Annotated in this window: 394 protein-coding genes, 3 tRNA genes and 1 other RNA gene (2 of these 398 running past the window's edge); 189 read left to right on the top strand and 209 right to left on the bottom strand. The window is 32.4% G+C overall.

Annotation, left to right across the window (positions count from 1 at the left end):
• On the bottom strand, positions 1 to 655 hold the 5' portion of the coding sequence (locus tag Q0822_RS10075) for a dipeptidase (RefSeq protein ID WP_299123104.1). The gene continues 644 nt to the left of window position 1, outside the view; only the first 655 of its 1,299 coding nucleotides appear in the window; it begins with the start codon at positions 653 to 655; the stop codon falls past the left edge of the window.
• A gap of 190 nt (positions 656 to 845) precedes the next feature.
• Here Q0822_RS10075 and Q0822_RS10070 point away from each other — a divergent pair, with 190 nt between their 5' ends.
• The gene (locus Q0822_RS10070; protein WP_299123102.1) at positions 846 to 3,158 is read left to right on the top strand and encodes a T9SS type A sorting domain-containing protein; all 2,313 of its coding nucleotides are present in this window, start codon (positions 846 to 848) and stop codon (positions 3,156 to 3,158) included.
• A gap of 537 nt (positions 3,159 to 3,695) precedes the next feature.
• Positions 3,696 to 4,109, top strand: a complete 414-nt coding sequence (locus Q0822_RS10065) for a hypothetical protein (RefSeq protein ID WP_299123101.1) — start codon at positions 3,696 to 3,698, stop codon at positions 4,107 to 4,109.
• On the opposite strand, the gene Q0822_RS10060 is transcribed toward Q0822_RS10065, so the two are convergent.
• The gene (locus Q0822_RS10060) at positions 4,102 to 4,668 is read right to left on the bottom strand and encodes a biopolymer transporter ExbD (RefSeq protein WP_299123099.1); all 567 of its coding nucleotides are present in this window, start codon (positions 4,666 to 4,668) and stop codon (positions 4,102 to 4,104) included. The genes Q0822_RS10065 and Q0822_RS10060 overlap by 8 nt on opposite strands.
• Before the next feature lie 137 nt (positions 4,669 to 4,805).
• Between Q0822_RS10060 and Q0822_RS10055 the strand changes: the two genes are divergently transcribed.
• Both Q0822_RS10055 and Q0822_RS10050 read left to right on the top strand, forming a co-directional pair.
• Entirely contained in the window at positions 4,806 to 6,320 is a 1,515-nt protein-coding gene (locus Q0822_RS10055) for a DEAD/DEAH box helicase (RefSeq protein WP_299123096.1), read from the top strand.
• A gap of 99 nt (positions 6,321 to 6,419) precedes the next feature.
• A complete protein-coding gene (locus Q0822_RS10050; RefSeq protein WP_299123095.1) occupies positions 6,420 to 7,175 on the top strand; it encodes a hypothetical protein in 756 nt (251 codons plus the stop codon).
• Here Q0822_RS10050 and Q0822_RS10045 read toward each other — a convergent pair.
• The gene (locus Q0822_RS10045; protein WP_299123094.1) at positions 7,165 to 7,725 is read right to left on the bottom strand and encodes a pseudouridine synthase; all 561 of its coding nucleotides are present in this window, start codon (positions 7,723 to 7,725) and stop codon (positions 7,165 to 7,167) included. The two genes, Q0822_RS10050 and Q0822_RS10045, sit on opposite strands and share 11 nt — an antisense overlap.
• On the bottom strand, positions 7,725 to 8,540 hold the full coding sequence (locus tag Q0822_RS10040) for a DUF1853 family protein (RefSeq protein ID WP_299123092.1): 816 nt from the start codon (positions 8,538 to 8,540) through the stop codon (positions 7,725 to 7,727). The genes Q0822_RS10045 and Q0822_RS10040 overlap by 1 nt, the downstream gene beginning before the upstream one ends.
• 137 nt (positions 8,541 to 8,677) lie before the next feature.
• Between Q0822_RS10040 and Q0822_RS10035 the strand changes: the two genes are divergently transcribed.
• Both Q0822_RS10035 and Q0822_RS10030 read left to right on the top strand, forming a co-directional pair.
• Positions 8,678 to 10,798: an elongation factor G gene (locus Q0822_RS10035; protein ID WP_299123090.1), complete on the top strand. Its 2,121-nt coding sequence runs from the start codon at positions 8,678 to 8,680 to the stop codon at positions 10,796 to 10,798.
• A 12-nt stretch (positions 10,799 to 10,810) separates the two neighbouring features.
• On the top strand, positions 10,811 to 11,191 hold the full coding sequence (locus Q0822_RS10030; protein WP_299123087.1) for a hypothetical protein: 381 nt from the start codon (positions 10,811 to 10,813) through the stop codon (positions 11,189 to 11,191).
• A 95-nt stretch (positions 11,192 to 11,286) separates the two neighbouring features.
• Here the strand turns inward: Q0822_RS10030 and Q0822_RS10025 are convergent, their stop codons facing one another.
• From Q0822_RS10025 to Q0822_RS10005, 5 genes are all read right to left on the bottom strand, one after another.
• On the bottom strand, positions 11,287 to 16,248 hold the full coding sequence (locus Q0822_RS10025; RefSeq protein ID WP_299123086.1) for a PQQ-dependent sugar dehydrogenase: 4,962 nt from the start codon (positions 16,246 to 16,248) through the stop codon (positions 11,287 to 11,289).
• Positions 16,249 to 16,727: 479 nt separating this feature from the next.
• A complete protein-coding gene (locus Q0822_RS10020) occupies positions 16,728 to 21,104 on the bottom strand; it encodes a fibronectin type III domain-containing protein (RefSeq protein ID WP_299123084.1) in 4,377 nt (1,458 codons plus the stop codon).
• Entirely contained in the window at positions 21,094 to 21,972 is an 879-nt protein-coding gene (locus Q0822_RS10015; protein ID WP_299123082.1) for a hypothetical protein, read from the bottom strand. The genes Q0822_RS10020 and Q0822_RS10015 overlap by 11 nt, the downstream gene beginning before the upstream one ends.
• 396 nt (positions 21,973 to 22,368) lie before the next feature.
• Positions 22,369 to 22,959, bottom strand: coding sequence for a hypothetical protein (locus Q0822_RS10010; protein ID WP_299123080.1), 591 nt, complete (start codon positions 22,957 to 22,959; stop codon positions 22,369 to 22,371).
• A 3-nt stretch (positions 22,960 to 22,962) separates the two neighbouring features.
• Positions 22,963 to 23,538, bottom strand: coding sequence for a YceI family protein (locus Q0822_RS10005; RefSeq protein ID WP_299123078.1), 576 nt, complete (start codon positions 23,536 to 23,538; stop codon positions 22,963 to 22,965).
• Positions 23,539 to 23,671: 133 nt separating this feature from the next.
• Between Q0822_RS10005 and Q0822_RS10000 the strand changes: the two genes are divergently transcribed.
• Entirely contained in the window at positions 23,672 to 24,538 is an 867-nt protein-coding gene (locus Q0822_RS10000; RefSeq protein ID WP_299123075.1) for a winged helix-turn-helix domain-containing protein, read from the top strand.
• Between the two features lie 24 nt (positions 24,539 to 24,562).
• Here the strand turns inward: Q0822_RS10000 and Q0822_RS09995 are convergent, their stop codons facing one another.
• The 6 genes from Q0822_RS09995 to Q0822_RS09970 form a co-directional block, all read right to left on the bottom strand.
• Positions 24,563 to 25,546, bottom strand: a complete 984-nt coding sequence (locus Q0822_RS09995; protein WP_299123073.1) for a type IX secretion system membrane protein PorP/SprF — start codon at positions 25,544 to 25,546, stop codon at positions 24,563 to 24,565.
• A 17-nt stretch (positions 25,547 to 25,563) separates the two neighbouring features.
• Positions 25,564 to 33,783, bottom strand: a complete 8,220-nt coding sequence (locus Q0822_RS09990) for a T9SS type B sorting domain-containing protein (protein WP_299123071.1) — start codon at positions 33,781 to 33,783, stop codon at positions 25,564 to 25,566.
• A 68-nt stretch (positions 33,784 to 33,851) separates the two neighbouring features.
• Entirely contained in the window at positions 33,852 to 36,425 is a 2,574-nt protein-coding gene (locus Q0822_RS09985) for a PorP/SprF family type IX secretion system membrane protein (RefSeq protein WP_299123067.1), read from the bottom strand.
• A 1-nt stretch (position 36,426) separates the two neighbouring features.
• Positions 36,427 to 37,890 (bottom strand): gliding motility-associated C-terminal domain-containing protein, encoded by a 1,464-nt coding sequence (locus tag Q0822_RS09980; RefSeq protein WP_299123064.1) that lies wholly within the window; start codon positions 37,888 to 37,890, stop codon positions 36,427 to 36,429.
• 134 nt (positions 37,891 to 38,024) lie between these two features.
• Positions 38,025 to 39,341, bottom strand: coding sequence for a hypothetical protein (locus tag Q0822_RS09975; protein ID WP_299123060.1), 1,317 nt, complete (start codon positions 39,339 to 39,341; stop codon positions 38,025 to 38,027).
• Between the two features lie 271 nt (positions 39,342 to 39,612).
• A complete protein-coding gene (locus Q0822_RS09970) occupies positions 39,613 to 40,065 on the bottom strand; it encodes a hypothetical protein (protein ID WP_299123057.1) in 453 nt (150 codons plus the stop codon).
• Positions 40,066 to 40,592: 527 nt separating this feature from the next.
• Here Q0822_RS09970 and Q0822_RS09965 point away from each other — a divergent pair.
• Complete coding sequence (locus Q0822_RS09965) at positions 40,593 to 41,201, top strand: hypothetical protein (protein ID WP_299123055.1); 609 nt, start codon at positions 40,593 to 40,595, stop codon at positions 41,199 to 41,201.
• A 34-nt stretch (positions 41,202 to 41,235) separates the two neighbouring features.
• Here Q0822_RS09965 and Q0822_RS09960 read toward each other — a convergent pair whose 3' ends face one another.
• Complete coding sequence (locus Q0822_RS09960) at positions 41,236 to 41,967, bottom strand: hypothetical protein (protein WP_299123052.1); 732 nt, start codon at positions 41,965 to 41,967, stop codon at positions 41,236 to 41,238.
• Between the two features lie 6 nt (positions 41,968 to 41,973).
• Complete coding sequence (locus tag Q0822_RS09955) at positions 41,974 to 42,396, bottom strand: MarR family winged helix-turn-helix transcriptional regulator (RefSeq protein WP_299123050.1); 423 nt, start codon at positions 42,394 to 42,396, stop codon at positions 41,974 to 41,976.
• A 225-nt stretch (positions 42,397 to 42,621) separates the two neighbouring features.
• Between Q0822_RS09955 and Q0822_RS09950 the strand changes: the two genes are divergently transcribed.
• Entirely contained in the window at positions 42,622 to 44,352 is a 1,731-nt protein-coding gene (locus Q0822_RS09950) for a patatin-like phospholipase family protein (RefSeq protein WP_299123048.1), read from the top strand.
• 38 nt (positions 44,353 to 44,390) lie between these two features.
• Here Q0822_RS09950 and Q0822_RS09945 read toward each other — a convergent pair whose 3' ends face one another.
• Together Q0822_RS09945 and Q0822_RS09940 are read right to left on the bottom strand one after the other, a co-directional pair.
• The gene (locus Q0822_RS09945) at positions 44,391 to 46,586 is read right to left on the bottom strand and encodes an amino acid permease (RefSeq protein ID WP_299123046.1); all 2,196 of its coding nucleotides are present in this window, start codon (positions 46,584 to 46,586) and stop codon (positions 44,391 to 44,393) included.
• A gap of 128 nt (positions 46,587 to 46,714) precedes the next feature.
• Positions 46,715 to 47,461: an arylesterase gene (locus Q0822_RS09940; protein ID WP_299123044.1), complete on the bottom strand. Its 747-nt coding sequence runs from the start codon at positions 47,459 to 47,461 to the stop codon at positions 46,715 to 46,717.
• 27 nt (positions 47,462 to 47,488) lie between these two features.
• Here Q0822_RS09940 and Q0822_RS09935 point away from each other — a divergent pair, with 27 nt between their 5' ends.
• Positions 47,489 to 48,178, top strand: coding sequence for an ABC transporter ATP-binding protein (locus tag Q0822_RS09935; RefSeq protein WP_299123042.1), 690 nt, complete (start codon positions 47,489 to 47,491; stop codon positions 48,176 to 48,178).
• Between the two features lie 48 nt (positions 48,179 to 48,226).
• On the top strand, positions 48,227 to 50,722 hold the full coding sequence (locus Q0822_RS09930; RefSeq protein WP_299123185.1) for an FtsX-like permease family protein: 2,496 nt from the start codon (positions 48,227 to 48,229) through the stop codon (positions 50,720 to 50,722).
• Positions 50,723 to 50,761: 39 nt separating this feature from the next.
• Here the strand turns inward: Q0822_RS09930 and Q0822_RS09925 are convergent, their stop codons facing one another.
• Entirely contained in the window at positions 50,762 to 52,099 is a 1,338-nt protein-coding gene (locus Q0822_RS09925; RefSeq protein WP_299123040.1) for an exonuclease domain-containing protein, read from the bottom strand.
• 172 nt (positions 52,100 to 52,271) lie between these two features.
• On the opposite strand from Q0822_RS09925, the gene Q0822_RS09920 reads away from it, so the two are divergent.
• The 3 genes from Q0822_RS09920 to Q0822_RS09910 all read left to right on the top strand — a co-directional run bounded on the left by Q0822_RS09920 (position 52,272) and on the right by Q0822_RS09910 (position 54,780).
• A complete protein-coding gene (locus tag Q0822_RS09920) occupies positions 52,272 to 52,889 on the top strand; it encodes a hypothetical protein (protein ID WP_299123039.1) in 618 nt (205 codons plus the stop codon).
• A 198-nt stretch (positions 52,890 to 53,087) separates the two neighbouring features.
• On the top strand, positions 53,088 to 53,750 hold the full coding sequence (locus Q0822_RS09915) for a hypothetical protein (protein ID WP_299123037.1): 663 nt from the start codon (positions 53,088 to 53,090) through the stop codon (positions 53,748 to 53,750).
• Positions 53,731 to 54,780 carry an alpha/beta hydrolase gene (locus Q0822_RS09910; RefSeq protein ID WP_299123035.1) on the top strand — a complete coding sequence of 350 codons (1,050 nt, stop codon included), beginning with the start codon at positions 53,731 to 53,733 and terminating at the stop codon, positions 54,778 to 54,780. The genes Q0822_RS09915 and Q0822_RS09910 overlap by 20 nt, the downstream gene beginning before the upstream one ends.
• A gap of 82 nt (positions 54,781 to 54,862) precedes the next feature.
• Here the strand turns inward: Q0822_RS09910 and Q0822_RS09905 are convergent, their stop codons facing one another.
• A complete protein-coding gene (locus Q0822_RS09905) occupies positions 54,863 to 55,318 on the bottom strand; it encodes a hypothetical protein (RefSeq protein WP_299123033.1) in 456 nt (151 codons plus the stop codon).
• A 2-nt stretch (positions 55,319 to 55,320) separates the two neighbouring features.
• The gene (locus Q0822_RS09900; RefSeq protein WP_299123032.1) at positions 55,321 to 55,635 is read right to left on the bottom strand and encodes an HPF/RaiA family ribosome-associated protein; all 315 of its coding nucleotides are present in this window, start codon (positions 55,633 to 55,635) and stop codon (positions 55,321 to 55,323) included.
• A 175-nt stretch (positions 55,636 to 55,810) separates the two neighbouring features.
• Here Q0822_RS09900 and Q0822_RS09895 point away from each other — a divergent pair, with 175 nt between their 5' ends.
• The 11 genes from Q0822_RS09895 to Q0822_RS09845 all read left to right on the top strand — a co-directional run bounded on the left by Q0822_RS09895 (position 55,811) and on the right by Q0822_RS09845 (position 67,395).
• Positions 55,811 to 56,386: a 2'-5' RNA ligase family protein gene (locus Q0822_RS09895; RefSeq protein ID WP_299123030.1), complete on the top strand. Its 576-nt coding sequence runs from the start codon at positions 55,811 to 55,813 to the stop codon at positions 56,384 to 56,386.
• Positions 56,387 to 56,798: 412 nt separating this feature from the next.
• Positions 56,799 to 58,202: a glycosyl hydrolase gene (locus tag Q0822_RS09890; protein ID WP_299123028.1), complete on the top strand. Its 1,404-nt coding sequence runs from the start codon at positions 56,799 to 56,801 to the stop codon at positions 58,200 to 58,202.
• A complete protein-coding gene (locus tag Q0822_RS09885) occupies positions 58,190 to 60,517 on the top strand; it encodes a glycosyl hydrolase (RefSeq protein ID WP_299123026.1) in 2,328 nt (775 codons plus the stop codon). The genes Q0822_RS09890 and Q0822_RS09885 overlap by 13 nt, the downstream gene beginning before the upstream one ends.
• Before the next feature lie 397 nt (positions 60,518 to 60,914).
• Positions 60,915 to 61,340 carry a hypothetical protein gene (locus Q0822_RS09880; RefSeq protein WP_299123024.1) on the top strand — a complete coding sequence of 142 codons (426 nt, stop codon included), beginning with the start codon at positions 60,915 to 60,917 and terminating at the stop codon, positions 61,338 to 61,340.
• A 798-nt stretch (positions 61,341 to 62,138) separates the two neighbouring features.
• Positions 62,139 to 63,605 (top strand): arginine decarboxylase, encoded by a 1,467-nt coding sequence (locus Q0822_RS09875; protein WP_299123022.1) that lies wholly within the window; start codon positions 62,139 to 62,141, stop codon positions 63,603 to 63,605.
• On the top strand, positions 63,595 to 64,533 hold the full coding sequence (gene speB, locus Q0822_RS09870) for an agmatinase (protein WP_299123020.1): 939 nt from the start codon (positions 63,595 to 63,597) through the stop codon (positions 64,531 to 64,533). Before Q0822_RS09875 ends, speB begins: the two co-directional genes overlap by 11 nt.
• A complete protein-coding gene (locus Q0822_RS09865; RefSeq protein ID WP_299123018.1) occupies positions 64,523 to 65,497 on the top strand; it encodes a deoxyhypusine synthase family protein in 975 nt (324 codons plus the stop codon). The genes speB and Q0822_RS09865 overlap by 11 nt, the downstream gene beginning before the upstream one ends.
• A gap of 11 nt (positions 65,498 to 65,508) precedes the next feature.
• Positions 65,509 to 65,808, top strand: coding sequence for a hypothetical protein (locus Q0822_RS09860; protein ID WP_299123016.1), 300 nt, complete (start codon positions 65,509 to 65,511; stop codon positions 65,806 to 65,808).
• A 47-nt stretch (positions 65,809 to 65,855) separates the two neighbouring features.
• Positions 65,856 to 66,116, top strand: coding sequence for a hypothetical protein (locus tag Q0822_RS09855; protein WP_299123014.1), 261 nt, complete (start codon positions 65,856 to 65,858; stop codon positions 66,114 to 66,116).
• A gap of 12 nt (positions 66,117 to 66,128) precedes the next feature.
• Positions 66,129 to 66,542, top strand: a complete 414-nt coding sequence (locus tag Q0822_RS09850) for a VOC family protein (RefSeq protein ID WP_299123012.1) — start codon at positions 66,129 to 66,131, stop codon at positions 66,540 to 66,542.
• Positions 66,543 to 67,098: 556 nt separating this feature from the next.
• Positions 67,099 to 67,395 (top strand): hypothetical protein, encoded by a 297-nt coding sequence (locus tag Q0822_RS09845; RefSeq protein ID WP_299123011.1) that lies wholly within the window; start codon positions 67,099 to 67,101, stop codon positions 67,393 to 67,395.
• A gap of 9 nt (positions 67,396 to 67,404) precedes the next feature.
• Here Q0822_RS09845 and Q0822_RS09840 read toward each other — a convergent pair whose 3' ends face one another.
• Complete coding sequence (locus tag Q0822_RS09840; protein ID WP_299123009.1) at positions 67,405 to 68,127, bottom strand: hypothetical protein; 723 nt, start codon at positions 68,125 to 68,127, stop codon at positions 67,405 to 67,407.
• 143 nt (positions 68,128 to 68,270) lie between these two features.
• Between Q0822_RS09840 and Q0822_RS09835 the strand changes: the two genes are divergently transcribed.
• The 10 genes from Q0822_RS09835 (at position 68,271) to Q0822_RS09790 (ending at position 85,002) form a co-directional block, all read left to right on the top strand.
• Positions 68,271 to 69,551 carry a site-specific DNA-methyltransferase gene (locus Q0822_RS09835; protein ID WP_299123007.1) on the top strand — a complete coding sequence of 427 codons (1,281 nt, stop codon included), beginning with the start codon at positions 68,271 to 68,273 and terminating at the stop codon, positions 69,549 to 69,551.
• A gap of 42 nt (positions 69,552 to 69,593) precedes the next feature.
• Positions 69,594 to 70,625 carry a DGQHR domain-containing protein gene (locus tag Q0822_RS09830; protein ID WP_299123005.1) on the top strand — a complete coding sequence of 344 codons (1,032 nt, stop codon included), beginning with the start codon at positions 69,594 to 69,596 and terminating at the stop codon, positions 70,623 to 70,625.
• Positions 70,626 to 70,638: 13 nt separating this feature from the next.
• Positions 70,639 to 71,931, top strand: coding sequence for a hypothetical protein (locus Q0822_RS09825; protein WP_299123003.1), 1,293 nt, complete (start codon positions 70,639 to 70,641; stop codon positions 71,929 to 71,931).
• Positions 71,932 to 72,069: 138 nt separating this feature from the next.
• Entirely contained in the window at positions 72,070 to 73,728 is a 1,659-nt protein-coding gene (locus Q0822_RS09820; RefSeq protein WP_299123001.1) for an ATP-binding protein, read from the top strand.
• Positions 73,721 to 74,593, top strand: a complete 873-nt coding sequence (locus Q0822_RS09815; protein WP_299122999.1) for a hypothetical protein — start codon at positions 73,721 to 73,723, stop codon at positions 74,591 to 74,593. The genes Q0822_RS09820 and Q0822_RS09815 overlap by 8 nt, the downstream gene beginning before the upstream one ends.
• A 1,327-nt stretch (positions 74,594 to 75,920) precedes the next feature.
• Positions 75,921 to 76,904 carry a hypothetical protein gene (locus tag Q0822_RS09810; protein WP_299122997.1) on the top strand — a complete coding sequence of 328 codons (984 nt, stop codon included), beginning with the start codon at positions 75,921 to 75,923 and terminating at the stop codon, positions 76,902 to 76,904.
• A gap of 95 nt (positions 76,905 to 76,999) precedes the next feature.
• A complete protein-coding gene (locus Q0822_RS09805) occupies positions 77,000 to 77,809 on the top strand; it encodes a hypothetical protein (RefSeq protein WP_299122995.1) in 810 nt (269 codons plus the stop codon).
• A gap of 292 nt (positions 77,810 to 78,101) precedes the next feature.
• Positions 78,102 to 81,812 carry a hypothetical protein gene (locus tag Q0822_RS09800; RefSeq protein WP_299122993.1) on the top strand — a complete coding sequence of 1,237 codons (3,711 nt, stop codon included), beginning with the start codon at positions 78,102 to 78,104 and terminating at the stop codon, positions 81,810 to 81,812.
• Positions 81,813 to 81,967: 155 nt separating this feature from the next.
• Positions 81,968 to 83,143 (top strand): hypothetical protein, encoded by a 1,176-nt coding sequence (locus tag Q0822_RS09795; protein WP_299122991.1) that lies wholly within the window; start codon positions 81,968 to 81,970, stop codon positions 83,141 to 83,143.
• The gene (locus Q0822_RS09790) at positions 83,143 to 85,002 is read left to right on the top strand and encodes a hypothetical protein (RefSeq protein WP_299122989.1); all 1,860 of its coding nucleotides are present in this window, start codon (positions 83,143 to 83,145) and stop codon (positions 85,000 to 85,002) included. Before Q0822_RS09795 ends, Q0822_RS09790 begins: the two co-directional genes overlap by 1 nt.
• Positions 85,003 to 85,797: 795 nt before the next feature.
• On the opposite strand, the gene Q0822_RS09785 is transcribed toward Q0822_RS09790, so the two are convergent.
• The 9 genes from Q0822_RS09785 to Q0822_RS09745 all read right to left on the bottom strand — a co-directional run bounded on the left by Q0822_RS09785 (position 85,798) and on the right by Q0822_RS09745 (position 93,789).
• Positions 85,798 to 86,523, bottom strand: a complete 726-nt coding sequence (locus Q0822_RS09785; RefSeq protein ID WP_299122988.1) for a DUF6090 family protein — start codon at positions 86,521 to 86,523, stop codon at positions 85,798 to 85,800.
• Positions 86,524 to 86,632: 109 nt separating this feature from the next.
• On the bottom strand, positions 86,633 to 88,276 hold the full coding sequence (locus Q0822_RS09780; protein WP_299122987.1) for a tetratricopeptide repeat protein: 1,644 nt from the start codon (positions 88,274 to 88,276) through the stop codon (positions 86,633 to 86,635).
• A 120-nt stretch (positions 88,277 to 88,396) separates the two neighbouring features.
• Positions 88,397 to 89,458: an NAD(P)-dependent alcohol dehydrogenase gene (locus Q0822_RS09775; RefSeq protein WP_299122986.1), complete on the bottom strand. Its 1,062-nt coding sequence runs from the start codon at positions 89,456 to 89,458 to the stop codon at positions 88,397 to 88,399.
• A 64-nt stretch (positions 89,459 to 89,522) separates the two neighbouring features.
• Positions 89,523 to 90,029, bottom strand: coding sequence for a Pycsar system effector family protein (locus tag Q0822_RS09770; RefSeq protein WP_299122985.1), 507 nt, complete (start codon positions 90,027 to 90,029; stop codon positions 89,523 to 89,525).
• A gap of 21 nt (positions 90,030 to 90,050) precedes the next feature.
• Entirely contained in the window at positions 90,051 to 91,811 is a 1,761-nt protein-coding gene (locus Q0822_RS09765) for an adenylate/guanylate cyclase domain-containing protein (protein WP_299122984.1), read from the bottom strand.
• A 47-nt stretch (positions 91,812 to 91,858) separates the two neighbouring features.
• Positions 91,859 to 92,299: a hypothetical protein gene (locus Q0822_RS09760; RefSeq protein ID WP_299122983.1), complete on the bottom strand. Its 441-nt coding sequence runs from the start codon at positions 92,297 to 92,299 to the stop codon at positions 91,859 to 91,861.
• A gap of 95 nt (positions 92,300 to 92,394) precedes the next feature.
• Positions 92,395 to 92,883 carry a hypothetical protein gene (locus Q0822_RS09755; protein ID WP_299122982.1) on the bottom strand — a complete coding sequence of 163 codons (489 nt, stop codon included), beginning with the start codon at positions 92,881 to 92,883 and terminating at the stop codon, positions 92,395 to 92,397.
• A 318-nt stretch (positions 92,884 to 93,201) separates the two neighbouring features.
• The gene (locus Q0822_RS09750; RefSeq protein ID WP_299122981.1) at positions 93,202 to 93,444 is read right to left on the bottom strand and encodes a cold shock domain-containing protein; all 243 of its coding nucleotides are present in this window, start codon (positions 93,442 to 93,444) and stop codon (positions 93,202 to 93,204) included.
• A gap of 153 nt (positions 93,445 to 93,597) precedes the next feature.
• Positions 93,598 to 93,789, bottom strand: coding sequence for a cold-shock protein (locus Q0822_RS09745; RefSeq protein WP_299122980.1), 192 nt, complete (start codon positions 93,787 to 93,789; stop codon positions 93,598 to 93,600).
• Positions 93,790 to 93,993: 204 nt separating this feature from the next.
• Here Q0822_RS09745 and Q0822_RS09740 point away from each other — a divergent pair, with 204 nt between their 5' ends.
• Positions 93,994 to 94,257 (top strand): hypothetical protein, encoded by a 264-nt coding sequence (locus Q0822_RS09740; RefSeq protein ID WP_299122979.1) that lies wholly within the window; start codon positions 93,994 to 93,996, stop codon positions 94,255 to 94,257.
• Here Q0822_RS09740 and lpxD (Q0822_RS09735) read toward each other — a convergent pair whose 3' ends face one another.
• From lpxD (Q0822_RS09735) to Q0822_RS09705, 7 genes are all read right to left on the bottom strand, one after another.
• Positions 94,258 to 95,247 (bottom strand): UDP-3-O-(3-hydroxymyristoyl)glucosamine N-acyltransferase, encoded by a 990-nt coding sequence (gene lpxD / locus Q0822_RS09735; RefSeq protein WP_299122978.1) that lies wholly within the window; start codon positions 95,245 to 95,247, stop codon positions 94,258 to 94,260.
• 131 nt (positions 95,248 to 95,378) lie between these two features.
• On the bottom strand, positions 95,379 to 96,497 hold the full coding sequence (locus tag Q0822_RS09730; protein WP_299122977.1) for a DEAD/DEAH box helicase: 1,119 nt from the start codon (positions 96,495 to 96,497) through the stop codon (positions 95,379 to 95,381).
• A gap of 185 nt (positions 96,498 to 96,682) precedes the next feature.
• On the bottom strand, positions 96,683 to 97,279 hold the full coding sequence (locus tag Q0822_RS09725) for a DUF4251 domain-containing protein (RefSeq protein WP_299122976.1): 597 nt from the start codon (positions 97,277 to 97,279) through the stop codon (positions 96,683 to 96,685).
• 78 nt (positions 97,280 to 97,357) lie between these two features.
• Positions 97,358 to 99,418 carry an amidohydrolase family protein gene (locus Q0822_RS09720; protein ID WP_299122975.1) on the bottom strand — a complete coding sequence of 687 codons (2,061 nt, stop codon included), beginning with the start codon at positions 99,416 to 99,418 and terminating at the stop codon, positions 97,358 to 97,360.
• A gap of 81 nt (positions 99,419 to 99,499) precedes the next feature.
• Positions 99,500 to 102,220, bottom strand: a complete 2,721-nt coding sequence (locus Q0822_RS09715; protein ID WP_299122974.1) for an ankyrin repeat domain-containing protein — start codon at positions 102,218 to 102,220, stop codon at positions 99,500 to 99,502.
• Complete coding sequence (locus tag Q0822_RS09710; protein WP_299122973.1) at positions 102,217 to 102,588, bottom strand: BlaI/MecI/CopY family transcriptional regulator; 372 nt, start codon at positions 102,586 to 102,588, stop codon at positions 102,217 to 102,219. Before Q0822_RS09710 ends, Q0822_RS09715 begins: the two co-directional genes overlap by 4 nt.
• Positions 102,589 to 102,744: 156 nt before the next feature.
• Entirely contained in the window at positions 102,745 to 104,298 is a 1,554-nt protein-coding gene (locus Q0822_RS09705; RefSeq protein WP_299122972.1) for a DEAD/DEAH box helicase family protein, read from the bottom strand.
• Between the two features lie 174 nt (positions 104,299 to 104,472).
• Between Q0822_RS09705 and Q0822_RS09700 the strand changes: the two genes are divergently transcribed.
• From Q0822_RS09700 to Q0822_RS09690, 3 genes are all read left to right on the top strand, one after another.
• A complete protein-coding gene (locus tag Q0822_RS09700; RefSeq protein ID WP_299122971.1) occupies positions 104,473 to 105,417 on the top strand; it encodes a M23 family metallopeptidase in 945 nt (314 codons plus the stop codon).
• Between the two features lie 60 nt (positions 105,418 to 105,477).
• A complete protein-coding gene (locus Q0822_RS09695; protein ID WP_299122970.1) occupies positions 105,478 to 107,706 on the top strand; it encodes a type IA DNA topoisomerase in 2,229 nt (742 codons plus the stop codon).
• An 85-nt stretch (positions 107,707 to 107,791) separates the two neighbouring features.
• A complete protein-coding gene (locus tag Q0822_RS09690; protein WP_299122969.1) occupies positions 107,792 to 109,093 on the top strand; it encodes a hypothetical protein in 1,302 nt (433 codons plus the stop codon).
• An 11-nt stretch (positions 109,094 to 109,104) separates the two neighbouring features.
• Here Q0822_RS09690 and Q0822_RS09685 read toward each other — a convergent pair whose 3' ends face one another.
• From Q0822_RS09685 to Q0822_RS09660, 6 genes are all read right to left on the bottom strand, one after another.
• Positions 109,105 to 109,569 (bottom strand): GyrI-like domain-containing protein, encoded by a 465-nt coding sequence (locus Q0822_RS09685; protein WP_299122968.1) that lies wholly within the window; start codon positions 109,567 to 109,569, stop codon positions 109,105 to 109,107.
• 64 nt (positions 109,570 to 109,633) lie between these two features.
• On the bottom strand, positions 109,634 to 110,089 hold the full coding sequence (locus Q0822_RS09680; protein ID WP_299122967.1) for a cold shock domain-containing protein: 456 nt from the start codon (positions 110,087 to 110,089) through the stop codon (positions 109,634 to 109,636).
• A gap of 183 nt (positions 110,090 to 110,272) precedes the next feature.
• Complete coding sequence (locus tag Q0822_RS09675) at positions 110,273 to 110,974, bottom strand: hypothetical protein (RefSeq protein WP_299122966.1); 702 nt, start codon at positions 110,972 to 110,974, stop codon at positions 110,273 to 110,275.
• Between the two features lie 93 nt (positions 110,975 to 111,067).
• Positions 111,068 to 112,348 carry an FAD-dependent oxidoreductase gene (locus tag Q0822_RS09670; RefSeq protein ID WP_299122965.1) on the bottom strand — a complete coding sequence of 427 codons (1,281 nt, stop codon included), beginning with the start codon at positions 112,346 to 112,348 and terminating at the stop codon, positions 111,068 to 111,070.
• An 11-nt stretch (positions 112,349 to 112,359) separates the two neighbouring features.
• Positions 112,360 to 112,836, bottom strand: coding sequence for a DUF4251 domain-containing protein (locus Q0822_RS09665; RefSeq protein WP_299122963.1), 477 nt, complete (start codon positions 112,834 to 112,836; stop codon positions 112,360 to 112,362).
• A 1-nt stretch (position 112,837) separates the two neighbouring features.
• A complete protein-coding gene (locus Q0822_RS09660; RefSeq protein ID WP_299122962.1) occupies positions 112,838 to 115,309 on the bottom strand; it encodes a zinc-dependent metalloprotease in 2,472 nt (823 codons plus the stop codon).
• Positions 115,310 to 115,441: 132 nt separating this feature from the next.
• Between Q0822_RS09660 and Q0822_RS09655 the strand changes: the two genes are divergently transcribed.
• A complete protein-coding gene (locus tag Q0822_RS09655; RefSeq protein ID WP_299122960.1) occupies positions 115,442 to 115,735 on the top strand; it encodes a DUF3817 domain-containing protein in 294 nt (97 codons plus the stop codon).
• Positions 115,728 to 116,966: a mechanosensitive ion channel domain-containing protein gene (locus tag Q0822_RS09650; RefSeq protein WP_299122959.1), complete on the top strand. Its 1,239-nt coding sequence runs from the start codon at positions 115,728 to 115,730 to the stop codon at positions 116,964 to 116,966. The genes Q0822_RS09655 and Q0822_RS09650 overlap by 8 nt, the downstream gene beginning before the upstream one ends.
• Before the next feature lie 37 nt (positions 116,967 to 117,003).
• On the opposite strand, the gene Q0822_RS09645 is transcribed toward Q0822_RS09650, so the two are convergent.
• Together Q0822_RS09645 and Q0822_RS09640 are read right to left on the bottom strand one after the other, a co-directional pair.
• Complete coding sequence (locus tag Q0822_RS09645; protein ID WP_299122958.1) at positions 117,004 to 117,414, bottom strand: hypothetical protein; 411 nt, start codon at positions 117,412 to 117,414, stop codon at positions 117,004 to 117,006.
• Positions 117,415 to 117,459: 45 nt separating this feature from the next.
• Complete coding sequence (locus tag Q0822_RS09640; RefSeq protein WP_299122956.1) at positions 117,460 to 118,347, bottom strand: DUF72 domain-containing protein; 888 nt, start codon at positions 118,345 to 118,347, stop codon at positions 117,460 to 117,462.
• 124 nt (positions 118,348 to 118,471) lie between these two features.
• Between Q0822_RS09640 and Q0822_RS09635 the strand changes: the two genes are divergently transcribed.
• The 6 genes from Q0822_RS09635 (at position 118,472) to Q0822_RS09610 (ending at position 125,165) form a co-directional block, all read left to right on the top strand.
• A complete protein-coding gene (locus Q0822_RS09635) occupies positions 118,472 to 119,221 on the top strand; it encodes an outer membrane lipoprotein-sorting protein (protein ID WP_299122955.1) in 750 nt (249 codons plus the stop codon).
• A gap of 41 nt (positions 119,222 to 119,262) precedes the next feature.
• Entirely contained in the window at positions 119,263 to 120,042 is a 780-nt protein-coding gene (locus tag Q0822_RS09630) for an outer membrane lipoprotein-sorting protein (RefSeq protein WP_299122953.1), read from the top strand.
• Between the two features lie 77 nt (positions 120,043 to 120,119).
• The gene (locus tag Q0822_RS09625) at positions 120,120 to 123,131 is read left to right on the top strand and encodes a hypothetical protein (protein ID WP_299122952.1); all 3,012 of its coding nucleotides are present in this window, start codon (positions 120,120 to 120,122) and stop codon (positions 123,129 to 123,131) included.
• A 149-nt stretch (positions 123,132 to 123,280) separates the two neighbouring features.
• Positions 123,281 to 123,697 (top strand): glyoxalase, encoded by a 417-nt coding sequence (locus Q0822_RS09620; RefSeq protein ID WP_299122950.1) that lies wholly within the window; start codon positions 123,281 to 123,283, stop codon positions 123,695 to 123,697.
• Positions 123,698 to 123,784: 87 nt separating this feature from the next.
• Positions 123,785 to 124,366 carry a TetR/AcrR family transcriptional regulator gene (locus Q0822_RS09615; protein ID WP_299122949.1) on the top strand — a complete coding sequence of 194 codons (582 nt, stop codon included), beginning with the start codon at positions 123,785 to 123,787 and terminating at the stop codon, positions 124,364 to 124,366.
• A 49-nt stretch (positions 124,367 to 124,415) separates the two neighbouring features.
• Positions 124,416 to 125,165 carry a glucose 1-dehydrogenase gene (locus tag Q0822_RS09610; protein WP_299122948.1) on the top strand — a complete coding sequence of 250 codons (750 nt, stop codon included), beginning with the start codon at positions 124,416 to 124,418 and terminating at the stop codon, positions 125,163 to 125,165.
• A gap of 48 nt (positions 125,166 to 125,213) precedes the next feature.
• On the opposite strand, the gene Q0822_RS09605 is transcribed toward Q0822_RS09610, so the two are convergent.
• Entirely contained in the window at positions 125,214 to 125,891 is a 678-nt protein-coding gene (locus tag Q0822_RS09605) for a DUF2461 domain-containing protein (protein WP_299122946.1), read from the bottom strand.
• 204 nt (positions 125,892 to 126,095) lie between these two features.
• Between Q0822_RS09605 and Q0822_RS09600 the strand changes: the two genes are divergently transcribed.
• The gene (locus Q0822_RS09600; protein ID WP_299122945.1) at positions 126,096 to 126,317 is read left to right on the top strand and encodes a hypothetical protein; all 222 of its coding nucleotides are present in this window, start codon (positions 126,096 to 126,098) and stop codon (positions 126,315 to 126,317) included.
• 127 nt (positions 126,318 to 126,444) lie between these two features.
• On the top strand, positions 126,445 to 126,870 hold the full coding sequence (locus Q0822_RS09595) for a hypothetical protein (RefSeq protein WP_299122944.1): 426 nt from the start codon (positions 126,445 to 126,447) through the stop codon (positions 126,868 to 126,870).
• A gap of 57 nt (positions 126,871 to 126,927) precedes the next feature.
• On the opposite strand, the gene Q0822_RS09590 is transcribed toward Q0822_RS09595, so the two are convergent.
• From Q0822_RS09590 to Q0822_RS09485, 22 genes are all read right to left on the bottom strand, one after another.
• Positions 126,928 to 127,713 (bottom strand): tRNA pseudouridine(38-40) synthase TruA, encoded by a 786-nt coding sequence (locus Q0822_RS09590; protein ID WP_299122942.1) that lies wholly within the window; start codon positions 127,711 to 127,713, stop codon positions 126,928 to 126,930.
• A 43-nt stretch (positions 127,714 to 127,756) separates the two neighbouring features.
• A complete protein-coding gene (locus tag Q0822_RS09585; RefSeq protein WP_299122941.1) occupies positions 127,757 to 132,112 on the bottom strand; it encodes a zinc-dependent metalloprotease in 4,356 nt (1,451 codons plus the stop codon).
• 93 nt (positions 132,113 to 132,205) lie between these two features.
• Entirely contained in the window at positions 132,206 to 132,808 is a 603-nt protein-coding gene (gene hisIE / locus Q0822_RS09580; protein WP_299122939.1) for a bifunctional phosphoribosyl-AMP cyclohydrolase/phosphoribosyl-ATP diphosphatase HisIE, read from the bottom strand.
• Positions 132,805 to 133,560: an imidazole glycerol phosphate synthase subunit HisF gene (gene hisF / locus Q0822_RS09575; RefSeq protein WP_299122938.1), complete on the bottom strand. Its 756-nt coding sequence runs from the start codon at positions 133,558 to 133,560 to the stop codon at positions 132,805 to 132,807. The genes hisIE and hisF overlap by 4 nt, the downstream gene beginning before the upstream one ends.
• Before the next feature lies 1 nt (position 133,561).
• On the bottom strand, positions 133,562 to 134,296 hold the full coding sequence (gene hisA, locus Q0822_RS09570; protein ID WP_299122935.1) for a 1-(5-phosphoribosyl)-5-[(5-phosphoribosylamino)methylideneamino]imidazole-4-carboxamide isomerase: 735 nt from the start codon (positions 134,294 to 134,296) through the stop codon (positions 133,562 to 133,564).
• Positions 134,297 to 134,361: 65 nt separating this feature from the next.
• Positions 134,362 to 134,943, bottom strand: a complete 582-nt coding sequence (gene hisH, locus Q0822_RS09565; RefSeq protein WP_299122934.1) for an imidazole glycerol phosphate synthase subunit HisH — start codon at positions 134,941 to 134,943, stop codon at positions 134,362 to 134,364.
• Positions 134,943 to 136,076 (bottom strand): bifunctional histidinol-phosphatase/imidazoleglycerol-phosphate dehydratase HisB, encoded by a 1,134-nt coding sequence (hisB, locus tag Q0822_RS09560; RefSeq protein WP_299122932.1) that lies wholly within the window; start codon positions 136,074 to 136,076, stop codon positions 134,943 to 134,945. The genes hisH and hisB overlap by 1 nt, the downstream gene beginning before the upstream one ends.
• Positions 136,076 to 137,119, bottom strand: a complete 1,044-nt coding sequence (hisC, locus tag Q0822_RS09555; protein ID WP_299122930.1) for a histidinol-phosphate transaminase — start codon at positions 137,117 to 137,119, stop codon at positions 136,076 to 136,078. The genes hisB and hisC overlap by 1 nt, the downstream gene beginning before the upstream one ends.
• A gap of 90 nt (positions 137,120 to 137,209) precedes the next feature.
• On the bottom strand, positions 137,210 to 138,499 hold the full coding sequence (gene hisD, locus Q0822_RS09550; protein ID WP_299122928.1) for a histidinol dehydrogenase: 1,290 nt from the start codon (positions 138,497 to 138,499) through the stop codon (positions 137,210 to 137,212).
• Between the two features lies 1 nt (position 138,500).
• The gene (gene hisG / locus Q0822_RS09545) at positions 138,501 to 139,358 is read right to left on the bottom strand and encodes an ATP phosphoribosyltransferase (RefSeq protein WP_299122926.1); all 858 of its coding nucleotides are present in this window, start codon (positions 139,356 to 139,358) and stop codon (positions 138,501 to 138,503) included.
• A gap of 268 nt (positions 139,359 to 139,626) precedes the next feature.
• The gene (locus tag Q0822_RS09540; protein ID WP_299122924.1) at positions 139,627 to 140,442 is read right to left on the bottom strand and encodes a prohibitin family protein; all 816 of its coding nucleotides are present in this window, start codon (positions 140,440 to 140,442) and stop codon (positions 139,627 to 139,629) included.
• Positions 140,443 to 140,454: 12 nt separating this feature from the next.
• Positions 140,455 to 142,488, bottom strand: coding sequence for a VWA domain-containing protein (locus Q0822_RS09535; protein ID WP_299122922.1), 2,034 nt, complete (start codon positions 142,486 to 142,488; stop codon positions 140,455 to 140,457).
• A 13-nt stretch (positions 142,489 to 142,501) separates the two neighbouring features.
• Positions 142,502 to 143,095, bottom strand: coding sequence for an HAD family hydrolase (locus Q0822_RS09530; RefSeq protein WP_299122920.1), 594 nt, complete (start codon positions 143,093 to 143,095; stop codon positions 142,502 to 142,504).
• 26 nt (positions 143,096 to 143,121) lie between these two features.
• Complete coding sequence (fabG, locus tag Q0822_RS09525) at positions 143,122 to 143,868, bottom strand: 3-oxoacyl-[acyl-carrier-protein] reductase (RefSeq protein WP_299122918.1); 747 nt, start codon at positions 143,866 to 143,868, stop codon at positions 143,122 to 143,124.
• 146 nt (positions 143,869 to 144,014) lie between these two features.
• On the bottom strand, positions 144,015 to 144,887 hold the full coding sequence (gene sucD / locus Q0822_RS09520; RefSeq protein ID WP_299122916.1) for a succinate--CoA ligase subunit alpha: 873 nt from the start codon (positions 144,885 to 144,887) through the stop codon (positions 144,015 to 144,017).
• A 75-nt stretch (positions 144,888 to 144,962) separates the two neighbouring features.
• Positions 144,963 to 145,373, bottom strand: a complete 411-nt coding sequence (locus Q0822_RS09515; protein ID WP_299122914.1) for a nuclear transport factor 2 family protein — start codon at positions 145,371 to 145,373, stop codon at positions 144,963 to 144,965.
• Entirely contained in the window at positions 145,373 to 146,308 is a 936-nt protein-coding gene (locus Q0822_RS09510) for a UDP-3-O-(3-hydroxymyristoyl)glucosamine N-acyltransferase (RefSeq protein WP_299122912.1), read from the bottom strand. Before Q0822_RS09510 ends, Q0822_RS09515 begins: the two co-directional genes overlap by 1 nt.
• Positions 146,309 to 146,875 (bottom strand): elongation factor P, encoded by a 567-nt coding sequence (efp, locus tag Q0822_RS09505; RefSeq protein ID WP_299122910.1) that lies wholly within the window; start codon positions 146,873 to 146,875, stop codon positions 146,309 to 146,311. It abuts the gene before it with no gap.
• Between the two features lie 16 nt (positions 146,876 to 146,891).
• The gene (gene lpxA / locus Q0822_RS09500; RefSeq protein WP_299122908.1) at positions 146,892 to 147,677 is read right to left on the bottom strand and encodes an acyl-ACP--UDP-N-acetylglucosamine O-acyltransferase; all 786 of its coding nucleotides are present in this window, start codon (positions 147,675 to 147,677) and stop codon (positions 146,892 to 146,894) included.
• A gap of 100 nt (positions 147,678 to 147,777) precedes the next feature.
• Positions 147,778 to 149,184 carry a bifunctional UDP-3-O-[3-hydroxymyristoyl] N-acetylglucosamine deacetylase/3-hydroxyacyl-ACP dehydratase gene (locus Q0822_RS09495; RefSeq protein ID WP_299122906.1) on the bottom strand — a complete coding sequence of 469 codons (1,407 nt, stop codon included), beginning with the start codon at positions 149,182 to 149,184 and terminating at the stop codon, positions 147,778 to 147,780.
• Positions 149,171 to 150,199, bottom strand: a complete 1,029-nt coding sequence (gene lpxD, locus Q0822_RS09490; protein ID WP_299122905.1) for a UDP-3-O-(3-hydroxymyristoyl)glucosamine N-acyltransferase — start codon at positions 150,197 to 150,199, stop codon at positions 149,171 to 149,173. The genes Q0822_RS09495 and lpxD (Q0822_RS09490) overlap by 14 nt, the downstream gene beginning before the upstream one ends.
• A 51-nt stretch (positions 150,200 to 150,250) precedes the next feature.
• Positions 150,251 to 151,495: an HD domain-containing protein gene (locus tag Q0822_RS09485; RefSeq protein ID WP_299122904.1), complete on the bottom strand. Its 1,245-nt coding sequence runs from the start codon at positions 151,493 to 151,495 to the stop codon at positions 150,251 to 150,253.
• 26 nt (positions 151,496 to 151,521) lie between these two features.
• On the opposite strand from Q0822_RS09485, the gene Q0822_RS09480 reads away from it, so the two are divergent.
• From Q0822_RS09480 to Q0822_RS09445, 8 genes are all read left to right on the top strand, one after another.
• Positions 151,522 to 153,069: a bifunctional response regulator/alkaline phosphatase family protein gene (locus Q0822_RS09480; protein WP_299122902.1), complete on the top strand. Its 1,548-nt coding sequence runs from the start codon at positions 151,522 to 151,524 to the stop codon at positions 153,067 to 153,069.
• A 122-nt stretch (positions 153,070 to 153,191) separates the two neighbouring features.
• On the top strand, positions 153,192 to 153,656 hold the full coding sequence (gene tsaE / locus Q0822_RS09475) for a tRNA (adenosine(37)-N6)-threonylcarbamoyltransferase complex ATPase subunit type 1 TsaE (protein ID WP_299122900.1): 465 nt from the start codon (positions 153,192 to 153,194) through the stop codon (positions 153,654 to 153,656).
• 156 nt (positions 153,657 to 153,812) lie between these two features.
• Positions 153,813 to 153,962: a hypothetical protein gene (locus tag Q0822_RS09470; RefSeq protein ID WP_299122898.1), complete on the top strand. Its 150-nt coding sequence runs from the start codon at positions 153,813 to 153,815 to the stop codon at positions 153,960 to 153,962.
• A gap of 37 nt (positions 153,963 to 153,999) precedes the next feature.
• On the top strand, positions 154,000 to 154,446 hold the full coding sequence (locus Q0822_RS09465; RefSeq protein ID WP_299122896.1) for a hypothetical protein: 447 nt from the start codon (positions 154,000 to 154,002) through the stop codon (positions 154,444 to 154,446).
• A 112-nt stretch (positions 154,447 to 154,558) separates the two neighbouring features.
• Positions 154,559 to 155,758 carry an alanine dehydrogenase gene (locus Q0822_RS09460; RefSeq protein WP_299122895.1) on the top strand — a complete coding sequence of 400 codons (1,200 nt, stop codon included), beginning with the start codon at positions 154,559 to 154,561 and terminating at the stop codon, positions 155,756 to 155,758.
• Between the two features lie 9 nt (positions 155,759 to 155,767).
• Positions 155,768 to 156,145, top strand: coding sequence for a hypothetical protein (locus Q0822_RS09455; protein WP_299122894.1), 378 nt, complete (start codon positions 155,768 to 155,770; stop codon positions 156,143 to 156,145).
• Between the two features lie 88 nt (positions 156,146 to 156,233).
• Positions 156,234 to 157,253 carry an NAD-dependent epimerase gene (locus Q0822_RS09450; protein WP_299122892.1) on the top strand — a complete coding sequence of 340 codons (1,020 nt, stop codon included), beginning with the start codon at positions 156,234 to 156,236 and terminating at the stop codon, positions 157,251 to 157,253.
• Between the two features lie 154 nt (positions 157,254 to 157,407).
• Positions 157,408 to 158,787 (top strand): nucleotide sugar dehydrogenase, encoded by a 1,380-nt coding sequence (locus Q0822_RS09445; RefSeq protein WP_299122890.1) that lies wholly within the window; start codon positions 157,408 to 157,410, stop codon positions 158,785 to 158,787.
• Positions 158,788 to 158,873: 86 nt separating this feature from the next.
• On the opposite strand, the gene Q0822_RS09440 is transcribed toward Q0822_RS09445, so the two are convergent.
• Entirely contained in the window at positions 158,874 to 164,564 is a 5,691-nt protein-coding gene (locus tag Q0822_RS09440; protein WP_299122888.1) for a T9SS type A sorting domain-containing protein, read from the bottom strand.
• 608 nt (positions 164,565 to 165,172) lie between these two features.
• Between Q0822_RS09440 and asnB (Q0822_RS09435) the strand changes: the two genes are divergently transcribed.
• From asnB (Q0822_RS09435) to Q0822_RS09385, 11 genes are all read left to right on the top strand, one after another.
• The gene (asnB, locus tag Q0822_RS09435; RefSeq protein WP_299122886.1) at positions 165,173 to 166,975 is read left to right on the top strand and encodes an asparagine synthase (glutamine-hydrolyzing); all 1,803 of its coding nucleotides are present in this window, start codon (positions 165,173 to 165,175) and stop codon (positions 166,973 to 166,975) included.
• Positions 166,976 to 167,420: 445 nt separating this feature from the next.
• On the top strand, positions 167,421 to 168,359 hold the full coding sequence (locus Q0822_RS09430) for a glycosyltransferase (protein ID WP_299122883.1): 939 nt from the start codon (positions 167,421 to 167,423) through the stop codon (positions 168,357 to 168,359).
• 6 nt (positions 168,360 to 168,365) lie between these two features.
• On the top strand, positions 168,366 to 169,904 hold the full coding sequence (locus Q0822_RS09425; protein WP_299122881.1) for a hypothetical protein: 1,539 nt from the start codon (positions 168,366 to 168,368) through the stop codon (positions 169,902 to 169,904).
• A gap of 6 nt (positions 169,905 to 169,910) precedes the next feature.
• Entirely contained in the window at positions 169,911 to 171,125 is a 1,215-nt protein-coding gene (locus Q0822_RS09420) for an O-antigen ligase family protein (RefSeq protein WP_299122879.1), read from the top strand.
• A 17-nt stretch (positions 171,126 to 171,142) separates the two neighbouring features.
• Positions 171,143 to 171,730, top strand: a complete 588-nt coding sequence (locus Q0822_RS09415) for a serine acetyltransferase (protein WP_299122877.1) — start codon at positions 171,143 to 171,145, stop codon at positions 171,728 to 171,730.
• Between the two features lie 24 nt (positions 171,731 to 171,754).
• The gene (locus Q0822_RS09410) at positions 171,755 to 172,684 is read left to right on the top strand and encodes an ATP-grasp fold amidoligase family protein (RefSeq protein ID WP_299122875.1); all 930 of its coding nucleotides are present in this window, start codon (positions 171,755 to 171,757) and stop codon (positions 172,682 to 172,684) included.
• Positions 172,636 to 173,760: a glycosyltransferase gene (locus tag Q0822_RS09405; protein ID WP_299122873.1), complete on the top strand. Its 1,125-nt coding sequence runs from the start codon at positions 172,636 to 172,638 to the stop codon at positions 173,758 to 173,760. Before Q0822_RS09410 ends, Q0822_RS09405 begins: the two co-directional genes overlap by 49 nt.
• A gap of 4 nt (positions 173,761 to 173,764) precedes the next feature.
• A complete protein-coding gene (locus Q0822_RS09400) occupies positions 173,765 to 174,913 on the top strand; it encodes a glycosyltransferase (RefSeq protein WP_299122871.1) in 1,149 nt (382 codons plus the stop codon).
• 13 nt (positions 174,914 to 174,926) lie between these two features.
• Complete coding sequence (gene asnB / locus Q0822_RS09395; RefSeq protein WP_299122869.1) at positions 174,927 to 176,834, top strand: asparagine synthase (glutamine-hydrolyzing); 1,908 nt, start codon at positions 174,927 to 174,929, stop codon at positions 176,832 to 176,834.
• Positions 176,834 to 177,982 carry a glycosyltransferase family 4 protein gene (locus Q0822_RS09390; RefSeq protein WP_299122867.1) on the top strand — a complete coding sequence of 383 codons (1,149 nt, stop codon included), beginning with the start codon at positions 176,834 to 176,836 and terminating at the stop codon, positions 177,980 to 177,982. Before asnB (Q0822_RS09395) ends, Q0822_RS09390 begins: the two co-directional genes overlap by 1 nt.
• Complete coding sequence (locus Q0822_RS09385) at positions 177,979 to 178,590, top strand: sugar transferase (RefSeq protein WP_299122865.1); 612 nt, start codon at positions 177,979 to 177,981, stop codon at positions 178,588 to 178,590. Before Q0822_RS09390 ends, Q0822_RS09385 begins: the two co-directional genes overlap by 4 nt.
• Before the next feature lie 20 nt (positions 178,591 to 178,610).
• Here Q0822_RS09385 and Q0822_RS09380 read toward each other — a convergent pair whose 3' ends face one another.
• Positions 178,611 to 179,267: an HAD-IA family hydrolase gene (locus tag Q0822_RS09380; protein ID WP_299122863.1), complete on the bottom strand. Its 657-nt coding sequence runs from the start codon at positions 179,265 to 179,267 to the stop codon at positions 178,611 to 178,613.
• Positions 179,251 to 180,222: an ATP-grasp domain-containing protein gene (locus Q0822_RS09375; RefSeq protein ID WP_299122861.1), complete on the bottom strand. Its 972-nt coding sequence runs from the start codon at positions 180,220 to 180,222 to the stop codon at positions 179,251 to 179,253. Before Q0822_RS09375 ends, Q0822_RS09380 begins: the two co-directional genes overlap by 17 nt.
• 380 nt (positions 180,223 to 180,602) lie before the next feature.
• Between Q0822_RS09375 and Q0822_RS09370 the strand changes: the two genes are divergently transcribed.
• Genes Q0822_RS09370 through Q0822_RS09350 form a run of 5 tightly spaced genes read left to right on the top strand, consistent with a single transcriptional unit; the run spans position 180,603 to position 187,993 of the window.
• Positions 180,603 to 181,730 (top strand): aminotransferase class I/II-fold pyridoxal phosphate-dependent enzyme, encoded by a 1,128-nt coding sequence (locus Q0822_RS09370; RefSeq protein WP_299122860.1) that lies wholly within the window; start codon positions 180,603 to 180,605, stop codon positions 181,728 to 181,730.
• The gene (locus tag Q0822_RS09365) at positions 181,724 to 183,619 is read left to right on the top strand and encodes a nucleoside-diphosphate sugar epimerase/dehydratase (protein ID WP_299122858.1); all 1,896 of its coding nucleotides are present in this window, start codon (positions 181,724 to 181,726) and stop codon (positions 183,617 to 183,619) included. The genes Q0822_RS09370 and Q0822_RS09365 overlap by 7 nt, the downstream gene beginning before the upstream one ends.
• Positions 183,620 to 183,647: 28 nt before the next feature.
• Positions 183,648 to 184,421 (top strand): polysaccharide biosynthesis/export family protein, encoded by a 774-nt coding sequence (locus tag Q0822_RS09360; RefSeq protein WP_299122856.1) that lies wholly within the window; start codon positions 183,648 to 183,650, stop codon positions 184,419 to 184,421.
• A 22-nt stretch (positions 184,422 to 184,443) separates the two neighbouring features.
• The gene (locus Q0822_RS09355; protein WP_299122855.1) at positions 184,444 to 186,813 is read left to right on the top strand and encodes a polysaccharide biosynthesis tyrosine autokinase; all 2,370 of its coding nucleotides are present in this window, start codon (positions 184,444 to 184,446) and stop codon (positions 186,811 to 186,813) included.
• 28 nt (positions 186,814 to 186,841) lie between these two features.
• Complete coding sequence (locus Q0822_RS09350) at positions 186,842 to 187,993, top strand: polysaccharide deacetylase family protein (RefSeq protein WP_299122853.1); 1,152 nt, start codon at positions 186,842 to 186,844, stop codon at positions 187,991 to 187,993.
• On the opposite strand, the gene Q0822_RS09345 is transcribed toward Q0822_RS09350, so the two are convergent.
• Complete coding sequence (locus Q0822_RS09345; protein ID WP_299122851.1) at positions 187,994 to 189,166, bottom strand: proline dehydrogenase family protein; 1,173 nt, start codon at positions 189,164 to 189,166, stop codon at positions 187,994 to 187,996.
• 97 nt (positions 189,167 to 189,263) lie between these two features.
• Between Q0822_RS09345 and aroB the strand changes: the two genes are divergently transcribed.
• Positions 189,264 to 190,340 (top strand): 3-dehydroquinate synthase, encoded by a 1,077-nt coding sequence (gene aroB / locus Q0822_RS09340; protein WP_299123183.1) that lies wholly within the window; start codon positions 189,264 to 189,266, stop codon positions 190,338 to 190,340.
• On the opposite strand, the gene Q0822_RS09335 is transcribed toward aroB, so the two are convergent.
• The 3 genes from Q0822_RS09335 to Q0822_RS09325 form a co-directional block, all read right to left on the bottom strand.
• Complete coding sequence (locus Q0822_RS09335; protein WP_299122849.1) at positions 190,322 to 190,846, bottom strand: DinB family protein; 525 nt, start codon at positions 190,844 to 190,846, stop codon at positions 190,322 to 190,324. The genes aroB and Q0822_RS09335 overlap by 19 nt on opposite strands.
• Positions 190,847 to 190,909: 63 nt before the next feature.
• Entirely contained in the window at positions 190,910 to 191,389 is a 480-nt protein-coding gene (locus Q0822_RS09330) for a winged helix-turn-helix transcriptional regulator (RefSeq protein WP_299122848.1), read from the bottom strand.
• A gap of 74 nt (positions 191,390 to 191,463) precedes the next feature.
• Positions 191,464 to 192,606, bottom strand: coding sequence for a M14 metallopeptidase family protein (locus Q0822_RS09325; RefSeq protein ID WP_299122846.1), 1,143 nt, complete (start codon positions 192,604 to 192,606; stop codon positions 191,464 to 191,466).
• 305 nt (positions 192,607 to 192,911) lie between these two features.
• On the opposite strand from Q0822_RS09325, the gene Q0822_RS09320 reads away from it, so the two are divergent.
• The 5 genes from Q0822_RS09320 to Q0822_RS09300 all read left to right on the top strand — a co-directional run bounded on the left by Q0822_RS09320 (position 192,912) and on the right by Q0822_RS09300 (position 197,023).
• On the top strand, positions 192,912 to 193,286 hold the full coding sequence (locus Q0822_RS09320; protein WP_299122844.1) for a helix-turn-helix transcriptional regulator: 375 nt from the start codon (positions 192,912 to 192,914) through the stop codon (positions 193,284 to 193,286).
• 41 nt (positions 193,287 to 193,327) lie between these two features.
• Positions 193,328 to 193,717, top strand: coding sequence for a hypothetical protein (locus tag Q0822_RS09315; protein WP_299122842.1), 390 nt, complete (start codon positions 193,328 to 193,330; stop codon positions 193,715 to 193,717).
• A 1-nt stretch (position 193,718) separates the two neighbouring features.
• Positions 193,719 to 194,504, top strand: coding sequence for a TerC family protein (locus Q0822_RS09310; RefSeq protein ID WP_299122841.1), 786 nt, complete (start codon positions 193,719 to 193,721; stop codon positions 194,502 to 194,504).
• Positions 194,505 to 194,665: 161 nt separating this feature from the next.
• Complete coding sequence (locus tag Q0822_RS09305; RefSeq protein WP_299122840.1) at positions 194,666 to 196,075, top strand: MBOAT family O-acyltransferase; 1,410 nt, start codon at positions 194,666 to 194,668, stop codon at positions 196,073 to 196,075.
• Positions 196,076 to 196,078: 3 nt separating this feature from the next.
• Positions 196,079 to 197,023, top strand: a complete 945-nt coding sequence (locus Q0822_RS09300; RefSeq protein WP_299122838.1) for a hypothetical protein — start codon at positions 196,079 to 196,081, stop codon at positions 197,021 to 197,023.
• Here Q0822_RS09300 and Q0822_RS09295 read toward each other — a convergent pair.
• The 11 genes from Q0822_RS09295 to Q0822_RS09245 all read right to left on the bottom strand — a co-directional run bounded on the left by Q0822_RS09295 (position 197,020) and on the right by Q0822_RS09245 (position 209,130).
• Positions 197,020 to 199,668 (bottom strand): DNA gyrase/topoisomerase IV subunit A, encoded by a 2,649-nt coding sequence (locus Q0822_RS09295; RefSeq protein ID WP_299122836.1) that lies wholly within the window; start codon positions 199,666 to 199,668, stop codon positions 197,020 to 197,022. The genes Q0822_RS09300 and Q0822_RS09295 overlap by 4 nt on opposite strands.
• Complete coding sequence (locus tag Q0822_RS09290; RefSeq protein ID WP_299122834.1) at positions 199,652 to 200,143, bottom strand: hypothetical protein; 492 nt, start codon at positions 200,141 to 200,143, stop codon at positions 199,652 to 199,654. The genes Q0822_RS09295 and Q0822_RS09290 overlap by 17 nt, the downstream gene beginning before the upstream one ends.
• Positions 200,140 to 201,999, bottom strand: a complete 1,860-nt coding sequence (locus tag Q0822_RS09285) for a DNA topoisomerase IV subunit B (RefSeq protein ID WP_299122833.1) — start codon at positions 201,997 to 201,999, stop codon at positions 200,140 to 200,142. Before Q0822_RS09285 ends, Q0822_RS09290 begins: the two co-directional genes overlap by 4 nt.
• Before the next feature lie 162 nt (positions 202,000 to 202,161).
• A complete protein-coding gene (locus tag Q0822_RS09280) occupies positions 202,162 to 203,058 on the bottom strand; it encodes a DMT family transporter (RefSeq protein WP_299122831.1) in 897 nt (298 codons plus the stop codon).
• 330 nt (positions 203,059 to 203,388) lie between these two features.
• The gene (locus tag Q0822_RS09275; protein WP_299122829.1) at positions 203,389 to 203,871 is read right to left on the bottom strand and encodes an SRPBCC family protein; all 483 of its coding nucleotides are present in this window, start codon (positions 203,869 to 203,871) and stop codon (positions 203,389 to 203,391) included.
• Positions 203,872 to 203,954: 83 nt separating this feature from the next.
• Positions 203,955 to 205,049, bottom strand: coding sequence for a redox-regulated ATPase YchF (gene ychF, locus Q0822_RS09270; protein ID WP_299122827.1), 1,095 nt, complete (start codon positions 205,047 to 205,049; stop codon positions 203,955 to 203,957).
• Positions 205,050 to 205,280: 231 nt separating this feature from the next.
• Positions 205,281 to 206,048 carry a hypothetical protein gene (locus Q0822_RS09265; protein WP_299122825.1) on the bottom strand — a complete coding sequence of 256 codons (768 nt, stop codon included), beginning with the start codon at positions 206,046 to 206,048 and terminating at the stop codon, positions 205,281 to 205,283.
• 141 nt (positions 206,049 to 206,189) lie between these two features.
• On the bottom strand, positions 206,190 to 206,921 hold the full coding sequence (locus Q0822_RS09260; RefSeq protein ID WP_299122823.1) for an NAD(P)-binding oxidoreductase: 732 nt from the start codon (positions 206,919 to 206,921) through the stop codon (positions 206,190 to 206,192).
• Between the two features lie 72 nt (positions 206,922 to 206,993).
• The gene (locus tag Q0822_RS09255) at positions 206,994 to 207,173 is read right to left on the bottom strand and encodes a hypothetical protein (RefSeq protein ID WP_299122821.1); all 180 of its coding nucleotides are present in this window, start codon (positions 207,171 to 207,173) and stop codon (positions 206,994 to 206,996) included.
• Positions 207,174 to 207,274: 101 nt separating this feature from the next.
• Positions 207,275 to 208,558: a DUF6090 family protein gene (locus Q0822_RS09250; protein WP_299122820.1), complete on the bottom strand. Its 1,284-nt coding sequence runs from the start codon at positions 208,556 to 208,558 to the stop codon at positions 207,275 to 207,277.
• Positions 208,559 to 208,755: 197 nt separating this feature from the next.
• Positions 208,756 to 209,130, bottom strand: a complete 375-nt coding sequence (locus Q0822_RS09245; protein ID WP_299122819.1) for a hypothetical protein — start codon at positions 209,128 to 209,130, stop codon at positions 208,756 to 208,758.
• A 393-nt stretch (positions 209,131 to 209,523) separates the two neighbouring features.
• Here Q0822_RS09245 and Q0822_RS09240 point away from each other — a divergent pair, with 393 nt between their 5' ends.
• The 3 genes from Q0822_RS09240 (at position 209,524) to Q0822_RS09230 (ending at position 213,196) form a co-directional block, all read left to right on the top strand.
• Entirely contained in the window at positions 209,524 to 210,705 is a 1,182-nt protein-coding gene (locus tag Q0822_RS09240; protein WP_299122817.1) for a hypothetical protein, read from the top strand.
• A gap of 114 nt (positions 210,706 to 210,819) precedes the next feature.
• Positions 210,820 to 211,869: a peptidoglycan bridge formation glycyltransferase FemA/FemB family protein gene (locus Q0822_RS09235; RefSeq protein ID WP_299122815.1), complete on the top strand. Its 1,050-nt coding sequence runs from the start codon at positions 210,820 to 210,822 to the stop codon at positions 211,867 to 211,869.
• A 196-nt stretch (positions 211,870 to 212,065) separates the two neighbouring features.
• Positions 212,066 to 213,196 carry a carboxypeptidase-like regulatory domain-containing protein gene (locus Q0822_RS09230; protein ID WP_299122813.1) on the top strand — a complete coding sequence of 377 codons (1,131 nt, stop codon included), beginning with the start codon at positions 212,066 to 212,068 and terminating at the stop codon, positions 213,194 to 213,196.
• 52 nt (positions 213,197 to 213,248) lie between these two features.
• On the opposite strand, the gene Q0822_RS09225 is transcribed toward Q0822_RS09230, so the two are convergent.
• Together Q0822_RS09225 and Q0822_RS09220 are read right to left on the bottom strand one after the other, a co-directional pair.
• Entirely contained in the window at positions 213,249 to 214,004 is a 756-nt protein-coding gene (locus Q0822_RS09225; RefSeq protein WP_299122811.1) for a hypothetical protein, read from the bottom strand.
• Between the two features lie 69 nt (positions 214,005 to 214,073).
• On the bottom strand, positions 214,074 to 214,427 hold the full coding sequence (locus tag Q0822_RS09220; RefSeq protein WP_299122810.1) for a 4Fe-4S dicluster domain-containing protein: 354 nt from the start codon (positions 214,425 to 214,427) through the stop codon (positions 214,074 to 214,076).
• A 77-nt stretch (positions 214,428 to 214,504) separates the two neighbouring features.
• Here Q0822_RS09220 and Q0822_RS09215 point away from each other — a divergent pair, with 77 nt between their 5' ends.
• The 11 genes from Q0822_RS09215 to Q0822_RS09165 all read left to right on the top strand — a co-directional run bounded on the left by Q0822_RS09215 (position 214,505) and on the right by Q0822_RS09165 (position 224,172).
• Positions 214,505 to 215,563, top strand: coding sequence for an acyl-CoA reductase (locus tag Q0822_RS09215; RefSeq protein WP_299122808.1), 1,059 nt, complete (start codon positions 214,505 to 214,507; stop codon positions 215,561 to 215,563).
• Between the two features lie 78 nt (positions 215,564 to 215,641).
• Entirely contained in the window at positions 215,642 to 216,703 is a 1,062-nt protein-coding gene (gene serC, locus Q0822_RS09210) for a 3-phosphoserine/phosphohydroxythreonine transaminase (RefSeq protein WP_299122806.1), read from the top strand.
• A gap of 90 nt (positions 216,704 to 216,793) precedes the next feature.
• Complete coding sequence (locus Q0822_RS09205; protein ID WP_299122804.1) at positions 216,794 to 217,744, top strand: D-2-hydroxyacid dehydrogenase; 951 nt, start codon at positions 216,794 to 216,796, stop codon at positions 217,742 to 217,744.
• Between the two features lie 108 nt (positions 217,745 to 217,852).
• On the top strand, positions 217,853 to 218,488 hold the full coding sequence (locus Q0822_RS09200; RefSeq protein WP_299122801.1) for a DUF937 domain-containing protein: 636 nt from the start codon (positions 217,853 to 217,855) through the stop codon (positions 218,486 to 218,488).
• Between the two features lie 212 nt (positions 218,489 to 218,700).
• On the top strand, positions 218,701 to 219,138 hold the full coding sequence (locus tag Q0822_RS09195) for a DUF6146 family protein (RefSeq protein ID WP_299122798.1): 438 nt from the start codon (positions 218,701 to 218,703) through the stop codon (positions 219,136 to 219,138).
• A gap of 51 nt (positions 219,139 to 219,189) precedes the next feature.
• Positions 219,190 to 219,684: a DUF6787 family protein gene (locus Q0822_RS09190; RefSeq protein ID WP_299122795.1), complete on the top strand. Its 495-nt coding sequence runs from the start codon at positions 219,190 to 219,192 to the stop codon at positions 219,682 to 219,684.
• A complete protein-coding gene (locus tag Q0822_RS09185; RefSeq protein ID WP_299122793.1) occupies positions 219,681 to 220,022 on the top strand; it encodes a hypothetical protein in 342 nt (113 codons plus the stop codon). The genes Q0822_RS09190 and Q0822_RS09185 overlap by 4 nt, the downstream gene beginning before the upstream one ends.
• Positions 220,023 to 220,059: 37 nt before the next feature.
• The gene (locus tag Q0822_RS09180; RefSeq protein ID WP_299122791.1) at positions 220,060 to 222,459 is read left to right on the top strand and encodes a TonB-dependent receptor; all 2,400 of its coding nucleotides are present in this window, start codon (positions 220,060 to 220,062) and stop codon (positions 222,457 to 222,459) included.
• Positions 222,460 to 222,487: 28 nt separating this feature from the next.
• Positions 222,488 to 223,057 carry a type 1 periplasmic binding fold superfamily protein gene (locus Q0822_RS09175; protein ID WP_299122789.1) on the top strand — a complete coding sequence of 190 codons (570 nt, stop codon included), beginning with the start codon at positions 222,488 to 222,490 and terminating at the stop codon, positions 223,055 to 223,057.
• 128 nt (positions 223,058 to 223,185) lie between these two features.
• Complete coding sequence (locus tag Q0822_RS09170) at positions 223,186 to 223,359, top strand: hypothetical protein (RefSeq protein ID WP_299122787.1); 174 nt, start codon at positions 223,186 to 223,188, stop codon at positions 223,357 to 223,359.
• A gap of 51 nt (positions 223,360 to 223,410) precedes the next feature.
• Entirely contained in the window at positions 223,411 to 224,172 is a 762-nt protein-coding gene (locus Q0822_RS09165; protein WP_299122785.1) for a CDP-alcohol phosphatidyltransferase family protein, read from the top strand.
• A 6-nt stretch (positions 224,173 to 224,178) separates the two neighbouring features.
• On the opposite strand, the gene Q0822_RS09160 is transcribed toward Q0822_RS09165, so the two are convergent.
• A complete protein-coding gene (locus Q0822_RS09160; protein ID WP_299122783.1) occupies positions 224,179 to 224,451 on the bottom strand; it encodes a hypothetical protein in 273 nt (90 codons plus the stop codon).
• A 209-nt stretch (positions 224,452 to 224,660) separates the two neighbouring features.
• Here Q0822_RS09160 and Q0822_RS09155 point away from each other — a divergent pair, with 209 nt between their 5' ends.
• Genes Q0822_RS09155 through Q0822_RS09145 form a run of 3 tightly spaced genes read left to right on the top strand, consistent with a single transcriptional unit; the run spans position 224,661 to position 228,905 of the window.
• Positions 224,661 to 227,105, top strand: coding sequence for a DUF5916 domain-containing protein (locus tag Q0822_RS09155; protein WP_299122782.1), 2,445 nt, complete (start codon positions 224,661 to 224,663; stop codon positions 227,103 to 227,105).
• 39 nt (positions 227,106 to 227,144) lie between these two features.
• Positions 227,145 to 227,816, top strand: coding sequence for an ABC transporter ATP-binding protein (locus Q0822_RS09150; RefSeq protein ID WP_299122780.1), 672 nt, complete (start codon positions 227,145 to 227,147; stop codon positions 227,814 to 227,816).
• Between the two features lie 51 nt (positions 227,817 to 227,867).
• Positions 227,868 to 228,905, top strand: coding sequence for a hypothetical protein (locus tag Q0822_RS09145; protein WP_299122778.1), 1,038 nt, complete (start codon positions 227,868 to 227,870; stop codon positions 228,903 to 228,905).
• Between the two features lie 112 nt (positions 228,906 to 229,017).
• Here the strand turns inward: Q0822_RS09145 and Q0822_RS09140 are convergent, their stop codons facing one another.
• The 4 genes from Q0822_RS09140 to Q0822_RS09125 are packed head-to-tail and all read right to left on the bottom strand — an operon-like array spanning position 229,018 to position 232,497.
• Positions 229,018 to 229,893 (bottom strand): sterol desaturase family protein, encoded by an 876-nt coding sequence (locus Q0822_RS09140; RefSeq protein WP_299122776.1) that lies wholly within the window; start codon positions 229,891 to 229,893, stop codon positions 229,018 to 229,020.
• 8 nt (positions 229,894 to 229,901) lie between these two features.
• Positions 229,902 to 230,819 (bottom strand): sulfurtransferase, encoded by a 918-nt coding sequence (locus Q0822_RS09135; protein ID WP_299122774.1) that lies wholly within the window; start codon positions 230,817 to 230,819, stop codon positions 229,902 to 229,904.
• Entirely contained in the window at positions 230,803 to 231,276 is a 474-nt protein-coding gene (locus tag Q0822_RS09130) for a monoheme cytochrome C (RefSeq protein ID WP_299122773.1), read from the bottom strand. Before Q0822_RS09130 ends, Q0822_RS09135 begins: the two co-directional genes overlap by 17 nt.
• Entirely contained in the window at positions 231,277 to 232,497 is a 1,221-nt protein-coding gene (locus Q0822_RS09125; RefSeq protein WP_299122772.1) for a sulfite oxidase, read from the bottom strand. It abuts the gene before it with no gap.
• Between the two features lie 121 nt (positions 232,498 to 232,618).
• Here Q0822_RS09125 and Q0822_RS09120 point away from each other — a divergent pair, with 121 nt between their 5' ends.
• A complete protein-coding gene (locus Q0822_RS09120; protein WP_299122769.1) occupies positions 232,619 to 233,311 on the top strand; it encodes a hypothetical protein in 693 nt (230 codons plus the stop codon).
• Between the two features lie 97 nt (positions 233,312 to 233,408).
• Here Q0822_RS09120 and Q0822_RS09115 read toward each other — a convergent pair whose 3' ends face one another.
• A complete protein-coding gene (locus Q0822_RS09115; RefSeq protein WP_299122767.1) occupies positions 233,409 to 234,452 on the bottom strand; it encodes a hypothetical protein in 1,044 nt (347 codons plus the stop codon).
• Positions 234,453 to 234,764: 312 nt separating this feature from the next.
• Between Q0822_RS09115 and fumC the strand changes: the two genes are divergently transcribed.
• The 4 genes from fumC (at position 234,765) to Q0822_RS09095 (ending at position 239,511) form a co-directional block, all read left to right on the top strand.
• Positions 234,765 to 236,162 carry a class II fumarate hydratase gene (gene fumC / locus Q0822_RS09110; RefSeq protein ID WP_299122765.1) on the top strand — a complete coding sequence of 466 codons (1,398 nt, stop codon included), beginning with the start codon at positions 234,765 to 234,767 and terminating at the stop codon, positions 236,160 to 236,162.
• 37 nt (positions 236,163 to 236,199) lie between these two features.
• A complete protein-coding gene (locus tag Q0822_RS09105) occupies positions 236,200 to 237,621 on the top strand; it encodes a T9SS type A sorting domain-containing protein (RefSeq protein ID WP_299122763.1) in 1,422 nt (473 codons plus the stop codon).
• A gap of 104 nt (positions 237,622 to 237,725) precedes the next feature.
• Complete coding sequence (gene hutI / locus Q0822_RS09100; protein ID WP_299122761.1) at positions 237,726 to 238,961, top strand: imidazolonepropionase; 1,236 nt, start codon at positions 237,726 to 237,728, stop codon at positions 238,959 to 238,961.
• On the top strand, positions 238,945 to 239,511 hold the full coding sequence (locus Q0822_RS09095) for a hypothetical protein (RefSeq protein WP_299122758.1): 567 nt from the start codon (positions 238,945 to 238,947) through the stop codon (positions 239,509 to 239,511). Before hutI ends, Q0822_RS09095 begins: the two co-directional genes overlap by 17 nt.
• A 59-nt stretch (positions 239,512 to 239,570) precedes the next feature.
• Here the strand turns inward: Q0822_RS09095 and Q0822_RS09090 are convergent, their stop codons facing one another.
• Positions 239,571 to 240,458, bottom strand: coding sequence for a chromosome partitioning protein ParA (locus Q0822_RS09090; RefSeq protein WP_299122755.1), 888 nt, complete (start codon positions 240,456 to 240,458; stop codon positions 239,571 to 239,573).
• Positions 240,459 to 240,561: 103 nt separating this feature from the next.
• Between Q0822_RS09090 and Q0822_RS09085 the strand changes: the two genes are divergently transcribed.
• A complete protein-coding gene (locus Q0822_RS09085; RefSeq protein WP_299122752.1) occupies positions 240,562 to 241,581 on the top strand; it encodes a formimidoylglutamase in 1,020 nt (339 codons plus the stop codon).
• Positions 241,571 to 242,035: a GNAT family N-acetyltransferase gene (locus Q0822_RS09080; protein WP_299122750.1), complete on the top strand. Its 465-nt coding sequence runs from the start codon at positions 241,571 to 241,573 to the stop codon at positions 242,033 to 242,035. Before Q0822_RS09085 ends, Q0822_RS09080 begins: the two co-directional genes overlap by 11 nt.
• 117 nt (positions 242,036 to 242,152) lie before the next feature.
• Here the strand turns inward: Q0822_RS09080 and Q0822_RS09075 are convergent, their stop codons facing one another.
• The 10 genes from Q0822_RS09075 to Q0822_RS09030 form a co-directional block, all read right to left on the bottom strand.
• Positions 242,153 to 243,274, bottom strand: a complete 1,122-nt coding sequence (locus Q0822_RS09075) for a serine hydrolase domain-containing protein (protein ID WP_299122747.1) — start codon at positions 243,272 to 243,274, stop codon at positions 242,153 to 242,155.
• Positions 243,275 to 243,294: 20 nt separating this feature from the next.
• Positions 243,295 to 244,989 carry a hypothetical protein gene (locus Q0822_RS09070; protein ID WP_299122745.1) on the bottom strand — a complete coding sequence of 565 codons (1,695 nt, stop codon included), beginning with the start codon at positions 244,987 to 244,989 and terminating at the stop codon, positions 243,295 to 243,297.
• Positions 244,990 to 245,079: 90 nt separating this feature from the next.
• The gene (locus Q0822_RS09065) at positions 245,080 to 245,616 is read right to left on the bottom strand and encodes a hypothetical protein (protein ID WP_299122743.1); all 537 of its coding nucleotides are present in this window, start codon (positions 245,614 to 245,616) and stop codon (positions 245,080 to 245,082) included.
• 42 nt (positions 245,617 to 245,658) lie between these two features.
• Positions 245,659 to 246,894, bottom strand: coding sequence for a DUF6638 family protein (locus Q0822_RS09060; RefSeq protein WP_299122740.1), 1,236 nt, complete (start codon positions 246,892 to 246,894; stop codon positions 245,659 to 245,661).
• On the bottom strand, positions 246,895 to 247,482 hold the full coding sequence (locus Q0822_RS09055) for an NUDIX domain-containing protein (protein WP_299122738.1): 588 nt from the start codon (positions 247,480 to 247,482) through the stop codon (positions 246,895 to 246,897).
• The gene (locus Q0822_RS09050) at positions 247,482 to 247,889 is read right to left on the bottom strand and encodes a hypothetical protein (protein ID WP_299122736.1); all 408 of its coding nucleotides are present in this window, start codon (positions 247,887 to 247,889) and stop codon (positions 247,482 to 247,484) included. Before Q0822_RS09050 ends, Q0822_RS09055 begins: the two co-directional genes overlap by 1 nt.
• 9 nt (positions 247,890 to 247,898) lie before the next feature.
• A complete protein-coding gene (locus tag Q0822_RS09045; RefSeq protein WP_299122734.1) occupies positions 247,899 to 249,854 on the bottom strand; it encodes an AAA family ATPase in 1,956 nt (651 codons plus the stop codon).
• An 88-nt stretch (positions 249,855 to 249,942) separates the two neighbouring features.
• The gene (locus tag Q0822_RS09040; protein WP_299122732.1) at positions 249,943 to 250,992 is read right to left on the bottom strand and encodes a hypothetical protein; all 1,050 of its coding nucleotides are present in this window, start codon (positions 250,990 to 250,992) and stop codon (positions 249,943 to 249,945) included.
• Positions 250,989 to 251,546 carry a hypothetical protein gene (locus Q0822_RS09035; RefSeq protein ID WP_299122730.1) on the bottom strand — a complete coding sequence of 186 codons (558 nt, stop codon included), beginning with the start codon at positions 251,544 to 251,546 and terminating at the stop codon, positions 250,989 to 250,991. The genes Q0822_RS09040 and Q0822_RS09035 overlap by 4 nt, the downstream gene beginning before the upstream one ends.
• Before the next feature lie 80 nt (positions 251,547 to 251,626).
• Positions 251,627 to 252,967, bottom strand: a complete 1,341-nt coding sequence (locus Q0822_RS09030) for a microtubule-binding protein (RefSeq protein ID WP_299122728.1) — start codon at positions 252,965 to 252,967, stop codon at positions 251,627 to 251,629.
• Positions 252,968 to 253,135: 168 nt separating this feature from the next.
• On the opposite strand from Q0822_RS09030, the gene Q0822_RS09025 reads away from it, so the two are divergent.
• Both Q0822_RS09025 and Q0822_RS09020 read left to right on the top strand, forming a co-directional pair.
• The gene (locus tag Q0822_RS09025) at positions 253,136 to 253,903 is read left to right on the top strand and encodes an MBL fold metallo-hydrolase (protein ID WP_299122726.1); all 768 of its coding nucleotides are present in this window, start codon (positions 253,136 to 253,138) and stop codon (positions 253,901 to 253,903) included.
• Between the two features lie 203 nt (positions 253,904 to 254,106).
• Positions 254,107 to 254,331 (top strand): hypothetical protein, encoded by a 225-nt coding sequence (locus tag Q0822_RS09020; RefSeq protein WP_299122724.1) that lies wholly within the window; start codon positions 254,107 to 254,109, stop codon positions 254,329 to 254,331.
• A 246-nt stretch (positions 254,332 to 254,577) separates the two neighbouring features.
• Here the strand turns inward: Q0822_RS09020 and ettA are convergent, their stop codons facing one another.
• From ettA to Q0822_RS08980, 8 genes are all read right to left on the bottom strand, one after another.
• The gene (ettA, locus tag Q0822_RS09015; RefSeq protein ID WP_299122722.1) at positions 254,578 to 256,269 is read right to left on the bottom strand and encodes an energy-dependent translational throttle protein EttA; all 1,692 of its coding nucleotides are present in this window, start codon (positions 256,267 to 256,269) and stop codon (positions 254,578 to 254,580) included.
• Positions 256,270 to 256,271: 2 nt separating this feature from the next.
• Entirely contained in the window at positions 256,272 to 256,454 is a 183-nt protein-coding gene (locus tag Q0822_RS09010) for a CAL67264 family membrane protein (RefSeq protein WP_299122720.1), read from the bottom strand.
• Positions 256,455 to 256,563: 109 nt separating this feature from the next.
• A complete protein-coding gene (locus Q0822_RS09005) occupies positions 256,564 to 257,280 on the bottom strand; it encodes a pirin-like bicupin family protein (RefSeq protein ID WP_299122717.1) in 717 nt (238 codons plus the stop codon).
• Positions 257,281 to 257,334: 54 nt separating this feature from the next.
• The gene (locus tag Q0822_RS09000; RefSeq protein WP_299122715.1) at positions 257,335 to 258,207 is read right to left on the bottom strand and encodes a pirin family protein; all 873 of its coding nucleotides are present in this window, start codon (positions 258,205 to 258,207) and stop codon (positions 257,335 to 257,337) included.
• 104 nt (positions 258,208 to 258,311) lie between these two features.
• Positions 258,312 to 258,749, bottom strand: a complete 438-nt coding sequence (locus tag Q0822_RS08995; protein ID WP_299122714.1) for a MarR family transcriptional regulator — start codon at positions 258,747 to 258,749, stop codon at positions 258,312 to 258,314.
• Position 258,750: 1 nt separating this feature from the next.
• The gene (locus Q0822_RS08990) at positions 258,751 to 259,032 is read right to left on the bottom strand and encodes a GNAT family N-acetyltransferase (RefSeq protein WP_299122712.1); all 282 of its coding nucleotides are present in this window, start codon (positions 259,030 to 259,032) and stop codon (positions 258,751 to 258,753) included.
• Between the two features lie 2 nt (positions 259,033 to 259,034).
• Positions 259,035 to 259,565, bottom strand: coding sequence for an NAD(P)H-dependent oxidoreductase (locus Q0822_RS08985; RefSeq protein ID WP_299122710.1), 531 nt, complete (start codon positions 259,563 to 259,565; stop codon positions 259,035 to 259,037).
• A 25-nt stretch (positions 259,566 to 259,590) separates the two neighbouring features.
• A complete protein-coding gene (locus tag Q0822_RS08980; RefSeq protein ID WP_299122698.1) occupies positions 259,591 to 259,947 on the bottom strand; it encodes a DoxX family protein in 357 nt (118 codons plus the stop codon).
• 167 nt (positions 259,948 to 260,114) lie between these two features.
• On the opposite strand from Q0822_RS08980, the gene Q0822_RS08975 reads away from it, so the two are divergent.
• Entirely contained in the window at positions 260,115 to 261,758 is a 1,644-nt protein-coding gene (locus Q0822_RS08975) for a carboxyl transferase domain-containing protein (RefSeq protein ID WP_299122695.1), read from the top strand.
• Position 261,759: 1 nt separating this feature from the next.
• Complete coding sequence (locus Q0822_RS08970) at positions 261,760 to 263,037, top strand: MFS transporter (protein WP_299122693.1); 1,278 nt, start codon at positions 261,760 to 261,762, stop codon at positions 263,035 to 263,037.
• On the opposite strand, the gene Q0822_RS08965 is transcribed toward Q0822_RS08970, so the two are convergent.
• From Q0822_RS08965 to Q0822_RS08940, 6 genes are all read right to left on the bottom strand, one after another.
• On the bottom strand, positions 263,034 to 264,371 hold the full coding sequence (locus Q0822_RS08965; protein WP_299122691.1) for a M24 family metallopeptidase: 1,338 nt from the start codon (positions 264,369 to 264,371) through the stop codon (positions 263,034 to 263,036). The two genes, Q0822_RS08970 and Q0822_RS08965, sit on opposite strands and share 4 nt — an antisense overlap.
• 93 nt (positions 264,372 to 264,464) lie before the next feature.
• On the bottom strand, positions 264,465 to 264,647 hold the full coding sequence (locus Q0822_RS08960; protein WP_299122690.1) for a hypothetical protein: 183 nt from the start codon (positions 264,645 to 264,647) through the stop codon (positions 264,465 to 264,467).
• Positions 264,648 to 264,759: 112 nt separating this feature from the next.
• The gene (locus tag Q0822_RS08955; protein WP_299122689.1) at positions 264,760 to 265,629 is read right to left on the bottom strand and encodes an N-acetylglucosamine kinase; all 870 of its coding nucleotides are present in this window, start codon (positions 265,627 to 265,629) and stop codon (positions 264,760 to 264,762) included.
• Positions 265,630 to 265,703: 74 nt separating this feature from the next.
• Positions 265,704 to 266,705, bottom strand: coding sequence for a type I glyceraldehyde-3-phosphate dehydrogenase (gene gap, locus Q0822_RS08950; protein ID WP_299122688.1), 1,002 nt, complete (start codon positions 266,703 to 266,705; stop codon positions 265,704 to 265,706).
• Between the two features lie 30 nt (positions 266,706 to 266,735).
• On the bottom strand, positions 266,736 to 267,722 hold the full coding sequence (gene pfkA, locus Q0822_RS08945) for a 6-phosphofructokinase (RefSeq protein ID WP_299122686.1): 987 nt from the start codon (positions 267,720 to 267,722) through the stop codon (positions 266,736 to 266,738).
• Positions 267,723 to 267,849: 127 nt separating this feature from the next.
• On the bottom strand, positions 267,850 to 272,259 hold the full coding sequence (locus tag Q0822_RS08940) for a translocation/assembly module TamB domain-containing protein (protein WP_299122684.1): 4,410 nt from the start codon (positions 272,257 to 272,259) through the stop codon (positions 267,850 to 267,852).
• A 269-nt stretch (positions 272,260 to 272,528) separates the two neighbouring features.
• Between Q0822_RS08940 and tsaD the strand changes: the two genes are divergently transcribed.
• The 7 genes from tsaD (at position 272,529) to Q0822_RS08905 (ending at position 278,645) form a co-directional block, all read left to right on the top strand.
• Positions 272,529 to 273,551 carry a tRNA (adenosine(37)-N6)-threonylcarbamoyltransferase complex transferase subunit TsaD gene (tsaD, locus tag Q0822_RS08935; RefSeq protein WP_299122682.1) on the top strand — a complete coding sequence of 341 codons (1,023 nt, stop codon included), beginning with the start codon at positions 272,529 to 272,531 and terminating at the stop codon, positions 273,549 to 273,551.
• A 167-nt stretch (positions 273,552 to 273,718) separates the two neighbouring features.
• The gene (locus Q0822_RS08930) at positions 273,719 to 274,348 is read left to right on the top strand and encodes a peptidylprolyl isomerase (protein ID WP_299122680.1); all 630 of its coding nucleotides are present in this window, start codon (positions 273,719 to 273,721) and stop codon (positions 274,346 to 274,348) included.
• 4 nt (positions 274,349 to 274,352) lie between these two features.
• Complete coding sequence (locus Q0822_RS08925; protein ID WP_299122679.1) at positions 274,353 to 275,057, top strand: 16S rRNA (uracil(1498)-N(3))-methyltransferase; 705 nt, start codon at positions 274,353 to 274,355, stop codon at positions 275,055 to 275,057.
• 46 nt (positions 275,058 to 275,103) lie between these two features.
• Entirely contained in the window at positions 275,104 to 275,745 is a 642-nt protein-coding gene (locus tag Q0822_RS08920) for a DUF4159 domain-containing protein (RefSeq protein WP_299122676.1), read from the top strand.
• Between the two features lie 55 nt (positions 275,746 to 275,800).
• Positions 275,801 to 276,304 carry a TrmH family RNA methyltransferase gene (locus Q0822_RS08915; protein ID WP_299122674.1) on the top strand — a complete coding sequence of 168 codons (504 nt, stop codon included), beginning with the start codon at positions 275,801 to 275,803 and terminating at the stop codon, positions 276,302 to 276,304.
• A 67-nt stretch (positions 276,305 to 276,371) separates the two neighbouring features.
• Positions 276,372 to 277,460 carry an AI-2E family transporter gene (locus Q0822_RS08910; protein ID WP_299122672.1) on the top strand — a complete coding sequence of 363 codons (1,089 nt, stop codon included), beginning with the start codon at positions 276,372 to 276,374 and terminating at the stop codon, positions 277,458 to 277,460.
• 6 nt (positions 277,461 to 277,466) lie between these two features.
• Positions 277,467 to 278,645 carry an RsmD family RNA methyltransferase gene (locus tag Q0822_RS08905; protein WP_299122670.1) on the top strand — a complete coding sequence of 393 codons (1,179 nt, stop codon included), beginning with the start codon at positions 277,467 to 277,469 and terminating at the stop codon, positions 278,643 to 278,645.
• Here the strand turns inward: Q0822_RS08905 and pdeM are convergent.
• The 5 genes from pdeM to Q0822_RS08880 form a co-directional block, all read right to left on the bottom strand.
• Positions 278,635 to 279,282 (bottom strand): ligase-associated DNA damage response endonuclease PdeM, encoded by a 648-nt coding sequence (pdeM, locus tag Q0822_RS08900; RefSeq protein ID WP_299122668.1) that lies wholly within the window; start codon positions 279,280 to 279,282, stop codon positions 278,635 to 278,637. The genes Q0822_RS08905 and pdeM overlap by 11 nt on opposite strands.
• Before the next feature lies 1 nt (position 279,283).
• Positions 279,284 to 281,737 (bottom strand): ligase-associated DNA damage response DEXH box helicase, encoded by a 2,454-nt coding sequence (locus tag Q0822_RS08895; RefSeq protein WP_299122666.1) that lies wholly within the window; start codon positions 281,735 to 281,737, stop codon positions 279,284 to 279,286.
• The gene (locus tag Q0822_RS08890; RefSeq protein ID WP_299122664.1) at positions 281,734 to 283,323 is read right to left on the bottom strand and encodes an ATP-dependent DNA ligase; all 1,590 of its coding nucleotides are present in this window, start codon (positions 283,321 to 283,323) and stop codon (positions 281,734 to 281,736) included. Before Q0822_RS08890 ends, Q0822_RS08895 begins: the two co-directional genes overlap by 4 nt.
• Entirely contained in the window at positions 283,320 to 284,357 is a 1,038-nt protein-coding gene (locus Q0822_RS08885; RefSeq protein WP_299122662.1) for a ligase-associated DNA damage response exonuclease, read from the bottom strand. The genes Q0822_RS08890 and Q0822_RS08885 overlap by 4 nt, the downstream gene beginning before the upstream one ends.
• A 63-nt stretch (positions 284,358 to 284,420) precedes the next feature.
• Positions 284,421 to 285,014, bottom strand: coding sequence for a hypothetical protein (locus Q0822_RS08880; RefSeq protein WP_299122661.1), 594 nt, complete (start codon positions 285,012 to 285,014; stop codon positions 284,421 to 284,423).
• Between the two features lie 194 nt (positions 285,015 to 285,208).
• Here Q0822_RS08880 and Q0822_RS08875 point away from each other — a divergent pair.
• From Q0822_RS08875 to Q0822_RS08865, 3 genes are all read left to right on the top strand, one after another.
• Positions 285,209 to 285,297, top strand: a tRNA-Ser gene (locus Q0822_RS08875).
• Positions 285,298 to 285,349: 52 nt separating this feature from the next.
• Positions 285,350 to 285,424: transfer RNA gene (locus Q0822_RS08870), tRNA-Pro, on the top strand.
• A gap of 36 nt (positions 285,425 to 285,460) precedes the next feature.
• Positions 285,461 to 285,534: transfer RNA gene (locus Q0822_RS08865), tRNA-Arg, on the top strand.
• Between the two features lie 37 nt (positions 285,535 to 285,571).
• Here the strand turns inward: Q0822_RS08865 and Q0822_RS08860 are convergent.
• Complete coding sequence (locus tag Q0822_RS08860; RefSeq protein ID WP_299122660.1) at positions 285,572 to 287,623, bottom strand: HDIG domain-containing metalloprotein; 2,052 nt, start codon at positions 287,621 to 287,623, stop codon at positions 285,572 to 285,574.
• Between the two features lie 203 nt (positions 287,624 to 287,826).
• Here Q0822_RS08860 and Q0822_RS08855 point away from each other — a divergent pair, with 203 nt between their 5' ends.
• Complete coding sequence (locus Q0822_RS08855; RefSeq protein ID WP_299122658.1) at positions 287,827 to 289,005, top strand: acetyl-CoA C-acyltransferase; 1,179 nt, start codon at positions 287,827 to 287,829, stop codon at positions 289,003 to 289,005.
• 9 nt (positions 289,006 to 289,014) lie between these two features.
• The gene (locus tag Q0822_RS08850; protein WP_299122656.1) at positions 289,015 to 289,764 is read left to right on the top strand and encodes a C40 family peptidase; all 750 of its coding nucleotides are present in this window, start codon (positions 289,015 to 289,017) and stop codon (positions 289,762 to 289,764) included.
• A gap of 51 nt (positions 289,765 to 289,815) precedes the next feature.
• Here Q0822_RS08850 and Q0822_RS08845 read toward each other — a convergent pair whose 3' ends face one another.
• Both Q0822_RS08845 and gyrA read right to left on the bottom strand, forming a co-directional pair.
• A complete protein-coding gene (locus tag Q0822_RS08845; protein ID WP_299122654.1) occupies positions 289,816 to 291,102 on the bottom strand; it encodes a tetratricopeptide repeat protein in 1,287 nt (428 codons plus the stop codon).
• Between the two features lie 28 nt (positions 291,103 to 291,130).
• Positions 291,131 to 293,668, bottom strand: coding sequence for a DNA gyrase subunit A (gene gyrA / locus Q0822_RS08840; RefSeq protein ID WP_299122652.1), 2,538 nt, complete (start codon positions 293,666 to 293,668; stop codon positions 291,131 to 291,133).
• 262 nt (positions 293,669 to 293,930) lie between these two features.
• On the opposite strand from gyrA, the gene Q0822_RS08835 reads away from it, so the two are divergent.
• Positions 293,931 to 296,480 (top strand): ATP-dependent Clp protease ATP-binding subunit, encoded by a 2,550-nt coding sequence (locus Q0822_RS08835; protein ID WP_299122650.1) that lies wholly within the window; start codon positions 293,931 to 293,933, stop codon positions 296,478 to 296,480.
• A gap of 117 nt (positions 296,481 to 296,597) precedes the next feature.
• On the top strand, positions 296,598 to 296,939 hold the full coding sequence (locus tag Q0822_RS08830; protein ID WP_299122649.1) for a hypothetical protein: 342 nt from the start codon (positions 296,598 to 296,600) through the stop codon (positions 296,937 to 296,939).
• A 14-nt stretch (positions 296,940 to 296,953) separates the two neighbouring features.
• Here the strand turns inward: Q0822_RS08830 and hutH are convergent, their stop codons facing one another.
• Positions 296,954 to 298,483 carry a histidine ammonia-lyase gene (gene hutH / locus Q0822_RS08825; protein ID WP_299122648.1) on the bottom strand — a complete coding sequence of 510 codons (1,530 nt, stop codon included), beginning with the start codon at positions 298,481 to 298,483 and terminating at the stop codon, positions 296,954 to 296,956.
• 125 nt (positions 298,484 to 298,608) lie between these two features.
• Between hutH and Q0822_RS08820 the strand changes: the two genes are divergently transcribed.
• Positions 298,609 to 299,652, top strand: coding sequence for a TlpA disulfide reductase family protein (locus Q0822_RS08820; protein WP_299122647.1), 1,044 nt, complete (start codon positions 298,609 to 298,611; stop codon positions 299,650 to 299,652).
• A gap of 57 nt (positions 299,653 to 299,709) precedes the next feature.
• Here the strand turns inward: Q0822_RS08820 and Q0822_RS08815 are convergent, their stop codons facing one another.
• Positions 299,710 to 301,266 carry an NAD(P)H-hydrate dehydratase gene (locus tag Q0822_RS08815; RefSeq protein ID WP_299122645.1) on the bottom strand — a complete coding sequence of 519 codons (1,557 nt, stop codon included), beginning with the start codon at positions 301,264 to 301,266 and terminating at the stop codon, positions 299,710 to 299,712.
• A 303-nt stretch (positions 301,267 to 301,569) separates the two neighbouring features.
• On the opposite strand from Q0822_RS08815, the gene thrA reads away from it, so the two are divergent.
• The 8 genes from thrA to Q0822_RS08775 all read left to right on the top strand — a co-directional run bounded on the left by thrA (position 301,570) and on the right by Q0822_RS08775 (position 311,099).
• Complete coding sequence (gene thrA / locus Q0822_RS08810) at positions 301,570 to 304,041, top strand: bifunctional aspartate kinase/homoserine dehydrogenase I (protein WP_299122643.1); 2,472 nt, start codon at positions 301,570 to 301,572, stop codon at positions 304,039 to 304,041.
• A gap of 2 nt (positions 304,042 to 304,043) precedes the next feature.
• Entirely contained in the window at positions 304,044 to 304,967 is a 924-nt protein-coding gene (locus Q0822_RS08805) for a homoserine kinase (protein WP_299122641.1), read from the top strand.
• Complete coding sequence (gene thrC / locus Q0822_RS08800) at positions 304,967 to 306,256, top strand: threonine synthase (protein ID WP_299122639.1); 1,290 nt, start codon at positions 304,967 to 304,969, stop codon at positions 306,254 to 306,256. The genes Q0822_RS08805 and thrC overlap by 1 nt, the downstream gene beginning before the upstream one ends.
• A gap of 99 nt (positions 306,257 to 306,355) precedes the next feature.
• Complete coding sequence (locus Q0822_RS08795; RefSeq protein WP_299122637.1) at positions 306,356 to 307,009, top strand: hypothetical protein; 654 nt, start codon at positions 306,356 to 306,358, stop codon at positions 307,007 to 307,009.
• A gap of 76 nt (positions 307,010 to 307,085) precedes the next feature.
• Entirely contained in the window at positions 307,086 to 307,970 is an 885-nt protein-coding gene (locus Q0822_RS08790) for a cupin domain-containing protein (protein ID WP_299122635.1), read from the top strand.
• Between the two features lie 320 nt (positions 307,971 to 308,290).
• Positions 308,291 to 308,749: a hypothetical protein gene (locus Q0822_RS08785; protein WP_299122633.1), complete on the top strand. Its 459-nt coding sequence runs from the start codon at positions 308,291 to 308,293 to the stop codon at positions 308,747 to 308,749.
• 72 nt (positions 308,750 to 308,821) lie between these two features.
• The gene (locus Q0822_RS08780; RefSeq protein WP_299122631.1) at positions 308,822 to 309,892 is read left to right on the top strand and encodes a GNAT family N-acetyltransferase; all 1,071 of its coding nucleotides are present in this window, start codon (positions 308,822 to 308,824) and stop codon (positions 309,890 to 309,892) included.
• A gap of 112 nt (positions 309,893 to 310,004) precedes the next feature.
• Positions 310,005 to 311,099, top strand: a complete 1,095-nt coding sequence (locus Q0822_RS08775) for a T9SS type A sorting domain-containing protein (RefSeq protein ID WP_299122629.1) — start codon at positions 310,005 to 310,007, stop codon at positions 311,097 to 311,099.
• A gap of 3 nt (positions 311,100 to 311,102) precedes the next feature.
• On the opposite strand, the gene holA is transcribed toward Q0822_RS08775, so the two are convergent.
• Entirely contained in the window at positions 311,103 to 312,110 is a 1,008-nt protein-coding gene (gene holA / locus Q0822_RS08770) for a DNA polymerase III subunit delta (protein ID WP_299122626.1), read from the bottom strand.
• A gap of 48 nt (positions 312,111 to 312,158) precedes the next feature.
• Here holA and Q0822_RS08765 point away from each other — a divergent pair, with 48 nt between their 5' ends.
• The 3 genes from Q0822_RS08765 to Q0822_RS08755 all read left to right on the top strand — a co-directional run bounded on the left by Q0822_RS08765 (position 312,159) and on the right by Q0822_RS08755 (position 314,562).
• Positions 312,159 to 312,608, top strand: coding sequence for a type I restriction enzyme HsdR N-terminal domain-containing protein (locus Q0822_RS08765; protein WP_299122624.1), 450 nt, complete (start codon positions 312,159 to 312,161; stop codon positions 312,606 to 312,608).
• Positions 312,609 to 313,601 carry a glycosyltransferase family 2 protein gene (locus tag Q0822_RS08760; protein ID WP_299122622.1) on the top strand — a complete coding sequence of 331 codons (993 nt, stop codon included), beginning with the start codon at positions 312,609 to 312,611 and terminating at the stop codon, positions 313,599 to 313,601.
• A gap of 106 nt (positions 313,602 to 313,707) precedes the next feature.
• Positions 313,708 to 314,562 carry an OmpA family protein gene (locus Q0822_RS08755; protein WP_299122621.1) on the top strand — a complete coding sequence of 285 codons (855 nt, stop codon included), beginning with the start codon at positions 313,708 to 313,710 and terminating at the stop codon, positions 314,560 to 314,562.
• A gap of 72 nt (positions 314,563 to 314,634) precedes the next feature.
• Here Q0822_RS08755 and Q0822_RS08750 read toward each other — a convergent pair whose 3' ends face one another.
• The 5 genes from Q0822_RS08750 to Q0822_RS08730 form a co-directional block, all read right to left on the bottom strand.
• Complete coding sequence (locus Q0822_RS08750) at positions 314,635 to 316,719, bottom strand: von Willebrand factor type A domain-containing protein (RefSeq protein ID WP_299122620.1); 2,085 nt, start codon at positions 316,717 to 316,719, stop codon at positions 314,635 to 314,637.
• 90 nt (positions 316,720 to 316,809) lie between these two features.
• Entirely contained in the window at positions 316,810 to 317,892 is a 1,083-nt protein-coding gene (locus Q0822_RS08745) for an AMP-binding protein (protein WP_299122618.1), read from the bottom strand.
• Positions 317,893 to 317,895: 3 nt separating this feature from the next.
• Positions 317,896 to 318,831, bottom strand: a complete 936-nt coding sequence (locus Q0822_RS08740) for a type II CAAX endopeptidase family protein (RefSeq protein WP_299122617.1) — start codon at positions 318,829 to 318,831, stop codon at positions 317,896 to 317,898.
• Between the two features lie 2 nt (positions 318,832 to 318,833).
• Positions 318,834 to 319,871 (bottom strand): o-succinylbenzoate synthase, encoded by a 1,038-nt coding sequence (locus Q0822_RS08735; protein WP_299122616.1) that lies wholly within the window; start codon positions 319,869 to 319,871, stop codon positions 318,834 to 318,836.
• Position 319,872: 1 nt separating this feature from the next.
• Entirely contained in the window at positions 319,873 to 320,562 is a 690-nt protein-coding gene (locus tag Q0822_RS08730; RefSeq protein ID WP_299122615.1) for a DUF2490 domain-containing protein, read from the bottom strand.
• Between the two features lie 95 nt (positions 320,563 to 320,657).
• Here Q0822_RS08730 and Q0822_RS08725 point away from each other — a divergent pair, with 95 nt between their 5' ends.
• From Q0822_RS08725 to Q0822_RS08715, 3 genes are all read left to right on the top strand, one after another.
• Positions 320,658 to 321,563: a sterol desaturase family protein gene (locus Q0822_RS08725; protein WP_299122614.1), complete on the top strand. Its 906-nt coding sequence runs from the start codon at positions 320,658 to 320,660 to the stop codon at positions 321,561 to 321,563.
• 43 nt (positions 321,564 to 321,606) lie between these two features.
• Positions 321,607 to 322,398: an SDR family oxidoreductase gene (locus Q0822_RS08720; protein ID WP_299122613.1), complete on the top strand. Its 792-nt coding sequence runs from the start codon at positions 321,607 to 321,609 to the stop codon at positions 322,396 to 322,398.
• Between the two features lie 346 nt (positions 322,399 to 322,744).
• Positions 322,745 to 327,298 (top strand): FG-GAP-like repeat-containing protein, encoded by a 4,554-nt coding sequence (locus Q0822_RS08715; protein WP_299122612.1) that lies wholly within the window; start codon positions 322,745 to 322,747, stop codon positions 327,296 to 327,298.
• 103 nt (positions 327,299 to 327,401) lie between these two features.
• On the opposite strand, the gene Q0822_RS08710 is transcribed toward Q0822_RS08715, so the two are convergent.
• The 3 genes from Q0822_RS08710 to Q0822_RS08700 are packed head-to-tail and all read right to left on the bottom strand — an operon-like array spanning position 327,402 to position 329,878.
• On the bottom strand, positions 327,402 to 328,079 hold the full coding sequence (locus tag Q0822_RS08710; protein WP_299122611.1) for a metal-dependent hydrolase: 678 nt from the start codon (positions 328,077 to 328,079) through the stop codon (positions 327,402 to 327,404).
• Positions 328,080 to 328,116: 37 nt separating this feature from the next.
• Positions 328,117 to 329,022 carry a 1,4-dihydroxy-2-naphthoate octaprenyltransferase gene (gene menA, locus Q0822_RS08705; RefSeq protein WP_299122610.1) on the bottom strand — a complete coding sequence of 302 codons (906 nt, stop codon included), beginning with the start codon at positions 329,020 to 329,022 and terminating at the stop codon, positions 328,117 to 328,119.
• A 16-nt stretch (positions 329,023 to 329,038) separates the two neighbouring features.
• Complete coding sequence (locus tag Q0822_RS08700) at positions 329,039 to 329,878, bottom strand: 1,4-dihydroxy-2-naphthoyl-CoA synthase (protein WP_299122609.1); 840 nt, start codon at positions 329,876 to 329,878, stop codon at positions 329,039 to 329,041.
• Positions 329,879 to 330,245: 367 nt separating this feature from the next.
• Between Q0822_RS08700 and Q0822_RS08695 the strand changes: the two genes are divergently transcribed.
• Both Q0822_RS08695 and Q0822_RS08690 read left to right on the top strand, forming a co-directional pair.
• Positions 330,246 to 330,674, top strand: a complete 429-nt coding sequence (locus Q0822_RS08695) for a hypothetical protein (protein ID WP_299122607.1) — start codon at positions 330,246 to 330,248, stop codon at positions 330,672 to 330,674.
• 197 nt (positions 330,675 to 330,871) lie between these two features.
• Complete coding sequence (locus tag Q0822_RS08690; protein ID WP_299122605.1) at positions 330,872 to 331,297, top strand: hypothetical protein; 426 nt, start codon at positions 330,872 to 330,874, stop codon at positions 331,295 to 331,297.
• On the opposite strand, the gene Q0822_RS08685 is transcribed toward Q0822_RS08690, so the two are convergent.
• The 5 genes from Q0822_RS08685 to Q0822_RS08665 form a co-directional block, all read right to left on the bottom strand.
• The gene (locus tag Q0822_RS08685; protein WP_299122603.1) at positions 331,289 to 332,119 is read right to left on the bottom strand and encodes a S1-like domain-containing RNA-binding protein; all 831 of its coding nucleotides are present in this window, start codon (positions 332,117 to 332,119) and stop codon (positions 331,289 to 331,291) included. The two genes, Q0822_RS08690 and Q0822_RS08685, sit on opposite strands and share 9 nt — an antisense overlap.
• A gap of 108 nt (positions 332,120 to 332,227) precedes the next feature.
• Positions 332,228 to 332,566, bottom strand: a complete 339-nt coding sequence (locus Q0822_RS08680; protein ID WP_299122601.1) for a DUF2853 family protein — start codon at positions 332,564 to 332,566, stop codon at positions 332,228 to 332,230.
• Positions 332,567 to 332,662: 96 nt separating this feature from the next.
• Positions 332,663 to 334,423: a 2-succinyl-5-enolpyruvyl-6-hydroxy-3-cyclohexene-1-carboxylic-acid synthase gene (menD, locus tag Q0822_RS08675; protein WP_299122598.1), complete on the bottom strand. Its 1,761-nt coding sequence runs from the start codon at positions 334,421 to 334,423 to the stop codon at positions 332,663 to 332,665.
• 31 nt (positions 334,424 to 334,454) lie between these two features.
• The gene (locus Q0822_RS08670) at positions 334,455 to 335,570 is read right to left on the bottom strand and encodes a chorismate-binding protein (protein ID WP_299122595.1); all 1,116 of its coding nucleotides are present in this window, start codon (positions 335,568 to 335,570) and stop codon (positions 334,455 to 334,457) included.
• Positions 335,571 to 335,573: 3 nt separating this feature from the next.
• Positions 335,574 to 335,999: a hotdog fold thioesterase gene (locus tag Q0822_RS08665; RefSeq protein WP_299122593.1), complete on the bottom strand. Its 426-nt coding sequence runs from the start codon at positions 335,997 to 335,999 to the stop codon at positions 335,574 to 335,576.
• Positions 336,000 to 336,053: 54 nt separating this feature from the next.
• On the opposite strand from Q0822_RS08665, the gene Q0822_RS08660 reads away from it, so the two are divergent.
• Complete coding sequence (locus tag Q0822_RS08660) at positions 336,054 to 336,695, top strand: esterase (RefSeq protein ID WP_299122591.1); 642 nt, start codon at positions 336,054 to 336,056, stop codon at positions 336,693 to 336,695.
• A gap of 40 nt (positions 336,696 to 336,735) precedes the next feature.
• Here Q0822_RS08660 and Q0822_RS08655 read toward each other — a convergent pair whose 3' ends face one another.
• A complete protein-coding gene (locus Q0822_RS08655) occupies positions 336,736 to 337,059 on the bottom strand; it encodes a YtxH domain-containing protein (RefSeq protein ID WP_299122589.1) in 324 nt (107 codons plus the stop codon).
• A 305-nt stretch (positions 337,060 to 337,364) separates the two neighbouring features.
• Here Q0822_RS08655 and Q0822_RS08650 point away from each other — a divergent pair, with 305 nt between their 5' ends.
• A complete protein-coding gene (locus Q0822_RS08650) occupies positions 337,365 to 338,225 on the top strand; it encodes an AraC family transcriptional regulator (RefSeq protein WP_299122587.1) in 861 nt (286 codons plus the stop codon).
• Positions 338,226 to 338,283: 58 nt separating this feature from the next.
• Here Q0822_RS08650 and Q0822_RS08645 read toward each other — a convergent pair whose 3' ends face one another.
• The 3 genes from Q0822_RS08645 to Q0822_RS08635 all read right to left on the bottom strand — a co-directional run bounded on the left by Q0822_RS08645 (position 338,284) and on the right by Q0822_RS08635 (position 341,734).
• Positions 338,284 to 340,041: a serine hydrolase gene (locus Q0822_RS08645; RefSeq protein ID WP_299122586.1), complete on the bottom strand. Its 1,758-nt coding sequence runs from the start codon at positions 340,039 to 340,041 to the stop codon at positions 338,284 to 338,286.
• A 101-nt stretch (positions 340,042 to 340,142) separates the two neighbouring features.
• A complete protein-coding gene (locus Q0822_RS08640) occupies positions 340,143 to 341,387 on the bottom strand; it encodes a sigma-70 family RNA polymerase sigma factor (protein WP_299122585.1) in 1,245 nt (414 codons plus the stop codon).
• Entirely contained in the window at positions 341,387 to 341,734 is a 348-nt protein-coding gene (locus Q0822_RS08635) for a YciI family protein (RefSeq protein WP_299122584.1), read from the bottom strand. Before Q0822_RS08635 ends, Q0822_RS08640 begins: the two co-directional genes overlap by 1 nt.
• A gap of 213 nt (positions 341,735 to 341,947) precedes the next feature.
• Here Q0822_RS08635 and Q0822_RS08630 point away from each other — a divergent pair, with 213 nt between their 5' ends.
• Positions 341,948 to 342,298, top strand: coding sequence for a hypothetical protein (locus tag Q0822_RS08630; RefSeq protein ID WP_299122583.1), 351 nt, complete (start codon positions 341,948 to 341,950; stop codon positions 342,296 to 342,298).
• Here Q0822_RS08630 and Q0822_RS08625 read toward each other — a convergent pair.
• Positions 342,291 to 343,238, bottom strand: a complete 948-nt coding sequence (locus Q0822_RS08625) for a nitronate monooxygenase (protein WP_299122582.1) — start codon at positions 343,236 to 343,238, stop codon at positions 342,291 to 342,293. The genes Q0822_RS08630 and Q0822_RS08625 overlap by 8 nt on opposite strands.
• A gap of 164 nt (positions 343,239 to 343,402) precedes the next feature.
• Here Q0822_RS08625 and Q0822_RS08620 point away from each other — a divergent pair, with 164 nt between their 5' ends.
• A complete protein-coding gene (locus tag Q0822_RS08620; protein WP_299122581.1) occupies positions 343,403 to 343,903 on the top strand; it encodes a nicotinate-nucleotide adenylyltransferase in 501 nt (166 codons plus the stop codon).
• 54 nt (positions 343,904 to 343,957) lie between these two features.
• On the opposite strand, the gene Q0822_RS08615 is transcribed toward Q0822_RS08620, so the two are convergent.
• Both Q0822_RS08615 and Q0822_RS08610 read right to left on the bottom strand, forming a co-directional pair.
• The gene (locus tag Q0822_RS08615) at positions 343,958 to 345,187 is read right to left on the bottom strand and encodes a class I SAM-dependent rRNA methyltransferase (protein ID WP_299122580.1); all 1,230 of its coding nucleotides are present in this window, start codon (positions 345,185 to 345,187) and stop codon (positions 343,958 to 343,960) included.
• 147 nt (positions 345,188 to 345,334) lie between these two features.
• Entirely contained in the window at positions 345,335 to 346,066 is a 732-nt protein-coding gene (locus tag Q0822_RS08610; protein ID WP_299122579.1) for a bacteriorhodopsin-like, read from the bottom strand.
• Between the two features lie 113 nt (positions 346,067 to 346,179).
• Between Q0822_RS08610 and Q0822_RS08605 the strand changes: the two genes are divergently transcribed.
• A complete protein-coding gene (locus Q0822_RS08605) occupies positions 346,180 to 347,079 on the top strand; it encodes a Brp/Blh family beta-carotene 15,15'-dioxygenase (RefSeq protein WP_299122577.1) in 900 nt (299 codons plus the stop codon).
• A 56-nt stretch (positions 347,080 to 347,135) separates the two neighbouring features.
• Here the strand turns inward: Q0822_RS08605 and dnaK are convergent, their stop codons facing one another.
• Positions 347,136 to 349,037 carry a molecular chaperone DnaK gene (dnaK, locus tag Q0822_RS08600; RefSeq protein ID WP_299122575.1) on the bottom strand — a complete coding sequence of 634 codons (1,902 nt, stop codon included), beginning with the start codon at positions 349,035 to 349,037 and terminating at the stop codon, positions 347,136 to 347,138.
• A gap of 197 nt (positions 349,038 to 349,234) precedes the next feature.
• Between dnaK and Q0822_RS08595 the strand changes: the two genes are divergently transcribed.
• Complete coding sequence (locus Q0822_RS08595; RefSeq protein ID WP_299122573.1) at positions 349,235 to 349,747, top strand: hypothetical protein; 513 nt, start codon at positions 349,235 to 349,237, stop codon at positions 349,745 to 349,747.
• Between the two features lie 116 nt (positions 349,748 to 349,863).
• Positions 349,864 to 351,288 (top strand): L-serine ammonia-lyase, encoded by a 1,425-nt coding sequence (locus tag Q0822_RS08590; protein ID WP_299122571.1) that lies wholly within the window; start codon positions 349,864 to 349,866, stop codon positions 351,286 to 351,288.
• Between the two features lie 92 nt (positions 351,289 to 351,380).
• Here Q0822_RS08590 and Q0822_RS08585 read toward each other — a convergent pair whose 3' ends face one another.
• Entirely contained in the window at positions 351,381 to 351,839 is a 459-nt protein-coding gene (locus tag Q0822_RS08585) for a nuclear transport factor 2 family protein (protein ID WP_299122569.1), read from the bottom strand.
• A gap of 106 nt (positions 351,840 to 351,945) precedes the next feature.
• Here Q0822_RS08585 and panB point away from each other — a divergent pair, with 106 nt between their 5' ends.
• From panB to Q0822_RS08570, 3 genes are all read left to right on the top strand, one after another.
• Entirely contained in the window at positions 351,946 to 352,764 is an 819-nt protein-coding gene (gene panB / locus Q0822_RS08580; RefSeq protein ID WP_299122567.1) for a 3-methyl-2-oxobutanoate hydroxymethyltransferase, read from the top strand.
• A gap of 76 nt (positions 352,765 to 352,840) precedes the next feature.
• Positions 352,841 to 353,194: a four helix bundle protein gene (locus Q0822_RS08575; RefSeq protein ID WP_299122565.1), complete on the top strand. Its 354-nt coding sequence runs from the start codon at positions 352,841 to 352,843 to the stop codon at positions 353,192 to 353,194.
• A 35-nt stretch (positions 353,195 to 353,229) separates the two neighbouring features.
• Positions 353,230 to 353,928, top strand: a complete 699-nt coding sequence (locus Q0822_RS08570) for an RluA family pseudouridine synthase (protein WP_299122563.1) — start codon at positions 353,230 to 353,232, stop codon at positions 353,926 to 353,928.
• Here the strand turns inward: Q0822_RS08570 and Q0822_RS08565 are convergent.
• The 8 genes from Q0822_RS08565 to Q0822_RS08530 form a co-directional block, all read right to left on the bottom strand.
• Entirely contained in the window at positions 353,925 to 354,725 is an 801-nt protein-coding gene (locus Q0822_RS08565) for a histidine kinase (RefSeq protein ID WP_299122561.1), read from the bottom strand. The two genes, Q0822_RS08570 and Q0822_RS08565, sit on opposite strands and share 4 nt — an antisense overlap.
• On the bottom strand, positions 354,707 to 355,381 hold the full coding sequence (locus Q0822_RS08560; protein ID WP_299122558.1) for a hypothetical protein: 675 nt from the start codon (positions 355,379 to 355,381) through the stop codon (positions 354,707 to 354,709). Before Q0822_RS08560 ends, Q0822_RS08565 begins: the two co-directional genes overlap by 19 nt.
• 14 nt (positions 355,382 to 355,395) lie before the next feature.
• Positions 355,396 to 355,914 (bottom strand): hypothetical protein, encoded by a 519-nt coding sequence (locus Q0822_RS08555; protein WP_299122556.1) that lies wholly within the window; start codon positions 355,912 to 355,914, stop codon positions 355,396 to 355,398.
• 89 nt (positions 355,915 to 356,003) lie between these two features.
• A complete protein-coding gene (locus tag Q0822_RS08550; protein WP_299122554.1) occupies positions 356,004 to 356,852 on the bottom strand; it encodes a biotin-dependent carboxyltransferase family protein in 849 nt (282 codons plus the stop codon).
• Positions 356,845 to 357,573 (bottom strand): 5-oxoprolinase subunit PxpB, encoded by a 729-nt coding sequence (pxpB, locus tag Q0822_RS08545; protein WP_299122552.1) that lies wholly within the window; start codon positions 357,571 to 357,573, stop codon positions 356,845 to 356,847. The genes Q0822_RS08550 and pxpB overlap by 8 nt, the downstream gene beginning before the upstream one ends.
• Before the next feature lie 5 nt (positions 357,574 to 357,578).
• Positions 357,579 to 358,322: a 5-oxoprolinase subunit PxpA gene (pxpA, locus tag Q0822_RS08540; protein ID WP_299122551.1), complete on the bottom strand. Its 744-nt coding sequence runs from the start codon at positions 358,320 to 358,322 to the stop codon at positions 357,579 to 357,581.
• Complete coding sequence (locus Q0822_RS08535; protein WP_299122549.1) at positions 358,323 to 359,549, bottom strand: Nramp family divalent metal transporter; 1,227 nt, start codon at positions 359,547 to 359,549, stop codon at positions 358,323 to 358,325.
• Positions 359,546 to 360,652 (bottom strand): DUF2891 domain-containing protein, encoded by a 1,107-nt coding sequence (locus tag Q0822_RS08530; protein ID WP_299122547.1) that lies wholly within the window; start codon positions 360,650 to 360,652, stop codon positions 359,546 to 359,548. The genes Q0822_RS08535 and Q0822_RS08530 overlap by 4 nt, the downstream gene beginning before the upstream one ends.
• 156 nt (positions 360,653 to 360,808) lie before the next feature.
• Between Q0822_RS08530 and Q0822_RS08525 the strand changes: the two genes are divergently transcribed.
• The gene (locus Q0822_RS08525) at positions 360,809 to 362,977 is read left to right on the top strand and encodes a hypothetical protein (RefSeq protein ID WP_299122546.1); all 2,169 of its coding nucleotides are present in this window, start codon (positions 360,809 to 360,811) and stop codon (positions 362,975 to 362,977) included.
• A 6-nt stretch (positions 362,978 to 362,983) separates the two neighbouring features.
• Here Q0822_RS08525 and Q0822_RS08520 read toward each other — a convergent pair whose 3' ends face one another.
• The 10 genes from Q0822_RS08520 to tilS form a co-directional block, all read right to left on the bottom strand.
• Positions 362,984 to 364,354, bottom strand: a complete 1,371-nt coding sequence (locus Q0822_RS08520) for an anti-sigma factor (protein ID WP_299122545.1) — start codon at positions 364,352 to 364,354, stop codon at positions 362,984 to 362,986.
• Complete coding sequence (locus Q0822_RS08515) at positions 364,351 to 364,905, bottom strand: RNA polymerase sigma factor (protein WP_299122544.1); 555 nt, start codon at positions 364,903 to 364,905, stop codon at positions 364,351 to 364,353. The genes Q0822_RS08520 and Q0822_RS08515 overlap by 4 nt, the downstream gene beginning before the upstream one ends.
• Before the next feature lie 137 nt (positions 364,906 to 365,042).
• Positions 365,043 to 366,302 (bottom strand): hypothetical protein, encoded by a 1,260-nt coding sequence (locus tag Q0822_RS08510; protein ID WP_299122543.1) that lies wholly within the window; start codon positions 366,300 to 366,302, stop codon positions 365,043 to 365,045.
• 61 nt (positions 366,303 to 366,363) lie between these two features.
• Positions 366,364 to 367,902, bottom strand: coding sequence for a YifB family Mg chelatase-like AAA ATPase (locus Q0822_RS08505; protein ID WP_299122524.1), 1,539 nt, complete (start codon positions 367,900 to 367,902; stop codon positions 366,364 to 366,366).
• A gap of 98 nt (positions 367,903 to 368,000) precedes the next feature.
• A complete protein-coding gene (locus Q0822_RS08500) occupies positions 368,001 to 370,457 on the bottom strand; it encodes a T9SS type A sorting domain-containing protein (protein WP_299122523.1) in 2,457 nt (818 codons plus the stop codon).
• A gap of 167 nt (positions 370,458 to 370,624) precedes the next feature.
• Entirely contained in the window at positions 370,625 to 374,170 is a 3,546-nt protein-coding gene (locus tag Q0822_RS08495) for a T9SS type A sorting domain-containing protein (protein WP_299122522.1), read from the bottom strand.
• 24 nt (positions 374,171 to 374,194) lie between these two features.
• On the bottom strand, positions 374,195 to 375,163 hold the full coding sequence (locus Q0822_RS08490) for an alpha/beta fold hydrolase (protein WP_299122521.1): 969 nt from the start codon (positions 375,161 to 375,163) through the stop codon (positions 374,195 to 374,197).
• Between the two features lie 51 nt (positions 375,164 to 375,214).
• Positions 375,215 to 377,665 (bottom strand): T9SS type A sorting domain-containing protein, encoded by a 2,451-nt coding sequence (locus tag Q0822_RS08485; RefSeq protein ID WP_299122520.1) that lies wholly within the window; start codon positions 377,663 to 377,665, stop codon positions 375,215 to 375,217.
• A 57-nt stretch (positions 377,666 to 377,722) separates the two neighbouring features.
• Positions 377,723 to 379,342: an adenine deaminase gene (gene ade, locus Q0822_RS08480; RefSeq protein ID WP_299122519.1), complete on the bottom strand. Its 1,620-nt coding sequence runs from the start codon at positions 379,340 to 379,342 to the stop codon at positions 377,723 to 377,725.
• Positions 379,343 to 379,388: 46 nt separating this feature from the next.
• Positions 379,389 to 380,705, bottom strand: a complete 1,317-nt coding sequence (gene tilS, locus Q0822_RS08475) for a tRNA lysidine(34) synthetase TilS (RefSeq protein WP_299122517.1) — start codon at positions 380,703 to 380,705, stop codon at positions 379,389 to 379,391.
• A 119-nt stretch (positions 380,706 to 380,824) separates the two neighbouring features.
• Here tilS and Q0822_RS08470 point away from each other — a divergent pair, with 119 nt between their 5' ends.
• Positions 380,825 to 381,514, top strand: coding sequence for a hypothetical protein (locus Q0822_RS08470; protein ID WP_299122516.1), 690 nt, complete (start codon positions 380,825 to 380,827; stop codon positions 381,512 to 381,514).
• Between the two features lie 8 nt (positions 381,515 to 381,522).
• Here the strand turns inward: Q0822_RS08470 and Q0822_RS08465 are convergent, their stop codons facing one another.
• The gene (locus Q0822_RS08465; protein ID WP_299122515.1) at positions 381,523 to 382,125 is read right to left on the bottom strand and encodes a hypothetical protein; all 603 of its coding nucleotides are present in this window, start codon (positions 382,123 to 382,125) and stop codon (positions 381,523 to 381,525) included.
• Positions 382,126 to 382,187: 62 nt separating this feature from the next.
• Complete coding sequence (locus Q0822_RS08460) at positions 382,188 to 383,480, bottom strand: anthranilate synthase component I family protein (protein WP_299122514.1); 1,293 nt, start codon at positions 383,478 to 383,480, stop codon at positions 382,188 to 382,190.
• A 149-nt stretch (positions 383,481 to 383,629) separates the two neighbouring features.
• Here Q0822_RS08460 and Q0822_RS08455 point away from each other — a divergent pair, with 149 nt between their 5' ends.
• The 3 genes from Q0822_RS08455 to Q0822_RS08445 all read left to right on the top strand — a co-directional run bounded on the left by Q0822_RS08455 (position 383,630) and on the right by Q0822_RS08445 (position 389,511).
• On the top strand, positions 383,630 to 387,163 hold the full coding sequence (locus tag Q0822_RS08455; RefSeq protein ID WP_299122513.1) for a TraB/GumN family protein: 3,534 nt from the start codon (positions 383,630 to 383,632) through the stop codon (positions 387,161 to 387,163).
• Positions 387,164 to 387,227: 64 nt separating this feature from the next.
• Complete coding sequence (locus tag Q0822_RS08450) at positions 387,228 to 388,118, top strand: aldose 1-epimerase family protein (RefSeq protein WP_299122512.1); 891 nt, start codon at positions 387,228 to 387,230, stop codon at positions 388,116 to 388,118.
• Positions 388,119 to 388,158: 40 nt separating this feature from the next.
• A complete protein-coding gene (locus tag Q0822_RS08445) occupies positions 388,159 to 389,511 on the top strand; it encodes a DEAD/DEAH box helicase (protein WP_299122511.1) in 1,353 nt (450 codons plus the stop codon).
• Between the two features lie 136 nt (positions 389,512 to 389,647).
• Here the strand turns inward: Q0822_RS08445 and Q0822_RS08440 are convergent, their stop codons facing one another.
• The 6 genes from Q0822_RS08440 to Q0822_RS08415 form a co-directional block, all read right to left on the bottom strand.
• Positions 389,648 to 390,481, bottom strand: coding sequence for a hypothetical protein (locus tag Q0822_RS08440; protein WP_299122510.1), 834 nt, complete (start codon positions 390,479 to 390,481; stop codon positions 389,648 to 389,650).
• Between the two features lie 35 nt (positions 390,482 to 390,516).
• The gene (locus Q0822_RS08435) at positions 390,517 to 390,690 is read right to left on the bottom strand and encodes a hypothetical protein (RefSeq protein WP_299122509.1); all 174 of its coding nucleotides are present in this window, start codon (positions 390,688 to 390,690) and stop codon (positions 390,517 to 390,519) included.
• Complete coding sequence (locus Q0822_RS08430; protein ID WP_299122508.1) at positions 390,674 to 391,267, bottom strand: RNA polymerase sigma factor; 594 nt, start codon at positions 391,265 to 391,267, stop codon at positions 390,674 to 390,676. The genes Q0822_RS08435 and Q0822_RS08430 overlap by 17 nt, the downstream gene beginning before the upstream one ends.
• An 81-nt stretch (positions 391,268 to 391,348) precedes the next feature.
• Positions 391,349 to 391,756: a DUF2721 domain-containing protein gene (locus tag Q0822_RS08425; protein ID WP_299122507.1), complete on the bottom strand. Its 408-nt coding sequence runs from the start codon at positions 391,754 to 391,756 to the stop codon at positions 391,349 to 391,351.
• A gap of 92 nt (positions 391,757 to 391,848) precedes the next feature.
• Positions 391,849 to 393,072, bottom strand: a complete 1,224-nt coding sequence (locus tag Q0822_RS08420; protein ID WP_299122506.1) for an alpha/beta hydrolase-fold protein — start codon at positions 393,070 to 393,072, stop codon at positions 391,849 to 391,851.
• A gap of 24 nt (positions 393,073 to 393,096) precedes the next feature.
• Positions 393,097 to 393,486 (bottom strand): MotA/TolQ/ExbB proton channel family protein, encoded by a 390-nt coding sequence (locus tag Q0822_RS08415; RefSeq protein ID WP_299122505.1) that lies wholly within the window; start codon positions 393,484 to 393,486, stop codon positions 393,097 to 393,099.
• Positions 393,487 to 393,987: 501 nt separating this feature from the next.
• Between Q0822_RS08415 and Q0822_RS08410 the strand changes: the two genes are divergently transcribed.
• From Q0822_RS08410 to Q0822_RS08400, 3 genes are all read left to right on the top strand, one after another.
• Entirely contained in the window at positions 393,988 to 394,719 is a 732-nt protein-coding gene (locus Q0822_RS08410) for a histidine kinase (protein WP_299122504.1), read from the top strand.
• Between the two features lies 1 nt (position 394,720).
• Entirely contained in the window at positions 394,721 to 395,431 is a 711-nt protein-coding gene (locus Q0822_RS08405; RefSeq protein WP_299122503.1) for a LytTR family DNA-binding domain-containing protein, read from the top strand.
• 63 nt (positions 395,432 to 395,494) lie between these two features.
• The gene (locus tag Q0822_RS08400; protein ID WP_299122492.1) at positions 395,495 to 396,085 is read left to right on the top strand and encodes a hypothetical protein; all 591 of its coding nucleotides are present in this window, start codon (positions 395,495 to 395,497) and stop codon (positions 396,083 to 396,085) included.
• Between the two features lie 101 nt (positions 396,086 to 396,186).
• On the opposite strand, the gene Q0822_RS08395 is transcribed toward Q0822_RS08400, so the two are convergent.
• The 6 genes from Q0822_RS08395 to Q0822_RS08370 all read right to left on the bottom strand — a co-directional run bounded on the left by Q0822_RS08395 (position 396,187) and on the right by Q0822_RS08370 (position 402,540).
• Positions 396,187 to 397,974, bottom strand: a complete 1,788-nt coding sequence (locus Q0822_RS08395; protein WP_299122490.1) for a serine hydrolase — start codon at positions 397,972 to 397,974, stop codon at positions 396,187 to 396,189.
• A gap of 221 nt (positions 397,975 to 398,195) precedes the next feature.
• The gene (gene fabV / locus Q0822_RS08390; RefSeq protein WP_299122488.1) at positions 398,196 to 399,392 is read right to left on the bottom strand and encodes an enoyl-ACP reductase FabV; all 1,197 of its coding nucleotides are present in this window, start codon (positions 399,390 to 399,392) and stop codon (positions 398,196 to 398,198) included.
• 11 nt (positions 399,393 to 399,403) lie between these two features.
• Positions 399,404 to 400,804, bottom strand: a complete 1,401-nt coding sequence (lpdA, locus tag Q0822_RS08385; protein ID WP_299122486.1) for a dihydrolipoyl dehydrogenase — start codon at positions 400,802 to 400,804, stop codon at positions 399,404 to 399,406.
• Positions 400,805 to 400,815: 11 nt separating this feature from the next.
• The gene (locus Q0822_RS08380; protein ID WP_299122484.1) at positions 400,816 to 401,370 is read right to left on the bottom strand and encodes a porin family protein; all 555 of its coding nucleotides are present in this window, start codon (positions 401,368 to 401,370) and stop codon (positions 400,816 to 400,818) included.
• A gap of 80 nt (positions 401,371 to 401,450) precedes the next feature.
• Positions 401,451 to 402,077 carry a CPBP family intramembrane glutamic endopeptidase gene (locus Q0822_RS08375; RefSeq protein WP_299122482.1) on the bottom strand — a complete coding sequence of 209 codons (627 nt, stop codon included), beginning with the start codon at positions 402,075 to 402,077 and terminating at the stop codon, positions 401,451 to 401,453.
• A gap of 4 nt (positions 402,078 to 402,081) precedes the next feature.
• Positions 402,082 to 402,540, bottom strand: coding sequence for an Lrp/AsnC family transcriptional regulator (locus Q0822_RS08370; protein ID WP_299122481.1), 459 nt, complete (start codon positions 402,538 to 402,540; stop codon positions 402,082 to 402,084).
• A 160-nt stretch (positions 402,541 to 402,700) separates the two neighbouring features.
• Here Q0822_RS08370 and Q0822_RS08365 point away from each other — a divergent pair, with 160 nt between their 5' ends.
• Positions 402,701 to 403,915, top strand: a complete 1,215-nt coding sequence (locus tag Q0822_RS08365; RefSeq protein ID WP_299122480.1) for an aminotransferase class I/II-fold pyridoxal phosphate-dependent enzyme — start codon at positions 402,701 to 402,703, stop codon at positions 403,913 to 403,915.
• Positions 403,916 to 403,957: 42 nt separating this feature from the next.
• Here the strand turns inward: Q0822_RS08365 and Q0822_RS08360 are convergent, their stop codons facing one another.
• Together Q0822_RS08360 and Q0822_RS08355 are read right to left on the bottom strand one after the other, a co-directional pair.
• On the bottom strand, positions 403,958 to 404,980 hold the full coding sequence (locus Q0822_RS08360) for a metal-dependent hydrolase (protein ID WP_299122479.1): 1,023 nt from the start codon (positions 404,978 to 404,980) through the stop codon (positions 403,958 to 403,960).
• A 60-nt stretch (positions 404,981 to 405,040) separates the two neighbouring features.
• Positions 405,041 to 405,259: a hypothetical protein gene (locus Q0822_RS08355; protein ID WP_299122477.1), complete on the bottom strand. Its 219-nt coding sequence runs from the start codon at positions 405,257 to 405,259 to the stop codon at positions 405,041 to 405,043.
• A gap of 184 nt (positions 405,260 to 405,443) precedes the next feature.
• On the opposite strand from Q0822_RS08355, the gene nhaC reads away from it, so the two are divergent.
• Positions 405,444 to 406,910 (top strand): Na+/H+ antiporter NhaC, encoded by a 1,467-nt coding sequence (gene nhaC, locus Q0822_RS08350; protein ID WP_299122475.1) that lies wholly within the window; start codon positions 405,444 to 405,446, stop codon positions 406,908 to 406,910.
• 66 nt (positions 406,911 to 406,976) lie between these two features.
• On the opposite strand, the gene katG is transcribed toward nhaC, so the two are convergent.
• Entirely contained in the window at positions 406,977 to 409,193 is a 2,217-nt protein-coding gene (katG, locus tag Q0822_RS08345) for a catalase/peroxidase HPI (RefSeq protein WP_299122474.1), read from the bottom strand.
• A 283-nt stretch (positions 409,194 to 409,476) separates the two neighbouring features.
• On the opposite strand from katG, the gene Q0822_RS08340 reads away from it, so the two are divergent.
• Complete coding sequence (locus tag Q0822_RS08340; RefSeq protein ID WP_366125103.1) at positions 409,477 to 410,193, top strand: hypothetical protein; 717 nt, start codon at positions 409,477 to 409,479, stop codon at positions 410,191 to 410,193.
• A gap of 65 nt (positions 410,194 to 410,258) precedes the next feature.
• Entirely contained in the window at positions 410,259 to 410,501 is a 243-nt protein-coding gene (locus Q0822_RS08335) for a DUF2007 domain-containing protein (protein ID WP_299122471.1), read from the top strand.
• 98 nt (positions 410,502 to 410,599) lie between these two features.
• Here the strand turns inward: Q0822_RS08335 and Q0822_RS08330 are convergent, their stop codons facing one another.
• A complete protein-coding gene (locus Q0822_RS08330; protein ID WP_299122469.1) occupies positions 410,600 to 412,225 on the bottom strand; it encodes an ABC-F family ATP-binding cassette domain-containing protein in 1,626 nt (541 codons plus the stop codon).
• Positions 412,226 to 412,414: 189 nt separating this feature from the next.
• On the opposite strand from Q0822_RS08330, the gene Q0822_RS08325 reads away from it, so the two are divergent.
• The gene (locus tag Q0822_RS08325; RefSeq protein WP_299122468.1) at positions 412,415 to 413,848 is read left to right on the top strand and encodes a hypothetical protein; all 1,434 of its coding nucleotides are present in this window, start codon (positions 412,415 to 412,417) and stop codon (positions 413,846 to 413,848) included.
• A 17-nt stretch (positions 413,849 to 413,865) separates the two neighbouring features.
• Here the strand turns inward: Q0822_RS08325 and fsa are convergent, their stop codons facing one another.
• The 4 genes from fsa to ffs all read right to left on the bottom strand — a co-directional run bounded on the left by fsa (position 413,866) and on the right by ffs (position 416,036).
• On the bottom strand, positions 413,866 to 414,519 hold the full coding sequence (fsa, locus tag Q0822_RS08320) for a fructose-6-phosphate aldolase (RefSeq protein ID WP_299122466.1): 654 nt from the start codon (positions 414,517 to 414,519) through the stop codon (positions 413,866 to 413,868).
• Between the two features lie 97 nt (positions 414,520 to 414,616).
• Positions 414,617 to 415,030 (bottom strand): hypothetical protein, encoded by a 414-nt coding sequence (locus Q0822_RS08315; protein ID WP_299122465.1) that lies wholly within the window; start codon positions 415,028 to 415,030, stop codon positions 414,617 to 414,619.
• A gap of 46 nt (positions 415,031 to 415,076) precedes the next feature.
• Positions 415,077 to 415,880, bottom strand: a complete 804-nt coding sequence (locus Q0822_RS08310; protein ID WP_299122463.1) for an SDR family oxidoreductase — start codon at positions 415,878 to 415,880, stop codon at positions 415,077 to 415,079.
• A gap of 57 nt (positions 415,881 to 415,937) precedes the next feature.
• An RNA gene (ffs, locus tag Q0822_RS08305) (signal recognition particle sRNA small type) lies at positions 415,938 to 416,036 on the bottom strand.
• Between the two features lie 102 nt (positions 416,037 to 416,138).
• Between ffs and Q0822_RS08300 the strand changes: the two genes are divergently transcribed.
• From Q0822_RS08300 to Q0822_RS08280, 5 genes are all read left to right on the top strand, one after another.
• Positions 416,139 to 417,167 carry a glutaminyl-peptide cyclotransferase gene (locus Q0822_RS08300; protein ID WP_299122462.1) on the top strand — a complete coding sequence of 343 codons (1,029 nt, stop codon included), beginning with the start codon at positions 416,139 to 416,141 and terminating at the stop codon, positions 417,165 to 417,167.
• A 12-nt stretch (positions 417,168 to 417,179) separates the two neighbouring features.
• Positions 417,180 to 417,569, top strand: coding sequence for a thioesterase family protein (locus Q0822_RS08295; protein WP_299122460.1), 390 nt, complete (start codon positions 417,180 to 417,182; stop codon positions 417,567 to 417,569).
• An 82-nt stretch (positions 417,570 to 417,651) separates the two neighbouring features.
• Positions 417,652 to 418,416 (top strand): hypothetical protein, encoded by a 765-nt coding sequence (locus Q0822_RS08290; RefSeq protein WP_299122459.1) that lies wholly within the window; start codon positions 417,652 to 417,654, stop codon positions 418,414 to 418,416.
• Positions 418,417 to 418,536: 120 nt separating this feature from the next.
• Positions 418,537 to 420,111 (top strand): hypothetical protein, encoded by a 1,575-nt coding sequence (locus Q0822_RS08285; protein ID WP_299122457.1) that lies wholly within the window; start codon positions 418,537 to 418,539, stop codon positions 420,109 to 420,111.
• Positions 420,112 to 420,451: 340 nt separating this feature from the next.
• The gene (locus Q0822_RS08280) at positions 420,452 to 421,312 is read left to right on the top strand and encodes an alpha/beta fold hydrolase (RefSeq protein WP_299122456.1); all 861 of its coding nucleotides are present in this window, start codon (positions 420,452 to 420,454) and stop codon (positions 421,310 to 421,312) included.
• Between the two features lie 79 nt (positions 421,313 to 421,391).
• Here the strand turns inward: Q0822_RS08280 and glyA are convergent, their stop codons facing one another.
• Positions 421,392 to 422,666 (bottom strand): serine hydroxymethyltransferase, encoded by a 1,275-nt coding sequence (glyA, locus tag Q0822_RS08275; RefSeq protein ID WP_299122454.1) that lies wholly within the window; start codon positions 422,664 to 422,666, stop codon positions 421,392 to 421,394.
• A gap of 113 nt (positions 422,667 to 422,779) precedes the next feature.
• Between glyA and fahA the strand changes: the two genes are divergently transcribed.
• Positions 422,780 to 424,072: a fumarylacetoacetase gene (gene fahA, locus Q0822_RS08270; RefSeq protein ID WP_299122453.1), complete on the top strand. Its 1,293-nt coding sequence runs from the start codon at positions 422,780 to 422,782 to the stop codon at positions 424,070 to 424,072.
• Between the two features lie 58 nt (positions 424,073 to 424,130).
• Here fahA and Q0822_RS08265 read toward each other — a convergent pair whose 3' ends face one another.
• Positions 424,131 to 425,816 carry an RluA family pseudouridine synthase gene (locus Q0822_RS08265; protein WP_299122451.1) on the bottom strand — a complete coding sequence of 562 codons (1,686 nt, stop codon included), beginning with the start codon at positions 425,814 to 425,816 and terminating at the stop codon, positions 424,131 to 424,133.
• Positions 425,817 to 425,904: 88 nt separating this feature from the next.
• Here Q0822_RS08265 and Q0822_RS08260 point away from each other — a divergent pair, with 88 nt between their 5' ends.
• Together Q0822_RS08260 and Q0822_RS08255 are read left to right on the top strand one after the other, a co-directional pair.
• Positions 425,905 to 427,086 (top strand): hypothetical protein, encoded by a 1,182-nt coding sequence (locus Q0822_RS08260; protein ID WP_299122450.1) that lies wholly within the window; start codon positions 425,905 to 425,907, stop codon positions 427,084 to 427,086.
• Positions 427,087 to 427,293: 207 nt separating this feature from the next.
• On the top strand, positions 427,294 to 428,478 hold the full coding sequence (locus tag Q0822_RS08255) for a hypothetical protein (protein ID WP_299122448.1): 1,185 nt from the start codon (positions 427,294 to 427,296) through the stop codon (positions 428,476 to 428,478).
• A gap of 85 nt (positions 428,479 to 428,563) precedes the next feature.
• Here Q0822_RS08255 and Q0822_RS08250 read toward each other — a convergent pair whose 3' ends face one another.
• The 11 genes from Q0822_RS08250 to Q0822_RS08200 all read right to left on the bottom strand — a co-directional run bounded on the left by Q0822_RS08250 (position 428,564) and on the right by Q0822_RS08200 (position 438,958).
• The gene (locus Q0822_RS08250) at positions 428,564 to 429,085 is read right to left on the bottom strand and encodes a hypothetical protein (protein ID WP_299122447.1); all 522 of its coding nucleotides are present in this window, start codon (positions 429,083 to 429,085) and stop codon (positions 428,564 to 428,566) included.
• Between the two features lie 41 nt (positions 429,086 to 429,126).
• The gene (locus Q0822_RS08245) at positions 429,127 to 429,558 is read right to left on the bottom strand and encodes a hypothetical protein (protein WP_299122444.1); all 432 of its coding nucleotides are present in this window, start codon (positions 429,556 to 429,558) and stop codon (positions 429,127 to 429,129) included.
• Positions 429,545 to 430,054 carry an RNA polymerase sigma factor gene (locus tag Q0822_RS08240; RefSeq protein ID WP_299122443.1) on the bottom strand — a complete coding sequence of 170 codons (510 nt, stop codon included), beginning with the start codon at positions 430,052 to 430,054 and terminating at the stop codon, positions 429,545 to 429,547. Before Q0822_RS08240 ends, Q0822_RS08245 begins: the two co-directional genes overlap by 14 nt.
• 283 nt (positions 430,055 to 430,337) lie before the next feature.
• Positions 430,338 to 433,424, bottom strand: coding sequence for a T9SS type A sorting domain-containing protein (locus Q0822_RS08235; RefSeq protein WP_299122442.1), 3,087 nt, complete (start codon positions 433,422 to 433,424; stop codon positions 430,338 to 430,340).
• Positions 433,425 to 433,829: 405 nt separating this feature from the next.
• The gene (locus Q0822_RS08230; RefSeq protein WP_299122440.1) at positions 433,830 to 434,747 is read right to left on the bottom strand and encodes a response regulator transcription factor; all 918 of its coding nucleotides are present in this window, start codon (positions 434,745 to 434,747) and stop codon (positions 433,830 to 433,832) included.
• Between the two features lie 44 nt (positions 434,748 to 434,791).
• Positions 434,792 to 435,547 (bottom strand): SDR family oxidoreductase, encoded by a 756-nt coding sequence (locus tag Q0822_RS08225; protein ID WP_299122439.1) that lies wholly within the window; start codon positions 435,545 to 435,547, stop codon positions 434,792 to 434,794.
• 142 nt (positions 435,548 to 435,689) lie between these two features.
• Positions 435,690 to 436,193: a hypothetical protein gene (locus Q0822_RS08220; protein WP_299122437.1), complete on the bottom strand. Its 504-nt coding sequence runs from the start codon at positions 436,191 to 436,193 to the stop codon at positions 435,690 to 435,692.
• A 76-nt stretch (positions 436,194 to 436,269) separates the two neighbouring features.
• The gene (locus Q0822_RS08215) at positions 436,270 to 436,944 is read right to left on the bottom strand and encodes an AbiV family abortive infection protein (RefSeq protein ID WP_299122435.1); all 675 of its coding nucleotides are present in this window, start codon (positions 436,942 to 436,944) and stop codon (positions 436,270 to 436,272) included.
• Positions 436,945 to 437,107: 163 nt separating this feature from the next.
• Positions 437,108 to 437,911, bottom strand: coding sequence for a cell division protein (locus Q0822_RS08210; RefSeq protein WP_299122433.1), 804 nt, complete (start codon positions 437,909 to 437,911; stop codon positions 437,108 to 437,110).
• 123 nt (positions 437,912 to 438,034) lie between these two features.
• On the bottom strand, positions 438,035 to 438,412 hold the full coding sequence (ytxJ, locus tag Q0822_RS08205) for a bacillithiol system redox-active protein YtxJ (RefSeq protein ID WP_299122431.1): 378 nt from the start codon (positions 438,410 to 438,412) through the stop codon (positions 438,035 to 438,037).
• A gap of 72 nt (positions 438,413 to 438,484) precedes the next feature.
• Positions 438,485 to 438,958: an isoprenylcysteine carboxylmethyltransferase family protein gene (locus tag Q0822_RS08200; protein WP_299122429.1), complete on the bottom strand. Its 474-nt coding sequence runs from the start codon at positions 438,956 to 438,958 to the stop codon at positions 438,485 to 438,487.
• 163 nt (positions 438,959 to 439,121) lie between these two features.
• Here Q0822_RS08200 and clpB point away from each other — a divergent pair, with 163 nt between their 5' ends.
• The 8 genes from clpB to Q0822_RS08160 all read left to right on the top strand — a co-directional run bounded on the left by clpB (position 439,122) and on the right by Q0822_RS08160 (position 447,062).
• The gene (clpB, locus tag Q0822_RS08195) at positions 439,122 to 441,728 is read left to right on the top strand and encodes an ATP-dependent chaperone ClpB (RefSeq protein ID WP_299122427.1); all 2,607 of its coding nucleotides are present in this window, start codon (positions 439,122 to 439,124) and stop codon (positions 441,726 to 441,728) included.
• Between the two features lie 164 nt (positions 441,729 to 441,892).
• A complete protein-coding gene (locus Q0822_RS08190) occupies positions 441,893 to 442,756 on the top strand; it encodes a TraB/GumN family protein (RefSeq protein WP_299122425.1) in 864 nt (287 codons plus the stop codon).
• 83 nt (positions 442,757 to 442,839) lie between these two features.
• Positions 442,840 to 443,436 carry a TetR/AcrR family transcriptional regulator gene (locus Q0822_RS08185; protein ID WP_299122423.1) on the top strand — a complete coding sequence of 199 codons (597 nt, stop codon included), beginning with the start codon at positions 442,840 to 442,842 and terminating at the stop codon, positions 443,434 to 443,436.
• 53 nt (positions 443,437 to 443,489) lie between these two features.
• Entirely contained in the window at positions 443,490 to 443,978 is a 489-nt protein-coding gene (locus Q0822_RS08180) for an acyl-CoA thioesterase (protein WP_299122420.1), read from the top strand.
• Between the two features lie 233 nt (positions 443,979 to 444,211).
• Positions 444,212 to 444,874, top strand: a complete 663-nt coding sequence (gene deoC, locus Q0822_RS08175; RefSeq protein ID WP_299122419.1) for a deoxyribose-phosphate aldolase — start codon at positions 444,212 to 444,214, stop codon at positions 444,872 to 444,874.
• 27 nt (positions 444,875 to 444,901) lie between these two features.
• Positions 444,902 to 445,600, top strand: coding sequence for a purine-nucleoside phosphorylase (gene deoD, locus Q0822_RS08170; protein WP_299122417.1), 699 nt, complete (start codon positions 444,902 to 444,904; stop codon positions 445,598 to 445,600).
• A gap of 66 nt (positions 445,601 to 445,666) precedes the next feature.
• Entirely contained in the window at positions 445,667 to 446,098 is a 432-nt protein-coding gene (locus Q0822_RS08165; protein WP_299122415.1) for a hypothetical protein, read from the top strand.
• 79 nt (positions 446,099 to 446,177) lie between these two features.
• Complete coding sequence (locus Q0822_RS08160; RefSeq protein WP_299122413.1) at positions 446,178 to 447,062, top strand: histidine phosphatase family protein; 885 nt, start codon at positions 446,178 to 446,180, stop codon at positions 447,060 to 447,062.
• On the opposite strand, the gene Q0822_RS08155 is transcribed toward Q0822_RS08160, so the two are convergent.
• Positions 447,048 to 447,809: a DUF6503 family protein gene (locus Q0822_RS08155; protein WP_299122411.1), complete on the bottom strand. Its 762-nt coding sequence runs from the start codon at positions 447,807 to 447,809 to the stop codon at positions 447,048 to 447,050. The genes Q0822_RS08160 and Q0822_RS08155 overlap by 15 nt on opposite strands.
• A gap of 111 nt (positions 447,810 to 447,920) precedes the next feature.
• Between Q0822_RS08155 and smpB the strand changes: the two genes are divergently transcribed.
• The 7 genes from smpB to Q0822_RS08120 all read left to right on the top strand — a co-directional run bounded on the left by smpB (position 447,921) and on the right by Q0822_RS08120 (position 456,162).
• Positions 447,921 to 448,379 carry an SsrA-binding protein SmpB gene (gene smpB / locus Q0822_RS08150; protein WP_299122408.1) on the top strand — a complete coding sequence of 153 codons (459 nt, stop codon included), beginning with the start codon at positions 447,921 to 447,923 and terminating at the stop codon, positions 448,377 to 448,379.
• 114 nt (positions 448,380 to 448,493) lie between these two features.
• Positions 448,494 to 450,959 (top strand): DUF5686 and carboxypeptidase regulatory-like domain-containing protein, encoded by a 2,466-nt coding sequence (locus Q0822_RS08145; RefSeq protein ID WP_299122407.1) that lies wholly within the window; start codon positions 448,494 to 448,496, stop codon positions 450,957 to 450,959.
• 21 nt (positions 450,960 to 450,980) lie between these two features.
• On the top strand, positions 450,981 to 451,526 hold the full coding sequence (locus Q0822_RS08140) for a DUF4348 domain-containing protein (protein WP_299122406.1): 546 nt from the start codon (positions 450,981 to 450,983) through the stop codon (positions 451,524 to 451,526).
• A gap of 23 nt (positions 451,527 to 451,549) precedes the next feature.
• Positions 451,550 to 452,071, top strand: a complete 522-nt coding sequence (locus Q0822_RS08135; protein WP_299122405.1) for a hypothetical protein — start codon at positions 451,550 to 451,552, stop codon at positions 452,069 to 452,071.
• A 355-nt stretch (positions 452,072 to 452,426) separates the two neighbouring features.
• Positions 452,427 to 454,256, top strand: coding sequence for a Xaa-Pro dipeptidyl-peptidase (locus Q0822_RS08130; RefSeq protein ID WP_299122404.1), 1,830 nt, complete (start codon positions 452,427 to 452,429; stop codon positions 454,254 to 454,256).
• A 20-nt stretch (positions 454,257 to 454,276) separates the two neighbouring features.
• Positions 454,277 to 455,113 carry a hypothetical protein gene (locus Q0822_RS08125; protein WP_299122403.1) on the top strand — a complete coding sequence of 279 codons (837 nt, stop codon included), beginning with the start codon at positions 454,277 to 454,279 and terminating at the stop codon, positions 455,111 to 455,113.
• A 53-nt stretch (positions 455,114 to 455,166) separates the two neighbouring features.
• Positions 455,167 to 456,162 (top strand): hypothetical protein, encoded by a 996-nt coding sequence (locus tag Q0822_RS08120; protein WP_299122400.1) that lies wholly within the window; start codon positions 455,167 to 455,169, stop codon positions 456,160 to 456,162.
• Between the two features lie 58 nt (positions 456,163 to 456,220).
• Here the strand turns inward: Q0822_RS08120 and Q0822_RS08115 are convergent, their stop codons facing one another.
• Positions 456,221 to 456,862, bottom strand: coding sequence for a protein-L-isoaspartate(D-aspartate) O-methyltransferase (locus tag Q0822_RS08115; protein ID WP_299122398.1), 642 nt, complete (start codon positions 456,860 to 456,862; stop codon positions 456,221 to 456,223).
• Between the two features lie 152 nt (positions 456,863 to 457,014).
• Between Q0822_RS08115 and Q0822_RS08110 the strand changes: the two genes are divergently transcribed.
• The 5 genes in view from Q0822_RS08110 to Q0822_RS08090 are tightly spaced (at most 56 nt apart) and all read left to right on the top strand, a layout consistent with a single transcriptional unit that may run on beyond the window.
• A complete protein-coding gene (locus Q0822_RS08110) occupies positions 457,015 to 457,974 on the top strand; it encodes a Gfo/Idh/MocA family oxidoreductase (protein WP_299123181.1) in 960 nt (319 codons plus the stop codon).
• A 17-nt stretch (positions 457,975 to 457,991) separates the two neighbouring features.
• On the top strand, positions 457,992 to 458,795 hold the full coding sequence (locus Q0822_RS08105) for a DUF4241 domain-containing protein (RefSeq protein ID WP_299122396.1): 804 nt from the start codon (positions 457,992 to 457,994) through the stop codon (positions 458,793 to 458,795).
• 56 nt (positions 458,796 to 458,851) lie between these two features.
• The gene (locus tag Q0822_RS08100; protein WP_299122394.1) at positions 458,852 to 459,742 is read left to right on the top strand and encodes a 3-hydroxybutyryl-CoA dehydrogenase; all 891 of its coding nucleotides are present in this window, start codon (positions 458,852 to 458,854) and stop codon (positions 459,740 to 459,742) included.
• Between the two features lie 3 nt (positions 459,743 to 459,745).
• Positions 459,746 to 460,984, top strand: a complete 1,239-nt coding sequence (locus Q0822_RS08095; RefSeq protein WP_299122392.1) for a DUF1015 domain-containing protein — start codon at positions 459,746 to 459,748, stop codon at positions 460,982 to 460,984.
• A protein-coding gene (locus tag Q0822_RS08090) for a YggS family pyridoxal phosphate-dependent enzyme (RefSeq protein WP_299122390.1) crosses the window boundary here: on the top strand, positions 460,974 to 461,373 show its 5' portion. It continues 260 nt past the right edge of the window; only the first 400 of its 660 coding nucleotides appear in the window; it begins with the start codon at positions 460,974 to 460,976; the stop codon falls past the right edge of the window. The genes Q0822_RS08095 and Q0822_RS08090 overlap by 11 nt, the downstream gene beginning before the upstream one ends.

Genomic DNA, 461,373 nt, shown 5'->3' with positions numbered 1-461,373 from the left:
ATACATCGATCATCATTCCAACACGATTCATTTCTTTAAGAACTATTTTTCCAAAATCACTTAAACCATTATGCAACCAAATACTATCACGTTCGCCAGTGTTACTATCGCAAAGTTGACTATGACCATTATGAGACAAGGACATATAGCGTGCGCCAAGCTTATAAAATTTTTCAACATTATTGATGTCTAACCCAATAGGATAACCGTTTTCAATACCTATCATGGCAACTTTTTTGCCTTTTGCATTAATGCGTATAACATCATCAGAGGTTACAGCTAATTCAATATCATCTGGTGCAATATCATTTACCAGCTTGTGGATGGCATTAAATTTAGACATGGCATTGTCATAAGCTTTTTCGTAGCCAGTCTTTGTTAATGAATCCTGACCAGTGTAAACAATGAGCCAAGCGACATCTAAACCACCAACTTTCATTTTTGGTAAAGTGATTTGAGTGTCTAAATCTTGAGTATAATTAAGTGAATCCGTAAAATTCTTTACGTTTATATCGCAATGTGTGTCTAAGGTAATGACACGTTCATGGATACCTTTAGCATTTTCTATTAGCTGATTTTCTTCAGAAATTTCAGATTTGCAATTCATTACTAACACTAAAGGGATTAAAAAGATTATAATGGTCTTGTGATACATAAAACGTAGTTTTTTTAAAAGTAAATAGATTTTTATCTTAAACAAAGTCTTAAAATCCTTTAATCACCTCAAAGCACTTAATCGGATTTATATGCATTTAATCTATTGTTAAAGGAATCTTAAAATATAGGCTATGGTAATCACATATAATGTGTTAATTTTAGTCATTCTAAATAAAAAAAAAGCTAATATGAAATTAAATTTACTTTATGTAATGGCATTGTTTGTTACATTGTCATTTGCCCAAGAGATACCAGATGAAGTTAAGCCACCTAGTTGGGCTTTAAATAATCTAACCGATGTAAAACCACACAAACTTGCTTCATTTGATTTAAAGAAATTACAAGATGAAGATAAGATCAATGATAAAAATAAATCTATTCCTTGGCGATTTGGCCATGATATATATGTGGATCACGATTTTAATGAAGTAGGTAAGTGGACGACTTTAGAAAATGGAGACCGAATTTGGAGAATGGCTTACACTTCAGAAGGAGCTTATTCAATAAATTTTTTGTTTGATGTTTTTAAAATTCCTGTTGGTGCTAAACTTTATGTATATAATAAAGAAAAGACAGATTTGTTGAGACCGTTTACACACCATAATAATAATCCTGAAGAAGTTTTAGGAACTTGGCTAGTTGAAGGTAACCATGCTTATATTGAATATTATCAGCCAGCAAATGTTGTAGGTGAAGCTAAAATCACTGTTGGTTCCGTTGTACATGGTTATCGTACTACAGCAACTTATGAGAAAGCTTTAGGTGATTCTGGTGATTGTAACCAAGATGTAGATTGTGATATCACACCAGCATCAGATCCTTTTCAGTTAGACACAAGAAAAGAGGAGGTGAAGGCAGCATCTGCTATGATTGTAGTTGGTGGTACAGGGAATTGTTCTGGTACGCTTGTTAACAATACTAATAATGATGGCAAAGCATATTTTATGACTGCGAATCACTGTCGTGGAGGTGAAGGTAGTTGGGCATTTCGTTTTAACTGGAGAAGTCCTAATCCATCATGTTCTACAACAGCGGCTAGTCCGAATGGTTCATTCAATCAAACTGTAAGTGGTTCTATTTTAAGGGCTAATAGTTCTGAGTCGGATATGGAACTAGTAGAAATTACTGATACTAGCTTTTTTACTGCCAATGAAGATAATTTAGTTTGGGCAGGTTGGAATAGATCTACAACTGATGTCCCTGCTGTAAATTTTGGAATTCATCATCCAAGTGGTGATATTCAAAAGGTGTGTAGAGAAGATGATGGTGCCTACAGAGCAAATGTTAATTTTGAAGTTCCAAATACAAAAATGTGGTATATAGATCAGTGGGAACTTGGTGTAACAGAACCTGGTTCTTCTGGTTCAGGATTATTTAATGAAACGGGGCACTTAATTGGTATGCTATCAGGTGGTCAAGCCGCTTGTAATGGAACATCTAACAATGGTCAACACGATTATTATGGTCGTTTTGGTGTAGCTTGGGATTTTGGAAGCACAACCGCAACAAGATTAAAAGAATGGTTAGACCCATCTAACTCTGGTGTAGAAGTTTTAGGTCAATTCCCTCCTTTAGAAACTTATGATATAGATGCAAGAGTTAGTATTGGTTCAGGAAATTCTACAGAACTATGTAATGATGATTTTGTACCGTCTGTAACCTTATTAAATCCTGGAAATTTGAATTTAACATCAGCAGATATCTCTTATTATATTGACTCTGAATCTAGCACGACAGTTAACTGGACAGGAAATCTAGCTAATAACGGTTCAGAAGTTATTGCTACGCCAAGCTATAGCAACTTAAGTCCTGGAAGCCATACGTTTACTGTTTCTGTAACTAATCCAAATAATAATACAGATGAGAACACCTCTAACGATGTTTTTGTCTTCAACTTTGATGTATCACCATCTTATGCAACTTCTCAAATTGTTTTTAATATCACAACAGATAATTATGGTTATGAGACAGGTTGGGAGCTTAGAAATAGTTTAGGTACAGTAGTTAGCAGTGGGCCTTCTTCAGCTTATGCTAATGCAACAGTATATCAAGAAATGATAACAATACCTGCTTTTGATGACTGCTATACATTTACTATTACAGATTCAGCAGATGATGGTATCTGTTGTGCTTATGGTATTGGATCTTATAATCTTGAAGATGAAAATGGTAATGTTATCATTGCAGGAGGTGATTTTGGTACTAGTGAAGCTGTAATATTCAATGCTCAAGATCCTTTAAGTATTGATGACGTTAGTTTAGAAAATTTAATTGGTTTTTATCCGAATCCGGTTAGAGATGATCTGAATATTTCACTTAGTAATATTAATGAAGATATTGATTATCAAATTTTTAACACTTTGGGTCAAAATGTTTCTAGTGGTAATTTAGCATCTAACAAAACGCATGTAATTGATATGTCCTCATTCCAAGGAGGTATATATTTTGTAAAGTTAAATAGTGCATCAAGTTCAATTACAAGGAAAATTATTAAAAAATAATTTCATCAAAATTATAATATTAAAAAAGTCAGTTTCTTTATTTATGAAACTGACTTTTTAGTTTAAATAATTGTTTGTTCTGATGTGCATATTAATCAGGTTTTAATAGTTTCTAAGTCATCATCTAAACTGTTAGATGTATTGACAATTTTTGATAAAGTTCTCATAATTGTTTGATTTTTTTGATTGATGAATTGTTACGTTTTATCTGTAACGTCTTTTACTGTTCCAAGCATAACTTTTTGTTTCTACTGTTGTACTTGTAATTTGGTTGTTGTTTAAAGTTCTCATAATTGTTTGTTTTTTTTGATTGATGAATTGTTACGTTTTATCTGTAACGTCTTTTGTTGTTCCAAGCATAACTTTTTGTTTCTACAGTTGTACTTGTAATTTGATTGTTGTTTAAAGTTCTCATGATTTTTGTTTTTTTAATTGATTTATACTTAATAGACGACAGAAAAATGAAAATGTTACAGTACTATGCAAAACAAGGTAATGATTTAACAATTTTTAACTATTATCAGTATATTTATAACTATGAAGTATTATATACTTAGTTTAGTTCTTATGGTTGTAGTTTTTTATTCTTGCAATAGTAGAGAAGAGGGCTGCGTTAAAAATTCATTTGAAGTAACTGCTACAGCTTATAATTCTTTGGCATACCAAACGAGTAAAAACCCACATATTACTGCATTTGGAGATAGTTTAAAGCCCGGTTTAAGATATATAGCTGTTTCAAGAGATTTATTAGACTCTGGGTTAGTTCATAATACCAAATTGAAAATTGAAGGCTTTGATAGTTTATTCACTGTTAAAGATAAAATGAACAAGCGTTGGAGAAAACGCATTGATATTTACATGGGAATCGATGTGAAAAAAGCAAAAAAATGGGGCAAAAAGAAAGTGAACATCGAGTTTTGCATACAACCCAAAGATTCAATATCTAATTAGATCGTTTTACTGCAACTTCAGAAACTTTGAAAGGATAGGCTTTTCTTATTGCCACCAACTCGTTTTCATCTAACTGACTTGGAACCTTATTAAAGACTTGTTTTGCATAGCGCTTTCTTAAGTTGTAGTAAGCTTCAGTAATTTCATCTTGTACTTTAATAAACAACTTGTACTTAGTTAATGCGTCGTGGCTTAATGATATAACAGCTTTTTTTGGGTGGTCTGAAGATTCTTCAGATTGTTCACCTTCGCAGTAATTGCAAGTATTGAGACCATTATTATCAATAAACGCACTAACAAGATTTTCGACCTCATCTATTTTTACTATGGTTTCGTCTATCATAATTTCTTGTTTCTCATTCATTGCGATTCTTAATAAGTTGTGTTCGGGAATGTCTGCAGTACACTCTCCAGATTCACAAATAGGAGGTAATTGTCTTAAAATACCCTTATCGGTAGAAATGGTAGTAGTTACTAGAAAGAAAATAAGTAACAAAAAGGCAATGTCTGCCATAGATCCTGCATTGACCGCTGCAGAATTTCTTCTAAATGATTTCATAATGTTTTTATTTAAATGTTAATTATTTATTAATCACAAGAACAATACCAATCTTGTTAAATGTTGTTAACATTCATTTTAAAAACTAATACAATGTGCTATTTTTGCAAAATTAACCTTTCAGGAAAGTAGACTAAATGAATACAGATATAAAATCACTTAACGTTAATGTAACTGAGAAAAGTCTTTATGATTATCAGGTCAAAGATCTCAATCGCATTTTTGATGTTATGAATGATGAGTCTGATGATTTTAATCTTCTTTATCAGTTACCAACTGGTGGAGGAAAAACTGTTATTTTTTCTGAAATCGTACGACGTTATATAGAAGAGCGTAACAAAAAAGTAGTTATCCTTACGCATAGAATTGAACTTTGCAAACAAACATCTAATGTACTTTCTGGGTTTAATGTAAAGAATAAAGTGATTAACAGTAAGGTGAAAACCTTACCAGACCAAGATGACTATCAATGCTTTGTTGCTATGGTAGAAACTTTAAATAATAGACTTTCTGACAAGGATTTTGAGTTAAAGAATGTTGGCTTAGTTATTATAGATGAGGCACATTATAATTCTTTTAGAAAATTATTTAAGTTTTTTGAGCATTGCTTTATTCTTGGTGTTACTGCAACACCTTTGAGTAGTAACATAAAACTACCCATGAAGGATAACTATAAAAAGCTCATTGTAGGTGATGATATTTCTACATTGATTAAAAACGGTTTCTTAGCCAATGCAGAATTTTTCCATTACGATGTTGGTTTAACTTCACTTAAAATTGGAATTAATGGTGATTACACCGTAAAATCTTCTGAGGCTTTATACACTAATAGTTTAATGCAAACCAAACTTTTAGTTGCTTATGAAGAATTAGCGAAGGGAAAAAAAACCTTGATTTTTAATAATGGTATTTATACGTCAAAGGAAGTTTATTATACATTCAAAAAAGCAGGTTACAACGTTCAGCATTTAGATAATACGGCAAGCAAGCAAGAACGGAAAGAAATTTTAAAGTGGTTCAAAAACACACCAGATGCTGTCTTATCTTCAGTAAGTATTCTGACCACTGGTTTTGACGAACCTTCAGTAGAGTCTATTATTCTCAATAGAGCTACACGTTCGTTGACGTTATACTTCCAAATGATTGGTCGTGGAAGTCGTATTTATAAAGATAGAAAGTCATTTCAGGTAATAGATTTGGGAAATAACGTAGCCCGTTTTGGACCTTGGAGTCAAGTTGTAGATTGGCAACATATCTTTAAATATCCTGATTTTTACTTAGAGAATATTGTTGATGATGAAGCCCTTGAACGTGACTTTGTATATACTATGCCAGATTCATTGAAAGCTAAGTTTAAAAAATCTAAATCTTTAGATTTTGATGTGAAATCTGAGTATAAAGATGTTATTAGTTTAGGAAAAAAGTCTTTTACAGTTATAGAACGGTCAATAGAACAACATTCTAAAATTTGCATTGAAAACAGTGAAGATGTCTACGATGCTAGAGAGTTAATTAAGGACCTACAAGATGAAATTGCTTATCGCATAAAGCAGTATAGCTATTGTATTATGAACAGTACCCAGAACTATAAAGATTGGCTTTTTGAAGAATACAACAGAAAATTAAGAATTAGCTTTAATGGTAAGTTTTAACGTTTTTTTGTAAGGATTTATGTTTTTATACGTTTATTTTGAAATAGGTACGATATTTGTACTATACTTTTTGTTGATTAAAACTTATTTTACTTAGACGTGAAAACATTGAAAACCATATCGTTAGTACTCTGCATTCTTTTTAGCAGCATGGTTTTTGCGCAAAAGGATAAGAAAAAGGAAATAAAAGACAAAGAGAATAGATCTGTTAGAATTCCCGCAGAAGTCTCAAAAAAGAAAAAGGATTCTTCACTTGTAAAAATAAAAGTAGCTCCTATACCTAAAAAAGCAGAAGATAAAACCAAGGCCGATTCTAAGGATGCTAAAAAGAAGTTTGTGATTAAAGAATCCGAAAAGCCATTTTCCATGATAGATGATGATGGTTTAAAAAGTCCAAGTGAAATTTATGAAAAGCGTTGGAAAAAGGAAGCTATGAAAGGTGGTATTGTAAAAACAATGTCTGATCAGTTTTTAGGAGAACACAATGTGGATACTAAGTTTGTAAATATTGTTTGTAGGGACCATGAATATGCAGATGGAGACCGTGTTCAGATACAACTAAATGGATTTATAGTTAAATCTAACTTACTATTAACCAATAGTTATAGACGTGTTGAAGTTGATTTAGCAGATGGTAAAAACACAGTAGAAATTATTGCTTTAAACCAAGGAGAATCCGGGCCAAATACTGCTGAGTTCGTGGTATATGATGATAAAGGAAAAGTAATTTCTTCCAAAGAATGGAACTTACTAACAGGTGTTAAAGCAACCATTATTTTTAATAACGAAAAAGTGGTCATAAAGGAAAAAGCCAAAGAGGCGGAATCAGAATCTGATACTGCTTCTAATAATTAATTGGTAATACGTCCATAGGTTTCATGTTTTCTAGTTTATAATCTCCAATTCTTACTCTTACTAATCTTAAAGTTGGTAAGCCTACTTTAGCCGTCATTTTACGGACTTGTCTAAATTTACCTTCTGTAATTGTTATAGATAGCCATGACGTTTGTCCATGACGTTCATCTCTAACAAAGCGTTCTTCTATATGAGAAGTGTCATTTAAGATTTTAGCGTTGCATTTTTTTGTCATGTAAGGTTGTCCATCAATAGAGATTTCAATACCATTTCTCAACTCTATAATAATTTCTGGAGTAATTATACCATCAACCATCACATGATATTCTTTTTCAATTTTAGAACTTGTGATGTAATTACTAAACTTTCCATCAGTAGTTATTAATAGTAAACCTTCTGATTTTTCGTCTAACCGACCAACGGCCATAACACTTTCAGGAAAGTCATAAAGTACTTTTAATAGTTTCTTATTTCGTCTTTTATTTTGATGGTTTACAAACTGACTTAAGTAACCATAAGGCTTGTATATTTTGAAATAACTATGCTCCATTACCACCAAGTTATAAAGCATTTTTGAAATTCATTATACTCGTTTTTTAGCCAACATAGCGGAGACTGTCCATTTGCAATATTGGTCCTAATTTCATTTTTAGCTTGAACAAAAGATAACCAATCAACATTTTCTTTTGGGATACAAAGCCACTCCAGTTTTTTGGGAATATAAAATTGAAAGTTTTCTAGTTCATTGATTTGCTTAATATTTAAATACCACCCTACAACACAGTCTTTATTTAGAGGAGATACATCAATATCTTTATTTTGGTATGGCAAATATAATTGTGCATTAAAACACACCTGCTGTTTAATGGTGTTTACATCAAATTTGTGTTTTTTTAAGACCTCTATGGTATTTGAATGGTAGAGTAGTGGAAACTGCTTCTCTTTTAGTTTATTCAGTTTATATACCAATGCATCGTTTCGATTTGGTCCAATCCAACAGGCCAGTGGATTGTCATAAAGATTACGCTTGTCGTATAAGTAGAATTTGTAAACAACTTCAATGTGAATTGGCTGATCTTTCCTTACAAGTAAAATGTCCAATTCACCAATCGTTCGTTTTTCTTTTTTTATGATAAGATTTTCTTCAATAATCGCAACATCATCTTGATTTTGAAGTTGAAAAGAGACAAAATTCTCGACCCATTTCCCTAATCTCAGTTTTTTGTATTCAGAATTCTGGTCAAATTGCTCTGAGGTATATTTAGGACAAAATTGCTCAAATCCATATATATCTGATCCGTTCCAAAGTAAGGGTGTATTTTGAAAACCTTCAAATAGTTCCTGAAAATTTATCGTGTCGTTCAAATGATTCTTATTCAATACTAATTACTTGCTAAAAATATTCAAAACCTAACTTATATCATATTTTTTCTATTAAAGTAAAAGTACCTTTAAAGGTATAATTTTTAAGAAGATATAAATAATCAATAACCACATAGTATATGAAAGTATTTGATAACAAACACATTAAAAATGTGGCTTTTGTTGGTACGCATCGTGCTGGCAAAACCACCTTATCTGAGACTATGCTCTTTGAGGCTGGTCTCATTAATAGACGAGGAACAGTAGAGCAACAAAATACAATATCCGATTACCATGAGTTTGAGCACCAACGCGGTGCTTCTGTTTTTGCTACACCTTTACATACAGAATGGCGTAACTTTAAAATCAACATTATAGATACACCAGGATTAGATGATTTTATTGGTGAAATAATGTCTTCTATCCGCGTAGCAGATACTATTGTAACTGTAATAAATGCCAAACATGGAGCAGATATTGGTACAGAAATTATCTGGAATTACGTAGATAAATATCATAAGCCAACCTTATTTGTTATTAATAAAATTGATAGTGAAAAGGCCAATTTTGAAATGAGTTTCAATAGTCTTAAGGAGTTGGTAGGTAATAATGCAGTTTTAGTTCAGTATCCTATTAAGATTGATGGTGCGCAGTGTATCATTGATATTCTTAAAATGAAATGTTACAAGTTTGGTCCTGAAGGTGGAAAACCAGAAAAATTAGAAATTCCAGATGAGCAGTTGGCACATGCTTCATTTCTTCATAATGAACTAGTGGAAAAAGCGGCGGAAAATGACGAGGAATTATTAGAACTATTTTTTGATCAAGGAACACTAAACGAAGACCAGTTGAGAAAAGGTATAAAATTGGGCATGTTAAATCATGATATGTTTCCAGTCTTTTGTGTTTCCGCCTTAAAAGATATGGGCACTGGTCGTTTGATGGGCTTTATTGATAATGTGGCACCAGCCGCAGCAGATTTAAAACCAGAACAAACAATAGAAGGTAATCTTATAAAACCAGAAATAGATAATGATACATCACTTTTTGTTTTTAAAAATATATATCAACCGAATTTAGGACAGATAACCTTCTTTAAAGTGATGTCTGGAGAAGTTAACGTTAATGACAAGCTGTTTAATACCAGAACAGGTGAATCTGAAACATTGAATCAGCTGTATATTATGGATGGGAAATTAAAGAATTCTGTTCAAAAGTTAACAGTTGGTGATATCGGTGCAACAACTAAATTGAAATTTACAGAAACGAATGACACTTTAGCTACTTCGGCCGAAGCGGGAACCATAAAACCTATTAAATTTCCACAACCAAGGTTGATAAAAGCCGTATTTGCTGTAGATAAAAATGAAGAAGAAAAGCTTAGTGATGCATTAAAACGTATTCATAGCCAAGATTTAACGTTAGATCTAAGTTATAACAGTGAAACACATCAAACATTGATTGGTACACAAGGAGAGTTGCATCTGTCAACTTTAAATTGGCTATTAGAAAATGTTTACGATGTTAAAGCTAGATCTGAGGCTCCAAAAATTTCTTATCGAGAGACAATTCAACGCAGTGCTACAGCAAACTATAGACACAAAAAGCAGAGCGGAGGCTCTGGTCAGTTTGGTCAGGTGCATTTAAAGATTGAGCCTTATTATGAAGGTATGCCAGAACCAGAAGGTTTTTCACTTAGAGGCAAAGAGATTGTTGATTTACCTTGGGATGGAAAATTAGTGTTCTATAACTGTATTGTTGGTGGCGTAATAGATCAACGTTATTTGCCATCTATAATGAAAGGTATATTAGAAGTTATGGAATCAGGGCCATTAACTGACTCATATATTAGAGACATTAGAGTTATGGTTTATGATGGTAAAATGCATGCCGTAGATTCTAATGATATATCATTCAAAATTGCAGGATCGCATGCCTTTAGAGAAGCCTTTTTAAATGCTAATCCTAAATTACTAGAACCTATTGAACAAATGCAATTAAGAGTTCCTGAACAGATGGTTGGTAGTGTAATGACCGAATTGCAGAGTAGACGTGCTATAATTCAAGGTATTGAAACAGAAGCACATTACCAAATACTCAAATGTACAATACCATCAGCAGAATTAACAGATTTTTCAAGTCAGTTAAGATCAATAACACAAGGAAGAGCTACTTATTCTTCAACTTTTGAAGGATATAGTGCTGTACCTAATCATGTCCAAAAACAGTTAATAAAGGAGAGAGAATTAATAACCATATAAAACACCACAGTCATGCAAAGTAAAATAATGTACTTAAGCGATTTAAAGTTTAATATCGAAACATGGAAACGCGAATTACGTTTTCATTTTAACGAAATGGATACCTTCCAAGAAAAATTAGAAGAAATTGTACCTCGTATAGAAGGTCCTATTTTTATGAAGAAGCTTGAAGTCTATCAAAACCGTATAATGATAGAAAAAGATGCTATTTCAAAATTAATGCATAGATGCAGAAATAAAATGGCAAATATTAATAATGCAGATTACAATGAAAATATAGATGGACGTCTTCAAAATGAACAACACACGCTTAAAGAAGATATGCGTACTTATATAAAATTACATTATGACCTAAAAGAAGAGCTAATGGATTTCTATTTAGAAGTACTATAGGTTTTGCCTTAATTAACTAAACTCAAAAACCACAAGATTCTCTTGTGGTTTTTGAGTTTTAGCAAAACAATAAACAGTTTTGTATTCGATTATGATTACTGACGAATCACTAATTTTTGAGTACGTTTTTCACCTGTATCACCTACTAGTTCAACAACATAAATTCCATCGCTAAGATGACTAACACTAGTAGCTTGTCTTGTACTATCTATATCTAAACGCTTTGTTAGGATAACACGTCCATGAATATCGTAAAGCTTAATACTTGTTTCACTCTGTAATTGTCCGACTATAATTATAGATTTTTCATTTTTATTAGCGAAGATGTTTAAATTCTCTAAAGTTGATTCATTTGTACTAAGCGTAGTATTTTGAAATCTTAGATAAAAACGACCAGTATCTGATAAGTTACTATTAGCTGTGAATGTATAATTACTTGTATTCAATAACGTAAATGTATTATTAGACGTATCTTCTAAATAAACATTAACATCTTCTGGAATATCACTTTCTGCAATACTAACTAAAACTTCTTGCCCTTGTAAGGCATGAATGCCTAATGGAATTGTAATGTCATTAATTGTATTTCTTCGCAAAACTTGAATCGCTAATATCTCATTATTACTATATTCTACTAAAGTTGAGTAAAGCGAAAAATCTGGAGCATTTCCTTGAAATAAGGCAGCATCATAACCCACATCTAAACCAGAAGTTGCTTCATCAGTGAAATAGAAATCTGTTGTAAAGTTTTGATTCTCATTGCTGATTTTTAATTTCAAATAATCTGGAGACGACGTACTATTTCTTCCTAATATAAAATCATCAGAAGCCCCTTTTACTCGCATAGCTGGTGTAAATGTAACAGTACCACCTCCTGGTTTAGCCTTAACAAAGAAACCTTGCCCAGGTGCAATTAGACTACCTGTGGTAACATTATTTAATATCTTCCATCCATTTGAAGCATCACCGTCGTAACCGTATATTGCCTGATATATATTTGTATCTAATTGAGAGCTATTTTGCGCAAAAAATGCGTCAAAATCTAGATATGAAGAGTAGGGATTACCAATTAAATTCCAGCCATTATAAGTGGTTCCTGAAGTAGTAAGATTAGTTGTCACTATATTAGTTTCAATTTCACCATAAAAGGTAAGTGTTGTTCCGTTTATGGCATCATCTGCACTGTCTCTAGCAGCTCTATATCCCGTTCCTTCTACCAAGGTAGTATTTGCATTAGTTACAGTAGAATATATAGTGTATGCACTATTAGCTTCATCAAAAGGACCAAATAGCTTCTGCGAAGTATTACTTGGATTTTCGAATATATTAGGATTTCTGGTTGCAAAATTTCCAAAAGTATCACCCGTTAAAGGAGAAGATATAAGGTCATTACCAGTAATGCCATTAAATGCGTTCACATGCCTTTTATAGCTAATATTTCCGATGCTAGTACCATTAACAATTAAACTAGAATATTTATCTGATATTGAATTTAATGTTACTTGGCCATTTACTGTTAAATTTCCATTTATTGTCAAACTACCTCCTTCATGTATTTCAATGCTACCATTAGGAGGAACAGTATAATCTGAATTGATAATTACGTCTTCATCTATACCGACAACTAAGTTTATGCATTCTGGTGGTGCAATAAAAACAGTTCCGTTACTATTATAGAGACTTTTATAACCATCAGTAAATTCAGCTTGTACTTCAACATCAAGACCATCTGATACTAATCCCGTCAAAGTAATTGTTTGTGGACTATTTGTAATTGGGAATGTTTGACCATTTACTAATAACTCACCAGTTTCTGGTGGATTGGTATATGATACAATTAAATCTTGAGTATAAGTATTATCATTTGGATTACAACTAGATTGAGATCCAGCAACTATAGAATCTATCGTTGTATAGTCATTAAAAGGAAGAAACTGCATTAAACTTGCTTTTGGCTCAGTGCCAATATCAGCACCGTTGCTAAATTGGGTATTTCCTCCTCTTCCTCTTAAATGAATACTTACTAAGTCATTGGTGCCATCGCTAAACAATTGTAATCTAATTGCTTCTGCCACCTTTGGTGCTTCGTTTGTTCCATCCCATTCATATATAGGTATATCACTCCAATTATTTCCAGTACTATTATTAATCCAACCACCTTGGCCTTCTTCTATAGTAATCCAAACTCCATCACGCAAATAACTTACACGCCACATAGTATTGGGTTGTGGCTGGTTAGGATAAGCACCTCCAAAAGTAATATAGTTTACAAATTTTGGATTTGGCCAATCAACTTGCCAAAAGAAACCATTTTCCGCGTCTACAGTGCCTAAATTATGATTGAACGACACACCGTATTCAGAGAATTGTGAGGTTACTTTGTAATCTTCTACAGATGGATCATAAAGAATATCTAGTGGAGTTCCTCTACCAGATCCTTGACCCACAGATCCATTCAATTGAGCAGAATGAAGTAGAGCTAAATTTATTATTGGATTTGGATCATTTGGTGTATTAACACTATTTGCATCCAATTGATTAATCCATGCTGCAATAAGATCAACTGCAGGTTGATCTATAATCGATTTTGCTAATGGTGGCATCATAACATTTGGATCAACACTGTTCATTCGATAATGTAATATTGATTTTGATGCATCACCTGCATATACAATTTTTTCATTAGGATCAATCCCCAAAGGACTTAGTATACCTGCGGTTAAAAGTTCTGTAGCCTCGAGACTATTAAAATAACGTAAATCAAAATTCGCTCTATTATCATTATCATGTCTATGGCAATATGCACAATTTAAATCTAAATATGACCTTGCTTTATCGTCTAAAGTTGCATTGCTATCTTGTAAAGATTTATTAGATATTAAATTTGGTGTATCAGTATCAGTAATCGATTGATTAAGGATACCTAGATGACTTAAAGTTACTAATTGGTTTGCTATTTGACCATTTGGATCGTGAGTTGAATAATCATAGTCGGTATTTAAGTATCTTGATTTTAATCCAAGACCACCTTTATTTGCCTCATTGTGGCAATCTATACACTCCGAATTAGAAGGAAAATGCCATATCTGTGTTCTTGTTCCTCCAGTAGTTGTAGCAATATCTACAGGCTCATCTAAACTAGATGTTTGAAGAACTGCGTCAGTTTGTTGTTCATTCCAATTATAGGTTAAAAAATACATTTCACCATTTTCGTCCACAACAGAAAAGCGTGTTTCTATTTTCTTAGTTATTGATGGATTGTTATCATCTATTGGTAAATCAAAATGCTTAACAATTACAGTTCCAGGTGGGAACTCCCAATCGTCATATTCTGAGTAATTAATTTGCTCGTTCGGACCACTATGAATTCCATCCGTGTTAGGTACAGCGATCCATCTTTTCTTTAAAGCACCATCTGACCAAAAAGATTCGTATAACTCATAAGGCACAAAACCATCATTAACAACTAAATTTGTTAAATCTGAAAAAACACCTGTTTGAGAGAGCAATACAGGCGGCGCATCACCACCATTAACATCGTCATCAATTAGTTTGTAAATGTTTGTGGGATTGCCGAGCCTTAAAAGGTATAATTCACCATCCTCATCTTCACCAAATGATATGACATTTGATAATGTTGTGATTTGTGTGTACTCTCCTGTATCAAGATCAACTGAAAAAATTTCACCACCACTTCCATAATCTGCACAAATATATTTCCCAAATAGTTCAGGTATACCAGAACCTCTATAAACAAATCCACCAGTAATTGAGTTTGCATTTGTCCGATCAAAAGCTGTCATTGGTTCCGTGTGATTCATTTCATTAAATAGGTCTCCATTAGGATCACAACCAGGACCAGTAATTAGCCCTTCATATTCTGGCCAGCCAAAATTGGCACCATATTCCAAAACGTCAATCTCTTCTTGTGAATTTAAACCAACATCACCAATGTAAAAGATACCTGTCTGACTATCTTTAGTCATCCTAAAAGGGTTTCTAAGTCCAATACTATAATATTCTTCAAAGAAATCTCCAGTCTGATATACATCCGTAGGATTTGGAGTTGATAGATTCAATTGACCATATAAATTTGTAGTGGATCCTGGTGTACTGTCCGAAAAAGGATTAGTATTAGGTATCCAGTATTCAACACCTGTAATTTCATCAGCATAACCAGCATCATTAGGTTTTTTTCGAAGCGGAGCATGACTTTTCGTAGGGTCCTTATCAACATCTAATCGTAATACACCGCCTTCTAAGTTATCAGTAATGTCTTGTGATCTTCTCCATGATGCCATATCACCTGTAGTGAGATATAAGAAACCATCATTTCCAAATTCTAATCCACCACCAAAATGTGTAGTACCATACATTCTGTTTTTTAAGAGAATTGTTCTAGAGTTTGGTACAACAGTCATTGTAATAGGATCTATTTCAAATTTTTCTAAGATTAAAAAATTTCCTTGGTGCTCACCTTCTGGTCCATGTAAAACTGTATCTTCACTATAATCACAACCTTGGTTTGTATATTGTCCAAATCCTGGAAGATCCTGTCCACTCCCGTTTTTTGTTGCATAATATATGTAAGCATAGTTTTTTGGATTTATTGAAGCGTCAAACTCTGGGTGAATAGTTAAACCCATAAAACCGCCATCAGAAACTAAACCTACTTCACTAGAAAGATCGAGCAAAGTATTTTGAGTTGTGGTGGTCTCATCATTATCGAACCACTTAATAACACCGTTTAGCTGCGCCAATATGACCTTATTTTGATTCGGAATTATTCTAAAAGTAATAGGATAGAAAAACGTCAAATTTGGAAATGCGACTCTATAGGTCGCATCCAATTCAATATCTACTGAGGTCGGAAATACATTATTAGCATATGGTGAAATTGCCTTAGGCGCTGATAGACCTGACCCTGCAAAATATGGGAAGGCACCTAACAAGCATATAGAAGTTAAAACGACTAATGAAACTCTGAATTTTAACGATTTGGACTTGATGAAATGTAATAAACTTCCAATAGGTTTTTTGGAAAAAAAGGTTTTCATTGATTTTAAATAAAGTGATTAATAGCTGATATAAAAGTATTAATAAAAACGCAATCTGATTACATCATTTTGCAGTAAAATAGTTAAAAACGTTTAACGCTATATTAAACGTTCTAAGCGTTTAAATTTGTAAGAAAATAATTAAAAAACCAATTCTAAGTCCCTGATTTTAATTTTAATGCAAAAAACAGATATTTTTTGTGTTTGAATTAAAAGTAATAGGTTATGTGACAAGAATTTAGTTGATATTTGTGGCATAATTCATCTTATTGATGCTCTGCTTTTCCAGATTAAGACATCAAAATTTTATATTATCATATCATAGAGTAAGACAGCCAAATCAATTTATATAATACACGTTTCTTTAATCTCAACTGCCGTTGATATTGCTAAGGTTTGAAGATGATTTAAAACTATTTCATAAAAAACGCACTATTATTATGATAGTGCGTTTTATCTATTTTATAACCTTAGATTAGTTATCTAATAACTAATTTTTGTATCCGTTTTTCAAATATATCAGACACGAGTTCTACTATATAAATTCCAGCACTTAAATGTGCAACATCTACAGATTGAATATTGCTTGATAAATCTAAAGATCTGGATACCATAACTCTTCCGTTAATATCATATAATTTTAGATTCGTCTCACTTTCCAATTGTCCTGTAATAACAACAGTTTTATTAGTGTTATTGAATGTTATAAGAAGGTTTTCTTTCAGTGATTCAAGAGTACTTAGTGCAACACTTTGATACCAAATATAAAAGCGTCCTCCTCCAGATATATCACTGGCAGCTGTAAAAATATAGTCAGTGGTGTTTAATAAAGTAAACGTATTATTTAGTGTATCTTCTAGGTATACATTTATTGATTCAGGAATATCAGTTTCAAAAACACTTATAGTCACCTCTTGTCCTTGACTAGCATTAATTCCTAGCGGGATTATAACATTTTCCATATCTGCATCACTTAAGGCCTGAATTGCAAATGCAGTTCCATCACTGTCTTGTACGAGATATGAATAGATAGAAAAGTCAGGTAAATTATCGGCAAAAATAGCAGCATCATATCCTGGATCTAATCCAGCTGACGCATTACTATTAAAGTAAAAGTCAGTACTATACGCAGATTCACCAGCACTTATTTCTAGTTTTAGATAACCAAAGTGAGTGGTTTGAGTTCTCCCGAGAATAAAATCATCTGATGCACCATCGCTTCGCATCGCTGGAGTAAACGTTATTGTTCCACCACCAATTTTACTTTTTACGAAAAATCCTTGACCAGGAGCTATGAGTAGGTTAGTTGTTACATTATTAAGTATAGTCCAACCATTACTTGCGTCACCATCATATCCATAGATAGCCTGATATGCAGCAACGTCTAACTCTGTTTTATTAAGATTAAAGAACGTATCAAAATCAATATAAGAGGGGTAAGGATTTCCTATTAAGTTCCATCCACTATAAGAAGATGCTGATTCTGATATTGGTAAACTGAAAGCTCCCGTTTCTACATTACCTTTAAAAGTTAGTGTTGTTCCATAAGTCCCGTCTTCTGTAGCATCTCTAGCGGCTCTATACCCTAAACCTTTTTCTAATAATGTACTTGCATTTATTGAAGTATCATAAATCTGATAACTCCCAGAAGATTCATTAAAAGGCCCAAATAATTTTTGACTTGTGTTGGTTGGGTTCTCAAATATATTTGGATTAGCTGAAGAGAAGTTACCAAATGTTTCTCCGGTAAATGGTGATGAAACTAAATCATTACCAGTAGAACCATTAAAGGCATTTACATGGCGCTTATAAGATACATTTCCTGTGCTAGTACCCTCAACTATTAAACTTGAATATTTAGTAGAGATAGACTCCAGTATTAAGTCACCATTATTAATTAAATCTCCTTTTACAGTTACACTAGCACCTTCTTTTACAATAATAGTGGCACCATTGTAAATTTCTAAATCATTAATCTCAACTTTCTGGTCTGTATCTATGATATAAGTACCATTAGCAATTATTGTGTTTTTAGTACCAGAAGATTCATTTGGCCCATCACTATAAATCCATGAATTATCACAATACAATATTGTGTCAGAAGTTATTGTAGCTCCACAACTATTGCCTGGTGATAAATACTGTATTAAGGTTGCCTTTGGTGTTGTCGAGCTATCATTGACAGAGGTAGATATTCCACCTCTTCCTCTCAGATGAATGCTTATAATATCGTTTCCATCGCTATACAATTGTACTCTTAATGCATCTGCCTCGATTGGGTTTTGAGTTGATCCTCCCCATTCATATATTCCACTATCTATCCATCCACCTTGACCTTCGTCTAGTATGATCCAATTACCATCTAGCCTATAGCTGATTCTCCACAATACATTAGGTTGAGGTTGATTAGGGTAAGTACCACCAAAAGTGATATAGTTTATATATTTTACATTAGACCAATTCACTTGCCACTTAAAGCCATTATCTGCATCTGGTGTACCAATATTTTCGTTATAATTCACACCATATTCGTTGTATTGAGATACGAGATGATAATTACTAATTGATGGGTCGTACAATATATGTTCAGGCGTTCCTCTACCATTAGAAACACTACCACTTAGTGTAGCCTCTGTAAGCAATGCTAAGTTGGTATTATCATCTGGTAGATTGTCAGGAATATTTCCTAAGCTACATTTCGATGGAGCTTCAAAGAAATTATCATTACTATAAATGTTAGTTGCATCAGCAGTAAAAAAAGCATTTAAATCAACATCAAAACCATTAGAATCGAGCCCAGTCAGAGTTACAGTTTGAGGACTAGAACCTATGGCAAATAGTTGCTCATTTACATTTAAACTTCCCGTTGAAGGAGGATTATTATAAGTTAATGTTACATCTTGTGTGTAAGTATCTGTCAATGGATCACAATCACCTTGGGCACCAAGAGTGGCGTTTACGATAGGTCGATTATGATAATAAATTATTTTTAATTTAGGTGGTCCAGAACCATTATATGATTTTGCAACACGTTTTCCAGAACCAGAAAATATAAAAGTCATTGAATTGCCATAAACCCATCCAGATTGAGCTCTGATTTCATTTATTATATTGGCCAAATTAGGAGTTCTCTCAAAATAACCTTCAATACCATTGCTTCCCCATCTTTTTATATCAGACCATAAGACGGTGTTTGCACTTGAAGTCTTTGTTCTTGATGAGATATCATTAGTAGCTGTAGTAAAAGTTGAACTATTCGTGGATAATTCTCCATCAATAACTAAATTAGTTGGATCTATATAGCTATTATATTCGTCTGAAGTGAACTGAATATGTGCTCTAATAATAACTGCACTATCTGGTATTTCAACAGAGTTAAATCTAACACCAATAATCTGATCATTAGAGTCATAAACGAGCTCTAAATCTGTACTCGATATATTTACTGAGCCAGATGAAACTGCTTCTTCTGCATCGTCACTACCAGTATTAACCTGTGTAACATATTCATCAACTAAATCTTCATCGAAACCAATACAATTACAAGAGCCATCTTCAACACTAAAAACTGTTGTTGGATCACCATCATCACAAGGGGAATTTTCTTCTGGGCATATTGTATCATTCGTATTAGAAATAGTTACTACATCACCAGTAGGTGGATTAAAAACATTTAAGCCAGAAGGTAAAGTAAATGGATCTGTATTAGAGACTTCACCTACTGAAACCGCATTATTTACATCTATCGTTCTTAATTCAATTTTTGATGGCTCAACAAAAATGAGTTTAAACTGATTGAAAGAGCCAGAGTTTCTTGTCCAACTTTTATCATCATCATTTGGCCTTAAAGGTGCTCCCCAACATCCTTCTCCGGTATAAACTGTACCATTAGTTTGATCTATAACAAAGCCCTCGTCATTGTCAGAATCTGAAGACGGTTTTACTGGCCAAGTAGTTTTGGCCATATGCGAGTCACAATCTACAACTAATCTAACATCTTCATCATAAAATAGTTGTGCCCAAGCGTTATATTGACTATTATTTTCTGTTTTCCATGCAGTATGTGGACGCATTGGCTTATGGTATTGTGCCATTTTCCATGTAAGACTTGATGAAGATGCCAAGTCATTTTGAAGCCAAGTTAATTGAGAACCTAATACGGATATTTCAGAATTTAATGTGTAAGTTCTTATAAGATCGTTGCCAAATGTAATTGCATAGTATGAATTAGCATTTGGAGTGTCAAATAGCTCATATACTACTGAACTACCTTCATGGTTTCCTCTTGTTGGTACAATAGGAAACATTCTTCCATCGCTTGCTGTTGTTAACTGCCAATCATCAAACCAATCTTGCCATTCACTACTAGTATCTGAATCTGTCATGTCGCCACCGAATAAAATTGCATGCGGCTTAAGTTTACTCACTAATAAATTAGCATTTTGTCTTGGAGTTCTATTATTTCTGGAATCACCACCAGCAATGAATGATAATCGACTATTATCATCTGGAGCCGTTCTAAACCAAAATCTTTGGCTTGTCCCTTGGCTATCGCCAATAACAAAATAGTAGTTAGTATTTGGTGTGAGTCCTGTTAATCTAACAAAGCGATTATCCATTCCTCTATATGATGTAGCTCTATCTTCAGTTTTTGAAAACGAATAAAGACCAGTATTAGTGCCATGATCAACAGTGTCATAATACAAAGTAGGGTTTGTGCCAGATATCTGGTTCCATGCTACAGTGATAGTAGTAGATGGATTATCAACTAAAATTAACCGATATTTATCAGTGTTAGCATTAACATAAAAAACACTTAAGATAAACAGAAATACTATTAATAACTTAGTTTTCATTAGTAGGTATTTTAATAATTTTCATTTTAAATTTTTCCTCCATCACAAGGACTATGAATGGTAAAATTCCATGTGATAATCTATAAATAACTAAAAACACACTGTTATGCAATGACATGAAAATAAAGTTAGAACTAAAGCCCGCAACTAACCTTGCAAAAGCGGTAGTGAAACCCCAAAAAATCATATACATTAATGCATATTTAGATAATTTTGGTACAAACAATAAAACTGAAGTTATAATATCTAAAACACCAACAACATACAATAACGTAGTTGCCTGCGGTTCAGTGACACCAAGTATAATTATAGTCATATCTACAAAATGACCTGGCAAATATATCAGTCCCATAGCAAAAAGACCATGTGCAATAAATGTGCATGCAATAGCCAATTTTAAACCATTAACAATTTTTTTATCTTTAGTTATATCTAACTTGACATTAAATAATAACATAATTGGTGCGGCAAATTGTATGAATAATTCAAAAAACAATAAGTATTCATAATTTTTGTCTTTCACCATGCATATCCCAATAAATAGAAGCAATAGTAAAGCTAAACCCACAATAAATGATTTAACCTTTTTTAGCTTTATTCTATCCCAGAATAAGCATATAAATGCTGCTGCAAAAAATATAAGACTACAAGCTTTTGTAAATCCTTCAATCCATGCATTTACTTTTGGACTTGTGGCATATTCATACCAAGGATAGTTGAAAATTCCTTCTACTATTGGTGTCAATAGACTTTCGTCCCAAAGTATAGCTCTAAACGGTGCACCAAAAAAATATAACTGATAGGCTCTTCCCAGAAATACAGTGAAGGCGCATATTTTTATAAGCGATATTATTTTAAGTTTATTCATTTAGAGCACCTAAAATTAACCATTTCAGTATCAAATGAATCTAATTATCGACTAATTGAATATAAATCCTTTGAATTGATGTACTTAGCAATGTTTAAGTCTTTAAAACTCTATAAATCAATTGAATTATGACGCATTGAACCCTTAACTAAAAGATTATCAATGCACAACTGTTAGAGCCAGAAACTAGAACTTCGTCACATTCAAGGATAAGAAAAAGGGAGATATTTGTTGAAATGCATATTTCAGCGATTAACACAGTAATTGATAAAAATATTATTAAATATGGTCATATAAAGACTTAATATAATTAGTGCCATATTGCTAAAAACTATCTATGCAAGTTATAAATTTTATAAAAATGTAATATACTGATAAATATTGTGTTATATAATATTACTTATCGCAATGGTTTTGAATCAATCTTACTTCTTTTAGAATTTTCCAAATGCTATTTTCAAAACCTAATGAAGAGACCCTAAAGAGCATAACATATTTATTTTGTTCTTCACAATAGTTAGTTTCTATGTCAATATTTAGATTAATAACTTCTTTTGTAAAAAAGGAATCATAAACTTTCATGTTACCTCTATAGCTTAGTGATTTATCTTTAATTCCATTAATACTTATTATAGTTTTAGGAATAATGAAGTCTTTATCCTTATTTACTGCAGTCATTAAACCGTCGTAATATAGTTTTAGATTCGCTTCTAACATCTCAACGGTTGGTGGTGATTGTAAATTAATATTCCAAGCGATAACATATGTCCAAAACTCAGGACTTTCAGGTTTTCTCCAATTCTTAGCAAATCTTAGATCTTCATAGCCTTCATAGTTAATTTCTGGAGCGAAACTGAGAGGGAACTTTATAATTTCTTTTACCCATGTACTATCTGCTTCTAAAATTTCTAAATGATTTTCATCTTGTGGAAATGCTGCTATAGTATAGAATAGTAGTATTGTTAGCATTACTGTTTTCTTTATCATTATTTATAAACTTAGTGTAACTTCAAACCCAATTCCATCTGCAATGGCTCCGTCTCTTAATTTACTGTTGTAGTCAATTCCCCAACGTTGTCTGTCTATTTTAAATTTTGTAGTCATTTGTTGTTTTTCATAATCGACTTCTGCTTGAAAATTAATAGGTAAAGTTATATTTTTTATGGTAAGATTTGCGTAAACTTTTATACGAGTATTGTCATGATACTCAACACTAGTAATAACAAGTTTAGCCGTTTTAAACTTTTCTACATTAAAAAAATCCTCGTTCTTTAAATGATCTATAAGTCCTTCGTTCGCTTCTTCATCATCTATGTCATTACAAACTATAGAAGTCATATCAATGATAAATTCGCCTCCAGAAATGACATCGTCATTTTTTATAAAATAACCTTCTTCAAAACTGATAGTGCCATTATGTCCACCAAAATAAAACGCATATTCCCCAGACCATTTGAGTTCACTTTTCTTAGTATCAATTTCTAGAGTTTTACTAATTTCATTTTGAGCATAAGAATATACAATTGATAAGGTTGTGCATGCGATTAATACTATTCGTTTTTTCATTGTAATAATTTTTTATGATTAATATTTGTTTGGATAAAACTAGAGTGATCAAAATCAAAGAGTGTCAAAAAAATGTAAAAGAAGTGTCAACACTTGTAAAATGTCAAAGAATTGTATGTTATTTACATTAATTATGAATCGAATTACTTTTTATATACTTAACCAATTATTAATTATTGTTTTTATAGTCATGGCTTCATCATGTTCTAGTGAATATGATGATGACTTTTCTGAGCGTACTAAAATTGCTTTGAGAGCTGTTGGTAATAAACTTTTACTATCTAACCAAGATTCCACATCTTTAATATTGCCTGTTCTAGAATTAGAAGCTAATAAATATCAAATCACTTTTAATAATACATTGTCCTTTGAACCAAGTAATTTGGTTTCTATTATACAGGAAAGTATTAAAGCATCTCGGTTGTCAGAGTATTATAGGGTAGAAGTATTGCAATGTAGCGATAGGGAAGTGGCGTACAGTTATCAAATGAGTGCGGAAGAAGAAAGTACTATTGTACCCTGTGGTGGCAGATATTTACCTGAAGCTTGTTATATCATTGAATTAAAGTTTATAAATAAAGCTGAAACAACTTCAGTTAAGGATGCTATAATTAAAACAATCATACTTTTAATTCTTATCTCAATTGCATTTCTTTTGAAAAATAAGGTAACAAAATCCAAAAAAGTAAATTTAAAAAATGGAGCTAGTGAAAAACTAGGCAGTTTCTACTTTTATCCTGAGCAGAATAAGCTTGTTAAGGAGGCCCAAGAAATTGCATTATCTAAAAAAGAATGTGAACTCTTAGCTCTTTTTGTAGCTAATCCAAATCAAATTATAAAACGCGATGAACTGACTAAGCGTGTTTGGGAGGACAATGGTGTTTTTGTAGGTCGAAGCCTAGATACTTATATTTCTAAACTACGCAAGAAATTAAAGTCAGATACCTCTATAAAATTGACTAATGTCCATGGAGTCGGCTATAAATTGGAGGTTGATTAATTAGCCTAAACTAAATATTATTGCCTACCTATAATAACTCTGACTAGTTCCTTTAGTACAAGCACAATTACTTGCTCCTTGTAGAAAGTCCAACCCAATAGTAACCATATGTGTCCCTGAATTAAAGCCAGCTAAGTCATTTATAGTAAACTGATACGAATACGCAAAGAACAGCTTATCAAACGTAATACCTGCTATTGGTCCAACATTTAGAGGTTTAAAAAATTGATCATTAAGAAAACGGTATGATCCTCCTAAAAAATAATAATCTCCTTTTCTATTAAATTTCCGGTATTTAAAATTTACATCTGTACTAGAGCGATTGTCACTATCAAACATTTGGAAAAATATGGAAGGTTCAAACTCTACATCCTTGTTGCTATTACTCTTTAAAACAAGACCAGTATAGATTTGATAATTTAAAAGTTGGTTTGGTTCTGCACCTCTTTCAACATCAATATCCTTTTTCATTATGTTATTAGCATTCATACTCAGATAAAATGCCTTCCAACGGTATAAAAATCCAAAATCAAAATTATTATTAGAAATAGATCTATCATCAGTTATGCTCGGGTCAATGATGGGTGTTTCATAGGTAGTATTAAAATTTTCAATATCTATTCTAAAACTATTAATATTATAAGATAACCCAAAAGACAGGAACTGTTTCGATTTATAATCTAAGGTCAAATGATGTGCAAATGAAAATTTTACACCTTTTTGTCGTGTGTTACCATTCTTATCATTGTAAGCAGAGATACCAACACCAGAGCGATCGGCTATTCTAAAATCTGCATATAGGGATTGATTATCTGGCGCATTTTTTATTCCAACCCATTGTGTTAATCCATTGGCTCTAATTTTTAAGTTATCCCCAATACCTGCATAGGTTGGTGAAATGACAAAATCATTATCTGCTAAATATTGCGTGAATACTGGCAAGTTTAACTCTTGACTATAGCCATAAGACATAACCAAAAGTAGTATATATAGTGTTATTTTTTTCATCTTAGTATCTTTTAGTTTTATCTGTAAAGGGTAAAGTGTCCAACAAATTCTTTATCTACATTGACGTCATTAGTTTTAACGACATACCAATAATCACCAGTTGGTAATTCTGTTCCGTTATATCTTCCATCCCAAACCTGACCTACATTATACTCAGCGACCTTACGTCCATATCTATCAAAAATGTCGAAAGTAAGATTCGGATAGTTTTCTGAACAACCAGGTGCCCAAGTATCGTATTCGCCATCACCATTTGGCGTAAACCAATTAGGGATACAGAGATCAATAAACTCTAATTCAATTTGGGCAGTTGCAAAACAACCACTACTATCTGTAACGGTAACAGTATATAATCCTGACTCAGTTATGATGTAGTTATTAACACTACCGTAGTCCTCACCATTCATGGTAAACTGATAATCACCAGTTCCACCTGAAGCATTTGCAATAAATTCATTGAGTTGACCTTCTGTAAAGGTTAAGGCAACAGGTTCATAATCTTCAATTTCAAAGAATTCTGTAGTTTGAATACAGCCATTGGTATGTCTTACATCGATATAATGATTTGTTCCTACTGGGACATTCATAAACACATTACTTGCTTGATATGGACCACCATCTAACGAATAATCTAAATCTATTGGATCAGTAATAGAGTCATCAACAGTAACCTTTACAACATTACCCTGTGTATTATTTTCACAAATATTTTCAACCACTACTTGTGGATCTATGATTACTGATTCTGGAAAAGTGATATTCCATTCCGACTCACAACCTAGTGCATCTCTAACAAATACTATGTGGTCTCCGCCGGATAAGTTAGTAAAGTCGAATTCTGTTTGTGTTGCGCTACCTGTGGTATAAATACCTTCATAATCATCCAGACTTACACTATATGGTAAATTTCCACCAGAAATATCGATACTAAATTCGCCATTGGCATCATCTTGACACAACTCTGGGAAAATAGAATCAGCAACGATACTAAGAATAACAGGCGTTGGTTCAGAAATTGTGAAATTGAAGGTTAAGTAACAACCCAAAACATCTTGAACAATGATATCATAATCACCAGGTGCTAAGTTTTCAAATGTATTTGTATCAAAGAATTGATTTAATTGAGGTGAAATCGCATATTTAATAATTCCTGTTCCACCTGATGCTGTAATTTCAACTGATCCATTATTATTACCTGCACAAGTAACGTTGTTAACTGCTATGGTTGCTTCAATTGGTGCACTTGGTTCAGTAATACTAATTGGTGCGGAAGTTGTTATACAATCACCACTTTCTACAACGACAATGTAAGTTCCGGCAAATAGCTCTGTGAAATATCCAGAACTATTTTGGGTTGCTGTAATTGCGGTTCCTGAACCATCTTGTAAAGTGTACACATAATTACCTAGCCCTCCTTGTGCTGTTGCAGAAATTGATCCGTTATTATCACCATTACAATTAATAGTTAAATTAGAAGCCTCAAGCGTCAATGTAAGGTCAGGTAAAGGATCTACAGCAATTTCGTTAGATACATTTGCTACACAACCATTTACATCTCTAACATAATATGAGTAAGTCCCTGGTGGAACACTGAATGTAGTAGATGAGCTAAAAGAACCAAGTATAGTTGAAAAACTTGGATTATCACTGTAGGAATACGTTCCTGTTCCTCCTGTAGCGCTTAAAGTTAGAGTAGATTCAACTAAACAACTTTGTGTTGTTGCTCGTACTAAACTTGCTTCAATTGGAGTAGGCTCAGCAATAACAATATCAATAGATGTTAATTCACAATCAAAACCATCTGTAATTCTAACAGAATAAGTTCCTGGACCTAAGTTGTCAAATACATTTGAGGTTTGCGGACCAGAAGTACTTGGTGTTGGTAAAATAGTGTTAAGTGTATAGGTGTAGTTTGCACCTTGTCCACCAGTTACATTTGTAATTGTTATACTAGCATCTTGATCTCCAAAACACGCTAAAGCCGTTGTACTTGGTGTAAATGTTGCTGTAATTGGTGAAGGTTCGTCTAAAGTGATAATTTCAGACACTATACAACCTCCAGCATCTCTTACATTTACAGTATAAGTTCCAGCTGATAAATCTGTAAATATATTATTTGACGAATAGGCAACGGTTGCGTCACCAGTCAATTCATATTCAAAATCTCCCCAACCACCAGCTGCAATTGCAGTGATTGTTCCCTGATTGTTATTACAGGTAACATCAGAAGTTTCAGAAATCACAAGAGTTAAAGCTTCTGTAGGTGACTCTATAACCACATTAGATGTATTAGAACAGAATGGAAAAGCAGTTTCAGTAATCACTACTGAGAACAATCCAGCATCCATTCCTGATACAGTTTGTGGATTTGTAGACGTATTTGCACTTACAATACCAGTTACTGAAGTTCCTAAAGCATCAAATACTTCATAAGTATAAGTACCTGTGTAATTTGTAATGTCTATATCAAAAGATCCACTATTATCACTAAAACAAGTTATTGGAGTTGGTGTTAAAGTAAACATTGGAATTACTGCTTCAGACAAATTAACTGTAACTTCTTCAGTACAGAGTGTTACTGTATCGGTAATAGTTATAGTATATAAACCTGCCGGTAACCCAGAAATAACATCACCAGTTATACTAATCGATGCTGGATTTGGTAAAATACTGTACGTATAAGTACCGGAACCACCAGTCGTTGTCATTGTTATCTCACCATCATCGTTATTACAAGATGGTATTGCTGTAACTTCAGGTGATATTGTAATTGGAGCTTCAATATCTAAAGACACTAAATTTCCACAACCATTAGCGTCACGTATTTCTACAGTATGAGTTCCTGAATATAAATTAGAGAGCGTGAATGGTGCTGTTAATGCTTGAAAAGTACCACCGTCAATACTGTATCGATAAGGAGCTGTGCCGGCTGTATCTAGAGTTACATCTATGTCAAAACTACCTTCGGTAACTGTACATTGATTATTTACAACTGCTGAAATTACAGGCGAAGGATCTAATGGCACAACTATGATTGGACTCGAAATGATACAACCATATGCATCTAAAACATGAACATAATAATCACCAGTATCAACATTAAATACACTTGCTGAAGCCCAAGAAGTATCTGAAGCCAATGGTGCAGTTGGAGTAGTGGTAATCTGATATTGATAAGGTGCTGTTCCATTTTGAGCAATAGCACTTATTACTCCAGAGTTGGCATTACAATTTGCATTTTGATTTAATGAGGTAGAAAGTTCTAATAATATAGCAGATTCTGTAATATTGAAAGGTATTGTTACCACACCACAACCAGAATTTGGTCCAGAGGTCTCAACTATATTGACATAATAATTACCAAATGGTAAAGGTCCCAAGTCAGATATTGTTAATGATCCATTAGCTGGCACAGTACCAGAGTTACTAACACCTGTACTATTTAAAGATAAAGAATCAAATATTTCATAATCTATATTTACAGCTGAACCATAAATGCTATTTACAGTAAAAGAAACATTACCATCAGCACTTCCGGTACAAGTTATATTGTTCGCACTAACTGCTGTTGCAGTTAATGTTGATGAGGTTGGGATTGGTGCTGTTGCAGGTTCATAATAACTACAGAGTGTAGATTCATCATAAACTATAAAGGTATAAACCACACCAGGTGTTAAGTTGTTAAATGTAGCAGATTGACTACCAACAGCATCTTCTGGGATCCATGTACCCGCAGGAAGTGGATAAACTGAAGATGGTCCTTGGTATATACTGAACCAAAATGGACCAGCACTTGCTAATGTAGAACCTACGCTTACTTCAGCAGTTCCACCGGTAGAACAATCTACAGAAGTATTAATATTTATATCTAAGTCCGTTGGAGGAGAAGCGACAAGTACATCTTGTACTAATACAGAACAGCCGTTGGCATCGACTACATTAATTTGGTATAGACCAAAGTCAACTACATCAAAGTTTACAGAAGTTGATCCAGTCATATTCGATTCTGAATTTGAATATCCATTTGTACCAGTTACCATATAGTCATAAGGTGCTGTTCCACCTGTAACAGAATTTATAATTATTGATCCTTGCGATAATCCACTTGCATCACATGTAATGTCTATAGCATTATAATCTATTACAATTGGGTCTGGTTCATTAATAGTTACTGTTTCAGTAGCTGTACAAGATTTAGAATCTGTAAGTGTTACTGTATAAGTTCCTGCTGGCAATCCAGAGGTTTGTGTTCCGTAATCGGTACTCGTAGTATCATTGTTTACATTAATCGTAAAAGGAGGTGTACCAACTGTACTATCAATTGTTACATCTATGGCTCCATTGGAATCTCCATTACATAATATAGGCTGACTTTGTGCTACCAAAGTCAATGCTGGTAGAGATAGAGGTTCTACATTTATAATCGCTGATTCAGCAGTACAACCATTGGCATCAGTAATTTCAAACTGATAGTCTCCAGCATTAGGTGTAGAATATATAAATGGTGTTCCTGTTGCTCCTAAAGATGAATATGGGCTTCCATTTATTGATACAGCATAAGTATATGGTGCAGGTCCTGATATGGTTCCTGTGAGCACTGCATCTGGTGTAGCTGTACAATCTAAATCTTCAGTTAGTACCACATTTAATGTTGGTGTTGGAATAGGATCAATTGTATGAGATTCACTATAAGTACAATCATTTTCATCTCTAACTTGGAAAGTATAAGTTCCAGGTTCTAAACCAGAAAATGCTGCAGATGTTTGATAAACTGTCGCTGCTGAAGCAGGTGCAATAATTTGATATTCTAGTATTCCTGTTCCACCAGTTGTTCCAGTAATGGAAACAGTTGTGGCATTTGTTGGACATGTTATTGATGGGTTATCGAACTCTAAATCTGTTGGTGGGTTTAAAGCATCAATAGTAATATCATTTGTTACTGAAGTACAATCATTATCATCTTTAACGGTTATAGTATATGTGCCTTGAGTTAAACCTGTAAATACATTACTAGTTTGAAATGTAACTCCATCAATACTATATGTATATGGTGCATCACCACCTGTAACAGCTGTAACCGTAATTACGCCATCTCCAATACAACTTAATGGTGTCGTTAATTCTGCTGTGCCTGAAATAGCTATGTTCGAATTAATTGTCGCGGTTTGAGGATTTGTAATACATACTGATGTTCCTGAAGTATATTGAACTATGATATCGTAATTACCTACGCCAAGTCCTGTAAAAACATTTGAACTTACAAATGTTGTGCCTCCATCAATACTGTAAGCTAAACTATTACCATTAGCATTTGTAACATTTATGGTTAGAGCTCCACTATCACTAGAATCGCCACATAAAATATTAGTAGTAGAAACAGTAAAGTCTGGAGCAGGAATTGCATCTACAGTTATACTCGTATTAGCACTACAGTTATTAGAATCAACAACTGTTATATTATAAACACCAGCAGTTGTAACTGCAATTTCTGGTACAGATTGAAAAACTGTTGCACTATTTACAAAATAGAAGTACGGTGGTGTTCCTCCAACTGGGTAAACCGTAATCTCACCATCATTACAAGTTAATGGTGCAGTGATTGCAGCAGTAACTGTTAGTAACGGAGGTTCGATAATTGTAATATCCTCAGTGAATATACAGCCATTTTCAGTTTCTAAAGTTGCTGTGTATGTTCCTGGATTTAAATTATCGAATGTATAATTGTTCTCAATAATTGGCCCGACACTATTAACTAATGTTGCTCCATTATATAATGTAAAGGTATATTGCGGATCAGCATCATTTGCGGCTAAGTGAATACTTCCTTTATCTCCGTAACATAGAGGTTGAGTTACTGTATTTGCGCCTGTAAAATCTCTATCCGTAATTTGAACGTCTGGAACTGTGAATACACAAGGGTTAGTAGGCACACCTGTCTGTCTTATGTATACAGTGTATGTACCAGCGGTACTGACTGAAAACACATTGCTAGTTTGAAAATTTGTATTATCTATACTGTATTCATAACCACTAGGAACTCCATTTACGGTAATACTACCATCTGTTGTACAAATTATATCAGTAGATACTACTGTCGCGTCTAACAAATTCTCATAGACGTTGAAATAGAATTGAACAAAACAACCTCCTGGATAATTAATCGTTATTCGATATTGACCAGATGTATCAGCTAAAAAGTTAGGCCCATTACCAACTTCATTCCAAGTACAGGCCGCATCTTCATTTGCACAGTCTTCATCGGCAACTGCAGCACAACTCGATTCATCAAGCTTTTCCCATATAATAGAAGTAGAGCTTGATATATTGGTTTCAATGAGTCGTGAATCATTTGCACCACATAAAAATATGTTTGGCAATGGTTTTCCATCATTAGGACAAGTAACCACCTCATCCGCATAAGGAATTACAGGATTTGTAGTGTTACTACCAAAAAGCTCAACATTAAATTGCTGAACAATTGATTGACATGGTGCAATTGCCGTATTATATGAATAATAAGTGCCAGTTGCTGTAGCCGTTATGGTTTGTGTAGTTCCAATAACTGGTGTTCCTGTTGGACTAGTTGACCAGGCATAAGAATCATAACCATTTGCAGCAGTTAATTCTATACTATCACCACAAAGAATTTCATCCTGTTCAAAAGTACAATCAAGATCAGCTAAGAAATTAGTTGCCTGTGGCGAAATTAAACAGCCTGTATTACTGCTGTAACTAGGGTCGTCTGTAATAGTGAAATCAGGATTTATGGTACCTTGATAAGTAGCATAAGCTTGATTGTTAATAATATTAGAACATGCATCTGCTAACTGACCACAATCATCAACAACTTGAACTTCTATTCGAATTTCATAAACAGGATCATTTTCTTCAACAAGAGAATCATCAACACTTAAAACCAGCTCTCTTGTTGTAGGATTATAACTTACGACTGTAACACCAGTTGGTAAAACTAAGTCTGTCGGATGATTGTAAATAATGTTAATAGGAAGAATATCTCTAATTGTAAAGTTTGTTGCGTCGTCATTTCCAGTGTTCTGAAAACCAATAACATAGTTTAGAGAAGAACCCAAACCTACAAGTTGTCCACCAATATCATTTCCTAAATCGTCTTCAACAATTTTTGTTAACACAATATTTGGAGCAATAATCTCAATGGCAAAAGCACTAAAGTAATAGTAATAGATATCTAGATTACTTCCTAAGCTTATATCAGCCGAAGTTGCATTATTAGGTATAAGAGTATTTCCTGGATTTGGAATATTTATAATTCCTGAATCAAAACCTAATGTGTTAGAACTATTAGGATTTTTGTTGTTAAATAACTCAGATGTATTGGTTACAGGGTCTATATCAGAAACCGAACTATTAAAAAAGTTGTTTGTTGGACGAATAACAGTTCCTGCATTGTTAGTAGCACTAATTGCAGTACCATTAAGTTCTAGATAATCCCCAGTATAACCTCTATCACCTTCAATAGTATTGAAAGCGAATTTAGCACGTACAGGTCCAGTTGGTATAGTATTAAATCCTGAAACAGGAAATGTTTCGTTTATAGTACTTGTGATTTTTGTAAATCCATCAAATGAAGTGATGTATTTGCTTGGTAAAAGCGGATCTTCATAAACTACAAAAAGCGACCAACCAGCTGAAAGTCCTTCTGAATTTGGTTTTGGACCAACTAATGTTGAAATGTTTGCAACACCATATGTACCTTCTGGATTTGGTAATGCTGTTAGAATATCTGTTACATCGTGATAATAAGCATATGTATTTGACTGGCTATTGTTTGCTGCGTTTTGATAGTAAATTTCAGTACCAGTAATATCCATATATGGACTACCAGGAACTTTAAATTTCACCTCCGATATGGGTTCGTCACCATTAACAACAGCACTCCAATATAAGCCAGCATATACAATTTGATAACAACTTTGGTCACTTGGAACATCTAAATCTGCCGTACTTGAATTAAAAGTACTAGCATCACCATCAATATCTACATATACAGCTGCATCAACTTGGTCATTGGTATCGTTTCCATTATATGGATCAGAAACATGTAGCCCTACATTACTGTTTCCAATTAAAAGGATATCTCCCTTAATGGCCTGATCGTATCTTGGCGAAAAAGGGACAAGGTTTTGTGCAAACATTTGTTGTCCCAAAATAAGTAATATAACAACAATTGCAATTCTAGAAAAAGTAGGTTTTTTCATGGTATTAGTTTTTGGTTTTCGCATTTTTAATTGGGGCATATAAAGATGCGAAGGGGCTTAACTTCTATTTAATTTTCAATTTTCACTATTGACATTTTTTGATTATAAGGTCTATCACCTTTAGACTCTAAGGCTTTGTTTGCATTCTGAATGCTATCAAATTTATCATAGTATATATAATATTTACTTGTATTAACATCATAGAAGAAATCTACATTAGTTCTTCCTGATGCAACAACTTTAGTTACAAAATCATTGCGCTTTTCAACATTACTGTGTACAGCAATTACAACATAGTAACCACTTTCAACATTTTTAATGTTTTTAAGAATATTGATATTATTACCTTGCTCTTCTCCAAAATCGAAATCTTCAGTTTTTAGAGGTACTTTACTGATCGTAGTTGTATTCTTAATGTTTGTTAACGCTGTTCTATCTTGAGAGTATCTATCTTCTTCATTATCGAACGCTGCACGTTTGATACGTCGTCTTTTTTCAAACTCTGTAGCAACTCTAATAGTTTCTAATCTCGAATCTAATTGTGCTCTGGTTTGTACAGCTTTTGCCTGTTCCTCAGTTAAACGCTTTATCTTCTTTTTGTAATAAATATTAACCTCATCTAATTCAGTGTTCCTTATCCTTGTGCGTTGCTCATAAAGTGTTTGTAATTCTTCAATCTTATCTGAACGTGTTTTAATAACATCATCTAAATTAGATTTAATAGCTCTTAGGGCATTATTTTCAGCTGTTACACTTTTAAAGGGTTTTGGTTGCACTACGATACCCTGATCACTTAAATCATTTTCTTCTTTTAAATCTTTAAGATCTTGGTCTTTCGTAGCTACTATTTCATCAAACTGTTTTAATAATTTTACCTGAGTAGTCTTTGCATCATCAGTTTGATCCTCTAAGGTCTTCATGGATTTACCAAGCTCATCTTTAGGATTAGCAATTAAGTCTTCCGCTACTTTTTGCTCAGCCAATAATTTAGCTTGTGCTTCGGCTTCTTCCTTAGCTTTTTGATCTGCCAATAGTCTAGCTTGCTTTTCAGCTTCTAATTTTGCCTCTTGCTCTGCTTGCAGTTTGGCCTGTAATTCAGCCTCTTCCTTAGCTTTTTGTTCTGCTAATAATCTAGACTGCTTTTCAGCTTCTGCTTTCGCCTCTTGTTCAGCTTTTAGTTTGGCTTGGGCTTCAGCCTCTTCCTTAATTTTTTGTTCTGCTAATAATCGAACTTGCTTTTCAGCTTCTAATTTTGCCTCTTGCTCTGCCAATAGTTTAGCTTGTGCATCAGCTGCTGCTTTCTGCTCTACGGCAAGTTTAGCTTCTTGCTCAGCTTTTAATTTTGCCTCGGCTTCTCGCTTTGCTTTTTGATTCGCTGCTATTTTTGCTCTTAGCACCTCTCTTTGTCTAGCCTTTTCCTCTTCATCTAATTTTGCTTTTGCTTCTGCTTCTTCTTTCTCTCTTTGTTCTTTTAATAATTTGGCTTGCACTTTAGAATCTTCCTTAGCTTTTGCTTCAGCTTCTTTTTTGGCCTTTGCTTCTGCAACTAATTTTGCCTTAGCTTCTGCTTCCGTTATCTTTTTGGCTTCTAAATCTAATTTTTCTTGTGCTTTTCTTTCTGCAGCTCTAGACCTTATGCCTGCAAGCTCAGATTCTGATGCTTTAACTATTACCTTTTGTTTTTTGGAGAAAAGGCCACTCACTTCATCATCTCCACTATATTTATACTTCTTCTCAGATTTAAATCTGTAAGCTAAAGTAAAATCGTGTGAAGGTCCAAAATCTACCATATCTCCTATGGCTCTTTCAACATTATATTCTAAAGCAATTTGAGATGTAATATTAAGACCTATACCTCCCGAAACACCATATACATTATTATAGCCAATTTGAAACCATAATCCTTTAGGTACATTTATCATTGCTAATCCAGAAATAATAGTTTCATCTTTTCTGAATTCTGATTTTAATAAGGCAGAGACTTTTGTATCGGTAAAGAATCCTCGACCATTAAAATAACCTGTGTGCATCACATGAGCTTGTATGCCTTGTTTTGGATCATCTTCTATAAGTGTTGAGGATTCAAAATTGTATAAAACCACATTGTTTACAGAAATACCAAAATCTAAAAACTCTGTACCAAAGTTAATTCCAGGATTTACAGTCAGTAAGAAGTTTGATGGTACATTTTGCAATGATGGGTCATCAAAATTAGTAACAACATTAGCGGTATTAACACCACTTTTGTATGCTCCAATATTAAGTCCAAAGGTTAGGTTGTTATCTGTGCTTAGTTGAGCATTATAGGCAAAGTTTAGTAATCCGCCAAAAGTGGTTAACACACCATAATTCTGTTGAAATAGAGCCAAACCAGCTCCAATATTTTCTGAAAAACGCCCAGAATAACTTGCTAAATAAGTTTCTGGTGCATTATCAAATTGAACCCATTCACGTTTATTACTTATACTAGCGTATTTATGTTGTTCTCTAACGAAACTAAATGTTGGGTTAATAGCATAGCGATTAAAAACCAAAGAATTTCTTATAGGTAAATCTAAAGAAACCACACCGTCATCTTCTTGCGAAAAGCTCATCTGTAAAAAACAGAGTACTACTAATATGACTAAAAGATGTGCTTTCATTTTACTTTACTATGGTTATTGAACCTTTTTTAGTTTTTGAATCCGCTGTAATAATTATATAATAGTATATCACATTGATGTTAGTTAATCCTAATTGATTTTCTGGCCAATTATTTTCATAAGCAATAGTTTGGAATACTAGCTTTCCGCGCTCATCTAGGATCCTTACCTCTGTATTTGTGCCAGTTGTATATTCTAAAGGAATTACCCAAGTATCATTAATTCCATCCCCATTAGGACTAATAACATTAGGAATATTTTCTACATCAGGAAAAGGATCTTGAGCTTCTTCTATAATAAAATTGTATTCCATTGAAGCTTGACATCCGACAGTTTCATTTATTATTACCTTATAGTTTCCGAACTCTGTAGCTTCAAAAAAGCCATCAGTTGCAGTGTCAATTAATACATTGTCTATATACCAAATAAATTCTGGACTATTGGCTGTGGTAGTCACAGATATCATTAATGATTCATCTGGGAATATCTGGTTAACTTCAGATACATTTATTGAACTATCAAATATTTCACTTTCTAAATCTATTGAACCAGAAGCAGAGCAATCTCCTAAATCTACTTGTACTGAATAGGTTCCTGATTCGATTGCTTGATACATTTGGTCTGTAGCGTCTGGAATAATGACTCCATCTTTATACCATTGATAAGAGTTTCCACCAATGGTATTTAAAGTCGTTGCACCTTGTTCTGGACAAAATGGATTCCCCAAGCTAGATGCTATGGTTGCATTGGCTTCACCAGCAACCGCCTCACTAATAGTTACACGATTAGAAAACGAATCTGATGTACAACTACCATAATTTGTTTCTACAAAATAAGTCCCTTCACTACTAACAGCTAATGATGGGCCATCTGCAACAAAAACTGATGTTGTCGGGCTTGTTTCTTTATACCATTTAAAGGTAAGGTTTGGGTAGAGTAGAGGTGAGTCGTTAGATCCTGACCCTGGATTATCTATTGTTAACAAATAACTTCCACCAGTACAATATGCACCAGTAGATACTAAACGGTTTATTGTAAACGGCGAATCCTGACTTTTAAAATAAGCAGCAAATGGTACTGAATTAGAACTTGTGGCAACAGGTGCACTACTTTTGATCCTTATACGATAATTTTCTCCGGCTGTATCCTCTGGTATAGAGAAATCTAGTGTCGCTGGTGAAGTTGTTACAGAACCAGCAGAAGTTGTATAGATCACCGTTGGATTAGAAAAATCACCATCAGCATCAGATAGCTCTATACTAAATTGGTTTGAAGCGTTTACACTAGACTCTGGCGAAAATATAAACGTTGTACTATACGTATTAAAAGAGTCATTAGCGCAAGCTTGGCTAAAACCAAGATTAGGTGTGCCAATAACTATTTGCGCATTTGCTTTATATAGTATAGCAAAAGTTAACAAATAAATTCCAAAAAACAATTTATTTACGATAGTAGGTTTAAGCATTTAGTAGGGTTTGTATTATTTATTCTATAAGCTTTTGGGGTTTAATAAGATTCACAGCTTGCAAGTTAAATTCTTGATTTAGCTATGAATTTTGTTTGTGTTTTGTGTTTTTATAAAAGATTTGGGATTTAATCTTAGTTGTCGTCATCATCAAAATTGTCATTAGAAGCAATGATTCTATTGATACGTAATCTAAAATCTGGTTGTCTACTATTTTCAGATTCAATAAAAGTTTCGGAATCTGGTCCTTTAGAATATACATTGTCAAAAGCTCTACTACCATACCAACTTTCTAAATCGTCGTTATTAGTATAACCTTTTCTAAAAATATTCCCTTCACAATTGTTAAAGTACGAACGCGTAAATTTTATCTTTTCTAAATTTTCATTGTTTATAGGAATTCTGCTATCGAAAATTACAGCAGGCTTAAAACCAGAGATAACACTTTTGTGAATTGTAACAGACACATCTGGACCAACATAAATAGCTTCTTGTACCAAGCCAACGCTAATGTCTCCTTTTAGATCATTACTGACATTAATAAGTGTTAGGTTTTCTGCATTAACAAATGTTTCTTTTTTTGAAGTATCTGCGTCTTCTTTTAGGTCATAAGAGCTAATGAACATACATCTAGATCCTTCCGCACTAGAAATATATGGTGATCTTACCGCCAAAGAATTTACTATATTACATTGTGCACCATAATTAAACTTATAATCGTTCTCTTGAGATCTGTATGAAACAGCTTTTTCAATAACAACTTCTCCTCCAAGAATATTAAAGGAATTTCCTTCACTATAACTTACCATTACATTTAATATAGTAGTTTTAAGACCGACACCAGCTAAAGTAATTCCACTAAAATTTCCGAATTCTTTTGTTTTCTTACCAGCAAACTCTACTCTAACATACTTTAAGATACCAGAGTTACTATATACATCGTCACCACCATAACTTATAGTTTCAGTAGATGAAGGGTTTAACCCATAGTTTAATGATGAAACCTTTCCGAATGAATTGATTGGAGCACTACCAAGTATGAAAATTCCTCCCCAATCACCCTGTTTTTTGTCGGGTCTACTAGATGTAAAAATGATTGGATCAGTTTCTGTTCCTTCTGCTATTATCTTAGAACCTCTGCTGATAGTTAAAGAACCTTTGGTTTTATAATCACCAATGATAACAGTTCCTGGTTCAATAGTTAGTGTTGTACTGTCCGTTACAAAGACATCACCCAATAAAAGATAGGTGTTTCTTTTGGACAATGTTGTATTAGATGAAATATTTCCACTTAGTATTTGAGTGGGTTCGCTGTAATCAGCTTTATTGGGTTTAAAATCTGTCCAAGAATCTAGCCAATTATTGTAGCCAGTAATTCCTTTTTCTTGTTGTGCAATCAGGTTACCAAATACTAAAAAAAGTAAAAGTGTAGTTAAAGTAATTTTTTTCATAGTAGCTTATTTTCGTTCGTTTAGATAATGGGCTCTTAATCTATAAGACCAAACATATGAACAATACCTATTAAATACAAAAAATATCGATGAAATGCATGATTAAATATTGTTTATTTAATTTTTCTTACACAGAAATACCGTTTGTCGGATAAATTATATTTTTAAAAATCTTTACTATTAACATAAGTATGCAAAATAACAATTCAAAAAAAAACCTTGATGCACAATACATCAAGGTTTTTTAACAATACATAAGCAACAAGATTCACTAATCCTTTTTAAAATCGTCATAGGTATGCAATGCTTTAAGAGTGGACTCATAAAATAGAATAGCCGCTATTAAATCTGTAGTATCAGAATAAGGTAATATCTTTTTTTGAAACTCAATAGTACTCTCAAAATAAGTGTCTGAAGCTTCAATATTTTCTTCTAATGCTTTCTTATTATCTTTTGTTTCAGGAATTCCTAAAGATTCCATAGTGATTCCAGGTTTGGTAGCGAAAGCAATATTTGGTAGTATATTTACAATAACTTCGATGCGTTCAATGTATAATGTGAGTAAGTCACCTTTAGGCATCTTTTCTAATTCTTCTCGACTATGGTATTTAGATATGTTTACTTTACCACTAATGATACTTTGAGACGCCTCTTTTTTTTGAGCATAACTCATACTTATCATTAGGAAAAAAATGGCACTAAATACGGTAAATTTGGTTTTCATTTTTAGGATTTTTAATTAATCATAATGGAGCAAATCTATACAATTATTTAAAAAAAGCAACTTTATTTGGGCATTTTTTGTAAAACTATTTTTAGTATAAAATGCAAATATAACGGATAAACTGCGTATTTACTGGATAAAATACATTTTTAATCGATGAAATACTTTTGTGTAAATTCCAATAGTTTTGTCAACTTTGAGAATAAAATTTCATGAAATTTGGTCTAAAACAGTACTAAGAAAAACCACATGTAATTCTTTTTTTGAAACTTTTAGAATCGATTATAATAAAAATATAATGAGTTCTGACGCTGTTAAATTCTCTTCGATTTCAAGTAAAAGCAAATATTCTAAATATATAGTCTAATTACAGTCCTTATGCTTATAATATGATTATTACATTTATGTATTTCATCGTTATTATTTGAGTCAATTTTCATTTTATCGTAAATATTAAGCATTGGCATGATTTTTAAGAGATTACAATATAAATGGTTGAAATTTGTAACCATCAAACGCTTAACCTCATGAAAAATCTTATTACTTTATTTTGCATTATATGTTTCTACAGCGCAATTAATACTGTTGTAGCACAAGAGTTACCTTCAAATTCAGATTTTGATAGTCCGATTTACGATCGTTCAGAAGAACTTTTAACTAACACAGATACCATTCCTGATTTTAGATCTAAAACAAATAAGTTAAAATTAACTGGTACTATTTATCAAGCCGATGGTACAACACCAGCGAGTAATGTTATCTTATTTATAGAGCAACCAAATGAAAATGGTGATTTTGAGTTAAGAAATACAGGTGATGAGCGTTACGTTTTACACAGAAGTTGGGTAAAGACTGATGCAGACGGAAAATATACGATTTACACTTTTGTTCCAGGAAATGACAGAAGGTATAATCAACTTCAACAAATATTTCCGTTAGTGAAAGAACCATCTCAACCAGTATATCAATTAGAAACATTTCTTTTTGATGAAGATCCATTATTAACAAAGCGTTGTCGTAAAAGAATTGCTAAGAAAAGTGATACTTCTAGAATTTTGACTCCAAAAGAAGAAGATGGAATATTGGTGGCGCAACACGATATAGTTTTGAATGCTAATACTGTAGCTTCTAAATAATATTTTTAATAAAAAATTATATTAAAGTCTTGAATTAAAATTCAGGACTTTTGTTTTTTGTGTTATTCGTTCTTGATAGTTGAATAATTGAAAACACATGTACAAATACTGCTAAAGGCATTAAGAATCCTGCAACTAACAAGTAGGGAAATTTAACTATCGCTATGGGCGCTAAAGACGTTTGACTTCCCCAAAGAGAAGGGATGAATATTGTAGTGACAAATAAAGCAATTATTGATGCCAGAACTGCTAAGCCTATATAGTTCCATAATAAGGCGACCTTTCTATTTAATTTCTTTGAATTAAAAACTAAATAACCAATTATTGGTGCGGTAAAAGCAAAAACCATATCATAATTATAACCTTCAATAGTAACTTCGGGATGTAAGAATCCTATACCGACTGTCGCTACAAAAAGCAGTTCTACAAAAATTCTAAAAGTTTGAAGATATATAGCCCATGATTCAGGAATAACAGTGAAAATCATACTATTTCTATTCTTATATAACACAATACCAGTAAAGATAAAGAGCGGGAAAATCACAAAAATTGGAAATCTTGGAGGAAGGCTAAAGTTTTCAAGCAGTCCAGACATAGATATCAAGTATACATATACTAGCCAAATTATAAGACCTAATGCCAAATAGGTAACATTTTTACTTGTTGTTTTAGAATCCTTACCAATTTTCTTTAAGGCATATTTGAAAATATACAAAACTATAATTGACATGAATAATGTTAACAAAATGTATCCTGCTTCTATCATAATATACTATTTAGTGAACTTGTTGTATATAAAATCGAATGCTTTCTGGCCTTCGGGTTCTATAATTGAATTGATCTTTTCCATGGCCTTGTTCCATTCTGGTATAACTTCTTCTAGCAGTCTTTTACCCTTAAGTGTAATTTCTATCTGCCTTTTGTTTTTCTTTTGAAGTAATTGAGTATCTAATAGACGTTTCATATTTCGGCTAACAGAAGACTTTTCTAAAAACAACATCTCAGATAATAAGTTTTGAGTTACAATGCCTTTCTTAGATGTAAAAAATAAAATACTTAATTGACTATTTGTTAAACCAAAAGGAGATATATGATTTCTAAAAATATTTGAGATAATTCTTTCAACATGCATAATTCTCCCTGAATAACATATTAAAGGATTGCAACTTTCTAATAAGGGAAAATCAGTATTCATTCTATAAAGGTAATAAATAAAGTTGTATATACAACTAATAAAATTACTATTTCTCAAACTTATACTAATAAAAGGTGAGGGCATTAACCTTATTTAAAACAATAGTATTCATCAAAAAGTCATACCTTTAGGTATTCCCTTACTAATTTCTTGTTATTGGCTTACTAAAATTATCTTGTTAAATTATGAGGTTATCAGAAATGCTAGCTTTAAACGATAAGTATTATGAGTAAACAAACATTTCATCTTGGGTTATCTATGGCAGGAGCAGTTTCTGCAGGTGCATATACTGCTGGTTTTATGGATTATATATTAGAAGCACTTTCAGAATGGGAAAATGCTAAAAAAGAGCAAGCTAATAATCCGGAAAGTAATATACCAAAACACGACCTTATTATTGATGCCATTGGTGGAGCTTCAGCTGGAGGTATGGTAGGTATGATTGCAACTTTAGCAATGTATTCAGGAAATTGGAAACCTGTAAAAAAAGTATCTAATGTAAAAACAGGAAATATTCTTTACGACAGTTGGGTGTTTTTAGATGATGATATGAATCTTTATGATGGCACGAAAAAAGGCAAAACAACATTTGAAAAAATGCTAGAAACCTCAGACATAACTGCTAAAGGAGCTCCATCTTTATTAAATTCTAAGCCCATAGACACCATAGCTGAACGTGTTTTTAATGAACTACCAACTGATGCTAATATCAATAAATTACCGAAATATGTTTCAAAGGATTTTAGATTATTAATTACATTGACTAGCCTTAGACCCTTAGGATATAATCTTAAAATGAGTCGATTACAGTCTAAGTTTTTGGATGAGACTCCAGGACATCATGTAAATAGTCATGATGTGGTTGCCCATTTTAAGCTCAATTATAATGAAGCTAATGACAAGGGAAAGTATTTACCTTTTCAACCGCATAAAAAGTTATCGAGAGATTTTTTAGCTAAAGTGACCAAAGCTACAGGAGCATTCCCTTTTGGATTGCAACCGCGTTATTTTGATGATGAGTTTTCTTCAGATTATTTAAAATATAGTCTAAAAGCTAGAAAATCTTTTAATACAGAAATGGATGTGATTATTAATCCGGAAGAGGCATCAAAATTTCAATTTACGGCAATAGATGGTGGTACTATTAACAACGAACCTTTTGATGAAGTCTTGCGCCAGCTTATTGAGAAACATGGTAAACCTAACAAAAAGAATCCAAGTTATGGAACAATACTAATAGACCCATTTCCTAATTTCTTTGAAGACAAAATAACTACTGTTCCAAATTATAACATATCAAGTATTTTTGGTATTCTTGGAGGTCTAGTACCAACAATTCTAAATCAGGCAAGAAACAAGCAAAATGACACTTATGGTGTAGGTTTGTTTAAGCTAATTTCGTTCCCAAGGAAGTTAAAACCAGGCGCCCAAGCGCTGAGAGATCATCCACCATTAGCAACAGGTGGAGTAGGAGGTTTTGGTGGATTTCTTGATATAAAATTTAGACAACACGACTTTTTTCTTGGTAGAGATAATGCCAGAAATTTTCTAAGAGGTTTTCTTTTTCTAGAGTATGATAAAGAAGATCCTAATAATCTTTTCCATGGAACTAGTGATGAGGCATTAAAGACTTTCCAAAGGAAGATTGAGCAAGATGATGGAAGTGAGAAAATCTATATGCCAATCATTCCAGATATTAGCAAAATTAATGGTGATACAAATCCATCTAAGTATGAAGTTGACGACTTCCCAAAATTTAATACTGACGCATTTAAAAAGCTTGAAAAACCTATAAAGAATAGAGTTAAGGCGATTATAAAAGCTGAATTAAAAGGCAAAATAAAAAGTTGGTGGTTGAGGCCAGTTGTCGGTATGTTTAGAGGAACTATTGCCAAAAAAATTACAAAATGGGCAATGGAACATATTGAAGCCGATTTTAAAGAACGAAAGATGTAACTCTTTGTATTACAAGTTTTAGTTTTTTAATAAAATAATTAGGCTAAAATACTTTCATGACCAGAATCACGAACAAATAAGCAACTACTACTCGTTTTTTTGGTCATGTCTTTAATAAAATTATAAGGTAAAGTATCCTGCATCCCAAAGATATTTAAATCTGCAGATGGTGCGTTAGTAACAATATCATTAAAGTTACCAATATAGACTTCTGTTAATGTCTGTGGTAAACGTGCTAATTGAGTTAAAGACTTTAAAAATGTTTTGGCGTTATTTTCTTCTTTTGGGTCTGACACTACAGTTATAAGACGTATCCGAGCTTTCCAATTCATTTTTAGCTTGTAAGCTACCAAAATCGAGAGATCTAAATTACCAATATCCAATCCACCGAATTCCCAATCACCTTTTCTATCACTTACCCAAACGTTGATTGTATTTCGTTGACCTAATAATGCAGTCGTATGAAGATTAAAGAGTAGAATACCTATTTCTAATCGCATAGACTCCTTCATTACTGGTTTTAGCTCATTATCGTAATCATCATGATCTTGTAAATTCAAAAACATAATGTTTGGCCTAAAAAAAGCACCTTGCAATGCCTGACTTCCATAATTTATACCATTTGCGAATTGCTCAGTATGAATGACGGTTGAAGACGAAAACACACCTTTAGTTCTAAAAGATGACGAAATGTTTTCTAATTGGTCAGCCAAGTTACCATCCTCAGAATAAGGTTCAATTCCTAAAAGCTTTATAGATCCTTTTGGCTTAGCTATATTTCTTAAAAACTCAAAACTTCCCTTAAGCCCATTAACATCGCGCACAGGAACCATTAAATTGGCTTTCCAAGCACGTTGTTGCATTTTTTTCATTCCCCAAGTATGTTTGGCAGCCCATTCAGCAAATGAAACAAAAAGGCCAGAACGTACATCTTCAAAAGGAGTTTCCAAATTTTGACGAGATAAATACCAATAGACCATAAGTACAATAGCGATAGATATTAAACTCACAGAAGGGTTGATAATAAACATGGCGAAAATGGACGAGATTAATCCAAACCATGGCACCCATTTATGAATCTTAAAAATAGGACGATAGCTAATGAGGCCCAGTCGCTGCTCAATAATCACTACAATATTTATCATGGCATAAGTGATAAGGAAAAATAATGTAACTAAAGGTGCGACCGCATTAAGGTTACGCAGCAATAGAGTAAAAAAGATTAAAACACCTGTAACCAGCATCGCATTCCTAGGCTGACCATTGTTACTTGTTCCTGCCAATACATTAGAGTAGGGAAGAACTTTATGTTCTCCCATAGCATATAAAATACGTGATGAACCTATTATAGATGCTAATGCTGAAGAAAATGTAGCACCTAATACACCAGCAATAATTAGTGGCCCGAAATAGGCTTTATCTACCATGACGTAATAATTGGTAAGCAATTCTTCTTCAGATGCGCTGCGTGATATCCAAAAGGCAAGGAGCATATAAATAACAAAACTCACTCCAATTGCCCAGAGTGTACCTCTAGGAATACTGCGTTTAGGATCTTTAAGCTCACCAGACATATTTGCTCCAGCCATGATGCCAGTTGCTGCTGGGAAAAAGACGGCAAAAACAATCCAAAAACTACTCCCTCCAAAATCATTTTCAGAAGAGCCTTTAAAAGTTCCCCAACTAAGAGAATCACTTAGTGGTTGTACCATCGAACCATTATAGGCAGCGACAACAATAGATACTAACGAGAGTACTATAACTCCCATTATCAAAAACTGAGTCTTAATAGCCAGATTGGCGCTTATGTAAGCGATTGTAAACAATGATGCAAAAACAATAATATCAACAAGGAAGGCATTGTGTTCTGGAAAAATACCCAACCAACCTTCTCTAAAACCAAAAATATACATGGTCACTGCTAAGCCTTGCGAAATATATCTAGGGATTCCTAAACTACCACCAACTTCAAGACCCAAAGCTTGAGAAACAATTGCATAAGCTCCACCAGCACCTATGCGAATATTAGTGGTTATTGCAGACATTGACAAAGCAGTACAAAGTGTAATTATAAACGAAATAAGAATAATCAGCCAAGCACCTAAAAGACCAGCATTACCAACTACCCAACCCAATCTCAGGTACATAATAACACCAAGTATAGTAAGCAAAGTTGGTGTAAAGACGCCTCCAAAGGTGCCAAACTTTTTAATGTTTTTAACTGTACTACTCATTTGGTTAGTTTAGTATAAATCAAACAATGAAGTTACTAATTATTTGGTAATTTAATGTAAACGCATTGGTGACGAATTATTAATTAAAACTAGAAACTTAAAATTAATAATTTCGTATCGCTAATCTATCACTTTTTCAGCAGTGGTTCTAAGGTTTCCCAAACAGTGTTTGCTAGTATTCTATGACCTTCTGCTGTAGGATGAATACCATCACTTTGATTAAGTTCTGCAATACCACCAACATTATCTAATATAAAAGGAATAAATTCTAAATTATTTTTTCTGGCTATGTCAGCAAAAATTTGTCTGAAGTCAGTCGTATAATCTTGTCCCATATTAGGAGGTAATTCCATACCAGCAAGAATTATGGTAGTTTTTGAATTCTTCTGTTTTACAGCATCTACAATAGCTTGCAAATTTAAACGCATTTCTGATAGAGGTACACCACGTAAACCATCATTTGCTCCAAGTTCTAAAATAAAAATTTCAATATCTTGATTTAAAATCCAATTGATTCGACCTTTGCCTCCTGAGGTAGTTTCACCACTTAAGCCCGAATTAATTACAGTATAATCATATCCTAAAGAGTCTATTCTTTTTTGTAAAATAGCAGGAAAAGCTTCATTAACATCATCAAGTCCATAACCTGCAGTAATACTATCACCGAAGCATAATATAGTTTTGACTTTTGCTGTTTCTGTCACTGGTTCTTCTATTCGCTCATTAGATTTTGTTTCTTGAGTTGATTTATTGTTCTTATCATTACCACATGCTGCGAGCAAAAGCACCATAATAAAATAACAAAACTTTAATAGTTTATGAGCATTTGAAATTGGTGAATTTGAATTCAAATGTTTAATTTCAGCCTTCGACATAAATTGTCCTTAAATTAAAAAATTAGTATGTCAAAGATATTAAAGATTACTGGGTTAGAAAAGATATATTCTAGTGGTAATAAACAACTAACTGTCTTACAAAATATCACTTTTGATGTAGAGAAAGGTCAGACGTTTTCTATTGTAGGTCCTTCAGGAAGTGGAAAAACTACTTTATTAGGCTTATGTGCAGGCTTAGATGAGCCAAATGCAGGCAGTGTAGAATTATGTGGGCATGATTTAAAAAGTTTGAACGAAGACCAACGTGCACAGTTGCGGAATAAAGAAGTGGGTTTTATATTTCAAAATTTTCAATTGCTACCAACTCTAACTGCTTTAGAAAATGTGAGTGTACCTTTAGAACTACAAGGCAATAAAGATGCTGTAAAAACAGGTATGGTATTATTAGATAAAGTAGGCCTAGCCGATCGTTTTCATCATTATCCTTCGCAGCTTTCAGGCGGAGAACAGCAACGTGTGGCTTTAGCTAGAGCCTTTTCTAATTCGCCTTCTATTTTATTTGCAGATGAACCAACAGGAAATTTAGATGAAGACACTGGTGAAAAAGTGATAAAATTATTATTCGATTTAAATAAAGAAGCCGGAACAACTTTGGTAATCATTTCTCACGATTTAGATTTGGCCAATCGTACGCAGCAAATCCTAAGACTTAAAGGAGGTCAAATATTAACCAACGAGCGTACAGCAGTACTCTAAAATCATTCACAGCCAAATATGAATAAAAAAACAATCTGGCTTTTTAAAATGGCTTGGAGAGATGCCAAGGCAAGTAAAGTGCGCCTTCTGTTATTTATGGCTTCTATTATCTTAGGAATTGCTGCAGTAGTATCCATACAATTATTTAGCATAAATCTTAAAGATAATATTAAGCGTCAGTCTAAGGCCTTAATGGGTGCCGACTACATTATTGACTCTAGGCAAGAGCCTACCGAACGTGCAAAAGCGATAATAGATTCCTTAAAGCCTGATGCTTCAGAGGTCAATTTTGTGTCCATGATTGCATTTCCAAAGAATGGTGGCACTAAATTAGTTCGTGTTCGTGGTATGAATGGTGATTTTCCATTTTACGGAAGTATTAATACACAACCAGACTCAGCAGCAGATACTTATCAAGATACAGGTGGAGCTTTAGTTGATGCAACATTACTACTTCAATTTAATATAAAACCAGGTGATTCTATAAAAGTAGGTGAGTTAACGCTTCCTATTGTTGGAGCATTAAAAGCAATTCCTGGTAGTACAGCGATTTCAACATCTGTTGCGCCTCCAATTGTGATTCCATATCGTTTTATTGAAGACACAGAATTGTTACAATTCGGAAGTCGAAAGGAATACCAATACTTCTATAAAGCATCAGACACTCTAAATTTAGAGCGTTTTGAGGAAATAATAGACCCAATGCTAGATGCTGAAAAAGCAGATTTAGACACACATTCCGCTACAAGCAGACGTTTAGGTCAACGCTATGATAATGTTAGTAAATTCTTGAATTTAGTAGCGTTTATAGCATTATTACTAGGTTGTATTGGTATTGCGAGTTCTGTACATATTTACATTAAAGAAAAATTGAAAGCAGTAGCCATTCTCAAATGCATGGGAGCTTCAAGATTACAGAGCTTCCTTATTTTTCTGATTCAGATTGCAGGAATAGGAATAATTGGTGGTTTGCTTGGTTCATTAATTGGTGTTGCGCTTCAAGAGTTATTTCCATATATCTTAGAAGAATTTTTACCTTTTACAGTAGAGGTCAGTATTACTGCACAACCTATTATAATGGGTGTTTTTCTAGGTTTATTTATGTCCATATTATTTGCCCTTTTACCATTGCTTAGAACTTTGTATGTATCTCCTTTAGAAGTTCTTAGAGTAAATGAAAATGGCATTCAAGAACCTAAAAAAGTAAGACTAACAGTATTTATAGGGATATTAGTATTTCTATTTTTGTTTTCATATTGGTTACTTAATAATGTTACTTATGCCTTAGGTTTTGTTATAGCCACGTTGATTACATTTACCATTTTAGCAGGTATCGCTCTGCTTTGTATCAAAGTAATTCGGAAATTTTTCCCAAAACGATGGGGATTTACGGCACGTCAAAGTTTACTCAACTTATTCAGACCAAATAATCAAACAGTAGTATTGGTAGTCGCTATTGGCTTAGGCACGTTTCTAATTAGCACCTTATATTTCACAAAGGATATTTTATTATCAAAAACGGAAGTAGCGAAGACCGCTGAAAATGCCAATATGATTATTTTGGATGTACAAAGTGATCAGCGTGATAAAGTTGCTCAGCTTATTAAAGCCAAAGATTTACCAATTCTTGATAATATTCCATTAGTTACTATGCGTATGTATCGCATAAAAGATCAATTGGTGAACGATTTACTTCAAGATACAACACGACAGGTACGTGGCTGGATTTTAAATCATGAATTCAGAACAACTTATCGCAATGAATTGATTGCTTCAGAAGAACTTCTGGAAGGAAAATGGAAGTCAGAAGTAAAAACGGGTGAGCCTATTTTAATTTCTATTTCTGATAATCTTGCTGAAGATGCCAAAGTAGTTGTTGGTGACCCTATTGTTTTTAATGTCCAAGGTGTGCTTATGGAAACTAAAGTAGGAAGTATTCGGAAGGTAGATTGGGGACGATTACAACTTAACTTTTCAATTGTATTTCCTGAAGGTGTTTTAGAGGAAGCGCCACAGTTTAATGTATTTACAACTTCAGCAGTAGATGAAATGAGTTCTGCAAACTTGCAACGCGATTTGGTAGCGCAATTCCCTAATGTATCTGTTATAGATTTACGACAAGTCTATACCATTATTGAAGACATCTTAGATAAAGTCTCTTGGATTATTAATTTTATGGCTTTCTTTAGCATATTTACAGGCATCATTGTATTAATTGGCTCTGTTAGGACAAGTAAATATCAACGTATAAAAGAAAGTGTACTGCTGCGTACACTTGGCGCTAAGAATACTCAAATATTAAAGATTTCTGCTTTTGAATATTTGTTTTTAGGCTTGCTTGGCAGTTTAGTTGGAATTCTATTGGCCTTGGTGAGCAGTCTTTGTTTAGCGTTGTTTTTATTTAATGAACCTTTTGCACCTTCCTTAATTCCTTTTCTGGTGTTTTTACCAGGTATTACATTATTGGTTTTGGGAATTGGTTTAAGTAATATTCAAACAGTGCTAAGAAGTTCACCTTTAGAAGTTTTGCGTCGAGAAGGTTAATGTCATCTTAGAAGTTTTACTGTCAACTAAAATTAATAACTAGATTTTTAATAATCGTGGTCTTAAAATCTTCTGTATATCAACACTATTTTTCTGTGGAATGAGAAACGCATTTAAATCATCAATATGGTTAATCTGTTCCTCTTTATCTACAAATCCATAGCCTAAATATTCACCAGCCTTAATCATTACAAAGGCTTCTTCATTAGTATGTCTGCCTTTTTCCCTAACAATAATATCATTGTTTTGATTAGACATGTCTTGTATCCCTTCAAGGACTCTGTTGTTATAAGTTTCTACTGATTCTTCGTCTCTGCAAATACCATTGCAGTTCTTGATGCTGTAATGCGAACATTCAGAAACCGCTTCCTGCAAATGGCAGTATTTTGGACAAAGATTATAGGTTGAACATATTTTTTCTAGGTAAGCACGTACGTCTCTAATATTAAAAAAAGTAATAATAGGATTAGGAACTAAACGTCCTTTGTTACTTGCTAAATGCAGAATTCCTTTTCTATCTTGATAAGAGAAAATGGCGAACGATTGAATAGTACGTTTTGCAACAACATTATAAACCGGAAAGTGATGTTTAATAGCTGCATCTTCCATCAATAAAGCTATTAATTCACTGCCTGATATTTCAAAATCGATATCACGTGTTTCTCTTACCATTTCCAAGGACTTTTTAGTCTTGCTGTAAAAATGACTTAATACTCTTTTTTTAATATTCTTGGCTTTACCTACGTAAATAATTTTTCCTTTTTTATCCTTAAAATAGTAGATACCTGCTGCATTCGGTAAGGCTTCAAACGTAGCTTTGGGTAGATGAGGAGGCAAGGTGGCTTCTCTAGAGGTCTTGTTCAAAAATGCTGCAAATACTTCTGCAGCTGTAGGTTGTTGCAAGAGCAATTCAAATAGAGTTACTGTGGCCTCAGCATCACCTCTGGCTCTATGTCTATCCACTAAATTAATATCTAACGCCTTGCATAGTTTTCCTAAACTATAGGATTGATGTCCTGGTAATAAGCGTCTCGATAAACGTACTGTACAGAGTTTTTTTCTGCTAAATTCTATACCCAAGCGTTTAAATTCACCATTAATAACATTATAATCAAAATTGACGCTGTGTGCTACAAATATAGCACCTTCAGTAATATTTAATATGTCTTGTGCAACGTCTTCAAATCGTGGTGCATCAGCGACCAAAGCATTATCAATTCCTGTGAGTGCTGTAATGTATTCTGGAATAAAGGTTTCAGGATTAATCAGTGATGTAAACTCATCTATGACTATGTTACCATCATACTTAAAAATAGAAATCTCAGTCATACGATTGCCTTCTCCTGTTGTTTCAACATCTATGATGGTATAAGTCATTTTGGTAATCTCAAATTCGTATTAAAGTATAATTTTATTCTGTATGCAAGATACTCACTTTTGATAGGTTTTGAAATACATAATCATGAAAATTGAAAAGCTATGCGAGGTGATTTTTATCATGTTTATCTCAAGGAAATTGTACTACTTTTAGTATGTAAAATTTCAACCTATGAAAGCTCTAAAACAATTACTCAAACCTTCAAATTTTATTAGTCTATTCATTCTATTGGTCTTTGGGTTTACCAGTGCAAATGCACAAGTAATAGATGATGAAAAATCAAATCCAAATAAACCCGAAACCGAATTACATCCAGAAATACTTTGGGATGTTAAGGCGTATCTACCTGACGCCAAACTTATTAAAATTAAAGCCATTGATAAGAACGGTACAATTTATAATGTTAAAGCTGTACAAAGTTTTGATGACACTAGTATTCTTAATGTCAAGGCTATTGTCAACGGAGAGTATTTACCAATAAAATTAATTGTAAAGGACGACGATATGTATTATCCATTAAAGGCTATATCGAGTGATGGCACTTTACTAGATATTAAGGCCATAACTGAAGAAGGAGAGCTATTGCCTATAAAAGGAGTAGGGCAATCTGGAATGATTGTTCATATAAGAGCTATCGGCGAAGATTCGGCATTTTATAATGTTTTTGCGATATCTCCAAAAGGGCAAGTTAATGATGTAAAAGGTGTGAAAATGCTTAAAACCACTGTAGAAACGCTCATAAATGGTGTGGCAATATTTGCTCATGTAAAAGCATTGAAACAGAATTAAGAAAACTAAGATCTAAAAATCTCATTTCTATAACGTCAAACAAATAAATATATATGCTTTTATTTTCTGGCAATGAAGATAGATCAGCAGTCTTGCAAATATTTTAATAATTCATTAAGTTTTTATTACATATACTTTAACTCAGTTTTATAAGTTATTAAGATAGGTTTACAACCATCAATCAATAGCTAAACTTATATGACATTAAAAACACGCTTGCTCATTCCTTTAGTCATTTTATTTCTAAATATAGGATTTTCCCAAGACTCAAAAGTCGTAATCAGTTCAACAGACATCTCAGAATCATCTTTTTTAGACCGAACGGAATTTAAGGTTAGTTACTCTGGTAATATATTTTGGAATAATGGATTAAACTTTGGAGCTGAATACATTCTGAAAGAGTATAAAAAAGTTAAAAACAGAAAGCGTGGACAAAGAACCAACACTCATCAGTTTCTTTTAAATGGTACTTTAGGTTTTACAACTAATTTTTCAACTAAAACAGATACAGGTATCATTACCAACTATGGTATTACATGGAGAAGAACTAATAAGAAAGGAAAACAATTGAGTATTGCCTTCAATCCTATAGGCTATTATCGTTCTTTTTTACCTGAAACTTATGAAGTAAATAACGATAATGTTGAAAAAATTTTTCTGCCAGGTAGAGGCTACTATGCGCCATCTATCTCGATAGGTATAGGAAAACAACGACTAGGTAAAAAGATAACAGGACGCTTTTTTAATGTAAACCTTTTGTTACGTACTCCTTATAATGCGGGCACTTTGCCTGCTATTAACCTTCAATATGGCTTCCGTTTTAAATTTAAAAAGAAAAGAAATGATGCGAAAAATAATTAATAATTACTCAAAAAAAATAGTATTAATAATTGCTTTGTTTACTGTTTTTTCATGTTCTAAAGACATAAACTTTAGCGATTTAAACGACACCATTTTCGTCCGTCATAGAAACGCAGATATGCCAGCTTACATTCATGGCAATGGCTCTGAAAAAATATTTCTTATCATATTGCATGGTGGTCCTGGTGGTATTGGATTAGCCTATCGTTCTAATACCATTAAAAGTGGCATTGAAAAAGAATGTGCTGTAGTGTATTTTGATCAAAGAGGGTCTGGAATGGCCCAAGGTAGTTATTCAGAAAGCGGAATAAACATTGATATTATGGCAGAAGATATTTTAGCACTAGTAAAAGTTATTAAATATAAATATGGAAATGATTCGCGGTTTTTCTTAATGGGTCATAGTTGGGGCGGTACATTAGGACCTGCAACCTTATTAAAAGATCAAAGTGATTTTCTAGGTTGGATAGATGTAGATGGAGCTCACAATCCTAAAGGTATCTATGCCGAATATATTGCTAATTTTAATACAGTAGCGGCAGAACAGATTGAAGCCGAAAATGATATTAATTACTGGGAAAGTGTTATCGATTTAGTCAATAATGTTGCTCCGCAATATAATAGAGATGATATATCAAAATTGAACAATGAGGCTTTTGAAGCTGAAAATGTACTACAAGATAGAGGTATTATAAATGCTGATGCAGATAGTGATGACAATACTATCTTTAAATATACCCCATTAACAATAATTTGGAATGCAAATAATACGCAATCTATTTTAGATACAGATTTGTTTCAAAATATAGATTATAAGGATAGGCTTTCAGAAATTACAATACCGTCATTAGTGCTTTGGGGCAGATATGATATGGTGGTTCCTATACAATTTGCACAAGATTCTTTTGATAATTTAGGATCTAGTGAAAAAGAATTGGTGATTTTTGAAAATTCTGGCCATTCTCCTATGTCAACAGAACCTGCTTTATTTGCTGAAAAAGTGATTGCATTTATTAATGAAAATAAGTAGCTATGTAAATTACATTTTACATCACCAAAAGTGCCAAGCAAGATAAGGATTATTAAATTCTTTATTATCTTCTAAAACCTCATTAATTTATATAATTGTCGTCTCCAGTTTTGCTTTTGATAATAGGCTTTTCGGTATGTAAAGTTTTTTCCAAACCAGCTGAGTCAACATCATAAAATCTTAGCAAATCTGTATATTTTGTGATATGAGCAATTCGATCACCTTCCATAATCACTGCACCTTTAAAAGCATTTGGATTATTAGCTAAAATCTTTACTAAACCTTCTTCAGAATATTGAGTATGCTCATTAAAATCTTTCACTTTATCTGTATTTATGAAGGACTTTAAACTCACATTGAGTTGTTTAGCAATATCATGCCACTGTGTATCAGTGGGCATTGTCTTTGTAATGTCTATTGGTAATATATCTTTATCAGAAGCTTTTAAAAAAGCCTCTAATTGATCACCAAATTGAGTACCACCTCTATAAATACAATTTATAAGATTATCATCGGTGTTTGTTAGTGTAATTGCCATAATTAATAATTTTTCATAGATTCTTTACGCTTCTTTAGCTGACGTTTTAATTCGCTGACAGTTTCAGTTACGGCGTCCTGAAAAGTATTATGAGACGATTCAGCAAATAGGCGAGGACCTGGAGCACTCAAACGAATACCGCACTTCATACCTGTTTCTACTGAAGATGTGTTTTCAATTTTAAAGAATACATCGGCACGAATTACAAAATCAAATTTTATAAAAAGTGATTCTAATTTCTCTTTCGTAAAGTTTTTTAACGTGTCACTTGCTGTAACATCATGATATTCAAAAATGACTTGTTTATTATTTTCCATGTTTTTAATTTTTTAAGTTCTTCAAATCTAATTCAGTCTTAATGATATTGTTGACTGATATGCTTTAATAATTTACTTATTTGATAAAAACCGAGCTTAATTCAGTATTTGTTAGCAACAATCAATTTAGCAATAGTTGATTTTTATTACATTTAAATAGAAGTAAGAATTATTAATGATAGAATTAAATCGCCAAATAGGATTTAGAGAATACCTAATCACTCTTAACATCCCTGAGTTTATCAAAGAAGATGTTAAAAAGTGTAAGAAGGAATTTCACCATCAATTTGGAGAAGCAAAATACCTCAAATCTGAAGCCCATATCAGTTTAAGTCATTTTTTAATTGAGAGTGTCCCAGAAATAACAATTCATAAAGAATTAAAAAACTACTTTTCAAACTGGAAGAAATTTAATGTTAGCATCTCCGGGTTTGGTGAGTTTTCAGAATCAAGAACAATTTTTTTGAATCCTTCTGACTATGAGATTATTAAATTACAAAATCATTTAAGGACTGTGTTAAGACAAAGAATTAAGATTGCTAAGAAATTTACACAAGCTATTAGTAAGCCACATATTACAATTGCGAGTGATATTTCAAAAAAAGTATATGGTAAATGCAGAGATTATTATAACAAAATGATTTATGAAAATAATTTTTGCGTCGATGGTATTACCATACTCAGCAGAAATCATTCATTGAATGAAACCCATTATGCAGTTGCTTTCAGAATTAGTTTTAACACTAGATAAACTAATATTTGATTGTCTTATGTTGTGTAATGATAGGTTTTGCTCAAAAGCTTTCTTATTTCAATAAAAAAACTCATAAATCTCGTTCCACTATTTGGCTAAAACAAACTATAAAATCATTTTTTTGAAGTAATGAATATCTATACTGGGATAGGAGTATTAAAACGCTCAAAAAATATTCTGAGAAATATCTTCTACTACTGAGACCAGAAGAATACAATATCTCCGAGATAGTCATATCAGTTGTCTCTATATGCTCTCTAGCTTTCTTTAAGCGAACTTTTGAAATATAAGTGTCAACGCTCTAAATCCTATCTAGAATAATATGAGGTGTTTGGTTTTTGTATAGGTGATAATATTTCATGACTTCTTTGATTAATTTATATTTAGCAATTCATACTAAACTAAATTTATGCAACTTTCGTTAAAGACACTTTTAGTCTTCCTTGTAATCTTAAATTCATTTTTTATCTCAGCTCAAGTTACAGTTGGAAACGGAAGTTATACTACTACATTCCCAGGAACTGATTCTGCAGGTCGAAATGGATTTCCTTCTGGTACTCCTCAATTAAGTGGAAATGCCATAGGGAAACCTGTACCTACTAACGATTGGTGGTCTAAATTAATTAAAGAAAATCATGCTGATAATTTGTTCAATTATCCTATGACTATGAAAACAGTGAATTCAGGTTTAGTAGTAACCTATATTCCTTGGGGAGTTATTGACGATATTCAACCCATTATTGTTGGTGTAGGAAGCCTTAATCAATCGCAAGCAACTGTTTCCGATTATTCAGATTGGACGGTAACCATGAATTGGGGAAATCAATTTAATGCCACCTCAGGTATAGGTATGCCTTTTATCTATTTTGAAAAAGCAGCTTCAGAAACAGCATCTATTACTATAAATTCCGGTACAGTAAGTGTTACAAACGAAATGATTACGGTTACAGATGCCAGAAATGGTGGTGATTTTGCCATCTATGCACCTATCGGGAGTGTTTGGATTCAAAATGGAAACACTTATACATCATCTCTTAATGGTAATAACTATTGGTCAATGGCTATGATACCATTAACTGCATCCAATGTAGCTACAGTGGCTAATGAATACAAAAAATATGCATACGTTTTTCCTACTAATACTGAAGTATCTTGGAGTTTTAACGAAAGTACTTCTGTAGTAAGTTCAACGTTTACAGCAACAGTAGATGTAAAAGATGGGTCAGTAACTCATACAAATATGCTTTTAGGATTATTGCCTCATCAATGGAGTAATTTAGCATCTGGTTCTCCGGTGCCTATTGAGCATATCTACGAGACCGCAAGAGGACAGTTAAAAACCTTAGATGGTAATAGTTTTTCTGTCCAAAATACTTTTAAAGGAATTCTACCAACTCTACCAAATTTAGGACATTATAGTCCAAGTTATAGTCCTGCTGCATTAGATAATAAAATTTCTCAAATAGAAAATGATGCTTTAGCGACTTGGACAGACTCTTACAATGAAGGTCAAGTTATGAATAGACTTATCCAAACTGCGCGTATAGCTGATGAAACTGGAAACATTGAAGCAAGAGATAAAATAATCTTAACCATTAAAGAGCGCTTAGAAGATTGGTTAACCTATCAGTCTGGTGAAGTGGCGTTTTTATTTTATTACAATAGCACGTGGTCTGCAATGTTAGGTTACCCTTCGGGTCATGGACAAGATAATAATATTAATGATCATCATTTTCATTGGGGTTATTTTATACATGCAGCAGCATTTATAGAGCAATTTGAACCAGGTTGGGTGAATCAATGGGGAGATTGATAAATTTATTGGTAAGAGATGCTGCTTCAGATGATAGAAATGATACACAATTTCCATATTTAAGAAATTTCAGCCCATATGCAGGCCATAGTTGGGCTAATGGATTTGCTACGTTTCCTCAAGGAAACGATCAAGAATCTACTTCAGAAAGTATGCAATTTGCTTCGTCATTAATTCATTGGGGATCAGTAACTGAAAATGATGCCATTAGAGATTTAGGTATTTATATTTATACTACAGAACAAACTGCTGTTGAAGAATATTGGTTCGATATCTATCAACGTAATTTTCAACCATCACAGCAATATAGTTTAGTCTCTAGAATTTGGGGAAACTCTTACGATAATGGGACATTTTGGACTAATGATATTGCTGCATCATACGGAATTGAGATGTATCCTATTCATGCAGGTTCATTCTATTTAGCACACAACCAAACTTATGCTCAATCTTTATGGACAGAAATTACATCAAATACTGGAATTTTAAGCAATGAAGAAAATCCTAATTTATGGCATGATACTTATTGGAAATATCTGTCTTTGATTGATGCACAATCAGCTATAGATTTATATGATTCCTATCCAGACCGTAATTTAAAATTTGGTATTTCAGATGCTCAAACCTATCATTGGCTGCATGCTATGAATGCCATGGGAACTGTTGATGCTACGATCACTTCAAATCATCCAATTGCTGTCGCTTTTAATAATAATGGAGAAATGACTTATGCAGCTCATAACTATTCCGATGCACCAATAACTGTCACTTTTTCGGATGGTTTTATTTTAGATGTCCCAGCAAATAAATTGGTAACAAATAGAGATATTAATGTTTCTGGTGTATTAACAGCAGATACATACCAAGCCAATGAAAATGATAACGTTAATCTTACCGCAACAACCGCTGGAAACGGCATAACCAAAGTAGAATTTTATAATGGAGAAACCTTATTAGGTGAAGATACATCAGCACCTTATGAATTTACCGAATCTAATATTGCATTAGGTATCTATAGTATGTATGCTAAGGTCTATGTTGGCACAGCTTTTAATATTACCAATATTATTACCATTCAAGTGGGAGATCAGGTGCCATATTCAGGTACTCCTAATCCGATACCAGGAATTATTGAGGCAGGACATTATGATAATTTTGAAGGAGGAAAAGGGCAAAATATTGCCTATTATGACTCATCACAAGATAATCAAGGTGGTTTTAGACCAACTGAATATGTTGATGCTATTACTGTTGCGAATGAAGGTGCAACAGTAGGTTGGATTACGTCGGGAGAATGGTTAGAATATACAATTGATGTTGCAAATACAGGATGTTACGATCTTAATTTGCGGTACGCATCAGGTAATAACAATGGAGGAGGACCTTTTTATTTTGAAATTGATGGGCAAAAAGTAAGTCCAGATATTGGCTTAGCCTCTACTGGTAATTGGGGAAATTGGAATTCTAAAGTAAGTACAATTGAATTAACGCAAGGCATTCATGTTTTGAGATTATTTGTAACTAATGGTGAATTTAACATTGGCAGAATAACATTTTCGTACAACACTACAGGATGTTCTCCTGCAGCAGAGATAGGTTTGCCATTTGATTTTGAAACTTCGCCTGTCACTTCAGATTTTTTCAATTTTAATGGTGGAACAGCAATAGTAGAGTCTGTGGCGGCACCTCAAAACACAGGGAATAGCAGCAACAATCTGGCTAAATTGGTCAGAAATGGTGGTGATGTTTGGGCAGGTGCATACCTTACCTTAGATGGTGGTCTAGATTTTAGTGCAGAGAATTATATGACACTAAAACTTTGGACCAATGCACCAATTAATACTACTGTGCGTATGAAACTAGAACAAGACACCAATCCAGGCAACTTTGCTGAGCTCGATGTACAAACTCAAAAATCGGGAGAGTGGGAAACCTTAAATTGGGACTTTTCATTCTTAGGAGCAACCGTATTTGATAGAGTTGTATTTATGTTCGACTTTGGCAATACAGGAGATGGTTCTACAACATCAACTTTTTATTTTGATGATGTCCGGCAGACAGCTTCATTAGCAATTGCGGACCTTAACGCCAATGATATAATTATGTATCCGAATCCAGTGACGAGTACATTGCATATAAAATCGAGTACCATTGATTTAACTAAAATAGAAATATATTCATTGTTCGGTCAAAAAGTAATTGAACTTATAAATGGTTTTGACACCATTAATCTTGACGCATTATCTAACGGAGTTTATTTTATCAAAGTGTATTCCGGAAATAGACATATCACTAAAAAGCTGATTAAAAAGTAATTGTAAGTATTATTTATAGTTAGAAATTATTATTATTTTAATACTTAACCATCCAATGGATCATCAAATATTAAAAGCGTCCTATAATGTACTTGCGTGATGTACAACATGGATTTTTGTTAAAAACTCATGTTAGTTCTAGAGTCTTTGAAAAATTTTATCCCTAAAAATTTCTTCTAATTAGTTAACGGAACACTTTTTTTTGAAATCGAGAGGTACGAGATTCACGAAGATCTATTTATTTGATAGATAGCTTGAGTGATTGGAATTTGCGTGTAGTAGAATTAAAATATATTTGCTATTTTTATGGTAATCAATTGATTATAATTTATTAATTTTATTATTTCAAATTGCCTTTAGTTCTTTGTAAACAGATGTAAAACTAAAATTAAGCGATATGGCAAATCCAGAAGGTCCTTTTCAAGATCTCATTAATTTTTTTGAAAACATAGGAAATTTACCTGCTCAAGTAGAGCAAGACATTGATCCCGTATTAAATAATATAGGAGGAAGAGTACAACACATCATTGATCAAATAGAAAATAATGTTGGTAATCTTGAAGAAGAAGTAGCAAATGAAATTGATCCAATTTTACAGAGATTGCAAGGACAAGTTAGGCGTCTAATAAATCGAATAGAACAAGGAGTTGAAGATGATGTAGAGCAAGTTGAAGGCGAACTTCGGATGGCATTTCAGGAAGCGATGGATGCAGCAGAAGGAGTTGGCGATGCTATAGAAGAAATTCTGCCAGAAATTCTTGAAGGACTTATTGACCTTTTACCAGCAATAGCTGTAATGGCTACTAAACATAAAAAACGCTAAATTATATTTAGTCTAATAGGAACATTACATTAAAGCCGCATAGCAGATCGATTTCTAGTTTAATGCCCAAGTTCTGCACACTAAACCAATAGTATTAAAGCTTCTGGGATATTTTACATACTTTTAAAATGAGAAGATCCAGAGGATGTTTTCATTTTAAAACAAATTATAGGTTACATCATATAAAGAACTTCTTATTGTTTTAATATTTAATCATCCACTGGATAATCAAATATTAAAAGTGTCCTATAATGTACTTGCGTTATGTACAACATGGGCTTTATTCACAAGATTTCTATTTTAAATTATTGAGTTCATGAATCTTCGTACCTCGATGTGGTTAAAAGCGCATGTTAGTAATCTTATTGTAGAAAAATTTAATCTATAAGTTTCTTTACTCTGTTAATGGAACACTCTTTTTCGAAATGGTAGAGGAGTGGATAAAAATGTGTGTGGAATGGAAATGTTATAAAAAAATAAAAAAAAGCGAAATATTAAATAATTGTACTTAATTTAGTTTTACAAAAGCTTTTATCATAGGAGCTTTTAGCTGAACAAATTGAAACATGTTTATAAGTTCGGTCTTTTGAAAATTAGGAAGTCATATTCAAAAGAAGCTTATGGTGTAAGTAACCGAAATTTAAAGCTAACTTCCGTAGTAAAAAATATATCTACACTTTATAAATTGTGTTTTGTCCCCAAAATGCAATATCAAATTATGATTTGATTTTAAGTTATTAATTCTATTTAGGAAGGCATGTCTGCTTTCATGTTTTAATAACTTTTTATCACATTATAATGAATACAAAATACATTGATTTAATCAATCAAACTTTTGATTTTCCTCAAGAAGAATTTATTCTTGAAAAAGATCACTTACGCTTTCATGATATTGACCTAAACAAATTGGTTGAGACTTATGGAACACCTTTAAAATTTACATTCTTACCTAAGATTTCTGATAATATAAATAAATCGAAAGCGTGGTTTGAGAACGCCATCAAGAAGCATAATTATAATGGGAACTATAATTATTGTTATTGCACAAAAAGCTCTCATTTTAAGCATGTTTTGAACGAAGCTTTAAAAAATGATATTCATATTGAAACGTCCTCTGCTTTTGATATAGATATCGTTGAGAATTTAAAAGAAGAAGGCAAAATAAACAACAATACCTTTATTATTAGTAATGGTTTTAAGCGAGCACAATATGTAACTAATATTGCAAGACTAATAAATAGTGGTCATCAAAATTGTATTCCAATTATTGATAATTACGAAGAGATTGATTTACTCTCAAATGAGATCCAAGGAAACTATAATATAGGCATTCGTATTGCTGCAGAAGAAGAACCCAAATTTGAGTTTTACACCTCTAGATTAGGAATAGGTTATAAAAATATAGTGCCTTTTTATAAAAAGCAGATTAAAGATAATCCGAAAGTACAGCTTAAAATGCTTCATTTCTTTATTAACACAGGCATTAGAGATAATGCTTACTATTGGAATGAGCTTTTAAAATGCCTTAAAGTTTATACAAGTTTAAAAAAGATTTGTCCATCGTTAAACAGTTTAAATATTGGAGGTGGATTCCCTATTAAAAACTCATTAGCATTTGATTTTGATTATGAATACATTATTGATGAAATCATCAATCAAATTAAATTGACTTGTGAAGAAGAAGGTGTAGATGTTCCTAATATATTCACAGAATTTGGAAGTTTTACAGTTGGGGAAAGTGGTGGAGCAATTTATGAAGTGCTATATCAAAAGCAACAAAACGATAGGGAGAAATGGAATATGATAAATTCTTCATTTATCACAACACTTCCAGATACTTGGGCTATTAACAAACGTTTTATCATGTTGCCAATAAACCGTTGGAATGATTCTTATGAGCGTGTTCTTCTCGGAGGTTTAACCTGTGACAGTGATGATTATTATAATAGTGAGCAACATATGAATGCTATCTATTTACCAAAATACCATAAAGAAAAACCCTTATATATCGGATTTTTTAATACTGGTGCTTATCAAGAAACTATTGGAGGTTATGGAGGTCTGCAACACTGTTTAATTCCTGCTCCAAAACATATTATAATTGATAAAGATGAACACGGTATTATCACAACACGATTATTTAAAGAGCAACAAAAAAGCGAAGAGTTGCTTAAAATTTTAGGGTATGATAAAAAACCTAACGAAAATATATTCCAAAACTCAAATATTGAATTTCAATTAGCACATAAATTAAATGGAAATTAAAACTTACGCTGGAATACCCGAAGAATTAGCAAAATTAGAGCATGCTAAGATTGTATTAATACCTGTCCCTTATGATGGAACAAGCACGTGGCAAAAAGGTGCAGATAAAGGGCCTAAAGCATTTTTGGAAGCTTCTGAGAATATGGAATTATATGATATTGAAACTGACTCTGAAGTTTATAAAAACGGTATATATCTGGCAGAATCTATAACGATGAATGCTACACCAGAAGCTATGGTAGATGTTGTGCATAGAGAGACTAAAAGATATATCAAAAAAAACAAGTTTGTTACCATTTTTGGTGGTGAACATTCAATATCTATTGGTACAATTAGAGCATTTAATGAGATGTTTCCAAGCTTAACAGTGTTGCACATAGATGCGCATGCAGATTTACGAAAAAGTTATGCTGGTAGTTCTTGCAATCATGCCTGCGCTGTTTATGAAGCGAGTCAGAATACTAATTTAATTCAAGTAGGTATTCGGTCTATGGATATAAAAGAGAAATCTATTATGAATTTAGACAAAACCTATTTTGCACATGAAATGGCGGTAGATGATTCTTGGATGGATTCAGCAATAGATCAGATGACAGATGATGTATTTATAACATTCGATTTAGATGCATTTGATCCTTCAATTATGCCAAGCACTGGGACTCCTGAACCTGGCGGTTTACTTTGGTACGAAACATTAGATTTTTTAAAGCAAGTTTTTACAGAAAAGAATGTTGTTGGTTTTGATATCGTTGAATTATGCCCAAATGGCATTGATAAGTCTTCTGACTTCCTTGCTGCTAAGCTTTATTACAAAATGTTAAGCTATAAGTTTCAAGATGATGTTTTAGAAGATGAGTATGAAAACGCTTATCAGGACAATACCATAACTAATAATTTTTCAAAATTCAATAAAGACGATGATTACTAAAGGTGCAATTACAAACTTTATAGAAGAGTACTTTCTGCATTTTAATGCTGCTACAGTTGTTGATGCTGCAAAAGCTTATGAAACTCAAATAAATAATGGCTCAAAAATGTTAGTGTCTTTGGCAGGTGCAATGAGTACAGCAGAAATAGGGAAAATTTTTGCCGAGATGATACGACAAGATAAAGTGCAAATCATTTCTTGTACAGGAGCAAATTTAGAAGAGGATATTATGAACTTGGTGGCACATTCTCATTATAAACGAATTCCTAATTATCGTGATTTAACTCCGCAACAAGAATGGGATTTATTAGAACAAGGGCTTAATCGTGTTACAGATACTTGCATTCCTGAAGAAGAAGCATTTAGAAGATTACAACAGCATATTTATAAAATATGGAAAGATGCAAATGATAAAGGAGAACGTTATCTACCACATGAGTATATGTATAAAATGCTATTGTCTGGTGTATTAGAAGAATACTATGAAATAGACTTAAAAGATTCATGGATGTATGCAGCAGCAGAAAAGAATCTACCTATAATTTGCCCAGGATGGGAAGATAGTACTATGGGAAATATTTTTGCAAGTTATGTACTTAAAGGAGAACTTAAAGCCAGTACTATGAAATCTGGAATTGAGTATATGACCTTTCTTGCGGATTGGTATTCTGATAATTCTACAAATGGAATAGGATTTTTTCAAATCGGTGGAGGTATAGCTGGTGATTTTCCAATATGTGTTGTACCAATGCTATATCAAGATATGGAGCGAACAGATACACCTTTTTGGAGTTATTTCTGCCAAATAAGTGATTCTACAACCAGCTATGGGTCGTACTCTGGAGCAGTTCCTAACGAAAAAATCACTTGGGGGAAATTAGATATTAATACACCAAAATTTATAATTGAGAGTGATGCTACGATTGTTGCTCCGCTAATCTTTGCTTATTTGTTAGGCATGTAATAAAAAATAAAATGATACGTAAAATTGTAGATTATCAAAAGTTGAATGAGGATATTTTAAATCTTTTAGTAGAGAAATTTCCTGATGGATATGCTGATAAGGATATCATAGCCTTTAGAAATGCACAAAATGAATTTATTGAAGCTGTTGAAGTGAAAACAGAGGATACAATATATCTTGTAAAGGTAGGTAAGCGCTTAATACAAGCTATGGAGGATTTTGATGACAATGATGAAGTATATGAAGATAAAGAAGAGGATGAAAATATAGATTTAGATACTTTAAACGATGATCTTTTGGAAGATAATTAATATCTATTATGAATTATAAGGAGTGTTTAATTTAAAATAATTTTATAATGAATTACTATAATACAGAAGAAATTAGAACTGAAGAAGGTGTGTTTTTAAAGCATCACAATGGATTTTTTACGTTTAGATTGTCTTATGACGAGCTCATTGTTTTTGAAGAAGTGAGTACCGCAGTTTTAGAAGAGTTTGATCTTCGTAGCAATGAGTATGTAGGTGATACATTTGAAGTTACCTATAAGGAAATTATAAATGATTTAGATGATGAAGATTTTTTGATTTTTAGAATAATGAAATTAAAACTTATATAAATAAATAATCAAATGAAAACCTTATTTCACCTTTCATTACCGTGTACAGATATTGAAGAAACCAAAAGCTTTTATATAGAAACTATAGGAGCTGTTTTAGGAAGACACTCTAATAACTGGATAGATATTAATCTATACGGACATCAAATTACCTTTACACAAGCAGGTAAATTTAATTTTAATAACCCTAATTATGTATTTGAAGGAAAGATTCTTCCTTCTTTTCATTTTGGAATTATATTAGATATTGATACATGGGGAATTACGTATTCTACATTAAACAAACTAGAATTAGAATTAGTACACCAAGCAACTTTTTTAAAAAATATGCCTGGCGAACATTTATCGTTCTTCGTTAAAGATCCAAATGGTTATATGTTGGAATTTAAAAGTTTTAAAGAACCAAATCAAGTATTTAATCTCTAATAACCAAGTAGTCTTGAGTATCAATTATTATGTAAAATAGAATCTCAATGTTTAGCTCGGCCTCATAAAATTTTGTTGAAAACAATAGGTGAAATGAGCGTAGATATTTTAGACTATTCGATTGCAATTATCCTGAGGATGATTGTCTTTTCTAGTTTAATGCCCAAGTACTGCATATTCTAATGGAATTATAAAGCTTCTGGGATATTTTACATACTTTTAAAATGAGAAGATCCTGAGGATGTTTTCATTTTAAAACAAATTATAAGTTATATGTTTATAAGAACTTCTAATCGTTTTAATATTTAATCATCCACTGGATAATCAAATATTAAAAGTGTCCTATAATGTACTTGCGTTATGTACAACATGGGCTTTGGTTAAAAGCGCATGTTAAATATTACTTTTCTTTATTTTTTTCTATTCTAATTTTTGTCTACTCTGTTAATGGAACACTCTTTTTCTGAAAGGGCGGAGTAGTGGAGGAAAATGTGTGTGGAATGGAATTATATTATCTTTACGTTAATAGCAATGTTATTAATTTAAAATCTATGTTATGAAATTTGATAAAATTGAAACTAGAGTTCTACTAAATGCAATAAGAGAATATCGAGGTAGAGAAGGAAATTTTTCTTCGAGTGATCCAATAGTTGATGTTACAGGAAAACTTTCAGAAGAAAATGACTTCAACAATTCTGAGTTGAAGAATATTCTAACTGTAATAAATGAAAATATTACATTCTTAAAAAAATATGAGTACAAAGGATTAACTGTTGCTCAGGGTAATAAAAACAGAGAGGATATTGTTGTTCCTTTAGAAGAGATTAAAGTTAAGATTAATAAAGTTATCTGATTTAGACTTTTAACTTATAAACCAATCAAAAACTACGTTTAAATAATTGTCTAAAAATTTATTTGAGTTTTCTGAATCAAAACCAAAATCTACTAACTTTCTGTATGGACTTCCAGGAGAAGGTATTGAAATACATTCAATTATACCACCAAACTCGGTTTCTATTGATTTGCAAAACGGGTTTTTGACATTATTTGAATTACCATTAGTCTTTCTAATTATTCTTTTTTGTAATTCAAAAGAGTTTTTTTGATTAATTTTTAATTCAGGATGAATTTTAAAAAACTTATTATTTAATAACATCTCATTCATTAATCCTTTTGAAGTACACAAAATTTTTAAACACTCTCCTTTTTTGGGATGCTGAAAAAAATCATGATTATATGTTCTTTTGGTTAAATGTTTATCCAAAGAGGAAACACCTTTTCGCTCACAGCTAATTATTAAATCTGTAATTCCTATCTCTTTTGATTTTAAGCTCTTCTGAATCGAATTAATATCTTTAGATGAGACTTTATTGTCAATATATGTAGAATACCAATCCCAAAATAAATTAATTGAACTTCCAAAGAAGAATTGTAAATCATTGTTTTTTGTTCTTATAATCTCCTTGCTTTCATTTGTTTGATTCAACTCTGAATAGCTTAGTGACCAAGTCGGAAAACTACCTAGAATTATTCTAGATTCTTTTAGTACTGGTTTTGATTTGCTTATGTGTGGATTAAATTCCATTTACTCTTATAGTGATTATTTAAATAAAAGAAAGACTCTTTAATATGTCAATTTATTATTAAATTCCTTTTGTATATTTGAAGTGATTTGGTAAAGAAAGTAAATTTAGCAATTGTCATCATTATTGGTGGCATTTTTATTTAATGAAAAATATATTTAAAGTACACAACCTAGACTCTAGACTAATAAATAAAGTAGTTAAGGACAAAGTAGTAGATGTTACAATCACATCACCTCCATATTTTGACATGAAAGATTATGATTCTGAGCTTCAAATAGGATATGGTCAAGAATATGATGAGTATTTAGAAGATTTAAAGAAGGTTTTTAAAAACGTTTTTGATATAACAAAAGATGATGGAACTCTATGGGTTGTAATAGATTCATATAAAAGGAATGGTGAAGTAGTGCCACTACCATTCGATTTTTCTAGTAAAATAAAAGAAGTAGGTTGGAAACTGCAAGAAGTAATTATTTGGAAAAAGGATAGAACTCTGCCATGGTCTAACACAGGACAAATGAGGAGTATTTTTGAATATATTCTCGTATTTTCAAAATCCGAATCATTCAATTTTTATATAGATAGAGTAAGGGATTTTAAATCTTTAAAGCGATGGTGGGTTAAATATCCTGAAAGATATAATCCAAAAGGAAAAAGTCCTGACTCAATTTGGGAATTTGGAATTCCAGTCCAAGGTTCCTGGGGAAGTGGATATATTGATCATTTTTGCCCATTGCCTGAAGGCTTAATTGAACAAATACTAAAAATTACTACAAATGAGACTGACATTGTATTAGATTGCTTCTCAGGATCTGGTGCAGTTCTTGCCAAAGCAGAAAGTATGAATAGAAAATATATTGGGTTCGAATTGAACAAGGAATATATTAAAATGTTCAAAAAATATCAAAAGAAAACACTTAAGGAAAATAAAAAAGATTTTTTATTTTCTAAAAAAAACACATTTGAGCAAGAAGCATTTGAAAAGTTGATTATTGATTTGCGTGTACTTAAATACGCTAGGTTACTCTACAAGAATTTATCTAAGAATAATGGGATAAAAGAAATAAGAATAAGTACTACTATAACTAGACGGAAAACTACTAAGAAAAATGCACTAGTTGTAGCAGAATACAACATACTAAACCTAACTTCGGAAAGTTCAATTACGATACAAAAATTAATTAATGAAATAATTAGAAAAAAGCCTTTGTCAAATTTTGGTATTGAGCCAATATTTTATATATCAGATAATTACGAATCATTTTTATCAAGAGTTAAGCAAAAATATGTGTACATTTATACAGAAAAGAGATCACATAAATTTTCTGAAAAAATAGAAAAAGGCAACTTTAGTGGATCGCCATCAACAGCCATTATAATTAGTAATATAAAGGTTGATTTAAATGAAAAAGATTACGAATAATATATAAAATAAATAAGAAGACACCTAAAGATAAAATAAGCCATGAGTGCAAAAGCTAAACAGAATTACAAATGTATAATTGCTAATCAAAATGGAGCTCAACTAGTATGTTTTAAAATAAGTGCAAAGGAATTATGGAAAGTGGTTCAAATTGCTAAAAGAGATCCAGATAAAGAGATTGGTTATCAAAGAGTTCTATCTCCTTCTAGAACAAAATCTATTGCTGATTATTTTGATAATGGTAATGTTATACCTAATAATATTTTAATTTCATTTGATGATAAAGTAAAATTATCTGCTGATAGTTCTGAAATAATCATTCCAAATGAAAAATCAGGATGGGTTATTGATGGACAACATAGACTTGCTGGTGCTAATGAAGCTAAAAAAGATGTGGAGTTGGTTGTAGTTGCTTTTTTGAATCTACCAATCAAAGAACAAGTAAGACAGTTCGTAACAATTAATAATGAAGGCAAAGGTGTCCCAACATCATTGCTTTATGATTTATTGAATTATTTACCGCCAAAGATGTCTGCAAAAGATATTGCTACCGAAAGAGCATATGATTTAGCGACAAAATTTAGAAAAGACGAAGACTCTCCATTTTATGGAAGAATCGCAATTGTAAATTCACCAAAAAAAGGAGAAGTTTCTTTGACAAATTTTATAAGAAAAATTCATCCTATCGTACATAGAGAAAAAGGAAAGTTTAGACTTTATACTTTTGACGAGCAGTATCTTATTTTAAATAATTATTTTAAATCTATTTTTCAAATTTATCCAAATGAAAGTGATCCAATTGATTCTATTTTTTTCATGACAATTGGGTTTGGTGCTATGATCAATGTTTTGGGCCCTGTATTTGATTATACTATGAAAAATCATAATGCTTTTAGGATAGTGGATATAAATAAAATTTTAAAAGTAGTTGAAGATTTTGATTTTGATGATTTTAGAAATTTGGGTTCAGGCAGTGCTGCTGAAATTCAAGCAGGTAATGATTTTAAAGTTACCTTAGACGCTAGGTTAATGGATATTAGTACAGATGGAAGTGGAAGTATAAAATTGATCTAATTAGGAAACCATTATGGAATTTGAATATCAGCATTTTTTAGATCGGTATAAAGTTCTTGATAACAAATTTATAGATCCCAATTTATATAATGATACTAGACTTTATGCAGTTACACTTAAAGAGTATTCAATATTAAAACCAATTGTAATATTAGTTAATCAAATTAATAGCCTTAAAGTAGAAATTAAAGATTATAAATCCTTAATTAAAACTTGTACAGAAGACGAAGAAGAAGATATAAATAGCATAATAAAAAAAAATGAATCTATTTTATCTGAGAAAGAAGAAGAATTAAAAGAAAAAATAGATAAAAACAATGCAACTGAAACAAATAATATAAAAAAGTCAGAATCAATTGTAGGCGTTAAGAAATCTAAATCATCTTTTGAAAAAATTGCTAAAAAAATAAAAAAGAGGGATTGGAATAAATTAAGGGAAGTATGGATTAAGCATATTCCTTTCATTGATTCTTCTATTCAAAAAGAGGAAGAAAAAATATCAGAGTTATACGGATTTGAACAATTAATAAAACAACTTAGTTTTAGTAATGCGGAGTTATTAAATGAAGGAAAGCCAGTTAGTATTGTTACAAAAGGTAAACTTAATAAGCAAATAAGATCACTCACTGTAAAGAAAGGTTTGTTTTTATTAAATAAAGCCTCTCATATCATTAGTGCAGGTGAATTACATGCACATCAAGGTCTTAAAACTTGGGCTTTATCAAGCTCATATCAAGGAGCTTTATTAGCTGCAAGATCAATAATTAGTTTGATGGGTATCTCAATTGTTGATTATGAAGGGAAATCATATATCATTGATTCTTTTGGTGTAAATAATAACGGGCTATCAATTTCTGATAATGAAGTTTGTTTAGATATTATAGAATACTCTTATGGTGTAAAACATCGAGAAACATGGGAAATATTTAAAAGAATTTTAAAATCTTTTAAAATTGATCCTTGGAATAAGGAAATTGTGGCTAGTATTTTAAAACAAGATGTTGGCAATTTTTCTCAGCAAAGAAATTCAATTCATTATTGGGGAAATTCGTGGATATTTGATGATTTACACGAATATAGAATAGATAGGAAATTTGGCGTATATGACAATATACATGAAGGATTAAATAATTTTGAACTAAAAAGCGATTTCTCACTAACATTATCATTAGCGATACTTAGGATGGGTATTGTATTGGTTAAAGATTTATCAAAATTGACCAATAATTTGCAAAAAGAAGAAAGACTACTTCATGAATTTCTATATGATTATGATAGACATCCTATGTATGTTTCTAATTTCTAAATTAATTATTATGCTTTGCAGATTTATTGACTTAATACTATCTAATCGGACGCAATTTATATGATGAATTATTTAGTTAAAAAAAATGACTAAATTAGACTTTCACTTTAAGTTGAAAAAGTACTAGATATTCTAATAATGACTAAAAGTACCAATGAAATAGATTTAGAACTCAATAAACTCCAAAAGGGTAATATTAAAGTTCATACTCAAATTATTAATGATTTGAGTTCTGGTATTTATAGTTCCCCAGCTAGTTGTATTAAAGAATTGGTAAATAATTCTTATGACGCTGATGCAAAGAATGTGATCATTAGAGTTAAACCTGTAAATGATACAATTACAATCATAGATGATGGCAAAGGAATGAATGCTATTGACTTTGACAAGAAATTTGCCTGGATTAGCCATTCTACAAAAAGAAAAGATTCAGAAACATCTGAATTATTAAATCGTCCATTAATTGGTAAAATAGGAATAGGCTTTATAGCTGTAAATGAAATTTGCCACGAGTTAGAAATTATTTCTTCAAAAATGGGGGAAGCTAGACGATTTACAGCTAATATTAATTTTAAAGAATACTTTGAGGAAGAAATTAAAATAAGTGTTGATGAGGATGATGAAGATGAGGATAATGGAATAATTAAAGGTGAATACAGCTTAATTAATGAAGAAGAAGATGAGAAAGCACACTACACAATAATAAGATTAGTAGGATTAAAGGATTCGGTAAAGGACATATTGAATGATCAACAATATCTCTCTTCTTTTCTAAAAAACAAAGACAACACATTTTTTAAAAGTATGAAAGATTTAATGCTTTTTCATACAAAAAAGAAATTGAAATCTTTCAGCCAAGACAATGCATATGTTAAATTTATTATAGATTTAGCTTCATATATTCCGGTTGAATATATAGAAGGTGGACCAATTTTAGGCTACAGCAATCCAGTAATTTCAAATATAATTAATGAACATAAGTTGTTAGATTTTAAGGTCGATTTAGATGGTATGTATCTAAAAAAGCCTATTTACTTTGAAGATAACGATAATGTGTTTGAAGGTATTTCATTTAAAGAAAAAATTAAGACAAAGGATGAAGAAGATATTATTTTAAAAGGATATTTTTATATTAACAAGGGTATTATATTTCCTGTCGAACTAAATGGTATTTCAATAAAAATCAAAAAAGTGCCTATTGCTGAACAATATGGTTTTGATGATTCTTTTATGAAATACCCATATTATACAAATATGATATTTAGAAGTTGGATTTCTGGTGAAATATATATAGAGAAAGGATTAGAAGATGCAATGAATATTGACCGGAAGTCGTTCAGAGTTACTCATCCACACTATCTGGCTTTACAAAATTTTTTGCATAAATATTTAAACGATATTGTATTCAAAAAGACATTAGAGTTATACCAAGACGCAAAATCTGATAGAGATCATACTAAGAAAGAAGAAAAGAAAAAAGAAGACAGAAAAATTCTAAGTACAAAAAAAGTAGAGTTTAAAACAAAAACTGTATCGAAAAAAACCAAGGAAGATAAAGTTACAGCTGGTGATTTAAGGGTTGAATCTCCTATTAAGATAATAAAAAATACAAAAAGTAATACAGTAGTTGAAGTTAATCAGTCAATTGCAAAAAAATTTAAAAAGAAGGATTGGGATTACTTAGAAAGTGTTTTTTTAATATTTGAATCTTCTCTTGCAGAATCCGAAGGTGATGTACAAAAATTAAGAGATTTATTTTACAAAAAAATTAATATTTGGAAAGAGATAGATGAGTGAAATTATTCAAGATTATCTGCATAATTCAGCTCATAAAAATTTCATAAGAAATAAATGGGTAGAATTTATTCAAGACGTTTTAACAGAAAATGAGGAGTTAGGAATAATTACATTTCCTGCAGAGGAGATGCAGGATTTAATATTATTTAAGGAAACCGGATTAATAGATTGGGAAGAAACAGAAACAGGTGGTTTTAATATTACAAAAGGAAAGGTTATTTGTTTTGAGAAGAATACAACTATATTCATGAAACTACGCACAAAATTGATTGGTGCTGTTGTGGAAACTACAGAAATTGGTGCATATTTAAGAATTAATCATCACAGAATTATGAGTGGAAATCAAGGAGTGTTTCCAGTAAATGCAATTAATCTCGATTATGATGGAAATTTATCTTTAAACAAAGTCCCAATTCAAGAAAAAATAGATTTAATTTTTAAGTTTCAAGCTTATCATACCCAAAATTTTTCTTTGTTTATAACTTGGCCAGAAACGGAAACTGAAGATACTGCAGATTACAAAGCATTACTTCGTCAAACAATTGCTAACAATTTAGAAGATCCTAGTGCAACAAGTTTTAGAGATAGATTTTTAGAAAACTATGAGTTAGAGGAATTAAATTATGATAATTTATCTATAATAGGACTTACTAAACTAATATTTAGAAATTCTTCTAATACCTATTTTAAATTAGTAAAGCATGAGTTTTATGTCTACGGAGGGAATGGTAGACGAAAGATGTACTCAATTTTACTAAACTTTGAATTCATTGGGAATGGAACTTCTCAAAATACAATTTATTCGCAAGATGTTGCAAGTGCATTATCAGAAATTGAAATACTTCAAAATCAACCAGAAGCTTAACGACCTCATAAAATTTTGGCTAAAACAATAGGTGAGTGGAGCGTAAGATTTTAGGGAGTTAATAATGCATATTCTTAAGAATTATAATTTTAAATAGGATTTCAAAGCAATCTTAACAAGTTCTGAAGTTTCCTAAAATGTAGCGTAACGAGCCGTAATTGTTTCCAAAATTATATGCAGTCTTGTTTTTTTTGTTTCTTTTTTTAACAAGAAAAAAAGATATCACCTAAAACTTGGTGAGTTCTAAAGATTCAAATTCTATTTTACATACTGTTTTGGAAATTGATTGAGTATCAATTTATAAAATACAATTACTAGTTCTATTTTACATAATATTAATGCAGTTTATTAGAACTGTTCTAATAGAACAAAAGAATATAATAAGTGCTAAGAATTTTGCCTTTTCAAAATTTTAGCTCTTATGGAATGCCATGAGAATCGCGTAGAAAAAAATATGCAGTACAAATATCCAAATACCTCAAAATTTTAATGATTACTAAAACGTAGCTTTTATTGTGCGGCTGGCAAGCGGCTGGAAATTGCATATAAAATAAATTACAATAGTAATTTGATTTTATCAACGCAATATGCGGTTGACAGCGGACATTTGACATAACGGCAAATTATAGGACAAATGCTTTTTTAACTCTGCGAAGCAAACCATTTCTAGTTTAATGCCCAAGTACGACACATTAAAACCAATAATACTAAAGCTTCTGGGATATTTTACATAATATCATTATAGTTGACAAATGGTACACTTTGACTAAATAATCAATAATAGCATTTGTCCTATAATGTACTTGCGTTATGTAAAGATGGGCTTTATTCGCCAGATTTCTATTTTAAATTAAAGAACTCATGAATCTTCGATGTGGTTAAAAGCGCATGTTAGTAATCTTATTCTAGAAAAATTTAATCTATATTCATCTTTACTCAGTTAATGAAACACTCTTTTTCTGAAAGGGCAGAAGAGTGGCGAAAAATGTGTGTGGAATGAATTTGAAATATTTTTTTTATATTTACGTAATCACTTAATTATTAGTGATTAATCCTCCCTTTTAAGAATTAATAGCTCTTTTTAATTATCTAATTTACCCACTGTTGGGTATGTTATGGTTTTTTTTATTAAACCCTTAGCATTGTTTATTATAAAATCAAAATAGATGATATTATGGAGCTACGATTAATAAGATATTTCCACGCTAATTATTTTTTAGGCATAATACTACTTTTTAGCAGTATATTTTGTTATTCTCAAAATGATGCTTATTTGTTAAACCGTCAAGATTCATTGCAAGTTAAACACGAAAAGACAATTTACTATTTGCTTCAAAGGTCATGGGTAGCAAATCAATCACCATCATACCTATCAATTCTTCCTTTTTCTCCATCAATTGATGAGCGAAGAATTCCGTTAAGACAGGGAGAAGGTACTAATAGTGATTTTAATCTTATCGAGGCAAATTTGAACTTAAGTTTCCCTCTCTTTTTTGGCAAAAATGACTCATGGGATGTTAATAAAAGGCAAATGATAACTTTTGATTATAATGGAACATTTAGAATGACATTAGATGATTCCAAACCTATAATTCCAAGTAGTCATAAAGTTGGTATTAGTTGGTATTTTTCTCTGTATAATAATTATACAGGCTGGATTTGGAAAAATAATGACTCTTTTGAAAAAATTAATAGTAAAGATACTAACATACACTTCTTAAATCATTTAGTGAGGCTTCATCATTACAGTAATGGTCAAGCACCTGGTTTTTTTTTCATACCTGATGAAAATATTCCTCAAGTTAGACGAAACTCTTATTTAGATGGAGATTTTTCAACTAATTATATTTATAATGAGATTACCTATGGACGATACAATAAAGAAGCAAGTTCATTGCATCAGTTTAGTCTAGGATACCGAAGAGATTTAGGTACTGAAGAATCTGTACTTGCGTTTTCAGAACAACAGGAAAAATCTTATGGCAAGGATAGATTACTTTTTAAATATGATTATAGAAAAGCAATGCCAAAAAGCAGGTTAGCACTACACTTAAGAACAGAATTGGTATATATATTAGGAAATTTAGATAGCTTCTTATCCAACATTAATGATGATGGTGGAAGTAAATATCGCATGGGAATTAAGGGTTTGTTTGAATTGTCACCAGACAACCATCGAACAGTGGGTTATTTTGTTTCAATTTTTTATGGTAGAGATTATCTTAACATAAGGTATGATGACATCATATATTCAACACAATTTGGAATAACTCTTAGTTTAGATAAATTTTTTATGCCTACACTAAATTAAGAATCATTACTCATTCTACTAAACCATAAGAATCTCTTAACGATTTAAACTAAACACGTACGTATATAAAAATTAACAATAAAACCTTATGAATTATGATTTTAAAAAAAAACCTTTCTTTAATTTTTTTAATATTCTTTTTATCAATTCTTAACGCTCAAGAATCTGGGGAAATTATTAAATTAACGGCAGATGTTCCAGTTGATTCTGGAGCTACTATAATTGGAGTTACTACAAATATAGATACTGCAAATAATAATAGAATTTATTTAGAAGCAGGTTATAAGTATAAGATAATAAGGATAACCTCAAATATAGTTGAACTTAGAGCAATAAATTTTGATGATACATCAAATTGGTTTAGTTCTGACAGTAGTGATGCTGAAAATCAAAAAAAAATCTCAGAATATAATGGCAAAATATATACTATATCTAGAGTAAATTTTGATCGATTTTATGAAGGTTTAGATTTAACAAAAAAGAATGATAGAATATCTATCGGAATTTTATCGTTGCCCTTTAAAGCTCGTCCAGATGATAATTTAGGGTTTGACACAGAGTTTAACTTTAATTCTACAGTAAGCTTTAAGTTAGGTTCTTTTCTGGGAACTTCATTTAATATACAATTAGGTGCTGGTATAGGTACTGTTGGTTTAAATGAATCTAATACTTCATATACAGGTGAAGGAACAATTCAACCTCAAGACGTTTCAACTTTAACAATATTAACGGGTTTAATGCTACAATATGAAAGAGTTCAAGTAGGTCTATACCTAGGATGGGATCATATTAATAATCAAAGCGTGTTTAATTGGCAAAGTAATGGTGATAAATGGATTGGTTTCGGAGTTGGCTTTAGCGTTTTTAAGGTGAATCTAGGTAAAAGAGAAGAACAGAATAATTAACTATTTCAAATATAAGTTTCTTTATGACCAAACCTTGTGCTCTTTTTTTGAAAGGGTAGAGGAGTGGTGGAAAATGTGTTTTGTAAATAACTTGTTTAAAAACTACGCAAAGTTGTAATTATATACTTATTGAAATTAGTTATATTTAAATTCTTCTATTTATTAATTAATATTATTGAATTAAGTATTAAATATTTAAGTAGTCCTTCGGAAAAATAAAGAACCTACTATTCAATATAGTTTGATTTTAATTTAATTCCAGAAATGGTATACTTTACCAACTGTTTTTTATATGATTACTAGAATTGAAGCTGCTCTTAAAGAATGTAACGGAGATGTATTTGCTAACCTTAGTAGACAATATCTTGTTTATCGTTATTCTCACGTTTTCCCAACAGGTTTTGTATTAGGAAAGGAAAAGTCCAAAATTGGTACACCAGATAATTTTATTCCGATTGGCGACTACTATATTTATAACGAGATTACAACTAAGACTGATAATATATTATCAAAGTTAAAGGCTGACATCAGTCATTGCTTTAAACAGACAGATGTTCCTAAAGATGGTATTGTAAAGATTATTTTGATTTGTAATTCGGTTATAGATGTCTCTGATTATGATGACTTAAAAAAGCACCTATCCACATATTCAAAAGAGACTAAACTTGAGGTGTTAAGTATAAAAAATTTTGCAAACCAAATATTCAAAAACTATCCTTCACTAGCTCGAAAGCTTGGATTGCCCATTGATACATGGCAAATTCTTGAAATGCCTGAGTTTATTGAAGAATATCAAAAATCAAAATTTGCTACCACTCTTTTAAACAAATTTTATAATAGAGAAACGGAGCTTTCCGAAGGACTAGAAAGTCTGAATACAAAGGACATACTAATTTTAACGGGAGCAGCAGGAACTGGAAAAACTAAGTTCGCTATAGAATTAATAAGGATTTTTTTAGCTAAGTACGACAACTATCATCCAAAGGTTATTCGTGCAAATGGTGTGCTAAATCTTTGGGACGACTTACAAAATTTCCTTTTGCCTGATGTTGATTACATTATATTAGTAGATGATGCCAATAGATTAAAATCAAACCTCGATTACTTAATCAACTTTAAAAATAAAAGAACTGGTAAAGGAAAGTTGAAAATAATTCTTACAATAAGAAATTACGTGCTGCATGAAATAGGGCATTTACTTGACAAACCTACTACCATATACTTCGAGGTCTTCCAGAGGGAAGAGCTTAAGAAAATCCTACAATCCAATGATTTTAATATCAATGATTATTGGGCTGACAGAATTTGGGAGATTTCTAAAGGTAATCCTAGACTTGCTGTTATGGCTGCCGAAGCAGGTAACAAAGGTGAGCTGGAAAAGCTTAATAACCCTGCACAGATAATGCACGAGTATTTTTCTTCTGTTAGGGAAACAGTTGACAAATTTGAAGACCAAGAATTATTAAAGGTAATGGGTATTTTATCCCTTTTTAGAACAATAGATTTTTCTAATACCGACCAAATAAAGGAGATTGAACATTACTTCGGAATAGATAAAGAAAAACTTCAAATTCATCTAAAGACCTTATTCAAAATTGAGATAGCAGATGAATTGTTTAATGCATATAAAATAGCAGACCAAATTCTTGGTGAATACCTAATTTTTCTAATTTTCTTAAAGGAAAAAACAATCCCATTCACAAAGTTATTAGAGATTTACTTTCATAAAGACGCTGGATTTGGTTTGGGTTGGATTTTAATTCAACAAATAAACAATTTCAATTTTAAAGAAGTTTTCAGTCTAGTTCAAACTGATATTAAGGAGTCATGGAAAAATAGAGGGGGTAATAGAATTGCTTTACCATTCATCAAAGATTTCTATTGTTTTATTCCCATTGAGACACTTTCGTTCATTTCGGAAATGATTGAAAAAGAGCCAAAAGTAGATTATAATGGTTTTAATTTCGAAATCTGGAATAAAAACCATCTTAATTCCTATGGTGACAAACAGATTGACTTATTACTTAAATTTCAAAATTTAAGAAAAGAACACTTTAACCTTTCACTGAATGTTTTACTTGAATATTGTTTAAGAAGTGAACAGCGATTTCAAAAATTCCTGAAAGCATGTGTACAGAGCTTTGTCATGTCAAAAAATTCCTTTTATCATGATTATTCAACTCAGACTGAACTGTTCAAGTTCTTATTCAAAAAGCTTAAAGAAAATGAGATTTTTATCTCTAAACTCATTCTGTTTATTGCTCCTACTTTTTTAAAAGACACTTTTAGAGCGACAACGAGTTACGGGAAAGAAATTAGCATTGGAACTTATGCTGTTTTCCTTTCAGAAGAGCAAATAAAACTCAGAAATAATCTTTGGGAATTCATTTTCAGTAAGTATTCGAACGATTCTTTAAAATCTAGTGTTCAGAAGTGCATTCTAGAATACACGCAGAACCTAAGTTATCACGAAAAAAATGAAGATGTGATTCTTCATGACAAAGACTTGATATTAAACTTTTTTGATAATGAATTAGACAAAAATGAATTTATAGATTGTGTTCTAATTGAAAAATATATTGGTAAACTCGAATGGCTAGGTCTTACAGTTGATAAAGTACTTTTGAAAATGCTTGACAATTCTGCCTTTAAACTATACAATACTGTCACTGATGGGTCTTTTTCGAGGAAAGAGATTCGTTTAGAATATGATAAATACCAGAATTATCTCAACAATAAGTTTAAAGCACTTCTGAATGGATGGGAATTAGAAAATTTGACTGAAATTTTCAATGATTATAGTGTCATTCTTGAGAATAAGGACTTCATTTCTAATGATTTTTATAGGGTGACAGAATCAGTTTCTAGACTACTTGTTTTTCTAGGTAATAGAGATTTTGATCAATTTCTAATTCTATATCAAAAGTTTGCTCGAAGTAGATATGAATCGAATATACCAAGAAAATTCTTTACCAAGTTAAGGATGGGTTTTGATAAGGTTGAAAAGTTTCGCTCAGTTCTAAACAAGAGGGAGTTTATCTATGACCTACCAACGCTCCATGTAAATATTTCCAATAGTAATCTTCGAGAAAAGGATTTTGACCATTTTTTAAAGTATTTGGGGAGCAATCAGATTAAGAACTTTTGGTTTATCACTAAACTGCTCCAAAGATTTGAAAAATATTTTAAGGACGTTGACGATGTAGTGGTCAAAGTACTTAGCACTATATCAAAAAGGGCTAAAAAATCTAGAGTTTATATACCAAAAGAATTCTTTGAATATATATGCTCGAATTATCCGGAAATATATAAAAGCGAGTTCAAAACAATCTGTGATTTATATCTTATTGTAGATAGCTATGAAAGACACTTTGATTATTCTTTGGAGGTACTTAAGTCAATATTGGAAATCGAACCTGGTTTCATTGTTAAGCTAATGGATTCACATTTTGATAAGTTGCATTACTTGTCCAATTCCGCATTGTTTGAGAATGATTTTCGGAAACTTTGGACAATGGAAAAACATTCAGAGGTTTTTACGAGGATACTGGACTATACCAATAAATTCCATAGAATTTCCGACAGTTCAGATTCCATAACCAAGATTTTTCAATCAAATGATGAGACACAGTTAACTTTTTTGAGAGATTACCTAAGTGAAAAAACTGATAAAAGCGCCATCTTTACCGTCTTTAACGTAGTTGTTTCAATTTTTAGAAATGACCGTTACGAGTTTTTAGACTTAATATTGGATAAAGAAGTTGATGTTGATACATTCAGAAATTTGGATTTTGTTGTTTCTAGCATAACTTATTCAGGTAGTATCATCCCTAGGTACCAAAGTAGGATTGAGGAATTAAATGGCTATATTAATCATCTCCAAGCAAAAGGAGATATAAAGATGCTGCCCTACATACAAATATTAGATGACCGTGTTAACTACTATCTAAGAAGTATTGAGACTGCCCGTAAAAGGGAGTTCCTATCTGATTGGGGCATTTAATACATGTTGTAAAAATGTGTCTTATGGTAATCAAATTTTTATGGACAAATCTCAGGAATTGCAGCTCTGATACAGATGATGCATTTGTTTCTTGAATAATCTATAATTTCTTTAACATATTGCAGTATATTTATATATAAAGTTTAACGAGAACAATGTCCAAACTATCAACAAAATTTAATAAAAGTATAAAAGAAGAACATAATGATTTATACAAATTATTAAAAAGAGAAAACAAGCTGTTTTTATTAAAAAATAAAATATTACTCAGAACAAAGTGGTATCATTATTTTTTATTACATCTTACATTAGGGGTTTTGGCTGTAATGTTTTCTTTTAATTTTAATGAAATAAGCCTTTTAAAGTACCTTAATTTTATTGAAATAGATAAAAACTATGCAGATAAAATTTTGCACGAATACACTTTATATATTGGAACATTCATTTCTGTAACTCTAATTGTAACTACATTCTTATTTAATTTTTTAAAAGAATTTATAGACTCTAATATAAAATTAGTAGTCCGATATGTTAATTACGAAATAGTTGCTTATTATGGCTTTGGATTGGTTGTTTCCTTGATTGTTCAAAAGCTATTAAGTGTTACTTTACCTTTTGAAAAACTTCAAAATCTATTAATTCTAGACTTCTATTTGATTCTGATATTTTTATTTCTTTTAGTTTCATTATATGTTAGAATATTTGAAATTATCCAACCAAGTAAATTAAAAGAAGTTTATTTAGAAGACACAAAAAGAATATGTGCATTAAATATTTTTCATCAGCTTTTTGAAATTAAAAGCAAAAAAATTATGCAAGACTCTTTTAAAGAAATAAAATTTCAAGAAATAAGTAATGCAACACATTTCTTTGCTGATGATACAAGAGAAGATTTACATTACATCTATAATCAAGATGAAAATAAAGGGAAGTATTTAAAGGATATTCATCTTAAAAAATTATTCAAAAAGACTAAAGGCTTTCAAATAAAACAATTTGTTCCATTACATCTTGGACAGTATTTCATTCCAGGCTCAGACTATCTTCTATTAGCTTTTGAAAAAGAAAATGAAAAATTTAAGGATAACAAGTTCTTTAAATCATTAGGAATTTCAATTAGTAAGATTAGGGAAAACTTTATTCTTAAAGAATATAAATTTTCAAAAAAGACATTAGAGAAAACACATGCCCAGGACGAGTTAGATGAGAAATTGGAGTTTATTAGTGATGATTTTAATGATAGTATATATAAAAGAAATCATAAAGGAGTGAAAAAAACACTCAGTGACTTAGAAGTAATAATTGATTTATATACACAAAATTTTGAATAATGTTTTTAGGCCATAGCTATAGTAAATATGAATCAAAAGTTTATTTCCCCAAAGCGGTAAATATCCTTTATATTTCATTAAGAGATTCTGCAAGATTAGATAATGATGAGATTTTTGTAAGTATCATTTTATTTATCAGAAAGAAAATTTATAGTTCAAGAAGTCAAAATTCAATTTCAGCATTTAGAGATTTAATTATTCTTTCAACTTGGTTATATCCAAATGTTAGTCAAAAACACAAGAATCTTATAGTTAATTATTTAGCAATTAGTTATAGAGAAATCATAAATTTTTACAGTATTTCGAATATTAATAATGATGAAAAAAACAATTACGAAATTGAAACAACCTTTGCTGAAATTAACTATTGGTCCTTAATTCAATTAACAAAAGTAATTATAGACGCAAAGGATTATAAAAACTTCAACAAATTATTTGAAGAAGTAAATCAAATATCATCTTGGTTTGATTTAAGAGAGTCTAAATCAGACGTCCAAAGAAAAGCAATAGAAGAAATTAGATTTATGCATAGAAGTTTTTATATTTCTGTTTATTCTTGGTTAGTCTTTAGTTACTCAAATAATAAGATATCTATAACAGAATTAGAAAATTTTAAACTCAATGAGAATATCGTAAACGAGCTTAAATTTAAAAATAATATTAAGCTTTTTGAAGTATTTGTTGAATTAAAAACAAGAGCTTTTAATGGTTTTCTTGAAATAGACAATTGGGAATTAAAAAAACATAAATCTGGAAAAGCTTATATGGCTCTTTCATCCAGAGATTGGCTGAATTTTGGGTTTACAATTTTACTTTTGCACAATAGAAGATTTGTTATTTCAAGATTTAATAATGAGATTAATTTAAATGATTCTTTCAAATTTCTAATAAATGATATAAAAGAAATTCTTAATAGAATTGAAATTAATCTAGAAGAAATATGGAATCAATTTTTATATCAAAATCATCAAGAAAAAAACCTTAAAGAAATATTTAATTCAAGTAAAAATGATATCCTCAATACTCTTCAAGAATTAAAAAAGAAACAAGAATTAAGTTATTATGCTGATGTAGTTGATCAAGAATTATCACCTATAAAAATTCAAGAATTTAAAGAGTCTGTTCTAAAAAATTGGAATAACAATAATATTATTCCAGAAGTTTTAAAGAGGTATAATTGTGTTGAATATCTTGATAATATCAAAGAAATTGATGGTTTAGGCTATTTTAATTTGTATAACAAGATGAAATCAATGTTCATTGAAGGAAAAGATAATTTCGTTTATGGGGCAAGTGATGTTGGTGCAAAATTAGCTAGAGATATTGAAAGACAATTTTATTCTATTTTGGGCAGTAAGAAAGATTTTATTGAAAACAAGAATTTGAAAAAAGATATTGATTTAAAGATCAATGCAATAGAGGATAAATCTAAATACACAATATTTACAGACTGGAAAGGGGTAGAGCTTTTAAATAGTAATCGGGAGATCGAATATTTGCAAGAATCAGAGGATAAGTTTTCATATGCCAATTATAAGGGTATTCCAATAATTAATAATTCTTTAATTTATGATAATACATTATTGCTAATTGATCTCGAAAGTTCTATAAGCTATACCATATATCAAGATGAAAAATGGTATGCGAAAGAATTAATGATTGAAGTCACAGAATTGACACAAGAAGTCATTGATGATGAACTTTCCAAATATGACGAAAAATGGAAAGTAAATGAAGAGTATGAAGTTACTAAAGAAGAAGCTGAATTATTAATTAAAAGCTCAATACTAATAAAAGTTTTATTTAAGAGTCAAATGAAAGTCATAAGTACTGATAATTATTATTTCTATAAATTCTAAGACAAGTTAATAGCCTTATAATATGTAGTTTATTAGTTTTAATAAATTCTCATTTATTATGTAAAATAGAATTTCAATATTTAGCTCGGCCTCATAAAATTTTGGTTAAAACAATAGGCGAAAGAGCGTATATATTTTAGGGAGTTAGTAATACATAAAGTAAAGAAGTATAACTATTAATGGGACTTCTAAGCAATCTTAATCTGTTCAGAAGTTTCCTGAAATATAGTGAATGAGCCGTTAATTGTTTCCAAAATTATATGCAGCCTTGAATTTTTGTTTCTTTTGTTTCAAGACAAAAGATATAGAAACTAAAAAAGACTATTTGGAATTCTACATATAACAAGTGCATAGAATTTTATTTTTTTAAAATTTATGCTCTTGTGGCAATCCACGAGAATCGTCTAAAATTTTTTATCACGTACATTTTGTCGTTTACGCGATTTTTAAAAGAAGTAAAAAGCTAGCTTTTATTGTGCGGCTGGCAAGCGTTGGATAATTGTGTACAAAATAAATTGCCAGAGCAATTTGATTTTATAAAGCAATCGAGCGTTTGACAGCGGACATTTGACATAACGGCAAATTATAGGACTAATGCTTTTTTAACTCTGCGAAGCAAACCGTTTCTAGTTTAATGCCCAAGTTCTGCACATTAAAACCAATAGTACTAAAGCTTCTGGGATATTTTACATAATATCATTATAGTTGACAAATGGTACACTTTGACTAAATAATCAATAATAGCATTTGTCCTATAATTTATATTATGTAAAATAGAATATTTTGGAGTATCAACTAACTACTCTCTTTTAAGCGATCGTCTAATTCTTTATTAATTTCTGTAATATAATTTTGATATGCTTTCATAAATGCATATAAATTACCAAACACATAAGTTTTGTGCATTGCAACTCGATTCTTATAATCCTTACTCAAAAAATAATCTATAGTTTCTGGTGTTATACTATTTGATAAAAAATCAGATAGCCATAATTTGTTATTCTTTAAATACGTTAAGTTATCATCAATATCTTTCCCAATACGATCAACAGTTGTATCTAAAAGCTCTTTATATGCAGCATGATTTACAACAATAGAAACAACTAAACTATCCATATCTACAGTATTGTCGCTTACATGAGATTGTAACTGGTTATAACCTTTAGTTTGCAATTTGAATGGATTATAACTAAAAATAAGGCCAAATACACCTCCATTTCTCATTAAAACATCTTTATTTAAACTATCAGAAAGCACCAAATCATATATCGGTTTTTTAGCATCTAATACTTTTAAATTAGTCGCAATAATTGCACTATCTAATTTCAGATCACTTCTGTAATCTTTTAAATACCGATTTAATAGTTCGTTTTCTCTTTTGATTTCATTAGCATTATTTATTGCTACAGCAATTAAGATTCCAATAACAACAAGTACAATCTCACCTATAGCATAGGTTATATATTTTGCTACTGCATTGCCTTTAAAAAGATTCCTGCGGAACTTACTAAAAAGATTCATTAATTTATTAGTGGGTTAAGTTGTGAATTTACAAATTAATTTAGAACATGTAAAAGTAAATCCTCAGTAAACCATATAACTAAGCATAAAAGTTATAAGCACGATTATTTTATTCTTTTTTTAGTGCTTCTATCCTCTTTTTAGCAGCTCTAGACAACATATGCTTAGGATGATTCTTAACAAGCATCTCATAAACTTCAATTGCTTTGTCTGCTTGTTCTGCTTTTTCCAATGCACTGCCAAGATTGTAAAAGTGTCCTGCTGAATCTGGATAAACTTCAGTTAATAACTGGTATATAAAAATTGCACCTTGTACATTCCCATTCAGAAACAATCGCCCACCAGCTTTTCCAAATTCATTCTCAAAATCATAATAACGGTATTTAGGATTATTCGCTATTTCTATAGCGTCTGTTTTTAACTGAGTAAAATTTCCAGACATAAATAACTCCGTAAGATGTTGCATAGGTTTTAAAATAAAACCATCATCTTTATAATTTAAAGCAGCCTCTAATACAGGATCTGCATTGTTCTTATACTCATTAAAACTCATATCTACAGCAACATGCGGTAAAGTAGCATCTTGGTTTTCCCATTGTGGCTCATCTTGCCACCATGCATAAGATAAATAAGCATTTATACCACTCTTTGGCAATACTACACGTCTAGCATCTCCATAAAAATTAATATTCTCTGCTGTTGGTTCACCAACTAATATGGCTTCTGTGTACCTACTAATCTCGTTTGTTAGGTTTTGTGCCGCAGAAAAAGTCTCTCTTCCAATAATATAAAAGAATTTTCCCTTGGTATTAATTTTTGGTCTTGCCATTAGCCCTTTAATAAATTGTAGGTTGTTATAATTATTACCACCACCATTACCTCTCACATCATATACTAACTTATCAATAGTATTAGAATCTATGAATGTAAAAAGACGCTTGTAAAAATCTTTTAGTGATTCCTTGGGATCATCAAACACAGAGCTTTGCCTCACATAAAGTATTTTAGAATCTTTTAAATACTCAAAGTAATAGTACTTATTATTTAAATCCTTGAGGTATAAAGGCGTTTTACTTTGATCTCTTGCACTCAGCCAATTCTCATTTGGTATAGTAAGCGTAGAACCTTTAGATAATTCTTCTAGTTGTATGGTTGGAAATTCGTAATCAAAAACTACATTATCCTTTTCTAAAGTTAAGGTTACTGTTTTAGACCATTCCTTTAGTATGCCTTGCGCATGAAGCACATCGGGTACAGTCAAAAAACGTAAACCATAAGCCTTAAAATACTGGTCATTTTCAGCAGGCACTACTGGTCTTATTCTTTTTAAGGCCTCCTCTACTTCCACTCCTTCAACTTTTAGAACTTTCGCACCTAAAGTTTCTCTATGTAATTTCATTACTCCTTCTATAAAAATTCCATCGTTAAAATGATAAAGGTTTACAGGTAATATACCACGTTCAGCTACTGTGTGAAAGGTTATTTGCGTATGTCCATACTTAAAAAGGGATACAATTCTCGAAAATGCGACATTGATTTCATGCGGTTCCATATTTGGAATATCTGCAAATAATTCCTCTACCTCAACATCAAAGTCTTTCGCTGTTACTTTTTTAAATAAATGTGAATAATTCTTATGAACTTCAGCTTGTAAATAGCGTAAATCTTCTTGCCAGTCTTCTGTGCTCAATTGATTTTGAGAAAAAGCTGAGCCAATAAATAAAAAACAAATAATGTATAATGATAGTTTCATGAGTTAGTGATTTGATTAATGATAGGCTAATTTCATAAAACCAGTTGAAGACACACTACTTATATTCCTGAAGTGTAGAATGAATAGTCTGAATTGTAAATTAACTAAAGATTATAGTATTCAAGATTCTTTCAAAGATTTCATATCAATTACAAATCGGTATTTGACATCACTTTTCAGCATACGTTCATAGGCTTCATTAATCTCATGCATGTTAATGACTTCTATATCTGAAGTGATATTATGCTTTCCACAAAAATCTAATAACTCTTGTGTTTCGGCGATACCACCAATTAATGAACCTGCCATACTTTTACGACCCATAATCATGGGCACCGTAACTACAGGTGGATCTAAAGGTCCTAAATAACCTAGAATCACAAGAGTTCCGTTTGTATTAAGTGTAGAGATATATGGATTAAAATCGTGCTCGTAAGGCACTGTATCTAAAATAAGATCAAATTTACCCATGGCTTTTTCCATTTGGCTTTCGTCTGTAGAGATAATTACATCATCAGCACCTAAGGCTTTAGCATCAACAATCTTATTGGTAGATCTTGAAAATAAAGTGACATGAGCACCTAAAGCATGTGCTAATTTTATAGCCATATGACCCAATCCACCTAAACCAACGACAGCTACTTTAGAGTCTTTATCTACATTCCAATGACGTAATGGCGACCATGTCGTAATACCTGCACAAAGCACTGGCGCAATACCTGCAAAGTCTAAGTTTTCTGGTACGCTCAGCACAAAATCCTCATCTACTACAATCATATCAGAATAACCACCATGTGTATTGGCGTCTAAATGCTTATCATAACCACCATAGGTACCAACCCAACCATTTGAGCAGTATTGTTCTAAATCTGCTTTACAATTATTACAAGTTCTACAAGAATCTACAAGGCAGCCTACAGCCACGATGTCGCCTACTTTATATTTTGAAACACCAGAGCCTATGTTAGTTACTTTACCAACAATTTCATGACCAGGCACCACAGGATATTCCGTCATTTCCCAATCATTACGTGCAAAGTGTAAATCGGAATGACAAACTCCACAGTACATAATATCAATTTCTATATCCTTAGCTAATACTTCCCTTCTATCGATTTGTAATGGCTTTAAATCTGCATCTGCAGCCACAGTTCCATATGCTTTTACATTTTTAGTTTTCATAATTTTATGATTTATAGTGTATTGTCTTAAAATTACAAAAAGTTATGCTCAATGTATATTAAATTTAAGTAAACAAAATCCAATACACTGATGTTACAATTACAAATAGAAAGCTAATTGCAAAAAACAGAATCGATTTCTGTACGTTTCTAAATTTCTCGTTTATAATTTTACTTTCAGCATGTATTTGCTCAGCAAGTAATTGATATAGTTCTTCATCAGAATTACAGGTTTTTATAAGCTCTTTGGTGTAGTTTTCTGTACTTCCAAATTTGGTGACCGCATCTCTAAAGAAAAACACATTTTTATCGTAACTCATTTCCATAAATGGTCTAAAACATCTAAAACAGTAAAATATAGAAATAGCTACGAAAATAAACCAGCAGATTAATAAGACTAGTAATACCGTATTTTCCATAAATACATCTTTAAAACGTTCTATACGATCTACAAAAAGTCCTAAAATTAAACTATGAAACGAAAAGATAACACCAGCTTTTAATTCTGAAGCTCTTATGAGTTTTTCTAGTCGTTCTAACTGTTCCCAGTAATTATTTGGATCTTGTGCCATATAGTATTACAATCAAGAAGTCTAAGATATAAAATACATTTTTAATTCACCTCTATTCTTCACAGCCAGTTCGCCTCTGTATTCACATTCAAAGTCATTTTTAATGACCTTATAAGTATCTTCTGAAATATTAATGCGGCCTGGTTGCGAGTTACTTTCCATTCGAGATGCAATATTCACCGTATCTCCCCAAATATCGTATGCGAATTTTTTAGTGCCAACGACTCCTGCTACTACAGGACCTGTATTGATGCCAATTCTAATATCAAATTCTGCTGTGGTGACATCATCTATTTTTGCCTGATTCACAAAGTCATTCATCTCTTTTGCAGCCAAGACCATTTCTTTGGCTTGATCCACATTATCAAAACTCAAACCACCAACAGCCATATAAGCATCACCAATGGTTTTTATTTTTTCGAGTCCGTATTTTTCCATAATTAAATCAAATTCAGAAAAATAAAAGTCTATGGTTTCAACCAATTTTTCAGGAGATAGATTCTCTGCATAACTGGTAAACCCTTTAAAGTCTGAAAACAAAACCGTTACCGAAGGAAACTTCTTCGCTTCTACTCTACCCTTATCTTTAAGTTCTTGAGCAGTTTCTTCTGGTAAAATATTGAGCAGTAATTTATCTGAGCGATCTCTCTCGTTCTCTATGATTTTATTGGTTTTCCTAACAAATTTATTCTTCTTAAATAAATTATAAGCTAATACTCCAATAAGGAATAGTACTCCTATGGTTGACCAAAGAATGATACGTTGAGTTTTTTGCTTTTCCAATGCTATAGCTTTCTCTTTAGAAACTTCAAATTCAGTTCGTGTATCTGCTGCTTCCTGCACTGATTGGAGGTTTACAACAGAATCACGGTATACGATATGCTCTTTATAAAATGGATGAGCTGTGGCAAGATCACCCTTTTTTTCATGGAATTCTGAAAGTTTTAAATTAGCATCACTTATTTGATCTTTAAGACCATATTGTTTAGCTAAATTCAAACTTCTGTGCAAATAGGCTAGCGCTGTAGTAAAGTCCTCTTTCCTTAAATATATATCTGAAATATAGGTAAGATAGATAGATATAGGGTGAAAATTTTCTTGCCCTTCCAGTATTTCAATGGCCTCATTTATATTTGATTCTGCCAATGTATCTTTGCCTTGTTCGGCATAGACCATTCCAATATTACCTTTATTATAAGCTGTACCCGTTAAAAAATTAATCTCTTGGCATATTTGAATTGATTTTTCAAATTTCTGTAATGCATCATCATATTTTTCATTGTTAAAATGAGCATCTCCAGCATTTAACAATATTGATGCCAAAGTAATGGAATCGTTTGTTGTTTTAATGAACTCTATAGCCTGGTTATAATATTTTTCAGCATTCTCGAAGTTTTCATTTATCACATAAACGTCTGCTATTGCTGAATAAGCAGTTCCTTGTCCTGAAATGTATTCGGCCTTCTTTGCGGCTTCTGCACTCTTAAAATAAGCACTTAAAGCTAATTCTGGATCTCCAACATTGTAATAATGATTTCCTTTTTGATAATAACCCCTATATAGATATAGATGATTTTCTTCTAATTTTGACTGTTCAACCAATTCTTCGGCATACTTTAAAGCCAATTCTGGATCATTCAACTCATTGAAAGATAAATTGCGCAACAATTCTAATTTCTCAATACCGCTTAAATTATTTTCCTTATAAATTATTGACAAACTATCTGCCACTTTTTGATCTTGACAGTAACTAAACTCATTAATAAACCAAAAAAAACCCATTAGTAAATAACAGGTTTTTAAATTCTTAAAAAACAGGTTCATATTTTTTAATTATTCATTTTAATTCTTGGATCAACAGGATATATGACAGGACCATCGTTGATCGTAAAATTAACTGTATATTCTTCATTTCCAGGGAGATATTTTCCATTAACTTTGGCTTTAAGTACTTTACGACCACCTTTCTGGGGATCCGCTAAGCCAGGTGGGATTGGCGTTTTCAAAATGTCATTACCGCCTGATGCCTTTTTAAAAACACCAGTAATATCTATTTTATCTGTACCCTGCTTAGGGACACCTTGCCATTCGCAGGTCGCTCCTTTATTTACAGTAGATACATAAGTCTCTGGATGACCTGGATTTTCTGCAGGGTCACTTTGATTGTCAGTTAAAACAACGTAGTTATTTACATTGTTTGGATCTGCCATTAACCCTTCTGTATCAACGGTTAATGTAATGACTGTGTCGGCTGGTTTTCCTCCTCCCATAATTATTGGTTTTAAGTTAAAATTATATATTGATTAATTAATTCAGTATGCATTTATCTCATTAATTTTTTAAAAAAATTCCATAAACAAGATTTTCAGACTTTTACCCTTGATTCATATTCAAAATATTTAGAATTACCTACATTACCTTCAGGCTTATACTTTAAGCCAATAAAACGTAGCCAAGACATCTGCTTATCAGTCTCTTTAGATTGAGAATATACCACCAACGTACAGCCTTTATAATTATAAGATTGCTCTTCTAAAATCTTGCGCATTTCAAAAGTTACTTTTAGTGCCTGCCTTTGCTCTTCCATATGCTTACTTGCCACTAAAAAACAATCTAATTTTGTATCACTCACTTTAACAGCCATTAAAATAAGTAAGGGTAAATTATTTGCTGTCCTAAATATTTTGCTAAATCCGTCTTTTCGAGATACTTCAAACTGTTTCATTAACGTATCTAAGGCCGTTTTCTCATTATGTACGTTGTAAAGTTTCCACTCATAAATTGAAAATTTCCAAGGGTTTTTTAGAACATAGGAAAGGTCTTCTTCAGTAATCTCATCTCGGACTTTAGACATACTCTTTTATACGATTTTACAAATACATATAATAAGTAGGTATACAATCATAAAAATGACAGTAATCTATTATAGCTAAACAAGGTTATAATACTTTGAAGTAAATTAGGGATAACATTTAGGAATGGGTGAATGGCAGAAAATGGTTGTTTAAAGTTAGGTAATATTCTTTTCATATCCTAACGACTTTGCGTAAAACAAAATATTAATTTGTTAGTTATTACCTTAAAAAAGAAAAAAAGCCCATCATAAAATGATGAAATTCACATATATAACATTGAAAGTACTAATGAACTGACGGCTAAATATTTTTTTTGACTAGACTAGTTTAGAAACATTTACAGCAACAGGCCCTTTTTTACTCTGCTCAATATTAAAGGTTACGTTTTGGCCTTGCTTAATCTTTGTCTTTAGATTAGACTTATGAACAAAGATTTCTTCATCAGAATCTTTAACAGTAATAAAACCAAATCCTTTTGTATAATTAAAGAATTTAACGGTTCCCTCTTTTTTATCAGACGTTTTATTCGTCTTAAATAATTTTCTAAGCAGTTTTAGCACAATATTAATTTTTAAGCCGTGAGTTGGTTACTCAATAATAGCAGTATTATTACAAACCTAATCATTATGTTTGAGTATTGAAATGTTATTGCATAAAAAAAGCCCATCATATAATGATGAGCCTCCATAATTCTAGGTTAAGCAATATATACTTTAGATAACTTTTACGTTTACTGCGTTTAATCCTTTTTTACCTTCTGTAAGATCAAATTCAACGGTATCGCCTTCGCGAATCTCGTCTATCAATCCAGAAATGTGAACAAAATGTTCTTTGTTTGAACCTTCTTCTGTAATAAATCCGAAGCCTTTAGCATCGTTGAAGAATTTTACTGTTCCTGTACTCATTGTATTATATTTAATTTATTAATAATACTGTATGGTATTCAACAAGCATGCCACAATTTAATTTAATGTCGTTCATCGGATAACGCATAAAAAAAGTACATTTTAACGATAAAAACTATACCTACAACAAACATGTTTGAAACCTACTCCATTACCTAATAACTTCGTTTTTAGATTCCCTCAATCTATTAAAACCTAATTATTATGGAAACAAAATTTTCTTTGTTTAACCAGATCAATAGCTTGTGCTACTGGTTATTAGTATCAAGTGATTACAGAACTTCAGTTAATTTGAATGCAGAAGATGACACCTATAGTGTTTGTATTACACATGGTGGCGTAGAACTTTACTCAAACATTATCAGAGGTTTTAGCAAAAGAGACGAAAATTTCTTAGAGCACGAATTAGATGGTATGGTTGCTGGTTTATTACATTTAAAGGAAAATGTAACCCAGAAATCAGCTTAATTATCTTGCTAGTTTTCTAAGTGCAACCCATTGTTTCAGCATTTCTCTAGAGTCTACTGCTGGATAACCTAATACAGTTTTGCCAGCCGCAACATCGTTCATAACTCCAGAACCAGCTCCTACAGTTGCTCCTGAATGTATAGTAGTATGGTCTTTTATAGAAGCACTTCCGCCTATAACTACACCATCTCCTAAAGTTACGGAACCCGCTAATCCACTACTTCCTGCCATAATACAAGAACGACCTAGCACACAATTGTGCGCAATTTGTACAAGGTTATCAATCTTACAGCCGTCACCTAATATCGTAGAACTAAATTTTCCACGATCAACGCAAGAGTTAGCACCTATTTCGACACCATTCCCAATGACTACATTTCCTATATGTGGAATTTTAACGAGTCCTCTCCCATCATCACTTGGACGATAACCAAACCCATCAGCACCAATACTCACGTTATTATGGAATATACAATGACTACCAATGACTGAGCGCTCTCTAATAATAGTACCTGACCATACCGTAGTAAAGTCTCCAATAGTGGTTTCATCTAAAATAGTAACATTTGGATATAAAGTAACGTTAGTACCTAACACGACATCTTTACCAATATAACAACCAGCTCCTACTCTACAGCCATCACCTATTTTTGCAGAAGGGTCAATTACTGCTGCAGGATGTATATTAGTTTCAAAATGAGGTGGTTCTGGTGTAAAGGTGTCTAATAATTTAGCCATAGCTAAATCTGCATTTTTTACTTTAATCAATGCACGGTTTTCACCGGGTTCTATATCTAAGTTATCATTAACTATGGCTAAACTCGATTTGGAATCTTTCCACAAAGCGGCAAATTTTCGATTACCAATAAAGGTAGCTTGGTTTTCATTTGCTTTCTGTACTTGTTCTAAACCTGTAATGTTATGACTCGTAGAACCTAATATTTCACCGCCCACAATGGCATTGACGTCTTGTATAGTTAATGATTTCATTAATTTGAGATTGTATTTTAGTTATTAGCTACACAAGATAATACTAAAAAATGAAAGACGACTATCCATTGGGCTGGATTGAAGATACTGAACTAAATTCAGCATGCTGAGAAAATTGCCTTAAAGTCAAACTACATTGTAATCTCCCTAAATACTATACCTAAAGCTGATTGAATATCGATGACTTTCTGCATTTCACCAGGAATTATTAGAGCTATAGATTGTCCTGTTTTACCAGCTCTAGCCGTTCGTCCACTTCGATGTGTATAATAATCTAATTGTTCTGGTAATTGATGATGCAGTACAAATGCTAGATTGTTGACATCTATACCTCTTGCAGAAACATCAGTAGACACTAAAACCTGCAAACTTTCATTCTTAAAAGCTCTCATTACTTTATCGCGCTCTTTTTGCTGCATATCGCCTTCTAAGGCTCCGACTGCAAAACCTTCATGCTGTAATTGCTGTGCTAAGGTTTTCGTACCAGCTTTTGTTCTACAAAAAATGATACCTCTTTCGTCTTGTCGTTTGTCTAAAATTCGAGTTATGGTATTCAGCTTATCCTTAATAGTCGTATGGATAAAATGATGAGAAATATTTTCATTCACTAATGCATTTTTATTCACTTCTACTCTAACAGCATCAGGAGACATATAGTTTTTTATAATTTGTTTAATTTCTTCTGGCATAGTTGCAGAAAACAACCAGGTATTGCGCTTCTTAGTATTGTACTTTAATATTTTATTTAAATCTTCTTTAAAACCCATGCTCAACATTTCGTCCGCTTCATCTAGTACTAAGATTTTTACATTAGAAATGTCCACTGCTCCACGTTCTACTAAATCGAATAAACGTCCTGGTGTAGCCACAACAATATGTGTGGTTCTGGTTAAAGCTTTGATTTGCTTATCCATTTTTTCACCACCATAAACACCTTCTGCGAAAATCTTTCCATCAATATACTTTGTGAATCTGAAGAGTTGTTTCTGTATTTGCTGAACCAATTCTCGTGTTGGTGCAATAATCAGTGCTTGCACATCTGTATTACTTTTATCAATAGCATGAAGAACAGGCAATCCAAAAGCTGCCGTTTTACCTGTACCTGTTTGCGCTAAACCAATTAAATCTGTTTTAGATTCTAGTAAGATAGGAATTGCAGTTTCCTGTATTTCTGTTGGATTGACAATATTGAGTTCCTTTAATCCCTTTATATAGGACTTATGGATACCTAGGTCTATAAATGTAGTCATAGTATTTTAATCTTGCACAAAGGTAATTTGTAATTATTACAATTGATGAATTATAATAAAATAATATGGTTGCAGTGTTTATGTAATATTCTGCGAAGATTTATTAATATTGAATAATTTTATCAAACAGCTGAATAATCACTAAATACTATTTAGGCTCTCAAAATGAATATGAAAAATATAGACTATTGGGATTTATCTTTTATTGGTTTTAGTCTTCCAGAGTAACGCATAATTGTTCTATAAGTTGGAGTAATACTAACCATTACCCTTTTATTAGGAAATATTTCAAGTCTTACATCATAACGTTCAGAATTATCCCCTTTATGATTGGTAGTAAATTCAATTTCAAGTTTTTTCTTTTTGTCGATTATAGACTTCTCATAATCTTTGGCAAGCCCTTCAAATTGTATTGCAGTATCAGTTCCACCATAACGCCCTGAACTTATGCGTTGCTCGCCGAAAAATGGTAAATAACCTTTTATTGAATCATTTTTAATTTCAATAAAATTACCATCACCACTAAGGTCGATTCTACTCGCATTGTTTCCTGTATTTCGCAACATTAGTGAATTAATGACTTGTGTTGTCGCCAAAGTATTAAATGGAATTGCGGACTCCATCTCAATATAATAATCTTCTTTTTCTAAAAGCGTCTCTAATTCGGAGAAAGCTAAAGTACTATTCGACGACATCGCTGTGTCATTAGACTTGCAACTAAATACTAAACAAATAAGCCCAAAACAGAGCAAAACTTGAAGTCTTTTATATGTGTGATTCATATTCATGGTGTTAAAAGATACTAACAAAATATGAGAATAACAACAACATTAACAGTCTTTTATAGAATATGTTTACTTCTATATTTTCTTTAATGCAGCAATACCTGTTTCACTTTCTGGGTTTAATTGCAAAGATTTTTTATAGTTACGTTTTGCATTTACTTTATCACCAATTCCTAAATAAGCTTCACCTAAACTATCATAAACATTCCAAGATTCTGGAAATGCTGAAACATTCATTTCAAAAACAGCAATGGCTTCTTCATTTTTTCCAGCTTGTAAGTAAAGATACCCAAGACCATTGATTTCATTTTCGTCTAAAATATATTTATCACCTTTCTTATGCATATCAAAATGTTGCTTTCCTGTTTCGATGCCTCCCTCTAAAATCTTCATATAAGTAGAAAGTCCTAAATATATTTTTGAATTCGGAAAGTTAGAATCGCAAAAGCTGTAATAGATCTTTAAGTCATCCATATTACCACTTCTAATCATTTCATAACATGTATTTGTAATACTTAATCCATCTAAATCGTAAGATTTATTTGGGAATTCAGCTTTAAAAATTTGAAATGCCGTAATGGCTTCATTAATTTTTCCACCACCAAATAGTTCTCTTACAGTGTTCTTTAATTCACTAACTTTTACTTTAGGATAATCATTATTTTCATTGACAGTTTTAAACCATTTTTTTGCTTCTGTAGTACCTTTATCAAGTAAAACATTCCTTAATTCATGACCTATTGATTTTGATGGCTTAAATTGTAATCCGTCTTTAATAATAGTCTTATCCGAAAGTACATTTTGTATATCTTCAAATGGATTCTTATCAAACAAAATCAAATCAGCAGTTTTACCTACTTCAACCGAACCACGTTTGTCATTTAATTGCATAGCTTCATAACCATTAAGTGTTGCTATTTGAAGTGCCTCACCTACTGAAAAACCAGCTTTCGTAAATAAAATTAATTCAGATAAAAATGCACGACCACCAAATCTACAATCTGTTCCGATTCTAAGTTTCACTCCTTTGTCGTGAGCAATTTTCATATAATTCATAAAGGCCTCAAAAGCAGAATCCAATTGTTTTTGTTGATTCTCTTTATAATTAACCATTGGTGTTTTACGTATTGGGAAATATTCAAATGACGTAAAGAAATCTGACTGACCAGCCGAAGATGCTACCACATTCAAAGCTGAACTCAATGTAGCTCCTTCCATAGCCATTTTATCAAATAAATCCATTAACCGTTTTTCATATTCAGGATTAGACTTTATATAACCAAAGAAATACACCATTTGAGCAGCGAATTCATCTATACTAGAAGTCATCTTTATCTGATACATTTCATTCATTTTTGGCCAGTGGTCATCATAGTTTAATATGCTAGGCGTTAAAGTAAAGAAGTGTTCAAAATTCTTAACTCCATAATCAATACCTTCAGCTATAGTGACTCTATTGTTGTCTACATGAGAGTTTATAATAATACCTTGCTTTTTTGCTTCGTCTGCCATAGCTTCATAATCTGGCTTCTTAAGCTTGCTGTAGAGCTTCATGTATTTTAAACCTCTTGATGCATACTCCCGAACTTTTTCTCTCCCATTTTCAGGATTCATAACTTCAATATGGTGCGCTGGTTGTCGTCTATCTTCATCAGAGACCATAGAACCACCACAGATAAAGATATTTGGATGGTTTGGGGTTGGATTCTTCTGCCAGTCTAAAGTGACATCTATCCAAGGTTCTGGTTGTCCCATATCTATTATAGTAGTTATACCAAAATTGAGATAGTGTTCTGCTTGTAGATTACGCAACATTTCCAGGCCATTATCTTCTTTGTAATCTTCGGGTGATGCAGCATCTGCGCCATAATTACCTACAGTATGCACATGTGTATCAATAAAACCAGGAGTTAAAAGGCGTTGCTTCCCTTCTATCGTTTTGATAGCTTTAAATGGTTGATCACCATTAATTATTGCAGCAATGGTGTCTGCTTTAATTAATACGGTTTTATTCTCTAATACTTCTGTGGTTTTGCTATCGAATATTTGAACATTAGTTATCGCTAAGTCATATTTATTTTGACTACAACTAAACACAAATAGTGACATTAAAATAATTGAAAATAAATTTTTCATTGGGTTGGATTTAAAACAATGCTGTCCCAATAAAGTTAAGACAGCATTGTTGATTGATGAAGTTTGCCTATGGATTAAAAATTAATTACCATAGATATGTTTTGCTCCTTTTGATAAGAGATAATCTACTATGTCTTGATGTTTATTCTTAGATGCTGCAGATAAGGCTGTACCTTGCCCTCCGGTATATAAATTAACATCTGCGCCTTCTTTGACTAAAAGCTTAACCGTATTCATTAAACCATTTCTAGCAGCAGCATTTAATGCTGAGCCTTGTCCATCGTTTTGTAAATTAATATCTGCTCCTTTAGACAACAAGTAACTTATAATAGTGTTATGACCATTTCTCGCCGCAGCATTTAACGCAGAACCTTGTCCGTCATTCTGTAAATTAATATCTGCTCCTTTTTCTAAAAGCAATTTTACCGTATCTAAATGACCATTTCTTGCGGCTGCATTTAGAGCTGAACCTTGTCCGTCGGTTTGTGCATTTATATTTGCTCCTTTAGAGAGTAATAATTCTATAGTTGAATTTACACCATTTCTCGCAGCTGCATTTAAGGCTGAGCCTTGACCGTCATTCTGTGAATTAACGTCTGCGCCTTTGGTTATTAAATATTCTACACTCTCTGTTAAACCATTTTTAGCTGCAGAAATTAAAGGAGAACCATGACTATTTGAGTTTTGATTAATATCTGCACCATGCTTTATAAGGTATTCCATGACTGATTTATGACCATTATTAGCGGCAGCATTTACAGCAGTTCCTTGATTAGGTGAAAATTTATTGATATCAGCTCCTCTTGTGATTAAGAATTCTACTACGTCATAATGTCCATTATTTGCAGCTGCAATTAAAGCAGTACCTTGGTTTGGTGAAACCTTATCCATTTCTGCACCTTCTGCTAATAAATGAGTAACTACGGTCAAATGTCCATTATTTGAAGCGGCTATTAGTGGTGTGCCTTGATTAGGCGAAATAAAATTAATATCCATGCCTTTTTCAACTAGATATTTAACCGCTTCAGTGTTATCAGAATGTGCAGCTGCGATTAGAGCATTGCCTTGATTTGGTGAATAATGGTTAATATCTGCGTCTTTAGATACTAGATATTTCATAATATCTAAATTTCCGCTTCCAGAGGCTGCAATAAAAGCGTTGCCTTGATTTGGAAACTTACGATTAATGTCAGCTCCTTTTGATACCAGATATTTTACAAGTTCTAAATGACCATATTCTGCAGCAGTAATTAATGCTGTACCATCTCCCTTTACATTTAGTTTTACATCTGCACCTTTACTTACCAATAATTTCGCTATTTCAAGGTTACCAGTTCTTGCTACTGCAAATAGTGGTGATTTTGCTTTTTGATATCTCCAATAGTTACCATTGGATTCATCTGTATTATATCCAGGATTTGGGTCAATGCAATTTGGATCAATTGTATTTAATAGGTTTCTGACCTTTTCAATATCATCAGCTCTTATGGCTTCTAAGAGTGGTCTACATTCTGAGTCGAAACTTATAACATCTTCTGATATGGCTACAGTATCAATTGTTTCAGTAGTCATCCCATTAGAATCGGTTACCACGACATTACCCGTAGTATCTAACTCTAATGCAGCCCCTTCTTCTAGCTTTGTCTTTACAGAAGCTAAAGTAGCATGCTTAGAATTTTCTATATAAGCTTCGCAAGCTGGGTCCAAATTGACTAAAATTTCTTTAAGCTTAGCGACATCTTTACTTTCTAAAGCAGCTTTAAAAGCCTCGCAATCTGAAAAGTACTCAGGTTGCGCCTCTACTTCATTCGATACAATTGGTATGTCGTTTATAGTATTTGAATCTTGTTGCCCAAAAGCCTCATAAGGTTTATTAAGTAACAATAATAGAGCGAAAAACATTGGAAATGTAAATGTGTATTTCCAATAACTGTGCGGATTTGATTTTTTACTGTTCATTTTTAAAATACGTTGTTTGATTAATGATTGATTGTAATTTGTGGTAATTGTAAGCGGTTTGCTGAACGTGGCAATTTTTAACAAATTCATTTGGTAACTGTCTTTTTCAGCATTTTTAGTATCGATTAACAAGTGATCAGTTTGATATTCGATATTTTTCTCAACTTCTCGTCGAAATAGCCAAACAAAAGGATTAAACCATAATAAAATGATAGCTATTTCTGAAAGTAGTAAATCTAAACTATGTTTTTTCTTTACATGAATTTTTTCGTGTGCTATGATTTGTTCATAGATTTCAAATTCATATTGCTCTGGATTAATAAAAATATAGTTGAAAAATGAGCATGGTTCTTTTATACTTGTTGAATTTATTATAGTAGCGTCTATATCCTTTATTTTATCCTTTGAGCTTACAATCTTGAATACTAAGTTGCCAATCTGAGCTAAAAGATTTATAGACAAAACGACGACACCAAATAGATAGGCAATACCTAGCCAATCCAAAAGGCTTCTCGAAGGTTTACTACTAACTACAGTTTCTTTTTCATTAGTGATCGCTTTTTCTTGCCCTGTATTAATGCTTGAATTATAAGTTGAATTTTTATTTGCAGAGTTTTTATTTACAGGTGTTTGCGAATCTGAAGTTTCTATTAATTCAGAAACAAATCCTTGGTTTTGAATTAACTTTGGTAACGACACAAATGGAATCGTAAATGTTAATAACAAACCTAAAACCAAATACATTCTATTAGTAGAAAAGAAACTTTCCTTCTCAATTAGAATTTTATAAAAACCTAAGACTATAATGATAATGAGTGATGTCTTTATAAGAAGAGTAATCATGATTTTTTGGTTTTATTTGACTTGATGACATCAATGAGTTCAGATAATTCTTCTTCAGATAGATTTTCTTCTTTGGCAAAGTATGCCATCATTTTCGGAAAAGAATTTCCAAAAAACTTCTTCTTAATATTAGTGAGGTTATCGTCTCTATAAGTTTCAAACTCTACGACTGGACTGTATTGATGCGTATTACCAATCATTTCAGATTTTAAAACTCCTTTCTTTACAAGGATCTTAATGATAGTTGCTACAGAATTATAATGTGGTTTAGGTTCAGGTAATTGTTCAATTACATCTCTTATGAAAGCTTTTTCTAGCTTCCATATTATTTGCATTATTTGATCTTCTCTCTTTGTTAATTTTTCCATGTTAACTATTTATTGAATTCAAAACTACTAATTATTTAGTAGAACTACTAATAAATTAGTAGTTAAATTCAAATATAGACATACTAATTAACTAAAAAAGCCAATAAAACGTTGATTTTACAGGCTTAATCATAAATACTAAAATTGTGTGAAAAATTAGTCTTCTGGCGGAAAACCATGGATTTCCTCAAACTTCTCATCAAAATTTGCGCGCAAATAGGAATTAAGTTTTGTCTTATAATCGTCCTTTAACCATTTAAGAAAATTATGCGTGCTCTTACTGATACATTTGGCATAAATCTCTATTCGCATATTAATATCATCCTTTAGCAACTTTGCTAAAGCTATTGCATCATAAACATCTTCACTGTTCTCGATACAAATTTTGGCATGTTGCTCAATAGAACGTTCTAATACAACTTTAGAAGACTCTCCTTTAGCTACAGCATCCTTATAGGTTTGTTTAATATCAAAATAAGTCTCTTCAGATTTAGCAAACTCACCTTTTATCTCATCATCTAACTCATGCTTAAAATTAGCTTCAATAACTTCATCGCTCTGAATTCGGTCAGCATACCAATTTGGGGACTTAAAGATTAATTGCCAATCTAAATCTGCACCCCAAGGCCCAAATCGATAAAGGTTATTTCCTAAATCAATAATATTAAACTTTGACTTGTTATTTAAAATACGTGAACCTCTACCTACCATTTGGTAATACAGTGTTAGTGATTTCGTAGCTCTATTAAGAATAATAGTATCTATAGTTGGTTCATCGAAACCTGTTGTTAAGATACTTACCGAAGTTAAAATAGCATCAGGAGTTTCATGAAACCAATCTAAAATTTGTTTACGCTGTTTTTTTGTAGCTGTATTATCTAAATGCATAATTGGCAGGCCTGCTTCTCTAAAAGCGTAATAAACACTAATAGAGGTATTTATACCGTTATTAAAAATTAAAGCTTTCTTGCCTAAAGCATGCTTTTTATAAGCATCAACCGTTTTTTGCAGCATTGCCTGACTTGAATATAAATCTTCAGAAGATTTTACAGTGTAATCACCATTAGAGCCAATTTCTAAAGATGTCAATCCCATATCATAAGCGTACGTCTCAGCTCTTGCTAAAAATTCATTTTCTATAAGATTTTCAATAGTTTCACCAGTAATTAATTCGTTATAATTATCCTTCATTGGTAGTTCTTTGTTAGAACTTAAAGGCGTTGCCGTTACACCAAGAATAAATGATTTTTCAAAAAACTTGAAGAGTTTAGTGAAAGAATTATAATGTGCTTCATCAATAATCACTAAACCTATGTCCGAAATATCTAGCTTATTATCATTCAGTCGATTGTTCAATGTTTCCACCATAGCCACAAAACAAGAATAGTCCGCCTGATCATCTAAGTTAGCTTTGCTATCTACAACCTTGTTAGTTACACCAAAACTAGTTAGCATTTTAGAAGTTTGGTTACAAAGCTCAATTCTATGCGTCATTACCAATACTTTTTTATCATGATTTTTCAAGTATTGACGCACCATTTCAGAAAAAATAACAGTTTTTCCTCCGCCTGTTGGTAGTTGGTACAATAAGTGGTAATCTTCAGGAGCGGTATCAAACTTTTCGAAAATCTTTTCTATTGCTCCATGTTGGTAGTCATATAATTCTTTATCCGTTTTCTTTTCTTGAATCGCTTGGTTTGTTTGAGACATATATAGTATTTCGAAGTGTGAATTTAAGTTGCAAATTTACAATTCTTTATAGCATAAAAAAAGGGGCTATAGTTTTAAACTGTAGAAAACTATTTTGTAATCTGCATGTAATCAAAAAAACAAATAATATTTTATTATATATTTACGTTTGAAAAGCTATTAGAAAATCCCTCTATGAAATACTTTGTTTTTTACATCGCTGTTTTTTGGTGCACAACCTTCACTTTTGCTCAAAACGATACCATAGCTGAATCCATTAAAATTAAAATTCCTAATACTTCACTATTTCATAGAGATATTGTTATTGAAGAAGTAGAAATACCCTTAGTAACTAAAACAGATTCTATAACTGAATTAGATCCATTAATCAATATCAAATTAGATCATTGGGACACTGCAGTTTATAATCCCTACAGAAATACCTTAGTTCAGTTTCCGCTTCAAATAGAATTTACCGACAGTACTTTTTCTTCACCGGTTTCTCATAAAAAAGTAATTACATCGCGTTATGGCTGGCGTAGAGGAAGACCACATCAGGGTATCGATATAGATTTGGTTACAGGAGATAGCGTAGTTTCTGTTTTAGATGGTGTTGTACGCTTCGCTAGTTATAGCGGTGGACATGGAAAAACAGTCGTGGTTCGCCATTATAATGGTCTAGAAACAACATATGCACATTTATCCCATATCGCTGTAAAGGCAAATGATACTATAACGAAAGGTGGCTATTTAGGAAAAGGTGGCAACACAGGAAACTCTAGAGGTAGCCATTTGCATTTTGTCGCTAGTTTTAAAGGAGAATATATTCATCCGGAATATCTTTTTGATTTCTCTGAATCAAATACAATTAGAGCTCAAGAACTTTGGGTAACTCGAGAATGGGCACATGCACGTTTTCATAATTCTAAACGTGTGAGTAAGGTTAATGTTTTAACATCCAAAGAAGCGGCTTTAGCCAGCTTAAAAAAGGAGAAAAAGGTATATGTCGTAAAGAAAGGAGATACACTCTATGGTATTTCGAGACGAAATAATCTTTCTATTTCTAAGATATGTAATACCAATGCGATTAAAAAATCTTCGCCTTTAAAAATTGGTCAAAAATTAGTTTTAGAACTCTAAAAAAATAGCTACTCCGTCTATAAATTTCTGTATTTTGCGAGCTCATTTAATTGAATCCTATTGAAAGTCTGTATTGCTGAAAAACCTAGCGTTGCGAGAGAAATCGCTTCTGTTCTCGGTGCCACTACAAAACGTGATGGTTACTTTGAAGGCAATGGTTATGCGGTTACTTATACTTTTGGTCATCTTTGTACCTTATACGAACCTGCAGATTATAAACCGTATTGGAAAAGTTGGGATTTAAACAACTTACCTATGTTACCTGAAAAATTCCAGGTAAAGGTGTCTGATAATGATGGGATTAAGAAACAATTCAAAATCGTAAAAAGTCTTTTCGACAAAGCAGATGTTGTGATTAATTGTGGGGATGCTGGCCAAGAAGGAGAATTGATTCAGCGTTGGGTCATTAATGAGGCTAATTACAAAGGTAAAGTACAACGCCTATGGATTTCGTCTTTAACTACGGAGGCCATTAAAGAAGGTTTTAAAAATTTAAAATCTTCTAAAGATTATGATAATCTCTACTATGCTGGCTTTTCGAGATCAATTGGTGATTGGTTATTAGGCATTAATGCGACACGATTATACACTGTAAAACATGGTGGTTACAAACAAGTCTTGTCCGTTGGACGCGTACAGACTCCTACCCTTGCCATGCTTGTGAATCGTTTTAAGGAGATTGAGAACTTTGTACCAAAACCATATTGGGAATTACAAACGCTTTACAGAGATACATTATTTAGTTACGAAGAAGGACGCTTCTTAAAAATGCAAGATGGAGAAGTCTTGGCAAATAAGGTTAAGGAACACGAATTTGAAATTGTTTCTATTACCAAAAAGAAGGGAACTGAATATGCACCTAAGCTATTTGACCTAACAGGTTTACAAGTATATTGCAATACTAAATTTGGTTTTTCAGCAGATGAAACACTAAAAATTGCTCAAAAATTATATGAAAAAAAGGCCGTTACTTACCCTAGAGTGGATACTACATTTTTACCAAATGATGTGTATCCAAAAGTAAAAGGGATATTATCTAAACTAACTGATTACTCATCACTTATAACACCTTTATTAAATAATAAAATAAAGAAATCTTCGAGAGTATTTAACGATAAAAAAGTAACAGACCATCATGCTATTATCCCAACAGGAATGCAAACGCATCTGCAATATAACGAGCAACAGGTTTATGATATAATCGTTAAGCGTTTTATAGCAGTGTTTTATGACGATTGTAAAGTGTCTAACACCACAGTTATAGGAAAAGCTGCTGATGTAAACTTTAAAACCACAGGAAAAGAGATATTATCTAAAGGCTGGCGCATTATATTTGAATCTAATAAATCAAGTAATAAAGAGAGTAATATATTACCTTCTTTTGTTAAAGGTGAAAAGGGACCGCATGAGCCCTCATTTTTAGAGAAACAAACCAAACCACCTAATCAATTTACAGAAGCCTCTCTCCTGCGCGCAATGGAAACTGCTGGAAAGCAAGTAGATGACGATGAGTTGAGAGATTTAATGAAAGAAAATGGTATTGGTCGTCCGTCTACACGTGCCAATATTATTGAAACACTTTTTAGAAGAAAATATATAAAGCGAAATAAAAAACAGATCATACCTACTGTAACAGGTATTCAACTTATTGATACAATAAAAAATGATCTTTTAAAATCGGCAGAACTTACAGGTACTTGGGAGAAACAATTAAAAGACATAGAAAGGGGTCAAATAAGTGCCAATGCTTTTATCAAAGGTATGAAACGCATGGTTGATGCTTTAGTATATGAAGTACGAAGCGAAACCGTACAAACACGTATTTCAGCTGTTAATAATAAACCCTCAGGTAAGCCAAAATCGAAACCTAAAGTTAAATCAAAAGCTGAATCTATTGTTGGAAGTTCTTGCCCAAAGTGTAAAACGGGCAACTTACTTAAAGGAAAATCTGCTTATGGATGCAATCTCTATGGACAGTCTTGTGATTTCACTTTGCCATTTAGCTTTGGTGAGAAAAAGATATCTGAGAATCAATACTTACGTTTATTAAGTAAAGGCTCTACCGTAAACTTAAAAGGTTTTAAAATTGAAGGAAATACAGCTGAAGGATTATTGCGGTTTGATGACAATTTTAAATTGAAATTTGAACTTAAGAAATTTGCTAAAAAGATGACTATTAATGTTGGTGATGTCTGTCCTAAATGTAAAACAGGAAAAATATTAAAGGGTAAAACAGCTTTTGGGTGCAGTAATTATAAGGCTGGATGTGATTTTCGATTTGACTTTTGATTAAGAATTATAATGTTAATTAAGTTATTTTTTTTAACTTAATAAGCGTTAGTTAAATTACATAATGAAAATAAAAACCCAAAATATGGAAATACCAACATGGGCAATATTCCTATGCATTATTCTTGCTTCAGCATTCAGTGTTCTAGGGGCTATTGGACTATTCCAAAAACAAAGTTCTACAGCAAAACAAAACCAGGATGCAATTATAAATTCCTTAGAATCAAAAAATGAAGAACTATCAACAAGTTTAGATTCGACAAGAACAGAATTAATAGCAAAACAAGCTGAATTAAAAGCTGAACAATCTAAAATTTATTCCTTTACAAAAGATATAGATGCCAATACTAAAGCAATCTCTGTTTTGGCTGATGAAATATCGAAAGTCACATCTAAGACAAATGTGGTCACTAGAATCATAGAAAACGAACAAAGACAGAAAGGCTTTTTAAAACTAAAAAAACCGACGTCAGAAACGTTCAAAATTGTTTATGGCAAAAATGTTATATTGGAACATCCATTGAGCCAACTAGAAAACGGACTTCCATTTAGTAATCCTTTAGTATTTGCTTCATTAGATCTTCAAAGTAATATTAATATTTCAGTACGGTTATCTGATGATGACCTTTTAATTTCAGGAAGTCTACATGAAAAAAATGGTAAACGAGTAATCGAATTAAAGGATGGTGAGTGGGCTTTAAGCAAAGGCACTGTTTTTTCAATTAATTATGATGGTTCAGCAATTGAAATAATTGATAATGATGGATATGTGTTATTTCAAATGGAAGTGATGGTCGATGAGCTTAGACTTAAAGGTATATTTTATGGTAAAAAAGCTGCATTTATAATAAATGACGGAATACAATCAGTGAGTTACGATTCGGATGAATATGAAGTGGTTTTAAAATCTAAAGCCTCAAAAATAGAGAGAATTTTTAAGCATACGGGAGAAAATTATTTAAATACAAGAGATCCTGAAATTGAAAAGGCAAGGAAAATTCGCAGGGAAATTATTAAGCAAGAATTACTTCAGAACTATGATCATTTATCAAATTTGTTATTAATTGAAAAGACATCACAGTTCGTTAATAAATATAGTCTACTTTCTGAAAACACAAGAAATGAAATGATTGAATTAATTAAACAACAAAATATTGCTCAAGCTGATATAGTACATGAAAAAATAATACATGAGTATGAAACGTCAATAAGAGCTGAAGCCATAAAGTTAAGGAATACATTATTACAACGTATACCGCAAGATATACTTGATAAAAACCCAACTAGTATGACACTGGATAACTATAAAAATCCTAATGGAAATCCAGAAATTGGAGGTGTAATCAAAGATATAGATATTATGTTACAACTACTAAAAAAGGAATAAATAGAATACAGCTATCTGCCTTTTACAGGTACATAAAAATCCTCCTCAGAATCTGGACTTCCATTTTTATACTTCGCTCCCATCACTTGAAAGTGAGGTCTATCATCAATCTCATAACTAGACGTCGGTAACCAATCTGTCATTATTTTTTTATATGTAGAAGCGGCATCCATTCCTTTATGAAGAAAGACAGCATATTCACCTTTTGGAATTGTATATGGTAACATGCCCTTTGGGATATCATTTAAACTTGAAACTTCTACACATGCCCAAATATCAAAAGACTTTTCAAAATTATTAAAGTCATCATAGACTTGTATGGCAATATGCTCTTCGTTTGCGGCATTGAGCACTTCCCTTCTACGTGGCATAAAACGTTTCCACAATGCAACAATATTTTGATATTCGCCGTAATGCATAGTACTTTGCATTCCTATGATATTCTTTTCTGATAACGTTATAATTTTTGGATTCAATAGTCAGTGAATTAAAAAAGCCACTATCATTGATAATGGCTTATTATATTAATATTAGATACTATTAGGCTTTTTTCACTTTAACAGCATTCATACCACGTTGTCCTTTTTCTAATTCAAAAGTTACTTTATCATTTTCTATAATTTCATCAATGATACCACTAACGTGTGTAAAGTGCTTTTCGTTAGTTTCTGTGTCTATTATAAATCCAAATCCTTTCGAACTATCATAGAATGAAACTTTTCCGTTTCTTATTGGGTCCCATACTTCATCACTCTCTTCCTTTTGAGGTATACCAAGAACGATATTCTTTGCCTTAACTTTAATCTTCATAGAAGGATCTGGTGGAGTATCTGTAAGATTTCCATTATGATCTACATAAGCCAAAGGAATACCCTCTGATCCATTTTCTTCTTTTGCGAGTTTACGCGCTTCCATTTTCTTGCGCTTATCTTCTCGTTTTTTTAATCGTTTTTTTTCTTTTTCGCTTTTACTAAAGGTTTGTTGTGATTTAGCCATTCGTTGTTTTAAAAATTAATATATGCTCGGTTATGAAAATAATGATAATGTAAACAAGTTAATCAACTTAACAATGAATAGTATTAAAAACCAGAAAAAATAACGTAGAAATAATGTTACTTGTGCGGTATATCTTCAATAAACTGATAACAAAGATACAAATTCTATACCAACTATTAAAGTTTATAGCTTATAAACAATACCTAGCATTACTCTAGGCATAAGACTTGGTTGTTTTATAGCTTTATTTGCATCGCTATATGTAAACTGCTCATCATTATTCTGATTATCGTTTCGAGGATTTACATTATCATCATCTGGACTGTAAGAAGTGTCATGACCTTTTAAAGTATTATTGAAAAAGTAATCTAATCCTGTAGCAACTACTAAATTGAGTTTTTCGGAAATTAGAAATTGTGTTTCAGCACCTAATCCAAGACCAAATTGCTTGGACGTTACATCGAAATCCTCATTACCACCAACATATTTAAAATTAGCTGTAAAACTAGAATAGCGCGGACCAAAAGTTATATAGGATTCTTCTAGATTAAGCAAATTACTTTTCCACAAAAAATCTAATCTATAATCAAATGCTTTAGCTTTTTCTTCAGGAACTCCATTAGTAGCATTATTAATAAAAATACGCCTAGCATCTGCAGAATTGCCTGGATCTAAGCTTGTGTAGCCTATCCCGAAGCGAATATTTACAGGTAAGGATTCTAACGGTTTTATAGCTGTGAAATTTGCTTGAAAACTAAGTCCTCTGTTATAACCAGATAAAAAGCCAACGGCAAATTTTGAATCTTGAGTTGAAGCGTTTTGAGAAAAACAGAAAATAGGAGTACAAATAATCGCCAATAAAAGCGGTGTTTTAAGTAGGTTCATAATCTTGATTTGGGTTAAACGATTTGTTGCTGTGTTAAACACAACAATTTATTTACGTTTAAAACCTAAACTAAAGATGTCCCTTTTGAAAATTTAAAGGTATTCAGAAGCTAAATTCTCTACTACTAAACCATCTTCTAAACTCATAATTATTCCTTGTGCAGCACGCTCACCAGATAACATCGCTGCATTAAGAGAGCCATTAAGCAGGTAATCTCCTGCAAGATAAATAGTTGGTTTCAATTGTGTTTCTGTGGGTGAAATATCATATTGAATATGATCTAAGTCTGGTAAGGCTTTTGTAATATGATAACACTTAATGAAGTTTAGTGTTTTAATTTTGCAGTAAGTTTGTAATTCTTCTTCAACTCGTTTTACCAATTCACTTTCAGAAAATTCATGTGATTTTACAACAGTCACCGATAATAATTCATGCTCCCCTTTTGATGAAGTTTCAATACTATTATGATAAAAAATATTATTTATGAGTGCATCATTATCTGCAATCAGACCAATTATAGGTTTGTTTATTATACGTTTATCAACTTCAAAATATAAGTTATAACAGGATTTCCAGGTTTGCTTTTGGTCTTTTAGGTTTGGGACAAACGCACTAGGATCAGTCGCTATGATCGTAAAATGTGTTTGTAACCTCTCACCATTTTCAAATTCTATATAATCATCGTTGACAAGACTTACCTTTCTATTAAAAAGAAACCCTGTTTGTGTTAATTGATTCTTTAATTGACTAGAAATAGCGGCAATACCATTTTTTGGTAAAACTGCCAACCCCTCTCCGAACATCTTGTAAACAAATTCAAACATCCTGCTTGAAGTTCTCAATTCTGGCTCTAAAAAGATGCCTGAAAAAAAAGGCTTAAAAAAATTAGAAATAATTTTGTCGGAAAATTTTTTAGATTTTAAGTATTTTAATGTGCTCAGCGATTCTGTTTCAAAGATTTGATCAATTGACTTTTTCTTCAGTTCATTATTAAGCTTCAGAATTTTCAACTTATCATCAAGCGAACCAACTGACGCCAATAGTGTTGGGAATAAAAGACCCAAATCTCTCAATGGATCTCCAATAGTTTGAACTTTACCTTTAGAGAAAATAACAGCTCCTGGTGATAACTGTTTTAAATTTAATTGACCAAAATCTAAATGCTCTATGGCTTTTGGATATGCATTTAATAGGACTTGAAATCCATGGTCTAACTGATAGCCTTTTATAATGTCTGTCTTCACTCGACCACCAACACTATCTGATTGTTCGACTATTATAGGACTATAACCATTTTGCTCTAAAACTTTAGCCGCAATCAAACCACTGATACCAGCGCCAATAATATGAATATTGTAGTCTTCCTTTCTCATTAAAAGAACTTCTAAATAGCAGTTAATTCACCAATCCAAGTTACATTCTCCAGTCCATTTTGTGCAGCACTTAATACTGCTTTACCATTTGGTCTTACTATGATAGAAAAATTTGAAGATACATTTTTAGTTATTACTGTGAATTGTATTGAGATTTTTTGATCATCATCATTAAATATGGCTTTATAATTTTCTATACTACCATCATTAACGTCTATGGATTTATTATTAGATTGTAATGCCATTACTTGTCCTGATATCTCAGATTTATTGATGACTATTGTATTATCTTCTTCATTTAATTTTTCTCTGGTGTTGCCATCAAAAACTACCTCGCCAACAAAACTAAAAACTTGTGTTTGCACCAATGATTTCTTAGAATTGTATGTAGTTTGAAACTGCTCTTTCTGAGCTTGTTTGCTTTGAGCACTTAAGTATGTTGTAGCCGAAAGGTTAAAAAGTAAGGCTAATAAAATTATTCTCTTCATATTATTTTGGATCTAAAACTTGCTTTATACGTTCTAAACAATCTCTGTAATGGTATTTGGTTTCTGTATTTAAAGCCATTTTTGAAGCTGCTTTTAGTGTACGCTGTAGTTGATTTAATTCACCTCTAACTATTGATCTGACATCAGATTGATTAACATTAAAATATTGTCTACTTCGTTGCGGATCTAAATCTTCAGTCATTAAATAGGCCATTCTGTCTAAATAGACACGTTGCAAGTTACGTCTAAAAACTGAAACATTTGAAGCACTTTTGGTTTCTGACCAAATTCCTAAACGAACATCTCTAAGCATTTCTAATGCCGAATAATTACTAGCATCTAGTGCACTATGATCGATAAGTCGCCCTAAACGCTCAAAATTTAATAGATTATTGAGATGACGACTTTGTAAACTTCGGATTCTATCTGTATAACCCGCATAACTTATATTTTTAAGAATATCATCGGCCATTAACCAAGTTGGTGTTTCAAATGCATTTTTATGCAGCCACTGCATCGCTGATTTTTGATATGCCTTATCTACAGCATTGTATACGTCTCCATCTTGAGATGGGTTTTTAGTATCTTCTACTACTCCACCAACATGCGTTACCACATGACCAACGTAACGACTCCACACACCAAGTAATTCTCCATATAATTCACTTAAATCATCGTAATTATCAGTTTTGTCGCTCGTCCAATTTGGTAAATTCTTAGCTACAATTTTTAAGTTTTTCAACCCATAAGTACTTGCTTTAATACTATTATTTCCGATGTCTTCTGTTTGTGATGTTGGGTCGAAACGGCTTCTCTGCTTTCCAAATTTATAAATTGGATTTCCAGCTTTTTCTTTAATCCAGTTATTCAAAATATCTTTTTCGTCATCCGCAGATTTCGCATCTGGTATATAACGATAACCAAAATTTATAGCATAGTCATCATATGGTCCTAATTGCCTAACAAAACGAATATTTGTATCACCAGATTGCGCAATATAATTATAGCGTGCATAATCCATTATGGTAGCTGCAATTCCATTTTTTTGAGTGAAAGCTCCATCTCTGTAACTTTCTACATCATATGCATAACTCGCACTCATATTGTGTGGTAACCCTAAAGTATGCCCAACCTCGTGTGCAATTACCATTTTCATCATTTCGCCAATTTCGTCTTCTGGAGTGTTCAATGTTCTCGCTGAAGGATTTGCAGCTCCAGTTTCTAACATATAACGATTTCTATAAGAGCGTAAATGGTTGTGGTACCAAATGATATCACTTTCTATAATTTCACCACTTCGAGGATCTGAAACACTTGGTCCAGTAGCATTTCTTGTAGTACTTGCGACATAACGTACTACTGAGTATCTTATATCTTCTGGGCTAAAATCCGGGTCTTCCTCTTTAGTTGGAGGATCTTTTGCGATGATAGCATTCTTAAAACCAGCAGCTTCAAAAGCTTTTTGCCAGAGCTCAATACCTTCTTTCATGTAAGGTCTAAACTTTTCTGGTGTTGCAGGATCTAGATAGTAAACAATTGGTTTTACTGGTTCTACCAATTCACCTCTCTTATAAGCTTCTATATTTTTCGGAATTAGTTTCCAACGTCTTAGATAGGTTTTCTGGTCTGCTTTTAATTCTTCACTACTATAGTCGTATTTACTCAATGTGAACCAGCCAACACGATCGTCAAAATAACGTGGTTGCATTGGTACTTTAGGTAGCAAAATCATAGATTGATTCATTTGTACACTAATTGTTTCATCACCAGTATTAACTGGAGGTTTTGATGCATTATAGGTAAAGTCTTGAATGACTTCAATGTTTTCAGGAAAGCTTTTTATTGAATTAATAAAACTTCTTGATTTATCAAGGTTTTTAACTTTATAAGCAGTTCGTAATCTAGAACCCAAACCACTAATTGACTTAACATCTGATCCATAGAAACTAGTCACATCAATAACCACTGAAGAAGAATCTTTTGAAAATGCTTCAATATCGAAAGCAAAAAGTGTTGGTTCATAATTATTCGCCTTAACCGAAACATTAATCGGTAAACTATCTGCAGCAACTGCACTTGATGATTTTTCTTTAATGAGAATTTTATTTTTGAACCGTTCCCAGTTAATCATTCTTGTATTAGTTTTTGTACCAGCATTAACGTAACCACCACCTAAATTTGATGGTAATTTTGCGAAACGACTCACCAAAAGCATATCTGTATTTAGGTACTCCATAGGGATTTCAAAGTAGTACTTCTCTCCTACTAAATGCACATCAAATAATCCTTCGTCAGAAATGGCTTCTTTGGTAATGACTTTATCATAGTCTTTAATTTTACCTTGTTTCTTTTTTGGTGTAGGTGTCTTAGCTTGAGTAGTTTTATCTGTTTTTTTACTTTTACTTGTCGATTGCGCCGTAGCACAAGAAAAAACGATAAAAGAACAAAGTGCAAGAGTTAGAAAGTTTTTCATGATTGGTTGAAATTATTTTAATAAAGTCCTTAAAGATAATTAATAGAATTTACATTTAAATATTTTATTAAAAGCTGTTAAAAAGGTCTTATTTTATGTAATTCTAAAGTACTTTTGCAGAAAATTTATAACATGTCAAAATTGTTACCAACTTTTAGAATTGTTGCCTTATTAGAAGGTGTTTCATATATATTATTATTGTTTATTGCTACACCTGTAAAATACTTTGCAAATGACCCACAATATGTGAAATTATTAGGGATGCCGCACGGTTTACTATTCATGGCTTATGTGGTTATGGCTGTTATAATTAGTAAAGACATGAATTGGTCTACAAGAACATTGTGGATTGTTTTGATAGCGTCTATAATTCCCTTTGGGACATTTTATATAGACAAGAAATATTTAAATAAATCAAATGCTTAGTATGAGACATTTTATATACGATTTTCTCATAGAAAAAGGCTTATCAGAAGATACAGCAAAGTATCTAAATATGCTAGGTCTTTTATTGGCGTTGCTAATCATTGCCTTTATTGTAGATTTTATAACAAAGCGTATTTTGTGGAGATTTTCATTTGGTATTGCTAAGCGTACAAAAACTAATTTTGACGATATTTTAATCACCAATAAAGTACCTAGAAATATTGCTCATATCATACCACTCATAATTCTTATTGAATTTGTTCCACAAGTATTTTCAGATTTTGAATATACCGAAGACATAATTGAGAAAATCTTAAAGGTCGTAGCCATATTATTAACGCTTAGAATCATAAGAAGTCTTCTAAATTCCGTTAAAGACTATTTAAAAACGTTACCAAGATATAAAGATAAACCAATAGATAGCTATATACAGGTCTTTATGATTTTTGCTTGGTTACTGGGTATATTCTCAATCTTTGCCATCGTAACTGGTGTTTCATTTTTAAAATTCGCAGCGACACTTGGTGCTGCTTCAGCAGTTATATTACTTATTTTTAAAGATACTATTTTAGGTTTTGTAGCTAGTATACAAGTATCTATTAACGATATGGTGCGTATTGGAGATTGGATAACTTTTGAGAAGTATGGTGCTGATGGTGATGTTATTGAAATCAATTTAGCTACAGTAAAAGTTCAAAACTGGGATAAAACGATTACTACAATTCCAACTTATGCATTAATTTCTGATTCCTTTAAGAACTGGAGAGGAATGATGGATTCTGGTGGACGACGTATTAAACGTTCTGTAATTATAAAAACTTCTACAATTAAATTTTTAACTGATACTGATGTAGAGAAATTAAAAAGCATTCAATTGGTATCACAGTACTTAACTAATGCCTCAAAAATTATAGCGACACATAATCAAAAACACGAAATTGATAAATCTGCTTTGATTAATGGACGGAATTTGACCAACTTTGGTGTATTTAGAAAGTATCTACAAACTTACATGGATAATCATTCTGCTATAAATAAAGACATGACTTTGATGGTTCGACAATTAGAACCTACTGCGCAAGGCATTCCTATGGAAATATATGCCTTTAGTAAAGATCAACGTTGGCAGAATTATGAATACATAATGGGTGATATTTTTGATCATGTACTGGCCTCAGTAAAGTATTTTGATTTGGAGATTTATGAGCTGGCTTTAGGAAATAAAGATTGAGCATCTTCCAAAAGATCTTTTACAAATTCTACTGATATTATTTATTCAATAATTTTTGAAACCTCCAATCAGCAACTTTTTTAATCCTAATTATTCTGTCAGCTAATTCAGGATTGTATGAGCATCTCAATTCATCAAACCCTATCCAGTTAGGAAAATATTTTTTAGCCATTTCAAAAATTTCTTTGTCAAAAGCGCTGGACCGCACAGCCCCAAAATCTTTTTTAGGTCCTACAACTAATTTCATCCTATGATGAATTACATATTTAAAGGCATCTGTCAGATGATGATTCCTAACCTCCCATAACCCTTCGTCTTCCCAAATAAAGGCACCAGACATTCCCTCGTATTCCATTTTTGGATTAATGAGTTTCGATTTTGCAGGTAATGAATCTTTATTCTTTAAGAACGTTATCCAAATCCGTATTTTCAGAATCAAATTCATCATTATTAGGTAACACTTTATAAACGCTAACTATTAGTTAATAACAACTTACAATAGTTTTTGTTGAGATTCCTCATTAGGAATCTTCAAATCGGTTCCCAATTCAGCATTCAACTGTTTTATTAAATAAGCAGAAAGCAAAGGCGATTCCTTTTCAATATTTTGATGCACAAAGAAATCTATCTCTTCTATACCATTGTCTTTCCAAATTTTTAAACGTTCTACCCAATCGTCTAATCTGGTATAATCGCTTTGGTGATTGGCACCAACATAACGTATAAATGCTCTAGAATTAGTTAATCGCATGTGCATTATATCTCGTCTACCTGCACTGTCTACAATGACATTAGAAATGTTGTTTTCCTCTAAAAGTTGATATAAATCCTCAGCAATAGTTTTATCATTATACCAATTTGTATGTCTAAATTCTATGGCTAACGGAATTTCTTTAGGCCAACTTTCAGCAAAGTTTACAACACGATCAAAATCCTTAGGTGCAAAATTGCTATGCATTTGCAAAAATATACAACCAAGCTTCTCTTTTAAATTAATGGCACTATTAAGGTAATTATCTACAACTGGGTTTATGTCTTCATTCAAACGTTTCCAGTGGCTAATTTCTTGATTCAGTTTTGGAAAGAACTTAAAATTATCAGGTGTTTTATCGTACCACTTCGCAAATTGTTCTGGAGGAAAGATTCTGTAAAACGTAGCATTCAATTCAATAGAATTAAACTGACGAGAGTAATATTCTAGTTCATCCTTAGTTCCTCTAGGGTAAAAGCCCTTTAAATCGGCTTTATTCCATTTAGCACAACCTACAAATACATTGGTTTTATCGGATGGCTTTTTTTGTAATGTTTTTAATGTATCTGGATGGTCTGGTGGTAAAGTAAAATCTATACTTCCTGGATCATCAACACTTCCGAATTTCATAAGGTATAATTTTTATCAAAGTTACAAAACAATAATCCTCTGATACAGAAATTAATACTAAAGAATTTGTAACAATTTTGTAACTTCACGTACTTATAAACATCAATCCACAAATTATAACCTCATGAAGACTTTAAAATTATTAAGTGTGTTATTCATTTTTTGTTTAGCACTGACAACAACAGCACAAACTGCAGAAGAAATTATCGACACATATATTGAGAATATTGGTGGCGTAGACGCTTGGAACAAAGTGGAATCGGTAAAGATTACTGGTGTTGGTAAACAAGGAGGTCAAGACTATCCTTTTGTCGCCACTTTTATGAATGACGGAAGATCCAATATTACTATTGAACTTCCTGGTACATCAATGGTGTATCAAGCATTTGATGGTGAAACTGCGTGGGGAATGAACTTTCAAACCCAAAAAGCAGAAGCGCTCGATTCTGAAACTTCATTAAATATGAAAAATGAAGCTAAAGACAATGTAGAAATTTTCCTAAATTATAAGGAAAAAGGCTATAGTGTTGAGCTTTTAGAAAAAACAACATGGGAAGGTACAGAAGTAAATAAAATCAAGTTGACCAAAACACCTATGATGGTTGATGGTAAAGAAGAAGAAAATACCGAAATTTATTATTTCGACACAGAAAACAATGTCCCAATTGCTTCTGAAGCTGTAGTAAAATCAGGACCTGCTAAAGGAGCTACGGCACAAACCATCATGACTGACTACCAAGAAGTAGGTGGTCTATATTTAGCCCATACTATAATTGAAAAATTTAATGGCCAGACAGGATTAGAAATGATCTATGAAACTGTAGAATTCAATACAGAAATTGACGAAGCCATTTTTAAAATGCCAAAAGAATAATTCTTAATCAAACAATTTACTTAACATACAAAAAAACAATAATGAAAACTTTAAAATTAATTTTTTTAGCTCTTTTAGTGAGCTTTAGTTACTCTTCAAATTCGCAAACAGCAGAAGAAATTATTTCAACATATTTTGAAAATACTGGCGGCATAGAAGCCTGGAGCAAATTAGAAGGCGTTAAGATTTCTGCAAAAATAAATCAAAGCGGTATGGAGTTTCCTGCAGAAATAATACAATTAAAGGAAGGGCAGCGAATGGTGATTCTAAATATTCAAGGTCAGACTGTTAAGCAAAATGTTTTTGATGGTGAAGTACTATGGAATACCAATATGATGACTCAAAAAGCTGAAAAAAGCGACCAAGAAACTACAGATAATATGAAACTTGAATCTACAAGTTTTCCAGATCCTTTTTTAAATTATAAAGAAAAAGGCTTCACTATTGAATTATTAGGAGAAGAAGAAATCGCTGGTACAAATACTTTCAAAATAAAATTGACTAAGAAACCAATGATTGTTGATAGTAAACCAGAAGAGAATGTAACTTATTATTTTTTCGATACTGAAAACTATGTACCAATAGCAACACAAAGCGAAATTAAATCAGGACCAGCAAAAGGAAAAGTTTCCGAAACTACTTTCAGTGATTATCAAGAAGTCGATGGAATTTACTTTGCGTATTCTATGACTCAAGGCCTTAAAGGACAACCTGGTTTCTCTTTATCAGTAGATAAAATTGAATTAAATCCAGAGATTGATGCTAAAGAGTTTGCATATCCTGAAGATACAGAGACACCAATAACAGATAAGAAAAACTAAATACACACTTAAATCCTCAATGACTAACATTGGGGATTTTTTTATATAAACTATAAACCAACCAATTCAATTATAAAATGAAGAAAACAGCAATTCTATTTGTGTTGTTTTTATGCTTATCTGCATTTAACATACAAGCACAAGAATCAAAAATTAATGGTGATGCCATATTTGGTGATCTCACGGCAAGACATATTGGACCAGCACTTATGAGTGGTCGTATTAATGATATGGAAACACATCCAACTAACTCAAGAATTATATATGCTGGGACTGCTGGTGGTGGTGTTTGGAAAAGTAATGATGCTGGCACAACCTTTAATCCTATATTCGATGATTATTGTCAGTCTATTGGTGCTGTTGAAGTAGATCCTAGCAGTCCTGACAATATTATATGGGTTGGTACTGGTGAAACTTGGACACGTAATAGTGTGTCTATTGGTGATGGTCTGTACAAATCCGAAGATGGTGGTGCCAATTGGAAAAAGTATGGTTTTGAAAAATCTGAACGTATTGCAAATATCATAGTAAATCCAAATAACTCAAATGAAGTATATGTCGCTGTTTTAGGAGCACTTTGGGGAGATAGTGAGGAACGTGGAGTTTACAAAACAACTGATGCAGGTGCGACGTGGAATAAAATTCTTTACACCGACCAACGTACAGGCTGTGCAGATTTAGCTATAGATCCAAACGACCCGAATATATTATATGCATCCATGTGGGAATTCAGACGCTCTGGATGGTCTTTTGAGTCTGGTGGAGATAAAAGTGCATTATATAAATCTACAGATGGTGGTGAAACGTGGAATAAAATTCATAATGGGTTTCCTGAAGGTCAATTAGGACGATTAGCTATTGCAGTAGCACCAAGTAATTCAAACGTATTATATACTGTTATTGAAGCTGAAAAAGATGAACGCAAAGGTTTATATCGCAGTGATGATGCTGGAGCTAATTGGACACAATTAAATAATGATTTTGGTCTTACTGTTAGACCATTTTATTTCTCAAGAATTGTTGTAGATCCAAAGAACGAAGATGTCATAATAAAAGGAGGTTTAACGGGTTCTATTTCTAGAGATGGTGGTAAGACCTTTAAAACCTTAGGGAATATGCACAGTGATATTCATGATGTTGTATTTGATATTAATGATTCAGATAGAATCTACGCAGGTACAGATGGAGGTGTTTACAGATCTTGGAATGGTGGCACCACAATGGAGATTGTAGAAAATCTTCCGCTATCTCAATTCTATCATATCAGTGTAGACAACGAAGAGCCTTATAATGTTTATGGTGGCTTACAAGATAATGGCTCTTGGTATGGACCATCTCGATCAACTGGAGGTATCAATGCTCGCGACTGGAATTCTATTGGTGGTGGTGATGGATTTAGAGTTTTACCGCACCCAACCAAAAAGGTGATTTATTCTGAAATGCAAGGTGCTGCAAATGTGTGGCGTTATGATGTAGAAAATGAATTAGTAAAAACTATTCAACCTCTACCAGTAGAAGGTCATGCTAAGTTACGTTTTAATTGGAATGCTCCAATGGCAACAAGCGAGCATCAACCCGATCGTTTTTATATGGGAAGTCAATTCCTTCATAAATCTGAAGACATGGGGAATACTTGGGAAATTATATCTCCAGACCTAACAACTAATGATCAAACAAAACAGCAGCAAGAAGATTCAGGCGGTTTATCTATGGACAATTCTGGTGCAGAAAATCACACTACAATTTTCACTATAGTAGAATCTAGCTTAGATGAAAATATCATTTGGGTTGGTACCGATGATGGCAATATACAAATAACTCAAGATGGTGGTGCAACATGGAAAAACACATCTCTAAATATTCCAGGATTACCAAAAAATACTTGGGTTTATCATATTGAAGCAAGTGTCCATGATAAAGGTACTGCTTATGCTGTTTTTGATGGGCATACCATGAATGATATGAATCCTTATGTTTATAAAACAAGTGATTTTGGTGCAACTTGGACAAGCATTACAACACCAGAAATAAAAAGCTTTGCTCGAAATATCCAAGAAGATTATGTAAATCCTAATCTTTTGTTTTTAGGCACTGAATTCGGATTGTATATTACACTTGATGGTGGTAAAAGTTGGAGCAAGTTCACCAATAATGTTCCTGCTGTGGCTATACACTTTATAGACCTACAAAAAAGAACAAATGATCTTGTATTAGGAACTCATGGACGAGGTGTTATTATTATTGATGATATTTCTCCCTTGCGAGAAATTACTCCGGAAATAATGACAAAAAAAGTACATTTCTTTGAATCTAAACCTACAGTAATGGTAGATCAAAGCGGATTTGCTGGTAGTTTTGGAACAGAAACTCAGTTTGTTGGTAGAAATCCATCACGACTTCCGCAGATTAAATATTTGCTGCAGAAACGTCATACTTTTGGTAAAATGACTATGGAAATCCTAGATATGGATGGGAATAAGGTTTCAACCTTAAGTCCAGGTAAATCTAAAGGGATTAACATAGTCAATTGGAATTATAGAATTAAGCAACCAAAAATTGCTAAAGGAAAAACAACTAGTGGTTCTGTCTCACCAAGAGTTCCTGCAGGAACTTATAAAGTTGTATTGACAAAAGGTAAAGAGAGATACGAGCACAATATTGAATTAGTTTACGATACCAATGCAGGCCTTTCTGAAGCTGATAGAACTCTTAAACAAAAAGTCAATATGAATTTATATAATATGACCCAAGAATTGGCTTACATCGTATATCAGATTGATACTATTTTGGAAAGCAGTGACACAAAAAATAAGGTAAAAGAACAACTACAAGCTTTAAAAGAAACCTTAGTCATAACAACAGGAGATAATTATGTAGGATCTGCAGAACCGCAATTACGGGAATTAATGGCGCAAATCTTTAGCAAAATTGCTTATAGTTATGATAAACCATCTCCCAATGAAATGGAAAACTTAATGATTATAGAAAAAAGATTCAATAAAGCGAAAAAAGAATTTGAAAAATTGAAGTCTAAAGCTAAGCTTAAGAACATTGAAATGAAATCATTTGATGATTTCTTAAATGATTAAGATTTAAAATCTTGAAGTAAAAAAGACCGATTTGTCATAAATCGGTCTTTTTGTTAATAAGAGCGTTAACAACATATTTATAGTCAACTTAATTGCTATGGCTTAATACTTACTTTAGTTGAAGAATTAATCCCTTTAATAACTTCGATATGACTTCTAGAACAGAAGATCTGATTGCAATTCGTCCAATAATTGCCTCTGCTAAAATTTATGATTCTATGACTGCAGATGAATTATTTCAGAATAAAACATTGCGACCAATTATTAAAATGCAAAACAATTTGTTTGTGGCTGTATTTAATAATTATATTAAAAAGCGTAAGAATGTGTTCTATGATTTAGCACTTCAGAAACAATTAGATTATATAGATAATGTTATACAGAAGGATATGAAATTCCGAAATTCTCTAAAAGGTATGGTTATCGGTCAATTTACAGTTGAAGAATATGAGTTGTACATTCAGAATTCTTCAGCACTGAATAAGCGCATGATGAATATCGTTAAAGAGCGATTGATTAGTAATATTCAATTATTTGTAAGACCTGAAGTCTTAAAAGCAGTTTAGTTTTTCTATCAGTTTTAAAATTTTTATTTTATTTAACATTGAGTTATATAAAATTATATTATTTTTGAAACGTTCATTTCAAATAAAATGCCAAAAACAGAAGTTTTTAATAGAGAATTTGTATTAGATAGTGCAAGTAATGTATTCCATACTAAAGGATATAATGCAACATCTATGCAAGATTTGGTAGATGCTACGGATTTAAACCGCTCAAGCATTTATAATTCTTTTGGTAATAAACTTAACCTTTATTTAGAATGCTTAAAGGTGTACCAAAACAAATATCAAAAAGCAACTACGACTCTTTTATTAAAAGCAGACTGTCCTTTAAAAGCTATTGAATCTATTTTTGAATTGTATTTAACTGAAATCACTAAAGATAGAGATCATAAAGGTTGTCTCATAACTAATTGTAAATCTGAAATGGCCAATCAAGATTCTACAATTAATCATTTTTTAATGAGCAATCAGTCAAATACACTTTCTCTTTTTGAAGATTTAGTACATAAAGGTCAAGATAACCAAAGTATTAATAGTAAGCAAAGTGCGTATGACTATGCATTGTATTTGTTTTCCTCAATACAAGGTTTTAGAATGACTGGTATTTTAATTAATGACAAAAAACAATTGCAAAGTATTATTGACACGACTTTGCAAAATTTAAAGTAATTTTTTTAATCTAATTTGGAACGATTGTTTCAAATAAAAACAAAGTATGATGAGTAAATTAAAAAACAAAGTAGCCGTAATAACAGGTGCAAACAGTGGAATAGGTTTAGCTACAGCTAAACTGTATTTAAAAGAAGGGGCTAAAGTAGTACTATCAGGACGACGCAAAGAAGCATTTGATGAAGTCGCAAAAAATTTAGAAGGAGATTTTATAACTGTAGTTGCAGATGTATCCATTGATGACGACAATAAGCGACTTATTAAAGTTGCTACAGATAAATACGGGAAAATAGATATCCTATTTCTTAATGCAGGTATTGCTCCAGTTACACCTACAACAGATATAACAGTTGAACATTACAACGAAATCTTTGATATTAATGTTAAAGGTCCAATTTTAACTACTAAAGAAGCTTTGCCTCATATTAATGATGGTGGCTCAATATTATTTACCAATTCTATAGTTCATCAAAAAGGGTTTGAGGGATTATCAGTTTATTCAGCAAGTAAAGGTGCGTTACGTGCATATTCAAGAGTATTGACATCTGAAGTTAGGTCTAGAGGTATTAGAGTAAACTCTATAGCTCCTGGTCCAATTGAAACACCTTTATATGGTAAAATGGGTTTACCTCAAGACGTTGTGAAGGAAATGGGTAAAGGCTTTGCAGCGCAAGTCCCATTAGGGCGCTTTGGCACATCTGAAGAAGTCGCTAAAACAGCACTTTTCTTAGCATCAGAAGATGCGTCTTATATAAATGGTGTGGAATTAGAGGTTGATGGAGGACTGAGTCAAATCTAAGCTAAAGCTTAGAACAAATAAAAAGCCGAGTAGATTACTCGGCTTTTATTATATTAATGATTCCCCATTTAAATTGGTAGTCAATACACTGCTCATATAATCAAAATATGGTCTGACAGTCTTAAATGCTGAATTAACTTCTTCTAGGAAACCTTCTGCCAAAACTTCCTTATCTGTATATTTTTTTGTAAAAATGAATTGTTTTTTGCGAATTAAATCTATTGCAGGATGTTCTTTGTCAAACCCCTTTGGAGCAGTTTTTAATTCATCACCAACAAAATTTCCCCAAGTAGATTTGAATTTTTTATTTGCTAATATGTCACGTATTTCGCTATCATCCATTTCAAACTCTTTTCTAATTCTTAGTAAGTCTTCTTTGTTAGGGTCCCAAAAACCAGTGGCAATAAATGATTCATTATTAGCCTGAATATGCAAATAGTAACCACCTCTTAACTCTGGTTTCTTACGAGCAAATGAACCGCCAAAATGCGTTTTGTATGGTAATTTATTTTTTGAAAAACGCACATCTCTATAGATTCTAAAGATTTTAATCTTTTCGATTTGGTCATGGGTATTCATTAATTCGCCTAAATGATTATAGGCTGCTTTTACCTTAACCTCAATAGCCTTAAAGTCTTGCTTATGCTCATTAAACCAATCTCTGTCATTATTTTTTTCTAGTTTTTTGAAAAATGCAAGGGTTTCTTTAGGTATTGATAGACTCATAATATTTAAGTTTTTATAAAAATATGGAAAGAAAATAATATTGATTAATATTTAAGAAATAATTAGATAACTGCATTGAAAATCTACAAATTATGCATTGAGATTTACAGTATAAAAATCTTAATTTAGAATTGTCAAAATAAACTTGTGAGTTGTTAGATTTTTTCCTATTATGCACTACTTTTAAAACAGACATTTACTTTTATGGGTAGACCAGCAACAAGACCAACAAAACTCAAGGACGGTTATTATATCGAAATAAGAAACAAAGGCTCAAAATCAGGCGTAAAATTATACAGTGGTACTAAATTACAGATGCATCGTGCAATAAAAATGTACGAACGTTCAAAAGAAGTTATCATTTTAGGTGAATCTGTTGACGGAAAATTTGTTGACAAGAATCCTAAATTACACGTTGTAGGATAATCCAAATTCATTCTTTTACATAAACTAATTTCTTGTTGAAATTAGTGTTTTTCATATTTTTTCATAAATTGTTGATGAAAAAGTGCATTATTGCGTTTAAAAACTAACTAATTAAATCAACTTTATTATGACAACTTCTATGAACAAACCGCCTATATGGTTTTGGATTGTTAGTGTATTAGCATTATTATGGAATGGTGCTGGTGTAATGGCTTATCTCGGGAGAGCTTTTGCTACTGACGAAATGATTGCTGCTTTACCAAAAGAACAGCAAGCCGAATTTTTAGCCGAGTATCCTGCGTGGTACACAGCTGCCTTTGCTTTAGCTGTTTTTTGTGGTGCTTTAGGATGTATAGCATTATTAATAAGAAAAAAATGGGCACATCCATTATTTATAATATCAGCTCTAGGTGCTATTGTACAACACATCTATTTATTTATGAATGTTGAAATGACAGGTGCTGCAATGGTTATGCCTGCACTAGTCATAGTAGTTTGTCTATTTCTAATATGGTTTGCAAAAAACGCTATTGCTAAAAATTGGATAAGCTAATAATAATTTAACCAACCAATCTCAAAAAGGGTATTAGTATTAAACTAGTACCTTTTTTTATTCAAAATTTATAGAATGCAATATTAATCCAGAAGCAGGAGCAATATAGTCCATCACTTCAATACTGTCACTTTTTAAAGTGCCCTTAATATATTCTATAGTCACTTCACCTCTACCTAATTTTATTAAGCTACCAAACATTAGGCGAATTTGATTACGCATAAATCCCTTACCCACTACTTTAAATACGTAGGAATGTTCTGGAAAGAAATTCGCAGTATATATATTGTTATCAATAATTTCTGAGGATATAATTGTGCGATAATATTCACCTTTATCAGTAGCACGATAACAATAGGTTTTAAAATTATGATGCCCTTCAAATAATTTCGCTCCTTGTTTCATTAATTCCACATTCAAAGGTTCGAGAATAGTGGTGAGTATAGGAGCACAAAATGGGTGGTTTTTTTGACCTTCTGAAAACACATAATGATATTCCTTCAGCTTTGAATCTTGAATAATATTGAAATTTTTATCAACTTCAATAATTGATAGAGCTCTAATATCTTGTGGTAGATTATGATTAAAAAGTTCTAAAAATGCTTCAAAATCTGTAATCGGTTCATTATAAACAAACAACTCTAAAGCCGCTTCATTAGCAGAAACCATGGCATCTGTTCTTCCTGCACCTAAGGTTTTAAAACGTATATCTTTAAGAATAAATTTTAATGTACGATCAATCATTAGATGTACCGTTTTTACATCTGGTTGTTTTTGCCAACCATGAAAACGATAGCCTAAATATTGAATTTTTAAGAGATAATAATAACGCTTATCAAACATGGTAGTAAGAACGCCAATTTCTTATTGATTCCAAAAGGTTTTGTTACTTAATAACTAACTTCTGAGTTTTTGTTTGACTATCACTAAACACCTTAACAATATAAACTCCTGTACCTAAACTTGAAACATCTATAGTATTACGGATGCTAGATAATTCTAACTTTTTCTTTAATATTAAACGCCCTCTATTATCATACAAACTTGCTTCAGTATCCTCAGACAATTGCCCTTTTACAATGATTTCCTTTGGAGATGTTGTATTATAAATCTGTAGATTATCCCAATGAATATTTTCAGTAGATAAGGTTACAGAAGAATAATGTATGTAGAAACGCCCAGTTCCGCTTAAATCAACTGAAGGAGAAAATGTATAATCACCATCATTTAATAATGTCCATGTATTTGTAACATTATCTTCTAGATACACATTGATATCGGATGGTAGAGTTGATATATCATCTATTGTAATGGTTAATACTACTCCAGATTCGGCATTAATACCAAGTGGAATAACAACATTATTAAAGTCATCATAAGGTAATGATTGAATAGCCATATCTAAACCAGAATTCTCTTCTACCAAGTTAGAATAGATTAAAAAATCTGTTGTGCTTGCAGTATAATTACCTGCATCATAACCAACATCTAAACCTCTAGTTGTACCTTCTATAAAGTATATTTGTGTTGAACTATTATTTGTTAAACTACTTAAGTTAAGTTTACATAATGCAACATTATTAATAGGGTTTCTACCCATAATAAAATCGTCAGAAGAACCAGTTCTTCGCATAGAAGTTGTAAAGTCCACTAATCCTCCACCTGTTTTAGACTTTACAAAAAATCCTTGACCTGGTGCAATTAATTCTGTTACTGATCCATCAGCAATAGTTGCTAAATTCCACACTGTCCATCCATTACTCGCACTTCCGTCGTATCCATAAATAGCTTGAAAAGCAGTTCCGGTAGCAAACTCACTAGAATTAAGATTAAAAAAAGTTTCAAAATCTATATATGAAGGGTAAGGATTTCCTATAAGATTCCAGGCAGAGCCAGCTGCAGCATCTGTAATTGGAACATCTAATACGTCGCTTGTTATAATATTGCCAGTGAATGTAAGCGTACTTCCGTCGGTTGTGGCAGTTCTATAACCAATACCAGGATTTATTGTCGTTAGTAAATTTGCAACTATATCGTAATTCTGATACGCTCCCGATGCTGTATTATATGGTGCAAATGCTCTTATTGAACCTGAAGCGGGTAAGTTTAAATTCAAAGTTGAAAAAGCCGGAAACAGTTGACCAGAAATTGGTGCAGATATTAAGTCATTTGTTCCTATAGGACCAACCTGTGATACAAACCTATTATAATTAACTGTTCCTACTATACTACCATCTGATATTAAGCTCGAAAATAGTTGTGATGTAGAATTTAATTCTATTACTGTTGCAGTAATGGTAACACCAGCATCTATAGTTAAAGCTGCTCCTGGGTTTACAGTTAAATTATTACAGTTTGTATTGATAGAAATATTTGCTATACCAGCTTCAACTACGATATTATCGCTAGCAGAAGATACACCTTCAGGATTACTCGGTGACCAACTGTTATTGTAGGTATAGGTTGTTGGTGTACCTGGCAAGATATTAACCAAAACACTATTAGAACTTAAGGCTCCACAAAAAGCAGTACTCACAAGATCTGATTGAAAATTAGAAAAAGCACCTCCAATATATGAAGCTATTGGTTCACCTGCTAAATAAGACAATCCATAAACTGAATAATTTCCACTTGGAAAGTTTGACTGGTTTGATAAATCTGAATCTTCATCAAAAGCAATGATATTTCCTGAGGTGTTATTAACTATAACATATGTATATAAATATCCTGTAACATTTAATGCTCCAACATTGTATAATGTCTCAGAAAAATTTATGTCGTAATTTCCAACAGGTGGTGTTGTAGAATAAAAACCAGAAGTTAATAAAACATACTTGGTGCCTATCGCTAAGGGTTCAACGAAACTACTGCTAAAAGAGACGATGGACCCACCATCATAATTCCCATTAGAATTCAACCAATTATCACAAACGCTACCTGTGTTATAACTCCCTTCAAATAAACCTATCATACTAAAATAATCAGCTTGCTGAGTTCTAGTAAAAGTTACATTAGAATTTGATGCAGATGCTAATTCAATAGTCTCAAATTTTGGAGTTAATCCTAAAGGAATACATGTATCTGTTCCATTGTTTTCGACAGTTAGATTGGTATTGCCATCACTAGCATCCAACACACCAGAAACAGAATTAACAGGAACACCAGCCATTAAATTAAGATTAAGACTACTATCACCTTCTGTCTCAGTAACTGCATTACTATTGGTAATAGTAGAAACAACAGCATTACATGATGAAGTCACTAAAATATCAACATCATTTATATCAAAAAATATATTTGAGCCACCTGTACATACAATTTTTATTCTCCCTGTAGTAGTAGATAAACCCGGAACTGTTATATTGACAGAACCATTATTTGGGACTCCACTAGCTAAAGTTGTAGAAAATGTATTACCACCATCTGATGAATACAAAACATCAACATTAGCACAAGTATAAATTGCATTATCTGTATTTGCTACATCCCAGGTTACAGTTTCAGTATCTCCTGCCATCCAAGCTGTTGTTGAATTTTGAGATGAAATCCTAAACGGACCATCTGCACCAACGGTCAAAGATATTTGGTCACAGGCCACTCCACCTCCACCAATTTCATTATCTCTTACTGTGAGTCTCCATGTTAGATTTCTAGCAACACTAGGTAAGACTTCACCAGTTCCTGTAGTTATATTTCCAGCTAAAACTGAAGATAGTATTGGTACTGTTCTTTCATTACTTGTTGAAGGAGGAAAACTTCTAAATAGCGGTGCTGTTGTACTTGTTGCTGTATCATCTGGCGCATCAGATCCAGCATAATCAGTATCATATTGTTCCCAATTGTAAGTAAGACTACTAACTCCGTCAGGATCAGACCCAGAACCAGTTAGTAAAAAAGGTGTACTATGAGGAATAACCAGGCCATTTATACTATTAACATTTGCATCCGAACTTGGCATATTGTTTCCTGTTGGGATAAGTGTGGAACAGTCAGACCATCCGCCTATAGTTACTGATCCACAAGATGTACCAGTAACAAACAAACCTGCATCCATAAAATTTATCATTGATTGTAAACTCGCTACACTAAAATAATCCGTCCGATTAGCAAAATCATCACCAGCGTCACAACCTGCACCTGTACTCATAATAGTAGATCCTTGTCCTGGTTCGTAACGGCTACAAGCATTATTTGAATTACATCCGTAATTAGTATGCCTGTTACTGAATTGATGTCCAAACTCATGGAGTAATACTGTAATTGCAGTTGGGATATCATTAGGTAAATAGGTATATCCTCTAGCCTTTGCTGTAGTACAAACTACTCCTAAGCCAGCTCTGCCAGCCCATCCACAACCGCTACCACAAGTGATTTCGTGAAAACCATGCCCAATATCCCAAGAACTAACACTTACATTAGCATTAATATAATTTTCTGTTTCAGTAATGGAGCTAAATGTATTTGTTGGATCACTGTAAGGATCTGTAGCTGGGTCACTATTAAGTAGAAATTCAACAATAGAAAAAGTAGTTGCTACTTCAGTTTCATAAACAGTATTAACTTGAGTAATCCTATTTAAAAGAGCAGCCTCGACCAAAGGGTCAGTTCCTCCATTTAATGCATAAAATTCACCAGAACAAGTAAGTACCATCTCATAACTACGTAAGTTATCACCAATTTGAAAACAAGAGTCAATACGACCATATGTAGGTGTATAAGAACGTGATTCTGATTCTTCTTCTGACTGACATTCAAATTCACCAGCATGTTGTATAATATTATGGTCGTAGTATGTTATATATTGATTATCACGACTTGTTCTATCCATTTTTTCTATTATAGAGATACCATCTACACTTTTAATCACACCATAAAATCCTGCGGAAGTAATGTTGAATCTAGTCGTTGCTGTGGGATCATCAATACCTTTAGCAATATAACTTTTTACCTCTGGACGTGCTGCTGATAGCTCCGGAGAAAGAATAGGAGACTCTACAACTCTAAATTGTTGCATTCCGCCTTTAGGAATTGGTAGTTCCACAATAGTATTAGAATTTTTGTTTTGAGCAGCTGTACCTTTTATTCGGGCATTCTGCAAGTTACTTTTTAATCGATCAATATCAATTTTAACTTCTTGATAATCAATTAAATTTTCTGAATATTTAGTAGAAACTTGTGCTTGTATATTAGAATAAGATAAGCACACGAAAATAAATAATAGGGGTAGTCTTAAAAATTTCATTTTTGGTTGTTAGTTAGGTTAACAAGTCCAATATAAAATTATTTAAGCTATTATACGTCCAAATCCTTATTTTATCGATAAACGACTTACAAATTATTTATTGTTTCGTTTTTTTAAAACAGAAACCACATCGTCTAATTTATATCCTTTAGCTTGTAAAAGCATCAGATAATGAAATAATAAATCCGCACTTTCCTCTAAAAACAACTTGTCATTATTGTCTTTAGCTTCAATAACAACTTCTACTGCTTCCTCTCCTACTTTTTGAGCTAATTTATTGATTCCTTTTGCAAATAATGAGGCCACATAAGATTTTTCAGAATCTGCAGATTCAATTCTTGAAGTTATAGTGTCCTCAAGGTGAGAAATAAAACCATAAGATTGACTATTCATTTCATTCCAACACGTATCTGAACCTTTGTGGCAGGTTGGTCCTTCTGGGTTGACTTTAATTAAAAGTGAATCACTATCACAATCTAGCTTAATATCTACAAGATTAAGAACATTGCCACTCTCTTCACCTTTTGTCCAGAGGCGTTGTTTAGTTCTACTGAAAAAAGTGACTAACTTTGATTCTATTGTTTTGTCAAGTGCTCCCTTATTCATATAACCCAACATTAAGACCTTATTGGTAGTTACATCTTGAATAATAGCTGGCACAAGACCATCTTGATTTTTATTGAAATCTACATTCATAATCGTACTTCTATATTATTTTTTCTCAATTCTTCTTTCAATTCTATAATTGGTATTTCACCGAAGTGAAACACACTTGCAGCCAAAGCTGCATCTGCTTTACCTTCTTTAAAGGTATCCACAAAATGTTGAATTGTTCCAGCTCCACCTGAAGCAATAATTGGAATATTGACCAAATCAGATAACTTGGCTAAAGCTTTATTTGCAAAACCTGCTTTAGTACCATCATGGTTCATTGATGTGAATAAAATTTCGCCTGCTCCACGCTGTTCCACTTCCTTAGCCCAATCAAATAGTTTAATCTCTGTTGGAATAGAACCACCTGCCAAATGCACAAACCACTCACCTTCTATCTCTTTTGCATCTATAGCAACAACAACACATTGGCTTCCGAATTTATCTGAAAGTTCATTAATTAATTCTGGGCGTTTTACTGCAGATGAGTTAATAGAGACTTTATCAGCACCACAATGCAACAAATCATCAACATCTTCTATGGAAGAAATTCCACCACCTACTGTAAATGGAATATTCACTTGCTCAGCAACTTTTAGCACCATATCGTGCATGGTTTTACGCTTCTCTTGTGTTGCCGAAATATCCAAAAACACCAATTCATCTGCTCCTAAATCAGCATACTGTTTTGCTAATTCTACTGGGTCACCTGCATCTCTAAGATCAACAAAATTGACTCCTTTTACAGTTCTACCGTTTTTAATATCTAAGCAGGGAACGATTCTTTTTGTAAGCATGCTATATAAATCTTTCTAATTCTTGTAAACTAATTCTATTCTCATACAGAGCCTTGCCAATAATTACTCCTTCACAACCAATGGCTTTTAACTCATCCAAATCATTAATACCAGAGACTCCTCCAGATGCAATAAGACTTATGGACTGCGCTCCACTGCTATTACTGCATTCTTCAATGATCTTTTTATATAACTGAATTGATGGTCCTTCTAGCATTCCGTCTTTTGAAATATCTGTACAAATCACGTACTTAATACGCTTCCTTTGATACTCTTTTATGAACGAAATAACTTCTTCTTTGCTATTATCTTGCCAACCGTTTATTGCAATTTTACCTTCATTGCTATCTGCACCTAATATTATTTTTTGTGGACCGTATTTAGCTAACCATCCTTCAAAAATAGTTCTATCGTTAACTGCAATACTTCCTCCTGTTATTTGTCTAGCACCAGAGTTAAAGGCGATATTTAAATCTTCATTAGATTTTAAACCGCCTCCAAAATCAATTTTTAAATTGGTTTTTGAAGCAATAAGTTCAAGAACTTTATAATTGACGATGTGCTTGGCCTTAGCTCCGTCTAAATCTACAAGGTGTAAGTATTCAATACCTGAAGCCTCAAATTCTTTAGCGACTTCAAGAGGATTTTCGTTATATATTTTTTTGGTATTGTAATCGCCTTTTGTTAAACGAACACATTTTCCTTCTATAATATCAATGGCTGGTATAATTCTCATAGTTTAGCTTTTAGCTTTCAGTATTTGACTTTTAGCGAAAAGGCTAAAAGCTAATAGTAAAAGCTTTATAATTCAATGAAATTCTTTAAAATTTGTTCTCCTGCTTTACTGCTTTTCTCTGGGTGAAACTGTACGCCAAAGAAATTATCATTTTCTAGAGCCGAAGCATATTCTAACTCATAGTCTGAAGTTGCAATTGATTCATCACACTGTTCTGCGTAATAGCTATGCACAAGGTACATGTATTCTTTTTCTTTTATCCCCTTAAATAAATCAGATTTTAGATTTGAAATTGTATTCCAACCCATTTGAGGTACTTTTACAGCACCTGAAAATCGCTTTACATTAACATCGAAAATTCCGAGTCCATTGGTATCTCCTTCTTCGGTGTGCTTACACATTAATTGCATACCTAAGCAGATGCCCAAAACAGGTTGCTTCAATGTTGGAATAAGTGTATCTAAACCACTTTCTTTGAGCATTTTCATTGCAGAACTGGCCTCTCCAACGCCTGGAAAAATAACCTTTTCAGATTTTATGATTTTCTCTACATCATTGGTCAAAACTGCATCATATCCCAACCGCTGAAAAGCAAATTGTATGCTTTTTATATTGCCAGCTCCGTAGTTTACTATGGTTAAATTCATTATAGCATACCTTTTGTTGACGGCAATATCATTTTTTCTACATCTTGCTTTACAGCCATTTTAATTGCTTTAGCAAACGCTTTAAATATGGCTTCAATTTTATGGTGCTCGTTAGTGCCTTCTACTTTAATATTTAGATTACATTTTGCGCCATCAGTGAACGATTTAAAGAAATGATAAAACATTTCTGTTGGCATTTTACCAATCATTTCGCGTTTAAATTCCGCATCCCAAACCAACCAATTACGACCACCAAAATCAATAGCAACTTGCGCTAAGCAATCATCCATAGGTAGACAAAATCCATAACGTTCAATTCCTAACTTATTTCCTAAGGTCATTGCAAACACTTCTCCTAACGCTATAGCTGTATCTTCAATAGTGTGATGCTCATCTACTTCTAAATCACCATTAACTATAATGTTTAAATCCAGTTGACCATGACGAGCAATTTGATCTAACATATGGTCAAAGAAAGCAATTCCTGTATCAATAGTACTTTTTCCTGTGCCATCTAAGTTTAAGTCGATCTTAATCTTTGTTTCATTGGTGTTTCGTTCTATTTGCCCAACACGATCAGCTGTTTTAAGAAATCTATAAATAGTTTCCCAATCGTTCGTTTCTAATGCTATATATTGTTCAAGTTCGTTATTGCTAACAGTAACTTCATCAGTACCTAAGTTGGTATTATCATTAATAAAGATACCTTTAGCACCTAGATTTTTGGCCAGCTCCACATCTGTTAATCGGTCTCCAATAACAAATGAATTTTCTAAATCATAGTCTTCAGAGAAATACTTCGTTAATAAACCTGTATTCGGCTTGCGCGTTGGCGCATTATCTTTTGCAAAGGTTCTGTCTATAAACTGTTCTTTAAAAACCACACCTTCAGTCTCAAATGTCTTAAGCATAAAATTATGAACTGGCCAAAAAGTATCTTCAGGATAAACAGCCGTTCCAAGCCCATCTTGATTGGTAATCATTACAATTTCAAAATTCAATTCTTTAGCTATTTTGCTTAAGTATTGAAATACTTTTGGATAGAACTCTAATTTTTCGAAAGAATCAATTTGCTCATCTGCAGGTTCTCGGATAAGCGTTCCGTCTCTGTCTATAAATAATACAGGCTTCATTATAATTGGTTTAAAGTCTTAATTAGTGTTTTATTTTCTTCTGCAGTTCCTATTGTAAATCGCAAACAGTTTTCGCATAATGGTTGTGTTGTTCTGTTTCTTACTACGATTCCTCTCTCTATTAATTGCATATAGCGTTTATTGGCATCATCTACTTTAGCTAAAATGAAATTGGCATCTGAAGGAAAAACAGTTTGAATGAATGAGATCCCAGATAATTGAATCATCAGTTGCTCCCGTTGTTTTAATATAAAATCAACTTCATAAGTAACATCGTTTATGTTTTTCAGTCTTTCAAACGCTTTTTCTTGTGTTAATTGGTTAACATTATAAGGCGGTTTTATTTTATTTAAAACTGAAATTACAAATTCTGAAGCATAACATATGCCTAATCGTATTCCTGCTAAACCGTAAGCTTTTGATAAGGTTTGCGTCACAACAAGGTTATTGAAATCATTTAATCTAGTGATCCAACTTTCTTGATTTGTAAAATCAATATATGCCTCATCGATAACGACAATACCATTAAATCCATTTATTAACTGCTCAATTTTATCAGCATTAAAACTATTAGCTGTTGGATTATTTGGCGAACATAAAAACAAGATTTTAGAATTATCGTTTTGCGTTTCTAATATCTCTGTAACCTTAGGTTCAAAAGACTCATCTAGCATCACAGACTTAATCTCTACAGCATTTAAATCTGCCAATACGGAATACATACCATAGGTTGGTGGTAATGTAATAACATTGTCTTGTTTTGGTTCGCAAAACGCTCTAAATAACAAATCTAAAACTTCATCACTTCCGTTTCCTAATAAAATTTGAGATACAGATACATCTTTGATTTCAGCTAAACGTTCCTTTACTTTTGACTGTTGAGGATCAGGATACCGATTGACATTGGTTTGAAATGGATTTTCATTGGCATCGATAAACACCATGTCAGAAGAGGTGTCTTTATACTCATCTCTTGCAGAGGAATATGCTTTAATTGTTCTTATATTTTCTCTTAAGAGATTATTTATTTCTATTTCTTTCATCTTTGTCATTCTGAATTTATTTAACTGCGTTGAATCTTCGATTTCAGAATCTATTTTATTTGAGATGCTGAATCAAGTTCAGCATGACAACTAGTTGCTTTTTAAATCTTTTAGTCTTAAGGTTACTGCATTTTTATGTGCCTGTAAACCTTCAGCTTCAGCCATTAACTCTATAGCATTTCCTATATTTTGAATACCTTCCTTTGATATTTTCTGAAACGTCATACTCTTTTGAAAACTATCTAAATTCACACCCGAATAGGCTTTTGAAAAGCCGTTAGTCGGCAAAGTATGATTGGTTCCAGAAGCGTAATCTCCTGCACTCTCTGGAGTGTAATTACCAATAAATACGGAGCCAGCATTATTTATATTATCTACAAAGAAGTCATCATTTTGAGTTGCTATAATAAAATGTTCTGGACCATAAACATCAATTAATTCAAGAGCCGTTTCAAAGTCTTTAACAATGATAGATTTAGAATTAGAAATAGCAATCTTAGCCATGTCTTTTCTAGGCAATCTTTCGACTTGTTTTTCAACTTCAATATTTACATCTTCAGCTAATGATTTAGAAGTCGTTACTAAAATCACCTGACTATCACTGCCATGTTCCGCCTGACTCAACAAGTCTGAAGCAACATATGCCGCATTTGCTGATTCATCTGCCATAACCAATAATTCACTAGGTCCTGCAGGCATATCTATAGCTACACCATATTTAGTAGCTAATTGTTTTGCAACAGTTACAAACTGATTTCCTGGACCGAAAATTTTATAGACTTTTGAAATGGATTCGGTTCCAAAGGTCAACCCAGCGATAGCTTGTATACCACCAACTTTTATGATTTTGGTTACACCACACAATTCTGCTGCATATAAAATTTCATTTGCAATTTTGCCTTCCTTATTAGGAGGTGAACATAAAACAATCTCTTTACAACCAGCTATTTGCGCTGGAACTGCCAACATTAAAACTGTTGAAAACAATGGTGCTGTACCACCAGGTATATATAAGCCTACTTTTTGTATTGGTCGCTTTTCTTGCCAGCATTCGACTCCACTCATAGTTTCCACAAATACTTTGTCCGTTTTCTGAGCCTTGTGAAACTTTTCAATATTTGATTTTGCAAGTTGAATAGCTGATTTTAGTTCATCAGAAACTATAGCGATGGCTTCATTAATTTCAGTTTGGGTAACTATATTATTTTTAAGCGCTACTCCATCAAACTTTGATGTATACATATCTATGGCATCGTCTCCTGTATTTAAAACATCTTCAAAAACCTGCATCACTGTTGACTCAATATCTTCAACAGTTTGTGTTGGTCTTTTCAATATTTTTGACCATTCTGATTTGTTTGGATTTTCTATTAGCTTCATACTACAATACCATATTTTCAATAGGACATACTAAAATTCCTTCTGCTCCATTAGCCTTTAATTCATCTATTATATTCCAAAAATCGTTTTTATTTAATACTGAATGCACAGAACTCCAGCCATCTTTAGCTAATGGCATAATTGTAGGACTATTCATTCCTGGAAGAATCTTAGCAATGTCATCGAGCTTATCATTAGGTGCGTTTAACAATACATATCTACTTTCTCTCCCTCTAATAACTGATTTTAATCTAAATTGAAGTGTATTAATTAGTTCTTGGTTGTTTTCAGATATTTTCGGTGAGGTTGCCAGAACAGCTTCAGATTTTAAGAGTGTTTGAATTTCTTTTAATCCATTTTTAAAAAGCGTACTACCACTAGATACAATATCACATATACCATCTGCAAGGCCTATATTTGGTGCAATTTCTACTGAACCATTAATAATGTGCAGATTAGCTTTAATCCCTTCTTTTTCTAAGAAATGATTTACAGTGTTTGGGTATGATGTAGCGATGCGCTTGCCTGCCAAATCTTTTAAGCTTTTAGCTTTTGATGATTTAGGAACAGCTATTGAAACTTTACATTTAGAAAAACCTAAACGTTCAACAACAGCCAAATCATTACCTTTTTCGATTAAAACATTTTCACCTATAATGGCAGCATCTACGACACCATCTCTTAAGTATTGGGGTATGTCACCATTTCTTAAATAAAACACCTCTAACGGAAAGTTACGCGCAGAAGCTTTAAGTTGATCTTTTCCGTTGTCGACAGAAATACCAATTTCTTTTAGAATCTTCATAGAATCATCGTGAAGACGCCCCGATTTTTGAACAGCAATTTTTAATTTACTCATTTTTATTTTCGTAATGTCTAAGAATTCATTCAAGTATTGTAAAAAACAAAAAACCCATTTGAATTCTCAAACGGGTTTTTAAAATATATCTTGAATTTATTCAATACACTTTCACCTCGCTTGAGCGATTATATGAAAATGATGATGTAATTGAATAGATGTCATTTCTTTTTTGTTGATACAAATATTGTTAAATAAAATTTATAAATCCTAATTTAAATCCAAAGATTAAGAACTTTTAACAAATTAATAATATTTACTAATTTTTTTATTGATTTCCTAGAATTATTGGCATGCCAGAATCTCCAGAACCAATTACAATAACCTTACTGTTATTAGACTCAGAGAGTTTTACAGTAGCTTCAATCCCTTTGTCTTGTAGGATTTTATCCGTTAAAGACGCACTTAATATTCGGTTTGATTCTGCTTTACCTTTTGCCTCAATGATTACTTTCTCAGCTTCTTTTCTTGCACTTTCAAGTCTAAATTCATATTCTAATGATTCTTGCTCTTGCTTTAATTTACGCTCAATTGCTTCTTTAATTGTAGGTGGTAAAGTCACGTCTCTTACTAACACCTCATTTAATTGAACAAATTGTTTATCAAGTATTTTCTTGGTTTCTTGAAAAATTTCAACTTGAATAGCATCACGTTTAGTAGAATACAAATCGTCTGGCGTATAACGTCCAATAACGCTTCGTGCTGCAGAGCGAATAGCTGGTTGTATAACACGTTGCAAATAGTTTTGACCTAAAGATTGGTGTAAGTTTCCTAATTCATCGTAAACAGGTTCGTACCATGCAGAAGCATCAATTTGAATTTCCAAGCCGTTTGACGATAATACTTTCATTTTTTCAAAAAGTTCTTGTTGACGCACTTCATAAATATAAACTTTGTTCCATGGTGCAACAATATGAAACCCTTCTCCCATTGGCGGTTCATCAGTAACTACACCATCGCCAAAAGTCTTAAAAAGCACACCTGCTTCTCCAGAATCTATCGTTACAGCTGATTTTGCTATCACTATCACTAATATTATAACTCCAATTAAAATTGGTAATCCAATTTTTGGTAACTTTTCCATTTCTTATTTTTTTTAAATTAATCCGTTATATTTTCTTATAAACCACTCTGCAAAAAGACTCAATGCTATTAAACCGAGTAGATATTTCCAATCTATCAAAGGTACAATATTTTTAGTGCTTTTCTGGATTGTTGCGTATCTGTTATCTGCAATTAAATTTTCTATCAGTTTGTTGAATTCTGAACTATAATAAGCTTTCCCTTTACTTGTACTTGCCAGTGATCTCAATTTATCTATATCTGCATTTAAAAATTGCTGCTCTACGTTGTAGTCTAAAATTTGAAAACTACCAGACAAAGCAACGGATTCAGAGTTATGCCTAACTGTAAAATCATACTGACCAGATGCAATGCCACTTAAATCCACATTGTAGTTACCGTTATTAAGTAAAAGTGGTACTTCTCTAATGCTATTATCTTCCTTATTTTTTATAATAATACTTAGTGATGCTTCTGAATCGAACTCATAATTTTTATTGAAATATTGGGCAGTGATTAAAACATCGTCATTTCCGTTGTAGAATGATTTGTAATCCACATTAATACGTTTACGCTTTTTATTAGAACTCAAAAATTGAACAAGTTTACCAATAAAATTATCGAAATCAGTAAAACGTTCTGTATCTAAATATGCTTGCGCTCTCCATCGCCAAATACCTTCTCCGCTTAATAGAGCATGTTTTGTGTTATCAACCTCAAATGTTGAAAGCAACGGTTGTTCTGTATTGATTCCATTTACAGTTTTAAAAAGAATAACATCATTTGGTACTGAAAAATCTAATCCACCAAATTCAGATTCTAAAGGTGGATAGTTAATGAAATCTATATTATCTACAATAAATGTGTTATAGTTTCTATTAAATGATGGCTGAAAATCTTCAGCTTGATTTGTTATTTTTTGTTTAAAATAATCTTGAGAGTTATTTAATAAATTCCAACTGGTTGTAGATCCTGTGATAGTGAATGTGTTTAGCTTTTGCTGTTTTATTTCTTGCAAAATAATAGTAAAGCTATTATCTGGTTGATACAATATAACTAATTGAAAATCATTAATTCTATTCAAATAGTCTTTAGGTTTTAATATTGAAACACTACGTTGTTCATTACTCTCAATAGACTTTTTTAGAGCACCCAAATCTGGATGTAAACGTTCAGAAACTAAAGCAATATTTGTTTTTTGGTCTATAACTTCTACTCCAAAACTTTTAGAATTATTGACTTTATTTTTTTCGTTCGTTAAAGGCACTAATTCTACACGATACGTTTTTACTCCAACACTGTTTGCATTTAATGTAGTTGAAATGATTTCTGAGGCTTTAGATCCATCAAATAAAAGTGCTTTTCTAAATACTACAGAATTTCCAGACCAAATCTTAAGTTCAGTGTTTATAGTTTCTGCGCCATTGTAATTGGTTATAATCTCAACAGGAAACTTATTCTTCAAAAACACATAACGATTGACATTGAGTTGCTTAATACTTAAATCTGAATACACTACTGAATCACCTAAAATAATGGGATAAATAGGTTGCTTTACACTTTTAGCCATATAACTATAATCTGAGCCAAAGGTTTGATTACCATCAGTTAGCATTACAATTGGCGCCGTTTGATTGTCATAAACTTCACCAAATTGCTTTAGAGCTTTCGAAATATTGGACTGTCTTGCGTCATAGTTTAAACTATCTAGGCTGCTTACTGACTTACCAAAACTATAAGCTTGAAGATTAAAACGCTCATTTAATTCTGAGTTATTTTTTAAAGCAGTTAAGACCTGATTAGCACTTTCATCCTGTTGCAAATAAGAAATAGATTCTGAATTATCTACAGCAACAACTAATGTAGGTTTTTCATCAAAGTATGTGAAGGATTCAAATTTTGGATTGATGAGTAATAGTAAGATTCCAAAAATTGAAATAACTCTTAGTGCTGAAAGCAAATATCTAAGATTAGTTTTAATTTTAGATTTATATATATACTGAAACAGCGCTAATGAAAGCGCTGCTGCTCCAGCTATTATTATATATGTTATTGTAATTGCTTGCATCGAAACATATGTGCTATTCTATTTTATTTCTCCAGCCTCTTTTCTCAATTTTTCTAACATTCCCTATATTTTTAAGAGTTTTTAAATATTTAGATAATTCTTTGAGTTCATCATCATCTGTATCACCTAAATATTCTTTTGGATAAATAGCATTACCATAATTATCACTTGATTTATGAGGCGTATCATCAACAATAAGAATTTTATCCATATTATAACCTCTCTTCTTTACCTTTTTCAGAGGCTTAATATAATTAAAGTGGTCTAAATAACGGCTTTCAGAATTATCATAATCATCTATATGCAGAAACCGCTTTGGTGTACATCTACTTCTTCCCCAAACAAATTTTAAATCAAAATCTTTAGGGAAAATTTTTTTAACAACTTCTTCAACATAATCATCAGATGCAGAAGACCAAACAGAAACTAAAAAGTCGTCTTTAATATCAGTTAAAAAATCATTCAAATATGGCCTCAAATAAACAAAATAATCAAAAACTTTAAAATCAGCTTTCCGACTTAATCGCTCAGGTGTTGCATGAACAAGTGTTTCATCAATATCTAAAACTAACAGTATCTTGCTTTCCTTTTTTTGATCAATTTCCAATTAAAGCTAGGATTTAATTAATATTTTTAAGTCAACATACCTCCATCAACATTGAGCGTCTGCCCAGTAACATAATCACTTAAATCACTTGCTAAAAAAACACAAGCATTGGCAATATCTTCAGGTGAACCGCCTCGTTTTAATGGAATAGCAGCCCTCCAACCTTTTACAGTTTCCTCATCCAATTTTGCTGTCATTTCGGTTTCTATAAAACCTGGCGCGATGACGTTACTTCTAATATTTCGCGATCCCAATTCTAAAGCTACAGATTTAGAAAAACCTATAATACCTGCTTTAGAGGCAGCATAATTTGTTTGTCCTGCATTACCTTTTACACCAACTACAGAACTCATATTAATTATTGAGCCTTTTCTTTGCTTTAGCATGGTGCGTTGTACTGCTTTAGTCATATTAAATACTGACTTTAGGTTTACTTCTATCACTTTATCAAAATCTTCCTCACCCATTCGCATTAAAAGATTATCTTTCGTAATACCAGCATTATTGACTAAAATATCAATAGCACCAAATTCAGCTAAAACATCTTCAGCAAGCTTTTGGGCTTCATCAAAATTTGCTGCATTGCTTTGATAACCTTTAGCTTTAATTCCTTGGGTATTTAACTCTTTTTCTAATGCATTAGCAGCTTCAACAGAAGAGCTATATGTAAATGCTACATTTGCTCCATGTTCTGCAAATACCTCAGCTATTCCTTTGCCAATACCACGACTCGCTCCTGTAATGATTGCTGTTTTTCCTTCTAATAATTTCATATCTATATAAATCGGTTAGTTAGTATAGTTGTTGTAATCAAATATACTAATTACAAATTACGACGACATAAAAAAACCTCACAAGATTTTGTAAGGTTTTTAACAGTTTATGCTAAACAAGTTTTAGCATCTATTCTATAAAGTGACTAGCCTAAAACTTCAGCAACTTTTTTACCAATTTCAGCAGGAGAATCCACAACATGGATTCCACAAGCTTTCATAATTTTCTTTTTTGCTTGAGCTGTATCATCACTACCTCCTACGATAGCTCCAGCATGACCCATTGTACGACCAGCAGGTGCAGTTTCACCAGCAATAAAACCTACTACCGGTTTTTTACTACCACTAGCTTTATACCAATGTGCAGCATCAGCTTCTAACTGGCCTCCAATTTCACCAATCATAACAACCGCTTCAGTTTCTGGATCGTTGATTAACAATTCTACAGCTTCTTTAGTTGTTGTTCCGATAATAGGATCACCTCCAATACCTATAGCAGTAGTAATTCCTAACCCTTGCTTTACTACTTGGTCAGCAGCTTCATAAGTTAATGTACCAGACTTAGATACGATTCCTACTTTACCTGATTTGAAAACAAAACCTGGCATAATACCAACTTTAGCTTCACCTGGTGTAATAACACCTGGACAGTTAGGACCAATTAAACGACAATCTCTATTTTTAATATAATCAGCAGCTTTAATCATATCAGCAACTGGTATTCCTTCTGTAATCGTAATAATTACTTTGATACCAGCATCAGCAGCTTCCATTATAGCATCTGCAGCAAAAGCTGGTGGCACAAAAATAATAGTAGTATCAGCATCCACTTTTTCTACAGCCTCAGAAACTGTATTGAAAACTGGTCTATCTAAATGGATTTGACCACCTTTTCCTGGTGTTACACCTCCTACCACATTAGTACCATATTCAATCATTTGCTCGGCATGAAAAGTACCTTCACTACCTGTAAAACCTTGTACGATGATGTTTGAATTCTTATTAACTAAAACGCTCATTAGATATTTTTGTTTTTAAGTTTTATAATTTCGATGTGCAAAAATAAGAGTTTTGAAAATCAAATACGACCTCTTTTAAATTTTTCTTTCAGCATAAGATTTCATAGAAGCAGAGTCATTTTCATTTGCTTGGTGACTAATCTCATAACCTCTATAAAGTTTACCATCCTTCACTTCCCAAATTGTTGAAAAATGTGCTAATACAACTTCAGAATCTGGATTTTCAATAGTCTTAGCAAATAAAGTGTGTCTTGTAGAAACTGAATCTCCTGCTTCAATTAAATGTGTAAACTCAAAACGCAGATTAGTGTAAGACTTACGTGTGTCTTTGAAAAAATTGACAATGTCATTATATGTTAATAATACAAATCCTTGACTGCTTGTCCAATGAAGCTCACATTCTTCGTGAAAAAAATCAGGAATTACATTATCATCATTTGCTAAATCTGATTGATAAAAGGACGTTACTATTTCTACTGCTGACATTATAAGTTTTTAAGTTTTTCTAATATTTCAGGAATCTTTTTCACGTAAGCCATTTCTTTGAAAAAGCTTCTAGCATCTTGTGCTGGTGAGCCAAAATAGGTTTTACCACCTATCGTAGTTTTATTTATACCAGCTTGCGCATATATGACTGTGCCTTTTGTAATGGTGACATCACTTTTAATACCTACTTGTCCCCAAATTGTAACATTATCTTCAACCACAACACAACCAGCAATCCCAGTTTGGGATGCAATTAAGCATTTTTCACCTATCACTGTATCGTGGCCAATTTGAATTTGATTATCTAGTTTAGAACCTTTACCTATAGTCGTATCACCAGTCACTCCTCTATCTATAGTGCAAAGTGCCCCAATGTCAACATCATCTTTTATAATTACACGTCCACCAGACTTTAATTGATCATAACCTTCTGGCCTATTTTTATAGTAAAATGCACTTGCCCCTAAAATAGTACCAGCATGAATTGTTACATTATCTCCAATAATAGAATCATCATAAATACTCACATTAGAATGGATAACGCAATTCTTACCAATAATTACATTATTTCCTATAAAGCAATTAGGTTGAATAATAGTACCTTCTCCAATTTGGGCATCATTTGCTATAGCAGAGTTTGAAGCTTTAAAAGGTTTAAAATAATTGGTGAGTTTATTGAAGTCTCTGAATGGGTCATCTGAAATCAATAGTGCTTTCCCTTCTGGGCAATCCACTTCCTTATTGATTAAAACAATCGTTGCTGCAGATTCTAAAGCTTTATCGTAGTATTTCGGGTGATCAACAAAAACAATGTCTCCGGGTTCAACAACATGAATTTCATTCATGCCAAAAACTGGAAAATCATCAGCACCTATATATTTGGTAGAAATAAGATTTGCAATTTCTTTAAGATGATATTGTTTAGGAAATTTCATTTATTCCTTAATACGTTCTTTGTATGTTCCTTTCTCAGTTTCAACCTTAATTTTATCACCTTCATTAATGAATAAAGGCACATTTACTGAAGCTCCCGTTTCTACTGTTGCAGGCTTCGTTGCATTAGTAGCAGTATTTCCTTTTACACCTGGCTCTGTAGCAGTGACTTCTAAAATGACAGTTGCTGGCATATCAACAGACAAAGGCATATTATCTTCTGTATTGATTTGAATAGTCACTATTTCACCTTCTTTCATTAAATCTGCCCGGTCTAAAGCTGACTCTAATAAACGAATTTGCGTATAATCAGCTTCATTCATAAAATGATAAAATTCTCCATCATTATACAAGTACTGAAATTTATGCGTTTCTACTCTAATATCTTCAATTTTGTGACCAGCAGAAAACGTGTTATCCAAAACTTTACCTGTTGTAACACTTTTCATTTTTGTTCTTACAAAAGCAGGCCCTTTACCTGGTTTTACATGAAGAAACTCTATAATTTTATATATGTCATTATTGTATTTAATACATAATCCATTTCTAATATCTGATGTGCTTGCCATTATTTTGTTATTAATTTTAGTTTGATTTAAAGTAGCCTTTCATAATTCCTCTGTGTGAATTCTTAATAAATTGAAGAATTTCATCACGCTCTGGAGTAGCTTCCATTTCGGCTTCAATTAAATCTGAAGCTTGTGTATTGTTATAATTCTTTTGATATAATATGCGATATATATCTTGAATCTCTCTTATTTTTTCTGAGCTATAACCTCTTCGTCTCAATCCTACTGAATTTATACCAACGTAAGACAAAGGTTCACGAGCAGCTTTTACAAAAGGTGGTACGTCTTTACGAACTAAAGATCCTCCTGTTACAAAAGCATGATTACCAATAGAGCAAAACTGATGTACCGCTGTCATACCTGCTAAAACAACATAATCGCCTACAGTTATATGGCCCGCCAAAGTACTATTATTAGAAAAAATACAATTATTACCTACAATACAATCGTGAGCAATATGACAATAAGCCATAATAAGACAATTATCACCAATAACTGTTTTCATTTTATCCGTTGTACCACGATTTATGGTTACACATTCTCTTATGGTAACGTTATCTCCAATTTCAACTGTAGTATCTTCATCATTGTATTTTAAGTCTTGAGGTACTGCTGAAATCACTGCACCTGGAAAAATATTACAATTCTTTCCAATACGAGCTCCTTCCATAATGGTTACATTACTTCCTATCCAAGTCCCTTCTCCAATAATTACATTGTTATGAATGGTTGTAAATGGTTCTATAACGACATTTTTTGCAATCTTTGCTCCAGGATGTACGTATGCTAAGGGTTGGTTCATTTCTCTAATATTTATTATGATTGAGCGGTAGAAATGTGTTCGCTTCGAAACTTTTTCTTTTCCATTTATAATTTAAAGCCGCTCGGTTCATTTTTTGAAATTATTTTACTTTTGAAATTTGCGCCATTAATTCGGCCTCTGCACATAATTTCCCATTGGTATAAGCATAGCCCTGCATATGGCAAATTCCTCTTCTAATTGGTGTAATTAATGAGCATTTAAATATTAGTGTATCGCCAGGAACTACTTTTTGTTTGAATTTTACATTATCCATTTTCATGAAAAATGTTAAATAATTTTCTGGGTCTGGTACAGTACTTAAGACTAGAATACCGCCGGTTTGGGCCATAGCTTCAACAATCAAAACACCAGGCATTACAGGTTGACCAGGAAAATGCCCCTTAAAGAACTCTTCGTTCATTGTGACATTTTTCATTCCGATAACATGGTTATCCGTTAATTCATAAACCTTATCTAGCAATAAAAATGGTTGTCTGTGTGGCAACATATCCATAATTTGATTCACATCCATCAATGGCTCTGAATTCAAATCTACATTTGGTACATTATTTCGTCTTTCGTTTTTAATAATTTTAGACATTTTTTTTGCAAACTGAGTGTTTACAAAGTGTCCTGGCTTATTAGCAATGACTTTACCTTTAATACGTGTGCCTATTAATGCTAGGTCACCAACTACGTCCAATAATTTATGACGTGCAGCTTCGTTAGGATGATGCAACGTAAGATTATCTAAAATGCCATTAGGTTTTACAGCGATTTTTTCTTTATTAAAAGCAATGCTAAGCTTATCCATAGTTTCTGGAGATAATTCTTTATCAACATAAACAATGGCATTATTTAAATCACCACCTTTAATCAAACCATTCTCGAGAAGCATTTCTATTTCATGCAAGAAACTAAAGGTTCTTGCATTTGCAATTTCAGCTTTAAAATCAGATACATCACTGAGTGTTGCATTTTGTGTACCTAAAACTTTTGTACCAAAATCTACCATAGTTGTAACTTGGTATGAGTTTGAAGGCATTAATATAATCTCACTTCCTGTTTCCTCGTCTGCGTATGAAACAACTTGAGTTACTTCATATTCTTCTCTAAAGGCATCTTGTTCTACCACACCTGCTTCCTCTAAAGCTTCGACAAAGAATTTTGATGATCCATCCATTATTGGTGGCTCTGAAGCATTGAGTTCTATTACCGCATTATCGATATCTAAACCAACCAAAGCTGCTAAAACGTGCTCACATGTTTGGATAGTAACACCATTTCGCTCTAAGCAGGTACCACGTTGTGTATTAGTAACGTAATTTGCATCAGCTTCAATCCTTGGACTACCCTCTAAATCTATACGCTCAAATAGAAAACCTGTATTTTCTGCTCCTGGTTTAAAGACTAATTTAACATCTGCTCCTGTATGAAGTCCTACACCATTTAGTGCTACTTCTTTTTCAATGGTCTTCTGTTTTATTTCAGTTTTAATTATTGCCATCTACTTTTTTTTCTAGTTCATTTATAGTTTTTGCAAGTTTTGGTAAGTTCTTGAAATAAACATAAGATTTATTCCAATCAGAATATCCAAAAGATGGTGAGCCTTGCAAGACTTCGTTATCCTTTACATTTCTACCAATACCAGATTGTGCTTGTACTTTTACATTATTACCAATAATTAAATGACCAACAATGCCGACTTGCCCGCCAATTTGGCAATTTTCACCAATCTTGGTTGAACCTGCAACTCCCGATTGTGCTGCAATTACAGTATTCTTACCAATCTCAACATTATGCGCTATCTGTATTTGATTATCTAGTTTCACCCCAGTTCTAATAATTGTAGAACCCATAGTTGCTCTATCTATTGTAGTGCCTGCACCAACATCTACATAATCTTCTAAAATTACATTTCCAATTTGAGGTATTTTAGAATATCCACCATCTTTACTAGGTGCAAATCCGAAACCATCAGCTCCAATAATTGCTCCTGAGTTTATAACACAATTATTTCCTATTACACAATCAGGATAAACTTTTCCACCTGAAAATATTATTGTGTTATCTCCAAGTTTTACATTATCTCCAACATAAGCATTAGGAAAAATCTTTACATTTTCACCAATTTCAACATTGTTACCAATATATGCGAAAGCACCAACATAAATATTATCTGGTATTTTTGTTGTTTCAGAAATAAAACAAGGTTGCTCTATTCCAGATTTATTTAATTTAATTTGATTGTAATATTCTAAAAGTTTTGAAAAGCCTTCATAAGCATCTTCAACCTTTATAAGTGTTGTAGATATGGGTTTTTCTGGTTCAAAATCCGAATTTACAATAGTCACTGATGCTTCAGTTTTGTATATATAAGGAGTATACTTCAAGTTAGAAAGAAACGTAAGAGAACCTTGAGTACCTTCCTCAATTTTGGACAACTTAAAAACTTCAATATTTGGGTCACCAACGACTATTCCTCCTAAAATACCTGCGATCTGTTCTGCTGTAAATTTCAATTACTTAATTTTAATATGTCTGTTGGCTTCCGCAAAAATAGAAAAAATGTATCACATTTTGTTTTTAGGATAGCACATATAATATTTAGTTACAGGTTTGCTTAGACCTTTTAGGTCTAATTGGTCTATTACTTTAGCTATATCCTTTATTTTACCTGACTTTAAAAGTATACTAATTTGCTGTTTTTTATTTTCATATGCTTGATTGCTAATCTTTCCTTTAAAGACAAAATAATCTGCTTCAGTTTTAGAAATCTTATATTTATCCATAATTAAATTAGAATGTGCAATCAGCTCTGAAGACAGAATCGGTTTTTTCTTCAACTTAATTTTTAATAAATCTCTGTTTACAATCATTTCACAAAGATTACTTAGCACAAAATCATTATGATTTTGCCAATCTTTCATCGCTGAAACAATATCATAATCATCGAGCTGAGCAAAAATGCCTAACGTTTTATCGTTAAAATGATCTCCATTTATTTCAGAATTCAAAAAGTATAATAAGGCCTTACTACAATTCAATTCGACACCAGAACTGACAAGTTCCTTCGCTCTTTTTAAAATACGAGTTAGCAATTGCTCAGCAACTAAACCTGTTTTATGTAAATAGACTTGCCAATACATAAAGCGTCTTGCCACCAAAAATTTTTCAATACTATATATACCTTTCTCTTCTATAACTAAGTGGCCGTTAACGACATTTAGCATGGTAATTAAACGCTCACTATTAATATTACCTTCAGCTACACCTGTATAAAAACTATCGCGTTTTAAATAATCTGCCCTATCCATATCTAACTGGCTAGAAATTAACTCGCACATAAACTTGCGAGGGTATACCCCTTTGAAAATAGAAATGGCTAACGTTAAACTTCCGTTAAACTCTGCATTGAGCTCTTCCATAAAACGAAGCGAAATCTCTTCGTGTGAAATGTCATTTACAATGCTATGTTCCATGGCATGTGAAAATGGACCATGTCCAATATCGTGCAATAAAATAGCAATTAACAATCCATTTTCTTCATCATTAGAAATTGCAACTCCCTTAAAACGAAGTACATTGATAGCTTTTTGCATTAAATGCATACTACCAAGTGCATGATGAAAACGTGTATGATGTGCTCCTGGATAAACCAAATATGATAATCCCATTTGGCTAATTCGACGCAATCTCTGAAAATATTTATGCTCAATTATATCAAAAATTAACGAATTCGGAATAGTAATAAATCCGTAAATTGGATCGTTAAATATCTTAAGCTTATTATTTGTAGGCAAAACTTTTAAATTCATTAATTAGAAAACAAATATACCATAACATGATAAATATTCTCTGGGTTGACGACGAAATCGATTTACTAAAGCCACATATCCTATTTTTAGAACAAAAACAATATGAAGTTACAACTTGCCAAAGTGGTACTGAAGCCTTAGAGATTATTAATGATACTAACTTTGATATTGTTTTCTTAGATGAAAATATGCCTGGACTTACAGGTCTAGAAACACTGAACGAAATTAAAGAGAGACGTGCTAACTTACCAGTGGTAATGATTACCAAAAGTGAAGAGGAATATATCATGGAAGAAGCTATTGGCAATAAAATTGCTGATTACTTAATTAAACCTGTAAACCCAAACCAAATTTTGTTGAGTTTGAAGAAGAATTTGGACCATTCGCGATTAATTTCTGAAAAAACCACTTCTAATTACCAGCAAGAATTCAGAAAAATTGCGATGGACTTATCTATGGTAAATTCTTATGAAGAATGGATAGATCTTTACCAAAAACTCATTTATTGGGAGCTACAGCTTGAAGATATTGAAGATGCTGGGATGACTGATATTTTAGAATCCCAAAAAACGGAAGCTAATATGCAGTTTGGTAAGTTTATTGAAAAAAATTATGAGGATTGGTTTCAACCAAATACTGATACACCAATAATGTCGCACACCCTTTTTAAGGAAAAGGTAGTGCCGGAATTAAGTGATAAGCAACCTACACTTTTAATTGTTATCGATAATTTAAGATATGATCAGTGGAAAGCTTTTGAACCCATTGTAAATAATTATTACAAGAAAGCTTCAGAATTATCATTCTACAGTATTTTACCAACGGCTACACAATATGCAAGAAATGCAATTTTCTCAGGATTGATGCCTGCAGATATGGAAAAATTATTTCCACAATACTGGAAAAATGACACTGATGAAGGTGGAAAAAATATGCATGAAGGTGATTTTTTAAGAGAACAATTAAAGCGCTTGGGATTATCACACATTAAGCACGAGTATCATAAAATAACAAATCTAAGAGCTGGTAAAAAACTCGTTGAAAACTTTAGATCTTTAAAAGATAATGATCTTAATGTTGTGGTTTATAATTTTGTGGACATGCTTTCTCATTCTAAAACAGAAATGGAAGTTGTAAAAGAATTAGCTTCTAACGACAAAGCCTATAGATCGCTTACAGTAAGTTGGTTTAAGAATTCTCCTTTATTAGAAATGATTCAATTGTCTCAACAACTTGGTTTTAAATTAATATTAACCACAGACCATGGCACTATAAACGTAAAAGCACCTTCTAAAGTTATTGGAGATAGAGATACCAGTTTAAATTTGCGCTACAAAACAGGTCGCAGTCTCACTTACCAAGACAAAGATGTGTTGGCTGTTAAAGATCCTAAATCGGTGCACTTGCCATCTTTGTCTATGAGCAGCTCATTTATTTTTGCCAAAGGTGATCTATTTTTAGCCTATCCAAACAACTTTAACCACTATGTAAGCTATTACAGAAATACCTATCAACATGGTGGAGTTTCTTTAGAGGAAATGATTATTCCTTTTGTGGTTTTAGACCCAAAATAGAAGTAAAAATCATCTGTAAGAAAATCCGTAAAAAGCAGAAAAAGCCGATGAAATACACTTTTCTCTAGGATATCTCAACTTTTATTCCTAACATTGTAGCCTTGAACCGCTTATATTAATTAGTGAAAGTTATTGAGTTTACATACCACTTAAAAGATATTGATGCCATTGCAGCAAGTGTTTTAGAACATTTAGAGTCTAAAACTATCTTGTTTAATGGTGCTATGGGAGCAGGTAAAACCACATTTATTAATGCGCTTTTAAAAGCCATGCAAAGTAATGAGGTTGCAACAAGCCCAACCTTCTCAATTGTAAACGAATACACGATTCCAGGCGATAAAGTCTATCATTTTGACTTTTATAGAGTAGAATCTTTGGATGAAGCTTATAATTTTGGAATTGAAGACTATTTTAATAGTAATCATTGGTTATTTTTAGAATGGCCAGAACGTATAGAAGCTTTATTACCAGAAGATGCGCAAAGCATTACTATTACTGACTTAGACGAAAATATAAGATCCCTCAAATTAACTATAGAAACTAAACATTTAACCGAAAAGATAGCGATGACAGAAGTAAAATTTTAGAAAAAATTTTAATACTATTCCTACAAGATAACGTACTGGTTACGGAAAAACCGTAACGGTTGCCTCAAAATTTCTTGGATTTTAACTAATTTTCATTTGTAAACACCTATAAATGCTGTTACTTTTGATGTAATTAATTAATTAATCCCTTAAATTATGAAAACTAAAAAGAACCTAGTACTTGCAATTGCGATCTTTGGTGGAATGTTATTTACTGTACAAGCGGCTAACATTATTGATCTAGATGGACAGACTACTACACAGATTGACAAAAAGCAAAAAATCAAAATCCCAAGAGGTAATTAGAAAAAGATTTTTTCAAGGAACAGTTATAGCCATAAGTATGGCAATAGTTCCTTATTTATTTTCTCTATATGAAAGTGTTCCTGATACAGCTGTTTGGGACACTTTTTTGTTTACATACGAGAGTAAACAATGGGAAAATGTACAACTATTAGTGTGGATATTTACTGGAAAGGCTATACCTCTTCTTTTATTGTTATTTTGGTTTTTTACATGTCGCCATTGGTGGTATCATGCGATACTAGTTCCAATAATTATGTACGCAATACAAATATTCTCACTCTTTAATGAAGATCAGGCTAAATATGACGAATATCAATTCTTATATATGTTACCTGTGATGGCTATAATTATTCCTTCAATTTATTTGATTAGAGCGAAAGCCTTCAATAAAATTAATAATGCTGATAAGACCATGGAAGAACTCGAGGAAGAGTTTATGATAAAACCTAAAACTATTTGGGGTAAGGTTAAGCAGTATTTTTAAAATTTAATTCTACACATTTAAGATATTATTCGTAATTTAAAGCTAGATTAATTTTAGCACTATTTATAACGTTTCATTATATTGCAGTGACTATAAAAATCAGCCAATTTTAATGAGTAAATCTTTATCACCATTTACCAAAGCCCAACTATTACCGCAAGAAGAGACTTTAGAAATTTTTAAGCAAAAAGGAGAACTGTTTATAGGTATTCCCAAGGAAACCCATTTCCAGGAAAAACGTGTGTGTTTGACGCCAGACGCAGTCTCAGCACTAACAGCCAATGGTCATCGTGTACTATTAGAGTCAGGTGCTGGTAATGGTGCCAATTTTAAGGACAAGGATTATAGCGAAGCTGGTGCTGAAGTGACTAAGGATACAGCTAAAGTGTACTCCTGCCCTATTATTCTTAAAGTAGAACCACCTTCTTTAGATGAGATTGATCTTATCAATCCTCAAACGCTTTTAATTTCTGCATTACAAATAAAGACACAAGAAAAATCCTATTTTGAAGCTTTAGCAAAAAAACGGATTACAGCTTTAGCTTTTGAGTATATCAAAGATGAAGATGGTTCGTATCCTGCCGTAAGTTCTTTAAGTGAAATTGCAGGAACTGCCTCCATATTAATTGCGTCAGAGTTACTTTCTAATGTCAATGGTGGTAATGGTTTAATGCTAGGTAATATTAATGGTGTTCCTCCAACCGAAGTTATTATTTTAGGTGCTGGTACTGTTGGTGAATTTGCTGCACGTTCAGCGATAGGTTTAGGTGCTAACATTAAGGTATTTGATAGCTCTATTACTAAATTACGACGTCTTCAGAATAATTTGGGTCGTACAATTTACACATCTACAATGCAACCTAAAAATCTTTTAAAGGCGTTAAAGCGATGTGATGTTGCCATTGGAGCTGTAAGAGGTAACAATCGTGCTCCTGTTGTGGTTACAGAAAGTATGTTAAGTCATATGAAATCTGGTGCCGTAGTTATAGATGTAAGTATTGATATGGGAGGTTGTTTTGAAACAAGTGAGGTCACTACACACGATAATCCTACATTTGAGCATCATGGAGTCATTCATTATTGCGTACCCAATATTCCTGCACGTTATTCTAGATCTGCTTCAGTTTCTATCAGTAACATTTTTACTCCTTACTTATTAGAAATCGGTGAACATGGTGGTATAGAAAATGCCCTTCGTTTTGATAGAGGATTAAAAAATGGGTTGTATTTTTACCACGGCATTTTAACCAATAAATCTGTTGCAGAATGGTTTGGTTTAGATTATAATGATGCCAACTTATTAATTTTCTAAAACAATTCCATGAAATTTGTTCATCGATTAGGCTATTACCTTGGTGGTTTTGCCATTGGTCTTATTATTCTTATGTTTTTTTTAAACGGTAAAGATGCCTCTTGTGATTACGGGCCAAACGCAAGAACTGTAAAAAACATCAGTTCTAAGCCCATATTCTATTCTGATAAGGCTTCGGTTTTTATAACAAATTACGATTTAGATTCTACAACCGTTAAAAACTTAGTCAAATTTGGAAGTGTAGATTTTTCTGAAAGTAATATAGAATTAGATTCTTGTAAAGTCTATAAGATTGAGAACAGTTATAAAGAACGAGATATTGAGTTGAAAATTAAAAATTGTGATTCTATAGCGACGCTCCTCGATATAAATTATACAAACATCTAATTTATTGAAATTGATTGGTGTATAATTTAATGGTTTCATTCAAAATTATAATATTTGACTCCATTTCTAAAACATAAACAAACACAGCATGAAAGTATTAGTTACAGGTGCAGCAGGTTTTATTGGGTTTTATGTCTCTAAAGTATTAACTAAAAAGGGCTATAAAGTAGTTGGATTAGATAACATCAATGATTATTATGATGTTAACTTAAAATTTGCAAGGCTTAATGAATTGGGTATAACCAAAAATGAAGCCTCAGAATTTAATAAGCTTTGCAAGAGTAAAACAAATGATTTCTCTTTTGTAAGAATGAATCTTGAGAATCGAGATGAACTTCCTAAATTATTCCAAAGTGAAAAGTTTGATATTGTTTGTAACCTAGCAGCTCAAGCTGGTGTGAGATATAGTCTAGAAAATCCTGAAACATATGTAGATTCTAATTTAGTTGGATTTCTAAATATTTTAGAGTGCTGTAGACATAACGATATAAAGCATTTGGTATATGCAAGTAGTTCTAGCGTTTATGGAATGAATAAGAAGATTCCTTTCTCAACAGATGATAATGTAGATCATCCTATTAGCTTATATGCAGCCACTAAAAAGAGTAACGAGCTTATGGCTCATACTTACAGCCATTTGTTTAAAGTGCCAACAACAGGTTTAAGGTTCTTCACAGTTTACGGACCTTGGGGAAGACCAGATATGGCTATGTTTTTATTTACAGATGCCATTGTTAATGATAGAGCAATTAAGGTGTTTAACCATGGTAAGATGGAACGTGATTTTACCTATATTGATGATATAGTCGAAGGAGTGGTTAGAATTATTGAAAAGCCAACAGAAAAAAGAGTTGAAGCTAATGACTATTATAAAGTATACAATATTGGTAACAATGACTCCGTAAAGCTTTTAGACTTTATAAAAGAGATAGAATTCAATTTAGATAAAGTGGCAAAAAAAGATATGTTGCCAATGCAACCTGGTGACGTAGAACGTACTTGGGCAGATGTTGATGAGCTAATTAAAGATTATAGCTATAGTCCTAATACCTCTATTAAAGAAGGTGTTAAGTCATTTATAGATTGGTTTAAAGCGTATTACAAATAATAAAATATATAAGATAGGGTTAGTTTTCTTTAGCTGAAAATGAAACTTATCGTAAAAAGTGGTCGTTTATATATATTATTGTCTTAATAAAATTATTTATTTCAAATTTGTTCGCATTTAATAAATTTTACTCAAATCTAAATAAACTTAAAAAATGAAAATTACAAAAATTTGTTGCATTGGTGCTGGTTATGTTGGAGGCCCAACAATGGCAGTTATTGCAAAAAAGAATCCAAATATAAAAGTCACTATTGTTGATATAAATAAAGAGCGCATCGCGGCTTGGAATGACAAAGATGTTTCTAAATTACCAATCTACGAACCAGGTCTGGCAGAAATAGTCGAAGAAACCAGAGGAAAAAACTTATTCTTTTCTACTGAAATTGACAAGGCTATTGAGGAATCTGAAATGATTTTCATATCTGTAAATACTCCTACCAAAACCTATGGAAAAGGAAAAGGTATGGCGGCCGATTTAAAATACGTTGAGCTATGTGCTAGAAATATTGCAGACGTAGCAACAACAGATAAGATAGTAGTTGAAAAATCTACTTTACCAGTTAGAACAGCACAAGCTATAAAGAGTATTTTACACAATACCGGAAGTGAGGTAAATTTCCAGATTTTATCTAACCCAGAATTTTTAGCTGAAGGTACAGCAATTCAAGATTTATTAAACCCAGATCGTGTTTTAATTGGTGGCGAATCTGAAGAAGCAATAGAAAGCCTTGCTAATATTTACGGAAGCTGGGTGCCACAAGAACAGATTTTGAGAACTAATGTATGGTCTTCAGAATTATCAAAGCTTACAGCTAACGCTTTCTTAGCGCAGCGAATTTCTTCTATAAATGCTATCTCAGAATTGTGTGAGCATACTGAAGCAAATGTAAATGAAGTTGCTAAAGCGATAGGAATGGATTCTAGAATTGGGCCTAAGTTCTTAAATGCTTCAATTGGTTTTGGTGGATCTTGTTTTCAAAAAGATATATTAAATCTCGTATATATTGCTAGAAGCTATAACCTTAATGCTGTAGCGGATTATTGGGAGCAAGTTATAATTTTAAACGATCATCAAAAACGTAGATTTTCTGATAAATTAATAAGTACATTATACAATACTGTTTCTGGAAAGAAAATTGCCATGCTTGGTTGGGCATTCAAAAAAGACACCAATGATACAAGAGAATCAGCGGCAATTTATGTTGCAGATCACTTATTGAATGAACAAGCGAACATTGCTGTTTATGATCCAAAAGTGAACAGCAAAAAAGTACAGGCTGATCTTAATTATTTAAACACAAGGTCTGAAGAAGAAAACAATGAATTGGTAAAATCTTATAGTGATCCTTACGAAATTTCAAAAGACGCTCATGCTATTGCAATTATGACAGAATGGGATGAATTTAAAACTTATGATTGGAAAAAGATATATAATCAAATGAAAAAACCAGCTTTTATTTTTGATGGTAGAAATATTCTTGACAAAGCCGAAATGACTAAAATTGGATTTGAATATTCTTCAATAGGTCAATAATTTTCATCAAAAATTTTAATTTTTTTAATAAAAAATGGCACTATAAATTAAAATTTATAGTGCCATTTTTGTTTGCTGAGCAAGACTTAATTGACAATTAACTTTTTAGTTACTTCTCGCTTTATATCTATTAATTTCACGAAATACACTCCGTTTTGAAGTGAACTAATATCTATTTGTCTGGTTGCACTTGGGCTTTCGTCTATATTTTCAATTTTAGTAGTTTTAATTAACTTTCCTGTAAAGTCATAAATATGTACCGCTGAGATTATTAAAGCACCACCCGATAATTTTACATTTAAAACATCATTAGCTGGATTTGGAAATATGTCAAAAGAAAAATCTGAATCACTATCAATAGGTATTCCTTCCTCTACACAACTCGCATCAACATCTACTGTTACACTAGCTTCGTCGAAATCTAGCGCATTAAAAACAGTAACTGTATAATTAGTAGTTATACTTGGAGAAACCTCTATAGTTTGCGTCGTTTCACCTGTATTCCATACATAATCATCGCCACCAGTTGCCGTTAGCACGGCTGTTTCATCCATACATATAGTTACATCATCTCCAGCATTCGCAACTACAGGTTCTAATACATTTACGGTTACTTGTTTTTCGTCATAACAATTACCAATGTAGCCTTTCACTTCATATGTGGTAGTTACCGAGGGGCTAACTGCTATATTAGGTTGTGTAGCACCATTATTCCATTCGTATGTGTCCGCACCGGATGCTGAGAGCGTAATAAAATCCCCATTTAATATTTCAACACTATCACCATTAGCTATGACTACTTCTGGACTAGGATCTACATAAACTGTAACATCATCAGTATCTTGTTGATCTCCTAAAGTTACCGTAACCGAATAAGTAGAGGTAGATGATGGACTCACTACTATACTCTGGCTTGTTTCACCGGTACTCCATAAATAGCTATCCCCTTGATTTGCAGTTAATACAACTTCATATATTTCATTATCACAAACACTCTCATCCTCTCCAGCCGAGGCTTCAAATACATCTTGAACAAAAACAGTGACCTGAGCATCACCTGTACAGGATTCTCTTATTCCCATAACTATGTAAGTCGTTGTTTGTGTAGGACTTACAGTAATAGCACTTGTAGTTTGGCCAGTATTCCATTGGTAGTTCTCAGCACCAGCTGCAACTAGAGTAATACTTTCACCCTCAAGAATTGTAACATTATCACTTACTGTTACATTTGGTAATTCATTGACTGTAATTGTAACACTATCTGAATCAGAATTACCATAACCGTCAGTTACTGTAACTGTGTAAGTTGTTGTAGCTGTTGGTGTAAATGTTGGTGTAGCACCAGTGTCACCTGTATTCCAAGTGTAAGTAACACCACCAGAAGCTTCTAAAGTTATACTCTCACCACTGCATATTGCAACATCATCACCAGCATCTGCTTCAAAATCTGGTATTACAGTCACAATAACCTCTGCATCACTTTGACAGCCATTCGTTATAAAACCAGTAACAGTATAAGTTGTACTCAAATTTGGATTAACTATGATAGAACTTGTAGTTTCACCAGTATTCCACAAATAAGATTCTGCTCCATTTGCAATCAAAGTTGTACTCTCACCTTCATTTATTACAATATTATCACTTACGGTTACATTTGGTAATTCATTGACTGTAATTGTAACACTATCTGAATCTGAATTTCCGTAACTGTCGGTTACTATAACTGTATAGGTTGTTGTAGCTGTTGGTGTAAATGTTGGAGTGGCACTAGTGTCACCTGTGTTCCAAGCATAAGTTCCACCACCAGAAGCATTTAGTGTTACACTTTCTCCACTACATATTGTAACATCATTACCAGCATCAGCAATTACTTGTGGTATTACAGTTACAGTTACTTCTGCTTCGCTTTGACAGCCATTTACTGAACTACCTGAAACACTAAAAGTAGTAGTCTCTGTTGGTGATACTATAATAGAACTTGTAGTTTCACCAGTATTCCACAAATAGGAGTCTGCTCCATTAGCAATTAATGTTGTAGTATCGCCTTCATATATTATAATATTATCACTTACTGTTAAATCGGGTATATCATTTACAGTTACTATGACACTATCAGAATCAGAATTTCCGTATTCATCGGATACTGTAACAGTGTAAGTAGTCGTAACATTTGGACTAAAAGTTGGTGATGCACCAGTATCACCTGTATTCCAAGCATAGGTTCCACCACCAGAGGCATTTAATGTTACACTATCTCCGCTACATATAGAAATATCATTACCAGCATCAGCAATTACTTGTGGAATTACAGTGACTGTAACTTGAGCTGTGCTTTGACATCCATTATTTAAAAAGGCAGTAACAGAATAAGTAGTTGTTTCTGTTGGACTTACTTCTATTGTATTTATAGTTTCTCCAGTATCCCAAACATATGAATCTCCACCAGAGACATCCAAGGTAACAGAATTACCTGTTATTAGAACAATGTCATCGCTGATACTTATTTCTGGTGATGGCAATACCGTTACAATCACTTCGTCAGTATCAGAACAGTTATTAGAAAATACTTCGACAGTATATATTGCATCGGTATTTGGATTTACTGTTATAGTTGAAGTAGTCTCCCCTGTACTCCATAAGTAAGAATCGCCACCTTCTGCAGTTAAAGTTGCCGTTTCTCCATTACAAATTACTTGATCTTCACTTGCAGTAGCAGTTGGCACAGGATTTACAGTTACAGTTACATCATCAGAATCGGAATTTCCGTAGCCGTCTGTTACAGTAACTGTATAAGTTGTAGTTTCTGTAGGACTAACAATTGGTGATGCACCAACGGCTCCTGTATTCCAATCATATGTTATTCCACCTGAAGCATTTAAAGATATACTTTCACCTAAACAGATTGAAACATCATCACCAGCATTGGCATTTAATACTTCTACTACAGTTACTAAAACGTCAAAAGTACTTTGACAGCCATTTTGAAAAAAGGCGGTTACTGTATATGTAGTTGTTATATCTGGACTTACAGTTATTGAATCAGTGGTTTCTCCTGTGCTCCAAGAATAAGAATCTCCACCACTAATAGTAAGTGTTGTTGAGTTACCTATCATAACAAAAACCTCTTCATCAACTGTAATATCTGGTATTTCATTTACTATAATTGTAACAGTATCTGTATCCGTATAGCCATAATCATCTTCTGCAGTCACTGTATAAGTAGTTGTTACTGTTGGGTTAACTATAAGTTCAGAACCTGTGTCACCAGTATCCCATATATAAGTTACACCACCAGATGCTATTAAGGTAACGGTATCACCACTACAGATTGTAACATCTTCACCAGCATCAGCAATTATTTCTGGTATTACAGTTACCACAACTTCTGCATAACCCGAACAACCATTAAGACCGAGAGAACTCACTGAATATGTTGTTGTTACCATAGGGCTTACTGTTATAGATTCAGTAGTTTCACCAGTACTCCATTCGTAATTATCACCTCCAGTAGCAGTAAGTATAGTTGAGTCACCTTCTACTATTACAATATCTTCAGTTATAGTAATTTCTGGTGCATTGTTTACAAAAATTGTAACGTCATCTGTATTTGAGCAGCTATTAGAAATAACTTCAACAGAATATGCAGTTTCTACGTCCGGACTTACAACTATCGATTCTGTTGTCTCACCTGTATTCCACAGATAAGAGTCTCCACCCGAAGCAACTAAAGTAATAGATTCACCTTCGCAAATAGTTTGATCTTCACCTGCATTTGCTTCAGGTAAAGGATTTACCTCTACTATAACACTTGATTCTTCAGATTGTTCAAAATCATCAGTTACGGTAACCGTATATGTCGTTGTAATATCTGGAGTTACTTCTATACTTGCAGTTGTTTCGCCAGTGCTCCAAACATAATTTGTTCCACCACTTGCTGTAAGTGTGGTGCTTTCACCTTCACAAATCTGTTGGTTATCACCTGCGCTTGCCTGAAGCGCTTCAGGAAAAACCGTTATTTGGGAGGTGGCTTCAAAAGTATCACCATTAGAGTCAGTAATTGTAAAAGTTATAGTAACTGTTGCCTGAAAAGGGCTTTCAGTATTTGTTGATATAGCAGTAACGACACCATTTTCATCTACAGTAGCAATGGATTCATCACTTGAGATCCACTGACCAATATTGTTTACTTGGACACCATCAGTATCTTCTGGATATGCATACATTGTAGCTGTTAAAGAGATTGAATCTGAAACTCGTAATTCTGAAACAATATCTGGAGTTACAGCCAAACTATCTATAACTATTGGTGCAGCTGCTTCATCAACTCCATTTAAATATTCTTCTAACCAAGTATAACCACTTGGTGAAATATCGTTGTGATCTTGTCCAGGAGGTACATTTTCATCAAACCAAATTTCTGGTATGTGTTCGTTCTTAGATGCATTATAAAAGTTTGCTGGTCTGATATTAATTGGCTCACCAGTGATAGACGCCAAAAAATTAGCGTAAGGTTGTTCATCTATAGCTGTGTGCCTGTTATTAGTTCCACCACTATTATTATAAGGTTCAGGCGTATCATTAACAGTGTTAGTTACATATCTTGTATCTTGTGGATCTCTATAAATACTAAAGCTACCATCGGCATTTAAGAATTTATAGGCACCAGCATCTTGAGGAACAATAGTAGAAGCTTCAACAGCTGTCATTGCAGGAGCAGGTCTCCCTACAATAGGAAACTGTGTCTCAGTGAAAAAACTAGGGTCTAATCTTTCTGTTTGACCACTGTATGCATGTTCCATCCACAAATATTGGTTATCGGCAGTAGTATCTGTAAATAAATCTTGAACAACATTTCTTTTACTCCAAATTAAGAAAGGAACAGAAGGATTGTTATTAGTACCTCCATTAACTTCCCATCTTGGAGGTGAACCAGCAGTAAGTGATGTTCTATTGCCTAAAAAATAATAATTATCAAAATGATTTACTCTTGCACCATTAACTACAGTAGATAGCCTGTAAAGCCAATTATATACAACGTTGTTATATATATCTGTGCCTTGACTAGCTGTATTAGGTGTTCTGTGTGATATATTATAGAAAAAGTTATTTCTGAAGGTATTGTTGTATGTGTATCCTGTTTGCCCTGGATCGGTATCACCAAACAAAGCACCAGTTTTACATTCAGCTATTAATCCATTTTGAAAGGTTATGTTATGGGTGTTTAAGCCTCTTACAGTAAACCCTTGTAGACCTGCGTAACTAATAGACATATGGTCAAAAATATGATTACGAGAATATCTTTCTTGAATCGCTGAACTTGGATATACTGTAAAAGCTGTATTTCCATAAAACTGCATTCTAACCCGAATATATCTCATAATGATATTTTCTGCAATTTTGATTTGAAATTGTACATTTCCTGATCCCGTAATCGTTATACCACCTTCTGGTGCTGTTTGTCCTGCTATTGTTAAATTACTTTGATTTATATATAGATTACTTTGTATGTTAATAATACCACTTACATCAAAAACGATCATTCTATTAGATTGACTGACAGCATCTCTGAAAGAACCGGGTCCACTATCATTTAAATTTGTAACATGGTAAACCTCTTGACCTCTTCCGCCAGTAGCATAAGCACCAGCACCATAAGCACTAGGGAAAGCTGGTAACTGATCTACTTGTGCCTCTGAATTAAACGATATTAATATGAAAAAAGATAAAAATGGGTATAGGTAACAAAGGAAATTTGTAGGTAGTTTTGGGGACTTCATAAATAGGTATTTAATATATAATGCTAAACTAGGGTTACGCAATCTAAAAAAATAAAATCTACATTATTGCTTAAACGCTTATAAATTCGACAAAACGCATAATAATGTAAGAATTTTAATTTACAAATTGTAATTAAATGTGTTTTCGTCTATATACGGTCAAATAAATACGTTTAGATGTTATAATTACAAAGTTTAACAGTTTGGAGAATTAACTGACCATCGCAATCAAATTTTAAGTCAGATTATTAAAATAAATTCTCTCGTATGAATCATTTATAATCATTCCTATAAAGATCAATTCTTAAGTAATAACTGGGCATTGTGTTAACACATGTAATACTCTTTGACAAGGAATTTGCCCTTTCCTAGAATAAATTGGTCTACAAATAATTTTATGTCTAGCATTGTATCGTTCTAGAAATTAAATAAGAACAAACAAGTTGAGAAATATATGTATAAAATGAAGACCTTATAGACTCGACAATTTGAAATAATTGCTCTCAAAAACAGATTAGATGATTATTAATAATTAACTATAGTCTGTTTTTTTTAAAACCTGACGATATTAAAATAAAAATGTGTTTTTTTACTAAAATTTTAAAATAATGTGTGGTATCTATTTAACCAACATACCTTACGAAGAAGGTATTATAAAAGAAAAATTAAAATCAATTTCTTTTAGAGGACCTGACTATACTGGGATAAAAAAAGTAAATGATCTTACCTTTGGACACCTTCGTCTATCTATTTTAGATTTAGATCCTAGATCTAATCAGCCGATGGTTTATGAAAGTCTAACTTTAGTTTTTAATGGAGAGATCTATAACTACAAAACTGTAAAAAAAGAACTTATAGATTTAGGCTATACATTTAAAACTGAAAGTGATACTGAAGTACTATTAATAGGTTATAAACATTGGGGTAAGTCTCTTTTAGATAAAATTAATGGCATGTTTGCATTTAGCATTTATGATGCTACAACTAATAAATTGTTTTCTGCAAGAGATAGAATAGGTGTTAAACCTTTCTATTATTATTGGCATAATGGTCGGTTAGAAATTTGCAGTCAAATAAGACCTTTATTGGAAGGTAAATCCATAAACGAGGAAGCAATATCTATTTATTTAGATACTGATTACATCCCAAGCCCATATACTATTGCAGAAAATGTTTTTAAACTTCAGTCGGGAAACTATATGGAGATTGATTTAAATACTAATCAATTAACAATTGAAGAATATTGGAATTTACAAGATGTAAAAATTAGAGATATTACTTATGAGGATGCAAAAAACGAACTTCATGAATTATTAAAAGATGCAGTAAAAATTAGACTACAATCTGATGTTCCTATTGGTTCTTTTTTATCCGGTGGAATAGACTCTTCACTTGTATCTAGTATCGCATCAAAAGTTTCACCTACTCAAATAAATACGTTCTCTATAGGTTTTGATGACCCAAACTATGACGAAAGTAAGATTGCAGAACAATATGCAGAAATCATTGATTCTAACCATACCACAACGATATGTGGACCTAATGATATTTTGGAATTAATACCAAAACTCACAGAGGTATATGATGAGCCTTTTGCTGATAGCTCTGCTCTACCTTCTTTGTTATTGAATAAAATAACGAAGCAATACGTTACTGTTGCACTTTCAGGAGATGGTGGTGATGAAAGTTTTATTGGCTACCCTTATTTTGATTCTTTAATCAGGAATAAATTTATCATAGACATTCCTTATTGGATTAGAAAAATTTTAGCAAACCCTAAATTATTGAAGATTTTTGGAATTAACTCACATAGAGTGAGAAATGCCTTAAAAACTAAAACAAGAAATGACTTTATAGAAAATATTTATACTAGAAAAGGATTTTTGTTGAAAGAAAAGAGGCAAGATTGGATGAAACACTACCAAGGCTATAAGAAATGGTCTAATATCTTTTTACAAAAAGCAGCAGATTTAAATATAAAATTGTGGTTAGAAAATAACAGTAATGTTAAAGTCGATCGTGCAAGTATGGCCTACTCTGTTGAGGTAAGAAGTCCTTTTTTAGATTACAGAGTTGTAGAATATGCCAGGACACTCCCAATGCATTTTAGATATGAAAAAGGTAGGCAGAAAAAAATATTGAGAGATATATTAAAAGAATATATTCCTGAAGAGGTATTTAATCAGCCAAAGCAAGGGTTTTCAGCTCCTATAAGAAAATGGATGCGTAAAGAGTTAAGAGAAGAATTTGATGCTGCACTTAATGATGAGTTTTTAAATAGAGTTCCAAATCTTAACGTTAAAAAATTTAAGCGTATATATATAGATCATATGAACGGAAAAGAAGATCATTCCGTATATATTTGGAAACTATTTGTATTGAGTAAATGGTATAAAGAATTCAACTTCTAGAAGATTAAAGTACTAGTAATAATGTTTTAACAAAAGATAAAGTGACATACGTTATTAACTAGTCTTATGAATATTACAATAAAACAGTGAACTATTTTGACGATAATTTTGGCTTGTTTTTCGTTGTAAGTGAACTTTGTCGTAAAAAACGAGTAGTTGATATAATAATTTACATCATTTAGATTATTTCTTACAAATTTGTTAACGTTTATATAATTTACCCCAAATCAAATGACCTATAAACATAAAAAAGAAAGTATTAATTTCTTAAAAAGAGTTCATGGAATCACATTCTATTTAGACTACTCTTTATCTGCATATAATAATTCCTCGTTAGAATTAATCCAGAATATTTTATATAAAAAGGCAAATACTCATATTCTTATAAGGATATTTGTATAAATGAATAATTCAATAAATATAATGCAAACTATCCCTTGTCAAAATGGAAAATAAAATTAGCGTCATAATTCCCGTTTATAAGGTTGAGTCCTATTTGCATCGATGTGTTGATAGTATAATTAATCAAACATACCGAAACCTTGAGATTATTTTAGTGGATGATGGTTCACCTGATAATTCTGGTAAGATATGTGATGGGTATGCAGCAAAGGATGATAGAGTCGTTGTGATTCATAAAAAAAATGAAGGTTCAAGTAATGCCAGAAATGCTGGGTTGGATATTGCAACAGGTGATTTTATTTCATTTGTAGATAGTGACGATTATATAAATGAATTGATGTTAGAACGCATGCTAAACAAACTTCTAGAGTTTAATTTAGATGTTGTTGAGATAATACCAAAGAGTATTAATAATACATCAGTTTCTGATGATAATTTCGAAATTCAGGATAAGGTATCAGCTATAAAGAGAGTTATTCAAAATACTGCATTTTCTGTTTGGTGTCGTTTGTACAGAAGATCTTTAGTCAATGACTTGCGCTTTATTCCCAAAATAATTCACCAAGATGTTTTTTACACCATAGATGTGTTAAATAGAATAGATCAAATTGGATTTTTAAATAGTAAGCTCTACAACTATAACACTGATAACGAAAGTATTATTAGAAGTAAATATACACTAGAAAAAATTACTATAGGTATCAGAGCAACAGAGTATATAAAGGATAATATTCCTAAACATGCTGAATTACAAAAGGCAATTAATAATTATATAAACTATTATTATACTGATCATTACTTCCTGCTTTCAAGAAACACTGCAATTGATCCCAAAAAAGTATTTAGAAAAAAACTACGAAAAGCAGTAAGAGACTCAATTAGCTTTAAGAATTGTAATTTAAGACCTGTAATGGTAGTCGTCCTACCATATAAAGTTATGGAATATATTTCTTCAGGTTATAAAGCCATAACCTCACGGTAATATATCATGTCTAGAGTTGCATTAACCATAAAGAACGCATGGATAGCTTTAATTTTTCAATTGCTATATGTCATTATTCAATTTTTTTCGAGAGATATATTTCTTGATAATTTAGGTGACGAATTTATTGGTACAGCTGAAACACTCAAAAGTATATTACAATTTTTAAATCTTTCGGAATTAGGCATAGGCACAGCAGTTGGATTTTCATTATACAAGCCTATATATGATAATAATAGAGAGAAAATAAACGAGATAATTGGTTATCTAGGTTTTCTATATAAAAGGATAGGACTATTTGTGCTTTCGGCATCTTTAATTCTCATGCTGTTTTTTCCATATTTTTTTCAGAGCTCAAATATAAATCTAACAACAATTGTATTTTTATTCCTAGCTCTGCTCATAAGTAATTTACTAAGCTACTTCTTTGCATATTATATGTTTCTTTTACAGGCAGATCAAAAAAGTTATATAAACGTTACCATAGGCCAATCTGTTTTTATACTAAGGTTATCTTTACAATGCGTAGTGCTTATCTATTTACAAGATGTAATGTTATGGATTCTGCTAGAATTAGTAACACCATTTATTTACATTTTTATTCTAAGAAAAAAAGTAAAACAAACCTATCCATGGCTGATTTTTAATTTTAAAATGACCAAGTCTATCCGTAATAATCAAAAGGGTTTACTTAAAAAAATAAAGCAAATTAGTTTTCATAAATTAGGCACTTTTGTTAGCAATAGTACAGATAACATCATAATTTTTTCAATGGTTAATCCAGCAATGGTTGCTTTTGTAGGAAATTACCAAATGATAATGAATAATATAAACTTGCTTGTTAGTAAGCTTTTTGATGGCACCAATGCAAGTGTAGGCAATTTAGTTGCAGAAAATGACTTAAAAAGTATGCTCAAAGTTTTTTGGGAATTTATGGCCTTGAGGTTTTTTATTGCAGGCTGCTCAACGATTTTACTTTATATAGGTTTTGATGACTTAATTACATTATGGTTAGGTGAGAAGTATTTATTATCAGACACTATATTAATAGTGTTGATTATAATTTTCTTTATGTTACAGGTAAGACAACCAATAGATAGTTTCAAACAAGCCTATGGACTTTACGATGACATTTGGTCACCAGTAGTACAAAGTGTAATTAATTTGGCATTTTCTATCATATTTGTTTTAAAGTATGGTGTTTTGGGTGTCTTTTTAGGAACTATGATTAGTCAATTTATCATAGTAATGCTATGGAGGCCATATTATGTTTTTAAATACGGTTTTAAAATAAACCATGGTATTTACTGGAAAGGTTTTGGTTTACATTTAGTTTATTTTGCAATGTCTTTCATTATCTATTATTTCATTTCAAAAAATTTCACTTTTAACCCAAACCCTAGTTTTTTATCTCTATTTATGCAATTATTTAAATTTGGTATATTGTTCTTCCTTATTTATTTTTCAATATTGGCAGTATTTTGCTTAGGCTTTAAAAACTTAATTGAACGTTTTTATAACTTAATAATTAAAAGATTTAAGTAAATTCTCATGAAATATATAATAGCAGTTTTAATTGTACTCTTTGCGTCCTTTGCAGATATATTTCTATTTAGAATTGGTATAATACCTGTACAACCATCTGAACTTTTAATTCCTCTATTTTTAGTGGTTTGCGCAGTTAGATACTCTATACTGGATATGTTAGATATTTTTAAATCTCACACCTTTAGACTATTCGCAGCGATATTGTTTTTATCATTAGTTTACAGTGCTAAATCACCTGTGTCAACTGATGTAATAATTACAGAGATTGTTCTTTGTTTGTTTACGTTAGTGATGTATGTTTTTCTAGTTCATTTTTTTAGAACTGAAAGTAAAAATTTAGTCTTCCTAGTTATATTTTCATCGTTTGCCGTTTTAGCACTAAGTGTTTATTATGATTATTTTGTAGGATTACCCAAGTTTAGCGCATCGCTTGAGGCAATGGTTAGAAAAGGTGGTTTTGGAGAAAACCCTAATCAAGCAGCTTCAGCAATGAAGTTTTTAGCACTATGCGTATTGGTATATTTACAACAGAACAAAGCTAAAAGATCACTATTCATTGTAGTGATGGTAATGTCAGTTTTCATGACCTTTTCAAGAAGTGGTATTATTTCTATCGCGCTTATTCTAATATTAGGTACCGCAAATAGCTGGAGTGCAAAATTCAAAATCAATCCAGCAAGTCTCTTTAAGAGTTCTTTTAAGATGGTATTTTTATTTGCATTCTTATATGTAGGTTTGGTGTTTTTTGCAGGGATACTTAAAAGTGAATTCCCCGAATTGGCAAGAGGTGGTATGGCTGATCGCATTGATTTGTTGACAGGTCAAAGCAAAGGGAGTATCATAGCAGAGGATAGTGGCACGGGAGGTGGTGGTCGCGGAGATTTACTATTAATATTTCTAGATAAATTTATGAAAAATCCAATAGGCTATGGAACAGCTTATACTGTGGGCTCTTCAGATTCTCATCTTAATACACATAATTATTACCTGTATTTAGCAGTGAATTTAGGTTTTTTAGCTTTGTTATTTTATTTGATTTATCTGTTTGTCGGTATTCAAATTTCATTTAAATCAGATCAATTTTATTATTTAATTTTTATTGCACTATTAATGTTTGAAGGTCTAATATCCCACTATATTTTCTATAACAGGTCAATGCTTATTTGTGTCGCTTTTTTTGATAGTTTGATTTATAAAAAAGTTTTAAACACCGCTTAATCTTTATATTAATTATTATGATACAATCAAAACTAGACTATAAAAAATATTTAGAGCAAGATAAAATTGCATTAAGACTTGGTTCGTTAAGCTTAAGTGGTAAAATTTTAAACTTCATATCTCCAAATTTAATTTGGAAATTTGAAAAGCTTTTGAGAAAAGTAGAATACTATGAAAACTGCAAGAACAAAGGTATTTCAAAAATATATTATTACTATTTAAAATTTAAGTTTAAAAGATTATCACTTAAGCTAGGATTTTCTATACCACCTAATGTTTTTGGTCCAGGACTAGCCATAATTCATTATGGGACCATAGTGATAAATGGTAATGCTAAAGTCGGATCCAATTGTAGAATGCATGCTTGTGTTAATATAGGAGCCTCAGGCGGACAAAGTGAAGCACCTCAACTAGGCGATAATGTTTATATAGCACCTGGTGCAAAAATTTATGGAAATATTACAATAGCTAACAATACAGCAATTGGTGCAAATGCAGTTGTTAATAAATCATTTAATGAAGAAAATACTGTTATTGCAGGTATACCAGCTAAAGTAATAGGTGAAGTAAATATTAAACAAATTATTAAACATATAAATGATTAATTTAAACTAATCATCTCCTGTGAAATGAAAAAATTACAAGATAAAGTAGGTAGAATTTATAGAAATTCAGACATTGGATATAAACTGGCAAGACCAATATATTTAATGTATCAGTTCGCATTAAAATATATGCCTGACGAGTACATTATAAAAAAACAATTTAAGGAACGTGTGGGTTATAAATTAGACTTAGAAAACCCACAAACCCTAAATGAAAAAATGAACTGGCTTAAACTTCACGATAGAACAGATTTGCACACAACTGTAGCCGATAAGTATAAAGTTAGAGCTTATGTTGAAGAGAAAGTTGGTTCTAAGTATTTAATCCCATTGCTATTTCATACTAAAGACGCAAATGATCTTACACCAGAAAATCTCCCAGATGAAAATTTTATAATTAAAGCCAACCATAATAGCTCTGGTGGTTTAATAGTAAGAGATAAATCTACAGTAGATTGGGTAGCAGCCCGTAAAAGATTTAGAAGGACTTTAAAGGAGAACTACTTTTATAGTACAAGAGAGTGGCAGTATAAAAATATTGAACCTCGGATAATTGTTGAAAAGCTATTAACCTATGAGGATGGCAGTATTCCTGAAGACTATAAGTTTCATTGTTTCAACGGAAAATTAGCATTTGTGATGATTGATTTTGATCGATTTGGTAGTTTACGTACTAGAAACCTATATGATACAGACTGGAATCTTATTCCATGCAATTGGGGAAGACCTTATGGTAAAGAACTTGAGAAACCTAAGAACTTTGACGAAATGAAAAGAGTAGTCGAAAAATTGGCGCAAGACTTTGTATATGTTAGGGTAGATTTATACTTAGTAAGAGGGTCCATTTATTTTGGTGAATTAACATTTCATCATAACTCTGGTCATCAAAAATTCATTCAAGAAGAATGGGATTTAAAATTCGGACAACTTTTAGATATTACGGAACTGCAATGAAAAATAAAGTATATTTTATAATACCTACACTATTTGCTGGAGGTGCCGAACGTATAATTTCTTTCGTTGCAGAAAATCTTAATATCGAAAAGTTTGATGTTAAACTTATTGTGATTGGTTTTGAAAAAGACAGTAAATACGATGTTAGCAACATTAACGTAATATTTTTGAATAAAAGTAGAGTTCTTTTTGCCCTATTTTCAATAATTAAAATTTTAATTCAAGAGAGACCAGACATAATAGTTAGTTCAATTTCTCACTTAAACACTATGATGGGCTTACTTTCTATATTTTTTAGAAAAACAAAATTTGTAGGAAGACATTCTACAATAAGTAAAGTAGCAAGTAATTACAGAACCAATAAGACGAAACCTTGGCTTAAATTTTTCACTTTTCTATTTGACTATGGAACAAAAAAATTAGATTATATCATTTGTCAGTCTTCAGACATGAAAAATGATTTTTTAGAATGTTACGAATATAATCCAGATCATATTTGGATTATACGTAATCCAATAACAAAAGAAGAATCACATAAGACCATTAAAGAAGAGAATAACAATCAAGTAAAAAAATTAATTACTATTGGTAGATTCAGAAAAATTAAAGGTCAATTAAGACTTTTAGATGTTTTAGGCAGGCTAAAAATACCGTTTGAGTTTACTATAATTGGTGAAGGTGAATATAAGGACAAGATTTTCAACAAAATTAAAGAACTGAAATTAGAGGATAAAATAAAGCATATAAAGCATACAAACAATGTATATGAACATTTAGCTAAGCACGATATGTTCTTACAAGGCTCATATTCAGAGGGGTTTCCAAACACGCTGTTAGAGAGCTGTGTTGTAGGAACGCCAGTTATTGCCTTTAATGCTCCTGGTGGAACAAAAGAAATTGTAGAAAATGGCATTAATGGTTATATCGTTAATAGTGAAGACGAGTTTTTAGAAAAGCTCAATGAAAATAAAAAATGGGACCCAAAAATAGTAAGCCAATCCGTATATAAAAAGTTCAGTAAGGAGAAAATACTTGATGAGTTTGAACAATTTTTCTTCCATATTCTAAAAAAGTAGTGAATTGAAAAATCAAAAAACAAATATTAGCATATTAACTCTTTCTCTTGGAAGTGGTGGTGCAGAAAAAGTAATAAGTCTACTTCTAAAAGAATTGAAGAATGACTATAATGTTAGCTTAGTGCTTTTTTATGATGTTATTCATTTTCCAATTCCGGAAGAAGTTGATGTAACTGTACTATCTAAAAAAGGAGCCGATAGACCTTATTTTTTAAGATTTATTGATTTTATTACTTTCTTCATAAAATATAACCGTTTCATAAAAAAGAATAATATAAATATTGCTGTTTCTTTTCTTGCTTTTCCAAATCTGTTAAATGGGATTATTGCGATACTAAATAAAAAGGTAAAAACTATTATTAGTGAACGGGGATTCCCTTCTGATAACACAACTAGTAGGATATCACTCTATATTTCTAAGGTCTTCTACCCTATTTTTTACAATAGATGCCATGCTTTATTTTCAAATTCAATTCATATTAATAAAGACTTGAAAGATAATTTTGGAATTAAAATTCCAATGGAAGTGATTTATAATCCGATCGAAATTCCAACAAAGACAATAGTCTCTGAAACCCTAAATAATAATAAAAAGATATTAGATATTATTACAGCAGGCACTCTAAATAAAAGGAAAAATCAGGCTATGATTGTTAGGGCTTTAAATGAACAAGAGAATAATGACAAACTAACAATTTTAGGTGGTGGCGAGTTAAAAGATTTCTTAGAAAGTGAAATCACTAAATATAATTTGAATGACCAAGTACAACTAGGAGGAAAAGTAAAAAATGTTAATGATTATTTTCTTGAAAGTAATTGTTTTATTCTTTCATCTTTTACTGAAGGGTTTCCCAATGCTTTGCTAGAAGCTATGGCTATCGGACTTCCTTGTATTTCTACTAACTGCTTGTCCGGTCCGTTAGAAATGTTGAACGAGAATGAAGAATTAAATATTAATGATGGAGAGTTCTATATAGCTAAATATGGACTTCTAGTTAATAATGATGATCATAAAGGTTTACATAAAGCAATAGAATATTATAGAAACCATCCTAAAGAACGTGAAAGATATAGTAGATTGAGTTTAGAAAGATCTAAACAATATCAAATTAAGAATATCTATTCAATCTTTAATCAATTTATACAAAAATAATTATAACAGCATTATGTGCGGAATAAACGGAATTATAAGTAATACTGAAAAAGACAGAGGCTTTCTGAAAAATGAATTGTCAGCAATGAATCAACTCATTTTTCATCGTGGACCTGATGAAGATGGCTTTTACATAGATACATCTGAATCTAATTCTGTTGCAATGGCAATGCGTCGTTTATCAATTATAGATTTAAGTACTGGGAAACAACCAATGTACACCGATAATAACCAAATTGGTTTGGTCTTTAATGGTGAAATATATAATTACAGAACGCTAAAACAACAACTCGAAAATTCTGGTGTTACATTTAAAACTACTAGTGATACAGAAGTTATCTTAAAACTATACGAACAAAAAGGAGTTGAAGCCTTTAAAGAATTAGATGGCATGTTTGCTTTTAGCATTCATGATAAAACTAAAAACAAAGTTTTCATTGCAAGAGATTTCTTCGGAGAAAAACCATTGTATTACACAAAAACTAAAACAGATTTCGTTTATGGTTCTGAGCTAAAGTCTATCGTAAATTATCTGCCTAACAGACCAAACATATGTAAGGAAGGTATGAATCTTTATTTCAGATTAACATATATACCTGCACCCTATTCAATTTATGAGGATATCTATAAACTACCAAGTAACCATTACATTGATTTTGATTTAGGTACAGACTTATTTACCATCCATGAGATTGAAAAACCAAAACCTATAGAAAAAAAAGAGATTTCATTCGATGCTGCGAAAAAGGAGGTTTACAATAAAGTCATGGAAAGTGTAGAAAGTAGATCCGTTGCAGACGTATCTTTAGGAACATTTTTGTCTGGTGGTGTAGACTCTTCTGTTGTAACACATTGTTTGGCAGAAATTTCAGATGAAAAAATAGAGACCTTTTCTATAGGTTTCGAAAAGAAGACTTATGACGAAACTGACAAATCTCAAGTTGTTGCCAAACTTGTTAATAGTAACCACCATGAATTTATAGTTAAAGAAGAAGACTTTAAAAATGGGATAGATGATATTTTATTAAACTTTGACGAGCCCTTCGCCGATTCTTCTGCATTACCAACATATTTAGTATCTAAACATGCAAGTGATTATGTGAAAGTAGCATTAACGGGAGACGGAGGAGATGAAGTTTTTGGTGGCTATAACAAATATTACATGGGGAAATTGAATAATAAATATACTTCAGTTGTTCCTAAAGGACTTCACAAACAAATTCTAAATCTATCATCGAGGTTTTTAAATACCAAAGATGATAATAGAGGTAAGCGGTTTAAATTAAATCGTTTGCTAAAAGCATTTAATTATGATGGCAATCAGTATTGGAATATTATTTCTCTAGCCTTTACTGACCAAGAAAAAGCACAATTATTAAAATCTAATAACCTAATTGAGGATACCTTTTCAGAATTCAAAACAAGATATAATCAACAAAACCCAAAGGATTTGACCGATTTTAGAATGGTTGATAAAAATGTAAGCTTAGAGGGAGACATGCTTGTAAAAGTAGATAGAACAAGTATGTTATGTTCTTTAGAGTGTAGAGCTCCTTTCTTAAACAAATCTATATGGAATTTAACCAATTCCCTACCCGAAAATTACCTAATGAAAGGCTGGAATAAGAAATATATTCTTAAAGAAGCCTTTGCAGATAAATTTGCTCCTGGCTTTTTAGATAAATCTAAACAAGGGTTCGGAGTACCTGTTGGTGATTGGTTAAGAGGAAGTTTAAAGCCAGAATTAGAGTCTTATATTGAAACAAAATTTCTTGAGTCTCAAGGCCTCTTTAATAAAGATTATATTACCAATCTGGTCAGAAATCATATTTCTGGTAAGGAAGATAAAAGTATGCAAGCTTGGTGTTTTTATACGTTCCAAAAATGGTATCTAAATACCTACTTAATGCTGAATCAATAATGAAGAAAATTATACGTATAACTACTGTTCCTGGCTCGCTAGGTACTTTACTAAAAGGACAATTGCGCTTCATGAGTAATCATTATGAAATCGTTGGTGTTTCGGGTGAAGGTAAAGTATTGGAAGATGTCAGTAACAATGAGGGGATAAGAACAATTCCTGTTAATATGACCAGAACTATTACACCTTTAAAAGACCTAAAGGCCTTATTTCAATTATATAAAATTTTCAAGAAAGAAAAGCCGTTTATTGTTCATACACATACACCAAAGGCTGGAACTTTAGGAATGATTGCATCAAAACTCGCTAGAGTTCCTAACAGATTGCATACTATCGCTGGATTACCTTTATTAGAGGCCGAAGGAAAAAAAAGAAACCTTCTAAACACAGTTGAAAAACTTACTTATAGTTGCTCTACAATGATTCTTCCTAATTCTTATGGTTTAAAAGATATTATTTTAAGTGAAAAGTTTTGTAAAGAAGATAAACTAAAAGTTATTGGTAAAGGAAGTTCTAATGGTATTGACGTAGATCATTATGATACAAGTAAAGTTTCTCAACAAGAAATGCAAATATTAAAAAGTGAGCTTAATATTCTTCCGAGTGATATGGTATTTATATTTGTTGGTCGAATTGTAAAAGATAAAGGAATTAATGAACTCGTTCAGGCTTTTGTAAGCATTAATGAAAAATATCCAAAGGCAAAACTTATAGTTGTTGGACCAAGTGAAAGAGAATTAGACCCAATAGATAATGTAACTGAAGAGTTATTGGAAAATCATAAAGCTATCCATGCTGTCGGTTTTATAAAAGATATTCGTCCCTATGTAGCCATCAGCGACGTACTTGTATTTCCTAGTTATAGAGAAGGATTTCCTAACGTCGTATTGCAAGCCAATTGTATGGGGAAACCTTGTATTGTTTCAAATATTAATGGTTGTAATGAAATAATTACTGATAATGTTAACGGAATAATTATACCTCCAAAAGATATTGAAGCTCTAAAAGTCGCTATGCTAGATGTTATAGAAAAACCTGAAAATCTTAAAATAATGGCAGATAATTCTAGACAAAATATTATTAATAAATACAAGCGCGAGTATATTTGGGAAGAAATGTTAAACCTATATAAACATTTAGAAAAATGAAACTCTATACAATAATAAAACGTTTATTTGATTTTTTTGCAGCTTTTGTTGGATTGGTAATTGTTTCTCCGCTATTACTTATATTAATTATTGTCCTAACAATCTCTAATAATGGCAAACCCTTTTTCTATCAGTTAAGAACTGGTAAAAATGGTAAAATCTTCACCATTATTAAGTTGAAAACAATGAACGACAAAACTGATGAAGAAGGCAATCTATTACCTGTAATATACAGAATCACAAAGGTTGGTGATTTTTGCAGAAAATACTCATTGGATGAAATTCCACAATTATTGAATGTCTTAAAAGGCGATATGAGTTTAGTTGGTCCTCGCCCACTGTTACCTAAATACTTAGAACTTTATAATGAAAGACAGAATAGAAGACATGAAGTTATTCCTGGTATTACAGGTTGGGCACAAGTAAATGGTAGAAATGCAATAAGTTGGGAGCAAAAATTTGAGCTAGATGTATATTATGTAGACAATCAATCCTTTCTATTAGATTTAAAAATAATATTTATGACAATAAACAAGGTTATAAATAGACAAGATGTAAATAATTCTGACAGCGATGATATGCCAATATTTACTGGTACAAAAGAGTAATAGAAAATTTTTAATGAAAATTAAATAATATTTATTTCATTAAAATTTAATATAAATTTCTCAGGTCGGTATTTACTATCCATATAATTGCTAGAAGCGTAATGTATATTCTTTCCATTATCTATTAGAGCAATACTTTTCCATCCTAAAGCATTAGGTACAATAAAATCTTTCTTCAAATTATCTGCCAGATAATAGTATTGAGTTCCAAAAATAGCCTTTTCAATTGCTTTATAATTCTCTAAATTCGGTTTTTCACTACCAATTTCTTCAGAAATAATAATTTCATCGATATATTTCAAAATACCCAAGCTATCAATTTTTGCTCTCTGGGTTTTTGACCTCCCATCCGTTATAATTCCGATTTTGCCATTTTTAGATTTTATGGCTTCAAGAATGGGCATAACACCTTCAAACAATTGAATATTTGGCTTGTGATTTCTGTATAGATTAACTAATGTTTTTATCTCTATTTTGTAGTTCTTATTGAGGAATTCAAAAACATTACTTTTATTTCTATACAACGAAAACATTGTTGAATAAAGTGATTTCCAATCGGTAGGATCTAATAATTCTGCAATCTCTTTATATGCTGATTTCAGATAATCTAATTCGTTATACAAAGTATCATCTAAATCAAAGACAATAACTGTATGTTCATCAACCTTTATATCCATGAACTAATATTTCGTCATCATACCTAATCATTAATAAATCACTTTCCCAAACATCAAATTTGTCTTCTATAGTCCTTCCTAGTAAATGTTCTTCAATTATCCATTTCGAGAAATTAGCTCCTGACAGATATGTTAAAGGGTAGCCACCACCAAATCTAGGGTTAATTTCTATAGCGTATATTTTTGTATCATCATCTCTATGTTTAAAAAATTGTGCTGTAAGGCAACCTACTGCACCATCTATATAATCTAGATTTTTCTTTATGTAAGGTACTAAACTATTATTTTCTGTCAACGCTTTATAAACTTCACCATCTCTTACCTCCAATCGCTTTCGAGGTACAACACATTTTAATTTATTATTTATAGTATAATATAAGTCACACGTAAATTCCTCATACTTATTATGATCTAAATATTCTAAAAACATTAATTTATCATTGTTAAAATGATAATCCGTAAGTTCTTCTTTGTATCTAATAATATAAGTATCTACACTTCTACTCCCATCTATTGGTTTAATAAAAAGCGGAAGGCTATAATTATCTTTATCATATTCTTTAGCTACATTTACATTAAGCTCTTCAAAAAAATTATGAATAACGCGTTTGTTTCTGCATTTACTAATAAAATCAATAGATGAGATCAGAACTTTAATGCCGAGTTTTGCCAAATCAGACTTATACTGAGCAAGTTGTAGCAATTCAGTATCTATTGTAGGTATAATTAATTTGATGTTATTGGAACTACAAATCTGTGTTAGTACATCTAAATAATCAGGTGAATCTAGTCTTGGTACATTAAAACTACCATCTGCTATCCGACAAGCCGCAGATAATTGAGGTTCTGCATCAGTAGCAAACACTTTAGCGTTTTGGTCAATCTTTTTTAATTCTTTCTGAAATGACCTTACTAGTGAAACTCTTCTCCCTGCAGAAGTGATTAAAATATTCATGTACTTACTTTAGGTTAATTTATGGTTTGAGATGCTAAATATAGTGCAGATAAAACAATACTAATAATTACAACCGATATAAAACCAATATTTAGGTTGTAAAATGATAAACTCTATCACTATTATAAATTGTATGATTTTTACTATTAATATTATTAATAAATTTACTCTTATTTTACCTGGCAATTATTGCTAATTATCTAAAAAGTAATGTAATAAAGGTAATTATTTCAAAAACGTAAATATTTACCTTTTATCGTTTTAATTTGGGTTGTCTCAACTTATTGGTGCATATTTATCCCATAATTTAGATCGTGTCCCAGATCCCTCTATAGACATGAAATTGAATAGTAATGTAAATTACTTAACAATTTTTGCTTATGAAACCTAAAATATGGCTTTCATCTCCACATATGAGTGGTAATGAACAATCTTACATAAAAGAAGCTTTTGAATCAAATTGGGTTGCTCCATTAGGACCTAACGTAAATGGTTTTGAAAGCGATTTACAAAATTATCTTAATGAAAATGTCCATGTTGCTGCATTAGCATCTGGTACTTCTGCCTTACATCTAAGTCTTATTTTATTAGGTGTAGATAATGGTGATGAAGTTATCTGCCAAAGTAAAACATTTTCGGCTTCTGCAAATCCTATTGCATACCAAGGTGCCACTCCAGTTTTTGTTGATAGTGAAACTGATACCTGGAATATGTGCCCCATTCAACTAGAAATAGCTATAAAGGATAGAATTGCAAAAGGAAAAAAACCAAAAGCAATTGTTGCTGTTCACTTATATGGTATGCCTTATAAAGTAGAAGAAATTAATAAGATAGCGTCAAAATACAAGATTCCAGTTGTAGAAGACAGTGCTGAATCATTAGGAAGTCACTATAGAAATCAGAACTGTGGAACTTTTGGAGATTTTTCAATACTATCCTTTAACGGCAATAAAATTATAACAACTTCTGGAGGTGGTGCAATAGTAACTAAAACGCTAGAACATAAAGAAAAAGCTGTTTTCTTAGCGACTCAAGCCAGAGATAATGCACCACATTATCAACATTCTCATATAGGTTATAATTACAGAATGTCAAATATTGTAGCTGGTATTGGTCGTGGACAAATGACTGTTTTAGATAGCCATGTTGCTAAACGTCGTTCTAACCATGAATTCTATGTAAATGCTTTTAAGCATATTGATAAAATTACATTTTTACAAGAGCCAGAAGGTTACTTTTCTAACCGTTGGTTAACATGTATTCTTTTAGATTCAGAATCAACAAAAGAAGGATTAAGGTTAGCATTAGAAAAAGAGAACATCGAATCTAGACCTTTATGGAAACCTATGCACCAGCAACCAATTTTTAAGGATGCCCCTAAATATTTGAATGGTGTATCAGACGATTTATTCAAACGAGGTCTCTGTCTCCCTAGTGGTTCTAATCTTACTGATGTTGAATTAGATAGAGTAACTTCTTCTATAAATACGTATTTTGCATCATGTTAATAAGGTTCCTAAATAACATATCAAAAAAATACGCCTCTAAATGGCTTGTACTCTTATTTGACATAGGTATTATAATAGCTACGTTTTTCTTAGCCTATTTAATTCGTTATAACTTTAAGATTGAGTTTGATTTTTTTATGTTATTAAATCAAATTCCGTTTGTTATAGTAGCAGCTATCATAAGTTTCATAGCAGTTGGATCTTATAAAGGTGTTGTAAGGTATACAGGATTTAAAGATATTGTAAACATCATTATTGGTGCAAATATTTTAGCAACGATACTTGTTTGTTGCACGTTTTTAAGTCGAAAATTGAGTGTTTCTGATAGTCTATTTAACATTTCTGGTTCAATAATATACATTCATCTTCTACTTAATATATTATTTTTAATTGGTGCTAAACTATTTATAAAATCACTTTATAACTATATAACCAATGATATTAAGACAATCAATAAAGTTTTAGTTTTTGGTGCGGGTAATTCAGGTATGCTTACTTATGATGCCATTCAAAACGATACAAAAAGTGATCTAGAAATTGTTGGTTTTATTGATGATGATGCTAGGAAAATAGGAAAAAAAATAAACCTACTAAAAGTTTATGATATTGATGAGATTACCAAAAAATTCATCGACAAAAACAACATAAATGAAGTCATAATATCAATACAGAATATTGATCCTTCTCGATTGTTACAAATTACTGGTAATCTTTTCTCGCTTGGTCTAAAAGTGAAGATTGTACCTCCTGTTCAAAATTGGATTGATGGTGATTTAAGCGCTGGACAAATCAAAGAAGTTAAAATTGAAGACTTACTAGGCAGAGATCCAATTGATATTAAAAACCCTGATCTAGAAGAGCAATATGACAATAACGTTATTCTTATTACAGGTGCTGCGGGATCTATAGGAAGTGAAATTGCTAGAAAAGCTGGTTTATATAATTACAAAAAACTCATATTAATTGACAATGCTGAATCTGCGCTTTATGAAATTCAACAAGAGTTTAAACAAAAAGGCTTAGAAAATATTGAAGTTATAGTTGCAGATGTAAGAAATAAAACAAGAATTGATCAAATATTTAATTTATACAAACCAAAAATTGTTTTTCATGCTGCAGCATATAAGCATGTGCCATTGATGGAAAATAATCCTTTTGAGGCAGTAAGTGTTAACATCGGAGGTACTAAAAATGTTGCTGATGTTGCTGTAAAGCATAGTGTAAATAAATTTGTATTAATATCTACTGATAAAGCTGTAAACCCAACAAATGTTATGGGTGCTACAAAGCGAATTGCAGAGTTATATGTAACCTGTTTAAAAGGTAAAGGTAACACGAAGTTTATTACCACTAGGTTTGGTAATGTATTAGGTTCTAATGGGTCGGTTATACCTCTATTTAAAAAGCAAATTGAAAAACGTGGACCTTTAACTGTTACTCACAAAGAGATTACTCGATATTTCATGACGATTCCTGAAGCTTGTCAATTGGTATTAGAAGCTGCAGCTATGGGTAATGGTGGGGAAATCTTTGTTTTCGATATGGGAGAACCAATCAAAATATTTAACTTAGCTGTGAACATGATTATTCTTTCGGGTCTGCGCTATCCAGAAGACATAGATATTAAAATCACTGGGTTAAGACCTGGAGAAAAAATCTATGAAGAGCTTTTAGCCGATGGTGAAAACACAAAGAAGACTTACCATGAAAAAATAATGATTGCTAAGTCCAGACATATCGATATTGATAGTACTGAACAGCAAATTATTAAACTTACAAACACTAATTCTCTAACTCAACCTTTAGAAATAGTGTCATCAATAAAAGCCCTAATACCAGAATATATTTCTAACAATTCTACATATGAAGTGTTAGATTCAAAAAAATAATCTAATTTATACTAATAGCATTAACACTATGAAAACTCGTTTTTTTTTAATTTCAATCTTAGCATTAGTAATGTCTACTTCTTGTGCGTCTCGAAAAAATCTTGTCTATTTTCAAGACGAACCTATTGGTGATGGTCTTTTAGAATCAACTCCTTTACAACTTACGTATAAGCCAGATGATATGCTCAATATCAATGTGTCAGCTGCAGACCCTATTGCAGCACAACCTTTTAATCTGACTACTGTTGCTTTTAGTGATGATGTACTTAGTGCACAAGGAAATGTGAAAATGCAAACATATCTTGTTGATTATGATGGAAATATTGATTTCCCTGTTTTAGGTAAAATTAAAATTGCTGGTTTAACAAGGACTGAAGTTACTGAAATGCTTACCGAACGCATAAGGGCCTATGCTACAGGTCCAATCGTGAATATTCGTTTAGCTAATTTTACTGTAACAGTAATCGGCGAGGTAAATAGTCCTGGGACTTTTACAATTCAAGATGAACGAATTACACTGCTTGAGGCCTTAGGTTTAGCAAGAGATTTAACGATTTTTGGTAATCGTAAAAATGTATTATTGATAAGGGAAATTGAAGGTAAGAAAAAATTTGCAAAAATTGATTTGACTTCAATAAATGCAGTAAATTCGCCACTTTATTATTTACAGCAAAATGATGTCATTGTAGTAGAACCAAACAATGCCAAAATTAGACAATCTAATTACAATCCTAATAATGGTGTATTAATATCAGCAATCGGTACCCTAACTACAATTGTGGCAGTATTTTTAGTGAAATAATTAATAACAACTAGCTTTTTTCATGGATTCTCAATCTACTTCAATAACCTCACTTCATTTAAGAAATAAATTAGAACTATTTTCTTCTTACTGGAAAATAATTCTGTTGAGTTTAATTGTTACTAGCGCCCTAGCGTTTGTCTATTTGCGTTATGCTACGTATGAGTACAGCGCCTCAGCCAAGATTAAGATACAAGACGAGAATCAGTCGAAGAAAATTCAAGGTATAGAGGGTGTTTCAAGTGGTGGTCTTTTTACTGATGGTACAGATAAAATAAAAGATGAAATAGAAATTATGACCTCTCGAACACTGGTCGAAAATGTCGTTAAAACTTTAAAATTAAATATAAGGTGTTTTGAGCAAGGTAGTATTATAGAGAATGAATTATATGAGAATCCGCCTGTAATGCTAAGTTTTTTTGCAAGTGATTCAGTAATTAACAAAGTTGATACTACTTTGTTCATGAAGATTAAATCACCAAGTGAATTTTTATTATTTAGTGAAGGTATAGAATCCTTTAAATCCAGAGATGATAAAGATGGGAAATTATATTCTTTTGGTGAAAAAATAAATACAAGTTTTGGGGGATTAGTTATAACACCAAATATTGGTAAATATGCACCTAAAATTGGGAGTAATTTAAAACTTACAATTAGTTCTGTTAGAAAGATTGTAAATGGCTACAAAAGTAGCATTGCAGTATCTACTGGTGCTGGTTCTAGTATTGTTACAATTGAGTTAAAACAAAGTAACGCAGCAAAAGCTGTAGATATTCTTAATGAACTGATTAAAGAATATAATAAGGATGTTCTATTAGATAAAGAAGCAGTAATTCAAGTGACATCAGAATTCATTGACAATAGATTAAATGTAGTGTCCCAAGAACTGGAAGAGGTTGACTTTACCGCAGAACAATTGCAAAAAAACAATAAATTGACTGCATTGGCTTCTCAAGCAGATATAAATTTACAGAGTGAAAGAAATAGTGAGGCTCAAATTATGCAGACCTCTAATCAGCTACAATTGATTGATTTTCTTCAAGATGAAGTAAGCGATGAAAATAGAGCATCAGATTTATTGCCACAAAATGTAATTAATGACCAAAATGTATCTCAGGTTACAAAGAATTATAATGATTTGGTAGTACAGAGAGATAAAATGCTTAAAAATTCTACTGAAAAAAACCCTATCGTCATAAAATTAAATGATGAGATAAATGCTCTCAAAGGAAATCTTCAAAATACATTGAAGAATATGAAAGAGTCTAATCAAATAACGCTAAATACACTTAAAAAAGAAGATGCACGGATTAGAGGTCAAATATACTCTGCACCAACTAGACAAAGACAATTTAGAAATATTGAACGTCAGCAAGGTATAAAAGAGTCTCTTTACCTATATTTATTAGAGAAAAGGGAAGAAACTAGTATTAGATTGGGCATGTATTCGCCAAGTGCTAAAATTATAGATTCTGCCTATTCATCAAACATGCCAGTTTCACCAAATAAAATGTTCACATATTTAGCTGCGATTTTAATGGGAATGGCTATACCAATGGGCTTTATTTATGTAAAAGATTTATTAGACACGAAACTTTATAGTAAAGATGATTTAATCGATACTGTAAAGGCTCCATACATCGGTGATGTCCCTCGAACATCTAAAAAAGCTGTACTAATTAAAAAAATTGATTACTCTCCTAAAGCAGAAGCGTTTAGAATTATAAGATCAAACATAGATTTTATTCTAAAAGGTAACAGAAATAATGCGAAAAAAATATTTATAACATCTACAAAAGCGCAAGAAGGAAAGTCGCACACTAGTACTAATTTAGCATCGTCAATTTCATTCTCTGAGAAATCTGTGCTATTGATTGAGATGGATATTAGAGTACCAAAAATTTTAAATTACCTTGGTTTAGGTAACGATAAAAAAATTGGAGTATCTGATTTTATTGTTGATAAAAAGCTAAAACCTCAAGATATTATAATTAAACAAAAAGATAATAAGTTTTTAGATATAATTCCGTCTGGAACTATACCACCAAACCCTTCAGAACTTTTGATGAGTGATAGAATTGGTGAATTATTTAAATACTTTGATGATAAGTATGACTACATTATTGTAGACACTTCTGCTGTAGGTCTAGTAAGTGATACATTATTAATTGCTGATTATGCAGACATGTTTGTTTACGTAGTGAGCGCAGATAATGTTGACAAAAGACAATTAGGGAATGTCGCAAATACTCTATATGAGAAGAAAAGATTACCTAAGATGACTATGCTTCTAAATGGAGTTAAAAAAGGTACAGGAGGCTATGGCTATGGCTATGGATATGGAAACAACCCAAATAGGAAAAAGAAGTGGTATAGTTTTTCCAAATCTTAATTTTTAAACTCAAAATATAAAAATTCTTATGCCTGTATTAATGTTCCATAGTATTGGATGTGAAAACGAAAACTGGTATCGGCATTGGCTTTCAGTATCCCTAGATCATTTTGAGAAGTTTTGTGAATATTTAGTAAAGAATAATTTCGAAACTACTTTTTTAGATAAGTGGTATGAGAATAAAAGTAAGCCAAATTCTAATTCTAAAAAACAAGTTGTCATAACATTTGATGATGGCTATTTAGATAATTGGGTTTACGCTTACCCTATATTAAAAAAGTATGACTTAAAAGGAACTATTTTTATAAATCCTGAGTTCATTGATACTTCAGAAAAAATTAGACCAAATTTAGAGGATGTTTGGGATGGAAAAATAGAGAAAGAAAAATTAACCCCTCTTGGTTTTCTTAATTGGGATGAGTTAAAAGAAATGGAAGCTTCTGGTGTAATGGATATTCAGTCGCATAGTATGAGCCACAATTTCTATTTTTATTCTAATAAAATAAAAGATATATATACTGGGCAACCTCATTACGACTGGTTTCCTTGGATAGAAAAACCCGAAAGAAAGCCTTATTATAATTTGGAAAATCAGGAACATTTTGTTCCGAAAGGAAGTCCTATTTTCGATTTCGGACGAGCTTTAGAATTGCGTCGTTATTTTCCTGACGAAAAATTAGTAAAGTATGCAAGTGATTTGTATTCTAATGATGAGAGCATGAAAGATAAAGCTTTACTAATCAATAAGTTGAATAAGAAACTTAGCGATTATCCTGGCAGTTACGAGTCGGATGAAGATATGGAGAAAAGGTATCGCTACGAGCTTTTTGATAGTAAAAGAATTTTAGAAGAAAAACTTAATAAGAAAGTTGATTTCTTATGTTGGCCTGGAGGAGGTTATAATGAGTTAAGTGTTAAACTCTCAATAGAGGCAGGTTATAAAGCCTCGACGTTTTCTACTAAGAATAAAGAACTTATAAAAAAAGACCAAGGAGATTACAAAAACATTAAACGTTTTGCAATGACTTCTTTTATTTCAACCTCAACAAAAAATCATTATATAAAAAGATCTGGATTTCTTGTCAACTTATTTAAATATCATCTAGGTAATTCTGTTAGTAAAAACATATATCGCACTAATAAATTGGGACTAATGATTTTAGATAAAATAGTTAAATAACTATAGTTTTCTTCTTTTCTTTTCAGCTTTCAATAATGATAATTCTCTACTAGTTTGTCCTGCAACTGATGTATTTTCCTCTGCTCTCCTAATTAAGTATGGCATAACATCCTTAACAGGTCCAAATGGTATATACTTAGCGACGTTATAACCTTGAGCTGCCAAATTAAAACTTATATGATCACTCATTCCATAGAGTTGTCCAAACCAAATCTTATTGTCTTGTTTTGAAATCTTATACCTTTCCATAAGCTCCATTGCTAGATAACAGCTTGCTTCATTATGAGTACCAATAAATATCGAAATATCATTAAGATTCTCTAAAATATATTTTAATGCTGCATCAAAATTATCATCAGTAGCTTGCTTGTTTACGCAAATTGGTGAGTTATAACCTTTTTCTTGCGCTCTATCACGCTCCTTTTCCATATAAGCACCACGTACTATCTTCATTCCAATTTTAAAACCTATTTCCTTGGCACGTTTGTGTAGCGTTTTTAAATAATCTAATCTATCCCATCTATAAGTTTGCAAAGTATTGTAAACAATAGTTTTATCGGTATTATAGCGCCGCATCATTTCTTCAACTAAATCATCTGCTGCATCTTGCATCCAGCTTTCCTCTCCATCGATTAATACTTCAACATCTTTTTCTTTAGCAAGTTTACAAACTGCATCAAATCTTCCCACAATTCTATCCCACTCTTCTTGTTCATCTTGTGTGAAATTAACTCCTTCAGTCTTTTTTTGATATAAATAAAAACGCCCAAAACCTGTTGGCTTAAAAACCACAATTGGCATAGCTTCTTTCTCGTCACAGAAATGAATAATTTTTAATATTTTTTTTAGAGCGTTATCAAACTGGTCCTTAGTTTCTTTTCCTTCTACTGAATAGTCCAAAACAGAGCTTACACCTTCTGTATGCAGCTTATCTATTACTGACAAGCAATCATCTTCGTTAACACCACCACAAAAATGATCAAATACTGTGGAACGAATTAATCCTTCGACTGGTAAGTTGGCCTTAAGTGCAAAGTTAGTAGCTGCAGTACCTATACGAACCAAAGGCTGTGAAGAAATCATTTTAAACAAAAAGTAAGCACGCTCCAATTCAGAATCAGATTTTAATGTAAATGCGGTGCTAGTATTTTCAAAAAGAGAGTGATCTATCATTAACAAATAATTATAAATGCAAATATATTTATTCTAAGGCTTACTTTTTTTCTAAAAACTAAGTATTTTCACCACATCAATTTAGATGATTTCAATGATGAATTCTATTTCTACAAAAAATTCTGAAGTTTATTTTAATTCAGACGTATACTCTGAGCTCAATAACTATATAAAAAGCAAAGAACCATCTACAATATTTATTCTCGTAGATACAAATACAAATGAATATTGTCTTCCACATTTTCAAGAACAATTAGAGTCAGGCAATATTGTTGTGGAGGTTATGGAAATGCCAAACGGTGAAGATCATAAAACCATAGATATTTGCATGGGAGTCTGGGAAGCCTTATCTGAATATAATGCAGATAGAAAAAGTCTATTAATCAACTTAGGAGGTGGAGTTGTTACTGATTTAGGAGGATTTGTAGCCAGCACTTACATGCGTGGTATTGCTTATATTAACATCCCGACCTCTTTACTAGCAATGGTTGACGCTTCTGTAGGTGGAAAAACGGGTGTAGACCTAGGTGCTTTAAAAAATCAAGTTGGTGTTATTAATGAAGGTGTAATGGTGGGAGTTGATACCTCTTATCTAAGTACACTTCCCCAAAATGAAATGGTATCTGGTTTTGCCGAAATGCTGAAACATGGTTTAATTTATGACAAAGATTACTGGAATACATTAACGCATCTCGAAGATTTGGATATCTCAGATTTAGACAAATTAATATACGATTCTGTAATTATAAAAAATAAAGTTGTTTCCAAAGATCCTACAGAACAAGGTTTAAGGAAGATTCTGAATTTTGGACATACACTTGGTCATGCCATAGAAAGCTATTTTCTAGAAAATGGAGATAAAACACCTTTACTTCATGGAGAGGCCATAGCCATAGGCATGTTGTTAGAAGCTTACCTTTCTAATAAAATATGCAATTTAAGCGATAAAGAATTAAATACTATAACTGAAGGTATATTGAAAACATTCTCTAAAGTAGCAATTAGCAAAGAAGACCAAACTATTATAATAAAACTATTGAAACACGATAAAAAGAACAGCCATGGAGTTGTAAAATTCGTTCTTCTTGATGCTATCGGTAAGCCAAAAATAGATTGTATTGTTAGTAATGAACTAATCTTAGAAGCCTTTGAATTTTATTCTGCATTAAGATAGCGCTCTTCTATAACCTGGTTGTGATGATTCTCATGACCTGTTAGAACATAACCTATAGCTCTTACTGATATCGGATATCCACTAGCCTCTCCTATTTGCTCTGAAGCTGAAGTATCGAAACTACTATATAAGGCTATAGATGCTTGTCTAACGATTTTATATTCTTCTAAAATATTTTTTAAAGAGCGAGAACTGGCCTTAGCAGAAACAACATAGTCATCTTGATCAAAACCGACTAATGCTGTTTTATCTTGCCTAGCTATTCGCAAAGCTCTGTAAGTAAAAATACGCTCAGTATCTATGATGTGTAATAAAATATCTTTGATAGTCCATTTACCTTCAGCATAAGCAAAATCATGTTTTTGTGCAGGTATAGCTGAATAAAATGCTACTACCGAATCTAAATTTTGTTTTAAGCCTTTAACAATGTTTATATTAGAAGATGAATCAATATAAGATTTGTAGTAGGTATTAAATTCATCTGATTTTAAAGTTTCTGAAATCATAATCTAAAAAATTAAAAAAGCCTTTAGAACAACTAAAGGCTTTATATTGTAAACTAGAGTTGTTTAAAGCTCATTAAAAATAGTGTGCATTAATCTCTTTTTATCATTAAGGCTTTCTTCTAGTGAAATCATAGTTTCCGTTCTGTAAACACCTTCAATGTCATCTAACATGAAGATGATTTCCTTAGCATGCATAGTATCTTTAGCTCTAATTTTACAGAAAATATTAAATTTTCCAGTAGTAATATGAGCAACTGTAACGTAAGGTATTTCAGTTATACGTTCTAGAACAAATTTGGTTTGCGATGTATTCTGAAGAAAAACACCAACATATGCTATAAACGAATAACCAAGTTTTTTATAATCTAATGTTAATGACGATCCTTTTATAATACCAGCCTCTTCCATTTTTTTAACACGAACATGAACAGTACCTGCTGAAATCAATAATTTTTTTGCAATATCTGTAAATGGTATCCTCGTATTATCAATAAGCATATCGAGAATTTGGTGGTCAACTTCGTCTAATTTGAATTTTGCCATAATTGAATAATATTTATTATAAAGGCAAAAATAGATGATTTTTATTGAGAATTAAGCATTTTAATTGAATTATTTTAAACAAAAAGCGGTGTTTTCTTATTATTCACTAAAACGAAATCGTTTTCGTAACCCACTTTTAACTCTAAATTTTCCATAGCTTTCACAATTGCACACTTAACATCAATTTCTTTGTGACCAAAAAATTTTTCTAACTTCGAAATTTTCTCAACAACAGGAATAAACTCAACTTTACCAGCTTTCAAAATTTCTTTATACTGAATTGCTATATCTACAAGACTAGCTGATTCTAAAACTTTGGCATTTCTAATGATTATATCATAAAAACATTTTGAGTTTTCTGGGATTTTAAAATAGTTCTCATAAGCAGCAACATCTATATCATCAGATATAATTAGTAAAGCCTTAATAATTGAAATAAAGATTAAACGTCTTACCTCTTCCCTATTATAGTCATTTGGATAATGGCCAGCTTCGTAAAGAAGTGTAGGAATACCAAAATTTTGAAACGTATCTCCTACGCAATTCAAATTAAAACTATCATCATACCTCCCAATTCCGTTAGGTATTTCCTTTTGCAATAATTCATTTATCTGAGAAATGATTGCCATTGCAACCTTACGGTTTCGGGTTAATGAGCGTTTTTCATCTTGAGAAGGAGACAGAAAAGATAGTGTTGCTACTTTACCTGAAGTACCAGCACCAAAAATAGTACGCTGACCATGTAAATTAAAACAATAATTTGGTTTGAAGTTCTTGTATACTTCTAGTAATACTCTGGTTTCTGGTTGCGATAAGTCTTGAGCATCTCTATTTAAGTCAATACTATTGGCATTTGTACGTGTATAGCGCTCAGCACCATCTGGACTTAAAATAGGTATAACTAACAATGAACATGCCTTTAAAATCTGATTCGGAATCTCATTATTGGTTTCAAAAAAGTTAAAACAATCAAAAAGTGCCTTTGTAGTTGTTGATTCATTACCATGCATCTGGGACCACAATAAAATTTTTATTGGTCCATTTCCAAATTTCAGACTATAAATAGGTCGCTCTTCAACAGAATATCCAACTACAGAAATTAATGATTTAGGAAATTTTTCTAAACACTTTTCTATATGAGAATTGGTAATATAGCGACCAAATAATTCTGGTGTTTTTAATAAAGAATATAAACTATTAATCTGCTGTAATTGCATTGTATAATTTTATTGAGTTACAAAAGTAATCATTTGATGTTTTACAATTGTAAACACATAATTTTAAGCCTATTGTTACAATAATATACAAATGGAATAGCTTTAGCTGTAAGACAACATAAGCAAACTGATAATAATTCAATATGTTTATTTTTTAATATTTAAGTGTTTAAAATTCAATATTTTAAGATATATTATATGTTTGTTTAATTTAAAACATATAATAGGACTTTTAAATTATTTTAGATATAATCAATACTAATGTTTACTTTTGTAACGTTTTAATAGCAGAATATAAGTTTACAATGATAAACTCCGCCAAATTTACTGAACGACTACAAAAAATCATTGATTTTTATGACGAAACCGCTTCTGGTTTTGCAGAAAAAATTGGTGTGCAGCGGTCTAGTATTTCTCATATTCTTTCTGGTAGAAATAAGCCGAGTTTAGATTTTGTAATGAAAGTGCTTCACTCCTATCCCGAGGTTGAATTATATTGGTTGATGAATGGTAAGGGAGAATTTCCTAGTGAATCAAAAATTTCAGCATCACCAAATTCCAATACATCAGAAATCCAAATTACAGCTAAGCCTCCAGTAACAGAATCTAACTCTGATTCTGAAATAGAAAAAATTATTATTTTCTACAAAAACGGCACTTTTAAAAGTTATAAGCCTTAAAATTGATTTAGCTATTCATTATCTTTGTCTAAAGATTTATAATGAAATCATTTTTTTTACTTATCGTTATGCTATTGTTGACTAGTTGCTATAATATTGAACGTAATTGTTCGGATTATCAAACTGGTACATTTGAGTTCAATTATTCCGTTGATGGTATTGAAAAAATTGGACGTTTTACTAGAACAGAGACCTTAAACATTGACTATCATGAAGAAAGAGAAGCCGATTCTTCTTCGGTACGATGGATTAATGATTGTGAGTTCATTCTTAAAACAATAAACCCTAAAAGCAACGCTGAGAAAGACGATATTCATATGAAAATACTCTCAACCACTGATGACACTTACACTTTTGAATACAAACGCGCTATTAAAAAACCTAACAGAGAATGGCGTGTAGAAAAAGGTGTTGCAAAAAGGATTAATTGATATGCTAGAATTTTTACTGACTTATGATGCTATTATGGCATTGATAACGTTAACCTTTTTAGAAATTATTTTAGGTATAGATAATATTGTGTTTATATCTATTGCGGCAAATAAACTACCTGAACATCAACGCAGTAAAGCTACTAATCTCGGACTCGTATTCGCACTTTTACAGCGTGTGATTTTATTATTCTTTGTATCCTTTTTAGTTGGATTAAGTGAACCATTTTATACCATTGAAACAAGTTGGTTATCTGCTGGAATAAGCTGGCAAGCCATAATTTTATTTGTTGGTGGTTTGTTTCTAATCTATAAAAGCACTTCTGAAATAAGAGAAAAAGTAGAAACACCATTGCATGACGAAGATGAAGTGAAATCTAAAGTTATAAAATCACTGAGTAATGCTATTGTTCAAATATTAATTATAGATTTTATTTTTTCTATAGATTCAATCCTTACTGCTGTTGGTATGACCAATGGGCTACACCCTAACCACAATTACACGCTTGTCTTAATGATTATAGCAGTAATGATCTCTATTGGCATAATGATTGGTTTTGCGAATCCTATTAGAAAATTTATAGACACACATCCAAGTGTTCAAATCTTAGGCCTTGCTTTTTTAATACTAATAGGTTTTATGCTTATCACTGAAGCTGCTCACCTATCCGAGACCGAATTTTTAGGAAAAACAGTTGGCGCCATACCAAAAGGGTACCTTTATTTTGCAATTGCATTTTCACTTTTTGTTGAATTTTTGAATTTTAAAACCGTAAAAAAGAAATAGCCTATAACTCTAATTAGACTAGTGTAAAAGTTATAGAACGTTGTTTTTAATCCGCTTAACTAATATATGAAGCGTTTTTAGGATGAGAGAATTTGGTTTTGCTATATTTCGCAACATTTAACAAGTTTTTAAAGAACCCAAATCTGTAAAACATTCAGTTAATGCTTTTTAACTCGATAGAATATCTTATTTTCTTACCTATAGTCTTCATTATCTATTGGTTACTTAAGAATAGTTATAAAAATCAGAACATTTTATTGCTTATTTCTAGCTATGTATTCTATGGTTGGTGGGATTACAGGTTTTTATCGCTTATAATGTTCAGTTCTTTCTTAGATTATTTTGTAGGACAAAAGATTGAGCAAGCTATTGGAGAGAAAAACAAAAAACGTTGGCTACTTGTTAGTCTTTGTTCTAATTTAGGACTTCTAGGTGTTTTTAAATATTACAACTTTTTTGCCGATTCCTTTGCCAGTACAATGTCAACTATGGGCTGGGAAGTCAATGATCTTACCCTAAATATTATCCTACCTGTTGGAATAAGCTTCTATACATTTCAAACATTAAGCTATAGTATTGATATCTACAGAGGTCAGATAAAGGCTAGTAAAGATATTGTTAGTTTTTTTACGTTTGTAAGCCTATTTCCACAACTTGTCGCTGGACCAATTGAGCGTGCTTCTAACCTAATACCACAGATTGAAAAGAAAAGAAATCTTAATATTACATTAATAAAAACAGGTGTTTTCCAAATATTTATTGGGCTTTTTAGAAAAGTTGCTATTGCAGATAATTTAGGTGTTTATGTAGATTCTGTTTATGCCAACTACGAAATACATAACAGTTCCACACTCTTAGTTGCTACCGTTTTTTATGCTTTCCAAATATATTTTGATTTTTCTGGTTATTCTGATATTGCTATTGGTAGTGCAAAACTATTTGGGTTTAATTTCAACCGAAATTTCAATTTTCCATACTTCTCTAAAACTTTAACCGAATTTTGGAGACGTTGGCACATGTCACTTTCCTTCTGGCTTAGAGATTATTTATACATATCACTAGGTGGTAATAGAAAAGGAATTGTTATTACATATAGAAACTTATTACTAACAATGCTTCTTGGAGGCTTATGGCATGGAAGCTCTTGGAATTTTGTGATTTGGGGTGCGATTCATGGCTTATTTTTAAGTTTTGAGAAATACACCTTCTCAGCTTTAAAAATAAAGACATTCAATGCATTTGGCTACATATACACCTTCATTGTCGTACTTATCGCTTGGATTTTCTTTAGAGCGTCTGATCTTCAGTCAGCATCAATAATAGTTACTGAAATTCTTAGTTTTAATTATGGTTCACTATTCATTGGTGATATAAATGCTTTTGTAAATGCTGTGCTCTTGATTTCGATTGGATTTTTAATTGATTTAAAGATATTTAGATCTAATGTCTCATTGGAAGATTATGGTGTACGTTTTAACACTGTAAAACTTTCAATTATAGTATCTATAATTATCTTGATGCTTTGCTTATTCTATTCAACAGCTGAAAACTTTATTTATTTTCAATTTTAGACTATGAACAAAGAAATCACCAAAAAGTTTTTAAAAATTGTCGTTCTCACGCTATTAATTAGCTATGGTCTAGATAAATTAGTGTTCTTTAGTTTAAATAAGATTAGCGATAAAGTAATGACAGGGCAATCTATTGGTAAGCTCAATCAGTTCTTATCCGTTAAAGATACAACCGCATTTTTGGTTTTTGGAAACTCTAGAGCTAATCGACATATAGATGTTGATATGGTTGGTCACAAGGGCTACAATATGGGAATTGATGGTACTGGCATTGCTTACAATAGTGCGTTAATCAATACATTAACTGAGAATAAAAAGCAGTTTATTTTAGTTCATATAGATACTAAAAACTTCTTTGATACTGATTATGAAGGTGCAGATATTAGAGGATTAAAAACCAAATACCAAAGAGATACTAATATCACTACTGCTCTTGAAAAATCTGGCCAATTATCAGTTTTACAACAATTCTACTATAGCATGAATTATAATGGTAATGCTATTGGTATCATTAAGAATTACTTTAAACCTAGCTATAATTACAAAACCTATAATGGTTATGATCCCATTTCTGTAAGTGCTGACCAAGAATCCATGAGGGATATTGTTTTGTCAAATTTTGCTTCTGATAAGGAGTGCTTAGACAATCATGAAGTCAATACCATGGCCTTAGATTATTTAAAATCAATTAAAACCTTTGTAGAGAAATCCCCAAACAAAACGTTTTTATTTGTTACTTCTCCAATATATAATGATACTTGTGATTTAGACAATATAAAGCTTGCCAAAATTATGCAAGATTTAGGCTTAGAATATAGGGATTACAGCAACCTCTATAAGGAATCAAAAGACAACTCTCTTTGGAAAGATGCGACACATATGTCTAAAAAAGGAGCTGAAGCATTTTCTAAATTACTGGCTGAAAAATTTAAAAATTCTAAGTACTAAAAAAGCTTAGCCTGTCCTTTATCATCAATATCCGTGTCATCACCGTTACTATTACTTTCTTTTGCTGAATCTTTATCTGACGTGTCAGAAATCGTTTCTTCATCAATAACTTCTAGCTCATCAGCATGAACTTCTTTTGGTGCTTCGTAAGGTAATGAAGCTAATAAACTAACCTGATTAATCTTATCTTTAGTTAATTGATTTCCAAGAGCATTAATTCCTTTTACTGAAATAAATTCTTCAAGATTTACTTCCATATTTGATTTACGATCTTTACCGCGTACTTTAGTAAACTCTACTTCCGCGATTGGTCGCCAATCTGTTGAAACAATTTCGAGCTGAGAGTTTGAATGATCTGATATAAAAGATTCTTCTTTTCCTTCTTGTTCTATCAAAAAACGTTTTACATAATAACGTTCTTTTTCACCATCATAATAAATAGCGGAAATTGGCTTTTTAGGAATCCATTTCTCTAACACAATCATATCACTGTCAAAATGCGTAGTCAATTCTGGTATTATGGTTTTTACTAATCCAGATTGTGTAATAACCAATAAACGATCTTCTCCTCTAAATTCTCCAATCAATTCACCTCTCTCGTCTACATTAAGACGCTGAACCGTATCATCAAACCATATTTTACGTGGTTTTAATGTAGAAACACCTTTCTCTTTAAGTTCTACACGTTTTATAGCATATTTGGTGACTTGGTTACCTTTAGACGCTCTGCCCTTTATAAGAATATCGGCAAAGTCTAAATCCCATTTTAATTTCTTTATACTTCCTACCTGGCGCAACATTATTGTAACCACCTCAGCTTCACCATTAGGATTTGCTGAGAAATACCATAAGACAGAGCCTTTATTTCCATTTGTTAAGTCGTACTCGCGATCTCTTGTTATACTCGTAACTGCGAATCGTTTTACATATGAAGGCCCACTTTTACCATCGCGATAAATCATGTTATAAACTGTGCGCTTGTCCTTTTTCTTAAATACAGCAACATGAATAATATTTTTACCAATAAAAGTCTTAGAATCGACTTTGGTAACCATCATTTTACCTTCTTTGGTAAACACAATGATATCATCAATATCACTACAATCGCAAACATATTCGTCTCGTCTCAGAGATGTTCCTATAAAACCTTCTTCTCTATTCACATAGAGTTTTGTGTTTCTAATAACGACTTTAGTAGCGTCTACATCCTCAAAAATTCTTATTTCAGTTTTGCGCTCCTTGCCATCTCCATAATCTTTCTTAAGTCGTTCAAAATAAGCAATAGCATAGTCAATTAGATTTTCTAAATGATGTTTTATTTCAGCAATTTGATCTTCTAAAGCATCTATTTTTTGTTGTGCTTTATCTATATCGAATTTAGAAATACGCTTAATTCTAATTTCAGTTAAACGTGTAATGTCCTCTGTAGTAATAGCACGCTTTAAATGTTTTATATGAGGCTGAAGCCCTTTATCTATAGCATTGATAACACCTTCCCAAGTTTCTTCTTCTTCAATATCTCGGTAAATTCTTTCTTCAATAAAAATACGCTCAAGCGAAGCAAAATGCCATTGCTCTTGAAATTCACCTAGACGAATTTCTAACTCACTTTTTAGAAGCTCAACTGTATTATCAGTAGAACGACGCAACATTTCAGTTACACCAACAAAATAAGGCTTGTTATCTTCTATAACACAACCCAATGGTGAAATTGAAGTTTCACAACTTGTAAAAGCATACAAAGCATCAATAGTCTTATCTGGTGATAAACCAGAAGGTAAATGAATCAGTATTTCTACCTTAGCTGCTGTATTATCTTCAATCTTTTTAATCTTAATTTTACCCTTATCATTAGCTTTTAAGATAGAATCTATAAGAGATGATGTTGTTGTCGCAAATGGAATTTCAGTAATAACTAAACTATTCTTATCGCGTTGAGCAATCTTAGCTCTTACTCTAACTTTACCTCCGCGCAATCCATCATTATAATTTGTAAAATCTGCAATACCAGCAGTTGGGAAATCTGGTAAAATAGTAAAACGCTTTCCTTTCAGATGCTTAACAGAGGCGTCTATAAGTTCAATAAAATTATGTGGCAAAATCTTCGTAGATAAACCTACAGCAATTCCTTCACCTCCTTGCGCTAATAGCAAAGGAAACATTACTGGCAAATTTATAGGCTCTTTTCGTCTACCATCGTAAGAGGCCTGCCATTCTGTAATTTTAGGATTGTAAACAACATCTAAAGCAAATTTAGATAATCGAGCTTCAATATATCTTGAAGCCGCCGCACGATCGCCTGTTAGAATATTTCCCCAGTTACCTTGGGTATCAATTAATAAATCTTTCTGACCAATTTGCACCATTGCGTCAGCAATACTCGCATCTCCGTGCGGATGATATTGCATAGTATGACCGACTATGTTAGCTACTTTATTGTAACGACCATCATCTAAGTCTTTCATTGAGTGCATTATACGACGCTGTACTGGTTTAAAACCATCTTCGATTGCCGGTACAGCACGCTCTAGGATTACATAAGATGCGTAATCTAAAAACCAATCTTTATACATTCCGGTAACCTTTGTTATAGTTTCTTGGTTACCTGTATCTTCATTCAACAATTCATCATGTTCTTCTGACATCTACTCCTCGTTTATGCTTAATATTCTGTTTTATAATTCTCTTTAAAGACTGCTTTACATATTTTAATTTTCTTCGTTTAAAAAGGGTAATATTGAAGTGCTCATCATATGTTTTACCATTACTATTTTGTATTGAAACAACTAGTATCTTGTAAATCAAATAATTATAAACTTTGTAGCTTACTAGTTTATGTTTAGCAAATTCTATTTTTTTTTGCCTGTAATTGATGAAATCCGTTAAAATCAAGCCTTTATTAGTAATTACTAATTTTGCTCCATCGCTGTCATATTCAAAGTATCTTGCTATAAAATGTACAAAAAGAACGACAATAAAAAAGCCTAGAAACACATACATTGAGGCTTTTGGGAAAGCATCATAAGATTTAAATACAGTTGCTAATAAAATTGCAGTTACCAATAACAAAAAGTAAATGGAAATAATCTTATTTTTTACATTTCTGTTATCAGTTCTCATATAGCATCTTCTACTAGATCGAGTTCAACTTTAAGGTTCTCGATGATGAATTTTTGTCGCGTTGGTGTATTTTTCCCCATGTAAAAAGACAGCAATTCTTCAATAGACATATCTTTTTCTAACATAACAGGATCTAATCGCATATCCTCACCAATAAAATGCACAAATTCATCTGGAGAAATTTCACCTAAACCTTTAAATCGCGTAATCTCTGGTTTTGGTTTCAATTTTTCTATTGCTTCTCTTCTCTCTTCTTCAGAATAGCAGTAAATGGTTTCTTTTTTATTCCGTACTCTAAACAAAGGCGTCTGTAATATATATAAATGACCTTCTTTAATAACCTCTGGGAAGAATTGCAAGAAAAATGTAATCAACAACAATCTAATATGCATACCATCAACATCAGCATCAGTAGCGATGACTACATTATTATAACGCAAATCTTCAAGGGATTCTTCAATATTTAAAGCTGCTTGTAGAAGGTTAAATTCTTCATTCTCGTAAACAATCTTCTTACTGAGTCCATAACAATTTAATGGTTTCCCTTTTAAGCTAAAAACCGCTTGTGTATTAACATCGCGAGATTTTGTTATACTTCCAGAAGCTGAATCTCCCTCTGTTATAAATAAGGTCGTTTCAAGATTTCTCTCATTTTTAGTGTCACCAAAATGTACACGACAATCGCGTAATTTCTTATTATGAAGACTAGCCTTTTTAGCTCTATCTTTTGCTAACTTTCTAATACCAGATAATTCCTTACGCTCACGTTCGGCTTGGAGAATTTTACGTTGTATTTTTTCTGCTGAATCCGGATTCTTATGTAAAAAATTGTCCAAATTCTTTTTTACAAAGTCATTTATATAGGTTCTAACCGTTGGTAAATCACCTCCCATATCTGTTGAACCCAATTTGGTTTTCGTCTGACTTTCAAAAACAGGTTCCATTACTTTTATTGCAATCGCAGTAACAACAGATTTTCTAATATCAGAAGCCTCATAGTTCTTTCCATAAAATTCTCTAACGGTTTTAACTATAGATTCTCTGTAAGCTGCTAAATGTGTACCACCTTGCGTGGTGTTCTGCCCATTTACAAACGAATGATACTCTTCGCTGTATTGTGTTTTACTGTGTGTAATCGCTATTTCTATATCATCACCTTTTAGATGAATGATAGGATAAAGCATATCTGACTCATTAATGTTTTCAGATAGTAAATCCTTTAAGCCATTTTCACTAAAATATTTTTCGCCATTAAAAACTATGGTTAATCCAGGGTTTAGATACACATAATTTTTGAGCATCTTTACGATATACTCGTTTCGGTACTTATATTTTTTGAATATAATTTCATCTGGAATAAAACTAACCTTAGTTCCTTTTCTTCTCGACGTATCATCTAATAAATCTTGATTGGTAAGATTTCCTTGCTCGAACTCAGCAGAAGCAGATCTTCCGTCTCTTGTAGATTCTACTCTAAAATAAGAAGATAATGCATTAACGGCTTTTGTACCAACACCATTTAGACCTACAGATTTTTTAAAAGCTTTAGAATCGTACTTTCCACCTGTATTCATCTTAGAAACAACATCTACCACTTTACCTAAAGGAATACCTCGGCCATAATCGCGTACGATAACGCGCTCACCTTGCACAGAAATCTCGATAGTTTTACCAGCGCCCATCACGTACTCATCAATAGAGTTGTCTAATACTTCTTTTAATAAAATGTAAATACCATCATCTGGCGAAGAACCATCACCCAACTTACCGATATACATACCAGGTCGCATTCGGATATGTTCTTTCCAATCGAGTGAGCGTATGTTATCTTCAGTATAGTTAGACTGTTCTGCCATAGAATTCGGTAAAATTTTAGATGAAGGGCTAATATAATACTATACCTTAAAATATAAAATATGGTTTGCGTAAAGTAATTAACAATAAATGCCCAATATTGTTGAGAACATCACTATTCGTAGAATATTATTTACAAAAGACCCTATTTCGAAGTAAAATCCTTATTTACCCTTACTTTTTGATATCATTAGAATACCAAAAATAACAGCTAAAGTTCCAGTTATTTGAAGCAATGTTAGGCTTTCGTTCAAAAAAATTACAGCCAAAATAATTGTAGAAATTGGTCCAATACCCGCAATGACAGCAAAATTTGATGAATCAATTAATTTAATAGAAATTGACACTAAAAATGAAGGAATTACAGTAGCAAAAACTGCAATGGCTAATCCAAGTGCATAAACTTGCCAAGGGAAATTTAAAATATTGACATTAGAAAAAATTCCATAATGAATAAAAACACATATACAAGACACTATCATGGCATAAGCTGTAAATCGCATCACACCAAATTTTGGAATCAACCAACCACTTCCAACCAAATAAGAAGCATATGTTATAGCACTCAGCAATACAAAGAAACCACCTAAATAGGCATTGTTTCCAGAGATTGAAACCTCACTTCCAAAGGTAATTACAATACCGATATATGTAATTAAAATTGCTAGTTTTTGCTGTTTAGTTATGGCTTTTTTCAAAAACAACTTATTAAACAACAATACAATAGTTGGATAAATAAAAAGAATGATGCGTTCTAAACTTGCCTTAATATATGTTAGACCAACAAAATCAAAATAGCTTGCCAAATAGTAACCGACAAACCCAAAAAAGACAAGCCATACATAGTCGTTCCGCAGCATCGTCTCTTTATGTTCTTTTCTATATAAATAAGCGATTATGATGTAAAATGGAAATGCAAATGCCATCCGTAATAATAGCATACTGAGAGCATCTACATTATACTGATAGGCTAATTTTACCATAACAGCTTTAGATGAAAATAGGACTATACCAAGAATACCAATTAGAATACCGTAAACGAAGGCTTGCTTAGATTTCATACGGTTAAATTAAGCTGATACATTTTATAAAAAAACTGAAAATTTAAGAATTACGACGTTCAAACTCTAATTATTTATATAAGTCCAGCGTATAAACAATCAGGTAATCGTATTTTGGCTTCGGTAACATATAGACTGTTTTACTATAGAATTAGGTAAAGTTTAGTTTAAAAAATCTATTTATCCTAAATTAGAGATAGGATTTAGCCCACAATCTTTTAGTATTATATTACAGCTTCTGGGTTAGCAATCCTGTAAAGTACAATAATTGATGGTAAACAAATATGACAAAAGTGTAAACCTTATAGATTTTAATAAGCGTTAACAAGGTTAACGGAAATACGCTAAACGCTTTGAGGAAGATAATTCCTCTGCTTTTTGTTTTAAAACGGCGTTTCTGGTAAGCAATAATTTTATAATGTGGCGTTTTAAAAAGAAATTATCTACAATTTTCCCTAGAATTCCATAAGAGGATTCAAAATAGAACTTATCAATCATTAATGTTTTATTAGCCTTAAGCTCAAAGATATGCTCGTGTCTGTATGATTTAAATTCCCCTTTAATCATCTCATCAACAAATTTTTCAGGCCTATTATACTCTGTTACCTTTAAGGTTAAATGTTGCATGAGGTTAAGATGGTTTGTTTCCCAAATAGTTACATCGCCTTTCTCAACCAAACCTGATATTTTTCCTTCTATTGGAATTTCAGTAGACTTTTTTAAAGAATTTTTATAAAAACCGATATCTCTGGCTAAATCAAAACAGGTTTCTTGATCACAATTAATAAGGGTTTCAACAATTATTTGGGGCATAAAAGTGAGTTTAGAATTTAGACCCGTATAATTTTAAAATGTCACTTTACATATATAAAATCAACACTACACTATTTAAATCACTAAACATTAAATAAGAAATGCATCACATCGCCATCCTTTACTACATAGTTCTTTCCTTCTACACGCATTTTACCAGCTTCCTTTACTTTAGCTTCACTTCCGTATTGTACATAATCATCGTAAGCAATAACTTCTGCTCTAATAAAACCTTTTTCAAAATCGGTATGAATAACTCCTGCTGCTTGTGGCGCAGTGGAACCAATAGTCACTGTCCAAGCTCTTACTTCTTTTACACCAGCTGTAAAATAGGTTTGCTGATTTAATAGTTTGTAAGCAGAACGAATTAATTTTGCCGAACCTGGTTCGTCTAATCCAATATCTTGTAAGAACATTTGACGTTCTTCATAGTCGTCTAATTCGTTAATATCTGCCTCTGTTCCAACAGCCAAAACTAAAACTTCTGCGTTTTCGTCTTTTACCGCATCTCTTACCTTTTCTACATAAGAATTGCCAGTTGTTGCAGCACCTTCATCGACGTTGCATACATACATTACCGGTTTTTCTGTAATAAACTGAGAAGGCTTTACATAATCATCGTAATCTTCTTCAGAGAACTCTAAAGCTCTAACTGAAGTCCCAGCTTCTAAAGCTGCTTTAATTTTTAATAAAACGGCCTCTTCTTTCTGCGCTTCTTTATTACCCGTTTTCGCAGCACGTTTTACTTTGTCTAACTTTTTTTCTGCAGTTTCTAAGTCTTTTAACTGCAATTCCATATCAATGGTTTCTTTATCTCTAATAGGATTAATAGAACCATCAACATGCACAATATTATCATTATCAAAACAACGCAATACATGCAGAATGGCATCGGTTTCTCTAATATTCGCTAAAAATTGATTTCCTAAACCTTCACCTTTACTAGCACCTTTTACCAAACCAGCAATATCAACGATTTCTACAGTTGCAGGAACCACTTTTTCTGGATTCACTAATTCTTCTAGTTTAGATAATCTTGGATCTGGTACATTTACCACGCCAATGTTAGGTTCTATGGTACAAAACGGAAAGTTAGCACTCTGCGCTTTGGCATTAGATAAACAGTTAAATAAGGTTGATTTTCCTACGTTTGGTAATCCTACAATTCCGGCTTTCATGTAATACTAATTTTTGCGAGTGCAAATGTAGTTAATTAGTAGAATAGTTGAATTAAAAGTTTCTGAAATAAATTGATTTGGGATTAAGGGTTGCGCTTAACGTGTTTGTGTATGGTTAGTTGCGTGGTTAAGCAACTAAGTTAACAAACAAATCACAGATAGAAAATTCCAGCGGAATTTTCGTAAGTCGGCAGTGAACTAGCAATTAATTATACACGGTGTTGGGAACGGTTATTTATATTTAATTTTCCTAATGATAAATTTATCAGGCTTATTCTCTTTAAATGACGTTTTCTTTATCCAATTATCATATTTATCAAACTCATACTTATAGTTAACATTCGAAGTTAGAGAGTCTTCAGAATCATAAACTTTTTGTCGTTTAACAAGTTCATTTTCGTATTCGTATTTCCGTTTTGAATTTAGTAATGGGTTCTTATAATTTATTGTTTCAATTTCAGAAACTAATTCAGCATCATTGAATTTACTTAATGAAATCATATTTACTAAAGTATCATTGGTATTAAAATCGATATATTCTTGAGTGGTTTCTGTTTCGAGTTTGATTCCTTCGTTACTGTATGTGTAATTCTCGATTTGTTTGAATCGGACATTTTCTTGCACCTCATCAACTACTTGGGTTTTGATTAATAAGGAATCTTTATAAAAATAATCAATTTCGAATGATGAGTTATCAAAATCCATTTTGACTATTTCTTTTTGAACTTTCCCAAAATCGTCATACACAAAGTTCGTTTCCATTGTTTGATTGTTAAATGGTGTTGTTTGAACTCTTTTTAATATTTGATTATTGTTATAGAATTTTGAAGTAATTGATAGAGTATCTTGTTTGATTTCAGCATTGGAATTCTCTTTTATTTTAATTATATACTCTGTGATTTGAATTGCTTCCTTTGTTAGTCCATTTGCAAATTTTTCTTGTTGTTCTTGACAACAGATTAATAAGAATGATGTAAATAAGATAAGTAGTCTGTTCATTTGGTTTTAATTGTGCCCAACACTCAGATATGGTCAGTTCGTATTGACTATATCGTTTGTTAAGCGAAGTTAGTTTTTTATAATAGAGAAATCAATACGTAGAACTACATAATTTTAGATACAACCCAGAACCATAACCTTTTAATTTAAAGATGACTTATTATATATTACTGGCATTTGCCCTTTCCATGTATCCCATAAATCGTCATCACTAATTAGACTTGCCATAAAATGGCCAACATTTATACGACTGGTTTTGCCAGCGTTAAAAATGGCACTTCTAATTGGAGATGGATGGATTTCGTATTCTGTGACTTCTTCTTCATCAATTAAACCATCTGGTCGCACAGCAGCCCAAGTGATATATTGGTTGTCTTGCCCAATTTGGGTTCTCAGGTAATCTGCTGCTTTCTCATTATCGACATGAGGGGGCAAAAGTAGTTTTAGAAGTCCAATAACGCATTTTTGAGCAAAAGAAATAGGTTCGTTCAAATCTCGATTACGATTTCCTGTCGTATTCATTAAAACGTATTTAATTGGGCTTTCTGGTTTATTAGCCTGTATAGCATTGCAAAGTCTTTGAGCAGCATCTGTTACCAATTTTCTGGGTTGTCCATAGATGCCTTTAAAATTCATATTATGCCCTAGACATGATGCCACTGCATGACAATCGAGAGTTAGTTTCATCATATCGTCATCGTTCAAATCTAATAGACTTGCAGAAATAATGCTCAGGTACGCATTGCTCTTCCAAGATTTTGGCAATTTATCAGGGGATCTTACGACAGCTTTAACACTATGTCCTTTAATTAGAAGTTGTTCAACTAACTTTCTTCCTGTTGCTCCGCTTGCACCTACTACTAAAACTGTCATGTAATTTATTTTGATTTTCTTTAAAAAAAAAGTTGATGCTTAAATGACGAATAATCCGCTTTTATGTTACTACTAATCGGTTTCGTCTTTTTTATGACTATCCTCTTTTGCTTGCTTAGTTTTAGCATAACCTGCACCAAAAACAAGACCGAGACTCAACCATAACGCAATATTGTCTGTTGTAAGACCAATAGCAGCACCTATAATCATCCCTATCCCAATACTTTTAGTATAATTGCTTTCTTTCTTCATTTTTACTTTAAATTAATATGCATACTCCTTATTAGTAGCACTTTATGAAGATTAGTTACATCACAAAAAAATGCCAAGCCAATAATCTAAAAAAAATCACCCTAATCCTTCTTAAACTGTACTGACTTTACATTTATCTTCATACCTTCTGAGCCTACAAAAACAAAAGCCAGAGGTACCATAATACGGTTCATATCTGCTGTGGTGAATTGACTGGTTTCTATTTCAAATGTTTCCCATTCTTTAGTGAGCTCAATTTTAAGTTTAGTTTCAGAGCCATCTGGCGGATCGTTGATGTCTTTCATTGTTATTTCAAAGGTTTCTCCACCTTTTTCACCTCTCATCTCTATAAATACTTTTGAATATCCAGAAAAGTCCATTTCATTGACTCTACCTCTTAAAGCAACAACCTGAAAATAGGATGATGCCCATAAGTATTGATCTGCAGGATATTTTATAGATAAATAACCTTTCTCTTTTGAAAAATAGTTGTAGAATAAATCTGATGCAGCATACCTTACATCAAATCCTGTTGTTGCTTCACCATTAATTAAAAGACTTAAAACATCAGCATCACCAAAAGAGTATAAAACTCCGCTTAACTCTAACTTTGTCTGTTCATCAAAAGAGGTTTTTGAGTCGCGAATCATCTCTACTAGTTTATTTCCCAACAAGATTTGATCTTCGTACAGTCTGATAAAAAAGTGTTCATTGCCAGCAAGCTCTAAAATGTTTAACGAAAGATCATCCCTCAAAATTTCTAAAAATTTTGGTCCAACTATGGTAAAATCTCCTGCGTCCCAAGGTTTCAAAAATAGGTCCTGTCCGTTATTTCTAAAGGAAGCCATCCATTCCTTTTTAAGATCTTCATAATCTTTATTATATTGTTCTTCTCGCACTCTAATTTTATCAGCATTAATGAAGTATGTACTGAGCAATAAAGAAAGATCTGTACCTTGTATTTTTCCAAAATAAGTGGAATTCTTCAAAGATTCAAACCCACTCAAATTAGAGTTAAATTGAATAGTTTTTGAAATATCAGTAAACGTATAATTTACATATGTAGCCTCTACAATACTCATCGATTGTTTTTCTAACGGAATGTAGCGCGTATAAAGTGTATCTATTTTTGTTTTAATCGCTGATCTTGCGGATGATAAGAGATGAAGCTCTCTAAGATCAGACTGCACTCCATTGGCTATACTTTGTAAGGCATCATTTAGTTCTAGATTTTGATTTTTTGATTCATTCCAATTGTTAATCTGGAGTGCTATTAAAATCCCAATAACTACTAAAACAATCTCACCAATAGCATATTTGAAGTATTTTGATATCTTATTTTGCTGAATAAGGTTTTGTCTAATCTTTCTAAAAAACGTGATCATATGGTTTGGTAAATTAAATGAATTGGTAAAATAAAAGCAGCATATTTCAGACAACTCTTTTTCAGTGACTTATATCACAACAAGCAAGTTAGTTTTTTGTAAAAGAATATCAATGAGTAAACCAGTGTAATTTTAAAACAAAAATCCCAAGCCAAAGACTCAGGATTTGATAATAGGTAACTCTAATCTAAAGCAATTTATAACATATCATAAAGCACAAAATGCCAATCACTTTTAACTGGTACCGAAACCAGACCAGGCAAGGTATCATAGGGTACATCACCCCAAATAATGACCTCAAACCCTTTTTTAGTTTGATATCTTGATGAGATGGATGTCATTGTAAAGAAATCCTCTTCTCCAAAATAACTTTCTGCCGTCAACTGAATGATATAATTTTTATCACATACTAATCTATCAGGTAACTTCACAGAATATCCTATATCCTGTCCTTCGCGAATACTACCAGGATTTATACCTAGTCGAACTTTAATGCCTGGTGTCGCTTTTATTATAGAACCATCAGCAGCAATTTTACCCATAGCAATCATTTTAGGAATTCTTTGACTCATAATTAAAATATTTAATTGATTTCTAATACCTTAAAATTAAAACAAATATATAGGCCATACTATACGTAGAACTACGTATTTTTTTTTATAATCAGGAGGTTACACTACGAAAAGTCTCACGTAAAACTAGCAATTGGTGCAAAAAGCGGGTTTAGGTTTTGAATTTAAGATACCTCGAAAATTGAGGCAATAAAACTCACATTATCAATTTTTTTTGCATTTGAACAATTATTTAGTCTCCACCACAATCTTCTTGTTACCTTTATTTTGAAATTATAAAAGCATAATGTTTTATTTAGTACTAATTCCCCTTAAATTTGTAACTAATAAGCTTTTCCCTATTTCGTTCCCTTGATTAATTAGAATAGTATAACATTAATAACAGTTCATTAAATGAATACTACATTATCGTATAAAGAAATTAAAACGTCACCCGTCGATTTGGTTGAAGAGATTTGTGAAATTGCTTTGGCTCATAGAGATGAAACTGAAAAGTTACGTCGATTGGCGCCTGCCGTAGTGGAAGCTCTCCAAAAATCTCAATTATTCAGACTTGGATTACCAAAATTTCTTGGTGGTTGGGAAGACAATCCTGTTGAAGTACTAAAGGTTTATGAGTTACTGAGTAGTGCAGAGGCTTCTGTTGCTTGGAGTGTTTGGAACAATCATCTCGCCTGTACTTTTGGTCGCTTTTTAGATGAGGAAAGCATGAAAGAGATTTATAAAAACCCATCTCACGTCTATGCTAACTCAGCGCGCCCTGAAGGTTTTGCAGAGATTGTACCTGGCGGATACAACATAAATGGGCGTTGGAGTTTAGTATCTGGCTGCGAATTATCAGATTGGTTTGCATTACGATGCTTAGTTACTGGAGAAGATTTACCAAAAACACTTGGACCAGGCGCTAAACTGAAATTATTTTTTATTCCTAAATCTGAGATTAATATAATCGATACATGGAGTGTAGGAGGATTAAGAGGCACAGGAAGCCATGACGTAGAAATAAAAGACGTGTTTGTAAATGAAAAATACGCCATAGATTTCGACAGTCCTGTTGCAATTGATAATGCTTACAGTCGTTTACCAATCGGATGTTTAAATTCTGCTGGTAACGCTGCAATAGCATTAGGCTTACTAAAATGTGCTATAGATGATTTAGTAAAAATGTGTTTAGAGCGTGTGACTCCTGGGAAAAATCCAGATTTACGAGATCGGCTAACAATACAAGCTGCAGTTGCTAAAGGCAAAAATTTATTGAATTCATCTCGTGCACAATTACACAATTCTGTTGATGCAATATGGAAAACGTCATTAGAAAAAGACACCTATACAGATGAACAATTGGCAGATGTATGGGCCGCTTCTTGTCAAGCTGCTGCAAATGCAAGATCTATGGTGTCTGAAATTTATGCAGTTGCTGGTACCGCATCCTTGTATACCAGTTCTCGAATTGAAAGAGCACACAGGGATATACATGCAGTTTTACAACATGGGATAGTTCAACCACATTGGATGAATCAGGCAGGAATGGCTTATCTCGGTTTAAAACCAACAGGTGCAATGTTCAGAACATAAAAAAATAGAAAACCTAAGAATTATATCTAGACTTATAAATAGTAATAACCCTAACTTAGTTGAAAAAGCAAACCCTTATGCTTTTACACTAATTTACAATTACAAAATATTTCAATGATTGAAGTTATTAAAGATAAAAAAGGATGGCGTGAGCAAATAGCCATGGTTAAGTATTCAGACTTTTACCACAGCTATGATTATCACCACCTTTCTAGAAATGATGATGAATTACCAATACTAATAAAATATACCGATGGTCTTACATCATTTTTGTTACCACTGATGCTAAGGGATATTGAGAATACTGATTATAAAGATGTCACATCAGTATATGGCTATGCAGGTATTTTAATTTTAAATATAGAGGAGGGTTTTAAAAAGGAAAACTTTCAGCAGGAATTGAATACTTTTTTCTACAATAATAATGTTGTGGCTGTATTCTCAAGGCTTCATCCGTTTTTAGATGATCAAGAAACACTTCATGAAGGCTTAGGAAATATTACAACACTTGGTAAAGTAGTTTATAAAGATTTATCTGACCCTCTTGATAAGCAAAGAGCAGAATACAATAGACGATTAAAAACATACTTAAATAAATCGCGCAAACTTTGTACAGTCATAGATGGAACTGCTGAAGACCATCTTGAGGCTTTCATAGAATTGTATATTGATAATATGAAACGTGTTAATGCAGATTCAAGTTATTTTTTCAGTAATGACTATTTCTACAAACTTATGTCGAGTAACGATATAAATACTGAGCTGTTAGTTTGTATACACAATGAGACACAAAAGATTATAGCTGGTGCATTTTTTATTAAAACAGGGAATATTGTTCAGTATCATTTGTCTGGTTTAAGTGAAGATTATTTTGAGCTAAACCCAATAAAACTAATTATTGACGAAATGCGCATTAGGTCTACTCACGAAGGCTACAAATATTTTAATCTTGGAGGAGGAAAAGACAGCAAAGAAGATTCGCTTTTTAAATTTAAAAGTGGATTTTCAAAAAACTTTAGAGACTTCAAAATCTGGAAATATGTGGTTAATGAAAGTGTTTATAGAGAATTAACAAAAAAACATCTAGGCAAGGATTCGGTTACAGATTTATACAATAAAGAATTTTTCCCAGCTTATCGCAAGAAATTGCCAGTAGGCAATTAGTGTTTTAATATTGAATATAGTGCAGATAATATGCCAATGTATACATAATGGTTATTCTTATGGCTCCTAAGTACAAAAAATATCTAAGTCCTTAATAAGTAGGAAAAAATAGATTTAACCTGTTCTATATAAAAAGACGCAACCTTTTTGCAATTTTTACATCTATTATATAACTAATCCATTCAATTAAACCGCTATGAAAAAATCAATCGCTTTACTTCTAGTACTCCTCTTAACCTTTTCTTGCTCCAAAGACAAACCTGATAATCTCGAAGAAGATTTTAGTATCTCAGGTAAATTTGTAACACCGAATGGCATTGATGCTGTATCTAAAGCCAGTGTTAAACTTTTTAAAGAAAACACTATCATCAAAGAAACTATCACCGATAGTGAAGGTAATTTTACATTAACCAATTTATCATCTGGAGATTATGAACTTAAAATTTCTAAAGGTTTATTTTCATCGTCCCAAAATGTAGCACTAGATGGTATAAATGATATTTTTGACATAATACTAGATACGATTGAAATTACAGACTTACCAAATATAGCTGTAGTCACAGGCTCTTGGGACCATATTGAAGATGTACTCTACAATATTGGCTTAGTAAACCCGGTCACACAAGAACCACTTTTTGATATTATTGATGGTAATGGTCCATTTGGCAGATCTAATGAATCCTCTCATAATGGTCATCACAAATCTAATTTTAGCAAAACCTTTAATCCACAATTAGAACCTAATGTAGATTTTGACTTTGGAGATTTAATAGAATCACCAGCACTGCTTAGTAACTATGACATAATATTTTTAAACTGTGGCTTAAATGAGACTAAAACAGACTTCAGCAATAATATTACTCAATATATAGCAGATGGAGGTCTTATCTATTCAACAGATTGGGCTTACGTCTATTTAAATGACATTACAGATAATGGTAATCAATACTTAAGCTTCAGTAATCCATACAGAAGTGGTGATTCATTAAGCACTGAAGCCGAAATTTTAAATCCTGATTTAATGGATTGGCTAGCCTTAAACTTTAACGTGACTATAGAAAACAACTCGGTAATTATAGATGAGTTTTTAAGTGGTTGGCAAGCGGTTAATACTTTTGATGAAAACACTGTAATACCTTGGTTAAACGGACCTGTTGTGTATGATGATATTTCTGAAGATAAATATTTAGCCTACACATTTTTACATGGTGATGGTGGTGTATTATACTCATCATTTCATACAGAAAATCAAACTTCTGATGCAACAAATGTAGAACGCTTAATGCAATACTTAGTTTTTGAGCTTTCTGATATAAAGCAAGAATAAAGACTACAAAGCATAAAAAAGCCTGAGTTATAATGCCCAGGCTTTTCTCTTACTAGTACTTTATAATAATTGTTTTGCAGATTACATCGTGATTTTTATACATAATTTTTGAAACAGGAAAACCATCTAAATCAAACTTTGTTACAGTCTCATAATAATCAATACCGTTTTCAAAATAATCCTTTTCATTGGTTTGATCTAAGTTAGATCCAACCCAAGAGTAAGTCTTTACACGCTTCTCTTTCCTATTTGATAATTCTTTTAGATTTATTATTTCAGTGGTCTTTTTGGTTATTTTATCACTTTTGTTGTAATTGTATGCAACTTTTTCATCGTATGTAGGATCTAGATTATTTCTAGAAGTTTTAAAAGCAATTTTTGTTTGATTTAAATAGTATACACTGCGCTTTTCATCATTATGTAAGCTTTTTTCTAATTCAATAATTCTACCACCTTCTCTTTTATAGGTTCTATTGTATTCTGCCAAAAAATCTGAGAATGTAGACCTATAAATCAAAAATCCCAAAGAATCGTATCTATGAATATAACTACAACACATGAAACTTTTCGTTTTTTGAATCACAGTATTTCTTTTATCCAAAATATACTGATTACAGATTTCACCTTCTTTAGCACTACCAAACTGACCATAAGTAACAGTCTCAAAAACAGAATCTATTTGCATTCGTGTCATTAAAAAAGGAATACTGTCTATAGAATCTATTTTTAATGGTTCTAAGGATAATTTCCCTTTCTGTTGGCAAGAAAGAATAAAGACAAAACCAATAGTTGTAAGGAGATACTTCATAATTCAATATTAATAAAAAATCCCAAGTCAAAGACTTAGGATTAATAATACTTAAATTAAGCTTATATTCTAATCATCAGGATGCATAAAACGCTGCTTACCAAGTAACTCTTCCTCAGTTTCGACAACATTTTCATCTGGCACACAACAATCTACAGGACAAACCGCAGCGCACTGTGGCTCTTCATGAAAGCCCATACATTCTGTACATTTGTCTGGCGCAATGTAATATACTTCGTCATCAATAGGCTCTTGCGTTTCGTCTGCATCTACTTCTTTACCATTCGGTAACACAACTTTACCAGTTAGACTGGTGCCGTCAGAATACCTCCAATCATCAGCTCCTTCGTAAATAGCAGTATTTGGACATTCTGGCTCACATGCTCCACAATTAATACATTCGTCTGTGATTATAATTGCCATAGTAATTTTTCTTTTATTTATTGCGTAATTTTGCAGTTGCAAAAATAGAGCCAAAACATCTTATAACCAAACCCAAAATGGATTTACAACAAAGAATTAACGCTTTTGTAAAATTAGGTGAATTTTTAAGTCAATTTAAACAAAATAGTATCACTAAAAATGATAGTGTTAAAGCGAACGATTTGTTTTTTGATGGTTTTAAACATCAAATGAAATTAGCTAAAGAACACAATGGCTGGTTTACAGAGAAGAACATTCTATTTAGTCTTGAGTCATGGTCTAATGCATTGAATTACAATAATATTAATAAATGGTTAGACAAGTATAACTTTAATACTAAAAATTCAAAAGTTATCGCCATTATCATGGCAGGAAATATTCCTTTGGTTGGTTTTCATGATTTTTTATCTGTACTTATTTCTGGTCATAGTGTACTGGTAAAACAATCATCTAACGATAAACACCTACTACCCTTTTTAGCTAAATATTTAGAACTTGTTGAGCCAGATTTTAAAGGTAAAATTAAATTCACCCAAGAAAAATTGGAAGGATTTGATGCTGTCATTGCCACAGGAAGTGATAATACAGCACGTTATTTTGAATATTACTTTAAGGACAAACCTTCTATAATCAGAAAAAACAGAAACTCTGTTGCTGTATTAACAGGAAATGAGACTGACGAACAACTTGAAGCCTTGTCAGAAGATATCTTTAGATATTATGGTTTAGGCTGTAGAAATGTGTCTAAACTTTTTGTGCCAAAAGATTATAATTTTGATGCATTCTTTAATGCAGTTTATAAATGGCATCCTATAATTAATGAAGCTAAATACGCAAACAATTACGACTATAACAAAGCAGTGTATTTAATGAGCGAATTTGATATGCTAGAGAACGGTTTTCTAATGATAAAACAAGATGAAAGCTACGCCTCTCCTATTGCTACACTTTTTTATGATTACTACACCACCACTGAGGACTTACGTAAAAAACTGAACTCTGAAGCTGATAAAATACAATGTATCGTTGCTAATGGATTTACCGATAATGAAATTGAATTTGGTGAAACCCAAAAGCCACAACTTTGGGATTATGCAGATAATGTAGATACTGTTGAATTCTTGTTAACAACATAGCCAAAAAATTATCAATTTCGCAACATAATTTTAGCAATTAATTAGCACCTTTGTAGCTGTCAAAAAACAACAAAAATCATGAAAAAACATAATTTTAGTGCAGGACCATGTGTATTGCCAAAATCGGTAATGGAACAAGCAGCAGCAGCTGTTTTAGACTTTGATGAAGGGCTTTCGCTTTTGGAGATATCACATCGCAGTAAACCATTTGTAGACGTAATGGAAAACGCAAGATCTTTAGCTCTAGAATTGTTAGGCTTAGAAGGAAAGGGTTACAAAGCTTTATTCTTGCAAGGTGGTGCAAGCTCACAGTTTTTAATGGTAGCATTAAATCTTTTAGAAAAAAGAGCAGGTTATTTAAATACTGGTACATGGAGTGATAAGGCGATTAAAGAAGCTAAGATTTATGATGATATTTATGAAGTAGGTTCTTCTAAAAATGCTGGCTTTAATTATATTCCTAAAGGTTATGACATACCAGATGATTACGATTATTTTCACTGCACATCTAACAACACTATTTTCGGAACGCAAATGAAAAGTTTTCCTAAGTCACCAATACCTATGGTATGTGATATGAGTAGTGATATATTTTCTCGTCAATTAGATTTTTCACAGTTCGATTTAATCTATGCTGGTGCTCAAAAAAACATGGGACCTGCAGGTACAACTCTGGTGGTTGTTAAAGAAGATATATTAGGCAAAGTGTCTCGTAAAATTCCTTCCATGATGGATTACAAAGTACATATCGAAAAAGGCAGTATGTTTAATACACCTCCTGTATTTGCAGTATATGTATCTATGTTAACAATGCAATGGTTAAAAGATTTGGGCGGCATCAAAGCTATTGAAGAAGAAAACGAAAAGAAAGCTAGACTCATTTATTCTGAAATAGATTTAAACCCATTATTTAAAGGGTATTCTGCAAAAGAAGATCGCTCAACTATGAATGCTACGTTTACTTTAGAAAACGAAAATCTAAAAGAAACGTTTGATGCTATGGTCAAAGAAGCTGGTATTAATGGTATAAATGGTCATAGAAGCGTTGGCGGCTACCGAGCATCAATGTACAATGCATTATCACTGGACAGCGTGAAAGCATTAGTAGAAATAATGAGTGAATTAGAAAGCAAAGCATAAAAACAGTAATCGTTGTTCCGAACGAAGTAAAGGAATCTATTCAATGAGATTACCAGGTCATACTTCCTCGAAATGACAAAACATATAACGATGAAAGTATTAGCAAATGACGGAGTTTCTCAAAGTGGTATCAACGCTTTAGAAGCTGCTGGTTACGAAGTGATAACAACAACCGTTGCACAAGAACAGTTGGAAAACTATATTAATGAGAATGAAATTTCCGTTTTATTAGTCAGAAGTGCAACAACAGTTAGAAAAAACATTATAGACAACTGCCCTAGCCTAAAAGTTATTGGCCGTGGTGGTGTCGGCATGGACAATATCGATGTTGAGTATGCACGTAGCAAAGGTCTAAAAGTAATTAATACACCCGCTGCATCATCGCATTCTGTGGCAGAATTAGTCTTTGGACACTTTTATGGTTTAGCGCGTTTTCTACATAATTCTAATCGTGATATGCCATTAGAAGGTGATGCAAACTTTAAAGGTCTGAAGAAAGCCTATGCTAAAGGAACAGAGCTAAAAGGAAAAACTCTTGGTGTACTTGGTTTTGGTCGTATTGGTCAAGCCACAGCAAAAGTAGCGCTTGGAGCAGGTATGAAAGTTGTTGCTTTCGATCCTTTTTTAGAAAAAGCTGATTTACAATTAGATTTCTTCGATGGGCAAAAAGTGAATTTTGAAATCGAAACTATTTCTAAAGAAGACGTCTTGAAACAAGCTGACTTTTTGACATTACACGTTCCTGCACAAAAGGATTATGTTATTGACGAAAAGGATTTCAATCAAATGAAAGACGGCGTTATTATAGCTAATGCTGCACGTGGTGGTGTTGTTAATGAAGTAGCACTAGTAAAAGCTATAGAAAGTGGTAAGGTGGCAAGAGCTGCTTTAGATGTTTTTGAAAAAGAACCAAAGCCAGAAATTCAATTACTAATGAATCCTGCTTTGTCACTAACACCACACACAGGAGCAGCTACAAATGAAGCCCAAGATAGAATAGGTACAGAATTAGCCGATCAGATCATTAGTATTTTAGGTTAACTAATAAAATGTGACCAAATCAATTAAAATGAGTCCTACAATTGTGGGACTTTTTTTTTGTACCTTACTAAACTTAATTTTTATTAACTTAATTATATTCAAAACAAAATGGCAGGAATTTTAGACTTATTAAACAGTGACTTAGGAAAAACTATTATTAGTGGTGTTTCTGGTTCTACAGGAACAGATCAAAATAAAACGAGTAGCGTATTAACAATGGCGTTACCTGTACTTATGAAAGCTATGGAGCGTAATGCTTCTACTCCAGAAGGTGCTCAGGGTCTTATGGGAGCACTAAGCGGAAAGCATGACGGAAGTATCTTAGAAAACCTTGGTGGTTTATTTGGAGGAGGAGTCGATGATAACGTAAAAACTGATGGTTCAAAAATTCTAGGTCATGTTTTAGGAAGTAGACAACAAGGAGTACAACAAGTAATCGGTCAAAAATCTGGTCTAGATGCTGGTTCTGTTGGTAATATCCTTAAAGTGGCTGCGCCAATTTTAATGGGTGTTTTAGGAAAACAAGCGCGCCAAAACAATGTTAGCTCTCAAAGTGATCTTGGTGGTCTTTTAGGCGGCTTACTTGGTGGAAATGAAACTAAAAACGAACAAAGCTTTTTAGAAAAAATATTAGATGCTGATGGTGATGGTAGTGTTATTGATGATGTTGCAGGTATGGTACTTGGTGGAGGAAAAAAGAAAGGTGGTCTTGGTGGTCTTTTAGGAGGCTTATTCGGAAAATAAGATCCATTATTCTATTATATAAAAGCGGTTCAATAGAACTGCTTTTTTTATTTAAAAATCTGAAAACTTATAAAACATACAGCTTTACTCATTCAAATGAGAGGATAACGCAATTACGATTTTATAATCATAAATATTGATGTTAGTTTGTAGTGTTAAATCAAAGTAAAAAACTTAAAACACTAATAAATTTTTAATATCTTTAATATACTATGAACAAGATTATTCCTTTTATCATCATTATAGCGCTTATCGCCAGCTGTAAATCGTATAACAACAATCAAACCATTGATAATGGTAACGATAGTGGTCTAGTAGAAAATGACACTGTATCTATAAGTAGCGAAGATAGCGACTATGAAATTATTATTATTGAACCAGGATTTAATGCATGGTTAGTATCTACTGCTCGCCCTAGAGGCTTTCACTCACAGCAATGGTTAGAATCCAGAAATGCGCTTATGGTACAAACTTGGAACCAGAGAAACCTTCAACCTATGACTTTTGATCCAAGTCTTTATGAACTTCGCATAGACTATGATACATATACAGATTATGGTTATGATATTAATTATAAACTATATAACTATTTTCTATATTTTCAATTAAAATACAATCAGAGATTATCGCCTTTTGTTCCCAGGATATAACCTGTGAAAAATACATAAAATTCACTAAATTTGCAGCACTTTTAAAGTGCTATGGAAAAATTTAAAAAACATTGGGAAATTCAACATAATTGGCAGTTGTTATTTCCCTTTTTTGGTGTTTTAGCTTTAGGTTATTCAGCTTTTAAAATTTCAAATGCCTTTTTAAAACCTTACGGACTGATATTGACCATAATAGCTTCAGTTGTTCTTTTTTTCTTATTACTAAAATTAACGTTATTTATTTTTAAGAAATTAGAAAAAAAGTGGATTCTCGATTACAAGTGGGAAATGATTCGTGTATTTATAGTATTTGCCATTACTGGCTCTTCTTCATTATATATTGGTCGACCAATAATAGAGTTAATTGGAATTACTAAAGAAAACTTAAATCCACTACTCTATTGGGTTTTATTTATTATCATTGGTCTTGTCTTTTATCAGATTCTTTTAGTTACTTTTGGATGGCTTTTTGGGCAGTTCAAATTTTTCTGGGAGTTTGAAAAGAAAATGCTCAAACGATTTGGATTTAAACGTTTTTTAGATTGAATTTTAAAACAGTAATATCATCAGTATTTAGAGTCTTAGCAATTGTGCTAGTACTGGCTGTATTATTACCTTCTGCTTTAAAACTAGAGCATGCCTTTAATCATCATACGCATGAAGTCTGTGAATCAGATAACGAATCAAAAACCCATTTTCATGAGTCTGACTTAGATTGTGATTTTTATAAATTCAAACTCAGTGAAAATCAATTTTTCGTATTATCAAAATATGAAATTAAAGTAGAGTTTCCGTTTTTTAATGAAACGACAAACTATTATATTTCTTTTAATAATTATCAGCAATTATCAAGGTTTCTTAGAGGTCCACCTCAGTTAGTGTAGTATTTTTTCAAATTATTTACACTAACAAAAACATGTGATGAAACAAATCATTGTTGGTATAGCTATAGCACTATCATGCTTTGGCTACAGCCAAGATTGTACATATACTTTTTTAGGAGAACTTTCAGATTTTCATGATGGTACACCAATAGCATCGGCTACTATTTTTATTAAAGAGCTCGATAAATACATTGTGTCTGATATTGATGGTAAATTCAAAATTGAAGATTTATGCAGTGGCACACTAACTCTAAAAATATCACATATTGGATGTGAAACAAAAACAGTAAGTTTTATTATAGAAGGAGACACTTATAAAACTATTCAACTAGAACATCATATTGAAGAGCTTAATGAAATATCTGTTTCGGGTAATACGAGTAAAAAAGAAACTAAGACGGCTCAAGAAACAGTACTTAAAGCTAGTGTACTCAAAAAGTATAGCGCTTTAAATATTGGTGATGCTTTAAAAGAAGTTGCTGGTGTATCTTCCATTAATACAGGTAACTCAATTGTAAAACCTATGATTAATGGAATGCATAGTAGCAGATTACTTATTTTGAATAATAATGTAAGACTACAAGATCAAGAATGGGGAATTGAGCATGCACCAAACATAGACATTAATTCAGCAGCACAGATTTCAGTTATTAAAGGCTCTGGCGCTTTAGCTTATGGTGGAGATGCTATTGGTGGAGTTATTGTTGTTAATCCTAGCAGAATTATTTTAAGAGACACACTTTTTGGCAAAACAACTTTGGGAGGTCAGACCAATGGCAGAGGAATTAGTATAAGTTCTTCTTTAAATAAAAATTACGCTAATGGTTGGTTTATAAATGCACAAGGCTCTTTGAGAAAGAATGGCGATTTTGAAGCGCCAGACTATGTACTGAGCAATACAGGGGCCAATTCTAAAGGCTTCTCTGTAAGATCTGGCAAGAAAACTTTTGAGTCTGGTTTCGAGATATTTTACAGTTATTTAAATAATGAAATTGGTATTCTTAGAGCATCTCATATAGGCAATATACTTGATTTGGTCAATGCTATTAATAGACAAGAACCACTGATTATTGAAGATTTTACTTATGATATTGGTTTTCCTAAGCAAGACGTAACACACCACTTAGTTAAAGCGATGTATTATAAGCGATTCAAAAATTTTGGAAAAGTTAATTTACAATATGATTATCAAAATAATCAGCGTTTTGAGTTTGATGTTCGTGTAGGTGATGATAAAGATAAACCAGCTTTAGACCTCAATTTAGAAACTCACACCTTGTCTACTGATGTCATTTTAGATTCAAACTCTGATTACAAATTGAATTTTGGACTGATGGGTAGATATCAAAATAATTTCGCAAATCCAGATACTGGTGTAAGACGTTTAATTCCTGATTATGATAAGTACGACTTCGGAGTTTATACAACAGCAGAATATGCTGTAAATACATTAATAACTTTAGATTTTGGACTTAGATATGATTTTAATCGCATTGATGCTCAAAAGTTTTATCGTACAAGCCGTTGGGAAGAACGAGGATATGATGTGGATTTCGCAGATATAGTCATCCAAGATTTAGGAACACAATTATTGGTAAATCCTGTTTTTGATTATCATAATTTTTCAGCCTCAGCTGGTATTAAATACCTTCTAAATGATTATAGTTATCTAATTGGTAATTACAGTTTATCTAGCAGACCACCTAATCCTTCAGAATTATTTAGTGACGGTCTACACCACTCTGCTGCTCGTATTGAGCTTGGAGATTTAAGATTAAATCAAGAAATTTCCAATAGAATATCTGCGAGTTATAATTACAGTAACAAGGACTTAAATATAACTATTGAAGGGTTTTACAATCGGATAAATGACTTTATATACTTAGAACCTTTCGGAATAGAACAAACAATTAGAGGTGCTTTCCCTGTATGGAACTATTTACAATCAGATGCTGAATTCTATGGTATTGATCTTAGTGCAAGCTATGATATCACTGAAACAATCAATATTTTAAATAAATCGTCTTACACTGTTGGAAATGATCTAGAAAATAATAGACCTTTAATAAATATTCCTGCTTTTAACACAAGAAATAGCTTGAGTTATACAAATGATAGTTGGAATAATTTTTCTGCTTCATTGACAAGTGAGTGGACATTTGAGCAAACTCAGTTTCCAGATAATAATTTTGAAACCTTTATTGCAGAAACAAATGAAAATGTGTTGGTAGACATTAGTACTCCACCCAATGCATTTCATTTATTACATTTTTATTCTGAAGTAACTTTTAAGACATCAAAATTTACAAATTTAAACCTTGCTCTAAGTGTTAACAATTTATTAGACACTAATTATAGAGCTTATCTAAATCGCCTTCGTTATTTTGCTGATGACCTAGGAAGAAATATTATGTTACAATTACAATTTAATTTTTAAAAAGAAAAAACATTTTAAACACATTAACATGAAAACTATTAAATATTTATTTATCGCCATTTTAAGTTCAACATTTTTTATGGCATGTTCAGATGATGATACACCAGTACTCGTAAATGAAGAAGAAGTCATAACAACAGTGCAGCTAACTTTAATTCCTGTAGGGTCTGGGGACACTGTTATTTTTGAAAGCAAAGATTTAGATGCAGATGGACCAAATGCGCCAGTAATTACAACAATGGGCAGTATAAATGCATCGAGTGATTATATCGGAACTGTTAAGTTCTTAAATGAGTTAGAAGATCCTGCAGAAGATATTACAGAAGAAGTTGCTGATGAAGCAGACGAGCACCAAGTGTTTTATAGCTTTAGCGGAAATTCTAATAGCTCAGTAGGCTACTCAGATGCTGATGAAGACGGTAACCCAATAGGCCTAAGTATTAATTTTAATTCTGGTACAGCCGCAACTGGTAATACAGTAACAATAACATTAAGACACGAGCCTACTAAAGATGCTTCTGGTGTAAGTGATGGAGATATTACTAACGCTGGCGGAGAAACTGATGTTGAGGCTACATTTACTTATGATGTAAACTAGAATTTCAGAATAGTTCAAAAAAAGCACTCAAAAGAGTGCTTTTTTTATGAACTATTTTCTGCTTTATAGAAAATAAAGTCACTAAATATTAGTGTATCTTTGCAACTTCAAAATGAGTATAATATTTAATGACTGAAATTGATTTTGCATTAAATCAAAACGATGTAACTGACATTATAGAACTTGTTGGTACGGTTGTTTGGAATAAGGCAAATGAATTTAAATCTTTTGAAAATTTATCTGAATCAGAAAAAACATTTGTGTTTATAGATATTTTTGAAAGTGAAATTAAACAACACTGATTTTGAATATTAAGGTATATTCCTCAAGACCTATTACAATGACAAAGTTAAATGTCAAAATTACCAAAAGCACACAAATTCGTTGATCTTTCTGATTATGGAAGACCAGCAGCAAGAGTTATTTCTTTAGCATTAAAAGACACAAAATTCACACCTATACATGTTACTATAGGATTTATTGTATCCGGACTATTTGCAGTATTCTGTATTATTTATGGATACTATTGGTATGCTGCTTTCTTTCTTATTTTTAAATCTATTTTAGACGCTGCTGATGGCGAATTAGCAAGGATAAAGAAAACCCCTTCCTATACTGGTCGCTATCTCGATTCAGTAGCGGATATTATTCTAAATGCCATAATTTTATTAGCCTTATGGCACATAACAGATACCAATATCTATCATACAATTTTAGCATTTCTAGGAATCCAATTACAAGGTACGTTATACAATTACTATTACGTGATATTGAGAAATCAATTTAATGGCGATACCACAAGTCGAATATTCGAAGACACCACACCCACTGCACTAGCAGGAGAAAAGCAAAAAAATGTCAACATTTTATTTGGTCTCTATAAACTATTATACGGTCTATTTGATAAGATCATTTACGCCCTCGATAAAAATGCACCTAAAGGCAAGGTACTACCTAAATGGTTAATGACTTCCATCTCAACTTTTGGTTTAGGCTTTCAACTCTTAATCATTGCTATTATGCTGGTAACAGGTTTAAAAGAATTTATTATTCCTTTTTTTATAGGCTATTCATTAATGATCATTGTTTTCATTACGATCAGAAAACTACTTTAAAAGAATTTAATTATTCTTAGATTTAGATTTAAAGACATATGTATATAACCACATTAGTGTAAACGTTGGTATAACATCAAAGCCAGGCAATGCCTCCTCAACAAAGGTTATTACTCCAGCTATCTTGCCTTCTCTTCCCTTATACAATTTTGTCATTAACCAAGCGGAAACTGGTGCCCAGATAATATCCGAGAACTCCCCTATTCCAGGAATAATAAAAGAGACGAATCCTAAAGCATCAAATAATAGACCTAATAAAAGTATTTGATATTTTTTCATTTATATTTTTAATTACTAATCTACTCATAGAAAGCAAGAAGTATTCCAAAAACGAATACTATCAGTTTACATGGCTTTAAACGTAGGTTTTTTAACGTTTAATTAAGAGCGTTTCATAGTATGAGAATGTAGATTTGCAATATTAAAATGTAACAATCACATGGTGATTACATCTTTAATTTTATAAAACCATCATCAGTCAATCAATTATGCGCTTTCGTTTTCTTTGCTTATGCTTTTCCTTTTTATGTTTTTATAACATAGTACTATCTCAAGAAGATAAAAAAACCTTAAAAATTGAACGAACAGAAACACCTCCAAAAATTGATGGTGTGCTTAATGATGCCGTTTGGGAAAATGCTGATATAGCTACAGGTTTTATTCAGTTTAGACCAGAAATAGGGAACACACCTCCTCCAGAAGAACGCACAGAAGTTAAAATGGCCTATGATGATGAGGCCATATATGTCGCAGCATATCTTTATGATGACCCTTCTAAAATAATGAAGCAATTAACCAGCCGTGATAATTTTGGACAAAATGATTTTTTTGCTTTGGTTTTAAATCCAAATAATGATGCGCAAAATGATACTCAATTCTTTGTATTTAGTTCTGGTCAACAAGCGGATGCCATTGCAAATCCAAGCATTGGTGAGGATTTTAGCTGGAATGCCGTTTGGAAAAGTGCAGTAAAAATAGTGGATGATGGATGGATTGTAGAAATGAAGATTCCATACAGAACGCTCCGATTTGCAGACCAAGAAGAACCAACTTGGGGTTTACAATTTCATAGACAGTTCAGACGTACACGATCTCAGTTTACTTGGAATAAATTCGACCCAACTATCGGTAATATTGGATTATATCATGGACAATTAGTAGGTTTAAAAAATATAAAACCACCAGTAAGACTTAATCTCTATCCTTTTTCTACTGGAATTATAAACAGCTTCGATGGTGATACAGAAACCGATTTAACCTTTGGAATGGACGTTAAATATGGGCTTACAGATAATTTTACATTAGATGCTACCTTAGTTCCAGATTTTAGTCAAGCCGGTTTTGACAATGTGGTTTTAAACCTTGGTCCTTTTGAACAAACCTTCTCTGAACAACGTCAATTTTTTACAGAAGGAGTTGATTTGTTTTCTAAGGGGGATTTATTCTTTTCAAGACGTGTTGGTAATGGACCAAGTGGTGAATTGGTCTTATCAGATGATGAGGAGGCGAATATACCCAATGAGGTTAAAGTTTTAAATGCGATTAAAATTTCTGGTAGAACCAAAAAGGGACTGGGAGTTGGTATTTTTAATGCTATTACTGAGAAAACAAAAGCTACAGTAACAAATACAGTTACTGGTGAAAAACGTAATGAAGTTGTTGAACCATTTACTAATTATAACATATTAGTAGTAGATCAACAATTTAATGGTAACTCATCTTTGAGTTTAATTAATACAAACGTAATACGAGAAGGTGAGTTTAGAGATGCCAATGCAACAGCACTAGTTGCAGACCTTCAGAATAAACGCAACACCTACAGAATAGTCGCTGAAGCAAAAATGAGTACTATTAATCCTCAATTTGGTGATAATGAAACCGGATTTAATAGCAATATTTTTGTTGGAAAAACACATGGAAATTGGCGTTACAGCGCTGATCATAGCTATGCTGATACCAAGTTCGATATTAATGATCTCGGTCTTAATTTTAGGAATAACTTCAACAATTTTGGTGCAGATGTATCTTATCAAATTTTTGAACCAAAGGGAAATCTTAACAATTATCGCATCAACGCTTGGGTAAATTATCGAAATCTAGCTAACCCAGGAACATTTACAGGTTTTAATTTTGGTGCTCGCTACAATGCGCAGACCAAGAATTTAAATGGTTATGGGTTTAGATTGTTTATTGAACCAGGAAAGCAATATGATTATTTTGAATCTAGAGATGGAAGGCCTTTTATTTTCGAAAATATTGTAAGTACAGGTGGCTTCTACTCTTCTAATTATAATAAGAAATTTGCTTTTGATACCAATATCAACTTTTTCAAAATTTTTGAGGAAGGTAGAGATCTTTTTGGCTATAACTTTAGTATAAGACCAAGAGTTAGAGCTAACGATAAGCTATTAATGATATATGAAATTCAGCTTAGAATGGCTAATGGTCAAAGAGGTTATGCCTCATTTGTAGATGATCAACCAATTTTTGGAGAGCGAAACAGACAGACACTTACTAATAGTATATCTGCAAATTACACCTTTAATCCATTTAATACTTTGGCACTTACGTTCAGGCATTATTGGGATACCGTAAATTATGATGATGAATTATTTACATTGTTAGATAACGGTCGCTTAACCACTGATTCTGGCTATACAGTTAATAATATTGGTGATAGTCCAAACATAAACTTTAGTACTTGGAATATTGACTTAAGTTACTCTTGGCAATTTGCACCAGGTAGTTTCCTAACGGCTTTGTATAGAAATCAATTATTTAATTTCGACGACATGTCTGAAGACAGTTATTCTGAAAGTCTAAATACCTTATTTGACCAACCGATGCAAAATACCTTCTCTTTGCGCGTTCAATATTTTATAGACTTTAATGGCATTAAATCGGTGTTTAAAGGAAACAAATCTGCATCTTAGTTTTGTGAATTAATTCATTAAGTATTACTTTCACACCGTATGAGTAAAACTGTTATTTCTGCAAAACAAATTAAGAAGGCTTACAAAGACCTTCAGGTCTTAAAAGGTGTAGATTTAAATATTTTAGAAAGTGAAATCATTTCTATTGTTGGCGCTTCTGGCGCAGGCAAAACTACTCTACTTCAAATCTTAGGAACTTTAGATAAACCAGATTACACAGAAGCTACCGAATTGGTTATCAATGGTCAATCTATAAAATCGTTGAATGATAAAGCTTTAGCGAAATTTAGAAATATGAATATTGGTTTTATATTTCAGTTTCACCAATTACTACCAGAATTTAGTGCATTAGAGAATGTTTGTATTCCTGCATTTATAAATAATACTCCAAAAGCTGAAGCCGAAAAACGTGCTCAAGAATTATTGGATTATTTAGGTTTAAAAGATCGTATTGATCATAAACCCAACAGCATGTCTGGTGGAGAACAACAACGTGTCGCTGTAGCCAGAGCTCTAATAAACCAACCAAACATCATCTTTGCTGACGAGCCTTCTGGTAACTTAGATAGCGAGTCTGCTGAACAACTTCACAACCTATTTTTCAAACTAAGAGACGAGTTTAAACAAACCTTTGTTATCGTAACACATAACCAGGAATTGGCAAATATGGCAGATCGTAAACTGACCATGATAGACGGTAAAATTGTTTAGCCAATTCACGCAACCATTTCACACTTTTTACATCTTAAGTAAAACACCTTGATGCATCATTTTCTGAAACTTATTTTACTATTACTTTTATGTACCTCGTGTGCAACTTTAGTTAATGGTAAAACGACTAGAGTCACCATTACGGCACCAACTAATACCAGAGTAGAGTTTAACAATGGAACATCAACTGTTGAAGACGGTACAACAGAAATTTTTCCGAAGCGTACAAAAGATTCTTTGGTCATTAAATTAAGCAATGGTAGCATTTCTAACGATTTTAAATTTCCAAGAAAAACATCTCCCGCTATCTTTTTTAATCTATTTATACCTTATTCCTTTGGTGCGGGTTTTTTAGTAGATTTAACCAACCAAAAACGATTTACATATCAGAAACATTTATATTTTCAGATAGATAGTAGTACTAACACATTTTATATACCCAAAAAGAAAGCACTCCGCTTTAATAAAAATGACATCTTCATTTATACAACTCCTCTAAAAGCTATAGATGCTTTTTCTCAACCTATGCTAACCATTGGTGCAGAATACTTTTTTGCAGATCGCATGAGTATTAGTGGAGAATACGGAACTGTTTATACGGACAGGCTTGGTGGTGAACCAGACTTTAAGCTTGTAGAGAATAAAGGTAGAATGTTTCGTTATGAGTTGAAATATTATAATCTGGTTAATGTCTCTAGTAACCCAAGAATAAATGAATATATAGGCTTAGAAGCGCGCTTTTTACGCTATCAGTTTAATGACGATTTAAGATTTACGCGAACAAATGAAGATATAAGTTACTTTGTTAGAGAAACGTTTGCAGTTCAAAAATCTATTGATGTATTTAATCTAAAATACGGTATTAATTTCCCAATAGGTAAACGCTTATATCTCGACCTCTATTCTGGTTTTGGATTGAGATTTGTGGAAATAAAAAATCCTAATCGAAATTACAACCCAGAAACAGATGTTTTGGATGAAGATATAGATGGCTATTTCTTAAATTTTAGACGATCAAATATTCAAGGGGTTGATGACGGAACAGAATTTAATTTTACTCTAGGCTTTAAATTTGGAATTAAATTTTGAGTGTTTTCACAATTAAGAATTAGCTAATACACCAAACCTAAAACTTAAGTACTTGATGGTAAATTGTTGGCTAATAATTAAATTATTAGCCAAATAGTGATAACGTTTTAAACTATTTCTCACCTTTTTTGAAACCATAAAGATTTTGATGTATAAAATCTTTAGGAAACTTATCATCGCCTTTAAACCCAATTTCTATTGTACCACTATCTTCTGGTATATAATTAGTTTTAAAAATATAATCCCAAAGACTTAAACTAATACCATAATTAACACCATAGGTACCTTCTGGAAGCACAAAAGCATGATGATACAAATGCATCACCGGATTGTTAAATATATACTTCAGTGGTCCCCAAGTAATCTTAATGTTAGAATGGTTAAAGTGACCAATAGCAATGGCAATAAAGTGAACGATATAGGCCTGCTCTGGTTCAAAACCACCAAGAAGCATTACTCCAAAAGTTTTAAGCGGTTTGTACAAAACATTCTCCATCCAATGGTATCTTAAATGTGCTGCAAAGCCCATTTCTTTAACACTATGGTGCACCTTATGAAATTTCCATAAAAAACGATATTTATGTAATAAAACATGGGTAAACCATTGCACAAAATCTAGAATAATAAAAAATACCAACAGCTGTGCCCAAGGTGCCCAATTTGAAATATCTAATAGCGCAATGCTTTTAGCTGTAATATTGATTTCACCAAACAGTAAGCCTAGAATTTCATAAAAACCACTAATTACTATCGAGAACATAAAAAAGTTAAAGTACATGTAAAACGCATCTAACCAAAAATCGCGTCTAAATATAGATTGCTCTTTTCGCCAAGGAAATGCAATTTCTAAAAGCCACACAAAAAGCGAAATGGCTGTGAGTCCCCAAAAATAATTGGTGTACCATGGTACTTCAAATAAAATCGATTTCCATGTCCAGTCTGCTGTGCCAGTAAAAGCATTTACAAATGCATCTAAATATTTTTCCATTTTAATTTTTAATTTTTCGTTATACTATCGCTTTCAAAAGGTAAGTTATCGAAATAGCTCCATTCAATCCATGACCCATCGTAATTCCTTACATTTTTGTATCCTAATAGCTGTGTAAGTACAAATGCTGTATGCGCTGATCTTACACCGCTATGACAATACACAATTATTGAATCCTTCTTATTTAAATTTAATAGGCTATAAATAGCTTCTAATTCTTCTACAGATTTTAGACGTTTATCAGTATTATGATTTATGGCTTTTGCCCAATCCATATGAATACTCTTTGGAATTCTACCCCCTTTAAAAGCACCTCTTTTATGTCGCTTACCAGAAAACTCATCCGTAGTCCTGGTATCTATTATTACCGTATTTTGATGTAAAGCATTTTCCATTTCCGCTTTTGAAATAAAATACTCTAGCTTAGGTTCATTACTCAGTTTAAATTCTGTTTCTATTAGTCTAGGTACTTTAGTCGTTACTTGTCCTTTATTTGCCTTCCATTCAGAAAACCCTCCATTCAATAACTTAATATTTTTAAAATTATAGTATTGCAATATCCACCATAATCTCGAGGATTCGCACATCCCATTATCATCATAAACTATAATTGTATCATTAGTATTTATACCTAATTTTCCAAATAAAGTTTCAATCTGTTCTCTACTTGGCATCATACCACCATATGGAAAGGATGTATTTTCAATATCTGTTCTCCAAATATGTATTGCTCCTTGCATATGTTCATTATCATAAAACTCTTTTTTTCTGAAATCTAATATTTTTATATATGGCTCATCAACCACTGTTTTTAAAGTCTCTACCTCTATTATGTAAGACACTTTAGTATTTGTTATAACCGTCTTGTCTTTTTGACAAGACAACAAAACCAGAGTAATGGCTATAAAACTAATCCTCCAATTCATACCATTTTATATCTGTTAACTCCATACGCCTTCCCATTGCTTTTGGCGGATAATTAGCAACCAAATAATTAACAATTATTTCTTGATTACCGCCCAAATCCCATAGATTTTGAGTCTCTTGCATCCATTTGATTGTTGCATTCCAACGTTCAGTATTCATTCTATTTTGAGTCACAATCTTAGCCGAATGGCAATTAGTACAATTATTGACTACAGTCATTAACCCTTCTGCATCAATTAAACCAGTCCTTACATGTATCCCATTTTCAATTCGGTCTTCGTCTTCTTCAATTGGAGCGACAGCAATGGTTTCTGTTTTCGACTCAAAATCAAAAACATCAGGATTATTCACATAATAAATTAAGCCTCCACCACCAACGACAAACAAGGTGAAAAGGAACAGTAATAAGCTATAAAGCTTTTTTACTTCCGATTTAAAATTGAATTCTTCTGCCATTTATTTCACTTTTACTGCTATTCTATGGCAGGCATTATTCAAATAGCCTTTCGGATTCCATCCTGGCAATAACATAGGCTGCGCTAATCCATTGGTATCCGTTGCTCTTGCCCACACTTCGTAATAACCACTTTTTGGAAAATCAACACGTGCTGAAAAATGTTGCCATGCCAAACGATTGGCTGGCTTTTCAATAGTACAGGTGTTCCATGTCGACCCAAAATCTATGGAATATTCCATTTTAGCGACCTCTAATTCTCCTGCCCAAGCATGTCCTCTAATATTTAGAGACTTACTCTTACTGATTATTGCTCCAGTTTTAGGATACGTAATTAATGATTTTACAGGCATAGATTCGATAATGCACATATCCTCATCTTTCACTTTTTCGCCTGGTGCAACTGGCTTACATGGAACTCTATACGCAGTTCCTGTCATTTTTGTACCATCATGAACTTTGTTTCTAATACTAATTCTGTTTACCCATTTGCCAGACACTGAAGCTGGCCAACCACCAGCAACCAAACGCAAAGGATAACCATGAATTAAAGGAATAGCTTTACCATTCATTTTAAAAGCCAAAATGGTTTCATCTTGTAAGGCTTTAGACATAGGACAACCTCTAGAAATCGGTTCTTTTTTAGGATCCATACTCAAATGCTTATCCACAGCATGAAACCCTATATAAACCGCATTACTTTTAATACCTGCATCTTCTAAAACATCACGTAATCTCACACCTGTCCAAGAGGCACAATGTACAGCACCAACCGTCCATTGGTTGCCTTTTGCCGGAGGATTAAACTCAGCGCGTCCATTACCTCCACATTCTAATGTTAATTGATAGGTGTGATGGTTAAACTTAGATTTTAACTCCTCTAGTGTATATGTTTTTTGGTTTTTAACCGATTCACCATCAATAGTCAACGTCCATGCTTTTGCATCAATACCTTCTGGTACCAATCCATTGTTTCTAATAAACATGCACGAATTCGGTGTGATTTTATCATCCAATAAATGGGCTTGTGCTTCAATATTCCAAGGTTTATCATTTAGCACAACCATGTCCTTATGCTTATTAAATAGCTTAAAAGGGTCAGGATCTTGCAATGCTAATGGGATATAACCTTCAAGCATTTTTGAACCAAAAACAAGCTCTGCTCCTATAACCATTGCTAAGGAACTTAGAGTTGTCTTTTTTATAAAATCTTTTCTTTTCAAAAACTTATAATTTAATCAATCGACTTTACAAGTTACTGTTTCTCTATTCAACCTCTGTAACTAATGTTACAAACATATTTTATTGATAACACTAAATTGAAAAATTACTTAAAAACACACAATGATGAATATCATAAAAAAAGATTTTGAAACTAAATTTACAGGTTGGGCTTTTATAGCTGCTGCATTAATGCTATGGCTAGGTTGGGCCTTATCGCCACATCATATTGGTGAGTATATTGTCGCTGAAGATTTTGAGGCTATTGGAGAAGATGTATGGACATGGATTTGGATGTACCGTATTCATATATTTGGTTGGGTAACTATGGGTATTGCACTCTTTGCCTTAGTAGCTGCTACAGCATGTAAACCTTATCGTGTAATGCTATTGCCAGGTGCTGGTATGGTAATTATTGGTACGTTTACCTTAGCAATTGCTAATGCGTATTTCTATAATTTTGGTGCTTGGGGAGTTGGTGAAACGGCAGGAAAATCTGCAACCGAAATCCAAGCCTTTGTCAATGATATTCTATATACTAACCAGTATGTGACCTGCTTTATTCGTTTTGGGCGTGTGTTCTCTGGTGTTGGCTTGGTATTATTGGGTGCTGGTTTTATTAAATGGCATATCGTTAGTAAATGGTTGGGCTGGTTTACAGTGCTATTAGGTCTTGCTGCTATGGGTATTGTTATGGGTATACCAGATAATTACGAAATCTATAAACCACTATTCCATGTTAAAGTATTATGGCTGGTAGCAATGGGTGTTGTTTTACTAACACGAGGTGTTCATTTGCCTAAAGTTGAGGGTTAATATTTATGCGAAACTGACAGTTACGCTTAACGTTGTTGCGTATGATTTCGTTGCGTGTTTCAGCAATTAATTATACAAGGTGTTGTGCTTTCGCTATTTATTGAATTTTTGACCAATCTGTATACACAGATTCATTAAATAGTTGAAATCCTGTAGTATGACCATTTTCATTTTGAATAAAGCTAAATTTAGCATCGTCCTGATCACCCAAAATGAAAACGTTTTCCGCGTGTGGGAACAGTTCAATTTCAATATCTCCAAATATAGTGCAGTAAAATTGACTATCCCTTACTTCAAAATTTATAATATTATATCCTTCTTCTTCATTAAATCTAGCATCATTCGAATTAATTTTAAACTCACCAACATATTTTGACAAGTCATCGTCGGTTTGAAAATAAATGGATGTATCGATATGATCTTTCTTGCCAGTTATTTTTGATAAGGCTTCGTATGCACTTACTGCATTTTTCTTAAATCTTGGCAAATACAAATTAATATAAAATACTTTATAATCCAATACCTTATTTTTATAAAAAGGGTCGTTAATCATATATTCAAGAGCTTCATCATTCAAATTATTCTTATAAAAAAAATCTAAATACCAAATTTTTGAATCAGATAAACTTTTTGCTGAGTTCCAATTAAATTCATTATACTGCCGTTGAGCGTTATCTGTTACATATTTATTTTCTTCATAAACTATATTCAATTTGTTTAGAATAGCACTAAAATTTTCAGGTAAAATATCAAGTTCATTAGTTAATCTCAAATAGCCCTTATTTTGAATGTTAAATTGATGATTGTCAAATAAAACAAAAGAAATTTCTGGTGTTTTAATATAATCTGCTTTTGCTAATTTATTATTTAGTACCAAATAAATTAGTGAATCTTTTTTCTCGTAAAAATCAATGAGAAATGAAACTCTATTAATATTTAATGCTAGTTCTCTTTGAATTTCAATGTAAATAGTGTCGAGTTTTTCTGCTTTTATTCGTTGCTCATTTTTGTTATTTATGTTGAGGGCAATTAAGATACCTATAACCACAAGTATTATTTCTCCAATGGCATAAATCAAATACTTACTAATTTTGTTTTCAGATAGTAAGTTTTGTCTTATTTTTCTAAAGAACTTTATCATTGGTTATAGATTTCTTATAAGGTAGGATAATTATTTAACTTCAATTGAGTGAGAAATAATGAAGCACAACTTAGTGATATGGGTCCGTTTTAATGACCTATATCAAATTTTACTGAAACAAGTTCAGTACAAGTAAGCGAAGTTAGTTTTTTCCTAGTAGATTATCAATACGTAGAACAACGTATATTTCGCTTTTAGAGACAAAACTTATTAACGTTTAGGCTTTACAATTCTTCAAATAAAAGCCCATATTCTGTATTAATTAACTTTCAAAATCTGTAATTTTGTAATACCTATATAAATTACAACACAATGACTTACAGAATAGAAAAAGATACGATGGGCGAAGTTAAAGTGCCTGCAGACAAACTTTGGGGAGCACAGACAGAACGATCACGTAATAACTTTAAAATTGGTGCACCTGCTTCTATGCCTTTAGAAGTCGTACACGGTTTTGCATATCTAAAAAAAGCGGCTGCTTTTGCTAACTGCGAATTAGACGTTTTATCTAAGGAGAAGCGCGATTTAATTGCGCAGGTTTGTGATGAAATATTAGATAATAAGCACAACGATCAATTTCCCTTAGTCATCTGGCAAACGGGTTCTGGTACGCAGAGCAATATGAATGTAAACGAAGTGGTTGCAAACAGAGCACATCAAATTGCTGGTAAAGTGATAGGTGAAGGAGAGAAAACCATTCAACCAAATGATGATGTTAACAAATCGCAATCCTCTAACGATACCTTTCCTACTGGTATGCATATTGCAGCATATAAGAAAGTTGTAGAAACTACAATTCCTGGAATCATTCAGTTACGCAATACATTACATAACAAATCCATTGCATTTAAAAATGTAGTAAAAATAGGTCGTACACATTTAATGGATGCAACTCCGTTAACACTAGGTCAGGAAATTTCTGGTTATGTGTCGCAATTAGATCATGGTCTAAAAGCTTTAGAAAATACCTTAGCACATCTTAGCGAATTAGCATTGGGAGGAACTGCCGTTGGCACAGGATTAAACACACCAGAAGGTTATGATGTCCTTGTCGCAAAATACATTGCCGAATTTACTGGATTGCCATTTATTACTGCTGAAAATAAATTTGAAGCCTTAGCTGCACATGATGCCATCGTAGAAACACACGGAGCACTAAAGCAGATCGCAGTATCTTTAAACAAAATAGCAAATGATATAAGAATGATGGCTTCTGGTCCTCGCTCTGGTATTGGCGAAATTATAATTCCGGCAAACGAACCAGGAAGTTCTATTATGCCAGGAAAAGTTAACCCAACACAATGCGAAGCATTAACTATGGTTTGTGCTCAAGTAATGGGTAACGATGTTGCTGTTACTGTTGGTGGCACTCAAGGTCATTATGAGCTTAATGTCTTTAAACCAATGATGGCTGCAAATATTTTACAATCGGCTCAGTTAATTGGTGATGCCTGTGTGAGTTTTGATGAGCATTGTGCTAGTGGTATAGAGCCAAACCATCAAGTTATTAAAGAGTTGTTGAATAACTCATTGATGTTAGTAACAGCCTTAAACACCAAAATAGGCTATTACAAAGCGGCAGAAATTGCAAATACAGCGCATAAAAATGGAACAACTTTAAAAGAAGAGGCGATTAATTTAGGTTACGTTTCTGCTGAAGACTATGACGAATGGGTAAAACCAGAAGACATGGTTGGCAGTTTAAAATAAAGAATGACTATCTTACAAAAGATTTAAACTATTTAATATGAAAAAAACTTTACTCACAATTTTAATTTTTGCTGGTTTCAGTAATTTAAATTTCTCTCAAGCTTGGATACTAAGTAATGTAGACCCTAATACTGGTAATGAACCTTATGAAATTGCATCTGGTGATATTGATGGTGATGGAGATATGGATCTCGTAATGGCTACATATGACTACAATGGAGGTACTCCTCTTCAAGATTACATTAAATGTTATTTAAATGATGGCAATGGAAATTTTCCTGTTGAGATTATTGTTTCTTCAACCATACGATGGGTTGATGGTTTAACGCTAGCCGATGTTAATGAAGATGGAGCTTTTGATATTGTTGCAAGTTCAGCAATCCAGAATAAGTTAGTGTATTACCTGAGTTCAACAAGTATGGATAACACCTATGTCTATACAGAAGTTTCAATTGCGAGTAATATTGCTTCACCGGGAGATGTGGTTGCTGGAGATATTAATGGTGATAATCACATAGATATAGTGGTGCCATCCTATGGCAGTAACTGGACACAATGGTTTTCTGGTGACGGAATGGGGAATTTTTTTGTAGAAACTACCATAGAAAGTGCCACAACTGATGGGCCTTACCATATTGATGTCGCGGATTTCGATGCTGATGGCGATTTGGATGTTGTGGTTGGTTTTGTGAATAGTCAATCTGTTGAAATTTATTATAACCAATATGATGGTAGTGATCCTACTTCAGTCTCTTGGGTTAAAGACACGCAAACAGTAGATAGTGGTAACTCTTTTTTATTGGTAGTTGCATTTGCAGATGTGAACAATGATGGAATAATGGATGTTGTTAAACTAGATAATTCCTCGGGTGAAGTAGAATGGTTTAACAAAATAAAAAATGGTGCATCTACAGCAAACACCATTTCCGATGAGACTATTATCGATAGACCTGGCGCCATCCTTGTTACCGACATTGATGAAGATGGATTAAATGATGTTATTTTAACCGATGGAGGATCAGCGGATGATGCTATAGTTTGGTTTAAAGGAGCAGCTAATGCTAGCCCTAGCGCTACTCCAACATTGATTGTTGATAACAACCACCAAATGTTCCATGTTACTGCAGCAGATTTTGATGGCGATTTAGATATCGACATAGCTGCTATTGGTAATTCTAGTGATACTGTTGATTGGATGGAAAATAGAATTAATCTTTTAAGTGTTAACGATTTTGAATCAAACACCATTAGCATCTATCCTAATCCTGCTAAAGATGTTTTAAACATATCTGGTTATAGCGATACTTCAATCGAAATTTCGATAGTTGATCTTTTAGGTAAAAAAGTCTTGGAAAAAACATTATATACTAATGAAGCACTTGATGTATCACAATTATCAAATGGTATTTATACTATTAAAATCAATAATGGTTTTACTTATAAATTTATAAAAGGATAAAAGAGTTTTTGTTATTATATTTCATTAAAGCGCTTGTTTAATATAGACAAGCGCTTTTTTTTGTTCAAAAAAATAACAATCTTTACAAAAAACAACTTACTAATATGTCAATACTTATAACCAATATAAAACAACTACTTCAAGTTCATAAGCACAATCTTACTGTACTAAAAGGTAGCGATATGCAAAGACTTACTGTAAAAGAGAATGCCTATGTTTATATAGAGCACGATACCATTATTGAATATGGTAAAATGGAAAATTGTGAAGGCATTGAAGCCGAAACCGTCATAGATGCCACAGGTAAAATTGTATTGCCCTCTTGGTGCGATTCTCATACACATATTGTTTATGCAGGAGATAGAACTTCTGAGTTTGTAGATCGTATAAATGGTTTGACTTATACCGAAATTTCTAATAATGGTGGTGGAATTTTAAACTCAGCAAAACTACTCCAAGATACTTCTGAAGATGATTTATATATCCAATCTATAAAACGCTTAGATGAGCTCATAAAAATGGGAACTGGAGCTGTAGAAATTAAAACGGGTTATGGCCTAACTGTTGAAGCTGAGTTAAAAATGCTACGTGTTATAAAACGTATTAAACGTGAGAGCTTAGCCTTAATTACTCCTACATTGTTGGCTGCGCATGCCATTCCTGAAGAGTTTAGAAGCAAAAAACAGGATTATATTAAGCTAATCACTGAAGAGCTTATCCCAAAAGCTGCCAAACTAAATATAGCGCAATATATTGATGTATTTTGTGAAGAAGGCTACTTTGACATAAAGGATACAGAAGCTATCCTAAAAGCAGGTTCAAAATATAATTTGAGACCAAAAATCCATGTAAACCAATTTAATATTCTTGGTGGTGTTGCTTTGGGTGTAAAGCACAATGCACTTTCCGTAGATCATTTAGAAGAATTAAATAAAGACGATATTAAAGCTTTAAAAAATAGCAATACTATTCCTGTTGCGTTGCCTGGTTGTTCTTACTTTCTTGGTATTCCTTACACTCCTGCCAGAGAACTTATAGATGCTGGTTTACCATTAGCTATTGCTACAGACTATAATCCAGGTTCTGCGCCAAGTGGTAACATGAATTTTGTTGTGAGTGCTGCTTGTATAAAATTAAAAATGACACCTGAAGAAGCCATAAATGCGGCTACGGTAAATGGTGCTTATGCCATGGGAATTAGCAATATGTATGGTAGCATTACCCGAGGAAAAAAGGCAAATTTAATTATCACAAAACCAATGAATCATTATAGTGAGATTCCTTATGCGTTTGCCCATAATCCTGTGGAACAAGTTATTATTAATGGACAATTACTTTAATTTTAAAATTTCTGACCAAGGATCTTTATCTAGGCAATGCCTAGAATTTGGAGTTACAAACTTTATGGATGTCTGCAATCTAGTAAAAGAACTTCCTTATGGTAGAAATTCTGACAGAAGTGATTTTGCTTCAGTGATTAAAGAACAAAAAGGAACATGCTCTACAAAGCATGCTTTTTTAAAGCAATTGACTGTTGAAAATAGTATTGAATATATTTCATTATGCTTAGGCATATACAAAATGAATGCTTCAAATACTAAAGGTATTGGGTCTGTACTTAGCAAGCACCGGTTAATCTATATACCAGAAGCACACACATATTTAAAATATAAAGAACAGATATTTGACTTTACATCAACTAATGCCTCTAATCGTTTTTATGATTCCATATTATATGAAGAAGATATAGAAGCCAAGCAAATTGGTAGTTATAAGGTTAATCTTCATCAACAATTTCTTAAATCTTGGATAAAAGAAAATGATATACTATATAGTTTTAAAGAGGTTTGGAATATAAGGGAACAATGCATATTAGCATTAAGTCAATAAAAAAATCCAGAAGCTTTCACTTCCGGATTTTTGCTATCAATCAATCAAATAATCAATTCTTATTTCAGTGTAAATTCTGAAGAAGAAATTAATGCTTTATCATTAAATACATTTATCTTGTAACGTCCTGCTTCAAACTTTGAATCATCTGAAGGTGAAACATATTCGCAAATATTTAAGTTTCTGTTTTCGTAGTTAAAACGACTTATTAAACTATAGTTTAATACTTGGTCGTCAAATTGTACTTGATCATTTGCTCCTAATACGTTGTTTAAAGGATCTATGACTTGTACATACAATTCTTTATCTCCTGCTTCTGTCAACATATTTTTAGCAACGGTAAAGCAAACTTTAATTTTATCACTTCGTCTTGCACGCTCCATAGGCACTTGCTTACCACTACTTCTTTCAAGAACTCCCATTCCTACTAATCCAACTGTTTGCAAAGCTGCTGCATCTTTAACAACAGTAGCTAGTTCTGTGTTTTGAACTAAAAGAGAATCAGTGAACATAGTACGCTCAGCTAGCTGTACTTGTGTACTATCTAAAGACGATGCTAAGTATTGGTTTTCACCTTTTAAACGATCGTTTTCAGCTAATAGAACATCCATTTCTTCTTCTAATGCTAAAAATTTCTTCTTGTATCTCCATAAACTGCCTACGCTATTTTGAGATATTTTTAATGAATCCATTAAACCTTGAATACGATCTCTTGCTGCCAATAAATCTTGGTTTTTAACTTCACCTTCTGCAATAGCGGCATCATATTCTTGTGCCATATTGTTAAGATCGTTCATTACTTGTTGCTTCTCGCTAATCAATGTCTTTTCTGTCTCTTGCTTTTCTGTGTAAAGCTTAGATGTGTAAAACGCAGTTCCTAAGAATAAAACTAATAATATTCCTAATCCAACTTTTAGACCTGTACTTGTTTTTTGTGAGCCTTCCATAAATTGTTTGTTTTAATGTTATTGTTAATTCGCTTTTTAAAAATTAATTTGAGTTTAAAGTCATTAAATAAAACTGTACTTTTATTTTAAATTAAGTATCCAAATGCAAAATCTCATTTTATTTACAGAAAAAGAAAAACAACATCTTTTAAAGAAACGAAAAGGTGAATCAAAATTTGGAGAACATATTCAGTTAATAACTAAACTCACTAACATATACGATGCAATTGATAATTTAGATGTTCACTATGTTATTTTTGGTATTAAAGAAGACATTGGAGTTTATGCAAATAACGGAAAAACAGGAACTTACAAAGCTTGGGATGCTGCGCTTAAAGTTTTGTTAAACATCCAAAGCAATAACTTTACAAGTGCAAAACGCGTTTTGATATTAGGCCATTTAGATTATTCAGACATGAGAAAATCAATAATTAGCCTAGATACATCTAAAAAGAGGCATACAACAAAAGCTAGAAACTTTGTAGAACAAATAGATAACGATGTTACTCATATGGTCTCTTCTATTATAAAAGCTGGTAAAATTCCTATAGTTATAGGAGGTGGTCATAACAACGCCTATGGAAACATAAAAGGCTCTGCATTAGCAAAAAACGATAAAGTCAATGCTATCAATTTTGATGCACATACAGATTTTAGAGCCGAAGAAGGCAGACATAGTGGTAATGGATTTAGTTATGCATTTGCAGAAGGTTTCCTTAAAAATTATTTCATTTTTGGTTTACACGAAAATTACACATCTAATAATTTACTAAAAACTATAAAGAAATTAAAATCAGTCAAATACACTAGTTATGAAGCTATTGAAGTACGGAATGAACTAGATTTTGAATCTGAAATGGAAACAGCATTAAATCATGTTTCTGGTAAAAATTTTGGAATTGAAATAGATTGCGATGCTATTGAGAATATTCCAAGTAGTGCTATGACTTCTAGTGGTTTTAGTGTAAAACAAGCTAGACAGTTTGTACATTATTTCGGAAAACATAAAAATGCTACTTATTTGCATATTTGTGAAGCCGCACCAACTAAAAAGTCTACTACTAAAGTTGGCAAACTCATTACCTATTTAATCACAGATTTTATTAGAGCACATGGCAATTAGGATTATTGATTTTAATAATAAGTACACACAAAGCTTTTACGATCTAAATATTGAATGGCTAAAAACATTCTTCTATGTTGAACCTTATGACCAAGAAGTCTTAAGCAAGCCAGATAAATACATTATTGACAAAGGTGGTTTTATATTCTTTGCAATGAAAGTTAATAAAGTTGTTGGAACTGTTGCCCTCATGCCAACAGAAGAATCTGGAATTTTAGAATTAACTAAAATGGCTGTATTACCAGAAGAACGTGGACAAAAAATTGGGCAACAACTGCTTCAACATTGTATTGATTTTGGAAAAGCACAAAATTTAAAAGGCCTACTACTCTATTCTAGCACTAAATTAGAAAATGCTATTTATTTGTATCGCAAATATGGATTTAAGGAATTAGAACTTGAGAAGAATAGTCCTTATGTCCGTTCTGATATTAAGATGTTGTTGGAGTTATGAGAATTAAATATTAATGTTTGTTCAATTATTTGGATTTTGTCAAATTTAAAAATTTATCGATTTTCCAATTCCCAAAATTCTCAAATCTTAGCCTTAACAATTACTTGAGATATTTTTCTATTCATTTATAATTAGTTTTAATATTGGATGCAAAATTTCTTGTCTAAAATCTTCATCATAATCGCAATTCGCTAATAAAACTAGTCCTATTCTTTTTTCTGGAACCATTATCAAGTAACTTCTATATCCTTTATCACCTCCATAGTGTCCAATAGCTTTTTCATTGTACAGATTGCTTAACTGAAAACCCAAACCAATATAGGGATACTGTTCAAAGCTTGGTAGAGACATTCTTGCAAAGCTTTTTTTCGAACTCAAGCTGTCAGATGATTTTAAAAATGAAATCATCCACTTATTCAAATCATTCGCAGATGAATTTAGAGTACTACTAGGTGCTTGTTCTCGTGTGTAAGGATAAATTTTTCGTTCATATATCTTTTTAGAGATCATTCTTTTAGAATGTGGAGATGTTTTTATTGAATCTGCTATTTTAAAATATCTGAAATCGCTATTTGACATTTGACTTGGAACAAGAATACTTTCTTTAACAAATTCGTCAAAACTAGTTTTAGATAGTTTTTCAACCACATAACCTAAAATATTATATCCTAAATTACTATAGTTATATTCTGCATGTGGCTCAGACTGTAATTTTAATGTAAGACCTATAATATAATCCCTCAAACTATTGTCAGATTGATTATTGTTTTCCCAATTATATTTACTCACGTCAGTTAAACCAGATGTATGATTAAGTAGAGATTTTATCGTTATATCTTTCACTCTTTCATCCTTATATAATAATTCTGGAATGACCTCTGTCAGTTTGGTGTTAAGGCTAATTTTATTTTCCTGAACAAGCATTATTATTGCTTGAGCCGTAAACAATTTACTAATGGACGCAGTATGAAAATTTGTGTTTTTGCTAACTAAATCTTTAGTATTAATATTCTTTACTCCATAGCCTTTTGAATATACTATCGAATCTTTTTTGACAATACCAATTGATAGCCCAGGAATATTGTAAGTATTCATTTTATTGGCAATAATAGAATCTACTTTTCTATCAAATGAATTTAACGAATTGTCAACTTCAATTTTCTGTTTAAAATGTTGACTAGAGCAGGACTGAATGGTTAAAAAAATAAAGATTTTAAAAATTGACAGGTGCTTTTTCATAAATTAACTCTAACTATTCATTAGTTCCCAACTGCCTTCAAAGAATCCAATTCACGTTGTAATTTTTCTATTTGCGAAGAATTATCTTCAACCTTTGGAATCATCTTTAAAGAGTCTAAAGCTTTTTCCATAATATCTTCATCCTTTGGCTCTTCTTTAAAATAATAACCAATACCTTCACTAGATCTCCAAGCTTCATTAAGTTGATTATAAACTTCTTCATCCCAAGTGCTTGGATGCTTTACATCTATCCAAATCACATCTCTATATTCACTGTCTATTAAGACTAAATCTGGTGTTGCAGAACCGTCAAATTGTTGTGCGTCAGTAGCACTTATAGAAGATATTGTTCCTAAGAAGAACATGCGCTTTCTACCAGCAATATCTTTAATATAAGGCCTAAACTCAACAGGTGTACTTGCGTTCCAATCATACTCTTTACGAGATTCTTTCACTTTTAATGGCATAGCAGAAACACCTGCATACCCTTGCTTTTTTGTTGCATGATCAAAATAGTACATTTTATCTGTACCATCGGCAGGAATAAACACACTATAACTTAAGCTGGTACGCTCATCACCTACTGGCTCTAACCCAAACCAATGGTATAAACCACTATAGGCATCAGAATTACTTCCTGTAAAATCAAAATCAGTAACGTATGGTTGTTGATTTTGGTCTTTTGGCATCAGCGGAATTTTTACGGCAGTTTCCATATTCCAAGGTAATGGGTCACTGAATCCTCCTAAAAACTTTAAAGATTCTGCTTGAAGTTGTGAAACTTCTTCGGCTAATGTATTTTGTTTATTTAAAAACGGATAATTCTTTATGTCATCTGGATGTACAAATGTTCCTTTTCCAATGGTAATTCGCTCCACATAGTCATTAAAATCGTGTTCACCACTATCTATAATCATTACACCTCCAAATGTTGGATATGGAAAGAAAAAGCCTTTCCATTTTATCAAGCTTACGACTTCCACCCAGTTACCTTCATCATTTTTCATGTAAAATGTATCGCTTGGCTCATAATTTAATAACATCCAAGGATTAAAACGCTGTACTACCGCGTTATACGTGTTTCTGCTGAACTTTAAGGATTCACCAATAGAAAAAGTGACGTCGATTCGGTTTTCATTAGAAAATCTAGGAAAGGGTGTTGTGCTGCTTACAGAAAATACTTCTTCTGTGTTATCACTAATACGTTGCATAATATACTTCTCGCTTGGCTGAATTGCCATAGTCCACTTGTTCTCTGTACCGATTCTAACTAAGTGTGGTAAAGAAACATCTTTGGTTTCACCAACGCTTTCGTTCGCCATAGAAAAAATGTTTCTTAAGGGTTGAATACGCTCGTTTTGTGTTAGAGGAAGTTCATCGATTTCAACCTTATTGAGACTATTGAAAACATTATAAGTTTTCATATAATCATACATTTTATAATGCCATCCAAACACGTATATAATCCCAAAAAACACTATTAGAAGCGCTAAAATTCCCAATCGTCCACCTGTACTCGATGTTCTTCTAAATTTTCTTAAACCTAAAATTAGAATCAATAAACTGACTAAGATTACAAAAATATACTTTCTTAAGAATAGTAAGACTGGCTGATAATCGTCTCTAAAAAAGAATAGTAGTATTAGCAATAAAAGTGCAAGAAATATTGTGATTCGTTTTTGTTTTCCTCCTTTATTCCAGTATGATTTTATCATAGTATTTAATTCTAATTGCTAAGCTAATTTTTAGTTGGCTACAACAATCTGTTTTTATTAGTATCGATTTAGTTAAAACTGAGAATATTTTTACATAAGACCCTTATCTTTCAATCGGTCTCGAGCACTTTGTTTATCGACTTCTGGCTCAGTTTCTATTTCTTTTTTAGCTTCTTCAACTACTTTAGGTTCTTTAGTTTTTAAATCGTCAATAAAATCTTTTCCTTTTTCAACAGCATCATCAACCAAATCACCAATAGAATCACTTTTTTCTTCTACAACTTCAGTTGTTTTAATAACAAAATTAGCCAAGTAGGTTCCTATTAAGGTTCCAGTAGCAAACGATGCAAATCCAGAGAGTACAAAATAATTAGTAAAAACCTCTATAGGTGTTAAAAATTGAATAATAAGTCCGATTACAAGTACCGATGTAACTATAAATATTAGTCTTGGTATAAATGCTTGCTTATAAACAAATCCTTTTGGGTTATCGGGACTCATTTGTAATTCTTTACTATTTACAACCTTGTTTAAAAAACGATAAACACCATTACCATTAGACTCTCGCCAGTACAAGAAAATACCAAATAATATTGATGCTATAAAAACTATAATATCTATTCCCATTGTTTCTGTGTTTAAGGTTCTTATAAAATTAGTCTAAAATTATCAAATATTGTTACTAATACGATCTATTACCCAATCCTTAAAAGAATCACCCCAACCTTCGTAACTCTTATAAAACTGTTCTTTATCGTACCAGTACAAGAATAAGACATCCTTTGGTGCTATGTTAATTAATAGCTTATGAATTAGATCGCGGTGTTCAGCTGATAAAGATGAATGCGGTTGATGTAGAGCAAAATAAAAGGATTGATCCACGATGTCCTCTATTTTATGAGCATTGCTTCGCTCTAATTTTTCGAGATATAGTTCTACTCCCATCACCTGCTTACGCGCTTTAATATCAATTTTATTTAAATAACTTTTAAATAAAACTTTATCATTTAATATATCCTTAATTGGATGCTCTGTCTCTTTTAAGAATTGTGCTAATTCGTACTTCTTAATTCTTTCGTAATTTGGTGTTTTTACAATATGCTCCAAATCACACTCAATAATGATGTGATCTTTTAGTTTATCTACTAATTCTGGTTGATCAATATGGTAAATCAGCACATCATGAATCGTATCTTTTATGGCTTCCTTGTAATATTCTTTGCTTTCAAAAACAACAATTGGTTTTATAAAATCTCTAAGTAAATATACACCATCGAATGCTCTCGAATAGAACGAACCTGTTGAAAAATGCAATGGATGTAATTCTAAATCTCTATCTCTTAAATCTCCATAAGATTTTGCAGAATCTAATAATTGCTGATGTATACTTTCATCTATAAAGTTATTCGCAGATTTAAATTTGTGTACAAGCTCTAATTGATCTTTTTGAATTTGTTCTAAATTATCGATTAATCGGAAAGTAATACTGACATCGTCATATTTTAAAATATCCAAAGGCTCATAAAACACATCAATATCTTGATCAAAATCAATGCAAATGGCAGAATCTCTGGTAATATCATTAATTTTTTGACCATGTGTTCTAAATACATGCTGCATCATTTCTCTATCAAAGGAGTGGAAAGGCAAATACACAGGTTTTCCTTTTTGCAATGGTGATATTATGATTCCATGAGGATTGGCATCACCATGATTAAGGTATTGTATATCCTTCTTTTCTTCTGCAACTTCTGGACTCCAACCTACTCCATCAATATAAAACGACTTGAGTTTAGTCTCTGTAAAACCAAGCGTTTTAAGGCATTTATTATAACGTTCAACTAACTTTCCACTTACCGGAATGAGTTCACTTCTATATAGATTAGCTTCTTTTAATTTATCCATTTAATCTAATAACTTATTAATCTGCACGTATTGCAAAAGCATTATCGTTTTAGCATCAATAATCTCTTCTTTCTCAATCATTTTAATAGCCTTAGAAAATGGCATTTCTAAGACTTCTATTTCTTCATCTTCACTATCTAGTCCTCCACCTTCATTAATCCTCATTGTTGTGTTATACTCTGCAATAAATAAATACATTTTTTCGGTTAATGCACCTGGTGATGTATATGCTGTTAAAACTTGTTCGGCTTCTTTTATTTTGTAACCAACTTCTTCTTTTGTCTCTCTGATTATAGTGTCTAAAGGAGTATCACTATTATCAATTGCGCCTGCACAAACTTCTATAGACATTGCTTCTTTTCTATTACTCTCGTAAATCGGCATTCTGAATTGCTGGGTTAAAATCACTGTCTGATTTTCGATATTATATAACAATATTGCAGCACCATCGCCACGGTTATAACATTCTCTTGATAGACTTTTCCATTCTTCATTTTTAAATTGATAATCATAATCAATTCTATCTAGTTTAGCCCATTCGTGAGAAAGAGTGATTCTATTTATATTTTTTAGATTTTGCGTTTTCATTAGAATATCCAACTAATCATCGTTCCAAATCCAACTATTATTGAAATTATAATCAATCCAAAAATTGTAAGACCAATGGTATTATATACATAATCTTTAGTGCTACTCTTATTTTCCTTTTTCAAATATTCTTTTCTAGAAACATAGACAGGTTCTATGTAACTATAAAAATCTTCTCCTATAAGCCAATCACCACCTTCAATACTTATAGTTGGATTTTCACTATTTTTTCGATCTTCAAAAAGTCTTATGGCTTTTAACAATTGTCTAGAAAATAACTTTAAACCATCTTCGTTCGCCTGTATATGAGGACAATCATCTTCATAAGTGAAACCAAAATATGCATCATGAGTTGATGACTTATCATTTAAATATCCAATTATATGGTCCAATTCCAATTTACTCATAAATTACTTCTATTTCCCAAACTGCTCCCGAGCCTCAGTTTCAATATTCAATTGGTTAATCCTAGCATCAACTTTACGTTTAAAGTCAGTGTCTGCTATAGTTGCAACGTTATCTAAATAACGAACGACTTCTTGTCTTCTAATATCACTAAAGTCGAGCCCTTTCATATTGGCTCTCATTAACTCTTGCAACATTCCGAATTTGGTATCGTAATCTTGTTTGAAATAAGTTTCAGGATTTTCAAACCAATCTTTTTCCAAATCAAAATCCGTTAAACGCAACGATACTGCTTTTTGAATATTACGCACATCACGAGACGAAAAGAATGGAAATATCTTCTGAATTTCTGTATATAAATGTGCATAGAACATATGTTCAGAATCTTTATACTTATTTTCAACTTTATTAAATGTATCTAAAACTCGTTCTTCTGTTGGCTTATCGACTTTATCTAAAATCTCACCTAAATTTTTTGCGACTTGCTGTGCGTCTAAATATTTATAATCCTTAGGGTTACTCATATTTATAAAATCTGGCATTGTATCTTCTAGCTTTCTCCACCATAAGTGATCCTGATCTACAAAGTCTTTTTCATTACGCGCTCCATCGATTTTAAATCGCCCTTGTACGCGTGAAATTACAGCCTTGTCTAACATTTCTGGTAAGTTGGTAAATAAACCAATAGAACTATTTCCGTAATTAACGGCATAAGCCCCTTCCGTATATCTTAAAAACACACCTATTACTTCCTTAACACCAGCAGAAACTCCTTGAGCTGTACGCTCTTGTAAATTATTTTCAGCATCATCTATTGGTGCAAAGATTAATCGTGTTGGATCTTGCAAAGGTTTCATCCACTCTACCATTTTCTCAGCAGAACCACCTTGAAACGTACTAATCAATGTGTCTGGCATTGGATGAAACAAAAATGGAATGTCTAAGTTTTCACTATGCTCTTTTAACCTGGTAGCGATAGCAGCGATCAACATACTTTTTCCTGTTCCTGGAATACCGTAACCCATAAATACTGGCATAAAACCTCCAAGCTCTTGAAATGGATTTTTCTTAGCTTCAAAATCGTAGCTTAGTATACGTTCAGTTAAACGTCTTGCAAAGTGCTTAGCATCTTTATTACCTACAATTTGCTCAAATTGAATTTTATTAAACTCAACACTCACCGCTGTACCTGCAAACACATTTTCCCAGCCCGAAACAGCAAAATCCGATTTTTCAAGTTTATAAGTTCTGTCAGTGATTGATTCGGTATATTCTAAGTTACTTTTTCGTAGTTGAATTTCATCTATTAAAGCTTCGAAATAAACCACTGTGAAGTCAATAACATCTTTGTCTGATTTTATAATATCAGGATGACCTAAATACTTATCGTAATAAAACAGTTGACATGATATTCCTTTTAATGGGGAAAAAAGTGAAACCTCAGGAATGCCTGCAAACTTTTGTTTCATCACAGACAAATCGTCTGATGCATGTGGTTTTAAATCGTGTAAGATCTTATAGGCAGAAGCAAACAACATAAATGCTGTTGCTGTATGCATCTTACTTTCGTATTCGCGTTTGCCTGAACTGTCTAGAGCAGATTTATTTTCGCTCAAACTAGATAGACCTGAAGCATCATAATAAGAATCTTTAATCCAAATTCCTAAAGTCAATCCTTCTTGAACAGCAAATAACGTCTGATTTAAATATATTGGAAGTGCAACAGACTCCGGCAACAAACGCTTTTTTAGAGCTAGTATGGTTTTAGAGACCGAAGTTACATTGACATTGCTCCCATTATTTGCTCTTGATAGGTATAATAGGATAGATTCATCTTTACCATCGTTATCCTTGTTTTTAGCACGTTGACTTTGCTCCCATTGAATAGATTTTAAATATGAAGTCGCTTCATCACGAAGCATATTGAGTTCATTTTGTTTTATGGGAAAAGTTGAATTGTGTTCCATATTGTTTTTTTTACGTCATTGCGAATAAAGTGAAGCAACCTGTTTCTATTAGAAAGATAACCATATCGCTTCGTTTCTGTTTATGACGCTACTTGTTATTAGTTTTTAATTCAGAAATTTGAATTGGTGGTATTGCCAACTTATTCATAACCTCTGGTGTTTTATTGTATAGCAATTGTATAATACGATGTGGCGCAAATACATAGCGTTGTCTAAAAATATTATCCCACTTCTGAAAAACTTGCTTATTAAAGAAACTACCTTCTTTAAATTCGCTTTTAGAGCTTAATTCATCTATTTTAAATGAAACTGCATAAGACTCTAGAGGAATCGTTTTTTTGGCAATACCATCTAAAACAGCATGCGTTACTTCGTTTTCATCTTTAGCAAATACGTTGTGTATTGGTCCTAAATCGATACGCTTTATAAGTTTGGGCAATACTTTTGGTAAACGCTTATCAATAGCATAAGCCATAGTATCTAACGCCATTTCTCTATCTGATGTATTTTTTAAAACTGTGTAGATTTCACTTTTATAATCTTGCACATTTCTACCATCATAATCAAAATACAAATAGCAAATAAAAGGTCTGTTGTGAGATACATCATAAAAACTCCAACTTACCAAATGCTCAGCAACAGAAGTATTTGGTGACGCAATAATCTTACCTTGTACAAAACGATTAAAAATATATTCCTTTTTAGCAGATGTATAATAGACAATTGAAGCGGCTTGAAAGAGTTTGCGTTTAGCTATAGGCTCTTTCTTTCTCATTAAAGTGTCTAAAAATTCTTCTTTGAGAACATCAATATTTGTTAATCTTCCTAAATAGTCTTCTCGTAATTCCAAATCATTAAATAAGTATCGGAATTCTAAATAATTTGGAAATCCAGAATCGGTTAAATCTACCTTCATATTCTCTTCATCGTCATACATATATTTTACACGCATGGCTTCAATAGAATACAGCAATAGATCGCAATATTGTTTAAACAGTAAGATTTCTTGTTTGTTAAGCAACTGCTTTTCCTGAACTGCAACAATAAGCTCTTTTAGTGTAAAGTCTATCATTTTGTGATAGAACACGTATTGTTCTTTAGAGTCTAAAGTTGCTGAATCTAATGGTGTTACAATCATCTAAGTGAATGAGATTTACTAATTATAAAATGAAACTCTCTTTCTAAATCTTGTTTCATACGTCTTACTCCTTTTCGCATAATGAAATATGGGATTCCAAACATAAATACAGCATGAACAAGCACAAAGATTGGTACAAAAACCGGAAGCTCTGAATTTTCAGAAAAAATACTACCAAAAACGATGATAAAAAAGACCAAGTAAAAGACAATCAAAGCACCAAACATAAAAATCATATAGTTATTAAAAGCATTAATTTCTGTATTAATCACCAATTTATCTCCTTGTTCTCTAAGATTACCTTTAGCTATAGCCTTTCCAAAGTTTCTCTCAAAAAAACGTCTTCGCTTTCTTATTTTAAATCCGCTATGGCTTACTAAACCCTTGAATTTATTTTCACTTGATGAAAACATTTCAAAAACACCAGAAAAGAAACTATCAATTTCGGCTTCATCAACATGATTTCGTAATGCTGAAGTAAAATCAGACTTAGAGGTATTCAACGTTGTAGAAAACGAATCAATTAGTTTTATTTTTCTTAGAAAATTTTCCATTTAAATATTCACCTGTAAAAAATCAAGTGTATAGTATAAGTTGATATATCAAATCTGAAATGTAGTTCAGCAACTAAAAATTACCCTAACAAATCATCTTCAGTAGCCTCTGGTTTTGGCTCACCAGCTGGTTCACCTCCATCAGATGGTGCATTCGGATCTGCTTTATAGTATTCGTCAAAAATCTCTTTCATATCAATACCATAGCGATCTGCAAAGTTTTTCTGAATCTCTGCATCTTTAGTTCTAATCTCACCTAAAGCTTCAGCGTAACTACCATAAACACCTTGCATTACTTTCTCATGAACAGGTATATTATCCATCATTTCCTGACGTGCTTTAGCACTTGCGGTATGCATCGCAGCTAAGGTTTCGCCTATATGTTCATCGGTCTTAACACCCAAATGCTCTAAAATGGCTGCAAACTCTTGGTCTGTACGTGCTTTTAACGCTACCACATAGCCATCATAGTATTTTAAACGTTCGTCAGTATCTGACTTTAACTTAGCTCTATGTGTTTGTAAATTACTACGCAAAGACGTTAGTACCTTAATGGTTAAATTATGCTTATGCACAAAACTATCTTTTGAAGCCGCTAAAGTTGTATACGCATTTTTCAAACCTTCTAGTTCTTCAACTTTTTGCTCTAATTGCGTTACTTTTTCTAAGGCTTCAGAATATTCGGTAGATTGTTTGTCTGCAACTTCTTCTAGTGCTTGACGTGCTTGTTTTAATAAAGCATATTGCTCTTCAAGCTTTGCCTCTACCTCTTTTTTCTTTTGAAGTGCCTTAGTATGGTTGTTACTAGCCTCAACTATTGCTGTTTTTAGACTTTCTTCAACTTCTTTAATTTCGAGCTCTCTGTCTTTTAAACGCTTAATTGCAGCTTGACTCTTAAAAGATAATTCATTTAACAACGTCTGAACATCTGCAGTTTCAATACGCTGTTGAAACATAGCTTTTGCTTTGTTATCTGAAGCATCACGCTCTTTTTGCGCATTTTGTAGTTCTACTTCTGCATCTCTTATCTTACCTTTTCTTCCCCAAAGATTATTCCACCATGTATCTGGTTTGTTTTTGGCATCTTCAAGTTCAACTTTAGCACGTTCTAATCTTTTTATGGCATCATCAATAATCTTTTGCTCAGCGGCATTTAATGCTGAAAAGCCTTCAAACATAATACCTACTTCATCTTGGTAATCTGTAAGATCTTTAATCGCATCTAGCAAGGTAGTTCTATCCTTTTCTGCCATGTCCACAACATTATCCAACGTTGCATTTAATATTTTTTGACGACTTTCTGGATCATCCTCTTGTGCCAATTTTGACTTCATTTGGTCAATGGCTTTTCCCCAGTTTACATCAACTTTTTCGGTTTTTTCGTTGGAACTTGTTTCTAATAAATCAAAATCATCAGACATATTTATAGTATTATTTGGTTGAACAATTTTCGGATAAGCAATTTCGGTAATTTTTTATGACTATAAAAACTTTACCAGCTAAATTATAAGTAGTATTTGCAATTAAAATGTTACAAGATTTTAATAATAAATACTTCTTCTATATCTTTAAAGAAAAACGCCAAGGATATGAAACTATCTAAAACCTTATTATTACTTATTATTTCTATTGTGTTTGCTTGTAAAAATGAAAAAGCAGACGAGTCAGCTTCTGTTTCTAAAGAAGAAGTAGTATCTGACCCTTCTGCAAAAATAATACCCATTACACATGGAACTTTAGTTATAGAAAATGAAGATGAAATTATTTATATTGATCCTGTAGGTGGTTTAGAGGCTTTTAAAGGACAAAAACCACCAACTTTAGTATTGATAACAGATATTCATGGTGATCATTTGAGTAACAGTACACTTGAAGCATTAAACTTAAGTGACGTAACTATAATAGCTCCAAAAGCAGTTACTGACAAAATATCAAGTACGACAAGTAAAACTATTGTTACTCTCAATAATAACGATTCTTACAAGCACAATACTATTAATATTGAAGCTATACCGATGTATAATCTCAGAAAAGAAGCATTAAAGTATCATACTAAAGGACGTGGTAATGGTTATGTGCTTACTATAAATGATCAACGCATATACATATCTGGAGATACAGAAGATATACCAGAAATGCGAAGCCTAAAGAATATCGATAAAGCATTTGTCTGTATGAATCTACCTTATACTATGACTGTAGATAGCGCAGCCAGCGCTGTTCTAGACTTTAAGCCTCAGCATGTTTATCCATATCATTATAGAGGAACCGAAGGATTAAGTGATATTGAAAGATTTAAGAAATTAGTTAATGATGGTGATTCTTCTATTAAGGTAGTACTACTTGATTGGTATTAAGTCTAGAAAATATTAAATTTTTGGTTGTTAATAAGTTTAAAATGCTACAACTAGCAGTAAAATCAATGTTTTTCGTCCTATTATTTAGTCACTTAATCGATGAAATGTTCATATGTATTTTGTAAATAATTTAAAATTAAGTATTTAACTTTAAGTTTTTTTCTATATTAGCAACTTAGAACCCAAGTCTAAACTTAAATAATATGCTTAAAACCCTACTCTCAAAGGCTATAATAGTGACAACCACTCAACTTACTATGATTTTAATAGCCGTTGCATCTATTTTTTTAGTTTTTATTCTTATTGCCATCGTTAAGATGTATAAGCTTAAGGCTGAGAACAAAAAACTAATGGAAACCAATGCTTTTAAGGATTATGAAGAATCTAATAAAGATTTTGGCAGTGGACACCTTTATGGTGATAATTAATTACTTACTATTTTATGCAAATCCAACTATTAATCTTAAATGACGTCTTAAAAACAGATTCGTCTGAAAAAATTATAAGTATATTGTCTATAGCTGTAATTACTATGACTATTTTAGTATGTATAAATTTGTTTAAAGTTTCCAAGTTAAAAGCAAAAATTAAACAGTTAGAAGGAAAATAATAAACTACATAAATTGAAAAAGCCAGCAGTTGCTGGCTTTTTTTTATTAATAAAGTTTGAACTCCTATCTCACTAATTTTCTATATTTAATACGTTTTGGCATTAAATCACCTCCAAGACGTTTCTTCTTATTTTCTTCATATTCACTAAACCCACCTTCAAAGAAATACACTTGAGAATCCCCTTCAAATGCCAAGATATGCGTACATATTCTATCCAAAAACCATCTATCATGACTAATCACCACAGCACAACCTGCAAAGTTTTCTAAACCTTCTTCTAAAGCTCGTAATGTATTAACATCTAAATCATTAGTAGGCTCATCTAAAAGTAATACATTACCCTCTTCTTTAAGTGTCATAGCTAAGTGCAAGCGGTTACGTTCACCACCAGAAAGCAATTTTACTTTTTTATTTTGTTCACTTCCCGAAAAGTTGAAACGACTTAAATAGGCTCTAGAATTTACCTGTCGTCCTCCCATCATAATTAACTCTTGCTCATCACTAAAGTTTTGCCAAATAGATTTTTCGGAATCAATATTAGAGTGCTTTTGATCTACATAAGCAATTTTTGCAGTTTCTCCCACTTTAAACTCGCCTTTGTCTGGAGTTTCTTCACCCATTATCATCCTAAAAATTGTGGTTTTACCAGCCCCATTAGGACCAATAACACCTACAATACCAGCTTGAGGAAGGTTAAAATTTAAATCGTCATACAAAAGCTTGTCATCATACCCTTTAGCAACTCCAATAGCTTCAATAACATTAGTTCCTAAACGTGGACCGTTTGGTATATAAATCTCTAATTTTTCATCGAGTTGCTTTTGATCTTGACTCATTAATTTATCGTAGTTCTTCAAACGAGCTTTTTGCTTTGTTTGACGACCTTTTGCTCCTTGTCGTACCCAGTCAAGCTCTCGTTCTAAAGTCTTTTGACGCTTAGATGCTACTTTGCTTTCTTGAGCCATACGTTTAGATTTCTGATCTAACCAAGACGAATAATTGCCTTTCCACGGTATACCTTCACCTCTATCAAGTTCTAAAATCCAACCAGCAACATTATCTAGGAAATATCTATCGTGTGTTACAGCAATAACCGTTCCCTTATATTGTGCTAAGTGATGCTCTAACCAGTGCACAGATTCTGCATCTAAGTGGTTAGTTGGCTCATCTAATAATAATACATCAGGCTCTTGTAATAATAAACGGCATAATGCGACACGACGTCGCTCTCCACCAGATAGAACACCAATCTTTTTTTCGCTATCTGGTGTGCGCAATGCATCCATAGCTATTTCTAGTTTAGTATCTAGTTCCCATGCATTTGCTGCGTCAATTTGATCTTGCAGCTCAGCTTGGCGATTCATTAGCTTTTCCATCTTATCTGGATTGCTGTAGACTTCCTCCAACCCAAACTGATCATTAATACTGTTATACTCATCGAGAATTGCAACCGTTTCAGCAGCACCTTCTCGTACAACTTCCATTACTGTTTTGTTGTCATCTAATTGTGGTTCTTGCTCTAAATAACCTACAGTATAACCTGGCTTAAAAACCACATCACCTTGATAATTCTTATCAACACCTGCAATAATCTTTAATAAAGTTGACTTACCAGAACCGTTAAGACCCAAGATTCCAATTTTAGCTCCATAAAAGAAACTTAAATAAATATTCTTTAAAACTGGTGTATTAGCTGATTGGAATGTCTTAGTAACACCAGACATTGAAAATATAATTTGTTTATCGTCGCTCATAATTAAACACGTCCTTTTAATGCGTTAAACACCCAAGCTATACAGAAAAAGCCACCACCTACAGCAGCAAATCCCCAACCAGCTACATCATCATACCTAAAGGCACCTAATGCAATTAATGCCAATCCAACAATAATCATAATTGTGGTAGCCCATGCCAGCACTGTATTTTTATTCATCGCCATAATCTTAATCTTATTTTTTTGATAGTTAGTTGAATTACAAATATCGTGAAATAAACCAAAAAAAGCATCCTAAATTAGGATGCTTTTCCGCTATTAACCAATTATAGTTTTAGCTCATAGGAACTTCAACAATAACCAATTCTGAATTATCATTAGATTTTATTTGAACCTTTTCTGTTTCATAAACACCAATAGCGTCTCTTATAGAAAGTGTATTACCATCAACATCTACATTTCCTTCAACAACAAAAATGTAAAGTCCATTGTTGTCAGATTTTAAATCTATATCCAATAACTTATCTAAATCTAAATTTGTTCTGTATATATATGCTTGTTGACTTATGGGTAAAGCATCACCTTGTAATTTATGTTTTGGTGCGACAACAGCTTGAAGTTGATTTTTTCTACCCTCAACAGAAAACTTACGTTGTTCATAATTAGGTTTTACACTCTTTTCTTCAGGTATAATCCATAGTTGTAGAAAATTAACCTCATTAGTCATGCTATCATTAAATTCAGAATGTGTTAAACCTGTACCAGCACTCATTACTTGGACTTCATCAACTTCAATGGCACGTTTATTCCCCATACTATCCTTATGGGATAAAGCGCCTTTTAAGGGAATTGAAATAATTTCCATATTCTGGTGAGGGTGTGTGCCAAATCCCATTTTCGGCTGTACAAGGTCATCATTTAATACTCTCAACATACCAAAATTCATTCGCTCCGGATCTTGGTAACTAGCAAAACTAAACGTATGGTATGATTTTAACCAGCCATGATCTGCATAGCCTCTTGTATTTGATTTATGAATTATTGTTTTCATAGCTTTATTTTTTTAAAAATTAGATTCCTGCCTTTTCAGGAATGACAAAGAAATTTAATTCGCAGGAAGAAATCCCATTTTACCCATTTGGTAATCTCGCATAGCTTCCATAATTTCTGTTTGATTATTCATTACATAAGGCCCATAAGTCGCCACAGGTTCATTAAATGGCTCTCCAGATAAAAACAGTAACAAACTATTCGCTTCAGCTTCTATTGAAAAGCCTTCACCATCTTGATGAAATTGAATGATTTGATTTTTATCTAACTCCAAGCCTGTGTTTCCATTTACTTTAACCTTACCTTTCAATAAATAAAGCATTCCTTGCTGTGAATTAGAATACTTAATCGTTTGAGTTCCTTCTACTTTTGCATCAATAATTAAGGTATTTACTGCAGTTTGAGTAGTAATTCTTCCATAAGTCTCATTGAATTCACCAGCTATCACTCTAGTTTCAACTTTACCATCGTCAGACGTAACAACTCTAAAATCTTCATGTTTGGCATGCTGATAATTGGCCTGCATCATTTTCTTTTCAGCCGGAAGATTTAACCATAGCTGAATCCCTTCAATAACACCACCTTTTTTAACGAGCTCTTTTGTCGGTCCTTCAGCATGAATAATACCTCGCCCAGCTGTTGTCCATTGCACATCTCCAGCCTTTACAATACTTTCATTACCCAAAGAATCGCGATGTAGTTGTTCGCCTTGGACAAGAAAAGTCACTGGTTCAAAACCTCTATGTGGATGTGGACCTAAATCAAAAGGATTATTTTTTTCATTAATTTTATACGGTCCGTAATGATGTAATAGAATAAATGGATCTACGATTTCTATTTGTTGTGTAGGTAATGGTTGACGCAACCTAATTGGCCCCATATTAACGAAATCGCTTCGTCCTACACTTTTTATTGTGTTTAGTTTCATTTTTATTGTGTTTTTAGTTTCCATGGAAACTATTTAATTAAAAAAATGCGTTGAATTACATATGAGATAGTAAAACTAGTTCAGTATAAAAAACTTAAAATTTGTCAACGCATTTTGTCAAGCAGATTACTTAACTGCTCAGCTTCTCTTTCATCTAGATTCTTTAATAAATCTTTATTTAGGTTATTTGGAATAGATTCTAGTAAATCTTTTCCAGATTCTGTGATAACGATTTTAACAACGCGTCTGTCATGCGCTGATGGTATACGCTCAATATAGTTTTTAGCACAAAGCTTATCCATTAAACGCGTAGCATTTGGCGAGCGCTCTAACATTCTATCTTTAATAGTTTGTACTTTCAATGGTTCGCCTGCCCCACGTAAAATTCTTAATATGTTATACTGCTGTGGTGAAATGCCATAATCTTTAAAAAATTCGTTCTGACAACTCGTAATCCAATTAGCCGTATAAATAACATTGAGCAATGCTTTTACTCTATTGTTTGGAAATGTTGAATTGATATCTTTTGCTAAATCACCCATATTAAAATCTTACGTCATTGTATTCACTTCGCTTTTTAAAAACTGCATTTGCAAAAGGGCACAATGGCATAATTTTTATATTGTTCTCCCTCGCATAGTTAACTGCAGCTTCCACTAACTTATAGCCTAAACCTTGACCTTTAAGGGACATATCAACTTCGGTATGATCAATTATTATTTTGTCAGACCCAGCATGACTATAGCTCATTAAGCCAAGTTTCTTTTCATCTAATTCATAAAAGAATTCTCCTTTCTTTTCATTATCAATTTGCTGTATCTTCATAATTACAAACTTTCTTGAAACTGTTTTACCTCTTCTAGTAATTCTTTATTTAACTTATCATTAGTAATTTCTCCATCTGAAAAATTATCGTAGAATGATGGTAAAGAAAATTTACCAACAATATTTGCATCATGTCTTGGAAAACGATCAGAAGCCATCTCTAAAACTGAAGCTCCCCCTCTTCCACCTGGCGACGAAGCCATTAACAACATTGGTTTACCTAAAAATGTTTTTCCTTCTACACGAGATGCCCAATCAAATATATTTTTGAAAGCTCCTGAGTATGCACCATTATATTCTGCTAAAGAAATTATAATACCATCTGAGTTTTTGAGATGATTTACAAATTCTACTGCCTCCTTTGGAAAACCCAATTCATTCTCTCTTTCAGGACTGTAGATTGGCATTTCAAAATCATTTAGATCTAAGATAGTTGTATTGACATTATCTAACAATTGCGATGCATATGTTGCCAATTGTTTGTTAATTGATGTACTGCTAATACTTCCTGCAAATGTTATAATCTTTTTCATTAGTTTAAGTTATTAAGTCAATTATCTATTTATTAATTCTTCTGTAGAATATATATGACACCAATAATAATATTATAGCCACAAGAGCACCCATTTGTTCACCATCACTAATCATATAATGTGCGAAAAACGCTAGAATAAAGGCAAAGAAAAAACCAGAGTAAGCCCACTCCTTTAGACTTCTCAATCCTGGCAACCATAAAACTAGTATTCCAATAAGTTTAATAATTCCATATGGATAAATTAAATATGTAGGATATCCAAAACTTGTAAAGGCTTCTTTAATTGTTTCGTGGTTAAAGAAATATTGACTTACTGAAAATATCATTAGTAATGTCAATAAACCAGTTGCTATATAATATATTATTCTGTCTCGCTTCATATTGAGTACATTTTGTTTTTAAATATTAAACAAATTTATTAAAAAAATATTTATTTTCCAAGGAATATATTTCCATGTAATACATTTTTAACAGTTCATTTAGAAATTAGCTTGAACACTTAATACAATGTTTTGTAAATTCGTGCAAAACAATTCTGTATTAATTAATGGATATCAAATTCAACAAAAACGAAGATCATAATAAACTTCTACTCTCAGACCTTAAAAAAAGGCTAACTAAAGTAAAACTTGGTGGTGGTCAAAAAAGTATTGACAAACACCATAGCAAAGGAAAAATGACAGCTCGTGAGCGTATTGATTATCTGTTAGATGCCAAAGCTAAGTCTATAGAAATTGGTGCTTTTGCTGGTGAAGGTATGTATGAGCAGTATGGTGGCTGTCCATCTGGTGGAGTTGTTGTAAAGATTGGGCATATTAAAGGAAAGCAATGTATTGTTGTTGCCAACGATGCTACTGTAAAGGCTGGGGCCTGGTTCCCAATAACTGGAAAAAAGAATTTAAGAGCTCAGGAAATTGCCATAGAAAATAGATTACCAATAATATATTTAGTCGATAGTGCTGGTGTTTTTCTACCTATGCAGGATGAAATCTTTCCTGATAAAGAACATTTTGGACGCATATTTCGCAACAATGCTGTGATGAGCAGTATGGGAATTACCCAAATTGCCGCAGTTATGGGCAGTTGCGTTGCTGGTGGCGCTTATTTACCAATTATGAGTGATGAAGCTCTAATAGTAGATAAAACAGGAAGTATTTTTTTAGCTGGAAGCTACCTAGTAAAAGCAGCTATTGGTGAAACTATTGACAATGAAACTCTTGGTGGAGCTACAACACATTGCGAAATCTCTGGTGTAACAGATTATAAAGCAAAGGATGACAAGGATGCTTTGGACAAAATAAAAAACATTGTTGATAAGATTGGTGATTACGATAAAGCAGGCTATAACAGAGCCAAGGCTTCTAAACCCAAAGAAAACCCTGAAGATATCTATGGTATTCTGCCAAAAAGTAGAGCTGACCAATACGACATGAAAGAGATTATTAAGCGTTTGGTAGATAACTCTGAATTTGATGAATATAAAGAAGGTTATGGCAAAACCATAATTACAGCTTACGCACGTATTGACGGTTGGGCTGTTGGGATTGTTGCAAATCAACGTCAGTTAGTAAAAACAAAAGGCTCAAAAACTAAATCTGCAGAAATGCAGTTTGGTGGTGTGATTTATAATGATTCAGCTGATAAAGCAACTCGATTTATTGCGAACTGTAATCAGAAAAAAATACCTCTAGTCTTCTTACAAGATGTCACTGGTTTTATGGTTGGAAGCAAATCTGAGCATTCTGGTATTATAAAAGATGGAGCAAAAATGGTAAATGCTGTTAGCAATTCTGTAGTACCAAAATTCACAATTATATTAGGAAATAGTTATGGCGCCGGAAATTATGCCATGTGTGGTAAAGCTTATGACCCAAGATTAATTGTTGCTTGGCCTAGTGCAGAACTAGCTGTAATGAGTGGAAATTCAGCTGCAAAAGTGTTATTACAAATAGAGACCGCTTCATTAAAGAAAAGAGGCGAAACCATTACTAAAGAAAAAGAAGAAGAACTATTTAGTAAAATAAAAAATAGATACGACAACCAAGTATCACCATATTATGCAGCATCCCGTATTTGGACAGATGGCGTTATTGATCCATTAGATACCAGAACATGGATAAGCATGGGTATTGAAGCAGCTAACCACGCTCCTATTGAAAAACCATTTAATTTAGGCGTGTTGCAGGTATAATATGCAACAACAAACAACTAAAAAACAGCCTTTATATGTTATAATATTATTGATATTAGCAGCAGAGGCTGTTTTTATCTTACCCTTTGTTTTACAACGTATTTTTAGAACAACATTTCTAGAATCTTTTTCCATTACTGATACGCAAATAGGAAGTTGTTTTGCGGCTTACGGAACAGTTGCATTAATATCCTACCTTTTTGGAGGACCGCTGGCAGACAAGTTTAAACCAAATATATTAATGTCTGTTGCTCTAATTCTAACAGCATTTGGCGGTTTCTATTTAGCTACATACCCTTCCCTTTCTAACTTATATATCCTTTATGGATTTTGGGGTTTTACAACTATATTCTTGTTTTGGGCAGCCATGATAAAAGCCACCAGAATTTGGGGAGGTAAAAATAAACAAGGTATTGCCTTTGGCTTTTTAGATGGTGGTCGTGGTTTAGTAGCAGCACTTTTCGGATCTGCAGGTGTTCTTATTTTCTCACTATTTATTAACAAAAACATAGAGCTAACTTCGATTGAAGAACGACGTATAGCATTTAAAGAAGTCATATACTACACCTCAATTGCAGTTATGATTATCGGCTTTATCGTTTTTTTCTTTTTGAGATTTAATGAATCTGAAAAATTAGGTTCTGAGAATAAAGCAAAATTATTGACCATTGACAATTTTAAAATCGTCATGAAATTTAAAGCCGTTTGGCTACTCATGATTATTATTCTGTGCGCCTATTATGGTTATAAAATGACTGATCTCTTCAGCAAATATGCAGAAGAAGTGATGGGTTATAACAAAATTGAAGCTGCAAAAGTTGGTACTTACCTATTGTACATGCGACCAGTAATAGGTGTTACAATTGGTTTATTGGCTGATAGAACAAAGGCTTCTCTTTGGATTGTGATAGGCTTCTTGCTAATGACTATAACAAGTCTCATTTTTTACTTAGGAATTACTGATGATACTACTACACTTTTATTTATTCTATCTATAGGCTCTATGGCTTTAGGTGTTTATTCAGCTAGAGTCCTCTATTTTGCTACACTTGAAGAAGCCAAAATACCATTAGCTGTCACAGGAACTGCGGTTGGTTTTATCTCTATAGTTGGTTATACACCAGATATTTTCGCTGGATTATTAATGGGTTATTTTTTAGATGCCAATGAAGGTGCTATAGGTCTGCAACATGCATTTGGTGTAATGAGTTTATTTACTCTAGCTGGTTTGATAGCTTCATTTCTGTTTTACAGACATTCAAAAAGTAACATAAATTAATTGCCTTGATGCTCTTTAACTCTAGGAATAGTTAATAATTTAGTCTGTCTTCCATTAACATATCTAAATCCATCCTTTCCCCAAAAACCTGCTTCTTCTAACATTATTCTAATATCTCTTTTCCATGCTGGAATGGTAACCGTTGTATTAAGTTCTATAGCATAAACAGTATTTTCGTGTAATGGATAGTCACCTGTTACTGGCACTCCACCTTGTGAATCCCACATACCCAATGTTGTTCCAGAAGAATGCCCATAAGTACCTAATGGATGTGTATAAATTGCTGGTCTTAAAGTTTCAGATTTACCTTGCTCTAAAGATTGTTTTAAAACTTGATTACCAGTTTTCCCTGTTTCAAAATTATTGGTGAAAATATCTTGAACACGATTTCCATCTTTAAGTGCATCAACTAAATATTTTGGAGGTTTAGTCTCGTTTGGCTTAAGAACATAAGCGAGCTCCTGACAATCTGTATTTAATCTTAAATATGTGATTCCAAAATCGCAATGCAACAAATCGCCTGGAAGGATAACCATATCCTCAGGTCTATTTGAAAAAGCATATAAATGATTCCCCAATTCTTCTGCGGTTCTTTGTACATCAACCGTTGGATGGAACCAAGTTTCTAGTCCCAAAGCTGTTACTTTGTCTCTCATCCACCACTCTACATCTGTTGTAGTTGTAATACCAGCTGTGATTACATTCTCTGAAAAAGCTTCAGCGATGATATCGTGAGTAATATCAACCAATTGATTGTAAATCACCATTTCTGTATCTGTTCTTGTTTCAATCCAGCCAATTGCTAATTGCTCGGCTGATTTCACTTTAGACTCATACTGTTTTGGCAAATAAGACATAAATGCTTCGTAGTCAGTTTTTACTAAACCATCACAAATATTGAAGAAATCAGAATAATTAAGTCCAATAGAATCCGGATTTCTTTCTTCTATAATCTGTATCAAACGCTTCCACTGATTGGGCTCCTTTTCCTTATTCCAAGCAGATACAATATTTTTACCAAAATTATATCTAGCTACCGCTAGTTTTTCAATCGTATTTTTTTCTTTATTTCTGTAAAATACAAGAATTGTTCTACGTCTTGCATTTAACCAAGTTGCTGGCAGCATAGTTTTTAAAACCGGATCCTCATTGTATTCTCTAGAAATTAGAATCCACATATCGAAACCTGTATCATCCATTAGTTTTGGTAGTAGATTATTGAACCTGTCCTCTAAAATACTATCAACTACTTCAGCACGTTGACGTTCTGAAAGTATTCGCTGTGCTTGTAGTTGAAAATTGGCAATTAATAAAAGAATAATAATCTGTTTCATAATGGTATTAATTAGTGTTACTAAAGTACCTAATAATAAGCTATAAAAAAAGAGCGCTTATTGCGCTCTTTAATATTGTATATAGTTTGAAACTTAGTGTGTTAAACCTTCACGCTTAGCCTTCTTTTCTTCTCTAACTTCTTTGAAACGCTCAATAGCAGATCCGAATACCCAGTAAGGGATTACGAAAGTTAAAAGGAATATCATTAACCAAAACCCAATAGTTAATATGGTTAAAAATGCTAAAAATCCTAAATACTGATCAAATTCGAACATAATGGTGTTTCATTTTAATTTCTAGTGCAAAGATATAACCAATTAATAAGTTTTACAAGAGCCTAAATGAGATTTATTAACAGGAAATAAACACAGACTTATTAACTTCTTTTTATTGTTTTAAATTTTTTATATGGTAATCCATCAAACCTTCAATAGGACGCCTCACAAAATTTCCTACTTTGAATCCATATTCTTTTGCAACTTCCTTTATTTCATCTTGCGAAAAATATGCTATTGATCCTGCAAAGTGGACCGGAATACCTGTTTGCAATTCCTCTTTAAATTGAAGAATCATATGTTCAGTAAACTTTCGTAATCCTTTCTTAATTAAATCTTTAATATAATCTGAGTCTTTATTTAAAAACATAAACTCAGCAAAATTTGCCAAATAAGCATTTGGGTTTGGTTGCTTATAGAGGTTATATTTTATGAAATCTGCATCTACATTATATTTATGGTCAAACGCTAACTTTAATGTGTGTGGCATTATATCGAAATAATAATCGCGTATTAGTTCTTTACCATAATAATTTCCACTTGCCTCATCCATTAATGTATAACCAAGGCTTAGTACACGTTGATGTAATTGTTTACCATCAAAATAACTACAATTAGAACCTGTACCTAATATACAGACTACTGCAGCTTCATCATTAGAATTTATTGTTGCTCTTACAGCCGCCATAGTGTCTTCTTGAACATCAACGTTTGCTTTGGGAAATATAATCTCCAATATTTCTTTTAGTGTAGCTCTTGGTTTTTCCGTACCACAACCAGCACCATAAAAAAACACATGAGTTACATCATTACTCATTGCTATAAGTTCATCACTTTTCCTTATTATTTTGTTAAGCTTTTTTTCGCTCAAAATAGCAGGATTTAAACCTTTGGTTCTTATTTTATCAGCAGTTTGTTTACCGTTTTTATCGATTGCAATCCAATCGCATTTTGTAGAACCGCCATCTGTAATTAAAATCATAATGACCAAAATTAAAAATTCCGTAGGTATGACTAATTCATAATCCTACGGAATTTTAGAATTAATACTAGTTACTATAAGCTATTGACTTTTTGTGCTAAGTCAACCATTTTATTTGAATAACCAAATTCATTATCGTACCAAGAGACTAACTTAAAGAAAGTAGAATTAAGTTCGATAGAAGCATCTGCATCAAAGACACTAGTTCTTTCTTCACTTACAAAATCTTGAGATACCACAGCATCTTCTGTATAGCCTAAAACACCCTTCATAGAACCATCTGCTGCAGCTTTCATTGCGGCTTTAATATCTTCTAGAGAAGTACTCGACTTTGTTTTTACAGTTAAATCTACTACTGAGACATCTGCAGTAGGCACTCTAAATGCCATACCAGTTAATTTTCCGTCTAATTCTGGAATTACTTTACCTACAGCTTTTGCTGCACCAGTTGTAGATGGAATAATATTTACAATGGCACTACGACCTAATCTATAGTTTTTACGTGATGGAGCATCCACCGTAAATTGTGTTGAAGTAGAAGCGTGAATTGTTGTCATTAAAGCTTCTTCAATTCCAAAATTATCTTCAATCACTTTAGCTAAAGGTGCTAAACAATTTGTTGTACAAGATGCATTAGATACAATGGTATGGTTGGAGGTTAATTCATTATCATTAACACCCATTACAAACATTGGTGCATCTTTACTAGGTGCAGAAATTACTACTTTTTTAGCTCCACCATCAATGTGATATTGTGCCGTTTCTAAAGTTGTAAAAATACCAGTACATTCTGCAACAACATCAGCGCCTGCCTCATCCCACTTTAAGTTTTTAGGATCTTTTTCTGCAGTAATTCTAATTGTTTTTCCGTCAACAACTAAATGCCCATCTTTTACCTCTACTGTACCATCAAATCTTCCGTGAACAGAATCATATTTTAAAAGATATGCAAGATGATCAACATCTAACAAATCATTAATTGCGACAACATCCACATCACTGCGCTTTACTGTTGCTCTAAATACTATTCTTCCTATTCTACCGAATCCGTTGATTCCTAATTTTAAATTTGACATATCTACTATTAATTAATTTTTTATTTGTTATTAAATTGACATTATATCTGAAACTCTAAGAAGTTCCATATTTATTTTTGATTTTCCCTTTACTGCTTGGTCAAATGGTGTTAAATCAATGATATCATTCTTTAAACCAACCATAAAATTACTTTTTCCTGTAATTAAACTTTCTACTGCTTTAACTCCCATTCTACTGGCCAAAACCCTATCAAAACAAGAAGGTGAACCACCTCTTTGCATATGTCCTAAAACAGATACACGTACTTCATACTCTGACATATTTACATCGACATAATCTTTAAGCTCAAAGACATTTTTACCAATCTTATCACCTTCGGCAACAATGACGATACTAGAAGATTTACCTGTTTTTTTACTTCGTCTTAAAGAATCTAATAATCGGTCTAAACCTAAATCTTCCTCAGGTATTAAAATTTCTTCTGCACCAGCCCCAATACCCACATTTAGTGCAATATGACCAACATCACGCCCCATAACTTCTATAAAAAACAAACGATTATGAGAACTTGCTGTGTCTCTAATCTTATCTATAACTTCTACAACTGTATTTAATGCTGTATCGTAACCTAAGGTATGAGTGGTTCCAAAAATATCGTTATCAATAGTTCCAGGAATGCCCATTACCGGAAAATCGTATTCTTGGTTAAAAATCATAGCGCCTGTAAAACTACCATCACCACCAATAACTACAAAAGCATCTATTTCTGCCTTTTTTAGTTGCTCGTATGCTTTTGCTCTACCCTCTTTGGTTCTAAATTCTTTAGATCTAGCAGATTTTAATATAGTACCGCCTTTATTAATAATGCCCTTTACGCTACGAGCATCCATTTTAACAAAATCACCGTCGATCATTCCTTCGTATCCTCTGTAAATACCGTAACATTCCAAATTATGAAATGCACATGCTCTTACTACAGATCTGACAGCTGCATTCATTCCTGGAGAATCACCACCAGAAGTCATAACACCTATTTTATTTATTGTATGTAGCATTATTAAAATAATATTTTTAGTAAAATTAATAAACAATAGATACAATTAAGTGACTATTGTCATAAAATAGTGAGCGAAAAAGTAATTCAAACGTTTTCGTTAATAAGTATTTTAATAAATTGAATTGCTACGACTTAGATTTTGTCTTTTCTTTCTTCATTGACATATAACTAGGCATCATATTGTCTTCATCCTTCTGTTGCTTTTCTGCCTCCTTTTTTGCTTTTCTATCCTTTCTGTTTTTGCCAGAAAAAATAATTTGCAGTAATTCTTTAAAAGTATCGAACTCTACATTATATGATAAACCAATACCTTGTGTATATCCTATTTCTTCACCGAAGTTTCTAATAGTATTTTCTCTATTGAATACTTTTGCACGTAATGAACCGTCTTCGTTTAGTAACCAATCAACTTGTACATCTCCTGTTATTGTAGTTTGTTGCGAAGTGCCAAATGGTACACCAACCTTACCATTTACCAGAATTTTATCATTTATTTTTGTTTCAAGCGTAAAACCTACTGACGAATTAGTCTGTAATTCTGGAGTATCTGTACCTAAATCTACAACAATTCCAACATCTAAATTACCATTGTTTGTACCTAAAATATTATTAACTATTCCACTTAATCTTTCCGAAATAGTTCCTGTAAAATTAACACCGCTTAAACCACTAGAGAAGCCACCTGTTGCTAAGAAAATTAAAGCTTGATTGTCTCTTTCATCTTTAGACGACAATCTATAATCCAATTCTGATTTTACTGTTGAACTTACACCTGGAAATCTAAAATTGAATTCTGGCTCTGGTTGTTCTAGTTGACCTGATAAATTAATTTCAACTTCAACATCAATACTTTGACTGATAGGATTATCTAATAAAACAGATGGATTAGCTTTACCTGCATAGACTGCATTTAAATTCAATTCTGCTGTTAGGGGATCGCCTTCCCAAACAATAGTTCCACCTGGTTCTACATCAAATTTTTTCTCTACAAAGCCGCCATATTTAAAGTTATATTCGCCCTCAAAAACGGTAAAATCTCCCCACATGTTAAAGGTTCCATTAGTATTAATCAAAAATCTTAAACCACCCTCTCCTCTACCTTTAATAGTGCTACCAGCCTCTTTATCTATTACAATTTCTATCAGTGCATTTTGATTAACATCTAGATCAAAATCTAGCACCAAACCTTTGACTTCTATTTGCTCTGATATTTCCCCATTAATTCTTGCTAATTTTTCTTCTGGGCTTAAAAAATGAATAAAAGAGTTATCTCCAAAACTCTCAGAATCATTTAATGGTATATAAAATTCTGTACCAGATTCGGTTCTTCCATCTTTAACAGCAATAACTAGTTGGTCTGTAGGCCCTTTAATTTCAGCCTTACCAGATATAAAACCTGTACCATAATATAATTCGTCTTCAGATTCTTCGGTATTTAATACTAAAAGCCTATCTGTTGATAATTCTAAACCAAGTTTCCAATCCGAAAAATTATTGTGTTCTATATAACCATTTAAGTTTCCTTTAGAAAAATACTTAGAATCGGTCATTGCTACATTATCAAAGTTGAACCTTTGATTGCTTAATGTTACTCTAGAGTCGAAATCAAAATCGTAATCCACATTGAGATATGGAATGGACAAACCTGCTCTGTCAAGTAACAACTCCCCATCAATACTAGGCTTATTTAAACTTCCTGTTACTTTAGCATTGCCCGAAACCAAACCTCTGATATTATTAATAACACCCTCTCCCAAAGGATTTAATGGGTCTAGTAAAAACTCTTCAAAAGCGACATCTACATTTATTGTTGGGTTTCTTTTAGCAACGTCTATTGTACCATTCGCTAATAATGATTTTAAATTATCGTTAATAAGAGATACATCAACCTTGTAATTGGTGATTGAGTTATTTCCTTCTACTTTAGCTGTAAGATTACCTAAATCATAATCATTAACAAATAGGTTACTAACTACCACATCTGATTTTGGTAGATAAACTCCATTATTTTGAAGCAATTCTAATTTTCCAGTAACCACACCTTTTAATGACAAACTATCAATACTTGGTGTAATCTTAACGAGCTGTACATCATTAAAATCTAACTTAATGTTTTTATTTAAGGAATTTTCTATAATTCCTGAGAGTAATATCTCTTCACTACCTTGATTTATCTTAATTGGCGAGATATCAAAAGCTTTAAAATCTCTATCAAATCGTATTTTATTTAAAGTGTCTTTTTGAGAATTTACTAACCATTCATAACCCTTAAATTTTATATCCGATTTTCTAAAACCAACAACAGACATATTATCTTCATCAATGGTGTAAAACATATTTAGATTATAATCGTCTCTATTATTTTTACCACCTTTAAATTCAGATTTGATCAATAAAGTATCTCTCTTCGTTACGTTAATGAGACTAAATTGTGACGCTTTATATATACCTGCATTTACACTGTCAATTTCTATGAACGTATTAAATAATGGGTTACTGTTATCGATACTAACATTAATATTATTGGCAAAATACTCATTAAACTTAATCTCTGGTGAATTAAATGTAAGCTCAAATCCTCTTTCATCAGTTTCTATTCTACCTTCAATAAACGTATTTTTTCCAAGGGTAAGATCTTTAAAAAATACTGCAGCAATTTTAGAATATATATTAAACCTGAAATTAATATATTGCCCCTCTTCTACTTCATTTGGTATGTAATTAGTATAAATACTTCCTATAGAATTTTCTACTAACTTTAATATATCCTTAGTTTTAAACTGTCCAGTAATTTTACCATTAATGATGTCTGGGGAGTTTATGGCTATGGTCCGTTCAGTATTTTTAAAAGAAGACACGATATCAAAATCTTCAAATTTATACTCGCCATCTTGATTATTATAAAATGTATTTTTTATATTAATAGTTCCACTAGCATTGTCATAAGTAGAACCGTTAGCAGTCATATTAACTAAACCTCTAAATTCTGAAATACTATCTCTAGTAACAAAGTTCAAAACACCTAAGTTAGCATAGCCAACATTGGCTTTAAAATCGAATTTTTTAATCTCTTGAGAAAAATCTACTAGCCCATTAAAATTGAGATTTAAATTTGGATCATCCGTTTTTAAAATTCCATTAAATATCTTGTTTCCTAAATCTCCAGAAATATTAATGTTTTCATATACATAGCCATTGTAGTCTAAAACAAAAATATCACCTGTTACATCTGTCCTTAAATTATCTATAGTAAATCCTTTTCCATCAACATCTAGATTTAAAGAGACGCTTTTTGCAGAAGGCTCATTGATTAACTCACCAATACTAAACTCATCTAATACTATATTTCCTATATAATTGGCGTTATCTATATCATCTATATTAGTTAATATTAAATCAGAATTTATTATCCCAAGATCTGTTACAATGTCTACATCAGCATCAACGCTTTTTGCTGTGATGTGCGAAGTTCCTTTAATCCTAAAATTTCCAACCTTAGAAAGCACAGTTGGTATTGAGTTACCTAGAATTCTAGGAAGTAAGTTCGTTAAATCTTTATAATTTGATGCTAAATTTTGAAATCTTCCGTCCAATGCAAAACTGTCATCCTCATTACTAAATAAATTTTTAAAAGTAATATCTCCAATAATTCTAGTATTGCTAGAAGTACTAACATTAAGGTTTTCTGCTTTTAAATCGTTGAGTGTGCCAGATAAGTCTGCATTTAAAGTGGCTCGTTGATTAGTTCCGAACTCATCAAAAAATACATTAAGCTCAGTAAGTGACACATCAGAATCTCTAAAACTAGCAATGACATCTACCTTATCGGTAAAGTATTTTAAATCTTCGCGCTTATAGTTAAATCGTAAGTCTCCTTTTAATTCTGATTGCTCGGTTTTAATGTTTAGATCACCAAAATTCATGTGATCTAAGGTATATTCAAAATTTGCCATTAAATTTTTAACAGCGATACCTCTACTATCTTTAAAACTAAATTTATTTATACGAGAGCTAACGTCCGGACCGTTAATCAAAAAGTTTGTTGTATTAGCATTTAACTCTGTAAACTCAAATACCTTTGGATTCTCACGATTTTCATCTATGAGCCTAAAAATTCCATTTTCTATGGATACGTCACTAGATGAAAACAGAAATTTACTCGGTCCTACTCTTGGATTGTCATCATCGAATTTATCTACAAACACATCTAAATTTGTGTCTTCTGCTCCTTTATATGTTTTTAGATTAAATACTAAATTTTGAATATCAATATCACCAAAATTCAGTTTACTATTATAGAGGTTTTTGAAACTTATAATAGAACTATTGAGTTCACCAATGCTAATAAGAGTGTCTTTTTTATAATCTCTTATAAGAATTTCTTTAAATTCTATATCTCCGTTTAGTTGAAGACCAACCTTACCGATATTAATATCGGTTTTAAAATCATCATTTAATCTTTTGGTAGCGTACTTACCTAGTTTAGTCTGAACGGCAGGAATACCAAGAATTAAGAAAACAATAAGAAAGAGCAACAAAAATATGCCTATTATCTTACTTATTATTTTGAGTACCCTTTTGATAAAAATTACGCTTATAAATTGATGAAAATTTAGCTACTCTTTTCTGTAAAAACAAAATTTTGTTTTATATCGGTAACCTCTTCTTTAATCCATGATATTTCACTTGATTTTTAAAAATTTCAAACAAAAAAAATCATGTACTTTTGTCTATACAATACGTGTTAAGTAGTGTTTAAGACTATATCTGGTAAAATTAACAATTATTGTGCCTAATATCGACTATGAAAAAAGAAAATATTTATATCCTTGGTATTGAGTCTTCTTGCGATGATACTTCAGCTGCTGTATTATGTAACGAGAAAATTTTAAGCAATGTTGTTGCAGACCAAAAAATACATGCAGAATATGGTGGTGTAGTACCAGAATTAGCATCGCGTGCACACCAGCAAAATATTGTTCCTGTTGTGCACCAAGCTATTGAAAAAGCTGGTATTTCTAAAAACCAATTAAGCGCTATTGCCTTTACTCGTGGTCCAGGATTAATGGGTTCATTGCTAGTAGGTACTTCTTTTGCAAAATCTTTAGCTTATGGATTACATATTCCTTTGATAGATGTTAATCATATGCAAGCACATATTTTGGCTCATTTTATTGATGAAGAAAATCATAAAAAGCCACCTTTTCCATTTTTAGCAATGACCATTTCTGGTGGACATACTCAAATTGTAAAAGTGACTAATCATTTTGAAATGGAAGTTCTTGGTGAAACGATTGATGATGCCGTCGGTGAAGCTTACGATAAAAGCGGAAAAGTATTGGGTTTAGGTTATCCTGCTGGACCAGAAATTGATAGACGAGCACAACTTGGCAATCCTAAAGCGTATCAATTTACCAAACCTAGAGTTGATGGCTTAAACTTTAGTTTCTCCGGGTTAAAGACAGCTATACTATATTTTGTTCAGCGTGAAGTAAAAGCTAATCCAAATTTTATTGAAGAAAATCTTAATGATATTTGTGCTTCAATTCAATATACCATTATCGGTATTTTAATGGATAAATTAAAACTTGCCGTTAAGCAAACTAACATAAAACATATAGCTATTGGCGGTGGAGTTTCTGCCAATTCAGGAATTAGAAAAGCGTTGAAAGACGCTGAACAAAAATTTGGCTGGACGAGCTATATTCCAAAATTTGAATATACCACAGATAATGCAGCAATGATTGCCATAGTTGGTTATCTAAAATATTTAGAAAAAGATTTTGCTAATTTTAATGTTATGGCTACTGCTAGATTAAAGATATAATATCTCCATAATTTTTAATCACCTATATAATCCTAAGTCTCATAAAACACTCTTGAAGAGATAATTACGTTGAAGAAAGCCTTAACTTCATCGATAAGTGCTCAATTTATTTTTAATTTCTACTAAATTTTAGTTCATTTGTAGCATGCCCTAAACAAACCCTACGAATGAAATATCTTTTCACGCTTTTACTTTTTATTCCACTTTTTGGATTTACACAAAACAATCTCGCTAAACAATTAGATTCTATAACAACAAAAAAAGATGCGGATACTTTTTTAAAAACACACAAACCAGAAGACGGTAAAATATATATCTACAACAAGGAGAAACATAAAACAAAAATAGCAACTAGTCTTTTTAAACTTTCTGAAGGAGGAAAAAAAGTAATAAAAAATGACTTCAAAAAAACCTATTATAAAGTCATAGATAAATCTAAGGTAGATCATTGTAAATTCAATATCATTGTGCTAGATGGTGAAATGACTTCAAATCAATCTGCAAAAGTTATTCGTAATAAAGTTTTATCACAATACAATGAAGGTTATAAATTTGAAGATTTAGCAAAGCAACATTCGTCTGGTCCTACAGCAAAAACAGGTGGTGATACAGGTTGGATAAAACTTGGTGATATATCTGATACGTTTGATGAGCAGGCTTTTAACCAAAATCGTGCTATTGATGAAGTATTTACAGTAGACGATTCAAAAAATAAAAAGTATTACATTGTAGTGAAAACAAAAGATAAAACACCTATTGAAGAAATAACCGTTTTAAAATTTACAGAAGACCTATAGATCAATGCAATTATTTTACAATCCAAATATTTCTGAAAGCGATACAAGTTTTAGTTTCGACAAACAGGAAAGTAGGCATATTGTAAAAGTACTTCGTAAAAAAGTAGATGATGTATTGCACATTACAAATGGTAAAGGCTGGTTATTTGAAGCTAAATTAACTATAGCCCACATAAAGCATTGCACAGTTGACATTACTTCAAAGTCCTTAAAGCCAAAAAGAGCTTACAATCTTCATTTAGCTGTAGCGCCAACAAAAATGAACGACCGTTACGAATGGTTTTTAGAAAAAACTACTGAAATTGGTATAGAAACCATTACTCCTGTTATTTGTGACCATAGCGAACGTAAAACAATAAAGACAGAGCGCTTTGAAAAAATTATCCAGTCTGCTATGAAGCAATCTTTACAATGTTATTTACCTAAATTGAATACACCTATTGCGTTTAAGGATTTTATTTCTCAAGATATTTCAGGTCAAAAATTCATAGCGCACTGTGAAGAAATGGATAGAAAATCTTTAAAATTGCAATTGAAAGCCAATGAAAATTGTACTATTCTAATTGGACCAGAAGGCGACTTTAGCGTTAAAGAAATTAAAATGGCTTTGCAACATAATTTTATTCCAGTAACTTTGGGTGATACACGACTAAGAACTGAAACTGCGGCTATTGCAGCTTGTCATTCGGTAGCGTTTGTCAACGAGTAAACCCTTAACTGCTATATATAAACACATTTTTTACGCAAAATAAAGCATGAAATTATTTTTCTCTTTTCTATTTTCTCTTTTCTATTTCATCTCATTTTCCCAAGAATTAGCGATATTAAAATATAAAGGTGGTGGAGATTGGTACAGTAATCCAACAGCATTACCAAATTTGGTGAAATATTGTAATGACAACATTGATACCAATATTAATGAAAGTATTCAAACCGTAGAAGTAAGTAGTACAGATGTTTTTCAATTTCCTTTGTTGCATATGACAGGTCATGGCAACGTTTTCTTTAGCGAAGATGATGCCGAAAACTTAAGAAATTATCTAATCTCAGGAGGTTTTCTACATATTGATGATAACTATGGAATGGAACCATACGTTACTAAGGAATTAAAGAAAGTATTTCCAAATAGCGAGTTAATCGAAATTCCGAAAGACCATGATATTTTTAATACTGCATATGATTTTCCAAACGGCTTGCCAAAAATTCATGAACACGATGGCAAAGCACCACAAGCCTTTGGCATTTTTCATGAAAGTAGACTAGTTTTACTTTTTACTTTTGAAAGTGATTTAGGAGATGGTTGGGAAGACCAAGAAGTGCATAATGACCCAGAAGATGTTAGAGAAAAAGCTTTAAAGATGGGAGCAAATATTATTAAGTATGCTTTTGAAAATTAAAGCTAATTACGATTTTAGAATTCGTCAAATCGGTTAATCTTAAATCAAAAACCTGTTGCAACTCACTCACTACACTTCCAACTTCAAAAAGAAAAAACATCCAATCACTTTAGTTTGTGATAACATAACTAATGCTCCAAATATTGGAAGTTTATTCCGGATTGCTGATGCTTTTGGTGTTGAAGAACTCATTTTTTGTGGTACAGATATTTCCTTAGGAAAACGAATGACAAAAACATCGCGTTCTACCGAAAAATATGTTAATTATAAAATTGAAGAGAGTATCAGCGATATTATTAATGACTTAAAATCTAAAAACTTTTTTTTTATTGCTTTAGAAATTACAGAAAATAGTGAAGAGTTGAGTCAGTTTGTTTTAAATACCAAACAACCTATTGCACTAATTCTTGGGCATGAAAGTTTTGGTGTATCAGAATCTATTTTAGAGCAAATGGATTATGTGGTTCATATTAATATGTATGGCAACAATAGCAGCATGAATGTTGTCCAAGCTACAAGTATTACACTTTATGAATTGACCAAACAACTCAATCGTTAATTTTGTCATGCTGAATTCCTACCTGTCGGCAGACAAGTATTTCCACATCTTTAACTATATTTAGACCATGAATTCAAAAATTATTGCAAACGGTATTTTAAGAGCGCTAGGTATTCTTTTAGCCATAGCATTGGTGTTGTTTTTTTTGTACAAAATTCAATCCGTCATCGTTTACATTGCGGTTGCGGCTGTAATCTCTCTAGTAGGAAGACCAATAGTAATATTTTTAAGACGTAAACTAAAGTTTAATAACACTGTGGCTGTAGTGGTAACAATGATTTTGCTTATTGGTTTGCTACTTGGTTTGGTTGGTATGTTTATACCTTTAGTTGCAGAACAAGGTCATAATTTAGCCTTATTAAATATTGAACAATTACAGACAAATGTCGAAGATTTATATAATCAAATTGTTACTTATTTTGAATTCCAGAATATAGATGTAGAGCAATCCATAAAAGACTCTAACTTGCTTTCTAAGCTAGATTTTGCTGTAATTCCAAATTTCTTAAATAGTTTTATTAGTGGCTTGGGTAGTTTTAGTATTGGTTTATTTTCAGTTCTATTCATTTCATTCTTCTTTTTAAAAGACAGCAAACTCTTTGAAGATGGTATTATGACATTTATCCCTCAAGGAAATGAAACACGCTCTAAGCGTTCTTTTACCAAAATAAAAGATTTACTATCACGCTATTTTGTTGGACTCATTTTTCAGATTTTAATTCTATTTATTATCTATACCATAGTTCTACTTATCTTCGGAATAGATAATGCCGTTGTTATTGCCTTTTTATGTGCCCTATTAAATCTTGTACCTTACGTAGGACCTTTAGTTAGTGGTTTTTTAATGTTATTGCTAAGTATGTCTAGTAACTTAGGAGAAAGTTTTAGTGAAGTTATCTTACCTAAAACAACCTATGTTATGATTGGTTTTATTATTGCCCAATTAGTTGATAATTTCTTTAGTCAACCATATATTTTCTCTAAAAGTGTAAAATCCCATCCTTTAGAAATATTCTTAGTAATTATTATCGGCGGAATTCTATTCGGAATTGTAGGTATGATTGTAGCTGTACCTTCTTACACGGCTATTAAAGTCATTCTTAAAGAGTTCTTATCAGAGTATAAAGTGGTTAATAAACTGACTCAAAATCTTTAATCGAGTTTGAATTTAGATATTTTAAATATTGAAATTCAGGAATTTATAAATGCTAATCTAAAATCTGATATTTCAAATTTATTATTAAAAGGTGTTTCTTTTGATGGCATTGAGACAAAATCAATTATAGAACAGATTGAAGCTAAAAAGCGTTGTGAAAAAAAATTACCAACTTGGTTCAATGCAGCTAATATTTACTATCCTAACAAACTAAATATTGAGCAAACCTCTTCAGAAATAACCGCAAAATACAAAGCCAATTTAGTTAGTGGGAAATCTTTAATTGACCTCACAGGTGGTTTAGGAGTTGATGCTTATTACTTTTCTAAACAAATAGAAAATGTAATCCATTGCGAAATTAACACTGAACTTTCAGACATTGCAAAGCATAACTATAAAGCATTAAATGTTTCAAACATTACATGCAAAAATGATAGTGGTATTGAAGTCTTAAAAGAATTAGATCAACATTTTGATTGGATATATATAGATCCTTCGCGTCGTGATGATAGTAAAAAGAAAGTGTTCTTAATTTCTGATTGTACACCAAATGTAAAAACCTTTCAAACTTTATTTTTAAAGTATGCAAAACATGTGATGATAAAAACATCACCTTTGTTAGACATATCGGCAACACTTTCTGATTTAAAGCATACCAAGGAAATTCATGTTGTGGCCCTTAATAATGAAGTAAAAGAATTGTTGTGGGTTTTGGAGCGTAATTATGAAGGTAATGTTATTATTAAGACTGTAAATCTTCAAAAAGATAAGATTCAAAATTTTGAATTTCATTTTGAAAACGAAACCATTACTAATCCAAACTATAGTGAACCACTCACCTATTTATATGAACCCAATTCTGCAATTCTAAAAGCTGGTGCGTTTAACTCGATTAGCGAACAATTAGAGCTCAACAAGTTACACAAACACTCCCATTTATATACTTCTGATGTATTAGTTGATTTTCCTGGAAGACGATTTAAGATTGAAAAGAAATTAGCATTCAATAAAAAGGCTTTTGCAAAAGAAAAAATTTCAAAGGCCAATGTGACTACTCGTAATTTTCCTTTAACTGTTGGCGACATTAGAAAAAAATTGAAAATAAAAGATGGTGGTTCTGTTTATGTATTCTTTACAACAGATTTAAATGATGAAAAGATTATTTTAGTATGTTCTAAAATTTAAAAATAGAACTATCCGTAAATGCATAACAAATAGAATCTTTGGGTTGCGAACGCGTGTTTAATCCTGTAAATAGACTAAAAGCTGGTAATATGATTTGATTAGACGATAATTGGTAACAAGGTAATTTCAACCTTTGTTTCCCTTTTCCTTTTATACTTATGCCAGGATGAGTATGTCCAGAAATTGTAAAAGAATTATTGTGAGAATCATCGTGCTCATGAACAAACACAAACGGTAAAATCTGTAATTCTGTTTCTACTTCTATTTTAAAATCTTTCAATAATTGTTTTGAAAGTCTATCATGATTACCTTTAATTAAAACTATTTTGAGGTCTTCAAACTGCTCTATCCACAATTTAAAAGTTGTCATATCCGCATTAACTTCTGCATGGAATAAATCACCAACAATCAATAGTTGTTTAACTTTAAAATGAATGATTAAAGCCTTTAAACGTTCTAAATCATTCTGAAGAATACCATCTGGCATCGGAATACCATGCTTTCTAAAATGGGCAGTTTTTCCAATATGTACATCAGACAGAATCAGAGCTTCTTTTCGTTTCCAATGAATGGCACGTTGATTTGTCAACGAAAGAAATTCGTCTTCAACTTTTATGACTTCTTCAATTATAACCATTCTAATCAATTTTAAAAGCTTGGGCTTTTATTCGCTGAATACGTTTATCTAAATTCTCATTACTCATAGTTCCTCTTAAACTATCGACTTTTAGAGGAAAACTCAATGGTGTAAAAGATTTAGCTCTTTTCAAAATAATTTTACTTTTTGAAATACGATCGAACGCAGCCTGTAATCTGGCTTCTTCTAACTGTTGGTTAAAAACTTCTGTATAGGCTTGTCGTAACAACAGGTTATCTGGTTCGTAATCTTCTAAAACCCTGAAGATTAATCCAGATGAAGATTGTAAACTCTTATTGTTTTTTCGAGTGCCTGGTTGCGATTGCACCACCAAACCTGAGATGACGGCAATATCTCTAAATTTTCGAGATGCCATCTCAGAGGCATTAATACTAGCTATAACATCATCCATCAAATTATCTTTACTCAATAGTTCTGAAATATTGTCTTCTGAAATTGGAATTGGTTGATCACTTAATAACTCAAAACCATAATCGTTCATGGCAATGGTAAATGTTAATGGTTTCAATTTACTAATACGATAGGCCATTAATGCCGAAAAGACCTCATGCACCAAACGACCTTCAAAAGGATACATAAATAAGTGATAACCATCCTTGGTTTCTATCAACTCTACTAAAAATTCATCAGCTTTAGGTATGTGCGAATGTTTATCTTGTCTAGAAATTAAAGGATTTAAAAATCGAAGCTCTTTTTCTAAACGACCTGGCTCTAAAGCATCAGACAATTTTAATCGCATAAAATGACTTAAATGTGAGGTTAAAGGCAAACGACCACCAAGCCAACTTGGAGTTACGGCTTTTTTAGCTTTACTTCTACGTACCAGTACTTTCATGTCCTTAATTTGAACCAATTCTAATACGCGACCCGCTAAAATAAAATTATCACCTGGTTTCAATTTTGAAATAAAAAATTCTTCAATCATCCCAATATAACCTCCAAAAAAGAATTTTACCATTAACATTGCCTCACTTACAATTGCTCCGATATTCATGCGATGCAGCATACTAATTCTTCTACTTTTTACTCTGTATAAGCCATCCTCATCTTTTATAACTTTATGAAATTCTTCATAGGAATGCAATGTTTTTCCACCCTTGGTTATAAAATGCAAACACCATTGCCAATCGTCTTCAGTGATATAATGAAAAGCATGAATGGCTTTAATACGATTAAACAGTTTATCGGAATCAAAACCCATACCGACAGCAAGTGTAACCATGAATTGCACTAAAACATCGTAGGTCAATACCATGGGTTCTCTAGCTTCAATCTGATGTTGCTTTACAGCTTCTTTTAAAGCAGAAACTTCAACTAATTCCAAGGAATGCGTCGGAATGAAATAAATTTTTGAACGCTCATAAGGTGAATGACCACTACGACCAGCGCGTTGCATAAAACGTGCGATGCCTTTTGCTGAGCCTATTTGTATAACACAATCCACAGGTTTAAAATCTACACCTAAATCTAGAGATGATGTACATACTACTGCTTTGAGATAGCCACTAGAAATACTATCTTCAATCCAATTTCTCAATTTTTTGTCAATCGATCCATGATGAATAGCTAATAAACCTGCAAGTTCTGGATTAGCATTGAGTAATAGTTGGTACCATAATTCGGACTGACCTCTGGTATTAGTGAATATCAAGGTTGTGGTATTGGCTTCAATAATCGGTAGAATTTTATCTACCATAGATTTACCCAAATGTCCAGCCCAAGGCAACACTTCAATCTCATCGGGTAATACAGATATGATATCTATCTTCTTCTTTTGTTTGGCTTTTACTTGAGTAATTTTTAAATCAGGGTAAGGTAACAATACATTTTTAGCCTCTTCCAAATTACCTATAGTTGCTGTTATTCCCCAAATCTGAAGCTTTGGCGAATAATGTCTTAATTGTGAAATTGCCAATTCTGTTAATACACCACGCTTATTACCTAAGAGCTCGTGCCACTCATCTATAGCGACACATTTTACACCTTTGAAAAACCTTTTATTTTTCTTCATAGAAAACAATAAGTGCATCGTTTCAGGTGTTGTTAAAAGCACATCTGGCATTAATCGTTCCTGCTTACGTCTTATCGATGTTGGTGTATCACCATTTCGCACTTGTACAGACCAATCTAGTCCAATTTCATCTACAGCCTGAGTCATGGCTTTTGCTAAGTCTTTAGCTAAGGAACGTAATGGACTAATCCATAGCAATTTTAGACCTTTAGGATAATTTTCAGGATGATTAAGGTAATCAATGACCACAGCCAAAAACACAGAAAAGGTTTTTCCAAAACCAGTAGGTGCCACGACTAAACCACTATAACCATTGGCATAGCGTTGCCAAGTTTGCATTTGAAATGGGAATGGTGCCTGTGCCTTTTCGAGCATCCATTTGTTTATAATCTGTAATCCAGTACTGTCTTTAAAATTACTCAAGGCGCAGTTATTAATTGTTTTACGGTTTCTAGTGTATCTATCTCTGATGCGGGTTTATCTTTTCGCCACCTTGCAATTCTTGGAAAACGTAAGGCTACTCCAGATTTGTGTCGTTTACTAAATGCTATACCTTCAAAGGCAATTTCGAAAACTAATTCTGGTTTCACAGTACGAACAGGTCCAAATTTTTCTATAGCGTTTTTGTTTACCCAACGCGAAATTTCAGTAATCTCTTTATCTGTTAATCCTGAATATGCTTTTGCAACAGTCACCAAACCATCCTCTTTTTTTACTGCAAAGGTATAATCTGTATATTTTGAACTACGACGACCACTACCTTTTTGGGCATAAATCATAACCGCATCTATGGTCAATGGATCAACTTTCCACTTCCACCAATCTCCTTTTTTACGACCTGTATGGTATGGTGATGCTTTTTGTTTTAACATTAAACCTTCACTATTAATAGCTCTAGAATTTTCACGAATATCATAAAGATCCTCCCACGCTTCAAAATCTACTATAAATGATAGCTTTAAATGATCTGGTAATGTAATTGAATTAAAAATCTTTTCTAAAATCTGTCGTCTTTTACCAAAAGGTTGTTCTCTAATATCGTCTCCATTGAATTCTAAAATATCATAAGCATAAAAACCTATTGGCACTTCTTCGAGCAATTTCTTGGTTACATTTTTTCGATTCAAGCGTTTTTGCAAATCATTAAAAAGTAGAACAGCATTGTCTTTCATAGCTAAAATCTCACCATCTATCACAAAATCATCTTTAAAATTGCTCATCACTTCTACCAATTCCGGAAACTGCTGTGTTACCAATTCTTCACCTCTAGACCAAATGTATATTTCATTGTTTCGCTTTACGATTTGCCCTCTAATACCATCCCATTTTTGTTCCACAATCCATTCCTGTGGTTTTCCTAACTCTGGTAATTCTTTCTCAAGGGCATATGCCAAACAAAACGGATATGGCTTAGAATTGTCATAATTGATGTGTGTTCCTTTTATTAATTCCTCAAAAGAAATAGAATTGATATCCCAATTCCCAATAATACTATGCATCAACTGATTTGCATCAATACCTGTTAATTTTGCAAGTGCATTGACCAATGTTTTTTTAGATACTCCGATTCTAAAGCTCCCACCAATGAGCTTATTAAAAATTAAACGTTCCTGTTGCTCTAATCCTGACCAAGCTTCAAGTACAAATTTCTTCTTCTCTTCATCCGATTTAGGCTTCAATTTCTTGAGTTCAGACATCCATTCAGTTAAAGACAACTCGAGTTTATGTGTAGGTTTTGGCAACAACAACGCTATAGTTTCACCCAGATCACCAACCGTACTATAGCTTTCTAAAAATAACCATTCTGGTAGTTCAGTAATTTCCATGCACCACTGCTTCATTAGTGTTGTTTTAACTGGTCGAGATGGTCGCTTACCTGTAAATAAGGCAATAAGCCAAAGTTTATCCTTATCTGGTGCTGCACCAAAATAATTGACCAATGCATCAATCTTTGCATTGGTTTTATTTGTGATTTCAATAGCACTAATTAAATCTGAAAACTGTTTCATTCTGCTTGAAGTGTTTCAGATTCTTTTTCGGCTTCTGCCATTTTTTCATCTCCATACTCAGTTTTTAGTTCATCTGCTTTAATTCCGATTTCATTTAAATATTTTGAAAATACAGCTTGAGAACCGTGTGTAACATAGACTTGTTCGGCTTCAGTTGCTTTTACAGCAGAAATTAAACCATTCCAATCCGCATGATCGCTCACGGCAAAACCAGCATCAACAGACTGCCAACGTCTGTTTCCCCTGATTTGCATCCAGCCAGAACAAATAGCAGTCGCAGCATTAGGAACGCGCTTTAATAATCGTGAACCTAAAAGACCTGGTGGCATGATAATGATTTTATTCTGAAGTTCTTTTTTATCAAAATCAGCAGTCAATAATGTTGTTTTTGGTAATTCTATTCCTGAACTTGAAATGGCTTCATTCAAATTATGGATAGCTCTGTGAACATAAATATCATCACATCCATCAAGTAGCGACATTAAGCGTTGCGCTTTACCCAATGAATAGCCTAAGAAAACTGAGGTTCTGCTATTGGTTTGATTGCTTGCTACCCATTCATGGAGTTCGCTTTGAAGTTCCTTTTCTGACTTCCAATTATAAATAGGCAATCCAAATGTACTTTCAGTAATAAACGTATTACACTTTATAGATTCAAATGGTTGTGAAATAAAATCGGGTTGTGTTTTATAGTCGCCAGTAAAAACAACAACGTAGCCTTTATATTCTAATCGGATTTGCGCGGAACCAATAACATGTCCTGCAGGATGAAAACTTACTTGAACACCATTGATATATATTGGTTCATCATAGCCTAAACTTTCAATTTTTATATCTGCTCCAATCCGATGTCTTAAGATAGCTTTAGAATCATTTTGACATAAATAGTACTTCATTCCCCAACGTGCATGGTCAGCATGGCCGTGTGAAATAATCGCATAATCAACAGGAAACCAAGGATCTAAATAGAATTTACCTTGCGGACAGTAAATACCCTTTTTGGTGAATTTGATAAGTTGTTGTTTTATTCCCATAGCTTGTGTAAGCTATTAAAAAAGTAGAACTATAAATAACAAAATAGCGTTAAATTTTGACTGTTATAAAAAACCTTTTTGCGCAATTACCATATTATCTCCCCATAATTTTACCAGATAAGAAATATCAATAGGAAAAAATGATGATGAACCATCAGTATTATATTTTACTGGACATTCAATACGGTTACCATCAACAATCTTACATTTATTCTGTCTATTATCTGAAATAAAAATCGCTTTAGAATCGAGCTTTTCATAAACCTTTTTCAAATCTATAATGGCATATTTTATAAACCCAGAAGCCTTTTCTACATTACTCTTAGGTTTGTCAATGATACCATAAGTAAAATAGTGTGCTTTCACTTTATAATATTCAGACTCATGTCGTTCTTCTACTTTATTTTCATCTCTTCTGTATCTAATTGTAAAATCTGAATAGTCTTTGTATTGAACTTCTCTAAAACGCTCTTGTACACTCATAATATTGTCACCATTCCTAAAGACATAATCGATACCATCCATCATATCAATATATTTAGCGTAATCTTGTCGTAATTGAACCTCTGTCCAATTAAGAGGTCTATATATCAATGGACGAGCTAAATTTTTATGCACGTAATCAGTAAAAGCTCTATCATTTCTATACTTTGACATTGTGTTTTATGGTATTTCATTATGAATATAAAATTTAAATATAGAATTAAAAATCTGAAAAATAAGCTAGTAATACCTTAAGGCTTAGAACAAAAAAAAATAGCAATAAAAAACTCAAAAAAAATGTTGCGTTCTTTAATATGAAAAGTTAACTTTGCATCCGCATTTTTATTGAAATACGTTCATTTATTACTGGAGAGGTGCCTGAGTGGCCGAAAGGAGCGGTTTGCTAAATCGTCGTAGGTGGAAACACTTACCCAGGGTTCGAATCCCTGTCTCTCCGCAAAATTTACTGCAGCTTATGCGACTGTTAGTAATATTTAGATAATCATTTTCGGGGTGTAGCGTAGCCCGGTTATCGCGCCACGTTTGGGACGTGGAGGCCGCAGGTTCGAATCCTGCCACCCCGACTTTTATTGAATTTTCGAGTTTTTAACTTTAAAAATGGTCGCATAGCTCAGCTGGATAGAGCACCTGCCTTCTAAGCAGGCGGTCCTAGGTTCGAATCCTAGTGCGATCACAAAAAGCCTTAACATCATTGTTGAGGCTTTTTTGTTTTATTCAGGATACTCAATTCTGAGGTGATAGATGTTTGCCAACTTAAGTTTAAGTACCTTTTTTATAGATTGAATTTCTTTAAATGTAATATCTGCATTTAAAAACTGACCACTTTCCATCTGTTTATTAATGATATTTTCTACAAACTCATTTATTTTTGTGCTTGTAGGTTCTTTTAAGCTTTTAGATGCTGCTTCTACACTATCGCACATCATCAAAATAGCGGTTTCTTTACTAAAAGGTTTTGGTCCAGGATAAGAGAAATCTTCAATATTTACATATTCATTGCTCGCCTTTTCTTTCATATAAAAATAATAAACCAAACTTGTGCCATGATGAGTTCTTATAAAATCAATCACTCTATCTGGTAGATTATGCTTCTTTGCTATTTCAATTCCATTTATGGTGTGGCCAATGATAATTTTCGCACTCTCTAAGCTAGATAATTCATCATGTGGATTAATACCTGTACTTTGATTTTCAGTAAAGTATGTTGGATTTTTCATCTTGCCAATATCGTGATATAATGCTCCTACTCTAATTAACATAGCATTAGCTCCAATTTCATTAGCCGAAGCTTCAGCCAAATTAGCAACATTCAATGAGTGATGAAATGTTCCTGGTGCTCTATTAGATAATTCTTTGAGAAGCTTGGTATTTGTATCAGATAGTTCTAAAAGCGACACATCAGAAACTAATCCAAAAATCTTTTCATATATATAAATTAAGGGTTGTACAAAAAGCGTTGCTAATCCACAGAGCACAAACAAACCAAAAGTCTCCCATTTTAAGCCTGTTAGCTGACCTTCATGAATAACGAAAAAAGCAAAATAAGCAATGATATATATAAATGTAATTTGTCCTACAGAGATAAATAGATTAGCTCTCTTATATAATTCCGATACTGTTAAAATAGTAACAATGCCTGCTATAATTTGTAGAAACATGTATTCATAACTATTTGGCACAATGAAACCTAATAATAATACTGTTAAAACATGAGCAAACAGACCAAGTCTGGCATCGAAAAAAGCCTTCAAAATCAAAGGTAAAATACAAAGAGGAACTACATAGATATATTGAGAATTATAATTTATAACCAAGGTGGTTAGTAAAATCATTAAAGCAATGTTGAAAAATATAAATGTAACTTTAGTATTATTCAAAAACACCTCTAATCTATATTTCTGGAGAAATAAAAGTAACATTAACAACGCTAATGCCACTAAAAGTGTATAAGCTACAAGAACCCAATTATAATTAGCTGAATTCCATACCTGCGATTCGTATTCAGATTTAAGAGAATCTAAAATATCATATTGATCATTTTCTACAACTTGCCCTTTAGAAATTATCAACTGATCTTTCTCAACACTTCCTCTAGTTAATGAAATTTTAGAAAACTCTTCTTCTAATGCCTGCTGTGTTAGGTTTTCATTTATTGTCACATTGGGTTTTATGATATCAAAAAAAATAGACATCATTTTAGTTTGATTCTCTACAGAAATCGAATTTTCGAAATGGCTTTCTACAAGCTGCCGCAATTCTTTTAACTCATATAAACCGCCATATTTTAATTCTTTCTTAATGGTGTTGGATGTTGATAATATTACTGGCTTATCATCAGAATAGCTATATTCTAAATCTAAAATACCATTGCTATATATATCATCGATAAGTAATTTTCCTTTTTTATATAAGTTTGAATTTTGAATTTTGAGATAACTTGAGTCTTTAAAATTTTGATTGAACCTCTGAATATAATCCGACAGAACTGTATCTTCAATATCCTTATTGCTTTTAAAATAAGTAGGACTATTCTTTTCAGTCTCTATCCTTTCGCTTTCAATTTCATTTTGAGATTTCTTAATTGCAAAGTTAAATGGAGCATACAGGTTTTCTGATTGCCAAGGTTTTCCTTTTTCAAAAGAATATCTAAATTTTCCTGTTTTTGGGAACAGATAAACAATAAACAGTGTTGTAACTAAGAACAATAGTATCTTATATACAAGTGCATGATTTTTATACCATTTATTAAGAAGTGTATTCATGTGTTTATATTCATCGTTTTTTAACGGTCACATGGAACATCTATAAAATTATATTTATATATATATAAAATTTTATTCTCTGATGTTTCATATACAATCAAATGTAATAAATATTAGAATTTTAGACCGCTATAATCAGTAATACATTCCGAAATCTCTCAAAAAATGATTAATTTCGCAGCAACTAATATAATCATAACACAATGAACAAGGACGTTGTCATAGTTTCGGCAGTAAGAACTCCAATTGGTAGTTTTTTAGGAAGTTTATCTAGTATACCGGCACCAAGATTAGGTGCAGCTGCAATTAAAGGCGCTTTAGATAAAATAAATTTGAAAGCAGAATCGGTTGATGAAGTTTTAATGGGTAATGTTGTACAAGCAGGTACAGGCCAAGCTCCAGCAAGACAAGCTGCTATTTACGCTGGCATACCAGACACAGTCCCTTGCACCACTATTAATAAAGTATGTGCTTCTGGCATGAAGGCAATTATGCAAGCTGCTCAAGCTATTCAACTAGGTGATGCCGAGATAGTTGTTGCAGGAGGTATGGAAAATATGAGTGCGATTCCTCATTATTACCATGCACGTTCAGCAACAAAATTTGGACCAGCTACACTAGAAGATGGTATGCAAAAAGATGGATTAGTCGATGCCTATGACAAAAACGCTATGGGAGTTTGTGCAGATGCCTGTGCCAATGAATACAAGTTCAGTAGAGAAGATCAAGATGCTTATGCTATTCAATCCTATAATCGCTCAAGTTCCGCATGGGATGCAGGTAAATTTAACAATGAAGTTATTCCTGTTGAAGTACCTCAACGTCGAGGAGAACCAATTGTAGTAGATAGGGATGAAGAATATACAAACGTAAAAATGGAAAAAATTCCTGCTTTACGTCCAGCTTTCACAAAAGATGGTACTGTAACTGCTGCTAATGCATCAACCATTAATGATGGTGCTGCTGCAATGGTACTCATGAGCAGAGAAAAAGCAAATGAACTTGGTCTAAAACCTATTGCCATAATAAAAAGTTATGCTGACGCAGCACAAGAACCAAAATGGTTTACGACTGCTCCCGCTAAAGCACTACCTAAAGCACTAGCAAAAGCCAATATTTCATTAAGTCATGTTGACTATTTTGAATTTAATGAAGCATTTTCAGTTGTAGGCTTAGCTAATATGAAAATTTTAGGACTAGACGATAAAAATGTCAATGTTAATGGAGGTGCAGTTTCTTTAGGTCATCCTCTTGGCTGTTCTGGTGCTAGAATTCTAGTGACCTTAATAAATGTTCTTCATCAAAATGATGCTAATATCGGAGCAGCTGCTATTTGTAATGGTGGTGGTGGTGCTTCTGCTATGGTATTAGAACGCGCTTAAATATTATTTATGCAGTACGGCATTTGCAATCTAGGGATTGTACCAATACGATTAGAACCTAGCGATACTAGTGAAATGGTAACGCAAGCTTTATATGGAGACCATTTTAAAGTGTTGGAACAACGTAAAAAATGGAGTCGCATTCGTTTTGCATATGATAAATATGAAGGTTGGATTGATAATAAACAGTATTTAGAGATTGAAGAATCTAATTACAAACAATTATCAAAATCTGACAACAGACTTTCTAAAGATTTAATAGAATTTGTTACAGATGCTTCAAATAATTTGTATCCTATTCCTGTCGGATCTAATTTAAATGGTCTAAGCATACTTGACCACAGTTTTGATGGTAATAGTTTAAATATAAAGCGTCCAAAAGCAGAAATAGTTAAGACATCTTTCCTGTATTTAAATGCCCCTTATTTATGGGGAGGTAAAACACCTTTTGGTATAGATTGTTCTGGATTTACTCAAATGGTCTATAAACTAAATGGATATCAACTTTTAAGAGACGCATCTGAGCAGGCAACACAAGGTGAAGCCCTAAGTTTTATTGAAGAAAGTGAGCCTGGTGATTTAGCTTTTTTTGATAATTCCGAAGGCAACATTATACATGTTGGTATTATAATGGAAGACAATTACATTATCCATGCACACGGCAAAGTGAGAATAGATAGATTAGATCATAGTGGTATTTATAATATGGATAAAAATAGCCATACTCATAAACTAAGAGTCATCAAAAAGATTATATAAAAAATGCGACTTATAATATAAGTCGCATTTTTTTCTCTTAAACAAAGACAATTAGTTACCTCCTGCAGATGCTTCCATTGTTTCTATTTTGGCTTTCATTGCCTTAAACTTATCCATTTCACCAATAGCACTGTAAATATTCATTAAAGTTCTTGCAGCGTCTATATTTGTGTTTTTTAATTCTAAAGCTTTTTCTAAATAAGGAATAGCATCACTATATAATTGTGCACGCTGTTCTTTTAATTCGTCATACTTTTTGTTATCAGCTGAGCTCGTTCCTAGTCCATTCATTTCTTCTACTATCGCAGCTTCACCAGATAAAATTGTAACAGCTATATTATTATAAGCATCAACATAATTAGGATTTATTTCAATTGCTTTTTTATAATAGTTTAATGACTCTTCGTTGTTACCAGCTTCAGCAGCTAAAACACCCAAATTATAAAATAACTCCGAATTATTAGGATCTTTCTCAGTTGCTTCTTCCATTAAAGCTTTGAACTTATCTCTATTACCCATCTTTAAATGAACATTAGCCTCAGATAATAATAATCCAATATCATCTGGGTTTTCAGCACGAGCATCTGCCATTGCTCCTAATGCCTTTTCGTTTTTTCCTTGTGATACATAGATCAATGCAATATTTTTAACAATCTCTGCAGTTTTTGCCTCACTCATTACATCTCTAGGGTCTTTATGCAATTTTGCCTTTACTGATAAATCTCTAGATGATTTATCACCAAACGTTTCTTCTACATCTGTGTCTACATTAGTAGCATAATAATTCATTTTTTCACCACTATACCCCATATTCTTTAATTCAATATAGTAATCTAAAGCTGTATCATAATCAGGAACAGAAACCGAAGATGTTGCCGCATAATAAAGATATAAAGTATCTTTCGGAGACATCCTGTAAACTTTCTCAAACCCTTTAGCAGCAACCTTGTAATTTTTGCTAGTAAAAGCATCGTTAGCTTTAGTTAAAAAAGAGCTTATCATACCTGTTTTCATTGTATTAGCATCTTCCGTATACCTTAGCTTACCCATTGAAGACTCTAAGTCTTTCAACTTATCCAAAGTTGAAATAGCTTCGTCAACATCGGCATCAGAGCCTTGACCATCTGCATATAACGCCTGAGCTTTTAAATAATAAAACTTGGCTTTTGTTTTATCGTCCATATTTCCTAGTAATGCATCTGCTGAGGAAACTGCAGATTTAGCATCACCAAAATTCGAGTTTTTAAGTGCTTTCTCAATGGCCTTAACTTCATTCTTTTGTGCAAAAGACATCGAAGTAACTGCTACGAGCAACACTAATGCAATTAGTTTTTTCATCTTGTAATAAATAGTTTATTGTTAATTTTTAGTTTTCAGTTTCATTATTATCAATAGCCGTGCCATCTTCATTAGAGTCTTGATTTTCAGCCACATCAGTATCAATCTCATCGGCATCTTCCTCATCATCTTTCATCACTTTAGCTACTGCTGCTATAGAATCTTTACCCTTTAGGTTTATTAATTTTACACCTTGAGTAGCTCTTCCCATTACACGCAAGTCTGCTACTGCCATACGTATTGCTATACCAGATTTATTGATAATCATTAAGTCATCTTCATCAGTTACATTCTTAATAGACACTAAGTTACCAGTTTTTTCTGTAATAGAAATAGTTTTTACACCTTTTCCGCCTCTGTTAGTAATTCTATAATCTTCCAAACTAGAGCGTTTTCCATAACCATTTTCAGAAACAACAAGTATATTACTATCCATATCATCAACAGCAATCATTCCTATAACCTCATCGGTTTTTTCATCTTGTAATCTAATACCTCTGACTCCAGAAGCGTTTCTACCCATAGGTCTAGTCTTTGCCTCTTCAAAACGAATCGCTTTACCAGATTTAAGAGCTAACATAACCTGGCTTTCACCTGTTGTTAATTTAGCCTCTAATAGAGTGTCATCTTCTTTAATTGTTATAGCGTTAATACCATTTGTTCTTGGTCTAGAATACTGTTCGAGAGATGTTTTCTTAACTTGACCTTTTTTGGTTGCCATAATTACATAATGACTGTTAATGTAGTCTTCGTCTTTTAAATCTTGAGTACAGATAAAAGCCATAACCTTGTCATCTTGTTCAATATTTATAAGGTTTTGAATTGCTCTACCCTTAGATGTTTTTGCACCCTCAGGAATTTCATAAACACGCATCCAAAAACATTTTCCTTTTTGAGTAAAGAATAACATATATTGATGATTAGTCCCAACAAATAAATGCTCTAAGAAATCTTCATTACGCGTTGTTGATGCTTTCTGACCAACTCCACCTCTATTTTGTGTTTTGTATTCTGTTAGTGACGTTCTCTTAATATATCCTGCATGAGAAATTGTAATTACAACCTTCTCATCAGGTATCATATCTTCTATACTCAAATCTCCACCAGCATACTCAATCACAGAACGACGCTCATCACCATATTTATCTCTAACAACCTCTAATTCTTCTTTAATGATAGCCATACGACGCTCTTTCTTATCTAAGATATCTTTAAGATCTTCAATGGTTTTCATTAACTCATCATACTCAGAACGTAATTTATCTTGCTCTAAACCTGTTAACTGGCGTAAACGCATTTCAACAATGGCTTTGGCTTGTATTTCAGATAACTTAAATCGTTCAATTAACTTGTTACGTGCTTCATCTGCATTAGATGACGCTCTAATAAGAGCAATAACTTCATCTATATTATCTGAAGCTATAATTAAACCTTCTAATATATGAGCACGTTCTTCCGCTTTACGTAATTCGTATGTTGTACGTCTAACAACAACTTCATGTCTGTGCTCAACGAAATAATGAATTAACTCTTTTAAGTTTAATAACTGCGGACGACCGTTAACTAGTGCTATATTGTTGACACTAAATGACGATTGTAATGCTGTATATTTATATAATTTATTTAAAACAATATTAGGAATGGCATCACGCTTTAATACATAAACAATACGCATACCGTTTCTATCAGACTCATCTCTTATTGTAGCTATACCTTCGAGTTTTTTATCATTTACCAAATCAGCAGTCTTTTTAATCATGTCTGCTTTATTAACTTGATAAGGAATCTCAGTGACTATAACACATTCTCTACCTTGTACTTCTTCAATAATAGCTTTACCACGCATAACAATACGTCCACGACCCGTATGAAAAGCCTCCTTAACACCATCATAACCATAAATGGTACCACCTGTAGGAAAATCTGGTGCTTTAACGTGCTGTATTAATTCATCTATCTCTATATCGTTATTTTCAATGTACGCAATAGTACCATTTACTACTTCCGTTAAATTATGCGGTGGCATATTAGTAGCCATACCTACAGCAATACCAGAGGCACCATTAACTAATAAACCAGGAATACGTGTTGGTAAAACTGTTGGTTCTTCAAGTGTATCATCAAAGTTTAATTTATGATCTACCGTCTCTTTGTCAATATCTGCCAACATGTCTTCAGATATCTTACGCATTCGCGCTTCTGTATAACGCATTGCAGCAGGACTATCGCCATCTACAGACCCAAAGTTACCCTGACCATCAACCAACATATAACGTAAGCTCCATTCTTGAGCCATACGCACCATAGCGTCATAAACTGATGTATCTCCATGCGGATGATACTTACCTAAAACTTCACCGACTATTCTTGCTGATTTTTTATGTGCACTGTTTGCTCTAACACCTAGTTCGTGCATACCATAAAGTACACGTCGATGAACAGGCTTTAAACCATCTCTTACATCTGGTAATGCACGTGACACAATGACCGACATTGAATAATCAATGTAAGCCGATTTCATTTCATCTTCAATATTAATTGGAATGAGTTTTTCTCCTTCTGCCATAAATAAAATTAATTAGTTTTTTTGTAGGTTTTCATAACGCGCTAATATAACTATTTTATGAGTGTTTAAAGAGAATTGCAAAGCTATATTTAGGAGTTTTTATTAACAATATTTGATATCTTTTTAGTTAATAAGTATCTCAAAATTTGCTTTGATATAAAATGCTTTTTTAGTCTCTTCGTTGACAACATATAATTAAGGTATAGTTTTTGCCTTATACTCAATATGTTTTTATTATTTTTAATGCAGAAAGGAATTTAATATGGATGATAATTTTTCCCCAAGAGTTAAAGATGTTATTGCTTTTAGCAAAGAAGAAGCTTTGCGACTAGGTCATGACTTTATTGGCACCGAACATTTAATGTTAGGGCTTTTAAGAGATGGAAATGGTAAAGCAATTGATATACTTAGTGCATTAGACGTAGATTTAAATCACCTAAGAAGAAAGGTTGAAATTCTAAGTCCTGCAAATCCTAATATAACTACATCTAACGAAAAAAAGAACTTACACCTTACGAGGCAAGCTGAGCGTGCTTTAAAAACAACATTTTTAGAAGCAAAGCTTTTTCAAAGCACCTCTATAAATACAGCGCATTTATTATTGTGCATTTTAAGAAATGAAAATGATCCTACAACTAAGCTTTTAAATAAGCTAAAAGTTGATTATGATAACGTAAAAGAAGAATTCAAATCTATGATTACTAGCGAAGATGATTACCTAGACACACCAAAAGCAGAATCATTCTCTGAAGATGATGATATTAACGAGGATGATGATGCAAAACAAAATCCATTTGGTGGACAATCGAGTAAAACGAACAAAAAATCTAAGACACCTGTATTAGACAATTTTGGTAGAGATTTAACTGTGCTTGCAGAAGAAGGCAAGCTAGATCCTGTTGTAGGACGAGAAAAAGAAATACAACGTGTATCTCAAATTTTAAGTAGAAGAAAGAAAAACAATCCTTTATTAATAGGAGAACCAGGTGTTGGTAAATCAGCTATCGCTGAGGGACTCGCATTAAGAATCGTTAAACGTAAAGTATCACGTACGCTATTTAACAAGCGGGTTGTGACTTTAGATTTAGCAAGTTTAGTAGCAGGAACCAAATACAGAGGACAGTTTGAAGAACGCATGAAAGCTGTTATGAACGAGCTAGAAAAGAATGATGACATCATTTTGTTTATTGACGAAATTCATACTATTGTTGGTGCTGGTGGTGCTACCGGAAGTCTTGATGCCTCAAATATGTTTAAACCAGCTCTTGCGAGAGGCGAAATACAATGTATTGGCGCAACTACTCTAGACGAGTATAGACAATATATCGAAAAAGATGGTGCTTTAGAGCGTCGTTTTCAGAAGGTTATTGTAGAGCCAACTACTGTTGAAGAAACTATTGAAATTCTTAACAATATAAAAGGTAAATATGAAGAACATCACAATGTCGATTATACAGATGAAGCGATTGAGGCTTGTGTAAAATTGACTAATCGTTACATGACTGAGAGATTCTTACCAGATAAAGCTATAGATGCTTTAGACGAAGCTGGCTCTCGTGTTCATATTACTAATATTGATGTGCCTGATCAGATTCTTGAGTTAGAAAAGAAACTAGAAGAGGTAAAAGAAACTAAGAATAGTGTTGTTAAAAAACAAAAATATGAAGAAGCTGCAAAGCTCCGTGATGATGAAAAACGCTTAGAAAAAGATTTAGCTTCTGCTCAAGAAAAATGGGAGGAAGAAACTAAACAGCATCGAGAAGTTGTCACCGAAGATAATGTTGCTGATGTGGTTTCTATGATGACTGGCATACCTGTAAACAAAATTGCGCAAACTGAGATTAATAAATTATCACAATTGCCAGATTTAATAAAAGGCAAAGTTATTGGACAAGATAATGCTGTTGCTAAAGTGGTTAAAGCTATTCAGAGAAACAGAGCTGGGCTTAAAGATCCTAATAAACCAATTGGGTCATTTATATTTTTAGGACAAACTGGTGTCGGTAAAACGCAGTTAGCTAAAGTTTTAGCAAAAGAGCTATTTGATAGTGACGATGCTTTAGTGCGCATTGATATGAGTGAATACATGGAAAAATTTGCTATTTCGCGTTTAATTGGTGCACCTCCAGGCTACGTTGGTTATGAAGAAGGTGGTCAGCTTACAGAAAAAATAAGACGTAAACCTTATGCTGTAGTACTTTTGGATGAAATAGAAAAAGCACATCCAGACGTATTTAATATGCTCTTACAAGTTTTAGATGATGGTTACTTAACTGATAGTCTTGGTCGTAAAATTGATTTTAGAAATACCATTATTATAATGACATCTAATATTGGGGCCAGAAAACTAAAAGATTTTGGAACTGGTGTTGGTTTTGGTACTTCTGCCAAAGCAGCTCAAGAATCAGATCATGCAAAAGGTGTGATTGAAAATGCACTTAAAAAAGCCTTTGCACCAGAGTTTTTAAACAGAATCGATGATGTTATTGTATTTAATGCTTTAGAAAAAGAAGATATTAATAAAATAATTGATATTGAATTAGTTAAGCTCATTGACCGAATCAAAGATATAGGTTACGAACTAAAGCTAACAAACAAAGCAAAAGACTATATTGCCGAAAAAGGATTTGATAAACAATATGGAGCTAGACCTCTCAATAGAGCTATTCAGAAGTATGTTGAAGATGCTTTAGCTGAAGAGATTATCAATTCAAAGATCCATGAAGGTGATACCATAACTATGGATTTAGATGAAAAAAATGATATTTTAAAAATTAAAATAAAGACATCTGGTAAAACAACAGAATCTTAAGTCAGTTTACCTATTATAATTTAAACTCCTTCGTTGTGAAGGAGTTTTTTTTTACCTTAATCCTAAAATTATTCCATTTTTGTGATGAAAGAAACCCTTACCTTCGACTTTTGCAAAATGTCAATCTACGATAACTACGTTGTTGTAGTTATGAATGAAGGTGTAAATATAACGCCAGATCATAATAGTATTCTTGTAGAAGTGACCGAAAATTATTTTCTAGATAAACCTTTCGTATACATTACCCATAGAATAAATTCGTACTCTGTAGATCCAAAAATTTATTTTGAAACCTCCAAAATTGAAAACTTAAAAGGTTTTGCTGTAGTTTCTAAAAACTACAAGGCTAAGGTAAATGCTGAAATAGAAAAAATGTTCTTCAACAAACCTTTTGAAACATTTACAAAAATGGAGGATGCGTTCACTTGGGCAGATCATTTGGTTAAAAAAACTAAATAACACTCTTAATTTTTTTATTTCAAACCATAATGATTAAGAAATAATTCTTCAACTTCAATATCCACATCCTTCAAAAACTGAATAGAAGATTCAATATCATCGTGTAATACTTCATCAACTTTGATAAAAGGAACTACTTTTCTATAATGTATTAAAAACGATTCGAGTAAAGGTGACGTTTTTAAAGGTCGTCTAAATTCTAATGCTTGAGAAGCATTCATTAGTTCAATTGCAATAACACGCTCAACATTTCTTATTAAGCTATAAGCTTGTGTAGCTGCATTGGCACCCATACTTACATGGTCTTCTTGTCCATTGCTGGAGACTATGCTGTCTACACTAGCAGGCGTAGCCATCTGCTTATTAGCACTTACAATACTTGCCGCTGTGTATTGCGGAATCATAAAACCAGAATTGAGACCAGGATTATCCACTAAAAATGCGGGCAAACCCCTTAAACCAGATACAAGTTGAAATACTCTGCGTTCTGAAATATTACCAATTTCTGCCATTGCAATTTTTAGATAATCCAAAGCTAAAGCTAAAGGCTGGCCATGGAAGTTACCACCAGATATTATTAAATCTTCTTCAGGGAAAATATTAGGATTATCTGTGACTGAATTAATTTCGGTTAAAATTACCTTTTCAACAAAGTCTAAAGTATCCTTTGTTGCCCCATGTACTTGCGGAATACAACGAAACGAATAAGGATCTTGAACATGTGCCTTCGTTCTTGATATTAATTCACTTCCTTCCAAAAGCTCATTAAATCGTCTTGCAACTTTTCTTTGCCCTGGATGAGGTCTTACCGCATGTACCAAATCATGAAAAGGATCTAATCTTCCATCAAAAGCATCTAAGGAAATACACGCAATAATATCCGCAAGATATGATGTTTTATGAGACAATAATAAGAGATAAACTCCGTAAGCACTCATAAACTGTGTACCATTCAGTAATGCTAAACCTTCTTTTGCTTCAAGTTTAATAGGTTTCCAATTAAATTTTTTTAAAATTTCATTTGCCAAATATTCCTTTCCATCATGTATTACATTTCCTTTTCCTAGTAATGGTAATGATAAGTGAGCTAAAGGAGCTAAATCTCCCGAAGCACCTAAAGATCCTTGGGTGTAAACAAACGGAAAAATATCATTGTTAAAAAAATCTATTAATCGATTGATGGTCTCTAATTGTACTCCACTATGACCATAGCTCAGGGATTGAATTTTTAAAAGCAACATCACCTTAACAACAGATTCTGGTACTCTATCACCTGTTCCACAAGCATGAGACATTACTAAGTTTTCTTGAAGCTGAGTTAAATCTTTATCAGATATTTTTACATTATAAAGTGATCCAAACCCAGTATTAATACCATACATTGGCTTTTTATCATTTGCTAGTTTAGCATCTAAATAAGCTTTACAAGACACTACTTTTTCAATAGACTCTTCAGATAGTTTTAATTTCTTGTTGTTATCAAAAATATTGTAAATAGTTACAATGTCTAATGCTTCTGAGGAAATGATATGATAGTTATCCATTATTCAAGATTTCTTATGAATCAAATTTGAGAATAATTTTGCACACTACAAGGTTTTGTTAATAATTCATTTATTCTATGATTTACTATATTAATGTTTACTTTTGAACATTGAAAAAAAATCAAATGATGAAAAAATTAATAGCACTTTGTATAGCAATATCTTTATTTGGATGTAAAAAAGAAGAGCCGAAAGATTATGCTACACTTTCAGGTAAGATTGAAAATCCCCATGAGAGTAAAACAATAAAAGTTTTTAAAGGAAGAGAATACGAAAAAATAATTACCATAGCTGATGATGGCACTTTTAAAGACACTTTAAAAATTCAAGAAGGAGATTATAACATTCAGCATGGAGACCAATATGGAGTTATGTACCTAAAAAATGACCACGAATCTTCATTCCGTACAGATTACGAGAATTTTGCAAAGTCTATGGTTTTTGAAGGAGATGCGGAAGACACAAACAATTTTTCTATTCAATCGTTTTTGATCTCTAATGATTATTTTACTGAAGACCTTATTGCAAATGGGAATCAAGAAGATTTAAATACAGCTGTTAACAATTATAAATCTGCTTACGAAGGTTTAAAGAAAAAGTATGAAGATGTAGATTCCACTCACATCGCTCAAATGGATAAAAATGTTGAGGGTAGAATAAAACAATTAACTCAATTTTTGACACCTAAATTTTCTATACGCAATGCATTACCTAAAGGGTCATTATCGCCAATCTTTGTAGATTACGAAAATTATGCTGGAGGAAATACATCACTTTCAGATTTAAAAGGTAAATATGTATATATGGACATTTGGGCAACTTGGTGTGGTCCTTGTATAAGAGAAATTCCATCACTCAAAAAATTAGAGCACCAGTTTGAAGGTAAAAATATAGAATTTGTAAGTATTTCAGTTGATAACGGTCGTGGTTACAAAGGTGATGCAAAAGCGGCTTACGAAGGCTGGAAAAAAATGATTGCCGATAAAGACCTTGGAGGAACACAATTGTTTGCTGATAGTGGCTTTACATCTAAATTTATACAAGAATACAGAATCAATGCAATACCTAGGTTTATACTTATAGACCCATCAGGTAATATAGTAAGTGCTGATGCGCCTAGACCTTCTAATCCTCAGCTTGTTACTTTATTTAATCAATTAGATTTATAAATAACATACAACTACATAAAGAAAAAGTCTTCAAAAATTGAAGGCTTTTCTTTTTTATTATTGTTCTTGTCCTTCTTCCTCCTGAGACGGTTGTTCTGGCTTTTTAAACAAATCTATATAAGCTTCACCAATAGTATCAATAATGTGACTGGCAATTAAGCTTTGGTAACCATAATCCTCTAGAGAAATATCTGCTGATCTACCATGAAGATATACTCCAAAAATTGTAGCAGCTAAAAAGTCATAACCTTGTGCTATTAATCCAGAAATAATGCCTGTTAAAACATCACCGCTTCCTGCTGTTGCCATACCAGGATTTCCTGTAGTATTAATATACAATTTGTCTTGATAAACTGTAATGGAATTTGCTCCCTTAATAAGTACAATACTATTATATTTTTTGGAAAAAGCTTTTACTTTTTTAAGCTTTTCAAAATCATCAGACCACTTTCCTACCAATCTTTCTAGTTCTTTTGGATGTGGAGTTAAAATGCTTTGTTCTGGCAGTAATTTTAGTAAGGTTTTCTTTTTAGATAGTAAATTTATTCCATCAGCATCAATGACTAAAGGCGTCTTATTTTTCTTAAGAAAAGTCTCAAATGATTTAGCCGTTTCTGTCGTTGTCCCAAGTCCTACCCCAACACCAATTGCAGTTGGTTCTATATCAAAATTAATATTAGAAATATTAGTTTCATTCTCGTCTGTAATCACCATAACTTCTGGAATAGAACTCTGCATACTATGATAACCACATTTAGGAATATAAGCAGTGACCAAACCAGCACCAGAGCTTAAGGCTGCTCTACTTGCTAAATTCACAGCTCCAATTTTACCATGACTTCCACCAAGAATCATAACGTGCCCAAAATCTCCTTTATGAGCAAATTTTTGTCTCGGTTTATAAAATGGTAAAACCTCATACTTAGAAATAAGCTCAACCTCTGTTTCTGTTTGCATTAAATAATCTCTATCTATGCCAATATCCAATGCTTCCCATTGTACTGTATATTTGGCTGTCTCAGGTAAAAAGAACACCAGCTTAGGAGATTGAAAACTCAACGTATATCCGGCGTTAACAACTGCTTTTTCATCCTCCACTGCCTTGTCTGTATATAATCCAGAAGGAATATCAATTGATAAAGTAAAAGCTTTAGATGCTCTGAATTTCTCAAATAACTCTTGCACCCAATCATTTGGAGGACGATTCAAACCAATACCGAAAACTGCATCAACTATAATATCTTGTTCATTTATTATAATTTCTGAGAAATCACCACTACAACTTAGCATCTTTGGCCAATTCTTAGTAACGTTTTTAATGCGATCATAATTTATAAGAAAATCCTTAGAGCGCTTATCACTGCAATTAACAATATATGTAACAACATTGTAGCCATGAGTAATTAAATGTCTTGCCAATACTAATCCATCACCACCATTATTACCAATACCACAGAAGACATGGATTGGCACTTGAGCACCTTGCATACGTTTGTGAATCCAATTAAAAATTTGGGTTCCTGCTCGTTCCATCAAATCTGTTGAGGATATATTTTGGCGCTCTGTAGTTAGCTTATCGCCTTCATAAATTTGCTCTTTAGAAAATAGCTTCATGTGAATAATTTAATACCTGATGTAAATTACTGGTTATATTTCATTTTTTACAACTAGACCAGCGCTTTATTACCAATTCCCTAAAAAGGAGAGATTAGTTTTTTTATTGTTGTAAAAATAATACTTTTGATGTGTAATGACGAATAAAATAAACATATCAGAAAATACAATCTCACATACAATCGGTATGACTATTTCTATGTTTTTTATTTCAACTATTATTACCCTTTGGGGTAATTTCTAATATGCTTTCCGTCCCTTTTTGTCTATTTAGACATTTTATTCTCTTAAATAATATAAAATATGAAAGTTCTCAAATTTGGTGGAACATCAGTAGGTTCAGCCGAAAATATAAATAAAGTGATTTCAATTTTAGAGCAACAATCAAAAAGCTCTAAAATTGCCGTTGTGGTTTCTGCAGTTGGTGGCATTACAGATAAGTTATTAGAAGCCGCTAATTTAGCTTGCAATAAAGACCTAGAATATAAAGATACTTACAATGCTATTTGGTCTAGACACAATAAAGTGATTGAGGGTCTTTTTATAAATTCTGAAAATGATAAAAGTCTTCAAAAAGATCATGAAGTACTTCACGACTTAATTTCGGAAAAATTAAAAGAACTGAGAAGTCTATTAGATGGTATTTATCTTATTAATGAATTATCGCCTAAAACCAAGGATAAACTTTTAAGTTTCGGTGAAACTATATCTTCAACTATTATTTATCATACACTAAAATCTAGAAAATTAGATACGACTTTAAAAAACTCTCAAGAATTAATTGTTACTGATTTGAGTTTTAATAACGCATTGGTGAATTTTGAAGTTACTAATAGCAATATTCAATCATTCTTTGAGACAGATTCCCACTCCATAGTTTTGCTACCCGGTTTTATATCAAAATCGTTAAGTGGAGAAATTACAACATTAGGTCGTGGAGGTTCTGATTATACAGCTGCTATTATTGCTGCTGCATTAAATGCGAACGAATTACAAATCTGGACAGATGTTAGTGGCATGTTCACCACCAACCCTAAATTAGTAAAACAGGCTGCGCCAATCGTAGAATTATCGTACCAAGAAGCTGTAGAACTATCGCATTTTGGAGCAAAAGTATTATATCCACCAACAGTTATGCCTGTTCTTAAAAAGAAAATTCCCATTGTGATAAAAAACACAATGGATCCTGAGGCTCTTGGTACCACAATTACGGAAGATATAAAGTCAAACGGCTCACCAGTCAAAGGACTAAGCAACATAGACAATATCGCTCTTCTAACCTTGCAAGGCAATGGTATGGTTGGTGTTCCTGGATTTAGTAAGCGCTTATTCGAAACACTTGCACAAGGGAAAATCAATATTATTTTAATTACGCAATCCTCTTCAGAACATTCTATTTGTTTCGGGATTTCAGATAGTGATGCACAACGAGCTAAAGAACTTATCGATGATGTTTTTGAATACGAAATTACACTTCAAAAGATAGACCCAATTGTTGTAGAAACGGATTTATCAATCATAGCAGTAATAGGTGATAAGATGAAAAGCCACCAAGGTATTAGTGGTAAAATGTTTAGCACACTTGGCAAAAATAATGTAAATATTAGAGCTATTGCTCAAGGAGCGTCCGAACGTAATATTTCCGCGGTGATTCATAAAAACGATGTTAAAAAAGCATTAAACAGTTTACACGAACAATTCTTTGAAATCAAAACTAAACAAATTAACTTGTTTATTACAGGTGTTGGTAATGTTGGTGAGCGCCTTATTGAACAAATCAAACAGCAAAAAGCTTATGTAAAAGAAAACTTTAAGATTAATCTAAGAGTTGCTGGCTTGTCAAATTCCAGAACAATGGTTGTGAATGATGAAGGTATTAATCTAAAAGATTGGAAACAACAATTAGAAGCTGGTGAAAAAGCGAGTTTAAAAGGCTTTTTTGAACATGCAAAAAACTTGAATTTAAGAAATTCTGTCTTTGTAGATATCACAGCAAATGATGCAGTAGCAGGTATGTATAGAGACTATCTAAAGCAAAGTATTTCTGTTGTTGCTTGTAACAAAATTGCATGTTCTGGTAATATTGAATATTACAATGAACTTAAAGCTTTATCTAGAAAGTACAACGCGTCATTTTTATTTGAAACCAATGTTGGCGCTGGATTACCAGTTATAGATACATTGAGTCACTTAATTACTTCTGGTGATAAAGTGAATACAATACAAGCAGTTTTATCGGGAAGTCTTAACTTTATATTCAACAACTTTAATGCAGAAACCACCTTTCATGATGTGGTAAAGCAAGCGCAAGAAGAAGGTTATACTGAACCAGATCCACGTATAGATTTAAGTGGAATCGATGTAGCACGTAAAGTTTTAATATTGGCGAGAGAAAGTGGTCATTCTATTGAATTATCTGATCTCGAAACTGACAATTTCTTAACTGAAAATGCAATGAAAGCTGATACAGTTGACGATTTTTACAAAACACTTTCTGAAGATGAGGCTTATTATCAAAGCTTATACAAATCTGCCCAAGAAAAGAATTGTCAATTAAAGTTTGTAGCCGAATTTAATAACGGAAAAGCTAAAGTTGGATTGAAAGAAATCCCTGAAGGTCACCCATTTTATAATCTAAAAGGAAAAGATAATATCGTGATGTTTTATACACAACGTTATCCTGAGCAACCCATGATAATAAAAGGTGCTGGTGCTGGTGCAGATGTAACCGCTTCAGGTTTATTTGCCGATATTATAAGAATCGCTAATAACTAAGCATGAAAAACGAAATCAAAATATTTTCACCTGCGACTGTAGCCAATGTAGCTTGTGGATTCGACGTTCTTGGTTTTTGCTTAGATACTATTGGAGACGAAATGGTCGTTAGAAAAACTCAAGAAAAAGGCATTAGAATCACTAAAATAGAAGGTTACAATTTACCGTATGAAGCTAAAAAAAATGTCGCTGGCGTTTCGGCTTTAGCCATGTATAATGATTTACAGCCAGATTGTGGTTTCGAAATAGAAATCTATAAAAAGATTAAACCTGGTAGTGGTATTGGCAGTAGTTCTGCGAGTGCAGCAGGCAGTGTTTTTGGTATGAATGAATTATTAGGAAAGCCACTAGACAAAACAAAACTCACCTATTATGCTATGAAAGGTGAAGCCCTAGCAAGTCAATGTGAACATGCCGATAATTTGGCACCTGCCATTTTTGGTGGCTTTACTTTAGTCAAAAGTGCTTGTCCTTTGCACGTTTTAGAACTTCCTACTCCATCAGATTTGTATGCAACTTTAATTCATCCGCAGATAGAAATTAAGACGTCAGAATCTAGAGCACTTTTACCAAAAGATATCTCACTGCAAAAAGCCATAACACAATGGGCAAACGTTGGTAGTTTAGTTCATGGTTTACATACCTCAAATTATGAGTTGATTAAAGATGCTCTAAACGATGTGGTGATTGAACCTTATCGCAAGCAACTTATTCCATATTTTGATAACGTAAAAAGCGCTGTTTTGGAAGTAGGAGCACTAGGATGTGCTATTTCAGGTTCTGGTCCTTCTATTTTCGCATTAAGTAAAAGTGAAGCAACTGCAAAAACTGTACAGAAAGCTATGTACAATACATATTCAAAAACAGATATACAATTTGAAACTTATGTTTCTAAGATTAATACCGAAGGGATAAAAATATTATAATGAATTACTATTCACTCAATAGAAAAGCACCAAACACAACTTTTGCAGAAGCCGTAATCAGAGGACTTGCTCCAGATAAAGGCTTGTATTTCCCTGAATCGATAAGTCCATTAGACCCATCATTTTTTGAAACCATTGAAAACAAATCCAATACTGATATAGCCTTTGAAGCGATTAAACAATTTATTGTACCTGAAATTCCTGAAGATGTATTGAAGACTATTATTGAAGAAACACTCAACTTTGAATTTCCTATTGTAAATATCAACGAAAACATTTCTACATTAGAATTGTTTCATGGACCAACTATGGCTTTTAAGGATGTTGGAGCGCGCTTTATGGCGAGATGCTTAGGCTATTTTAACAAATCTAATACTAATGAAGTAACAGTATTAGTAGCGACTTCTGGTGACACTGGAGGTGCTGTAGCAAACGGCTTCTTAGGTGTAAAAGGCGTGAATGTAGTGATATTGTATCCAAGTGGAAAAGTGAGTGATATACAAGAAAAGCAGCTCACCACCTTGGAAGAAAACATAACTGCATTAGAAGTAGATGGAGTTTTTGATGATTGCCAAGATATGGTAAAGCGTGCTTTTATGGACGAAGAACTGACCAGCCAAATGCAGTTGACTTCTGCAAACTCAATAAACATAGCGCGTTGGTTGCCACAACTCTTCTATTACTTATTTGCCTACAAGCAATTAAAATCAAAATACAAAGACATTGCATTTTCTATTCCTAGTGGCAACTTTGGGAATATCTGTGCAGGCATGGTCGCTCAAAAATTAGGCTTACCAGTAAAGCATTTTATTGCGGCCAATAATGCTAACGACACCGTTGTAAATTATATGACAACACAATCTTACGAACCAAAGCCATCTGTGCAAACCATTAGCAATGCAATGGATGTTGGTAACCCAAGTAATTTTATTCGTATACAAGAATTACACAACAATAATTTTGAAGATTTAAAGGCTAATTTATCCTCTTATAGTTATACTGATGATGAAACTAGAAAGGCGCTTTTAGAATTGTTTAAAGATTATGATTATGTAGCAGATCCTCATGGAGCGGTTGGTTATTTAGGTGCTAAAGCATATTTAGAAAATAATGATGCTCATGTAGTGTTTTTAGAAACTGCTCATCCTACTAAATTCTTAGATGTCGTAGAAGAGGTCATTGAACAAAAAGTAGAGCTTCCACCTCAAATTAAAGCGGTTATGGATAAAAAGAAATCTGCAATCGCTTTGAGTTCTTATGAGGAATTGAGGGCGTTTTTGTTAAATTAAGTTTTATTTTAATAATATTTAGCTACATAATAGTATTTTCATAATGACGTCTAAATCAATATATTTGAGTGAAATTTTGCTATTATATAAAACAATAAAATGACAGAACAATATTCTATTTTTAGATCATTCTCAAACTTCGGATTAGCAATAGAATTAAGAAATATTTTAGAAAGAAATCAAATAGAGACTATACTAGATGATAATTCAGCGCCTGTTGATGTTACATTTTCTGTTGGCGCATCTGCACAAGATAAAATAGAGATAAGAATTAAAGAATCTGATTTTGAAAAAGCAGAGTTAATTTTAGAGAAAGCAGCTAAAGAAGAATTAAATAATATTGATCCCGCATATTATCTTTTCGATTTTACTGATGAAGAACTCTATGAAATACTCCTGAAATCTGACGAATGGAATAAGTTTGACTATACCCTCGCTCAAAAAATTTTAAAGGACAAAGGTAAAAATATTGACCAAGAATTAATCAATTCTTTAAAAAAACAAAGGTTAGAAGAATTAGCAAAACCCGACGAAAATCAGAAGCCTTGGATTTTAGCAGGGTATTTATTTGCACTTTTAGGAGGCTTTCTAGGAATAATTATTGGGTATTTTCTTTGGACTTCTAAAAAGACACTCCCAAACGGTCAAAAAGTATATTCCTATTCTGCCAAAGATAGAAAACAAGGGAAATATATTTTTTTTGTTGCGATAATTGTATTTCCTTGTATCCTATTCTTCAGAGTATTTGGATAATAAGACAATTCTGATAAACTTAAGAAAAAATATACAAATTCTATAAAGTCATAGATAAGATCAAATAATAAGAACCATGAAAACAAAATTCAACTATCTAGCTTTCTCTCTACTTTTAACAACCGTTTTTTTTATAGGATGCAAAGAAACCGAAAAGAAAAAAGAAATAGAAATTGAGAAAACTCAAGAACAAGAAAAATTAGAAATTCCTATTGAGTATCTCGCCATGGATCTACAATCCAATAGTCAAGATCGCACCAAAACAGTACTCGAAAACGAAATTCCTGGTATTGAAGTAGAGCATATCACTTTAACAGGTGTTGCAAAAAATCATTTAACAGAAGATGGTCATAAAGACATATACCTTTTTGTTAGTGGAAATGGTAAAGTCACAGCAAACGCTGAAAATTTTGATATTGTGCCAGAAACCATATTATTACCAAATGCTATTAAAACTATTTCGATAAAAGCTACAGAGAATGACACACTAAATTTCCTCAAAATATCAACAAAACTCACAGAACAAGATCTTTTAGATTTAAAGGAGTTTCCTGCAGAAAACACACAGAATGTCTATTACAGAAAATTTACGGATTGTGAAGCTTATACAGAACCTATAAAAAGTCCAAATACGGTTAGTCGTACTATTTTACCAAATAAATATTTACCACGCATTGCAATGGGAACGGTTCAAACTAAAGGTCCTGACAAAGTAGGTGCTCATGAACATGGTATGTTAGAACAATTATTTCTTGGACTTACTGATAACCAGGTCATTGTTTATGCAGATGATGCACAAGTTAATTTTCCAGAACATTCAATTCTTCACATACCTCTAGGTTCTAGTCATTCTGTAGAAGCTTTAGATGGTGATGAAATGTACTATGTCTGGATGGACTTTTTTAGAGATAAAGCTGGTGAGGAATGGTTAAAAACGCATAATGCAGTTGAAGAAGAGTAGCCAAAACACTCCTATTAAAAGTTATCAAACATTTGAGAAATGAGAATATTGTCATTGATATTTTGCCTTTTATTAATTAATCAGTTATCAAACAAAAAAGTATTTGAAGGAGAGTTGATTTATCATCACAATATGAAAATGGGTTCGGAAAATTATTCTGAATACCGAAAATTTTATGATACTCTTAAAATTATTTACAAGAACAAAAATTTTATAAAAAAAACGAATAAAGCTCAGTACGAAAAAATATTTTTTATAGACTCATTGCAAAAAGATTTGTTATCTATTTAGATAAGTCTGTAAAATCAAAAAATCTCACAATGACTGAGGATAATCTAAATTATGGTAAGTTATACAATCGTGAAAATTCTCATTTTGGAACTATAAATTCAATAACTAAATCCGACACAATCTTTAATTTTAATGACAAAGATTATAAACTAAAAAGGCTTTTCGTAGAAAGAAAATACGGAAATGAAACTTATGTTTATTCAGAATCAGATAGTATAAAACTAGCTGACAATCGGAACATTCTAAAAAACGTTGGAGGACAAATTCATCCCAACGAAATTGCGTCTGAATTACAAAATTCTATAATTTATTATTATTTAATATCTGGAAAGAATATGAACGTTTCCGAGGAATTTAGGTTAGTAAGCTTAAAAAAAAAGAAATTGAATAACAAAGTCTTTGAAATTCCTAATCATAAGGATGCGAGAGGTTTTAAAAGAGAAAATAAAAAGAAAGGAAGGTTCAAATTTTACGAATTGGTTGATTAAAATCGTTTGCACATAACATAAATAATTAGTAGATAGTTACTTGGGGTATTAAAACCAAAAACCACGCTCAAATTGAAAAATGATTACCTATTTAAATCTGAAAGACTCGGATTTCGGAATTGGACTGAAAATGACTTAACTGAATTTGCTAAAATAAATGCTGATTTAGAAGTTATGGAACATTTCCCAAAACCATTGACTAAAAAAGAAACAGCAGAGTTTATTGAGCGACTAGAAGATCATTACTCCAAAAATGGATACACGTACTTTGCAACTGAAATTTTAAAAACTGGTGAATTAATTGGATTCATAGGTCTTGCATATCAAGAGTATAAAACAGATTTCACACCTGCAACAGATATTGGTTGGCGATTAAAGAAAAGCAGTTGGGGAAATGGATACGCAACCGAAGGTGCAAAACAATGCTTTAATTATGCATTTGACAAACTGAATTTGGATAAAATAATATCTGTTTGTACAGCACAAAACAACAAGTCAGAACGTGTTATGAAAAAAATCGGAATGATTAAGATTGGAGACTTTAATCATCCTAAACTAAGAGAATACCCAGAACACGAAAAATGTATGTGCTACGAAATGACTAAAAACCAATGGCAACGGCATAAATACAAAACATTTCAAACCAAAAGATTAAGCATTAGACCAGTTGTGGTCAATGATGCGCCATTCATTTTAGAGTTAATGAATACTCCCAAATGGATTCAGTTCATTGGTGATAGAAATGTAAGAACCGTTGAAGAAGCTGAAGCATATATTAAAGAAAAGGCTTTGTCACAACTAAAAGAATATGGTTATGGCAATAATATCATTATTAGAAAAGAGGATAATGTAAAACTCGGCACTTGTGGTTTATATCATAGAGAAGATCGAGAAGATCCAGATATAGGATTTGCTTTTTTACCAGCTCATGAAGGCAAAGGCTACGCGTTTGAAGCCAATAGTCAACTAGTTAAAAATGCAAAAGAGGATTTTGGACTAAAGGAACTAAGTGCTTACACTTTGGAAGACAATCAATCTTCAAGAAAGTTATTAGAGCGACTTGGTTTTCATTTAAAAGGCATTGGTAACCTACCAAACAATGATGAAGAGTTATTACACTATCATCGTCTACTAGACTTTTAGTATTAATAAAGTGACGTTGTACAACATTTCATCCTAAATAATTGTGACTTATATACTTTTTGTTTTCTGAATGAATAGAATGATTACTTTTAAAACCTAATCAACGTGTTTAATGGTAAGGTATATTTGTATCAATCTCTTTTTTATATGCTCAGCTTTATTAACTAGTGCACAACAATTTACCCTAGAGACTGGTCTTGATGTTGCGGTTAATGAAACTTCAGGACTCCTCTATCTTAATGATACCTTGATTACACATAACGATACTGAAAACACCAATGAGTTGTTTGATATTGATACCAACACAGGTTCAGTGACTAGAACTGTGACAGTAACAAATGCTACAAATTCAGATTGGGAAGATCTTACTCACGATGGCACTTATATCTATATCGGAGATTTTGGTAATTATCAAGGTCATAGAACAGATTTAAAAGTATATCGTATTGCTATTGCAGACTACTTTGCAAGCACGTCTGTAACTGCTGATATTATTAATTTTAGTTATAGCAATCAAACCGATTTTACACCAAGTCCACTAGCTACCAATTTTGATGCAGAAGGCCTAATTCACTATAATAATAAGCTATATGTGTTTACTAAAAATTGGCTAAATGGCGATACCAATATCTATGAGTTACCAAAAACACCTGGCACACATAGCATTTCTGCAATAGACACTATAAGTGCACAAGGATTAATCTCTGGTGCTTCGTACAATGTCTTAGATAATAGTATTGTACTTATAGGATATGATACTAATGGAGCGTTTTTAATCCAATTGAGCGGATTCAATTCTGGTTTATTTTCTAACGGAACTGTTACAAAAACTACAATAGGAGTACCAGTTAACTATTCCCCTCAGATTGAAGGTATAGTAGCTATTAATGCTAATGAATACTATATATCTGCAGAAGAAAACTCATCTCTTGCTTCAGGCTTATATAGCTTTAATATCGCTACTTTAAGTACTTCTGAAGTTTCTGGTAGTGTGATATCTTTTTATCCTAATCCTGCGAAAGCGACAATTACTTTAAGCCACGACAATCTAGTGACAAGCATTTTTAGTGTTACGGGACATTTGGTCAAAACATCAACTGAGAAGCAAATTGATATTTCGGATTTGAATTCTGGTGTTTACTTAGTTAAAATTGAAGAATTGTTAACTAGGAATTTAGTGACTAAGCGATTAATTATCCTAAATTAAGTTTCAACCTAAAATTCTCACCAACAATTCCTTAAGCAAATCTCCTTGAGGTACAGCATTAGATCCTACTCCTTTACTTTTGACATCAAATTCACGTAATAAAGCAATAACTGAACTCACCTTTTTCATTGGGTAATTTCGAGCAGCTGTTAAGTACTCATTAACAAAATATGGATTGACTTTTATAGCAGAAGCGACGCTTCGTGGTGACTTGTCGTGCAAGCCGTGAAGATGTAATAACTGAGAGAAAAAACCAAATAATAACGACACCGTAACCACCATAGGATTATCCTTTGGGTTGTCTGCAAAATACTTGGCAATCTTATGAGCTTTTACAACGTTGCGCTCTCCAACAGCTTTGCGCAATTCAAAGTTATTATAGTCTTTACTTATACCAATATTTTCTTCGATATGCTCTGGTGTAATTTGTGTACCCTTTGGTAAAACAATTTTTAGTTTGTTAAGCTCATTATTGACCTTACTTAAATCTGTGCCTAAAAATTCAGTTAGCATTTGTGCAGCTTTAGGTGAAATATCATAACCTTGACCTTTAAGCACACGTCTAATCCAATCTGGCACTTGATTTTCGTAAAGTTTTTTACTTTCAAAAACTAGACCTCCGCTTTTATTAATGGTCTTATAAAGCGCTTTACGTTTATCTAGTTTTTTGTACTTGTAATTTACTACCAAAACTGTAGTAGGCTGAGGATTTTCAGCATATTTAGCTAACTTTTCAATTGTTCTACTTAAGTCTTGTGCTTCTTTTACAATCACAACCTGGCGTTCTGCCATCATTGGATAACGCTTAGCATTACTCACAATATCATCAATAGAAACGTCTCTACCATACAAAACCATTTGGTTAAACCCTTTTTCAGCTTCAGCCAAAACATTGTCTTCAATAAAATCTGAAATCTTATCAATATAATAAGCTTCCTCTCCCATTAAAAAATAAATAGGCTTAAGGTCTCCCTTTTTTATTGTAGCAACTAATTGTTTTACGTCTTCCAATCTCTTAAATTGTTTGTCTGAATGACATTATAGCTTTAATTTTGTGTAGTGCAAGAACTCAACTTTCCAAAGTTTGAATACCGATTCAAAAGTACAGAAAATAAAGTTTCTATTTTTGATGTCATTCGGAAAAAATTCATCATTCTTCAACCCGAAGAATGGGTGAGACAACACTGTGTGCATTATCTAATTAATCAAAAGAAATTCCCGAAATCTCTGATTAATGTTGAAAAAGAATTGACTATTAATGGATTAAAAAAACGTTACGATATTGTTGTCTTTAATTCTGACGGAAGCATTCATTTAATTGTGGAGTGTAAATCACACAACATACAAATAGACCAAACCACTTTTGATCAAATAGCACGCTACAATTTAGTTTTAAATGCTTCATACTTAATGGTAACTAATGGTTTAAATCATTATTATTGTGAAATGGATATGGAAAGGGAACGTTATTCGTTTTTAGAAGACATTCCGAATTATACAAAAAACTAAATGCTACAAACCAAAGACATAGCTGTAGTTATTTTAAACTGGAATGGAAAGACATTGCTTGAGCAGTTCTTACCTTCGGTTATAAAGTATTCTAATGATGCTAAAATATATGTTGCTGATAATGCTTCAACTGACGACTCTGTAGCTTTTGTATCTGAGCATTTTCCTAATGTAGGATTAATTCAGAATTTAGAAAATGGTGGTTATGCTAAGGGTTATAATCTAGCCTTGCAACACGTCAATAAACCACTACTCTGCTTATTGAATAGTGATATAGAAGTTACCGAAAATTGGTTACAACCCGTTATTAATGAATTTAATTCTAATCCTGATACAGCAATTATTCAACCCAAAATTTTAGACTACAAAAATAAGTCTTGTTTTGAATATGCTGGCGCAGCTGGTGGATATATAGATAAATATGGCTATCCGTTTTGTCGTGGTCGCATCTTTGATACTATTGAAGAAGACAAAGGACAATACAACGATACTAAAGATATTTTTTGGGCTTCTGGTGCATGTTTTTTCATTAAAAGTTCAGTTTTCAAAACTTTAAATGGTTTTGATGAATCTTACTTTGCACATATGGAAGAAATTGATTTGTGTTGGCGCGCTTTCAATACCAATCATAAAAGCAAGTATATTGGCACATCAACGGTTTATCATGTTGGTGGTGCAACTCTAAGTGATACAAACCCAAAAAAGACGTATCTCAATTTCAGAAATAGTCTTTTCACACTTGTAAAAAATACAGACAAAAATGTTTTTGCAAGAGTCATTGTAAGAATGATACTTGATGGTTTTGCAGCTTTTCGATTTTTATTACAATTAAAACCACAATACTTATTTGCTATTTTTAAAGCTCATGGCTCTTTTTACATGAATTTAGGAAGACTTTTGAAACAGCGTAAACAATTACCAAAGCGTTCAAAATACTATCAAACAAATTCAATTGTCTGGTCTTATTTCATTAAAAAGAACAAAACATTCTAATTGTTCATAAAACTGTTAAAGTTTTTGTTAATCAATGTTTAGCACTCTCTTCTTTTCTATAATTTTGAATCGTTATAATTAACAATTAAAACTATAATCCATAATTATGAAAAAATTAATGTTATTAGGTGTTTGTTCATTGATGTTGGCATCTTGCGTATCGAAGAAAGATTATCTAGCACTTGAAGCAAAACAACAAGAAACTCAAGATTTACTGAATACAGCGACTGTGAAATTAAATAGTTGTCTGTCAGATGCTGCTGCTGCAAATGCACGTGTCGAAGCTATGAAAGAGCAATTAGCTGATATGCGAAAAAGTAATGATGCGTTGATAAAAAGCTCACAAGACTTAACTGAATTGACGAGTAAGGGCGCCACAAATCTTGAAAAATCTCTGGAAAGTCTTAGAGAGAGTAATCTTAAGATTACGCGCTTACAAGATGCTTTAACACGCAAAGACAGTGTTACCTTAGCTATTGTTACTAGCCTTAAAAAAGAGGTAGGTATGAACGATTCTGATATTGAAATTAATGTAGAAAAGGGTGTTGTATTTATTTCTATTGCTGATAAATTATTATTTCAGAGTGGAAGCTACAACGTAACATCGAGAGCTAATGAAATATTAGGTAAAGTTGCCAAAGTAATAAACAGTAAACCAGATTTTGAAGCTATGGTAGAGTCTCATACTGATAATGTATCTTACAGTAAACCACCATTATTAGACAACTGGGATTTGAGTGTGAAACGTGCAACTTCAGTAGTAAGAGTTTTAGAAAGCTTAGGTGTAAATTCTCAGCAGTTAATTGCAGCTGGTCGCAGCTCTCATGTGCCTTTAGTAGAAAATGATACTGCTGAAAACAGAGCAAAAAACAGACGTACACGTATTGTTGTATTACCAAAAATTGACCAATTCTATGAAATGGTTGAAAATGAAATGAAAAACTTATCTGAAGGAAATTAATTTTTTAGATTATATAAATATAGAAAAACCCAATGCAGCAGCATTGGGTTTTTTCTTTGCTTCTTTTAAATCTTATTTTAAATTATCATATGACTTTACTAGTCTAATAAATTCAGCTCTATAACCTTCTTTATCTTCTCCTCTACCATTTTCTGCTAGCTCTATCACTTTTGATACTTCTGTCTTATTGTAATACTTCGAATTTCTCAATTGCATACCAAATAGTGCAACTGCAGAGGCAAAATTCATATCAATAGAAGCATCAGAAATTTTTGTATTTTGAATATGCACCATTTCGATACTTTTAGATTCATCTGGCTTTTTATATCTAAATTTTACTGTAAACAATTCATCTTCAAAATTAGCTTTAGCCTGATTTTGCGTGTACTTTAATTCAGGAACCGTTTTTAGATAATCACTATCAATTCCAGTCGGAATAATTTCATATAAAGCCGTAACTGTATGACCACTTCCCAATTCACCTGCATCCTTGGTGTCATCTACAAAATCTTCATCTGCCAATAATCTGTTTTCATAACCTATTAAACGATAAGCTTGTACTTTTTTCGGATTAAATTCCACTTGAATTTTTACATCTTTAGCTATTGTAAATAATGTACCTCCAAACTCTTTTCCAAAAACTTTTTGGGCTTCTTGCATATTGTCAATATATGCATGATTTCCATTGCCTTTGTCTGCTAAAGTTTCGAGCTTAGAATCTTTATAATTACCATATCCAAAACCTAAGACAGATAAGAACACTCCAGACTTTCTTTTTTCTTCTATTAGACTTTTCATATCACTATTGCTAGATGCTCCAACATTGAAATCTCCATCTGTTGCAAGAATAACACGATTATTACCGTTCTTCTTAAAATGCTTTTCAGCTAATTTATATGCCAGGTTTATTCCTGCACCACCTGCTGTTGAGCCACCAGACTGTAAATTATCTAATGCTGCTAAAATCTTTTCTTTATTGTCGCCCGAAGTTGGTGCTAAAACAACTCCTGCAGCGCCTGCGTAAACCACAATAGAAACTTTGTCTTTAGGTCTTAACTGATTAACCAATAGCCTAAATGCACTTTTTAATAATGGCAATTTATTCTGAGAACTCATAGAACCAGATACATCGATTAAGAATGTAAGATTAGATGTTGGTAAATCTTCATTTTCATAAGTTTTACCTTGTAATCCTATTCTAACTAATTGTGTTTGATTGTGCCATGGTGTATTGACAACTTCTGTATGTATAGAAAATGGATGCTCATCTGTTGGTTGAGGATAATTATAGTTAAAATAATTTACCATTTCTTCAATTTTAACTGCATCACCAGGAATGGGCTGACCATTATTTATCATTCTCCTTACATTGCTATAAGACGCTTTGTCTACATCAATTGAAAACGTTGATAAAGGTGATAGATTAGTACGCTCAAAATCGTTTTCATTGATATTTGCATAATCTTCATCATTTTGAATGCGATAATTTCCGCTTTTTGTGGTAATAACAATGCAACCGTCTTTAGCTGAGTTTCCGAACTTATCAATTGCCTCAGAAGATTTATAGACATTAACTTTATCTATAGCCACTGGTTTTATTTGTTCAATTAATGAATTGTAACTTTTCTGAACAGGAACTCCATCTACTATATATAAAATATTTGTGGAATTCACAGATTTTGTACCTCTTACAGAAACACCAGCAGTTTTGCCAGCTAATTGCTTAGCTATTTTATTGTGAAATCTCTTTTTTTCTTGTTTTCTTAGTTGTGCTTTACTCGGTGTACCTACTACTGATACTGAACCAGCAAAAGATCGTTTAGTAGTAGTGCCATAACCAACTATAACAACTTCGTCTAAAGAATTTTGATCTTCTTTTAGTGCTACATTAATTATTTGAGAATCACCTACGGTTTGCTTTTCAGGAATAAATCCAACGTATTTAAACACCAAGATATCGCCTAGCTCTGCTGTAATTGAATATTTACCATCAAAATCTGTAGTTGTACCTTGCTTACTGCCCTTTATGTGAACGTTAGCTCCAGGAAGTGGCAATCCATCTGAAGCAGATGTAACAATGCCTGTAATTTTTTTTTCTTGTGCATTTATTTGCAATGAAGCAAGCACAATGCATAAAATAAGTCCTAAATTTTTCATAATGATTGTGTTATAAGTTTTTGTAAACCTATAAACAAGCATCATTTTTTAAAACCAATAATGAGTAAAGTGTAAGTTTCAATGAGTTAACTAACCAAGAACAGCTTTCACAGTTTTTTTCCGCTGAATTTTTCCATTATTAGTTTCAGGGAACTTACTGAGGGTGTAGATTTTCTTTGGAATCTCGAACTTATCTAAAGTTTTCAGTTCTTTAATTTTTTCAAGAATAGCATCAACCGAATCTAATGGATTTTCAACAATAAGAATCAGTTTTTCACCAAGAGTCGTGTCTTGTTCACTTGCAATGATATAGCGCTCTTCAATTACTGGTTGTAATTTTACTTCAATCTGTTCTGGAAATAACTTTACTCCTCCAGAATTAATTACATTATCATATCTTCCAAGCAGTTTGAAACTGGTTTCAGATTTTAAGTCAACAAGATCATTAGTAACTAAATCTTCTTCAACTAGTTTGGGTGCGTGTATAATTAAACGTTGTTTATCGTCTTGGCTAAATCTAATATCTGACAATGCGTTAAAGTATTCCTCTCCTTTGTTTGATTTAGATTCTAATTGCTTTATAGCGACATGCGTTACCGTTTCTGTCATTCCATAAGTTTCATAAAATCTGGATGTGGACTCTTTGATTTTTGCTGCTAATGGCTTAGTCACCATAGAACCTCCTACAATTATCGTTTTTATATTTTGAACATAGTTAATTGTATTCTTTAATTGAATTGGCACCATAGCACAAAAATCATAGTGCTTTTCATAATCAAAAATAGGATGCGAAGCAGGTTCAACAAAATCTAATTCTAATCCCAAAACCAAAGCACGTACAAACATCATTTTGCCTGCTATATAATGACTAGGCAAACAATGCAATGCATTATCGCCAGGCTCTAAACCAAAGAAATTTCCTGTAGCAATGGCAGAATTAACCATGGCTTGCTTTTTTAACTTAATTTGTTTTGGATAACCTGTAGAGCCAGAAGTCTGTACATAAAGAAAATCCTTACTATTCAACCAATCAATTAAAAAGTTACCCGTAACTTTTTCAAAAGGCTCACCTTCTTTTATAAGACTGTAAGCCACCTCCTTTAACTCTTCAAAATTAAAATGAAGTCCATTAAATTTAAAACGGTTATGTACTTTGTTATACTTTGGTGTCATTAATTATTCAATTATTTTATAATCTTCTTTTGGTGGCTCTTCAACTTTTCCAAATAATCTATCTTTCCAATTTTTCCAGCCGTAACGCTTAGATAAAATTAATAACATTATTGGATACACTATCAATACAGGAAGTAAAATTTCAGAAGTCATACTCATAGAAGGGTCTGCCGTACTTTTAAAAATGGCATCGGTTTGCAGTGCTGTCCAATCTGCAGTCACTAATAATGAAGCCAACAAGTTATTTCCTAGATGAAAGCCTAATGCAAGCTCTAAGCCGTCATCCATAAGTGTCATAATACCTAGCAATAAACCTGTACCCACATAGAAAATCATCATTTTCCAAAAACCTATTGCTCCAACTTCTGGATTAGCACTATGTGCAATACCAAATAAGACAGATGTAAATATTAAAGGAAACCACTTATTTTTCACTAAAATACCAATATGTTGCATTAAATAACCTCTAAACAAATACTCTTCTAACCCTATTTGAAATGGAAATAAAATAATACTTATTAGAAATAAGATGGCAAATTTACTAGGATTAAACTGATACACTATTTCAGATGAATCTATTGAATAACCAATGAAAAATGTTACTAAAGTAAAGGTACATATCATTAAAAACGAAAATAAAATACGCTTAAAATCAACTTTTGAACGTGCTGTTGTTAGCGATAAAACACTGCGTTGGTGAATAAATTTCACCAATATAAACAGTAGACCTAATAAGAATACAAACGGTATTAAATTGACAATTAATGACACATTTGGAGGCCAATTTCTCATCATATCCATTGCCGCATCTAAATCACCAGGATCAGAAAATAAATAAAACACAAAATTGGCAATGAATATTCCTGCAACCAAAGTGGTCGTTAGAAGAAACATCCATAATTCGCGTTGTCCTTTATAGGCTTGTTGTATATAATTCATAATTATAAATTAAAATTCCAGTTTTCATTATTATCGTAGTGCAAAGTACCATTTTTTACAATTAATGGCGAATCAAAATTATTAGTAAACAAACTACCTGTGCCTAAGCCTTGAGGCATTGTACTCTTTTTGGTGTACGTATATTGTGCAATGGCATTTAAACCAATGTTACTTTCTAATGCACTCGTAATCCACCAATCTGCATCGTTCTGTTTTGCGAGCATTATCCAATTATTGGTATTATGAAAACCACCTATTAGACTAGGCTTTAAAATAATATATTGTGGTTTTATAGTTTGCAACAACTTTTTTCTTTTTGATACAGAAAAAACGCCAATCAATTCTTCATCTAAAGCAATATCTAGCGGTGTTTGCTCACATAGTGTAGCCATCTCTTCCCATTGTCCATGTTTTATAGGCTGCTCAATGGAATGCAATTGGTATTCTGAAAGCCGTTTCAATTTTTCCAAAGCATCATCTGGCGAAAACGCTCCGTTAGCATCGACACGTAACTCAATATCTGAAGTTGAAAATTCTTTTCGTATAGATTTTAGAATATTTAATTCAGTTTGAAAATCAATAGCGCCAATTTTTAGTTTTATACAATCAAATCCTACTTCTATTCTTTCTTTGATTTGTTCTCGCATAAAACCTTCATTACCCATCCAAACTAAACCATTAATAGGAATACTATCAAAGCCCTCAGTAAATTCAGAAGGAAATAGCTGAAATTCATCTGAACTTTCTAAAGACTTAAAAGCTATTTCTAATCCAAACTGAATGCTTGGAAATTCTATTAATGCTTCTAAAAGCTTTTTTAAGCCTAAGTGAATGTTATTACAAGTCCAATTTAGCTTGGCTTCGTAATCTGGTTTATCATCAATAGATAAGCCTCTTAAAATACCACACTCACCAATTCCTTTTTTACCTTCTTTTTCTAAAATAATAAACCAAGTTTCCTTAGTCTTCATAATACCTCGTGATGTACCACTAGGCCTTTTAAAATTAAGAATATACTTATGATAAGCGGCTTTTATCATCTTAGATTTTGTGATGCATACTAAACTGTAGCTGTCCTTTACCCCAAGTCACTGTCTTTTGGTTCATCCAACCCAACTGAAAGCGTATTTTTGGACATAACACATAGCCAAATCCAAGATAAGTACGATTTCTGTCAAATATTTGCACTTCTCTACCATCACCAATATCTGTACCGCCGTTAATAAAGAGTTCATTATATAGAGCTATATATATTGCTTTTTCTGACAATTCCTTTTTGTTTATAGGTATATTTAAAAATAGATTATACCTATATCGTGTTCTAAAATCCTGATCTTCTACAAAACGTTGCTCATATCTAAAACGATGGGTTAAATAGAAGCTGTTTCCTAGCTTTTGTGGAATTAATGCTTCTTGGTAAATTCTACTTTCTGCAGACGTATCATCACTTTCGCCATATTGACCTGTGGTTACATTTCCATAACCAAGTGTAAATTTAACACCTGCATCTTTAGGTGAAAATGTAATACCAGAACGCAATAATAATTGCTCTTTATCACCTAAACCTTGCCAATCTCTATACTGAAAATCTCCTTGAATTCCCCATTGGCTTTCTTTAAACTGGTGGCTATAAAAATACATATACCAAGCTCCTGTTTGGGATTCGTCAACTTGTGAAAAAGAATCACTAACAATAAAACAAACCAAAAGAATGCATAACCTTATCCTCATATATTAATTTTTAAAAATTAAAAGATAAAAATAAACAACTCGCAATCTTTACACTATTATTTATCTCAAAAAAGCTATTTTTAAAGAAAAATTTAATGCCAGACTTTCCTAATATAATTCTATACGCTATTCCATTTTTTATTTTGGCAATGCTTTTGGAATTGTACGTCACTGCCAAAAAGCATATAAAAACCTATGAAGCAAAGGATGCTTTCTCTTCTATTGCTATGGGTTTGGGAAATGTTATTTTAGGCTTTGCAAGTAAAGCTTTAGTCCTACTGATTTTCTTTTGGATTTATGACAATTTTAGACTGTTTACAATTCCTGTAGAATGGTGGTCTTTTGCTTTGTTATTTTTTGTAGATGACTTATCATACTATTGGTTTCATCGCGTGTCGCATGAGTGTCGTTTGTTTTGGGCTTCTCATGTCGTACATCATTCATCTGAACATTATAATCTAAGTACAGCACTAAGACAAACTTGGTCTGGTGGCTTTTACACCTTTATTTTCTGGTTGTGGTTACCTCTCATCGGTTTTCATCCCGCAATGATATTGCTACAAATGTCCATTAGTTTGCTATATCAATTTTGGATACATACAGAAGCCATAAATAAAATGCCGAAATGGTTTGAGGCTATTTTTAATACACCATCGCATCATCGCGTGCATCATGGAAGCAACCCATTATACCTTGATAGAAATCATGCCGGAATTCTGATTATTTGGGATAAACTCTTTGGTACCTTTCAACCTGAGTTAGAAACCGAAAGAGTAAAATATGGTTTGGTCGCAAACATTAAAACCTTTAATCCTATTAAGATTGCTTTTATAGAATGGATTAATATGTTTAAAGATGCTTTTTATGGGAGAAAATCTTTAAAAAACAGAATACTTTATTTGTTTAAACCACCAGGTTGGAAACACGATGGCACAGGTAAAATTTCTGATGATTTAAGAGAGGAATGGTTAAATTCAGTTCGCAGTGAACAGTCCCAGTAAACAGTCTCACTGTTGAATAGAAATACTTAATAAAAACTTTAATATGACATTTACAAATAAAGTGGTTTGGATTACTGGTGCTTCTAGTGGTATTGGTAAAGCACTAGCCATAGAATTAGCTAAGCAAGATTGTAAACTCATTTTATCTTCTCGTAGGAAAGCTGAATTGGTAGCTGTAAAAAGTAAATGCACGAACCCAGAGCAAGTAAAAGTCTTGACTTTAGACTTAGCAGATTATAAAAACATGAAGCCCATTGTTGAAAGCGCTATCGCTTTATTCGGCAGAGTTGATATTCTAATCAATAATGGTGGTATTAGTCAACGCTCACCAATTATAGAAACATCTATTGAAGTCGATAAAAAATTAATGGAAATAGATTATTTAGGGACTGTTGCGTTATCTAAAGCGCTCTTGTCACATTTTGTATCTAATGCATCTGGACATTATGTTGTGGTATCTAGTCTCATGGGAAAGTTTAGCTCGCATTACAGATCTGCTTATTGCGGTGCAAAACACGCCTTACATGGTTTTTTTGATGCTTTACGTTTAGAGCACGATAAAGACAATGTAAAAGTAACGCTAATATGTCCAGGTTTTGTAAACACCAATGTAGCTCGCAATGCCTTAACTGCAGATGGTAGCAAACAAGACTTCCAAGATGAAATGACCGAAAACGGATTAGACGTTAATGTCTTCGTGAAAAAGATGATAAAAGCTATTCGTAAAGAAAAATTTGAAGCTTACATTGGTAAGTTTGAAAAATTTGGTGTTTTTGTAAAACGGTTATCTCCTAGATTAATCCATAAGTTGGTCATGAGGAGTAAGGTTAAATAGGCATTCATAAGAATTATAGTTGCTTATGACAGTATGTTCTTACCGTTTAAAATCTTATCTAGCAATGCTTTAAGTACGCCTAAAAAAGTACTATAGCCTATAAACCTATACGATAAACGAAAATATTACAATCAGGTGTAATTATTAATCATCTTGTAATACAAATCATGTTTGAAATTATTTCAAGCGTACCTAGTAAAACAATAATTAATAAAAATATGACATAAATCTGCACGCTAAATACTTTATTAATGCTTTCGATTTTTCAGATAAGTCTTTTTTTCAGTTTATGTATTAATAGCACATATTTATTTTGCATGTATTTTTTGTTAATCACACATAGAAAATGACGAACAAGAAACTTATTACATTTTTAACTGTAGTAATTACAGCACTTACAGTTCTATATTTTAATGAGTCTCGAATTAATTCTTCAAATTATTCAGATTATGAACTTTTAGCAGTTGCAGATCATGAAAAACTAACTTCAGGATCATACAAGTTTGAACAATTGCAAGACAACAATACTATTACTACATTTAAAAGAAGTGTTGAGCTTATAAACTCAAATAATTCTCAAACAATTGCATTAATGAATCCAGCCATAAGTGCTATAGCGATTGCCAAATTTCTTAATGGGAATTTGCCAACGACTACGCCTTCAGGTAATAATGGCATTCCAACTTTACTATCACAAACTGGGGCTTTTTCTAATTTAACAACACTGATCCCTAGCCCAGGGCTCATCCCATACGATATGATTGAACCTTTTTGGTCTGATGGAGCTGCAAAAAAAAGATGGATGGCCATACCAAACGATGGCTCTTACGATACTGCTGACGAGCAAATTACATTTTCAAATGATGACGCTTGGGACTTTCCTCAAGGCTCAGTCTTAATTAAACATTTTGAGATAGGCGGACAACGTCTTGAAACACGATTTGAGGTTAAGGGTGACGATGATGTATATTATTATTTAACATATAAGTGGAATAATGCTCAAACTGATGCAACCCTATTAAATGCTGCTGTTGATGAAGACGTAGTTGTAAATGGACAGACACAATCATGGCACTACCCAAGTAGAAACGAGTGTGCGTCTTGTCATTTTCCTCAAAACGGCAGTGTTTTAGGGCCAAAAACAAGACACCTAAATAAAGCAATATTATATCCTAGTTCTGGAATTACGATGAATCAACTCGTTAATTTTAGTGAACTTGGACTTATAACTGAAACGATTACCTCTGGCAATGTTAGTACGTATTCAGCCGTAGCTGCAAAAAACGATTTAAGCGCTTCAATTGAAGACAGAGCAAGATCTTACATAGATGTAAACTGCGCAAGTTGTCACAACCCAACTGTTGATAATATAGCTATGTTTGATGCACGTTATACAACTCCAATAGAGAATCAAAACATTATTTATGGTGATATTGTTTATGATCAAGGTTTAAGCAATCCTAAGGTCATCATTCCTCAAGATGTTTTAAATTCTATGGCACATTTTAGAATGAATTCTACACAAAATGGTGTTGAAATGCCGCCTATAGCAAAAGATGTAGTGGATACAGCAGGTGTTCAATTAATTGAAGATTGGATTAATAGTTTGACTCCAACAACGTCTTCTCCACCAGTAGCCTTATTTACAGCATCTACAGTAAATGGACCTGCGCCTTTGAGTGTTGATTTCGATGCTTCAGCTTCAACAGATGCTGATGGCGATACACTATCATATTTTTGGGATTTTGGAGATGGCACCACTGCATCAGGTATCACGGCTAGTCATGTATTTACGAGTTCGGCTGAGTTCACAGTAACATTAACAGTCAATGATGGTCTACAATCTGACCAAGCAACAACTTTAATAGCAGTAAATAATAGTAATCCAGGAGAAAACACAGTAGCCTTTACAGACAATACGGATCTTTTTCTAGGTCAAGACAATTATAGTGGAGTAACTATGGGAGTCATCGATATGAATGGTGACGGAAAAGATGATATTGTACAGTTTAACAATGCTAGGGAACTTCGTATCCAATATCAAAATGGGATCGGTGAACAGTTTACAAGCTTCAATCATGGTAGTGTAAGTAGTAACAAACAATGGGGAACTGCTATTGCTGACTTTGATCACAATGGCTATAATGATGTGATGTCAGGTGGTTATTATGATAACTTAAAAATTATCAAAAATAATAATGGTAACAACTCATACTCACAGTCTAATATACCCAATTCGAGTTTGTTTTTGCAAGGTGTAAATTTTGCAGATATAAATAATGACGGTTGGGCAGATATTTTTGCATGTCATGATCACGCAGAATCAAAAGCATTTGAAAATAATCAAGATGGCACATTCTCATTTGATGCCAATTTAATAAGCACTGAAACAACTCCTATTAGTGATAATTCAGGAAATTATGCAAGCATGTGGATGGATTATGATAATGATGGTGATCTCGATCTTTATATTTCTAAATGTAGAGGTGGTGTATCTGATCCCAATGATCCAAAGCGTATTAATATGTTATGGCAAAATGATGGTAACAATAATTATACCGAAGTTGCTGCGCAAGCTAATCTTAAAATTGGAGCTCAATCTTGGTTATCTGATTTTGGTGATATTGATAATGATGGTGATTTAGATGCCATCATAATAAACCACTATGAAGATCCTAATTTAATGAGAAATAACGGTGATGGAACCTTTACTGAAATTACTGCTGGTAGTGGTTTATTACCCTTTCTAAGTGCATCTAATATTTATGGTATTCAAGGGTTCTTTAAAGATTTTAATAATGATGGATTTGTCGATTTAATGGTTTCAGGAATTGGTAATCATTTCATTTTCTATAACAACGGAGATGGTACTTTTCAGAATGCACCAAATCCATTTAACTCCAATAAAATTCATTCTTTCTCTGTAGGAGATATAAATCATGATGGGTTCTTAGATATTTATGCGGGTTATGCTACTGGATTTAATAATCCAAGTTCAATAAAAGATAAAGTTTGGTTAAATGATGGAAACACAAACAACTTTCTAAACATTCAATTAAAAGGAACCGATAGCAATATAAACGGTATTGGTGCACGAGTAGAAGTATATGGTACTTGGGGGAAACAAATAAGAGATGTTCGCTCTGGCGAAGGCTATGGTTTGGTAAATACGTTTACACAACATTTCGGAATTGGAGTAAGTACTAAAGTAGAAAAAGTAGTTGTACGTTGGCCATCAGGTAATGTAGATGAGATTTGGAACCCTTCTATAAATGAATTCTTAGTCATTACAGAAAGTGAAGTAAAAACCTATACTTATAATAATGGTTGGTCTCCAAGTGATCCAAATAATGGATCTAATTCTAATGGTGAAATTATAATTGAAGCAGGTGAGGCTGTAATTTCAAAGCATACAATAGCTGATATTATCACAGTAGATCCTGATGCAGCATTAACTGTAAATACAGGTATAACATTAAAAGCTAACGAAACGATTCTAAATTCTACGTCACAGTTATATTCGAGTTTAATTTCTAATGGAACAGTTGAAGGGATTGTTAAATATGAGAGGTATGTTAATGCCAATACTGGTGGTAATGATCTTATTTCTCCACCACTTTCAGGACAAACGTGGACAGATTTTTTATTATCTGGTACAAATGCGACTGATATATTAAATGACGGAAACGATAATCCAAGAACTTATTTATTTGGGCATTTTGACAAAACAACAACAGACTGGTTCGTCAATTACACGGATGAAACAACAACAACTTTAAATAGTGGTATAGGTTATAGAGCAGCTACAGTTGGTGGTACTACATTAACTTTTACAGGGACTACCTTAACAACACCTGTTACTGTAGATATTATAAATTCTGGCTCGGCTTACCCAGATTGGAATTTAATAGGTAATCCATATCCTTCATACATTAGCATTGCAGATTTCTTAAACTATCAAACTGCACCAACTGTAAAAAATATTGACATTTTAGAGGATATATCTGGTATATATGGTTATGATGGCAATGGGTCAAATGGTTGGGATGTTATTACATTAGCTAATGCAGGTGATAGATTGATGGCACCTGGACAAGGGTTCTTTGTTGCTGCAGATGCTGCTCATGTAAATGATTATGATATTACTTTTGATACATCGATGAGGGCTATAGGTTCTGATGATGATTTCATTGCAGGACGTAGCGCAGATATATTAACCTTTTTAAAACTTAACGCTAGTACAGCTAATAATGACTATAGAACTGAATTCTATTTTAACGATAATGCAACTCAAGGTTTAGATCTAGGATATGATGGTAAAATTTTGGGTAATACAGCACCTAGTTTTGCATTCTATTCACATTTAGTAGAAGATAATACAGGACTTCCAATAGCTTTACAGGCATTAAATCCTTCAGATTTAGTAAATACAATAATTCCGTTGGGAGTCAATTCAAATCAAGGAGAGCAAATAACCTTTAGTATTAGTGAAAGTACTTTACCAAGTAATGCTGAGGTGTATTTAGAAGATAATGTTGCCAATACAGTTACATTATTAAACTCGAGTGATTATACGTTTACTCCTAATGTAGAGTTGAATGGCACAGGTCGTTTCTATCTTCGTATATCTTCTTCAGTATTATCAGCAGGAAATAATGAGTTAGATTATATACATATATATACAACGATTAATCCTAAATCCTTAATTATTAAAGGAGAGTTAAGTACTCCTTCAGAGGTCAATCTATATGATATACAAGGGCGATTGGTATTGAATAAGCCTATAAGTCACTTAAATTTAATTAATACCGTTGATATTTCAATGATGGGAAGTGGTGTGTATTTTGCAACGGTCGTAAATGATAATCAAAGTAAAACACAAAAAATCATAATTAATTAGATTATAAGTATAATGAATTCTTCTTATTTTTTTGGGCAAGTACTACTATGTTGTTTTTAGCTTCAAATAGAGCTGAATACAAACATCGGAAATTATTAATAAACTAAAGCTCAACACTCTCACCAATCTCCAACAGCATTAAATCCTTATCCCTATCAAAGAATTTACGTTTGGCTTCTTCGTGGTTAATTTCTATATAACCAAAGGTATCAAAGTGATAGCCTAAAATTTTATCGCATTCTATAAAATCGCTGGCCAAAATAGCATCGTCTATTCCCATTGTAAAATTATCACCAATTGGTAAAATGGCTAAATCTAGTTTAGTTTGTATTGGGATAAGTTTCATGTCCATAGTTAAGGCTGTGTCACCTGCTATGTATATGTTTTTGCGTTCTCCTTCAATGATAAATCCACCTGGTTGGCCTCCATACTTTCCATCAGGAAATGAAGATGTATGTATGGCATTTACGTATTTAAGATTACCAAATTCAAAATCCCAAGAACCACCATGATTCATTGGGTGACCATCTAATCCAAAATCTTGATAATGTGTAATAATTTCATAGTTAGAGACGATCATGGCACCCGTTCGCTTTGCAATGGCTTCCACATCTAAAGTATGATCTTGGTGAGCGTGTGTGACTAAGATGTAATCTGCTTTTAAGCTATTGATATCTATAGCTGAGGCTTTTTCGTTTCCTGTAATAAAAGGATCTACTAAAATATAAATATCCTTAATCTGTATACCTAAACAAGCGTGACCGTAAAATGTGATTTTCATTTTATAATAAATTTAGAGGGTAATAACTTCCATAAATTTAGTATAAAATATACCCAATACCTAAAAGTAAAGAAAATAGAAAAGTAGATAACGCTAAAACTTTTAGTTGGCTATCAAAATCATTTGGCTTCTTGGCGTCTTTTATTTTTTTTAGATGACGTAGTAAAGGAATAAAAGCTACTAAGTATATAAAGTTATAGGGCTCTACATAATATAAAAGAGAGAACACAACTGCAAGGCTCATGGCTCCAATAATAAGAAAGAAGTGATATTTTTTGGCACGTTCAATACCAAGTTTTACAGCAAAGGTGATTTTACCAACTTTAGCATCAGCTTCGAGGTCGCGCATATTATTCAAGTTCAGTACACCAACACTTAACAAGCCTAAAGCAATTGCAGGAAGTATAACCACGTGATCTACAGTAAGCATATACAATAAATAACTACCAATGGTACTAACTAGACCAAAAAATATAAATACAAAGATATCTCCAAGCGCCCGATAACCGTAAGGTGAGTCTCCCATTGTATAATTTAACGCAGCATAAACAGAAAAACCACCAAGCACTAAAAACACTAAAACAAAAAGAAAATTACCAGTTCCAAAAGCAGCCCAAAGTAATGCCAAGGTGAAGCCTATAACAATGAGAATATTTATTCTTATGGCTTCGAACATTTCGTCTGGAGTTATCTCACCACTCTGAACAGCACGTTGAGGACCGACCCGCTCATCATTATCTGCTCCATTTACACTATCTCCATAATCGTTTGCCAAATTAGAAAGTACTTGTAGACTAATTGTAGTTAAGATTGCCAACACCAAAACTATTGGATTAAAATGTCCATTATAATAAGCAAAACATGAGCCCAAAATAATTCCAGAAACTGAAAGTGGTAGCGTTCTGAGGCGCATGGCCGAAAGCCATGGTTTAATTTTATTCATTAAATCTGGTATTAGTTTAAGGAATCCATTTCTTAGGAAAATTCGGTTTTCTTTTCTCTAAAAAGGCATCTCTACCTTCTTTCGCTTCCTCTGTCATATATGCCAATCTCGTAGCTTCACCAGCAAAAACTTGCTGCCCAACCATACCATCATCGGTAAGATTCATAGCAAATTTTAACATTTTAATAGACGTTGGTGATTTTGCTAATATTTCTTGAGCCCATTCATAGGCTGTATCTTCTAATTCAGCATGAGGAATTACAGCATTTACCATTCCCATTTCATAGGCTTCTTGGGCTGAATAGTTTCTTCCCAAGAAAAAGATTTCTCTAGCCCTTTTCTGACCAACCATTTTTGCCAAATATGCAGAACCATAGCCACCATCAAAACTGGTAACATCAGCATCTGTTTGTTTAAAAATAGCGTGCTCTTTACTCGCTAAAGTTAAATCGCATACGACATGCAAACTATGTCCACCACCGACAGCCCAACCAGGCACAACGGCAATAACAGCTTTTGGCATAAAACGAATGAGACGTTGAACTTCTAAAATATTTAATCGATGATAACCATCTTCACCAACATAACCTTGGTGACCTCGCGCTTTTTGGTCTCCACCAGAGCAGAAACTCCAAATACCATCTTTAGAAGAAGGCCCTTCTGCACTTAAGAGCACAACACCAATATTTACGTCTTCATTTGCATCGTAAAATGCATCATAAAGCTCGGATGTTGTTTTTGGGCGAAAGGCGTTTCGTACATCAGGACGGTTAAAGGCAATTCTGGCTACACCATTGCATTTAGAATATGTTATATCTTCATAAGATTTGGCAACTTTCCAATCTATATGGTTCATATTTTTCAATATTTAGAGAACAAAAATAAGGAATTAATAATAATGACTTAAGTGTAGTTTTATATTTGATTTTATTATGCGCGCATAGTATATTTGCACTCGATTTTCAGTACATAAATGATTATTAACCCTAACCCTAATAGCTGAGACTATGCGCTCCTTAATGAAAATTTAAGGAGTGTGTATCTCGAAATTAAGTTATTCTAATTGAGTTTGGCAACTTATTCTAATAAGTCCACATTTTTCACAAAAATCGAACATAACATCTTAAATTTCAGATTATTATGTGACTTTTTTTAATATCATGTGTCTTATAATTGCTTTGTTACTCAAAGCAAGAAAACAATTATACTTAAATCGTAATAAAATGCTTATTGAAAATTCAGATTTGGCATCACAGGTCATAAAAGAGACTAAGTCCGAAATTGGAAGTATCCATTATTTTAATCATATAGCTGTTTTAGAATTTAATGAAGGCGTTCATATTGATTTTAATTCCGTAAAACCAATACTTAACGATGTCCTAGATTATTTCGGAAATTCTAAGCCTTTTGGGATCATAGTCAACAGAATTCACTCTTATTCAGTATCTATACTAGATATAAAGGATGCTAGGCAAGCTTTACCAAATTTATCAGCTTATGGTATTGTTGCTTACAGCCATGCAAGTAGAATGAATGCTAAAATTGAAAGTAGTTTTTGCGAATGGAAGAATATTTGCTTCAATAATTTACACGAAGGTATAGATAATGTCTACCAAAACGTGAAGAAAAAAATAGCCATATCCCTAAACTAATCTTATTGCCTCCATTCTAATTAAATGACCTTTAAATAATGAACAGACAATTTAAATTTTTATTAAGATCCAAATTTTAGTTTTATCCGTATAACTATTTGGATTTCAAATTTATATGTGACCTTTTTATCAATGATGTTTCTAAACATTAGTATTCAACGAATACCAAAATTATTAGCTATTAATTATATAAAACTATGACTATATCAAATTCTAACGTTGCAAATCAGGTTATAAAACAAACTCAATCGGAATCAGCTACACTTCACTTTTTTAATCATATAGCTGTTGTAGAATTTAATGAAGGTGTTCATCTAGATTTAAGTTCTGCAAGACCTGCAATTCATGATTTAATTAAATATTTTGGACAAAAACCTTTTGGACTTGTTGCAAATAGAGTCAACTCCTACTCTATTTCTTTATTAGATGTAAATGAAATAAAACCAGTATTGCCAAATATGGTTGCTTATGGTGTTGTAAGTCACAGTGAAGCTGGGAGAATGAATGCGAAAATTGAAAGTAGTCTATGTACCTCGCAAGAAATTTCTTTTGATAATTTATATGTAGGACTGGATACTGTATATAATAGAGTTAAAGAGACTCTTGCTGCAAGTTTAAACTAGTCTAATCCCTTTATCATCTATAATAATTTGGCGCTCCTTATATAAAGAGCCAATGGCTTTTTTGAAACTCTTCTTACTCATTTGGAGCATATCTTTAATTTCTTGAGGATCAGATTTATCATTTAGTGGTAAAAAACCACTATTATCATGCAATTCGTTTAGAATATGTTCTGCATTTGGTTCTATATTTCTGTAGCCAATTTGGCTTAATGTAATATCTAACTTATTGTCTTTTCTCACTTTTTTAACGATACCTTTGAGTCGATCTCCGACACTGATATCCTTGTAAATATCATCTTTGAATACTAAACCTAAGTGAATCTTATTGACGATGACATTCATACCTAATTCGGAAGGATGAGATACTATTAGATCAACTTCATCAAATTGACCAACAGTTAACTCTTTATTGTCTAAAAAACGATTGGTTTTACTAGATGCGACTAACCGTTCAGTTTCATCATCTAAATAACAATGTACCAAATACCAACCACCAGCTTTCATTTTAAAAGCTTGCTCCTTAAAAGGACAGAACAATTCTTTCACCAAACCCCAATCTAAAAATGCACCAAAATTAGTCACCTGATTACAGCGTAAAAGAGCAAAATCACCATTTTTTATATAGGGCTTATCTGTGGTAGCAACTGGACGTTCTTCATTATCTAAGTAAACGAAAACCTCTAGCTTCTCACCTATCTCAAAAATTTCTGGCACATAACGATTTGGCAGTAAAACTTCGTTATCTTCTGCATCACCTAAAAATAATCCTGGTTCGGTATCTCTTAAAATTTCGAGTGTATTGTATTCGCCTAATTTTATCATATGGCAAAGGTATTGATATTAGTGAGAAACTGAAATGAATTCAATACAAAGAAAAAGCGCTATAATTATTAATTATAACGCTTTCTTTATTTTTTCGAATTCTATCTACTAGTAAACAGAAGCTTTTTTGAAATGTGTACATAATAAATAATAAACTACTGCTCTATACTTATTTCTGTTAGATTGTCCATAAGTATCCATTACTGAAGCAATTGCTTTATCTAAATCAGCACTATCCTTTAATCCTAATTTTTTGATTAAATAGTTGTTCTTTACTGTAGCTAATTCTTTTTCATCTGATCCAGACACAGTTGATGAATCTGCATTGTAAATTGAAGGTCCTAAACCAACAGTAACTTTAGTTAATAAATCCATATCAGGGTTTACTCCACATTTGTCTTTTAAATCTGCTGCGTACTTAGCGATTAAATCATCTCTTTTACTCATGTTGTTATTTGTTTTAAGTTAAATAAATTGTCTCACTAAAGGTAAGTATTTTTTAGACACATCAAAAATGAATGGGTCACTTCTTAGCCGTAATTTTTACTTTACGAATTCGAAATACTCTAAAAGTATTTCGTCGTTTATAGTAGATGGCGTAAAAACCTCTAATAATTTTGGATGTTTAGAAGGATTATGAAATACCTCTAATTCTTTCTGTAATGATACCTCATCAGTTGCTTTTGCATAATCAAAGTCATACATATCGCACAACTGCTTTGCGTTTAATTTGTGTTTTGTTTCAAAAAAACGATCAAAATTATCTGTATTTTTATGACCAGGAAGAATTCTAAAAATGCCACCACCTTCATTATTTATTACAATGATTCTAAAGTTGTTAGGAATGTAATTATTCCAAAGTGCATTACTATCATAGAAAAAGCTTAAGTCACCTGTTACAAACGTTGTTTGTTCTTTTACAGCAACTGATGCTCCGATTGCTGTACTCGTACTACCATCTATGCCACTAGTACCTCTATTGCAAAATACTTTGGTGTCTTTTCTTAATTGAAACAGTTGCGTATATCTAATCGCTGAACTATTTCCGACTTGTAATTGCGTTTGTTTTGGTAAACTTTTCAAAACCGAATTAAACACAGTAAAATCTGAAAATGGAAGTGTTTTTAAATACAGCTCGTGCATCTTACGACGCTTCTGCCTAACCTCTATCCATTTTGATTTATAGCTACTCTTAGTATGGTGTGTAACTTGTGGTAAAAACACACTAAGAAATGTATTAGGATGTAATTTGATGTGCTTATCTAAACAGAAAAAAGTATCATTAGCTCTAGTTAAACTTACATGCCAATGATGTTCTGGCCTATAACTTCTTAAAAATGCTTTTATCTTTTTAGAGACCACTAAACCACCAAAAGTTAATAAAATTTCTGGCTGAAGTGTCATAAACTCTTCTGAATTTAGTGGAGCAATAATTTTATCTATTCCTGGAAGGAAATCTGGATGATGTAAATTTGATGTGGTTTCAGTAAATACTAAAATACTATCATCATCAGCAATTTCTTGTATCCATCTCTCTTCAATAGAATTAGGTTGTAAAACACCAACAAGAATCATTTTGCGTTTTGCACTATGCCAAACATCTAATAAGTTTTTAATTTCAAAATCATCTATGCTTTCAGTTCTATTTTGAATTTTAAAAGGCTTTGGAGTAATTGACAACTCATCAACTGTTTCATATAAAGGCTCATCAAAAGGGCAATTTATATGCACAGGGCCCGATTTTAGGTGAGCGAGTGATAGTGCATCATGTATTTCAGATTCATTGTACGACTGAATATCTTTTTGCAAGCCTAAAAAACGTTCGAGCTTATTCTCAAGATTTTTAAAAATTGGCAGCTCATTTTCATTATCAGTCTTTTCACTTTCCTTTAAATCTAATTTTAAATTAGCACTATAAAGGACATGTTCGCCATATACATTCTTTTGTTTTATGGTTTGTCCATCACCTACATCTACCAAATGTTTTGGCCTATCTGCAGATAAAACAACCAAAGGTATGTTACTGTAATACGCCTCTGCAATTGCAGGATAGTAATTAAGTAATGCACTACCAGATGTACAAACTATGGCAACTGGTGCTTCAATTTGCTGTGCAATTCCCAAGGCGAAAAAAGCAGCACAACGTTCATCAACAATACTATAACAATTAAAAAAATCATCGTGAGTAAAACCGATAGTTAAGGGAGCATTTCTGCTTCCTGGTGAAATAACAATGTGCTTAATATTATGCGTTTTGCATAAGGTAACTACCGTTTGTGACAAGGGGATTTTAGAGTGCTTCATCTACTCGCAAAGATAAGAAATCTCTTTAGTCTTAATCAAGAACGTTGCCGATAGTTTTCGTTTTATTAACAGTTTCTTCCCATTCTTTTTCAGGAATAGAATCTTTAGTAATTCCACCACCAACATAGATTAAAGCTTCATTATCTTTTAGTTGCATACATCGCAAATTCACATAGAAATTAGATTGTGTTCTTACGACAGCATAAACACTATTTTCAACGTTTCTTCTATTTGTATTTCTTGTTTTTGATTGCTTTAAATTGAGTTCTCCCAAAAAACCTGTGTAGTATTCGCGATTATAGTTTTCATTCTGAAGAATAAAATCTTTGGACTTTTGTTTCGGAAATCCACAAACTGCAGGTGTTGGATGTAAGGCTTCAATTATAGATTTTAAGCTTGAGTCTTCTTCAATTACACTTGTAATTCTAGACTTAAGATGCATTAAATTTCCTGCTTTGACCGTTTCAACCTCAGAGATACTATTTTGCTTTGTGTAAGGTGCTATCTGATGCATAATATAATCCGTTACTATTTGCTGCTCTTCAATTTCCTTATCAGTCCAGATAGGTTTAGATGAACTATTATAAGGTTGTGTTCCTGCTAAAGAAATAGTCGTTAACTTTTTACCTTCAACTTTAAACAATAATTCTGGTGTTGCGCCCAGCCATAGACCTACTTTAGGATGATACCAACAATACACCATCGCATTCTTGTATGCATTAAAAAGCCTTTTGAAAATTGATATTGGATTATTTTTTGTCTGCTCTTTTGCATCATAACGCGACAAAACTACCTTTTTGAGTTCACCGTTTTTAATAGCTTCTATCCCTTTTGAAACTAAATTGATATGTGCATCTTTATTCGTTTCTGTGACAGCAAATTTTGTTGTGTTTTCATCACTTTCTAATTTATCGATCTCTAAAACAAAATGTTCACAATGAGCCTCAGGTAAAACAATACTTTGCTGATTAAAATCGAAAGGTGCAAACACAAATCCACTTTCTGTAAACGTATCTGTTTTATGCAAAACATCATCTTTTTGCAACCAACACTTAATAATAGAATTTATTGGTCTACTGTAAACTACAAAAGGTAATTGATTAGAATACTGCGTTTCTAAAGTTTTAAAAAATGAAGCTTCGTTCATTCTCTATTTATTTTTTGGAAGTGAAATCGTTGATAAACGACAAATTGAGATTAAATTATCCGCTTCGTCAGTCACTCTAATATCTAACAGTTGCGTTGTACGGCCTTTGTGTAAAAATGTAGCCTTAGCATAGACGTAACCTTCGGTAATACTTTTAAGGTGGTTCGCTGTAATCTCTAAACCTCTAACAAAATATTTATCAATATCTGTAAAAATGTGAGACGCAAAACTGCCTACACTTTCGGCTAAAGCCGCTGTTGCACCACCATGCAAAACACCATCTGGTTGATGTACTCTAGATGTTACTGGCATTCTAGCCACCAAGAAATCCTCACCATAATCCACCATCTCTATTTCTAAGGTTTCCATTAATGTGTTTTTACTCACAGCATTAACTTTGGATAAGAATTCTTCTTTAGATTGTTGCATAGAAATAGATTATTTTTAGAGTCGATTACAAAAATACTGAAACTACTAACAATAATGAATTCTCACGAAAAAGAAATCACATATAAAACAAGTAACTCCTACTCTACTTTAAACACATTTACTAAACGTACTAAAACGGTTTGGTTTGTTTGCCATGGCATGGGCTATTTGAGTCGTTATTTTCTCAGATATTTCAAAGATTTAAATCCTGAAGAGAACTATATTATCGCACCTCAAGCACCAAGTAAATATTACATTCAACCAAAAATGCATGTTGGTGCTAATTGGCTAACAAGAGATAATACAAAAGCCGGAATGGATAATATTCTCAATTACTTTGATGCGATTTTTGAAACTGAGACTATTCCAAATGATGCTAATCTCATCGTTTTTGGGTATTCGCAAGGTGTTAGTGTAGCTATGCGTTATATGGCAAAGCGTAAATTACAATGTTCGCAATTAGTATTACATTCTGGTGGCATTCCTAAAGAATTAACTGCCGAAGATTTTGAGTATATATCTAAAGACACAAAAGTAAAATTGATTTACGGAACTGAAGATGAGTATTTGGATGAAGCTAGAATAGAACAAGAATCTACAAGAGCCAAGGAATTATTTGGTGAACGCGTAACTATTCTTCCCTTTGAAGGGAAGCATGTGGTTAATGTGAATTACATAAATGCGCTAATAAAATAAAACCGTCATTACTGAATAATGACGGCTCAATTGATATCTTTTAGCTTGTCTGTTGAAGCGTTTTATTCTTTTCCTTAAGAATAGCCAATTGTTTTTCTAAAAACGTAATGGCCTTTTCTGTTTGGTAACTTGTTTTGGATGCAATATCCTTAATTTCTTCTTTTAATTTGTCTTTACCAGACTTAGCCGCTTTAGATACATCGTCTTTTACTTCTGTAAAATCACTAGAGATTTGATCTTTTATATCCTTACCTTCTTTCTTTAAGTGATCTCTTGTAACACTTCCTTTATCTGGTGCTAACAACACACCTGCTGCTGCTCCTATTAATGCACCTATAACTAGCGCTCCTTTAAACTGAATCATATCTTTTTCTTTTTTTAAATTAAACTCATTTTACTTATACGTCGTAAAACTTAGTGTTTTGTTACAAACAAGTTTAGTGCCAAGGATTTATTGAAGAAATTGAATATTCCGCTTAACATCTAGATATGGTCAGTTCGTATTGACTATATCGTTTGTTACTGAAACAAGTTCAGCACAAGTAAGCGAAGTTAGTTTTTTATAATTGAGAAATCAATACGTAGAACTACGTATTTTTAAACTTAGCAAGATTGGAAAAGTAAATCTCAAATGATACCTTTAGTTTTGTCTTCATAGAAACGATATACATGGCAGAACAACAAACATCTAAAGACTATTATCAGCAAAACTTAAATCGTATTGTAGATTTTATTCATAATAATTTAGATAGTAAAATTGATATTGCTTTGTTGGCTGAGTTGTCTCATTTTTCGCCTTATCATTTTCATCGTATCACAAGAGCCTTGCTAGGTGAACCAATCGGTGCATATATTACAAGAGCGCGTTTAGAAACAGCGGCTAAACTCTTACGTTATTCTGAAAATTCGATAGAACAAATTGCCTATAAAGTAGGTTTTGAGACTCCTTCTTCCCTTTCTAAAGCGTTTAAAAATTATTTTGGGATTTCGCCTAGTGCGCATCGTAACAAAAAAGAATTCATTATTAAAAAACAGAACATCATGAAAACAGAACTCAACATTAAAAAACCAAAAATCGTAGAACTAGAAGATCAAAAATGTTTGTACTATAGTATGCAAGGCGCTTATGAAAATTTAGACTATGGAACTGCTTGGGAAAAACTTTGGGGAGAAGTCAAAGCGCAACAGTTATTTACCAAAGGGATTCGACATATTGGTTTACCTCATGATGATCCTAAGGTTACAGAAGCCGATAAAATACGTTATGATGCGTGCTTAATTATTCATAAAGATGCCAAACCTAATGGTGATGTTGGTGTAAAAGAACTTAAAGGCGGAAAGTTTGCTTCGTTCTTATACCAAGGTAGTTATAAACATATTGCAGAAGTATATGACTATATGTTTAACGAGTGGTTAATCGATACTGATTATGAACTCAGAGATGCGCCTTGTAGAGAAAAGTACATCAGCGATGCAAGACGTGTCGAAGAGTCTAAACTTAAAACCGAATTTTATATTCCTATTAAGTAATATTCATAAAAAACCCTTGAAGTTATATTTCAAGGGTTTTTATTATATAATGATAAAACTACATTTTTTTACCTGTCATTTCTCTTCCACCTTGTAATAGCGTAACACTTTCAACATCTCCAGCTTCATTCTTATTAAAAGTTAGCTTAGCATCTACTTCCTTTAAATAGAATGTATTTTCAGATTGCGGAAAGATATCTAACATCGGTTGACCAGTAGCTTTCGCACTAAGTTGACTACCGTTTTTAGTGATTTCTATTATAAATTCTGGCATCAATTGATATTTACCAATATAGCTTTGTAATATAGCGTCAGGAACTACAACCTCTTTTTCAAATTCAGAGACATCAACGCCCAATTTCTTTAAATAATCAATCCCATTTTGATTATTTGGGTTCAGTTCTACCGACTTTTTATAATTTACAATAGCCTGCTCATTATGGCCTTGAGTCATCAAAGCTTCAGCATAACTATCGTAAACATTAGAAGATTTTGGAAACGCTTCAACATTTAGTTTAAAAACGGCTGCTGCTTCATTTATTTTTTCAGATTGCAATAATTGATAGCCAATAGCATTCATCTCATTTTCATTTAAATTGTAATCGCTAGATGATTTTATAGTGCTATAATTTACCAAAGCAGCTTTTAATCCGTTAGCTAATATATCCTCATACAAGGTATTAGCTACAGATTTTTTAGGAAAATCATAAGGTTTGTTATACAAAATGCCACGAATAGCTTTAGCCATATCGTTAAGAGGTGCTCCACCTGTATTATTTAATAATACAATTAATGATTTATCCGATGGAGCTCTAGTAATTAGAGTATTAAAGCCATTAATACCACCTCCATGACTAATGGTTGCTATACTTTCTTCTGTGTTGCCTATAGGTGCGCTAGCTATTCCCCAACCATAACCATAATGTCCATTCCATGCCTCTACATGCTCGCCAAAAAATAAATCCATAGACGCTTTTGAAAGTAGCTTGTTGGTATAAAGTGCCTGATCCCATAAGTATAAGTCTTCTACCGTAGAATATAAAGATCCGGCTGCATAGGGAAGTGACATATCTAGATATCTCGAATTAATAAGTTGACCTCCACTTTTTTCATAACCTGTAGCCCTGTTTTTTAAGATAGTGGCATGATGATCAAATCCAGAATCCTTCATGTTAAGTGGAGTAAAGATCTTTTCTTGCAACATTTGCTCATAGCTTTTACCTGAAATTTTTTCAATTAAAGCACCAAGTAGAAAATATGCAGAATTACTATAGCTAAATTTTTCGCCTGGTTTAAAATCTAAATCCATTTCAGAAAATGTTTTTATAAATTCAGTTGGTGTGGAAGGGTCTCTACTATCATTTTGAAAAAAACCTGGAAATGATGTGTAATTAGGAATCCCAGACGTGTGCGTTAATAAATGATGTGTTGTAATTATATCACCGCTAGCTTTAGGATAATCTGGAAGATATTTAGTTATTGGTGCTTGTAAATCTATCTTACCTTCTTCAGATAATTGAAGAATTAGCATGCCAGTAAATTGTTTTGTAATAGAACCTAATCTATGTTTTGTATTTGGTGCGTTAGGAATATCCCATTCCATATTAGCAAAGCCAAAGCCTTTTTTATAAATAACTTTTCCGTTTTCGGCTACCAAAACAGAACCATTAAAGGTTTTATACTCCGTATAGGTATCAATAAGTTTAGTGATTTGTTCTGTTTTACTCTGTGCAAAAGTGAGATTTACAAAAAGAAATAATGCTAATAGAATTATAACATTTGGTTTAAAAAAATGATGACTTGTTTGTGGTTTCATAATATAGTTTTTTGATTGATTTATTGTATGACGACTCATACTTGCGATAAGTTACAATTAAAATAACCAATTTTTTAAAACTTTTTTAATATTCTAAAACGTTAGAAATTTTTTAACCAATCCGCTTTCTTTTTTAATAAAAAATCTTTTTCTAAATTATTGGTAACTGTCTGCAAAGCCTTATCAATAGATTTAATTGCGTTTTTTTTATCATTAGTGTCCATAGAATAATCTGCTTTAGCTGCGTAATATAAATAAGCACGTTGTTCTAAATCTTCTGGTCGTAATTGTTTAAAATATGTATCTGCTTTACTGTAATCTTTATTCTGAATGCAAATTACAGCCATTGTAAGTAAATGTGATGGCATGGGCTGTAATTGATGTAAAGCCTCGTACCATTTTAAAATTTTACTCCAATTGGTGTCCTCAAAAGTACGTGCCTTTAAATGTTCGGCAGCAATGGCTGCTTCGTAATGATAACATGAAAAATCATCTGTTTCAACTGCTTTATGCATCATGGTATTCCCAAGTTGTATTAACGGAAAATGCCATAAAGCTCTATCTTGTTGTTTTAGATCCAATACTTCATTATCTACACTAGTTTTGGCTTCTAATCTTGCAGAATGAAAACACATTAAAGCAAATAAAGCATAGCACTCTGGTAATCGTGTTTGTTTATGTTTTAGTAATAACTTGCATAATCGCATAGCTTCACTACAAAGGTCTTCTCTAATTAATTGCGTTTTACTATTAGAATGAAATCCTTCATTAAAAATAAGATATAAGACTTCCATAACGCTTTCTAAACGCATAGGTAAATCCTTTCCCTGAGGAATATGAAATTGAATATCAGATTTATGAATAGCTTTACGAGCTCGCATGAGGCGTTTTTTAATGGTCTCGTCTTTGGTAAGTAATGCCGAAGCGATTTCTTTAGTACTAAAACCAGAGACGGTTTTTAAAGCAAATGAAATACGATCTCTTGGATCTAATTTGGGATGACAAGCTGTGAAAATCATTCTAAGCTGAGCATCCTCTATTTCTGAATCTAAGAATAACTCATTGATAGCAATAGCATCAGTACCTTGAGTTATATCTGGAAGGTTGTTTTTCTGAGATTTTAATGTTCTAAAAATATCTAAAACTCTATTCTTAGCCGCTTTTGTCAACCAAGCTTCAGGATGCTTTGGTTGTTCTTTTCTCCAAGATAGGCTGGCTTTTATAAAAGTATCTTGCACTGCATCTTCAATGATATCTAGATGTTGTAGTCCAAAAATACGCGTTAAAACAGAGACCATCTTTCCGCTATGGTGACGAAACAGATGGTCTACTAGTTTATTCTCCATTATTTATCAAATACCATAATTTCCCGAATCTCTACAGTATTTCCTAAATCATAATCAGGAAAATCTTGAGCAATTTCTTCTACAGCATCAAAGTCTTTGGCTTCTATTAGATAATAGCCACCTACAATTTCTTTAACCTCAGCAGAGGTTAAATCTGTAACCGTTCTGTTTTTACCAACAATACGTCTTATTTGTGGAGTTAATGCTTCACCACCTCTAAGAATCCCAGCTTGTTCCATCTTGCCTCCCCAAGCAAACCATTTTTCCATTCTGCTTTGCATATCCTCAGGAGATAATCCAAGATCTGTGTACTCTTTTCCGACGAAAATCATCATAAAATTTTTCATAATTTCTAAAAATTTAATAGTTTATATCCTTAAGACGTATATCAAAAGATTAAAGGGGACAATTTTTGAAAAAATTCTGTATGAAGTTAAAAACTTTTTAAAAATAAATTTAAATTTTAGCCACTTAATCGTAAAAATACCAATCCAAACGATTATTATATAGCACTATACTCTAAATGAGATACATTGTGCTTACAACCAAAAAATCACCTCTTGAAAACTGTATTTTTAATTTTAGCTCTATGCTTTATAAGTAACTGTAATGCACAATTTATTTCTGAAGATGACGGATTACATTTTGGAGTTGGTGCCGTAATTTCGGCCTCAACCTATGCGTTAGTATATTCTAAAACGAAAAATAAAAAGAAAGCCTTCTGGTATAGTTTAGGTCTTTCAACCTTGGCAGGTCTTTCAAAAGAATTATATGACAACAATATCGCATCGGGTAGATTTGATACCGGAGAACTGGTTGCCACATTTGCAGGTGGTCTTACTACGAGTTATACCTTTAACATATTTACTGGCAAGAATAGAAAGAAAAAGAAATTTGCTTATACTAATTAGTTAAGCCTTTTATAATTTCCTTTACAGGAAGAATGGCTTTTGTATGCTCAATACTTGGGCCAGCAACCCAAACGGTTTTATAAGTTGCTTTTTTCGCGGCATTCTCTGTAGCTTTCATTCCGATTGAAAAACGTACCATTTTCACCCACTTTTTAAGTTTACGATTCTTATTTAGTAAGTTTTCAATCCAAGTAGACTTTGTTCCTATTTTCTGAACATATGGTGTATTAATAACTGTACAAGGTGTGCCAGAAATACGCTCGGTCATAATAATATCTTCAGCACCATAATCTACACAAGCTTGCTTGTACTCATCGGTAACTCCTGCTTCTACTGAAGCAATAAAAGGACTACCAACTGAAACTCCTGCAGCACCATAACTTAGCATTCTATCGATATCTGCTTTGCATCCTACTCCACCAGCAGAAATTACAGGAATACTCAATTCTTTATGTAATAAACTAGTTAGTTGTTCTGGAGACAAGTTTCCTCTATGACCTCCAGCTTCATTATTCACGGCAATTGCTGCATCTGCTCCAAGCTGTTCTACCTTTTTTGCAAATCTTAAATCCGTTACATCACAAAAAACTTTAATGCCAACAGCATGGGCTTGTCTAATAGTTTCTTCAGGACTTCCTAATGAGGTGATAATAAAGTCACAGCCTTCTTCGCAAATAACTTCTAATTGGCCTTTATACTTAACGTTAGATTTATTTACAATTAAATTGAATCCAAATGAACCACCTTCAACTTTGTTTGCCTTTAGTTCTTTGAGAGCAGCCCTTAACTCATCTAATGTTCTATAATTTAATGCAGGTATACAACCCGCTATTCCAGCCTTCATTGCTTCTGTAACCATAGCTACATTAGATACCAAGAACATCGGAGCTTTAATTATTGGATACTTAATATTTAGAAGTTCGGTGAGTTGTGTTTGCATAAGTCTTGAATGATTAGAATACAAATATAATATATTTTATTATGCGTGCATAACATATAAGTTTATTATCTATTCTCAGAAATATGAGGGCATCTGATATATATCATTGTAAGGCTGCAACTTAAAATCTAATTTTAAATTATTAATCTTAAAAAACACTTATCATGAAAAAATCAATTTTAGTTATACTGCTACTCGCTATGAGTAGCCTAGTATTCTCGCAAGTTATTGAATTAAAGGAAGTTGAAATTACAGCAGTTAATTACAAGTATCTCAGTGCAGTTGATTCTGACGAAACCCCTATTTCGGTAAAAGAACTTGAGAAAAAAGTAGCTATGTACGATATAAAAAGTTCAGAGTTCTATAATGACGAATACAGTACCTACAATATTTCTTTCTATATACCAGATGGTAAGATACTAGCGGCTTATGACAAAAACGGCAAATTAATTAGAACGATTGAGAAATTTAAAAACGTAAAATTACCTAAAGCAGTTTCAAGTGCAATTGCTGAACGTTTTCCAAATTGGTCAATGGTTAGCGATGTTTACCAAGTTGTCTTTCATAAAAGCAATGATACAGCAAAAAAACAGTATAAGGTAAGACTCGAAAATGGAGACAAAAAAATGAAAGTAAAACTTGATGAAAAAGGTAATTTCCAATAAGTTGGTGACTTATTAGTTTTATTAAAAGAGTCTAACAGTAATGTTAGACTCTTTTTATTCTAAAAATCTATAATAACCACATTTTAAATAAGCACCTTCAGGAAAGCTAATAGGATGATCGCTATCGTGTTTTGTTTTTAGTAAGGTTTCAAAAAGTCGAGATTGCGCATTAAGCACTCTATTGTTTAAATCGAAAAACGATTGTGCTAAAACTCTAGATGAACAGGATGCTAAAACTAAAAGTCCGTTTTTAGCAGTAAGCTTCTCACCTAGTTCTGCTAATTGTGCATATTTCTTTTTTGCGAGATCAATTTCAGATTGTTGTTTAGCAAAACTTGGTGGATCTATAACAACCACATCAAAGGTTTTACCCTTTTCTATTAAGATCTTCATTTCTTTAAATGCATCACCAGAAATTGTTTTGTGTACTCCTGAATAGTCATTTAGTTTTCCATTTTCACTAGCCATATCCAAAGCCTGTTTACTTATATCTAAACTTGTGACTTCTGTTGCTCCATTAGCTAAGGCATGCACTGAAAATCCTCCTGCATATGAAAATACATCTAATACTGACTTTCCACTACTAAATTCTCCTACACGTCTTCTATTATCTCTATGATCTAAAAAATAGCCTGTTTTATGACCTTTTATAACATTAGCTGAGAAGTTTACACCATGTTCTACAAACTCAACTACTTCATTTTCTAAAACTCCATAAATAACTTCACCATCTTTTAGATTATGATTATCACTATTCTGTAATCCTCTACTTAGACGCATCACAACTGTTTCTGCTTTAGAAATTTGCTGCAAGCTTTTTAAAATAGATTCTAAATAAGGAAACCATATTTCTGAATACAGTTTTACTACTAAAACTTTGTTATATACATCAGCGATTAAACCTGGAAAACCATCATTTTCACCAAATAGTAAACGATAACTATTTGTGTTAGTTTTTAATAGTTCTGAACGTTTATCAAAAGCCAATTCTATTTTACGATGAAAGAAATCTGAATTAATCTCAGCTTTAGTTTCAGCATTATGTATGATTTTTATTCGGATTGGAGAGTTTGCATCGTATAAGCCTAAACCAACAACTTTGTTCTTGTTCTTGCTGAAAATTATAGATAAATCGCCTGTTTTAGCATCATCATTAATCTTTACGATACTATTTGAGAATACCCAAGGATGACCTTTCACAACGAATTGTTCTCCTTTCGCATTGAGCTTAACTGCTAAGCGTTTTGGATTGTCGTTGGATTTTATTTTATCTAAAAAAGACATTATTATTTATTAGGTTTCGAAAGTACAAAAGTTAAGCGTAGTGTCATTCCTGCTTTTGTGAGAATGACAAAATAATTATTAGAATTCCATAAAAAAACGCAACCAAATTAATGATTGCGTTTTAATACTACAATTTTCCTTTTTCGATTATGCCAGAGCATCCTGCTTTTTCACTGCTAAAGCATAAATAACTAAGCCAAAACCAATTTTGTTTATTGCATCAGCAATATTGTAAGCTACGTCTACGCTACCAGAACCTAAAATACTTGTATACCAACCTTCAGTACCTAACATGTAACCTAATGGATAGATTGCCCATCCCACTAGTACAAACCAGCACAAAATTTTGTGTGCTTTTAGTATCTCACCACCAGCCGCAACAGCCAATTTTTTAGCACTGCCTAACCAAATTTCATAAACTATCACGAAATAAGCTAGCCCTGAAATTCCGCCCCAAAGTGCTGCTTGTTCTGGAAAAACAGCTTCTCCAAAATATCCTGTTACTAACATAACAACAGATAATCCAATTAGCTTCCACATTAATGAAGGTTTTGCACCAGCTACTTTAAGAATAAGATAAAATTCAACACACATTAATGGCACAGTTAAAATCCAATCTACATACCTAAAAAATGTAGGTGATTCCATGTTTGCTGCCCAATAATCTCTCATATAGAAATAATGTACTGCTGCGATAAACGTAATTAGTCCTGATACTAAGACTGAAGTTCTCCATTTTTTATCAAATTGATTTAATGATAAAAAGAAAAATGCTGATGCAGCCATCATAGCCATACAACCAACAAAAAACGTAAAACCAACATAATCTGTTGGGTCCATTTTAGACGTAATGTCTGATAAAAATAAAATAGTTTTCATAATTATATATTTAGTTAATTAGTTTTGTTTAAACAAAATTACAATTAGTTAAACAAAATAATTTTACTTTTAACAATATTTTTAGTTTTTTATTAATAATCTTACAATTATTTATGAAAAATATTTATAATATATTAATTCCCTTAAGTTTTGTAGGTCTATGGGTTACTTCTATGGTTTCAAAAGAAATAGAAGTAATTTTAGGATTCATTTTAATATTTACGTTCGGGATATTACATGGGGCCAATGATATATTACTTATAGATACTATATCAAATAATAAGAAGACTTATCCCTTTATACGCGTCCTAATTACATATTTATTAACTGTTTTTATAGCAGTAGTTATATTTTATTTTTTTCCACTACTAGCACTTATCTTATTTATTGTTTTTAGTGCTTTTCATTTTGGACAGCAACACTGGGAGCATAAAGAATTAGAGACTTCAGTGATGATCAAAAACATCTACTATTTTCTCTATGGAATGGTAGTGCTTAATATTTTATTTATATTCAATGCTACAGAAGTTATAGAAGTTGTGACATCTATCACCAACTTCGAATTAGAAAAAATAACCATTAAAATTTCTTTAATTGTCTCTGGAAGTCTATTGTTTCTATTAGCATTATTTATTGCCAATACATCTAAATTTTTTAAATCTTATATTTTAATTGAATTATTTTATTTAATAATTTTTAGCATCATTTTTAAAGTCTCTAGTCTTATTTGGGGATTTACTATATATTTTATTTTGTGGCACAGTATTCCTTCTCTTTACGAGCAGGTATTATTCATTTATGGCAATTTTAATAAAAAAAATCTACTAAGATATTGCAAGACTGCCTTCCCGTATTGGATAATATCAATAATAGGTATTTTGATTGTATATAGTATTTTCAGAGATGATAAATTGTTTTACGCCATATTCTTTTCTTTTATTGCTGCTGTGACCTTTCCACATACTCTAGTAATAAACAAACTGTTTTCAAACAAAAAAACGCAATCAAATTAATGATTGCGTTTTTATCTATTTAGATTCTGAAACAAGTTCAGAATTACAAATCAAGGTTATTTCACTTCTTCGAAATCTACATCTTCCACATTATCGCCTTCAGCTTCTGGTTGCTCCGCTCCTGCTTCAGGACCTGCAGCACCGCCTTGCGCTTCTGCTTGTGCTTTGTACATTTCTTCACTAGCTACTTTCCATGCTTCGTTGATTTTCTCTAAAGCTGGATCTATAACTGCGATGTCTTTTGTTTCATAAGCTTTCTTCAACTCTTCAAGTGCATCTTCAATTGGCTTCTTCTTATCATCAGATAATTTATCACCAAATTCTTTCAATTGACTCTCTGTTTGGAAAATCATAGCATCAGCACTATTCAATTTATCAGCAGTTTCTTTTGCCTTCGCATCTGCTTCAGCATTTGCTTCAGCTTCTTGCTTCATCTTTTGGATTTCTTCTTCTGTTAATCCAGATGATGCTTCGATTCTGATATCTTGTTTTTTACCTGTTGCTTTATCTTCAGCAGATACTTTTATGATACCATTGGCATCAATATCAAATGTTACTTCAATCTGAGGTGTGCCTCGTCTTGCTGGTGGAATGCCATCTAAATGGAAACGACCAATCGTTTTGTTATCTGCTGCCATAGGACGCTCACCTTGTAATACGTGAATCTCTACTGATGGCTGATTATCTGCTGCTGTTGAGAATACTTGCGATTTCTTAGTCGGAATCGTTGTATTGGCTTCAATCAACTTTGTCATAACATTACCCATAGTTTCAATACCAAGAGATAATGGAGTTACGTCTAATAAAAGAACGTCTTTTACATCACCTGTTAATACACCACCCTGGATACCAGCACCTAGAGATACAACTTCATCAGGATTTACACCTTTACTTGGTGCTTTACCGAAAAATTTCTCTACAGCTTCTTGTACTGCAGGAATACGTGTAGAACCACCTACTAAAATCACTTCATCTATATCTGACTTTGATAAGCCTGCTGCTTTTAATGCTGTTTCACATGGTTCTATTGTACGCTTGATTAAATCGTCAATCAACTGCTCAAATTTAGAACGTGTTAATGTACGTACCAAGTGCTTCGGTCCACTAGCTGTAGCTGTAACGTATGGTAAATTAATCTCTGTTTGTGCAGAAGATGATAATTCTATCTTCGCTTTTTCAGAGGCTTCTTTAAGACGTTGAAGAGCCATTGGATCTTTACGCAAGTCCATATCTTCGTCAGCCATAAATTCTTCAGCCAACCAATTAATGATTCTTTCATCTACATCGTCACCACCTAAGTGTGTATCACCGTCTGTAGATAACACTTCAAATACTCCATCACCTAATTCAAGGATAGACACATCATGTGTACCTCCACCAAAATCGAATACAACGATTTTTTGATCAGTACCTTTTTTATCCATTCCGTAAGCTAATGCTGCTGCAGTAGGCTCGTTGATAATACGTTCTACTTTTAAACCTGCAATTTCACCGGCTTCTTTAGTAGCCTGACGTTGTGCATCATTAAAATAAGCTGGCACAGTAATTACCGCTCTGCTGACGTCTGATCCTAAATAATCTTCAGCAGTTTTCTTCATTTTCTGAAGAATCATAGCTGATAATTCTTGAGGTGTATATAAACGACCATCTATATCTACTCTAGGAGTATCATTGTCGCCTTTTACCACTTTATATGGTACACGTTCTGCTTCTTTTTTAGACTCAGAATACTTGTTACCCATAAAACGTTTAATAGAATAAACTGTTTTAATAGGGTTTGTTACTGCTTGTCTTTTTGCTGGATCACCAACTTTAATCTCACCACCTTCTACGAAAGCGATAACCGAAGGTGTTGTTCTCTTACCTTCAGCGTTTGGGATTACAACTGGCTCATTACCTTCCATTACAGAAACACAAGAGTTGGTTGTACCTAAATCAATTCCAATAATCTTACTCATAATATTTTTATGTTGTTAATAGTTTTTCGCTTTCACGAAAAAGTGTGTTATTATTTTTTAAACTCATCATCTATAAGTCAATGATTATGCCATGACAAAAAATGTGACATGATGTCAGATTCAGTTTTATTCAAATTATTTAATTCTTAACCTACTTTGGTATAGGCTTTGATATACTACTAGAAAACCTAAATATTATGAAACGTATATTATCCTTTATTACACTATTTACTTTATTATTAACAGCATGTGAAGGCCCACAAGGTCCTCCTGGATTTGATGGATTTAACGGACTAGATGGACAAGATGGTGGTATTATTGCATCGTCAGCTTTTGAAATAGCTCTAGATTTTACTGCCGAAGACAATTATGAGTTTATTGAAGCTTATGGTTTTGAAGTTCTTCCTTCTGATGTCACATTAGTATATATATCATGGGAAGTTGATGGTGGTCAAGATATATGGAGACTTTTACCACAAACTGAATATTTCGATGATGGAACCTTAGTTTATAATTTTGATTTTACACAAACAGATGTTCGTTTTTTCTTAGACGGAACAACAGACTTTTCGACTTTAGACCCTTCCTATACAGACAATCAAGTTTTTAGAGTAGTTGTTATACCTGCTGACAATGTCGGTCGAATTGATTTTACTAACTTGGATGCAGTAATGTCTATGTACGGAATTTCAGAATTTCAGAAAAGATAAGTTCACAATTTTATTAAAAAATCAAAACAGTTTTGGAATTGAAACCAGGGCTGTTTTTTTATGCGTTCATTTCAAACAAACTGTATATTTGTATACAACAAAATCAACCTAATTAGATGGAATGTATTTCTGTTTTTGATATGCTTAAAATTGGTGTTGGCCCTTCGAGTTCTCATACTCTTGGACCTTGGCGAGCAGCAGAACGATGGATAAAAGAATTAAAAGAAAAGAATCGTTTTGGTAAGGTTGAAAAAATCATAGTAGATTTATACGGTTCATTGTCTTTAACAGGAAAAGGTCACGCCACAGATTACGCAGTTTTATTAGGCTTAACTGGTGCAGACCCAGAACGTATTCCAGTTGAAGATATTGATACAATTATTGCTGAAATAAAAAATACCAATACAATACATTTTAATAATGAAAGAGAACTTCCTTTTGATATTAAGCAGCAAATCTTCTTTAATAGAAAGTTTTTACCATTTCATGCCAATGCGTTAGTATTTTCTGCATTGATAAATGGACGACATTATAAATCAACCTACTACTCTATTGGCGGCGGATTTGTGGTACAGGAGGAACGAAAAATTTCTAAAGCCAACAAAATAATTTTTTATTGCACATTTCCCTATCCTATTTCTTATGGTGATGAATTATTAAAATTCTGTCATCAATTAAGTTTACCGATTTCTGGAGTGGTCTTAGAAAATGAAAAATCCATACGAGATTCAGAATCTATTGATTTTGAATTGAAACGTATTTGGAATACAATGTTAGAATGTATGTATGTTGGTTGCCATACCGAAGGCAATTTACCTGGTGGATTGAACGTAAGACGACGTTCTTATGACATTCACAAAAATCTTATCGGAGACTTCAAATACAATAATCCTCAAGAATGGCTTGTAACAATTCGTAAAACCGAAGTTAAATTTCGTCAAATTTTAAAATGGGTAAGCTGTTTTGCTTTAGCCGTTAATGAAGTGAATGCATCATTAGGACGCGTTGTAACAGCTCCAACAAATGGAAGTGCTGGTGTTATTCCTGCGGTATTAATGTATTATATGGTTATTGAAAATCATGATGCAGACTTTGAACATATCAAAAAATTCTTGCTAGTTGCAGGTGAAATTGGCAGTATCTTTAAAAAAGGTGCTACAATTAGTGCTGCAATGGGAGGCTGCCAAGCAGAAATCGGAGTCTCTTCTGCAATGGCTGCTGGCGCGTTAACAGAACTTTTAGGTGGCACTCCAGAACAAGTCTTAGTAGCTGCAGAAATTGCAATGGAACATCATTTAGGTTTAACCTGTGATCCTATAGGAGGATTGGTGCAAATACCTTGTATAGAACGCAACTCTATGGGAGCTATAAAAGCCATTAGTGCTGCGGAATTAGCATTAGATACAGATCCAAAAAACGTTAAGGTTCCACTAGACAAAGTTGTTGCTACCATGTGGGAAACCGCTAAGGATATGAACACAAAATATAAAGAAACATCTGAGGGTGGTTTAGCAGTCGGAGTACATTTGACGGATTGCTAATTTAGATTGTTAGACCTCTAGATTTGTTAGATTATTAGACATGTTAGATTTTGGGAATATACTTTTCTAAAAAAGTCTGAAAATCTAATTATCTATTCTTGACACCCTTGTCGTCTTCTGGTATCAACTAAATAAATAATCTTCCAGTTATCATCTTCTTTTATCAACTGAAAAGAATTAACGCCACAATGGCTAAAATTTCCATTGTACCAAAACTCGTAAGGAGTCCAAGCATTTGCCATATTACCATCAACTTGGATATTAAATTCTAATAACCTTTCTTCAAAAGTCCTGTCCTTAGGAATGCTAGCAATATTTTTTACAAATTGGTAAAAATCATCCTCTTTTAAAACGGTTTTACCCTCCTTATTTACTGAGATAGATTGCATTTTTATATTGCCTTTAGCCATAGCTTTTAGAGCAGTAGTATCTTGCTTATGAAAAGCGTCAAAGAATTCTATGATTGTAGCCTTTACATTTTCGGTTTCAGGATTTTGAGCATTACTTATAGATACTAATATTAAAGTACAGATTAGTGGTAGTCGTTTCATAGAATTGTAGTTTTAAACAAATTAGTTATTTGTCAGTATTTGTGGATTAAATTAAAGAAAAGTTTAACAAATCTCATTATTTTTACAAACAACTAATTTTTACAACATGTCAGTAGCTAAAAAAGAATATAAAAGAATCACTGTGAAATCGTTAGTAGATATGAAATCTAGAGGCGAAAAAATATCTATGCTCACGGCATATGATTATACAATGGCTAAAATTGTAGATGGATCAGGTATTGATGTGATTTTAGTTGGTGATTCCGCTAGTAATGTTATGGCAGGCCATGAAACAACGTTACCTATTACATTAGATCAAATGATATATCATGCGTCTTCTGTAGTAAGAGCGATAGATCGTTGTTTGGTTGTAGTAGATTTACCTTTTGGAAGCTACCAAAGTGATCCTAAAGAAGCCCTACGCTCTGCTATAAGAATAATGAAAGAATCTGGAGGCCATGCCGTAAAAATGGAAGGTGGTAAAGAAGTGAAAGAATCTATAAAACGTATCTTGAATGCAGGTATTCCAGTAATGGGACACTTAGGTCTAACTCCACAATCTATATACAAATTTGGTACTTATACAGTTAGAGCAAAAGAAGAACAAGAAGCTGAACAACTTAAAGAAGATGCTTTAATGCTCGAAAAAGCTGGTTGTTTTGGTATCGTTTTAGAAAAAATACCAGCAAAGTTAGCAGAAGAAGTAGCCAAAAGTGTTAGTATTCCTGTTATTGGTATTGGAGCTGGTAATGGTGTTGATGGACAAGTTCTTGTTTTACACGATATGCTTGGTATGACACACGAATTTAATCCTCGGTTTTTAAGACGCTATATGCATCTATATGAAGGAATGACAAAGGCCATTTCTCAGTATGGTGACGATGTGAAAAGCGGTGATTTCCCTAATGAAAAAGAGCAATATTAGTTTAGATCATTAGACTTATTAGATCATTAGACTTTTAGATTGTTAGATTTCTAGACATTGTTTTAGATTTGCAAATATGGCTCATAAATTCAAAGAACTACAAATATGGAAAAGAAGTAGATTATTCTGTTCTCAAATTTATGATATAACATCGAAGTTTCCAGAGTCAGAAAAATTTGGACTTACAAATCAACTAAGAAGAGCTTCTGTTTCAATTCCTTCAAATATAGCCGAAGGTTCCTCTAGAAACTCTAATAAAGATTTTGCTCGATTTTTACAGATAGCAATTGGTTCTGCCTATGAGATAGAAACTCAGTTAATAATCTCTACTGATTTAAAATTCATAATGGATGAAGAGCTTAAATCTAGTCTTTCAGAATTAGAAGAAATTATTAAAATGATTTCGAAGTTTAAATCAACTTTAATCTAAACAGTCTAACTATCTAACCATCTAACCATCTAAAAGTGTCTAAAACTCTATCTCACAAATCGAATCTTCAAGTCCTTTATGAGGACAATCACATCATTATTGTAAACAAACGTGCAGGTGATATCATACAAGGTGATAAAACTGGGGATAAACCTTTGAGTGAGGTTGTAAAGGAATATATAGCTGAGAAATATAACAAACCGGGAAATGTTTACCTTGGGGTTGTGCATAGACTCGATAGACCAACTACGGGTGTTGTATTGTTCTCTAAAACTAGTAAGGCTTTACCCAGACTCAACAAATTGTTTGCTGAAAAATCTGCAAAAAAGACCTATTGGGCTTTGGTAAAAAATCAACCTCCAAAAACTGAAGACAAACTTATACATTGGTTAAAAAAGAATCCTAAAAACAATAAATCTACAGCTTACACAAAAGAAGTTGAAAATAGTAAAAAAGCGATTTTACATTATAAAACTATTAAAAAACTTGATAATTTTTATTTGTTAGAGATTGACTTAGAAACGGGAAGACATCACCAAATTCGTGTACAATTAGCATCCATAGGTTGTTCAATAAAGGGAGATTTAAAATATGGTTTTGATCGCAGTAATAAGGATGCAAGTATAAGTTTGCACGCTAGGACATTGCGTTTTATTCATCCTGTAAAAAAAGAAGCTATAACTGTTACTGCTCCTTTGCCTAATGATCCTTTATGGAATGCCTGTAATAATTAAATTGTTCTAAATGGGTAATCTAAATAAAGATTAGTACCTTTTTCTGCTTGAGATGTCAATTGATATTTTGCATTTATCAATTCTGCTCGTTTTTCCATATTAATAAGTCCAGAACCTTTTTCTGCTGAATTAATATTGAAACCTTCACCATCATCTTCTACTCTGATTTCTAACTTATCTTCCAGATAATGTAAATCGACCTTCAAATTTTCTGCTCCAGCATATTTTAAGGTATTTGAAAAAAATTCCTGCAAAATCCTGAATAAAATGATTTCATCTTTTTTATTTTCAAAATTTACTTTTTCGCCAGAAATATTAATGGTAGCGTTAATGAATCCAGATTTGTTTAAGCGCTCAATTTCATTTTTAACTGTGGCATCAAAACCTAAATTAAATATAACATCACTATTTAAGGATTTAGACAAAGCTCTTACTTCTTCTAAAGTACTTTTTAGGGTTTCTGCTGCATTGGTGACTTTAGTTTTAACTTCATCATTAACCACTTTTACAGCCGCATTCATTTGCATAGTAGACATGACAAGCATTTGACCGATGTTATCATGAAGTTCTCGACCAACATGCTTTAAAGTTTCTTCTTGTATTTCTTGTTGGGTTTTAATTAATTCTTCATCAAAAGCCTTTTGTTGATTAATTTTATCTAAAAGAAGTTTGTTTTTACGTTTTTGGAAGACGATAAAAAATAGAATAATTGTTACAGCAATAATTGCTATAACAACTATTGAGTAAACTAATACCGTTAAATCTAAATCCTCTTTATTTACTCCTCCTTGCTCCATAAAAATCCGATTATAAAACCACTATACAGAATAATATTTGATATTAAAAAAATATATGTTCTCAAAGTAACAAGACCAGGATTAACATTTTTATACAGGGGCATATATACTATCATGGGAGGTAAAACTAACCACCAAATCAATAAACCAATACTAATGTAGAATAATGAAGAGTTATAAAACTTAAGCACTTTATCGCTTATTAATATCTCATAAAAATATAAGGCAACACAAACAAAAACAACAAAAGTTGTCCAAATAAAACTATATTCCAAGTTGTATACGAAATAATCTGTTCCAGAAACATATAGATCTAAACCAACAATTAAAAATGAAATAAAAATTAAACTCTTTAATATTAATTTATTCATAGAGATTGAAACTATGGAGAGATAAAATTTTAAATAAAAAAAAAGTGAAAAAATTAAAAAAGCATTATATAACCATGCATTATATTCAAATTTTGTTCCAATTAAATTATCTAAAAAATCTATCTTTCCATAAAAATTTCTGTAAGAACCAACGGCTTCTACAAAAACTGTAATTACTAAAAAGTATACAAAAGGTCTCAATCTTGATTTACTTTTTTTCGATAAATGGAAAAAACCTGCAAATGCAGCTAATAATTCGAAAAAGGTAATGATGAAACCTTCCATATATTTATATAAATTTATTGGGGATAATTTGCACCGGGAGGATAGCCGCTTTGTCCAAAATTCAATCCATCAGCACCTTTAATATCACCACTACCACCTTGTAACATTGGAAACATACTGCCATTAGATTTATTTGACTTACCTGTTGGGACAATAAACATGGTGGTTAAACCTTCTTGCCCATTAGCTTTGGGATACGCTCCCAAATAAACTCGTAAACCATCCATGGTATAGCCTAACTCACCTGCTTGGTTCTCTGCATGATTGATAAAATTCTGAATATCTTCTATTGGCCACCAAGATGATCTATTATCTCCTCCATCAGTAGATTTTTTAAAAAGTGAATCATTAATAATACGATGCTTTATGTCATAAGCTTTATCAAGAACCATGGCTTGATTTGATGTAATGATGCCTTTAGGCGCAACTGTTGGTTGTCCAGATTCCATGTCTGCGACATCCTTGGAACAATAAAAATACATAGCTAATGCTCCTAAGATAATTCCTAGGAGGAGTAATCCGAATTTTTTCATAATAAGTTAGATTATTTAATTAATAGTCCTTCTAAATTATTGAATTTATTGAACATACGGAATTTTTTATTAAATGTTTTCTTACAGTATTAGTCTTTTAGACTGATTTTTAATCTTTTACCTGTTGTTTTTTGGCTTAAAACGTTTATAGCCTTTTCAGTTAGTTGAAGAATTCTAGGATAACCACCTGTAGTTTGACAGTCTCGCATCAAAACAATCAATTGTCCTTTTGGAGTTAATTGAATTGTTCCTGGTAAAACTGGAGCCGTTAATATTGGCATTAATGTGTTTTCTAACAAGGGCTCCAACTGATAGGCCATTCTGTTATTAAGCTTAGAAACCTTCAATTCTGAATGAAACAATCTATTCTTTTGGTCACTAGAAAGCCTTTCAAATTCTGGTCCTTTATAAACCTCAAGGTTATTGCTGTCTAATATCGAATTGTCAAATTTAACATGCGCATTTGAATTTTTAAATTCTCGATTTACATCTAAATAACCAATACTATCATCAATAGAAAGATACTTGGTCTTGGTAATATTATTAAACATGCTTCTGCTTTTAAAAACCTGCTCAGTAATAAATCCTCCTTTAACAGCTAAGTAACTTCTAAATCCTTTGTCTAATCTACCAAAACTGAGTATATCATTACTTTCTATTGCTATTACTGAATTTACCTCAATAGGTACATCATTTAATTTAGGTTTCATATGTGCACCAGAAATAGCAATACTTGTAGGTTTTAAAAATTGAAGTTTTGGACCAACCATTGTAATTTCTAAAGTTGCACATCTCTTAGAATTACCTAATAAAGCATTAGCAAATTCACAAGAATACAAATCCATAGCACCAGATATAGGAACACCATAATTTCTATATCCAAATCGTCCTTGATCTTGAATGTTACTGTAAAATCCTGACTTTAATACTTTAATCACACTTTAATGATTTTAGATTAAACAGCGAATTTTCCAAACTTCTAGTAATAGTGTTATGTTCTGAAACACTAATAGACTGGAATTGAATTTTATCACCCGCTTTAATAAAGCATGGTGGATTAGAATTGGTATTAAATAATTCTATTGGTGAATTACCAATGATATGCCAACCACCAGGACTATCTTGAGGGTATATTCCGGTTTGTTGTCCTCCAATGGCAACAGACCCTTTTTTTACATTTAGATTTGGAGTCGTTTTACGGTCTAAAAATAATCTAGAGTCTAATCCTCCTAAGTACAGAAACCCAGGTAAAAATCCGATAAAAAAAACAGTATAAATGGTATCGGAATGCAGCTTAGTTATTTCAGATTTTGAAAGTTTTTTTTGGTTTGAAAAATTCTCTAAATCTATTGCAAATTGATCAGCATAGCACACTGGGATTTTCCAATGAGAAGGTTTTGTGCTTTCAGATTCATTTTGTTGAAGATACAGTGATTTTAGAGTAAATATCTTGCTATTGAAACTATCAATAGCATAATCATAAACAATTAAAAGTGAATTATATGTGCTAATTACTTCAACTTTTTGTTTAATATTATTATTTTCAATAAGAAATTTGAACCTTAACACGTCTTGAAGTATATTTTCGTCAATAATAGCTTTCCATTCTATCAAAATAGAAGACTCATTATAGCGAGAATACTTAAGATTATAAATCATAAATTTTATTGAATTGAGATTTGATGTTTTGGTAATTCTTGATTTAGAAATTTCAAAATTTCAATTGCATTTTTGGTATCACCATGTACACAAAATGTTGACGCTTTTATAGGCACTTCTATTCCACTAGCTGTTATTACATTTTGATGCTTTATCATATTTAGAATATGACTCAATATATCGTCATTTTCAGTCAATAAGGCATTAGCATTTTTGCGAGATACTAAAGATAAGTCATCATTGTAATTTCTATCCGCGAAGGCTTCAAAAGTTACTTCAATATTTTCATTATGCGCCAATTCAGCGATAATTGAATTATAAGGTGCATACAATTTTAAGGGTAGCGCTATACTTTTCATCACTTCAACAATAACAGTTGCAATTTTTTCATCTTTAGCAGCTATATTATACAAAGCTCCGTGTGGCTTTATATGATGCAGTTGACTTTTTTGAATATACAATACGTTTTGAAGCATTCGTATTTGTTGCTTTAAGCTGCTATATAAATCTGCAGCTGAAATTTTCATATCCAATCTTCCAAAGTTCTTTTTATCAGGAAATGAAGGATGCGCACCTACTTTTACATTGTGCTGCTTTGCTAGTTGCACAACTTTAGTCATGGTCTCTAAATCACCTGCATGTCCACCACAAGCAATATTACAAGATGATAAATAAGGCATTATCGCTGATTCGTTGTTGATTCCCTCACCAACATCTGCATTAATATCTATTTGAAAAATAGGCTCCATTTAGATTATTTTAAACACGCTCAAAATCCCTTTTACTCCTAAAAAAATCGTAATAACCAAAATTACTATTCCGAAAATATTCTGGAGCTTTGAATTTTTGTAGGAACCAAGCACAGAAGATTTATTCATTACCCAAAGCAAGAAGCCTGCAATAATAGGTAATAGTAAACCATTAGCAACCTGGGCAAATTTTATAATCTCAATAGATTTAAGACCTATTGAAGAAAAAACAACACCTAAGCCCAATATAAACATCCAGACACCTCTAAACTGCTTTGACTTCATATTACCACTCCAGCCCAAGCAACCAGTTGCAACAAAAGCTGCAGCTAAAGGAGCTGTAATTGCACTTGTTATTCCTGCAGCAAATAAACCAATGGACAGAAAGTACTTTGCATAAACACCAAATAAAGGTTCAAGTCCTTTTGCTAAATCCGAGGCGTTAGTAATTCCTTCAAAAGGAATTGCTGATGCAGAGATGATAATACACATTGATACTATACCACCAAGTGCAACAGCAATAACGGTATCTTTTCTGGCAAAACTGAGATCACTTTTATTTTTCCATTTAGTTTTAACCAATGAGGCATGCAGAAATAAATTGTAAGGCACAACTGTAGTTCCAATAAGACCAATGATGGTCAGAATACTTTTCTCAGGAAATCTAGGAATAAAAGCTCCTTTAAAAATATCCATCAAATTCGGTTTTGTAATTATAGCTGTAACTAAAAAAGCCAAACTCATTAAAATAACAAGGCTTACTAATATGCGTTCAAGTATTTTATAATTTCCAATATATAGCAATATAAATGCTACCATACCAATAAAAACTGAGTAAGCATTAAAGCTAATTGAGCCAAATGTAATATTTGGTTGACCAAAAACAGTTTCCATTCCCAGAGCACCACCACTAATATTCCCTGCTTCGTAGGCTGCGTTACCTACAACAATTGCAGATAAGATTAATACAATAGCAAATCCTTTTACAAAAGGATTTTTTAACTCTTGTCTTATAACTTCAGATAATCCTTTTTGAGATACAATACCTAAACGTGCAGCCATTTCTTGCAAAACAATAGTCGCAAAAACCGATAATACCATTGCCCAAAGCAAATTATAACCAAAATTGACACCAGCAAGTGTACATAAGGTTACAGTTCCTGGACCAATAAAGGCAGCAGCTACTAAAGGACCTGGACCAATATTTTTTAAAAAACGATTTATCATTTATCTATAGAATTCAATGCATAAATAGCAAAACTTCCTAACCAATGTCCACCTTCATAACTATCACCAACAATGCTTGGTAAGGAATAATTGATATGTTGGTTAGCTATGTTTTTTAAATGCACGTATTCTGGTAAATCTTTAGCAATATAATTGAGACTCCATGCTCTTGAGAAGTTGACACCATCAAGATGTACTAATTTTCCATCTGTTCGGTCTGATACTTCACCTACAGCGATATCAAAATCCTTTTGAATTAATTCTGGTAAAAAGTCGTTAATCCAAACTTTAAACTCTTCAATTTCAAGCACCCGCTTCATTAAAGCCGCTTCTTCTAAACAAGGTGATAGAAAATCAAAACCACTTGGCTCCCATTCTATTGGGCAATTTTGATCATCATTATAAAAGTCTTTTGCTCGCTCCTCAATTAAATCTGCTAGTTGTTCATTATCTAAAGCTGATGCATAATCGTAAGCAAAACTTAACCCAAAGGCTGTGTTTGGGTGCTCACCAACTCTAATTGGATAATTAAGCTTAGGTAAAAATTCAAGGTATTTATTAACTATTAGATCTGTCATTGGCTGAAGATTAGTTTCTAATTCTCTTGCCACGTCATTATCCCATGTATGCAATTCTTCAGCGAGCTTTAGTAACCATGCCCAACCATATGTACGCTCAAAGGATTTATTATGTTTACCCTCAAAATACATGAGTTCTTGCTGTATGTTTTCCTTTGATATATTCTGAAGTAATTTTTGTTCAATTTCTGCTCTTCCATCTATATCTGGAAATTGTTTTAATAGACTCACCAAACTCCAATGGCCATGTACAGCAGAATGCCAATCGAAACAGCCATAAAATGCAGGATGCAGTTCTTTTGGTGATTTTAAGTCTTCATCACCACCTAAAGTTTGCTGAAGTTTATTAGGATATTCTGTATTCATACAATGTAAGGGTAATTGTACTAAGCGGTTGGCTTCTTCTAGGTTTAAAACTGGAATCTTTACTGTTTCAACTTTTATGGCAGACTCTGTTTCTCCTTTATTTGTCTCAGTACAGCTAAAAAGGAATAAACTAAAAAATAATAGATAATAATATTTCATTAGAGGTGATTTTTCATGTATCTCAAAAATACAATAATTACAATTGAAGAATCAAGCAGGAATAATTCAAATGTCTTAACCGACTGTTTCATTTTAATTATTTATCTTTCAAAAGAATTTATTGAAACCTAACATCAATCTATCATCAAAGCATAAATGGAGCAAAAAAATCGAAAGAAAAAATGGTTAAATACCTTAAAGTTTTTTGCTGCATATCTAGTTGCAGCTTGGACGTTTTTACAATTTGTAGATTGGGTATTAAACCGTTATAACATCTCACCACATTGGGTAGATATTTTGCTTTGGTTCTTTATAGGTATTAGCCCATCATTACTGATTTATTTCTATCATCAAGAACGCTTAAGCAAGCGCATGATAAAACTACGAGAGAAAATTTTCATTCCGCTTAATCTAGTATTATTAGTTATTGGGTTATACTTTGGTTTTGGCAATAGTGATCTTGGAGCGACGACCAAAAATATTTCTTTTGAGAATGAAACTGGTGAAATAGAAACTAAAACCATTACTAAAGAAGAATTTAGAGTTGGTATACCTATTTATGGATTCAAACAAATTGTAAAAGATAGTGCTACTGACTGGATGCGCTATGGAATTGGAAAACTATTGTATGAAGACTTATTACAAAATAAAAATCTAAGTCCAGAATTTGAGCATTTAACCAATACAACAACGAAAATTAGAGAAGCCTCTTTATTTTATGATTTCTATGTAGATGGAAGCTATCAAAAAAAAGGAAATACTTACGAAATAACTGCACATATAAGAAAAGCTAACAACGGAAAATCTATACAAAAGCAAACTTTTACTGGTGAAAATTTTACTAGTTTACTAGATGACATCAGCATATTCATTACCTCAAAGACAGGCTTTGTTGAGAGTAATAATAGTCTCAATTACATAGACTTACCCATAGGTGAGTTTATGAGTAATTCTTTACCAGCATTAGAAGCTTATGCAAATTCTGATTACACACGAGCTTATGATTTAGACAAACGCTTTGCTTTGGCATATTTAGAACAGGCTAAACTAAATACGATTTACAATAGAGGAAAACTTGAAACTCAAGATATTATAGACAAAGCCTTTACACTAAAAAACTATTTACCATTACAAAAACAACTAGAAATTTATATTCAACGAAGTTTGGCGTATGAACGCTATGATGAAGCTGAAAAACAAGTAAAATTACAACTAGAAGTCGATCCTACAAACGAATTTTACAACAGGGTATTATTCGCTATATATGGAGAAACCAAAAACACAGAAAGCTTTATGGTAACTGCCGAAAAGCTATTTAATGATGACCCTAATCCTTATTCAGGTCTTAACTTGGCAGAAGCTGCAATGGTAAATGGAGAAGAAGACCAGATTATTGAAGCTCTTAAAACTTACGAAATTATACAACCTGCAATAGGTGCTTTAAAAATAGAGCCATTAATATTAAAGGGCGATATTAAAGGTGCTAGGTCTGTTTTTGAAGAATACAAATTATCTAACCCAAAAAACACCAATAGAAATAGAGCTTACGATTCTATATTCAAATATTTGAAGGATAATAAACCAAAAACTGAAGATTTAAAACAATTTACTGGGATTTATAGATCTCAGAATAATGAACTTCTTCTAGAATTTTGGATTCAAAAGGACAGATTAGTGCGATTTGTAAAAAACCAAACTATGGATATTTTGGTACCTGCTGGACCAGATGCAATTGGAGGTGGCTTTATACAAAATACAACTTTTCATAGCAAACTTATTAGAGAAGATAATGGTAAGGTTATCGGACTTTATAGTCATCAATTTAATTGGAACAATACAAGCGAACATCTTCATTGGAGATTAGACGACCATATAATTAAAGCAAACCAAGCCTTTGAAAACAAAGACTTAAAAGCAGCTGACTCGCTATACAAAATAGCCATTGAACAGAACCCAAAACATAGCTACCTAAAAAATATATCAGCACATATAAAATATATTACAAGCAAAAACACTGATGCTATTCAGTTGCAAAACAAGAAATTTGCCGGTGATTACGGTCCAAGAAAATTTTGGATTGAAAACGATAGATTTTATTACAAACGCAAAGGAGAATCAAGCGAATTAGTAAAAGTAGAATTATTACCAATCTCTGAGAATCGCTACATGGATTTAACCCGATTAGGCACTATAATGGAATTTGTAGAGGATTCATCAGGGAAACTAGCTTCAAAAGCCTATAGTTATGTTATAGGAGAAGATTTACGTTTTAAGTGGGAATTTGTGGACGATGAGACCACAAAAAACTATTTCTTGAAAGATTAGACTTTTTTAAAATCTATATCGCAATCCAAACAAAGCCCTAAACTGAGTATTCTCAAAATTTTGATTGTTATTATCTATTGGTTTTTGAAAATAATTATAACTCGGCTCTAGAAAAAGATTCAACTCTTTTGTCAACTTATAAGAGACATTAGAATTTATGGTAGCACCAAAAATTGTGCTATTAACACCAAGGCTTTCTCCTATTCCTTCATTATTTAGAAAAGCTCTATTATTAGCTAAAAAGTTTATATTTCCTCCTATACCAAGTGATACATTATATGTCGGTTGACTAAGTAAATCGTACGACACTTCTATAGGCAATTGAATATAATCAAATTGCTGCTGTAAATTCCCTTCGTTGATATTGCCTTCAAAAGAAGAGACATCAGTAAAAGATTCTTGAGAACCAAAAATAAATACGCTTTGATCGCTTACAATACTTTGAGAGGTATCTGCAGACAGAGAAGTATCTGAACTTGAGTACAGCACATTGTTTATTTCTTGACCTAATATGTTCTTACCTATACCAGATTTTACAATCAGCCTATCTGAAATAGAATACCCTAATTTAAAAGCATACACAAAGTCATTTTGAGGCGTTGTATTTACAGATGCCCCTTGAAGAGATGATTCTGAGACCGTATTGGATAATCCCCCTAAAACTTCAACAGACCATTTTGGACTTACATCTGTTTTAATATCCATGTCATCTTTAGAATCCTCTTTAATAGCTATAAGTTCTTCAGCTAAGCCAAACGAATCGACTTCAGCAAATTTAGTTACAGAGCCAATATTTGCAACAATTCTTTCGTTACTGAAGTTCCTTATACTTTTATTCTTCAATTTTGAAGCAAGACTAGTTCTTTCATCCCCTTTACCGATATTGTCTTTAGTTATACTTTGAGGATAGTTAATGTTTAATGTTAACTTTTCTTCATTTGAAGAACCTTTTTCAGTAGAGCTCAACCGCTCTTCTTCCTTATTCAAATTTTCACTTTTTTCCGAGAGTTTATTTTGATTAGCCATTTTCTCTAATAATTCTAGTGAATAATTTAAAGAATCTTCTGTTGTATTGGCCTCATTATCTATTTCAGTAGTCTGTATCTCCGACTCCTTTATTGTATCGTTATCTGTACGGTATTCTATATCTGTAATTTCCTTTGTCGGTTTATCACTCGACTCTGGCGAACCTGTAATGATATATCCAAGAAGCAAAACCAATATAGCAGCTGCCGAGCCCCATAAAAAAATGATTCCTCTTTTCTTCCTTTTCTTAGGATGCAGTCTTGCTTCTATATTATCCCATAACTCCTTAGGAGGCACTTTTGAAAAGCCTTCTAATCCACTGTATATATCTTCAATACTATCCTTCTTCATGATACTTTTTTGTTTAATTCTTCATCAATTTTTAGCCTCAATACGCTTTTGGCTCTACTCAGTAATGATTTTGATGAACCAACAGCCATTTTAAGCTTACTAGCAATGGCCTTGTGACTAAAACCCTCAAAAACATAAAGATTGAAAACCATTCTGTAATTATCTGGCAGTTGCTGTATATGTTCTAATAACTCATCTTGAGATATTTCAATACTATTTTCACTAGCGTAATCCTCAATATTGTTGTACAATTCAGCATCTTCCATTGCAACATGAAGACGACGTTGTTTTTTTCGTAAAATTTCTAAAGCTTCGTTGACGAAAATACGCTTTGCCCATCCCTCAAAACTTCCTTTATAATTGTATTGATCAATCTTTTGAAATAGAATAATAAAGGCATCTTGAAAGACATCATCTGCTTCAGTTTTATTTTTCATATATTTTAGACAAATACCATATAATACAGGAGAAAGCAACGTGTATAATTCACGCTGCCCTTCCCTATCTTGCTTAACACATTTTTGTATGAGTATTCGTAGTTCTTTATCCAAACTTGTATTAATCTATATGTTCATTTAAAATGATTGATTTTATTAATATTTCTGTCTAAAACTATCAATAGTATTCAAAATTACTAACAAGATATTCTTTAATACACTAAGATAAAGGGCTTTGTGATTGTATATTTTTAAAATTGAATAGTACTGATAAGATCTAATCCAAAGTCATTAGCATAATTATATTGATAAATTACATTTTCTCCCACTGCAATTAAATGCGATGATAAAGGGATGACATCTTTGGAAATTGCCTCTATTGAGTTTTCTAAAACAATTTCATTCGGATTTTGAGCATCAAATACTTGTATACCTTCATCATTGCATACATATAAAACTTGATCTCTAATTCCCAAACCATAAGGACTAGACAAAAAATATGTAGAATATTCTACTGGCAAAGTAATATCAGAAACATCAATCACATTAATTTGATCTTCAATAGCACCACAAGTATTTCCACCTCTTACAGTTATATATGCTGTATTATCTTCTACCACCACTGGGTCACAACCTGTTGCGTGTATAAAAGATGATGCATAAGTAGGAGAAAATTCATTTTCTAAACTAACAATATGCATTCCATTAGTTGCTCCAATAAACAAATTATTTTTTAGAATAAAAGTAGTCTCTAATTCACCACCAAACCAACCTCCTAGCCAATTTTCTGACATCAAAGAAATTGCGTTATAATCAGTAATATCAAATGTGTTTAACTTATAATCATCTATGGTATATAATGCATTATCATAAATCTGAAACTTAGCATAAGATCCACCTGTACCTATAGTACCTGCTAGTGCATCATTTAGAAAAATTGTCTCTTGATTGTAATAAATATCTGGATTATTCTCTACCTCAGCTCTTTCTAAATTAACTGTAGTATAGTTTGCAATAAATTCATCATCATTTGAAGGATATATATCGCCCTGAAAATAAAATGTATCTTCTGGAAAAGTCGCATAATAAGTCAGCATACCTTCTTCTACATTAACAAGCTGTATATTAGAAATATTACTAATATCAAACACCACTAAATCCATAAAATTATCAGCATATAAAATATCGTCTTTTATAGAAATATCTTGCGCACCTTCTAATTCTATATATGCCATATTTTGAGGAGATACAGGGTTTTGGTTATTAAAAATATGTATTCCAGAGTTTTGTGCTATATAAAACAACAAATCGTTATATACATATATTTTACCATCAGAATTAGTAGCTCTTGCACCTTTTATTGCTATTGAATTTCTTACTTCAGATTTAGATTTTATTACAGGAACGGTTACTGCTACTGGGTCTACAAGTCCATCACTATCATTGTCGCAATTTGTTAGTTGCAAACACACTAGTACAACTATAACTAAGGGTAAAATTTTGTTTTTCATAATAACTGTTTTCTTATAAGATGAAAAAAACAGAAAAGGTTGCAGTAATTTATAAAAAAAATTATCCCAACCAACCTTCACGGTCTAAACTACGATATTGAATGGCTTCACTGATATGAGCTCCCAAAACATTTTCAGAACCCTCTAAATCTGCGATTGTTCTGGCTACTTTAAGAATTCGATCGTAAGCTCTAGCTGATAAATTTAAACGCTCCATTGCTGATTTTAATAATTGCATAGACGCTTCCTCTAATTTACAATATTTACGGATTTGCTTGGTATTCATTTGTGCATTGTAATGAATATTCTCTAATTCCTTAAAACGTTCGGTTTGGTTTTCTCTAGCCTTAGTAACACGTTTTCTTATCTCTACTGAAGATTCCCCATTTCGCTCATCTGCGAGTTTTTCAAAAGGCACAGGAGTCACTTCAATATGAATATCTATTCGATCTAATAAAGGTCCAGAAATCTTACCCATATAGCGCTGCATTTCTGCAGGAGACGATGTTATTGGCGAATCAGGATCGTTAAAATAACCGCTAGGACTCGGATTCATACTAGCAACTAGCATAAACGAACTTGGGTACGTTACAGTGAACTTTGCTCTAGAAATGGTCACTTCTCTATCTTCTAATGGCTGACGCATTACTTCTAAGACCTCACGCTTAAATTCTGGTAATTCGTCTAAAAACAAAACACCATTATGAGATAATGAAATTTCACCAGGTTGCGGATAACTTCCACCTCCAACGAGTGCAACGTTACTTATAGTATGATGAGGACTTCTAAACGGTCGTTGCGCCATCAATCCTGCATGTGCTTTTACTCTGCCTACCACAGAATGTATTTTGGTAGTTTCGAGAGCTTCGTGCAATGTCATTGGTGGCAATATACTAGGCAAACGCTTTGCCAACATGGTTTTACCAGAACCTGGAGGACCAATTAATATAATATTATGACCACCTGCAGCTGCAATTTCCATACAACGCTTGATACTTTCTTGTCCTTTTACATCTGCAAAGTCGAATTCTGGGAAATCGAGATTTTTATAAAATTCTTCTCTAGTGTTTATAATGGTTTGTTCTAGTTCATCACCTTTGTCAAAGTGATTGATAACTTGCGTGATGTTATCCACTCCATACACTTTTAAATCATCCACAATAGCGGCTTCCTTTGCATTTTGGCTTGGCAAGATAAAACCCTTAAAACCTTCTTCTCTGGCTTTTACAGCGATTGGCAAAGCTCCTTTAATGGGCTGTAAGCTTCCATCTAAGGACAATTCTCCCATGATGAGATAATCCTCTAAGTTTTCAACTTTTATTTGTCCAGAAGCTGTTAAAATGCCTATCGCTAAAGTTAAATCGTAAGCAGATCCTTCTTTACGCAAATCGGCTGGCGCCATGTTAATGGTAATCTTTTTTCCTGGAATTCTATAACCGTTATTCTGAAGTGCTGCAGCAATACGGTAATTACTTTCTTTAATTGCATTATCTGGAAGACCTACTAAGTGGTAACCAATACCTTTATCTACATTAACTTCAACAGTAATTGTTGAAGCTTCAACACCAAAAACGGCACTGGCGAAAACTTTTTTGAGCATGAATGATTAGTTTTTTTAAATGTAGGAAAACCCAATACAATAAAAAAACCTTTCAAAATATTATCTCGAAAGGTTTTTGTTTTGATAACCTGAATCGTTTAATTTTTTATAAACTTTTTCACAATCTTTGATTCTCCAGATTGGATTTCAATAAAATAAATGCCCATACTCAATTCTTTTACATCTATTTGATAATCTAAGCTAGAATTTGTTAATTCTTTTGATTTTATCAATGTTCCTTTAAAATCAAAAATTGAAACCGCTTCAATCAAAACGTCACTTTTAATGTTTATTTTATCATTTGCAGGATTTGGGAATAACGAAATTTTATCTTGGTTAAACTCAACAATAGATAAACTATTCTGACTATCAAACCAATTTATATAACCAGTCCCAGGTCCGTTAAATTCAAAATAACCACCTGAAACAATTAAATCTTTCACACCATCATTATTAATATCTGAAGATGTAAGCTCACCTGTGGTAAATGCACCTTCATATATTAATTGTTCATCTCCAAAATCGCCATTGCTATTCGTGTTTTCAAACCATGACAAACCATTTCCACTATTATTAGAGCCAACCACTATATCATTATCTCCATCGTTATCTATATCTAAAATCTCAATAGCATCAACTTGTCTATTATCGCTATTCACTATGTGCTGAATCGTAAAATTGCCTGCATCATCATTTTCATACCAACGAATTCTTAATGCGTTTTTTGATACAATATCCAAATCACCATCCATATCTATATCATCTACTGCAATTGCTGATTGCATGAAATTAGCATCTTCAATAACTAACTGACCACTAAAACTTCCTTGACCATCGTTGTTTCTAAACCAAACCAGTAAATCGTCTTGAGTAGATGAAGTTATAATATCTAAATCACCATCATTATCAAGATCCCTTAAAAGGCTTCCGCCTTCAACAGAAAAATTAAAACCACTTACTGCCAAAATCGGAGCACTAAAATTACCTAGTCCATCTAAATTTTCACACCAGAGAATTTCTTCGCTTCCATTATCAAACACTACAACATCCTGATCACCATCTCCATCAACATCTCCTAGTTTAGCTAAAAACGTACTGCCGAGGTTGTCAACTATTATGTTTTCACTAGAAAAATTACCTAATCCGTCTATGTTTTTATACCAAACAACTTTATCTTCACTACCTGCAGAAGTTGCTACGACATCAATTGCACCATCACTATCGATATCTGCAGTATCGACGTGCCATGCGTTGTCTAGTTCTGAAGTTATGATATTTTGTGACCTATAAGCAAACTCACCATTATTGTTCTTGTACCATGCAACTTTTCTGTTTTGTACAGAAAGAATATCTATAGAACCATTTCCATCTATATCTGCTGAAGCAATATCGAGTAAGGGTTCTACAGAAGGTGTAAGCACCTGTTCTGTAAAATTTCCAGTGTTAGATTCGTTTTTATATAATGAAATCCTATTTTCAAGAAAACTGAATGAGATTAGATCCATATCGCCATCTGAATCAACATTGACAGGAATAACAACCGACGTACCAAACTTATTGGAAATACTGAATTGATTTTCAATAAAGTTGCTTGCTACATTTGTATTTTCTAACCAAATAACTTGATTGTTATCTACTGAAGCTAAAACAATGTCAATATCATTATCACCATCTAAATCAGATGTGTGTAAAGAATTGAACCCAGTAGTAATAGTTGTTATGCTTTGTTGAACACTAAAATCGCCAAGTCCATCGGTATTCTCATGCCAAAACAATGAATTCCCAAAATCTGAAAGCGCAATTAAATCTAAATCGTTATCATTATCTATATCAGCTAAGTTTACTGAACTCACATTATTGAGGTCAGTTATTGTATATTGTTTTGGCCCAAAATTACCGAGACCGTCTATATTTAATTGATAAAAAATATCGTCACTATTCTCAAGTAGGACGAGATCGTCATCGCCATCATTATCTATGTCTTTCGCTATTATTATTGATATAAAAGACCCGTAAGGATACGGCATTTGATTCTCAATAAAAGTATTTGATCCATTTATATTTTCATACCATACCAACTCATTTCCTCCATTAACAATATCCATATCGCCATCATTGTCGATGTCTGTAGCTATTAATGGTCCAAAATTTATATTCTCATTTGAAATAATCTGGCTTGAAATAAAATTTCCAAAACCATCAGTATTTTCATACCATATAAGTTTAAATGTAAGAGCAGATACTGTTACTACATCTAAATCGCCATCATTATCAACATCTAGTGTTATTACTGGATAATCAATTTCATCATCTGTAATTTTTATTGGTTTAATATAATTACCCAAACCATCACTATTCTCAATCCAAGAAATCTGATAAGGAGAACTTGCCAAAATATCCTGATCGCCATCACCATCTAAATCCGCATAACTTAATTGCGACACGTCATTAATAAAATAAGAATGGTTAATTATTGTGCTTTCTTCAAAACTTATTTGTCCGAAAGAACATTGAAAAACTAATGAAAAAATGAGAAAATTGTAAAACTGTTTCATGCAATATTTTTCTTTTATTGTAATTAAACGAATTATTTGCATTTCACAAAATCCAAAGCTCTTTTTTCGTTGTAGTAAACATTCTCTTTGTCGATGAATCTATCACTAATAAAAAAACCTTTCAAAATATGATCTTGAAAGGTTTTTGTTTTGATAATTTGAATCGTTTAATTTTTAATAAACTTCTTGGTCATTTTCAATGCTCTTGATTGAATCCCTAAAAAATATACACCTTTTGATAAACCTGAAACATCTATACTGTAATCCATATCAGAAATTGTCATTGACTTTAATAGTCTCCCATTAATATCTACTATAGTAATTTTATCAATGACTTGGTTAGATTTTATTTCTAAGTTATCTTTTGTTGGATTAGGAAATAGTTGAACAGTTTGTTTATTAAACTCATCCACACTCAAAGGTTCTACAATCTGAGTATTAACTGTGTTGGTTACGATTGCAGGATTAAAATCGAAATAAATATCAGCAACTCCACTTATAATATCACCAACTACTACATTAGACTTTGGTTTGATCTTAAAAGCTATAAACCCATGAGAATTAGGCTCATCATTAGTACTATCTGGTAAATTGATGTTATTAAATATAAAACTTACATCGGTTTCGTTTTCTATTTCTACACGACCACTATGGCTTAAACTCTCCAACTTCATGGTAGACCAATCTAATTTAGGATCTAATACATGTTCTACATTTACATTAATAGCACTTGCAGTTCCTGTATTTTGAAAACGTATCAAATAATTGAGATATTTGTCTGCGTCCTCAATAAAGATTTCCTCTCCTTGTAAACAAGTAATATCGTTAGGGTCGTAAGAACCAACAACAGTTTGCTCTAAAGTGAATACGTTGTCTTCTTCTGTTTCGTCTCCAGAAACCGGATTTATTGTTGCTGTTGCAACAAGCTCATCACCTATGTTTGTTATTGGCGGAGTAAATACGTTAAATTCTAAATCAATAGTTCTGGTTTCAAAAGGGTATAAGTCTGTAAAATCAAAGTTGAGTGTACTTGCTGTTTGAGAACTTATTGCTTCACTTGCACTCAAAAATTGTATTTTAGAATCATCAAACTCAAAAGACACTGAACCACTTAACTGCGTTGTCCCAATATTATTATAAACCAATTGATAAGTGGTATCAAAACCTGGTCTTGGATTATCAATTGATGGATAAACACTGATATTTAAATCATTATAAACTCCAGCCGGCTCTATGCAAAAATCTACAGTATCTGTATTTCCAACACCAACAAAATTTGAAATTTGTGAAGTTGGATTTGAGGTATAATAATTTGGTAGTTCACTAACTATAGATGTTGTATAATTTCCTTCATCTGGAAATAGCTGATAGTAACCATTTGATAAACTAAATGTTGAGATACTATTATTCCCATCTGTGGTCTCTAATAAAATGTTACTTGCTATTATGTCAGTATTGTTACAATCGTCAGAATCAACATCAATTCTAATTATTCCATTAATTTCATTTCCTAAAACACCCAAATTTTTATATGAAGATATTTTAGAATCATTTTGAGAAGCTGAAAGCACATCCATGTCTCCATCTCCGTCTAAATCGACGGTGAATACGGAGTGAGCACCATCAGCCAATATTGATATTATTTGTTCAACACCAAAAGTACCTTGACCATCTATGTTTTCATACCAAGCTACTTTATCCTCAAATTCAATCGCAGAAACCACATCTAAATCACCATCATTATCAATATCTGATAAGTGCACCGAACTTGCTCCGTTAGCCGAAGATGTTATTATTAACTCTGAGCTAAATGTGCCTTGTCCATCTATATTTTCGTACCAGGCAATTTTATCATCACTACGAGATGCGGAAATTACATCCAAATCACCGTCACTATCTATATCACCTGAATAAACTGAATCTGCTTGAGATGCAGAATTTGATATTATTTGCTCTGAACTAAATGTGCCTTGTCCATCTATGTTTTCATACCAAGCTATTTTATCATCATTTTCAGATGCGGAAACAACATCCATATCTCCATCACCGTCCAAATCAAATGCTTTAACATCATTTGCACCATCAGCTAAAGTTGAAATAATTTGTTCAGTTCCAAAATTACCCTGCCCATCTACATTTTCATACCATGCTATTTTATCATCAAACTCTGATGCCGACAGTACATCAATATCTCCATCACCATCTATATCAGCTGAATATACAGACTGAGCTCTATCAGCGTTAGTTGAAATGATAAGCTGTTCACCATAAGTTCCTAAACCATCTATGTTTTCGTACCAGGCAATTTTGTCATCACCAAAAGATGCAGATAAAACATCTATATCACCATCACCATCTATATCACTTGCGTAAACAGATTTAGCCGAATCAGCATAAGTTGTAATGAATTTTTGTGTAACAAAAGTACCTTGTCCATCAATATTTTCATACCAAGCAATCTTATCATCAACCTCAGATGCTGAGAGTACATCCATATCTCCATCACCATCTAGGTCACCCGAATATACCGATCTTGCTCTTACAGCGGAAGTCAATATTAATCTTAATGAGCCAAAAGAACCAAGTCCATTTGTATTTTCAAACCAGCCTATGATAAAGCCATCAGTTGAAAAAAGTATATCTAAATCTCCATCGCCATCAATATCTGTAGTATAAACAGAACTTGCACTATTCGCATAAGTTGATATTATTTGCTGATCACCGAAGGTACCTAGACCGTCAATATTTTCATATAGTGCTATTTTACCATCAACAGATGCCGATATCACATCTCTATCACCATCACCATCAATATCACCTGCATGAACTGATTCAGCTGTGCCCGCAAGAGTTGTTATAATTTGTTGTGCACCGAAAGTTCCAATCCCATCTATATTTTCATACCATGCTATTTTATTATCACCACGAGATGCAGAAAGTACATCTATATCACCATCGCCATCAATATCGGTTGCATATACTGATCTGGCATTATTTGCATCGGTAGTTATTATCTGCTGCAAGCCAAATTCTCCATTTCCATTAACATTTTCGTACCATGCTATTTTGTTGTCCCACACCGAAGCAGACAAAACATCCATATCTCCATCACCATCAATATCACTTGTATAAACAGACCATCCTGAATCTATAGAGGTGGTTATAACTTGTTCCAAAGCAAAAGTGCCTTGTCCATCCATATTTTCAAACCATGCTACTTTATCATCTGCCTCCGTAGCACATACTACATCAACATCGCCATCACCATCAATATCACTTGCATATACTGATCTTGGTCTATTTATGGAGGATGATATTATTTGTTGTATACCAAAAGTACCTAGTCCATCTGTATTTTCATACCATGCTATTTTATCATCTGCCTCTGACGCAGAAACGACATCGATATCACCATCACCATCAATGTCTACCGCATAAACTGAAAAAGCACCATTTGCTATGGTTGATATGATATTAGGTATTGAGAAGGTACCCAGCCCATCTACATTTTCATACCATACTATTTTATCATCATTTCTGGAAGCCGAAACTATATCCATATCACCGTCACCATCAATATCTATTGGATAAACTTCGGCAACACCATGTTGATAACTATTTTGCCCAATAATGACACTTTCCTCAAACCCAATCTGCCCAAAACCAAATTGCAAACAAAAAACTAAAATAAAAAGTGTGTAAACCTGTCTCATATAAGAAAATTTATGTCAAGCTAATTAACTATTAATTATTTGATTGACAAACTCTAAAGCACGTTGTTCATTATAATAAATATTCCTTTTATCGATAAAACCTACATGCCCACCATACTTTGGCATTTCTAAAAAAAGATTAGGATTATGTTTTGCTTCTTTTACAGGATAACATTCTGGTGATAAAAAAGAATCATTAAGAGCATTTATAATTAAAGAAGGCACTTTAATATTTGGTAGAAATTGCAAGGAACTAGCCTTATCATAATAGTCATAAGCATCCGTAAATCCATGAGCTTTTGAGGTGTAAACATGATCAAAATCTATTAAACTTTTAATAGACTTAAAATCTGCAACTGATATATTTTTAGGGAATTGCTCTAATTTTGGCTTTAACTTATCTTTTAAATGTTGTAGAAAACGAATCGCATAATGCCTATTCTTTAAACTTAACAATTCGTCACAAGAGCCTTTTAAATCGCATGGTGTAGAAATTGCGACTACTGCTTTTAATTCTTCTGGTAAATCATTTCCTTCACCAACATATTTTAAGGCCATGTTGGCTCCCAAACTAATGCCTTTAATATAAATTTCTTCATATTGATTTTTAGTTAACACATGCTTTACAACAGCATCTAAATCTTCTGTCGCACCAGAGTGGTAACTACGATATAACAAATTAGGCTCACCACTACAACCTCTAAAGTTAACACCTATAGCATCAATACCATTAGCGTTAAAATGTTTTGCTGTTCCTGTTAAGTACGGTCGTTGTGCATGACCTTCGAGTCCATGAAGTAAAATAATGACTTTGTTAGATTTTTCTTGAGCATAACTCCAATCTAAATCTAAAAAATCACTATCAGGTAATGTGATTCTTTCCCTTTTCTGTTCTAATCCTTCTACTTTTCGAGCTAAACCAGAGAACACAGTAGATACGAAGCTTGTCTTTGCCCAGAAAGGCGGTTTGTAAATAGACTCTAGTACTGGCATTTTCTCATATTACAATCACATGGTTTATATAAGATACTACTTAAATTAACCTTATTTTTTTATAAATTTAAATGTTTGGCTTGTTTCATTAGAATTAATTTCTACAAAATACAAACCTGAATTAAATTCTGAAATATTTAGTGACACTTTAGAATTTTGGGAGTTAAACGCTTTCAATTTTCTACCATTCACATCATATATTGAGATTTTACTGTGACTTACCAAACCTTCAATAGTAAGATCTGAAGACGTTGGATTAGGATATAGTGAAATTGTAGACGTTTCAACATCATTAATAGATAATTGATTACCTGTAAACACAATTCTTCTAACAACAGTACCATCTCCGCCAACTGCAGATAATGAAAAATAATCTTTTGTACGCCCTACATGCTGTAACTCAAACGTAATTATATCGCCTAAATAGGGTTCTAAATTTATGCTTACAGTAGTAAGAGGATCTTGGTATCTTGTTGTTGGATTATAACTTGGGCCATATTGTACTCCATTAATTAAAATTCTGAACCATGAATTTGCAGGTGTTGAGCTAAAGTGATGAAGCTGTCTAAAGGTCAAATCCACTATACCATCTGACAGTGTAGTGCCATCAATCAAAAATTTAAACCCTGTTAAAAAGTCGGTATTATCATTCCATGCTTGTGCTTCTGTAGTTGCATCTCCTCCAACCCATTCAGCATTAGAATCGCGTTGATGAAGAATTAATCTTTCATTAGAAAAATAATTAATAAACTCTAATTTAGAAGATTCGCTATGTAATACAGAAAACATATTTGTATCTAATGAAGTTTCATCATTGAAATAGGTATCAAAACCAATCTCCAAAAATTCAGGATCAGTAGATGCGTAGACTTTCTGCCATGGAGAATTACTAGAACCACATACGTTACGTGCAAAAAGCTTATACGATGTCGCTGGTGTTAATCCTGAGAATACATAACTATTATTTGAAGAAGGTAAATAATCAACACCAAGATTGTCTTCAAATTGAGCTGCGATAACCTCATATGAATCGTTAGTTGTTGCATCCCAATCTAATGCAATATTATCTGTAGTTATCTGTGTTGTGATATTTGTAATTTTTTCACAATCATTTTCAATCAGTTGAATATTATCCAAATATGTTTTTCTAGTTGTAGATTTGCTTACATGTTCTAATTTTATAGTTACGATTTCTCCAACAAATTGAGATAAGTCAATAGAAGCAGTTTTAAAGTCATTATCATCAAAAGTTGCATTATAAATAAAATCTTCTGCTACACCAGTATAGACATTATCGTCTGCATAAGATTTTATTTTTACACGCAGATAAGCTTCAGACGTTTGGCTAATATCAAACCTTAAAACAGGATCAATCGCATTTTGAGTTAAATCTACATCTATTGATAACGTTCTTAAAAAATCGTGATTTTCCTCAAATGGATCGCCAAAATCTTCCCATTGGAGAAATTGTGGATAACCTGGACCAAAAAACATCAAACCATTTGTGCTGCTATTTGCTGCTTCTGTATTTATTTCTGAACCAAAACTTGGTATGGCATAATCGCGTGCAAAACCCGATTCAAAATCAATGGTATGTGGTAATGTCAATGCATCTGGTCTTGTCTTAAAATAAAAACTTCTGTAACCAGAGGTAACACCAAATGCATCACAATCCGTTTTCACGTTTATATAATAGCCTTGAGAAGGCAGTAAACCTGTAACCGAAAATGTCTCACCGTTAGTAACAGTATAGGTTTCTGGAATATCTTCGCCTACCTCAGTTATAACGTATCTGTAATGATTTGCCAAAGGGATCTCGTTAAGCGTAAAGTCTGCTGAAGTATTGGTTATATTATCCATACTCGTAACTGATACAGTCTGACATACTTGTAAATTTCCATCAAAACGCGTTTTGGCATAAGAATTTTGTAACAAAACAGATGTAGATGTAGAACCATCGCTAAACTCTTCAGTAATACTAACTCTACTTCGTGTTGGTGGATTATTGAAATTTTCTGTTCCTTGCCAACCTGCCAAAGCACTCGTTGTAAAACCCGGATTAATATCTTCCACATCTATTACCAGATTATCAACACCATTATAATTAAAGGATTCGTCAAAAATTAAAATATACTCATAAGCATTTGCATAATATGTAGATATACCTATTTCTGTCAAATCCTCATCAGCAATAAAACCATCGCCAGAAACAAACTCGTCCTTAGTTGTATGCCCTATTCTAAAAATTAAGCTCGAATTAGGTACAGGTGATGTTGTGGGATTTGAAAACGCAGTAAAAAAACGAATCCCAGTTATTTCACCATTAAATTTTATTTGTTCTGGATAGTAAATAGTTTGTGTACGCGAAAATTTGGCTTGTGGAACAAATGGTTGATTGGTATAATCTCCACCACCACCTACCGTAACTGAGCTAGTAGATCTTAATTGCCCATAATTATATAAGCATGAGATTAACGCTATTAGTAAAAAGATTCTTTTCATGATTGATGAATTTTGAGCAAAAATAGGAATTATAACTTTCTGAAAATGTTAAATTTACTATACCTCTAATGAGGTGAATTTGAAATCTTTTCCACTAAACAAACCCTTATCACTAAGCTTCAAATCAGGTATTACCAATAATGCCATAAAAGACAAACTCATATATGGCGCATGAAGCTTACTTCCTAATTGCTTTGCCATTTTATCTAACTCAGAATATTGCTTTCCAATAGTCTCTGCATTCTGATCACTCATAATACCTGCTACTGGTAAGGCTACAACTTTTTGTTCAGTATCACTAATAGCACAGATTCCGCCTTTATTCTCAATCAAGAGGTTTACAGCTTTATAAATGGCTTCATCAGATACTCCAACTGCAATAATATTGTGCGAATCATGACCAACAGAACTTGCAATTGCGCCTTCTTTTAGTCCAAAATTTTTGATAAAAGCTATTGCTGGCTTATCATTTTTATAACGGTTGACCACGACCATTTTAAGAACGTCTGTTTCTGTATTAGACACTAAATTACCATTATCCTTAGTTGAATTCTCTATAATTTGATTAGTAATTAACTCTCCATCTAAGCACTCAATAACTCTTATTTTAACTGTATCAGATTGCAACCTAAAGTCTAAGATGTCCTTGTTAGTGGTCTTAAAATTATTTACAACTTCAAAATCGACCGATTCAATCAATGAATGTCCTTGTCCTGAAACTAGTTCCCCATCAATATAAGTATATAAAACCGTAAAATCCTTTAAATTGTTTACCACAATAATGTCAGCCGCATCATTTTCTTGTAATAAGCCAACATCTAAATTATAATGCTTTACAGGATTAACACAAGCTACTTGTAAAACTTTAAATACATCAATTCCTTTAGCTACTGCTCTTGCGCACAATTGATTGATATGACCTAATAACAAGTCGTCCGGATGTTTGTCATCGCTACAGAACATCATGTTTTCGTAGTGTTCATCTAGCAAATCAATCAAAACTTCAAAGTTTTTGGCTGCACTACCCTCTCTTACAATGACTTTCATGCCTTTTTGAAGTTTTTCTAAGCCTTCTTCGTAAGTGAAACATTCGTGATCAGTAGAAATACCTGCAGAAATATATTTGGTTAAATCATCGCCTCTTAATCCTGGTGCATGGCCATCGATTGGCTTGTTATAATACTTTGCCCATTCTATTTTTTTGAGAACTTCTGCGTCATCATAAATAACTCCGGGATAATTCATCATTTCTGCGAGATACTTAATATCTGGATTTGCCATTAAGGCTTTAATATCATCAGCATCAATTACTGCACCAGCAGATTCAAAATTTGTAGCTGGTACACAAGATGGAGCACCAAAATTGAATTTAAAAGGGGTTTGTTTACCATTTTCTATCATAAACTCAACACCTTTTACACCTAGTACATTGGCAATTTCGTGTGGATCAGAAACCGTTGCAACCGTTCCGTGTTTTACAGCAACCTTTGCAAATTCAGAAGGTACTAACATTGAACTTTCAATATGTATGTGCGCATCAACAAAGCCCGGAAGTATATAATAATCACTATCACAATCTTTTTCTTCAATGGATTTTATTTTACCGTTTTCTATGGTGATTTCACCCTTGAAGATTTTTCGATTTTGTATATCTACTATGTTTCCTTTTAGTTTCAAATTATGTATCTATTTGTGGATTCTGTATCTATTGTAAAATGACAATTTATTTCAATTCAATTTTTAGAATATCCTCTGTTTTATCTTTAGCTCTAAAACATTCGTCAGCTCTCATACCAACAACCCAAATAATATTACCTTCTGAAGTTAAAACCCAGGTATTTTCCTTTTCAACTAAAGACAATTTTTCATCTTTAAGGTATTTACTGATTTTCTTTTTGCCTTTCATTCCTAGTGGGCGAAAAACATCTCCTTCTTTCCATAGTCTTAATTCTAGCGGGAAACTCAACTTATCTCTATCGACAAAAACTATACTTTTTGAAGAATTAACGATGGCTTCAGCTTCATCAAAAAACAAAATACCTAAAGGTGTTTTAACCTCGCTAACTTTGTCATTTATAAAAAAAGATTCATCGCTATGCTCGGAATGACGTAAATCTGTTAGAATTAAAAACTCACGATGCTTTATTAAGCGATGTGTATTAGATAAAACTTGCTTCCCAGATTGGGCGTCTAATAAATCAACAACATCATTCCATTCGGTAAAACCAAAATCCTTAAACATCTCAAATAAATACGCTTTGGGATTATTAACTTTTTTAAATTCTGAGACTTTATAAGTCACACCATTATCATCAATATTAGTAATAGCGCGCTTTGCAACTGCATTGAGGCTTTCTTCAACGATATCTGCAGTATCATTAAGATTAATTAAAGTACTTTGAAAACTATTTAGTAATTGTGGATTAATTTCTTTCAAGATAGGCACTACTTCATGACGTAATTTATTTCTCAAGTATTTTCGAGAAGAATTACTACTATCCTCTCGCCATTTAATGCTATTTTCTTTAGCATAAGCTTCAATCTGCTCTCTAGAAAATTGTAACAAAGGCCTTACGATGTTATCATTAACTTCTGGAATTCCTGTTAAGCCATTTAAACCTGTTCCGCGCGTAAAATTGATTAAAAAGGTTTCAAGATTATCGTCTGCATGATGTGCAGTTAAGATATAATCATAATTTAATTGCTCTTCTAATTCCTTAAACCAGTCATACCGCAATTCACGTGCAGCCATTTGGATAGAACGTTTATGCTCATCTGCATAAGTTTGTGTGTCAAAATTTTGAATAAACACTTCTACATCTAATTCTTCAGCAAGCTCTAATACAAATTCTTCATCTGCATTGCTTTCTTCACCTCTGAGATTGAAATTACAATGTGCTAAGGCAAAGTCTAGTTCTAATTCTTTACACAAATATGATAAAACAACACTATCGATGCCTCCCGAAACGGCAATTAATAATCGTGTTTCTCTTAGAAATACTAAGTTAGTGTCTATATGTTTTTTAAAGATTTTTAGCATTATGTAAAGATACAATAAAGGCAAAGGCACACAATTCTAGTTATTATAAAATGATAATTGTCATAAAAAATCGTTATCTTATTGGGTAGCTTTATAGGAACATTTTAAAATATAGGATTATGAGCACATTTGCAGAACTATCGTCAAAATCTGCACAAACTGCCTTCGACAAAAAGGTGCTTTCTGCAGTACAACATTTACATCCTTATGTAAAACACAGAATTTATATTGCAGAGTCCACTGGCATTATACCAAAGAATATGTATTCTTCTAATGGTATTATTGATGAGAGTATCATAGAATTATATAGTCATGGTTTTAATATCGAGGCCGAAGCAATGGCCGTTAAGTTGGAACTTTTTAAGCTCGTTGATAATTATATGAACGAACTCTTTAAAAAAGAAGCTTATCACAAAAATACAATTAGTACAGACAGTATTCTAAAAGATGAACTCTCTAAACTAGGTGAAGATTACACAATTGACGCCGATTTCGATTTTGTCTTAAATACAGATTTAAGTGATATTTCATATCACCAAGATCACAACAATCATTTGTATTTGTATACTGATAAAGAAACATCAATTTTAAAAGCTTTTGAATTAGAGGATTTATCAGCTTCTCAACCACCTAAGGTTTTTGGACGTTTTTATAATTGGTTACCTATTAATATTTCTAATATCGTGGATTTGTACATTTTCGGAAATCTAAATTTCGGAGATATTGCTAAAATCAAAAATATTGAAACATCGCGTGTAGAACTTATTTTTGAAAAAGTAAAAAAGAGTTTTAGACGACATTTAGAATAGAAGATATCCTAAGGGTTCACTCTAAAAAAATAATGAGTCTGAGTACCATTTCTAGTAAAGGTTTCTGCACAACTATTAAATTTAATAGTATTATTAAGGACATCATATGGTGCGAATATTTCAGAATTATTTTCTTGTTCTAGATTAAAATAGCTATCTCTAGCATTTACAAAACAGTAATCACCTGGTTGATTAATTGAAATACCTAATCTGAATTTATAGGCTAATTCGTTTTCTGAATATTCTGGAACATATGAAATATATTCGAAACAAAAGTTAGTATTGTATTCTGAGCCAAACTCATAGATTACGTTATAATTCTGAACAACCACTGCATTAAGGTTTTCCAATTGATTTGTCAATTTTAAAACAAATATTCCGTCCCCAAGAACCTCTCTAACATCTTCGCCTGGACAACCGTTTAATAAAACAGAAGTCGCTTCAGATTCTATCCAAATTGTTTCATCAATATCATAACTTTCTGAAATGTTTTCAACCTCCAAAAAAAATTCTGGTGCAACGCTAGCACAAGGAAAATCATCTCCTTCTTCACCACAAAGAATTGCCATTAAAAGTGGTGCTAATAATAGGAACTTTAAGTTCTTTTTCATAGAACAATTTTTATACTAGATGAATAAAATGTCAAACGGTTGCGCTAATTTTTACACTTTCTTCAATTTTCCAAAACTTCTCTCATCGCTTTAGCCTTAACTAGACACTCTTCGTATTCCTTAAGAGGGTTACTCTTTGAAGTTATAGCACTACCAACCGAATAAGAAATATACTTTTTTGATTTATTATACAGAATACTCCTAATAATAACATTAAAGTCGAAATCACCATTAGGCGCAAAATAACCCACGGAACCAGAGTATAATCCACGTTTTGTTTCTTCTAAGTCTTCAATGATCTTCATAGCAGAAATTTTTGGTGCTCCTGTCATACTACCCATTGGGAATGTTGTTGTTATTATCTCAACCGGATTAATATCGTCAGACACATGAGATGAAATGGTAGAAATCATTTGATGTACTTGCAAAAACGAATAGACTTTACATAACTCTTCAACTTTTACACTTCCTTTTGTAGCTGTGTGCGATAAATCATTACGGACTAAATCGACTATCATAATGTTTTCACTTCGTTCTTTTTGATCACTAGACAAATCTTTGGCGAGTTTTAAATCTTCTTCGTTATTTTCTGAACGCCTTGCTGTACCCTTTATAGGCTGCGAAATCACTTTCTTACCTTCTTTTTTGATATAACGCTCTGGTGTTGCCGATAAGAGAAATTTATCCTCAACTTTTAAAAAAGTTGCAAAAGGTGGTTGAGAAATATCATTGAGCTTATTGAATGTTTCTAGTGGATTAATCATACTATCCTCTGCATAAAACTCTTGGCAAAAATTGGCTTCGTAAATATCACCTCTTTGGATATGTGCAAGCATTGTGCTAACCTTATTAAAATACTCGTCTTTATGAATTCTTAGTTTTATTTTTATTGGACTTTTAGACTTTTGGACTTTCGGGCTTTTGCATTTCTCTATTTCTAATAGGTCATCTTCAATTTCATCATCAACCATTTTTAAGTATTGTAGCTCAACCTTATTATCTTTTAATAAGAATAACTTTTTTGGCTGAAAAAAGTACAATTCAGGGAAATCTAAACCATCAAAATTTTCAGATGTTAACTGCTCTGTTGTGTTTTTTAAATCATAAGTGAGATAACCAAAAATCCAATCTTTTGTTGATTTTTGATATTCTGACAAGCTCTCAAAAGCATCAAAATAATCTGTTTTTAAAGCTGTAAATGCATCAACAGCTAAGACCGCATCATAGCAATTGTATTTGCTCTTATGACTATTGGAATCTAGCCAAACAACATCATCGAATTGCTGACTCCAGCACAAGAGATCTTGCTTAAATTTATCAATATTGCGAGTATTATGGTAGTGCTTGGTTCTCAAGGAAAATATTGTACATCGCAAATTTAATGAGAATACTTTGATTTCGTTTATTTAATTCTATAATCGTTTATATCTGTAAAATATCCTCATTATCTCAGTTATTTTAATTTGCTTTTTATATTTACATATTCAACTCTAAATTAAGCCTAATGCACTACCGAATTTTTAGAATAAGTTTTTCAATTTATTGGTTTTTACTTTTAAGTCTTCTGTCGCAACAATCGTTTGCTCAAGACGAAAGTAATTACTCTTTACTTTGGAAAATTGAAGGAAAAGACACAAGTTCACCTTCATACTTATTCGGCACCATGCATGTTGAAGATGCAAGAGCATTCAATTTTAGTGATGCGGTAATACCAGCAATAGAAAGTGTTAAGTATTTTGCCTTAGAGATAAATCCTGATTCTATCATGGTTGCTTTTACCAATAAGAAATATGACATCAATGCAAATAATTTTTACAAAAAACTATTAAAACCAAGAGATTACAAACGTTTATTAAAACGATTTGAAGCTATTAATGATTATTCTTTGAAAGACTCGGAGATTATGAGTCCAGATGTTGTTTTATCTCTCCTTATACCACAGGAAGAAAAAGAAGATGACAAATCTACATCTGTAGATATGTACCTATTAGGTCATGCAAGGACTATGAATAAAGACATTGTAGGATTAGAAGCCATTGACGATCAGGTTAGCTATTTCGATAATTTATCAGATGAAAATAAAATAAAACAAGTACTTGATAATTTAAATGTTGAGATTGATAGTCTTAAAAGAAGTAAAGAACTCATGACCACTATTTATCAAACTGGTGATCTCTCTAAAATCGAAGCTTTCATTAATAAGTATGATCATGAAAACACCAATATGATTTCACGAAATAAAGTGATGAGTAATAGTATCATCAAGTTTATGAAAAAAGGAAGCATATTTGCTGGAGTTGGAGCTGCGCATTTAGTAGGTAAAGAAAGTGTTATTGAATTATTACAGAATGAAGGTTATAAAGTCACTGCAGTTGAAGCCAAATTTACTGGAGTAGCAGATAGTTATAAAATAGATCCTTCAAAAGGTTTTTGGTATAATTATATTAATGATGATTTAGGCTATTATTTAGAAATTCCAAAAGCACCAAACATAGAAGAAGGAAACGATAATTTCACTGTAAAAGGTTATGGTGATATGACAACTAACACGACCTATCTTTTTATGGGATTGAGTCTGAGTTATAATTTAGAAGATTCTCAAATTGATGTGTTAATGGAAAAAATGATTTCTAATATGATGGAAAAGCGTGAAGCTGAAATCATAAGCAAAGACAAATTACCTGATACAGATAAAGTTGCTTATGATGTTACCAGTGAATTGCCTGATAAAAGAATAATGAAATCTAGATTTGTTCTAAAAAATAATCATTTCTATTATTTTTCTGTTGAAACACCCAAGGAACAAATTGAAGAAAATTATGTAAATCGCTTTTTAAATTCAATTGTAGTAAACGGTGTCGAACAAAAAATCAAAACTGTTCAATGGCAAGAATTTAAAAGTGAAAAAGGTGCTTTTTCAATAGAAATACCAACAGAACCGAAAGACCTGTCTAGAGAATCTCCAAACCCTCTAGATCCAGAAGGAGAACCCTATTTTCTTAATCTCTATATGGCTATGGATACTAAAAACAAGAATAATTATTTGTTTAGATATAATGACCAACCGATTGGTTATTTCATAGAATCACCTGAATCTGCTTTTGAAGGCACTAAAACTTCTTTAACTCAAAAAGCTACATTATTATCGGAGCCAAAAGTTATTTACCTAGATGGTATTGAAGGGAGAGAATACGAAATAAGTATTAATGATAAATTTCATTCTATAGCGAGAGTATATTTTAGAGGTAACAGAACCTATTTATTACTAAAACAAAAAATATCTACAACCGAAAAAGCAACTACTGATGGTCCATTTTTTAAAAGTTTTACGATGCAGCCCTATAAAGCATCTGTTTTAAAGGATTATTCCCCATCAGATAAAAGTTTTGATATACAGCTATTCGAAAATGTTACCGAATCTATTGATTCATCTGATTATGAAAACTCTCAAGTAGTCGATTCTCATGATTATGCTACTGTAAACCCTGCTACAGGCGGTGTTTATCAATATGGATATTCTAATATTAGAAAATACTTTAGAACACCAACTTATAAAGCCTTTTTAGATTTATATAAAAATAGTGAAGTAGAATATAATGATAGCATTGTTAGAGAAAGAATTTTTACAAAAGATGGTGATTCTATTGTTGAGTTTTCTGTAAAAAACAGACTACACTTAAAAACAAAAAGACAACGAATATGTCGTATTTGGTTGAATAATAATAGAATTCAGTTGGCAAAAGCTATTGTGAGTGATGAAGAAGCCAATAGCGGAATAGTAGAACGCGTATTTAATTCCATAAGAATGAATACCGCAAAGACTGATTTCAATATTTTTGAATCTAAAGCTAAGTATATTATTGAGGATTTAAAATCAAAGGATTCAATTATCTATGACCTAGCGTTAAAGTCATTCGATTACTATGAATATAATAAGGATGAGTTAGCAGACTTACATCAAGCCTTAGATTATGATTTTTCACAAGAAAAAAACGACATAATAAAAGCAAAAATCATATATGAGCTTTCGCTTATTAATGATGAATCTTCTATTAAGGTTTTAGAGGAGTTTTACAATAAATCTGACACTTCGGATAATCTAAAAGCATCTGTTTTATCTGCTATTCCTGAGATTGAATCTACTGGCAGCTTAACAGTCTATAACAAGCTATTATTTGCCAATCCACCAATTGAAAAAGATTCTTACAGCTACGACATTTTACAGCCATTTAATGATTCTTTAAATTATGCTTTAGAAAACTATGATAAGCTACTTAAATTAATGCCATACATTCAATACAGAGGCGACTTAATAGATATTTCCAAGAATATTTTTACCTCTGAATTAGAAGCAAAAAACGTAATACAAAATAATCAAAACAAAATTCTTGAGTTCTTAAAAACAGATTCTGATTACTTTTTTAAACAATCGGAAACCGAAAATGAAGACGATGGAACTTATGACAGTTTAATGTATACATATCTAAGATACTTAAACACTATAAAAAGTGATAGTAAAATCTGTGACACTTTCACCCTAAAAATTATAGATGGAGATTATGACAAATGGATGAAACTGCAAGCTATTATTGCGAGAATATTCAATAATTATAATACTCCTAAAGACATAAAAAACAAGTATTTAGAGGATAAGTATTTTCAATACGAAATAATGGAAGCCTACCACAAACAAAATAGATTTTCAGAAATTGAAAAAATATATCTAAAGCCAAAGGCATTCGCAAAATTGTCATTTTACAACTATGCTGGTGAGGAAAATGGATATCCAGATAGAATAGACATTACAAAGACAATTACTAAGAATAAGCAAGATTTTTATGTTCTTAAATTCAGTTATAACTCAGAAGAATCTGATGAAGATGCAAATTATATTGGTATAGTTGGACCAATAAAAGGACTATCTCAAAGTACCGATTTTAAAATGTTTGATAGTTTAACTTATTGGGATAATTTTGATGATGATTGGGAAAATAAGGCAGAAACATTGATTACAGATTTATTAGAGTATATTGATTAATCTTTTATTTACTGCGAATATTACTTCTATCATTAGTACTATTTAATTCTATTACCACTTTGAAATGTTAATCCTAAAAAACCATTTACTCCAAATAGATATAAAACCTATCGGTGCAGAACTTAAGGCCATAACTTCTGTAAAAAACAATAATGAGTTTATGTGGCATGCAGATCCGAATGTTTGGGGAAGCTCTGCACCAAATTTATTTCCAGTAATTGGCTCCATGAAAAATGATAGCTATATCTATGACAACAAAATCTATAAAATGTCAAAACATGGTTTTGTTAGACATAGTGATCAATTTAAAGTAAAAAATCACTCGAATTCAAAAATTGCTTTGATTCTAACATCCAACGATCAATTATATGAAACATATCCCTTTTTATTTCAATATGAAATTTCATATCAATTAGACAACAATGTTCTAACTGTCAGCCACAGTGTTAAAAACATTGATTCTAAGACATTATTTTTCTCTCTTGGAGGACATCCTGCTTTTGCTTGCCCTCTTTATAAAGATGAAAGCTATACAGATTATTATTTAGAGTTTGAAAAGTCAGAAAATAGTAAATCTTATTTGTTAAACATGGAAAATGGTCTAGTAACAAACAAGACAAAATCAGTAATTGTTGAGAGTAACAAAATTGAACTTCACGGAGATTTATTTAATGAGGATGCCCTTATTTTTAAGGATTTAAAATCTAGAAAAGTCACCTTAAAACATAAAATTAAAGGTGATGTTTTATCTATGAAATATAAAGGTTTCCCATATTTAGGAATTTGGGCAAAACCAAATGCACCTTATGTTTGTATTGAACCATGGCTTGGAATTGCAGATGTTGAAACTACCAATCAAAAAATTGAAGATAAAGAAGGTATTATCTCACTTGAATCTGGTTCTGTTTTTAACGCCAGTTACTCTATTGAAATAGACAATAGGCATTTAGGGTAAGTAGATTATAAATGTTAGCTTTGCCACTTAAAACCAAACCGTGACGTTTCAAGATCTAAATTTAAACACACCTTTATATAATGCCATAGATGATTTAGGCTTTGAAAGTCCTACACCTATTCAAGCTGAAGCTTTTAATGTTGTGGCTTCTGGCAAAGACGTTGTTGGTATTGCGCAAACTGGTACAGGTAAAACCTTTGCATACATGTTACCAATCTTGAGAAATCTAAAATATTCTAAACAAGATAATCCCAGAGTTTTGGTTTTGGTACCAACAAGAGAATTGGTTGTGCAAGTGGTCAATGAAATTGAAAAACTATCTAAATACATTAACAATCGCGTATTGGGAGTTTATGGCGGTACTAATATTAATACTCAAAAACAAGCCGTTGCCCAAGGTCAAGATATTATTGTAGCTACTCCTGGTCGCTTATATGATTTGGCAGTAAGTAGAGTTTTACAATTAAAATCTATTCAAAAATTAGTGATTGACGAAGTTGATGTGATGCTAGATTTAGGTTTTAGGCATCAGTTAATGAATATTTTTGATATTCTTCCACCACGTCGTCAAAATATTATGTTTTCGGCTACGATGACTAAAGATGTTGATGAATTAATTACCGATTTCTTTATAAATCCTACAAAGATATCAATCGCAGTTTCTGGTACTCCATTAGAAAATATTAAACAAGAACGCTATAATGTTCCAAATTTCTACACTAAAGTAAATCTACTGGAATATTTACTTAAGGATAAAGAAGAGTTTTCAAGAGTCTTAATTTTTGTAGCTTATAAACGCATGGCAGATCGTCTGTTTGATATGCTTGAAGACTTATTTCCTAGTCAAACTTGTGTGATCCATTCTAATAAAACCCAAAACTACAGATTACGAAGTATTGAACAGTTCAGGGAAGGAGAACATCGTATTTTAGTTGCTACAGATGTAATGGCGAGAGGTTTAGACATTGATGATGTGTCTCATGTTATTAATTTTGATACACCTGATTATCCTGAAAACTATATGCACAGAATTGGTAGAACTGGTCGTGCTGAAAAAGAAGGCCATGCCATATTGTTTTCTACTGAAAATGAGCAAGAATCAAGAATAAGACTTGAAGAACTCATGCAAATGACCATAGAAACACTAGAGCTTCCTGATAGTGTCGAAATCTCTAAAGAATTAATAGAAGAAGAACGTCCACAAATAAATGAACGTTATAACCCTTTAAAAAGAAGGGATGAAGATGCGCCTGGACCAGCATTTCATGATAAAAAGGATAAAAACAAAAAAGAAAATTTAGGAGGCTCATACAGAAGAGAAATTGCTAAAAAGTATAAAAAGCCAAAAACCAGAGGCGATAAAAACTATAATCGGCGCAACAAGAACAAATAATTTATTTTTTCTGTTAGGTTAAGACTAAGTACTCAACATAAAAATAAAAAAACCTCTTCTTTTGGAAGAGGTTCTTTAAACGTCAAGTACGTGCAGGATCGCATTTTATGTAAACATAAAATCTATAACCCTAACCTTATAGTTGATCCTGCATTTGTACTTGATTTTCTACTAAATCGTTTATAGGAACAATTAATTTCCCTTTTGAATTTTTTAATATCACCGAAATATTTTCAACAGATTCTACGGTGTAATTCTCACCTTGAAAAGTTATAGCCTGACCAATTTCAAATGTTTTGCGAGCGTAAAACGTCTTTAGCAACTTACCTACTACTTCTCTAGCACCTAACCCAAAAGCAATTGCAAATGCTAAAAGAAAGGCCGCAATAATCATATTGATATTGTTGGTGATTATTTCAGTATCAATTCCTGCTTGGTTTAATGCTGTAACGGATATAAATGTTAGCATTAAGAAAAATACCACCTGACTTATCATTTTACCACCAGATAAATCCATGGATTCAAAAAGTGATTTCAAACCATTCTTAACAAAGTTTGCAAATAAAAGTCCAACTATAAATACAATTAAAGCAGAAAATAGTTTTGGTAAATAAGATATGAGGTCACTTATTTGTTTGGTGATAATATCTAATCCCATAATATCTGATGCCGTTACCAGCAATATCATATACATTAGATATTTTACAACTTTTGAAACAACTTTTACGGTATCAAAATTGAGTTGCTTACCTTCTATAATTTCAATCTCATTAATTTTCTCATCGAGCTTATTAGCCTTAACCAATTTTAAAACCTTTTTTATAAGCTTAACTACTAACTTGGTAATTATCCAACCAATAATTAGTACAATAAATGCTCCGATGATATTAGGAAATATATTAGTGATTTCGAACCAAATATTAGTCAGAGATTTCATTGCTACTTCTGAAAATTCGCTTACTTTATCCATACTATAATTTTTTAATGTTAGGGTTAATTAAGTATTTACTTTTTTCTACTACTACTTACAGTGTCAATAACATGACCTAAATTATACGAAAATAGCTCAGCCAAATCCATCAATAGCTTCGCCATGGCAATGTCGTGCATGACTTTGCTCTTAAGCTCAGCAGGAACTTCCTTTAGAGGTTGGTTTATTTGCTTAAATGGATTTTCCATCTTCGGTATAATTAGTGTACTTCTGTACTAGTTTTTCTTTTGCTCTTTTTAAACGCATTTTAACGGCACTCTCACCGATATCTAAAGCTTCAGATAATTCTTTAATTGTTAAATTATCTTGGTACTTCAGCAACAATATCATCTTTTCATCAGGAGAAATTAGCTCCATCACTTTCTTCAATTGTTCTACTCTCATGTTTTGAAACTCGTGAGTAGAATCTATATCTTCACCTATATTTTCAATATCAACGCTTTCAGAACTTACAGATTTTTTTTCAAACTTTTTAGCTGTATTTCTTGTTACATAATTTACACAATGATTATAGGTAAATGCATATAACCATGTTGAGAACTTAGACTTTCCTTTAAAGCTTCCTAATTTTACAAAAACTCTAAGAAAAACATCTTGTGTCAAATCTTTAGCCTCATCAACTCCATTTGCAAACCCATAACACTTATTATACACCATATTCGCAAATCTATCGTACAGTACCTCAAACAACAATGTGTCGTTAGTTTTTACGATAGCTTCTACTAGCGCTTCATCGGTAAGGGTATGAACAGCGTCTTGTGTCAATGAATCTTTATTGTATAGTATTAATGTTACTTATTAAGTTAAGACACTACATTGTAAGAGAAGTCACAATTATTTTAAAAATTATTTATCTTTTAAATGATCTTCGATATCTCTTAGGTGATGTTGTAATGCTTTGGCTGATATTTGAATTTCTTTAATTAATAGTGATAAAGACATAATTAGAAGTAATAATGCAATTCCAAAAACCCAAACTGCTATAATATGTTGCGATATATAAATCAAAAACATAGTTAGAACACAGAGCAAAAGGCTTGTAATTCCAAAGATTTGCATATATCTTGTAAGGTTTAACCTCAGTTTTAAATTATTAATCTGACGTTTTAAAGACTTTTGTTGTGTCTCCTTATATTTTTCACTTAGGTTTCTAATAACCGCGGCATAAGCCAAAAATCGGTTAGTATACGCTAGCATAATTAAGGATATTGCCGAGAATAAAAGTGCTGGTGTTGTGAGCGTTAGTTCTTCCATACAGTCATTTTTACAAAATTACAGAATAAAAACTCTATGCATCAAAAAAGCGAACTTTTTAGAGTTCGCTTTTTTTACATGCTAGTGTTTTATTAATTTTCTATTTTTTTTAATTTCATTTGAGCATCTTCATTACCATCTATTTCAATAGCTTTTTTATAATATGCAATAGCTACTAATTTATCTTTTTGTGACATATAATAATCCCCTAATGCAACATAACTTCCTGACTTATCTGGATAAAAATCAATATTCATTTCAAAAAAAGCAAGCGCTTTTTCAGGAAGATTATGGCCTTCTAACATAAAGAAACCAACATCATTTATTAAATTCCAATCTGGTTTTATTTCACGCTTCATTCGTTTGCTCAGTTTTTTGTAGTGCTTGTAATAAGGATCTGTAAGTTGTTTAATAGAATACCTTTTTGGGGTATTAAACCTCCACATTTCATGGAATGGAAACCAAGAAAAAATAGATCGCAACCCATTATATTGTGCTGGTACAACAATACTACCGTGATCTTCATCTTTAAAGTACTCCCATTTAAAATCCAGTTTTTCGCTATGTTCAACCAGTAAATCATGAAACTTTAAATTGGCTCTAATCTGCTCTGTAGGCACAGTTTTGTCTTTTCTTACTTTTACCGTATCCATGGCTTTGCCAAGACTGTTAGCTACTGCAATATATAATGATTTCTCTTTCAGGTTTTTCGTATTAATTTTTTCTTCAGCTTCTTTTACGAGGCGCTCATTATCCCACCAAAGACTTGGGTCTATGGCCAAATAGTTGTCAAAAACTTTATCGTGATTCAAAAAAGTGTAGAGTACAAATAAGCCACCTGTAGAGTGGCCAATAATGGTATTATTATTCTCTGTTGGGTATTTACTATTTATAAAAGGCTTTAATTCTTTTTCAATAAACTTTAAGAAATTTCTAGCACCTCCAGAAGTTTTTGATTCATGTCCACGTTGAAATGGAACATTGGTTGTTGTAAAATCTCTTGTTCTATCTGTATTGGTAATACCTACAATAATTGAGTTAGGAATCTTCCAAGGTATTAGTTGCTTAAGCATTGCTGTGATAGAATAGAAATTTTTAGATGCGTCTAACACATAGATAACTGGATATTTTCTTGAGCTATCTGTTTCTTCTGGGACTTGTATCCAAACTTCTCGTTGCTCTTTTAATATTTCAGAATACAAACTATCCACTGTACCAATAACAATTTTTTTGTCTTTATTTTGAGCGTATTGTGCGTGTATATTAGCAAATATGCTTAGTAAGATTACTGTAAAAATTGTTTTACTATTTTTCATCTGAAGCATTTTTTGAAATGAGTTTTATGATATATTCTCTTCAGACTTAAGACTCCATTTATAGACCAAAATCCCAATTCTGGCTATTACAAAAGCAAATAATCCAAAAGTTATAGTCAATAAAGATAGCTTTATACCTGCAGCTACTAAATCTGGTCTTGCTTCACCAATCGCTTCTAACATGTCAAATAACTCAATAATTCCGATAACAGACGCTAAACAACCTATAACTAGAGCTACTAAACTAGATTCTGCAGCTAAGCCAATCATCTTATTAGATGCTGTAAGATTCTGTTTCTTTTTTATAAAAGCCATTGCTACAAAAACTAATGACAATAAAAAGGCTACTAAAATAAAATACATACCTGGTCCGCCTTCTTGTAAACGACCAACTAATAATAATTGTGAAAACATAAATTGTGTTTTTTGATTAAACTTAAAGCAAACATAGGCTCAAGTTTGATTAAAAAAATTAGAATGCGACCAACTACCAAATTCTTTCGGGATTTAACTTCAATGTTGAAACCAGCGCTAAATCTGTCATTCGTCTACTAAATAAAAATACCATTTAAAAATGACCTATTATTGTGTTAATATTGAAATAAATTGAAATCAAAACAATATTATATAAAACGAGTCCTACTCCATCTACTATTTTGGTGTGCGGTTCTTTTCTTTTTCACACTCACTTTTAGCGCAGATAACACTATTGATAGTAATATCTTTAATTTTTCTCTGTTTTTAATGCCAATAACAATTGGTACCACTTATGTTTCGATTTATAAACTCATTCCTAATTACCTCATTACAAAACGCTACTTTTTATTTGGGCTATATAGTTTATACACTATTATAATTTCCATTTTTAGTATTATGTTTTCGGTCTTTTTCGCGATTGCGTTTTTGACCAACTTTATGTTCACAAAGGTTGAATCATTATCTCGTAATACTTTATTTATTATTACATGTGTTTATCTAGTTGTAATAATTGTAAGTGCTTTTAAATTATTAAAACTGAATTTAAAGCAATCCAAGTATAGTGGTGAGCTTGAAGCCAAAATATTAGAAGCACAGCTCAAATTAAAAGAACAAGAGTTAAAATATTTAAAGATGCAGATTCATCCTCATTTTTTGTTCAATACTTTAAACACCATTTATGGTTTTGCATTAAAAAAATCTGAACAAACGCCAGATATGATACTGAAACTATCTAATTTGCTCGATTATTTATTATACCATGTTGATAAGCCCTTGGTCGCTTTAAAAGACGAAATCAATCATATTAAAGATTATATTAGTCTAGAAGAAATACGATTTAATGATACCCTAAATATCAGTTTTAAAGACTCTAATTGTGCCGAAGCACTTTCTGTTGCCCCTATGTTATTTTTACCATTTATTGAAAACAGCTTTAAACATGGTAAGATTATTGAAGGAAAACTATCTATAACTGTTGTGTTTGAATGCACTGCAGATAGTATTGACTTTACAATTAATAATTCGCACGAAAAGCAACTATCCAAACCACATGGAATTGGTTTAGAAAACATAAAAAAGCGATTAGAATTATTATATAAAAATCAGTACAATTTGAAAATTTCGGAAACTAGAAACAGTTATAACGTACAACTAAAATTAGACCTATAGAATGACTAAAAATGTGTCTTGTGTAATTGTAGATGACGAAGCTATGGCAAGGGAAATTATTGCCATGCATCTTTCAAAAATTAAAAAAATTGATGTTGTAGCTCAATGCTGCAATGCCGTTGAAGCATTTAACACAATTACCAATAATGATATAGATTTAGTCTTCTTAGATATTAACATGCCTGAAATTTCGGGTATTGCTTTTGCAAAATCTATCAATAAAAACATCAAGGTTATTTTTACAACAGCATACAGAGATTATGCTGTAGAAGGCTTTGAATTACAAGCTGTAGATTATGTCTTGAAACCTATTTCATTTGAGCGTTTACTAAAAGCTGTAAATCGTTATTTTGAAGTTTTTACCAAAGTCGAAAAAACATCAAGTCATATTACAGAAAGTAATGATTTTATATTTGTACGTTCTAATCGCAGAATGCTTAAAGTAAATTTTGAATCAATCTTATATGTAGAAAGTTATAGTGACTACATTAAGATTCATCTTGAAGAAGAAATTATTGTTACCAGAGAAACAATTAGTGCTATGGAAGCAAAACTACCTAAGCAAAATTTTATACGTATTCATAGATCTTACATTATCGCTTTGTCGAAGATTCAATCGTTTACCAGTGAGCATGTTACACTTAACCGACGCACTTTGCCATTTAGTCGAAGTTACAAGAAAGAAGTGTTGAAACTACTAGAAAATTATTAGCTTTATAAATAATAACCCCGAATTTAACGTTGTTATTACACTAATACGTAATAAAATTGCATTATGATACAGGACCTACACGACACTATTCCGAATTTAAAACCTTTTGATTATTCCATTCATCACGATTCTAATTTTATAAATCAGCATTGGGTATTGGTAAACGGTATTGCTGAAAAAAAATCTACTTATGTCTTTAAGAAAGATAACGTTCTTGAAATTTACAGAAAGGACAATGTTATTGAAACGTCATGGAATATTCATTTTCAAAATATTTTTACTATAGAAACTGAAGATGGAAGAGCAACAGTAAAGGCTTATCTTAAGGACGAGGATATGTTGGTGCTTAACGATCAAACTAAAGATGAATTTGCACTTTTTATTAATACGAGCAACTATGCTGACGAACTGAATTCAATGGAGGATGTTCAGAATTATATAAAATATAAGTACAAGCAAAAAGCGAGTAACCTCATATACGGTCATCAATTTTACTATATTTCTGAATCAGAGGAATTTGGACCTTTCACTGTTGAAGAGCTTACAGAGAAAGTGAAAAAAGACGAAATTAGTGCATTTTGTTTTGTAAGAGATATTAATGAAGATGATTATAGTAATCGAATGCGAATCAATGATTTGATACAGGAACTGTAATTGATAAATTATTTTTAAAGAAATCGAATTTAGATAATTCTATAATAACATTACTTTTTCGTTGAAATTGTTTTATATAGTCGCATCCATTTTTTATTATTCTATTCCTTCAACTTAATACCAAATGTATCTCGACCATTTTGATGCAAAGTCATGCTTTCTACTTCACCATTCTCATTTCTATTAAAAGTGACTTCTGCCTTAACCTCTTCTACAAAGAACTTATCTTCAGACATTGGAATAATCACAAGAGCACTTTGACCTTTTGGCTTAGCAATTAATTTATTATCTTCTCGTGAAATGTTAACAATAAAATCAGCTGATAATTGATATTCACCTATGTAATCATCTAATTTTGTTGTATCCATTTCAAATGCTTTTGGCAAAGTATTTACATCTACATCTAAGGATTTTAAAATATTAACAGCGTTTGTGTTTGCAGGATTAAGTTCAACAGACTTTTTATAATTTACAATGGCTTTTTCTTTATTTCCATTTTCTAATAACGCTTCAGCATAACTATCATATACATTAGACGACTCTGGGAATTGATCAACATTTAACTTAAAAACAGCCTCAGCTTTACCTATCTCTTTTCTTCTCATGTAATAGTAACCAAAATCATTTATTATACCTTCAGAGAAATTATAATTTTCTGAATTATTAATTTTTAAAGCCTCATAAGTTGAAGCTAAATTAGTTGTTCCTTCTGAGTCAATAAATGCTTTAAGCTTTCCTGCAATAGATGGTTTGACTTCGCATCTGCTTCCCATTGATTCTCCTGTTTTCCATTGAATCCAATCGCAAAAAATTTGTGTGTATATATTATGACCAGACCCTCCATTAGTAATCATTATAAAACCATCATTTGTATCAGGGTTTACTCTAAAAAATGCATGCCAACCTGTATTAGCTCCACCATGACCTTTTAGAATGTAGGAAGTATTAGGAATATTTTGTACTTGATAACCTAAACCGTAACTATCATTTGAAGCTGCTGCTGGTTTCATCATTTCTTCAACAGTAATTCCTTTTAAAACCTTGTTATATTTTTTGTTATCCTTATGAGCAAAAAGACTCGCATAGGCAAATTGTGTAAAATCTTCAATTGTTGTATGTAATCCTGCTGCTGCTTGTGCTGTAAACAATTCAAAATCTATTTGTTCACCAAAATTGTCATGCTCTAAAGATGAATTTTTGAGTATAGTTTCGTCAATATCATAACTGCTGCTCTTCATTCCTAAAGGGTTTAAAACTTCAGTTTGTATATAGTCTTCAAATTTTTGCCCTGTCACTTCCTCTATTATCAATTGCAAGATTGTATATCCTCCTCCAGAATATTTCCATTTTGTTCCTGGCACCATAATCATTTCTACTCTACCAGGTCCATTGTTGCGACCATTTAATGACTCTTCGATTGTAGATAAACGATCTTTAGGTGTCCATCCAGGATATCCATGAAGCGACAATCCAGCTGTATGACTTAGTAATCGTCTTACGGTCACTTTTTTAGAATCAAAGTCCGATTCTGGTAATTTCCAACGTGTTAAATAATTTTCTGCTGGTGCATCTAAGTCAATTTTACCTTCTTCAACGAGTTTCATAATTCCCCAAGCAGCAACAGTTTTAGAGATAGAACCAATATTAAATCCTGTTTGCGTTGTTACTTTCTCACCTTTTGAAAGATTTGCGTATCCATAAGCTTTTTGTAATACCAATTCGCCATTTTCGATAATAGCTATTGCAGTTCCAGGAACCATAAATTCTTCCAATAATTTTGGAATCTTTTGATCTAATTCTTTAGTAAAACTATTAACGTCTTGAGTTTCATTTTGTCCATAAAATGTAAAAGACAATAAAAGGAAGAATAGTGTGATTTTTTTGAACATGACAAATGGATTTAATGATTAGCAAAAGGTATTATATGCATTTATGACGCCTATCTTACACTTTCGTTACAACAACTATCTGTTTTTTTAAATTTAGTGAAAATGTTGCAGGCAATTAAATTTTGCTTTAAAAATATCTTCTTCACTTTACTTGTCAAAAGATAATAAACAAAAAAGCGAACCAAATGGTTCGCTTTTTTGTTTATTAAATATGATATAATCTAAGCCTGTAATCCAGGAATATCAACCATTTCATTTGCATCTTTTTCGTAATCTACACCATCAACTTCAAACCCAAAAAGATTAAAGAAATCTGTTTTATAACCTTCTAAGTCACCAATATGTGGTAAGGTTTCTGTTGTTGCTTCTTTCCAAAGTTCTAAAACTTTTGCTTGTATATCATCACGCATTTCCCAATCGTCAATGCGTATTCTCCCTTCATCATCTAAAGGTATATTTTCTTCATATAAACGCTCATTAAATAAACGCTCAATTTGCTCTATACAGCCTTCGTGAATACCTTCTTCTTTCATCACTTTATATAACAATGAAATGTATAAGGGAATTACAGGAATCGCAGAACTTGCCTGTGTCACTAAGGCTTTATTAACAGAAACATAAGCCTTTCCATTAATAGTCTTTAAGCTATCCGTAATTTTAAATGCAGTAGCTTCTAAATGATCTTTAGCCTTACCAATAGTCCCTTTTCTGTAAACGGCTTCAGTTAAAGATGGGCCTATGTATGAATAAGCAGCAGTTTTGAAATCTTTAGATAAAACCCCAGCAGCATTTAATTGGTTAATCCACATTTGCCAATCTTCTCCTCCCATTACAGCAACGGTATTCTCAATATCATCGCCAGAGCTTGGTTCAATTGAAATCTCTTTAACCTCTCCTGTATGGAAATCTACTGTATTATCTGCAAATGTCTTACCAATAGGCTTTAACACAGATTTAAAACGCTCACCAGTATCAGGATGCGTTCTTACTGGAGATGCTAAACTGTAGACTAACAAATCAATCTGACCTAAATCCTTTTTAATTAAGTTTATAGTTTTTGCTTTTACCTCGTTAGAAAACGCATCGCCATTTATACTCTTCGCATATAAACCGTCTTTATGTGCTTGTTTTTCAAAAGCAGCACTATTATACCAACCTGGAGAAGCTGTTCTACCTTCTTTAGGTGGCTTCTCAAAAAACAAACCAATAGTTGAAGCGTCAGATCCATAAGCACTAGTAATACGAGACGCTAAGCCAAACCCTGTTGATGCACCAATAACTAATACCTTTTTTGGGACTTTAGCTTTAGCTTTAGTTTTTGATTTTATGTAATCTATCTGATTTATAACATTTTGTTCACAACCTGTTGGGTGCGCTGTAAGACAAATAAATCCTCTAGTTCTTGGTTCTATTATCATAAATATAGCTTCTAAACGTGTAATGCTCTGTCGTCAGTTGCAGCTAATGCGGCTTCTTTAACTGCTTCTGCAAATGTTGGATGTGCATGAGACATGCGAGAAATATCTTCTGCAGATGCTCTAAACTCCATTGCTGTAACTGCTTCTGCAATTAAATCTGCACAACGTGCACCAATCATGTGAATTCCTAAAACTTCGTCAGTAGTTTTATCTGCTAAGATTTTTACAAATCCATCTATATCTCCACTCGCTCTGGCTCTACCTAAAGCTCTAAACGGAAACTGACCTGCTTTGTACGCAACACCAGCTTCTTTTAATTCTTCTTCTGTTTTACCAACTGCAGCGACTTCGGGCCATGTGTAAACTACACCTGGAATCAAATTATAATCGATATGCGGTTTTTGTCCTGCTAAAATTTCGGCTACAAAAACACCTTCTTCTTCAGCTTTATGAGCTAACATTGCTCCTTTTATAACATCTCCAATAGCATAAATATTAGAGGCAGAAGTTTGTAAATGTTCATTGACTTCTACTTGCCCTCTATCATTAATATTTACTCCAGCAGCTTCAGCATTTAAACCATCTGTATATGGACGACGACCGACTGAAACCAAACAATAATCTCCCTTAAACTCAACAACTTCCCCTTTCTTATTTTCAGCTTTTACAATCACTTCATCACCTTTGCGCTCTACAGATTGTACTTTATGAGATATCATCATTTTACATTTCGCTTTCTTAAAAACTTTGTTCAATTCTTTAGATAAGCCAGCGTCCATTGTCGGTAGGATTCTGTCCATATATTCAATAACAGTAACCTCAGCACCTAAACGACGATACACTTGTCCAAGTTCTAAGCCTATAACTCCACCACCTATGATAATCATGTGCTTTGGAATTTCTTTTAGTTTAAGAGCTTCTGTAGAAGTGATTACACGTTCTTTGTCTAATGTAATAAATGGTAAGTTAGATGGTTTAGATCCTGTAGCTATAATAATATTCTTAGCTTCAATTTCCCCCGCATCTTTACCTTCGATCTTTATATGTGTAGCATCCTTAAAAGACCCTAAACCTTCATAAACATCAATGTTATTTTTCTTCATTAAGAAGTCAATTCCTCCAGTTGTTTGATCCACAACCGCTTGCTTACGTCCAATCATTTTTTCGAGATTCACTTTGATTTCACCTGGTATTTCTATACCATGCTCTTCAAAATGTTTTGTAGCCTCTTCGTAATGATGAGACGAACTCAATAAAGCTTTACTAGGAATACAACCTACGTTTAAGCAAGTTCCTCCTAATGTTGAATATTTCTCAATAATTGCAGTTTTCATTCCTAATTGTGAGCAACGGATCGCTGCTACATATCCTCCAGGACCTGAACCTATTATTGCTACATCGTATGAATTCATATTATTTTTTCTTAATTAATTTTAAATTGAAATGCTAATTGTAATGCTCTATTTTGATTATTGCTAGTTTCAGTAGTAATATCGGATAACCCAAAGTAATAGCGTATAGATGCGCTTACTTTTTCTGAAAGGATATAACTTGCACCTATATTAGCTCCAAAATCTCTATCATAAAAATTGGGCTTAACATCTGCTTGTGAACCTGTTCCATTTTTAGCAGTAACTAATAATCCAACTTGAGGACCTGCATCAAAACTAAACGCATTGGAAATAAAATATTTTACCATTACTGGTAATATTACATAATTTAATCTGATATTAGAAATCCCTTCAAAATCTTCCTCAAATCCATAAACTGAAAACAATAATTCGGGTTGGATTCTAAAATCTTCTGTCAATTTAATTTCAGTAAATAAACCAGCATGAAAATTTATATTTGAAGATATATTTTCAGTACCATCACCTGACAAAGTTGAGCTATTACCACCTATTTTAATACCAATAGGATGATCTTGAGCAGTAAGATTTATTGAAAACAAAAAAATAAGAATAAAGAGTAATCTCATAGTTACTTCTAATGTAACACAAAAATACAATTTAGATTAAAGATTATCGAATGACTTTCTACTAAATTTAACACAAATTATCAAGTCGGAAACCCTAGCATCTCACCCATACCAACAGTAAATAACCAACAGCCGTAAATAGCGTGTTCTATTGATACCAGAAGTGTGGATTTCGTTTTTTTATAAGTGAGTGCAAAAAGAATTCCTCCAATAAAAGTAAGAAACATTACCACTGAGTTTTTAAAGAAAATATGTGCTAATGAGAACAAAGCTGCATTAACCAGAATAAAAATTGATTCATTCTTGAATAATGATTCATAGCGCTGAAAGAAAAACGTTCTATAAATTAATTCTTGCGGATATACGGAAAATAAAGAGTAAACAAATAAAATTATTACCCACAACAAAGGCTTTGTTCTTATTACGATAAAGAGATTTTCTTTATCAACGATAAGCATATAAAGTGAAGTAATAGCAGTAATTACAAGTAATTTAATTAGAGTTTGTCTCCAAAAATTCTTCCAATTTAGATTTTCATTTATCTTAAACTTATTCTTTTCAACTTTTAAAAGTATAAATATGATATAGGTGAATCCAAAAACACCAATTATCATTTTTATCCATAATGCAAAATTTAAAGCAAAACTTACAGGAATAACTACAAAAATTAAAAAGAACTCTATTAGTCTATTTTGCAATAATTTCATAATACTATAGTGTAATTGCAGTAGTGTATTTTACTTCATTTATCATAAACATACTGTGCGTACTGCCAATATGGTCGATTGTAGTGAGTTTTTTTACCATAAATTCTCTAAAAGCCTCCATGTTTTTCACAAGCACTTTTAGCAAATAATCATAATCACCACTAATATGATAACATTCTAAGACTTCATCTAATTTGCGGACTTCGCGCTCAAACTTCACGACATATTCCTGAGAATGTTGCACCAACTTCACATGACAAAATGCAACAAATGCTTTATCAACTTTCCTTTTTTCTATTAATGCTACATAGTTGCTTATAATTCCATTCTGCTCTAATTTTTTAACTCGCTCATAAACTGCTGTTACAGAAAGATTCAGTTTATTAGATAATGCCTTAGTCGTTTGTTTGCTATCAGCTTGAAGCAAGTGCAACAACTTTATATCAATTTCATCCAAACTCATAATTGATGTTTTTTCTATATATATCACTTAAAAGCGAAAAATAATGAAAATTAGTCTAATATATAATATTTTAATAGACAAATATTCTAAATATACAACTTATAGTTGATTAATAATCTAAAATAGCAGAACTTTGTTATAACTTATAAAATCAATAGTTATGAAATTTAAGCCTGCAAACAACATTCAAGATTTACAATACTTCGGTGAATTTGGAGGTGTGAATCCATCAATTTCAGATTCTTCAACTTATACATTCTTATCTGCAAAAACAATGTTCGATACATTTGAAGGCAATGCAGATGGATGCTACTTATATTCTCGTCATTCGTCACCATCAAATTTATACCTAGGTGAAGCCTTAGCGGCAATGGAAGGTACAGAAACTGCCACTGTAACAGCATCTGGTATGGGAGCTATTACACCTGTTTTATTGCAGCTTTGTGATGCTGGTGATCATATTGTAAGTAGCAGAACAATTTATGGAGGAACCTATGCGTTTCTAAAAAACTTTACTCCGCGTTTGGGTATTAACACCACTTTTGTTGATATTACAAAACTAGATGTTGTAGAAGCCGCCATTACACCTAAAACCAAAGTATTGTACTGCGAGTCTGTAAGTAATCCGTTATTAGAAGTTGCAGACATCAAAGGCTTAGCTCAGTTAGCAAAAAAACATAATTTAAAATTAGTTGTAGATAATACTTTTTCACCTTTATCTATTTCACCAGTAAAACTAGGAGCAGATATTGTGATTCATAGTCTAACAAAATTTATAAATGGGTCTTCGGATACGGTTGGTGGAGTTGTCTGTGGTAGCCAGGAATTGATAGATGATTTAAGAAACGTTAATGATGGAGCCGCAATGCTTTTAGGTTCTACCATGGATAGCTTGCGCTCTGCTTCTGTTTTAAAGAATTTAAGAACATTGCATATTAGAATGCAACAGCACAGCTACAATGCAACTTATCTAGCTGAGAAATTTGAAAACGATGGTTTAAAAACTGTATATCCAGGCTTGGCCTCTCATCCTTCTCACGAGTTATTTAAATCTATGATGAATGAAAAATATGGTTTTGGTGGTATGATGACTATAGATGTTGGCTCTTTAGACAAAGCTAATGCACTAATGGAATTGATGCAAGAGCGTAACCTTGGTTATTTAGCTGTGAGTTTAGGGTTTTATAAAACATTATTCAGTGCACCTGGAAGCTCTACATCTTCTGAAATTCCTGAAGAAGAACAAGAAGCAATGGGCTTAAGTGATGGTTTAATACGTTTTTCTATTGGATTAGATGCAGATATTGAGCGTACTTATAAAATGATGAAGACTTGTATGGTTGAGTTGGGTATTCTTAAAACTCAAATGGTTTAAATACTATTTTATTTTTTGGTTCAATGTTACAGAAGCTATAGTTTATTTACCTTTCAATCGCGCCCAAAGTGCAGACATTGTAAACTTAAAATCACCCATTTCCGGTGCAAATGGCTTCATGTCTAATCTATTATTTGTCTTATAAAGTTTCAAATTGAAAATGGCTTTAAAACCTTCTCTTGTCTCAACTAGTGGATATCTTAAGTCTTTATATAAATAGTCCCCATTGTCTAAAGCTTCAACAATATAATAATCATTGCTAAACCAAGCTAAATCATTAATGTCCTTGTATTCATCTTTTGATAAATCTCTTACCTTAGGAATGGTTTGCCAGTCAGAAAATTGATTAGAATTATCAAATAATGAATAAAACCCAACGTGATAATTGTCGTTAGTTTCTGCAATGCCATACCAAAGAATATTATTCAAAATAGAAGGTTGTGCACTAAATCGCTCATAAGAAATTCTATTTATTTCTAAAGAAGATTTAAAAACGCTATCTATATAAAACTTATTAAAAACGGTAAGCAACATATAGAAAGAACTGATACCAATTCCCAGTTTTAACCAAAACTTACGTCTATTACTATTTCGCCTAAAAAACATTAATATAATAACGCACAATAAAAAGGGAACTGTGTATAAAGGATCAGCAACAGCAATATTATTAAATGCTATACGATAATTTGAAAATGGCGCAAAAAGTTGTGTTCCATAAGGTGTAAAGCAATCTAAAATCGGGTGTGTAAATAATGACCAAAAGAATAGGCTTATCCAATCCTTTTGCGTTGTTGTATGGAGTCGTCTTCCGTTATTATATAATTTATGAACCAACCAACCCAATAAAAAAGCAGCTAATATAGAAAACACTATCGAATGCATAAAGCCACGATGAAAAAGCATAGCGTCTATTTCATTGTTATGTAATAAGCTGCCGATAAGTACATCCAAATCTGGGATAGTACCACCAATAGCACCAAACAATAAAGCTTTGTTTCCGATTTTTTTACCTAGGACAGCTTCTCCACAAGCAGCACCTAAAACAATTTGGGTTAATGAATCCATATAAAGTCGCAAAAATACAACTAATTCTTACAAAGGATTTATGTTAAGAGGTAAAGAACTTTATTCAAGTTGTGATTTGTAATCAGAAATAAATTTTGTGTTTCTAATAACTTCGCGTTGTAAACTTTCCTTTAAGTTTTGTATATCTAGAATTCGTTTGTCATTACCTAAATTTTTGCTATCTAACTCTAAAATGAATAAATAATTTAAGGTATGAAGATTTCTTCGCAATTGCCTTTTATGTTTTTTAAGGTCAGATTTAAAAGTTGAAGTTTCCAAATTTCAATATGATTTAGGGTTTTAGCACAAGCACTTTATTGACTATAAATATGACGCACAGATAGTTACGCTGGTCACAAGTTTTCGATGAATGACCTGTTTTTTTAACAAATGGAAATTGACGAGCTCTTAATTTGCTATAAAAAAGAGATTATTGTAACATTACAAAACTAAATTAACCAAGATGCAAGACGACGAAAATATCTCTGAAGTAAAAATAAAAGATCAAAAAATCATTGACAATAAAGAGCTTAATATTTATGAAGCTCTTGTACCAGTAGTAATTTTGATGGGTTTATTAGCGTATAATATCTTCTTTGCAGGTGGTGAAATGTTAGGAGAATATTCCAATCAATATATTTTATTAATCGGTGGTTTAGTTGCTTTTATTGATGGTATGGTAAATAAAGTTACTCCAATAGTCATGCTTAAAGAAATTTGGGAAAACCTAAAAAGTGTTTTTATTCCTATAATGATTTTATTTCTAGTTGGTGCACTAGCGGGAACTTGGTTAATTAGTGGTGTGATTCCCGCAATGGTTTATTATGGATTACAGGTTTTAAGTCCAGAAATATTTTTGCCTGCTTCAGTTATTATTGCAGCAGTTATATCTATTGCTACAGGAAGTTCTTGGACAACCTCAGCAACCGTTGGTATAGCTTTAGTTGGAATAGGCACAGCTCTAGGAATCAATCCAGGAATGATTGCTGGTGCTGTTATCTCTGGTGCCTATTTTGGAGATAAAATGTCACCATTGAGTGATACTACAAATTTGGCTCCCGCTATGGCTGGGACAGATTTATTTACGCATATAAAATATATGGCATTTACAACAGTACCAACAATTATAGTAACTCTAATTGTATTCGGAATTATTAGCGCAACAATAGAACCTACTGGAAATGCAGATATAAGCAACCTATTGGCCTCTATAGATAATACATTTAATATTACACCTTGGTTATTTTTGGTTCCTGCAGCAGTAATTATTCTCATATTATTAAAAGCAAAGCCTTTATTTGCTCTTGCATCTGGAGTTATACTAGCTGCAATTTTTGCTATTATATTTCAACCTGAAGTTTTAAAAAGTCTTTCAGATTCCAATTTTTCTGCAATCTCAAATTCAATTATAACAGATACGTCAATAGCAACTGATAATGAAAAACTAAATGATTTATTCTCTTCTGGAGGTATGAAAGGTATGATGTGGACGATATTTCTAATCGTTTGTGCTATGGTATTTGGTGGCATCATGGATGGTATTGGAGCTTTAGCCAGAATTACTAAAGCATTACTTTCAGTAGCTACAACAGTATTTGGATTATTTGCAAGTACAGTTATTAGTTGTTTGGGTTTAAATACTATTGCATCAGATCAATATTTAGCCATTGTTATACCTGGTAAGATGTTTAAAAAAGCTTTTGAAGACAAAGGTCTTGCTCCTGAAAACTTAAGTAGAACTCTTGAAGACTCAGGCACAGTAACTTCTGTTCTCATTCCTTGGAATACTTGCGGCGCATACCAAAGTGGAGTCTTAGGTGTTGGCGTGGCAGAATACTTTTTCTATGCCATTTTTAATTGGCTTAGTCCTTTTACTACATTATTGTTTGCTGCATTTAGAATAAAAATTAGAATGCTTCGAGGCAAGTAGAAAATTGTAACATAAAAAAGCCTACTCAATGAATAGGCTTTTTTTTATTATAATCCAGTACCTAAATTATTTTAAATCAAAACGATCTAAGTTCATTACTTTAGTCCATGCGGCTACAAAATCGTTTACAAAACGTTCTTCACCATCATTTGCTCCATAAATTTCGCAAACGGCTCTTAATTCTGTATTAGAACCGAAAATTAGATCTGCTCTTGTTGCAGAGAATTTCATAGCACCTGTCTTGCGGTCGCGACCTATAAACTCTTTATCTTCTGACGTTGCAGCTTTCCAAGTTATAGATAAGTCTAAGAGATTGGCAAAGAAGTCGTTTGTTAAACATCCTACATTATCCGTAAAAACACCATGATTAGATCCATCATAATTAGCTCCTAAAACACGCATTCCACCAACAATCACTGTCATCTCTGGAATTGATAACGACATCAGATTTGCTTTATCTATCAACAAGTCTTCTGCAGCAATGTCTAAATTAGGATTCTGATAATTTCTAAATCCATCACCTACTGGCTTTAGATAATTGAATTGCTCAATATCAGTTTGATCTTGCGATGCATCTCCTCTACCTTGAGTAAAAGGTACTTCAATTGCATGACCTGCATTTCTGGCAGCTTCTTCTACAGCGGCTGTACCAGCTAAAACAATTAAGTCAGCCATAGAAATGGTACCACTAAATTCATTCTGAATACTTTCTAAGACATTTAAAACCTTATTCAACTCTTCTGGGTTATTTACTTTCCAGCTTCGCTGTGGCTCTAAACGTACACGTGCGCCGTTTGCTCCACCTCTTTTATCTGAGTCTCTGTATGTTGATGCAGAAGCCCAAGCGGTTTTTACTAATTCAGAAATTGACAATTCTGAAGCTAATATCATTTTCTTCAAGCTAGAAATATCTGAATCACTTAAAGTATAATTTACCTTCGGAATTGGATCTTGCCATATTAATTGCTCTTTTGGTACTTCTGGACCCAAATAGCGATCTATTGGCCCCATATCTCTATGCGTTAGTTTATACCAAGCTCTAGCAAATGCATCTTCAAATGCTTTATGGTCTTTATGGAAACGTTTTGAGATTTCTAGATATGCAGGATCTGTTTTTAATGCAATATCTGCAGTTGTCATCATCAAGGCTTGTTTACCACTAGCATCTCCTGCTTTAGGAGCCATTCTTGCATTAGACTCAGCAGTTGGTGTCCATTGATGTGCACCAGCAGGACTCTTAGTTAATTCCCAATCATAATTTAATAAAACCTCGAAATAATCAGCATCCCATTTTGTAGGATTTGGAGTCCATGCACCTTCTATACCACTTGTGATGACATCATCTAAAACACCTGTGTTATAAGAATTTTTCCAACCCATACTCATTTGCTCTATTGGAGCACCATGAGGTTCTACACCTACATATTGGTTAGGATCTGCAGCGCCATGGGCTTTTCCGAAGGTGTGTCCACCAGCAACAAGAGCCACAGTTTCTTCGTCATTCATAGCCATACGACCAAAAGTTTCTCTAACATCGTGTGCAGAACCTAAAGGATCTGGATTTCCATTAGGTCCTTCTGGATTTACATATATCCATCCCATCATAACTGCAGCAAGAGGATCTTCTAAATCTCTATTTGCATCATAACGTTCTTCGTTAGCTCCCCATTCTGTTTCGCTTCCCCAATATACGTCTTGCTCTGGTTCCCAGATATCCTCACGACCACCAGCAAAACCAAATGTTGGGAATCCCATAGACTCTAAAGCACAATTACCAGCTAAAATCATTAAATCTGCCCAAGACACTTTTCTGCCATATTTCTTTTTTATTGGCCATAACAATAATCTCGCTTTGTCTAAGTTTCCATTATCTGGCCAACTATTAATTGGTGCAAAACGTTGATTGCCAGTACCTGCACCACCTCGTCCATCACCTACTCTGTAAGTACCTGCACTGTGCCATGCCATTCGTATCATAAATCCACCATAGTGCCCATAATCTGCTGGCCACCAATCTTGTGAGTCAGTCATTAAGTCAATGACATCTTGCTTCAATTCTGAATAATTAACGCTTTTAAATGCTTCTGCATAATCAAAATCATCACCTAAAGGATCGTTTTTTGCAGCATGTTGTCTTAGAATGTTTAATTTTAACTCATTAGGCCACCAATCTCTATTTCTAACACCACCTCCACCAACAGTCTTTTGTTTACCGCTTAGAAAAGGGCACTTACTAGCATCACTATTATTAATTTCAAAAGATTCTGTGTTTTTATTATCCATATTATATTGTAGTTTTAATTAAATATTTCCCCAAAGCATAAATTTAAAAAATATTGAGGTAGCATTAAAGACTAAACATCGTTTTAACTTATATTTTAATAACTAAAAGCTATATCGACGCTAGTATTAATAATTAAATCAAATTTATTGACGTGTAGTTAGAAGTTTTGTTTAATGAAAACTTAAAAAAAGGAGTGAATAATGACATAATATTAAACACAAATGTTAAAGACTTGTCTATCATAATTTTACTTTTTAATTTTAAAACAAAAATGCCATGTTAATGAAAAGGACTAACATTGAAGAGAAGTTATTACGATTAAAGAAAAAAGAGAAAACAGAAAACGATATTTTAAGTCAAGTCAAAAAAATTCTAAACGAAAATGATGCTGCGGATACTCGTATTTTAGAGACAATTCAAAACTCAAATAATTATACAGATTCGAATGACTTTGAATTTGATTTGCTTAAAACAAAAAATATCTTTCATATTGACCAAATAAAGACAATTTGTATCAATTATCGGCTACGTTTTTTAGATACCAAATATTTTAAAGGCGAACTGCCTTATGAAGCCATTTCTAAAATTAAACAACTTGAAAAAGATCACAATACTGAATTAAAAGGTTTCAAAATTATAGCACCTTCTAAACTTTTTAAACTCGAAAATGCAGATGACCCTCTCCTTTTTGCCCCAATTGGTAATGGCTATTACTACCTTGTTCACAAATGGGGTAATGATTTAAGTCCATTTAGAAAGCTACTGATGTGGCCATATAAAAGTTTTAGTAACCTCATCATGACTACTTTATTTGTTAGTCTGATTGCTACAGCACTATTTCCGGAAGGGATTTTTTCTAATAAACCAAACTCAGCTCAAGCTGGCATGATATTCTTCTTTATGTTTAAAGCTATTGCCGCTATGGTTCTTTACTATGGTTTTGCTGCTGGAAAGAATTTTAATACAGCTATTTGGGATAGTAAATATTTTAATGCCTGATAAATATCTTGTAACATTTCTTAAAATTTCGTAACTTATAGTTGTAATTAAAATTTCAATAAGTTATGAGCGATACAGAATACACTAAAGTATATCAAGGCAATTTTATCTTAGTTACTCGTGTTAAAAATGAGTTAGAACGTCTTGGTATAATTCCCATAATAAAAGATGAAGGCGAGTCTCAACGTTTAGCTGGATATGGATCTATGAACCAAGGTTTCCAAGAAATCTTTGTTCATAATGATGAGCTAGACAAAGCTATCGCCATCGTAGAACAGATTAAGACTGAAATGGAGGCATCTGAATAATTTGACTTTTTCATAAAACAAAATATTGACAATTACCTAAAATAAAAATGCTGATATTTAAATATCAGCATTTTTATTTTTTAACAAGCATGAAACCTTTAAACCGTCACTCCATACATCTTCTCACGCTGTTCTTTAATCTTTTTATCATTCATGTACTCATCAAAAGTCATGTAACGATCTATAACTCCATTTGGTGTTAATTCTATGATTCTGTTACCAACAGTTTGCGCAAACTCATGATCGTGAGTTGTTAAAAGTACCGTTCCTTTGAAGTTCTTTAATGAGTTGTTAAATGCAGTGATACTTTCTAAGTCTAAATGGTTTGTAGGTTCATCTAACATTAAAACGTTAGCTCTAATCATCATCATACGACTGAGCATGCAGCGCACTTTTTCACCACCTGATAAAACATCGGATGTTTTTAAAGCTTCTTCTCCACTAAAAATCATCTTTCCAAGGAAACCTCTTATAAAAACTTCCTCTCGTTCCTCTTCCGTTGTTGCCCACTGACGTAACCAATCCACAAGTGATAATTTATTATTAAAATATTCACTGTTATCTAAAGGTAAATACGATTGATTTGTTGTTACTCCCCAAGCATATTTGCCTGAATCGGCTTTTTCTTTTCCATTAATAATTTGATAAAATGCCGTTGTCGCTCTAGAGTCTTTAGAGTAAACAACTACTTTATCGCCTTTAGCTAAATTGATATCAATATCTTTGAATAACACTTCTCCATCTAAGCTTGCGGATAGCTTTTCGATATTTAAAATCTGATCACCAGCTTCTCGCTCACGCTCAAAAATAATAGCAGGATAACGACGACTAGACCTCTTAATATCAGCTATATTCAATTTTTCAATCATTTTCTTTCTACTGGTTGCCTGCTTAGACTTTGCAACGTTAGCAGAGAAACGACGGATAAATTCTTCTAATTCTTTTTTCTTTTCTTCAGCTTTTTTGTTTTGCTGTGCATGCTGTTTCGCTGCTAACTGAGAAGACTCATACCAAAAAGTATAGTTACCAGAGAAATGATTAATCTTTCCGAAGTCAATATCTGAGATGTGTGTGCAAACCGCATCTAAGAAGTGTCTATCGTGAGAGACGACAATCACACAATTATCATAGTTCGCTAGGAAGTTCTCTAACCAAGAAATAGTTTCGTAATCTAAATCATTAGTAGGCTCATCCATGATTAATAAATCTGGATTGCCGAACAAAGCTTGTGCTAATAACACACGGACTTTTTGTTTACCATCTAAATCTTTCATTAAAGTATAATGATGCTCTTCTTTAATACCAAGATTGGATAACATAGCCGCAGCATCACTATCTGCATTCCAACCATTCATTTCCTCAAATTCCACCTGAAGTTCTCCAATTTTTTCAGCATTTTCATCAGTATAATCAGCATAAAGTGCATCAATTTCAGATTTCAACTTGTACAAAGGTTTATTTCCTTTTAAAACTGTTTCCAACACCGTGTCTTCATCGTGCTTATTGTGATTCTGCTCTAACACAGACATACGCTTACCAGGCTCTAAATGCACACTACCAGAAGTTGGATCCATTTTACCAGCAATAATCTTCAAAAATGTAGATTTTCCCGCACCATTAGCACCGATAATTCCGTAGCAATTACCATTATTAAATGTGGTATTTACCTCGTCAAAAAGTACACGTTTTCCGAATTGAACAGAAAGGTTAGAAACTGATAACATATCTTATATATTTTTAGCTGTTTTTTGAGGGTGCAAAAATAGAAAATTAATGCGATTGAGCGAAATAAATAGTCACTATAACAAGATTTAACGAGGTATTAACAAGACTTCATCATTCCAACACATACTTTTGTTTTGTTAATTACAATGAAAACTTATTTGATTTATAAATATTTGATATGTTTTACAATGATTGCCTCAATTACCTTAGGATGTAATTCTAATGGTGATAAGTCGGATTACGCATTCATTGGTGGCGAAATAATCAATCCAAAGAACAATAGTGTAATTCTTTACAACACTAAAGGTAAAGTTGCTGATACTTTTGTTTTAGATGCCAACAACAGGTTTATTCACAAAATTACAAATCTACAATCAGGACTTTACTCTATAAGACATGGTGGCGAATATCAAATGGTACTTTTAGAGCCTTATGACAGCATAATGTTTCGATTGAATACTTATGATTTTGACGAATCTTTAGTATTCACAGGTAAAGGTGCGAAAAAGAACAATTATCTTATCAAAACTTATATTGCTAACGAAAAAGAAGAAGAAAAATTAAGTAGTTATGCACAAAAGGAACCTGAAGATTTTAATGCTTTCATAGAAAAAAGAACTATAAAGCGATTAAACGAATTTCATTCATTTTTAGAACATAACGATGCTGTAGGAACTCCCTTTTTTAAATCTGTTATAGAGGCTAATATTAACTATAATGCTTATGCAGATAAAGAAATTTATCCTTTTGCCTACTACGGGAATAACAAACTTACACATATTAAAGATTTACCAGAAGATTTTTATACGTATAGAAATTCTGTTGATTACAATGCAAATCATTTAAGTAATTTCTTTTCTTACAACCGGTTTTTATCATCTCACATAGAAAACTTAGCAACACATGCCTATTATGATAACAATCCTTATCATAGTAAATTTGACAGGCACGCTATAGATTATAATAAATCTAAACTTGATTTAATAGACAGCCTCATTACAGATAAAACTATAAAAAACAATCTTCTAAAATATAAGGCCATTGATTATATAAGTCACAATCATACTGAAGCAGACGCTAATGATCTTTTTAATTATTATTTAACCAAGAGTACTAATGAAGATGATAAAGTATATATGAAGGAGTTGGTATCTAACCTAAAATTACTAAGACGCGGTAACCCCTTACCTAATTTAACTGTAGTAAATTATAATGATTCTGAACACCTTTTAAATTCTATAATAAATAAACCCACCATCATATATTTTTGGTCTTCAAATTACAAGTCACAGTATCGAAATAGCCATTATATGGTAAAAAAACTAAAATCAGTTTTTCCTGACATGGATTTTATATCAATAAATTTGAACGATAATGATGATAAATACTGGAAAAAAATCATAGATAACTACGACTTCTCTAATCAGAATGAATTTAAGTTTAAAGATTCAAAAGCTTCCCGAAAGACATTAGCTGTAAGCTATTTAAACAAAGCTATTGTTGTAGATGAAAACAGCATCATTCTTCACCCTAATGTAAATATTTATAGTTCTAACTTTCATGATACTCTTGAAGAATTACTACAAAAAAAGCACCTTGTAGCTAAACAAGATGCTCTTTAATCTATTCTAAAATTTATTTAGTTTCCTTTTTTATAATCTGCTAAGAATTTTTCTAAACCTATATCTGTTAAAGGATGTTTAAGTAATCCAGTAATTGAACTTAATGGACCAGTCATTACATCTGCGCCTAACTTTGCACAATCTATAACATGCATTGTATGACGAACAGAAGCTGCCAATATTTGAGTATCGAAAGCATAATTATCGTATATATGACGAATCTCTGCTATAAGATTCAATCCATCAGTAGAAATATCATCTAAACGCCCAATAAATGGAGATACGTAAGTGGCACCTGCTTTTGCAGCTAACAATGCCTGACCAGGAGAAAATACTAAAGTAACATTGGTTTTAATACCTCTATCCGAAAAATATTTACAAGCTTTAATACCATCTTTAATCATTGGCAACTTAATTACAATCTGATCATGCAACTCAGCTAAAGCCTCACCTTCTCTTACCATACCATCAAAATCTGTAGAAATGACTTCTGCAGAAACGTCTCCATCAACAATGTTACAGATGTCTACATAATGTTTTAAAATATTGTTTGTACCAGTAATGCCTTCTTTAGCCATTAACGATGGATTTGTAGTTACACCATCTAAAATACCCATATCTTGAGCTTCTTTTATTTGCTCTAAATTGGCTGTATCAATAAAAAATTTCATCTAAATATAAATTTGAATTGTTGTGTTTTTAGTTGTCGCGAATTTACAACTTTAAGGTTCTTTTATATTACTCTTTTCTCAGAATATATTAACAATATTAATCGATTATAATAGTAAACTCTTTTGAAGTAGAATATGAACATAGAGAATCTTCATATTCTCCAGAATCCTCATCGTAATACTCAGGCGGATCTACGTAAAGATGAATGGTAAAAGTAAAAGTTCCTGAAACTAGTGGCGTGCCTTCTATTGAAAGTGTTCTATAATTAGCATAAGTTTGCAAGCCCTCTGGCAAATCATCATAGATCTCGTAAGTATATCCATAATCATCATCGCGAGGTTCATTCTTTATTTCTGAAGTAAACTCCTCATAATAATAGTTATTCACATAACCTACACCAAAAGATTTGTCAGGTATTTCTGGTCTTTTATTAAAGATACATTCTATAATATCCTCACAACCAAAGAGTAAAAAACAAAATAAAAATGGGAGTAGTTTAAGTGATTTCATAATAGCTAAATTTGAAGATGATACCTCAAATAGTATACCACTTTTGCTATAATTTATAATGATTCATCAATAACTTCTCATAAACTTTATCTGGAAGTATACGTTTTAAAACAATTGAGAACTTTTGCATAAAAACACCAACCTTGTAATGTACTTTAGGCTTTTTAGTTTCAATAATTTTAAAGATAGCATCTGCCATTTGTTGCGGGTCACTACCTTCATCTACATGGTCATCCATCATCTTTAAACTATTACTATAGTTTCCCTTATAAGGTGAATCATCTAAAACCGGAGCATGATAACGACCAGCTGCAATATTTGTAGCAAAATCACCTGGTGCAACATTAGTCATTTCAATATTAAAATCTTTCAGCTCCATTCTAAAGGCTTCTGTAACTAATTCTAATGCACCTTTACTTGCACTATAAATACCACGATAAGGCAAACCCATATAGCCAGCAATTGAGGTCACATTTATTATTAGTCCCGATTTTTGGGAACGCATAGCTGGTAGAACCGCTTTTATGACATTGATTGGACCAAAAAAATTGGTTTCAAAATTTAGCTTTATTTCAGCATCCGGAATTTCTTCTATTGGACCTGTAATACCAGATCCTGCATTATTTATAAGAACATCGATTTTAGATTCGCGATTTAAAACGTTATCAATACATCTAGAAATAGTATCTGGTTTTGTAACATCTAAAGCAACAATAGGAAATTTACTTTCTGGATAATTTAAAGGATTGCGGCTAGTGCCATAGACTTTAAATCCTTTAGACTGAAGGTACTCGCCTACCGATTTCCCAATTCCTGAAGATCCACCTGTTATTAAAACGACTTTAGACATTTTGCTGAAGAATTATAGTACCAAAATACAAATTTATAGGAGACTTTTGGGTACAAAAAAAGGCAAGCTACCTACATCACACCGCTACGACCGCGTACCTTTGCTACGTTCCCGTCCTGGAGGATTAAGCAGGAGCTGGTTGTGTAGGACTTGCCCTGCGGCAAAGATACAACCTTTTAAAACTTTCACAATGATTTATATGCAGATTTTTAAACTGAATTTTATTTTAATAACTTGCTCAAAAATCAGAGATACGTTATGCAATTATCTAAATATATCATTGTCATTTGTTTAAGCCTATTTTTAATCAATTGTGGTGACACTAATACTTCAAAACAAACTAGTTTAGCTATAAATACTAACTTAAAATCTGCTATGTTAGGTGATACCTTAAAATTGTCTGTTAACAATCCTAAAAAATTGAATATTAAAGAGGTTAGTTATCAATTAAATGGAGAAACGGTTGATGAAAACTATGTATTAAATGCAATAACTTTAGGTGAAAAAACCATTACAGCTACTGTGAAATATGACGATAATACAGAAATCATATCCAAATCAATAAAAATATATAATAATATAATTCCGTCTTACTATAAATATGAAGTAGTTAATACCTATCCTCACGATATCACTTCCTATACACAAGGCTTAGAATTCCATAACGGTGAGTTGTATGAAAGTACAGGTCAAAAAGGTGAATCTAAATTGCGTAAAGTGAATTTTGAAACTGGTGAGGTACTAAAAAACATCAATTTAGAGGATAAGTATTTTGGTGAAGGTCTCACAGTACTGAATGACAAAATCTATCAACTTACATGGCGAGCCAATACAGGTTTTGTTTATGACGTCAATACATTTGAAAAATTAAGCACTTTCGATTACGGAACAAGTAAAGAAGGTTGGGGAATTTGCAATGATGGTGAAACGCTCTTTAAATCTGATGGTACAGAAAAAATCTGGTTACTCAACCCAGATAATCTTTTTGAAAAAAGCCATATTGAGGTTTACACTGAAAAAGGAAAAATACCTAGTCTTAACGAACTCGAGTGGATTGATGGTAAAATATTTGCCAACATCTACCAGAAGAATGGTGTTGTTATTATTAATCCCAAAACTGGCGGTGTAGAAGGTGTTATTGATTTTAAACCGCTTAGAAAGCTAGTAAAACAACATCCTGATTTAGATGTACTTAACGGCATAGCATATCATCCTGAACGCAAAACAATTTTTGTGACAGGTAAAAACTGGGACAAGCTATTTGAGGTTACAATAAAGAAACAATAACCTAGCTCAAAAGTGCAAATATTCAAAAAAACCATTACAGTTTCAAAGGAGGATATAGATGATCTTAACCATGTAAACAATGTGCGTTATGTACAATGGGTTCAGGATATCGCTAAAGAGCATTGGCTTACTTATGCTTCTGAAGAAATTTTAGAAAGATATTCCTGGTTTTTAGTGAATCATTTTATTGAGTATAAAAGTCAGGCTTTGCTCGGTGATAAACTACTTCTAAAAACCTACGTTCCAAAAGTTGAAGGTGTCAGTACCACAAGACATGTAGAAATTATAAACCCCAAAACAAATCAACTCATTGTAAAGTCTAAAGCCAAATGGTGCTTAATTGATTCTAAAACGCAGCGACCAACTCGTATTGTACCTGAAATAGCTGAGCTTTTCAATTAACATTTTATTAGGTTAAAGTTTTTTTAATGTCTAGATTGTTTTCAATTGAAATTCTTTTCTTTAACGCATCAATCAACTAACCATGCGTCTATTACTTTTATTTATAGTTTTAATCTGCTTCTCCCTATCCCTAGATGCACAAACCTTAAAAGGGAAAGTTTATGATTCTACATCGACAGTAAAAAACATAAAAGTATTTAACGAAACACAGAATAGAGTTACTGCTACAAACAGTGAAGGCAACTTTAGCATTATTGCAAAGGTTAATGACACTATTCTATTTGAATCGGTATTTTACCATCCAAAAGCCGTAGTTCTAAAACCTTACCATTTTGATGATATTGCTGTTTTCGAACTCAAAAAAATTGTGAGTGAACTCGATGAAGTAGAAGTTAGAGCAGAACCTGAACAGCCCGTTTTTGAAGTGGAAAACTATAATATTGAACTTCAAAATTTAATAAAAGAGGACATTAAAAATAATCCTCAAAGATATCAACCAGAACAAGCAAATTATGGTGTAAATTTCTTAGCTGTTATAGATTTAGTCGCTAAGCTTTTAAAGAAGAAAAAGTATAAATTACCAAACTATCAACCAATTACATATACTCAAATGGATTCTTTGTTTGATAAGAGTTCGTTCTTTAATAAGCGCTTGGTAACTGAGGACTTAAAAATACCTGAAGATAAAGTACACTTATTTTATGATTTTTGTGCAGCTAAACAAATAAGCTCAGAATTGCTTAAAGAACAAAAAAAGATGCAATTTTTGGAAGAATTGGTTTTAAATAGTCAGCTATTTTTAATTTTACTAGAAGAGTATGGTTCAGAAAACATAAAAAAAGATTAGCCTTATTCTTTTTCATTCCTGCCTTAAAAAGAATAACAAGCTTCTTATAAATTATACCAATCTATAATAAATCCTAACTTCAAAAGTTATATTTTTAAGCATTAATTACATTTATCTCATATGAAGCGATTGCTATCATTTTTACTTTGTTTTGGAATTTTAGTCTTTTGGAGTTCTTGTCGTAATGATTTTGAATTTTCACCAAGCACAGGAAACTTAGAATTTGCAAAGGATACCGTTTACTTAGATACGGTTTTTACAAATATTGGTTCTAGCACTTACAACTTAAAAGTTTATAATCGTAGTAATGATGATATTGTTATCCCAACGATTCAGTTAGAAAACGGAGTCAATTCATTTTACAGAATGAATGTTGATGGTGGTACTGGAGACGTTGGTACACCACGAGAAGGCAAATTCTTTGAAGATGTAGAACTTTTAGCAAACGATAGCTTATTTATATTTATTGAGACAACTATTAATATTGAAACACTTTCAAATTCTGATATACAATTTTTATATACGGATAAAATCCTCTTTGATGCAGGAAGTAATCAACAAGATGTTGACTTAGTCACTTTAGTGAAAGATGCTGTTTTTATTTATCCTAATAGAGATGCCACAACAGGACTTGTAGAAACCTTAACCTTTGATGTAGATGGTGATGGAAATGATGACGAAACAACACTACAAGGTCGCTTTTTAGAAGACGATGAGCTTACTTTTACTAGCGAAAAACCTTATGTTATCTATGGTTATGCAGGAGTAAATGCTGGTAAGACTCTAACAATGGAAGCTGGAGCGCGTGTTCATTTTCACGCAGATTCTGGTATCATTGTAACCAATAATGGAACACTAAATATAAATGGCGCGTTAAGTAGTGATCAAGAGGTTTTAGAAAACGAAGTAATTTTAGAAAGTGATCGATTAGAACCACTTTATACAGATGTTCCTGGTCAATGGGGAACTATTTGGTTGTTTAACGGAAGTGTAAACAACACCATCAACTATGCAACAATAAGAAATGCAACCATTGGGATTTTATCAGAAGGAAATCAGGATGCAACAAATGATAAATTAACAATAACAAATTCGCAAATATATAATGCAAGCAGTTTCGGGATTTTAGGAAGAGCGACTTCTATCGCAGCAGAAAATGTTGTCATAAACAACTGTGGACAATCTTCCTTTGCTGGCACCCTTGGAGGAAAATATAACTTTACACATTGCACTATCGCTAATTATTGGAACAGTAGCTTTAGACAATTCCCTTCACTTCTATTAAATGATTTTGTGCTTGATGAAAACGGAATACCTGTCGTTAATGATTTAACAGAAGCTAATTTTACCAATTGTATTATATATGGAAATGATAATCCTGAATTTTTATTAGAGAATGAAGGATCAGTATTTAACTTTAAGTTTACCAATTGCTTATTACGTTTCGACAACAGTAATATAGAAGGTACAGGAAACTATGTATTTGACGATACTGATTTTTATGTTGATAATATTTTTAACCTAGATCCAGATTTTGAAGATGCAAACGAAAACTTAATGCGTATTGGTGAGGCTTCTGGTGCAAACGGTATAGCACTGCCATTAATCCCAGCTGGATTTGATTTATTAAATACTCCACGTAATTCCTCTTCTTCAGATTCTGGAGCTTATCAGAGTGTTGTTTTAGAGGATTAGTAAAGAATTAAATCAATGAGTAAAAACTTAAATTATTCGAAATTTATACTTGAGTTATTAAAGTACCTCTGGTTATTCTTTAATATTTCATTAGCACTTATTTATATTTTAGCTTTAATTAATAAAATATTTAGATCGGATTTCAAACTTTTATCTACAACTAATTTTATTGTAATTGGTCTCATTTTATTAGTCTCAATAGGTCTTAATTATTTATGGCTTTTTAAAAAAGAGAAAAGCCCTTCAAATTAAATATATATTGAAAAAGCAAAGGGCAAAACTAATCAAACGTATTTTATTATTTGCGATAGTTCTTGGAATATTATTAGTTCATTTTTTCGTGCCTAGACTAATCTCAGAAATCAGAAATCCTGTAGTTAGCTTAATAAAAAGAAATCGGAATGTTAATCATCAAATAGTCTCATATAACAATCCAAAATTAAAACAAAAAGACTTTTTCTTCAGTTCATTCGATAATCTCAAACTATCTGCTCAAATATCATATTCGTCTGCAGACTCTGTGAAAGGAACAATTATATTATTACATGGTATTAGGTCAGATAAATACCAATTTAAAAATGCTATCCAATTTCTATCTGAGAATGGATATAATTCTGTAGGACTCGATTCCAGAGCTCATGGAAAAAGTGAAGGTGACTTCTGTACATTTGGAGTCAGAGAAAAAAGAGATATTAAAACTCTGATTGATTATTTATCTGAAAAAGAAAACCTACACCATTTTGGAATTTGGGGCCAGTCATTAGGTGGAGCAATTGGTTTGCAAGCTATGGGCTATGACAAAAGAATTAAATTTGGAATTATAGAAAGTACTTTTTCAGATTTTAAATCCATTGTAAATGATTATTTTGACTTACATGCTGGTTTCAGTTATTATCCTTTCTCTAATTACTTAGTTAACAGAACTGGTGAAATCGCAGGATTTGACCCAAATGACGCAAAACCTATAAAATATTGCAAGTCCATTACTCAACCAATTTTATTAGTACATGGTAATCTTGATAAGCGAATTAATATTAAATACGGAAGAGAAAATTTTTCAGTAATACCAAGTAAGAATAAACAATTTATTGAAATTGATTCTGCTAATCACGCAAATGTTTGGAAGGTTGGAGGTCAAAAGTATTTTGACAATGTTTTAAAGTTTATGTACCAACAACAAAATAAAAACCCTTCAAACTAAATTGAAAGGCTTTATATTTTTGTGATGCTGAACTTGTTTAGCTACGTTGAACCTCCGATTTCAGCATCTCAATAAATAGTTACGCGTTAAACAATGGTCGTCCACCCATTAATGTATTTACTTTTTCAGCAACACCTTCTAAAACGGTTTCATTGTCGTGATTCATCAATACTTCATCAATTAAATCAACCACATAAGCCATATCTGTTTCTTTTAATCCTCTGGTCGTAATTGCTGGTGTACCAACTCTAATTCCTGAAGTTACAAACGGAGATTCTGTATCAAACGGTACCATATTTTTATTTACTGTAATATCTGCTTTTACTAAAGCATTTTCAGCATCTTTACCTGTAATATTCTTGTTTCTGAGGTCAATCAACATCATATGATTATCTGTTCCACCAGAAATTAAATTATAATCTTTTGCAACAAAAGCCTTTGCCATAGCATCCGCATTGTGCTTTACTTGCAACATGTAATGCATAAACTCATCTGTCAATGCTTCACCAAAAGCAATCGCTTTAGCAGCAATAATATGCTCTAAAGGTCCGCCTTGATTTCCTGGAAACACTCCAGAATCTAATAGGCCTGACATCTTACGTAACTTCCCACTTTTAAGCGTGATTCCAAATGGGTTATCTATATTTTCGCCCATCATAATCATGCCACCTCTTGGACCTCTCAAAGTCTTATGAGTTGTCGTAGTAACAATATGACAATGCGGCATTGGATCGTTTAAAATACCTTTAGCAATTAATCCAGCAGGATGTGAAATATCAGCTAATAAAACTGCACCAACACTATCAGCAACTTCTCTAAACTTTGCAAAATCTATATCGCGAGAATACGCAGAAGCACCAGCGATAATTAACTTTGGTTTTTCCTTTTGTGCTTGGTCGGCCAACATATCATAATCAATGTAGCCAGTATCTTTCTTTACACCGTAAAATGTAGGACGATATAATTTCCCTGAAAAATTAACAGGAGAGCCATGAGTTAAATGACCTCCATGAGACAAATCAAAACCAAGAATAGTATCACCTGGGTTCAAACAGGCATGAAACACTGCTGTATTGGCCTGACTACCAGAATGTGGTTGAACATTAGCATAAGCAGCACCGAATAAGGTTTTAGCACGCTCAATAGCAATATTCTCTACTTCATCAACCACTTCACAACCTCCATAATAGCGCTTACCAGGATATCCTTCAGCATATTTATTAGTTAATACAGAACCAGCAGCTTCCATAACTTGGTCGCTAACAAAATTCTCTGAAGCAATCAATTCTATACCATCAGTTTGGCGTTCTTTTTCAGCTTGTATGAGTTCAAAAATTTGTTCGTCGCGTTGCATAAATATTATCTTATGTTAAATGAGCGTCAAAAATACGAATTACATTAGTTTTAATATCAAAATTTATGTAGGTTTGAATAGAAATTAATGAACATTTAATCAACAACAGCATTATGCCATTATCAGCCAATAACCCAAATAGAACGTCTTGGTTATACGTTAATAAGTATTCTGATTTTCCAATTCAGAATATTCCATTTGGTGTATTCCTTACTAGAGAGGATATAATTACCATCGGAACACGGATTGGAGATACAGCCATTGACCTCGGAGCATTACATCAGCTAGGTTATTTTAAGGGTATTCCACTTACAGATGATATATTCCTTCAAGATTCATTGAATGATTTTATTGCTGATGGAAGAAAAACTTGGCGAGCTGTAAGAAATCGTGTCGCTGAAATTTTTGATGCCAATAATGAAACACTTAAAAATAACACTAAACATAAAGAAATTATTTGCTTTAGACTCGATGAGATAGAAATGCAAATGCCAGTACATGTTGGTGACTATACAGATTTCTATGCCAGTAAAGAGCATGCTACAAACGTAGGTTCTATGTTTAGAGACCCAGAAAATGCTTTATTGCCAAATTGGGTGCATATGCCAGTTGGTTATCATGGTAGAAGTTCTTCTATTATCACTACACATATACCTGTTAACAGACCGCAAGGACAAACCATGCCAGAAGGTGCCAAAGCACCAGTATTTGGCCCAAGTCAATTAGTAGATTTTGAATTAGAGATGGCTTTCATTACTACTGATGCCAATGATTTAGGTGAGTCAATTCCTGTTGAGGAAGCTGAAGAATATATCTTTGGCTTAGTATTATTCAATGATTGGTCTGCTCGCGATATTCAGAAATGGGAATACGTACCTTTAGGGCCATTCTTAGGAAAAAGTTTTGCGTCTTCAATGTCGCCTTGGATTGTAACTTTAGATGCCTTAGAACCTTTTAGAGTAGACAGTCCTAAGCAAGACCCAAAACCTTTGCCATACTTACAAACCAAAGGAAAAAAGAGCTTTGATATTCAATTAGAAGTTGGCATTCAACCAAAAGGTGGCAAAGAAACTACGGTCTGTAGATCTAACTTTAAATATATGTATTGGAATATGGCACAGCAATTAGCACATCATACTGTTAATGGATGTCCTGTAAATTCTGGTGATATGATGGGAAGTGGTACGATTTCTGGTCCAACACCAGATTCTTACGGATCGATGTTAGAATTGTCTTGGAAAGGTACTAAGCCACTCAAAATGAAAGATGGCACTGAACGTAAGTTCATCAATGATTACGATACGGTAGTTATGAGAGGACATTGTGAAAATGATGATGTACGTATTGGATTCGGACAAGTAAAAACACAGTTGTTACCTGTTTTTAATCCTAAGAAAAAGAAATAAAGAACTTACTTTAAATAAAAATAAAAGCTCATAATTATAAATTATGAGCTTTTATTTTTTAAAAAGGTGCATTACAACTAAAACTCACCCACTCTCGTTTCACAGGATGCTCAAAACTTAATGTCTCTGCATGTAGATGTAGACGATTAGCGACAGTTCCATATAAATCATCACCAACTATAGGAGTATTCAATCCTTTATGATGTGCTACATGCACTCTCAACTGATGTGTTCGCCCAGTGATAGGAAATAAATAAATTCTAGTTTTATTGTTCTTTACTTCTACAACCTCATATTCAGTTTGAGCTAGTTTTCCATGTTCATAACAAACTAATTGTCGTGGTCTATTATTTAAATCCACACGAAGGGGTAAATCTATAATTCCTGATTTTGAATCTAAAGGACCATCTAATAAAGCTACATAACGCTTTTTTATGGTTCTATTTATAAATTGTTTCTGTATGTTTTTATGTGTTCTTTCATTCTTAGCAACCAATAATAAACCAGATGTTGACATATCTAAACGATGCAGTAACAAAGGCCCTGTTGCATTTGGCAAATACTCTTGCATTCTGGTTAAAACAGAATCCTTTATGGTTTTTCCTGGTACTGATAAAAACTCATGCGGTTTATTTAAAACTAACAAAAAATCATCTTCATAAATGATATCTAATTCACCTTTAAAAACACCAGCGGTTTCAATGGGATTTGCTTCAACATCCAAACCTTGCATCATATGGTCCAAAATAGGTTCACATCGACCTCTGCAAGATGGATAGAATTGGCCATGTTTTCGCACCTCAGCTGTTGGCGAAATTCCCCAATAAAATTCTGCCATAGCAATGGGCTTAAAATTATGCTCATATGCATACTGAAATAATTTAGGTGCAGCACATTCGCCAGCTGCTGCAGGCGGATGTCCTAAATCAGTTGTTTTAAAAATATCAATTAAGTCTTTGTTTTCACCTTTTGCATTTAAGAATTGATAGTGTTCATGAATTTGTTTTTGCAAACTTGCAGAAAGCTTTTTTCGTTCAAGTTTCAAAGCTTCAATAGGTTTTATGAGTTTGGTGAAATTAGTTTCTGCTAATTTCACCTTAGCTTCAAGATTTAATTTTAAGTATTTTAAATCAATATTACTTTGAATACTTTTTTGTTTTAAGTCTTCAAAAAACGATGCTTTTTCTTCATCTGAGAATTTAAGCTCTGCTTCTACTCTTAGTGCTTTTCGTTTTCGTTTATCTGCCTTTGTGTTTTGTTTAAAATCTTCAAGCTTTTTAATACGTTCTCGCTCAAGGTTTTCTCGCTTTAGTTTAGCTTTCGCTAATTCTGGATTTTGTTCTAATCTTTCTATTTCAGCATTCAAGCTATTTAAATAGGCTTCATTTTGTTTGTAAAATCCATCTTTATTGAGTGTATCATAAATTGGTGGTACAAACCCTTCTATATGATTACTTTCAGCTAATTTTCCTGAAAATGCTGTTATATAGCCTAATTGCCCTTTAATGGTTTCAACAATCATAACTCCAAACATTTTCCCAATTTTCAGACCTTCTTTTGTTACGTCTAAACCAAAGTTATGTTCAAAATCAGTTTGAGAGTTGAGATATGCTTTTACCTCATCAGCAGCCTCGATACAGAGTGGATGTGGTGTGTAATAAAACGGATAGGTAAATTGTTTCGGAAGTGCTTCCGAAGGATTCAATTTCATGGGATGAAAACAACCGTTTTCCTTATTAAACATATGCTTTTTATTGATTGGCAAAGAAACGAAAAACTACTTTGGCATCATAATTGGATTTACATACCAATAACCCATAAAACACAAGATTATGAAACGATTTTTACTTTTATCAGTCCTAGTTTCGGTACTCGTATCTTGTAGTGCCAAAAAACAAATGGAAAGCGCTATTAGCCATGGTAATTATGACCATGCTATTTCTGAAGCGTTACGAAAACTCGAAAACAACAAAGACAAAAAACGTAAGCAAGATTACATTGTAATGCTTGAAGATGCGTATTACAAAGTTTTAGAGGAAGATTTACGAGATGTGGCACATCTTAAAAAAGATGGTAATCCAGAACAATTTAAAACCATCTATAACATCTATTTAGATTTAGAAGCAAGACAAAATGCTATAAAACGAATTTTACCTTTAAGAATCAATGGAAAAACGTTGAATCTTCAGTTTAATGATTACAGTTCTGAAATTGTAGATTATAGATATAAAACGTCCGAATATTTAATAGACCAAGGGATTACACTTTTAGATTCTGATGATAAATACAATGCGCGTAAAGCCTATGATATATTTAGCTATATAGAACGTATCAATCCTAATTTTGACGAAACCAGAAGTTTGATAAACGAAGCGCATCAAAAAGGAATTGATTATGTAAGTGTTTCTGTAGTCAATGAAACAAACCAGGTTATACCTCAACGATTAGAAGCTGAATTGGTAGATTTTAATACCTATGGTTTGGATCAATTCTGGACAGTTTATCACGCAAATACAGTTGAAACCGTAGATTATGACTTTGCTATGCAATTACAGCTTAAGCGAATTAATATTTCACCAGAGCGTATGAATGAACGTCAGCAACTAAGACAAAAGCAGATCATTGATGGTTGGGAATACCTGCTAGATGATAATGGTAATGTTGCAAAAGACAGTTTAGGTAATGACATTAAGGTTGATAGAATTATAAATGTTAGAGCAAGATTTGTTGAAGTGATACAAACAAAATCTGCGCAAGTGATTGCAGATGTAGTGTACACGGATTTAAAACAAAACCAAATTATAGACAACTTTACTATAGATAGTGGTTTTACTTTTGAAAATGTATTTGGACGTTTTAGAGGTGATGAACGTGCTCTAAACAGAACAGATAGAACCTTATTAAGACAACGTCAAGTAAGATTTCCTTCGGATACACAAATGGTATATGATACTGGTGAAGATTTAAAGTTGAAATTAAAAGGGATTCTGAAATCCTATAGATTAAATAGTTAGTCATTAAAAACCTCTCAAAATTGAGAGGTTTATGCTTTATCTACACATCTCCAAATTCTTATGTTTTAATCATATAAAATAAGAGCATTCCTACATAATTCTTAAAAATATATGCATTTTATCGTATTTATTAGTATTTCATCTGTATTTTACTTAGGTTTACCACCTAATTGTTTTGAAACCCAAATCTAACAAAACTATTAACCTATGAAAAAACTACTACTTTCGGCATTAGTCCTAGTGCTAATCATTTCTTGTAGCACGAGCAAGCAAATTGAAAGATCTGTAAGCGTTGGTAATTATGACCAAGCTATTAACACTGCTTTGAGCAAACTCCGAACGAACAAGAATAAAAGGAGAAAAGCTGAATATATTGTAATGCTTCAAGAGGCATATAACAAAGCAAATGAGCGAGACAAAGAAAATATTGATTATCTAAACAAGGATAATAATCCTGAAAATCACCTAAAAGTCTATGACCTTTATGTGACCTTAGATAATAGACAAGAACGTGTAAAACCGCTTTTACCATTGTATGTAGATGGACGAGAAGCAGCAATTCCTCTTAAGGACTATTCCAATGGACTTATCACTTCAAAAGAAAAGGCATCGGCACATCTTTATGCCAATGCAGTAGCCGTTTTAAATCAACAGAATAATACGAAGCAAGACTATAGGTTTGCCTATAATCAATTTAGAGACATTGAGGATATTAATCCTAACTATAGAGATGTTCGCCAATTATTGGAAGAAGCACATATCAAAGGAACTGATTATGTTTTAGTAGAAATGGTTAATGATACTGAAAAAGTAATTCCAGAACGCTTAGAAAACGATTTACTAAACTTTAGTACCTATGGTATTAATAACTTATGGACAGTTTATCATAATGCAGACGACAATAACACCAAATACGATTACAGTATGCGTGTTAACTTAAGACAAATTAATGTATCGCCTGAACAAGTAAAAGAACGTCAACTCGTAAAAGAAAAAGAGATTGTTGATGGCAAACAAATATTACGAGATGAGAATGGCAATCAAGTTAAAGATAGCTTAGGTAATGCCATTGAAGTGGATAAATTTAAAACCGTACGTTGTGAGTTCTACGAATTCAAACAATTTAAAACGGTACAGGTTGTAGGTAATGTAGAATACCATAATTTAAATACAAAGCAATTGGCTGATGCTTTCCCAGTAAATAGTCAATTTGTATTCGAGCACATCTATGCTAATGCTACTGGTGATCGTAGAGCTTTAGCTAATGATTTATTACCATTTTTAGAAAGACGTGCTGTGCCCTTCCCTACCGAAGAACAAATGATTTATGATTCTGGCGAAGACATAAAACAGCAACTCAAACAAATAATGAATTCCTATACTTTAAATTAATAAAAAAAAGCCTCTGAAACTAGAGGCTTTTTTTGTGCACCATCCTCTCAAAGGATAGTGTATAAAGTACAACTTAAAAAGTTACCTAATCTTTCTTCTTCTTAGTTGTTATAACTATGACACCATTTGGGGCATTGTATTTTTTTATAGCCTCTTCATCTTTAAATACTTCTATCTTTTCTATATCGTCAGGAGATAGAGTTTTGAGAATTTCAGAACCAGATCGCTTACCATCAACAATGACGATAGGAGTTTTTTCATTAGACGAAGAATCATCATTAGTTTTGATCCTAAATATTGCTGAATCTCCTTTTTCTTTCGTAGTCACAAGTATAACACCATTAGGTGCATTATATTCTTTTATAGCTTTATCACCTTTTACTACGGCTACAGACGCAATCATATCTGTATCTATTAAGTCCAAACTAAAATCGAATTTTTTTCCATCCACATAAATATCTGGTTCTGCGCCATCTTTAACTTTTACATGCAGTTTTTGCTTTTTTTCTTTCTTTCCGCTATCCTTTAGTTCTAATTTAAATTCTTGTGCTTGTATTAACGACATTGAAAATAATAGAGCACATGCTGTTAGAATTAATTTTTTCATAGTTTTAAATGTTTACTTATTAATAAATATTTGATTTAGATTTATTCTTCTTTAGTGGTATAAATAATGACGATGTCATTTTCATAAATAATACGTTCTTCGGTTTCTACTACATCTGAATTAGAAACCATTTTTTTAGCTAGACTTAACAAAGCTTCTTTCTCAGCATAATTTAATGCTTCTTGTTTTGGATTCCCTAAAAAAAGAGACATCAATACTATAACTGAGGCTGCTGCCGACAATACACCAACAAACAGTTTACGTTTTTTACTTTTTCTATTTTCAAACGATTCCCATAATTGCGCATTGAAATCTTTTGGTAGTTCCGTTTTGTTGTTTTTCACAAAAGCTGACCATGCTTCTAATGAAGGTTCTAAATTATCAGTACTATTAAACAAAACCTGTTCTTCGCTTAAGGTAGTTTGCCCTTCCTTATATTTATTAATTAATCCTTCCGCTTTATACTCTTTCATAATTATACGTTTTTTCCAATTGTACACTTACCTGCTTTCTTGCTCGAGATAACAAAACTCTGACATGTTCAACTTTAAGTTCCATTGCTGCGGCTATTTCTATAAACTCGTAACCGTCTAAATCTCGCATTATTATAACTTCGCTTTGTTGCTCAGGTAGTTGAGAAACAATTTTTTTTATAATAGTATTTAGCTCTTTCCACTCTAGTGCTTCTCTACCATGTTCTGATTTTACCAACTCTAATTGAAAAGAAGAGTCATTAATATCTAACTTTTTCTTTCTAAGTATATCGATACAATGATTACGAGCTGTTGAAAACACCAAACCCTGAATATTAGGATGTTTTGCAATAGCCTTTCGCTTTATCCAAAGTTTCATCATTATATCCTGAATCACATCTTCTGCGTTTGCGCTATTACCAAGCATCCGAGATACCATCGGAAACAAACGTTCGGATAATGAAAATACTCTGAGTCTAAATTCTGTTTTAGTCATTATATCTTAATAACGTTAAAATGGATACAGGCATAACAAAAAAGAGGTAGTTTTTTTAATTAATTATGATAAGTTGCTAATAATCAAATTAATAAAAAAGCCTCTCAGAAATTGAGAGGCTTTTTTTGTGGCGCTTAACAGGTTGAACTATGGTTAGTGCGGTGTACAAAATACAAAGGTTTTTGGTTTTATTTTTTTCCTTTTTTTGTTCATAAGTTAAAATTCATACCCACCTGTGTTGTACAAAACCAGATGGGCTATAAATTTTAAACCAAGCTTGCGTTTAGATCTTAATAAAAATTTCCGTACTATATAGTTGGTTATCTATATAAACCTGTAAATAATATGTACCTGTTAACAAAGTATTTAATGGTAATTCAATTATTTCAACACCATTATTAACTTGTTGAGTCTGTTCTATGACGCTATTACCGCTGTTGTTTAGCAATATAAGTTTAACAGTACTAGATGTATTTACTTCAATATTAGCTTTTATAAAATTAGTAAATGGGTTTGGAAAAGTTTGTAAACTGACTATTGCATCTGCAGGGTCGACTGTACATTCTCCTAGGGTATCGCCATGATCTAAATGTGCTTGTACTGCTGCCTGGGCAACGCAAATAGTTTTACCTTTATGGCACATTTGTACTTTGGAATTCCCGCCTGTTCCACACCCTACATCAATTACCTCAACGGTAATTACTGCAGTAGTCTCGCAACCAGTAGCGTCGGTTACTGTCACTATGTATACCTGTGTGCTATTTGGGCAAGCATCTATCATTTGAGTAGTTTCGCCAGTACTCCAGTTAAATTGGTATGGAGCTTCCCCTCCTGTTACGGCTGATACTCCAATAGTAGCACATTCGTTTGCTCCATCATAGCCCGTGTACAACACTATATTATCAGAGACCTCCACAACTATTTCACTAGGTGCTGTAATTTCTGTACTTGTCGTTACGGTACTGTTTATATCATCGGTAACCGTAACCGAATATGTACCAGCTGCAAGATTACTTATTGTAGCTGTTGTTTCACCAGAACTCCATAAATAGGTATATGGCGCTATTCCTCCAGTAACCGACACACTAACAGTACCGTCATCTGCGCCAGCGCAGCTAACATTTGTAGAAGCTAATGTTGATTCTAAAGGTTCACTTAGTGGTATTGCTTCCCACACACTTCTATTATCTGTATCTGGAGCTGTACTATGTGTTACAGTTCCATCTTCATTGTGATACAAATATCTGCCAGCGGTTCTAGATTCAAATCTATACCTGTCAGTAGTTTCGTCATAATCTATCGTCCACGTTTTATCTGTATCGGTTGCTGGCGGTGCTTTTAGAGTACTTAAAACTACAAAAGGACCTCCTGGGCCGCCTGCTCCTGGTGCACGCAGTATTCCAGTACCACCACTTTCGCTATCACTATCTATATTAAAATACGCTCCACTTTTTACAAACGTCCAATGTGTATTTTGAGCTTCTCCTAAATTTGACATTATAACAGGCAGACTACTGCCTCCTGCAGCGGTTAAGAATTGTCTTGTTTCTACATTTCGCAACCTATAAATGCCATCAGATATTGGTATGTTACTATTATCTATAACTTCTGCCTTCTGATACGTTGTATTTGCCCATCGCATTTGAGCTCTACCTCCTCTTACTCTGTATGCACCATATCTAATACCAGATTCTAAACCTCTTTCTGGATCAGGAATGTTGTAATTAAAAGCTTCACCTCCAATTACGGCATCGCAATAATGTATTTTCTTTGTAGCATCGTTTGGATCTTCCCTAAAACCTATTTCTAGCTCAAAGTCAATTTCAGCATCTTTATCTACACGCTTTAGGAATACAACTTCTCTACCACTACCTTCACCACCACGCTCTAAGATACGTTCGGCATAAATATCGAAGGCTACTTGCTTGCCTGCATTGATACCCGTACCATAAACGGGCTTCGCTAAATACAAACAAATAGCTGGATCATTAGATCCTCCACCACCTGTATGTTTCCCTTTGGCCTGTGCTAAATAACTTCCGTTTTGACTAAATGAGCCTCCATCTCCCACTTCAAGAATTCTCAATGTTCCTGTGAACTTTGCAAAGCTTCCAACACCTGTTTCCTGAGATCTGGGTAATGAACGCTCTATTCGGGGCTGCAACTGATTTCCATTAATGGGATTAATTTCATCCCAGTGGTTAGACCCATCAGTAATATTATAAACACCCCAGGTTTTTCCATATACATCACTTTCTGAATAATCAGCATAGCAAGTTCTATCATCAGCAGTTCCAACATTAACAGCGTTTGCTAAATCTACATTTCTAGTATTATCGTTCTGGAATTCACCTGAAGATGGACAACTTAAATCTGGATTTGTATCCTCATCTGGAGCAATTGCCACTGGGTTTTCCCCTAAAGGAATGAGCCTCCAATTACTTCTATCATCTGTATCTGGAGCTACAGCATGGGTTACAGTTCCATTTATCTCAAGATACATAAATCTTCCTGTCGTTCGTGATCCAAATCTGTAGGTGTCATTTGTGTCATTATGATATATTGTCCATGTTTTATCTGTATCGGTTGCTGGCGGAGCTTTTAGAGTACTTACGACTACAAAAGGGCCTCCTGGACCACCTGCACCTGGTGCACGCAATATTCCAGTACCACCAGTTTCACTTTCACTATCGATATTATAAAATGCTCCAACTCCACTTTCTACAAGCGTCCAATGTGTATTTTCAGCTTCTCCTGAAGCCGACATTGTGATAGGCTGACTACTTCCTGCTGCAGTGGTTAAGAATTCTCCTGTTTCTACATTTTGAAATCTAAAAGGTACTCCCACTGGTGGAGTTTCCACTAAAGGAATGAGTCTCCACACACTTCTATCATCAGTATCTGGAGCTGTACTATGGGTTACAGTTCCATCCGCATTGTGATACAAATATCTGCCAGCGGTTCTAGATTCAAATCTATACGTGTCTGTAGTTTCGTCATAATCTATCGTCCACGTTTTATCTGTATCGGTTGCTGGTGCCGCTTTTAGAGTACTTACAACTACAAAAGGGCCTCCTGGACCACCAGCACCTGGTGCACGCAGTATTCCAGTACCACCAGTTTCACTTGCACTATCAATATTATAAAATGCTCCACTTTCTACAAACGTCCAATGTGTATTTTCAGCTTCCCCTGAGGCAGACATTGTGATAGGCTGACTACTCCCTGCTGCAGTGGTTAAGAATTCTCCTGTGTTTACATTTTGTAATCTAAAAATATCATCAGAAGGCAGTGCGCCTTGCGCTGTCAAAAAAAGTGAAAAGAGCGTGAAAAGGCTCAATAAGATGGTTTTAAGCGTGTTTTTTTTCATGTTTATAATAGTTAATAGTTTGTATAATATTATTGTATTTAGCTATTATAAGTGTCCTGTACTATGCTGAATTAATAACCATTACTTTAAGTTATATAAAAGAGTGAAAAACATAAGAAGAGTTAATTAATTCCTTTTTTTAAACTACTCATTAAATGTAAAACGGTCTTGTTTCAATGAGGTAGTTTTTTCTCCCCAGAGTAATTGGCAGATGCGTTCCCTGTAAGCATTCAATTTGTGTTTGAACACATCTACGCTAACGCATGAGGAGATAGCAGAGCCTTAGCAAATGATTTATGATTCTAGCGAAGGCATAAAACAGAAACTTAAACAAATAATGAATTCCTATACTTTAAATTAATAAAAAAGCCTCTCAGAAATTGAGAGACTTTTTTATAAGGGTTATCAATTAAACGTTTTTCGAAATTCCATTGGTGACATCTCGGTTTTACTTTTGAATAGCTTCGTAAATGAAGCTGGTCGTTCAAATCCCAAACCATAAGCGATCTCACTTATTGAGAGTGCTGTCATTGATAACTGCGCTTTAGCTTTTTCTATTAATTTATTATGAATATGTTGCTGTGTACTCTGTCCTGTCAATGATTTAAGTAAACTACTCAAATAATTTGTCGATAAATTTAAGCGGTCTGCAATCCATTGTACTTTGGGCAAGCCTTTTTCTATCAAATCATCATCTTTAAAATAATCTGCTAAAACCTCTTCTAGCTGACTTAAGATTTGATGATTAGAAATCTGACGCGTAATAAACTGGCGTTCGTAAAAACGTTCGGCATAGTTGAGTAATAGTTCTAATTGTGAAATCACAATTTTCTGACTGAACTTATCAATGTTAGATTGGTATTCACGCTGAATCGTCTTTAGAAGATCTACCATCATTTGCTCCTCTTTTTCCGAAAGAAAAAGGGCTTCATTTATGGTATAGCCAAAAAAATCATAGTCCTTTATTTGCTTCGCCAAAGCTGAATTCCATAAAAAATCTGGATGCAACAATAACAGCCAACCAGAAGGTTTACGCAGCTTAATGTTAGGATTATTTCCCAAACTCATCACTTGGCTTGGTGCTATAAACGTCATAACACCTTCATCAAAATCATACTCTTGCTGACCATAAAATAACTTATGTGCTACATTTCGTTTAAGACCAATGGTGTAATAATCCTGAATCCATTTTATATCTGCAATATTATCTGGATACTGAATAGCACTATAATCTACCAAACTAATCAAAGGATGCTCTGGCGCAGCTATGTTTGCCAATTTATGGTAATTGCTTATTTTTTTAAAACGCTGTGGTGTTTTCATCTTTATAAATTTAGTAAAAAGAATTGTAGTGTGAATTCTAAAATTTAAACTAGCATACCACCTGAAACTTCTATACGCTGACCATTTATCCAACCTGCTTTTTCTGAACATAAAAAGGCAACGGTTCCACCAATATCCTCAGCTTCACCTACTCTGCCCAATGCAGTGATACTTGCAATTAAAGCCGCTTTATCTTTGTCTTTATTACTTCCGCCTGCAAAATCAGTTGCTATGGCTCCTGGAGCAATAACATTAGCTGTTATGTTGCGATTCCCAAGTTCTTTAGCCAAATAACGCGTAAAGACTTCTAGACCACCTTTCATCATGGCATAAGCAGACATGCCTGGTAAACTAAAACGCGCCAAACCACTGGAGATATTTATAATTCGCCCGCCACTATTTAAAAATGGTAATGCCGCTTGTGTTAAAAAGTAAATACTCTTAAGATGTACGTTCATCATTTCATTAAACTGATCTTCTGTTGTATCTGCGATAAGATTATAAACTCCTGTACCTGCATTATTCACTAAAAAATCAAAGTTAGAATTTCCGTGTTCTTTTTGTAAATACACTGTAGCTTTAGTAATAAAGTCTTGGCCACTTTTGTGGTTGTTGGCATCAAAAGGAAATGCTATTGCCTTTTGCCCAAAAGCTTCAATTTCTGCAATAACGGCTTTTGCTTTGTCTTCGTTTTTATGGTAAGAAAATATAATATCTACACCATCCTTAGCAAGGTTAAGTACCATGTCTCTGCCTAAACCTCTACTTGCTCCTGTAATAATTGCTGTTTTTTGTCTCATTTTGTTATTGTTTTTTAATTACAATACAAAGTTGAGCCTATTCATAAAGGTGTACTTTTCCAAATCTATGGATAACTTATCCAAATCGTATGATGTTAATATGCAATAAGATTTTAAAAGAAAAGTAGTTAGGAATTAGTAACTACTTCTTCTTACCAACTTTAAAAGATTGTCTAAAACGTTTTTTCTTTTTAGTCGGTGTAACTATGGTTTCTCGTTCTCGCTGTAAGTCTTTTAAATCTTCAATGAGTTTAGATTTAACCAGGCGTTCTAAAACCGCATTCCGTTTTATATAGCTATAGACACAACCTATCATTAAAGCAATACTGCCAACTATTTCTATTGAGCCATTAGAAATTAAAGGAAACTGGGTATATAAATTAACACCTATCAAAGGCTTTAAATATATAAATTGGTATAACCCAAGTGCCAAACAAAATAAACCTAGAACCAACAAAACAATGATATTAATAGAGATACCGCGCTTAGTTTTATGTTCTAACTTAGCAATATTGGCAGTACTTAAAATAGGATTGTTAGCTTTTTCCTCTTGGGCAATAAACTCTAGAAAGGTTTCCGCTACACCTTTTATGGTGATACCATGATTACGCTTATAAAGATCTTGTTTTGTGATTTTGTATTTCATAGCAATACAACAAATTTATGAAAATAACTTATTGTATAATTATGAAAGTAGTAGTCGTATAGTTGTTAGCAGCCGCTTATACCGAAGTATAAAACTTTATCGCTTTTTCAGTATAACCTTTTGCTATATAACCAAAATCTTCGGCTTCTTTCATACAATTTATTAGTGCCTTAATAACAACATTTCCGTTTTCATTCCAAACAGGCTTCATATGCTTGTACCAAATTTCAAGTTCTTTCTCTGAAACAAATATATTTTGATGTTTAATCGAAACCGTTGCAATAGATATAATGTATTCCGCAGTTTCTTTATTTATTACATTTTTAGGATTGCTCCATTCACATTTTGAAAATGCTTCTGTGTAAAATGCAAGTTGCTTTAAATAATCTAACTCTTGCCTATGAGGACTTTTTTCATCAAAAAGATGTTGCATTTCATATAGATGTCTCGCACCTTTTGAAATTAGCTCAGGAACAATCCAAGAATTATTTTTTTCTGTGTGCCGCCGATACTCTTGCCATTTTGCTTTTAACTTTTTTTGGTCGTCTTCCAATAAAATTTCTCTGAGAATTTTCGGCTTACCATTTTCTTCAATAGCCAGTATTGCTAGTGCCGTTGCTCTTTCGTAACGTTCATTGTCATACAATAAATTTGCATCTGCTAATAGTGATTTTGAGTTTTCTATTGCTATTAGTATACCTTCAGCAGCTTTTTTTAAAGTCAATTTCTGATTGTATTGTTGTTTTCTCATAAGTTGCTGCTAACGGTCTTGTGTATGGTTAGTTACGTGTTTCAGTAACTAATTTAGTAAACAAAAACGAACGCGAGAAAATTCCGAAGGAATTTTCCAAATAAGCAACGACCAAAGCAATTAATTATACACGGTGTTGTGTGTAGTTTTTTTTAACGCTATGTTACTTGTAGCGGTCTATATTATTAAAATTATACATTGCTTTAATATTTGGATGATGAGGACCAAGAGCTAAAAAATGGGTGCAATCGAAAATTAGATTTCCAATATATGATATTGTATTATTATTAATCAATATCTCTTTTGGTTTTATTTTGACTTCAACACCGTTTAATAATAATTTCCCTCTTGTTATCTCAATTAAATTGGGAGGAGTAAACTTGAACTCAATTAAAATGTTCCCTAGAGATTCTCGTATAGTTAGTGTAGTACCAACAAGTTGTATATCCCATGGTTCAGTTGAGTAAAACAACTGATTATCTCTTATTTCAAATACTACATTATTAAATTTATCAAAGATTATTATATTTAACAATAAATGATTGTCCATTAATATTACTGAAACAATTGGAACACCATCAATACTTATTGGAGTCATTACGGATAAACTATTTTTTGGACATAAATATGTAAAAAGATTGGAACCAATAACAGCATTTATTTTGTTCCCGCTAAAATACAAGTCATATGGTTTTGATACGCCACTCCTAAGATTATAAGGGTCTAAATTTGCTTTTTCAACTACTTGTTTTGGTAATAAGCCACTTGTTTTTTCTCTATGGTGTTTATCACATAATAAAGTTATTTCATCAGCAACATGTCTTTTAACTATTGCCCATTCGTTCATATGCTCATATTCATATAAAGGAATACCGCAGATAACACAGCCGAAACCACATCGCTGTCGAACTTCTCTTTGAATTGGTAAAGGAATATTTCTACTATGAATTTTTGGTGTTACACTCATGCAAATATTGGCTTTGTCATTACACACAACACTTAGATATGGTCAGTTCGTATTGACTATATCGTTTGTTATGCGAAGTTAGTTTTTTATGAATGGAATATCTATACGTAGAACTACGTATTATTAAAGAAATTTCTCTAAATCCATCTCATTAATAGCACCATGAGAGGCATGTGCTACCGCTACTCCATTTCTAAGTACTAGTAATTGTGGAGATTGGTGCATCACTTGGTATTTATAACCGACTTCGTTAGACACCTCTCTATAGCTCAATAAATCTAAATAATACAAATCAGCATTGGCATCTATATCATAAGCAGATACAAATTGGTTCATTACCATTCTACTGATGCCACAACGTGTGGAGTGCTTAAAAATAAGCTGGGTTTTGGTTTTAGATTTTTCTGAAATCGTATCGAGTTGTGCCATTGAATTTAATGCAATCCAAGGCAATATTTTTTCTTCTTTAGGTTCTGATGAACCGAATAATTTTTTAAACATCTTAAAACTTGTTTTAAAGTTCCCATAAAAATGGGAATCTTATTTGTCTTTCCTGCCTATGCAGGTATATAATTAAAACCATCGTCTTACTTTATCCATATAATGAAGATAGTCAGACTTAAAGTCTCTGGTTAGTCTTGGTTCTTCAACAAAAATTACAAAGCCATGGAATGCAATCGCAACTGCGATGGTATATACCAAGAGTCGCATTGAGCCTGTAAACAACACTTCACCTATCAAAATCAACAGAATCCCAACATACATTGGGTTTCTTGTATAGTTATACAGTCCTTTAACGACTAACGCCTTTGTTCTATCTGCTGGAGATAAAGTGCCTTTGCCTTCCACAATAAATCTGTAAATGCAATATAATACAATTGATAATCCTAATGCCATTACAACAATACCTAAGTAATTTAAGATGCCTAAGTCGCCCTCTAAAATAGATCTTATTTTACGTCGCAACAGCACATAAGGAATTAAACCAACGACAAGACCTGGTTGGAGAATAAAGAAAATAATATTTCTTACATAAAGTGAGAACATAGCCTATCGATAAGACAAAAAGTCATTATAGAATACACTAAATCAGACATTTTGTCGTTTTTTTCTTACCTTTTAGTATTGGTAAGATTATTGACTAAAGATAGGCAAAACATAAACACTAAAATGGATTCCTGCCTACTCAGGAAATACAAATTTATAAGATATGAACTTTAATAATTATACAATTAAATCGCAAGAAGCCATACAGCAAGCACAGCAGCTTGCCCAAGGTTTTGGACATCAGCAAATAGAAAATGAGCACATTTTTAAAGCGCTTTTTAATGTTGATGAAAATGTATTACCATTCCTTCTTAAGAAGTTGAATGTTAATGTGTCTATACTCCAACAAATATTAGACAAAGAACTAGAAAGTTTCCCTAAGGTTTCTGGAGGTGATATTATGCTCTCTAGAGATGCAAGTAAAGCTTTAAACGAGGCGTCAATCATTGCAAAGAAGATGAATGATGACTTTGTATCTATTGAGCATCTAGTATTAGCGATTTTTAAATCTAAAAGTAAAATTGCTCAGATTTTAAAAGACCAAGGAGTTACTGAAAAAGGCTTAAATGCTGCCATTGAAGAATTACGCCAAGGAGATCGCGTAACGTCTCAAAGTCAGGAAGAAACCTATAACGCATTAAACAAATATGCTAAAAACTTAAATCAGTTAGCCCAAGATGGTAAGTTAGATCCTGTAATTGGTCGTGATGAAGAAATTCGTAGAATCCTTCAAATTTTATCGCGTAGAACAAAAAACAACCCAATATTAGTCGGTGAACCTGGTACTGGTAAAACAGCCATTGCAGAAGGTTTAGCACATCGAATTATTGATGGTGATATTCCTGAGAATCTTAAAGACAAACAAATTTTCGCTTTAGACATGGGAGCGTTGATTGCTGGTGCAAAATTTAAAGGCGAATTTGAAGAGCGTCTAAAAGCAGTCATTAAAGAAGTGACCACTAGTGATGGTGATATCGTACTCTTTATTGACGAGATTCACACCTTAGTTGGTGCTGGTGGTGGCCAAGGTGCTATGGATGCGGCTAATATTTTAAAACCGGCTTTGGCTCGTGGAGAATTGAGAGCTATTGGTGCAACGACTTTAGATGAGTATCAAAAATACTTTGAACAAGACAAAGCTTTGGAGCGTCGTTTCCAGAAAGTGCAAGTCAACGAACCAGATACAGAAAGTGCAATTTCTATCCTTAGAGGTATCAAAGAAAAATATGAGACACATCACAAGGTTAGAATTAAAGATGAGGCGATTATTGGCGCTGTGGAGTTATCAGAACGCTACATTACCAATCGTTTTCTTCCTGATAAAGCCATTGACTTAATGGATGAAGCAGCTTCTAAACTGCGTATGGAAATCAATTCTAAACCAGAAGAATTAGATGTATTGGATCGTAAGATTATGCAATTAGAAATTGAGCATGAAGCCATTAAGCGCGAAAAAGATGAATCGAAACTAAAAAGCTTAAAAGCCGATTTAGCAAATCTAAAAGAAGAGCGTAACGAACTGAATGCAAAATGGAAATCTGAAAAAGAGGTTGTAGAAAACATTCAGACTATAAAACAAGATATTGAAAACTTTAAGCTCGAAGCAGAACGTGCTGAGCGTGAAGGTGATTACGGAAAAGTAGCAGAAATCCGCTATGGAAAAATTAAGGATGCTACAGAACAACTTGAAAAGTTTCAAAAGGAATTATCCGAACAGAAAGAAACATCCTTAATAAAAGAGGAAGTCACTTATGAGGATATTGCTGATGTTGTTGCCAAATGGACAGGAATTCCTGTCACCAAGATGATACAGAGTGAGCGCGAAAAGCTTTTAAAATTGGAAGACGAATTGCATAAGCGTGTTGTCGGACAAGAAGAAGCCATTGAAGCAGTTAGTGATGCTGTGAGACGTTCTAGAGCTGGTTTACAAAACCCACAAAAACCAATAGGAACCTTTTTATTCCTAGGTACAACTGGTGTTGGTAAAACAGAATTGGCAAAAGCCTTAGCAGAATACCTCTTTGATGATGAAAATGCCATGACACGTATTGATATGAGTGAATATCAAGAACGCCATGCCGTGAGTAGATTGGTCGGTGCACCTCCAGGATATGTAGGTTATGATGAAGGAGGCCAATTAACCGAAGCTGTAAGACGTAAACCGTATTCAGTGGTATTGTTAGATGAAATTGAAAAAGCGCATCCAGATACGTTTAATATTTTATTACAAGTATTAGATGAAGGCCGTTTAACAGATAACAAAGGACGTATTGCGGATTTTAAAAACACCATTATCATTATGACCTCTAACATGGGAAGTCATATTATACAAGAGCGTTTTGAAGCCACAAAGGATATTCCTTCAGCCATTGAAGCTGCAAAAGTGGATGTTTTAGGCTTATTAAAACAAACTGTAAGACCAGAGTTTTTAAACCGTATCGATGACACGATAATGTTTACACCCTTATCTAAAGAGAACATTATTAAGATTGTTGGATTGCAACTGAAAAACGTCACAAAAATGATAGCTCAACAAGGTATTACTTTTGATGCCACAGAAGAAGCTATTACTTACTTAGCTGATAAAGGTTACAATCCAGAATATGGAGCAAGACCTGTGAAAAGAGTGATACAAAAAGATGTACTAAATCAGTTGAGTAAAGAGATACTCGCTGGTAAAGTCACTACAGACAGTATTATTCTATTAGATGAATTTGACGGACAACTCGTCTTTAGAAATCAAGGAGATTTAGTTGTAGAAGAATTATAAACAAACTGTAACATAATCGGTTACAAACAGTCTTTATATTGATTGGTTGGTTAAAGCAACACTGAATTCAAGTCGAGTAGCTCTCGAAAGTTGGAAGTGTTGCTTTCCTTTTGTAACAAATTACAGATTTTTACTACTTATAGTTCAAAATCAAAACATATATAATGAAGAGAACACTATCAATTTTAGTTTTAACCTGCTTATCAATTCTGTCTATAAATGCTCAGAAATTAGAAAATTCAATCCTTTGGAAAATTGAGGGTAACGATTTAGAAAACGCATCATATTTATTCGGAACCATTCATATTACCTGTGATGCAACTTTAGAAGCCGACGTACAGAAAGCTTTAGATGAAACGTCTCAAATTGTTTTAGAAATCGATATGGACGATCCATCAATGCAAACTAAAATGATGGGAGGCATGTACATGAAGGATGGAAAAAAGATTAGCGATTTAGTTTCTGAAGAAGAATTTGCTATTATAGATGCCTTAATAACTAAAGAAGTTGGTATGCCATTAAAAATGGTAGAAACCATAAAGCCCTTTTTCTTAATCGCTATGATGTATCCTAAAATGATTGATTGTCCAATGCAATCCTTTGAAGAAGAACTCATGAAAGTTGCAAAAGAACAAGAAGAAGAAATTAATGGATTAGAAACCATTGAAGACCAAATGCAAGTTTTTGAGGATATTCCTTATGAAGACCAAGTTGCAGATTTATTAAAAACAGCAAAAGATAACTTGACTAATGACAAAGAAACATTTGCAAAGATGCTAAAAGTCTACAAAGAAGAAAATATCGATGCTATGGTTGACATGATGGATGATGATGAGGACTCTTCAATAGCAAAACACCAAGATATTATGTTGGAAAATAGAAATAAAAACTGGATCTCAAAAATTGGTGACTACGCTAAAGATCAACCAACATTTTTTGGAGTTGGTGCTGGTCATTTAGCAGGAGAAACTGGAGTCATCAATTTACTTAGAGAAGCTGGCTATAAAGTGACACCTGTTTTAGAATAAAGTAATCTTAATTATTATAAATAAATAAATAAATAAATAGTAAAAATATACCGTTTGGTATATTTTTACTATTTTTGTTTTATATGATTACAAAATCTGAGCTTACAACACAATACATTTTAGAAACTGTTGCACCAATTTTTAATAAAAATGGCTATGCAGCAACTAGTATGAGTGATTTAACTTCTGCAACTGGTCTCACCAAAGGTGCTATTTATGGTAATTTTAAAAACAAAGAAGACCTAGCCATTGCCGCTTTTAAACATACAGTGAAAAAACTAATGTCCATGATATCAGAATACATAAGCAAAAGTGATTCACCAATTCAAAAACTATATTTAATTTCTGATTTTTATAGAGACTACTATAAACTAAGTAAAACCTACGGAGGATGCCCTGTATTAAATATTGGTGTTGATGCTAATAATCAAAATTCTGAATTGTTAGATAAAGTTAGAGTTGTTATTGAGCGTATTCAAGATCAAGTCGCTTCTATTATTGAAGATGGTATTGAAGCAGGTGAGATTTCTGCAGAAATTAATGCCATGCAATACGCTAAACGCCTAGATACCATGATACAAGGTGCCATATTTATGACGTACACTATGGATGATGAGTTTTATATGAATGATACCATGAATCAAATTAATGATATGATTACAAATGAGCTAAAAGCTTAATATTTTTTTAACCAAAAATATACCGTTTGGTATATTTTAAAAAACAAATAAAGATGACATTACCAAAAACAGTTGAAAGCAGGGCTAAAATAAGGTTTCAAGATTGTGACCCGTTTAATCACTTAAATAATGGAAAGTATATCGATTACTTTATGAATCATCGCGAAGATGAGCTCATAAAAAACTATGATATAGATGTTTACAAAATGGCAAAAACCCAAGGCAAAAGTTGGGTGTCTAGTAGTAATCAAATCGCATATCTAAAACCCGCTTTTTTGATGGAAACTATTACAATAGAATCTCAACTTATTTACTTTGATGAAAGTAATTTAAGAGCAGAAATGCGCATGTATAATGAAGATAAAAGTCAGTTAAAAGCTATTATTTGGTGTGGCTTTACACATTACAATCTCATAAATCAAAGAAGAGAGAGACATTCTGAAGATATGATGACCTTATTTAATACTATTTATAACCCAATGCAGACAAACATATTTGAAGAAAGGATTAAAGAAATAACAACAAAAGGAAAGCGCAATTAACCCAATGTCTATATGCTTAATACTGAATTGATTTCAAAGTTATCAACAATTATTCGATGAACTGCATAATAAAATGTAAGATTTAACATTCATTTTAACGGATAAATGATTAATTTTATCGAGCTATTTAATTCCAACAAAACTTAAGACATAATTAATACTTGTCTAGTAATCCCTCTTTATGTAGAGAATACTATAGCTAATTTTTTGTCTAAACCCTACTTATATAAAAAATGGAATTAAATAGATACATAGATCATACCTTATTAAGTGCATCTGCTACAGAAGCTGATATTCTTCAACTTTGCGAAGAAGCCATAAAATATAACTTCTATTCTGTATGCGTCAATAGCAGCTACGTTAATATTGCTAAACAGGCATTAGGTAGATCAGATGTTAAAATATGCACGGTCGTTGGTTTTCCTCTTGGAGCCATGTCAACAGAAGCCAAAATATTTGAAGCAAAAAAAGCCATAGAGCAAGGAGCTTCAGAAATAGATATGGTCATGAACATTGGTCGTCTTAAAAGTAAAAATCACGTCGCAGTTTTAAAAGATATTAGTAATGTAAAGCGCGCTATTGGTTTAACTCCTTTAAAAGTAATTCTTGAAATAAGTGAACTTTCTAAAAACGAAATCGTCAAAGCTTGTGAAATCTGTATTGATGCTAAAGCTGATTTTGTAAAAACATCAACTGGTTTTTCTAAAAGCGGCGCAACATTGACTGCCGTTAAAATAATGAGAAAAACCGTACGTCATCAACTTAAAATTAAGGCCTCTGGTGGTATTAGAGATGCGGAAACCGCATTAAAATATATCGAAGTTGGTGTGGATAGAATTGGAGCTTCAGCTGGTGTAGCAATGATGACTAATAAACTGTCAAATGTCAGTTATTAATCAAATCGCTTTCACTAATTTTGTCTTATGAGCGTACATATAGAGGCCAAGAAAGGCGACATTGCAGAAACTATTTTATTACCAGGAGATCCTTTAAGAGCTAAATGGATTGCAGAAACTTTTTTTGAAAACCCTGTGTGTTTCAATACCGTAAGGAATATGTTGGGCTACACAGGCACCTACAAAGGCAAAAAAGTATCTACTATGGGTACAGGTATGGGAGTACCAAGCATTTCTATTTATGCCCACGAACTCATTACACAATATGATGTCAAAAACCTCATTAGAGTAGGCAGCTCAGGCTCATACCAACCTCATGTAAAAATTAGAGATGTGGTGTTGGCGATGGCAGCTTCTTCTACTAATGGAATTAACGAATTACGATTTGGTGGCGCAGACTATGCACCAACAGCAGATTTTGAACTCTTTCTTAAAGCTGTCGAAGTTGCAAAAGCAAAAAATATTCCTTTAAAAGCTGGGAATGTCCTGAGTAGTGATGTGTTCTATGCTGATGATTTTGAATCTTATAAGAAGTGGTCCAAATTTGGAGTACTATGTGTAGAGATGGAAGCAGCTGGTTTATACACTGTTGCAGCACAGCACAATGTTAGTGCTTTGGCTATTCTTACAATTTCAGATTCTTTAGTGACTGGTGATCGCACGACGAGTAAAGAACGTGAGAGCACCTTTAGGGATATGATTGAAATTGCTTTGGAGTTAGCTTAGACTTAGTTTTTCAATTACAGTTTATTAAATTTTAGTATCTTAGATGAGCTATAAAAAATAACTGTTATGAAACCAATACACATTCTTATATTTTTATTATCATTTGTTATATTATCATGTTCTGAAGACAATAATAGTAATGACGACAATCCGCATAGCGATCCAATTATTGGAGAGTGGCAGTTAAATCGAAGAATAGTGTGGAGCTCTTTAGAAGAAACCTATAATCCAGGTGATGTTACTTATAAATTTAATACAGATGGTACATTTAATATTATAAGTATTATTCCTGAGGTTGATAGTGAGACTTTAGAATATGAAATAATCACTGATTGCATTCGTGACCCTGGATGTCTGTTTGGAGGCTCTCCTTCTGAAATTTTGATTTTCAACAATAATAGTAGAAATCATTTTAGCTTATTAAATGAAGATACAGAATTGTTTTTTGGTCAAGGTTATAACGATGGGTGGAATTATTATTTAGAACGAATACCTTGAGTACGCATTTAACATACTTTTTAAAAAATTTATTGCCATTCTAGGTTATATTTGATGATATTAATTAATCAATCTCATCATGAAATCTTTTATCCTCGCATTATGCCTCTCTCTATCTTTCACAGTTTTTTCTCAAGAAACTTCAGACAAAGCACAGATCGAAGCTACACTAAACAATTATGTAGATGCATTTTATAAAGGTGATACAACCAAACTAAAAGCAGCTATAAAACCTCGGTTAAATAAATTTGGCTACTGGAAAAATAAAGAATCTGGTGAGTACGAATATTATGACCATATGAGTTATGATAAAGCAATGGCTTTTGTAACAAAAATGAAGGCTGAAGGTAAAACTAGAGACGAAGATAAAATCAGAAATGTAGAAGTATTAGACATTGGTAATCATATTGCATCTGCAAAAGTTACCGCCAATTGGGGAATTGATTACGTTTTACTTTCTAAAGATGAAGGCAAATGGATGATAGAACAAGTGATTTGGGAAGGTCCTTACGAAAAAGAAGTTAAAACAACCACAACAACCTATTACTTAATAAGACATGCCGAAAAAGACCGCTCAGATAAAACTAATAGAGATCCTCACCTAACAGAAGCTGGCCTTAAACGTGCCGATAATTGGGCCGAAGTTTTAAAAGATGTAAAATTTGACATGGTCTATTCTACTAATTATAACAGAACAAAAGAAACTGCTGCTCCAACGGCAAAAGCAAATAAAGTCGACGTTTCATTTTACGATCCTAGAAACATGAATCCAAAAGAATTCATGGAAAAAACAAATGGAAAAACAGTACTTGTTGTTGGCCATAGTAACACCACTCCAATGTTTACAAATGGACTATTAGGTGAAAAGAAGTATGATATGATTGATGACAATAACAATGCAAACTTGTATATCGTCACAGTAACTGGAGATTCAAAAACTTCGACAGTTTTAAAGGTTGATTAAATCAACTGTAACATTTTCGAGTTCTATTTTAGATAGTAATTTTAATTGATTTTTATCAAAAGCTTTTCCTAAATCTAAAAGCTGAATTGTAGCATCTTCTGCTTTGTAATTATTGTAATCTACAAAGCGTAAGCCGTTAACATAGCGCTCATTATAAGCTTCTCTAAAGCGCATACCTACACCATCTTCTTCATTATATGAATACGCGAGGTAATCTACTTTAAATAACTCTTTATCAATCCAGTATATAAAAACATCCTCATAATCCTCTCCTCCACCTTCTTGATTAAAAGTGACTTTAATTTTATAATAGAATTTATCATTAATTTTCTCTTCTCCTAATAAGGTTTTATTGACTGCTTTATCATTTAAACCATAAGGTAAAACAGAAAAGTAATGTACTGAGTTCACTGAAGCCTTATATTTTACAGCCATAGAATCTTCAACTTTTATAGGTTTATCATTTACATAGCGCTCAAAAGTTTCACCCTTCAAAAAGTCCAAAATCGAATCATCTTCTTTTACTATCAGTCTAGATAAAACTCTTGCTTCTGGTGTATAAGATGATTTATACATAATATCTCTAAAATTAAATTTTATGACAATAGCAATTGAATCAAAATTGTTTCCCCCAGAAACTTTAATAGATCTATTGATAATCTCATCAGCAGATAAGGACTCAACTTTAGCCTCGTTTTTACAACTAAAAATTAAAAACGCTAATAAAGTAAAGACAACATGTTTCATATAAACAAGTAATTTAGATTTTAGAGTCGTAAAATTATGAATAAGATTACGCAGTTTACTTTAAGCTAATAAAGTTTTAACTTTTAACTTTAAAAACTACCTTTGTCATCCATGCAAAAAACGGTTAACATACTTAACAAAAAGGCAAAATTTCAGTACGAGATATTAGATAAATATACTGCTGGAATTGTACTTACCGGAACTGAAATAAAATCCATCAGATCTGGCAAGGCTTCTATTGCCGAAAGTTTCTGCGAGTTTAATGACAGAGAAGAATTGTTTGTCATTAACATGACCGTTGAAGAGTATGCCTTCGGCAACTACTACAACCACAAACCAAAAGCAGAGCGTAAGTTATTGCTCAATAGAAAGGAGCTTAAAAAGCTTAAAAAGGAAATGGATATTAAAGGTAATGCCATCATTCCTTTACGCTTATTCATTAATGACAAAGGTTTTGCAAAACTAACCATAGCGCTAGCGAAGGGTAAAAAACTTTACGATAAACGAGAAACGATTAAGGATCGTGATAACAAGCGTAATTTAGATCGTATTAAGAAAGATTTCCGATAACTTTAAGATTGTTATAACTTTTATAAGTGTTTTTTTACTCTATGTTTGAAACATTATAGGCAACCATTTGTTTAAAAAATGCGTCTATATACATATAATCATCAATCATACACTATGACTAAAAATTTACTCAGCCTCTTTTTTATTGCTTTTAGCACTTTAGTTTCAGCTCAAATCGTTGGAACCATTACCAACCAAAAAAATGAACCACTTCCCTTTGTAAATATCTTAATAGAAAACACCTATAAAGGCACAACTAGTAACAATGACGGCTATTATGAGCTCAATATTTCAGAGAAAAAAACCTATACTATAGTTTACACCTATTTAGGTTACAAAACTGTAAAGAAGAAAATCGCTATAGATAAGTTTCCTTATACAATTGATATTACTTTAGAGGAAGAGTCCGTTTCATTAGGCGAAGTAACCGTAAACTCAGAAGTTAATCCTGCAAATGCAATTATGCGAAAAGCTATAGCTATGCGGAAAGAAAATCTTGAAAAAATAAACTCTTTCAAAGCTGATTTTTACTCCAGAGGATTAATTAGAATAAAAGATGCACCAGAAAAAATATTAGGTCAAGAGGTAGGTGATTTAGGAGGTGGATTAGACTCTACACGTAGCGGAATCATTTATTTATCTGAGACCATTTCTAAAATTCAATTTTTAAGACCCAATAAGCTAAAAGAGAAAATCACAGCCTCTAAAGTGAGTGGTAACAGCAGTGGTTTTAGCTTCAACAATGCTATTGATGTAGATTATAATTTTTACAACAATACTATAGAATTTGGTAACGAAATCATTTCACCAATTGCCAATAATGCGTTTAGTTATTATCGCTATAAATTAGAAGGAGTCTTTTATGATGATAGAGGCAACTTAATCAACAAAATCAATGTCATTCCGAAACGCAAAAATGACCCCATTTTTTCAGGAAACATTTATATAGTTGAAGATCAATGGACTATATATGCTATAGAACTAGACATTACAGGTGTGCAAGCGCGGATTCCTGCTGCAGATATTCTATCAATAAAACAAAGCTTTTCCTATTCTGAAACTAATAATATTTGGGCTAAAATTTCTCAAAGTCTCGATTTCAAATACAAGTTTTTGGGTATAAAAGGAGACGGTCGTTTTACAGCTGTTTACAGTAATTACGAATTTAATTCGGGTTTAACTCGAAAAGACTTTGGACGAGAGTTAGTAGCTTTTGAAAACGAAGCCAATAAAAAAGATTCACTTTTCTGGAACACGATTAGACCAGTGCCTCTAACATTAGAAGAACGTACAGATTATATTAAAAAGGATAGTATCCAAATTTTAAAGGAATCTAGACCATATTTAGATTCCATTGACCGTGTGAACAATAAGTTTAAGTTGACTAATATTCTAGGTTACACCTATCAAAATTCTCACAAAGATTATCGTGTTGGATTCGATATTCCGATTTTGGGTGTCAACTTTAATACAGTACAAGGTTATAATGCTAAAGCGAATATATTCTTCACAAAAAGCTATGATGATTTTAAACGTTTCTTTAGTGCAAGTGCAAATCTACAATATGGGTTTTCAGATGACAGACTGAGAGCAACAGGTGCGTTAACTTATAAATTCAACAATACAAGCAGAGCATTTCTAACGCTTTCTGGAGGAGTTAGTGCTGTTCAGTTTAACCCTTCAGAACCTATCACACCTTTTATCAACTCAATAAGCACCTTGTTTTTTGAGGATAATTATATGAAATTTTATGACAAAAGCTTTCTACAACTTAATTACTCTGAAGAGCTATTTAATGGATTTAGATTTTATGCTGGTCTAAGTTACGAAAAGCGAAGTCCACTATTTAATACTACAGATCAGGTTTTTACCAATGAAGAAAATGATGTCTACACCAGCAACAATCCATTAGATGAAACGGCTTACGGAGTTGCACCTTTCGAAACACATAACATTGTAAAAGCTAATGTTAATGCTCGTATTAATTTTGGACAAGAGTATCTAAGCTATCCTGATAGTAAATTTAATGTTGGTAGTGACAAGTACCCAACTTTAGTATTGAGTTACGAAAAAGGATTTGGCGCTACAAATAACAATTATAATTTTGACCAAATAAAAGCAAGATTATACCAATCTTTTAACATCGCAGACAAAGGTCGTTTTAGATATAATCTTAGAGCTGGGAAGTTCTTTAACCCAGATGATATCGCTTTTATGGATTATCAGCACTTTAATGGTAATCAAACCCATGTGAGCACAGAAGGTAATTATACCAACGTATTTAATAATTTGCCATATTATGCTGCTAGTACAAACGACGCCTATTTAGAAGCACATGCCGAGCACGATTTTAATGGCTTTCTTCTCGGAAAAGTACCATTACTCAACAAGCTCAACTTCAATTTAGTTGTAGGAGCTCATCTATTAGCCACTCCAGATTTTAAACCTTACCAAGAGTATAGCATTGGTATAGATAACATTGGCTGGGGAAAATGGAGATTCTTAAGAGTTGACTATATAAGATCATACCAAAGTGGATTTCAGAGTGATGCCATTTTGTTTGGGTTGAAATTCTTTTAACTTTAAACAAAATTTAAGTACATGAGAATATTTATTTTGTTTATCCCATTTATGTGCTTAATTATTAGTTGTAATAAGAAAATAAAGACTAATAATGTTGACTTTAAAAAAACGATAGATAGTCTAAAAACAGAATTAGCTAACTCAAACAGTAAAGTACAATTACTAAAAAAAGAAATTAAAATAAAAACTGAGGTAAGAAAAAAATACCAGGTGGTTTATAATAACGAAAAGTTCAGTTCATTCTTTTGGAACTTTATGACTGATTCTACATTTCAGCTTGAAAGAATAAATTTTCCCCTAGAATATATAACATGGAAAGATCAATTAGGAGGAGATATTGATACTATCAAATTAACAAAAGAACATTGGAAATATAATTCATTCTATATTAATACCGCTAGCGAAAGAACTCAGATATATGATAACTTTGATTTGAATTTGAGACCAACTAACGAGCGCGTTATTCATTGGTATGGAGTTGAAACTGGTGGTGATTCAAAATATTATTTTTCTGGTAAAAATGGAAAATGGTATTTAATAAAGAAAGAACAACTTGGAGACTAAAATAAATACTATAACTTTAATTTATGAAAACTACAATCTCAACACTACTATTAGTTTTAACTGTTACTTTATCCGCTCAAGAAACAAAAGACTACTCAAAGCAAGTTGCTACATTAGATAGTACTATTGAAACTCTATATGCAGTAATTTCTGGAGATAAGGGCGTAAAACGTGATTGGAATTTATTCAAATATTTATTTCACAAAGATGCTAAGCTAATTCCTACCGGAAAAAGCCCAAAAGGTGAAATTAACGCACGCTATATGTCACCAGATGATTATATAAAAACTGCTGGAGAATGGTTGGTAGAAAATGGATTCCATGAAATAGAAATCAATAGAACGGTTCAGGCCTTTGGCAATATTACGCAAGTCTTTAGCACCTACGAGTCTTATAAATCTAAAAGCGACGAAGAACCGTTTATGAGAGGCATCAACAGCATTCAACTACTAAATGACGGTAAACGCTGGTGGGTTATAAATATCTATTGGATGCAAGAATCTGAGGAAAACCCTATTCCTGAGGAGTATTTACCCAAGCAATGATTTAAAAATAAAAACTAGAAGCGATATTATTATTTGACTTTCAAATCAAAACTAATAGATTATTATTACTTGAAGTTCCGACATAGTCGGAAGCAACGATTTTCAGAAATAATGAGCTTCAAAAATTGTTGAATAAATTACACTAGGATTGAAATCTCAATTTCAAGAGAAATAAAATTATTAATGCATTAGCGAATGGTGCTTGCAATTTCCTAACAAATCGTTTTGATTTTTTGATTCGTTTTGTATCAAGACAAAATGAAGAGAGAATTATTTAATACTAAAACAACCCTTTAACAAATTTGAGTTCTAAAGTTTACTCCTTACATTTATCAAAGTAAAAAAACATTCTTACATGACATTCTCAATAAAATCAAATTCATTACTAACACTAGCATTAACGATCTCAATTTTAAGTTGTGCTCAAAATGCAGCCGAAAAGACAACACCAATCTTTAAAGATGGTGAAGCTCAAATTGTAGAAGCCTTTAGCGATGCTAAATCATATATTAGACACGATTTATGGGTGGAAACGGAATTTGATACTGATGGTGATGGAGAACCAGACCGAATGCATGTGTCCGTAACACGACCAGAGCAAACTGAAAGCGAAAGCTTAAAACTACCAGTAATATATGTTACCAGTCCTTATTTTGCAGGTGTGGCTGCTGATGCACCAGGAACTATGTGGAATGTAAAACATGAGCTTGGAGATATCGGAGAAGAACGTTTTCATCCTGAAGTGCAAAGACGAGGACAACGTCCAATAATATCTAACTCACATATCAGAAAATGGGTGCCAAGAGGTTATATCGTCGTACACTCGTCGTCGCCAGGAACAGGTTTATCTGATGGAGCACCAACAATTGGAGGAGCTAATGAATCTCTAGCACCAAAAGCGGTTATCGATTGGTTATGTGGAAGAGCTAAAGGCTACACTGAGCGCGATGGAGAAGAAGAAGTAAAAGCCTATTGGTCCACCGGAAAAGTAGGCATGACTGGTACATCTTATAATGGAACTTTGCCCTTAGCTGCAGCAACTACTGGAGTTGAAGGCTTGGAAGCTATAATTCCTATTGCGCCAAACACATCGTATTATCATTACTATCGTTCTAATGGTTTAGTGCGTTCACCTGGTGGTTACTTAGGCGAAGATATCGATGTACTTTACGATTTTGTACACAGTGGAGATGAAGACAATCGCGAATACAATAACAAAACAGTTAGAGATACCGAAATGAAGAACGGTATGGACAGAGAAACTGGAGATTATAATGATTTTTGGGCTGGTAGAGATTACCTCAATCAAATGGACAACATGAAAGCCGCATTATTGATGTCTCATGGTTTTAACGACTGGAATGTAATGCCAGAGCACAGCTACAGAATCTACAAAGCAGCAAAAGAAAAAGGATTACCAACTATGATTTACTATCATCAAAATGGACATGGTGGACCACCTCCAACATCGATGATGAACAAATGGTTTACGAAATACTTACATGGCATTGATAACGGAGTTGAAAAAGAAGAAAACAAGGCTTACATCGTTAGAGAATATGATGACAGACAACAACCAACAGCTTATAAAGATTATCCAAATCCCGATGCAGAAGATGTTACATTAAATTTAACTTCTGGAGGAAAATCTATTGGTGGTTTAACACTCAATAAAGTCGAGGATGCAGGAGAAATGTTTTCTGATGATGCTACTATTTCTGGTAGTGAACATGCAAAAGCAACTAGCTCAAAACATAGACTTTTATATGTAACACCAAAACTAAAAGAGGATCTTCATATTTCTGGAGTACCACAAGTTACCATTTCATTAGCAAGTAGTAAACCAGCAGCAAACTTATCTGTTTGGATCGTATCTCTACCTTGGGAAGATGATGCAAAAAAAATCACTGATAATATCATAACTCGTGGTTGGGCAGATCCAAAAAATCACAATTCTTTGACTAAAGAAGAAGATTTAGTTGTTGGGAAAGACTATACCATAACTTTTGATTTACAACCAGATGATCAAATTATAAAAGCTGGACAACAAATAGGATTTATGATATTCTCTAGTGATAAAGAATATACACTACACCCAGAAGCAGGAACTGAGTTAACTATCCAGTTACATAAAACGAGTTTAACACTTCCAGTTGTTGGTGGTAAAGGTGCTTTTAATGAGTAGTGTTGTAATACATAGAAAAATTGACTTTAAAAGAATTCGTTAAATATAAAAGTAAACAATTTCATTCCATTGCTGATAGTGATTATTTGAGCTTTAGATTTCTTGAATTTTTGGAAATGCAATATAAAATGATTTGTGACTTTGCTGGCGCTCAAAGTTTGGAAAAATATATTAAATGTGCACTACTTTTATCAAACCAAAAAACGCATAAAGAAGGTCATAATTTAACTAAATTATTAAGTAAACTTAAAGCTGTAGACAGAGTCAATAGGTTTTTTGATACCCTTGACCCTTTTTGTTTGGACGTCTTAGAACGCTTATGTAAGGATTTAAATAGATCAGCAGATACAAGATATTTAGCATCAAATTATAATCCAAGTGATATTGGAATTGTTGATAAAATGGATACAGCGGTCTTACAAGTTTTAAGACCATTAAATCAAATTCTTTATCAAGAAATTTATGCTGAAAAATTGCATGGAATCGTCGATGATGCTCAACACATCGATTTTAAAAAGTTTTATCCAAATCTATTTCAATCTCTTAATTTCAATAACAAAATTTTACATCCCCCTGAATTTAAAAAGTATATGAAATTCCACACAAATCGAATTTCGGTTGGGACATTTCAATTACCACTTATCATTATAATTACTGATGAAAATATTGATAAGAAAAATAAGATTGAGGAGTTTTTAGGCTTGAAATTATCTAGTTCCGAATATGAAAAAACATATCTCTTAGACCAAAGAGAAATAATTGATTCAGAAAGTCTTAAGGAAAAAGGTGTAGAATTTGAGACAATATTAAAAGCTAGAAGAAATAAACGTATTACAACAATGAAGAAAGAGCATTAAAACGCATTTTATTCTAACCGTTGTAGCACATTTGATCAAATCAAAAATAATTAATGGGAATATTTAGCAGAAAAAAGAAATGGGGAAATTTCAATGGAAATATTAATATTTATTCCGACCTCAAAAAATCTGATATTCCTAAAATCATAGCAGAAGACAATATTCACTCATTACAGCTATTCCAGTTTCAAAATCCAAATAGGCTGACTTGGGAAATACTTAATGAATTCTATAAAAAGTATCCTGATATTGGATTACGAGTTGTTTGGTACGAATGTCAAGATTTATCCTTTTATGAACTAATTCCAAATATTAGAAATTTTACGATTGCTACATACCATATAAAAGATTATTCTAAACTGAATTCTAACAGTAAACTCAAACATTTTGGAATTGAAGAAACTAAATCCAAATCTGTTGATTTATCATTTATCAAGGAATTCAAGGATTTAGAATCGTTGTACGTAGACGGAATGAAAAAAGGATTGGAGAACATAAAGCATTTACCGAGTTTAAAAACTCTAACGTTTCGAGGTGTAAAATTAGATAATCTGGACTTTCTGACTGAATTAAAAAAACTACAAGAATTAAACTTACGTTTTGGCAGTTATAAAAACCTTAATTCAATATCGAAACTAATGGATTTAAAATCAATAGAATTTAGTCGAGTTCGTCAAATCCCAAATTTTAATTTCTTAAATTCATTGGAAAATCTCGAAAAAATTGAATTTGAAGGAATGTCAAAAATGGAATCTATACCAGATTTATCTAAATTGGAAAAACTAAAAAGAATTCACATTCATAATAATTTACGCCTTCAAAACATTAAACTAATCGGAGAAATCCCTAATTTAAAACTATTACAACTCTCATTTGCAGAAAATTCAAAATCAAGTGAAAGAAAAAATCTGATATTACAATCTGTGGAGATATTAATGAAATCAAATACAATTGAATATACAAATATCTTTCATTGGATTAATGACAAAACGACTAAAGAACTTACTGATAAAGGCATAAAAATGTGGAGTTGGGATATAAAAATATAACGTGGTACAATACCTTCTGTAATTAATTGCCTAAAACGATACACAAAACCATAATAATCTAATTCTTATCCTCTAGCAAAGGCACAAAACGAAATTCCCCAAACTCATGTTTTTCAAACTCTTTTGGACCTTTTCTAATAAATAGCGTCATAACTTGGATATCATCACCAACAGGAATCACTAAACGTCCACCAATATCTAATTGGCTTAATAATGGTTTAGGTACAAATGGTGCTCCTGCTGTCACAATAATACTATCAAAAGGAGCTTCTTCTGGCAAACCTTTGTAACCATCACCAAAAATGAGCTTCTTGGCTCTGTAGCCGATTTTAGGCAAAAATTTTGAGGTTTTTTTGAATAATTCTTGCTGACGTTCTATACTATACACTTTGGCTCCAAGTTCAATTAAAACAGCACATTGGTAGCCACTTCCTGTTCCTATTTCCAAAACTTTGTCTCCTGGATTAATTTGAAGTAATTCCGTTTGAAAAGCAACTGTATAAGGTTGAGAAATAGTCTGATCTGCACCTATAGGAAATGCCTTGTCAACATAAGCATGATCTATAAAGCCAGAATCCATAAAAAGATGTCTCGGAATTTTACCAATCGCCTTTAAGACAGCTTCATCTTTTATTCCTTTTTTAATAAGCGTTTCAACCAATTGTTGACGCATTCCTTGATGCTTAAATGTATCTTTCAAAAGTGTAGTTTAGTTGACGCTAAATTAATTTAAAGAAATACAAGTTCAAAGGAAGAATTAAAACTTTCTTCAATTAAAGAATTCATAGTTTTTTCCATTTTCTTTTTTAAATTTCTGAATGAAAACGCCTATTTTTGTTAAAAACAGAAAATATGCTAAAAGCTGGTGTTCTTGGTGCTGGTCACCTTGGTAAAATTCATCTTAGACTTCTCAACCAATCCAACAAATATGAGCTCATAGGCTTCTATGATGCAGATGCTGAAAATGCAAAGCGTGTTGTAGAAGAATTTGGGTACAAGTATTTTGATACAATTGAATCATTAATAGATGCTGTTGATGTTGTAGATATTGTTACGCCTACCCTTTCGCATTATGATTGTGCAAAACAAGCTATTAAAAAAGGGAAACATATATTCATTGAAAAACCGATAACTAATACGGTTGAAGAAGCAGAAACCATAAGAACTTTAGTAGCAGAACATGCCGTAAAAGGACAAGTTGGGCACGTAGAACGTTTTAATCCTGCATTTATTGGAGTTAAAGATCAGATAAAAAATCCAATGTTTATTGAATGTCACAGATTGGCAGAATTTAATCCTCGTGGCACAGATGTACCTGTGGTTTTAGATTTAATGATTCACGATATAGATATTATTCTTAGTGTGGTAAATTCACCTGTTAAACATATTTCTGCAAGTGGAGTTTCAGTGGTTAGCGAAACACCTGATATTGCAAATGCACGTATTGAATTTAAAAATGGTTGTGTTGCAAATTTAACCGCAAGCAGAATTTCTCTCAAAAATATGAGAAAGACACGTTTTTTTCAAAAAGACGCTTATATCTCAGTAGATTTCCTAGAAAAGAAATGTGAAGTTGTAAAAATGAAAGATGCGCCAGAAAATCCTGGAGACTTTGATATGATTCTTCAAAATGCAGAAGGCTTAAAAAAGCAAATCTATTTCGATAATCCTGAAATACAGAATAACAACGCCATTTTAGATGAATTGGAAACCTTTGCAGATGCTATAAACAATAACACTAAACCTATTGTAACTTTACATGATGGTACAGAAGCATTAAGAGTTGCGAATATGATTATTAATCAGTTTTAATACAATCATTTAACTTGATGAAACTATTAATAACAATAATAATAGGAGCAATAATCATTCTATTTTTTCTTTTTAAGCAAAAAAAAGAAGAAGTTATAGAGAAGGAAAAAGAAACAAAGCTCCATTTAGAAAAAAATAAAGATAGTATTGAGGTTCTTTCACATGCAGATTATAATATAATATTTGAAAATACTATAGTAGAAAATATTCCAATTGAGGTTTTAGAAATTGGAAACTTAAATGTTCCTTCAGAACAAATTGTAGTTTGTGATCCTCTAGTCTTTTATGATGTAAAACCTTTAGTAAAAAAAATTAAACCTGGAGTTTATCCTGTAAAAATTTACGTGGCTAAAACTGAATATTCAGGCGATAGATTTGCCATAGCAAAATTAGAAATTACGGATAATAAAGCTGTGAAATGGATATTGGCTACCACAGCAGATCAAGATTTGAATACATTGCAGAGTAAAGATGAGTATTTTGGGTTTCCTGTAGATGCTGGCTTAGGAGGGTTTTTAGACTATAAAACCGCTTTAGCATATGAAAGATTTTGTAATGACTTTCACAAAAAGTATCCTAATAAAAATATCTATGATGATTTTTTTGCCGCTGAATTCAAAAAAAATGCAAAAGATCAAAACGATCCAAATGATATTGGTGATTGGATAAATTACACATTACCAAATACTGATTTAAATATTACAATGTTTCATTCTGGTTATGGAGATGGTTATTATCCTGCATATTGGGGAATTGATAAAAACGGTAACGTTTCTTCACTAGTGATAGATTTTTTTGTTTTATTAAGTGGTGAGGAATAGACAACAATTTATTTGAAAGGACAATTATTCATTTTGAAATATATAAAAACAAAGTAATGAAAAACATAGCAGTTATAGGAGCAGGAACTATGGGAAATGGAATTGCCCATACGTTTGCACAATCTGGATTTAATGTTCAATTAATAGATATTAGTGAAGCCTCATTAGAAAAAGGTTTAGCAACTATTTCTAAAAACTTAGACAGAATGGTTGCTAAGGAAAAAATTACTGAAGCTGACAAGTCTGAGACTTTAGGAAACATTAAAACATATACCAATACGGAAGCTGGTGTAAAAAATGTCGACTTAGTAGTTGAAGCAGCAACTGAAAACATAGATTTAAAACTAAAAATCTTTAAACAGCTAGACGAAGCTTGTGGTAAAGACACCATACTTGCCACTAATACGTCTTCTATTTCTATTACACAAATTGCAGCTGTTACCTCTAGACCAGATAAAGTTATCGGTATGCACTTTATGAATCCTGTACCAATTATGAAACTGGTAGAGATTATACGCGGTTATAATACAAGTGATAAAGTCACCAATACCATTATGGAATTATCTAAAACCTTAGGTAAAGTACCAACAGAGGTTAATGATTATCCAGGTTTTGTAGCCAATAGAATATTAATGCCTATGCTCAATGAATCTATTGAAACATTATACAATGGTGTTGCTGGAGTTGAAGAAATAGACACGGTTATGAAATTAGGTATGGCGCATCCAATGGGTCCTTTGCAATTAGCAGATTTTATTGGTCTAGATGTATGTTTGTCTATTCTTAACGTGATGTATGATGGATTTAAAAACCCAAAATATGCACCTTGTCCTCTATTAGTAAATATGGTTAGAGCAGGAAAACTTGGTATTAAATCTGGAGAAGGTTTTTATGATTATTCTGGGAGTCGTAAGGCTGAAAAAGTTTCTGGTCAGTTTTCTAAATAAGTAATGGCAAAAATAATTCCATTTAAAGCAGTAAAACCAACCAGAGCTATTGTTGGCCTTGTTGCTGCACGTCCTTACCAAAGCTACACGATTGATGAGCGTGAATCTCGAATGGATTATAATCCTTATAGTTTTCTTCATATTGTTAATCCTGGTTATAAATATGATCAAGAGGTTACTGGTAAAGAACGTTATAAACTTGTAAAGAACCGTTATTTAGAATTTAAGGAAGATGGTGTTTTTGTAACAGACGAAAAACCGTCATTCTACGTTTACAAAATTGTAAACAGACATGGCCAAGAATTCAATGGTATTATCGCAGCTACCAGTGCTGAAGATTACGAACAAGATGTTATCAAAAAGCATGAAGATACTATTGAGAAAAGAGAGCAAACCTTTAAAACATATCTACAAACTGTAGGATTTAATGCCGAACCTGTACTCCTTACCTATCCTGATAATCATGTAATTTCAGAAATCATAAAAGAAACTCAAAAGGACTATGCTGAGTTTGAGTTTACCATGACGTATAGAGACACCCATTATTTATGGAAAATAGATGATGAAGATACCATTGCAACCATTCAAAATGAATTCAATGAGATTGGCACTATTTATATCGCTGACGGTCATCACAGATCTGCTTCTTCTTATTTATTGTATAAAGATGAAAAAGAAAAGAATCCAAACCATAATGGCAGTGAATCTTACAACTTCTTTATGTCGTATTTAATTCCAGAATCTGATTTAGTAATTCACGAATTTAATAGGCTTATTAAAGATTTAAACGGATTAAGCAAAGAAGAATTTCTAATAAAACTTGATGCTTTGTTTCGCATTGAAAATAGAGGTCTGATGCCATACCATCCATCAAAAACACATCATTTTAGTATGTATTTAGATGGTGAATTTTATTCACTTTATTTACGTAAAGCAAATTATAATTTCAATACGGCTTTAGACCAATTAGATGCACAATTGCTATATAAAACCATACTTCAACCTATTTTAGGAATTGATGATTTACGAAATGATAATCGGATAGAATATGTAAACGGAAGAGATGAAATGATTACTATTAAAACCAGTGTAGATAGTGGTAAGTTTATGGTTGGTTTTGGTATGTGTCCTGCTACTGTTGAGCAAATAAAACAGATTGCAGACGAAGGCTTAAAAATGCCTCCTAAAAGCACTTACATATTACCTAAATTAAGAAGTGGAATTACGATTTATGAGTATTAAAGAAAATTTACAAAGTATAAAATCTACATTGCCAGAACATGTTTCATTAGTGGCAGTTTCTAAAACAAAACCTGTCAGCGATTTAATGGAAGCCTATAACGCTGGTCAGCGCATCTTTGGTGAAAACAAAATCCAAGAAATGGCTGATAAATATGAGGAAATGCCTGAGGATATTCAATGGCATATGATTGGTCATGTACAACGTAATAAAGTAAAGTACATGGCTGAATTTGTGAGTTTAATTCATGGTGTGGACAGTTACAAGTTGCTCAAAGAAATTAATAAACAAGCCAAAAAATACAATAGAGTTATAGATTGTTTACTTCAAATTAAAATTGCTGAAGAAGATAGCAAGTTTGGTATGTCAGTAAAAGATGCTACTGCTCTAC

Origin of the sequence: uncultured Winogradskyella sp., assembly GCF_947496485.1 — a bacterium.
Classification (GTDB): Bacteria; Bacteroidota; Bacteroidia; order Flavobacteriales; family Flavobacteriaceae; genus Winogradskyella.
This window is presented reverse-complemented; position numbering and strand designations above follow the sequence as displayed.

What these genes read in the sequence shown, in the direction of transcription:
- Q0822_RS09805 (WP_299122995.1), top strand. Translation starts at nt 77,000, where the DNA reads ATGATTTTAAAAAAAAACCTTTCTTTAATTTTTTTAATATTCTTTTTA.
- Q0822_RS09630 (WP_299122953.1), top strand. Translation starts at nt 119,263, where the DNA reads ATGAAAACTTTAAAATTAATTTTTTTAGCTCTTTTAGTGAGCTTTAGT.
- Q0822_RS10000 (WP_299123075.1), top strand. Translation starts at nt 23,672, where the DNA reads ATGAATCGAATTACTTTTTATATACTTAACCAATTATTAATTATTGTT.
- Q0822_RS09915 (WP_299123037.1), top strand. Translation starts at nt 53,088, where the DNA reads ATGACATTAAAAACACGCTTGCTCATTCCTTTAGTCATTTTATTTCTA.
- Q0822_RS08560 (WP_299122558.1), bottom strand. Translation starts at nt 355,381, where the DNA reads ATGGAAGGTTTCATCATTACCTTTTTCGAATTATTAGCTGCATTTGCA.
- Q0822_RS08505 (WP_299122524.1), bottom strand. Translation starts at nt 367,902, where the DNA reads ATGCTCAAAAAAGTTTTCGCCAGTGCCGTTTTTGGTGTTGAAGCTTCA.
- Q0822_RS09510 (WP_299122912.1), bottom strand. Translation starts at nt 146,308, where the DNA reads ATGAAATTTCCTAAACAATATCATCTTAAAGAAATTGCAAATCTTATT.
- Q0822_RS09350 (WP_299122853.1), top strand. Translation starts at nt 186,842, where the DNA reads ATGCCTGTATTAATGTTCCATAGTATTGGATGTGAAAACGAAAACTGG.
- Q0822_RS09160 (WP_299122783.1), bottom strand. Translation starts at nt 224,451, where the DNA reads ATGAAAAAATATCAAATACTTTTATTAGGTCTATTATTTGATGCTTTA.
- Q0822_RS09095 (WP_299122758.1), top strand. Translation starts at nt 238,945, where the DNA reads ATGGACAATTACTTTAATTTTAAAATTTCTGACCAAGGATCTTTATCT.
- Q0822_RS09265 (WP_299122825.1), bottom strand. Translation starts at nt 206,048, where the DNA reads ATGAACAGACTACTTATCTTATTTACATCATTCTTATTAATCTGTTGT.
- Q0822_RS09150 (WP_299122780.1), top strand. Translation starts at nt 227,145, where the DNA reads ATGAGTAAAACTGTTATTTCTGCAAAACAAATTAAGAAGGCTTACAAA.
- Q0822_RS08180 (WP_299122420.1), top strand. Translation starts at nt 443,490, where the DNA reads ATGACATTACCAAAAACAGTTGAAAGCAGGGCTAAAATAAGGTTTCAA.
- Q0822_RS09960 (WP_299123052.1), bottom strand. Translation starts at nt 41,967, where the DNA reads ATGATAGAAGCAGGATACATTTTGTTAACATTATTCATGTCAATTATA.
- Q0822_RS08265 (WP_299122451.1), bottom strand. Translation starts at nt 425,816, where the DNA reads ATGTTTAATAAGGAAAACGGTTGTTTTCATCCCATGAAATTGAATCCT.
- Q0822_RS08885 (WP_299122662.1), bottom strand. Translation starts at nt 284,357, where the DNA reads ATGGGAATAAAACAACAACTTATCAAATTCACCAAAAAGGGTATTTAC.
- Q0822_RS08135 (WP_299122405.1), top strand. Translation starts at nt 451,550, where the DNA reads ATGAAAACTACAATCTCAACACTACTATTAGTTTTAACTGTTACTTTA.
- Q0822_RS09890 (WP_299123028.1), top strand. Translation starts at nt 56,799, where the DNA reads ATGCAACTTTCGTTAAAGACACTTTTAGTCTTCCTTGTAATCTTAAAT.
- Q0822_RS09130 (WP_299122773.1), bottom strand. Translation starts at nt 231,276, where the DNA reads ATGGCAGAAGAATTCAATTTTAAATCGGAAGTAAAAAAGCTTTATAGC.
- Q0822_RS09335 (WP_299122849.1), bottom strand. Translation starts at nt 190,846, where the DNA reads ATGATTTCAGAAACTTTAAAATCAGATGAATTTAATACCTACTACAAA.
- Q0822_RS09725 (WP_299122976.1), bottom strand. Translation starts at nt 97,279, where the DNA reads ATGAATCACACATATAAAAGACTTCAAGTTTTGCTCTGTTTTGGGCTT.
- Q0822_RS09745 (WP_299122980.1), bottom strand. Translation starts at nt 93,789, where the DNA reads ATGAGTACAGGAACAGTAAAATTCTTCAACGATGCTAAAGGCTTCGGA.
- thrC (WP_299122639.1), top strand. Translation starts at nt 304,967, where the DNA reads ATGAATTACTATTCACTCAATAGAAAAGCACCAAACACAACTTTTGCA.
- Q0822_RS08105 (WP_299122396.1), top strand. Translation starts at nt 457,992, where the DNA reads ATGAAACTATTAATAACAATAATAATAGGAGCAATAATCATTCTATTT.
- Q0822_RS08995 (WP_299122714.1), bottom strand. Translation starts at nt 258,749, where the DNA reads ATGGGTGATTTAGCAAAAGATATCAATTCAACATTTCCAAACAATAGA.
- Q0822_RS08250 (WP_299122447.1), bottom strand. Translation starts at nt 429,085, where the DNA reads ATGAAAAAATTAATTCTAACAGCATGTGCTCTATTATTTTCAATGTCG.
- Q0822_RS09835 (WP_299123007.1), top strand. Translation starts at nt 68,271, where the DNA reads ATGAAAAATATATTTAAAGTACACAACCTAGACTCTAGACTAATAAAT.
- Q0822_RS08520 (WP_299122545.1), bottom strand. Translation starts at nt 364,354, where the DNA reads ATGAAGAAGGATAGTATTGAAGATATATACAGTGGATTAGAAGGCTTT.
- Q0822_RS08530 (WP_299122547.1), bottom strand. Translation starts at nt 360,652, where the DNA reads ATGAAATATTATTATCTATTATTTTTTAGTTTATTCCTTTTTAGCTGT.
- Q0822_RS08975 (WP_299122695.1), top strand. Translation starts at nt 260,115, where the DNA reads ATGGATATCAAATTCAACAAAAACGAAGATCATAATAAACTTCTACTC.
- Q0822_RS09820 (WP_299123001.1), top strand. Translation starts at nt 72,070, where the DNA reads ATGACTAAAAGTACCAATGAAATAGATTTAGAACTCAATAAACTCCAA.
- Q0822_RS09440 (WP_299122888.1), bottom strand. Translation starts at nt 164,564, where the DNA reads ATGAAGTCCCCAAAACTACCTACAAATTTCCTTTGTTACCTATACCCA.
- Q0822_RS09945 (WP_299123046.1), bottom strand. Translation starts at nt 46,586, where the DNA reads ATGAGTAGTACAGTTAAAAACATTAAAAAGTTTGGCACCTTTGGAGGC.
- Q0822_RS08690 (WP_299122605.1), top strand. Translation starts at nt 330,872, where the DNA reads ATGACTATATCAAATTCTAACGTTGCAAATCAGGTTATAAAACAAACT.
- Q0822_RS09680 (WP_299122967.1), bottom strand. Translation starts at nt 110,089, where the DNA reads ATGGCTAAATCACAACAAACCTTTAGTAAAAGCGAAAAAGAAAAAAAA.
- Q0822_RS09845 (WP_299123011.1), top strand. Translation starts at nt 67,099, where the DNA reads ATGAAATTTGATAAAATTGAAACTAGAGTTCTACTAAATGCAATAAGA.
- Q0822_RS09385 (WP_299122865.1), top strand. Translation starts at nt 177,979, where the DNA reads ATGAAACTCTATACAATAATAAAACGTTTATTTGATTTTTTTGCAGCT.
- Q0822_RS08980 (WP_299122698.1), bottom strand. Translation starts at nt 259,947, where the DNA reads ATGAAGCGAGACAGAATAATATATTATATAGCAACTGGTTTATTGACA.
- Q0822_RS08415 (WP_299122505.1), bottom strand. Translation starts at nt 393,486, where the DNA reads ATGTTTTCACAATTATTATTAGTTGGTCGTTTACAAGAAGGCGGACCA.
- Q0822_RS09345 (WP_299122851.1), bottom strand. Translation starts at nt 189,166, where the DNA reads ATGATAGATCACTCTCTTTTTGAAAATACTAGCACCGCATTTACATTA.
- Q0822_RS09850 (WP_299123012.1), top strand. Translation starts at nt 66,129, where the DNA reads ATGAAAACCTTATTTCACCTTTCATTACCGTGTACAGATATTGAAGAA.
- Q0822_RS09465 (WP_299122896.1), top strand. Translation starts at nt 154,000, where the DNA reads ATGGCAATAGTTCCTTATTTATTTTCTCTATATGAAAGTGTTCCTGAT.
- Q0822_RS08750 (WP_299122620.1), bottom strand. Translation starts at nt 316,719, where the DNA reads ATGAAAAATTTAGGACTTATTTTATGCATTGTGCTTGCTTCATTGCAA.
- Q0822_RS09895 (WP_299123030.1), top strand. Translation starts at nt 55,811, where the DNA reads ATGATAGAATTAAATCGCCAAATAGGATTTAGAGAATACCTAATCACT.
- Q0822_RS08375 (WP_299122482.1), bottom strand. Translation starts at nt 402,077, where the DNA reads ATGAAATTATTGCAAAATAGACTAATAGAGTTCTTTTTAATTTTTGTA.
- Q0822_RS08240 (WP_299122443.1), bottom strand. Translation starts at nt 430,054, where the DNA reads ATGACTAAAACAGAATTTAGACTCAGAGTATTTTCATTATCCGAACGT.
- serC (WP_299122806.1), top strand. Translation starts at nt 215,642, where the DNA reads ATGAAAAAACATAATTTTAGTGCAGGACCATGTGTATTGCCAAAATCG.
- Q0822_RS09235 (WP_299122815.1), top strand. Translation starts at nt 210,820, where the DNA reads ATGATTGAAGTTATTAAAGATAAAAAAGGATGGCGTGAGCAAATAGCC.
- Q0822_RS08310 (WP_299122463.1), bottom strand. Translation starts at nt 415,880, where the DNA reads ATGTCTAAAGTCGTTTTAATAACAGGTGGATCTTCAGGAATTGGGAAA.
- Q0822_RS09620 (WP_299122950.1), top strand. Translation starts at nt 123,281, where the DNA reads ATGACTTCTAGAACAGAAGATCTGATTGCAATTCGTCCAATAATTGCC.
- Q0822_RS08555 (WP_299122556.1), bottom strand. Translation starts at nt 355,914, where the DNA reads ATGAAAAAATTCGGATTACTCCTCCTAGGAATTATCTTAGGAGCATTA.
- Q0822_RS08890 (WP_299122664.1), bottom strand. Translation starts at nt 283,323, where the DNA reads ATGAAACAGTTTTCAGATTTAATTAGTGCTATTGAAATCACAAATAAA.
- Q0822_RS09230 (WP_299122813.1), top strand. Translation starts at nt 212,066, where the DNA reads ATGAAAAAATCAATCGCTTTACTTCTAGTACTCCTCTTAACCTTTTCT.
- asnB (WP_299122886.1), top strand. Translation starts at nt 165,173, where the DNA reads ATGTGTGGTATCTATTTAACCAACATACCTTACGAAGAAGGTATTATA.
- Q0822_RS09645 (WP_299122958.1), bottom strand. Translation starts at nt 117,414, where the DNA reads ATGATGAATTTGATTCTGAAAATACGGATTTGGATAACGTTCTTAAAG.
- lpdA (WP_299122486.1), bottom strand. Translation starts at nt 400,804, where the DNA reads ATGAATTCATACGATGTAGCAATAATAGGTTCAGGTCCTGGAGGATAT.
- Q0822_RS08855 (WP_299122658.1), top strand. Translation starts at nt 287,827, where the DNA reads ATGAACAAGGACGTTGTCATAGTTTCGGCAGTAAGAACTCCAATTGGT.
- Q0822_RS09380 (WP_299122863.1), bottom strand. Translation starts at nt 179,267, where the DNA reads ATGGATATAAAGGTTGATGAACATACAGTTATTGTCTTTGATTTAGAT.
- Q0822_RS10010 (WP_299123080.1), bottom strand. Translation starts at nt 22,959, where the DNA reads ATGATAAAGAAAACAGTAATGCTAACAATACTACTATTCTATACTATA.
- Q0822_RS08590 (WP_299122571.1), top strand. Translation starts at nt 349,864, where the DNA reads ATGGAATGTATTTCTGTTTTTGATATGCTTAAAATTGGTGTTGGCCCT.
- Q0822_RS08325 (WP_299122468.1), top strand. Translation starts at nt 412,415, where the DNA reads ATGATTGCCTCAATTACCTTAGGATGTAATTCTAATGGTGATAAGTCG.
- fabG (WP_299122918.1), bottom strand. Translation starts at nt 143,868, where the DNA reads ATGAAATTATTAGAAGGAAAAACAGCAATCATTACAGGAGCGAGTCGT.
- tilS (WP_299122517.1), bottom strand. Translation starts at nt 380,705, where the DNA reads ATGCTAAAAATCTTTAAAAAACATATAGACACTAACTTAGTATTTCTA.
- Q0822_RS08525 (WP_299122546.1), top strand. Translation starts at nt 360,809, where the DNA reads ATGGAGCAAAAAAATCGAAAGAAAAAATGGTTAAATACCTTAAAGTTT.
- Q0822_RS08930 (WP_299122680.1), top strand. Translation starts at nt 273,719, where the DNA reads ATGAAATATCTTTTCACGCTTTTACTTTTTATTCCACTTTTTGGATTT.
- Q0822_RS09225 (WP_299122811.1), bottom strand. Translation starts at nt 214,004, where the DNA reads ATGAAGTATCTCCTTACAACTATTGGTTTTGTCTTTATTCTTTCTTGC.
- Q0822_RS09460 (WP_299122895.1), top strand. Translation starts at nt 154,559, where the DNA reads ATGAGTAAATCTTTATCACCATTTACCAAAGCCCAACTATTACCGCAA.
- fahA (WP_299122453.1), top strand. Translation starts at nt 422,780, where the DNA reads ATGCCATTATCAGCCAATAACCCAAATAGAACGTCTTGGTTATACGTT.
- Q0822_RS08655 (WP_299122589.1), bottom strand. Translation starts at nt 337,059, where the DNA reads ATGATTCAGTTTAAAGGAGCGCTAGTTATAGGTGCATTAATAGGAGCA.
- Q0822_RS08795 (WP_299122637.1), top strand. Translation starts at nt 306,356, where the DNA reads ATGACAGAACAATATTCTATTTTTAGATCATTCTCAAACTTCGGATTA.
- gyrA (WP_299122652.1), bottom strand. Translation starts at nt 293,668, where the DNA reads ATGGCAGAAGGAGAAAAACTCATTCCAATTAATATTGAAGATGAAATG.
- Q0822_RS09405 (WP_299122873.1), top strand. Translation starts at nt 172,636, where the DNA reads ATGGGATTTAAAATTCGGACAACTTTTAGATATTACGGAACTGCAATG.
- Q0822_RS09600 (WP_299122945.1), top strand. Translation starts at nt 126,096, where the DNA reads ATGGGTAGACCAGCAACAAGACCAACAAAACTCAAGGACGGTTATTAT.
- Q0822_RS08685 (WP_299122603.1), bottom strand. Translation starts at nt 332,119, where the DNA reads ATGATAAAATTAGGCGAATACAATACACTCGAAATTTTAAGAGATACC.
- Q0822_RS08815 (WP_299122645.1), bottom strand. Translation starts at nt 301,266, where the DNA reads ATGAAGCTATTTTCTAAAGAGCAAATTTATGAAGGCGATAAGCTAACT.
- Q0822_RS09165 (WP_299122785.1), top strand. Translation starts at nt 223,411, where the DNA reads ATGTCAAAATTACCAAAAGCACACAAATTCGTTGATCTTTCTGATTAT.
- Q0822_RS09115 (WP_299122767.1), bottom strand. Translation starts at nt 234,452, where the DNA reads ATGATAAAGTTCTTTAGAAAAATAAGACAAAACTTACTATCTGAAAAC.
- Q0822_RS09740 (WP_299122979.1), top strand. Translation starts at nt 93,994, where the DNA reads ATGGAAACAAAATTTTCTTTGTTTAACCAGATCAATAGCTTGTGCTAC.
- Q0822_RS08450 (WP_299122512.1), top strand. Translation starts at nt 387,228, where the DNA reads ATGTTAATCCTAAAAAACCATTTACTCCAAATAGATATAAAACCTATC.
- Q0822_RS08575 (WP_299122565.1), top strand. Translation starts at nt 352,841, where the DNA reads ATGGCTCATAAATTCAAAGAACTACAAATATGGAAAAGAAGTAGATTA.
- Q0822_RS09055 (WP_299122738.1), bottom strand. Translation starts at nt 247,482, where the DNA reads ATGAAAACGCAAAATCTAAAAAATATAAATAGAATCACTCTTTCTCAC.
- hisF (WP_299122938.1), bottom strand. Translation starts at nt 133,560, where the DNA reads ATGCTTACAAAAAGAATCGTTCCCTGCTTAGATATTAAAAACGGTAGA.
- Q0822_RS09070 (WP_299122745.1), bottom strand. Translation starts at nt 244,989, where the DNA reads ATGATAAAATCATACTGGAATAAAGGAGGAAAACAAAAACGAATCACA.
- Q0822_RS08335 (WP_299122471.1), top strand. Translation starts at nt 410,259, where the DNA reads ATGAGCGATACAGAATACACTAAAGTATATCAAGGCAATTTTATCTTA.
- Q0822_RS08615 (WP_299122580.1), bottom strand. Translation starts at nt 345,187, where the DNA reads ATGTCTTTTTTAGATAAAATAAAATCCAACGACAATCCAAAACGCTTA.
- Q0822_RS09660 (WP_299122962.1), bottom strand. Translation starts at nt 115,309, where the DNA reads ATGAAAAACTTTCTAACTCTTGCACTTTGTTCTTTTATCGTTTTTTCT.
- Q0822_RS09410 (WP_299122875.1), top strand. Translation starts at nt 171,755, where the DNA reads ATGAAAAAATTACAAGATAAAGTAGGTAGAATTTATAGAAATTCAGAC.
- deoC (WP_299122419.1), top strand. Translation starts at nt 444,212, where the DNA reads ATGGAATTAAATAGATACATAGATCATACCTTATTAAGTGCATCTGCT.
- Q0822_RS09035 (WP_299122730.1), bottom strand. Translation starts at nt 251,546, where the DNA reads ATGGAAAATTTTCTAAGAAAAATAAAACTAATTGATTCGTTTTCTACA.
- hisIE (WP_299122939.1), bottom strand. Translation starts at nt 132,808, where the DNA reads ATGAATGTAGATTTCAATAAAAATCAAGATGGTCTTGTGCCAGCTATT.
- Q0822_RS08700 (WP_299122609.1), bottom strand. Translation starts at nt 329,878, where the DNA reads ATGAACCATATAGATTGGAAAGTTGCCAAATCTTATGAAGATATAACA.
- Q0822_RS09105 (WP_299122763.1), top strand. Translation starts at nt 236,200, where the DNA reads ATGAAAAAAACTTTACTCACAATTTTAATTTTTGCTGGTTTCAGTAAT.
- Q0822_RS09865 (WP_299123018.1), top strand. Translation starts at nt 64,523, where the DNA reads ATGATTACTAAAGGTGCAATTACAAACTTTATAGAAGAGTACTTTCTG.
- Q0822_RS09885 (WP_299123026.1), top strand. Translation starts at nt 58,190, where the DNA reads ATGGGGAGATTGATAAATTTATTGGTAAGAGATGCTGCTTCAGATGAT.
- Q0822_RS08315 (WP_299122465.1), bottom strand. Translation starts at nt 415,030, where the DNA reads ATGAAATCACTTAAACTACTCCCATTTTTATTTTGTTTTTTACTCTTT.
- ytxJ (WP_299122431.1), bottom strand. Translation starts at nt 438,412, where the DNA reads ATGTTTAAAAAATTATTCGGTTCATCAGAACCTAAAGAAGAAAAAATA.
- Q0822_RS08130 (WP_299122404.1), top strand. Translation starts at nt 452,427, where the DNA reads ATGACATTCTCAATAAAATCAAATTCATTACTAACACTAGCATTAACG.
- Q0822_RS09025 (WP_299122726.1), top strand. Translation starts at nt 253,136, where the DNA reads ATGAAACTATCTAAAACCTTATTATTACTTATTATTTCTATTGTGTTT.
- Q0822_RS08440 (WP_299122510.1), bottom strand. Translation starts at nt 390,481, where the DNA reads ATGGATAAAGTAAGCGAATTTTCAGAAGTAGCAATGAAATCTCTGACT.
- Q0822_RS08140 (WP_299122406.1), top strand. Translation starts at nt 450,981, where the DNA reads ATGAGAATATTTATTTTGTTTATCCCATTTATGTGCTTAATTATTAGT.
- Q0822_RS08605 (WP_299122577.1), top strand. Translation starts at nt 346,180, where the DNA reads ATGAAAAATATTTATAATATATTAATTCCCTTAAGTTTTGTAGGTCTA.
- Q0822_RS08485 (WP_299122520.1), bottom strand. Translation starts at nt 377,665, where the DNA reads ATGAAAAGAATCTTTTTACTAATAGCGTTAATCTCATGCTTATATAAT.
- Q0822_RS09120 (WP_299122769.1), top strand. Translation starts at nt 232,619, where the DNA reads ATGATGAATATCATAAAAAAAGATTTTGAAACTAAATTTACAGGTTGG.
- Q0822_RS09260 (WP_299122823.1), bottom strand. Translation starts at nt 206,921, where the DNA reads ATGACAGTTTTAGTAGTAGGTGCAAGCGGAGCAACAGGAAGAAAGTTA.
- Q0822_RS09665 (WP_299122963.1), bottom strand. Translation starts at nt 112,836, where the DNA reads ATGAAGAGAATAATTTTATTAGCCTTACTTTTTAACCTTTCGGCTACA.
- Q0822_RS09775 (WP_299122986.1), bottom strand. Translation starts at nt 89,458, where the DNA reads ATGAAAACTAAAAATGTAAAAGCATATGGAACTGTGGCTGCAGATGCA.
- Q0822_RS08290 (WP_299122459.1), top strand. Translation starts at nt 417,652, where the DNA reads ATGCGTCTATTACTTTTATTTATAGTTTTAATCTGCTTCTCCCTATCC.
- lpxA (WP_299122908.1), bottom strand. Translation starts at nt 147,677, where the DNA reads ATGAACCAACCCTTAGCATACGTACATCCTGGAGCAAAGATTGCAAAA.
- Q0822_RS08695 (WP_299122607.1), top strand. Translation starts at nt 330,246, where the DNA reads ATGCTTATTGAAAATTCAGATTTGGCATCACAGGTCATAAAAGAGACT.
- Q0822_RS09675 (WP_299122966.1), bottom strand. Translation starts at nt 110,974, where the DNA reads ATGAACCTACTTAAAACACCGCTTTTATTGGCGATTATTTGTACTCCT.
- Q0822_RS08805 (WP_299122641.1), top strand. Translation starts at nt 304,044, where the DNA reads ATGAAAAACGAAATCAAAATATTTTCACCTGCGACTGTAGCCAATGTA.
- Q0822_RS09060 (WP_299122740.1), bottom strand. Translation starts at nt 246,894, where the DNA reads ATGGATAAATTAAAAGAAGCTAATCTATATAGAAGTGAACTCATTCCG.
- hutI (WP_299122761.1), top strand. Translation starts at nt 237,726, where the DNA reads ATGTCAATACTTATAACCAATATAAAACAACTACTTCAAGTTCATAAG.
- Q0822_RS08745 (WP_299122618.1), bottom strand. Translation starts at nt 317,892, where the DNA reads ATGACACCAAAGTATAACAAAGTACATAACCGTTTTAAATTTAATGGA.
- Q0822_RS09495 (WP_299122906.1), bottom strand. Translation starts at nt 149,184, where the DNA reads ATGGCAATAATTAAAACTGAAATAAAACAGAAGACCATTGAAAAAGAA.
- Q0822_RS09455 (WP_299122894.1), top strand. Translation starts at nt 155,768, where the DNA reads ATGAAATTTGTTCATCGATTAGGCTATTACCTTGGTGGTTTTGCCATT.
- fabV (WP_299122488.1), bottom strand. Translation starts at nt 399,392, where the DNA reads ATGATAATAGAACCAAGAACTAGAGGATTTATTTGTCTTACAGCGCAC.
- Q0822_RS09175 (WP_299122789.1), top strand. Translation starts at nt 222,488, where the DNA reads ATGAAAACTATTAAATATTTATTTATCGCCATTTTAAGTTCAACATTT.
- Q0822_RS09970 (WP_299123057.1), bottom strand. Translation starts at nt 40,065, where the DNA reads ATGAAAACCAAATTTACCGTATTTAGTGCCATTTTTTTCCTAATGATA.
- Q0822_RS09145 (WP_299122778.1), top strand. Translation starts at nt 227,868, where the DNA reads ATGCATCATTTTCTGAAACTTATTTTACTATTACTTTTATGTACCTCG.
- Q0822_RS08260 (WP_299122450.1), top strand. Translation starts at nt 425,905, where the DNA reads ATGAAACGATTTTTACTTTTATCAGTCCTAGTTTCGGTACTCGTATCT.
- Q0822_RS08955 (WP_299122689.1), bottom strand. Translation starts at nt 265,629, where the DNA reads ATGATTTTAATTACAGATGGCGGTTCTACAAAATGCGATTGGATTGCA.
- Q0822_RS10070 (WP_299123102.1), top strand. Translation starts at nt 846, where the DNA reads ATGAAATTAAATTTACTTTATGTAATGGCATTGTTTGTTACATTGTCA.
- Q0822_RS08095 (WP_299122392.1), top strand. Translation starts at nt 459,746, where the DNA reads ATGGCAAAAATAATTCCATTTAAAGCAGTAAAACCAACCAGAGCTATT.
- Q0822_RS09625 (WP_299122952.1), top strand. Translation starts at nt 120,120, where the DNA reads ATGAAGAAAACAGCAATTCTATTTGTGTTGTTTTTATGCTTATCTGCA.
- Q0822_RS08395 (WP_299122490.1), bottom strand. Translation starts at nt 397,974, where the DNA reads ATGTTCAAAAAAATCACACTATTCTTCCTTTTATTGTCTTTTACATTT.
- Q0822_RS09000 (WP_299122715.1), bottom strand. Translation starts at nt 258,207, where the DNA reads ATGAAACTAAACACAATAAAAAGTGTAGGACGAAGCGATTTCGTTAAT.
- Q0822_RS09935 (WP_299123042.1), top strand. Translation starts at nt 47,489, where the DNA reads ATGTCAAAGATATTAAAGATTACTGGGTTAGAAAAGATATATTCTAGT.
- pxpB (WP_299122552.1), bottom strand. Translation starts at nt 357,573, where the DNA reads ATGATTTATAATCTTAAGTATTCTCGCTATAATGAGTCTTCTATTTTG.
- Q0822_RS10020 (WP_299123084.1), bottom strand. Translation starts at nt 21,104, where the DNA reads ATGAAAACTAAGTTATTAATAGTATTTCTGTTTATCTTAAGTGTTTTT.
- hisB (WP_299122932.1), bottom strand. Translation starts at nt 136,076, where the DNA reads ATGAAGCCTGTATTATTTATAGACAGAGACGGAACGCTTATCCGAGAA.
- Q0822_RS09430 (WP_299122883.1), top strand. Translation starts at nt 167,421, where the DNA reads ATGGAAAATAAAATTAGCGTCATAATTCCCGTTTATAAGGTTGAGTCC.
- Q0822_RS08910 (WP_299122672.1), top strand. Translation starts at nt 276,372, where the DNA reads ATGAATTCAAAAATTATTGCAAACGGTATTTTAAGAGCGCTAGGTATT.
- panB (WP_299122567.1), top strand. Translation starts at nt 351,946, where the DNA reads ATGTCAGTAGCTAAAAAAGAATATAAAAGAATCACTGTGAAATCGTTA.
- Q0822_RS08860 (WP_299122660.1), bottom strand. Translation starts at nt 287,623, where the DNA reads ATGAATACACTTCTTAATAAATGGTATAAAAATCATGCACTTGTATAT.
- Q0822_RS08365 (WP_299122480.1), top strand. Translation starts at nt 402,701, where the DNA reads ATGAAATTTAAGCCTGCAAACAACATTCAAGATTTACAATACTTCGGT.
- Q0822_RS08845 (WP_299122654.1), bottom strand. Translation starts at nt 291,102, where the DNA reads ATGAAAAAACTAATTGCATTAGTGTTGCTCGTAGCAGTTACTTCGATG.
- Q0822_RS09535 (WP_299122922.1), bottom strand. Translation starts at nt 142,488, where the DNA reads ATGCAAGCAATTACAATAACATATATAATAATAGCTGGAGCAGCAGCG.
- Q0822_RS08380 (WP_299122484.1), bottom strand. Translation starts at nt 401,370, where the DNA reads ATGAGATTACTCTTTATTCTTATTTTTTTGTTTTCAATAAATCTTACT.
- Q0822_RS09830 (WP_299123005.1), top strand. Translation starts at nt 69,594, where the DNA reads ATGAGTGCAAAAGCTAAACAGAATTACAAATGTATAATTGCTAATCAA.
- Q0822_RS09180 (WP_299122791.1), top strand. Translation starts at nt 220,060, where the DNA reads ATGAAACAAATCATTGTTGGTATAGCTATAGCACTATCATGCTTTGGC.
- Q0822_RS08965 (WP_299122691.1), bottom strand. Translation starts at nt 264,371, where the DNA reads ATGAAACAGATTATTATTCTTTTATTAATTGCCAATTTTCAACTACAA.
- pfkA (WP_299122686.1), bottom strand. Translation starts at nt 267,722, where the DNA reads ATGCTACATACAATAAATAAAATAGGTGTTATGACTTCTGGTGGTGAT.
- hisH (WP_299122934.1), bottom strand. Translation starts at nt 134,943, where the DNA reads ATGAATTTAACCATAGTAAACTACGGAGCTGGCAATATAAAAAGCATA.
- Q0822_RS09285 (WP_299122833.1), bottom strand. Translation starts at nt 201,999, where the DNA reads ATGGCAGAACAGTCTAACTATACTGAAGATAACATACGCTCACTCGAT.
- Q0822_RS09905 (WP_299123033.1), bottom strand. Translation starts at nt 55,318, where the DNA reads ATGGCAATTACACTAACAAACACCGATGATAATCTTATAAATTGTATT.
- Q0822_RS09295 (WP_299122836.1), bottom strand. Translation starts at nt 199,668, where the DNA reads ATGTCAGAAGAACATGATGAATTGTTGAATGAAGATACAGGTAACCAA.
- Q0822_RS09255 (WP_299122821.1), bottom strand. Translation starts at nt 207,173, where the DNA reads ATGAAGAAAGAAAGCAATTATACTAAAAGTATTGGGATAGGGATGATT.
- Q0822_RS09005 (WP_299122717.1), bottom strand. Translation starts at nt 257,280, where the DNA reads ATGAAAACAATAATTCATAAATCAAATACAAGAGGCTATGCAGATCAT.
- Q0822_RS09855 (WP_299123014.1), top strand. Translation starts at nt 65,856, where the DNA reads ATGAATTACTATAATACAGAAGAAATTAGAACTGAAGAAGGTGTGTTT.
- Q0822_RS08110 (WP_299123181.1), top strand. Translation starts at nt 457,015, where the DNA reads ATGCTAAAAGCTGGTGTTCTTGGTGCTGGTCACCTTGGTAAAATTCAT.
- hisG (WP_299122926.1), bottom strand. Translation starts at nt 139,358, where the DNA reads ATGAGTAAATTAAAAATTGCTGTTCAAAAATCGGGGCGTCTTCACGAT.
- Q0822_RS09220 (WP_299122810.1), bottom strand. Translation starts at nt 214,427, where the DNA reads ATGGCAATTATAATCACAGACGAATGTATTAATTGTGGAGCATGTGAG.
- Q0822_RS08500 (WP_299122523.1), bottom strand. Translation starts at nt 370,457, where the DNA reads ATGAAACAGTTTTACAATTTTCTCATTTTTTCATTAGTTTTTCAATGT.
- Q0822_RS09320 (WP_299122844.1), top strand. Translation starts at nt 192,912, where the DNA reads ATGATAAACTCCGCCAAATTTACTGAACGACTACAAAAAATCATTGAT.
- Q0822_RS08235 (WP_299122442.1), bottom strand. Translation starts at nt 433,424, where the DNA reads ATGAAAAAAAACACGCTTAAAACCATCTTATTGAGCCTTTTCACGCTC.
- sucD (WP_299122916.1), bottom strand. Translation starts at nt 144,887, where the DNA reads ATGAGCGTTTTAGTTAATAAGAATTCAAACATCATCGTACAAGGTTTT.
- Q0822_RS08120 (WP_299122400.1), top strand. Translation starts at nt 455,167, where the DNA reads ATGGGAATATTTAGCAGAAAAAAGAAATGGGGAAATTTCAATGGAAAT.
- Q0822_RS08880 (WP_299122661.1), bottom strand. Translation starts at nt 285,014, where the DNA reads ATGTCAAAGTATAGAAATGATAGAGCTTTTACTGATTACGTGCATAAA.
- Q0822_RS08435 (WP_299122509.1), bottom strand. Translation starts at nt 390,690, where the DNA reads ATGGAAAATCCATTTAAGCAAATAAACCAACCTCTAAAGGAAGTTCCT.
- Q0822_RS09690 (WP_299122969.1), top strand. Translation starts at nt 107,792, where the DNA reads ATGGAAATACCAACATGGGCAATATTCCTATGCATTATTCTTGCTTCA.
- Q0822_RS08710 (WP_299122611.1), bottom strand. Translation starts at nt 328,079, where the DNA reads ATGAAAATCACATTTTACGGTCACGCTTGTTTAGGTATACAGATTAAG.
- Q0822_RS08715 (WP_299122612.1), top strand. Translation starts at nt 322,745, where the DNA reads ATGACGAACAAGAAACTTATTACATTTTTAACTGTAGTAATTACAGCA.
- Q0822_RS08535 (WP_299122549.1), bottom strand. Translation starts at nt 359,549, where the DNA reads ATGATAAATCGTTTTTTAAAAAATATTGGTCCAGGTCCTTTAGTAGCT.
- Q0822_RS09785 (WP_299122988.1), bottom strand. Translation starts at nt 86,523, where the DNA reads ATGAATCTTTTTAGTAAGTTCCGCAGGAATCTTTTTAAAGGCAATGCA.
- Q0822_RS09955 (WP_299123050.1), bottom strand. Translation starts at nt 42,396, where the DNA reads ATGAATACTGATTTTCCCTTATTAGAAAGTTGCAATCCTTTAATATGT.
- speB (WP_299123020.1), top strand. Translation starts at nt 63,595, where the DNA reads ATGGAAATTAAAACTTACGCTGGAATACCCGAAGAATTAGCAAAATTA.
- Q0822_RS08405 (WP_299122503.1), top strand. Translation starts at nt 394,721, where the DNA reads ATGACTAAAAATGTGTCTTGTGTAATTGTAGATGACGAAGCTATGGCA.
- Q0822_RS09045 (WP_299122734.1), bottom strand. Translation starts at nt 249,854, where the DNA reads ATGGAACACAATTCAACTTTTCCCATAAAACAAAATGAACTCAATATG.
- Q0822_RS10055 (WP_299123096.1), top strand. Translation starts at nt 4,806, where the DNA reads ATGAATACAGATATAAAATCACTTAACGTTAATGTAACTGAGAAAAGT.
- Q0822_RS08425 (WP_299122507.1), bottom strand. Translation starts at nt 391,756, where the DNA reads ATGGAAGAACTAACGCTCACAACACCAGCACTTTTATTCTCGGCAATA.
- Q0822_RS09245 (WP_299122819.1), bottom strand. Translation starts at nt 209,130, where the DNA reads ATGAGTCAAAGAATTCCTAAAATGATTGCTATGGGTAAAATTGCTGCT.
- Q0822_RS09050 (WP_299122736.1), bottom strand. Translation starts at nt 247,889, where the DNA reads ATGAGTAAATTGGAATTGGACCATATAATTGGATATTTAAATGATAAG.
- efp (WP_299122910.1), bottom strand. Translation starts at nt 146,875, where the DNA reads ATGGCAAGCACATCAGATATTAGAAATGGATTATGTATTAAATACAAT.
- Q0822_RS09770 (WP_299122985.1), bottom strand. Translation starts at nt 90,029, where the DNA reads ATGGCACAAGATCCAAATAATTACTGGGAACAGTTAGAACGACTAGAA.
- Q0822_RS08215 (WP_299122435.1), bottom strand. Translation starts at nt 436,944, where the DNA reads ATGAGAAAACAACAATACAATCAGAAATTGACTTTAAAAAAAGCTGCT.
- Q0822_RS09425 (WP_299122881.1), top strand. Translation starts at nt 168,366, where the DNA reads ATGTCTAGAGTTGCATTAACCATAAAGAACGCATGGATAGCTTTAATT.
- Q0822_RS09170 (WP_299122787.1), top strand. Translation starts at nt 223,186, where the DNA reads ATGACTGAAATTGATTTTGCATTAAATCAAAACGATGTAACTGACATT.
- Q0822_RS09445 (WP_299122890.1), top strand. Translation starts at nt 157,408, where the DNA reads ATGAAAATTACAAAAATTTGTTGCATTGGTGCTGGTTATGTTGGAGGC.
- Q0822_RS09595 (WP_299122944.1), top strand. Translation starts at nt 126,445, where the DNA reads ATGACAACTTCTATGAACAAACCGCCTATATGGTTTTGGATTGTTAGT.
- Q0822_RS09710 (WP_299122973.1), bottom strand. Translation starts at nt 102,588, where the DNA reads ATGGAAAAATTAACAAAGAGAGAAGATCAAATAATGCAAATAATATGG.
- Q0822_RS08985 (WP_299122710.1), bottom strand. Translation starts at nt 259,565, where the DNA reads ATGAAAAAGATTATAACATTTGCAGGAAGTATTAGCAGTACATCAATT.
- Q0822_RS09375 (WP_299122861.1), bottom strand. Translation starts at nt 180,222, where the DNA reads ATGAATATTTTAATCACTTCTGCAGGGAGAAGAGTTTCACTAGTAAGG.
- Q0822_RS09880 (WP_299123024.1), top strand. Translation starts at nt 60,915, where the DNA reads ATGGCAAATCCAGAAGGTCCTTTTCAAGATCTCATTAATTTTTTTGAA.
- Q0822_RS09780 (WP_299122987.1), bottom strand. Translation starts at nt 88,276, where the DNA reads ATGAAACTATCATTATACATTATTTGTTTTTTATTTATTGGCTCAGCT.
- Q0822_RS09700 (WP_299122971.1), top strand. Translation starts at nt 104,473, where the DNA reads ATGAAATACTTTGTTTTTTACATCGCTGTTTTTTGGTGCACAACCTTC.
- Q0822_RS08790 (WP_299122635.1), top strand. Translation starts at nt 307,086, where the DNA reads ATGAAAACAAAATTCAACTATCTAGCTTTCTCTCTACTTTTAACAACC.
- Q0822_RS09030 (WP_299122728.1), bottom strand. Translation starts at nt 252,967, where the DNA reads ATGTCTGATGATTTTGATTTATTAGAAACAAGTTCCAACGAAAAAACC.
- Q0822_RS09470 (WP_299122898.1), top strand. Translation starts at nt 153,813, where the DNA reads ATGAAAACTAAAAAGAACCTAGTACTTGCAATTGCGATCTTTGGTGGA.
- Q0822_RS08495 (WP_299122522.1), bottom strand. Translation starts at nt 374,170, where the DNA reads ATGAGACAGGTTTACACACTTTTTATTTTAGTTTTTTGTTTGCAATTT.
- Q0822_RS09615 (WP_299122949.1), top strand. Translation starts at nt 123,785, where the DNA reads ATGCCAAAAACAGAAGTTTTTAATAGAGAATTTGTATTAGATAGTGCA.
- Q0822_RS09590 (WP_299122942.1), bottom strand. Translation starts at nt 127,713, where the DNA reads ATGTTTGATAAGCGTTATTATTATCTCTTAAAAATTCAATATTTAGGC.
- Q0822_RS09020 (WP_299122724.1), top strand. Translation starts at nt 254,107, where the DNA reads ATGCTTAAAACCCTACTCTCAAAGGCTATAATAGTGACAACCACTCAA.
- Q0822_RS08285 (WP_299122457.1), top strand. Translation starts at nt 418,537, where the DNA reads ATGAAGCGATTGCTATCATTTTTACTTTGTTTTGGAATTTTAGTCTTT.
- Q0822_RS08990 (WP_299122712.1), bottom strand. Translation starts at nt 259,032, where the DNA reads ATGAAGATACAGCAAATTGATAATGAAAAGAAAGGAGAATTCTTTTAT.
- Q0822_RS09485 (WP_299122904.1), bottom strand. Translation starts at nt 151,495, where the DNA reads ATGAATTTAAAAGTTTTGCCTACAAATAATAAGCTTAAGATATTTAAC.
- Q0822_RS08255 (WP_299122448.1), top strand. Translation starts at nt 427,294, where the DNA reads ATGAAAAAACTACTACTTTCGGCATTAGTCCTAGTGCTAATCATTTCT.
- hisA (WP_299122935.1), bottom strand. Translation starts at nt 134,296, where the DNA reads ATGAGAATTATACCAGCCATTGATATTATAGAAGGAAAATGTGTTCGT.
- Q0822_RS08925 (WP_299122679.1), top strand. Translation starts at nt 274,353, where the DNA reads ATGCAATTATTTTACAATCCAAATATTTCTGAAAGCGATACAAGTTTT.
- Q0822_RS08735 (WP_299122616.1), bottom strand. Translation starts at nt 319,871, where the DNA reads ATGATAAAAGCCGCTTATCATAAGTATATTCTTAATTTTAAAAGGCCT.
- Q0822_RS09195 (WP_299122798.1), top strand. Translation starts at nt 218,701, where the DNA reads ATGAACAAGATTATTCCTTTTATCATCATTATAGCGCTTATCGCCAGC.
- Q0822_RS10005 (WP_299123078.1), bottom strand. Translation starts at nt 23,538, where the DNA reads ATGAAAAAACGAATAGTATTAATCGCATGCACAACCTTATCAATTGTA.
- Q0822_RS08410 (WP_299122504.1), top strand. Translation starts at nt 393,988, where the DNA reads ATGTTCACAAAGGTTGAATCATTATCTCGTAATACTTTATTTATTATT.
- Q0822_RS09900 (WP_299123032.1), bottom strand. Translation starts at nt 55,635, where the DNA reads ATGGAAAATAATAAACAAGTCATTTTTGAATATCATGATGTTACAGCA.
- Q0822_RS09140 (WP_299122776.1), bottom strand. Translation starts at nt 229,893, where the DNA reads ATGGAAAAATATTTAGATGCATTTGTAAATGCTTTTACTGGCACAGCA.
- Q0822_RS09275 (WP_299122829.1), bottom strand. Translation starts at nt 203,871, where the DNA reads ATGCCCCAAATAATTGTTGAAACCCTTATTAATTGTGATCAAGAAACC.
- Q0822_RS10030 (WP_299123087.1), top strand. Translation starts at nt 10,811, where the DNA reads ATGCAAAGTAAAATAATGTACTTAAGCGATTTAAAGTTTAATATCGAA.
- Q0822_RS09925 (WP_299123040.1), bottom strand. Translation starts at nt 52,099, where the DNA reads ATGACTTATACCATCATAGATGTTGAAACAACAGGAGAAGGCAATCGT.
- Q0822_RS08635 (WP_299122584.1), bottom strand. Translation starts at nt 341,734, where the DNA reads ATGAAAAATTTTATGATGATTTTCGTCGGAAAAGAGTACACAGATCTT.
- Q0822_RS09370 (WP_299122860.1), top strand. Translation starts at nt 180,603, where the DNA reads ATGAAACCTAAAATATGGCTTTCATCTCCACATATGAGTGGTAATGAA.
- Q0822_RS08650 (WP_299122587.1), top strand. Translation starts at nt 337,365, where the DNA reads ATGGCAGAACAACAAACATCTAAAGACTATTATCAGCAAAACTTAAAT.
- Q0822_RS08680 (WP_299122601.1), bottom strand. Translation starts at nt 332,566, where the DNA reads ATGAGTAAAAGAGATGATTTAATCGCTAAGTACGCAGCAGATTTAAAA.
- Q0822_RS09950 (WP_299123048.1), top strand. Translation starts at nt 42,622, where the DNA reads ATGAGTAAACAAACATTTCATCTTGGGTTATCTATGGCAGGAGCAGTT.
- Q0822_RS09995 (WP_299123073.1), bottom strand. Translation starts at nt 25,546, where the DNA reads ATGAAAAAAATAACACTATATATACTACTTTTGGTTATGTCTTATGGC.
- Q0822_RS09860 (WP_299123016.1), top strand. Translation starts at nt 65,509, where the DNA reads ATGATACGTAAAATTGTAGATTATCAAAAGTTGAATGAGGATATTTTA.
- Q0822_RS09755 (WP_299122982.1), bottom strand. Translation starts at nt 92,883, where the DNA reads ATGTCTAAAGTCCGAGATGAGATTACTGAAGAAGACCTTTCCTATGTT.
- Q0822_RS08820 (WP_299122647.1), top strand. Translation starts at nt 298,609, where the DNA reads ATGATGAAAAAATTAATAGCACTTTGTATAGCAATATCTTTATTTGGA.
- Q0822_RS08960 (WP_299122690.1), bottom strand. Translation starts at nt 264,647, where the DNA reads ATGTTCGAATTTGATCAGTATTTAGGATTTTTAGCATTTTTAACCATA.
- Q0822_RS09705 (WP_299122972.1), bottom strand. Translation starts at nt 104,298, where the DNA reads ATGTCTCAAACAAACCAAGCGATTCAAGAAAAGAAAACGGATAAAGAA.
- Q0822_RS08720 (WP_299122613.1), top strand. Translation starts at nt 321,607, where the DNA reads ATGACATTTACAAATAAAGTGGTTTGGATTACTGGTGCTTCTAGTGGT.
- fumC (WP_299122765.1), top strand. Translation starts at nt 234,765, where the DNA reads ATGACTTACAGAATAGAAAAAGATACGATGGGCGAAGTTAAAGTGCCT.
- Q0822_RS08490 (WP_299122521.1), bottom strand. Translation starts at nt 375,163, where the DNA reads ATGCCAGTACTAGAGTCTATTTACAAACCGCCTTTCTGGGCAAAGACA.
- lpxD (WP_299122978.1), bottom strand. Translation starts at nt 95,247, where the DNA reads ATGAAATCATTAACTATACAAGACGTCAATGCCATTGTGGGCGGTGAA.
- Q0822_RS09930 (WP_299123185.1), top strand. Translation starts at nt 48,227, where the DNA reads ATGGCTTGGAGAGATGCCAAGGCAAGTAAAGTGCGCCTTCTGTTATTT.
- Q0822_RS09010 (WP_299122720.1), bottom strand. Translation starts at nt 256,454, where the DNA reads ATGGCGATGAATAAAAATACAGTGCTGGCATGGGCTACCACAATTATG.
- thrA (WP_299122643.1), top strand. Translation starts at nt 301,570, where the DNA reads ATGAAAGTTCTCAAATTTGGTGGAACATCAGTAGGTTCAGCCGAAAAT.
- pdeM (WP_299122668.1), bottom strand. Translation starts at nt 279,282, where the DNA reads ATGGTTATAATTGAAGAAGTCATAAAAGTTGAAGACGAATTTCTTTCG.
- Q0822_RS09480 (WP_299122902.1), top strand. Translation starts at nt 151,522, where the DNA reads ATGATAAATATTCTCTGGGTTGACGACGAAATCGATTTACTAAAGCCA.
- Q0822_RS09795 (WP_299122991.1), top strand. Translation starts at nt 81,968, where the DNA reads ATGTCCAAACTATCAACAAAATTTAATAAAAGTATAAAAGAAGAACAT.
- Q0822_RS08155 (WP_299122411.1), bottom strand. Translation starts at nt 447,809, where the DNA reads ATGAAACATGTTGTCTTTACTTTATTAGCGTTTTTAATTTTTAGTTGT.
- Q0822_RS09315 (WP_299122842.1), top strand. Translation starts at nt 193,328, where the DNA reads ATGAAATCATTTTTTTTACTTATCGTTATGCTATTGTTGACTAGTTGC.
- Q0822_RS09325 (WP_299122846.1), bottom strand. Translation starts at nt 192,606, where the DNA reads ATGCAATTACAGCAGATTAATAGTTTATATTCTTTATTAAAAACACCA.
- Q0822_RS08455 (WP_299122513.1), top strand. Translation starts at nt 383,630, where the DNA reads ATGCACTACCGAATTTTTAGAATAAGTTTTTCAATTTATTGGTTTTTA.
- Q0822_RS09670 (WP_299122965.1), bottom strand. Translation starts at nt 112,348, where the DNA reads ATGAGAAAGGAAGACTACAATATTCATATTATTGGCGCTGGTATCAGT.
- Q0822_RS09585 (WP_299122941.1), bottom strand. Translation starts at nt 132,112, where the DNA reads ATGAAATTTTTAAGACTACCCCTATTATTTATTTTCGTGTGCTTATCT.
- Q0822_RS09760 (WP_299122983.1), bottom strand. Translation starts at nt 92,299, where the DNA reads ATGGGAGGAGGAAAACCAGCCGACACAGTCATTACATTAACCGTTGAT.
- Q0822_RS08245 (WP_299122444.1), bottom strand. Translation starts at nt 429,558, where the DNA reads ATGAAAGAGTATAAAGCGGAAGGATTAATTAATAAATATAAGGAAGGG.
- aroB (WP_299123183.1), top strand. Translation starts at nt 189,264, where the DNA reads ATGAATTCTATTTCTACAAAAAATTCTGAAGTTTATTTTAATTCAGAC.
- Q0822_RS09330 (WP_299122848.1), bottom strand. Translation starts at nt 191,389, where the DNA reads ATGGCAAAATTCAAATTAGACGAAGTTGACCACCAAATTCTCGATATG.
- Q0822_RS08225 (WP_299122439.1), bottom strand. Translation starts at nt 435,547, where the DNA reads ATGAGACAAAAAACAGCAATTATTACAGGAGCAAGTAGAGGTTTAGGC.
- Q0822_RS09940 (WP_299123044.1), bottom strand. Translation starts at nt 47,461, where the DNA reads ATGTCGAAGGCTGAAATTAAACATTTGAATTCAAATTCACCAATTTCA.
- Q0822_RS09415 (WP_299122877.1), top strand. Translation starts at nt 171,143, where the DNA reads ATGATACAATCAAAACTAGACTATAAAAAATATTTAGAGCAAGATAAA.
- Q0822_RS08300 (WP_299122462.1), top strand. Translation starts at nt 416,139, where the DNA reads ATGCAATTATCTAAATATATCATTGTCATTTGTTTAAGCCTATTTTTA.
- Q0822_RS08670 (WP_299122595.1), bottom strand. Translation starts at nt 335,570, where the DNA reads ATGAACGAAGCTTCATTTTTTAAAACTTTAGAAACGCAGTATTCTAAT.
- Q0822_RS09730 (WP_299122977.1), bottom strand. Translation starts at nt 96,497, where the DNA reads ATGACTACATTTATAGACCTAGGTATCCATAAGTCCTATATAAAGGGA.
- Q0822_RS09800 (WP_299122993.1), top strand. Translation starts at nt 78,102, where the DNA reads ATGATTACTAGAATTGAAGCTGCTCTTAAAGAATGTAACGGAGATGTA.
- Q0822_RS08185 (WP_299122423.1), top strand. Translation starts at nt 442,840, where the DNA reads ATGATTACAAAATCTGAGCTTACAACACAATACATTTTAGAAACTGTT.
- Q0822_RS08610 (WP_299122579.1), bottom strand. Translation starts at nt 346,066, where the DNA reads ATGAAAACTATTTTATTTTTATCAGACATTACGTCTAAAATGGACCCA.
- Q0822_RS08760 (WP_299122622.1), top strand. Translation starts at nt 312,609, where the DNA reads ATGCTACAAACCAAAGACATAGCTGTAGTTATTTTAAACTGGAATGGA.
- hutH (WP_299122648.1), bottom strand. Translation starts at nt 298,483, where the DNA reads ATGGATAACTATCATATCATTTCCTCAGAAGCATTAGACATTGTAACT.
- Q0822_RS09990 (WP_299123071.1), bottom strand. Translation starts at nt 33,783, where the DNA reads ATGAAAAAACCTACTTTTTCTAGAATTGCAATTGTTGTTATATTACTT.
- Q0822_RS08420 (WP_299122506.1), bottom strand. Translation starts at nt 393,072, where the DNA reads ATGAAAAATAGTAAAACAATTTTTACAGTAATCTTACTAAGCATATTT.
- Q0822_RS09610 (WP_299122948.1), top strand. Translation starts at nt 124,416, where the DNA reads ATGAGTAAATTAAAAAACAAAGTAGCCGTAATAACAGGTGCAAACAGT.
- Q0822_RS09310 (WP_299122841.1), top strand. Translation starts at nt 193,719, where the DNA reads ATGCTAGAATTTTTACTGACTTATGATGCTATTATGGCATTGATAACG.
- Q0822_RS09080 (WP_299122750.1), top strand. Translation starts at nt 241,571, where the DNA reads ATGGCAATTAGGATTATTGATTTTAATAATAAGTACACACAAAGCTTT.
- glyA (WP_299122454.1), bottom strand. Translation starts at nt 422,666, where the DNA reads ATGCAACGCGACGAACAAATTTTTGAACTCATACAAGCTGAAAAAGAA.
- Q0822_RS08645 (WP_299122586.1), bottom strand. Translation starts at nt 340,041, where the DNA reads ATGAAACCACAAACAAGTCATCATTTTTTTAAACCAAATGTTATAATT.
- Q0822_RS09910 (WP_299123035.1), top strand. Translation starts at nt 53,731, where the DNA reads ATGATGCGAAAAATAATTAATAATTACTCAAAAAAAATAGTATTAATA.
- Q0822_RS09290 (WP_299122834.1), bottom strand. Translation starts at nt 200,143, where the DNA reads ATGAGAACTGATAACAGAAATGTAAAAAATAAGATTATTTCCATTTAC.
- Q0822_RS09920 (WP_299123039.1), top strand. Translation starts at nt 52,272, where the DNA reads ATGAAAGCTCTAAAACAATTACTCAAACCTTCAAATTTTATTAGTCTA.
- Q0822_RS08830 (WP_299122649.1), top strand. Translation starts at nt 296,598, where the DNA reads ATGTCAATCTACGATAACTACGTTGTTGTAGTTATGAATGAAGGTGTA.
- Q0822_RS08360 (WP_299122479.1), bottom strand. Translation starts at nt 404,980, where the DNA reads ATGGATTCATTAACCCAAATTGTTTTAGGTGCTGCTTGTGGAGAAGCT.
- Q0822_RS09650 (WP_299122959.1), top strand. Translation starts at nt 115,728, where the DNA reads ATGCTTAGTATGAGACATTTTATATACGATTTTCTCATAGAAAAAGGC.
- Q0822_RS09240 (WP_299122817.1), top strand. Translation starts at nt 209,524, where the DNA reads ATGAATACTACATTATCGTATAAAGAAATTAAAACGTCACCCGTCGAT.
- Q0822_RS09765 (WP_299122984.1), bottom strand. Translation starts at nt 91,811, where the DNA reads ATGGGTTTTTTTTGGTTTATTAATGAGTTTAGTTACTGTCAAGATCAA.
- Q0822_RS09715 (WP_299122974.1), bottom strand. Translation starts at nt 102,220, where the DNA reads ATGATTACTCTTCTTATAAAGACATCACTCATTATCATTATAGTCTTA.
- Q0822_RS09390 (WP_299122867.1), top strand. Translation starts at nt 176,834, where the DNA reads ATGAAGAAAATTATACGTATAACTACTGTTCCTGGCTCGCTAGGTACT.
- Q0822_RS08565 (WP_299122561.1), bottom strand. Translation starts at nt 354,725, where the DNA reads ATGGAGCAAGGAGGAGTAAATAAAGAGGATTTAGATTTAACGGTATTA.
- Q0822_RS09635 (WP_299122955.1), top strand. Translation starts at nt 118,472, where the DNA reads ATGAAGACTTTAAAATTATTAAGTGTGTTATTCATTTTTTGTTTAGCA.
- Q0822_RS08340 (WP_366125103.1), top strand. Translation starts at nt 409,477, where the DNA reads ATGAAAAGGACTAACATTGAAGAGAAGTTATTACGATTAAAGAAAAAA.
- dnaK (WP_299122575.1), bottom strand. Translation starts at nt 349,037, where the DNA reads ATGAGTAAGATTATTGGAATTGATTTAGGTACAACCAACTCTTGTGTT.
- Q0822_RS08725 (WP_299122614.1), top strand. Translation starts at nt 320,658, where the DNA reads ATGCCAGACTTTCCTAATATAATTCTATACGCTATTCCATTTTTTATT.
- Q0822_RS08730 (WP_299122615.1), bottom strand. Translation starts at nt 320,562, where the DNA reads ATGAGGATAAGGTTATGCATTCTTTTGGTTTGTTTTATTGTTAGTGAT.
- Q0822_RS09280 (WP_299122831.1), bottom strand. Translation starts at nt 203,058, where the DNA reads ATGAAATCTAAGCAAGCCTTCGTTTACGGTATTCTAATTGGTATTCTT.
- Q0822_RS08190 (WP_299122425.1), top strand. Translation starts at nt 441,893, where the DNA reads ATGAAGAGAACACTATCAATTTTAGTTTTAACCTGCTTATCAATTCTG.
- nhaC (WP_299122475.1), top strand. Translation starts at nt 405,444, where the DNA reads ATGCAAGACGACGAAAATATCTCTGAAGTAAAAATAAAAGATCAAAAA.
- tsaD (WP_299122682.1), top strand. Translation starts at nt 272,529, where the DNA reads ATGAAAAAAGAAAATATTTATATCCTTGGTATTGAGTCTTCTTGCGAT.
- Q0822_RS09365 (WP_299122858.1), top strand. Translation starts at nt 181,724, where the DNA reads ATGTTAATAAGGTTCCTAAATAACATATCAAAAAAATACGCCTCTAAA.
- Q0822_RS08785 (WP_299122633.1), top strand. Translation starts at nt 308,291, where the DNA reads ATGACTGAGGATAATCTAAATTATGGTAAGTTATACAATCGTGAAAAT.
- Q0822_RS09305 (WP_299122840.1), top strand. Translation starts at nt 194,666, where the DNA reads ATGCTTTTTAACTCGATAGAATATCTTATTTTCTTACCTATAGTCTTC.
- Q0822_RS08620 (WP_299122581.1), top strand. Translation starts at nt 343,403, where the DNA reads ATGAAAAAATCAATTTTAGTTATACTGCTACTCGCTATGAGTAGCCTA.
- Q0822_RS08230 (WP_299122440.1), bottom strand. Translation starts at nt 434,747, where the DNA reads ATGAAAACACCACAGCGTTTTAAAAAAATAAGCAATTACCATAAATTG.
- Q0822_RS08160 (WP_299122413.1), top strand. Translation starts at nt 446,178, where the DNA reads ATGAAATCTTTTATCCTCGCATTATGCCTCTCTCTATCTTTCACAGTT.
- katG (WP_299122474.1), bottom strand. Translation starts at nt 409,193, where the DNA reads ATGGATAATAAAAACACAGAATCTTTTGAAATTAATAATAGTGATGCT.
- Q0822_RS09420 (WP_299122879.1), top strand. Translation starts at nt 169,911, where the DNA reads ATGAAATATATAATAGCAGTTTTAATTGTACTCTTTGCGTCCTTTGCA.
- Q0822_RS09205 (WP_299122804.1), top strand. Translation starts at nt 216,794, where the DNA reads ATGAAAGTATTAGCAAATGACGGAGTTTCTCAAAGTGGTATCAACGCT.
- Q0822_RS09965 (WP_299123055.1), top strand. Translation starts at nt 40,593, where the DNA reads ATGAAAAATCTTATTACTTTATTTTGCATTATATGTTTCTACAGCGCA.
- menA (WP_299122610.1), bottom strand. Translation starts at nt 329,022, where the DNA reads ATGAATAAAATTAAACCATGGCTTTCGGCCATGCGCCTCAGAACGCTA.
- Q0822_RS08775 (WP_299122629.1), top strand. Translation starts at nt 310,005, where the DNA reads ATGGTAAGGTATATTTGTATCAATCTCTTTTTTATATGCTCAGCTTTA.
- Q0822_RS08850 (WP_299122656.1), top strand. Translation starts at nt 289,015, where the DNA reads ATGCAGTACGGCATTTGCAATCTAGGGATTGTACCAATACGATTAGAA.
- ychF (WP_299122827.1), bottom strand. Translation starts at nt 205,049, where the DNA reads ATGAAAGCCGGAATTGTAGGATTACCAAACGTAGGAAAATCAACCTTA.
- Q0822_RS09040 (WP_299122732.1), bottom strand. Translation starts at nt 250,992, where the DNA reads ATGATTGTAACACCATTAGATTCAGCAACTTTAGACTCTAAAGAACAA.
- Q0822_RS09515 (WP_299122914.1), bottom strand. Translation starts at nt 145,373, where the DNA reads ATGTCAGCAGTAGAAATAGTAACGTCCTTTTATCAATCAGATTTAGCA.
- pxpA (WP_299122551.1), bottom strand. Translation starts at nt 358,322, where the DNA reads ATGGAGCCTATTTTTCAAATAGATATTAATGCAGATGTTGGTGAGGGA.
- Q0822_RS09450 (WP_299122892.1), top strand. Translation starts at nt 156,234, where the DNA reads ATGAAAGTATTAGTTACAGGTGCAGCAGGTTTTATTGGGTTTTATGTC.
- Q0822_RS08145 (WP_299122407.1), top strand. Translation starts at nt 448,494, where the DNA reads ATGACTAAAAATTTACTCAGCCTCTTTTTTATTGCTTTTAGCACTTTA.
- Q0822_RS08740 (WP_299122617.1), bottom strand. Translation starts at nt 318,831, where the DNA reads ATGAATTATATACAACAAGCCTATAAAGGACAACGCGAATTATGGATG.
- Q0822_RS08640 (WP_299122585.1), bottom strand. Translation starts at nt 341,387, where the DNA reads ATGGAGAATAAACTAGTAGACCATCTGTTTCGTCACCATAGCGGAAAG.
- Q0822_RS09815 (WP_299122999.1), top strand. Translation starts at nt 73,721, where the DNA reads ATGAGTGAAATTATTCAAGATTATCTGCATAATTCAGCTCATAAAAAT.
- Q0822_RS09605 (WP_299122946.1), bottom strand. Translation starts at nt 125,891, where the DNA reads ATGAGTCTATCAATACCTAAAGAAACCCTTGCATTTTTCAAAAAACTA.
- Q0822_RS08625 (WP_299122582.1), bottom strand. Translation starts at nt 343,238, where the DNA reads ATGCAAACACAACTCACCGAACTTCTAAATATTAAGTATCCAATAATT.
- Q0822_RS10025 (WP_299123086.1), bottom strand. Translation starts at nt 16,248, where the DNA reads ATGAAAACCTTTTTTTCCAAAAAACCTATTGGAAGTTTATTACATTTC.
- Q0822_RS09135 (WP_299122774.1), bottom strand. Translation starts at nt 230,819, where the DNA reads ATGAATTGGAGGATTAGTTTTATAGCCATTACTCTGGTTTTGTTGTCT.
- Q0822_RS09790 (WP_299122989.1), top strand. Translation starts at nt 83,143, where the DNA reads ATGTTTTTAGGCCATAGCTATAGTAAATATGAATCAAAAGTTTATTTC.
- Q0822_RS10045 (WP_299123094.1), bottom strand. Translation starts at nt 7,725, where the DNA reads ATGGAGCATAGTTATTTCAAAATATACAAGCCTTATGGTTACTTAAGT.
- Q0822_RS09840 (WP_299123009.1), bottom strand. Translation starts at nt 68,127, where the DNA reads ATGGAATTTAATCCACACATAAGCAAATCAAAACCAGTACTAAAAGAA.
- Q0822_RS10060 (WP_299123099.1), bottom strand. Translation starts at nt 4,668, where the DNA reads ATGAAATCATTTAGAAGAAATTCTGCAGCGGTCAATGCAGGATCTATG.
- Q0822_RS09090 (WP_299122755.1), bottom strand. Translation starts at nt 240,458, where the DNA reads ATGGAAGGCTCACAAAAAACAAGTACAGGTCTAAAAGTTGGATTAGGA.
- Q0822_RS09655 (WP_299122960.1), top strand. Translation starts at nt 115,442, where the DNA reads ATGTCAAAATTGTTACCAACTTTTAGAATTGTTGCCTTATTAGAAGGT.
- Q0822_RS09875 (WP_299123022.1), top strand. Translation starts at nt 62,139, where the DNA reads ATGAATACAAAATACATTGATTTAATCAATCAAACTTTTGATTTTCCT.
- Q0822_RS08330 (WP_299122469.1), bottom strand. Translation starts at nt 412,225, where the DNA reads ATGTTATCAGTTTCTAACCTTTCTGTTCAATTCGGAAAACGTGTACTT.
- Q0822_RS08665 (WP_299122593.1), bottom strand. Translation starts at nt 335,999, where the DNA reads ATGCAACAATCTAAAGAAGAATTCTTATCCAAAGTTAATGCTGTGAGT.
- clpB (WP_299122427.1), top strand. Translation starts at nt 439,122, where the DNA reads ATGAACTTTAATAATTATACAATTAAATCGCAAGAAGCCATACAGCAA.
- deoD (WP_299122417.1), top strand. Translation starts at nt 444,902, where the DNA reads ATGAGCGTACATATAGAGGCCAAGAAAGGCGACATTGCAGAAACTATT.
- Q0822_RS08200 (WP_299122429.1), bottom strand. Translation starts at nt 438,958, where the DNA reads ATGTTCTCACTTTATGTAAGAAATATTATTTTCTTTATTCTCCAACCA.
- Q0822_RS09200 (WP_299122801.1), top strand. Translation starts at nt 217,853, where the DNA reads ATGGCAGGAATTTTAGACTTATTAAACAGTGACTTAGGAAAAACTATT.
- smpB (WP_299122408.1), top strand. Translation starts at nt 447,921, where the DNA reads ATGCAAAAAACGGTTAACATACTTAACAAAAAGGCAAAATTTCAGTAC.
- Q0822_RS09985 (WP_299123067.1), bottom strand. Translation starts at nt 36,425, where the DNA reads ATGAAAGCACATCTTTTAGTCATATTAGTAGTACTCTGTTTTTTACAG.
- Q0822_RS09250 (WP_299122820.1), bottom strand. Translation starts at nt 208,558, where the DNA reads ATGATCACGTTTTTTAGAAAGATTAGACAAAACCTTATTCAGCAAAAT.
- Q0822_RS09975 (WP_299123060.1), bottom strand. Translation starts at nt 39,341, where the DNA reads ATGAAAAAAATTACTTTAACTACACTTTTACTTTTTTTAGTATTTGGT.
- Q0822_RS09190 (WP_299122795.1), top strand. Translation starts at nt 219,190, where the DNA reads ATGGAAAAATTTAAAAAACATTGGGAAATTCAACATAATTGGCAGTTG.
- Q0822_RS10015 (WP_299123082.1), bottom strand. Translation starts at nt 21,972, where the DNA reads ATGAATAAACTTAAAATAATATCGCTTATAAAAATATGCGCCTTCACT.
- Q0822_RS09085 (WP_299122752.1), top strand. Translation starts at nt 240,562, where the DNA reads ATGCAAAATCTCATTTTATTTACAGAAAAAGAAAAACAACATCTTTTA.
- Q0822_RS08470 (WP_299122516.1), top strand. Translation starts at nt 380,825, where the DNA reads ATGAGCACATTTGCAGAACTATCGTCAAAATCTGCACAAACTGCCTTC.
- Q0822_RS08920 (WP_299122676.1), top strand. Translation starts at nt 275,104, where the DNA reads ATGAAATTATTTTTCTCTTTTCTATTTTCTCTTTTCTATTTCATCTCA.
- hisC (WP_299122930.1), bottom strand. Translation starts at nt 137,119, where the DNA reads ATGAAAGAAATAGAAATAAATAATCTCTTAAGAGAAAATATAAGAACA.
- Q0822_RS09155 (WP_299122782.1), top strand. Translation starts at nt 224,661, where the DNA reads ATGCGCTTTCGTTTTCTTTGCTTATGCTTTTCCTTTTTATGTTTTTAT.
- ettA (WP_299122722.1), bottom strand. Translation starts at nt 256,269, where the DNA reads ATGAGCGACGATAAACAAATTATATTTTCAATGTCTGGTGTTACTAAG.
- Q0822_RS08660 (WP_299122591.1), top strand. Translation starts at nt 336,054, where the DNA reads ATGAATTCTCACGAAAAAGAAATCACATATAAAACAAGTAACTCCTAC.
- Q0822_RS10065 (WP_299123101.1), top strand. Translation starts at nt 3,696, where the DNA reads ATGAAGTATTATATACTTAGTTTAGTTCTTATGGTTGTAGTTTTTTAT.
- Q0822_RS09720 (WP_299122975.1), bottom strand. Translation starts at nt 99,418, where the DNA reads ATGAAAAATTTATTTTCAATTATTTTAATGTCACTATTTGTGTTTAGT.
- Q0822_RS09825 (WP_299123003.1), top strand. Translation starts at nt 70,639, where the DNA reads ATGGAATTTGAATATCAGCATTTTTTAGATCGGTATAAAGTTCTTGAT.
- Q0822_RS09215 (WP_299122808.1), top strand. Translation starts at nt 214,505, where the DNA reads ATGGATTTACAACAAAGAATTAACGCTTTTGTAAAATTAGGTGAATTT.
- Q0822_RS08165 (WP_299122415.1), top strand. Translation starts at nt 445,667, where the DNA reads ATGAAACCAATACACATTCTTATATTTTTATTATCATTTGTTATATTA.
- menD (WP_299122598.1), bottom strand. Translation starts at nt 334,423, where the DNA reads ATGAAGCACTCTAAAATCCCCTTGTCACAAACGGTAGTTACCTTATGC.
- Q0822_RS08100 (WP_299122394.1), top strand. Translation starts at nt 458,852, where the DNA reads ATGAAAAACATAGCAGTTATAGGAGCAGGAACTATGGGAAATGGAATT.
- Q0822_RS09540 (WP_299122924.1), bottom strand. Translation starts at nt 140,442, where the DNA reads ATGGAAAAGTTACCAAAAATTGGATTACCAATTTTAATTGGAGTTATA.
- Q0822_RS08755 (WP_299122621.1), top strand. Translation starts at nt 313,708, where the DNA reads ATGAAAAAATTAATGTTATTAGGTGTTTGTTCATTGATGTTGGCATCT.
- gap (WP_299122688.1), bottom strand. Translation starts at nt 266,705, where the DNA reads ATGTCAAATTTAAAATTAGGAATCAACGGATTCGGTAGAATAGGAAGA.
- Q0822_RS08585 (WP_299122569.1), bottom strand. Translation starts at nt 351,839, where the DNA reads ATGAAACGACTACCACTAATCTGTACTTTAATATTAGTATCTATAAGT.
- Q0822_RS08400 (WP_299122492.1), top strand. Translation starts at nt 395,495, where the DNA reads ATGATACAGGACCTACACGACACTATTCCGAATTTAAAACCTTTTGAT.
- Q0822_RS08370 (WP_299122481.1), bottom strand. Translation starts at nt 402,540, where the DNA reads ATGAGTTTGGATGAAATTGATATAAAGTTGTTGCACTTGCTTCAAGCT.
- Q0822_RS08210 (WP_299122433.1), bottom strand. Translation starts at nt 437,911, where the DNA reads ATGAGTGTAACACCAAAAATTCATAGTAGAAATATTCCTTTACCAATT.
- Q0822_RS09355 (WP_299122855.1), top strand. Translation starts at nt 184,444, where the DNA reads ATGGATTCTCAATCTACTTCAATAACCTCACTTCATTTAAGAAATAAA.
- Q0822_RS09980 (WP_299123064.1), bottom strand. Translation starts at nt 37,890, where the DNA reads ATGCTTAAACCTACTATCGTAAATAAATTGTTTTTTGGAATTTATTTG.
- fsa (WP_299122466.1), bottom strand. Translation starts at nt 414,519, where the DNA reads ATGAAATTTTTTATTGATACAGCCAATTTAGAGCAAATAAAAGAAGCT.
- Q0822_RS08970 (WP_299122693.1), top strand. Translation starts at nt 261,760, where the DNA reads ATGCAACAACAAACAACTAAAAAACAGCCTTTATATGTTATAATATTA.
- Q0822_RS09360 (WP_299122856.1), top strand. Translation starts at nt 183,648, where the DNA reads ATGAAAACTCGTTTTTTTTTAATTTCAATCTTAGCATTAGTAATGTCT.
- Q0822_RS08595 (WP_299122573.1), top strand. Translation starts at nt 349,235, where the DNA reads ATGAAACGTATATTATCCTTTATTACACTATTTACTTTATTATTAACA.
- asnB (WP_299122869.1), top strand. Translation starts at nt 174,927, where the DNA reads ATGTGCGGAATAAACGGAATTATAAGTAATACTGAAAAAGACAGAGGC.
- Q0822_RS08220 (WP_299122437.1), bottom strand. Translation starts at nt 436,193, where the DNA reads ATGAAATACAAAATCACAAAACAAGATCTTTATAAGCGTAATCATGGT.
- Q0822_RS09075 (WP_299122747.1), bottom strand. Translation starts at nt 243,274, where the DNA reads ATGAAAAAGCACCTGTCAATTTTTAAAATCTTTATTTTTTTAACCATT.
- hisD (WP_299122928.1), bottom strand. Translation starts at nt 138,499, where the DNA reads ATGAAGCTAATAGAAAATCCAAACAAATCAGAATGGTCAAAAATATTG.
- Q0822_RS08510 (WP_299122543.1), bottom strand. Translation starts at nt 366,302, where the DNA reads ATGAAAAACAAAATTTTACCCTTAGTTATAGTTGTACTAGTGTGTTTG.
- Q0822_RS08465 (WP_299122515.1), bottom strand. Translation starts at nt 382,125, where the DNA reads ATGAAAAAGAACTTAAAGTTCCTATTATTAGCACCACTTTTAATGGCA.
- Q0822_RS09065 (WP_299122743.1), bottom strand. Translation starts at nt 245,616, where the DNA reads ATGGGAATAGATATTATAGTTTTTATAGCATCAATATTATTTGGTATT.
- Q0822_RS08835 (WP_299122650.1), top strand. Translation starts at nt 293,931, where the DNA reads ATGGATGATAATTTTTCCCCAAGAGTTAAAGATGTTATTGCTTTTAGC.
- Q0822_RS09300 (WP_299122838.1), top strand. Translation starts at nt 196,079, where the DNA reads ATGAACAAAGAAATCACCAAAAAGTTTTTAAAAATTGTCGTTCTCACG.
- Q0822_RS09640 (WP_299122956.1), bottom strand. Translation starts at nt 118,347, where the DNA reads ATGAAATTCGGAAGTGTTGATGATCCAGGAAGTATAGATTTTACTTTA.
- Q0822_RS10035 (WP_299123090.1), top strand. Translation starts at nt 8,678, where the DNA reads ATGAAAGTATTTGATAACAAACACATTAAAAATGTGGCTTTTGTTGGT.